The sequence below is a fragment of the Stenotrophomonas sp. SAU14A_NAIMI4_5 genome (assembly GCF_003086795.1).
Lineage (GTDB): Bacteria > Pseudomonadota > Gammaproteobacteria > Xanthomonadales > Xanthomonadaceae > Stenotrophomonas.
In genome coordinates this window covers 1,198,777-1,658,454 of record NZ_CP026003.1, presented here as the reverse complement: position 1 = coordinate 1,658,454, position 459,678 = coordinate 1,198,777, and the positions used below count along the sequence as shown (strand labels likewise).

The window sequence follows — 459,678 nt, the reverse complement described above, 5'->3', positions numbered from 1 at the left end:
CCGGTAAGCGAGACGATCATCCGCCGCTGCAACGGCTGACCGCCGCAGTCGGCCGGGCGCAGGGTGATGTTGCTGACGGCGGCAGCACGGCTGCGGCCGCGCGGGTCGAAGGCGATGCTGAGTGCCTCGCCCGATGCGCCCTTCATCTGCGGGCGCGCTTCGGCATAGCGCAGCACGGGCTCATCCTTGTCGTAGGCGCCATTACCGTTGGTGTCATTCCAGACCATCCAGCCGTCCGCCCAGCTGGCGCCGTCACAGGCAGTGCCGTCCTTGGACGCGCACACCGCGCCGCCGCGGGTACCGCGGATCGCCTCGGAACGGGCCAGCGACAGCGCAGCAATCAGCTCATTGGCCGTCGTGGCCATCCGATTGGAACGGATGGTGCTCTGGAAACTGGGATAGGCAATCGCGGTCAGGATTGCCAGCACGGCAATCGTGATCATCAGCTCGACCAGCGTGAAGCCCTTGGACCGGCGCAGTGACATGGAACGCTCCCCAGCGTGTTGGTGGCCACGATGGCGCACCCGGGTGCCGCCGGCAAGCGGCGGCAGGATGAACGGTCAGAACGGGGCGACGGGCGTCAAAGCGTTGACACGCCCTGCCCTGCTGGCGGCCCCTGGATGGGGTCGGAGCCCCTTCGGGGATCCGACCCCGGGCGGCCCGGCAGGCCGCCCCGGCCGGTCAGGCCAGCACCTGGTAGCAGGGCTGGTATTCGCCGGAGATCTTCATCCGGCGCTGCTCGACGAAGGCGCGCAGCAGCGCGTCCAGGGCCTGCATCATGTCGGCGTCGCCGTGGATCTGGAACGGCCCGAACTCCTCGATGCGGCGCATGCCGTCTTCCTTCACGTTGCCGGCCACGATACCGGAGAACGCCCGGCGCAGGTCGGCCGCCAGCGCATGCGGTGCACGTCCGTGGTGCAGGTCCAGCGCGGCCATCGCCTCGTGGGTCGGCACGAACGGCTGCTGGTACTCCCACGGGATCTCGATGGACCAGTTGAAGAAGAACGAATCCTTCTGCGCCAGGCGGTGCTCGCGCACCTGCTTGATGCCGCTGGCCATCTTGCGGGCCACCGCCACCGGGTCACCGATGATGATCTCGTAGCGCTCGGCCGCGGCATCACCCAGGGTCAGGCGGATGAAGCGGTCGATCTGCTCGAAGTACGGCGCGGCCACGGTCGGGCCGGTCAGGATCAGCGGGAACGGCAGGTCCTTGTTCTCCTCGCGCAGCAGGATGCCGAGCAGGTACAGGATCTCCTCGGCCGTGCCGACGCCGCCGGCGAACACGATGATGCCGTGGCCGATGCGGACGAAGGCCTCAAGGCGCTTCTCGATGTCCGGCATGATGACCAGGTGGTTGACGATCGGATTCGGCGACTCGGCGGCGATGATGCCCGGCTCGGTCAGGCCGATGTAGCGGGTGGCCGTCTTGCGCTGCTTGGCATGGGCGATCGTGGCGCCCTTCATCGGGCCCTTCATCGCGCCCGGGCCGCAGCCGGTGCAGATGTCCAGGCCGCGCAGGCCCAGCTCGTAGCCAACCTGCTTGGTGTACAGGTACTCGTCGCGGCCGATCGAGTGGCCGCCCCAGCAGACCACCAGGTTCGGGTCGCCCGGGTTCAGGATGCGCGCGTTGCGCAGCAGGCCGAACACCGCGTTGGTGATGCCTTCCGAGGATTCCAGCTCGGCCGCGTAGGCCGGGCCCATCTCGATGGCCATGTAGGCCAGGTCGCGGACCACCGCGAACAGCAGTTCGGCCACGCCGCGGATGATCTCGCCGTCGACGAAGGCCATCGCCGGGGCGTTGACCAGGTCGATGCGCACGCCGCGATCCTGCTGCGCCACCTGGATGTCGAAATCAGGGTAGAGATCACGCGCCGCGCGCGGATCGTCCGAGGCACTGCCGCTGGTCAGCACCGCCAGCGCGCAGCGGCGCAGCAGCTCGTGCATGCCGCCACCGGAGGCATCGCGCAGGCGCGCGACCTCGGCCCGCGACAGCACATCCAGCCCACCGCGCGGGTAGATCCGCGCATCCTGCACCGGCAGCGCGCGGGCTGCCTTTTCGTTCGTCGTCATATCCAACTTTTCGCTTCCTTCAAGGTTTCCGACTGTACTGCCGCCCCCTTAAAAAGCAAAACGGCCGGGAAACCCGACCGTTGGATATGTGCTGCCCGCGTTCGCCGTTCCGGGACCGCCAGGCGGCGTAGTGCGCCGCGCACGAGAAGGGATGCTACGCCCCCGCCCGCACGCCCGCAAGGACTTTCGCCTGAACGGAAAACGGCCGGGTTTCCCCGGCCGTTCCGTGTGCAGCAACTACGTCAGTTCATCAGAACTGGTAGCGGAAGCCGACCTGCAGCGACCACTGCGAGACACCGGCGTCGAAGCCGTCGGCATCTTGGTTGGCGACGCTGGTCTTGTCAGCACCAGTGAAGTTGTACACGTACTTGCCGTCGTAGATGCCCTGCAGGGTTGCAACACGGCTGTTGGCGAAGAAGCCGTAGTCGTAGATGTTGCCCCACTTCTTGTTCAGCATGTTGCCGACGTTCTGGATGTCGACCCACACTTCCGACTTGTGGCCCTTCATGAAGCCCGGCAGCTGCTGGCTGATACGGATGTCGAAGGTGTTGATCCAGCCGGTACGGAAGCCGTTGGCCGGAGCGACGCTGCCCTGGTACTTCTCCAGCTGCGGGTTGGCAGCCAGCCAATCGTAGAAGTTCTTCTCCATCGCGGCATCCGGCGTGAAGCCGCCGTTCTGGCCCAGCGCGCCAAACAGCACTTCGCCACGCTGCGGCACGTAGAACAGGTCGTTGCCCGAGCGGCCGTCGCCATTGGCGTCGTTCGCGTAGATGTAGCTGAACGGACGACCGCTACGGCCTTCGTACACCAGACCGACCTTGGTTTCGTAATCGCCGAAGAACTTGTGCTTCCAGTTCAGCGAACCAGACAGGCGGTCACGGATCTGGTAACGCGAGGTGTTCAGCTGGTCAGCATTGGCGTCGAAGGCGTACTGGTAGCCCCAGCCCGAACCGGCGGTGGAGCTGGTCAGCGAACCCACTTCCTTTGCGTCGGTGTAGGTGTAGCCCAGGTTCCAGGACCAGTCGCTGTCAGCCGAGAACGGCTTGGCCAGCGAGAAGGTCGCCTGCGAGGTCTGGCCCTTGTGGGTGTTGTCGATCAGGTAGACCGCGTCGAACGCACCGTTGGCACCGAAGCGGACGTCACCGGTGGCCCACTGACGGTTGACGGCAGCCGGGTTGTAGTAGTTGACGCGACCATCAGCGCCGACCTGGCGGCCCGTGCCGAGGTTCAGGTGCTGGTAGTACAGGCCGTCCTTGACCTTGGTGACCAGCAGCTCAGCCGATGCCACGATGCCGTACCACGGCAGCTCGTGATCCAGGGCGATGTTGGCCTTGTAGATCGACGGCAGCTTGAAGTCCTTGCCGACGAAGCTGACGCTCTGGCGCGCCTGGCCCGGAGTGGTCGGAACCGGCTGGTTGTCCTTGTCCGGGCTGAACGGCATGCCGTTGTAACGGGTGATGTTGTAGCCGGTGTAGTTGAAGCCGGTGGTGGAGTAGCTGTTGCTCAGCCACACCTGCGGGGCATCACCCTGGAACAGGCCCACGCCGCCGCGCAGCTGGGTCGGACGATCGCTGTCGAAGGTGTAGTTGAAGCCCAGGCGCGGCTGGATCAGGAAATCACCACCGAAGACCTTGCTGTTGTCGTAACCGAACGCGTTGAGCGCGCCCTGGTTGAAGGCCGGCGCCGGGCTGGTGTCCGGACGGTCGGCACGCACGCCCATGGTCAGGGTCAGGTTGCTGTTGACGTACCAGGTGTCCTGCACGAACAGGGCCAGGTTGCTGAACTTGTAGTCAGCAGCGATCGAGCCCGGCTGGTTTTCCTTGTTGTAGACGTAGGTCTGCCAGATGCCGTTCTGGAAATTGTCCAGGCCGTAGAAGGTGTAGGTGCCCCAGGTGTTGGCGCCGAAGTAGTTGTAGATGTCGTTGGTGTCGTACGAAGCACCGAACTTGACGTCGTGGTCGCCCAGGGTCCAGGTAGCCGCAGCGTAGTAGTTCCACGCCTTGGTCTGCAGGATGTTGTCCTGCGAGTTGGCTTCGGTACCCAGGTACAGCGAGTCACCCTGCGGGGTGGTCGCGTTGCGCGGGAAATAGATGCGGATGCTCGGCGCGTCGGTCGACACTTCGCGGATGGCCGAGTACTCGCGGTACGAAGCCTTCAGCTCGGTCGAGAAGTTGTCGCTCCAGTCACTGAACAGCTGGGCGACGTAGCTCTCGTTGGTCTTGGCGTGCTGGTACCAGTACGAGCTCAGCGATGCGGTCGAGGTCGAGTTCATGCCGTTGATGCGCAGCTTGTCCTGCTCAAGCTTGCTGTAACGGATGTTGGCGCGATGGTTCTCGCTGATGTTCCAGTCCAGCTTCAGCGCGTACTCTTCCAGGGTCGTGTCGCCGTTGCTTTCGGTGCCGCCGGCATCGAAGCCGTAGACGTCCTTGGCAATCTGCTGCGCACGGGTGACGTCAGCCATGGTGAAGTTGGCATTGGCCTTGCCCAGCGCGGTGCCGGAGATGTCGGCGCCCGGAGCGGCCTGCTCGAACTTCTCATAGTTGGCGAAGAAGAACAGCTTGTCCTTGACCAGCGGACCACCCAGGGTCATGCCGTAGGTCTTTTCCTTGGTGAAGCCCTTGAACGGCTGGCCTTCCGGATTGTCACCGAACCAGTCGCCGTCACGGTAGGTGCCGTACACCGAACCGTGGAATTCATTGGTACCGGACTTGGTCACCGCGTTGACGGTGGCACCGGCGGCGGCAGCGATGCTGACGTCGTAGTTGGACAGGTTGATGTCCAGCGCTTCGATGGCTTCCATCGCGACCGGCTGGCGGCGGGTCGGCATGTTGTTGCCTTCCAGGCCGAAGGTGTCGCTGGCCGAGACGCCGTCGATGTTGATCGAGTTGAAGCGCGGGTTCTGGCCACCGGCCGAGATCGAGCCCGAAGCGCGGTCGATGAAGGTCACGCGCGGGTCAAGGCGCATCAGATCCTGGATGTTGCCGCCGATGGACGGCGCAACTTCGATCTGCTGCTGGCTGAGGTTGGTGCCCGAGCCCATCTTGGTGGCGCTGAACACTTCCGAGCCGCCGCCGACGGCGGTGACCTGCACGGTGTCCAGGTTGGTGGCAGCAGCCAGGTCACCGGCCAGGGTGGCGTTGATGGTGCCGGTCTGGTTCACGCCCAGGTAGACGCCATCTTCGGTCTTGGTGCCTTCACCCGGCTTGGTGATGGTGATCGAGTACGGACCACCCACGCGCAGGCCGCGGGCGTTGTAGCGACCGGCCGCATCGGTGGTGGCACGCGAAACGGTGCCCGACTCGGTGTGGGTGATGGTGACTTCAGCGCCGGCGACGGGCTGGCCGGCGCGGGAGATCACCTGGCCGCCGACACCGGCAGAGGTGCTCTGGGCGAAGGCGGGGGCGGCGGCGAGTGCAGCCACGAGACCAAGGGTAAGCTTGGACATCCGGAGTGGGTGGGTCATTTTTCGGTAGCCTCGATGCGAGTTGGCGATGGCGGAAAAAAAGCGCATCCAACCAGCCTTGCGGGCGGCTGACTGGACATTTATCTGGGGTTCCCTACCGTGAACGGCAGCCGCCGCAACGGTTAACACTAGATTAACACGCTACGCCATCATTGTGACGGTTGTGCGACAAGCGGCACCGGGTCGCAACGAGATCGTGACGGAACCTTCACTCCGTCTTATCGTCCAGTTAACTGGCGACAGTAGTGTGACTGGCGTCAAGTACCTGCCCGCGCCACGGGGCGCCGGCGGCTGAAAGCAGCGCAACGGCCGCAGCGGCGGCCTTCTCCGGGCCTTGGGCGGCCGGATCCTGGTCAACGGAATAGGCGCGCGCCCGCAGTGCGGTGCGCAATGGGCCAGGGTAAAGGCCGCTGACCCGGACGGTAGTACGGCCCAATTCATCGTGCAGGCTGGCAATCAGCCCCCGCAGCCCGTGCTGGGCCACGCCATAGCCGCCCCAGTAGGCCTGCCCCACCCTTTCCGGGGCATCGACAGCGAACACCATCGCCGCATCGTCGCGCTGCTTGAGCAGCGGCAGGCAGGCCTGGGCCAGCCACGCCGGGGCGGTCAGGGTGACGTGCACGGCGCGGGCGAAACTGGCCGGGTCGGCCAGCTCGAAGGGGGTCAGGCCGGGAAAATGCGCGGCGCAGACCAGCAGGCCGTCCAACCGCCCCAGCTCACGCTGCAGGGCCTGGGCCAGTTCGGCATAGTCATCGGGGCCGGCACCTTCCAGGTCCAGCGGATACAGCAGGGGCTCGGGCCCCACGGCCTGCACCTGGGCGTAGACCCGGTCCAGCCGCCGCGGTTTGCGACCCATCAGCACCACGGTGGCCCCCGCTTCGGCGGCCGCGATGGCCGCAGCACTGCCCAGCCCGCCACCGGCACCGGCGATGAGGACCACGCGATCCTGCAGGGGACGGCCATCGAGCGCCGCACCGTTCGCCGACGTCGATGGCCAGGCACTCATCCCTGGGTGGCCTCTTCGACGATGCGCTTGAGCTCGCCGGCTTCGAACAGCTCCATGACGATGTCGCAGCCGCCGATCAACTCCCCGTTGATGAACAGCTGCGGGAACGTCGGCAGGTTGGAGAAGCGCGGCAGGTTGGCGCGGATCTCCGGTTCCTCCAGCACGTTGACCGTGCGCAGGGCGACGGCACCGGCGGCCATCAACGCCTGCACGGCACGGCTGGAAAAGCCGCACATCGGGTATTGCGGGGTGCCCTTCATGAACAACACGAGCGGGTAACGATCCACCTCGGCCTGGATTTGCTGCATTACCGCCACACCTCACTCCTTGCTTCGCCGGACAAACCGACCGCAGTGGTCGGCTAGACTGCCCACGGTAGCCGCCATTGTAAGCCGATGGAACCGGCTGCCGCCGTCCCCTGGCCACGAACCTGTCCATGCCCGTCGAATTGCCTGCCCTGCCCTACCTTTCCGGCTCCCTGCAGCCGCACCTGTCCGCGCAGAACGTGGAACTGCATCACGGCCGCCATCATCGCGCCTACGTGGATGCGGTCAATGCCGCCATCGTCGGCACCGAATGGGAAGAAGCGCCGCTGGAAGAGATCGTCCGCCAGGCCCAGGGCACGCTGTTCGATGCGGCCGCCCAGGCCTGGAACCACGGCTTCTACTGGCAGTGCCTGCGCCCGCGTGGCGGTGGCGAGCCGCAGGGCCGGCTGGGTGAGCTCATCAAGCGCCAGTTCGGCGATGGCCAGCGCCTGCGCGAGGAATTCAACCGCGCCGCGCTGGGGCTGTTCGGCTCGGGCTGGGTCTGGCTGGTGCAGCACCCCGGCGGCCAGCTCGGCATCCAGGCGACCCGCAACGCAGGCACGCCGCTGACCGGCGAGAGCACCCCGCTGCTGTGCTGCGATGTGTGGGAACACGCGTATTACACCGACTACCAGAATGAGCGTGCGCGCTATCTGGAAGGGTTCTGGCAGCTGGTCAACTGGGAATTCGCCGAGAGCCAGCTGCGCTGAGGCGCCTGCCGGCCAGCGGCGGGCACTGCCGGGATGGCGTGCCGCCGGGCATGGCCCGGCGCTACCGACATCGCGCGGCCCTTGCCGGCCAGCGGCCGGCACTACCCGATTCAGCCGATTCAGCGGTTGCGCAGCGCGTGCACCGCTGGCGCCACCTGGTCCTGGCGGTCCAGCTCCAGGCCGACCTGCAGCACCGCATCGGCCAGTGCTTCGGCATCATCATCACGCAGCGTGGCATGGCCGACCTTGCGGCCGTCGCGCGGCTGCTTGCCATAGTCATGCCAATGGCCACTGGCCTGGCCCAGCACCGGCGCCGGATCGGGCATCGCGCCCAGCCAGTTCAGCATGCAGGCATGGCCGAGCATGCGGGTGCTGCCCAGCGGCAGGCCCAGCACGGCGCGCAGGTGGTTCTCGAACTGCGAGGTCTCGCTGCCTTCGATGGTCCAGTGGCCGGAGTTGTGCACGCGCGGTGCCATCTCGTTGGCCAGCAGCTCGCCATCGCGGCAGAACAGCTCCAGCGCGAACACACCCACGTAGCCCAGGTGCTCGGCCACGCGGCGCGCATAACCAATCGCCGCCTCATGCTCGGCATCGGACAGCACGGCCGGGGCCACGCTGGCCGACAGCACGCCATCGACATGCCAGTTGCCGGTGACCGGCCACGCCTGGAAGCTTCCATCACGGCCGCGCACGGCGACCACGCTGACTTCGCGCTGGAAGGCGACGAAGCCCTCCAGGATCAGGCCGGTGCGCTCGACCTGGGCGCCGAGGGCGTCCCATGCGGCGTCGATGTCCGCCTCGCTGCGCAGGCGGAACTGGCCCTTGCCGTCATAACCCAGGCGGCGGGTCTTGAGGATGCACGGCAGGCCGAACTCGGCGGCCTTCGCGGCCAGCTCGTCACGGCTGCGGATATCGGCGAAGGCCGGCAGCGGAATGCCCAGCTGCTGGAACAGGGTCTTCTCGCTCAGCCGATCCTGCGCGACGGCCAGCGCCGACGGCGGCGGGTAGACCGGCACCTGGTCGGCCAGCCACTGCGCACTGTCGGCCGGCACGTTCTCGAAATCGAAGGTGACCACGTCGACCTTGGCGGCAAACTCGGCCAGGGCCTTGCGATCATCGAACGCCGCCACGGTGAGCGGCGCCAGCGGGCCGCTGCAGGCGTCGACCGCCGGGTCGTACAGCTCGAAGCGCAGCCCCAGCGGCGCACCGGCCAGGACCATCATGCGGGCGAGCTGTCCGCCGCCCAGGATGCCGACGGTCAGGCTCATTGGCGCGGATCGTCGTGGGCCATGACATCTTCGGTCTGGCGGGTGCGGAAGGCCTCCAGCGCCTGACCGATGGCCGGCTGGTCGCTGGCCAGCATCGCCGCGGCGAACAGCGCCGCGTTGGACGCGCCCGCATTGCCGATGGCGAAGGTGGCGACCGGAATGCCGGCCGGCATCTGCACGATCGACAGCAGCGAATCCATGCCGTTGAGGGCCTTGGACTGCACCGGCACGCCCAGCACCGGCACGGCGGTCTTGGCGGCGATCATGCCCGGCAGGTGCGCGGCCCCGCCGGCACCGGCGATGATCGCGCGCAGGCCGCGCGGGCCCGCTTCTTCTGCGTAGCTGAACAATACGTCCGGGGTGCGGTGGGCGGAGACCACCTTCACTTCGAACGGAACACCCAGGGCTTCAAGCTTCTGGGCGGCGTGCTGCATGGTTTCCCAGTCGGAGCGGGAACCCATGACGATGCCGACAAGCGGCGCGATCGGGTTGGGGGTCATTGGCCGTCACCTGCCTTAAAGACGTATTCTAGCCGTCTTCCACGCAAGACGAAGAACCATGGATCGCAAGCTGCTTGACCTGCTGGTGTCGCCGGACACCCGCCAGCCCCTGTCCCTGCTGGATGGCAAGGGCCTGGAAGCCCTCAACAAGGCTATTTCCGCCGGCTCGGTCAACAAGGCCGACGGCAACCCGCTGGCCCAGCCGCTGCGCGAAGCGCTGGTCACCCGCGACCGCAAGCAGGTGTTCCGGGTCGACGACGGCATTCCGGTGCTGCTGGCCGAAGAGGCCATCCCGACCGCGCAGATCGCCGACTTCCCCGCCGCATGACCGCCCTGCCGACGCCGGATGCGGCCCACGTCGCGGCCGATGTCGCCCGCGCGTTGGCCGAGGACCTGGGCAGCGGTGACGTCACCGCCGCCCTGCTGCCCGACCAGGCCGACAGCGCCTACCTGCTGTGCAAGCAGGATGATGCGGTGATCGCAGGCCGCCCCTGGTTCGACGCCACCCATCGGGCGCTCGACCCGGACGTGCGCATCGAATGGCGCGTGGCCGAGGGCGACCGCGTCGCCGCCGGCACTGTGCTGGCCCTGCTGCACGGGCGCAGCCGCAGCCTGGTCAGCGCCGAGCGCACCTCGCTGAATTTCCTGCAGACCCTGTCCGGCACCGCCACCACCACCGCCCGCTACGTGGCCGCCGTGGCCGGCACCGGCACGCGCATCCTCGATACCCGCAAGACCCTGCCCGGCCTGCGCCTCGCGCAGAAGTACGCGGTGCGCTGCGGCGGCGGTGACAACCACCGCTTCGGCCTGTACGACACGGTGATGCTGAAGGAAAACCACATCCGCGCCGCCGGCTCGCTGCCAGCCGCCGTGGCTGCCGCGCGCCAGCAGTGGCCGTCGTTGCCGCTGGTGGTGGAGGTGGAAGACCTGGAGCAGCTGCAGCAGGCACTGGATGCCGGCTGCGAGCGCATCCTGCTGGACGACTTCGATGCCGCGCTGCGCCGCGAGGCCGTGCGCATCACCGCTGGGCGCATTCCACTGGAAGTCTCCGGCAGTGTCGGCCTGGAGGGATTGCGCGCGATTGCCGAGGACGGCGTGGACTGCATTTCCATCGGCGGCCTGACCAAGCACGTGCAGGCGATCGACCTGTCGCTGAAGCTGGGGCCGCCGCCGGGTTGAGGGTGGATCCTGTAAAGCCGAGCCCACGCTCGGCTGCCCCTCGAGCTGCCGCTTCGCTCGCCGGGCATGGCCCGGCGCTACCGGTTCCGAGTCCTTCACGATTCGGCTACGCCTGCCTCTGCGACGCTGCGGCCATCCCCCACAGGAGCCGCGCATGCGCCGGATGCTGTTGCCTGCCTGCCTGCTGCTGGCCGCCGCGCCGCTGTCAGCCGCCGCCGCCGAAGCCTGCGACGTGCCACCCCGCTTCGGCCTCAGTCCGCTGGCGATCTCCATCCGCAATGCTGCCTGCAATGAACATCGGCTCTGGTACCGCCCCTTCATCGACCGCGAGGGGCGCGCGGCCAGCCTCAGCGTCACCGAAGCGGAGAACGAGAACCTGGCCGACAACGGCCTGATCGCCTGGCAGCGCGTGGCCAGCTACTGGCGCGACAGCGGCACGCTCAACGCGATGGGCAGCATTCCCGGCGCCAGCAGCTGCCTGGCGCCGCTGGGCACGCGCTACACCGACAGCGACTGCCGCGCCTTCCTGGTCGACAACCCGTGGTCGGCCGCGTTCATTTCCTGGGTGATGACCCGCGCCGGCGTGCCGGGCTTCACCACTTCGCCGCGGCATATCGACTACATCCGCGCCGCCTACCAAGCGGGGCCTTCCGGGGTGCCGTACCGGCTGGTGGATCCGGCCACGGCCAAGCCGGCACCGGGCGACCTGCTGTGCTTCCTGCGCGACCGCAGCAGCACGCTGAGCTACAGCGGGCTGGTGAAGGCGCTGGGCAACGGCTCGGTCGGTCACTGGAAATCGCATTGCGAAGTCGTGGTGGCGGCCAACCTCGGCGGCGACCAGACCCTGTACCTGGTGGGCGGCAACGTGATGAACACCGTGGCCATGCGCCTGCTGCAGCTGGACCGCACGGGCCTCATCCAGCTGCCGCCCGCGCGCGATCGCAGCAGCACCGGCATCGACCCCAGCTGCACGCCCGGCCGCGAGGACGAATGCAGCTTCAACCGTCAGGACTGGGCGGCACTCCTGCAGCTGACGGCTCCGGCATCGAGGGTGGCACCGCCGCCGGTCACGCCAGCCACGAACGGACAATGAGCGGGGTGGCTTGATCCGCTGCGCGTTCGCCGCCATCTTTGCGGGATCGACCCTGCACGCGTGACGCCATGCCTACCCTGTTGTTGCTGCTGATTGCCGGCGGCATCGTCTACTTCTTCTGGAACGCCGCGCGTTCCGCCGCCGAACGTGCCATCGAACTTGGCCGCAATGCCTGCCGCGCCGCCGACGTGCAGTGGCTGGACCAGGCAGTGCACGCCACCGGCATGCGCCTGTCGCGCGGCGAGGATGGGCGGCTCGGCTTCGAGCGCACCTTCAAGTTCGAGTATTCCTACGACGGCATCGATCGCCACGTCGGCCGCATGGTGCTGCGCGGCGACCAGCTGGTCTCGTTCACCGGCCCGGGTGCGGCGCGGATCAGCCAGATCCGCGCGGATGTGGAAGACGCAGAGGACGTCTGAACCCGGTAGCGCCGGGCAGAAGCGTGCCGACCAACGGTCGGCACCCACCGTTGCTTTATGGAGTGCCGACCAACGGTCGGCACCTACCGTTGCTTGTCGGCACCTACCGTTACTTCACAACGCGCAGCGTCGGGCGGCCCTTCGGCGGCGGCGTGGTCGGCGGGCGGTCGTCCGGCGGCGTGTCATCCGACGGGGTCTCGCCTTCGTGCAGCAGCTCGTCGCTGGTCGGTGCCGGTTCGGTACCCGGAATATCGTCCGGCAGCGCCATGCCCTGCCCGGTCTCGCGCGCGTACACGGCCAGCACCGCACTGATCGGCACCTGCACCGGATAGCTGGTACCGGAGAAGCGGGCCGAGAAGCTCACCATCTCGTTGTTGATCATCAGCTGCACCACCGCGCGCTCGGCGATGTTGAGCACCACGCGGCCATCCTTCACCGCCGAAGGCGGCACCTGGACGCCCGGAACGCCGGCATCGACCAGGATGTGCGGGGTCAGCTGGTTGTCGTTGATCCATTCCACCAGCGCCCGCAGCAGGTACGGGCGGTGGCTGGTCATGTGGAAGAAGTCGTCGGTCATGCGTGAAGTGTACGCGCCCGACGCCCCTGCCGGGGCGGATCGCCTGCACGCCGGTGGGCATGCAGACGGAATGCGCCCGCCGGGATCAGCCCGGCAGGTCGCGCAGCTTCTTTTCCTGGTCGGTCAGGCTGCGGACGAAACCGGGGTGGCGGAAGATGCGGTTGCCGTAGTCCTCGATGGCCTTGCCATCCTTGGGCAGCGGCACGTCCAGCGACTGCAGCCGCCAGATGATCGGAGCCATCGCACAGTCGGCCAGGCTCATTTCCGGGTTGAGGAAGAACTTGCTGGCCTTGAACAGCGGCAGCGAGGCGGTCAGCAGTTCCTTCAGGCGCTTACGACCGGCTTCGGCCTGGGTCTTGTTGCCCAGCTGGATGGCCTGCACCTGCGGCACCCAGTCGTGCTCGATGCGCAGCATGGCCAGGCGGATGCGCGCACGCGAGAGCGGATCGACCGGCATCAGCGGCGGATGCGGATAGCGCTCGTCGAGGTACTCGCTGACCACCGAGGCGGCGTACAGCACCAGCTCGCGCTCGACCAGGGTCGGCACCGAGTGGTAGGGATTGAGGTCGATCAGATCTTCAGGCGGGTTCTGCGGATCGACAGCAACGGAGTCATAGCTGACCCCTTTGGCCGCCAGGACCAGGCGGACCCGGTGGCACAGGACATCATCGTTCGAGGAAAACAGCGTCAGTGTATTGCGCATGCGTACGCTCGCCGCCATCAAAGGCTCTCCCACGACAGGAGACCGCCTGCCGCATCGGCGCCGCCAGCACCGTGCTGGCGGTCGACTCCTCCCCGAGTGTGCAACCGAGCATCACAAAAGCCAATAGGCTTTGCGTCGTGCCGGCAGCAGAATCAGTGCACGTCCTTCCAGTATTCCTTCTTCAGCAGGTACAGCAGGAAGGTCAGCAGGGCCAGGAACAGGATCACCCACACGCCCAGCTGCTGGCGCTTCAAGGCGGCCGGTTCACCGGCGTACTCAAGGAAGTTGGTGATGTCCCGCACGGCCTGGTCGTACTGCCCGGCATCGACGTTGCCCGGCGTTTCCAGGCGCAGCCCGGTGACCGGCGGATCCATGCCCGGCGCCTCGGCCTTGCCATGCACCGCGTGCTGCAGGCCCTGCATCTCCCACAGCGGATTGGGCATGGATGCGTTGGCGAACAGGGCGTTGTTCCAGCCCAGCGGCCGGCTGCTGTCCAGGTAGAACGACTTGAGGTAGGTGTAGACCCAGTCGCTGCCGCGCACCCGCGAGATCAGGCTGAGGTCCGGCGGCATCTTGCCGAACCACTTCTCCGCCTGTTCCTTGGGCATCGCCACCGGGATCGGGTCGCCGATCGTCGAGCCGGTGAAGTTGAGGTTGGCCATCACCTCTTCCTCGCTCAGGCCCAGGTCCTGCGCCATGCGCGAATAGCGCAGGTACTTCAGCGCATGGCAGCCGGAACAGTAGTTCATGTACAGCTGCGCACCGCGCTGCAGCGATGCGCGGTCACCGAGGTCGTTGCCGGCCTGCAGCAGCTTGGTGCCACCTTCGGCGGCGGAGGCCAGGAAACTGCCCAGCATCAGGGTGGCCGTCAGGGCCAGCCGGACCATCCAGCGATCAGTCATGGGTGGTCACCCTCTCCGGTACCGGTTTGGTCCTGTCCAACCTTGTCCATACCGGCATGGTGATGAAGAACGCGAAGTACAGGAAGGTCAGCACCCGCCCGACGTAGGTTTCATGCGCATCGGTACCGGGGCCGGAACCGATCACGCCCAGCCACACGAAGCACACGGCGAACACGCCCAGCAGCACCTTCGAAAGCACGCCGCGATAGCGGTAGGACTTGACCTTCGCACGGTCCAGCCACGGCACCAGGAACAGGATCGCGATGGCCGAGAACATCACCAGCACGCCGCCCAGCTTGTTGGGCACCACGCGCAACATCGCGTAGTAGGGCGTGTAGTACCAGACCGGCTTGATGTGCTCGGGCGTCACCAGGCGGTTGGCCTCGGTGAAGTTGTCGTGCTCCAGGAACAGGCCACCGAAGGCCGGTGCGAAGAAGATGATGAAGGCGGCGATGATCAGCAGGAAGCCGGCGCCGACGCCATCCTTGAGCGTGTAGTACGGATGGAACGGAATGCCATCGGCCGGCGCGTTCGGCGACCAGCGGTTGCCCTTGGGCCCCTTTTTGATCTCGACACCGTCGGGGTTGTTGGAACCCACTTCATGCAGCGCGCCCAGGTGCAGCACCACCAGCAGCAGCAGCACCAGCGGCAGGGCGATGACGTGCAGGGCGAAGAAGCGGTTGAGCGTGGCATCACTGGGCAGGTAGTCGCCCATGATCCATTCGGTCAGGCCGTTGCCGATGACCGGTATCGCGCCGAACAGCGAAATGATGACCTTCGCGCCCCAGAACGACATCTGGCCCCACGGCAGCACGTAGCCCATGAAGGCTTCGGCCATCAGCACCAGGTAGATCAGCATGCCAAGGATCCACACCAGCTCGCGCGGCTTCTGGTAACTGCCGTACATCAGGCCGCGGAACATGTGCAGGTAGACCACGATGAAGAACAGCGAGGCCCCGGTGGAGTGCATGTAGCGGATCAGCCAGCCCCACTCCACGTCCCGCATGATGTATTCGATGGAACCGAACGCCTCGGCGGCGTTGGTCTTGTAGTGCATCGTCAGGAAGATGCCGGTGACGATCTGGTTGACCAGCACCAGCAGCGCCAGCGAGCCGAAGTAGTACCAGAGGTTGAAGTTCTTCGGTGCGTAGTACTCGCTGACGTGCTTGCGGTAGACCGGCATCAGGCCGGGCGCGCGTGCGTTGACCCAGTCGGCCACGCCGCTGGCGGTACGGGCGAGGATATTGGCCATCAGGCTGCCCCCTGCGGATCGACACCGATGATGATGGTGTTGTCGTCCTGGTAATGGTGCGCGGGCACCTTCAGGTTGATCGGCGCCGGCACGTCCTTGAAGACGCGGCCGGACATGTCGAAGCGCGACTTGTGGCAGGGGCAGAAGTAGCCGCCCTTCCACTGCGGGTCGTACGGCTCGGGCCGGATCTCGGCCACCATTTCAGGCGAACAGCCCAGGTGCGTGCACAGCCCGACCAGCACGGAGACATCCGGCTTGATCGAACGCAGCTCGGGGTTCTGCTTGAGCACGTAGTCCGGCTGCTGGTCCTTCTCGCCGGACTCTGGGTCCTTGAGACGGCCATCCAGCCCATGCAGCGCGTCGAGGATCGCCTTGGACCGTTTGACGATCCAGATCGGCTGGCCACGCCATTCCACGATCAGGCGTTGGCCTTCCTGCAGGGCGCTGATGTCGGCCACCACCGGTGCGCCGGCAAGCTTGGCGCGGGCACTGGGGTTCCAGGATTTGATGAAAGGAACTGCGGTGAATCCGACGCCGACGGCGCCCACCACGGCTGTGGTGGCAGAAAGAAAACGCCGACGTCCGGTGTTGACTGGATCGTGTACCCCATCGTTGGCCATCCGGCACTCCGATATTGATTAGGTAGCTTTAAGGCTGCCAGCGGATCCGGTGGGGGCCAGAGCCGCATTGAATCATGGGCGAGTGTAGCGGAACCGTCGCGCGCCACACAACGCATTGCAACAACTCTTTCGAATGTGTGCCGACTAACAGTCGGCACCTACCATCGAATGCGTGCCGACCAACGGTCGGCACCTACCTGCTTGCCGCTTCGCTCGCCAGGCATGGCCTGGCGCTACTGCTTGGTCAATGCGGTGCGGTAGCGATCGGCCAGCTGGCCGACGCGGCGCACGTAGTACTGGGTTTCACTGTACGGCGGTACGCCACCGTGGCGGTCGACCGCGCCTTCGCCGGCGTTGTAGCCCGCGGCGGCCAGGGTCAGATCGCCATTGAAGCGCTTCAACAACCACGCAAGATACTGCACGCCGCCACGGATGTTCTGGCTGGCGTCGTAGGAATCGCTGACCCCGAAGCGTGCGGCGGTCGGCGGCATCAGCTGCATCAGGCCCTGCGCACCGGCGCGGCTGAGCGCGGTCGGGTTGTAAGCCGACTCGGCATGGATGATCGCGCGCACGATCGCTTCTTCCACGCCGAACTCACGTGCTGCCGAGGCGATCTCGGTCTGGAACGAGGTGGTGTTGAGGCGCACGCTGCCGAAGTCCACGCGCGGGTTGACCCCGCAGGCGTAGCAGCGCTCCATGAAGCTGTAGCGGATGGTGCGTACCGGACCGAGATTGGCGACCTGGGTCGGGCGCGCACTGGTGTAGTGGCGCACGCCATCCTGCATGTACGAATAGACCTGCCCGCTGACCATGCGGCCGCCGCGCGGCGTGGTCGCCGGCTTGGCTGCAGGGGTGGCGGCGACGGCCGGGCTGGCGGCACTGGCGGCCACGGCCACCGGGTTGCGCTCGGCGCTGGCCACCTGGGTGGCGGCCGGAGTGGTGCTGGCGGTCTGCACCGGCGCCGCGGCCGGAACGTCGCGCGGGGTGGCGGGAAGGCGGGTATCGCGGCTGTAGCTGATGCTGCTGCAGCGCGCGCCGGGCACGCGCTTGCTGACATAGCTGGTGACGCCGTCGGCACCCTGGCACTTGAACAGGGTGCCGGCGCTGGCCGGCGCAGCGGTCAGCGCAGCGATGATGATCGCCGTTGTCCCCAGTATCCCCTTCATGGCGGCGAGTGTCCCAGCTTCGCCGGGCCTTGCCAAGCCGCCCGGCTCAGTCCGTGACCGCCGGCACAGCCAGCAGCTGGCCCAGCCCGGCCAGGCGCTGGGCCAGTTCGTCGCGCAGTTCCGGCGGCGAGGTCCACAGGGCCAGCGGCAGCCGGTCCAGGCTGAGGATCTGGGCCAGCACCATGCCGCGGCTCTCGGCGCCCATGCGCAGCAGGCAGTGATCGGGGCCCTCGGGCTCCAGCACCCCGCACCAGGGCGGAATGCGACCCTCCAGCTCGGCCAGGCTGCCGGCCAGGCGCAGGGTGGCCTGCAGGGTGAAAGGCGCCTGGCTCACGGCCTGCCGCACCATCACGTCGGGCGGCGCCGGGGTGCGCCGGTGCAGGCCGGGCCCGGGCTGCAGCTGCACCGCGCCCATCCGGTCCACGCGCAGGGTGCGCCAGCCCTCGCGGACCAGATCCCAGGCCAGCAGGTACCAGCGACGGCCGTAGTTGACCAGGTGCTGGGCCTCGACCTGGCGCTGGGTCAGCACGTCCTGCGCGCTGCGGTATTCAAAGGACAGCCGTGCGGCCTGCCGGCAGTGCTGGGCCAGGCGGCCGAGCAGGCGCGCATCGGTGGCCGGCAGGTCGGACAGGGTGGCGGTGGCCGCATGCACCTCGCCGGCCTGCTGCCGGCGCCGGGTCGGCACCAGCGGGTCGAGCTTGGACAGCAGGCCGCGGGCGGTCTCGTCGATGCCCGACAGGGTGGCCGAGGCGGCCCGCAGGGCAATGGCCAGGGTGGTCGCCTCCTCCTCGTCCAGCAGCATCGGCAGCACCGGGGCGCCGGTGCCGAGCCGGTAGCCACCACCGACCCCGGCCGAGGCCTGCACCGGGTAACCGAGCTCGCGCAGGCGTTCGATGTCGCGGCGGATGCTGCGCCGGTCCACGCCCATGCGCTCGGCCAGCTCGGCGCCGGACCAGTGCCGGCGGGCCTGCAGGAGCGAGATCAGGCGCAGCAGTCGATGGGCGGTATGACGCATGAGGAATCGAGGACAGAAGTCGTCCGCGATTGTGCCCCAGCATGGCCTCCCGCTTCACCACCCACCGCAAGGAGCCCTGCCATGTCTGCACGCCAGATCACCCTCTACCACGCCGCCCGTTCACGCTCGAGCGGTGCCGTCGCCCTGCTCGAGGCACTCGGCGCCGACTACCGGCTGCAGGTGCTGGACCTGAAGGCCGGCGCCAACCTGGCCCCGGCCTACCTGGCCATCAACCCGATGGGCAAGGTGCCGGCGATCATCCACAACGGCGCGCTGGTGACCGAACAGGTGGCCATCTACCTGTACCTGGCCGACCTGTACCCGGAAGCCGGGCTGGCGCCGCCGATCGGCGATGCGCAGCGCGGCCCCTACCTGCGCTGGATGGCCTTCTACGGCGCCTGCTTCGAGCCGGCGATGACCGACAAGGCGCTGCACCGCGAGCCGCCGCCGCGGATGATGTCGCCCTACAACGATGCCGAGACCGTACTGCAGGTGATCGAGGCGCAGCTGGCGCAGGGCCCGTACCTGCTGGGCGAGGCGCTGAGCGCGGCGGACATCCTGTGGGGCAATGCGCTGGGCTGGATGCGCGAGTTCGGGCTGGTGCAGCCGGCCCCGGCCACCGCGGCCTATATCGACCGGATGGGCACGCTGGCCGCGTTCGACCGCTCGCGGCAGATCGACGCGGAGCTGGTGGCGGCGTAAGGGCCGCCGGGCACGGCCCGGCGCTACCGGATGGCGGACGATGATTGGCCGACGGGCGGCGACGTGTACGGTAGCGCGGGGCCATGCCCCGCGAGCGCGCAGCGCGGCGCTCGTGGCCTTCCGCCGGGCGTGGCCCGGCGCTACCGGGTGGCGGGCCGGCGGGCGGCGTGGGATGCGGGTAGAATTGCCCGCTTTCCCGCCACCCGAATGGATTAAGCGCCATGACCGGGACGCCAGACGTCTTTCCGCCCGCCTCGGGCGGTACCCCGCTCGTTGCCCTGCCCACTGGTCCGCGCAAGCCCGACCAGGTCAAAGGCAAGCTCTACATCAAGACCCACGGTTGCCAGATGAACGAGTACGACTCGGCCAAGATGGCCGACGTGCTTGCCGCCAGCGATGGCCTGGAACTGACCGATACCCCGGACGACGCCGACGTCATCCTGGTCAACACCTGCTCCATCCGCGAAAAGGCGCAGGAAAAGGTGTTCAGCCAGCTGGGCGTGTGGAAGGGCCTGAAGAACAAGGGCCGCGAAGTCATCATCGGCGTGGGCGGCTGCGTGGCCTCGCAGGAAGGTGAAGCGATCATCAAGCGCGCGCCGTTCGTGGACCTGGTGTTCGGCCCGCAGACCCTGCACCGGCTGCCGGAACTGATCCGTGCCCGCCGCGAGCAGCAGCGCCCGCAGGTGGACATCAGCTTCCCGGAAATCGAAAAGTTCGACCGCCTGCCGGAACCGCGCGCCGAGGGCGCCTCGGCGTTCGTCTCGATCATGGAAGGCTGCTCCAAGTACTGCTCGTTCTGCGTGGTGCCCTACACCCGCGGCACCGAAGTCAGCCGTCCGTTCGAGGACGTGGTGGTGGAAGTGGCGCAGCTGGCCGCACAGGGCGTGCGCGAGATCAACCTGCTCGGGCAGAACGTCAACGCCTATCGCGGTCCCTATGGCGACGGTGAATTCGCCGACCTGGGCCTGCTGATCCGCACCATCGCCGAGATCGACGGCGTCGGCCGCATCCGCTTCACCACTTCGCATCCGCTGGAATTCAGCGACTCGCTGATCGACGCGTTCCGCGACGTGCCGCAGCTGGCCAACTTCCTGCACCTGCCGGTCCAGGCCGGCAGCGACCGCGTGCTGTCGGCGATGAAGCGCGGCTACACCGCGCTGGAATTCAAGTCGAAGATCCGCAAGCTGCGCGCGGTGCGCCCGGACATCTCGATCAGCTCGGATTTCATCGTCGGCTTCCCCGGCGAGACCGATGCCGATTTCGAGAAGACCATGAAGCTGATCGAGGATATCGGCTTCGACCACAGTTTCTCCTTCATCTACTCGCGTCGCCCGGGCACCCCGGCGGCCGACCTGGAGGACACGATCAGCGATGCGGAAAAGCACGCGCGGCTGTCGCGCCTGCAGGAACGCATCAATGCGCATGCCGCCGGCATTTCCGAAAGGATGGTCGGCACCGTGCAGACCGTGCTGGTGGAAGGCCCCTCGCGCAAGAACCCGAACGAGTTGACCGGCAAGACCGAGAACATGCGTTCGGTGAACTTCCCGGCGCCGGCGCGCCTGATCGGCCAGTTCGTGGACGTGTTGATCACCGAGGCGCTGACCAATTCGCTGCGTGCGCGGGTGGTGGCGGAGTAAGGAAGGTGTGCCGACCAACGGTCGGCACCTACCAAGGGCCGGTCCTCCTGGCACATTTTTCACCAGCGCTTCACCTCCCTTGCCGCGCAGGCTCCGCAAGTACTTGTCCACAGCTTTCTTCGGCGCCGATCCACACCCGGTGTGGAGAACTGTCGCCCCGCCCGTCCGCGCGCTAATCTTGTCTTCCCTGGGTCCATCGCGGTGGACGGCGAACCCGCCCCACCCCACGCAATGAAAAGCATCGAGCATCGAGATTTCACCCTGTCGCCGGAAGACAACGAGCGGCTGGCCAACCTGTGTGGTCCCTTCGACGGGCACCTGCGCCAGATCGAGCTGAAGCTCGGCGTGGAGATCGCCAACCGCGGCTTCGTGTTCCGCATCAGCGGGCCGGACGAGGCCATCGTCGAGGCGCAGAAGCTGATCGAGGCGCTGTACGTCGAAGCCGCCGAGACCACCTTCGACAGCCACGCCATCCACCTGCGCCTGGCGCAGGCCAATGTCGAGCAGATCGCCGAGCGCTCCTACGAAGCGCAGGACGTGGCGATCAAGGTCAAGCGCGGCACCGTGCGCGGCCGCGGCGCCAACCAGGGCCGCTACCTGCACCAGATCGCCACGCATGACATCAACTTCGGCATCGGCCCTGCCGGTACCGGCAAGACCTTCCTGGCCGTGGCCAGCGCGGTGGAAGCACTGAACGAATCGCGCGTGCAGCGGCTGATCCTGGTGCGCCCGGCGGTGGAAGCCGGCGAGAAGCTGGGCTTCCTGCCCGGCGACCTGAGCCAGAAGGTCGACCCCTACCTGCGCCCGCTGTACGACGCCCTGTACGAAATGATGGGCGTGGAGAAGGTGGTCAAGCTGCTGGAAAAGAACGTCATCGAGATCGCGCCGCTGGCCTACATGCGCGGGCGCACGCTCAACGATGCGTTCGTGATCCTGGACGAAGCACAGAACACCACCATCGAGCAGATGAAGATGTTCCTGACCCGCCTGGGCTACGGCTCCACCGCGGTGGTCACCGGCGACCTGACCCAGACCGACCTGCCCAAGCACGTGAAGTCGGGCCTGCGCGACGCCATCGACGTGCTGCGCGATGTGGAGGGCGTGACGTTCACCTTCTTCGAAGCGCGTGACGTGGTCCGCCACCCGCTGGTCGCACGCATCGTCAATGCCTACGACCGCCGCGACCTGCATCAGATTCAACCTGGAGCTACCCCATGACCAAAGGCCCCGTGCGACTTGATGTCGCCATCAGCTACGCCCTGCCCCGCACCGGCCTTCCAGCGGCGGTGAGCTTCCGCAAATGGGTGGCGGCGGCCCTGAAGGGACGCATCCGCGAGGCCGACCTGGCCATCCGCGTGGTCGATGCGAAGGAAGGGCAGTCGCTGAACCGGCATTACCGTGGCAAGGATTACGCCACCAACGTGCTCAGCTTCCCGGCCGACGTGCCCGAAGGCCTGCCCAAGGGGGTGAAGTTCCCGCTGCTGGGTGACCTGGTGATCTGCGCGCCGGTGGTGGCCCGCGAGGCCGATGAGCAGGGCAAGGCACTGAACGCCCATTACGCGCACCTGACCGTGCACGGCGTGCTGCACCTGCTGGGCTGGGACCACGAGGACGACAAGGAAGCCGAGGCGATGGAGCAGCTGGAGCGCGAGATCCTGGCCGAGCTGGGCATCGAGGATCCTTACGCCGGCGAGCGCTGAGGCCAGAACCGCGCTACTCTCGGGCAGACATCCCCGGGAGACATGGACGATGAAGGGTCAACTCATGGCCGCGCTGGCCATACCTGCGATCTGCATTCTTGTAACGGTCGTGGGGTTGTACGTGGCGCGTCGAAACATCGCGCGCCACCCCGATGGCCGGCACTGGCTGCTGCTCACGCTGGCGCTGGTGTCGCCCGTCATGCTGCTGGCAGCGTTCCTCATTGGCCTTGTCCAGTCGCGCCTGCCGCACGGCCTGATCTCTCCGCAGATGTTCAACGCCCTCTCGGTGATCGCACTCCTGCTGCCGCTGGCCGGCGTGTGCACCGCCCCGCTCAGCTGGCGCGTTTTCGTGCTGCGCCGCCTGCACCGCGGCAGCGGCAGCCTGCCTTTCTTCCTGGCCCCCCGGGTGCAGCTGCTTGCCCTGTTCGCGCTTGCCGCCGCCTACATGCTGGTACGCAGCCATACAGGCCCGGTCGAGTTGCCGATGCCGCAGCAGGCGAACTACCTGACGCTGGCAGCCGGCATCGTGATGGGGTTGGTCCACGTGACCCTGACCGTGGTGTTCCTGACACTGCCGGCGATGGCGCTGTGGGCGCTGGCCAGCGGCGGGGTACGGGCTGCATGGGCGCGACTGCGCGCGGCACCGCAGGGCTGAGGCCGTAGCGGCCGACCGGCGTGCCCGGTCGCAGTCGCCGTCCACCGCCGCTACCATGTCCGGGCATCCTCCATCGCGGATCTCCTGCCTGTGCTGCTGCGTACTGCCCTGCCCCTGCTGCTCGCCTCCCTCGCTGCCCCCGCTTCGGCCGCCCCGCTGGACCTGCCGGCGCTGATCGAATGCCGCCAGGGCGTGGCCGAGCATGCCGCGCTGGCACCGCTGCTGGCCGACCCGCTGAAGGCCGTGGCCCAGGGCCTGCAGCCGCTGCCGCAGGGCAACCAGTTCATGAGCGAGTTCCGCCTGGCCAACCCGATCACCGTGTTCGGCCAGCAGACCGAGCGGGTGGCCGTGGCCGGCGCCAGCGTGATGGCCGTGCTGGACCAGGCCGACCCGCACCCGCTGGCCAAGCGCCTGGAACTGGAAACCGGCTACGACCAGGACGGCAAGTTCATGGCCGGCCGCGAGGTGGTCAGCCGCGACGTGACCGACCCCAGGACCGGCGAGGCCCAGATCGAGTCGATCATCCTCAGCGTGTCCACGGTGGCCAGCCACCCCGGCAAGACCCTGGCCGGCTGTACCTACAGCCTGGATCTGCCGGCCGACGACGAGATTCCGGCCGCGGCCGCCGGCGGTCACTGAAAGGCCCCAACATCCTGCTAGACTTGGGACAACGCCCGGCTTGCCGGGTGCCCTTTTTCCAGAGATGTCAGAAGACGACAGTAGTAGCTCCTCCCTGGAGCCCAATGAAAAGAAGCGCGGCTGGCTTGAACGCCTGACCTCCGCCTTCTCCGGCGAACCCCATACCCGCGACGAGCTGGTCGCTGTCCTGCACACCGCGCAGGAAGAGGGTCTGATCGCCGCCGATACCCTGAAGATGATGGAAGGCGCCATTTCGGTGGCCGAGCTGACCGTGGGCGACGTGATGATCTCGCGCTCGCAGATGGTTTCGCTGCCGGTCGAGGCGCCCTTCCTGGACCTGATGAAACAGGTCGTCGAATCGGGCCACTCACGCTTCCCGGTGCACGGCGAGAACAAGGACGACATCCTTGGCATCCTGCTGGCCAAGGACCTGCTGCGCGGCGTGGTCGCCGACAACGGGCCGGCCAACGTGCGCGAACTGCTGCGCCCGGCGGTGCTGATCCCCGAGGCGAAGAAGCTCAACGTGCTGCTGAAGGAATTCCGCCTGTCGCGCAACCACATGGCCATGGTGGTGGACGAGTACGGCGGTGTCGCCGGCCTGGTCACCATCGAGGACGTGCTGGAACAGATCGTCGGCGAGATCGACGACGAGCATGACGAGGCCGAGGATCAATCGGCACAGATCGCGATCCAGGCCGATGGCCGCTACGTGGTCGACGCGCTGACCGCGATCGGCGATTTCAACGAGCGCTTCGGTGCCACGTTCTCCGACGAGGACTACGACACCATCGGCGGCCTGGTGACCGAGGCGATCGGCCACCTGCCCGAGGTCGGCGATGAGCTGGCGCTGGACCGCTTCATGTTCCGCGTGGCACGCGCCGATGCGCGCCGGGTGCAGGCCTTCCATGTGACGGTGCTGCCGCCGGACGAGCAGGACGACGCTTGAAGCGCCGGGGCCTGATCCTGAGTGTGTGGCTGGCACTGTGCGTGCTGGCCATGGCCCTGCCGCAGGCGGCCTTCGCGCAGGCGATGGCCGCCGCGCCGGCCACCGATGCCGCCGCCCCGCAGGAAGCGCCGGCGCCGCGCATCGGCGTGGTGACCATGCAGCCGGGCACGGTGTTCTTCGAACGCTTCGGCCACGACGCCATCGTGGTGCTCGACCCGGTCAGCGGCGAGGCGATCTCGTACAACTTCGGTTACTTCGATCCGTCCGAGGATGACTTCATCAGCCGCTTCGCACGCGGCGACATGATGTATTACCTGGTGGCGCTGCCGCTGCAGCAGGACCTGTCGTACTACGACGAGACCGGCCGCGGTGCCAGCGTGCAATGGCTGGACCTGCGCCCGGACCAGGCCCGTGCCCTGGCCGCCGGCCTGGCCGAACGGGCCAAACCTGAGAACGCGCGCTACCACTACGACTACTACACCGCCAACTGCGCCACGATGGTGCGCGACACCCTCGACAAGGCACTGGATGGCGGCCTGCATGCGCAGCTGTCCGGACGTTCGCGTGGCAACACCTACCGCAGCGAATCGGTGCGCCTGGCATCGCCGGCACCGTGGATGTGGCTGGGCTTCGACGTCGGCCTCGGTCCGTTCGCCGACCAGCCGCTGTCGCGTTGGCAGGAAGCCTTCGTGCCGATGCGTCTGGCCGATGCGCTGCGCCAGGTGCGCAACAGCGATGGCCGGCCTCTGGTGCAGAGCGAGCAGGAACTGCTGCCGCACCGCATCGATCCCGAGCCGAAGGAATTCGCGCGGCGCTGGTGGCCGTGGCTGCTGTGCGGCCTGGTGATCGCCGCCGGCGTGCTGGCCCTGCGCAGCCGCCCGCGCCTGCTGGCCGGCATCGCCCTGCCGTTCTGGCTGCTGTGCGCCCTGTTCGGTGGCGTGCTGGTGTTCCTGTGGGGCTTCAGCATCCACTACGCCGCGTGGGCCAACCGCAACCTGCTGCTGCTCTCGCCGCTGGCGGTGCTGCTGCTGCCGGGCGCCATCGCGCTGCTGCGCCGGCGCGTGCCGGGACGCATGTTCAGCATCGTGCTGTGGCTGCTGGCCGCACAGTCCGTGGCGGCGCTGGTGCTGCACTGGCTGAGCCTGCAGGCGCAGTACAACGTGCAGTGGATCGTGCTGCTGCTGCCGGTGCACGTCGCGCTGGCCTGGGTGCTGGCGCGTCGTCCTCACTTGTCCGAAACACCCCGCTGACGCAGGATGGCGGGCATGTCATTGCCCGCCTCCGCCTCCGCTTCCGCACCCGCATCGAACAACCCCGCCTGCGTCATCAACTGCGTCCACTACGATGACCAGGGCAAGCGCCACGACATCAGCCTGGACGCCATCAGCGATGTGATCGCCAGTGGCAACGGCTTCGTCTGGGTGGGCCTGTTCGACCCCAACGACGACGTGCTGCTGAAACTGCAGGATGAGTTCTGCCTGCACGACCTGGCCATCGAGGATGCGCGCAACGCGCACCAGCGCCCGAAGGCCGAGGCCTACGGCAACTCGCTGTTCGTGGTGATGACCACCGCGCAGATGGTCGACGAGCGCATCCAGTACGGTGAAACCCACGCCTTCCTCGGCCCGCGTTTCCTGGTGACCGTGCGCCACGGCGCATCGCTGTCCTACGCGCCGGTACGCGCGCGGGTGGAACGCGAGCCACAGCTGCTGAAGATGGGGGCGTCGTACTGCCTGTACGCGGTGGCCGATTTCGTGGTGGACAACTACCTGCCGATCACTACCCGCTTCCGCGACACGCTGGACCTGCTGGAGAAGGACATCTTCGCCGAGACCTACAAGCGCAGCACGGTGACGCGCCTGTACGAGCTCAAGCGCGAACTGAACAAGATGCGCATGGCGGTGGCGCCGCTGCAGGATGTGCTGGCGCAGCTGCGCCGCTACCAGGGCGACCTGATTCCCGACGAAGTGAAGCTGTACGTGCGCGACGTGCACGACCATGCCGCGCGCATCAGCGATGTGATCGACACCCTGCGCGAGATGCTGGGCACGGCGCTGAGCGTGAACCTGTCGCTGGTGACGCTGGCGCAGGGTGAGACGGTGAAGCGCCTGGGTGCGTGGGCGGCGCTGCTGGCCGCGCCGACCCTGATCACCAGCTGGTACGGCATGAACTTCAGCCACATGCCCGAGCTCAACCAGCCGTGGTCCTACCCGCTGATGATCGTCGGCGTGGCCGCGGTGTGCGTGGGGCTGTACCGGTTGTTCAAGCGCGCGAGGTGGTTGTAGGGCGTATCGACCAACGGTCGATACCTACCGGAGCGGCGGGCAATGCCGGCCAGCGGCCGGCACCACCGTTCGGGATCAGGCCACGTAGACGGTCTTGATGTTCATGAACTCATGGATGCCGTGGTCGGCCAGTTCGCGGCCGAAGCCCGATTCCTTGCTGCCGCCGAACGGCAGCCGCGCATCGCTCTTGACGATGGCGTTGACGAAGGCCGCACCGCATTCCATGCGCTGAGCGAAGCGCTCGCCGCGCACCACGTCGCCGGTCCACACGCTGCCGCCCAGGCCGAAACGGGTGTCATTGGCCACGCGCAGCGCCTCGGCTTCGTCCTTGACCCGGATCACCGCCGCGACCGGCCCGAACAGTTCCTCGTCGTAGGCCGGCATGCCTGGGCCCACCTGGTCGAGCACCGTGGCCGGATAGCCCGCGTGGGTTCCTGCAATCGGCTCGCCGCCTGCCAGGACGCGCGCGCCCTTGGCCACGCTGGCCTGCACCTGCTTGTGCAGCTCGTCGCGCAGATCGGCGCGGGCCATCGGTGCCAGCGTGGTGGCGCCGTCGTTGGGATCACCGTACCGGCGCTGGCCGGCGGCATCGACGAAGCGCTGGGTGAATGCATCGGCCACCGCCTCGACCACGATGAAGCGCTTGGCCGCGATGCAGGTCTGCCCGCTGTTGTCGAAGCGCGACTTCACGGCCGCGGCGACGGTCTTGTCCAGGTCGGCATCGTCGAGCACCACGAAGGCATCGCTGCCGCCCAGCTCCATCACCGATTTCTTCAGCTGGCTGCCGGCATTGGAGGCAATCGAGCGCCCTGCCCGCTCGCTGCCGGTCAGGGTCACCGCCTTTACCCGCGCGTCGCGCAGCACCTCGGCGGCCTGGTCGTTGTCGATGTGCAGCACGTCGAACACACCCGCCGGCAGGCCACCGTCACGACACACCGCCAGGATCAGGTCGGCGCACTGCGGCACGTTGCTGGCGTGCTTGAGCAGGGCCACGTTGCCGGCCATGAAGGCCGGGGCGAGGAAACGGAACACCTGCCAGATCGGGAAATTCCACGGCATCACCGCGAACACGCAGCCGATCGGCTCGTAGCGCACGTAGCTGCGCTGCGCCTCGGTGTCGATGATCTGCGGCTTCAGGTAATCCGCGGCATGGTCGGCGTAGAACTCGCAGGCGGCCGCGCATTTTTCGACCTCGGCCAAGGCCTCGGCCTTCAGCTTGCCCATCTCGCCGGTCATTGCCTGCTGCAGGTCATCGCGGCGTGCGCGCAGCTGGGCGGCGATGCTCTTGAGGATGGCGCCGCGATCCTGCAGGGATCGCTCGGCCCACACGGGGAACGCCTCGGCAGCGGCCTGCAGGCGCTGCTCGATCCCGGCCGCGCCGATCAGTTCATGGCGGTAGGTGATCTGGCCGGTGGCCGGGTTGACGATTTCGACGGTCATGGGGGATCTCCATCAGGCAGATCCCCATTCTGCGCCGGCACCCGTGAGCCGGGTGTTGCCGCCGCATGGCGGCGGCGTGCGGGCCTCAGCCGTTGTCCTGACGGGCCAGCTGCAGGTCGCGCTGGCGCCGTTTCTCTGCACGCGCGTTGATGTACCAGCCGATCACCGCGGCCACCGACACCGCCGACACCAGCAGGGTCGCCAGCGCGTTGATCTTCGGGCTGATGCCCATGCGCACCGAGGCGAACACCTTCATCGGCAGCGTGGTCGAGCCCGGCGTGGCAACGAAGCTGGCCACCACCACGTCATCCAGCGACAGGGTGAAGGCCAGCAGCCAGCCGGCCACCAGCGCCGGGGCGATGATCGGCAGCGTGATGCGGCCGAACACGGTCAGGCGGCTGGCGCCGAGATCCATCGCCGCTTCTTCCAGCGAGAGATCCATTTCCTGCAGGCGCGAGGACACCACCACGGTGACGAAGCACAGGGTGAAGGTGACGTGGGCGATCCAGATGGTGGCCAGGCCGCGTGCGGGGAAGCCGGGAATGGCGCCCATCGAGGCCAGCAGCGCCATCAGCGAGAAGCCGAGGATCACATCGGGCATCACCAGCGGCGCGGTGACCAGCGCACCGAACACCTGCTTGCCGCGGAAGCGGCGGAAGCGGGTCATCACCATCGCCGCCAGCGTGCCCAGCACGGTGGCGGTGCAGGCGGTCCAGAACGCCACCACCAGGCTGGTCCACATCGCATCCATCAGCGCGCGGTCGGCGAACAGGTCGCTGTAGGCGCGGGTGGAGAACCCGGCCCAGACCATCGCCAGCCGCGAGCTGTTGAACGAATAGAACATCAGCAGCAGGATCGGCAGGTACAGGAAGGCGAAGCCGAGCAGCAGCACGCCCAGGCCCAGGCCCTTTGCGCTACGCGGACTCATGCCTGCTTCCCTTCCAGCAGGCGCTGCTGGGAACGGTTGAACCACAGGATGGGCACCAGCAGCAGCAGGATCATCGCCACCGCCATCGCCGAAGCACCCGGCCAGTTGCGGTTGTTGAAGAACTCGTTCCACAGCTGGCGGCCGACCATCAGTGTTTCCGAGCCGCCGAGCATTTCCGGGATCACGAATTCACCCACCGCCGGAATCATCACCAGCATGCAGCCGGCGATGATGCCCGCCTTGGACAACGGCAGGGTGATGCGCAGGAAGGCCTGCCACGGCTTGGCGCCGAGGTCGTAGGCCGCTTCCAGCAGGCGGTTGTCATGCTTGACCAGGTTGGCGTACAGCGGCAGCACCATGAACGGCAGGTAGCAGTAGACGATGCCGATGTAGGCCGCCGTGGGAGTGTCGATCAGCTGCAGCTTGGGCAGGCCCATGCTGGTCATCAGCGACTGCAGGCCGGTGAACTGCAGGAACTGGTCGAGCAGGCCGTTGCGGTCCAGGATCGCCTTCCACGCATACACGCGGATCAGGAACGAGGTCCACGACGGCAGCACCACCAGCATCATCGCCACGTTGCGCGCGGCCGGCGACAGGCGCGCGATGGCATAGGCCATCGGGTAGCCGATCAGCAGGGTGAGGAAGGTGGAGATCGCTGCGATCTTGATCGAGCTGAGGAAGGCTTGGGCGTAGATCGAATCGCGGAACAGCGCGAGGTAATTCTCGAGGTTGAGCTTGAGCGAGAACGCGCCATCGACATACTGCAGCAGCCAGGTGTACGGCGGCGAGCCGACCCGGCTGTGCGAGAAGCTGATCATCAGCACGATCAGGAACGGCACCGCGAAGAACAGCAGCAGCCACAGGTAGGGAATGCCGATGACCGTGGCACGCGTGCCCGGCAGCCAGCGCTTCAGGCCCGAAGCGCTCATGAGGTCAGCACCACGCCGTCGTTGTCGCGCCAGTGCACCCACACTTCGTCACCCCAGGTCAGACCATCGCTGGCCCAGCGCTGCGAGTTGGCGAAGTTGGCCAGCACCTTGGTGCCGCTGGGCAGGCGCACGTGGTAGACCGAATGGCTGCCGAAATAGGCGATGTCCTCGATCACGCCCTGCGCCTTGTTGGTGTGCCCTTCCGGCTCGTCCTTGCCGATCATCACCTTTTCCGGGCGCAGCGCGAACGCGACCGGCTGCCCTTCGTAGCAGGTGATGCCGTGGGCGATGTAGACCGGTGCGGGGAACAGCGGCGAGCGCACGGTCACGTACTCGGGCAAGTCCTCGTCGATGACACCTTCAAACAGGTTGACCGAGCCGATGAAGCCGGCGACGAAGCGGTTGGCCGGCTGCTCGTAGACCTCATCCGGCTTGCCGACCTGCTGGATCCAGCCGGCATCCATCACCGCGATGCGGGTGGCCATGGTCATGGCCTCTTCCTGGTCGTGGGTGACCATCACGCAGGTCACGCCCGACGATTCGATGATGCTGACCAGTTCCAGCTGCATCTGCGAGCGGAGCTTCTTGTCCAGCGCGCCCATCGGTTCGTCCAGCAGCAGCAGCTTGGGCCCCTTGGCCAGCGACCGCGCCAGCGCCACGCGCTGCTGCTGGCCTCCGGAGAGCTGGTGCGGCTTGCGCTTGCCCAGGTGGGCCATCTGCACCAGGTCGAGCATCTCGCCCACGCGCCGGCTGATCGCGTCCTTGGCCAGGCCGTCCTGCTTCAGGCCGAAGGCGATGTTCTGCTCGACCGTCATGTGCGGGAACAGGGCGTAGGACTGGAACATCATGTTGACCGGCCGCTGGTACGGCGGCAGCGCGTCCAGGCGCTGGCCATCGAGGGTGATGCTGCCCTTGGTGGGCGTCTCGAAGCCGCCCAGGCAGCGCAGCAGGGTCGATTTGCCGCTGCCCGAGCCACCGAGCAGGGCGAAGATCTCGCCCTTGCGCACGTCCAGGTTGACGTCGTCGACGGCGACGAAGCCATCGAATTCCTTGCGCAGGTCACGAATGGAGAGATAGCCGGGCGCACCGTTCGCATCGACGACGGCGGCTTCCGGCTGGGCTTCAACGGGCATGGGGGCTCCGGGAGCGGGCGGTGGACAGCGGTGGCCATTCTACCGGCCGGGGGGCGCAAATGCGTGCCGACCAACGGTCGGCACCTACCGGGCCGAAGGGCCCGCCGGGCATGGCCCGGCGCTACCGGGACCGCTGGCCGCTGCGCTCGCCGGGCGTGGCCCGGCGCTACCGGGGTGCGCGGCGGCGTCAACGGTTCCGGGGGCATCGTTCTGGTAGCGCCGGGCCATGCCCGGCGGAACGCATCACCGTGCGGCCACCGGCGGGGCGTCCTGCCAGCCCAGGCCCAGGCTCTTCTGCAGGGCCACGTAGCGCACCAGCAGCTGCAGGCGGGCCTGGGCGGCGGCATCCTGGGCCTGCAGGCGCTGGCGCTGCACGTCCAGCAGGTCGATCTGCGAGGTGGCACCGGCCTGCCGGCGCTGCTGCATCAGGGCCAGCGAGCGGTCGGCCGAGGCCTCGGCGCGCAGGCTGGCCTGCAGCTGCTGGCGGGCGGCGCCGAACCGGGCCAGCGCCGTGTTGGCATCCTGCAGCGCGGCCAGCACCGTGCCCTCATAGGCCGCCAGCCGCGCCTCGTTGCCGGCCCGGGCCTGCGCCACGCGCGCCTTGTTCACCCCGAAGTCGAACAGCGACCAGCGCAGGAACGGGGCGACGATGGTCGCCGCCGAATCCGGCCCAAGATCGGAAATAGACGTGGCACCGGCACCGATGCTGCCCAGCAGGGTCACCTGCGGGAAGTAGGCCGAGATCGCCTGGCCGATCTGCGCCGAGGAGGCCGCCAGCTCGCGCTCGGCCTTGCGCACATCCGGCCGGCGCTGGATCAACGCGCCCGCGTCATCTACCGGCACACTGGCCGGCAACACTGGCAACGGCTGGTCGGCGGCCAGCCGCGCGTCCAGCGCACCGGGCTCGCGGCCGACCATCAGCGCCAGCACGTCACGCGCCTCGTCCGCCTGTGCCTGCAGTGGCGGCAGCGCGGCCTGCTGCTGCTCGCGCTGGGCCTGCGCGCGTTCGACCTGCAGGTCCGAATCGGCACCGCGCTCGCGTCGTTGTCGGGTCAGCTGCAGGCTGTCATCGGCGGCGCGCAGATTGACCTCGGCCAACGCGATGCGCTCTCGGCTGCTGCGGTAGCCCAGGTAGACCTGCGCCAGCTCGGCCGCCAGCTGCACCTGCGCATCGGCCAGCGCCGCGGCATTGGCCTCGGCTTCGGCGGCGGCCTGCTCGGCTGCGCGACGACGGCGACCAAACAGGTCCAGCTCCCAGCTGGCATCGAAGCCGGCCACGTACAGCTCGGTGTCCAGGTCGATGTCCGCGAACTGCTGGCGCAGCTGCGCCGCCTCCTGCGGGCGGCCATTGGCCTCGGCCACGCCGGCGATGTTCTCGCCGAGGCCGCGCACGCTGTCTTCAAGCGCATCGGGCGCCTTGACGTTGGCATAGCCGGCGACGGCGCCCACGCTGGGCAGCTGCTCGGCACGGCGCTGGCGATGCAGCGCGCGCGACGCCAGCAGCTTGGCCTGGGCAGCACGCAGGTTGGGGCTGTTGCGCAGAGCTTCGTCCACCAGCTGGTCCAGCAGCGGATCATTCAGCGCGCGCCACCACTGGCTGGGCGGCGTGGCCGGCTGCACGTCGGCCTGCGCGGCACGCGGCAGCCGTGCCTGCGCGGTGGCGCCGGTGGCCACGTCCGGCTTCACGTAATCCGGGCCCAGCATGCAGCCGGCCAGCAGCAGCGGCAGGGTGGCCGGCCACAGGCGGTGCGGGCGAAGGGAGGTGGTGAGGGTCGTCAAATTCATCAGTGCATCGCCAATGGAACGCCCTTGGGCAGGGGCTTGAGCAGGAACACCAGCGGCAGGGTCGCCACCACGATCAGGCCGAAGATCCAGAACAGGTCGTTGTAGGCCATCACCATCGCCTGCATCTGCACCGTCTGCGCCAGCACCGCCATCGCCTGCGTGGCATCACCCAGCTGCTGGCCATAGGCATGCAGCGCGTCCTGGGCGATGGTTGAATTGGAGGTGACGCTGCTGCCGATCGCATCGATGTGCAGGGTCGCGCGGCGTTCCTGGAACGTGGAAATGATCGCCAGGCCGATCGAGCCGCCAAGGTTGCGCGCGGCGTTGAACAGGCCCGAGGCATCACTGGTGTATTCGCGCGGCACCGAGGTGATGGCCGCCTGGTTCAGCGCCATCATCGCCAGCGCCAGGCCGCAGCCCTGCAGCAGCTGGCCGATGACGAAGTGCGGGCCGATGCTGTCCGGGGTCAGCCCGAGGTTGACGAAGCAGGCGGCGGCGAAGCACAGCATGCCGCCGAACACCATGATGCGCACGTCCACCGTTTCCAGCATCTTCGGCATCATCGGCATCAGCAGGATGGTCGGCAGGCCGGCCAGCAGCAGAACGTAGCCGGCCTGCTCGGTGTTGTAGCCGGCGATGATCGCCAGGAACTGCGGGATCATGTACATGACCCCGAACAGGATCATGCCCACCGCCATCACCATCACGAACACCGCGCCGAAACTGCGCTGGAAGAGGATGTTGAGGCGGATCACCGGCGCCTTGCTGGTGAACTGCGAAAGCGCGAGCAGGGCAAACCCCAGCAGCGAGACAAGGCTGAGCACCACGATCATCGTCGATTCGAACCAGCGCTCGCGCTGGCCGTCTTCCAGTACCACGGTCAGCGCGGACAGGCCGGCGGTCATGCCGATGATGCCCAGCCAGTCCGCACGCAGCAGCCCGCCCCAGTTCGATTTTTCATGCGGCAGGCCGAGCAGCAGCAAGGCCACCAGTCCGGCACAGATCGGTACGTTGATGAAGAAGGCGTAGTGCCAGCTGACGTTCTCGGTCAGCCAGCCGCCCAGGAGCGGGCCGATCACCGGCCCGAGAATGACGGTCATGCCGAACAGCGCGGTGCCCAGCGGCTGCTGCTTCGGTGGCAGCCGTGTGCCGACGATGGTCAGCGCGGTGGGAATCAGCGCACCGCCGGCAAAGCCCTGCCCTACCCGGCCGGCGATCATCATCGGCAGCGAATCGGCCAGGCCACACATCACCGAGAACGCGGTGAACAGCGTGGCGCAGATCAGCAGGAAGGTGCGCAGGCCCAGCGTGCGCACGAACCAGCCGGTCAGCGGAATCATCACGATTTCCGAGACCAGGAAGGCGGTGGAGATCCAGGTGCCTTCGGTGCCGCTGGCGCCGACCTCGCCCTGGATGGTGGGCAGCGCCGCGTTGACGATGGAGATGTCCAGCGTGGCCATGAACGAGCCGATGGTGCCGGCCGCCACGGCCAGCCAGGCACCGGCATCGGCCTTGCCCTCGGCGGCGGGCGCTGCAGGGGCGGTGGTGGCGTTCATCGCGCCGGCGCGGCCGTAGCCTCGGCCTCGTCTTTCGTGCGCGCGCGCGCATCCTTGGCATTGCGCGTATCGACGGTCACTTCCACCGACATGCCCGGCACCAGCACCTTGCGCGCCTCGGCACCGGCGTCCACGCGGATGCGCACCGGCACGCGCTGCACGACCTTGGTGAAGTTGCCGGTGGCGTTCTGCGGCGGCAGCAGCGCGAACTGCGAGCCGGTGCCCGGCGAGATGCTTTCCACCGTGCCATGCAGGGTGGTGCCCGGCAGCGCGTCGACCTTGATCTCGGCCGGCTGCCCGGCGCGCATCAGGCCGACCTGGGTTTCCTTGAAGTTGGCGCTCAGGTACAGCGATTCGACCGGCACGATGGTCATGGTACGGGTGCCGGCGGCGACGAACTGGCCGACCTGCACGGTCTTGTTGCCGACGCGGCCATCGATGCGCGCGCGCAGCTCGGTGTCCTCGAAGGCGACGCGGGCCTGCGCGGCATCGGCCTGGGCCTGCTTCAGGCCAGCGTTGGCCTGTTCCAGCTGCGCCTGGCTGGCCTCGATCTGGCTCTGCGCGCCCTGGATCTGCGCCTTGGCCGCATCGTACTGGGCCTGCGCGCGTTCGACGTCGTGGCGCAGGCTTTCCACGTGTTCGTGGGTGTCGGCGCCGCTGGCGGCCAGCGGGGTGAAGCGGGCCAGCTCGGCCTTGCCGAAGCGCAGCGAGGCGGTGGCGGCGGTGAGCTGGGTGCGCGCCTGCAGCAGGCTGGACTGCTGGCCCTGCACGCCGGCGGCAGCGGCGGCGATGTCGGCTTCGCGCACGGCGATCACCGCTTCGGCCTGGTCCAGGGTGGCGCGGTAGGTGCGCGGGTCGATGCGCAGCAGCGGTTCGCCGGCCTTGACCCACTGGTTGTCGTGCACCAGCACTTCGGTGACGTAGCCGTTGATGCGCGGGGCGACGGCGACGGCGTCGGCCTGCAGGTAGGCGTTGTTGGTGTCCTGCAGGTAGCGGCCGACCAGCAGGTGGTAGATGAGCCAGGCGACCAGGGCGATGACCACGACGGCGCCGATGATGGCCAGGGTCCAGCGGACCTTGGGGTTCTTCAGCGGCGAAGGCTTGTCCTCGTGGGTGGAGGGGGCTTCGTCGGTGGGGGCGTCGGTGCGCGGGGGGTGGTCGGTCATTGTCTCGTCGTGGCGGTGGTCGGTGCCATACGGGACGGTAGGGGAAGGGGTGAGGAGGTGAGGTGAAAGCGTTTGTCGCGTGCCGGCGATGAGTTCCCGGTTGGCAGGGTGCAGAGCCGGGGGCGGACAGGAGGTCAACGGCAGAGCAGAAGCAGAAGCAAAAAAAACGGAGGCCGTTGGCCTCCGTTTTTCTGCTTGGTGGAGGCCGACCGTTGGTCGGCCCTACCAGAAAGCGTGCCGACCAACGGTCGGCACCTACTTGCCGGTCTTCACTTCGGTCCACAGGCGGGTATAGAGCTTGTCGGTTTCCGGGGTGTTGATCGAGTAGGTGAACATCTTCTCGGCGACGTCGGCCGGCGGGTAGATGGTCGGGTCGGTGCGGATCGCTTCGTCCACCAGCGGGGTCGCGGTCGGCACCGGGTTGGCGTAGTGGATGAAGTTGGTGTTGGCCGCGGCGACCTTCGGTTCCAGCAGGTAGTTGATGAACGTGTAGGCTGCTTCCGGGTGCTTGGCGTCCTTCGGGATCGCCAGCATGTCGAACCACTGCGGGGCGCCTTCCTTCGGGATCGAATAGGCCACGTGGACGCCGTTGCTGGCTTCCTCGGCGCGGTCGCGGGCCTGGATGATGTCACCCGACCAGCCCACCACCAGGCAGGTGCCGCCGTTGGCCAGCGAACCCACGTACTGCGAGGAGTGGAAGTTCTGCACGTACGGGCGGATCGACTTCAGCAGGTCGGCCGCCTTCTGCAGCTCGGCCGGGTCGCCGCTGTGCGGGTCCAGGCCCAGGTAATGCAGGGCGATCGGGATCATGTCGGCCGGCGTGTCCAGGATGGTCACGCCGCAGTCCTTCATCTTCGCGATGTTTTCCGGCTTGAAGACCAGGTCCCAGCTGTTGGCGATGTCGGCGCTGCCGCCGAAACGCTCCTTCAGCATGTCCACGTTGTAGCCGATGCCGGTGGTGCCGATCATGTACGGCACGCCGTACTTGTTGTCCGGGTCCTGGGTGGCGATGCGCTTCATCACCGACGGGTCCAGGTTGGCCAGGTTCGGGATCTTGCTCTTGTCCAGCGGCAGGAACACGCCGGCCTGGATCTGGCGGCCGAAGAAGTTCAGCGTCGGCACCACCACGTCGTAGCCGCTGTTGCCGGCCAGCAGCTTGGTCTCGACCATCTCGTCGCTGTCGAACACATCGTAGGTCACCTTGATCCCGCTCTCCTTCTCGAAGGTCGGGATGGTGTCCTCGGCGATGTAATCGCTGTAGTTGTAGACGTTCAGGACCTGGCTGTCCTGCGCGCCGCCGTTGCCACCGCCACAGGCGGCAAGCATGGCGGAGGCCAGGCCGAGCGTGAGGATACGCAGCTTCATCGGGTGCTCCAGAATGCGGAATGGGGGGAGGCCGGCGGGGCCGGCGACGGGTGCCAGCCTACCCCCCGGCGGCTCATTCATCAATTGCAGGCCTTCACACGTTCAACAGCAGGAACTCGCGCTCCCACGAGCTGATGACGCGGAAGAAGGTCTCGTATTCCTTGCGCTTGACCGAGATGTAGGCCCGGCAGAAGCGTTCGCCCAGCAGGGCCTGCAGTTCGGCGCACTGTTCCAGCCCGTCCAGCGCCTCGCCCAGCGAACGCGGCAGGTTGTAGCCCAGCTCCTTGGCGCTGCCGGTCACCGGCGCGTCCGGGGCCAGCCGCTCGCGGATGCCGAGCAGGCCGCAGGCCAGGGTCGCGGCCATCGCCAGGTACGGGTTGGCATCGGACCCAGCGAAGCGGCTTTCCACCCGCATGTTCTCCGGCGTGTCCAGCGGCACGCGCAGGCCGCAGGTGCGGTTGTCGTAGCCCCAGTGCACGTTGCTCGGCGAGACCTCGCCGAACACCAGGCGCCGGTACGAATTGACGTTCGGCGCGAAGAAAGCCATCGCCTGCGGCACGTACTTCTGCAGGCCGCCCAGGTAATGGCCGAACACCGGGCTGAACTCGCCCTCGCCATGGGTCTCGCCGGTGAACACGTTGCTGCCGTCGCTCACCCGCACCAGGCTCTGGTGGATGTGCATGGCGCTGCCCGGTTCGTTCTCCATCGGCTTGGCCAGGAAGGTGGCGTACACGCCGTGGCGCATCGCCGCCTCGCGCATGGTGCGCTTGAACAGGAACACCTGGTCGGCCAGGTCCATCGCATCGGCGTGGGTGAAGTTGACTTCCAGCTGCGCCGCGCCGGATTCGTGGATCAGCGTGTCCACGTCCAGCTTCATCGCATCGGCGTAGTCGTACATCAGGTCGAGGATGGGATCGAACTCGTTGACCGCGTCGATCGAGTACGACTGCCGCGCCGTCTCCGGACGCCCGGAGCGGCCGGCCGGCGGCAGCAGCGGGAAATCCGGGTCGGTGTTCTTCTGCACCAGGAAGAACTCCAGCTCCGGTGCGACCACCGGGCGCAGGCCCAGTTCGGCATAGGCAGCCAGCACGCGGCGGAGCACGTTGCGCGGGGCCAGTTCGTGCGGCTCGCCGGTCTTGGTGTAGCAGTCATGGATGACCTGTGCGGTGGCGTCGGCCGCCCACGGCACCATGCGCACGGTGTCCGGGTCGGGCCGCAGCATCATGTCCGAGTCCGACGGCGAGGTCAGGTCGTAGTAATCGTCGGGGAATTCACCGGTGACCGTGGTGGCGAAGATGCCTTCGGGCAGGCGCGTGCCGTAGTCGTGCGAAAACTTGTCGGCCGGGATGATCTTGCCGCGCGCGTTGCCGGTGATGTCCGGCACCAGGCACTCGACCTCGGTGATGCGCCGCTCCTTCAGCCAGCGCAGCAGGCTGCTTTCCTGCGGTGCGGGGGGCGTGGCCGTCTTGCGCGGGCGAGGTCGGGAACTCATCGGGAATCCAGTTGATTCTGTTGGTACTGCCGGCAAGCTTGGCCGAAAGCACGGAAAATAGCGTGATAGAACGGCGCCTGCATGACACGCCACTCCGGGTGCCACTGTACGCCGAGCACGAAACGATGGTGGCGGCTGCGTGCGGCTTCGACCAGGCCATCGCCGGCCCACGCCTCCACCTGCAGGCCATCGGCCAGCCGGGCGATGCCCTGCCCGTGCACCGAATTGACCTGTGCGTGGTCGCTGCCGTGCCACTGCGCGAGCCAGCCATCGCCAGCCAGGGTGACCGCATGCGCCGGCCCGTACTGCACCTCGACCGGTGCCTGCGGATCCTCGCGATGGTCGGCCAGCCCCGGCACTGCATGCACCTGCGGATGCAGGCTGCCGCCCAGGGCGACGTTCAATTCCTGGAAGCCGCGGCAGATCGCCAGCACCGGCAGGTCCAGCGCCAGCGCGGCCTGCAGCAGGGCGAAGGCGTTGGCATCACGCGCGGGGTCATGCAGGTTGCCCGGCCAGCTGCGGCCCCCTTCATAGTGCTGCGGCTCGATGTTGCTGACCGCGCCGGTCAAGAGCAGGCCATGCAGACCCTGCAGCCAGTCCTCGGCCGGCAGTGCCGGCTGCAGGCTGGGCAGCACCAGCGGGGTGACCTCGGCCGCGTCGACCAGCGCGCGCACGTACTTCTCGCCGGCCACCGCGAAACGGTGATGGCCGAGCACGGTGCTGTCGGTGGGCAGGCCCACCCAGGGCAGGCGGCGCATGGGGAAACTCCTTGGCGTGGGCATCCTTGGCCTGGGCCTCAAAGTAACCGCCGGTGCGCGCGGGCGGCAAGTCGTCGCCGTCACACACCCGGCTGCATGCATCGGCCAGACTATGCCGGTGAACAGTGATCGCCCGCCCCCGCCCTGCCCCTTCATCCCGTGCCCGCGAGGCCCACGGTGAGCGCGGATTTCCCGCCCAGCTGGTACGCCGACAGCCTGCCCGAACCGGCTGCGCTGCCGCCACTGCGCGGTGATGTGCAGGCCGACGTGGCGGTGCTCGGCGCCGGCTACACCGGCCTGACCGCTGCGCTGGAACTGGCCCTGCGCGGCTACCGCGTGGTGCTGCTGGAAGCGCAGCGCATCGGCTGGGGGGCGTCCGGACGCAACGGTGGCCAGGCGCTGGTGGGCTACGGCTGCGAGGTGGATGCGCTGGAACGCCAGCTCGGCCGCGGCGACGCCCGCCATCTGTTCGACTGGTCGCGCGAGGCGGTGCAGTCGATGCGCCAGCGCATCGCGCGCCACGGCATCGACTGCCATTGGGTGGAAGGCCATGCCAGCGTCGCGATCCGTGCACGCCACGAACGCGACCTGCGCGCCGGCTGCGAGCACCTGCAGCGCCATTACGACTATCCGATGCAGTGGTGGGAGCGCGATGTCCTGCACGCGCAGCTGGACAGCCCGCGCTACCGCGCCGCGATGTTCGATCCGCTCAGTGCGCACCTGCACCCGCTGGCCTATGCGCGCGGCCTGGCCGATGCCGCCCGTGCGGCCGGCGTGGTCATCCACGAGCATTCGCCGGTCACCCGCGTGCAGCGTGGCGCGCAGGCCACATTGCACACCGCGCAGGGCAGCGTGCGTGCCGCGCACCTGGTGGTGGCCGGCAATGCCTGGCTGCAGGGGCTGCTGCCGGAACTGGAGCGCCGCATCATGCCGGTCGGCACCTACATCGGCGCCAGCGCGCCGCTGGGCGCCGAGCGGGCGCGGCAGCTGATCCGCAACAACATGGCGGTGGCCGACACCGCCTGGGCGCTGGACTACTTCCGCCTCAGCCATGACCACCGCCTGCTGTTCGGCGGCCGTGCCAGCTACTCGGCGCTGCCGCCGCCGGGGCTGCGTGGGCTGATGCAGCGGCGCATGCACCAGGTCTTCCCGCAGCTGGCCGACGTGGCCGTGGAACAGGTCTGGGGCGGCTACGTGGACATCACCCGCAACCGTGCCCCGCACTGGGGCCGGCTGGACGGCAACCTGTATTTCGCCCAGGGTTTTTCCGGGCACGGCGTGGCCGCCGCCGGCCTGGCCGGCGATGTGATCGCCGCGGCCATCGATGGCCAGAGCGCGCGGCTGGATGTGTTCCAGCGCCTGCAGCACGCGCCGTTCCCCGGCGGCCGGCTGCTGCGCACGCCGCTGCTGGTGGCGGCGATGTCCTGGTACAAGCTGCGCGACGCGCTGTGGTAGCCCCGTGACGTGAAAGTGTGAACTCGGTCAGAGCCGTCGCAGACCGCGCGGCAGCGGCGGAGTGGCACGGCCGTTGCAGGCAATTGCAAGCGTCCGCCGCAGCCGATACTGTCGCGGGCTGGGGCCAGGCGCGAAGCCTGAAGGGCGCTGGCGCGCAGCAGCATGGGAGGCTTGCGATTGAACTGGTGGACGAATGGAATTCGCCTGGATGTACGTATCCGCCCGGCGGGGCTTGCCCTGGCGGCGCTGTACGCGCTTGCCTGCTGGGCCACCCGGCAGATTTCGCTGGACCAGTTCTACCTGCCTGCCGGCATCCGCGTCGCCGCACTGCTGCTGTGCCCGCCCCGCCTGTGGGGCTATCTGATCCTGGGCGAGTACGCCTACTTCGCGCAGATGCGCTACCCGATGATCGACCGCTACGGGCTGCCGTGGGTGGTACTGGCATCGGCCTGCCTGATACCCGCCGTGGCCCTGGTGGTGGCCCTCCACCGCCGGCGCCTGGCCACCTGCGGCGAAGCCTGGATGCTGTCCATCGCCGCGTGGGCGGCGCTGGCCACCGCGGTCCTGAAGCTGGGCCTGGCCCATCTGCTGTGGCCCACCCCGCCCTCCGATCCGATCCTGGGTACCGCCATCCGCTACGTGCTGGGCGACTACATCGCGATCATCACCGTGGTCCCGCTCGCCCTGTTGTGGTCGCGGCGCAGCGCCGGACATGACTGGTCCAGCTGGCGGCAGTGGCCGACCCTGGCCTCGCTGGCCGCCCTGCTGGTGCTGGGCAGCGCGGCGATCTGGGCGGGCGCCAGCTCCGACCCGGCCAAGACCAGCCTGCAGCTGCTGATGGCACTGCCCGCCGTGGTGCTGACCTGCATGCACGGCTGGCGCGGTGCAGCCCTCGCGGTGCCGCTGCTGAACATGCTGATCAGCGTCGGCACGCCCAGCAGCGGCCTGCCCGGCTCGTTCGACGAGCGCACGTTCATGACCCTGCAGATCGTCGCGGTCGCCGGCACCGCCCTGCTGGCACTGGGCTCGCGCATCAGCCAGCACTACCACCACCACGCGCACCAGGACCAGGCGGGGCGGCAGGCGGCCGATTTTTCCCGCAATGCGCATATCGCCAATGAAATGGACCTGCGCCAGCGCGCGTTGGCACTGCGGCGCATTGCCGATGACATTGAAACGTCGCTGGGCGAGACCGCCGACCTGCTGAAGCTGCATGGGCACCACGAACCCGCGCGACGGTTGCTGGGCACCGCGACCAGCCATTCGCGGCAGTTCCGCGAGCTGACCAGCATGGTCTACCCGGCTGAACTGGAGCAGCTGGGCCTCTATCTGGCCCTGCAGGCCAGCGGCATCCACCACGCCTGGGACGCGACCGATCGCCTCGGTCGCCACCAGCTGCAGGGCGACCCCTGCCAGTTGAACCTTGGCCTGCAGCTGGCCACCTACCGCACCCTGGCCGAGGCGGTTTCGCTGCTTCTGAACGGTGAGCGCGGACAGATCCAGGTGCGCGCACGCTGCGGTCGCCGCGGAACACAGCGCGGCATCGTGGTCACCGTCGGCCTGCTGGACCGCTACCGCACCCTGTCTGACGACACCGTGGCCTTGGCACGACGCCGGTTGAGTGCGCGGCCCATTGCCTACGGCGGACGCGTGGACTTCCGCGGCAACCGCATCCGGATGCTGCTGCTGGATTCACCGGCGCATGCCGAGCAGGACACTGCACTGCCGACAAGGTTGGCGCCGCACGGCCTGCACTGAGCACCGCAACGACCGGCCCTGCGCGCGGCAGGGCCGGTCATGCATCAGCGTTACTGCCCTTCGCCCGGCAGCTCCACCGACCAGATCGCATCGGCGCCCTTGCCATACACCACCAGCGAGAACTCGGCGCGACGGTACACCACCTGGCGCGGCGCATTGGCCGGAATCACCAGGCGCTGCGAGGGCAACGAGGTCTTCGCCGGCGACTTGCCCGCCGGCAGGGTCCAGAACACGTTGTCGAGGGTGCCGACGATCAGCTTCACCTGACCGGTCAGGTCATTCACCTGGAAATAGGTGATGCCATCGCGCTGGAAGCCATACACCTGCCAGGACGGATCCTGGCTCAGGTTCAACGTGTCAGGCAGCGACTCGCCCAGGCCGCTCTTGGCCAGCTGGATGCCATTGCCGTCGCTGGGACAGCAAGCAGCAGCGGCGATCATCGGCGTGGACAGCAGCGCAGCCGCTGCAATCGCAATACGCATACGGGAAAAACGCACGGGCAACCCCCTTGTGGAATGAATGGTGATGGGCGGCCAGGCATTGCCGCGTTCGCCTGGCACAGCCGCTGTGCATCGGCGCGGGCACTGACGGTGCCCGTGAACTCCGAGGGCTCCCGGCCAGGACGGCCGGCAAGCGGCACCGAGCATACCGGTCCCGGTCCACCGCAGCCATGTGCCATCCCGCTGCGGTCACACGGTGCGGCTAAAGTTTCTGTCGAAACCGCCGCTATCCTTCCCGAGCGCCCCTCCCTCACGTGAGCCTCCGCACCATGCCCGTCCTCCCGCAGGTCGTTGTCGATGGCGACCTGGCAGACCCCCTTCCGCAGCGGATCCTGCTGGTGGAAAACTCCCGCGCGTTCACCGGAATGCTGCGAGAAGCGATCGAGCAGCGTCTGGAACTGCCGGTAGTGGTGGCCTCGACCCTGGCCGAGGCGGATCGCCTGCTGAGTGACGATGGCGGCTGGTTCCTGGTGCTGACCGGGCTGGTGCTGGCCGACGGTGACCGCGATGCAGTCGTCGAATTCTTCCTCAAGCGCGACCTGCCCACCGTGGTGGTCAGCAGCGTGTACGACGAAGACCTGCGCAAGCGCGTGCTGCAGCAGCAGATCATCGACTACGTACTGAAGAACACGCCCGGCAGCATCGATTACCTGGTGTGGCTGGTGCAGCGGCTGGAACGCAACCGCCGCATCGCCGCGCTGGTGGTGGATGACTCACCTTCGGCCCGAGGTTACGCCGCGGCGCTGCTGCGCATGTACGGCCATGAAGTGTTCGAGGCCGCCGACGGTGCCGAAGGCCTGGCCGCGATCGAAGCGCACCCGGCCATCCGCCTGGCCGTGGTCGACCAGGAAATGCCCGGCATGCAGGGCGTGGAATTCACCCGTCGCCTGCGCACCCTGCGCTCGCGCGACAAGGTGGCGGTGATCGGCATTTCTGGCAACACCGACGCTTCGCTGATCCCGCGCTTCCTGAAGAACGGTGCCAATGACTTCCTGCGGAAGCCCTTTTCGCGCGAGGAATTCTTCTGCCGTGTTTCGCAGAACGTCGACCAGCTGGAGCTGATCGGCACCCTGCAGGACCTGGCCACCCGCGATTTCCTCACCGGCCTGCCCAACCGCCGCTGCTTCCTGGAACAGAGCCAGCGCCAGCTGCCGCAGCTGCAGCTGCATGGCCAGTGCGTGGCGGTGGCGATGATCGACATCGACCACTTCAAGCACATCAACGACACCCATGGCCACGAAGCCGGCGACGATGCGCTGCGCGCGGTGGCCCGCGCGGTGGGCGACCACGCGCGCAGCCAGGACCTGATCGCACGTTTCGGCGGCGAGGAATTCTGCCTGCTGGTGCCGGAGATGGAACAGGACGAAGCCATCGTCTACTTCGAGGAACTGCGCCAGCGCATCGCCGCGCTGGAAGTGGACATCGGCACCGCCATCCTGCGCATGACCGTCAGCATCGGCCTGTGCTGCCTGCACCCGCAGCGCGACTCGCTGCACAAGCTGATTTCCGAGGCCGACCGCCAGCTGTACCTGGCCAAGGCGGCCGGCCGCAACCGGGTCAGCTGCGCGACCGTGGCCAACCCGCTGCGCCCGCGCGAAGCGTCGATGGCCGCCGCGCTTTGATCCAGATCAACGCCGCCTGAGCGCGGCGATCCTACAGTCAGCCCCGACATGAACATTAAGGGGAGCCGGGGATGGCACTACTGGTCTGGCAGGACGATCTGAACATCGGCATCGATGTGATCGATCAGCAACACCGACGCATCGTCGACATGCTCAACCACCTGCACGTGGCCCAGGCCGGGCTGCAGACGGCGGTGGTGGCCGAAGTGATCGACGAAGTGGTGGACTACACCATGTCGCACTTCGCGTTCGAGGAAGAGCTGATGGAGGAAGCGGGCTATCCGTTCTGTGCCGCGCACAAGCGCGTGCATGAGATCTTCATCAAGCGCGTGGCCGAGTACCGCCTGCGTTTCCAGGCCGGCGAAGACGTGACCGACGAACTGCGCACGATGCTCTCGCGCTGGCTGTTCAACCACATCCGCGGCGATGACCAGGCCTACGCCGAACAGGTCAAGGCGCACCTCAACCAGTTCGCCCGCGAGCACCAGAGCGGCGGCTGGCTGGGCCGCACGCTCAAGCGTTTCTTTGGCTGAGCTGCGCGCGCCGCTGCAGGGCCAGCAGCGCGCACAACGTCGCCACGGCGGTCAGGCACAGGTAGTAACCCACCGCGACCAGGCCGAAGCGCTCGGCCAGCCAGGTGGCCAGGTACGGCGCCGGCGCTGCACCCAGGATGCCGGCCAGGTTGAACGACAGCGATGCGCCGGTGTAGCGCACTTCCACCGGATAGATCTCGGCCAGGAAGGTGCCGCACGGGCCGTAGGTCAGGCCCATCAGGAACAGGCCCAGGCACAAAAAGCTCAACACCAGCCACGGGCTGTTCGCCTGGAACAGCGGCGCGAACAGCACGCCGAAGCCGAGGATCAGCAGGCTGGCGAAGACCATCGTGCGGCGCGTGCCCCAGCGGTCGCCATAACGCGCCGACAGCGGAATGCCCGCCGCGAAGAACAGCATCGCGCCCATCTGCATCAGCAGGAACTGCTCGCGGCTGTAGCCCAGCACGGACGTGCCGTGGCCGAGGCTGAACACCGTCATCAGGTAGAACAGCACGAAGGTGGCGAACGCGCCCAGCGTGCCCAGCAGCATCGGCAGCCAGTGGTCGCGCAGCACGGTCCACATCGGCAGCCGCACCGGCGCCTTGCGCTCCAGTGCCTGCTGGAAATCCGGGGTCTCGTGGATGTTCAGGCGCACCCACAGGCCCAGGCCGACCAGCAGCGCGCTGGCCACGAACGGAATGCGCCAGCCCCACTGCAGGAAGTCCTGCTGGCCCAGGCAGCGGCCCAGCAGCAGGAAGATGCCGGCCGACAGCAGGAAGCCCAGCGGCGCGCCCAGCTGCGGGAACATGCCGTACCACGCGCGCTTGCCAGGCGGTGCGTTCTCGGTGGCCAGCAGCACCGCGCCACCCCATTCACCGCCCAGCCCCAGGCCCTGGCCGAAGCGGCACAGCGCCAGCAGTGCCGGCGCCCACAGGCCGATCTGCGCATGCGTGGGCAGCAGGCCGATGGCCACCGTGGACAGGCCCATGGTCAGCAGCGCCGCCACCAGCGTGGCCTTGCGGCCGATGCGGTCGCCGAAGTGGCCGAACACTGCCGAGCCCACGGGGCGCGCGATGAAGGCCACCGCGAAGGTCGCCAGCGACTGCAGCAGGGCCGCCTGGTCGCTGCTTTCCGGGAAGAACAGGTGCGGGAACACCAGCACCGCCGCCGTGGCGTAGATGTAGAAATCGAAGAACTCGATGGTGGTGCCGATGAGGCTGGCCAGCAGGACACGGCTGGGGGAATTCACGGGCGGAGCGGCAGCGGTGATCGAGGACATCGGCAAGGCGTGGAAGGTGGATCGACCGATTCTGCCACGCGCGGGAGGCCTGACGGGACGATGGTTTCAGCCGACACCGATGCCAACGGAATTTTTCTGGACACTGGTTAGGCTGCGCCACCGGTCCCTGCATGGATGCTTCGCCGATGGCCCCTGTGGTTGCGTTGCGCTGGTCCGATTCACCGCAGCTGCCGCGCACGGTGGCCTGGCTGGTCGTGGTGCTGCTGCATGCCCTGCTGGGCGCGTGGCTGTGGCAGAGCGGCCGGCTGGGTGCCGCGCGGGAGGCCGAAGAACGCATCAGCCTGCGCTGGCTGCCGCCGCCGCTGCAGCCGCCCCGAGACGTGCCTGCTGCAATATCGGCGGCACCGACACCTGCGCGCCCCTCGCCGCGGATTGCGCCTGTACCGCTGCCGCCGGCAGATGTGGAAAGCGACAGTACGCCGACACCGGCACCCCTCGTGCTGGGCCTGCCGGCCGGCAGCATCGACGGCGGTGATGGCATTACGGCGGCGGGGGTGGCACCACGATTGATCGGCCGCCGCGAGGTGCATGCGGCGTTCGCGCCGCGGCGGAACTACTTCCGCATCCGCAGGACGATGACGCCGGAGCAGATCGTGCACGGCGTGGCGCAGCTGCTCGGCCTGTGGCCACCCGGGTACATCGTCGACCCGTGCCAGCTGGGAAAGCAGGACATGGACTATTTCCAGGGAGCGGTCGAGGAAATGGACCGGCAGGCGCTGCGTGACGCGGTGCTGGTGGTGAGCGCGCGGTGCCGGTAGCGCCGGGCCATGCCCGGCGGCTCAACGCTACAGCTGGATCCAGGTCGCCTTGATCTCGCTGTACTTGTCGAACGCATGCAGCGATTTGTCGCGACCATTGCCCGACTGCTTGTAACCCCCAAACGGTGCGCTCATGTCACCGCCATCCCAGCCATTCACCCACACACTGCCTGCGCGCAGCTGCCGCGACACGCGATGCGCGCGCCCCAGGTCGCGCGTCCACAGTCCGGCTGCCAGCCCATAGCGGCTGTCGTTGGCCAGCCGCACGGCCTCGGCTTCGCCATCAAAGGCCAGCACGGCCAGCACCGGCCCGAACACTTCCTCGCGCGCCAGCGCCTGCTCCGGCCGCACCTGGTCGAACACGGTGGGCTGCACGTAGCACCCGCCCGCTTCCACCTCGGCGCGCTGCCCGCCCAGCAGCAGGCGCGCACCGTCGCCCTCGGCGCGCGCGATGTCGGCCAGTACCTTGTCCACGTGCGCGGCATCGACCAGCGCACCCATCGGCGCATCGGCCTCCAGCGGATGGCGCGGCTGCATGCGCCGCCCGTACGCCACCACCTGGTGCACGAAATCGTCACGGATCGAACGTTCCACCAGCAGCCGCGAGCCCGCCGTACACACCTCGCCCTGGTTGAAGAAAATGCCCCGCGCCACGCCCTTGGCCGCCGCATCCAGATCCGGCGCATCGGCGAACACCAGGTGCGGGCTCTTGCCACCGCACTCCAGCCACACCCGCTTCATGTTGGAACGGCCGGCGTACTGCAGCAGCTTGGCGCCGGTGGCGGTCGATCCGGTGAACGCCAGCACGTCCACATCCATGTGCAGCGCCAGCGGTTCACCCACGTACATGCCCTGCCCGGGCAGCACGTTCAGCACGCCATCGGGCAGCCCGGCTTCGGCAGCGAGTGCGGCCAACCGCAGTGCACTCAGCGGCGAGCGCTCCGAGGGCTTGAGCACCACCGAATTGCCCATCGCCAGCGCCGGCGCGATCTTCCAGCAGGCCATCAGCAGCGGAAAATTCCACGGCACGATCGCCGCCACCACGCCAGCCGGCTCGCGGCTCACCAGGCCCAGTTCGTTCGGGCCGGTCGGCGCGATATCGCCGTACAGCTTGTCCACCGCTTCGGCCGTCCAGCTCAGGCAGCGCACCACGCCGGGCAGGTCGACGCGACGCGCATCGCGCACCGGCTTGCCCATGTCCAGGGTTTCCAGCAGGGCCAGTTCGTCGGCATGTTTTTCCACCAGCGCGGCCAACGCCAGCAGCACGCGCTTGCGGTGCGCCGGGCTGGCCTGCGACCAGTGGCCGGCCTCGAACGCGCGCCGCGCGCCTGCCACCGCACGCTCCACGTCCTGCGCATCGCAGTCGGCCACCTGGCCCAGCACGCGGCCATCGATCGGGCTGATGCAGTCGAAACGGGCGCCGCTGGCCGCGTCCACGTAGCGGCCATCGATGAAGGCCTGTGCGGGAATGGCCAGCTGGCTGGCCAGAGCCTGCCAGTGGGTGCGGTCGGGGAAGTCAGCCATGTCCGGCTCCAGGCAGCGAATGCCTCGTTTATACCGCCGTGGCCGTGATGCGCCTGTTCTGCCGCCGCCGCTACCGCCGCGATGACCGGGCTGCGCTACAGTCGGTGCATCGGAACCGACGGAGGCGGCATGAAGAACCCCGCGATCGACCCGCACGCACTGGCCACCCAGCGCCCCGAATCGCTGGATGCGTACTGGATGCCGTTCACCGCCAACCGCCAGTTCAAGGGTGCGCCGCGCATGCTGGTGCGTGCCGAGGGCATGCACTACGAGGACATCGACGGGCGCAGCATCCTCGACGGCGCCGCCGGCCTGTGGTGCTGCAACGCCGGCCACGCGCGGCCGCGCATCGTCCAGGCCATCGCCGAACAGGCGGCCACGCTCGATTACTCGCCGGCCTTCCAGATGGGATCGCCACCGGCCTTCGCCCTGGCCCAGCGGCTGGCCGCGCTGGCACCGGCCGGGCTCAACCATGTGTTCTTCACCAGCTCCGGCTCGGAGGCGGTGGATACCGCGATGAAGATCGTGCTGGCCCACCATCGCCTGCGTGGCGAGGGCCAGCGCACCCGCTTCATCAGCCGCGAAAAGGCCTACCACGGGGTCGGCTTCGGCGGCATGGCCCTCGGCGGCCTGCCCAACAACCGCCGGCAGTTCGGCCTGCAGCTGGGCGGCGTCGACTATCTGCGCCACACCCTGGACCTGGAGCGCAACGCGTTCAGCAAGGGACTGCCGCGCCACGGCGCCGAACTGGCCGACGATCTGGAACGCCTGATCGCGCTGCACGATGCGTCCACGATCGCCGCCGTGTTCGTCGAGCCCGTCGCTGGCTCGGCGGGGGTGATCCTGCCCTCCCCCGGCTACCTGCAGCGGCTGCGCGAGATCTGCGACCAGCACGGCATCCTGCTGGTGTTCGACGAGGTCATCACCGGCTTCGGCCGGGTCGGCATGCCCTTCGCCGCGCAGCGCTTCGGGGTCACGCCGGACCTGCTGACCTTCGCCAAGGGCGTCAGCAACGGGGCGGTGCCGCTGGGCGGAGTCCTGGTCGGCGATGCGGTGCATGCCAGTTTCATGCAGGGCCCGGCGCAGGCCATCGAGCTGTTCCATGGCTATACCTATTCGGGCCACCCACTGGCCTGCGCGGCCGCCCTGGCCACCCTGGACATCCACGCCGAGGAGCGCCTGTTCGAGCGCGCCATCGAGCTGGGCGAATACTGGCAGGAGCGCCTGCATGCCCTGCAGGGGCTGCCGAACGTGGTGGACATCCGCAACTTCGGCCTGGTTGGCGCGGTCGAGCTGGCGCCACGCCGCGATGCCGCCGGCGCCCGCGGCTACGAGGTGTACCGGCGCTGCTTCCACGATGGCCGCCTGCTGGTGCGCTGCACCGGCGACATCATCGCCCTGTCGCCGCCGCTGATCGTGGACAAGGCGCAGATCGACCAGATCACCGGCACCCTGGGCGAGATGATCCGGGCCACCGCCTGAGCCCGGGCCGGCGCCGGCGAGCGGGTACAATGGTCGGTTCCGCTCCTGACTGTTGCCGTGCCCATGGACATCGTCGTCAAAGAAGAACTGAAGGCCTACATCGACCCGCTGACCGCGGACGAACATGACGCGCTGGAGCGCAGCATCCTGGCCGAGGGCTGCCGCGACGCGCTGGTGCTGTGGGGTGATGTGCTGGTGGACGGCCACAACCGCTTCGGCATCTGCCAGAAGCACGGCCTGCCGTTCAACACCGTGCAGAACACCCGCTTCCAGAGCATGGAAGACGTGCACCTGTGGATGATCGAGCAGCATCTGGGCCGCCGCAGCGTGTCCGACTTCCAGCGCGGCGTACTGGCCCTGCGCAAGCGCGACATCCTGTCCGCCCGCAAGCAGGTGGAACAGGCGCAGCTGCAGCGCGAGAGCGACGGCACCGCCGAACCGGCCGACGACGCAGGCGAAGACAGCCCGCCGTGGGAGCCCGCACCGAAGGTCAGCCGTGCCGAACTGGCCCGCGAAGCCAAGCTGAGCACCAGCCAGGTCGGCATGATCGAGCGCATCCACGCCCAGGCCGCGGCCGAGGTGGTGGAAGCGGTGAAGGCCGGCGTGATCTCGATCAGCGCGGCTGCGGCCGTGGCCGACCTGCCGGAAGAGGAGCAGCGCGCGGCCGCCGCCGGTGGCAAGGACGAGCTGAAGCAGGCAGCCAAGCGCGTGCGCGAATCCAAGCGCAAGCCGCGCGCACCGAAGCCTGAAGCGGCCGAGATGGATTTCGAGGAGCCGAGCGAGGATGAGGTCGCCAGCCGCGATGCCGAAGTGCTGTCCGCACTGGAGCAGCTGGGCGAGGACGCCCCGGCGCTGCGTCGTCGCGTGGTCGCCCTGACCCGCGAGAACGACACCCTGCGCGCGCAGCTGGCCGCGCTGCGGAAGCAGCTCGAAACCCAGTAACCGGTAGTGCCGGCCGCTGGCCGGCAACGCCGATACGGCATCACGGCCCATTGGATGCCGGCCAGCGGCCGGCACTACCGGACGCTCATGCGGTGCCGGTTAGACTCCCCCCATGACGTCTGCCATCGATCCGCGTCGCGCGCAGCTGCGACGCCTGAAAGCCATCGCCCTGGGCCTGCTGCTGTTGATGCTGGCCGGGTTCGCGGTCAGCCACTGGCAGGGTGAGCGCGGTGGCTGGGCCTGGGTGTCGGCCTTCTGCGAGGCCGCCGCGGTGGGCGCGCTGGCCGACTGGTTCGCGGTGGTGGCGCTGTTCCGGCGGCCGATGGGCCTGCCCATTCCGCACACGGCGATCATCCCCCGCAGCAAGGAACGCATCGGCGACAGCCTTGCCCTGTTCGTGCGCGACCAGTTCCTGGAACCGGGCGTGCTGCTGGCCAAGCTGCAGGTGTTCGATCCGGCCAGCCGTCTCGGCAGCTGGCTGGCCGACCCGGCGCGTTCGCGGATGCTGGCCGACATGGCCCGTGGCTGGGCGCTGCAGGCCCTGGATTTCTTCGACGAAGGCGCCGTGCGCCGGCAGTTGCACAGCTTCGTCGTGCAACAGCTGCGACAGTGGAACGCGGCCTCCACCGCTGGCGAACTGCTGGCCCTGCTGACCGCCGATGGCCGCCACCAGCGCGTGCTGGACGAGGGCCTGCAGCGGCTCGGCCGCTGGCTGGAACAACCGGAAGTGAAGGAGCGCGCTTCGCAGTTGATCGTGCGCTACATCCAGCGCGAGTGGCCGACGCTGTCGAACACGGTGAACTGGATCAAGCCGATCGACGAGATCGGTGACAGCCTGGCCGAGCGCCTGGCGCGTGCGGTGCTGGAGGAGCTGCAGCAGGTCCTGGCCGAGCCGCAGCATCCGTTGCGGCAGGATTACGAGACCTGGCTGGGCAACTACGTGCAGCGCCTGCGCGAAGACCCGGCGCTGGCCGAGCGCATCGAACAGCTGAAGCAGGAAATGATCGACCACCCGGCCCTGCAGGAGTATGTGCAGGGGCTGTGGGCGCGCATCCACGCCAGCCTGCGCGCGGACCTGCAGCGCGAGGATTCGGCGCTGGTCGGTCACCTGCAGCGCAGCCTGGCATCGCTGGGTGCGACGCTGCAGGCCGATCCGGCGCTGCGCGATGCGCTCAACCAGCATCTGCTGGAGGGTGCGCAGCGGTTGACCGAGCGCCTGCGAGAGGGGGTGACCACGCACATCGCGCAGACGGTGAAGGGCTGGGACGAGCGGCACCTGGTCGAGCAGCTGGAACTGAGCGTGGGCCGCGACCTGCAGTTCATCCGGTTCAACGGCACGCTGGTGGGTGGGTTGATCGGGGTGCTGCTGCATGCGGCGACGGTGCTGTTCAGATTCTGAGTGGGTTTCCGGCAGGGCTGCGCCCTGCACCCGCAGCGGCAACGTCAACGTCAACGGCAAAAGCCTGCATTCCGTGGGATGGCGGGGCGGTGTGAGTGGGCAGGACACGCCGTAAACCCGTCCATGGGGGCTCGATGGCGCCATCCATGGCGCCAACGGTCCTGCCCACCCACACCGCCCCGCCCCTGACAGTTTCCCGCTGCTGATGGTGGGTGCCGACCGTTGGTCGGCACGGGGTCGGATTCCGTTGCTGCGCAACGGGCTCTGACCCCATGTCTGGCGGAAGACGAAGGCATATTGCGCGACCGGGGTCGCACTCCTTATGCTCCCGCGCCATGCGGGCCAAGGTGGCCCGTGGGGGGATCCATGCGAAGGATATGGGTGTTGCTGCCACTGCTGGCGGCGGCAGGTGATGCGTGCGCGCAGCGTGTGTACAAGTGCAACGATGGCGGTCGTAGCGTCTACCAGACGCTGCCCTGCCCGAGCGGGCAGGATACGGGCGTGACGCGGCCGATCGTGCGTGATCCCAAGCTCAGCTGGCAGGAATCGGAGCGGGTCGACCGCGAGCTCCGCGATGCGCGCCGTCAGCTTCAGGCCAACGCCGGCCGCAGTGCGCCGCAGGGATCCGGCACGGTCATCGAGGCCGCCAGCAACGCCGAGGCCTGCGACAAGGCGCGGGCGCGCCGCGAGATGGCCGAGTGGTTCGGCACGCGCACGCCGCAGCGGCAGCTCAACGACGACGTCACCCGCGCCTGCGCTTCGCGCTGAAGGCCGGCCCCGGCCCCGGCCAACCCATGCTTGATTAACGAAATGCGAATGCCTATCATTTACTGATCGGTTGTACGCTCAGCCACCTGGCGCCCCCACCGCGCTTCCGCCCGTGTACATCCCCGGCTCCTCGTGCGCCGACGGCCCTGGCCGTCAGCGCGTGGCGATGGGAGATGCCTCGGGTCGCGCGATTCCGCGCAGGCGCCCGCACGCATGGATTCCATCGCTGATGTTTTCCTCCTGCATGGAATCGCACTGTATGGCCCGACCGAACATTCCCGTCGTTTCCCCCCTGGCGCTGGCCCTGGCCACGTTGTTGTGTGCCCCGCTGGCCCACGCCGATGCACCGTCCGCCGCCGATGCGCGCACGCTGGACACGGTGAAAGTAACCGCCGACGGCGAGATCCAGAACGGCTACACAGTGAAGAACACCCGCAGTGCGACCAAGCTGGACCTGTCCCTGCGCGAGACGCCGCAGTCGGTCACCGTCATCACCCGCCAGCGCCTGGATGACATGGGCCTGTTCTCGCTGTCCGATGTGATGGGCCAGGTGACCGGCGTGCATGTGGCGGTCACCGACAGCGAGCGCATCAACTATGTCTCGCGTGGCTACAACATCACCAATTTCCAGATCGACGGCATGCTCAACACGTTCGGTGGGTCGATCAAGACCAACACCGACAACGTGATCTACGAGCGCATCGAAGTGATCCGCGGTGCCACCGGCCTGACCACCGGCGCCGGTGACCCGTCCGGCACCATCAGCATGGTGCGCAAGCGCCCGACCGACACCTTCCAGATGGGTGCCAACCTGACCCTGGGCCGCTGGGGCAACCAGCGTCTGGAAGCCGATCTGGGCGGCCCGATCGCCTGGGACGGCCGCATCCGCGCGCGCGTGGTCGCCGCCAAGCAGCAGAGCGACTCGTTCCGTGATGTCTACCAGCTGGACAAGGACGTGTTCTACGGCATCGTCCAGGCCGACCTGACCGACAGCACGCTGTTCGAGGTGGGCTACGAATACCAGTCGCCGCATACCAGCGGCGTGACCTGGGGCGTGGTGCCGTACTGGGGCCCGGACGGCACACCGGCCAACCTGCCGCGCTCGACCAACTTCTCGGCGTCGTGGAGCAGCTGGCCGATCATCGAGAAGACCACCTTCGCGCGGCTGGAACAGCAGCTGGGCAGCCACTGGTCAGTGAAGGCCGCGATCAGCCGCGCCAAGCGCAACACCGATGGCGCGGTCTGGTATGGCGCGCAGGGCTACCCGCGTGCCGACGGCACCGGCGTGCTGGCCTACATCGGCAACTTCGTCGAAGACAGCACGATGGATGTGGCGGACGTCAACGCCACCGGCAGCTTCGAACTGTTCGGCCACACCCAGGAAGTGGTGTTCGGCGCAGGCCAGTCGGTGCGCAAGGGCGAGTACCCGTCGGCATCCATCGACCCCTACCCCACCAGTTACACCCAGGTGCCCGACTGGCGGAACTGGACCGGCGATGTCGCGCCGCTGTCGGTGACCCGTCCGGGCTACCTGGGTTCGCAGGATGAGCTTCGCCAGCAGGCGGCCTACGTGGCTACCCGCCTGCGCCTGGCCGACCCGCTGCTGGTGGTGGCCGGCGTGCGCTACGGCAACTGGGAAACCAAGACCTGGCGCTACAGCTACGACAGCAGCGGCAACCGCACCGGCACCACGCGCACCGGCTACAAGCCCAAGGACCAGACCACGCCGTACGCCGGCGTGGTGTACGACTTCAACCGCGTGCTCAGCGCCTATGCCAGCTACACCGACATCTTCGCGCCGCAGAACTACCGCGACAAGAACGGCAGCTACCTGGAGCCGGTGGTCGGCAAGATGTACGAAGGCGGCCTGAAGGCCGAGTTCTTCGACGGCCTGCTGAATGCCTCGGCGGCGATCTTCGAGGGCGAGAAGGACAATGTGGCCGAGGTCGATGATTCGGTGCCGCTGAATTCGCTTCCGGATGGCACCCAGGCCTACCGCTCCACCGGCAAGGGCAACAAGGTGCACGGCTGGGAAGTGGAAGCACAGGGCAGTATCGGCGAAAGCTGGAACCTCTCGGCGGGCTTCGCCCACGCCGTCAGCCGCAGCCAGCTCGGCGTGGTACAGAACAGCACCACCCCACAGGACACCTTCCGCCTCAACGCCAGCTGGCGTCCGGGCGGCATCGATGGCCGCTTCTGGCTGGGCGGCGGTGCCACCTGGCAGAGCCGCATCTGGCGCGCCAGCACCAAGCCGGCGGCCGACTACCTGACCAGCGGCCGCACCGAACCCGGCGTCATCCAGCAGGACGCGTTCTACCTGCTGAACCTGGCCGGCGGCTACCGCTTCAACGAGAACTTCAGCGCCCAGCTCAACATCAGCAACCTGCTGGACAAGAAGTATTACAGCAACGTCGGTTTCTACAACGGCGTGTACTGGGGCGAACCGCGCAACGTCACCATGACCCTGCGCTGGAAGCTCTGATGCCCTGATGGATGGCGCCGGTTCTGCGACCGGCGCCCGGCCACGGATGGCCACCTCCGGCGCGCTTCGGTGCGCCGGCCTTTCTTCCAACGAACCTGCAGGACCGCCGTGGACCGCTCGCCCGAACTTGCCAGCTCCCGCCTCAGCACCTTCTTCGCCAGCGAACGCTGGGGAGTGCTGTCCCGTTCCCTGGCCGCGATCTTCGGCGGCTACGCGCTGGCCTCGATGACCAGCGTGTTCTGCGCCGTGGCGCTGCCCGCCGCGCGCGGGCAGGCCGTGCTGACCGGCATGCTGCTGGCCATCGTGGTCGCCGCCTGCGCCGCGCTGTGGGCCTTTGCTACGCGCAGCGCACTGCGCGCCTGGGTCGGCATCCTTGGCCCCACCCTGCTGCTGGCCGCCGCGTCGCGCCTGCTGGGAGCCTGGGCATGAAGAACGGATTCCGCCAGTCGATGGCCTGGCTGCACACCTGGACCGGCCTGCTGGTCGGCTGGCTGCTGCTGCTGATCTTCATGGCCGGCACCGCCAGCTACTACCGCGAGGAAATCAGCCGCTGGATGCGCCCGGAGCTGCCCAGCGCCAAGGTCAGCACCGACGTAGCCGCGCAGCGCGCCATCGACTTCCTACAGGACAAGGCCGGTAACGCCGAGATGTGGTACGTGACGCTGCCGCAGCCGCGCAACCCGGCCATGAGCACTTTCTGGCGCGTGCCTGCCGACCAGGCCGATCCGTCCAAGGGCCGTCGCGGTGCCTTCGGCGATGCAACGCTGGACCCGAACACCGGCGGCGAACTGAAGGCGCGCGACACCCGTGGCGGTGATTTCTTCTACCGCCTGCATTTCGACCTGCACTACATCCCGGTGTACTGGGCGCGCTACCTGGTGGGCTTCTGCGCGATGTTCATGCTGGTGGCGATCATCACCGGCGTCATCACCCACAAGAAAATCTTCAAGGACTTCTTCACCTTCCGCAAGGACAAGGGCCTGCGGTCGTGGCTGGATTTCCACAACGTCAGCGCGGTGATGGCCCTGCCCTACCACGCGATGATCACCTACACCGGCATCGTCACCCTGATGATCATGTACCTGCCGTGGGGCGTGAAAGTGGCCTACCCGCAGGACGAGGACAAGTTCTTCGCCGAAGCCTTCGGTGGCATGCCCGAGGTGAGCGCACCGGCCGAGGGCCGCGCGGTGCCGATGCCGATCGCGCAGCTGCTGGACAGTGCGCGCGCGCACTGGAAGGGCGTGGAAGTGGGCGGCTTCACCGTGACCAACCCGGGCGCCGCCAACGCGGTCATCGACATCCGCCAGCGCGACGGCAAGCGGCTGTCCACCGATACCCCGGCGCTGCGCTATGACATGGCCAGCGGCACGCTGCTGCAGGAGAGCCCGCCCTCCGGCGGCGCCACCGCCACCCGTGGCGTGATGTATGGCCTGCACCTGGCCCGCTTCGCTGATTGGGGCCTGCGTGCGTTGTTCTTCCTGTCCGGCCTGACCGGCTGCCTGATGGTGGCCAGCGGCGTGGTGCTGTGGGCGGTGAAGGAACGGCCCAAGCACGCCAAGAGCGGACGCATCGGCTTCGGCCTGCGCCTGGTCGATGCGCTGAACATCGGCGCCGTGGCCGGCCTGCCGATCGCGTTTGCCGCCTACTTCTGGGGCAACCGCCTGCTGCCGCTGGAGATGGCCGAGCGCTCCAACGCCGAGGCCAACGTGTTCTTCTACGCCTGGGGCGCCGCCCTGCTGGCCGCCTTCATCTGGCCCAAGCGGATGATGTGGGCGTGGCAGCTGTACATCGGCGCAGCCGCCTTCGCGCTGGTGCCGGTGGTCAATGCCCTGACCACCCATGCGCACCTGGGCGTGACCCTGCTCAGTGGCGATTGGGTGCTGGCCGGCTTCGATCTGTCGATGCTTGCCTTCGGCGCGATGCTGGCGATGTGCGGCTGGCGCATGCAGCGCTGGACGCCGCCGCTGAGCGCGGCTGAAAAGAAGAAGCGCGCAGCGGCGGCTGCAGCCGCCAAGGCACCGGCTGCGCCTGCGGCTACCGAAGCGGAGGCCAGCGCATGATGCTGCTGGCCCTGACCCTGTCGTTCTCCGCGTTCACCGCGCTGTCGCTGGCGATGGAAAAGCACCAGCAGGACCTGCACGGCAAGGCCGCCGCGACGCCGGCACGGCGCACGCAGTGGCGCGTGCTGGGCTGGGTGTTGCTGACGGTCGCGTTCGCGCTGTGCGTGGTCGACCACGGCTGGGCGATGGGCCCGGTGCTGTGGCTGGGTGCATTGACCCTGGCCGGCGTGCCGCTGGCCTTTGGCCTGTACCCGTACCGGCAGACGTGGATCGCACCGCTGGCCATCGCGCTGCCGGTTCTCGGCCTGGTGGTGGCGTTTTTGTAACCCGGCAGCCGGGGTCGGATCCCTTGCGCATTGCGCCAGGGCTCTGACCCCATCCCCAGGCATCGCGTATCCACGCATGGCGTGGATCTACTAGACGTGCGACCCGACGCGGCCGGGGTCGGATCCCTTGCGCGCAGCGCAAGGGCTCTGACCCCATCCCCAGGCATCGCGTATCCACGCATGGCGTGGATCTACTACGGCTGCAGCCGGGCTCAGAGCCCCTGCGCTGCGCGCAGGGGATCCGACCCCAGGTACCCGGTCAGCCCAGGCGCTTCAGTTCCCACGCGCGGTGGATGCGCGCGTTGCGCTCGAAGTCCGGGCCAATCGTGCGCGCGGTGATCTCGCGACACTGGGCGAACTCGGCGATGGCGTTTTCTTCCAGCTTGAAGCGGCGGAAGTTGTTGGAGAAATACAGCACGCCGCCCGGCGCCAGGCGCGCCACCGCCGCACGCAGCAGCTTCAGCTGCTCGCGCTGCACATCGAAGTCGTCGGCACGGGCCGAGTTCGAGAACGTCGGCGGATCGCAGAAGATCACGTCGTACTGGCCGCGATCGCCTTCCAGCCACGCCATCGCATCGGCCTGCACCAGCAGGTGCTGGTTGCCGCCCTGGCCGTTCAGCGCCAGGTTGTCGTAGCACCACTGCAGGTAGGTGGCCGACAGATCGACGCTGGTGGTGCTGGCCGCGCCGGCCACCGCCGCCTGCACGCTGGCCACGCCGGTGTAGCAGAACAGGTTGAGGAAACGCTTGCCACGCACCTGCTCGGCCATCATCCGGCGCAGCGGGCGGTGGTCCAGGAACAGGCCGGTATCGAGGTAGTCGAACAGGTTCACCTGCAACAGCGCGTTGTTTTCGCGCACCACGATGAACTCGTCACGCTGCTCGAAGCGACCGTACTTGCTGCCGCCCTTGCCGCGCTCGCGCGACTTCATCGACACCTGCTCCGGCGGCACGCCGAACACTTCGCGCGCGGCGGCCAGCAGTTCGTTGCGGCGACGGCGCACGTCGTTTTCCGGAATCGCGGCCGGTGCGGCGTATTCCTGCACGTGCAGGAAGGTGCGGCGCTGGCCGCCATCTTCTTCGTAGACGTCGATGGCCGCCGCATATTCCGGCAGGTCGGCATCGTAGGCGCGGAAGCAGGTGATGTCCTCGCGCGCGCGCCAGCTCTTGAACTTCTTCAGGTTCTTGCGCAGGCGGTTGGCCACCATCTGCGCGCCTTCGCTCAGCTCGCGCGGCTGCGCCGGGTCGCGGCCCGGCACGGCGATCGGGTCGCAGACGATCAGCGCGCATTCCAGCGCACCGTTGAACATCTGGTACTTCTTGCCGGCGCGCAGGCCGGTGGCGAAAGCGAGTTCGTCATTGCCGCACAGCAGGCTGGCGCGCCATTGCGGCACGGCCTTCTGCAGGGCGTTGCCCAGCGCGCGGTACAGCGCCGGATCGGCGGCCAGGCGCTCGTCGTAGGGCGGGTTGCAGACCACCGCGCCGATTTCCTGCTCCGGTGCGGCCAGGTCGGCCACGTCCGCACGGGTGAAGCGGATGGCGTGGGCCACGCCGGCCACTTCGGCATTCTCGCGGGCGGCCTGGATGGCCACCGGGTCGATGTCGCTGCCGTGGATGACCGGCTTCAGCGCGGCCAGGCCAGCAGCTTCGCGGTCACGCGCTTCTCTCTGGATGGTCTTCCAGGCGGCCTTGTCGAAGCCCAGCCAGCGGCTCGGCGGCAGGCTGCCATGGCGCATCAGGCCGGGGGCGACGTCGGCGGCCATCAGCGCGCCTTCGATCAGCAGCGTGCCGCTGCCGCACATCGGGTCCAGCAGGCCACCACCGGCGGCGTGCAGGCGCGGCCACTGCGCGCGCATCAGCAGCGCGGCGGCCAGGTTTTCCTTCAGCGGCGCCTCGTGGGCAGCACCACGCCAGCCACGGCGGTGCAGCGGGCCGCCGCCGAGATCGATCGACAGCGAGGCACGGCCCTTGCGCAGCGACAGGTTCACGCGCACGTCGGGCAGGTCGGTGTTGACCGAGGGGCGTTCCAGGCCTTCATCGCGCATGCGGTCGACGATGGCGTCCTTGATCCGCTGCGCGGCGAAGCGCGCGTGGGTGATCTTGTCGCCGGACACGTGCGCGTCCACCGCCAGGGTCATTTCCGGCTTGATGTGCTCATGCCACGGCAGCGCACGCACGCCGTCGTACAGGGCCTGCTCGTCCGGGCATTCGAACTCGTCGATCGGCCACAGCACGCGGCTGGCCAGGCGCGACCACATGACGATCCGCAGCGCCTGCTCCAGTTCGCCATCGGCGTTGACGCCGGCAATGGTGGCGGTGGCCTTGCCAAGGCCCAGGGCCGACAGTTCATCGGCAAGCAGGTATTCCAGGCCCTTGGCGCAGGAGACGAAGAATTTCACGGGATCGGTTCGCAGGTGGTCGGGCGCGGCACAGGGGCCGGGCCAGTCGGAAAGGAGGGCCGTGGACACGGCCGGCAGGCCCGCGCCGGGGGCGGCGGGGCTGCCATTGTAGTCAAAGCGGGCGGGCGCGCCGTGCGCCCGGGCTTCACAGCTGGCGCAGCAGGCGCTCGAAGGCCTGCGCGGAGGCCTCCACGTGGCGTTCCAGGCGGTGGCCGTCGTCCACCAGCAGCAGCTGCGCCGAGCGCGCCTGCGCCCAGGCGATGACCCCGGCGGCCGGCACCACCTCGTCATGCCAGGCCTGGACCACGGTGGTCGGCACGGCAGCGGCGTCCAGCGCCGGCATCGGGCCCATGGTGGTGGGCGGCACCATCAGGAACAGGCCGGCCACCGGCACCTGCAGCGAGGCGATGCCGGAAATGTAGGCGCCCAGGCTGGAGCCAGCCAGCACCACCGGGCCTTGGGTGGCGGCCGCGGCGGCACGCTCGACCAGACGCTGCAGGCGGGTGCGCACGTCGCCGACGCGGCTGATCTCGCTCATCGCGTCCAGGTCGGTGTAGTCGGGGCGCTCGTGGGTCCAGCCCAGGCGCTCGGCAACCTCGGCCAGGGCGGTGACCTTGGTGGCCTCCGGGCCGCTCTCGAAGCCGTGGGACAGGATGCAGTGGCCGCGGCTCATGCATGCGCTCCCAGGGAGCGGTTCAACGTCGATCGGGAAGGCAGGTTCATCCTGCAATGCTAGCATCGCCGCATGCCCACCCCGCTCCTGCCCGGCCTGCAGCTGCAGCCCCTGCCCTACCACGATCGCCTGCCCCTGCGTGATGCCGACAGCCTGCGGATGGTGGTGATCCACTGCACCGAGCTGCCCGACCTGGCGATGGCCCGCGAGTATGGCGAGCGCGTGCTGTATGACAGCGGCGCGGGCAACAGCGGGCATTTCTACATCGACCGCGACGGCAGCGTGGTGCAGTACGTGGCGCCGGAGCGCATCGCTCACCACGTGCGCGGCATGAACGCCGATACGGTGGGGATCGAGCTGGTCAACACCGGGCGTTACCCGCACTGGTTCGACAGCCGCCACCAGGCGATGGACGAGCCGTATACCGAGGCGCAGCTGGTGGCGCTGGAGGCGCTGCTGCTGGCGCTGGTGGCACGGTATCCGTCGCTGCAGCGCATCGCCGGGCATGACCAGCTGGATCTGGAGCAGGTGCCGGCCAGTGATGATGCGGGGCTGACGGTGGCGCGCAAGCGGGATCCGGGGCCGTTGTTTCCGTGGGCGCGGGTGCTGGCGAAGGTGCCGTTGCAGGGGTTGGGGTAATCGGCAGGGCTGCGCCCTGCACCTGCAGAGGCCGAAGCCAGAGCAACAACAGAAGCTGGCTTCCTGAGGGATGGCGGGGTGGGTCCGGTTGAGGGGGACGCTGCAAGTACGTCCCTGTAAGCTCGGTCGCCGCATCCATGCGGCTCACGCCCCCTCAACCGGACCCACCCCGCCTTCGACAGTTTCCCGCGATCTGTCGGGACTGCACGGGCTCTGACCCCAATCTGGAAGCTGCTGATGGTGGGTGCCGACCGTTGGTCGGCACGGGGTCAAATCAATCGAAATGCGCTTTTTGTAGAGTCGAGCCGCGCTCGACTGCGCCCTGCGCGACTACCCGCGCGATTGGGGTCAGAGCAGTTTCCCGTTGGGAAACGGATCCGACCCCGTGCGCTTTCAGGCGCCGGTGGCGACCGGGCGGGTGCTGTCGCTGACCCAGCCGCTCCAGGAGTCGGCGTAGATGCGGGCGCCGCTCAGGCCGGCGCTTTCCATCGCCAGCAGCAGGTGGCAGGCAGTCACGCCGGATCCGCACATCAGCACGACGCGCTCGGGGTCCTGGCTGCCGATCACGCCCTGCAGTTCGGCGCGCAGTTCCTGCGGGTCGCGCAGGCGGCCGTCGAGGACGTTCAAGGCGAACGGGCGGTTGACCGCGCCGGGCACGTGGCCGGCCACCGGGTCCAGCGGCTCGACTTCGCCACGGAAGCGCTCGCCGGCGCGGGCGTCGACCAGCCAGCCCGGGGCATGCTTGAGGCGCGCGGCGATTTCGTCGGCCGAGGCCACCTGGGTGGTGTCGAAGCGGCCCGGGTAAGGCGGCTGCGCGGTCACCTCGCTGTGGCCGGTGGCCAGCGCATGGCCCGCGGCCTGCCAGGCGGCAATGCCGCCGTCGAGCACGGCCACCCGGCTGTGGCCGAGCAGCCGCAGCAGCCACCACAGGCGGGCGGCCGCCATGCTGCCGTCGCTGCCGTCGTAGACCACGACCTGGGTGTCCGGCCCGATGCCCCACTGGCCCACGCGCGCGGCGAAGGTGTCGCTGTCGGGCAGTGGATGGCGGCCATGGCCGCTGCGGCGCAGGTCGGAAAGGTCCTGGTTGAGATCGGCATGGACCGCGCCGGGGATATGCCCGGCCGCGTACTGCCCTGCCCCGGCCTGCGGGTCAGCCAGCGCGGCGCGCGCATCCACCACGCGCACGGCCGTGCTGGCGGTGGCACGGGCATCGACCACGCGCACGTCGCCATCGAGGGCGGCGGCCAGCGTGGCGACATCGACCAGGGTGGTCCACGGCGGATCGATCGGCTTCATTGCACTTGCTCCAGACGGCGACGCAAGTTGTAGAGGATGGCAGCGGTTGCGCCCCAGATGCGCTGGCCAGGCCAGCCGTATTCGAGGACATGGCGCACGCGGCCACGATGGTTGATCTCGACCTGGCGCAGGTTGTCGGCGGCCATCAGGTAATCCAGCGGCACCTCGAACACCTCGGCCACCTCGCTCGGCTGCGGCACCGGCACGAAATCCGGATCGACCACCGCCACCACCGGGGTCACCCGGTAACCGGTGATGGTCACGAACGGATCGAGGTAGCCCAGCGCCTGCACCTGGCCCGGTGCCAGCGCGATTTCTTCCTGGCTCTCGCGCAGTGCGGCGGCCAGGGCATCGCGGTCGTCCGGCTCGGTGCGTCCACCGGGAAATCCGACCTGGCCACCATGGGTGCGCAGGGTCTCGGTGCGGCGGGTCAGGATGACCTGGGCACCGCCGGCACGCGGCACGATGCCGGCCAGCACCGCGGCTTCCACCGGCGGGCCGGGCGGCAGCAGGTCACTCAGTTCGCTGCGGTTCCAGCCATCGCCCTGCGGCGGTTCGGCCAGCGGATGCAGCGCGCGCAGCAGGCGTTCATGGTCGGCCAGTGATCCGCGCAGCGACTGCTGCAGCTGTTCGCGCAGGGGCTGCACGCGATGCAGGATGCGGCTGCGTTCGCGGTCGCTCATCGTCGACCACCCTGCGATTTCATCGATATGCCGCCCGCACCCGGCGCACAGCCGGTTGTGATCCAGCTTGCACACTCCAATGCAGGGGCTTGCGACAACACGCGCCGGTTCTTCCGTAGTTTGCACCCTGCAACAGTAGCGCGAATGGCTGCGGTTGGGGACGATCACGACACGCGGATGGGCGGTAGAGTCGACTGTCAGTCGACTATCGCGCGCAGCGCGGTAAGAGCAGTCGACCAACGGTCGACTCTACCGGGTTGGCGCACGCGCCCCGCAGCGGAAACAGAAACGCGCCGGTGGAAGCCACCGGCGCGTTGTCTGCATTGCATTGATGTTGCTTCGACTTACTTGACGCTGACCAGCTTGACTTCGAACTGCACCGCCACGTTCGGCGGGAAGCCGGTGCGCGGGTCGGCACCGTAGGCCTGATCCGGCGGCAGGGTGATTTCCCACTTCGAGCCAGCCGGCATCTGCAGCAGGGTCTCGCGCATGGCCTTCATTTCGACTTCGCTGACCTTGATCGACGGAATCTGCTGGGCCGGACGGGCTTCGGTCGGACGCTGGCCGAACGGGTACGGACCGGCCACTTCCAGCTGCACGGTGTTGGCCTGGGTCGGCTTGGCACCCTTGCCGGCTTCGATCACGCGGTACTGGACGCCGCTCGGCAGGGTCTGCACGCCCGCCTTGGCCTTGTTGGCCGCAACGAACTGGTCGCTCTTGGTCTTGTTTTCGGCAGCAGCCTTTTCGTACTCGGCCTTGGCGGCCTGGGCACGGCCCTGCTCACGCTTCTGGAACGCTTCAACGGCCGGCTTCAGCTGCTCGGCGGTGATCGCCGGCTGCTTCTTGGCGTAGGCGTCCTGCAGACCCTTCACCACCGAGTTGATGTCCAGCTGCTCACCACGACCGGTCAGCTCCGCCAGGTTGTTGCCGTAGTCGTAACCGAAGTAATAGCTCAGCTTGCCCTTTTCGGACGCGACGTCCTGGGCGAGGGCATTGCCCGTCAGGGCCAGGGCCGCGACGGCGACCGCGATAGAACGCAACTTCATCAAACAGTTCTCCAGGGGTGGTAACTCAGGGACGTTCTGCGCCGCCCTGAGGCGACGGGTTAGGATACCGGCCACAACGTGTAACCGCTACTGACCACGCAGGCTTTGACCCACCTGCGTTTCAAGAGTTCAATCTCACTTTTTTTTAACGTTCCAGGAGCTTTCCGTGGCCTCAGCCCCCGCCGACCAGCCCGTCGCCGTGACCGATGACGGTGCCGTCCGCACCCTCACCGTGCAGCGCCCGGAGAAGCTCAATGCCCTCAATGCCGCCACCCTGCAGGCCCTGGCCGAGGCGTTCAGCGCGGCGGCGGCCGACCCGGACGTCCGCGTGGTGGTGCTGACCGGCGCCGGCCCCAAGGCCTTCGTGGCCGGTGCCGACATCGCCGAAATGAACACCCTCAGCGCGGTTCAGGGACGTGATTTCTCGCTGCTCGGCCAAGCCCTGATGCGGCAGATCGAGCGCATGCCCAAGCCGGTCATCGCCCGAGTGAACGGCTTCGCGCTCGGCGGTGGGCTGGAGCTGGCCATGGCCTGCCACCTGCGCATCGCCGCTGATACCGCCAAGGTCGGCCAGCCGGAGATCAACCTGGGGCTGATCCCGGGCTTCGGCGGCAGCCAGCGCCTGCTGCGCCTGTGCGGCCGCGCCGCCACCCTGGAACTGTGCCTGCTGGGCGCCCCGATCGACGCCGAACGCGCCCTCGCGCTGGGCATCGTCAACCAGGTGGTGCCGGCAGCCGAACTCGACAACCGCGTGCAGGACGTCGCCAGGCAGCTGGCACGCTCGGCGCCGCTGGCCCTGCGCGGCCTGCTCGATGCCGTGCACGTGGGCGGCGAATGCAGCCTGGAAGCCGGCCTGGAGTATGAAAGCGCGCAGTTCGGCCTGCTGTTCGCCACCGAGGACATGCGCGAAGGCACCAGCGCGTTCCTGCAGCGCCGCCCGCCGGCCTTCCAGAACCGCTGACCCCATGGCATCCCGACCCAACCCCGTGCAGCTGTTTGCCCGGGTCCAGGCAGACGATCTCGATGGTGCCCTGCAGAACGGCCTGATGGACTACATCGCCGCCGATGCTGACGCACGGCTGCTGCCCGACCACCCGGAACTTCCGCAGCGGCTGCTGCAGGCACAACATGACCTGCGCACGGCCTGGGCCGCACGCGAACGCTATCGCGCACGCGCTGTGCGCCTGGCACGCCGCGAAGCCGAACGTGATGCACGTCGCACACCGGCACCGGCGCCCGATGTGAAACCCGCGCTGCCCGCTGCGGCGGCCGCGATCCTCGCCCGGGCCAAGGCCCGCGCCGCAGGCAAGGAACAGTAATGGCCACTGCAAAGAAGACCACGCGCGCACCTGCGCGTCGTGGCAGCGTGATGCCGCGCGCCGACGTGGTGGAAATGTTCACCCGCCTGCGCGAACTCAACCCGCACCCGAAGACCGAACTGGAATACAGCTCACCGTTCGAACTGCTGGTGGCGGTGGCACTGTCGGCGCAGGCCACGGACGTGGGCGTCAACAAAGCGACGCGACGCTTGTTTCCAGTAGCCAACACGCCGGCGAAGATCCTCGCGCTCGGTGAGGACGGCCTGAAGAAATACATCGCCACCATCGGCCTGTTCAACGCGAAGGCGAAGAACGTGATCGCCACGTGCGCGATCCTGCTGGAGAAGTACGACGGAGAAGTGCCACGCGATCGCGAGGCGCTCGAAGCCCTGCCCGGTGTCGGCCGCAAGACCGCCAACGTGGTGCTCAACACGGCGTTCGGCGAACCGGTGATGGCGGTCGACACGCACATCTTCCGCGTCTCCAACCGCACCGGGCTGGCACCGGGCAAGAATGTGCGCGAAGTGGAGGACCGCCTGGTGAAGGCGATCCCGGCCGAGTTCCTGCTCGATGCACACCACTGGCTGATCCTGCACGGTCGTTACGTGTGCAAGGCACGCAAGCCGGATTGCCCGGGCTGCGTGATTGCCGACCTGTGTCGCTTCAAGGAAAAAACCGTCGCATAGGCGTGCATCGCCAGGGTCGGATCCCTTTCGCAGAAAGGGCTCTGACCCGCCACCGAAAAGCATCCACGCATGGCGTGGATCTACTGCAATCCGTGCGCAACCCCAGCGTCACATGCAAGCGTTTACATCGTCAGCCCCTGACGCGACGGGGCCTGCGGCGGATCCCGGCCGCGCGCGAACTGTCACATTTACGCAATCTTTACCTTTTAGCCTGCGCGCATCTTCCCACCTGCCTGCAAGGCTCCTCTCCATGAAACTGCATCACCAACTCCTGACGGTGGCCGTGGCTGCTGCGCTGTACGTGCCGGCTGCACACGCTGAAGTCGCCATCGATGTGATCGGCGGTTCGGAAATCACCTTCGAAGGCCTGGTCCAGGCCGACGGCAACTGGTTCGACAATGACGTCGTGGACCTCAACGGCGGTGACGCCGGCAATGGCAAGGACAGCGAATTCGAACTGCGTCGCGCCGAGCTGGTGCTGAAGGGCAAGGGCCCGGGCAACGTGGAGTGGGTCGTCGGCTACGACGCCAAGGCTGACAAGTTCCTCGACACCAACGTCAAGTACAAGCTGCTGGGCAACGCCAACCACTTCATCCAGGCCGGCCAGTTCAAGCAGCCGAACAGCCTGGAAGAACTGTCCAGCACCAAGAACAACGACTTCATCTCCAAGGCTGCGGTCACCAACACCTACGCGGTCGCCCGCCGCCTCGGTGGCGCCTACAGCTACGGCCAGGACAACTGGTCGGTCACCGCCAGCGCCTTCGGCCGCGAACTGACCCGCAACCTGGCCCACGGCAGCGGCTACGGCGCACGCGGCACCTTCGCCCCGATCAACGAGAAGGGCCAGGTCCTGCACTTCGGCCTGAGCTACGTCGACTACGACGCCGACGCCGACACCCTGCGCGTGCGTGCCCGTCCGAACGCCGACCTGGCCACCGCGCGCCTGGTCGACAGCGGCAACATGACCGACACCGACCGCGTCAGCACCCTCGGCGCTGAAGCCATGTACTTCCAGGGTCCGTTCAAGGCCCAGGCCGAGTACTACAGCAGCAAGGCCAAGCGCTACGACCACGACAACTACACCAGCGACGGCTACTACGTCAGCGGCGTGTGGAACGTGACCGGCGAGACCTGGAGCTACAAGGGTGGCACCCCGGGCACCGGCCTGCCGAACAACCCGGCCGGCGGCCAGTGGCAGCTGGGCGTGCGTTATGACCACATGGATCTGAACGACGGCAACCTGTCGGCCAACCCGGTCGCCGGTCGTCCGCCGATCGTCGATGGCGTGCTGGGCGGCAAGATGGACATCTGGACCGTCGGCGCCAACTGGTACTGGCGTTCGAACTTCAAGTTCATGGTCAACTACGTGATGGTGGACAGCAAGAAGTACAGCTCCACCGCCCGCGGCTTCGTCAATGACGATCCGAACATCCTGGAAGCCCGCGCGCAGTTCTTCTGGTAAGACCTGACGCACGCGTTGCAACGAAGGCACGGCTCCGGCCGTGCCTTCGTCGTTTCAGCGCCCGTTCGCCCCCGCCACCCGGTGGCCACACCTGCGCAGCATCGGCGCCGGAGCAGCGCCGTGGAGGCCGCGAAGCCCCATTCCCTGCCCTGTCCAGAAGGCCTTGCGGGCCCTCTGGCGCGGGTTCCGGGACATTCATGACGGGTGTCACGATTGCGTCATATGACAGACGCGGGCGTGTCACGTAACCGTTATGGAATGTGCACCGAAACGTCGGGCAGCCGCCCTTCGACCACCCCAGGAGTCTCTCCCGTGATCAACGCCTTCAAGTCGCGCGCCGCTGTCGCCATCCTGGCTGCATCGTCCGTGTTTGCCGCCAACGCCGCCGATGTCACCGGCGCGGGCGCTTCGTTCATCTACCCGGTCATGTCCAAGTGGTCGGCGGACTACAGCACCGCGACCGGCAAGAAGGTCAACTACCAGTCGATCGGTTCCGGTGGTGGTATCGCCCAGATCAAGGCGGCAACCGTGGACTTCGGTTCCTCCGATGCCCCGCTGAAGCCGGAAGAGCTGGCTGCGGCCGGCCTGGCCCAGTTCCCGTCGGTCATCGGCGGCGTGGTGCCGGTCATCAACGTTGCCGGCGTCGCCCCGGGCGCGCTGAAGCTGGACGGCCCGACCCTGGCCAACATCTTCCTGGGCAAGATCAAGACCTGGAACGACCCGGCCATCGCTGCCCTGAACAGCGGCCTGACCCTGCCGAACGCCAAGATCACCATCGTCCACCGTTCGGACGGTTCGGGCACCACCTTCAACTTCGTCAACTACCTGTCCAAGGTCAGCCCGGAGTGGAAGAGCAAGGTCGGTGAAGGCACCTCGGTCCAGTGGCCGGCCGGCATCGGCGGCAAGGGTAACGAAGGCGTCGCGGCCTACGTGAAGCAGATCAAGGGTGGCATCGGCTACGTCGAGCTGTCCTACGCCCTGCAGAACAAGATGTCCTACGCGGCGATGAAGAATGCTGCCGGCAAGATCGTGCAGCCGTCGGACGCCTCGTTCTCGGCCGCGGCCGCCAGCGCTGACTGGGCCAATGCCAAGGACTTCTACCTGGTCATGACCAACGCCCCGGGCGAGCAGGCCTGGCCGATCACCGCCACCAACTTCATCCTGGTGCGCAAGCAGCCGAAGAACGTGGCCGGCGCCAAGTCGACCCAGGAATTCTTCCGCTGGATCTACAAGAACGGCGACGCCCAGGCCAAGCAGCTGGACTACGTGCCGCTGCCGGACACCCTGGTCAAGCAGATCGAGACCTACTGGTCGCAGAACCTGAAGTACTGAGCAAGGCGTTCCCCCGCAGGAACGGGGGTCGGCGGGTCCTCTCTCCCCCGCCGATCCCAACCGGGCGCTGGACCTTCGGGTCTGGCGCCTTTCTCTTTTGGGGGCCCGGCACGGCCCCAGCCCTTGTAGAGCCGAGCCCATGCTCGGCTGCTTTTCGCCTTTGTAGAGTCGAGCCATGCTCGACTACGGCCCGTCAGCCGAGCATGGGCTCGACTCTACAAAAGCGAAAAGTGCCCGCCCGCCGCGCGCAGTCCAGCGCCCCGGGCGGCGCCGGGCAGCCCCGCCACAGGGCCGCTGACCCCGTGAAACCCTTGTCAGAACGTGATGTCCGACACCTCTGTCATGGACGTCATACGGCTGTAACAAAAACATCATTTCATAGCCGCATCCGCCGACGCCGTCGGCTCTTCCCCGCTATGGAGTGAACATGAAACTGCACTCGGCCGGCCTCGCCGCCCTTTCCCTGGCCATCGCCCTGGGCCTGTCGGCCTGCGGTGGCGACAAGCAGGCTGCACAGCAGCCGGCTGCCGACGCAGCCGCCGCCCCGGCCGCTGCCGGCGACAAGGTGACCGCCGAGGTCTCCGGCGCTGGCGCTTCCTTCATCTTCCCGCTGGTGTCCAAGTGGTCGGCCGACTACAACACCGCCACCGGCGCCAAGATCAACTACCAGTCGATCGGTTCGGGCGGCGGCATCGCCCAGATCAAGGCCGGCACCGTTGATTTCGGTTCCTCCGACAAGCCGCTGAGCAGCGACGAGCTGGCCCAGGCCGGCCTGGCCCAGTTCCCGTCGGCCATCGGCGGCGTGGTGCCGGTCGTCAACATCGAAGGCCTGGAAGCCGGCAAGCTGCGCCTGACCGGCGCCCTGCTGGCCGACATCTTCCTGGGCAAGGTCAAGACCTGGAACGACCCGGCCATCGCCGCGGCCAACCCGGGCGTGACCCTGCCGGACGGCAAGATCACCATCGTCCACCGTTCGGACGGTTCGGGCACCACCTTCAACTTCTCCAACTACCTGTCCAAGGTCAGCCCGGAGTGGAAGACCAAGGTCGGCGAAGGCACCTCGGTGCAGTGGCCGGACGGCGTCGGTGGCAAGGGCAACGAAGGCGTTGCCTCCTACGTGAAGCAGATCAAGGGCTCCATCGGCTACGTCGAGCTGGCCTACGCCCTGCAGAACGCCATGCCGTACACCGCCCTGCAGAACGCCGCAGGCACCTGGGTGCAGCCGAACGCTGAAACCTTCGCCGCCGCTGCTGCCAGCGCCGACTGGGCCAGCGCCAAGGACTTCAACCTGGTCATCACCAACGCCCCGGGCGAGCAGGCGTGGCCGATCACCGCCACCAACTTCATGCTGATGCAGAAGAAGCCGAAGGACGCCAAGCGCAACCAGGACACCCTGGCCTTCTTCAAGTGGGCCTTCGAGAACGGCCAGACCCAGGCCAACGAGCTGCACTACGTGCCGCTGCCGGCCGAACTGACCAAGCAGATCGAGGCCTACTGGGGCACCGAGCTGAAGTGATGGACCCGACGGTGCCCGCCCCGCGCGGGCACCGTCACTTCCACGTCGTGCCGCCCCCTTTCCTGGCCCTGCCGTCCCCATGAATGCCATCGCCCAGCCTGTAGCAGCCCCGTCCACGCGCGATGCGCGTGATGCCCGCAACGACAAACTGTTCCGATGGGTGCTGGTCGGCACCGTCATCTTCGTCCTGATCGCCCTGGCCTGCGCCGCGCTGTCCATGCTGTGGGGCGGCCGCCATGCCCTGCAGATGCAGGGCATGAGCTTCTTCTTCTCTTCCGACTGGAATCCGGTCGAAAACAAGTTCGGCGCCCTCGCCCCGATCTACGGCACCCTGGTCACCGCGTTCATCGCGATGGTCATCGCCGTGCCGGTCAGCTTCGGCATCGCCTTCTTCCTCACCGAAGTCGCGCCGCGCTGGCTGCGTGGCCCGGTCGGTACCGCCATCGAACTGCTGGCCGGCATCCCCTCGATCATCTACGGCATGTGGGGCCTGTTCGTGCTGGTGCCGGTGATGACCGAGTACGTCACCCCGTTCCTCAACGAAACCCTCGGCGAATGGCCGATCATCGGCCCGATGTTCCAGGGCCCGCCGCTGGGCATCGGCATGCTCACTGCCGGCTTCGTGCTGGCCATCATGGTCATCCCGTTCATCTCCTCGGTGATGCGCGAAGTGTTCCTGACCGTGCCGACCCGCCTGAAGGAATCGGCCTACGCGCTGGGTTCCACCAAGTGGGAAGTGAGCTGGGACATCGTCCTGCCCTACACCCGCTCGGCCGTCATCGGCGGCGTCTTCCTCGGCCTCGGCCGTGCCCTGGGCGAAACGATGGCCGTGGCCTTCGTGATCGGCAACAGTGTGCGCCTGTCGCCCTCGCTGCTGGAACCGGGCACCACCATCGCCGCGCTGATCGCCAACGATTTCGGCGAGGCCACTGAAACCTACCGCTCGGCGCTGCTGCTGCTCGGCTTCGTCCTGTTCATCGTCACCTTCGTCGTGCTGGCCATCGCCCGCCTGATGCTGATGCGCCTGTCCCGCAAGGAGGGCAACTGATGTCCACCACCGCTGACTCCCTGTACCTGCGCCGCCGCATCGGCAACGTCATCGCCATCGCGCTGTCCTGTGCCACCGCCCTGTTCGGCCTGTTCTTCCTGGGCTGGATCCTGTTCACCCTGGCCTCCAAGGGCCTGGCCGGCATCAATCTTGATCTGTTCACCAAGATGACGCCGCCGCCGATGCAGGAAGGCGGCCTGGCCAATGCCTTCTTCGGCAGCGCGGTGATGTGTGCGCTGGCGATCGGCATCGGCACCCCGCTGGGCGTGCTGGCCGGTACCTGGCTGGCCGAGTACGGCAACGCCCGCAAGGCCGGCACCGTGGTCCGCTTCGTCAACGACATCCTGTTGTCGGCACCGTCCATCGTGCTGGGCCTGTTCGTCTACACCCTGTACGTGATGCAGACCGGCGGCAACTTCTCCGCCTTCGCGGGTGCCCTGTCGCTGGCCTTCATCGTGCTGCCGGTGGTGGTGCGCACCACCGACGAGATGCTGCGCCTGGTGCCTTCGCAGATGCGCGAAGCCGCCCTGTCGCTGGGCATCCCGCAGTGGAAGGTGATCGTGCAGGTGCTGTACCGCAGTGCATCGGCCGGCATCATCACCGGCATCCTGCTGGCGCTGGCCCGCATTTCCGGCGAAACCGCACCGCTGCTGTTCACCGCCTTCGGCAACCAGTACTGGAACAACAACATCTTCCAGCCGATGGCTTCGGTGCCGGTGGTGATGAACCAGTTCGCCGGCAGCCCGTATGAATCCTGGCAGGTGCTGGCCTGGGCCGGCGCCCTGGTGCTGACTGTCTTCGTGTTGCTGGTCAGCCTTGCCGCCCGTGGCATCCTGCTGCGCAACCGTATCTCCCATGACTGACCTTTCCGTGGATAACGCCATGAACGACCTCTCCAACGCCGTGCCCATGCAGCGCATCGCGGTGCCGGCCTCGCACGAGAACCTGCACACGCCGTCGCCGGTCAAGCTGGCCGCGCGTGGTCTGGACTTCTACTACGACAAGTTCCACGCCCTGAAGGGCATCAACCTTGAGATCCCGGAAAAGCGCGTGACCGCGCTGATCGGTCCCTCCGGTTGCGGCAAGTCGACCCTGCTGCGCATCTTCAACCGCATCTACGCGCTGTACCCGAAGCTGGAAGCGCGTGGTGAGGTGCTGCTGGACGGCGAGAACATCCTCTCGCCGAAGTACCCGATGAACCGCCTGCGCAGCAAGGTCGGCATGGTGTTCCAGAAGCCGGTGCCGTTCCCGATGACCATCTTCGAGAACGTGGCCTACGGCATCCGCCACCACGAGAAGCTGAGCAAGGCCGACATGGCCGACCGCGTCGAGCAGGCGCTGCGCCAGGGCGCGCTGTGGGACGAAGTGAAGGACAAGCTGGGGCAGAGCGCCCTGGGCCTGTCCGGTGGCCAGCAGCAGCGTCTGTGCATTGCCCGTGCCGTGGCCCTGCGCCCGTCGGTGCTGCTGCTGGACGAGCCGACCTCGGCGCTGGACCCGATCTCGACCAGCCGCATCGAGCAGCTGGTGGAAGAGCTCAAGCACGAGTACACCATCGTCATCGTCACCCACAACATGCAGCAGGCAGCGCGCGTGTCCGACTACACCGCCTTCATGTACCTGGGCGACCTGATCGAGCACGACCGTACCGAAGTGATCTTCTCGCAGCCCTCGCAGCGGCAGACCGAGGACTACATCACCGGTCGTTTCGGCTGATTGGTGTCGTCCCCTCGCCACATGTCCCAGCCAGGCGCAGCCTGGCTCTACCCGGATTGCAGACCATGAATCTTCCCAACGACCACATCGTCAAGAGCTACGACGAAGAGCAGCAGCGCCTGGTGGCCGAAATCGTGCGCATGGGCGAGATGGCCGTCGCCCAGCTGGAGGCGTCGATGGACGTCATCGAGAAGCGCGACGAGAACGCCGCCCACCGCATCATCGCCAACGATGAAGCCATCGACCAGCTGGAGCAGCAGATCAGCCACGACGTGATGCGCCTGGCCCTGCGTGGCCCGATGGCCCGCGACCTGCGCGAGATCCTGGCCGGCCTGCGCATCCCGGCCGACATCGAACGCATCGGTGACTACGCCGCGAACGTGGCCAAGCGTTCGATCGCGCTGGGCAAGGTGCCGCCGCTGCCGCAGATCCAGGGCCTGCGCGCCCTCGGCCGCCTGGCCGCGCAGCAGGTGCGCCGCGCCATCGCCGCCTACCGCGACAACGACGCCGAAGCCGCCATCGCCCTGCGCCAGGACGACGCCCGCCTGGACGCGCAGTACACCGCGCTGTTCCGCGAGCTGCTGACCTACATGATGGAAGACCCGCGCAACATCACCCCATGCACCCACCTGCTGTTCATGGCCAAGAACCTGGAGCGCGTGGGCGACCACGCCACCAACATCGCCGAGAACGTGTGGTTCCTGGTGCACGGTGAGCAGCCGCTGCCGCCGCGCGAGAAGCGCGACGAGACGTCGAGCACCGACCACGTCTGATACTGCGCTGCAACAGCGGAAACGCGTCCGGGGGCCCCTGTCGGCATGACAGGGGCCTTTTTTGTACGCGCGATCCGGGCATTCATCCACGCATGGCGTGGATCTACTGGGCCGGTGGTAGATCCACGCCATGCGTGGATGCCGTGCCCGCCCCCCCCCTTCCCGCCTACGGCAAACCTCACGAAAATTTGAATTGCCGGCCGGTGGTAGATCCACGCCATGCGTGGATGCCGTGCCCGCCCCCCCTTCCCGCCTGCGGCAAACCTCACGAAAATTTGAGGTCTCGGCGAGGATTCCTTGAGTACGATCGCAGCATCATCGTTTCACCCCGGGCGCCCGCCCACCACCCAAGGAGTACGACCGATGAGCAGTTCCAACAAGACCCTCTCCCTGCTGACCGCCACCGCACTGGCCGCAGGCTTGGGCGTGACTGCCAGTGCTTCGGCCCTGAGCATGACCGACCTTGCCCAGGGCTACCTGGTGGCCGGCCAGGCGGCCAAGGCGGGTGATGCAAAGGCCGCCGACAGCAAGGCCGGTGACGCCGCCAAGCATGCCGAGGGCAAGTGCGGTGCCGACGGCAAGAGCGCCGAAGGCAAGTGTGGCGCCGACAAGGGCAAGGCCAAGGCCGGCGCGGGTGCCGAAGCCAAGGCCAAGACCGCCGGCGACAAGAAGGCCGCCGAAGGCAAGTGCGGCGAAGGCAAGTGCGGTGCCAAGCACTGACGCTGCCGCCAGCGTCGTCCACCCACGGCTGCCGCTGCCTGCGGCGGCCGTCGGGCTGGGCCTGCGGCGTGCGCTGCTGCAGGACCTGCACGACGCCCCGGCCGGCGATTTTGACTTCCTGGAATGCGCGCCGGAAAACTGGATCAACGTCGGTGGGCCGGCCGGCGATGCCCTGGACGAACTGGCCCGGCGCCACCCCTTGAGCTGCCATGGCCTGTCGCTGTCGCTGGGCGGCAGCGCCCCCCTGGATACCCAGCTGCTGCAGCAGGTCGGCCGTTTCCTGGAGCGCCACCGCGTGCCGCTGTACAGCGAGCACCTGAGTTACTGCAGCGACGACGGCCAGCTGTACGACCTGCTGCCGATTCCCTTCACCGACGAAGCCGTGCGCCATACCGCCGCGCGCATCGCCCGCGTGCAGGACCTGCTGGGCCGCCGCATCGCGGTGGAGAACGTGTCCTATTACCTGGCCCCGCAGCCGGCAATGGACGAACTGGCCTTCACCAACGCGGTGCTGGCCGAGGCCGACTGCGACCTGCTGCTGGACGTCAACAACGTGTACGTCAACGCCTGCAACCATGGCTACGATGCCGACGCCTTCATCGCCGGGCTGCCCGCGCAGCGCATCGTCTGCGTGCACGTGGCCGGCCACCTGGACGAGGCGCCCGACCTGAAGATCGATACCCACGGCAGTGCGGTGATCGACCCGGTGTGGGCGCTGCTGGAGCGCAGCTACGCCCGCTTCGGGCCGCGCCCGACCCTGCTGGAACGCGATTTCAACTTCCCGCCCTACGCCGAACTGCAGGGCGAGCTGCGTACCATCCGCCGTCTGCAGGGCACACCGCGCGAGGTCGCCCATGGCTGATGCGCCCGAGCGCCTGCGCGCGCAGCAGCATGCATTCACCGCGCACCTGCGCGACCCGCAGCAGGTGGCGGCCCCGGCCGACCTCGACCCGCGGCGGGTCGCGGTCTACCAGCGGCTGCTGTCCAGCAACCTGCTGGGCCTGCTCGGCAACAGTTTCCCGGTCTGCGTGCGCCTGCTCGGCGAAGCGGCCTGGGCCGAGCTGGTCCGCCACTACTTCGCCCACCACCGCGCACGCACGCCGCTGTTCACCGCGGTGGCGGCCGAATTCGTGCACTGGCTGCAGGCACAGCCCGAGCTGCCGCACCCGGCGCTGGCCGAGCTGGCCCACTACGAGTGGGTGGAAACCGATCTGTACCAGCGTGCGGCCGAGCCATTGCCACCGGCCCCGGGCATCGACCCGCTGCAGGAACCGCTGCGCTGCTCACCGCTGGCCTGGCCGCTGCTGTACGCGTGGCCGGTCCACCGCCTCGGCGCCGATGACGCACCGGTCGCCCCTGCGGCCGAACCGACCGGCCTGCTGGTCCGCCGCGACGGCGATGGCGTGGTGCGCTTCGCCCAGCTCAGCCCGTTGGCCGCGCACCTGCTGATCCTGATCGACGAGGCGCCGGGAGCCACCGGCGGGCAGCAGCTGCAGCAGCTCGCCACCCTGCACCACCTCGACGCCGATGCGTTGATCGAACCTGGCACCCAGCTGCTGCAGCAGTTCCTGCAGGCCGGTGTGATCGGCCCGCTGCCCGCCGTGGCCTGATACCCCCAACGAGGAGTTCCCCCCGTGATGAACACCCTGCCCCTGGCCGCCGTGCGCGGCCAGCTGGATCGCTGCGGCCCGTGGTTGGCGCCGCTGGGCCTGCGCCTGCTGCTGGCCTGGGAATATTTCGAGTCCGGCCGCGAGAAGCTGCTGGGCGAGAACTGGTTTGCCGAACTGCAGGGCGCGTTCCCGTTCCCGTTCGACCTGCTGCCCGCCGGCGTGAACTGGCAGCTGGCGACCTGGTTCGAGCTGGCCGGCGCGGCCTGCCTGCTGTTCGGGCTCGGCACCCGCTTCGCCGCGGCGAGCCTGCTGGTGCTGACCGTGGTGGCCACCTATGCCGTGCACTGGCCGATGCACTGGCATTCGCTGGGTGATCTGGCGATGGGCTATGCGATCAGCGACCAGGGCTTCGGCAACTTCAAGCTGCCGGTGCTGTTCATGGCGATGCTGCTGCCGCTGCTGTTCAACGGTGCCGGGCGCCTGAGCGTGGACGCGTGGGTGGCCGGCCGGACCACCGCGCCCCGGTAGTCGCGTCGGCCCCGTTACACGCCGATACGCACCGAAACCGCGCAAAAGGCCGATTTAATCGCCTATTCATCAAAAAAATCCGATGCTGGATCCGTGGCCTCGATGACCACGTCCTTCCCCCGGAGTTGCCCCATGAAGCGCCTGATTGCCGCCACCCTTTCGCTGGCCCTGCTGGCCACCGCCGTCTCGCCCGCGATGGCCGCTCCCTATGGCGCCGGTGGGCGCGACGACCACCACGGCCACAAGGATCACCACGACGACCGTCGCGATCCGCCCCGTCGCGGCCACAAGCTCGCCCGTGACCACCGCGGCGAGCACGTCCGCGATTACCGCCACCATGGCCTGCACGCCCCCGCCCGCGGCCAGGAATGGCGCAAGGTCGACGGCCGTTACGTGCTGATTGCCGTGGCCACCGGCGTCATCGCCGACGTGGTGCTGGCACGCCGCTGACCCGTGCACAGCGTCCCGGCCATGCGATGCGTGGCCGGGCGCTCAGGGTCGCTCTGCTAGAATCCGCGCATGACTGACCCCACCCCCGCAGCTGACGCCGCCCCTGTTTCCGTAATTCCGATGGCGCAGCGCGCGATGTCGCAACGCTTCCGCGGCTTCCTGCCGGTGGTGGTGGACGTGGAAACCGGCGGCTTCGACAGCCAGCGCAACGCGCTGCTGGAAATCGCCGCCGTGCCGATCGAGATGGACGAGAACGGCCTGCTCTACCCCGGCCAGACCGCCAGCGCCCACGTGGTCCCCGCCGAAGGGCTGGAGATCGATCCGAAGTCGCTGGAAGTGACCGGCATCATCCTCGACCATCCGTTCCGGCTGGCGAAGGAAGAAAAGGCGGCGCTGGACCACATCTTCACCCCGGTCCGCGCAGCGATGAAGAAGTACGGCTGCCAGCGCGCGATCCTGGTCGGGCACAACGCCCATTTCGACCTGGGCTTCGTCAATGCCGCCGTGGCCCGCACCGGCCACAAGCGCAACCCGTTCCATCCCTTCAGCGTGTTCGACACGGTCACCCTGGCTGGTATCGCCTATGGGCAGACGGTGCTGGCGCGTGCGGCCAATGCCGCCGGCCTGGGCTGGGATGCGAACGAGGCGCACAGCGCGGTGTACGACACCGAGCAGACCGCGCGGTTGTTCTGCACCATCGCCAACGCCTGGCCGCGGTAGATCCACGCCATGCGTGGATGAGATGCATCGGCCGTGCGGACCAACGGTCCGCACCCACCATCCAACCTGCCCGGTAGATCCACGCCATGCGTGGATGAAATGCATCGGCCGTGCGGACCAACGGTCCGCACCCACCGTCCAACCTGCCCGGTAGATCCACGCCATGCGTGGATGAAATGCATCGGCCGTGCGGACCAACGGTCCGCACCCACCGTCCAACCTGCCCGGTAGATCCACGCCATGCGTGGATGAGATGCATCGGCCGTGCGGTCCAACGGTCCGCACCCACCGTCCAACCTGCCCAGTAGATCCACGCCATGCGTGGATGAGATGCATCGGCCGTGCGGTCCAACGGTCCGCACCCACCATCCAACCTGCCCGGTAGATCCACGCCATGCGTGGATGAGATGCATCGGCCGTGCGGACCAACGGTCCGCACCCACCGTCCAACCTGCCCGGTAGATCCACGCCATGCGTGGATGAAATGCATCGGCCGTGCGGACCAACGGTCCGCACCCACCATCCAACCTGCCCGGTAGATCCACGCCATGCGTGGATGAGATGCATCGGCCGTGCGGACCAACGGTCCGCACCCACCATCCAACCTGCCCGGTAGATCCACGCCATGCGTGGATGGGGCATCACCCGATGCTGGTGCGGTCGCGGCCGTCGCTCTTGGCGCGGTACAGCGCGCGGTCGGCGCGCTGGTACAGCAGCGCCGGGGTGCGGTCGTCGTTGGCCAGTTCCACCAGGCCCGCGCTGAAGGTCACCCGCAGGCCCTTCACCCCGGCCCAGTCCGGATGGTCATGGAACAGGCCGCGCAGGCGCGCGCAGACCTGCGCCGCTTCTTCCAGGCGCGTGTCATTGAGCAGCAGCGCGAACTCTTCGCCACCGGTACGCGCCGGCAGGTCCGAATCGCGGCAGGCCGCGGCGATCACTTCAGCCACTTCCTTCAGCACCAGGTCGCCGACGCTGTGGCTGTAGGTATCGTTGACATCCTTGAAATGATCGATGTCCAGCACCACCAGGCTCAGCGGGTGGCCGCTGCGCTGCGAGCGGGCGAAATCGCGCGCCAGCGTCTCGTCGAAGCCGCGGCGGTTGGCCAGGCCGGTCAGCGCATCCTCGCGGGCCTGCCGCTCGAACGCCTCGGCCTGCCGCGCCAGGCGCTCGGCCAGCTCGGTCTTCTCCTGGTTCAACGCCTGCAGGTGCACCGTCTGCGCCTGCAGGTCGAAGGTCGCTTCATCCACGCGCCGCGCCAGGCGCAGGTTGCTGGCCTTGTACTGCTGCAGCAGGAACCGGTACAGCGCCACCAGCGCAGCCAGCAGCAGCAGGCCGATCAGCCCCTGCACGCTGTGCCGCTGCCACCAGAACGGCTGCACGGTGAAACTCCACACCGCCTCCTGCTGGCCCCAGGCACCGCCCGGGTGCGAGGCCGCCACATGCAGGGTGTAATCACCCGGCGGCAGGCCGACGAACTCGACGCTGCGCTGCGGGCCACGCTCGACCCAGCCGGCGTCCAGGCCTTCCAGCCGGGTGCGGTAACGGATGCGGTCGGACATCAGGTAGCTGAGGCCAACGAAGCTCACCGCCAGCCGGCGCCCGCCGGGAATCAGGTTGCGCTCGGGACCTTCCCAAAGCACCGGCGCGCCATCGACCTGCACGTTCTCGATCGCCGCCGGCGGCGCCGGGCGTTCGCGGAAGCGCTGCAGGCGCTGTGGGTCCACCGTGCTCAGGCCACCGGCGGTGACGACCCAGAAGGTGCCGTCCTGGCGCAGGATCGCCGAGGGCCCGGAACTGCCATTGGCCTGCGCGTTGGCCATGCCGTCGATCTCGTTGTAGCGCTCCACCGTCACTCGCGGCGCGCGCCCGTCGGCCACCGCGTTCAAGGTCGCCATGTCGGTGCGCAGCACGCCGCGGTTGCTGCTGATCCACACATTCCCCAGCCGGTCGGGCACCAGCTGGAACACGGTATCGACCGGCATGCCCTGTTCCAGGCCCACCCGCGACAGGCGGTTCTTGTACCAGCGGTACAGGCCACGGTCGCTGCTGATCCACATCGCTTCGCCGATCTGGTGGAAGCCGAACACACTGCGGCCGCCGCCCATCGGTGCCAGGTCGATGGACTGCACATGGTCGCCGCGCAGCACGCGGATGCCCTCGATGGTGCCGATCCACAGGTTGCCCTGGTGGTCGTGTTCCAGCGCGGTGATCAGACCGCCCGGCATGCCAGGTACGTCGGACACATGCACGCGTTCACCCTCGATGCGTACCACGCCCTTCTGCGTGCCAGCCCAGACCACGCCGGACGGATCGACGCTGATCGCGCGGATGTTGCCGCCCGGCATGCCATCGGCCGCATCGTAGTTGTGGCGCAGGCTGCCATCGGCGCGCAGGCGGTACACGCCGTCGCCGAAGGTGCCCACCCAGAGGTCGCCCTCAGGGCCTTGGGCCAGGCTGAGGACCGACGCCGCCTTGCCACCCCGGTTGTGCAGCGACATCGGCCGGAAGCGGCCGTCGGCGGTCTGCTGGTCCAGGCCGCTGGCACTGCCCACCCACAGCCGGCGGTCGCGGTCCTCGAACACGGTGCGCACGTAGTCACCGCTCAGGCCATCGCGCTCGGTGTAGCTGCTGAACAGCGTTTCGCGCAGGCGGTACAGGCCACCGTTGGCGCCGACCCAGATGCTGCCTTCGGCGTCCTCACGCAGGCTGACCACCCGCCCGCCGGGCAGGTTCAGGCCGGCCGGCAGGCGTTCCAGGCCGTGGCTGGAGATGCGCAGCAGGCCCTGGTTTTCGGTGCCCAGCCAGAGGTCGCCGTGGCGGTCCTGCAGCATCGCGGTCATGTGCAGCTGGCCGGGCAGGCTGTGGACCAGCACCAGGCGGTCATCCTCGACCCGGTACAGGCGCTCGCCGGCCACGATCCACAGGGCGCCATCGGGTGCGCGATAGGGCCAGGTCAGGCCCTTGTCCACGCCCCACTCGGCCGGCGCACGCTTGAGCTCGCCATCGTTGTCGCGCAGCACCAGGCCGTCGAGGGTGCCGATCCAGACCCGGTCCTGGGCGTCGACCACCAGCTTGGTGAAGCTCATCGCCAGCGGCAGGTCCGGCGGCGGCGGCTGGTAGACGATGCCGGTTTCCGGGGTCAGGTAGCCGATGCCCTTGCCTTCGTACAGCAGCCACAGTCGCCCCTGGCTGTCCATCTGCATCGACTGGATCAGCACTTCCGGGGTGTTGGCCTGGTGTTCCCAGACCCGCCACTGGCCGGCGTTGCTGCGGTAGGTCACGTTGCCGCGCGAATCACTGATCCACAGGCCGCCCTGGCGGTCCACCAGCAGCGCGCCGATGCCGTTGTCGCGCAGGCCCGGCCGCGTGCTGCGGTCGAACACGGTGAAATCCAGGCCGTTGTAGCGCACCAGGCCTTCCCAGGTGGCGAACCACAGGTGGCCTTCGGGGGTCTGGGCGATGTCGCGCAGCGAGTTGTGCGGCAGGCCGTTGCGCGAGGTCCACACGTCGATGGCGTAGTCGCGCAGCGGCGGCGCGACGGTCTGGGCCGCCAGCGGCGACGCCAGCAGCAGCAACAGCCACAGCACACCGAGCCGCAACAGGCGACCGATGTGGTGTTCCGGGTGGCGCCCCGCCAGGCGCCTGCCAGCCCCCTGACCGCCCATTACTGCAACGGCAGCGGCCAGGTGCGGTTGCCGCGCAGGGCAACAGGCAGGAACAGGAACAGCCGGGCGGCACGGGGCCGCGCGCCGGTGTGAACAGGCTGGCTCATCGCGGGAACTGTGGGGAGATGGGGCGAATGATAGGCCAAACACCCCCCTCGGCGTCACCGCGGCGTGAAAGCCGGGGTCTGAGGCGGGGTCAGAGCCCTTACGCCTGCGGCGGAAGGGATCCGACCCGGGGTCGGATCCCTCTGCGCACGCAGAGGGCTCTGACCCCAGCTATCCGGACGCCCGACTCAGCGCCCGGCCACCGGGCTGCCCGCCGGCCACTGCACCACCGCTTCCAGTCCGCCCTCGGGGCGGTTGCGCAGCCACAGCCGGGCGCCATCCTTCTCGGCCAGGGCGCGGGCGATGGTCAGGCCCAGGCCGGCGCCGCCGGTCTGCCGCGAGCGCGAGGTTTCCACCCGCACGAAGGGATCGAACACCGCTTCGAGCTGGTCGTCGGCCAGCCCCGGGCCGTCGTCTGCCACCACCACGGTGATGCCGCCGCCGCTGCGGTCCACCCTCACCCGCACGCGCTCGGCATACATCACCGCGTTGTCCACCAGGTTGGAGAACAGGCGGTGCATGGCCAGCGGCCGCAGCATCAGCACCGCGCCACTGGCGCCTTCGAAGGCCACGTCGGCGCCCGCCTCGGCGGTGTCCTCGACGATGCTTTCCAGCAGCGAATCCAGGTCGAGGGCGGCGCGCTGTTCGGCGCTCTCGGCGCTGCGGGCGAGTTCGAGGCCTTCGCGCACCAGGGCCTGCATCGCCGCCAGGTCGCCGATCAGGCGCTCGCGCAGGATCTCGTCGGTCACGTTTTCCAGGCGCAGGCGCAGCCGGGTCAGCGGCGTCTGCAGGTCGTGGGTGATCGCCGCCAGCATCTGCGTGCGTTCGGCCAGGTGCCGCTGCAGCCGCTGCTGCATGGCGTTGAAGGCTTCGGCAGCGCGCTGCACTTCGCGCGGGCCGCGCAGGGGCAGCGGGTCGCGCTGCAGGTCGTCGCCCAGTTCCTCGGCGGCCGAGGCCAGTTCCTGCAGCGGCGCGCTGGCCATGCGCGAAACGATATAGGCCAGCACGGCGATCGCCAGCACCAGCAGGGTCAGGAACAGCGGGTCCACGGCCAGCACGCCGTTGTGCGCCACCGCCGGCGAATCCAGCGCCAGCTTCAGCGTGGTGCCATCGCTGAGGACCACGTCCACGGCCCGGCACTTGGGCGGGATGAAGGACGGGTCGCGTTCACGCGGCGGGCGCCGGTGGCCCGGCGGTGGCGGCGGCAGCAGTTCCTGCAGCTTGGGGATGCACGAGCGGAACGAGGTGAAGTGCACATGCGCGCGCGCCACCGGTCCGGGGCGGTCATCGAGCACTTCCATCAGCGCCGTATCGACGCGGCCCAGGCGAGCGCCGGGCTGCAGCGCGCGCACGCTCGGCCCGCCCATTTCCAGCAGGCGGTCGCGCAGTTCCGGATTGCCGTCGAGCAGGTTGACGTAGCCCTGCAGGCGGTCGGCGATGCGGTTGAGGTTCTGCCGCTCGAATTCCTGCTGGCGCTTGGACGTGGCCAGCATGGTCGCGCCGATCGCGGCCACCGACATGCCCAGCAGCAGGATCACGAACAGCCGCCCCACCATCGAGGACAGGAAGTGGCGCAGGCGCTTGATCACGGCTTATTCCAGGTTGACGGCCGAGGCCAGTACATAGCCTTCATTGCGCACGGTCTTGATCAGGCCATCGGGCCCGCCATCGTCGGCCAGCTTGTTGCGCAGCCGGCTGACCTGCAGGTCGATCGCGCGGTCCTGCGCCTCGTAGTTGCGGCCGCTGCTGAGCGCCACCAGCTGTTCGCGCGAGAGCACCTTGTTGGCGTGCGCGATGAACACCCGCAGCAGGCGGAACTCGGCGCCGGACAGCACCACCACGCGGCCATCGGGGTCGACCAGGTGGCGGTGTTCCAGATCGAAGATCCAGCGCGAGAAGCGCGCGCGGCGCACCGCGAGCGGCTCCAGGTTGGCCGGCAGCGCCTCGGTCCGGCGCAGCACGTTGCGGATGCGCGCCAGCAGCTCGCGCGGTTCGAACGGCTTGGCCAGGTAATCGTCGGCGCCCATCTCCAGGCCCAGCACGCGGTCGATCGGCTCGGCACGTGCGGTGAGCATGATCACCGGCGTGTTCGAACGCGCACGCAGGTCGCGGCACAGGGTCAGGCCATCCTCGCGCGGCAGGTTGAGGTCGAGCACGATCAGGTCCACGTGCTCGCGCTCCAGCAGCTGTCGCATGCTGGTGCCGTCGGCCGCGGTGCTGACCAGATAGCCGGCGCGGCCGAGCTGTTCGGCCAGCAGGGTGCGGATGTCATTGTCGTCGTCGACGATCAACAGGCGATGCATCGGGTTTTCAGTCTCCATGTCGCGATTTTCCCGTGTCGGGAGCTGAACCGCATCCTGTCCAGTGCGTACCACTGTATCCACGCCGGGGCCGGATACCTGCAGTTACGCGTTTCGGCCGACAGTGTTACACACAGACACACCCCGAGGATTGAGCCTGCCTGCGCCCGATCTTCACAATGCCCACCAATGCCGCTGCGGCGGCCTGCCCGAGTGAAGCCCGCACGTGATCTCCCGCCTGTTGCCCGCGACCCGCCGGGGTCGTCTGATCGTGATTGTCCTGCTTGTCGTCATTCCTGCCGCGTGCGCCTGGTGGCTGCTGCGCAAGCCTGCCGCCCCGGCCCTGGCCACCAGCCCGGTCAGCCGCGGCGACATCGAACAGACGGTGGAAGCCACCGGCGTGATCGATGCCTACAAGCTGGTCAGCGTCGGTGCGCAGGCCTCGGGCCAGATCAAATCGCTGAAGGTGCAGCTGGGCGATACGGTTAAGGAAGGCGACCTGATCGCCGAGATCGACGCCACCACCCAGCAGAACCAGGTGCTCAACGCCCAGGCCTCGCTGGACCAGGTGATCGCCCAGCGCGCCGTGCAGCAGGCCAGCCTGCGCCAGGCCGAGCTGGACTTCGCCCGGCAGAAGGAGATGCTGGCCGCCGAGGCCACCTCGCGGCAGGAATACGATGCCGCCGAGGCCACGCTCAAGACCGCCCGCGCCCAGCTGCAGTCGTACGAGGCGCAGATCAAGGGCCGCGAAACCGAGCTCGGCACCGCCCGCGCCAACCTGGCCTACACCCGCATCACCGCGCCGATGGACGGCACCGTGGTCGCGGTGGTAGCAGAGGAAGGCCGCACGGTGAACGCCAACCAGACCGCGCCGACCATCGTCATGCTGGCGCGCCTGGACGTGGTCACCGTCAACGCCGAAGTCTCCGAGGCTGACGTGGTCAAGATCAAGGCCGGCATGCCGGTGTACTTCACCACCCTGGGCGACCCGGACCGCAAGTACCACGCCACGCTGCGCCAGATCAATCCGGCGCCGTCGTCCATTGCCAACGAAAGCTCGTCCAGTTCCAGCAGCTCGTCCAGCTCAAGTTCCAGCAGCGCGGTCTACTACAACGCGCTGTTCGACGTGGAAAACCCCGATGGCACCCTGCGCATCGACATGACCGCACAGGTCTCGGTGCTGCTGCAGCAGGCCAAGGGCGCGCTGCTGGTGCCGGCCGTGGCGCTGGGCCCGAAGACGCGTGACGGCGAGCGCGTGGTGCGCGTGGTCAACGAGCAGGGCCAGCCGCAGCCGCGCAAGGTCAAGGTCGGCATCAACAACGGTGCCTCCGCGCAGATCCTGTCCGGGCTGAAGGAAGGCGAGCGCGTGGTGGTCGGCGAAGGCGGTGCGGCCGCAGCCGGCAGCGGCACCGGCAACCGCAGCGGCGGCGCGATGCGCATGGGCCCGCCCGGTGGCATGGGCCCGCGCCGATGAGCACGACGGCGCCCCTGCTGCGCCTGCGTGACCTGCGCCGCGAGTTCCCGGCCGGCGAGGATGTCATCGCCGTGCTGCGCGACGTCAACCTGGACATCCATGCCGGTGAGATGGTCGCCATCGTCGGCCAGTCCGGCTCGGGCAAGTCGACGCTGATGAACATCCTCGGCTGCCTGGACCGCCCGACCCGCGGCAGCTACCAGGTGGCCGGCCGCGAAACCGGAAAGATGGAGCCGGACGAGCTGGCCGAACTTCGCCGTGGCCATTTCGGTTTCATCTTCCAGCGCTACCACCTGCTGGGCGACCTCGATGCGCGCGGCAACGTGGAAGTGCCGGCAGTGTATGCCGGCAGCCCCGGGCCGACCCGCAACGCGCGCGCCGAGCAGCTGCTGCAGCGGCTGGGCCTGCACGACCGCATGCACCACAAGCCGGGCCAGCTGTCCGGCGGCCAGCAGCAGCGCGTGTCGATCGCCCGCGCCCTGATGAACGGCGGCGAGGTGATCCTGGCCGACGAACCGACCGGCGCGCTGGACACGAAATCCGGTGAGGAAGTGATGGCCATCCTCGGCGAGCTGCATGCCGAAGGCCACACCATCATCATCGTCACCCACGACATGAGCGTGGCCGAGCACGCCCAGCGCATCATCGAGATCCGCGACGGCGAGATCATCGCCGACCGCGCCAATCCGAAAGCCCCCAGCTACCGTGCGCAGCGCCAGCCCAGCGCAGACGTCGCCCATGGCAGCAGCTGGCGCGCGGCCCGCGACCGCTTCACCGAGGCGTTCCGGATGGCGCTGCTGGCGATGAACGCCCACCGCCTGCGCACCTTCCTGACCATGCTCGGCATCATCATCGGCATCGCCTCGGTGGTATCGGTGGTGGCGCTGGGCAACGGTTCGCAGCAGCAGATCCTGCAGAACATCAGCGCGCTGGGCACCAACACCATCGACGTCTACCCCGGCCGCGGCTTCGGTGACATGCGCTCGGCGCGCGTGCAGACGCTGAAGGCCACCGATGCCGATGCGCTGTCGCAGCAGAGCTACGTGGACAGCGCCACGCCCAGCGTGTCGACCTCGGTGACCGCGCGCTACCGCAACCAGTCGGCGACGGCACAGATCAGCGGCGTCGGCGAGCAGTATTTCCGGGTGAAGGGCGTGACCCTGCTCGACGGCAGCTTCTTCGACACCGACGCGATCCGCGGCCTGGCCCAGGTGGGGGTGATCGACGAGAACACGAAGACCCAGTTCTTTCCCGACAGCGACCCGATCGGCCAGGTGATCCTGCTGGGCAACGTGCCGGTGCGCGTGGTCGGCGTGGCCAAGAAGCAGAGCTTCGGCTTCGGTGGCAGCACCAGCCTGGGCGTGTTCGTGCCCTACACCGCGGTGATGTCGCGCATGCTGGGGCAGAGCTACGTCTCCAGCATCACCGTGCGCGTCAATGATGAAACACCGATGGATGCCGCTCAGGAGGCCATCACCCGGCTGCTGACCCTGCGCCACGGCACCGAGGATTTCTTCCTCAGCAACAGCGCCGAGATCCGCGAGACCATCGAGCAGACCACGCGCACGATGACCCTGCTGATTGGCGCGATCGCCGCCATCGCCCTGCTGGTCGGCGGCATCGGCGTGATGAACATCATGCTGGTGTCGGTGACCGAACGTACCCGCGAGATCGGCGTGCGCATGGCCGTGGGTGCGCGGCAGAGCGACATCCGCCAGCAGTTCCTGATCGAAGCGGTGCTGGTGTGCCTGATCGGCGGCCTGCTCGGCATCGGCCTGGCCCTGCTGCTGGGCGTGCTGATCGGCCACTTCTCCAGCAATTTCCAGGTGGTGTTCTCCACTGCCTCGATCATCGCCGCGTTTGCCTGCTCGACCCTGATCGGCGTGGCGTTTGGATTCCTGCCGGCACGCAATGCCGCCCAGCTCGACCCGGTGGAGGCCCTGGCCCGCGAATGAAGATGATGACCCGACTGACCTCCCCTGCCCCTTCGCGCCTGCTGCTGGCCGGCGCCGTGCTGCTCGCCCTGTCCGGCTGCGCCTCGGTGGGCCGCTACCCGACCGAAGACCCGGCCGTGGCCGCGACCTATGGCCGCGGCGATGCCACCCTCAACGCGCCGGCCGATGACCCGCGCAGCAGCCTGGACACCCCGGGCCGCGACGTCCGCCAGGACACCTGGTGGACCGGCTTCGGTGACGAGCGCCTGGACCGTCTGGTGGCGCAGGCCCTGGCCGCCAACAGCGACCTGGGTGCCGCCGGCCTGGCCGTGCAGCGCGCCCGCCTGCAGGCCGGCCTGGCCAGCAACGCGCTCTGGCCGCAGCCGTCCTCGTCCGGCGTCAGCGCCAGCGGCAGCCGTCCCACCGACCAGGCCGCCGACTGGAGCCGCGGCTATTCCACCGGCGTGTCGCTGTCGTGGGAGGTGGACCTGTGGGGCCGCCTGCGCACCGCGCGCGACATCGCCCGCTGGGAAGCCCAGGCCAGCGAGGAGGACCGGCAGAACACCGCCCTGCTGGTGATCGGCGACACGATCAGCCAGTACTGGACGCTGGCCTACCTCAACCAGTCCATCGCCAGCGGCGAGGCCAACCTGCAGCGTCTTGAGCGCACCCGCGACCTGGTGCAGGCCCGCTTCGATGCCGGTGCGGTATCGCGGCTGGAAGTGCGCCAGGCCCTGCAGAACCTGGAATCGCAGCGTTCGGCGCAGAGCGCGCTGGAACAGCAGCGGGTGGAAGTCCGCAACGCGTTGACCGTGCTGCTGGATGGCACGCCGTGGCCGCAGCAGGATGAGCCGCAGGATCTGCAGGCCGCCCGCAGCCCCGGCATCGACGAAGGCCTGCCGGCCGACCTGCTGGGCCGCCGCCCCGACCTGCGCGCGGCCGAGCTGCGCCTGCGCAACAGCCTGAAGACCATCAAGGTGACCGCCACCCAGTACTACCCGGCGCTGAGCCTGACCGGCAGCCTCGGTTCGAGCGCGACCTCGCTGGGGGATGTGCTGCGCAACCCGGTGGCCACGCTGGGCGCCGGCCTGTCGCTGCCCTTCCTCAACCTGCAGCGTGCGCAGCTGGACACCGACATCGCCGGTACCGCCTACCAGATTGCCGCGACCAACTTCCGCAAGACGCTGTACACCGCGCTTTCGGAAGTGGACAACGCGCTGTCCGCGCGCGAGCAGCTGGCGCGCCAGGTGGCCGCTTCGCAGGCCTCGTATGATCAGGCCGTGGAAGTGGAGCGTGCGCAGGAAGTGCGCTACCGGGTGGGTGCTACCGACCTGCGTACCTGGCTGGAAGCACAGCAGACCCGGCGCGATGCCGAGCTGTCGCTGGCGCGCGTGCGGCAGAGCCAGCTGAACAACGACGTGACCCTGTTCAAGGCGCTGGGCGGCAGCGCGGGGTAAGGCGATGCGGGGCTGCGATCTGTCGGAATCTGCTGCTGATGGTGGGTGCCGACCGTTGGTCGGCACGGGCCCTGACGCTGGTTCTGCTCTGGTAGGTGTCGACCTTGGTCGACACGATTCTTCCGATCAAAAAAAGGGGTCAGATCTCTTCTCCCGTGGGAGAGGGATCTGACCCCGATCACGTCGTACCGGCCGATCAACCGCGCTGGCGCACGGCCTCGAACAGGCTGACGCCGGCGGCGACGGAGACGTTCAGGCTCTCAATCTCGCCCGGCATCGGGATCTTGACCAGGCCATCGCAGTTCTCGCGGGTCAGGCGGCGCAGGCCGTCGGCTTCGCCGCCCAGCACCAGGGCGATGTTGCCCTTCAGGTCCAGCTGGTACAGCGACGCGGTGGCTTCACCGGCCAGGCCGTAGATCCACACGCCCTGCTTCTGCAGGTCCTTCAGGCAGCGCGACAGGTTGGTCACCGCCACCACCGGGATGAGGTCGGCGGCGCCGGCCGAGGTCTTGCGGACCGTGGCATTGACCGTGGCCGACTTGTCCTTGGGGATGATCACCGCGGTGGCACCGGCGGCGGCGGCCGAACGCAGGCAGGCGCCCAGGTTGTGCGGGTCCTGCACCTCGTCCAGCACCAGCAGCAGGGCCTTGCCTTCGGCGGCGGTGACCAGGCCTTCCAGCTCGTTCTCGCTGTAGGTGCGGGCGGCGGCATAGCGCGCGGCCACGCCCTGGTGGCGCACCGAGCCGCCGACACCGTCCAGCGCCTGGCTGTTGACCTTGCGCACGTCGATGCCCTTGCGGCGGGCGTTTTCCTCGATTTCGACCAGGCGCGGGTTCTTCGCACCGGCCTCGACCAGCACTTCGCGGACGTTGTCGGCGTCGTTCTCGATGGAGGAGGCGACGGCGTTGACGCCGACGATCCACTGGCTGTTCTTGCTCATGCGGGGGCCGAACCGGAAAGGGGGTGGCTATGGTAGAGCATCGGCGGCGGCCGCGCTGCGCGCTCGCCTGGCATGGCCCGGCGCTACCTGCCGGGTGCCGCTCGTTGGTTGGTGGGTGCGGACCGTTGGTTGGTGGGTGCGGACCGTTGGTTGGTGGGTGCGGACCGTTGGTTGGTGGGTGCGGACCGTTGGTTGGTGGGTGCGGACCGTTGGTCCGCACGCCTTCACCTGCCGCGCTGCGCGCTCGCCGGGCATGGCCCGGCGCTACCCGCCGTTCATCCTTCCGCTGAACGGGTGCGCGGCGGCCAGTGCGGGGTGTCGTGGTCGGGGTGCTGGTGGGACACGATCGTGGCCAGGAACTCCAGCGCGGCCACGTCCTCCTCGGTGCGGCGGCCGGGCAGCAGGCCCAGGCCATCCACGAAGGGCAGCTTGCGCTCCATGCCGTACTGCAGGGTCGGCGGCAGGCGCTCGGGTTCGTCGAAGGCGCCAGCGGCCACGGCCATGCCGTCCGGGGCCTCGTAGGTCAGCGGGGTGCCGCAGTCACCGCAGAAGCCGCGGCGGACCACGTTGGAGGACTGGAAATAGCGCGGCTGGCCGCGGGTCCAGCTGAACTGCGCGCCGCGCACCGAGACCAGCGGCGCGTAGTAGGCGCCGAACGCCTTCTGGCACATCCGGCAGTGGCAGATCGAGCTGTCGGTGAGGGCGCCGCGCGCCTCGAAGCGGATGGCGCCGCATTGGCAGCCGCCGCGGTACTCGGGTTGGCCTTGCATGCTGGGTTCCTCCGGAACGTCGTGCCAACCAAGGTTGGCACCTACAGGGTGAGGAATGTGCCAACCAACGGTTGGCACCTACCGGGCAAGGTGGGTGCCGACCGTTGGTCGGCACACCTTTCAATACTGCTTTTTGGTGCGCTTGGCCGGCTTGCCGCGTTCGGGCAGCGGCGGCAGGCCATCGCCCTCGTCTTCGCCCTTGTGCTCGACCAGGCGGAAGTCGATCTTGCGCTCTTCCATGCTGGCCTTCAGCACCAGGATGCGCACGCGGTCGCCCAGCCGGTAGCTGCTGCCGCGGCGTTCGCCGGTCAGCGTCTTGCGGGTGGCGTCGAACTTGTAATAGTCCTGCGGCAGCTGGGTCACGTGGACCAGGCCCTGCACCTTGGAATCATCCAGCTCCACGAACAGGCCGAAGCTGGTCACGCCGCTGATCACGCCGTCGAACTGGCCGCCCACGTGCTTTTCCATCCACGCGGCGCGGTAGCGCTCGTCGACCTCGCGCTCGGCCTCGTCGGCACGACGCTCGCGCTCGGAGCACTGCAGCGCCAGCGCAGCCATCTCGCGGGCGTTGTAGGTGAACTTGTCCAGCGGCTTGCCGGACAGCGCGTGCTTGATCGCACGGTGCACCAGCAGGTCGGGATAACGACGGATCGGCGAGGTGAAGTGCGCGTAGGCCTCCAGCGCCAGGCCGAAGTGACCATTGTTGTCCGGGCTGTAGACCGCCAGGCTCTGGCTGCGCAGCAGCACCGATTCCAGCAGCGTGGCATCGGGACGGTCGCGGATCTTCTTCAGCAGCTTGGTGTAGTCGCCCGGGCGCACCTTCGACCACGGCGGCAGGCTCAGCTTGAACTCCTTGAGGAATTCCAGCAGGTCGGCGAACTTGGTCTCCGGCGGCTTCTCGTGGACGCGGTACGGGGCCGGCACATGGCGCGACAGCAGGTACTTGGCCGCCTCCACGTTGGCCGCGATCATGCATTCCTCGATCAGCTTGTGCGCATCGTTGCGCACCAGCATGCCGGCCTGGGTCACCTCGCCACGGTTGTCCAGCACGAAGCGCACCTCGCTGCTTTCAAACTCGATGGCGCCGCGCTTGGCACGCGCCTTCGACAGGACCTTGTACAGCTGGTGCAGGCGCTGCACCTGTGGCAGCAGCTCGCCCATCCATGCCTTGGTATCGGCATCGTCCTCGCCCACCGCCTTCCACACCTGGGTGTAGGTCAGGCGCGCGTGCGAGTTCATCACCGCTTCGTAGAAGCGCGAATGGCTGACCACGCCGTCGCGGTCGATCTGCATGTCGCAGACGAAGCACATGCGGTCGACCTTGGGCATCAGCGAGCAGATGCCGTTGGACAGGGTCTCGGGCAGCATCGGCACCACGAAACCCGGGAAATACACCGACGTGGCGCGCTTCTGCGCTTCCTCGTCCAGCGGCGTGCCGGGGCGCACGTAGTTGGAGACATCGGCAATGGCCACCACCAGGCGGAAGCCATCGGCATTCGGTTCGCAGTAGACCGCGTCATCGAAGTCCTTGGCATCTTCACCGTCGATGGTCACCAGCGGCGTGCTGCGCAGGTCGACGCGGTCGCCGATCATCGCCGGCTCGACCACCATCGGCACCGAGGCGGCTTCGTCCAGCACTTCCTGCGGGAACTCGAACGGCAGTTCGTGGCCGTGGATGGCGGTCTCCACCACCAGCGACGCGGTCAGCTTGTCGCCGAGCACGGCGATGATGCGGCCGATCGGCGGGCGACGGCTGTCCGGTGCCTGGGTCAGTTCGCAGACCACCAGCTGGCCATCGCGCGCGCCACCGGTCTGGTCCGGCGGCACCTGCACGTTGCGCTGGATGCGCTTGTCATCGGGCACCACGTAATTGATGCCCATTTCAATGCTGAAGCGACCGATCAGGCGGGTCATGCCGCGCTCGAGCACGCGGGCGATGCTGCCTTCGCGGCGGCCACGGTGGTCGATGCCGGTCACGCGGGCCAGCACCTTGTCGCCGTGCATCACCTTGCGCATTTCATAGGGCGGCAGGAACAGGTCGTCGCCGCCCTCGACCGGGCGCAGGAAGCCGAACCCTTCCGGGTTGGCGATCACCACGCCGGTGACCAGGTTCAGGGTCTGGATCGGCGCAAAGCCGCCGCGGCGGTTCTGCACCAGCTGGCCGTCACGGACCATGGCGCCGAGCCGGCGCGACAGTGCCTCGGCACGGTCGGCTGCGGTCAGGCCCAGGCGCGCGCCCAGTTCCTCGGCGGTCTGCGGCCCGTCGCAGCGCTCCAGCAGGGCCAGGATGGCCTCGCGGCTGGCGATGGGCTGTTCGTACTTCTCGGCTTCGCGGGCGGCATAGGGATCGTCGATCACCTTGCCGGTCGGCGGCAGCTTGCGGCCCGGGGCCGGGCCCGGTGCGGCGGCATCCATGCCGCGGCCCTTGCGGCCGCGCGGCGGTGCACCGCCTTCATTCAATTCGGGGAACCAGCCCGGCAACGGCTTGCCCGGCTTGGTGGTGCGGGCTGCGCCCGCCTTGGCGCCCTTGGTCGGGGCCTGGCTGCGGGACTTGCTCCCGCCCTTGCTTGGTTTTTTGGTAGTCATCGCCCTACATGGTAGCCGTTGCGGGCGTGCAGAACGGGTCAGCGGCGGCCTTGGAAGCGCCGCGTGAAATATTTGTTGGAAATCGTTGACAGCCTGCCGATTCATCTTCACAATTGCGCCTCTGGAACGCCCAGGTGGCGGAATTGGTAGACGCACTAGTTTCAGGTACTAGCGGGTAAAACCGTGGAGGTTCGAGTCCTCTCCTGGGCACCAACGAAAAAACTCCTCGCTTCGGCGGGGATTTTTTTTGCCTGTCATCCAGCAGCAGGGTCGGATCCCTTTCCAACGGAAAGGGCTCTGACTCCATCGCGAGATTGTTTTCGAGAAGTGTTGACACCCCGGTAACAACACCCCATAATCTCGCTCCTCGACGCCCAGGTGGCGGAATTGGTAGACGCACTAGCTTCAGGTGCTAGCGGGGGCAACTTCGTGGAGGTTCGAGTCCTCTCCTGGGCACCATGTCGAGAAAGAAAACAACCCGCGCAAGCGGGTTTTTTCTTGCCTGCGATCTGGGCTGCGTAGAGTCGAGCTTGCTCGACTACTCCACGCCAACAGTCGAGCAAGCTCGACGCTACGAAGGCGCATTGCGGTAGCGCCGGGCCATGCCCGGCGAACGTAATCAGAACAGCGGCCGCAGTATCAGCTCCAGCCCGAGCAGCAGCAGGAACCCAAGGAAACACGCGCGGAACACCCGTGCGCTGATGCGCTGGCGGATCACCTGCCCCAGCCACATGCCCAGCAGCGCCGGAACAACCGCCAATGCGCTCAGCCCCAACTGCTGCACACCAAACGCACCGTTGATCACCAGTCCGGTGGTCAAGGAAATGGTCGACACGGTGAACGCCAGGCCCAGCGCCTGCACCAGTTCCTCGCGCTGCATGCCCAGCGACTGCAGGTACGGCACGGCAGGCATGACGAACACACCGGTGGCACCGGTGACCATGCCGGATATCGCACCCACCAGCGGCCCCAGCCAGCGTTCGCGCCGCTGCGGCACGCGGAACACCGGCGCCACCAGCGCGTACAGCGCATACACCACCAGCGCCACGCCCAGGGCCGCCCGTGACCAGGTGTGGTCGACCCGCACCAGCAGCGCGGCCGAGCCCAGCGTCACCACCACCACTGCCAGCATCATCGGCCACAGCCGCCGCACGGTAGGGCCCAGCGAAGGACCGGACAGCAGTTGCCACGCGTTGGTGACGAAGGTGGGAATGAACAGCATCGACGCCGCCGCCACTGGTGACAGTGCGCCGCCCAGCAGGCCCATCGCCACCGTCGGCAGGCCCATGCCGGTCACACCCTTGACCACGCCGGCCAGCACGAACACCACCACCAGCAACCCATAGAAGTACATCGTCTCGTTCATGCTGCCATTGGAGCGGGCGCTGCACGGGCGCACAATGCGGTCTTGCCGCCACAGCCTTCGGACCAGCCGAAGGCAGGCTCGACCGGAGCACTCAAAATGCGGATGGACATCGCCGACCTGCGCCTGTTCCTGGCCGTGGCCGACGCCGGCAGCATCACCGCCGGCGCCGCGCTGGCCAACCTGGCACTGGGCTCGGCCAGCGAACGCCTGCGCGCGATCGAAGCCGATGCGGGCACGGCACTGTTGAACCGGCATCCGCGTGGGGTCAGCCTGACCGAAGCCGGCGCCGCCCTCGCCCACCATGCACGCCTGATCCTGCAGCAGCAGGCGCAGCTGCGCGGCGAGATGGACGCCTTCGCCCACGGCGCGCGCGGCACCCTGCATCTGTATGCCAACACCGCAGCACTGACCAACTACCTGCCCTCGCGACTGGCGCCCTGGCTGGCGCAGCGGCCGCGCCTGCACGTGGAGCTGCACGAACGCACCAGCACCGACGTCGTGCGCGCGCTCGCCGCCGGCCAGGCCGAAGCCGGCATCATCAGCGACGCCGTATCGGCCGACGGCCTGCAGCGGCACGTGGTGTCCGAAGACCCGCTGGTGATGCTGCTACCCGCCAACCACCGCTTCGCGTCGCGACGCACGCTCGACTTCGTTGACGTGCTGGGCGAGACCTTCGTCGCCCTGGCCGATGGCAATGCACTGCAGACCTACGTGGAGGAACTCGCAGGCGAGGCAGGACGCCGGCTCGATGTGCGCATCCGCATGAAAACCTTCGAAGGGCTGTGCACGATGGTCGGCCATGGCATCGGCGTGGGCATCGTGCCGAAGACGATCGCGCGGCAGCATCGGCGCAGCACGCACACCGTCGCGGTACCACTTGCCGATGCCTGGGCGCAGCGTCGCCTGTGCGCGTGCTTCGCCGACTGGATGCGGTTGTCACCGGCGATGCGCAGCCTGCTGCAGCACCTCGGCGTACCGCCGCAGAAAAAAGCGTGAAATGTTGTTGACACATCCTCAGTCGTTCCCCATAATTCGTCCCCTGAGTCGCCCAGGTGGCGGAATTGGTAGACGCACTAGCTTCAGGTGCTAGCGGGGGCAACTTCGTGGAGGTTCGAGTCCTCTCCTGGGCACCATGACTCAGCAAATGATCAAACCCGCGAAAGCGGGTTTTTTCATGTCCGGCGTTCGAGAACTGCGCGAATGCGAGGGCTCCATCCACGCATGGCGTGGATCTACTGGATGATCAAACCGGCAGTAGATCCACGCCATGCGTGGATGCGCCACAAACAAAAACCCCGCCTTCCGGCGGGGTTTTGTTTTTTCATCCACAACGATCGATCAATGCCCGCCGGCAGACGCCGCACCGGCACCGGCACCGAACGGCGGCTTGGCCAGCCACAGGAACGCGATGATCGCCAGGAACGTCCAGCCCAGCAGGTAGAAGATGTCGTTGAACGCCATCTGCGATGCCTGGTGGTTGATCATGTTGTTGAGCACCGCTGCACCGTTCTGCAGGTTGCCCTGCCCCATCGCCGCCACCTGGTCCTGCATGCCCGGCTGGTAGGCCGAGATGTGTTCGGTCAGGTCGGCATGGTGCACCTGGGTGCGACGTGCCCACAGCCACGTGGTCAGCGATGCAGCGAAGCTGCCACCCAGCGTACGCAGGAACGTGGCCAGGCCCGAACCTGCGGCGATCTCGCGACCGTCCAGGTCCGACAGCAGGATCTGCAGCACCGGCATGAAGAACAGCGCCACGCCAATACCCATGATCAGCTGCACGCCGGCCACGTGCGCGTAGTCCACCTGCAGGTTGAAGTCCGAGCGCATGAAGCTGGTGAACGACAGGAACACGAAGGCGAACGAAGCGATCATGCGCATGTCGAAGCGCGAGGCGTACTTGCCCACGAACGGCGTCATGATCACCGGCAGGATGCCGATCGGCGCCGTCGCCAGGCCCGCCCAGATGGCGGTGTAGCCCATGTCACGCTGCAGCCACTGCGGGATCAGCAGCGACACGCTGAAGAACGCCGCATAGGCCACCACCATCGCCAGCGTACCGGCGCGGAAATTACGGTGACGGAACAGCTTCAGGTCGACGATCGGATCCTTGTCGGTCAGTTCCCAGATCAGGAACACCGCCAGCGCCACCACGGCCACGCAGGCCAGCACCACGATCTTGGTCGAGGAGAACCAGTCTTCGTCGTTGCCCAGGTCGAGCACCAGCTGCAGCGCGCCCACGCCGATCACCAGGGTGATCAGGCCGACGTAGTCCATCTTAGGCTTCTCGATCTGCTCCGGGCGCCCCTTCAACTGGTTGCCCACCACCAGCGCGGCGAAGATGCCCAGCGGCACGTTGATCAGGAAGATCCATTCCCAGCTGTAGTTGTCGGTGATCCAGCCACCGAGGATGGGCCCGCAGATCGGCGCCACCACGGTGATCATCGCCAGCAGCGCCAGCGCCTGCCCTCGCTTCTCGCGTGGGTAGATCGACACCAGCAGCGACTGGGTGATCGGGTACATCGGCCCGGCCACGAAGCCCTGCAGCGCACGCGACACCACCAGCATGCCCATGCTCTGCGCAAGGCCGCACAGCAGCGAGGTGATGACGAAGGCCAGCGTGGCCCAGATGAACAGCTTGCGTTCGCCGAAGCGACGGCTGAGCCAGCCGGTCAGCGGCAGCGCGATGGCCGTGCTGACCGCGAACGAGGTGATGACCCAGGTCGCCTGCTGCGAACTGGCGCCGAGGTTACCGGCGATGGTCGGCAGCGAGACGTTGGCGATGGTGGTGTCGAGCACCTGCATGAACGAGGCCATCGCCAGGCCGACGGTGCACAGGGCCACGCTGGGCGGCAGGAACCCGGAGGCCGCACCCGGCGCCGCCGGTGCGCCCGGAGTGCCGGGCGCCGCTGGAGCTTGTGCGGACATGTCGACCTCAGCCCGCGTTGGCCTGCTGCGGCAGGTTGCCTTCGATGATCGTGTGGATCACCTCGTCGGCATCATGCAGCTGCTTGGCATACACATCGGTGTCGAACACCGTGCCCTTGGCGGCGGCGGTCGGCAGCACTTCACCCTTCTGGTCGCGCAGGCTCACTTCGGCCTTCATCGACAGGCCGATGCGCAGCGGATGTTCGGCCAGCTGCTTGGCATCGATGGCGATGCGCACCGGAACGCGCTGCACGATCTTGATCCAGTTGCCGCTGGCGTTCTGCGCCGGCAGCAGCGAGAACGCCGAACCGGTGCCCAGGCCCAGGCTCTGGATGCGGCCCTTGTACTTCACGTCGCCGGCGTACAGGTCCGACTTCAGCTCCACTTCCTGGCCCAGGCGCATGTGGCGCAGCTGGGTTTCCTTGAAGTTGGCTTCCACCCACATCTGTTCGGTCGGCACCACGGCCATCAGGGCATTGCCCGGCTGCACGCGCTGGCCAACCTGCACCGAACGACGGGCGACGTAACCGGTGACCGGCGCGACGATGCCGGCGCGGGCATTGTTGAGGAAGGCCTGGCGCAGCTGTGCGGCGGCGGCCAGCACGTCCGGCTGGGTGGCGATGACGGTGTCATCGACCAGCGCGCGGTTGCGCTCGACGGTCTCGCGCGAACCGGCCACGGCGGCTTCGGCTGCGGCCAGCTCGTCGCGGGCGTGGGCCAGTTCTTCGTTGGAGATGGCGCCGGTGGCGGCCAGGTCCTTGCGGCGGGCGAAGTCTTCGCGCACGCGCTTCAGGCTCACCTGGCGGGCGTTCAGGTCAGCCTGCGCGCCCTCCACGCTGCGGTACAGGCCGCGGGTCTGGCGCACGGTCTTGGCCAGGTTGGCTTCGGCCTGCTGCAGGGCGACGGAGGTGTCGGCCGGGTCCAGCTGCACCAGCAGCTGGCCACGCTCGACGCGCATGCCGTCATCGACGTTGATGGCGACCACGGTGCCGGCTACCAGCGGGGTGATCTGCACCTGGTTGCCCTGCACGTAGGCATCGTCGGTTTCTTCGAACCAACGGCCGAACATGAAGTACCACAGCGCCAGTGCGGCAAGCAGCAGCACGACGATGACGAACAGGCCGCGCAGCAGCTTGCCGCGGCGGTTGGGAGCGGCCGGGGCCGCGGTGTCTTGGGTCTGGCTCATGGCGTGGGTCTTCAGGAATGCGAGGAATCGGAATGGGAGGCGATCGGTGCGGCGTCGGCGTCACTGGGCTGGAAACCACCGCCCAATGCCTTGCTCAGGCGCACCGAGGTCTGCACCTGCTGCGACTGCAGGCCGGCCAGCTGCTGCTGCGACTGCAGCAGGATGGACTGCGCGCTGAGCACGTCCAGGTAGCTGCCGATGCCGGCGCGGTAACGCTGCTGGGCCAGGTCGAAGGCCGCGTGGGCGGTGTCCACCGCCTGCTGCTGTGCCTGCGCCTGCTGGGCCAGCGAACGCACCGCGTTGACCTGGTCGGCCACGTCGCGCAGCGCGTCCAGCACGGACTGGTTGTAGTTGGCCACCGCCAGGTCGTACTGCGCGTCGGTGTTGTCCAGGTTGGCGCGCAGCTTGCCGCCTTCGAAGATCGGCAGGCTCAGCGCCGGGCCGATGTAGGCGAAGGTGGAGCTGCTCTTCAGCAGGTCGCCCACGTTCGGGGCGACCACGCCGGCCAGCGCGGTCAGGTTGAAGCTCGGGTAGAACTTGGTCTTGGCGACTTTGATCTGCTTTTCGGCCGCTTCCACGCGCCAGCGCGCGGCGACGATGTCCGGACGACGGCCGAGCAGTTCGCTGGGCAGCACGCCCGGCAGCTGCAGGGCCAGCGGGTTCAGCGCCTGCGGGCGTTCGATCGACAGGCCACGGTCCGGGCCCTTGCCGACCAGCGCGGCCAGTGCGGTGCGGGCGGCGTCGATGCGCTGCTGCGCGGCCAGCAGCTGCTGCTGCGCGGCCGGCACGCGGGCTTCGGACTGGCGCACCTGCAGGTCGCTGTCGATGCCGGCGCTGCGGCGCTGGCGGGTCAGCTCCAGCGACCTCTGCGAGCGCGTCAGTTCCTGCTCGGCCACATCGTTGAGCTGCCAGGCATAGGCCAGTTCGGTGTAGGCCTGGGCAATGCCGGCGGACAGGTTCAGGCGTGCGGCCTGCGCATCCACGGTGGCCGCGTGGGCGCCGTCAACGGCGGCTTCCCAGGCAGCGCGCTTGCCGCCCCACAGGTCAACGCCGTAGCTGAAGTTGAAGGCGACCTGGCTGCTGCCGCCGTAGCGGCCGCCCAGCTCGTCGCCGAGCATGGATTCGGGCAGGCGCAGGCCGGTGTAGCCACCGGACACCGACAGGCTGGGCAGGCGCTCGGCACGGCTGGTGCCGACCTGCGACTGGGCCTGGCGCAGGCGCGCATCGGCCGCGTCCAGGCTGGGGTGGCCGGCCAGGCCTTCGCTGATGAGGGCATCGAGCTGGGGATCGCCCAGCGCCTTCCACCAGTCCTGGGCCGGGAAGCCAGTGGCGCTCAGGTCGCTGTCGGCCAGCGTGCGCTCGCTGTGCAGGCTGTCCACGTCGAGCACGTGGCCCTGCGGGTTCAGGCCACGGCTGCTGGCGCAGGCGGCCAGGGCCAGGGCCAGCGCTGAAACCAGCAGCGCGCGCCCGGACCGGCGGAGAGTGGGATGCGGGATCGGGTTCATGGGGTCGTCAGGGAATCGCGGATTCGGGTCAGGAGGGACAGCAGCAGCGTGCGTTCGTCGGCGGACAGGTCGCGCAGGGCGAAGTCCATCACCGCGTCGCCGCGCTTCTGCAGCCGCGCCCAGAGGGCACGGCCTTCATCGGTCAGAACGATCTGCAGGGCCCGCCGGTCCTGGCTGTGCGGCTCGCGGCGCACGCAGCCCAGGGCTTCCAGCTTGTCCAGCAGGCGGGTCACCGCGCTGGGCACCTGGTCGATGGCCTGGGCCAGTTCGTTGGCGGTGCACGGGGCCATGCGGGCCAGCAGCTTCAGGCCGATGTAATGGGTGAAGCCGATGCCGAGGTCTTCTTCGGCCATGGACGCATCGAGCTGGCGGACCAGGCCGTCGCGCACCTGGCGCAGCAGCAGGCCGAAGCTGGGGGGGTTGGAGGACGGACAGATCATGGGGGAGCATTTTCTTCCAAAAAAAATATTTCTCAATGGAAATATTCGATCTGGCATCGAATGCTGTGTTGCAGCAACGGGCTCGATCAGTGAAGGCGCTACCTTAATGGCCCCCGGAACTGGCCCGGTAGTACAATCCAGCCAATGAATGTCACATTCCAGCCACCCCCGCCGGTCATGACGGCAGGTGAACCGGGCCCGCCCACCCTGCTCCGCGAGGTGGCCATGGACTGGTTCGAGCGCAACGATGGCCCGCCGGTCATCGGTTTCCGCTTCGACAGCCCGCAGGGCCTGGCCCGTGAAGTGGACTGGCACCACCACGCCCGCGCCCAGCTGATCTACGTCGAACGCGGCCTGCTGACCACCCGCACCTCGCACGGCACCTGGTCGCTGGCACCGGGCTCGGCAGGCTGGATGCCGCCGCTGGAACCGCACACGGTCAGCCTGGACGGCCCGATGCGTGGCTGGGGCATGGCCCTGGCCGCGCCGGCCTGCGCCGGGCTGCCCTCCGACCCGTGCGTGCTGGGGCTGTCCAAACTGGCCCAGGCGGTGGCCGAGCGCATCTGCGAATGGCCGCTGGACTACATCCTCAGCGACGACCGCGAGCACATCCTCAGCGTCATGCGCGACGAGATCCGCACCGCGCCGCGCCAGCGCATGCACCTGCCGATGCCGCGCGACCGCCGCCTGCTGAAGATCGCCTCGCAGCTGCTGGCCGAGCCCTCCGACGAGCGCAGCCTGGCCGAATGGGCGCACTGGGCCGGCCTGTCGCCGCGCAGCCTGACCCGCCACTTCCGCGACGAGACCACCCTCAGCTTTGCCCAGTGGCGGCAGCAGGCCCGCCTGGCCGAGGCCCTGCGCCAGCTCAGCGAGGGTCGCAGCGTCGCCGATATCGCCCACGCACTGGGCTTCAGCAGCGCCAGCGCCTTCGTCACCGTGTTCCGCCGCCACTTCGGCCTGCCGCCCGGGCGCTACCTGGCGCGGGTCGGCCACGGCCTGGAACCGGGGCTGGATCCCGCACGTGGCTTGGCATCCCCCGCCGCATCCGGATAATCAGTGCATTGAGAGCGCCGACCGCCGTCTTCGCCTCCCGACATAGGTAACAACGCCGCATGACCGAACCTGCCCGCCCCGTTTTCCACGGTTTCGAACAACTGCCGCTGCGCGAGTACGCCGAACGCGCCTACCTCGACTATTCGATGTACGTGGTGCTCGACCGTGCCCTGCCGTTCATCGGCGACGGCCTGAAGCCGGTGCAGCGCCGCATCATCTATTCGATGAGCGAGCTGGGCCTGAATGCCGCGTCCAAGCCGAAGAAGTCCGCGCGCACCGTCGGTGACGTGATCGGTAAATACCACCCGCATGGCGACAGCGCGTGCTACGAGGCGCTGGTGCTGATGGCACAGTCGTTCTCCTACCGCTACCCGCTGATCGAGGGCCAGGGCAACTTCGGCTCCAGCGACGACCCGAAGTCGTTCGCGGCTATGCGCTACACCGAATCCAAGCTGACCCCGATCGCCGAAGTGCTGCTGGGCGAGCTGGGCCAGGGCACCACCGACTGGGCGCCGAACTTCGACGGCACCCTGCAGGAACCGACCTGGATGCCGGCGCGCCTGCCGCACCTGCTGCTGAACGGCACCACCGGCATCGCCGTGGGCATGGCCACCGACGTGCCGCCGCACAACCTCAACGAGATCGTCAGCGCGCTGCTGCACCTGCTGGACGATCCCGACGCCAGCGTGCGCGACCTGTGCGAGCACGTGAAGGGACCGGACTACCCGTCGACCGCCGAGATCATCACCCCGGCCAACGACCTGCGCACGATGTACGAGACCGGCAACGGCAGCGTGCGTGCGCGTGCGACCTTCACCAAGGAAGCGAACAACGTGGTGGTCACCGCGCTGCCGTTCCAGGTGTCGCCGTCGAAGGTGATCGAGCAGATCGCCGCGCAGATGCGCGCCAAGAAGCTGCCGTGGCTGGAAGACGTGCGCGATGAATCCGATCACGCCAACCCGGTGCGCGTGGTGCTGGTGCCGCGCTCCAACCGCGTCGACGCCGACCAGCTGATGGGCCACCTGTTCGCGACCACGGACATGGAGCGCAGCTACCGCGTCAACCTCAACGTGATCGGGCTGGACGGCCGTCCGCAGGTGAAGAACCTGAAGATGCTGCTCAGCGAATGGCTGGCCTTCCGCAGCACCACCGTCACCCGCCGCCTGCAGCACCGCCTGCAGAAGGTCGAGCGCCGCCTGCACCTGTTGGAAGGCCTGCTGGTGGCCTTCCTCAACCTGGACGAGGTGATCCACATCATCCGTACCGAGGACGAACCGAAGGCGGCGCTGATCGCGCGCTTCGGCCTGTCCGAAGACCAGGCCGAGTACATCCTGGAAACCAAGCTGAAGCAGCTGGCCCGCCTGGAAGAGATGAAGATCCGCGGCGAGCAGGACGAGCTGGCCAAGGAGCGCGAGAAGATCCTCGGCATCCTCGACAGCAAGGCCAAGCTGAAGAAGCTGATCCGCGACGAACTGACCGCCGACGCCAGGAAGTTCGGCGACGCACGCCGTTCGCCGCTGGTGCAGCGCCAGGCCGCGCAGGCCATCGACGAGACCGAGCTGGTGCCGAGCGAGCCGATGACCGTCGTGCTGTCGGAGAAGGGCTGGATCCGCGCGGCCAAGGGCCACGACATCGATGCCGCCACCCTCTCCTACCGCGATGGTGATGCCCTGCAGGGTTCGGTGCGTGCGCGCAGCACCCAGCAGGTCGCCTTCCTGGACAGCGAAGGCCGCGCCTACTCGACGCCGGTGCATACCCTGCCCTCGGCGCGTGGCAACGGTGAACCGCTGACCGGCCGCTTCTCGCCGGCACCGGGCACCAGCTTCGTGACCCTGGCCAGCGCCGAACCGGACGCCCGCTTCGTGCTGGCCTCGACCCACGGCTATGGCTTCGTCACCCGCTTCGAGAACCTGATCGGCCGCAACAAGGCCGGCAAGGCGATGCTGAACCTGTCGTCCGGTTCCTCGGTGCTGACCCCGTCGGCCGTGGCCAACGTGGCCACCGACCGCATCGTGGCGGTAACCAGCTCGGGCAACCTGCTGGCGATCGCCGCCAACGACCTGCCGGAACTGGACAAGGGCAAGGGCAACAAGATCATCGAGATCCCCAAGGCCAAGCTGGCCACCGAGCGGGTCGTGGCGATCGTGGCGATCAGCCCGGGGCAGACCCTGCAGGTGCGCAGCGGCCAGCGCACCATGGGCCTGAAGTTCAACGAGCTCGACGCCTACCTCGGCGCCCGCGCCACCCGCGGCCACCTGCTGCCGCGCGGCTGGCAGAAGGTGGAAGGGTTGTCGGTGGAATGACGGGGAACGGGGGTCAGAGCCGTTTTCGTTGAAAACGGATCTGACCCCGGACGCCGCTCCTGGTAGGTGTCAACCTCGGTTGACACGCTTTCACGGACGTCAGACACGAAAAAGCCGGGGATTCCCCGGCTTTTTCGTGTGTCGGCTGGCGGGCGGTGGAGCGGCTGGCTGGCGAAGGCTGGCTCGCGATGCTCCGGTGCTGGCGGGCGACGTTGCTTGGTGCGCCTGGTAGAGCCGACCGCTGGTCGGCTGCTCCGGGCCCTTGGTAGAGCCGACTGTCAGTCGGCTGCTCTGCGAAAAGCGGCCGACTAACAGTCGGCCCTACCAGATCGGCTCGAGGTGCCGGCTCAGTGCGCCGGGGCGCCGTTGCCGTCGATCTTGCTCAGCTGGTACAGCTCCAGGCCGATGCGCTTGATCAGGCCGAGCTGCTGCTCCAGCCACCAGGCGTGGTCTTCCTCGGTGTCCTTCAACTGCGCCAGCAGCATGTCGCGGCTCACGTAGTCGCCCTTCTCCTCGCACAGCTTCATGCCGGCGGCGAGATTGTTGCGGACCGCGTATTCAGTAGCGAGATCCTTCTGCAGCATCTCCTCCACGGTCCTGCCCGGCTCGGTGGCATGCGGGCGCATATCCGGGTCGCCGCCCAGGAACAGGATGCGGCGCAGCAGCGCGTCGGCGTGCTGGGTCTCCTCTTCCATCTCGTGGTTCAGGCGTTCGTACAGCGCGAACAGGCCCTGGTCCTCGTAGCGGCGGGAATGGATGAAGTACTGGTCGCGGGCAGCAAGCTCGCCGCGCAGCAGTTCCTTCAGGCAGGCGATGACGTCCGGGTTGCCTTTCATGGGGGTGCTCCTGTGGATCGATGCGGCATAGGGTGCCGCATTTCAAAATACGGTGATCTAATCGGAATCAGTCGCAGTTGCGCCTGCGGCTACAATCCCCCCACGAGTGCCGGAAGGACCTGCAATGCGACGTGCCTGGCGTTGGATACTGGCTGTACTCATCGCCATCGTGCTGGTCACCGCACTGGTCCTGTGGCTGCTGCTGCGCGGCAGCCTGGCTGAACTGGAGGGCGAACAGGCCCTGCCCGGGCTGGCCGCGCCGGTCAGCATCGAGCGCGACGCACTGGGGGTGGTCACCATCACCGCCGGCAGCCAGGCCGATGCCATGCGTGCCCTCGGCCATGTGCATGCGCAGGAGCGCTATTTCGAAATGGACCTGATGCGCCGCAGTGCCGCAGGCGAACTGTCGGCGCTGTTCGGGCCGGTGGCCATCGACGCCGACAAGCGCATGCGCGTGCACCGGCTGCGCGCGCGCACCGAAGCGCACCTGGACACGGCCCTGGGCGACAACCCGCAGGTCGTGCGCGCCTACGTGGACGGGGTCAACGCGGGCCTGGCCGATCTGTCGGTGCGGCCCTGGGCCTACCTGCTGCTGCGGCAGTCGCCCGCACCCTGGCAGGCCAGCGACAGCGTGCTGGCCGGGCTGGCCATGTACGCCGACCTGCAGGACCCGGGCAACCAGAACGAGCTGGCGCTGCGCCGCATCCGCGACGTGGTGCCGCCGGCCCTGCATGCGCTGCTGGCCCACGACGGCAGCAGCTGGGACGCGCCCCTGCAGGGCGAACCGCGCGGCGATGCGGTGCTGCCCGATGCCACCCAGCTGGACCTGCGCACGCTGGCCGCCGCGCCCACCGCACCTGCCGCCGACGCCGATGCGGTCGGCAGCAACAACTTCGCCGTGGCCGGTGCGCTGACCGCCGATGGTCGCGCCATCATCGCCGACGACATGCACCTGGCCCTGCGTGCGCCCAGCCTGTGGTTCCGCGTGCGCCTGCGCTATCCGGATCCGCAGGCACCGGGTGGCCAGGTCGATGTCAGCGGCTTCTCGCTGCCGGGCGTGCCGGCGGTCATCGTCGGCAGCAACGGGCACGTGGCCTGGGGCTTCACCAACAGCTACATCGACACCGCCGATTTCCGCCGCGAACCAGCGAATGCGCCGGTGACCGTGCACGAGGAGCGCATCGCCGTGGCCGGCAAGCCCGATGTGCTGTTCCCAGTGAGGGAAACTGTCTGGGGCCCGATCCTGCACACCCATGCCGATGGCAGCGGCGATGCCCTGCGCTGGGTCGCACACCTGCCCGGCGCGGTGCGCATGGACTTCGCCGACATGGCCCGCGCCGGTGACCTCGACCAGGCGCTGAAGACCGCCGACCACGCCGGCATTCCCGCGCAGAACCTGGTGATCGGCGACCGCAGCGGGCGCATTGCCTGGCGCCTGGTCGGTGCACGCCCGGACCGCGGCCCCGGCTGCGTGCCGCAGGGCTTCAACACCCAGCAGGACAGCGCAGACTGCGCGCCGTGGCCGATCCGCAGCGATGCCGCACCGGCTCTGATCGATCCGCCCGGGCAGCGGCTGTGGACCGCCAACAGCCGCGTCGTCGACGATGCCACCCTGGCCGTGGTCGGCAACGCCGGCTACGACCTGGGCGCACGCGGCCAGCAGATCCGCAACCTGCTGGCCACCCAGGACCGCTTCGACGAGCACGACCTGCTGGCGATCCAGCTCGACGACCGCGCGGTGTTCCTTCAGCGCTGGTGGGTGCTGCTGCACGAAACCGCCGAGCACAGCGATGACCCGTCATTGAAGCGCCTGGCCGCCGCCAGCGAACACTGGGATGTGCGTGCCTCGGCAAATTCAACCAGCTACCGCATCGTGCGCGGTTTCCGCGGCGAGGTGCTCGATGCCATCGAAAGCGCACTGCTGGCACCGGCCAAGGCGCGACTGGGGGATGACTACCTGCCGCCGCGGCTTGCGCAGCTGGAAGGCGTGGTCTGGCCGATGCTGCAGCAGCGCCCGGCCAACCTGCTGCCGCCCGGCGTGGACAGCTGGGATGCACTGCTGGCCAAGGCCGCGCACACTCTGGAAGCCGACCTGGACAAGCAGGGGCCGCTGCAGCAGCGCACCTGGGGCGAGCGCAACGTCGCCGACATCTGCCACCCGGTCTCGCGCGCCCTGCCCGCCTTCACCCGTCGCTGGCTGTGCATGCCGGCCGATCAGCTGCCTGGCGACCGCGACATGCCGCGCGTGCAGGGGCCGAGCTTCGGTGCCTCGCAGCGCATGGTGGTTTCGCCGGGCCATGAAGCCGACGGCATCGTGCACATGCCGGGTGGGCAGAGCGGCCACCCGCTGTCGCCGTACTGGGGCGCCGGCCACGAAGACTGGGTGCATGGCCGCCCGACCCCGTTCCTGCCGGGCAAGGCGCAGCATGTGCTGAAGCTCGTCCCAGCAAGGTAGTGCCGGCCGCTGGCCGGCAACCCTGGCGCGAAGCCGAGCGTAGGCTCAGAGGGTAGCGCCGGGCCATGCCCGGCGACGCACAATCCCGCCGCGCTGCGCGCTCGCCGGGCATGGCCCGGCGCTACCGGATCAGGCCTTGCGCCGTTCGATCAGGTTCAACAGCGGCCCGGTCATCGCCGTGGTCACCAGCGCCATGATCACCAGCACCGCGAACAGGCGGTCACCCAGCAGGCCCAGCTCGTAGCCCAGGTTGAGCACGATCAGCTCCATCAGGCCACGGGTGTTCATCAGCACGCCGAGGCGCCAGGCTTCGCGATTCTCCATGCCGGTGCTGCGCGCGGCACTCCAGGTGCCCAGCAGCTTGCCGGCCGTGGCCACCATGATCACCACCACGCACAGCAGGATGTCGCTGGTCTGCAATGCATCGGCGCGCATGCGCAGGCCGGTCATCGCGAAGAACAACGGCAGCAGCAGGGTCGCCGCGAACGGTTCGACCTTGGCCACCAGCAGCTCGCGCAGCTGCGCGTTGGATGACACCGCCACGCCTGCCGCGAACGCGCCGAACAGCGCATGGATGCCCAGCACTTCGGTCACCAGCGCGCTGGCCAGCGACAGCAGCAGGATGCCCAGCAGCCAGCGCCCTTCACGCCCTGGAGCAATCTGCTGGCGGGCGAACCACGGCTTCACCGCACCCAGCATCAGCGCGATGAACAGCACCACGCAGACCAGGTTGACGCTGGCCGACAGCCAGCCGGTCGCCTGCGCAGCGGCCACGATCAGCGCCAGCATGCACCACGCCGTGGCGTCGCCCAGCGCCGCACAGGCGATGGAGGTCTGCCCCAGCGGGGTCTGGGTGATGCCACGGTCGGCAAGGATGCGCAGCAGCACCGGGAAGGCGGTGATGCTCATGGAAATGCCGACGAACAGCGCGAAGGCGGTGAAGCCCACGCCCTGCGGGCCGTGCTCCGGATACAGCCAGATGGCCAGGCCAACACCGAGCACGAAGGGCACGGCGATGCCGGCATGGCTGACGGTGAAAGCGAATTTGCGGCGGCCACGCAGCGCGCCCAGGTCGAGTTCGGCACCGGCCACCAGCAGGAACATCAGCACGCCCAGCTGGCTGAGCATGCCCAGCGGCCCCAGCGACGCGGCCGGGAACAAGGCGCCGTGCAGCTGCGGCAGCAGGCTGCCCAGCACCAGGGGGCCCATCATCAGGCCAGCGGCCATCTCGCCGATCACCGCCGGCTGCCCGAAATGCTTCAGCAGCGCGCCCGCGCCCTTGGCCACCAGCAGCAGCACCAGCAGCTGCAGCAGGAACAGGCCCAGAGGCGATGCCAGGTGGTGGGCCCAGTCACTGCCGACCACGGCCTCGGCCTTGGACGCCACCGACGGCACGCCCGGCCCGGCATAGCGCGCCAGCGCCAGGCCGATCGCCAACGGAACCGCCGCCCACGCCAGGTAACGCCAACCCCATTTCATCGGCGGCACGCTGCCTCCGGTCTGTACGTCCATGAACATTCCCCAATGTGCAGGGGCCCGATGATACAAAAAAGGGGACGGAGGGGATTAAGTCGTTCCGGGTCGCCGGGCATGGCCCGGCGCTACCCTTCCCCGGTAGCGCCTGGCCATGCCTGGCGGAAAGATCAGGCCAGGGCCTGCTCGTGGACGCCGGCGATGGCGCGGCCGGACGGGTCGGCCGCAGCGGCGAAGCTGGCATCCCAGGCGATCGCGGCCGGCGAGGAACAGGCGATCGACTTGCCGCCCGGCACGGTTTCGGCCGCGGCACGGCTGGGGAAGAACTGCTCGAACAGGTGGCGGTAGTAGTACGCCTCCTTGGTCTGCGGCGGGTTGTGCGGGAAGCGCTTGTCGGCCGCTGCCAGCACGCGGTCACTCACCTGCGCTTCGGCGTGCGCCTTCAGGCCATCGATCCAGCCGTAGCCGACGCCATCGCTGAACTGCTCCTTCTGCCGCCACAGGATGCTGTCGGGCAGGTAGCCATCGAAGGCCTCGCGCAGCACCGCCTTTTCGATGCGGCGGCCACCGAAGCCGGCGCCGACCATCTTGTGCGCGGCATCGAAACGCATCGCCACGTCGAGGAACTCGCGGTCGAGGAACGGCACGCGCGGCTCCACGCCCCAGGCCATCATCGACTTGTTGGCGCGCAGGCAGTCGTAGTTGTGCAGGGCGTCGAGCTTGCGCACCAGTTCCTGGTGGAATTCGCGCGCATCCGGCGCCTTGTGGAAGTAAAGGTAGCCACCGAAGATCTCGTCGCTGCCCTCGCCGGACAGCACCATCTTCACGCCCATCGCCTTGATCCGGCGCGCCAGCAGGAACATCGGCGTGGAGGCACGGATGGTGGTGACGTCGTAGGTTTCGATGTGGCGGATCACTTCCGGCAGCACGTCCAGGCCTTCCTCGAAGCTGTATTCAAAACCGTGGTGGACGGTGCCCAGCGCTTCGGCAGCGATGGCGGCAGCGGCCAGATCGGGAGAGCCCTTCAGCCCGATCGCGAACGAGTGCAGGCGCGGCCACCAGGCTTCGCTCTGGCCGCCATCCTCGATGCGGCGGCGTGCGTAACGCGCGGCCACGGCGGCCACCAGCGATGAATCCAGGCCACCGGACAGCAGCACGCCGTACGGCACGTCGCTCATCAGCTGGCGCTCGACCGCCTGTTCGAAGGCCTGGCGCAGTTCGGCCAGGTCGGCCTGGCGGCCTTCCACGTCGGCGTATTCGCGCCACGGCTGCCGGTAGTAGCGCACCAGCTCACCGCTGGCGCTGTCGTAGTAGTGGCCCGGCGGGAACTGCGCGACGTCGGCGCAGGAATCCACCAGCGCCTTCATTTCCGAGGCCACGCGCAGGCGCCCCTGCGCATCGTGGCCCCAGTACAGCGGCACCACGCCGACCGGATCGCGGGCGACCAGCACGCGGCCGGCATCCCGGTCCCACAGGGCGAAGGCGAAGATGCCGTTGAGCTGTTCCAGCCACTGCGCCGGCGAGCCGCCCTGGCGGTACAGCGCGTTGATCACCTCGCAGTCCGAACCGGTCTGGAAGTCATACGCGGTGGTCAGCGCGGCCTTCAGGGCCTGGTGGTTGTAGATCTCGCCGTTGACCGCCAGGGCCAGCTGGCCGTCGGCCGACAGCAGCGGCTGCGAGCCGCCGGCCGGGTCGACGATGGCCAGGCGCTCGTGGACCAGCAGCGCGCCTTCGTCCAGGTACACGCCGCTCCAGTCCGGGCCGCGGTGGCGCTGGCGCTGCGACAGTTCCAGCGCGTGGCGGCGCAGGGCGGGAAGATCGTCACCGGCCTGCAGGCCGAAGATTCCGAAGATCGAACACATGGGTGGCGCTCCTGTTGTGGGGGATTACACGGGGGGAAGGTGTTCGACCGGCCAACCAGGCCCGGGAGGGCTGCGCCCGGGCACAAAAAAACCCGCATCGGCCAATGCGGGTTTTCTGGTGTCCGGGCGTATGTTGCTGTCTATCTACCCAGGGCGCAGTCCCGCATCGGCCGCGCACGATTGCGCGCACGGTTATTCCCGCGCAGATTATTGCGGTTGGAATTGTTGACGGCGGTGGCCAGGTGGATCGACATGGCACTGACCGTATCGCGGTTTCTGGGGCCGTGCAACAGTTGCGTTGGCAACCACAGGAGCCGTGCCGACCAACGGTCGGCACCCACCAACTGCGGGGTCGCCACTGTGCCGACCAACGGTCGGCACCCACCCGGGCGGGATTGCGGGGTTACACCAGCAGGCGCTCCACCAGCCGCTGGTACAGGCCCGGCAGGGCCTCCAGCTCGTCCACGCGCACGTTCTCGTCCACCTGGTGGATGCTGGCGTTGACCGGCCCCACTTCGATGCACTGCGCACCCAGCGGTGCGATGAAGCGCGCATCGGAGGTGCCACCGCCGGTGCTTTCTTCCGGGGCATGGCCGATGTGTTCGGCCAGCACCGCACGCGCGGCCGCACGCAGCGGGCCTTCCGGGGTGTAGAACGGCTCGCCGCTGCGGTGCCACTTCAGCGTGTACTGCAGGCCGTGCCGGTCCAGCAACGCGCTGATCTCCGCTTCCAGCTTCGGCGCATCCCAGTGCGGGTTGTAGCGGATGTTGAAATCCACCTCCAGCTCGCCGGGAATCACGTTGTTGGCGCCGGTGCCGGCATGGATGTTGGAGATCTGCAGGCTGGTGGGCGGGAAGCTCTCATAGCCCTCGTCCCAGCGCCGCGCACTCAGTTCGGCCAGCGCCGGCGCCGCCTGGTGGATCGGATTGCGCGCCTTGTCCGGGTAGGCCACGTGGCCCTGCACGCCCTGCACGCGCAGCTTGGCCGACAGGCTGCCGCGGCGGCCGACGCGCAGCAGGTCGCCCAGCGTCACCGTCGACGAAGGCTCGCCGGTGATGCACCAGTCGATGCGCTGGCCACGCTCGGAGAACAGGCGCGCGACATGGCGCACGCCGTCGATGGCATCGCCTTCCTCGTCGCTGGTGAGCAGCACGGCCAGCGTGCCGGCATGGTCAGGATGCGCGGCCACGAACTGCTCGGCGGCGATGACGAAAGCCGCCACGCTGCCCTTCATGTCGGCGGTGCCACGGCCGTACAGCACGCCGTCGCGGATCTCCGGGGTGAACGGATCGCTCTGCCACGCCTCGCGCGGGCCCGGCGGCACCACGTCGGTGTGGCCCAGCAGCACCAGCACCGGTGCGCCGCTGCCGTGGGTCGCCCACAGGTTGTCGACCTCGCCCAGGCGCAGATGTTCGCACTGGAAACCAGCCTGCTGCAGGCGCACGGACAGCAGCGCCTGGCAGCCCGCATCATCCGGCGTCACCGACGGCCGCGCGATCAGGTCGCAGGTCAGGTCGAGGACGGCGCTCACGCGCCACCCACGCCGAAGCGTGCCTTGAAGCCGTTGTCACTGAAGCCCTGGCTGACCGTGCCGTCGGCGGTCACCACGACAGGGCGCTTGATCAGCTGCGGGTACTCGCGCAGCAGCAGCTTCCACTCGGCATCCGAATCAGCCGCCTTGCGGTTGTCCGGCAGCTGCCGCCAGGTGGTGGACGACTTGTTGACCATCGCGGCCAGGCCGCCCAGCTGCGCGGCCCACTCCAGCAGGGTTTCCGGGCTGGGTTTGTTGTCGCGGTAGTCGACGAAGGTGTACGGCACGCCGAAGCGGTCCAGCCACTTGGTCGCCTTCTTGCAGGTATCGCAGTTCTTCAAACCGTAGACAGTGGTGCTCATGGCCATCTGTGATGCAGGAAAACAGAGGGCCAGAATCTCACAACAGGCGCTCGGACACGACCCGGAACGGCACCGATGGCAGGCGCAGGGCCAGCCCCTCGGCCAGGTCCACGCCCATCGCCTGCAGGCGCGGGCAATGCAGCTCGCCCTGCAGCTGCAGCGGCTGCAGCTGGGCGATGTCCACCGGCAGATCGATGCGGGTGCTGGCCCAACGCTGGTCGCAGGTGCGGGCAATGGCCTCGTCCTGGCAGGTCAGGAAGCGCAGTAGGGCGTCACGACCACCGAACGCAGTGACCCATGCATCGGCCGCAGGACCTTCGGCCGCGCGCCACTGCAGGTGCAGGCCCGGGGCACTGCCCTGCCCGCCTTCGATCAGGGTGTGTCCACCGCCATCGGCGCGCACCACATGCTCGAAGCGCGTGGACAGATGCGGCTGCATGGCATCGCTGAACGCGCGCGCGCCGGCCACGAAGGCCAGCTGGTCCATCACGTTGCGGTCGAACAGCACCACCGGCGCTCCCTGCGGAGCGTCGTCGCGACGCAGGTACCAGCGCCAGTTGCTCTGCCGTGGCAAGGGCATCAGCGCACGCAGCGGTCCGGCCGCACGCGGGCCGAAGTGGCCGTGGCGGTAGCTGAGGATCGTGTAGGGCGTGCGCCCTTCATGCACGACGTAATGATGGCCGGGGGGCGGCGGCAGCGCGTGCCGCACATCCACCCACCAGCTCACGTAGACCACATCGCGCACGTCACTGGCCAGCATGGGCATCGGCCAGCGCCGCGACAGCGCGCGGCGCAGCCGGGTCCACCGTGGGGCATGCAACAGGCGCGGCAGCACCCGTCCGAACAGGCTGTCGGACGGATGCCGGTAGATCGCCGACGGCGCCAGGTCCTCCGGCGCAGTCACCTTCAGTCGGCCAGGCCGCGCAGCAGGTCGTTCACGCTGGTCTTGCTGCGGGTCTTGGCATCGACCTGCTTGACGATCACCGCACAGTACAGCGAGTGGGTGCCGTCCTTGCTCGGCAGCGAGCCGGACACCACCACGCTGTACGGCGGGATGTAGCCGTAGGTGATCTCGCCGGTGGCGCGGTTGTAGATGCGGGTGCTCTGGCTGAGGAACACGCCCATGCCGATCACGCTGTGGTGGCCGACGACCACGCCTTCCACCACTTCCGAACGCGCACCGATGAAGCAGTGGTCTTCGATGATGGTCGGGCTGGCCTGCAGCGGCTCGAGCACGCCGCCGATGCCGGCGCCGCCGGACAGGTGGCAGTGCTGGCCGATCTGCGCGCAGGAACCGACGGTGGCCCAGGTGTCGACCATGGTGCCTTCGCCGACGTAGGCGCCGATGTTGGTGAAGCTCGGCATCAGCACCACGTCCTTGCCGAAGTACGTGCCGCGACGGGCGATCGCACCCGGCACCACGCGCACGCCAGCGCGACGGAACTTCGCTTCGTCATAGCCGGCGAAGCGCGATTCGACCTTGTCCCAGAACGGCGCCGGGCGTGCGTCGACCACGGCCATGTCGTTGACACGGAAGTACAGCAGCACGGCCTTCTTCAGCCACTCGTTGACCTTCCAGCCACCGTGGCCGTCCGGCTCGGCAACGCGGAATTCACCGGTTTCCAGGCCATCGATCACGCGGTTGACCAGCGGACGGGTGGACCCTTCCAGCTCATGCAGGGTCAGCGTGGCGCGGCGCTCAAAGGCGCTTTCGATGCCGAACTTCAGTTCTTCCACACCCGGCACCGGCGGCTTGCGCAGCGACTTGCGGGCAATGGTTTCGGCGCGTGCGGCTTCGGCGCTCTTGGCCGGGGCCTTCTTCGCGACCGGCTTCTTCGCAACAGCAGCCTTCTTCACCGGCGTCTTGGCCGGGACGGCCTTCTTCGGTGCGGCAGTCTTCTTCGCCGCTGCGCTCTTGGCGGTCGCAGCAGTCTTTTTCACGGGCTTGGTGGCCATCAGGTGGGGTCTCCGGCGTTTCGATCAGGGTCCAGGCAGGCCAGCATTGCGTCATGCAGCTGCTGCCGGGCGGGTTCGGTCAGGGGGAGGTCGTGTTCGTCACTGATCACGAAGGTGTCTTCGGCGCGTTCGCCGAACGTGGCAATGCGCGCGTCATGCACGCGCAGGCCCTGGTTGCGCAGCACGAACGCCACGTCGGCCAGCAGGCCGGGGCGGTCGGGGGCGACCAGGGCGAATCGGGTCGCGCCGGGTTCATCGCGGAACTCGATGCGCGGCGCGAAACGGAAGTGGCGCAGCTGGCGGGGCACCACACGTCGCGACGGGCGCAGCAGGGTCAGGTCGCCACCCAGCGCTTCGCGCAGTGCGGCTTCCAGGTTGGCGCTGCTGCCATCGGCGAAGGTGTCGGCCGGGCTCACTTCGAAGGTATCGAAAATGGTGTCCGACGGGCCATCCAGCACGCGTGCGCGATGGATGCCGTAGCCCTTGCGGTCCAGGGTCATCACGATCGCGGCGAACAGGCCATCGCGGTCGGGCGAGTGCACGAACACCTCCAGCGCGGGGTCGTCCACGCTGATCCGGCGCACCTTCACCAGGGTGTGGCCCTGCTTGATCGGTACCAGCGCCGAGGCCTGCCAGGCCAGCTGTTCCGGGCGCAGGCGCATGAAGCCCTCGTCGGGCATCACCGCGAACTGGCGGTCGATGGTGGCATCGTCGTAGCCCTGCTCGCGCACCAGCGCGCGCACGCTGTCGCGCGCCTCGGCCACGCGTTCGGCGGCCGGCATCGGGTGCTCCAATCCATCGCGCAGCGCGCGCCGGGTGGCGAAGTACAGATCGGCCAGCAGCCGGTCCTTCCACGCGTTCCACAGCTTGGGGCTGGTGCCGGCGATGTCGGCGCAGGTCAGCAGGTACAGGTAGTCCAGGCGGTCGCGGCTGCCGACCAGGGTAGCGAAGCGATGGATCACCACCGGATCGGCGATGTCCTGCTTCTGCGCGGTCACCGACATGCGCAGGTGCTGCTCCACCAGCCAGGCCACCAGTTCGGTATCGCTGCCGCTCAGCGCATGGGCGTGGCAGAACGCACGCGCGTCCACCGCCCCCAGTTCGGAATGGTCGCCGCCGCGGCCCTTGGCGATGTCATGGAACAGGCCGGCCAGCAGCAGAAGTTCGGGCTTGCGCAGGCGCGGCCAGACTTCGTGGGCGATCGAGAAGCGTTCGTCGGCACGGCTGCTGGCGAACAGGCCGATGTTGCGCAGGACCATCAGCGTGTGCTGGTCGACCGTGTACACATGGAACAGGTCGAACTGCATGCGCCCGCTGACCTGGGCGAAGGCGGGAATCCACTGCCCGAGTACGCCCAGCCGCGCCATGCGTGACAGCGTGTCGACCGGACGCTGGCCGCGCAGCAGGGCCATGAACTGTTCGCGGGCATTGGCATCGGCGCGGTCGTAGGCCGGCAGCAGCGGCAGCGCCTCGGCCAGCGCGCGTGCGGTCAGCGAATGCAGGCCGCGAATCTGCGGGTTGTTGGCCCAGCTTGCGAACAGGGCGAATACCTGGCCGACGTCACCGCACGGCCACTCGGCATCGTTGGCGGCCAGATAGCCGCGGCGCAGCGAAAAGCCCACCGTCAACGGTTCCGGCTGCGCCTCGCCGTCGAACTGCTCCTCGAAGCGCTGCAGCAGGCGGTCGCTGATCCGCCGCACCACCAGGGCGGCGCGGTAGAAGCCCTGCATCATCTTCTCGACGCCCAGGTTCTCGGCGTCGTCTTCGAAGCCCAGGCGCGCGGCCAGGGTCTTCTGGTAATCAAAGCGCAGGCGCTCTTCCGGGCGGCGCGCCACCAGGTGCAGGCCGAAACGCAGGCGTGCCAGCACCGCGCGCTCGCGCTTCAGTGCGGCCGCTTCATCGGCGCCCAAGTGGCCCAGTCCGACCAGCGCTTCCAGGTCACGCACGCCGAAGGCGCGCAGCGCCATCCAGCCCAGCGTGTTGAGGTCGCGCAGGCCGCCGGGGCCGTCCTTCAGGTCCGGCTCCAGGTTGTCGGCGGTATCGCCGAAGCGCTGGTGGCGGTTGCGCAGCTCTTCCAGCTTGGCCAGGAAGAAGGTGCGTGCCGGCCACAGTTCGCGGTCGTCGATGGCCCCGCGCAGCGCGCGCCGGGCCGCATCGTCGGCCACGACCGGGCGGGCTTCGATCAGTGCGGTCAGCACGGTCTGGTCGGCGGCAGCCTCGCGGCACTGCGCCGCCGAACGCACGGCATGGCTGACCGCCAGGCCGCAGTCCCACAGGAGTGCGAACAGGCGCGACAGTCCGGCCTCATGGGCCAGCTGCGCAGGCGCATCACCGAACACCAGCAGGTCGATGTCCGAGCGCGGGAACAGTTCACCGCGACCGTAGCCACCCACCGCGAACACCGACAACCCGCTGCCGGCCGGCACGCAGCGCTGCCAGGCCAGGCGGATCAGGTGGTCGGCTGCGCGCGCGCGCAGCGCGATCAGGCGCTCGATGTTGTCGCCCTGGTCGAAGCGGCGGTACAGGCGCGCATCGGCCTGCTGCAGCGCCTGCCGTGCGGCAGACGCCCATTCGGGATCCTCGAGCGAATCGGCCGGCGCGTCCAGCAGTGAACCCGCCGGCAGCATCGTCAGGAGACCTGCGATTCGCCCGGCGACAGGGTCAGCACGTCCACGCCGGTCTCGGTGACCGCGATCATGTGCTCCCACTGCGCCGACAGCTTGCGGTCCTTGGTCACCACGGTCCAGCCGTCCGGCAGCACCTTGTTGTAGCGGGTGCCCTCGTTGATCATCGGCTCGATGGTGAAGGTCATACCCGGCTGCAGCACCAGGCCCTGGCCCGGGCGGCCGTAATGCACCACCTGTGGTTCATCGTGGTAGACCTTGCCGATGCCGTGGCCGCAGTACTCGCGCACCACGCTGAAACGCTCGCCTTCGGCATAGCTCTGGATGGCATGGCCGATGTCGCCCAGGGTCGCGCCCGGACGCACCGCGCGGATGCCGCGCCACATCGCTTCGTAGGTGGCTTCGACCAGGCGGCGGGCCATCACCGACGGCGTGCCGACGAAGTACATGCGGCTGGTATCGCCGTGCCAGCCGTCCTTGATGACGGTGACGTCGATGTTGATGATGTCGCCGTCCTTGAGCACCTTCCCTTCGCTGGGGATGCCGTGGCAGATGACATTGTTGACCGAGGTGCACACGCTCTTGGGGAAGCCGCGGTAGCCGACGTTGGCCGGCGTGGCGCCCTGCACGTTCACGATGTGGTCGTGGCAGATGCGGTCCAGCTCCTCGGTGGTGACACCGGGCTTGACGTGGGGGGTGACGATGTCGAGCACTTCGCTGGCCAGGCGGCCGGCGATGCGCATCGCCTCGATTTCCTGCGGGGTTTTCAGATTCACGCTCATGGCACCCATTATCGCCGATCCGGCCGCAATCTGAACGAACGCCACCCAACTGGGCGTACTGACGATGCACGGATCCGGCAAGGACCGTGAAAACGTGACCCACCCCGCGCTTTGTCAGACGCAAATATCACTGAATACAGACACTTACCCGGCCTAGGCTGAACGGGACCGTCGTCAACGCGGCTCAGAACGTGCCGCACCGTCCTGTTCAACAGACCTTCGGGTCAGGGAGGTTGTCCATGCGATCTGCCGTACGTTCCCCGTTGGCCTGGGCCCTCGCCCTGGCTCTGGCCGGCCCAGCCGCCGCCGCCGACACGACCACGTTCAACGTCACCCTGATCGTCACCAAGGCCTGCACGATTACCGCAGCCGCGGCCACCAACGTCGACTTCGGCACGGCCGCGTCGACCACCGCCACCCCCACCCTGGCCCAGGGTTCGGTCACGGCGCAGTGCTCGGCACTGACCCCGTACACGATCTCGCTCAATGCTGGCGCCAACGCGGGCACCGCCAATGACGTGACCACCCGCCGGATGAAGAACACCAATGCTGCGGTGACTGCCAACAACTATGTCGGCTACCAGCTGTACCAGGACGCCGCGCGCACCCTGGTGTGGGGCGCCACCTCGGGCACCAATACCCAGGCCGGCATCGGCACGGGCCTGGCGGTTCCCTACCAGGTGTATGGCCAGATCACCAACCTGAGTACCAACAACGCCGCGGCCGGTAATTACTTGGACACGGTCACCGCCACGATCACCTATTAATGGGGTGGCATCGGATGACCCTGCCCCACCCGTGGTTCGCCACCGGGGTGGCGCTGCTGCTCGGCCTCGTCCTGTCGGCTCCAGCAGCGGCGGCCACCAGCATGCAGGTGGCGCCCACCAGCCTGCAGATGGACCCGCGCCAGCGCGCCGCCGAACTGTGGCTCACCAACAGTGGTGCGTCACCGGTGAAGGTGCAGGTGCGGGTCTACCGCTGGAGCCAGCAGGACGGCGAGGAGCAGCTGCTGCCCACCACCGACCTGATGGCCACCCCGCCAATGCAGGAAATGGCGGCCGGCCAGCAGCAGCTGATCCGGGTGATGCGCACCGACCCGCAGCCGCCGGCCAGCCAGCAGTACTACCGCCTGATCGTCGACGAGGTGCCGGACCTGTCCACCCGCGCCGAAGGCATGCAGTTCGTCCTCCGTTACTCCATCCCCGTGTTCATCCAGCCCGGCGGCGGCAAGCTGGCGCCGCAGCTGCAGGCCCAGCTGGTGCGCCTGGGCGATGGCCGAAACGGAGTGGAAATCCGCAACAGCGGCAACAGTTATGCGCAGATCGCCGACCTGGCGCTGGGCAGCGCCAAGCGGCCGCGCATCATCCATCCGGGCCTGCTTGGCTATGTGCTGCCCGGCCAGGTGATGCGCTGGCCACTGGAACGCACGGCGATCGACCGCGACAACGACCAGATCACGGCCAAGCTCAATGGCGAGTCCGCGCAGACACCGCTATCGCCCCCACCGGCTCGCTGAGGTCCTGGTGAGCGCGCTGTTGGGTGCAGCCCTCGCTCCCGCAGCAACGTTTGCCGCCGATGTCGCCGGGGTGTCGGTCGATGCGATCCTGCCGGCGCCGACCCCGCTCACCGCCACCCAGACCCTGTACCTGGACGTGCTGTTGAACAGCACGCCGCGCGGGCTGCTGCCCTTCGTCGAAAATCGTGGCCGCCTGCAGGCCAGCCCCGAGGTGCTGCGCCAGCTCGGCTTCAACGCCACTGGCCAGGCACCGGTCTTCCTGGACCAGCTCACCGGCGTGGTGGTGCGTTATGACGCTGGCCTGCAGACCCTCGCACTGGACGTGCCGCTGGACCAGCTGACTCTGCCGACCACCGTACTCAGCCGCCCGCAGGTGAGTGCGCCCAGCGGCAAGGCCTCACCCGGCGTGCTGTTCAACTACGACGTCTACGGCAGCCGCGTCGATGATCTGGCCAACCTCAGCGTGGGCTCGGAACTGCGCATCTTCGGGCTCGGCGACGGCACGTTCGAGAACACGGCCATCAGCCGCCGCTACCAGCAGGCCGAGGATCGCCACTGGCGCGGGGAGAGCGTGCGCCTGGACACGCGCTGGACCCTGGATTTCCCCGAGCAGGCACTGACCCTGGAAGTGGGTGATTTCTACAGCGGCTTCGTCGACTGGTCACGGCCGGTGCGTCTGGGCGGCATCCAGATCGGCCGCAACTATGGGCTGCAGCCTTACCGCGTGCTGACCCCGACCCCGTCGTTCCTCGGCCAGGCAGTGGTCCCCTCCACCGTCGAGCTCTACGTGGACGGCCTGCGCCAATACAGCGGCCAGGTCCCGATCGGCCCGTTCCAGCTGGCTGCGCAGCCAGGCATCAGCGGCACCGGCAGCGCACAGGTGGTGGTGACCGATGCGTTCGGCCGCATGCAGACCCTGGACTTCAGTTTCTACGGCACCCAACAGCTGCTGGCCAAGGGCCTGTCGGACTGGTCGCTGGGCGTGGGCCGGCTGCGCGAGCAGTTCGGCGAGCGCTCCTTCGCCTACGACGACCGTACCGTGGCCAGCGCCAACTGGCGCGGCGGCATCAGCGACCGCTTCACCGGCGAGGCCCATGCCGAGGGCGGCGCCGGCCTGGCCGAGGCCGGCCTGGGCGGCTGGTGGCAGCTGGGCAGCGCCGGCGTGGTCAACCTGGCCTACGCGCACAGCCGCTACCAGGGCCTGCAGGGCGGGCAACGGGCGGTGGGCTACAGCTGGAACAACCGCCGTTTCAACTTCAACCTGCGCAGCGTGCGCAGCCATGGCGATTTCCGCGACCTGGGCGCACTGCAGGACAACCTGCCACCCAGCATCAGCGAGCAGGCCACCGTCGGCGTGGACCTGTTGAAACTGGGCACTCTCAGCGCCAGTTACCTGCGGCTGCGCTACCCCGACGGCGACGACAACCGCTATGCCAGCCTGTTCTGGTCCCGCAGCTGGAGCCCGCGCTGGTCGGCCTACCTGTCGGTCAACCAGAACCTCGACACATCCGAGGATCGCAGCATCTACCTGTCACTGACCGCCAGCCTGGGCGACAACCGCCAGGCCAGCGTGTCCAGCCAGCGCAACGGCGGCACCCAGAGCTGGGTGACCGATGTCACCCAGCCGGTCCCGGGCGATGGCAGCGCCAGCGGCATCGGCTGGCGCGCCCAGGTCCGCCAGGGCGACGACGGCACCGGCGGCCTGGCCGAGGTCGGCATCCTCAACGACGTCGGCCGCTATTCGTTCGGCGCATCACGCCAGGGCGGGCTGAACTTCGCCTATGCCAGCGCCAGTGGCAGCCTGGTGTGGATGGACGGGCATACCTTCGCCACGCGCGAAGTCTCCGACGCCTTCGCGGTGGTCAGTACCAGCGGCGTCGGCGGCGTGCCGGTGCGGCTGGAGAACCGGCTGATCGGCGTGACCGACGACCGCGGCCTGCTGCTGGTCAGCCCGCTGCTGTCCTGGCAGCGCAACCGCGTCTCGATCGACACCCTGGACCTGCCGGCGGACATGCGCGCCGACCGCATCGAGGACTGGGTCACGCCGCGCCAGCGGGCCGGTACCGGGGTGACCTTCAAGCTGCGCGCACGGCCGTCGGTGACGCTGATCCTGCAGGACCTGCAGGGCCAACCGCTGGAGGCCGGCAGCGAGGTCCGGCTGCCGGATGGCCGCCGGGCCACGGTGGGCTACGACGGCCTGCTGTACCTGGAGGACGTCAGCCCCGGCACCACGCTGTACGTCACCACCAGCAACGGCCATTGCCGTTCCCGCGTGCCGGAGCAGCCGCAGGTGGTGGCCAGCGGCGCGCAGCCGCGCCCGGCCGCCTTGCAATGCATGCCGGAGACCGCGCCATGACAGCCCGCCATCTGCTGCTGGCCCTGTCGCTGCTGGCCGGCCTGGTGGTGGTGGCGCCGGCCCGGGCCGCCGCGACCTGCGTGGCGACCGCCAACCCGACCCTCCCCTTCAACACCATCAACAGCCTCGCAGCGGGCCCCACCACCGCCACGCTGAACATCACCGTCACCTGCAATACAGCCGCGCTGAGCCTGCTGGCCTCCACCGGGGTGCGGGTCTGCGTGGGCATTGGCCCCGGCACTGGCGGCAGCAACGCCACCTGGCGGACGATGACCACCAGTACCAGCGACACCATGAATTTCCAGCTCTACAACACCCCGAGCCTCAGCCAGGTCACCGGTCTGGTGCCGCGCGGCACACCGCCGGCGCAGGAACTGACCATGAGCTACAGCGTGCCAGTGCTGACCGGCGGCAGTGGCGCACAGAGCACCAGCCTGACGGCGCAGATCCCGGCCAACCAGGTGCTGGCCTCCGGTGCCTACAGCAGTACCTTCAGCGGTGCCAACGTGGTGCTCACCTGGGCCTGGAACGAAGTCCTGCTCGGCACCGCGACGGTGCCGGCGGCGTGCAACGGCGGCGCCACCGGCACCGCCACGGCCAGCGCGGCCTTCAGCTTCACCGCCACCGCCAACGTGCTGCCGCTGTGTGGCAGCTACGTCACCACCGACATGAACTTCGGCAACGTCACCGGCGGCATCCCCGCCAACATCGACCAGACCGCCACCCTGACCCTGACCTGCCTGAAGAACACCGCCTACCAGGTCAGCCTCGACAACGGTCAGAACAACCCCGCCGCCACCAGCACCCGGCGGATGAGCACGACCATCGGCGGCAGCAGGTACTACGTGGGCTACGAGCTGTACCGCGATGCCGCGCGCAGCCAGCGCTGGGGCAACACCCTCACCGTGGACACCGCCAGCGGCACCGGCACTGGCACGGCGCAGCAGCTGACCATCTACGGCCGCGTGCCGCCGGTGACCGGACAGCCGCCGGCCGGCACCTACAATGACCGGATCACGGTGACCATCACCTATTGAGCCCGCGCGCCCTGGACCGTGCTTTTCGTTGAGTCGAGCCATGCTCGACTGCGCCTTTTTCAGTGTCGACGCTACAGATCCGCCGATCGCGGCCGATACCGCGCTCAGGGATTTCCAGCAGGGCAGACGGCCAGTGGTACGTGCGTTATCGATGACAGCCATCCTGGCAGCCAGCATGACCGCCCATGCCGAGCCGGCGGCCACCCCGCTGCAGATCCGCCTGGTGGTGGTCGAAGGCTGCGCCACCGCGCCAGGCACGACCGCCCCCTGCCCGGTCCCCGCACAGTACAGCGAGGCACCTGCCCTGCCCGCACAGGTCCGCGAGCTCGCACCGCCGACCGGGGACGAAGGCGGCCCCGTGCTGCCCGAACCACCCACGGTCTACTTCTGATGCTCAGGCGCTGGCTGCCCGGCCTGCTGGCCCTGCTGCTGCCCCTGCCGGCGGCGGCACTGGAACTGGTGCCGACCACCCTGCAGCTGCCCGCGGCCGGCGGCCGCACCGAACTGTGGCTGCACAACCCCGGCCCGGCGCCCTGGCGCGGGCGCCTGCAGATCTGGGCCTGGGACCAGCAGACCGGTGCCGAACGGCTGCAGCGCAGCGAGCAGGTCCTGGCCAGCCCCACCCTGATCGACCTGCCCGCCGGCGCCCGCCAACGGGTCTGGCTGCTGCCACGCACGCCCGCACCGGTCGCCGCGGAACAGGCCTACCGGGTGCTGCTGACCCCCGATGACCGCCGGCAGCCCCGCTATTCCCTGCCACTGTTCCGCGGCAGTGATCCCGCCGACGCGCGGGCTCGTCTCTGGGTGGAGACAGCCGGCAATGCGGCGCAGCCCGAGCTGAGACTGCATAATGAGGGGCCTCGCCACGCCCGCCTCAGCGACCTCGTATACGAGGACGCGCAGGGCGAGCCGCACGTGCTGCTGCCGGGTCTCGCCGGGTATGTACTCGCCGACCGGGAGCGCCATTGGCAGCTGCCGGCCCGTGCCGACGGCTACCGCGGCGGCCGCTTCCGGGCCCGTCTGCAGGATGGAGAGGCGCAGGTCCTGTCTGCGCCCAGACCCGCAATTGCAGCGGACGCCTCCGCCGGGCTATAATCGCCGGGATGTCCTGCCGCCCTGTGCGCGGAATACCGTCCACGCCGTACGTCATCGGCGAATCCACACTTGTTGCCCCCATCCGTGCCGGGGTGCTCCGCGAGGAGTTCGGCCACGGAGGCAACAGGGAAGCCCAACCCCGGAACCATCAGCGCTTCCATGCGTCCCGCATACCTATCCCGCGGGCGGAATCGCCGGTTCCCCATCAGGAGTATTGCAATGCCCCAGGTCACCATGCGTCAGATGCTGGAAGCCGGCGTCCACTTCGGCCACCAGACCCGCTACTGGAACCCCAAGATGGCTCCGTACATCTTCGGCGCCCGCGGCAAGATCCACATCATCAACCTGGAAAAGACCGTCCCGCTGTTCAACGACGCGATGAACTTCATCTCGTCGGTTGCCCAGAAGCGCGGCACCGTCCTGTTCCTGGGCACCAAGCGCAGCGCCCGCGAAACCATCCGTGAAGAAGCCGAGCGTTGCGGCATGCCGTTCATGAACCAGCGTTGGCTGGGCGGCACCCTGACCAACTTCCGTACCGTCAAGCAGTCGGTTGCCCGCCTGAAGGAACTGGAAGCCGGTGAATCCGACGGCACCTTCGAGAAGCTGGTCAAGCACGAAGTGCTGGGCCTGCGTCGCGAGCGCGACAAGCTGGAAGCCTCGCTGGGCGGCATCAAGGACATGAACCGTCTGCCGGACGCCATCTTCGTGATCGACATCGGCCACGAAGACATCGCGATCAAGGAAGCCAAGAAGCTGGGCATCCCGGTCATCGCCGTGGTCGACACCAACTACAACCCGGAACTGGTCGACTACGCGATCCCGGGCAACGACGACGCCATCCGCGCTGTGCAGCTGTACGCCCGCGCCGCTGCCGACGCCGTGCTGGAAGGCAAGGCTGCTGCTCCGCACGCTGCTTCGGTGCGTGAAGAAGAGTTCGCCGACGCCGCTGCTGCCGAAGAAGGCAAGCCGGCCCGTCGCGCACCGGCCAAGAAGGCTGCTGCTGACAAGGGCGAAGCCCAGGCCTGATCCAGGCCCCCGGTGGGCGCCCTGCGCCCACCTGTCCTGACCGCTGCCGATGGCGCGGCGACCGGACACTGTCACACGGGCCGGCCACCATGCCGGCCCATCCCCTTTCTTTCGTGAGGTAATCCCGTGGAAATCACTGCTTCCCTGGTCAAGGAACTGCGCGAGCGCACCGGCGCCGGCATGATGGAATGCAAGAAGGCGCTGACCGAAGCCGGCGGCGACATCAACGCCGCTGCTGAAGCCCTGCGCAAGTCGGGCGCCGCCAAGGCCGACAAGAAGGCTGACCGCGTGGCCGCTGAAGGCCGTCTGGGCCTGGCCCAGGACGGCGGCAAGGCCGTGCTGGTCGAGATCAACTCGGAAACCGACTTCGTTGCCAACGACGTCAACTTCAAGAACTTCGTCGATTCCGTCGCCGCTGCCGCCCTGGCATCGGGCGCCGTTGACGCCGAAGCCCTGAAGACCGCCAAGCTGGCCTCCGGCGAAACCGTCGAAGAAGCCCGCGCCACCGCGATCCAGAAGCTGGGTGAAAACATCCAGATCCGTCGCCTGGTCAAGGTCGACACCACCGGCAACGTCGGTGCCTACGTCCACACCAACGGCAAGGTCGGCGTGCTGGTTGACCTGATCGGCGGCGACGTCGAGCTGGCCCGCGGCCTGGCCATGCACGTGGCTGCGCTGAAGCCGCCGCACAACAAGGCTGCCGATGTGCCGGCCGAGTTCGTGGAAAAGGAAAAGGAAATCGAACTGGCCAAGATGTCCGAGAAGGACAAGTCCAAGCCGGCCGACATCCTGGAAAAGATCATCGCCGGCAAGATCAACAAGATCGTCAGCGAAGTGACCCTGTACGGCCAGACCTACGTGCTGGGCGACACCACCGTCGAGCAGGTGGTCAAGGCCGCCGGCGCCGACGTGGCTGGCTTCCAGCTGCTGGTCGTCGGTGAAGGCATCGAGAAGGTGGTGGAAGACTACGCCGCCGAAGTTGCCAAGGCGATGCAGGTCTGATTCCAGCCCACCGGCTGCGAAACGACCAGAAGGAGCCGCGGGAAACCGCGGCTCTTTTTTTATGCCCGTGGGCCTGTAGACCTGTGGGTGCGCACCGCTGGTGCGCACACCCCTGCCCGCTGTGGGTGCGCACCGCTGGTGCGCACACCCTTGCCCCCCCTGTGGGTGCGCACCGTTGGTGCGCACGTCCAGAACAAGGATCTTTGCGTTATCCGCCATTCAAGCCGATACTCGACACAGGGGAATACGCAATCGCATAACAGGAACAGAAGTCGCAGACTGTGATGTATCCCTAGGTATTCTTGTCCTAATGGAATTGAACGATCCGACATGCCTCCTGAGCTGACTGCTGCCCTGGCGCTGTGCCGCAACCTGCCCTCGCCTCCCGGTATTGCCCTGCGCATCATCGAACTGGCCCAGGACCCGGAAGCGGACATCGCCACCGCCGCCGACATCATCGCCATCGACATGGCGCTGAGCGCTCGCATGCTGCGCATCGCCAACTCGCCGCTGTATGCCAGCCGGCGCCGCATCGAGAACCTCGGCCAGGCACTGACCATGCTCGGCCTCAACGCCACCATCAGCCTGGCGCTGGGCTTCACCGTCACCCAGGGCCTGACCGGTGGCAGCGGCGCAGACCACGACCTGCGCCAGCGCGCCTGGAAGCGCAGCATCCTCAGCGCCCTGGCCGCCAGCCAGCTGGGCCAGGCCCGCGGCCTGCGCCGGCTGGAAGAGCTGATGCTGGCCGGCCTGCTGCAGGACATGGGCGTGCTGTGCCTGGCCCAGGCCGAATCCGAGCGTTACCTGCCCCTGCTGCGCGAAGCCGGCGGCAACCTGGACCTGCTCGCCCGCGAACGCGAGGAACTGGGCTGCACCCACGCCGACGTCGGCGCCTGGGTGGCCGAACAGTGGGGCCTGCCGCGCTACCTGGTGGACAGCATCCGCCTGAGCGAGTCCGAGCCCGCCACCGACAATGCATTCCAGGCCTGCGTACAGCTCTCAGGCGCGGTCGCCGACATCTGGCTGGACGAGGATGCCGACGGCGCGCGCGAACGCGCCCTGCACGAGGTCCACGAGCGCCTGCAGCTGGACAGCGCGCGCTTCGACCAGGTGCTGGCGCGCATCAGCGACGCGCTGCCGGACATCGCCAGCCTGTTCGAGACCGGCCTCAGCTCGCCCTCCCGCGTGCGCGAGCTGATCGACCATGCGCAGGAACTGACCACGCTGCGCAACCTGCGTGAGATGCAGGATGCCGAGCAGGCGCGCCGCCGCGCCGACGAATTCGAGGCGCGGGCCAAGCGCCTGGCCGACCAGGCCCACCGTGACGCCCTCACCGGCGTGCTCAACCGCCGCCAGCTGGAAACCGTGCTCGACCAGGAGTTCCAGCGCGCCGGCCGGCATGGCTGGCCGCTGTCGGTGGCCTTCATCGACCTGGACGATTTCAAGAAGATCAACGATGCCCACGGCCACCTGACCGGTGACGAGGTGCTGCGCGTGTTCGCCAGCAAGCTGCAGGGCCAGCTGCGCAACAGCGACACCGTGGCCCGCTTCGGCGGCGAGGAATTCGTGGCACTGCTGCCCAACACCAGCGAAGCGACGGCCCTGGACGTCATCCGCCGCGTACTGGCCAGCATCGTCTCCACCCCGATGGTCGAGCTGGAGGGCGGGCCACTGTTCGTGACCTTCTCCGCCGGCGTGGCCACCCAGGGCGGTTACGAGCGCTTTGCCGGCGTGCAGGACCTGCTGCGGGCGGCCGATGACGTGCTGTACCGCTCCAAGAACCTGGGCCGTAACCGCGTCATCGCGCGCTCGCCCGGCGAACTGGGGCATGATGAGCTGTCTGCCACCGCAGGTGCCGAACTGGGCTGAACCCGCTGCCCCGGCTGAACGGGGCAGTGCAGCCTTCTGCGCCGCAGTGCACAAAATGCTTTGGCCGCGCGCCGCATGCGCGTAGAATCCCCCGCGATTTCCACGCTCACGAGGTCCATATGTCCAAGCTCGCCTATCGCCGCATCCTTCTGAAACTGTCCGGGGAGGCGCTGATGGGAGATGAGGACTACGGCATCGACCCGAAGATCATCAACCGCCTGGCCCGTGAAGTGATCGAGGCCCAGCAGGCGGGCGCCGAAGTGGCGCTGGTGATCGGCGGCGGCAACATCTTCCGCGGCGCCGGCCTGGCCGCAGGCGGCATGGACCGCGTCACCGGCGACCAGATGGGCATGCTGGCCACGGTCATCAACGCCCTGGCCATGCAGGACGCGCTGGAGAAGCTCGGCGCCAAGGCCCGCGTGATGAGCGCCATCAAGATCAACGACGTGTGCGAGGACTACATCCGCCGCCGCGCCATCCGCCACCTGGAAAAGGGCCGCCTGGTGATCTTCGCCGCCGGCGTCGGCAGCCCGTTCTTCACCACCGACTCGGGCGCTGCCCTGCGCGCGATCGAGATCGGCGCGGACCTGCTGCTGAAGGCCACCAAGGTCGATGGCGTGTACGACAAGGACCCGAACAAGCACAGCGACGCGGTCCGCTTCGACAGCCTGAGCTACGACGAAGTGATCCGCCGCGGCCTGGAAGTCATGGATACCGCGGCCTTCGCCCTGGCCCGTGACAGCGACCTGCCGATGCGCGTGTTCGACATGGGCCAGCCGGGCGAGCTGCTGAAGATCCTCGGCGGCGCCAACATCGGCACCCTGGTCCAGGGCCGCGATCCGGCCTGAGCCTGAGCGGCAGGCGTGCTGCGGGCCGATCCAGGCCCGTCAGCGTCCCGTATTCGCCTATAATCGCCCGATTCCAGTTACATCCAGGACCCGGGCGATGCTCAACGACATCAAGAACAACGCGCAGACGCGCATGGCCAAGAGCATCGACGCTCTGAAGCACACCCTCACCTCGATCCGCACCGGGCGTGCCACTCCCGCCCTGCTGGACCGCGTCACGGTCAATGCCTACGGCAACGCCAGCACCCCGCTGAACCAGGTCGCGTCGATCTCCAACGCCGATGCCCACTCGCTGCTGGTCACGCCCTTCGACAAGAGCATGATCAAGGAAATCGAGAAGGGCCTGTACAACCACGAGTTCACCCCGAACACGCTGGGCGCGGCCATCCGCATCAACATGCCGCCGCCGACCGAAGAGCGCCGCAAGGAGCTGGCCAAGCAGGTGCAGAAGGAAGGCGAAGGCGCCAAGATCGCCATCCGCAACATCCGTCAGGACGCCAACAAGGAAGTGGCCAAGCTGGTCAAGGACAAGGCGATCAGCGAAGACGAGAAGAAGCGCGGCGAAGACGACATCCAGAAGCTGACTGACAGCAGCATCAAGGACGTCGACAAGGTCGTCGCCGACAAGGAAAAGGAACTGTTGTCGGTCTGAAGTCGATGCCTTCAGTCCCGCCTCCGTTGCCGGCCGCCCTGCCCCGCCACGTCGCCATCATCATGGATGGCAACGGGCGCTGGGCACAGCAGCGCCGCCGCCCGCGCGTGATCGGCCACCGTGCCGGCGCGCGCGCGGTCAACCGCACCATCGACCGTTGCCTTGAACTGGGCATTCCGGCGCTGACCCTGTTCGCGTTCTCCAGCGAGAACTGGGGCCGCCCGCAGGAAGAAGTCGATGCCCTGATGAAGCTGTTCCTCGGCGCCCTCGACCGTGAAGTGGACGAGCTGCATCGCCGTGGCGTACGCGTGCGCTTCATCGGCGAACGCGAGCGCTTCGGCGCCGGGCTGGTCAGTCGCATGCAGCTGGCCGAACAGCGCACCGCCGACAACACCACGCTGACCCTGTCGATCGCCGCCAGCTACGGTGGCCGCCAGGACATCGCCCGCGCCGCCCGTGCGCTGGCCGCGGAAGTGGCTGCCGGCCGGCTGCTGCCCGAGCAGATCGACGAATCGCTGCTGGGCCGCCAGGTCGCCCTGGCCGACCTGCCGCCGCCGGACCTGTTCATCCGCACCGGTGGCGATACCCGCATCAGCAACTTCCTGCTGTGGCAGCTGGCGTATACCGAGCTGTGGTTCACCGAGGCACTGTGGCCGGACTTTGATTCCGAGCAGCTGCAGCAGGCGCTGGACGCCTACGCCAGCCGTGAACGCCGCTTCGGCCTGACCAGCGCCCAGATCGCCGCCCTGGCCACCGAGACGCCCAGCCCATGACCAAGACCCGAGTTCTCGCCGCGCTGATCATGGCGCCGGTGGCCATTGCCGCGATCCTGCTGCTGCCTACCCAGTGGCTGGCTGCCGCCGCCGCCGCCGTGTTCCTGATCGGCCTGTGGGAATGGCTGAAGCTGGCCGGCATCGAAGATACCCTCGCCCGTACCGTGCTGCTGGTGCTGAACCTGCTGCTGATGGTGCTGATGGTCTGGGCCGATGGCAGTTCGCTGGTGCTGTTCCAGCTGGCGACCCTGGTTGGCGTGGCCTGGTGGCTGGCCGCCCTGGTCTGGCTGCGCTTTTTCACCTTCGGCGCGCAGCCGGGCAGTCCCGCCCGCATCTTCAAGCTGCTGGCCGGCACCCTCGCCATCGTCCCGGCCTGGGCCTCGCTGGTCCTGATCCATGCCGGCGGCGATCCGCCGGGCCACAACGGCCACCTGTGGCTGCTGGCCGCGCTGGCGCTGGTGTGGGCCGCCGATTCGGGCGCCTATTTCGCCGGCCGCCACTTCGGCAAGCACAAGCTGGCCCCGCGCATCAGCCCCAACAAGACCTGGGAAGGCCTGTTCGGCGGCCTGCTGGCCGGTGTCGCCGTGGCCGTCGGCTTGGGCTGGCTGGCCGGCGTGGACGTCGCGCACCTGCCGGGCCTGCTGGTCACCTCGGTGGTGGCCGTGTTCGCCTCGGTGCTGGGTGACCTGTACGAAAGCCTGATCAAGCGCCATGCCGGCGCCAAGGATTCGGGCCACCTCATTCCTGGCCACGGCGGCGTGCTGGACCGCGTCGACGGTGTGCTGGCTGCCCTGCCGGTGTTCGCGCTGGGCAAGGAAATCTTCGGATTCTGACCATGGATGCTGTTGCAGACCTGCGCCGGGTCGCCGTATTCGGCGCCACCGGCTCGATTGGCGCCTCCACGCTGGACGTGATCGCCCGCCATCCGCAGCGCTACCAGGCCACCGTGCTCGCCGCCGGCCGCCAGGTGCAGGCGCTGCTGGCGCTGTGCCGCCAGCACCGGCCCGCGCATGCGGTCATCGCCGACGAAAGCCTGTACACCGAGCTGCGCGACGGCCTGCGCGACGCAGGTCTGGCCACCGAGGCCCACGCCGGCGCTGCCGCCCTGGACCAGCTGGCCGCCAGCGATGCCTGCGACACCGTGGTGGCCGCCATCGTCGGCGCCGCCGGCCTGTCCTCGACCCTGGCCGCTGCCGCCGCCGGCAAGCGCATCCTGCTGGCCAACAAGGAATCGCTGGTGCTGGCCGGCGAACTGCTGACCCGCACCGCCGAGCGTGCCGGCGCCGAGATCATCCCGATCGACAGCGAGCACAGCGCGATCTTCCAGTGCCTGCGCTCGCGTGATGCCAGCCTGGACGGGGCCGGCGTGCGCCGGATCCTGCTGACCGCCTCGGGCGGCCCGTTCCGTGGCCGCAGCCGCGCCGAACTGGAACAGGTGACCCCGGCCCAGGCCGTTGCCCACCCGAAGTGGTCCATGGGCCCGAAGATCTCGGTCGATTCGGCGACGTTGATGAACAAAGGCCTGGAAGTGATCGAGGCGCACCACCTGTTCAAGGTGCCCGGCGAGCGCATCGAGGTGCTGGTCCACCCGCAGAGCCTGGTCCATTCGCTGGTCGAGTTCGTCGACGGCTCGACCCTGGCCCAGCTGGGCCTGCCGGACATGCGCACCACCCTGGCCGTGGGCCTGGGCTGGCCGCAGCGCATCGAATCGGGCGTGTCCGGGCTGGACCTGCTGGCCCAGGGCCGGCTCGATTTCGAAGCCCCGGACACCGAGGCCTTCCCCTGTCTGGCCCTGGCCTGGCAGGCGATGCAGGCCGGCGGCACTGCTCCGGCGGTGCTGAACGCGGCCAATGAAGAGGCCGTTTCAGCGTTTCTTCAGGGCCGGATCGGTTTCCTGAGCATTCCCGCGCTGGTTGCTAACGCTCTTTCAACACTGCCGACCGAAGCAGCCGATACACTGGACGGCCTGTTGTCCGCCGACCAGCGGGCCCGCCAGTTGACCCTGAACGCCATCGACGCCGCCTGAACGCCACGCCCATACCGCATGACGCCGCTGCCATTGCCCGCCACCGTGAGCCTGCATGACTGACTTCATCGGATCGGTCTGGTGGATGATCGTCAGCCTCGGGCTGCTGGTCACCTTCCACGAATTCGGGCACTACGCGGTGGGCCGCCTCTGTGGGGTGAAGGTGCTGCGCTTCTCGGTCGGCTTCGGCCGCCCGCTGTGGTCGCGCCGCGACAAGCACGGCACCGAGTTCGCCATCGCCGCCCTGCCGCTGGGCGGGTATGTGAAGTTCCTCGACGAGCGCGAGGTCGAGGTGCACCCGCATGAGCGCGGGCAGGCCTTCAACCACAAGACCGTCTGGCAGCGCATCGCGATCGTTGCCGCCGGCCCCATCGCCAACCTGCTGCTGTGCATCCTGCTGCTGTGGGCGATGTTCGTGATCGGCAAGCAGGATTATTCGGCCACCATCGGCCGCACCACCGGCATCGCCGCCAGCGCCGGCCTGGCCAGCGGCGACCGCGTGCTGCGCGTGGACGACCGCGACGTGGTCACCCTGGGCGATGCCAGCATGGCCCTGACCGCGGCGGCGATGGACCGGCGTGACGTGACCCTGGAGGTGCTGGACAGCAGCGACCAGGTGCGCAAGCGCACGCTGCCGCTGTCGCAGCTGCCGGCCGGCTTCGATGAACGCCGCGTGCCGAGCCTGGCCGGCCTGCAGTGGCAGGCATCGCTGCAGCCGGCGCAGGTGGACAGCCTGACCGCCGATTCGGCCGTGGCCGGCCTGCTGCAGTCGGGTGACCTGATCGTGGCCATCGACGGCCAGCGCATCGAAGGCGCCGACCAGGTCAGCGCGCAGATCCAGGAACTGGGCCGCCGTGGTGGCCCGGGCATGATCGAAGTACTGCGCGGTGGCGAGCGCCTGGCGCTGGAAGTGACCCCGCGCCCGGGCAAGGACGGCCAGGGCAAGCCGGTCTGGCAGATCGGCGTGGGCTTCTCCGGCGCGTTCAGCCCCGCCTACGACACCCTGATGCGCTACGGGCCGCTTGATGCGGTGACCGTGGCCGTGCGCGAAACCGGCCGCCTGGCCTCCGATTCGCTGGGCATGATGGCCCGCATCGTCACCGGCAAAGCCTCGCTGCAGAACGTTTCCGGCCCGGTCACCATCGCCCGCGTGGCCAATGTTTCGGCCAAACGCGGCCTCGATTGGTTCCTGCAGTTCCTTGCGTTGCTGTCGCTGAGCCTGTGCATCATCAACCTGCTGCCGATTCCCATCTTGGACGGCGGGCACCTGCTGTATTACCTTATCGAGTTGGTCAAGGGCAGCCCGCTGAGCGAGCGTGCCATCGCCGCAGGTCAGTACATCGGCCTTGCGTTGCTGGCCGGGCTGATGGGGCTGGCGTTCTACAACGACATCCTCGGCCTGGTCCCGCGATGAACTTTTCCACGTTTTTGGCGTCTACAGCGCCGGCATCCCGTACCAATGAAATCGACCTTCCTACCGGACGTGACATGACGCGACTCCCCAATCGCCGCCTGCTGGCCCTCGCCCTCGCCGCCGTCACCGGCGCTCCCGCCCTGGCCCAGGCAGCCGAGCCCTTCACTGTCAGCGACATCCGCGTCGACGGCCTGCAGCGCATCAGTTCGGGTACGGTGTTCACCTACCTGCCGGTGGAACGTGGCGAGACGGTCACCGACAGCAAGGTCGGCGAGACCATCCGCGCCCTCTACAAGACCGGCTTCTTCGAAGACGTGCAGCTGGATCGCCAGGGCAACATCCTGGTCGTGACCGTCAAGGAACGCCCGGCGATCAACAAGCTGACCGTGACCGGCAACAAGGACATCAAGTCCGACCAGCTGCTCAAGGGCCTGTCCGACATCGGCCTGACCGAGGGCGGCACCTTCGACCGCCTGAGCCTGGACCGCGTGACGCAGGAACTGCGCCGCCAGTACAACGACCGTGGCAAGTACAACGTCGAGATCACCCCGACGGTGAGCCCGCTGGACCGCAACCGCGTGGACATCGCCATCGCGATCAAGGAGGGCAAGGCCGCCAAGATCCAGCACGTCAACCTGGTCGGTACCGAGAAGTACGCCAGCGAGGACATCCTGGAAACCTGGGAATCCAAGGAGCACAACTGGGCGTCGTGGTACCGCCGCGATGACCAGTACTCCAAGGAGAAGCTGTCCGGTGACCTGGAAAAGCTGAACTCCTGGTACCTGGACCGCGGCTACGTCGACTTCAGCATCGACTCGACCCAGGTCTCGATCAGCCCGGACAAGCGCGACATGTTCGTGACGGCCGGCGTGACCGAGGGCAACCAGTACAAGATCTCCGAGATCAAGGTCAGCGGTGACACCGTCCTGCCGCAGGAAGATGTCGAGCGCATGGTCGTGCAGCGCGCCGGCGACACGTTCTCGCGTGCGCTGCTGGAGTTCAGCTCCGACGCGATCACCAATTCGCTGTCCAACATCGGCTACGCGTTCGCCAAGGTGAACCCGATCCCGACCACCAACCGTGCCGAGCAGACCGTCGCGGTGAACATGCAGGTCGTCCCCGGCCCGCGCGTGTCGGTGCGCCGGATCATCTTCAAGGGCAACACCCGCACCTCCGACGAAGTGATGCGTCGCGAAATGCGCCAGTTCGAGAACAGCTGGTACTCGCAGGCCGCGATCGACCGTTCCAAGATCCGCCTGCAGCGCCTGGGCTACTTCGAGTCGGTGGACGTTGAAACCCCGCCGGTCAGTGGCAGCAACGACCAGGTCGACGTGGTCTACAACGTCAAGGAAACCACCTCGGGCAGCTTCGTGTTCGGCCTGGGCTACTCGCAGTCCTACGGCATGACCACCTCGGTGCAGTTGTCGCAGAACAACTTCCTCGGCGGCGGCAACCGCGTGTCGGTGGAAGCCTCGCGCAGCAGCTACCTGCAGCGCTACGGCTTCAGCTACACCAACCCGTACTTCACCGATGACGGCGTGTCGCTGGGCTACAACCTGTCCTGGCGCGAACTGGATTACTCCGACTTCAACACCGCGCAGTACAACAGCACCAATGGTTCGGCGCAGGTGGTGTTCGGCGTGCCGCTGACCGAGACCGACAGCGTTTCGCTGATGTTCGGCATCGACAGCAACCAGATCACGACGTACGCGGGCTCCACCCCGCAGTCGATCATCGACTACATCAATGCCATCGGCACGCGCACCTTCCACGCCTGGCGCACCGAGCTGGGCTGGGCGCGCGATTCGCGCAACGATTACTTCATGCCGACCCGCGGTACCTACCAGCGCATCGGCCTGGAAACCACCCTGCCGGGTTCGACCGTCGAGTACTTCAAGCTGAACTACCAGATCAGCAAGTACTGGCCGATCATGCCGTCGCTGGTGATCAACACCCGTGCGGAAATCGGCTACGGCGACAGCTACGGCAAGGATTACACCCGCAACATCTGCTACACCGCGCCGACCACCGACAATCCGAACCCGACCCAGACCGTGGACTGCACCCCGGCCTCCTCGGATTACATCAAGACGGTGACCGCCTCGGGCCTGCCGTTCTACGAGAACTTCTACGCCGGCGGCACCAATTCGGTGCGCGGCTTTGAAGACAACACCCTCGGCCCGCGCGAGGTGACCTCGGGTTACCCGAACGGCCAGCCGCTGGGTGGCTCGGTGAAGACCGTCGGCTCGGTCGAAGCGTACTTCCCGCGCCTGTTCGACAGCCCGTCGGCTCGCGTGTCGGCCTTCGTCGACTTCGGTAACGTCTACAACGGCACCGGCAACTTCAAGGCCAACGAGCTGCGCGTGTCCACCGGTGTGGCCCTGCTGTGGCGCGCCCCGGTCGGCCCGATCTCGATCAGCTACGCGTTCCCGCTGAAGAAGAAGGACGGCGACGAAATCGAACGCCTGCAATTCACGTTCGGTGGTCAGTTCTAAGGAGCGAAGCTCCTCAGAACCGCGCCACCTCCGGTGAATTGCCCCCGCATTTCACCTATCCCCCGCGCCGTTGGCGCGCCCCCCTTAACAGAAGGGGGGCTCTCCACCAGACGGGTTACGAAGCGCCGGGCTCTGCCCGGCGTTTTCGTTTTCGGGTGCCTGCGCGAGCGCGGCGGGCGAACTGCTTTTGATTTTTTCTGTTTTTCCGTGGCTGGCACTCGCGCCAGCCTGTCGGGGGGGCGGACGGGTGGGGCCGGCGGGGGTGTGAGCCGCATGGATGCGGCGACCAAGGCTACATGGACGTACTTGCGCCGTCCCCCGCTGGTCCTACCCGTCCGACCCTGCCACGGGCCTTATCCTGCAAGCCACGAGGGGCCCTGCCGTTGGCCGTGGAACCGCGCCGCATGACCGGACTGGCTCCACACGTTAAACTCCCGCCGTGAATACTCCTACCTACACCGCCCAGCAACTCGCCGATCAGTTCGGCCTGCAGGTCCATGGCGACCCCGCCACCGCCATCCGTGGCGTGGCCACCCTCGCCCATGCCGGTGCCGGCCAGCTGACCTTCCTTGCCAACCCGCGCTACCGCGCGCAGCTGGCCGACAGCCAGGCCTCGCTGGTGGTCCTGCGTGCCGAAGACGCCGAGGCCGCCCCCGGCGCCGCGCTCGTCGCCAAGGATCCCTACACCACCTTCGCCAAGATCGCCGCGCTGTTCGACGTCGCGCCGGTGCGTGAGCCGGGCATCCACCCCAGCGCGGTCATCGACCCGCAGGCCCAGGTGGCCGCCAGCGCCCACATCGGCCCGTTCGTCACCATCGGTGCGCGCAGCGTGGTCGGCGAGAACTGCATCATCGGCGCCGGCAGCATCATCGGCGAAGACTGCACCCTCGACAGCGGCTGCGAACTGATCGCCCGCGTCACCCTGGTCACCCGCGTGAAGCTCGGCAAGCGCGTGCGCATCCATCCGGGTGCCGTGCTCGGCGCCGATGGCTTCGGCCTGGCGATGGACGCCGGCAAGTGGATCAAGGTGCCGCAGCTGGGTGGCGTGCGCATCGGCGACGACTGCGAGATCGGCGCCAATACCTGCGTCGACCGCGGTGCGCTGGAAGACACCGTGCTGGCCGAAGACGTGCGCCTGGACAACCTGGTGCAGATCGCGCACAACGTGCAGATCGGCGCCCACTCGGCCATCGCCGGCTGCACCGGCATCGCCGGCAGCGCCAAGATCGGCCGTTACTGCCTGCTCGGCGGCGCCGTTGGCGTCGTCGGCCACCTGGAAATCTGCGACAAGGTCGTGATCACCGGTAAGTCGGTGGTCCGCAACTCCATCACCGAGCCGGGCGAATACTCGTCCGGAACGCCCCTGACCGACAACCGCACGTGGCGCAAGAACGCCGCGCGCTTCAAGCAGCTTGATGCACTGGCCCGTCGCATCCTGTCTGTGAGCAAGGAGAAAGAATGAGCCAGCCCCAGACCCTGCCGGACATGGCACAGATCCAGACGCTGCTGCCGCACCGCTACCCGTTCCTGCTGGTCGACAAAGTGCTGTCGATCGACTACGAAGCCCGCAAGATCGTCGCCACCAAGAACGTCAGCATCAACGAGCCGTTCTTCCAGGGCCACTTCCCCAACCAGCCGATCATGCCGGGCGTGCTGATCATCGAAGCCATGGCCCAGGCCGGCGGCGTGCTGACCCAGCTCACCCTGGGCCGCGATTCGCAGTCCAAGCTGTTCTACATGGTCAAGGTCGACAAGGCCCGCTTCACCAAGCAGGTGGTGCCGGGTGACGTGCTGGAAATGCACGTCGAGATCAAGCGCGTGATCCGCAACATGGCCGTGTATGACTGCGTGGCCAAGGTCGACGGTGAAGTCGTCGCCTGCGCCGAGGTGCTGTGCGCCGGCACCCGCGATTGACCCTGTACGGAGGAACGAGATGACCGATAGCGCTCCCCTAATCCATCCCACCGCGGTGATCGATCCGTCGGCACGGCTGGCCGACGACGTCCGCGTGGGCGCGTTCACGATCATCGGTCCCGACGTCGAGATCGGCGCCGGCACCGAAGTCGGTCCGCACTGCAGCATCCACGGCCCGACCCGGATCGGCCGCGACAACCGTTTCATCGGCCACGTCGCGGTCGGCGGCGAGCCGCAGGACAAGAAGTTCGCCGGCGAACGCACCGAACTGGTGATCGGCGACCGCAACGTGTTCCGCGAGTTCGTCACCCTCAACCGCGGCACCGGCGGCGGCGGTGGCATCACCACCATCGGCGACGACAACTGGATGCTGGCGTACACGCACGTGGCCCACGACTGCCACGTCGGCAACTTCTGCGTGTTCTCCAACAACACCACCCTGGCCGGGCATGTCACCGTCGGCGACTACGTGATCATCAGCGGCTTCGCCGGTGCCCACCAGTTCTGCCGCATCGGTGCCCACGCCTTCCTCGGCATGGGCGCGCTGACCAACGGCGATGTGCCGCCGTTCACCATGGTCGGCACCGATTCGCTGGGCCGCCCGCGTGGCATCAACAGCGAAGGCCTCAAGCGCCGCGGCTTCGACGCCGAGCGCATCACCGCCATCAAGCGTGCCTACCGCACCCTGTACGTGGCCGGCCTGCCGCTGGCCGAAGCCAAGCAGCAGCTGGCCGAGCAGGCACAGGCCAGCGATGACGTCCGCTCCATGCTGGACTTCATCGAGCACACCGAGAGGCACCTGCTGCGATGAGCAGCACGACCGGCCAGGCGCCGGCCGGCGCTGCCGTCATCCCGCTGGCCTCGATGGCCGGCAGCGTGCCGGCGCAGCGGGTGCTCAGCGAGCGCCCGTTGCGGATCGCGCTGGTGGCGGGCGAAGCCTCCGGCGACCTGCTCGGTGCGGGCCTGGTGCGTGAGCTGAAGGCCCGCTTCCCGCATGCCGAATTCGCCGGTATCGGCGGCGATGCCATGCGCACCGCCGGCTGCCAGACCTGGCACGACGCCAGCGAGCTGGCGGTGATGGGCCTGACCGAAGTGCTGCGCCACCTGCCGCGCCTGCTCAAGCTGCGCTCGGCGTTCCGCGAGCGTGCGCTGGAATGGCAGCCGGATGTGTTCATCGGCATCGACGCCCCGGATTTCAACCTGGGCATCGAGCGTTGGCTCAAGCAGCGCGGCATTCCCACCGTGCACTACGTCAGCCCCTCGGTCTGGGCCTGGCGCGAGAAGCGCGCGGAGAAGATCGGCAGCAGTGCCGACCTGGTGCTGTGCCTGTTCCCGATGGAGCCGCCCATCTATGCAAAGCACGGCATCGATGCGCGTTTTGTCGGCCACCCGATGGCCGATGACATTCCGCTGCACGGTGACCGCGACGCAGCCCGTGCCGCGCTCGGCCTGCCCGCTTCGGCCAAGGTGCTGGCGGTGCTGCCGGGCAGCCGCCTGGGCGAGATCTCGCGCCTGGGCGAACCGTTCTTCGAAGCGGCCTGGCAGGTCTCCGAACGCATCCCCGGCCTGCACGTGGTGGTGCCGGCGGCCAACGCCGCCTGCCGCCGCCTGATCGAGGAACAGCTGTCGCGTTCGGCGCTGCCGGTGGCGTACTCGCATGTCCTCGATGGCCAGGCCCGCACGGCGATGATCGCTGCCGACGTGGTGGTGCTGGCCTCCGGCACGGCCACCCTGGAGGCCATGCTGGTGAAGCGTCCGATGGTGGTCGGCTACCGGGTCAACGAACTGACCTACCGCCTGGTGAAGGCGCTGGGGCTGATCAAGGTCGACCGCTTCGCCCTGCCCAACATCCTCGCCGCGCAGGATCTTGCCCCGGAACTGATGCAGCACGACTGCACGCCGGACAAGCTGGCTGCTGCCATCCAGCAGTGGTTCGACCACCCGCAGCGCACCGCCGACCTGCAGGGCACCTACGAGCGCCTGCACGAACGCCTGCGCCGCAATGCCTCGGCCCGTGCCGCCGACGCGGTGGGCGAGCTGCTGGTGCGCAACCAGGAACCCGCATGAGCCGTCGCGCTGCCGCTGCGGCCAGCTTGGCCCTGTTCGACGGCGCGGCGGTGGTCGAGCCCGAGCGTCTGGTGGCCGGCGTCGACGAAGCCGGCCGCGGGCCCTTGGCCGGCCCGGTGGCCGTGGCCGCCGTGGTGTTCGACCCGGCGCGGCCGCGCATCAACGGCCTGGACGATTCCAAGCAGCTGACCGCGGCGCGCCGCGAACAGCTGCACGACCGCATCATCGAACGGGCGCTGGCCTGGAAAGTGGTGCTGGTGGACGTGAACGCCATCGACCGCCTGAACATCTACCAGGCCACCCTGCAGGGCATGCGCGATGTGGTGGCGGCCGTGGCCCACGTGGCCGGCTTCGCCCGCATCGATGGCAACGTCGTGCCCAAGGGCCTGGTGCTGCCGGCGCAGGCGCTGGTCGGCGGTGATGGCATCGACCGCGCGATCATGGCCGCCTCGATCCTGGCCAAGGTCTCGCGCGACCGCTACATGCAGGACCTGCACGTGCGACACCCGCAGTATGGCTTCGACCAGCACAAGGGCTACGGCACCCCGGCCCACCTGGCCGCGCTGCGCACGCACGGTCCCTGCGACGAGCACCGCCGCAGCTTCGCCCCGGTGCGCGAATGCCTGGAAAGCCCGCAGGCTGTGGCCGCCGCCATCGCGATTGCCTGAACGACGGCCGCTGGGCATGGCCCGGCGCTACCATGAACGCGTGAACGCACCGGCGGCAATCGCGCAATCGCCGTACCGTCAAGCCTTGTCGCCACCCCCTGCCCTCGCTACCCTGACCGGGCACTCCAGCGCTTCCCGACCCCGGCGACGATTCCCCCGTCAGCACCCGGGGCCCGCGCGCTCCAACCTGGTCCGGCATGTCCAACTCCCGCTTCGTACATCTCCACGTCCACACCGAGTTCTCGCTGGCGGACTCGACCATCCGCGTGCCGGCCAAACCGGACCAGGCGGACCCTAAAAAGGCCAAGCAGGCCAACCTGCTGTCGCGCTCGGTCGAACTCGGCATGCCCGCGCTGGCGGTGACCGACCTGAACAACCTGTTCGCCCTGGTCAAGTTCTACAAGGCCGCCGAAGGCGTGGGCATCAAGCCCATTGCCGGCGCCGACGTGATGATCACCGAGGACGGCCAGGACCCGTGGCGGATGACCCTGCTGTGCCGCGACCGCGAGGGCTACCTGAGCCTGTCGCGGCTGCTGACCCGCGCCTGGATGGAAGGCCACCGTCCCGAAGGCGGCGTGGCCATCCACCCGGACTGGCTGAAGGCCGGCAACGCCAACCTGTTCGCCCTGGCCGGCCGTGACAGCCTGGCCGGCCGCCTGGCGCTGGACGGCAAGCACGATCTGGCCGAGCAGCAGCTGGCCGACTGGCAGCGCGCGTTCGGCGATGGCCTGCACCTGGAGCTGACCCGCACCGGCCGCGATGGCGAGGAAACCTTCAACCGATTCGCGCTGATGGCCGCTGGCCAGCGCGGCCTGCCGGTGGTGGCCAGCAACGACGTGCGCTTCCTGGCGCCGACCGATTTCAGCGCGCACGAAGCACGCGTATGCATTTCCACCAGCCGCGTGCTGGACGATCCCAAGCGCCCGCGCGAGTACAGCGACCAGCAGTACCTGAAGTCGGCCGAGGAGATGTGCGCGCTGTTCGCCGACATCCCCGATGCGATCGACAACACGCTGGCCCTGGCCGAGCGCTGCAACATCGAGATGCGGCTGGGCACCTACTTCCTGCCCAACTACCCGGTGCCCGACGACGAGACCCTGGACACCTGGATCCAGAAGATGTCGCGCGACGGCCTGGAAGAGCGCCTGCAGAAGAATCCGCTGGCGCCGGGCAAGACCCGCGAAGAGTATTTCGAACGCCTGGAGTTCGAGCTCAACACCATCATCAAGATGGGCTTCCCGGGTTACTTCCTGATCGTTGCCGACTTCATCCAGTGGGGCAAGAACCAGGGCATCCCGATCGGCCCCGGCCGTGGTTCGGGTGCCGGTTCGCTGGTGGCGTGGGCGCTGAAGATCACCGATCTGGACCCGCTGCCGTACAACCTGCTGTTCGAGCGATTCCTAAACCCGGAACGCGTGTCGATGCCCGACTTCGACATCGACTTCTGCATGGACCGCCGCGACGAGGTGATCGACTACGTCGCGCGCAAGTACGGCCGCGAACGCGTCAGCCAGATCATCACCTACGGCACCATGGCGGCCAAGGCCGTGGTGCGCGACTCCGGCCGCGTACTGGGCTTCCCGTACGGCCTGGTGGACGGCGTTTCCAAGCTGATCCCGAACATCCTCGGCATCCACCTGAAGGATGCGCTGGGCAAGGGCAAGGAAGGCCCGAGCTCGGAAATGGCGTCGGCCGAACTGATCCAGCGCTACGAGAGCGAGGACGATGTCCGCGACCTGATCGACCTGGCGCTGCAGCTGGAAGACCTGACCCGCAACGCCGGCAAGCACGCCGGTGGCGTGGTGATCGGGCCCGAGCCGCTGAGCGAGTTCTGCCCGCTGTACGCCGAACACGATGAGAACGGCCTGGGCAAGAACCCGGTCACCCAGTTCGACAAGAACGACGTGGAAGAAGTCGGCCTGGTGAAGTTCGACTTCCTCGGCCTGCGCACGCTGACGATCATCGACTGGGCGGTGAAGGCGATCAACAAGCGCCACGAGCGCGCCGGCATCCCGCCGGTGGATATCGCCGCGATCCCGCTGGACGATGCGCCCACCTACAAGGACATCTTCGCCAACGGCAACACCGGCGCGGTGTTCCAGTTCGAATCCTCGGGCATGCGCCGCCTGCTGAAGGACGCGCGCCCCGACCGTTTCGAAGACCTCATCGCGCTGGTGTCGCTGTACCGACCCGGCCCGATGGACCTGATTCCTTCCTTCAACGCGCGTAAGCACGGCCAGGAAGAAATCATCTATCCCGATCCGCGCACCGAAGCGATCCTGAAAGACACCTACGGCATCATGGTGTACCAGGAGCAGGTGATGCAGATGGCGCAGATCGTCGGCGGCTACTCGCTGGGCGGCGCCGACCTGCTGCGCCGTGCGATGGGCAAGAAGGTGCCGGCCGAAATGGCCAAGCACCGCGAGATCTTCCGCGAGGGTGCGGCCAAGGACGGCGTCGACGAAGCCAAGGCCGATGCGATCTTCGACCTGATGGAGAAGTTCGCCGGCTACGGCTTCAACAAGTCGCACGCCGCCGCCTACGCGCTGGTCAGCTACCAGACCGCCTGGCTCAAGCGCCATTACCCGGCCGAGTTCATGGCGGCCACGCTGTCCTCGGACCTGGACAACACCGAAAAGGTGGTCGGCTTCCTGGACGAGGTGCGCAACCTCGGCCTGACCGTGCTGCCGCCGAAGGTGAACCACTCTGCGTTCATGTTCGAAGCGGTCACGCCGGACACCATCCAGTACGGCCTGGGCGCGATCAAGGGCGTCGGCCAGGGTGCCTGCGAAGCCGTGGTGGACGAGCGCCTGAAGGGCGGCGACTACAAGGACCTGCTCGACTTCTGCACCCGCGTCGGTTCGGCCAAGCTCAACCGGCGCACGCTGGAAGCGATGATCAACTGCGGCGCGCTGGACGAACTGGGCCACAACCGCGCCTCGTTGATGCTGCAGCTGCCGGAAGTGATCAAGGCCACCGAGCAGATGGCGCGCGAGCGTGCCTCGGGCCAGAACTCGCTGTTCGGCGGCCCCGACCCGAGCACGGTGACCATCCAGCTGGACCTGGTCGAAGCCGAGGAATGGCCGCTGCTGCAGCGCCTGAACGGCGAGCGCGACACGCTCGGTTTCTACCTCAGCGGCCATCCGTTCGACCCTTGGCGCGACGATGTGCGCGACCTGGTCGGCAACGACCTGGGCTCGGTGGAAAAGATCTGGAGTTCCAGCAACAGCGGTGGCGGCGGTGGCAACGGCGGCGAGAAGCGCTGGCGCCCGGAAGTGCCGACCGTGCTGGCCGGCCAGGTGGTCGGCGTGCGCCGCAAGGGCGAAAGCCAGATCTTCATCCAGCTCGAGGACGGCCGCGGCCGCGTCGAGTGCAGCGCGTTCTCCGACGCCATGGCCGAGTTCGGCCACCTGATGACCAAGGACCGCATTCTGGTGGTCAAGGGCGGCCTGCGCGAGGACGAGTTCAACGGCGGCTACGCGCTGCGCATCCGCCAGTGCTGGGACTTCGATGAGGTCTGCGCCAACTACGCCACGCGCCTGTCGCTGCGCCTGGACCTGCGCCAGCAGCGCCCGGTCTGGGAACGCGTCAATGCCCTGCTCGACCGCCATCGCCCCGGGCGTACGCCGCTGCGCCTGGACCTGCTGCTGAAGGGCCCGCAGGGCGGCGTGGCCGGCATGCTCGACGTGTCCGGGCAGAGCGCGGTGCGCATCGACTCCAAGTTGATGGAGGCGCTGCGCGCCGATCCGGCCGTGCGCACGCTGAAAGTGCGCTACAGCCCGCCGTGGGCCAACTGAGGCTGGCCCACGCGTCTTGTTTTTCCGTTGTTGCCATCAAGGACGATAGAGCGTCATGAAACTGCTGTTCCCTGTCTTCGCCGCTATGGCCCTGGCCGCCTGTTCGTCCAAGGTCGATTTCGAGATCGACAACCCGACCGCCACGCCGCTTGCCATCAGCATCGATGGCAAGGACCTGCCGGTGGCACCCAACGCCTCGCGCCCGGTCAGCCTGGCGCCGGGCGAGCACACCCTGCATACCCAGCGCCTGGGCGATGTGCGCTTCATCGTCTACGTCGACAGCCGTGGCGGCCTGATCAATCCGACCCTGAGCGAGTACGTCACCGCGCGCGAGATCTACGTCACCGGCGAAGACAAGCTGAAGAACTTCGGCGCCAGCGGCCTGGGCATCGAGATCGGCGGCGTGGCGTTCAAGGGTCCGTTCGACAAGTTCCACGGCCTGTTCATCGACAAGACCTGGAACTTCGGCGTGCGCGAGCCATTCCCGCAGGAACAGATCGTGGCCCATGTTGATTCCTCAGGCGGCAAGATCAGCACCAAGATCTTCACCGCGCCCGACTTCATCACCTATGTCGAGGAAGGCATGGGCGAACCGGGCGCGTTCAAGCGTGAGCAGCCGGCCGGTTACGTGGCCCCGGTCTACACCCTGGAACCGGCCCCGGCCAGCCTGCCCGCCCTGGATCCGGCCTTCGAGGCCCACGCCGGCCCGCTGCGCGATCTCTACGCGCGTTGGCTGAAGGCCAGCACCGCGGCCGAGCAGAAGGCCCTGCGCAAGGAAGACTTCCAGGCCAGCATGGCGTTCACCCAGGCCACCGCGACGCTGGGCTCGAAGCTGCCGGTGGCGGCCAACCAGGCCTACAACGACTTCGTCACTATCCGCAGCACCGAAATGGCCCGCAGCGCCGTGGTCCTGCCCTGAGCTGACTGGCGCCCCCTGCCCGGCTGGGGTACCGTCGCCTTCCAGACGAAGGCGTACGGGCCATTGCTGCGCATTCGGCTAGAATTCCCCTCTTCTTTACACGACGGCTTCCGATGAATCCGAACTACCTCGACTTCGAGCAACCCATCGCCGACCTGGAAGCCAAGATCCAGGAACTGCGCAACGCCAGTGCCGGACCGGCGGTCAATGTCGAGGCCGAGGTTCACGCCCTGCAGGACAAGCTGCGCCTGCGCACCGCGCAGATCTTCCGCAACCTGACCTCGTGGCAGGTGCTGCAGCTGGCCCGCCATCCGTCGCGTCCGTACACCGCCGATTACCTGCGCATCATCTTCGATGAATTCCAGGAACTGGCCGGTGACCGCGCCTTCGCCGACGACAAGGCCATCATGGGTGGCCTGGCCCGCATCAACGGCCGCTCGGTGATGGTGATCGGCCACCAGAAGGGCCGCGACACCAAGGAAAAGATCAAGCGCAACTTCGGCATGCCCAAGCCGGAGGGCTACCGCAAGGCCCTGCGCCTGATGAAGATGGCCGAACGCTTCGGCCTGCCGGTGCTGACCCTGATCGACACCGCCGGTGCCTGGCCGGGCATCGACGCCGAATCGCGCGGCCAGTCCGAGGCGATCGCCCGCAATCTGATGGAAATGGCCGAGCTGAAGGTGCCGATCATCTGCACCGTCATCGGTGAAGGTGGTTCCGGCGGCGCGCTGGCGCTGGGCGTGGGCGACCGCACGGTGATGCTGGAGTACGCGGTGTACTCGACGATCACCCCGGAAGGCTGCGCCTCGATCCTGTGGAAGGACGCCGGCAAGGCCAAGGACGCTGCCGAACAGCTGGGCCTGACCGCCCCGCGCCTGAAGAGCCTGGGCCTGGTCGACAAGGTCGTGCGCGAGCCGACCGGTGGCGCACATCGCAACCCGACCCAGATGGGCAAGCGCCTGAAGGCCGTGCTGCTGAACGAGCTGGAAGCGCTGGACGGCCTGTCCACCGAACAGCTGCTGGAACAGCGCTACACGCGCCTGCGCAGCTACGGCACCTACGAAGCCGCATGACCCCGGTAGTGCCGGCCGCTGGCCGGCACCATGCAGGGTTGCAGAAACGAAAGAGCCGGGCAGATGCCCGGCTCTTTTCATTTGCACGTTGACGGCATCCGCGCCTCAGAACGGCTTGGCCAGCACCAGCCAGACAATCGGAATGAAGGCCAGCAGCGGGATTTCATTGATCCAGCGCAGCGCGCGCGAGGACGGCAGCGCACGGCCCTTGGCCACGCCCTTCAGCAGGCGCCCGGTCCAGATGAAATACACCAGCAGCAGCACCACCAGGCCCAGCTTGGCGTGCAGCCAGCCGGCGCCACCGGGCGCGACCATGGTCGGGAAATCGGGGATGACCTTGTAGCCCAGCCACAGCACCAGGCCCAGCACGAAGGCCAGCCCGAACATCGAATGACCGAAGCGGTACAGGCGCAGGCCCATCAGCTGCAGGCGCTCGCCCACCGCCGGCTGGCCCGCGGTTTCGGCCAGGTTCACCAGGATGCGCGGCAGGTAGAACACCGTTGCCATCCAGGCCACCACGAACACGATGTGGAAGGTCTTGACCCAGTAATAGCTCTGCATGCGCTTGCTCCAGCGGCTGGCGGGGATGGCCGCCCATTGTCGCAGTAGAGCCACCCCATGGGTGGATGCCGCGGCCAATCGACGCACTCACCATCGCAGCCACGCATGGCGTGGCTCTACTGCCGGTTCGCCCGCCGGTCGCAGTAGAGCCATCCCATGGATGGCTGCCCACCGCACCATCGCAGCCACGCATGGCGTGGCTCTACTGCCGGTTCGCCCGCCGGTCGCAGTAGAGCCACCCCATGGGTGGATGCCGCGGCCAATTGCCGCACCACAGTAGAGCCATCCCATGGATGGCTGCCCACCGCACCATCGCAGCCACGCATGGCGTGGCCAATCGACGCACCCGTGGCCGCGACGCCTTACGATAGGCGCCGTTTCCGCCCTCAAGCGTGCCCTGCCCCATGGACAAGACCTACGACGCCGCCTATTTCCAACGCTGGTACCGCCGTGCCGACATCGGCGGCAGTGCCCGCCTGGCGCGCAAGGTCGCCCTGGCCGTGGCCACCGCCGAGTACTACCTGGAACGACCGGTGCGCAGCGTGCTCGACATCGGCTGCGGCGAAGGCGCCTGGCGCGCGCCACTGCTGAAGCTGCGTCCGAAGGTCCAATACCTTGGCTTCGACAGCAGCGAGTACGCTGTGCGCCGTTACGGACGTACCCGCAACCTGCACATGGCCAGCTTCGGTGATTTCGCCTGGCTGCGGCCCTGCGCCCCGGTCGACCTGCTGGTGTGTTCGGACGTGATGCACTACGTGCCCGACCGCGAGCTGCGGGCCGGCCTGGCCGGCGTGGCCGAGCTGACCGGCAGCGTGGCCTTCCTGGAGACCTTTGCCGCCGAAGATGAGTTCGACGGCGATCACGAGGGCTTCCAGGCCCGGCCGGCGCGCTGGTACCGCCGCGAGCTGGGCCGCCAGGGCCTGCAGGCCATCGGTTCACACCTGTGGCTGGGCCCCGGCCTGGCCGACGAGGCCGCCGCGCTGGAAAAGATGTGAATCCGGATTCATTATTTTTGCCCGACTTAACCTGCGGGACACCCGGATGGGATATGCTGCGCGGCAACATATGACCATACATATTCGGTCGTCATGCTCTATCAACTACACGAACTGACCCGCAACCTGCTCGCCCCCTGGGTGCACCAGGCCCAGGCCAACGCCAAATTCTTCGCCAACCAGGGCCACTGGTGGTCGCAGATGCCGGGCGCTGATCGCCTGGCGGCGGTCAATGAACTCTTCCATCGCATCGGCAAGGATTACGAGAAGCCCGAATGGGGCATCAACGAAATCGAGGTCGAAGGCGAACGCGTGCCGATCGTCGTGCATGAGGAAGTGAGCAAGCCGTTCTGCAAGCTGCTGCGCTTCAAGCGCCACAGCAACGAAGCCGACCAGCTGCACACCATGCTCAACCAGCCGTTCGTGCTGGTGGTGGCGCCGCTGTCGGGCCACCACGCCACGCTGCTGCGCGATACCGTGCGCACGCTGCTGCGCGACCACCGCGTGTACGTCACCGACTGGGTGGACGCGCGCATGGTGCCGGCCAGCGAAGGTGAGTTCGGCCTGGACGATTACATCGCCTACATCCAGGAATTCATCCGCCACCTCGGCGTCGAGCGCCTGCACGTGGTGAGCGTGTGCCAGCCGACCGTGCCGGTATTGGCTGCGGTTTCGCTGATGGCGAGCCGTGGCGAGCCGACCCCGCGCACGCTGGTGATGATGGGTGGCCCGATCGATGCGCGCTGCAGCCCCACCGCAGTGAACAACCTGGCCACGCAGAACCCGCTGTCGTGGTTCGAGAACAACGTCATCCACACCGTGCCGGCCAGCTACCCCGGCGCCGGCCGTCGCGTGTACCCGGGCTTCCTGCAGCACGCCGGCTTCCTGTCGATGAACCCCAGCCGCCACTTCAGCTCGCACTGGGATTTCTACACCGACCTGGTCAAGGGCGATCTGGAAGACGCCGACGCGCACCGCAATTTCTACGACGAGTACAACGCCGTGCTCGACATGCCGGCCAAGTACTACCTGGATACCATTTCGGTGGTGTTCCAGGACTTCCTGCTGCCGCGTGGCGAGTGGGTGGTCAACGGCGAGAAGGTCGACCCGTCGGCCATCCGCGATACCGCCCTGCTGAGCATCGAAGGCGAGCTGGATGACATCGCCGGCCTCGGCCAGACCGAAGCGGCGCAGGCGCTGTGCACCGGCATCGCGGCCGACCGCCGCGAGCACTTCATCGTCGAAGGCGCCGGCCACTACGGCATCTTCAGCGGCCGCCGCTGGCGCGAAGTGGTGTACCCGAAGGTGCGCGATTTCTTCGCCGCCCATGCCGAAGCACCGGCCGCCAAGGCCACGAAGAAGAAGAGCAACGTCACCCCGTTGCGGCGCAAGGCGGGGTAAGACCCCGCCGTGGGGTCAGAGCCCTTTCCAACGGAAAGGGCTCTGACCCCAGCGCGATGCGTGCCAACCAAGGTTGGCACCTACCAGTGCGGGCTCCGCCCCCTCTGCGGTTACAACCGCACCAGCAGGTTCTTCGCCAGCAGCCCATGCAGCTTGCCGATGCCGCGTGCCAGGTGCATCGTCACCAGCAGCAGCAGCGCGCCCACCACCGCCAGCACCGGCGTGAACGCCAGCGGCAGCATGTTGGTGCCATCGATGTAGATGCTCGGCGCGGTCGAGTCGAACAGTGCCGCCACCGGCGACCAGATGAAGGCCAGCGACACCGCCAGCAGGGTCACCGCGATGGTGAAGTAGACGATGCCCAGCGGCAGCATCAGCAGGAAGTACAGCAGCGTCAGCCAGGTGCGACCGTCGGTGAACATGTCGCCGATGCGCTGCAGCCAGGTGCGGCTGCGGTCGGTGTACTGCGGCCGGCGCGGCATGCGCTCGCCCAGCAGCGCTTCCACCAGCCGCCCTTCCAGCAGCGCCAGCCCGCGCACCGAGCCGAAGAACAGCACCGTCAGCGGTATGCCGATGATCAGGATCATCAGGCCCAGCGACAGCGACAGCCCGGTCACCACCCAGGTGAAGAAGAAGGTGCCCGTAGCCAGCGACAGCAGCATGTAGAACAGCGCGCCATAGGTGTGCGGGTCCAGCACGACGCCGAAGAAGCGCGCCATCAGCGAACGCTGCGCCGGCGCAGGGGTCGGCGCAGCCGGTGCCACGCCACTGGCCTCGGCGGCGGCGCGCAGCACCGGGCTGGTGTCGGCACGCGGCGTACGCAGCGCGCGGTTCACCGTCACCTCGGTCTCGCGATAGATCTCGGCCACTTCCTCCGGCGCGCCGTAGCTGCCGGCCACATCGGCGATGACGTCGGCCTCGCTGCGGCCCGGCTGCGCGGCCAGTTCGGAGCGCAGGTACTCCTCGGCGTCGTACAGGGCATCCTGCACCATCGCCGGATCGGCACCCTGCAGCGCCGCGCGCAGCTGCGCCAGGTACTGCGCGATCGTGGTGGGCAGGCCACTGCCTGCCAGGTTCTGCTCGTTCATTGCGGTACCCCCTCCAACACGGAATCGACGGAATCGCGGGTGGCCTGCCAGGCCTGGCGCCACTGCGCCAGCACCTCATGGCCACGTTCATTGATGCGGTAGTAGCGCCGCGGCGGGCCACTGCTGGACGGCTCGACATGGCTTTCCAGCAGGCCGGCAGCCTCCAGGTTGCGCAGCACCGGGTACAGCGCGCTCTGCTTGCCGCTCAGGACGCCCTCGCCCACGCGCTCCAGCTCCTTGGCGATCAGGTAGCCGTACAGCGGCTCCCCGGCCCGGGCCAGCACCGCCAGCAGGGCCAGCGACACGGTTCCGGCGCTGAGCTCCTTCTGGAACTTCTTCAGGTGGACGTCGTCCTCGCTCATGACCGGCCCTCCACTATGTTGGAGTCAACAGTAGTGCGAAGTCCGGTATAGCGAATGTGTCGTTAGTCACCCTGCCGGGCGGTTCTGGCAGAATTGGGCGCTCCCCGATGGACGCTGAATCCGGTCATGAAGACGCTCACCCTGCTGCTCCCGCTGGCCCTGCTGGCGGCTGCCCCTGCCCAGGCGATGACCGGGTGCGACCTCAGCAAGGGCGCTTATGACGCGCTCGACTTCTCCGCGAAGATCCTCGACGCGCACAGCCGTGGCGAGGACCGGCAGAGCGTGCTGGCGCGCGCACTGGCAGAACCGGGCCGCCCGGCCTGGTATGCGGACATGGCGCGCGAAACAGTGGCCGAGGTGTACGGCGGCCTGCGCCCCATCAAGGCGCCGGTCTATTCGGTGTACCGCGGGATGATCTGCTACTACGCCCTGCTGCGACCGAACGAGAACGTCGTGGTGAACTACGCTGCCATTCATCCGGCGCTGCAGGCCTGCGAATCCAAGCGTGGGCAGCAGGCCCAGGCTCAATGCAGTGCACAGGCGGTGGACAGCTACTTTCGCAGACGAGCGAAATAGCATTGCGGGTGCGGGCGCATGACATCCCGCCCGCCGCTCGCGCATGATGGGCAGACACCATTCTGCACGTGACCACAATGCCGACCCCTCGTACCACGCTGCTCACTTTCGCCCTCGTCTGCCTGCTGCCCGCGCTGGCCAGTGCCGCCACGCCGTACCGCAGCCCGCAGCAGATCCTCGATGCGTCGGCGGCCAGCGACTGGCGCACCCCGGACCCGGCCAACCTGCTGTACATGGACCTGCCGGCCGGGCGGGTGATCATCGAGCTGGCACCGCAGTTCGCGCCGCGCCATGTGGCCAACATCCAGACCTTCGCCCACGAGCACTTCTGGGACGGCACCAGCATCTACCGGTCGCAGGACAACTTCGTGGTGCAGTTCGGCGATGCCGACGCTGATGACGCGGCCAAGGCCAAACCGTTCGGCAGTGCCGCGCGCAAGCTGCCGGCCGAATTCGAACGCGCCAGCGCCGGCCTGAAGGTGAACGTGCTGCCCGACGGCGATGGCTGGGCCGCGCAGACCGGCTTCGTCGATGGTTTCCCGGTCGGCCAGGACCCGCAGGCCGGGAAGGCCTGGCTGGCGCACTGCTACGGCATGCTTGGTGCCGGCCGCAGCAACGAGGAAGACAGCAGCATCGGCGCCGAACTGTACGTGGTGACCGGGCAGTCACCGCGCCAGCTGGACCGCAACATCACCGTGGTCGGCCGCGTGCTGAAGGGCATGGAGCTGCTCAGCGCGATTCCACGCGGGCCGGCGCCGATGGGCTTCTACGAAGACCCGAAGCTGCGCACGCCGATCGTCTCGATCCGTCGCGCCAGCGACGTGCCGGCGGCCGAGCGCACGCCGATCCAGGTGCTGCGCACCGATTCAAAGACCTTCGCCGATACGGTGGAAGCGCGGCGCAACCGCGTGGATGACTTCTACAAGCGCCCGGCCGGGCATATCGACCTGTGCAATATTCCGGTGCCGGTGCGGTAGCGCATCGACTTTTCTCAGTTGACACGTGCTGAAGGCGATTCATCGTTCATGGGCGTCACTTTTCTTTGCCCGCGCAAAGAAAAGTAACCAAAAGAAACGCGCCGCCGTCCGCGAGCCGGCGCTGCGCGCCGGTTCCCTGCGCTCCTCGGTCCGTCGAGGGACGGCGCGGAACTCGCTGCGCTCAGACACCCGCGCCTCTTCGCCCTCGCCGGACCTGCGGTGCTCGGCTCGCTCCAAGGCGGACCCAGATCAAGATCCACAGCCGCGCGCGCACGCATCGATGACGCCACCGGGCAGCGCCCGGCATCACCCGTGCGTGGGCGCGCTCAGCCCTTCTGGCTGACGGCCACACTGCCGAGGATCAGGCCGCCGGCAATCAGCATCTGCAGGGTCACCGGCTCGCCCAGAAACAACCACGCGAACGCCGCGCCGAACAGCGGAATCAGATAGGTCACCGTCGACGCGCGCGAGGGGCCGATGCGGCCGATCAGGCGGTAGAACATCAAGAACGCCAGGCCGGTGCAGGCCACGCCCAGCGCGATCGCTGCGCCCCAGGCCTTGCCCGGGATCGCCGCCTGCGGCCAGTGGGTCACCGCCATCGGCAGCATCCACAACGAGGCGCAGCCCAGCGTTGCCGCAGCGGCAGCGGCCGACGGCAGGCCGGTCATGTGCCGCTTCACCAGGTTCACGCCCAGCCCGTACAGCAACGAGGCCGCAGCACCGGCCAGCACCGCCATGCCGATGCTCAGGCCCGACACCTTGGCCGTGGCCAGCACCACCACGCCGGCAAAGCCGACCAGCAGGGCACTGGCACGGCGCACGCCGATCTTCTCGCCGAAGAACAGGAAGGCGATCAGCGCAGCAAACAGCACGGTCATCGCATTGCAGATCGCGCCGATGGCCGCCGGTGCCTGCTCGGCCGAATAGGCGAACAGCACGAACGGCAGCGCCGAGTTGATCAGGCCGATCGGGGCCAGCCACAGCCAGCGGCGCGGCGGGAATTGCGCACGCGCGCGCCACAGGAACGGCATCAGCACCAGCGCGCCCAGCACCAGACGGACTTCGACCAGCGCGAACGGGCCGAACGAAGGCACCGCCACGCGCATGAACAGGAACGAGCAGCCCCAGATCGCGCCCAGCAGGGTCAATTCCAAGGGGGTGCGCCAATCGCGTTCTGCCACCTGCGGTACCGCGTTCATGCCCTGCCTCCGTCCTGCGCCTGCGCTGTGTCTGGGCTGACAGGATCATCCGCAGACGCCCGCTGCACAAGCGCGTAGTATCGCTGCCAGCCACAAATATGGTTTGAGGCTCGACATGCAGCTACGCCCCTCCCTGCTCCCCGCGCTAGCCGTGTTCGCGGTGGCCGCACGCCACCAGAACTTCGCCCAGGCCGCGCTGGAGCTGCACCTGACCGCCAGCGCGGTCAGCCACCACGTGCGCCGCCTGGAGGAGGTGCTGGAGGTGCGCCTGTTCCTGCGCCACGCGCGCGGCGTGCGCCTGACCGCCGAGGGCCGGCAGCTGGCCGACGCCGCCAGCGCCGCCTTCACCGATGTCGCCGCCGTGGCCCACCACCTGCAGCCGGATGCGGACAGCGTGCCGCTGCGCATCGCCACCCTGCGCTCGCTGTCCTACTGCTGGCTGCTGCCGCGCCTGCCGCGCTTCACCTAGGCCCACCCGCACATCCGCATCGAACTGCACACCGGCAGCGGCCTGGACCGCTACGACGAGAACGGCCCCGAGGTAGGCATCCGCTACGGCCTGGGCCAGTGGCCCGGCCTGCATGCGCAGCACCTGATGGACGACAGCCTGTTCCCGGTGGCCTCGCCGGCGCTGCCCGGCGTGGAAGCGCTGCAGGATCCGGCGCGCATCGCCGAGCTGCCGCTGCTGACCGATCTCTCGCCGCAGGGCTGGCGCGACTGGTTCCGCCATGCCGGCGTGCGGCCGCCCTCGCCCTTGCCGCCGATGCACACGTTCGCCGACAGCACCGATGCGATGCGCGCGGCGGTGTACGGCATGGGCGCAGTGCTGGCGCGCACGCATGTGGCCCAGCCCTACCTGCAGCGCTATGAAGTGGTGCGCCTGCCTGGCCCGGCACTGAAGGCGCGCTATGCCTACTACGTGGTGCATGCCGAAGCGCAGCCACCCAGCCCGGCGGCGCGGCTGTTCATCGATTGGCTGCTGACCCAGGCGCAGGACGAACGTACGCCCATCCCGGCCCTGCCCGACAGCCTGCTCGGGCGCCCACCCACGGCCGGCTGACTGCACCGTCACCCGGTCTTTGCCCACCGCTGGCTAGGCTGCAGGCAACCCCACACCGTGTACCTGCCATGGCAATGCTGCGACTGCGCATCACCGGAACCGAAGACGACGCCCGCGCCATCAGCGATCTGCTGCTGGGCCTGGACGGCATCGAACATGTCGAAGAAACGGACGACCTGATGCCGCACATGGATGACGACGACTCCAGCTCGGCCGGGCTGTCCGATGACATCGGCCCGGGCATCCACGAACTGGAAGTGGAAGTCGGCAACGAAAGCACCGCGCAGAAGGTGCGCGATGCGGTGCAGGAGCTGGCGTTGGAACTGGATGTGTTCGTCGAGTACGAGACCGACGAGGGCTGAGGGCTTCGCCGGGCATGGCCCGGCGCTACCACTGCACTGAGATTCGCCGGGCATGGCCCGGCGTAACCCCTGCGTTCGATCACGCCTTGCGACGGCGCCTGCGCAGCCATGTGCGGAGCGCCCAGCCCGCCAGCAGGGCGAGGATGGCCACCGGCAGCAAGGCCGCCGCCGCGCGGATCAGGAACGCGATGCTGGTGCTGAGGATGCTGCCCGACTCGCTCAGCGCTTCACCGATCTCGCTGCGGCTGCGCTGGCCCGAAGTCGTATCGAAGTGCAGCGTCACCAGCTGGGTATCGATGCGACGGCGCTGCTGCGCGGCATCCTTGTTGGCCTGCTCCACGCCCGCTTCGATTTCCGACAGGCGCGTGGTGATCGCCATCAGTTCCTCGATCTTCAGATCCTTGCGGTCCTGGTAGGACAGCAGGCGGGCGTGTTCCTTTTCCAGCCGGGCCTTGGTCAGCGCGGTGTCGGCCACCTGCTGGGCCAGATCCTCGGCGCGGGTATTGCGCGCCTGTACCTGCCCGCCTTCACCGGCCAGGCCGATCAGCGGCTCCACGCCCTTCGGCGCGATGCGCACCTTGACCTCGCCACTGGGGCGCTCGCCGCTGCGCTGGTCGACTTCCAGTACTGCGCAATCACCGAACTTCGCACCCTGGCAGGCCTGCGTGACCTGCTGGATCCGCGCTGCGATCTGCGTGGCTTCCAGCTGCACCTGTACATCGTGCTCGTAAGCGAGGAATGCGCCGTCCGGTGAGGCCACCGCCTCAGCCGCGGCGCCGCCAGCGGAGGCGGCGTGGTCGCCCTGCGCCGCGCAGCCCGCCAGCGCGGCTGCCAAAACGAGGGCTGCCAGCCCGCCTCGCGTGCTGAAACTGCTTCTTCCGTGAATCTGCATGGGGTCGCCCTCCGGGGCCTGGGATTCCTGCCAGCGCCCATGGTAATCCTATGGCAGGGGGACAAAGCGCCCCGCGCGGCCTATGCTCGAGGATTGATCCCAGTACAGGAACGCCGATGCGCCCGCATCTCCTTGCCCTTGCCCTGGTCGCCGCCCTGGCCGGTTGCCAGCCGGCCGACGCCCCGACCAACGGTTCCACCCCGGCCGCCAGCCAGCAGGCCGGCGATGCGGCGGTCGACACCGCCTTCGCCGAGCTGTCCAAGCGTGCGCTGGACACCTGGATGCAGCTGTCCCCGGTCAGCGCGACGCAGATCGGCGACCACCGCTACGACAGCGAAATCGACGACCTGAGCGCGGCCGGCCAGCAGAAGACCGTGGCGGCCTACAAGGGCCTGCTCGCCGAACTGGACAAGATCGACGTGGCCAAGCTCGGCCGCGAGAACCAGGTCGATGCGGCGATCCTGCGCAACCAGCTGCAGTCGGAAATCTGGAACAGCGAAGTGCTGCAGTCCGGCAAGTGGGACCCGCAGGTCTACAACGGCCTGGCCGGCAGTGCCCTGTACGGCCTGATGGCGCGCGAATTCGCACCGCTGCCCGACCGCCTGAAGTCGGCCACCGCGCGCATGGAAAAGCTGCCGGCGATCTTCGCCCAGGCCCGCGAGAACCTGGACCCGGCACGCGTGCCGAAGATCCATGCCGAGACGGTGGCCAAGCAGAACAAGGGCATCCTCAGCATCGTCGATACCTTCATCACCCCGCACATCGGCGAACTGCCGCAGGCCGACCAGCAGCGCCTGCAGGCCGCCATCGACGGCCTGAAGAAGGCCGTGGACGAGCAGCAGACCTGGCTGGACAAGACCCTGGTGCCGAACGCCAAGGGTGACTTCCGCATCGGTGCTGAAAAGTACGACCAGAAGCTGAAGTTCGCGCTGAACTCCTCGCTGTCGCGCCAGGAGATCGGTGAGCGTGCGCGCGCCGAACTCAAGCGCGTGCGCGAGGATATGTACGGCATCGCGCAGACCGTGCTGAAGGACAAGCCGGGCGCGCCGGAAATGCCGGCGCAGCCGACCGACGAGCAGCAGCAGAAGGCCATCGAAGCCGCGCTGGAACTGGCCTACGCCGACAAGCCGGCGCGCGACAAGGTGGTCGACGATGCCAAGGCCGCGCTGGAGCAGTCCACCGCGTTCGTGCGCGAACACGACCTGATGACCCTGCCCGATGCGCCGGTCGACATCATCCTGATGCCGGAATTCCAGCGCGGCGTGGCCGTGGCCTACTGCGATTCGCCGGGCCCGCTCGACAAGAACCTGAAGACCTTCTACGCCGTCTCGCCGATTCCGGACGACTGGAATGACAAGCAGGTCGACTCGTTCCTGCGTGAGTACAACTCGCGCATGATCCACCTGCTGAGCATCCACGAAGGCACCCCGGGCCACTACCTGGAAGGCTGGCACTCGGCCAAGTTCCCGTCGACCCTGCGTGCGGTGCTGCGTTCGGGCCTGTTTGCCGAAGGCTGGGCGGTCTACACCGAGCGCATGATGCAGGAGCAGGGTTACCTCAACAACGACCCGCTGTTCCACCTGGTGCAGCTGAAGTTCTACCTGCGCACGATCTCCAACGCGATCCTCGACCAGGGCGTGCACGTGGACAACTGGGATCGCGAGAAGGCGATGCACCTGATGACCCACGACGCGTTCCAGCAGGAAAGCGAAGCCTCGGGCAAGTGGGTGCGCGCGCAGCTGACCTCGGCACAGCTGCCGACCTACTTCGTCGGTGCGCAGGAACACTTCGACACCCGCAAGGCGATGCAGGACAAGCTGGGCGACAAGTTCAACCTGAAGGCGTACCACGACCAGATGCTGTCCTACGGCGCGCCGCCGGTGCGCTTCGCACGCCAGCTGATGCTGGACCAGCCGATCGAGTGATTGGATTGATGTGAGATGGAAATGGAACGGCCCGGGGAGACCCGGGCCGTTTTTTATGTTCGGCGATCCTGGATGGGGTTCATCCACGCATGGCGTGGATCTACGGCCTCCCGATGGTGGGTGCGGACCGTTGGTCCGCACTGCGGATGGGTTCATCCACGCATGGCGTGGATCTACGGCCTCCCGATGCACGCATGGCGTGGATCTACGGCCTCCCGATGGTGGGTGCGGACCGTTGGTCCGCACTGCGGATGGGTTCGTCCACGCATGGCGTGGATCTACTGCACCGCATCCACGCATGGCGTGGATCTACTGCACCGCATCCACGCATGGCGTGGATCTACTGCACCGCATCCACGCATGGCGTGGATCTACGCGTGGCATGGATGTTCCCGTTTTGCCAGTAGATCCACGCCATGCGTGGATGGCACTCACTTCACTGCTGGATGCAACAGGCGCTCGAACTGCTCGTCACTGCATCCGTCCTCCCCGCATCCCGGCAGCGCCAGCTCCACCCGCCCCGGCGGCTGTGCATCACTCAATGGAACCGCGTCACGCAACTGTGCGCGCGTCGGATAGACGTACGCCAGCCGGTAGCGCGCATCACCGTTTTGCCCACGCCAACGTTCGAACTGCAGCAGGCCGCCGATCGGCGTCTTCTCCCGCTGGCCCGGCAGCGTGTAATCAGAGGCACCCAGCGCCGCCAGCACTGAGCCGATGTTGGAATCGTGGCCCACCAGCAGGCTTACCTTCGGCGACTGCGGATCAGCGAACACGCCACCGATGTGCGACAGCAGCGGCGCTGCCACATCGCGCGCCACCTCCGGCGTGCCGAACAGGATGTCCTGGTAAGCATTGCGCACCCGCGCCAGCGCCTGCCACTGCGCATCGTCGTGCAGCCTGCTCCAACCGGCCGCAGTACCCGTCGCGTTCTGGTAATCCTCCATCAGCAGCGCATCGACCATGCCATTGGCCAGCGCCAGCGAACCAGACGCCCCCGGCTCCTTGCCCGCTTCCACGCGGAACTTGCTGTCGCCCGCACGCAGCGTGCAGTGGCTGCGTCCCGTACAGCCCGGCGAGGCCGCGTGTTCCACCACATCCTCCACCACCTGCAGATCCGGCCCCAAGCGCGCCTGCGATTCGGCCTTCTGCATGGCACGCAGGGCGCGGCGCTGGAAGCCGGCGTCGTCGCGGTGGATCACCGGGTCGAACAGCGGATCCATCGTGCCCAGCGGCCGACGCTGTTCCACCGCGACGTGGCAACCGGGGAAGGCGCCGGCAATGAAGAACTGTGCCGTGGCCTGGGTGCGCTGCAGGCTGTTGGCCAGTGCGTGGAAGTCACTGGCCTGCGGGCAGCCGGTGGCCGGCAGCAGTTGCTGCGTGCGCAGCCACTGGCCGAGGTAGCGGCCCATGTAGACCTCCAGCACGCCGCCCCTGGTGGTCAACTCGCCAGCGGCAACGTCCCACGGCGTCCACGCATGCGGCGTGGCCTCGGCCAGCGTACCGGAGGACACCAGCGGCGCACGCAGGTTGTGGCGGCTGAGCAGGACCACCTGCTCGAGCGTGTCGCCGTGCACGGGGGCTGGCGCGGCGGCCGCGGTTGAACTGACCAGGGCAAGCGCGAGCAGCAAAGGGCGTAGCGGGTGGATCATGCGGGTCTCCGGAAACACACCGGGGTCAGAGCCCTTTCCTGCGGAAAGGGATCCGACCCCAAGGGATGCATGGCCGGGGTCGGCCCCCCTCGCAGAGAGGGCTCTGACCCCGAAACGGTTATTGCTCGGCCGCCACGAACCCACCGGTCTGCCGCGCCCACAGGCGCGCGTACAGGCCACCGGCGGCGATCAGCTCGCCATGCGTACCGGTTTCGACGATGCGGCCCTGGTCCATCACCACCAGCCGGTCCATGCGCGCGATGGTCGACAGGCGGTGCGCGATGGCGATCACCGTCTTGCCGCCCATCAGCTCGTCCAGGCTGTCCTGGATCGCCGCTTCCACTTCCGAATCCAGCGCCGAAGTGGCTTCGTCCAGCACCAGGATCGGTGCGTCCTTCAGCAGCACGCGGGCGATGGCGATGCGCTGGCGCTGGCCGCCGGACAGCTTCACGCCGCGCTCGCCGACGTGCGCGTCATAGCCACGACGCCCCTGCCCGTCCACCAGCGTGTCGATGAAGGCCTCGGCACGCGCCTTGGCCACGGCCGCTCGCAGCTGCTCGTCGCTGGCGTCGGGGCGGCCATACAGCAGGTTGTCGCGGATCGAACGGTGCAGCAGCGAGGTGTCCTGGGTGACCACGCCGATCTGCTGGCGCAGGCTTTCCTGGGTGACGTGGGCGATGTCCTGCCCGTCGATCAGGATGCGGCCGCTTTCCAGGTCGTACAGGCGCAGCAGGATGTTGACCAGGGTCGACTTGCCGGCGCCGGACGGACCGACCAGGCCGATCTTCTCGCCCGGCTTCACCACCAGGTCCAGGCCGGCGATCACCCCGCCCTTCTTGCCGTAATGGAAGTGGATGTCCTGGAAGTGCACGCCGCCGTGCGCCACCTGCAGCGGCACGGCATCCTCGCGGTCCTGCACGGTCAGCGGCTGGGCGATGGTGGTGATGCCATCCTGCACCGTGCCGATGTCCTCGAAGATGCCGTTGATGGTCCACATGATCCAGCCGGACATGTTGTGGATGCGGATGACCAGGCCGGTGGCCAGGGTGATCGCGCCCACGGTGATGTGCCCGCCGTTCCACAGCCACAGCGCCAGGCCGCAGGTGCCGGCGATCAGGAAGCCGTTGACGATGGCGATGGTCAGGTCCATGCCGGTGGTGATGCGGGTCTGCGCGCGGTGCTTGACCGCCAGTTCCTGGATCGACTCGGCCACGTAGGCCTGCTCGCGGCCGCCATGGGCGAACAGCTTCAGCGTCGGGATGTTGGTGTAGCCATCGACGATGCGGCCCATCGCCTTGGAACGCGCCTCCGAGGCGATCCACGCGCGTTCCTTCGCGCGCGGCACGAAGTAGGCCAGGATCACCGCATAGGCCAGCAGCCACAGGATCAGCGGCACCATCAGGCGCCAGTCGGCCTGCGCGAACAGGTACAGCGCGGTGCCGGTGTAGACCACGATGTACCAGAGCGAATCGACCATCTGCACGGCCGATTCGCGCAGCGACGTACCGGTCTGCATCACCCGGTTGGCGACGCTGCCGGCGAAATCGTTCTGGAAGAAACTCAGGCTCTGCCGCACCACGTAGTTGTGCATCAGCCAGCGCGAGCGGTTGCTCAGGCCCGGCACGATGGCCTGGTTGACCAGCAGGTTGTGCAGGCCGACCAGGATCGGACGCGCGATGACCGTGATGAACAGCATCCAGCCCAGCTCGTTGGCGTGGCGCTGGAAGAAACCGGTACCGGGCTGCTCGGCGACCATGTCGACGATGCGACCCAGGTAATCGAACATCGCCACTTCCACCAGCGCCAGCAGCAGGCCGGCGATGAGGGTGGCCAGCAGCACCGGCCACACCGGGCGCAGGTAGTGCAGGTAGAACGGCAGCACCTTCTGCGGCGGCATGCGGCCGTCCACGGCCGGGAACACCGGAATCAGGGATTCAAACCAACGAAACATCACATTCCCTCGCCAGATCAGCGCGGGGATTATCCCATGGACGGTGTGTGTGCCGCGCCCAGGTCGCGCCTGCGGCGCTGCCCCCGTACACCGGGGGCGGTAGTGCCGGCCGCTGGCCGGGTACGCGTCCGCGCATTCGCGCTGACGCTCCCACCGTTCGCTGCGCGAACCGCGGGCCCCACTCATCAACACCCTCACCCCCGCGCCTGCGGCGCTGCCCCCGTACACCGGGGGCGGTAGTGCCGGCCGCTGGCCGGCAACCAGGTGATCGGGCAACGTTCTTGGTCATGCCGGCCAGCGGCCGGCACTACCCTTACTGCTTGACCGGGGTGAACAGCAGGTCCTGGAAATCGAAGCTGAAATCGGTCAGGTCCGAGATCGACTGCATGCGCACTTCGCGCACCTTGCCGTCCGGGTCCAGGCTGAAGTTCACGAACGCATCGGCGTTGAGCGAGCGGTCATCCCAGCGCACGATGAAGGTGTCGTGCTGCCAGTGCTCCAGGCGGCCGGTCAGCTGCGCGGTCTTGGCAAAGCGCAGGCGCAGGCCCTTGCCCTCGGCCGACACCACCATGTCGCCATACCAGCGGTCACGGTAGGTGGCGGCATAGGCGGCCAGCGGCAGCGACGGCGTGCTGCCCTTGGCGCGCTCGGCCTGGTGCTTGGCCCAGGCTTCATCGGCCTTGTCCTGGCCCTTGGCCACGCCCTTGGCGTAGGCGTCGACCCAGTCATGCTTCTCGCCGCCCAGGTAGGCATCGAGCACGCTCAGGGTGATGGCATTGAACGCCGCGCCCGATTCCTGGTTGGTCAGCACCACCACGCCCAGCTTCTGCCCCGGCACCAGGGTCAGGCGCGAGACCATGCCCGGCCAGCCGCCGGTATGCCAGACCAGCTTCTGCCCACGGTAGTCGCTGAGGCTCCAGCCCTCGCCATAGCCGGCGAAGTTGGCGCGCGCCGGCTCCAGCTCGGGCACGCTCGGCGCGGCGATGGCCTGCGGCGTGATCATCTGCCACATCTCTTTCTGGGTCTTGGCACTGAACAGCGGCGTGCCATCGGCCAGCGCGCCCTCGGCCAGCTGCACCTGCATCCAGCGCGCCATGTCATGCGCGCTGGAATAGATGCCACCGGCACCGGCGTTGTTCGACCAGGTCAACGGCGCAACGGTGCGCAGGTCCTTGAAATCGTACTTGGCGTGGCCGACCGCTGCGTTGTCGCCGGCCTGCAGGTGGTCGGCGTTGTAGCGCGTGCCGGCCATGCCCACCTTGTCGAAGATGCGGTTCTGCAGGAACTGCTGGTAGCTCATGCCCGACACTTTCTCGATCACCTGCTGGGCGACCGCATAGAGGATATTGTCGTAGGCATAGCGCTCGCGGAAACCGCCCTTCAGCGGCACCTGGCCCAGCCGCTGCACCACCTCGGCATTGCTGTAGGAGGTGGTCGGCCAGAACAGCAGGTCGCCTGCGCCCAGGCTGAGGCCACTGCGGTGCGAAAGCAGGTCGCGCAGGGTCATCTGCCCGGTCACGAACGGATCGGACATGCGGAACGACGGCAGGTGATCGATCACCTTGTCGTCCATCTTCAGCTTGCCGTCCTCGGCCAGCAGGTTCAGCGAGGTGGCGGTGAAGGCCTTGGTGTTGGAGGCGATGGCGAACAGGGTATCGGCCTGTACCGGCGCCGGCTTGCCCAGCTCACGCACGCCCCAGCCGCGCTCCAGCACGACCTTGCCATCCTTGACCACGGCCACGGACACGCCGGGCACGTCGAACTGCGCGCGCACGCGCTCGATGGTCGCATCCAGGTCCTGCAGCTGCGCCGGGGTCGGCGCGGTCTCGGCCGCATTCGCCATCGTCGCGCAGGCCAGCAGCACGGCGCCTCCAATCCAGTTGTTCATCCAGCACCATCTCCGAACAGGGGTTGCGACCATGTGCAGGCCGTCACCGGGGTTTCGCGCGATGGTAACGGCCGTCGGCCGATCCTGCCCTGTGCCATAGGAGGGGTGTCATGGTCCACAGCGATCCATCCAGCACCGGTTCGACCATCATTCCGTGCCTGCGCTACCGCGACGCACGGGCCGCCATCGACTGGCTGCAGCGCGCGTTCGGCTTCCATGCCCAGGCGGTGTACGCCGAAGGGGAGGCGGTCTTCCACGCGCAACTGGTGTTCGGCAGCGGCATGATCATGCTCGGCTCGGCCAGCAACGGCGGTGAGTGGTCGAAGCTGGCGGTGATGCCCGACGAAGTCGGCGGCCGGCAGACCCAGAGCGCCTGCGTCATCGTCGCCGATGCGGACGCGCATTACGCGCGGGCCAAGGCAGCCGGCGCGCGCATCGTCATCGACATCGCCGACCAGGACTACGGCGGCCGGGGCTACGCCTGCGCCGATCCCGAAGGCTATTTGTGGTGGTTCGGCAGCTACGATCCCTGGCGCGCGGACCACGGCCAGTGACGCCCGCCGCGATCCGCTGCGGGATCGGCGGCTGGGTGTTCCCCGAGTGGCGCGGTGGCATGTTCTACCCCGTAGGCCTGCCGCAGCGCGAGGAGCTTGCGCACGCCAGCCACGCGCTGCGCTGCATCGAGATCAACGGAACGTTCTACCGCACGCCCACCGAAGCGCAGTGCGCGCAATGGGCGGCACAGACGCCGGACGGCTTCCGATTCTCGTTGAAGGCGCCACGCTACCTCGTGCAGCGCCGCGACCTGTCCTCCACCGTCGACGCGGCTGCGCCGTTCCTGCAGGCCGCGCTGGCGCTGGGTGATCGGATGGGTCCGCTGCTGTGGCAGTTTGACCCGAAGCACCCGGCCGATGCGGTGGCACTGGAAGCGCTGATGGCCGCGCTGCCGAAGACGCTGCAGGGCGTGCCGCTGCAGCACGCGCTGGAAGTGCGCAACGCGCAGGTGCATGGCTCCGACCTTGTCACCGCCGCGCGCCGTCATGGCGTGGCCCTGGTGATCGAGGACAGTGACGAGGCCGCGCTGCACGGCGACGTCAGCGCCGGCTTCATCTACGCGCGGATCAAGCGCAGCCAGGCGCGCCTGCGCGAAGGCCTGCCGCGTCCGCAGCAACAACGCTGGGCCGAACGTGCGCGGCGCTGGTCACGCGGCGAACCCGTGGACGACCTGCCCTGCCTCGCCGAACCGGCGGTGCCGCAGCCGCGCGAGGTCTACCTGCTGTGCATCGGCGCGGGCAAGGCACGCAATCCCGCCGCTGCGATGGCCCTGCAGCGGCTCAGCGACGGCGCCAGCGATCCAGCGCCCACAGCAGCGTCCAGCCCAGCACGAACACGCCGGCCACGCGCAGCACGTTGAGCGCGAACGCGGCAGGGCCGATCCGCTGCCATTCTAGGAAGGGATACGGGGCCTGCCCGATCAGCGCAGCCACCAGCATCGCCCAGCCCAGATAGGCCAGCGGCACCAGCAGCACCCTGCCCAGCGCGCGCCAGCGCAGGCTTCCATGCGGCAACAGCAGCAGCCAGCCGCCCAGGTACAGCAGCGGCACGGCGTAGTGCAGGCCCATGTCGACCCACCACTGCAGGCCGGTGGGCTGCCACAGCCCCTGCAGGGCCACCGCATAGACCAGGCCGGTCACGCCGATGCACAGCGCCAGCAGCGCCGCCGGGGTCGCACGCAGCGTTCGCCCCGACGCCAGGCGCAGGCAGCCCAGGCACACGGCCAGGTTGCTGAGGATGGTGAAGTAGCCGAAGAACCGCAGCGTCGCCGCGGCGATGCCCACGCTGCCACCGGGGCCGTTGACCAGCAACAGGTACTGCAGCAGCAGTGAGGTGGCGGCGACCAGCGCGGTCAGCGCGGCCCAACCCCGCAGCAAACGGTCGGCAGGCATGGCAGGGACTCCGTGGACGGAATGCAGCAGGCGGCCCTCACCATCGCCGGCCGCCCCGTGCTTGCCGCACAATACACGGATGACGCCCCCCGACACCCGCAAAGCGCTCTGGCAGATCCATTTCTGTGTCCTGTTGTGGGGTGTCACCGCCATCCTTGGCAAGCTGATCACCCTGCCCGCCCTGCCGCTGGTGTGGTGGCGCATGCTGCTGGTGGTGGCGATGCTGGCCCTGCTGCCGCGCGTCTGGCGCGGGCTGCGCACCCTGCCCCTGCGGCTGGTGGCCGGTTATGCCGGCATCGGTGCGCTGGTCGCCCTGCACTGGCTGACCTTCTATGGCGCGGTGAAGCTGGCCAATGCCTCGGTGGCCGCCACCTGCATCGCGCTGGCGCCGGTGTTCACCTCCATCATCGAACCCTGGGTGGCCAAGCGGCCGTTCCAGCTACGCGAACTCGCCTTCGGCCTGGCGGTGCTGCCGGGCGTGGCCCTGGTGGTCGGCGGCGTGCCCGATGGCATGCGCCTGGGGGTGCTGGTTGGTGCGCTGTCGGCGCTGCTGGTGGCGGTGTTCGGCTCGCTCAACAAGCGCATGGTCAGCCATGCCGACCCGCTGACGGTGACCGCGCTGGAACTGGGCGCCGGCACCCTCACCCTGACCCTGCTGGCGCCGGTACTGCCGTACCTGCTGCCGGCACTGGCCAGCCCGCTGTGGGTGGTGCCCGACCTGCACGACGGCATCCTGCTGCTGGTGCTGGCGGGGGTCTGCACGCTGCTGCCGTTCGCCCTGGCCCTGGTCGCCCTGCGCCATCTCAGCGCCTACACCGTGCAGCTGGTGACCAACCTGGAGCCGGTCTATGCCGTGCTGCTGGCGGTGGTGCTGCTGCGCGAACAGCATGAAGTGACGCCGTGGTTCTACCTGGGCGTGGCGATCATCGTCGGTGCGGTGTTCCTGCACCCGCTGTTGAACCGTCGCAAGCGGGTGCAGCACCCGGAGATCCTGGGCACGGCCGAGGCGCGCAACATCGCCGAGTGAGGCGCCGCCTCAACGCTGCGGCCAATGCCATGCGGGGGCATCCAACAACCCCTGGCCGCTCAACAGTGTGCGGCCCTGTTCCTTGTGCAGGTGCAGCGAGTGGCAGTCCGGCGCCTGTTCCAGTGCTGCGATCAGGCGGCTGGCATGCGACACCACCCAGACCTGGCTGCGCGCACTGGCAGCGATGATCAATCGCGCCAAGGCTGGCAGCAGATCTGGATGCAGGCTGGTTTCCGGCTCGTTGAGCACCAGCAGCGGCGGTGGCCGCGGCGTGTGCAGTGCAGCGGCCAGCAGCAGGAAGCGCAGCGTGCCATCGGACAGCTCTGCCATCGACAGCGGCCGCAGCAGGCCGGGTTGATGGAAGCGCAGGGCCAGTCGCCCATCGCCTTGCTCGAAGCTCACCCTCGCGCCTTGGAACGCATCGTCGACGGTGCATGCAAGTGCCTGCGGATCGCCGATTTCAAGGATCGTCACCCAAGCGGCGGCAAGATCGTGCCCATCATGGTGCAGCACCGGCGTGCGCGTGGCCATCGCAGGCTGCCGCGCGGGTGCATCAGCGTCGCTACGGAAGTGATCGTAGAAGCGCCAGCGCCGGATGTATTCGCGCAACGCAATGGCCTCGGACATGCGCTGCGGATCGCCGGCCTGGGTGAACAGGCTGTCGAACACGGACAGGCGATCGTCAACCATGTCCCACCCTGACCCACGCCGCCGGCGAAGCAGCACACCGCGCCGGTCCACCAACTGGGAGGCACTGCGCAGGAACGGGCCGGCCCAGATCGCCTCGCTTTTGATCTGCGGGTCCAACGCGAACGCGGACAGGCTGGGCGGCGGGTAGCCCAGGTCGATGGCGTAGCCGAATTCGTCGGTGGCAAAGCCAAGCTTCAGGCTGACCGACTCCTGGCGCGCGGTACCCTGCAACGGTATTTCACCCCGCAGCACGCGCGCATCGATTTTCTCCGGTCCTGCCCACAATGCCGAACCCAGCCCGCCCTCGCGGGCAAGCGCCGCGGCCACGCCTCCCTGTGCATTCTCAGCCAGCAGGCGCAGTGCACGGTACAGGCTGGATTTGCCACTGCCGTTGTCGCCGGTGACAACGTTCAACTGCTGCAGCGGCAACACGAGGTTGTGCAGCGAACGGTAGTGGGCGATGGCCAGGGTCTGCAGCATGCGCGGCGTCCTTGCAGGGGGGAACTCCATGGTGCGGCGTGGGCATCGCAGGGGCTGCGACGGGCCCGTCATCCGCACAGGGCGGATCGTCCGGGCCACGTCATGACGCGGTGCTCTAAGGCGCCAGTTCCACCCGGTTGCGGCCGTTGCCCTTGGCCCGGTACAGCGCCGCGTCGGCACGGGCCAGGGTCTGGTCGGTGGTTTCGCCGGCCTGGTATTGGGCCACGCCGATGCTGACCGTCACCGGGAAGCCCAGCGGCAGGTCGGCCACGGCCATGCGCAGGAACTCGCACTGCAGTTCGGCGGTGCGCAGGTCCACGTCCGGCATCAGCGCCACGAATTCCTCGCCGCCATAGCGCGCGGCCATGCCGCGGCCGGAGAAATGCGAACGCAGCAGCACGCCCAGCTCGGCCAGCACCCGGTCGCCGGTGGCATGGCCCTGGAAATCATTGATGTGCTTGAAGTGGTCGATGTCGACCAGGGCCACGCAGGTCTGCCGCGGCTGGCCATCGGCGCTGCTCACCGCGTCCTGCAGGGCGGCGGCCATCGCGCGCCGGTTCGGCAGGCCGGTCAGCGCGTCGGTGCGGCTCTGTTCGGTCAGGTCGGCGTTCTGCGCCAGCAGCACGTCGTGGTACTCGGACAGCAGGCGCTCGTAATCGTCGCGCTGCATCATGTGGCTCTGGATATCCCGCGCGAAGCGGCGCAGCTCCATTACCAGCATGACCTGGCGCGACAGCGCGGCCAGTGCCTCGGCCTGGCTGGCATCCAGGTACTGGGGCTCAGGATCGAACACGCACAACGTGCCCAATGGCTGACCATCACTGCTGATCAGTGGCGCACCGGCATAGAAGCGCACATGCGGATCGCCGGTGACCAGGGGGTTGTCGTGGAAACGGACGTCCTGCTGCGCATCCTCCACCACCATGACCTCTCGCGGTTTCAGGATTGCGTGCCCGCACATCGAATCGTCACGCGGCAGCTCGAGCGCCGAGGTTCCGTTGATCGACTTGAACCACTGCCGTTCAACATCGATCAGGGTGACCGCGGCCATGCTGGTGCCACACACGGCCTTGGCGATGACCACCAGGTCATCGAAGGACTTCTCGCGATCCGAATCGAGGATGCGGTAGCGGTAGAGCGCTTCCAGGCGCTGGGCTTCGTTGGCAGGCTTGTCGGGCTTGATCATGCAGCGTCATGTTCCGGCAGGTCACCGCCGAGTCTAGCTGATGCGGGCCGGCATTCCGTTCACCGGAACGGCCGGCCAGCCGCCGGCATTACCAGTCCTGCTGCTTGGGCAGCAGCCCGCGCAGTTCCTGCTCGGTCAGGTTGCGCCACTGGCCCGGCTTCAGCGCACCGATCTTGATGTTGTCGATGCGCACGCGGCGCAGCTGGGTGACGCGGTAATCGAACGCGGCGGCCATCAGGCGGATCTGCCGGTTCAGGCCCTGCTCCAGGGTGATGCGGAAACCGAACTTGGCGATGCGCGAGGTGCGGCACGGCAGGGTCATCTGGTCGTGGACACGCACGCCGCGGGCCATGCCGCGCAGGAACTCATCGGTGACCGGCTTGTTGACCGCGACCAGATACTCCTTCTGGTGGCCGTTCTCGGCACGCAGGATCTGGTTGACGATGTCGCCGTTGCTGGTCATCAGGATCAGGCCCTCGGAATCCTTGTCCAGGCGCCCGATCGGGAAGATGCGCTGCTCGTGGCCGACGAAGTCGACAATGTTGCCCTTGACCGAGCTTTCGGTGGTGCAGGTCACGCCCACCGGCTTGTTCAGCACGATGTAGACGTGGCGGCGGGCGCCGGGCTTGCGGGCCACGCGCACCTGCAGCGGCTGGCCGTCGACCAGCACGGTGTCCCCTTCGCCGACCACGGCGCCGGTACCGCCAGGGTGGCCGTTGACGGTGACCCGGCGGGCGGCGATCAGGCGATCGGCCTCGCGGCGGGAGCAGAAGCCGGTTTCGGCGATGTATTTGTTGAGTCGGGTGGTCATGGCCCCATTATCGGCCATCCCCGCCCCGCCCGGGTCACGCCGGCAGCAATGGATCGACGGTTTCGCCGTCGAAGACCCGGTTGCGACCGCTGCGCTTGGCCACGTACATGGCATGGTCGGCCCGCCGCAGCAGCGCGGCCAGGTCGTCCTCGCCCGGTCGCCACTGCGCCAGGCCGATGCTGGCGGTCACTTCCAGGCCCGGCACCTGCAGGTCCTGGCACAGTTCGGTGATGCGCTGGCGCAGCTGCTCCAGGCGGGTGGCGGCAAGCTCGCGCGGCATGCCCGGCAGCAGCAGCAGGAACTCCTCCCCGCCCATGCGCACCACCTCGTCCTGGTGGCGCACGGCCGCACGCAGGGCCTGGGCCACGGCCACCAGCACCTGGTCGCCGACCGCATGGCCGTGGCGGTCGTTGATGTCCTTGAACAGGTCGATGTCGAGGAAGCCGATGACCAGCGTGCCGCCCTCGCGCTGCACCCGCTGCAGCTGCTGGTCCAGCTGCTGCAGGCCGGCGCGGCGGTTGGGCAGGCCGGTCAGCATGTCGGTCTCGGCCAGCTGGCGCATCTCGTCGCGCTGCTGGCGCAGCCGGCCCAGGCGCTGGTTGAGCGCGTAGGCGGCCATCATCAGCAGCCAGGTGACGGCCAGCTGCAGCGCCTCCACCCGGTATTCGAACAGCCACTGCGCGCGGGTCGCATCGGCCACCACCAGCACCAGCATCGGCGACAGCGAGGCCAGCCCGGCCACGGCCCAGGCATCGCCGCGCACGCGCGCCCACACGCCCATGGCCAGCGACAGCAGGCAGCCGCCGACGAAGCAGGCCTGCAGCACCCGCGCCACCACCGCCAGGCTCTCCCGCTGCAGCCAGGGCACCAGCACGGCCACGCCGATCAGGCCCCACAGCAGCAGCTGCTGGGCCAGGCGCGAGCGCGGCAGCACGCGGTCACCGCCGTTGAGCCGCCACAGCGCGGGCAGCACCAATGCCAGGGTCGCCGCCGTCAGCGACAGCAGCCACCAGGGACCGCGATCGCCGATCGGCAGCCACGGTTCGGGGTAGCCACTGAGTCCGCCAAGGATGGACTGCCACAGCACCAGCACCACGGTGGCGGCGATATAGAACAGGAACGTGCGGTCACGCGTGGTCAGGAAGGCCATCAGCGCCGACAGCGCCAGGGCGATGGCCACGGCGATGCAGGCCGCGCGCACCAGCAGGCGAGCGGTGTCGTTCTGCTGCACGGGACTGGGCGCACCGAGCAGCAGGGTCGGCACCCAGCGCGCCTTCAACGGCCGCTGCCAGGACACCACGAACGGCTCATGGCTGCCGGCCGGCGGAACCGCGACCATGCCGATGCCGGCGCGGAAGCGCGAATCGCGGGTGCGCGCGTCGTGCATGTTGCCGCAGATCTCGCGGTCGCCATGCTTGAGGCGTACTTCGCCGGCGAACACGTTGAACACATCCAGCGCCTGCGGCTCGCCGGACCAGCCTTCGGGCGGCGCTTCGACGGTGACCTGCTGGCGGTCGCCGGACAGCATCTCCGGCGTGCAGGCGCGATGCGGGGTGGGCTCATCGGTGGCGGCGCCGACCAGCAGGTAATCGCGGCCGTTTTCGACCGTTCGCGCATGGCCGAGCCATGGCGCGGCGAGCACCATCAGCAACACGACCAGCACCGCCCCCGTTCCGTAACGCCACTGCCTGCCGACCACGCTACATCCTGATTCTGCTTACGCCCGCGCCCGCTGCGCGTCGCCCCTGGCGGGCATTATCGCAGCGGAATGAGCCAGGAATGTGTAGGCCAATGGTGGTAGTACGGCAGGGCTTGCAGCCCTGCACCTGCAGAAGCGGTAGTGCCGGCCGCTGGCCGGCAACCTCAACAGCAGAAGCTGGTTTTCTGAGGGTTGGCGGGGCGGGTCCGGTTGAGGGGGACGCCGTAAACCCACAGTGCCCCGCCATCCCACGGAATGCAGGCTTTTGACGTTGCCCTGAATTGAAGCAGGTGCAGGGCTGCAAGCCCTGCAGAAAACCCCCTACCCCGGCGGGCCCTGGGTGCCGACCAGCCGCACCGGCCGCTGGTTGGCCAGCGTCAACCGCTCCAACGGCTGCGGCCGCTCGATCGCATAGCCCTGCAGCCCCTCCACCCCCATGTCGGCCAGCGTCTGTGCCACCTCGGCCGTCTCCACCCACTCGGCCACCACTTCCATCTGCAGCTCGCGCCCCAGCTCGCTGATCGCCCGCACCGTCGCCCGGCTCACCGCATCGGTGTCCATGTCCCGCACGAACGCGCCATCGATCTTCAGGATGTCCGCCGGCAGCTGCCGCAGATACCCGAACGAGGACAGGCCCGAGCCGAAGTCATCCAGCGCCATCCGGCAACCCCGCGCCTTCACCGCGTCGATGAACGCCCGCGCCTGCGTCAGGTTGCTGATCGCCGCCGTCTCGGTCACTTCGAAGCAGAGCTTGGCCGCCAGCGCGCGGTTGCGCTCCAGCAGGTCGCAGACGAAGGCCAGGAAGCTCGGCTCGGCGATCGACTGCGCCGACACGTTGACGTTGCACAGGCCCAGTTGGCGTAGATGCGCCGGGCACACCTGCAGGTGGCGGAACAGCAGGCCAAGCACATGGCGGTCCAGCGCCATGGCCATGCCATAGCGCTCCACCGCCGGCATGAACTGGCCCGGCAGGTGCAGCGCGCCGTCGGCATCGCGCATGCGCACCAGCACCTCGTAATGCAGGTAGGCGGGATCGCCGACCTTGGCGATGCGCTGGGCATACAGCAGCATGCGGTTCTCGGCCATCGCGCGGCTCACCCGCTGCAGGCGTTCGGCCTCGTGCCGGCGTTCGTCCAGCGCGAGGCGGTCCTCGTTGAAACAGTGCACGCGGTTGCGGCCGGCCTGCTTGGCTGCATAGCAGGCGCTGTCGGCGGCACTCATCAGCCAGTTCACGTCGGGCGCATCGGCGGTCACTTCCACCACGCCGATGCTGCAGCTGAGCTGCGGGCTGCCCTCGCTGATCGGGAAGGTGGCCTGCCCCAGGTTGCGGATCAGCCGCTGCAGCACGCGCTTGGCCTCGTCCTGGCTGGCCCGGCCGAGGAACACCGCGAATTCGTCGGCGCCCAGCCGCCCCACCCAGTCACCGTCGCGCACCGCGCCCACCAGGTACTCGGCGAAGCCACGCAGCATCTGGTCACCTGCGGCGTGGCCGAAGCTGTCGTTGACCAGCTTGAAGTGGTCCAGGTTGATGTAGCACAGCGAATGCGTTCCGCCCTCCGAGCGGACCTGCAGCAGCGCGCGTTCCAGCAGCCGCTCGATCTCGCGGCGGTTGATCAGTCCGGTGAGCGGATCGTGGCTGGCGTGGTGCTCGATCTCACGGGCCAGCGCATGGTTCTGGCTGACATCCTCGATGATGGAGAACACCGACAGCCGGCCGCCGGCACTGCGCACGGCGGTGCCGCTCCAGCGGCCCCAGACCAGGCTGCCGTCGCGGCGGCGGAAGCGCAGTTCGCCCGGCCGCAGCTGGCGATCCCAGTCGATGCGACCGTCAGCGTCCAGCACCAGCTCGCCATCCATCAACAGGTCGCCGAGCGCCATCTGCTGCAGCACGTCGCGGCGGTAGTCCAGGATGTCCGCCATGGCCTGGTTGGCCTCCATCACCCGCCCGGCCGCATCCAGCTTCAGCATGCCCACGTTGGCCTGGTAGAAGGCCGCGCGGAAGCGGCTTTCATGCTCGGTCAGGTCCTTGCCGACCCGGCGTGCCAGGGCTACTGCCATCAGGGTGATGATCAGTACGGAGAAGCCGCCGACGATGAGTGTGGCGATGCGCACCGTATGTGCCATGCGCAGCAGGGCCTGGGAAAATGCTTCGGCCTGCGATTGCAGCTGCAGGTCCACGTCGTGCACACGCTGCATGTAGTGGTCGCGCACGCGGGGCTGCTGCAGTGATTGCGGCGGCACCTTGTCCAGTTCGTCGATCAGCGCCTGCATGGTCAGCAGGTGCGTGTCGGTCTGCCGCCACAACCGGGTGGCTTCACTGAACTCGCCGAGGTCGCGTGCGTAACGGAACGAGAAAATCAGCCGCGAGACGTCCCCGCGTGCGTTGCCGCCGCGCAGGAAGCCCTCGCGCGCCTTCGCCAGGTCCGGCTCGGGCTGTTCCAGGGCCAGGCGCGCATGCAGATCGCCCAGCGGCACCTGCAGGGCGCGCCGCGCATCGTCCAGATCATGCGCATCACCGCGTGCCAGATAACGGCTGAGCGCGGCGGTGGCATCCTGCTGGCCACGCGACCAGTGCCCTTGGCCCGCAATCCAGGCGGTGGACGCCGCCTGCAGCTCCTGGATCAACGCGGACAGGCCGACCAGTCCGATCGCCATGCCCGTCAGAAGTACAAACCGCACCCACAGACCACGGGTCATCGGTACCCGCCGCCGATGCTGCTCCTTGCCTCTACCCATCCCGGATCCCCCCGAATGTGCCGTGACAACCTCCTTGATCAACTATGCCAGCCTATGGCTGCCCATGTGTGGACCATGCGAAGCCGGACCACGGGAAGGCGGGCGGAGGGGATTGAATCGATTCAATCCCCTCCGCCCCCCTTTCTGTGGCCCGAAACGGACAACGCCAGCCCGGGGGCTGGCGTTGTTCAGGCACGTCGCGGTGGATCAGTAGCTGCGCGGGCCGCGCGGCTTGAAGCCGTCACGACGCGGCGGACGGCTGTCGCGGTCACCGCCGCGGTCGCCACCCGGACCACCGTGACCACCCGGGCCGCCCGGACCACTACGGCGCGGACCGCCCGGACCACCCGGACCACGCTTGTCGAAGCGCGGCTTGAACGGACGCGGTGCCGGGTTGGTGTCTTCACCCGGGGCCAGCGCACGCATCTGCAGCTGCTGGCCGGACACCCACACCTTCTGCAGGTGCGAGAGCACGTCCTGCGGCATCTGCGCCGGCAGGTCCAGCAGCGAGAAGTCGTCGTGGATGTCGATGCGGCCGATGAAACGGCTTTCCAGGCCGGCTTCGTTGGCGATGGCGCCGACGATGTTGGCCGGCTTCACGCCGTGCTGGTGGCCGACCGAGATGCGGTAGGTCTCCATGCCCTGCTCCGGCGCACCGCGCGGCGGCACGTCACGACGCGGGCGCTGCTCGAAGCCACCCTCGCCGTCTTCACGGCGCGGGCCACGCTCGAAGCGCGGGCCACGCTCGTTGCGGTCGAAGCGATCGCCACGCTCCGGACGGTCGCCACGGTCGAAACGCTCACGCGGCGCACGCTCTTCACGCGGCGCGCGCACCGGCGGCTGCAGCAGGAACGGAGTATCGCCCTGCAGCATCTTGGCCAGGGCAGCCGCCACTTCGATGGCCGGCACATTCTGCTCGTTCTCGAAGCGTTCCAGCAGCTGGCGGTAGAAGTCCAGGCCACCGGCACCGAGGGTTTCGCTGATGCGCGAGGTGAACTTGTTGATGCGGGTGTCGTTGACCGCTTCCACGCTCGGCAGCTGCATTTCTTCGATCGGCTGGCGGGTGGCGCGCTCGATCTGGCGCAGCATGCCCTTCTCGCGCGGGGTGGCGAACAGGATCGCCTCGCCGCTGCGGCCGGCACGGCCGGTACGGCCGATGCGGTGCACGTAGCTTTCGGTGTCGTACGGGATGTCGTAGTTCAGCACGTGGCTGATGCGCTCCACGTCCAGACCACGGGCGGCCACGTCGGTAGCCACCAGAATGTCCAGCTTGCCTTCCTTCAGCATGGCGATGGTGCGCTCACGCTGGGCCTGCTGCATGTCGCCGTTGATGGCGGCAGCGGCCAGGCCACGGGCCTGCAGCTTGCCGGCCAGTTCCTCGGTGCCGGCCTTGGTGCGGGCGAAGATGATCATCGCGTCGAACGGCTCGACTTCCAGGATGCGGGTCAGCGCGTCCAGCTTGTGCATGCCGCTCACCCACCAGTAACGCTGGCGGATGTTGGCCGAGGTGGTGGTCTTGGCCTGGATGGTGACTTCGACCGGATCCTGCAGGTAGGTCTGGGCGATGCGGCGGATCTGCGGCGGCATGGTGGCCGAGAACAGGGCCACCTGGCGCTGCTCCGGCAGCTTCTTCAGCACGGCTTCGACGTCGTCGATGAAGCCCATGCGCAGCATTTCATCGGCTTCGTCCAGCACCAGGGTCTTCAGCTCGGACAGGTCCAGGGTGCTGCGGTCCAGGTGGTCAATGACGCGGCCGGGGGTACCGACCACGATGTGCACGCCGCGGCGCAGGGCCGACAGCTGCTGGCCGTAGGGCTGGCCGCCGTACACCGGCAGCACGCGGAAGCCGGGGATCTTCGACGAATAGGACTGGAAGGCCTCGGCGACCTGGATGGCCAGCTCGCGGGTCGGCGCCAGAATCAGGGCCTGGGGCTTGATCTGCTGCAGGTCGATGTTGGACAGTACCGGCAGGGCGAAAGCCGCCGTCTTGCCGGTACCGGTCTGCGCCTGGCCCAGCACGTCGCGGCCTTCCAGCATCGCCGGGATGGTGGCGGCCTGGATCGGCGACGGGGTTTCATAGCCGATGGCGCTGACGGCCTGCATCACGGGCTCGGACAGGCCGAGCTGCGCGAACTGCAGCGGCGCTTGGGAATCTTGGGACATGGGGAACTCCAAAGGCACGGCCATCTGCATGGCAGTGCGATAAAAAAGGGATGGTCCGCGCTTTGGGCGCCCTTCTTATCGCGTGCCCTGGCGCTGCTCGGTCGGAGGAGATTTCACTCACTCAGAGCGGAATGATACCGCACTCTCCCTGAACCATGCGTACAGGAAACCATTCGCATCCCCTTCCGGGTCGCGCTGGCGCACAATACGCGCCCTTCCCGCCCGCTTACCAAGGATACCCCACCATGCAGATCCTCGAATTCGACCTCGACGGCGAGTACGTCGAACTCAAGCAGCTGCTCAAGCTGGCCGACCTGGTCACCAGCGGCGGCGAGGCCAAGATGGTCATCAGCGAGGGCCAGGTGCTGGTCGATGGCGAGGTCGAGCTGCGCAAGGCCTGCAAGATCCGCGCAGGCCAGGTGGTTGAATTCGCCGACAGCCAGATCCGGGTGCTGGCCGCCGGCTGATCCAGGCACGCCCAGCCGGTTCAGGCCACCCGCTGGGTCAGGTGCGCGGCGATCAGCTGCCGGAACGGCGCCACGCCCTGCGCCACCCGCAGCCCGGCCGCGCGCAGCAGGCGTGCCGGCCGGCGATCGTCCGTATACAGGCTGGCAATGGCGTTGGTGGCCTCGTACAGCGGCCGCGACGCCAGCCGATGGCCGCGCTGGTACCGCGCCAGCATGTCGGCCGCGGCGATGTCCGCGCCCCGCCGCTGCTGCGCCAGGATGCCCTGCGCCAGCCGTTGCGCACTGGCCAAACCCAGGTTGAAGCCATGCGCGGTGACCGGGTGCATGCCCACGGCGGCATCGCCGATCAGCGCCGAACGCTCGCCGACAAACTGGTGCGCGTACACCCCCACCAGCGGATAGGCCTTGGGCGTGGCCACCGGCTGCATCTGCCCCAGGCGATGCTCGAAGCACGCGGTGATGGCCTCGCCGAAGCCCACCTCGTCCATTGCCAGCAACTCCTCGATCTGCCGCGGCGGCAGGGTGATCACCGCCGAGGCCTGGCCTTCGTTGAGCGGCAGCAGCGCCATCGTGCGGCCATAGCCGAACCATTCCCACGCGGCGTGATGGTGGTCGCGCTCGACCTGCATGCGGCAGACCAGCATCGACTTGCCGAAGTCGCGCATCTGCGCGCCGATGCCGAGCATGCGGCGGGTGGCGGAGAAGCGGCTGTCGGCGGCGACCAGCAGGCGGGCATGCAGTTCGCTGCCGTCATCCAGCGTGACCACGTGGCCCTGGGCGTCGGCCTGCACGGCCAGCACTTTGCGGCCGTCAAACAGCTCCAGCCCGGCCTGGCCCTGCACCGCCTCCCAGGCCGCGCGGCGGATCAGGTGGTTGGGCACCAGCCAACCGAGCGGTTGGCCATCGCGCTGGCCACTGGCGAAGGTCAGCGCGAACGGCGAACCGCCGTTCAGCACCCGCGCATCGCGCAGCTCGGAAATTTCGGCTTCGGGCAGGCGCTGCCACAGGCCCAGCTGTTCCAGGCTCTGTCGAGACGCATGGGTCAGGGCAATCTCGCGGCCATCGAAGGCCGCCTGGGCCAGCGCCTGGCGCGGCTGCACCTCGACCAGGCCGACCTGCAGGCCGCTGCCGGCCAGCGCACGCGCAAAGCACAGGCCCGCCGGGCCCGCACCGACCACCACCACGTCCATCCTGCGCATCCGCGCCTCCTGCCGTTGATTCCAGTCGCCCCCAGCATAGCGCCAGGCGCATGACTGGCCTTGATCTGGATCAGGCCCACGCCTGCTTCAGAGCAGTGCGAACACCAGCTTGAAGATGGCCACGATCGAGACCACCCAGACCAGGCTGCGCACGTAAGGCACGCCTGCCGCGTACAGCGGCAGGTAGACCACCCGCGCCCAGAAATAGACCTGCGCGGCCAGCACCGTGGTCTCGTTGCTGCGCCCGGCCACCACTACCGCGATCGCGGCGGCAGCGAAGAACGGGAAGGTTTCGAAGAAGTTGGCCTGCGCCCGCTTCAGCCTGCCCGCCAACGGGCTCAATGGCACGTCGGGCGCATCGCGTGCCGACGCGTTCCACTTCATGCCGCGCTCGTGGGTGACCACGGCGGACGCGGCAAAGATGTACACAAAGCCGAGCAGCATCGCCCAGGCCAGCATTGTCAGCTCAGTGGCCATCGCGGTTCTCCGTCAGGGCGCGGACGCGCGCAGGCTGTAGCCGGCCAGGCGCCAGGTCTGGTCCTCGTCAAAACGGAACGAGACCAGTTCGCGCACCGGCTGCGCGCTGTTGGCGAAGCGGGTCGGGAAGCTGACATTGATGTACAGGCCTTCCGGCACGGCGGCACCGGCGGCGTACTTGACCCGGGTGATGGTGGGCTGGCCGCGGCCGTTCATGGTGCCAAGGCGGGTGCGATCGGCGGCCAGCTGGCTGACGAACGCCGCCTTGGGCACCGCGCGGCGGGCCACGGCCGAGGCACCGTCCCACAGCTCACCGGCACGGTTGCTGTCCACCAGCTGCGCGGCCTTCAGTGCCGCAGCGCTCATGTCCGCATCCTGCTTCTGCACCTGTGCCTGCTGCGCAGCGGTCAGCGCCGGGGCCGCGGGTGCGGCGGTGGCCGGCTTGGCAGCCGCCGGGGTCGCAGGCGCCGGGCGTGACGGGGACGGTGCGGGCGTGGCCGGTGCCGGGGCTTGCGCCAGCGCGGTCAACGGCAGCAGGGACAACAGCAGGAACTTCGGCAAACGCACGCGCTTCATGGACACCGCCGGTTCAAGGGTAAGAACCGCAGTCTACTTCAGCCCGGTGAGTACGCCGTCAGCGCGCGGGGGCGCTGGCTTCCACGGCCGCGGCATCGCCCTGCGCGGCCGGCGCGGCCCCTTCGGCGGCCGGTTGTTCGGCCACCGGCGGTTTCTCCGGCGGGGCCGGCGGCAGGGTCGCCACATCGATTTCCGACAGCGGGCTCTCTTCCGGGCACACCTCGTCGGGGAAGCCGAAGCGCTGCTTCAGCGCCTGGCCGCAGCTGTTGATCGATTCCATGTCCGCGCCTTCGCGCTTGCACTGCTGGTCGAAGGCCACCAGGAAGGCATCCTTGCGCTGCACGAAATCATCGCCACAGGCACGCATCTGCTTGATCCGCTCCAGATCGTCCTGCACCGCGTTGGTCCCGTCCAGGCCGTACTGGCGCAGCTCGTCGGGCGTGAGCAGGCGCAGGCTGCGGTTGGGCACGGTCATCATCAGGTCGGCCACGCCCACCGCCACGCCGTTGCGCTGCAGGTAATCCTTCACATTGTCGTAGACCTCGTGCAGCTCGCGGTTGAGCTCGGCGCGCGAGGTGGCCTTGGAACTGATACGCATCATGCGATGGATGCCGACCTTGCCCGACAGCAGCCGGTTGTCGCCGGCCGCGAGCACGAACACACAGGCGCTGTGGCAGATGGAACCCTCGCGTACCCAGATGGTCCAGCCCGACTCACCGATGCTGTCGCCGGCCACGATGGCCGATTCAACCTGGCCGCCGCTGGAATCGAGATCGAGGATGCGCTTGTGGATCTTCAACGCATCGGCCACCACCGCCAGCCGCCACATCATCTCGGCGAAGCCGGGGTTGATCTTGCCGTGGTAGCGAACGCGCAGCAGCCCGCGCTCGGCACAGGGCTGCATGGCCTGCTCGATCTGCTCGCGCTGCAGGCCTTCCAGTACAACGCCATCCCCGCCATCGGCGGCGTAGTCGGTACCGCAGCTGACCCAGGCCTGGCCGTTTTCCAGCTGCGCCTGCGGCCACGGCCGATCGGCCCGGCTGCGCGGCGGCGCCACCGGCGGAGGCGGTGCGTCAGCCGCATTGATCGACACCATGTTCTCGCCATCGCTGGCCGGCGCCCGCGTCGCCTTGTCGGCGGCAGTGACGTTGCCAGGGTTCTCCAGCTGGCTGCAGCCCGCCAGGGCCAGGCACAACAGGGGCAACCAGCGGAATCTGACGGACATCGGGCAACCGGGCTTCATGGGAACAAGACCCCCAGTCTACCCGTCCCCGCCGCGCATTCAGCGCGCGCCACTGAACCCCTTCTGACCCTGGGGGGAAAGCGTGCCGACCAACGGTCGACACCTACCAAAGGCAGAGCAAAGGCGTGTCGACCAACGGTCGACACCTACCAAGGCGCCGCCCCGTCCCCACAGACCCAGCCACCAGGGGTCAGAGCCGTTTTCCTGCGGAAAACGGATCCGACCCCGTGCCGACCAACGGTCGGCACCCACCAGCAGCAGGTTCCAACAGCCGCGGCCAACTGTCAGAGGTGGGGCGGTGTGGGCTGGCAGGACCGTTGGCGCCATGGATGGCGCCATCGAGCCCCCATGGACGGGTTTACGGCGTGTCCTGCCAGCCCACACCGCCCCGCCATCCCACGGACTGCCAGCTTTTGACCTGGAAGTTGACGTTGACCTTGCGGGTGCAGGGCTGCAAGCCCTGCCGAAACCCCCAACAACATCCATGTCCGAATCCGGCGAGTATCTCCCCCCGCCCCGCCCTAGACTGGCGCCATGGACACCGCCCCCACCCTCGACCACGCCGCCTGCGACCGCGCCCGCCTGGCCCGCGACGCGCGCTTCGACGGCGTGTTCTTCACCGCCGTGCGCAGCACCGGCATCTACTGCCGCCCGGTCTGCCCGGCACCGCCGCCGAAGCCGCGCAACATCAGCTACTACCCGACCGCCGCCGCAGCCGCTGCCGCCGGCTATCGACCGTGCCTGCGCTGCCGTCCCGAACTCGCCCCGCAGGCACAGCAGGCCCTCGCCGGGCAGACCGTGCAGCGCGCCCTGGCGCTCATCCATGGCGGCTTCCTGCAGGACCAGGCCGTGGCCGAACTCGGCGCGAAACTGGGCGTGAGCGCACGCCAGCTGCAGCGCCTGTTCGTCGAACACCTGGGCGCCACGCCCGGGCAGATCCACGCCACCCATCGCCTGCTGCTGGCCAAGCAGCTGCTGACCGAAACCACCCTGCCGGTCACCGACGTTGCCCTGGCCGCCGGCTACAACAGCCTGCGCCGCTTCAACACGGCCTTCCTGCAGGGCTGCGGCATGGCGCCGACCGCGTTGCGCCGCCAGCACACTCCCTCGGCCGCCGACGATGGCAGCCTGGTGCTGCGACTGGGCTATCGCCCGCCGCTGGATTTCCCGCGCATGCTCGCCTTCCTGCGCAAGCGCAGCCTGCCGGGCATCGAACTGATCGGCGAGGACAGCTACCAGCGCGTGCTCGGTACGCCCGAACGCCCCACCCTGCTGCGGGTGACCGCCGACCCGAAGCGCCCGGAACTGCGCCTGCAGCTGGGCGCGGTCGATCCGCGGCTGATTCCGGACATCGTGCGCCGCGTGCGCCGGGTGTTCGACCTCGATGCCGACCTGCAGCAGGTGCACGCGGCCCTGGCCGACGAACCGCTGCTGGCACGCGGCATCGCCGAGCGGCCCGGCCTGCGCGTGCCCGGTGGCTGGGATGGTTTTGAAGTAGCCGTGCGCGCGGTGCTGGGTCAGCAGGTGACCGTCGCGGCGGCCACAACCTTCGCGCGTCGCCTGGTCGATGCCTGGGGTGCGCACCTGCCCGGCATGCCGGCCGAGTTCGACCGCCAGTTTCCGGCACCGGAGGTGCTGGCCGAGGCACCGCTGGAATCGATCGGCCTGCCGCGCACGCGTGCGGCCACTGTGCGGGCGCTGGCGACAGCCTGTGCCGGTGGTGAACTGGATTTCGGCCCCGGCCAGGCGCTGGAGGATTTCGTCGCCCGCTGCGTGGCCCTGCCCGGTATCGGGCCGTGGACGGCGCAGTACATCGCCCTGCGCGGCCTGGGCCAACCCGATGCCTTCCCCGCCGGTGACCTGGTGCTGCAGCAGGTGCTCGGCCATGCGCAGGGCCAGCGCCTGAGCGAACGTGCCACCGAGGCGCGTTCGCAACCCTGGCGGCCTTGGCGCGCCTATGCGGTGCTGCACCTGTGGCACCTGTCCGGCACTTTTGTTGGAGAACCGACATGACCTTGTTGTTCGATCGTTTCGACAGCCCGATCGGCGAGCTGACCATCGCTGGTGACGAACGTGGCCTGGCCCACGTGCTGTTCCCGGAAAACCGCCACCCAGCGCGCGGCCGCGGCGACTGGCTGTATTCACCGGATGCGCTGCCGGCGGCGCGCGAGCAGCTGCTGCAGTTCCTGCACGGTGAGCGCAGCACCTTCGATCTGGTGCTGGCACCGCAGGGCACGCCATTCCAGCTGCGGGTGTGGCGTGCGTTGGCGCTGATTCCGTTCGGGCAGACCTGGAGTTACCTGCAGCTGGCGCAGCACCTGGGCCAGCCGACGGCGACGCGTGCGGTGGGCGCGGCGAATGGGCGTAATCCGTTGCCGATCATCCTGCCGTGCCATCGGGTGATTGGCAGCAATGGTGCGTTGACCGGGTTTGGGGGTGGGTTGGAGACCAAGGCGGCGTTGCTGCGGTTGGAGCAGCGGCAGGCACCGCTGTTTGCTTGAGGGTGGGGGCCGGCAGGGCTGCGCCCTGCACCCGCTCAATGCAACGGCAACGGCCAAAGCCAAGGCCAGAGCGGGCATTCCGTGGGATGGCGGGGCACTGTGGGTTTGCGGGGACGCCGTAAACCCGTCCATGGGGGCTTGGTCGCGGCATCCATGCCGCTCACACCCCGCAAACCCACAGTGCCCCGCCTTCGACAGGTCCACGCGGCTGATGGGAACTGCTGGTAGTGGGTGCCGACCGTTGGTCGGCACATCTGTCAGATATCGAATGAATCATCCACGCATGGCGTGGCTCTACTGTGTCCGGACGCGCAAAAATGCGTGGACACGGCGCGCTTCTGCGCGCCGTGTCTTGGGTGCGTCATTGCGCGCGCTTATGATGTCGCGATGACTTCCGTACGCCTGACCTGCTCGCTGGCGTTGCTGCTGCCCCTGGCGGCCTGCACGACCACGCCTTCTTCGTCCGCGCCGGTTGCGCGCGCCGACGCGCCGCCGCCGAAACTGCTGCTGATCTCCATCGATGGCCTGCGTGCCGATGCGCTGGACCGGGGGCTCACTCCAAACCTGCAGCGCATCATCGATGGCGGCGTGCGTGCGCGCTGGATGACGCCGTCCTATCCGTCGCTGACCTTCCCCAACCACTACACCATCGTCACCGGCCTGCGCCCGGACCACCATGGCATCGTCAACAACAGCATGGACGATGCCCAGCTGGGCCGTTTCAGCCTGGGTGACCGCGACGCAGTGACCAACAGTGGCTGGTGGGGCGGCGAGCCGATCTGGGTCGGTGCCGAGAAGGTCGGCGTGCGCACCGCGACCACGTCCTGGCCGGGCAGCGAAGCCGAGATCGACGGGACCCGCCCCAGCCAGTGGCAGGTCTACAACAGCAAGGAACCGCTGCAGCAGCGCGCGCGTACGGTGCTGGAATGGCTGGCGCAGACCGATGCCGATGCACCGCGGTTGACCACCCTGTACATGGAAAACGTCGACAAGGCCGGCCACAACCATGGCCCCGATTCGACCGAGTACCGCGATGCGATCGTGCAGGCGGATGAGATCGTCGGCCAGGTGCTGGATGGCCTGGAAGCCAGCGGGCTGGCGGCCACCACCAACGTCATCGTGGTCTCCGACCACGGCATGGCCAGCGTGGCCGAGGGCCATGTGGTGTCCACCGAGTCGATGGCCGATCCGTCCATCGCGCGCAACGTCAGCCAGGGCCAGTCGGTCGGTTTCGCGCCGGTCGCCGGCCGCGAGGCGCAGGCCGAGCGCGCCCTGCTCGGTCGCCACGCCCACTACGAATGCTGGAAGAAGGAATCGCTGCCGGCGCGCTGGCACTACGGTTCGCACCCGCGCGTGCCGCCCATCGTCTGCCAGATGGATGAGGGCTGGGACGCACTGCGCGCCGAGCGGATCAGCACGCGCACCCACCAGGATCGTGGCTCGCACGGCTATGACAACGCCCTGCCCTCGATGCGCGCCGTGTTCGTCGCACGCGGTCCGTCGTTCCGCCAGGGGCTGGTGATCGATGGCTTCGACAACGTCGATGTCTATCCGCTGCTGGCGCAGCTGCTGCAGGTGCCGGCCGCGCCGAATGATGGCAACGCCGAGACGCTGCAGAAGACATTGCGTTGATTCCAACGGCCGCCGGGGCGGTGAGGTAGCGCCGGGCCATGCCCGGCGAGCGCAGCGGCAGGAAGAATGCCGGGCACAAAAAAACGCGGCGCCAGGCGCCGCGTTTTTCTTTGGACCACTTACCCGGCCGGATCAGGCCTTGGCAGCAGCCTTCTTCGCCACAGCCTTCTTGGCCGGAGCCTTGGCCACGGTCTTCTTGGCAACCGGGGCACCGGCGCCTACAGCGACCTTGCTCGCGGTGTGCGAACGGGCATTGCCGTAGCTGGCGTTGTAGCGCTTGCCCTTGGCGGTCTTGCGGTCACCCTTACCCATGTCTTCAACTCCTAAAGTGTGAAATCTGGTTACCCCGTGCTGACACGGGTTCGGCGGGGCCGTCTTGCTGGACGCCCCCGCGCACGATCGGAAAGCCTAACACGACGCGCCTAGTGCGCGCAGCTGGCGTCGTGGACGTGGACGTGGTTCAGGCGCAGGTTGACCAGGTGGGCCACGCCCACCAGCAGGCCGCCGAGGGTCATCACCACCGCGTGCGGCACGGCGTTGTGGTGCAACGCATCGACCAGCACGCCTGCCCACAGGGCGACCAGGCCCGGCAGCAGGAAACCCAGCGCGCGCAGGGCGCCATGGCGGCGGTAGCCCATGACCAGGCTGAACAGGCCAAGCAGGGTCACGAACACGACCAGGGTCATTTCCACGCCGTCGCTCAGCCAGAACGAGAGGCCCAGCGAAGGGGCGATCGCCAGCAGCACCGGGATCACCGCGCAGTGCACGGCGCACAGCATGGAACCGGTGGCGCCGAAGCGGTCGAGCAGGCGGCGGAAGGAGGAGGACAGGGACATGACTTCCAGCAGGGTCGGCGAATCGTTATGGAATAATATAACATCTGTCCCCGACCCGCACGGTTTCCCTCCCCCTGTCCCACGAAGGGATACGTGCGCCACCCGATTGATACAATGTAACAAAGGAAGCACCGGATGCCCTCTCACCACCCACGTTTCAAGCCGCATTCCCTGGCCTTGGCCCTCGCCGCCCTGCTGCCGTCGGCCGCGTTTGCCGCCGCCGACCAGGACACCCATCGTGACCGCCACCTGACCGAGCTGTCGTCGGTGCAGGTCACCGCCTCGCCGCTGCAGGGCGATGCCGAGTCGCTGGCCCGGCCGGTGGACGTGCTGGCCGGCGAGCGCCTGGACGAGCAGAAGGCCGGCACCCTGGGGGACACCGTGGCCAAGCTGCCCGGCGTGCAGAGCACCTTCTTCGGCCCCGGCGTCGGCCGCCCGATCATCCGTGGCCAGGAAGGCCCGCGCGTGGCCGTGCTGTCCAACGGCATGGGCAACATGGATGCCTCCACCGTCAGCGCCGACCACGCCACCAGCATCGAGCCGTTCCTGGCGGACCAGATCGAAGTGCTGAAGGGCCCGGCTACCCTGCTGTTCGGCAGCGGCGCCATCGGCGGCGCAGTGAACGTGGTCGATGGCCGCATCGCCCGCGAACTGCCGGACCGTCCGCTCAGCGGCCGCGCCGAACTGCGTGGCAACTCGGTCAACGACGAGCGCAGCGGCATGTTCCGCCTCGACGGCGTCAGCGGCAACGTCGTGCTGCACGTCGACGGCCTGGTCCGCAACGGCGATGACTACCGCATCCCCGGCTACGCGGTGATCGACAGCCTGGAAGACCATCACGAAGACCACGATCACGACCACGCAGGCGAGGAAGGCGAAGAGCCGCGCCGCGGCCGCCTGGACAACAGCTCCATCCGTACCCGCGCCGGTGGCGTGGGTGCCACCTGGCTGGGCGAAGGCGGTTACTTCGGCGTGTCGGCCAGCACCTACCGCACCAACTACGGCATCCCCAACGGCGCCCACGTGCATGCCGATGGCGATGACCACGACCATGGCCATGACCATGGCGACGAGGAGGAGGAAGGCGACGAGCATGACGTCCGCATCGACATGGTGCAGAACCGCTTCGAGACCAAGGCCGGCATCTACAACCCGGTCTCGTTCCTGAAGAACGTCAATGCACGCGTGGCCTACACCGATTACGAACACGTGGAGCTGGAAGCCGGCACGCCGTCCACCCGCTTCACCAACCGCGGCATCGAAACCCGCCTGGAAGCCGTGCAGCAGCAGATCGGCGGCTGGGACGGCGCGTTCGGCGTGCAGTTCGGCAACAGCGATTTCGGCGCCATCGGCGAAGAAGCGTTCGTGCCGAACACCAACACGAAGAACGCAGGCCTGTTCGTGCTGCAGGAAAAGCAGTTCGGCCCGTTCAAGCTGGAACTGGGTGGCCGCCACGACCAGGTCAAGCTGGACCCGACCGGTGACTACCGCCGCCGCAAGTTCGACGCCACCAACCTGTCCGCTGCCGGCATCTGGAAGCTCAACGATGCGGTCGACCTGCGCATCGGCGTGGACAGCTCCGAGCGCGCACCGACCAATGAAGAGCTGTACGCGGCCGGCGCGCACATCGCCACCCGTTCGCTGGAAATCGGCGATGCCGACCTGAAGACCGAGCGCGGCCAGCGCGTCGAGCTGGGCATCCACACCCACAGCGACCGTCTGGACTTCTCCGCCGCGATCTACCAGACGAAGTTCAAGGACTTCATCTACCTGGCCGACACCGGCATCACCGAAGGCCTGCCGGTGCGTACCTGGACGCAGCAGGATGCAGTGTTCAAGGGTGCCGAGGCCGAGGCGCTGGTGCACCTGTTCGAAGGCAACGCCGGCGACTGGGACCTGCGCGTGTTCGGTGACTACGTGCAGGCCAAGCTGGATGGCAGCGGCAGCCGCACGCTGGACATCGCCGTGCCGCACGGTGACCACAACCACAACTACAGCGTGGACCTGGCCAACACCGGTTACCTGCCGCGCATCGCCCCGGCCCGCGTCGGCGCCGACCTGCGCTGGGCGAAGGACGGCTGGCGTGCCTCGGTCGGCGCGGTGCGCTACAGCCGTCAGAAGGATGTGGCCCAGAACGAGGAGCCGAGCGACGGCTACACCCTGGTCGATGCGCACTTCGCGTACCGCTGGGACCGCAGCGACAGCAACAGCTACGAGGTGTTCCTGGATGGCAGCAACCTGACCAACCGCGAAGTGCGTCCGCACACCTCGCTGCTGCGTGACTACTCGCCGCTGCCGGGCCGTGGTGTCGCCTTCGGCATCCGCGCGTACTTCTGATCGGGCATCCACGCATGCGATAGGTCATCCACGCATGGCGTGGATCTACTGACCCCAGCCAACCATTTCCTGGCGACGATCATCGCCGTTCTCTCCCGGGGGCCTCATGGCCCCCGTTTTTTATGGGCGCGCTCCCACGGGCATCATCTTCACGCCGCATTTACAAAGATGTGCGTAGAGCAACAAACGGACATTCCCGTCACTCACCGTCTCGCCAACCGGACACACGTGTCCGATAATGAAGCCATGACCACCCAACGTGCTGATGCTGCTGCCCGCCGTGCCCTCATCCTTGATGCCGCCGACCATGTGTTCGGCCAACACGGCGTCACCGCGCCACTGGACCTGGTGGTCGAACGCGCCCAGGTGGGCCGCGCCACCCTGTACCGCAACTTCCCCGACCGCACCGCGCTGATCCAGGCGCTGCTGCAGCGGACCGTCGACCGCATCCGCCGCCAGGTGGAACAGCTGGGCGACCGCGACGACGCCCTGTTCGAGGTCTTCGAAGGCATGGCCCAGCGCATCATCGATTCGCCGGCGCTGGCCGACTACTGGCGCGCGGTGGATTCGGACGTGGCCGCCATGCGCATCGCGCGCGAGACCGTGCGCGACCTGCTGGAAGCGCCGATCGCCCGCGCCAAGGCCGCCGGCCTGTGCCGGCCGGACCTGGAAAAGACGGATATTTCACTGATCTCGGGCATGCTGGGCGCAGCCCTGCGCGGCAAGACCCGCGAAGAGCGTGCCCAGCTGGCCGGGCGCGCCCTGCAGCTGCTGCGCGGCGGCCTCCAGGGAGCAGCCAACCAGGGGCGCTGATGGTCCAGCCGTATCTCAAGCCGGTTCCGGACTGGGAGGAGCACGAGAAGCCGACCATGCCCGGTTCGGCCTCGATGCCCTGGCACCCCCCGTACCGTCGCGCGGCCTATGCGCTGGTCTCGCTGCTGGTGGCCATCACCGGCGGCCTCGGCAATGCGCTGGTCACCGCCAACCTGCCCTTCCTGCAGGGCCAGCTCGCGCTGACGCCCACCCAGGGCAGCTGGCTGGTGGCGGCCTATGCCATGGTCAACGTCACCGCCAACCTGCTGGCCTTCAAGTTCCGCCAGCAGTACGGCATCCGCCTGTTCGCCGAGATCGGCCTGGGCCTGTATGCGGCACTGGCGGTGCTGCACCTGTTCGTCGGCAGCTACGAGACCACGCTGCTGACCCGCGCGGCCAGCGGCTTTGCCGGCGCGGCGTGCTCGACGCTGGGCACGCTGTACATGCTGCAGGCGCTGCCGCGGCGCTTCACCGGCAACCTGCTGGTGATTGGTGTCGGCCTGTCGCAGCTGGCGGTGCCGATCGCCTGGATCGTCTCGCCGACGCTGGTCGATACCGGCCAGTGGCACCAGCTGTACTCGTTCGAGGCCGGCCTGGCGCTGTGCGCGTTCGCCGCGGTGGTGGTGCTGAAGCTGCCGCCGGGCATACAGATCAAGGCGTTCGAACCGCTGGACTTCCTCACCTTCGCCCTGCTCGCACCGGCCGTGGCGCTGCTGGTGGTGGTGCTGGCGCAGGGCTACACGCGCTGGTGGTTGAACACGCCGTGGCTGGGCTGGGCCCTGGTCGCTTCGATCGCGCTGGCCACCACGGCACTGGTCATCGAACACTACCGGCGCAACCCGCTGCTGCAGATCCGCTGGCTGTCCACGCTGCCGGTGCTGCACTTCATCGTCGGCGCGTTCCTGCTGCGCTTCCTCACCACCGAACAGTCCTACGGCGTGGTCAACCTGATGCGCACGCTGGGCATGGGCCCGGACCAGATGCGCCCGCTGTTCGTGGTGATCCTGGCCGGGGTGATCGTCGGCATCGCCGGTGCCTCGCTCACCTTCGGGCCGAAGCGGCTGATCGCCCAGCTGCTGATGGCCATCCTGCTGCTGGGCACCGCCGCGTTCTTCGACCAGAGCCGCACCAGCCTGGACCGGCCGCACGACTTCTACATCAGCCAGTTCCTGGCCTCGGTCGGTGCCGGCATGTTCATGGGCCCGCTGATCATGCTCGGCATTTCCGCGGCGCTGAAACAGGGCGTGGACCACATGATCACCTTCCTGGTCACCCTGTCGATCACCCAGACCCTGGGCGGCCTGGCCGGCTCGGCGGTGCTGGGCACCTTCCAGCTGCACCGCGAGCAGCTGTATTCCAGTGCGATCACCAGCCAGCTGGACCCGGCCGACCCGGTGGTCGCGCAGCGCCTGCGCATCCAGCAGCAGATCTACGCCGCGCAGATCACCGACCCGGTGCTGCGCAGCGCGCAGGGCACCGCGCAGCTGGCAACCACGGCCCGCCGCGAAGCCAATGTGCGCGCCTTCAATGATGTTTTCACCCTGAGCGGCTGGCTGGCCATCGGCTTCCTGTGCTGGTTGCTGCTGCTGTCGCTGCGCACCGCCGTGCTCAAGCAATGGCACAAGCGCCACCCGTCTCCGCCCCTTGCGGTCACCGCCGCCCCGCCCCACTGAGCCCGCCGCCATGTCTCCGCTACCGCCCCGCCCCGACAGCGACGCCCCCGAGAACGTCAGCCCACCGCCGCCGACCGACGCTGCGCCTGCGCCTGCGCCCACGCCTGCCGCGCCCGCGGCGGCACCGAAATACCTCAAGCCCAGCTCACGCAGCGTGGTGGTGATGGTGGTGGTGGCGCTGCTGGGCATCGCGCTGATCCTGCGCGCGTGGAACCTGTGGCCGTTCACCAGCAGCGTGATGGTCACCGACAACGCGTACGTGCGCGGGCAGATCACGGTGATGGCGCCGCAGGTGGCCGGCTATGTCACCGAGGTGCTGGTGAAAGACTTCCAGCACGTGAAGAAGGGCGAGCCGCTGCTGCGCATCGACGACCGCATCTACGCGCAGAAGGTGGCGCAGGCCGAGGCGACGCTGGACAGCGCGCGCGCGGCATTGGCCAACTCGGACCAGTCGCAGGCGCAGAACCGCGCGCAGATCGCTTCAACCCGCGCCACGCTGTCGGCCGGCCAGGCCGAGCTGCAGCGCTCACGCAACGAAGCCAAGCGCTACGAGGAACTGGCCGCGCAGCAGCTGGTCTCGATCAACGACCGCGACAAGTTCCGAACCACCCAGGCATCAGCGCAGGCCAGCGTGCAGCAGTCGCAGGCGCAGATCCGCATCGCCGAGGAGACCCTGGTGTCGACCCAGGTGGCGCGCAAGGGCCTGGAGGCGCAGGTGGAAAGCGCGCAGGCGCAGCTGGAACTAGCCCGCATCGACCTGGCCAACACGGTCATCCATGCGCCGCGCGACGGGCAGATCAGCGAGGCCAGCGTGCGCGTGGGCCAGTATGTGGCGGCCGGTTCGCAGCTGCTGTTCCTGGTGCCGGAGGCGCTGTGGGTGGTGGCCAACTACAAGGAAGGCCAGACCTGGCAGATGCGCATCGGCCAGCCGGTGACGTTCTCGGTGGATGCGTTCAAGGGCCAGCGCCTGCACGGCCACGTGGAGCAGATCGCGCCGGCCACCGGTTCGGAGTTCAGCGTGCTGCGCCCGGACAATGCCAGCGGCAACTTCACCAAGGTGGTGCAGCGGTTGCCGATTCGAATTTCGATTGATCCGGGGCAGGAGCTGGCGGCGCGGCTGCGGCCGGGGATGTCGGTGATCGCGCGGGTGGATACGGCGGCGGAGCCTGCGGCGGCACCTGCGCCCGCGCCCGCGCGGTAGAGTCGACTGGTAGAGTCGACTGGTAGAGTCGACTGCTCTGCTGCCTGCCGAGAAGCTCGGCTTCGCCGTAGGCGGCGAACGGCGGAGCCCCTCGTGGCTGATCGTTGCAGTTGGGGTTTGCTGGATGGGCCGGGTGGGTGGGCTGCGCAGGGGACGCTGCAAGTACGTCCCTGTAAGCTCGGTCGCCGCATCCATGCGGCTCACGCCCCTGCGCAGCCCACCCACCCGGCCACGGACATTCTCCATGCGCGTCAGCCACGTGAATCAAAGGAATAGAATCAAAAGCGGAGGGCTGTTGCTCCGCTTATTTTGTAGAGTCGAGCCATGCTCGACTGCTCTACGCCAGGAACAGGCACAAGGAATGAAATTCAACGCACTGGCCAAGAAGGCGGCCAAGGGGCCTGCGCCGCTGGAACATGGCGGTGCTGTGGAAGTGGAGGATCTGATCCGCTTCGTGCTGGACCATGGCAGCGATGGCGCGGCCGAGATCGAGCGCCTGTGCGCGCTGTACGGCTGGCGCGAGGAGTTCCAGTACAACGCCGATGGCACCCACCTTGCGCCGATGGCGCCGTGGTCGCAGGCGTGTGCGGCATTCGGCCACGATGGCGTGGCGGGACTGCAGCCGCTGCTGGATGATCCGCGGCGGGCGACCTATGCGATCGGTGTGCTGGAGGACGTGCGCAGCGAGGAGTCGGTGATGGCGCTGCTGGGGTTCTGCGCGCAGGCGGATTTCAGCCAGAGCGATCCGATGTCGGCGCCGTCGCGGGCGCTGGCTGCGTTGAATTCGCTGCTGTCGTTCGACAAGGGCGTTGTGGTGCCGGTGGCAACGCAGCAGTCGCTGCTGCGCCTGGTCCAGCGCGCGTGGGAACAGGCGCCGACGACGCAGGGCCGCAGCCTGGCGCTGTATGCCGCGCGCGGTGCGTCGGTGGCTGAAGCCATGGCGTGGCTGCAGTCGCTGCCGCTGGAGGAGGAAGAGTTGGTTGCTGCGCGCAAGGTGGCCTTGAAGCGGCTGCGGCAGCGTCTGTGAGAGGGGGTCAGAGCCCGGACCTCATACGGGGTCAGATCCCTTTTGCCTTGGCAAAAGGGCTCTGACCCCAGCAGAATCCCGTAGCGTCAGCCGGCGCAGCGCGCGCAGAGGCCGTGCACTTCCAGGGTCTGCGCCTGCGGCTGGAAACCCAGTTCCTTGGCGCGCTTTTCCAGCTGGGTGACGATCTCGCGGTCTTCCAGCTCCACCGCGCTGTGGCAGCTGTTGCAGATCAGGAACGGCACCGAATGCGCCGCGCTGCTGGGGTGGTGGCAGGCCACGAAGGCATTCACCGATTCCAGCTTGTGCACGAAGCCGTTCGCCATCAAGAAGTCGAGCGCGCGGTAGACGGTGGGCGGGGCATCAGCGCCCACGCCCTTGCCGTTGCGCACCCACTCCAGCAGCTCATAGGCCTTGACCGGCTTGCCGGCCTCGGCGATCAGCTTGAGCACATTGGCGCGGATCGGGGTCAGGCGCAGCCCGCGCTCACGCGAGACACGCTCGACCACCGCCACGAAATCCGATGCGTCGTGGACGTGGTGGTGCGGGGCGGTACAGGCAGAAGCTGGTTTGGCGGGCATGCGCGTTCTCCGGTTCAGGTCTGGGCGGCAGGGCTCAGGCCGTTGCTACCTTGGTGATGGCCACATCGATGCGTTTCAAGGCCTGCTCGCGGCCGGCCAGGTACACGGTATGGGAAATGTCAGGACTGACCTGGGTGCCGGTGATGGCCACGCGCAGCGGCTGGGCGACCTTGCCCATGCCCATTTCCAGGGCGGCGGCAGCGTCGTGCAGGGCTACGCCGACGGCTTCGGCGGTCCATTCCGGCAGGGCCGCCAGCAGTTCGCGGGCCTTGCCCAGCGGCAGCTCGGCGCCGGCCTTGAAGTGCTTGGCCACGGCCGCGTCGTCGTACTCGGTCAGCGGCTGGTACCAGACCACGGCCTTCTCGGCCATTTCCTTCAGGGTCTGCACGCGCTCGCGCAGGGCGATCACCACGTCCACCGGCGCCGGGCCGGCGGCCACGTCCAGGCCCAGCTTTTCCAGCTGGTAGACCAGGTGCGGCACGATGCTGGCCGGCTCCTCGGTCTTCAGGAAGTGCTGGTTGACCCAGCCCAGCTTGGCCATGTCCAGGCGCGAGGCCTTGGAGTTGCAGTTGGTCACGTCGAACAGCTCGATCAGTTCCTGGCGGCTGAACAGCTCCTGGTCACCGTGCGACCAGCCCAGGCGGGCCAGGTAGCTCAGCAGCGCATCGGGCAGGTAGCCTGCGTCCTTGTACTGCATCACGTCGGCCGCGCCGGTGCGCTTGGACAGCTTGGCACCCTGCTCGTCCAGGATCATCGGCATGTGGCCGAACTTCGGCACCGGGGCGCCGATGCCTTCGTACAGGTTGATCTGGCGCGGGGTGTTGTTGATGTGGTCGTCGCCGCGGATGACCTCGCTGATGCCCATGTCCCAGTCGTCCACCACCACCGCGAAGTTGTAGGTGGGGTAGCCGTCCGGGCGGAAGATGACCATGTCATCCAGCTCGCTGTTGGCGATCTCGATGCGGCCCTTGATCAGGTCGTCGAACACCACGGTGCCGTCGAGCGGGTTCTTGAAGCGGATGACGCGGTTCGGGTCGTCCTTGCGCGGCAGGCCCAGTTCACGCGCGGCGCCGTTGTAGCGCGGCTTTTCCTGCTTGGCCATGGCGGCCTCGCGCATCGCGTCCAGCTCCTCGCGGGTCTCGTAGGCGTAGTACGCCTTGCCGTCGGCCACCAGCTGCTCGGCCACTTCCAGGTAACGGGCGACGCGGTCGGTCTGGTAGATCGGGCCGACGTCGTAGTCCAGGCCCAGCCAGTCCATCGCCTCCAGGATCGCGTCGATCGCGCCCTGGGTGCTGCGTTCACGGTCGGTGTCCTCGATGCGCAGCACGAATTCGCCGCCGCGGTGGCGGGCCTCCAGCCAGCAGTACAGCGCGGTGCGGGCACCGCCGATGTGCAGGTAACCGGTGGGGCTGGGGGCGAAGCGGGTGCGGCAGATCATGGAGGGCTCGGGGAACGGGAATCCCCCAGATTTTACCGGATTACATACCGCGAAAATTACAACCAGTCCTACAGCCTGCCGTCCTACCCGAATGTAACCTGAACATCCTTCAACGAAGCAGGGACGTTTCCACATGACCCATCCATCCTTCTCATCAAATGCCGCGTACCCGCAAAAGTGCGCGATCACCGCGGCAAATAAGGGCGGCCTCCTGCGGAAAGGTGTTCTGGGATCTCGGCCGATGAAGGTGGCCTACGGCATTGCGGGACTGGTCGTTGTCGGCTTTTTCGGCCTTTCTGAGTCCAAGGCCTCCACAACCGTCAAAATCAACAGCCACTACTACACCTGCCAGAACTCATGCGTGGTGTCCACACGACCGGGGGGAGGCTTCTCGGTCTGGGACAGCAAAGGCGGCTGGGTAACCAAAACCTCCGCCCCGGGCGAAGCACTCGTAGAAACCGGGCCAGTGACCTGAGCACTTCAAATGAATGCAAGAAAGACTGCTCTGTGGCTACTCATGACTGGGGTGACGGTCGGCGCACTGGCATGGCATTTTTCGACAAATGGCCCTGCGCACAGTCCTTCCGCGCAGAACTCCAGCCGTGCCTCAAGAACCGCGCCAGACGCCGCCGAGCGGGAACTCGCCGGCACAGTCTCCCATTCGGGTTCAAAGCCTCTCCTGCCGAATCTTCATCGGGGTGACACGCCCAATGAGGCGAATCTGATTTACGACACTGCCTTGGATGAGAGCCGAATTGACGAGCTGCTAGCAGACGCCGACGCCTTCTCTGCCATGATCAACGCCATGCACGCTGCAGCTTCGACAGACAGGGAACTGTCCGAGTCGACCGCTCTGTTTTCCAGCCACCTCCAGAGCGGCCTGTCGGAGGAGGGCCGCGAACGCACAGTGCTGGACTTCAGCTGCGGCCGGCAACTGTGCCTGGCAGAGCTGTCAGATCCGGTCAGAGACCCGTTGGATATCCGACCGCTGATGCAGCACGACGGAACGACCTACTTCCAGGCTGCAAGTCTGTCCAATCAGGTAAAGGCACTCGACGGTAAACCATCGATCCGGGCAGTGTTCGCCATCGATCCGGCCATCAACCAGATCGTCTCGATCCCAGAATGATGCAATCTGCGGCGACGGAGGGGAGAAACGATTTTATCCCCTCCGTGCCCTCTTTTACGGTTCAGCCTTGCGCGGGAACGACTGCTCGCGCATCGCGGCGTTGTAGGCGAACGAGGCAACGATGGCGGCGGCCTGCTTCAGGTCATCCGGCTCGGCGTGGTCCCAGGTGTCCAGATGGCTGTGGTGGACGTTGGTGAAGTAGTCCAGGCGGTCCTGGATGAACTGGAAGCCCGGCAGACCGATCCGGTCGAAGCTGATGTGGTCGGTGCTGCCGGTATTGCGGGTGGCCACGGTGGTGGCGCCCACGTCATGGAACGGGGCCAGCCAGGCTTCGAAGATCGGCATCGCCGCCAGGTTTTCCTGGGCGTAGATGCCCCGGAAGCGGCCGGAGCCGTTGTCCATGTTGAAGTAGACCTGGAACTTGCCGTAATCGCGGGTCTTCTGCAGGGCACCGGTCGGGTCGCGCAGCGAGGCCGGCAGCGCCTTCTGGGCCGCGTCGGTGGGTTCCGGGAAACGGCCGAAGTGCTTGGCCACATACGCCTGCGAGCCGATCAGGCCCTGCTCCTCGCCACTCCACAACGCTACGCGGATGGTCCGCTTCGGCTTGGCGCCGGTGGCCTTGAGGATGCGCATCGCCTCCATCATCACCGCCACGCCGGCGGCGTTGTCGGCCGCGCCGGTGCCGCTGTGCCAGGAATCCAGGTGGGCGCCGATCATCACCACTTCGTCGGGCTTGCTGCTGCCGCGGATCTCGGCCAGCGTGTTGTAACCGGGCTGGTCGGCCTCGTCGGTGAAGCGCGCGGCCACGTCCACGCGCAGGCGTACCGGCTGCTTGGCGTCCAGCGCGCGCACCAGCGGGTTGAAGTGCTCGGCGATCATCGCCAGTTCCGGGATGCCCACCGATTCGCCGGCCTTGCGCGAACCGCCGCCGGCGACGCGGATGATGCCGTTGTCCCAGCTGCTGATGCTGATCGATGCCAGCGCGCCCTCTTCGACGAAGAAGGCGTTGACCTTGGCGGCCAGCTCCTGGCGTTCCTTGTATTCCTTCACCCGCTTGGCCCGTTCGGCGGCCACGTCCTTGGGCAGGGTGAATTCCTGCAGGCCTTCCAGCGAGGTGGCGTCGTGCCGGTGCGAGTCCGGCTCGGTACCGCGCTTGTACTCGCGCGCCTCGCCCAGCAGCAGGATCTTGCCGCGCAGCTTGCCGCGGTACTGCTCGATGTCCTCGGGCTTCTTGATCTCCACGTGCACCAGCTCGCCCTCGACCGGGCCGCGGGTGCCGGGCGTCCACGCCTTGGGCAGGGCGTGCAGCGGCTGCACGCGGTCGCCCAGCATTTCCACGCTGGCCGAGGTGAATTCCCAGCCGCGGCCGAAATCATCGAAGGCTTCGTCGTGCACGTTGTCCAGCTTCCATTCGCTGAACTTGCTGCGGGTCCACGCATTGGCGCGGCCCATCGCCGGCGAATTGGTCAGGCGCGGGCCGATACGTTCGGTGAGGTAGCTGAAGGTGTCCATCACCTGCGAACGGTGGAAGGCCTCCTGGCGGATGCGGCTGACCATGTCCAGGTCCACCGGTTCACGCTGCTGCGCCATTGCGTTGCCACCCATCGCCAGCGCCGTGGCCAGCACGCCCCACTTCAGCCCGTTCCACTTCAACACACCACACCCCTGCCCTTCGGCTCGAACGTCAACCCATCGAGTCTAGCCAGCAGCGGTGCGGCGCCCCCGTCCCATCGGTCATGGGCCGCACCGCGCTCCCCCCCGCCATGCATGTCGATGATGTGCGGTGGCTCCCGTAGATCCACGCCATGCGTGGATGCTCCGTGCGCGCTCACCCACGCCACCCCAGCCACAGCTGCGCGCGCTCCGGCAGCAGCAACAGCCAATGACGCTGGTCCACGCTGCTGCAGCCGTACACCGCGGCATGCGCCGGCCAGTCCGGCGGCAGGCCGTCGATGCCGATCTCCGACAGCGCCGCCGCGCCGGCCTTCCATGGCCGGTAGCGCGGCACCCGCCCGGCCAGCGCGCCGCGGCCCTGCCGCGCGCCGACCAGCCATTCCAGCCCCTTGCGCTGCAATCCCTCACAGGTCACCGCGGCCAGCTGGAAGCGGACCAGACCGGGGGCGATCCGTGCCCCCGGCAGGGCCGCCAGCACGCCATGTGCCTGCAGCAGTGCATCCACTTCCAGCAGCGCCGGAACGCCCTGCCGTGCCCGTTGCCACAATCCCTGGCGCCAGCCCATGGCGTGCTCCTTACTTCAGTTCCGCGCCCAGCGCGTACCAGTCGACCCGGCGGGTCACCCACATCGCCAGCGCCAGGATCACGAACAGCAGCAGCGATCCCATCAGCAGCGCGTTGTTTTCCGAGACCAGCAGGCCATACAGCGCGCCGTACAGCAGGGTCAGCAGCGCAGCGAAGCCGAGGCCGCGCTTCCAGTGGCCCAGCACATGGGCCAGGTACACCGCCTGCAGGCCGATGCAGGCCACGGCCGAGACCAGGTAGGCCTTCCAGAAGGTGATGTGCTCGGACAGGCTGATCAGCAGCAGGAAGAAGATCGCCAGCGCCAGGCCGACCATCAGGTACTGCAGCGGGTGGATGCGCAGCGACTTGATCAGCTCGAACAGGATGAAGCCGACGAAGGTCAGCACCACGAACAGGATGCCGTACTTGGAGGCGCGGTCGGCCTGGGTGTAGGTGTCGACCGGATCCACCAGCGACACCGTCACTGCCTGCGAATCCATCGCACCGTCACGGCGCAGCTGCGTCTGGGCATCCGAGGCCAGCGAAGACACCGCCCACTGCGCGTTGAACCCCTGCGCATCGACCCGGCGTTCGTTGGGCAGGAACGCACCGCTGAAGGACGGGTGCGGCCAGCGCGAGCGCAGTGCGATCCGGGTGTCATCACCCACCGGCACCACCGACAGCGCGCGACTGCCGTCCAGGCGCAGGTCCAGCTCGATGCTGCTGCCGGCCAGGGTGCCGCCGTGGCTCTCGGCGAAGCCGGCCACCGGCGCGTGCAGGCCACGGCCTACCTCGCTGGCTGCGCCGACACCCGGCAGCAGCCGCACCTGTCTGCCATCCACGCGCAGGTCCGGCGTGCCGACCAGGCCACGCGCATCGGACACGCCCAGCACCACGTACGGCCGGCCATAGCTGCGGCCCGGCTTCACCGGGTAATCGTCGGCCGCGAAGGTCGCCTTCAACTGGCCGTTCCAGCTGTACACCGGCACCTTGAACAGGCCGACCTCGCGCTGGCTCGGCAGCATTTCGCCGCCCACGTCCAGCGAGGCCGGCATCTGCAGCCTGTGACCTTCGGTCACCTGCTCCTCGGTCTTCTTGTTGCCCTTGGCGTCGATCACCTCGACCTGCTGGCGTTCCACCCACGGCACCACCCGCACCGGGCCGACCAGGCGCTGCGCACCGGCGCGGCTGTCGGCCACCCGCGCGAAGGCCTCGTCGCGGTACGCACTGCGTTCGTTGATGACGCCGCGGATCATTGTCAGCGGGATCAGCAGCAGCAGGATCAGTCCGCCGACGATGGCGAACCGCAACAGCATCTTCAGGGATTTCATCGTCCATCCTCGTTGCAGAGGACTGCAGGATGGACGGCGGCGGTGAGCGGGGTTTGTGGCGAATTTGAAGCGAATGTGAAGTCAGCGACGGGCCCGATGCGCCGGTCCACCCAGCGGCAGCCACAGGCTCGCGACAGTGCCGCCGCCGGGCCGCGGCTCGAGGCTGGCGCGGCCATCGTGCAGGCGCGCCACTTCCTGCACGAACGGCAGGCCCAGGCCGGAGCTGCGCCGGCCACTGCCGGGACGGGCCAGCGAATAGAAGCGCTCGAACACCCGGTCACGCGCGTATTCGGGCACACCGGCGCCACGGTCGGCCACCTGCAGGCGCACGCCCTGGCCATCGGCCACCGCCTCCAGCTCGACCTCGCCGCCGGGCGTCGAGAACGCCACCGCGTTGTCGATCAGGTTCTGCAGCGCCTGCCGCAGCAGATAGGCATCGCCGTGCACGCGCAGGTCAGGCACCGCGCCGATCCGCACCACGACACCGGCCGCCTGTGCACGCACCTGTGCGGCGGCAGCGGCATCGTCCAGCAGCGTGGCCGGCGCGATCGGGTCGCGGGTCTGCAGCCAGCCATGCTGTTCCACTTCGGCCAGCGCCAGCAGCTTGTCGATGGTCTCGGTCAACCGCTCCTGCTGGTCGACGATGCTGCGCGCGAAATGCGCACGGTCGGCATCGGGCATCGGTTCCTGCAGCAGTTCGGCGGCACCGCGGATGGCGGCCAGCGGGCTCTTCATTTCATGGGTCAGCGACTGCACGTACTGCTCGACGTAGGCCTTGCCTTCCAGCTTGCGGCGCATGGTTTCCAGGGCTTGGCCGAGATCGCCGATCTCATCGCGGCGGCGCCGTGGCGGTGGCACCGGCTCGCCAGCGGTGACCGCGCGTGCGTAGCGGCTGAGCTGGCCGAGGCCGGTGGTCAGCCACATCGTCACCAGCACGCCGACCAGCGCGGACAGGCCGATCAGCCACGCCCCGCGCTCCATGATGGCGCGCTGGCTGGCGGCGATGAACGGATCGATGCTGCGGTTGGGCTGGGCCAGGCTGAGCACGCCGATGAGGGTGTGGCCGTCGGCAGGGTCGTAGACCGGCGCGGCCACGTGCATCACCGTGTCGCCCTCGCCACCGGGCACTTCCGGGCTGGAACGCGCGCCGTACTCGCCGCGCAGCGTGCGGTAGACATCGTTCCAGCGCGAATTGTCACGACCGACGTCGCGGCCCAGCGAATCGTAGATGACGATGCCGCGCGCATCGGTGATCGTCACCCGGTAATCCAGCGAACGCTTGGGGAAGCGCCAGACCATCGCCTTCAGGTCGCGCTGGCGGGCCTTGGCCAGATTGCGGGTGAAGCTGCCGCTGCCGATCGTGCCGGCCTTGACGTCGGCCGCGGCCATTTCGGCCAGCACGTTGGCCGCATCGACCAGGGTCGATTCCATCGCCTGGCGCACGCCCGGCTTCACCTCGTTGACGAACACCCGCATGACGAAGAACGCGGCGATGCCGGTGATCAGGAAGAAGCCCAGGAACAGCTTCAGTACCAGGCGCATGGCTCAGGTCTCCAGCGCGTAGCCCAGGCCACGATGGGTGCGGATCGGGTCGTCGCTGGCACCGGCCGCACGCAGCTTGGCGCGCAGCGTCTTGACGTGGGTATCGACGGTGCGGTCGGCGCTGTCGGCGCTGCTGTCCCAGCCGCGGTCCATCAGCTGGGCGCGGCTGAGGATGGCGCCGGGGCGCTGCAGCAGCGCCTCCAGCAGGGCGTACTCATAGCGGGTCAGGTCCAGGGTGTGGCCCTGGTAGCGGATGCGACGGCCCTCGCGGTCGATGGAGAAGGCACCATGCTCGCGCCAGCCGGGCTCGACCGCCGCCACGGCCGGGGCGGCCGGCGTCACCCGGCGCAGCCGGGCGCGTACCCGGGCCACCAGCTCGCGCGGCGAGAAGGGCTTGGCCATGTAATCGTCGGCGCCCAGTTCCAGGCCCAGCACGCGGTCCAGCTCATCGTTGCGGGCGGTCAGGAAGATCACCGGTACCTGCGCCTGCTGCCCCGGCAGGGCGCGCAGCCGGCGGCAGACCTCGAAGCCGCTGAGGTCGGGCAGGCCCACGTCCAGCACCACCACGTCCACGTCGCCCTCCTGCAGGCGCTGCAGGGCCTGCCCGCCAAGCAGGCAGTGGCTGGCCGCGTAACCTTCGCTGCGCAGGGCATACAGCACGGTTTCGGCGATGGCGGCTTCGTCCTCGACTACCAGGACCTGGGCAACGGGGGCTGTCATGGCGCGCAGCATAGCCGCTGCGGCCGCCGCCCCGTACACTGCCGCCCATGAACTATCGCCACGCCTTCCATGCCGGCAACCATGCCGATGTCCTCAAGCACATCGTGCAGCTGGCCCTGATCGACAGCTTCAAGCGCAAGGACAGCCCGTTCTTCGTGCTCGACACCCATGGCGGTGCCGGCCGTTACCTGCTGGCCAGCGAAGAGGGCCGCAAGACCCTGGAGGCCGAAGACGGCATCATGCGCCTGATGGCCCAGCCCAAGCTGCCGGAGGTCATCGAGCGCTACCTGAAGGCCGTGCAGGCCGACAACCCGGTGGGCGCGATGATCACCTACCCGGGCTCGCCGCTGCTGAGCGCCCAGGCCATGCGCGCGCAGGACCGGATGGCGGTCTGCGAGCTGCAGGACGACGAAGCGGCCCAGCTGAAGGCGCTGTTTGCCCACGACAACCGCGTCGGCGTGCACCAGGGCGATGGCTACGCGCTGCTGCGTTCGCAGCTGCCGCCGAAGGTCAACGGCAGCAAGATCGGCCGTGGCCTGGTCCTGATCGACCCGCCGTACGAGGCACAGGATGCCGAATACCAGGCCATCCTGGCCGCCCTGGCCGAGGCCCTGGCGCGCTGGCCGCAGGCCACCTGCGCGGTCTGGTTCCCGATCAAGCAGCGCCGCACCATCCTGCATTTCCTGCGCAAGGCCGCCGCCCTGCCGGTGAAATCGGCCATGACCATCGAGTTCCTGGTGCGTCCGGACGATTCCCCGCTGCGCCTCAACGGCAGCGGCATGCTGCTGCTCAATGCCCCCTGGCAGTTCGACCGGGTGGTCGGCCCGGCCCTGCCGGCGCTGCGCCAGCACTTGGGCGAGCCGGGTGCCACCACCCGCCTGGATTGGCTCAAGGCCCCCGAATAGGCCACGATCAGGCGACGATCTGCCGTCTTCACGAGGCTGTACGCCCGTGAGCCTTTCGTTCACGGAATGCAGCCCCGGTGATGCCACAATCGATGGACCACCAAGGAATCACCCGGTATGGCCACTCGCAACCGCATGCCGCCCTGGCATGAGATCTTCAAGGCTCCCAGCGGCCACGAGCTGCTGATCCGCCCCATCCGCCCGGAAGACGGCGCGCCGCTGCAGGCCGCCTTCAGCCTCTTCGGGCCGGAAGAAATCCGTGACCGTTTCCTGCAGTCGGTGACCGAGCTTTCGGCGGACACCACCCAGCGCCTGACCCACCCCAACCCCAAGACCGAAATCACCCTGGTGGCGGCCGAATCGCTGCCTGCCGGTGAAGCGGTGGTTGGCGCGGTCGCGCGTGCCTCGATCATCCCTGGTACCCGTGAAGCCGAGTACGCGATCCTGATCAGCCGCTTCCTGATCGGCCAGGGCCTGGGCCGCCAACTGATGCGCAAGCTGGTGAAGTGGGGCCGCGGCAAGTACCTGGACCGTCTGTATGGCGACGTGGCCGCCGAGAACGAGCCGATGAAGCAGCTGGCCGCCTCGCTGGGCTTCAAGCCGGTACCGCACCCCAATGGCGCCGATGGCCTGGTGCGCATGGTGCTGGAACTGGACAACTGAGGTAGCGCCGGGCCATGCCCGGCGAGCGCAGCGGTGGTGCGGCATCCGCCGGGCATGGCCCGGCGCTACCAACCGCGTTGCGCACACGGTCGCGACAAACCCTTCTGCTAAGATCGGCGGTCCATGTCGCGTACCTCATACCCCGCCCCGCCGTTGCCTCGCGCCGGCCAGCTCCGCGCCTGGTGGCGCGCCCCCGCCTCGCCGACCGCGCTGGCCTGGTACCTGGTCCAGGCCGCGCGCGCGCACGACGCGCCGCTGCTGGTGATCGCCCGTGACAACCACGGCGCCAACCAGCTCGAAGCCGACCTGCAGACCCTGATCGGCACCGATCCGGACCTGCCGGTGGTGGCGTTCCCCGATTGGGAAACGCTGCCCTACGACCGCTTCAGCCCGCACCCGGACATCATTTCGCAGCGCCTGGCCGCCCTGCACCGCCTGCCCGCGCTCAAGCGTGGCCTGGTGGTGGTGCCGGTGCAGACGGTGCTGCAGCAGCTGGCCCCGCGCAGCTACGTCATCGGTGGCAGCTTCGACCTGAAGGTCGGCCAGCGCCTGGACCTGGAAGCCGAGAAGCGCCGCCTGGAAAGCGCCGGCTACCGCAACGTGCCGCAGGTGATGGACCCGGGCGATTTCGCCGTGCGCGGTGGCCTGCTCGACGTGTTCCCGATGGGCGCCGACGAGCCGCTGCGGGTGGAGCTGCTGGACGAGGACATCGATTCGATCCGCGCCTTCGATCCGGAAAGCCAGCGCTCGCTGGACAAGGTCGAGTCGGTGCACATGCTGCCCGGCCGCGAAGTGCCGATGGACGATGCCAGCATCGCCCGCGTGCTGGGCACGCTGCGCGAGCGCTTCGATGTCGATACCCGGCGCAGCTCGCTGTACCAGGATCTGAAATCCGGGCTGGCCCCGGCCGGCATCGAGTACTACCTGCCGCTGTTCTTCGACAGCACCGCCACCCTGTTCGACTATCTGCCCGCCGGCAGCCTGCCGGTGGTGTGCACCGGTGCGGATGAAGCGGCCGTCGCCTTCTGGGCGCAGACCGGTGACCGTTACGAACAGCGCCGCCACGATGTGGAGCGGCCGCTGCTGCCGCCGTCGGCGCTGTACCTGTCGCCGGAACTGCTGCGCGAACGCTTGAACGATGCCGCGCGCATCGAGGTGTGGGCACCCGAGCACGCACGCATCGCCGATGCGCATGCACTGGGTGACCAGCCGCTACCGCCGCTACCGGTGGCTGCGCGCGACGCGCCCGCCGGCGATGCACTGAAATCCTTCCTCGGCCACTATCCGGGCCGGGTGCTGATCGCCGCCGATTCACCGGGCCGCCGCGAAGCCCTGCTGGAAGTGCTGCAGGCCGCCGAGCTGAAGCCACCGCTGGTGGCCGACCTGCCCAGCTTCCTCGCCGACGATGCGCGCTTCGCCATCACCGTGGCGCCGCTGGAAGACGGCTTCGCCCTGGATGAGCCGCGCATCGCGGTGCTCACCGAGCGCCAGCTGTTCCCCGAGCGCGCCGGCAGCACCCGCCGCACGCGCCGTGCCGGCCGCGAGCCGGAAGCCATCATCCGCGACCTCGGCGAGCTGACCGAGGGCGCGCCGATCGTGCACGAAGACCATGGCGTCGGCCGCTACCGTGGCCTGATCGCGATGGACGTCGGCGGCATGCCCGGCGAGTTCCTGGAAATCGAATACGCCAAGGGCGACCGCCTGTACGTGCCGGTGGCCCAGCTGCACCTGATCAGCCGCTATTCCGGTGCATCGGCGGAAACCGCACCGCTGCATTCGCTGGGTGGCGAGCAATGGACCAAGGCCAAGCGCAAGGCGGCCGAGAAGGTGCGCGACGTGGCCGCCGAGCTGCTGGAGATCCAGGCCCGCCGCCAGGCGCGTGCCGGCCTGGCGCTGCAGGTGGACCGCGCGATGTACGAACCGTTCGCGGCGGGCTTCCCGTTCGAGGAAACCCCCGACCAGCTGGCCGCCATCGACGCGACCCTGCGCGACCTGGCCAGCAGCCAGCCGATGGACCGCGTGGTCTGCGGCGACGTCGGCTTCGGCAAGACCGAAGTGGCCGTGCGCGCGGCTTTTGCCGCGGCCAGCGCCGGCAAACAGGTGGCCGTGCTGGTGCCGACCACGCTGCTGGCCGAGCAGCACTACCGCAATTTCCGCGACCGCTTCGCCGATTACCCGCTGAAGGTGGAAGTGCTGTCGCGCTTCAAGAGCACCAAGGAAATCAAGGCCGAACTGGAGAAGGTCGCCGCCGGCACCATCGACGTCATCGTCGGTACCCATCGCCTGCTGCAGCCGGACGTGAAGTTCAAGGACCTGGGCATGGTCATCGTCGACGAGGAGCAGCGTTTCGGCGTGCGCCAGAAGGAGGCACTGAAGGCGATGCGCGCCAACGTGCACCTGCTGACCCTGACCGCCACGCCGATCCCGCGTACCTTGAACATGGCGATGGCCGGCCTGCGCGACCTGTCGATCATCGCCACCCCGCCGCCGAACCGGCTGGCGGTGCAGACCTTCATCACCCAGTGGGACGACGCGCTGCTGCGCGAAGCCTTCCAGCGCGAGCTGGCGCGTGGTGGCCAGCTGTACTTCCTGCACAACGACGTGGAAAGCATCGGCCGCATGCAGCGCGAGCTGTCCGAGCTGGTGCCGGAGGCGCGCATCGGCATCGCCCACGGGCAGATGCCCGAGCGCGAGCTGGAAAAGGTGATGCTGGATTTCCAGAAGCAGCGCTTCAACGTGCTGCTGTCGACCACGATCATCGAATCGGGCATCGACATCCCCAACGCCAACACCATCATCATCAACCGCGCCGACCGCTTCGGCCTCGCCCAGCTGCACCAGCTGCGCGGCCGCGTGGGTCGCTCGCACCACCGTGCGTATGCCTACCTGGTGGCGCCGGACCGCCGCTCGATCACCCCGGATGCGGAAAAGCGCCTGGAAGCGATCGCCTCGATGGACGAACTCGGCGCCGGCTTCACCCTGGCCACGCACGATCTGGAAATCCGTGGCGCCGGCGAACTGCTGGGCGAGGACCAGAGCGGGCAGATGGCCGAAGTGGGCTTCAGCCTCTACACAGAGCTGCTGGAACGCGCGGTACGCAGCATCAAGCAGGGCAAGCTTCCCGACCTGGATGCCGGCGAGGAAGTGCGCGGTGCCGAGGTCGAGCTGCATGTGCCGGCGCTGATCCCGGAAGATTACCTGCCGGACGTGCACACCCGCCTGACCCTGTACAAGCGCATTTCCAGCGCGCGTGACAGCGATGCGCTGCGCGAGCTGCAGGTGGAGATGATCGACCGCTTCGGCCTGCTGCCGGATGCGGCCAAGCACCTGTTCGCCATTGCCGAACTGAAGCTGCAGGCCAACACCCTGGGCATCCGCAAGCTGGACCTGGGCGAGAACGGCGGCCGCATCGTGTTCGAATCCAAGCCGAACATCGACCCGATGGCGGTGATCCAGCTGATCCAGAAGCAGCCCAACCTGTATGCCATGGAAGGGCCGGACAAGCTGCGCATCAAGCACCCGCTGCCGTTGCCGGAGGACCGCTTCAACGCGGCCCGTGCGCTGCTGCTGACCCTGGCGCTGCGCTGACCCCGGCGCACGCGTTACCCTATGCACCACCCCACCCCATCCGGGCCCGCAGACGCGGGCCTTGTTGTTTCTGCGTGCCAAGGCGGCGCCACCCCCATGCTTGATTCCAACCCTCCCGATCTGCTGCACACCGATGCCTGCCTGGTCGATGCACTGTCGATGTCGCTGCAGATGCGCGATGCCTACACCCGCCATCACTGCGACCGCGTCGGCCTGCTCGCCCAGCGCCTGGCCGTCCACTGCGACATGGACAGCGACAGCCGCGCGCACGTCGGCCTGGCCGCACGCTTCCACGACATCGGCAAGATCGGCATTCCCGATGACGTGTTGCTGAGCCCGCGCCGGCACACCGATGAGGATCGCGCGATCATGCGCGAGCACCCGGTGCGCGGCGAACACATCTTCCTGGCCACGGGCCGCAGCGATGCAGTACCGGTGGCGCGGCTGATCCGCGCCCATCACGAAGCCCACGACGGCAGCGGCTACCCCGATGGCCTGCACGGCGAGTCGATCCCGCTGGGCGCACGCATCCTCACCGTGGTCGATGCCTACGACGCGATGACCAGCGCCCGCCCCTACCGCCAGGCGATGGAGCATGACGCGGTACTGCGCATCCTCGATGAGCAGGCCGGCGGGTTGATTGACCCGTACGTGCTGAGGCGTTTCCGCGACATGCTGGCCGGGTAGCGCCGACTGTTAGTCGACCGCTCTTCCCGCAGACCGCGAAAACCCCGCGCTGCGCGCGATAGTCGACCAACGGTCGACTCTACCGCCCGGCCAGCCCCGCAAAGAAAAGGCCCCGCTTTCGCGGGGCCTTCTGCACTCAGACAACCGCCGTGGCGATTACCAGATCACCACGCGCTTGTCGTCGGCGCGCACCATCGCGTCACCGGCCTTGCACTGGAACGCAGCGGCATAGGACGGCATGTTCGACGGTGCACCGTTGGCGCGGAAGTTGGCCGGTGCGTGCGGATCGGTGTTCAGGCGCACGCGCAGCTCGCCATCGGTGAAGTTGCGGCGCCACACGGTGGCCCAGTTCATGAAGAAGCGCTGATCCTGGCTGTGGCCGTCGACTTCGACGTTGGCCTTCGGGTCTTCCTTCAGCGCCATCTGCAGCGCGTCGTACGCCACGGTCAGGCCGCCCAGGTCACCGATGTTCTCGCCCAGGGTCAGCTTGCCCTTCACGAACACGCCCGGCACCGACTCATAGCCGTCGAACTGCGCGACCAGCTTGTCGGTACGCTCGGTGAAGGCCTTGCGGTCACCGTCGGTCCACCAGTTGTCGAAGTTGCCGTTGGCAGCGAACTGGCTGCCCGAGTCGTCGTAGCCGTGCATCATCTCGTGGCCGATGACCGCGCCGATGCCGCCGTAGTTCAGCGCCGGGTCGGCCTTGGCATCGAAGAACGGCGCCTGCAGGATGGCGGCCGGGAACACGATCTCGTTCTTGGTGGCGTTGTAGTAGGCGTTGACGGTCTGCGGGGTCATGCCCCACTCGGTCTTGTCCACCGGCTTGCCGATCTTGTCCAGCATGTAGCGGTAGTTGAACGCGCGCGCCGCCTGCATGTTGCCCAGGTAGCTGTCACCGTTGGTCTGCAGGCCCGCCCAGTCACGCCACTTGTCCGGGTAACCGATCTTCGGGGTGAAGCTGGCCCACTTTTCCAGTGCCTTCTTCTTGGTTTCCTCGCCCATCCACGGCAGCTGCTCCAGGCGCGCCTTCAGTGCCTGCGACAGGTTCTCCACCAGGTGCTGCATAGCCACCTTCGATTCGGCCGGGAACACGGCATCAACGTACAGCTGGCCCAGGGCTTCGCCCATGCCACCGTTCACCGATTCCAGCACGCGCTTCCAGCGCGGCTGCATTTCCTTCTGGCCACGCAGGGTGGTGCTGTAGAAGTCGAAGTTGGCCTTCTCGAACTGGCTGCTCAGGTACGGCGATGCGTCATCCACGGTGTGGAAGCGCAGGTAGGCCTGCCAGGTGCTGGCCGGCACGTCGGCCAGCATCTTGTCCATTTCACCGAAGAAGCCCGGCTGCGCCAGCGAGAACTTCTGCGCGGCCGGCACCTTCAGGGTGTCGAACAGCGCGGTCCAGCTGAAGTTCGGGGTCAGCTTGTCGGCGTCGGCAGCGCTGAGCGGGTTGTAGCGCTTGGCCGGGTCACGCATTTCGATGCGCGACATCGAGGCCTTGGCCAGGCGGGTTTCAAAGGCCATCACGGCCTTGGCCTGCTCGCCGGCCTGCGCCGCGTCCATGCCCGACAGGGTCAGCACCTGGGCGATGTAGGCCACGTAGGCCTCACGGATCTTGGCCTGCGATTCGTCGAAGTAGTAGCCCTTCTCCGGCAGACCCAGGCCGCCCTGGCCGACGTAGGCGATGACGTTGGCCGAATCCTTGTAGTCGGCATTGCCGAACAGCGAGAACAGCACGCCCTTGCCTTCGGCCTGGCTGTCGCGCAGGTACTGGGTGATGGCGGCGGTGTCGTTCAGCGCGGCGATCTTGTCCAGCTGCGGCTGCAGCGGGGTCAGGCCGGCGGCCTCGATCTTCGCTTCGTCGTTGCCGGTCTTCCAGATGTCACCGATCTTGGCTTCCACCGAGCCGGCCTTGGCCTGGCTGGCGGCGGCCTGCTCGACCAGCGCGTGCTGCACTTCCAGCGAGCGCTCGCGCAGGATCTCGAAGCTGCCCCAGGTGGTCTGGTCGCCCGGCACCGGGTTGGCCTTCAGCCACTTGCTGTTGACGAAGCCGTTGAGGTCGGTACAGGCGGCGATGGACGGATCCAGGTCGGCGCTGTTCAGCGAGATCAGCGGGGTCTTGATCTGCGACTGATCGAAGGCCGGCTTGGCATCGGCGGTGGCGGCCGGCGCGGTTTCGTTCTTGCCACAGGCAGCCAGCGACGCAGCGATGGCGATGGTCAGGCCCAGCGGGACCAGGTTGCGGACGTTCATGGAGTCTCTCTCCGACGGCGAATCGTCCAGCGTAGCGGGCGCGGCGCGGTGGGGGACCGGCCAAAGGTCACAGGGGTCGTGGCATCGCCAACCAACTACATGCCGGTATTCTTGTCTTCCCGATCACCGGAACTCGCGCCCATGGACGAAACTGCGCTGCTACTGGCGCTTGACGGCTGCGATTATCTGTTCCTGACGGATATTGGCGAACCGGAGGCCAACTGTCTGCGGCTGGTCATCGAGGAGGGACGGGTGACAGGAGAGCCCCGCCGGGTGGATCTCGGCCAGGGACATTGGATCGATGGCGTGCGAGCGATAGAGATGACCTCCGATTCGCAATGCTTCGAGCTGGTATGGGACCACTACATCAGCTATGTCGTGCACAACGAGTCCTACAAGAGCTGGGACGACTCCGAAGCCTGGAGCGGCAACCGGTTCCGCCGCTACAGCCGGTCGAAGTTCCTCGATTATCTGGACCATGTCACCTTCGCTGATAGCCGTTACCCCGGCCCATTCGCGCACTATCAAGTGATCTGCCAGGACCACGTCATCGACATTGCTGCATTGCAGCCTCCGAGGGCGCGCCTGCGGGGTCCTTCCTAGCAGACGGATGCAGCCACCCATGGGGTGGCTCTACTGGGTTGCGATGGCGTCAGTCGAGCATGGCTCGACGCTACAACAGGCCGCCGTAATGGCGTTCATTCGCCCCTGATGCGAAGGGTTTCAACCATGCCGCACACTGCTGGCGCTATGCCAGACTGACAGGTATCGCCCCACGACACCCGTTTGAAGCACATGGCCGACAGACAGACACACCGCGATGAGACCGTGGCCGAGCATATCCAGCGCTACGGGTGGCATTGCCTGCACGTCCAGCCAGAGCACCCCGACCAAGTCCCTTTTTCCTACACCATCGGCTTCAACCAGTGCCACCAGGCACCCGAAGTCATGGTCTTCAACATGCCCCGTGACAGGGCGCATGCTCTGCTCAGTGCCTGCGCCGCGATGCTCGCCGAGGGGCATCGGATACAGCCAGGCATCAGGAATGGCGACGTCCTGTCAGGGGGATACGACGTCATCTTCAAGCGCGTCGATCCCCGGTTCCATCGGGAATACCTCGGAATGGCCCTTCGACACGCCCCGGAAACACCGCTCGATGCCGTGGTGATGTTCCTTCCGGACGCCGATCACCGCTACCCCTGGGAAGATGGCTACGCCTACGTTGACGTCAGCGAAGCGCTGGGCATCGTCCAGCAAAGGTCACAGGGCCAGCCCCTGTAGAGTCGAGCCATGCTCGACTGCGCCTTTCGCACGACATCAAAGCAGTCGAGCATGGCTCGACTCTACAAAACGAAAGGCCGGCTTGCGCCGGCCTTCAGTTTTATTTCGCCTTGCCCTGGTTGGCCACGGCTTCAGCGGCCTTGCGGGCGGCTTCCGGGTCGCCCAGGTAGCGGAACGACTTCACGGTCAGGTCGTCGTTCAGTTCGAACAGCAGCGGGATGCCGGTCGGGATGTTCAGCTCGAGGATTTCCTCGCGCGAGACGTTGTTGAGGTACTTGTACAGCGCGCGCAGCGAGTTGCCGTGCGCGGTGACCAGCACGGTCTTGCCGTCCTTCAGCTGCGGCGCGATGGCGTCGTGCCAGTACGGCAGCACGCGGTCCAGCGTGGTCGCCAGCGATTCGGTACCCGGCAGTGCATTGCGGTCCAGGCCGGCGTAACGGCGGTCGTGGATCGGGTGGCCCGGATCTTCCAGCTCCATCGGCGGCGGCGGGATGTCGTACGAACGACGCCACACCTTGACCTGGTCCTCGCCGTGCTTGGCAGCGGTCTCGGCCTTGTCCAGGCCCTGCAGGCCGCCGTAGTGGCGCTCGTTGAGGCGCCAGGACTTGTTGACCGGCAGCCAGTCCTGGCCCAGTTCGGCCAGCGCACCCTGCAGGGTGTGGATGGCGCGCTTGAGCACCGAGGTGTGGGCGACGTCAAACTGCAGGCCTTCTTCGCGCATCAGGCGGCCGGCGTTGGCGGCCTCGCTGCGGCCCTGGTCGGTCAGATCGACATCGACCCAGCCGGTGAAGCGGTTGTCCAGGTTCCACTGGCTCTGGCCGTGGCGCAACAGTACGAGTTTACGGGTCACTGCAGGATCTCCAACGCGAGGAAAGGCAGGCGGCCATTGTAGCCCCGCCGGCGCTCACCGCGCCGTGGCGGCGGCCATGCCATGCTGCGGGCCGATGAAGACCGTGATCGACCCCGGGCGCTGGCAAGGCAGCGTCGCCGACGCCCGCGAACAACAGCGGAAGCTGGCCAGCCGCGTGGAGCGCCAGGACCGCCTGCCGCGCACGGTGCGCTGGCTGGCCGGGCTGGACGTGGGCTTCGAGGATGACGGCGCCACCACCCGCGCCGCAGCGGTATTGCTGGATGCCCGCACCCTGCAGCCGGTGGCGCAGGAGATCGCACGCATTCCCACGGTCATGCCCTACATCCCCGGCCTGCTCAGTTTCCGCGAACTGCCGGCCCTGCTGGCCGCGTTGGCACAGCTGCCGCGCACGCCGGACCTGGTGTTCGTCGATGGCCATGGCATCAGCCACCCGCGGCGGCTGGGCGTGGCGTCACACCTGGGCGTAGTGACCGACCTGCCCACTATCGGCGTGGCGAAGTCGAAGCTGGTGGGGCGCTTCGAAGAGCCCGGCGCAGAAGCCGGCGCGCACACGCCGTTGCTGGACGGCGACGAGCAGCTGGGCTGGGTGCTGCGCAGCAAGATCCGCTGCAGGCCGTTGTTCGTGGCCGGCGGCCATCGGGTCAGCGCCGATACCGCGCTGGCCTGGGTACAGCGCACGCTGCGTGGCTACCGGCTGCCCGAACCGACGCGGCTGGCAGACCGGCTGGCTTCGCGCCGCGATGAGGGTAGAGCCGACTGCTAGTCGACTATCGCGCGCAGCGCGGGATTTTCGGGGCTTTCCGCCAAGAGCAGTCGACTAGCAGTCGACTCTACCCAGCCGACGTGACCCAGTCGGGATTTTTTACCGGTGCACGTGGCCATGATGTCCCTGCGCATCAGGGTCATGGTCATGATCATGGTCATGCGCGTGCTTCACCGGCTGCCCGCAGGCTTCGCCACAATGGTCCGCCTCGATCTGCAGGGTCACATGATCGATGCCGAACTCCTCGTGCAGACGCGCTCCCAGTTCGCGGCGCAGCGCATCGGCATCGGTGCCATCACGCATCACCACGTGCGCGGTCAGCGCCGGCGTGCTCGATGCCAGTGCCCAGATGTGCAGGTCATGCACGTCCAGCACGGCGGCATGCGCGCCCAGGCCCGCGCGCACCTTGGCCACGTCGGTGCCCTTGGGCACGCCTTCCAGCAGCACGTTGATCGCCTCGCGCATCAGCACCCAAGTGCGCGGCAGCACCCACAGACCGATCAGCACGGCCAGGATCGGATCGATCGGCTTCCAGCCGGTCCAGCGGATCAGCAGCGCACCGACGATCACCGCCACCGAGCCCAGCATGTCGGCCCACACTTCCAGGTAGGCGCCCTTCACGTTGAGGCTTTCACCACTGCCGGCCTGAAGCAGCCGCATGGAAATGAGATTGATGACCAGGCCGAAGGCCGCGATCACCAGCATGCCGGTGGACGCGATCTCCTGCGGCTGGCGGAAGCGCGCAATGGCTTCCCACAGAATGTAGCCGGCCACCACGAACAGCATCGCGCCGTTGATCATCGCGCCCAGCGCTTCCAGCCGGGCATAGCCGTAGGTGCGGCGCGCATCGGGCGGGCGCCGGCTCAAGCGCACCGCGACCAGCGCGATCATCAGCGCCAGCGTATCGGTGGCCATGTGCGCGGCATCGGACAACAGCGCCAGGCTGTTGGTCCAGAATGCCCCCACCACTTCCACCACCAGGAACGTGGTGGTCAGCCCAAGCGCCCACCACAACGGCTTCTCGTGGCGGATTTCCGATGGCAGGTGATCGTGGTCGTGACCCATGGCAAAGCTCCTGTGCAATGCGGTCAGGCTACGCGCGGCGGGCGCGGGAGACTATTACGCTGTTTATAACATTGCAGGCGTGCACGCCCCATCGGGCTTACACTGCGCTGCTCACTCCCTTCAACCGTACGCCCGCGCTGCCGATACCGGTGGTCTGCTGTACGCTGCCGGACAACAACGTGGATACCCCCCAACTGGATGAAGCCAGCCAACCGCTGGCCGAAGCCTGGCAGCAGTGCCTGCTGCAGGCTGGCAGCGCTGCCACTGCATTGCTGCGCCGTGTCGCCGAGGATGCCCCGCCGCTGCTCGCCCAGCGCTTCTATGAAGTACTGCTGGACGATGCGCGTGCACGCCGCTTCCTGTCCCACGAACAGGTGAAGCAGCGCCTGCAGCCGGCGATGCAGCGCTGGTTGAGCCAGTTGCTGTGCACCGGTACCGAGGGCGTGGCCGCCGCAGTGGCCGCACAGCGGGTGATCGGCGACGTGCATGCGCGGGTGGGCATTCCGGTGGATCTGGTGACCCGCGGCGCGCGCGTACTCAAGCACGAACTGTTCGTGCGCCTGCGTCAGCAGGCCTGCGACAGCGACACCGCGTTCGCGGCCATCGACTGCCTCAGCGCGACCATGGACATCGCCATGGAAGGCATGACGCTGGCCTATACCCATGCCCGCGAGCGCTCCTCGCGTACCGATGCGGCCTATCGCCTGTTTTCGCTGGTGCAGAACGTGAGCACCGAGCGCGAACGTCAGCGGGCGCTGTTGCTGGACTGGGAAAACACCCTGCTCTACACCCTGGCCGGCCACGCCTGCGATGGCGAGGGCGCCAGCCTGGCCACGTCCGAGTTCGGCCTGTGGTTCACCCACAAAGGCATTCCCAGCTTCGGCGAAAGCAGCGAGACGCAGCAGGTGTCGCGCCTGGTCGCACGCATCGATGCCTGCCTGCTGCGCGCCCAGGACGATGACACCGCCCAGCGCTTGGCCGTGCTGCCGCCGATCCGCGAAGACCTAGCCACCATCCGCAGCCTGATGACGCTGCTGTTTGAACGCATCGGCGAACTCGATGCCGGCAGCGATGCGCTGACCAACCTGCTCAACCGCCGTTTCCTGCCGACGGTACTGCGCCGGGAGATCGAGCTGGCCACCCGCAACCAGACGCCGTTCTCGTTGCTGCTGCTCGACCTGGACCACTTCAAGGCGATCAACGACGGCCACGGCCACGATGCCGGCGACCGCGCGTTGCAGCATGTCGCTGCGCTGCTTGGCCAGCTGACCCGTGGCAGCGATTACCTGTTCCGCTACGGCGGCGAGGAGTTCGTGGTGGTGCTGGTGGCCGCCAGCGAATCGCAGGCGATGGTGATTGCCGAGAGCCTGCGCCGGCAGATCGCGCAGTCGCCAGTCAGCCTGCCCAATGGCCAGGTGCTGGACCTGAGTGCCAGCATCGGCGTCGCCGGCCACGACGGCCACCCGGATTACGAGCGGCTGATGGCCCGTGCCGATGCGGCGATGTATGCCGCCAAGCGCAGCGGCCGCAACCGCGTCGTGCTGGCCGATGCCGCACTGCCCGAGGCACCCGGTCGTCGCGCCCTGCGCTGAACGCTACAGCGCGTCGCAGGGGCGGCGGCGCGCACGGCACCACAGCCACCACAGCAGCGCCAGCACCGCGATGCCCGCGCCCAGCAGGCACACCGCATGCCAACCGTGGCGTGCCTGCATCCAGGTGCCGGCGGTCGCACCCACGCCACTGCCGACCGCATAGAACAGCATGTACAGCGCCACCAGGCGGCCATGCTGTTCGACCGGTGCACGCAGCAGCAGCGCTTGGTTGGATACGTGCAAAGCCTGCCCGCCCAGGTCCAGCAGCACCACGCCCAGCAACAGCAGCACCAGTGAGTGCGGCAACCCCAGCAGCGGCCACCACGCTGCCAGCATCAGCAGCAGCGCAGCGAGGCTGACGCGCACGGCGAAACCGCGATCCATCCAGTGGCCGACCCGGCCCGCCAACAGCGCACCGACGATGCCAGCCAGGCCCAATGCACCGATCGCGGCAGTGGACCAGTGCAACGGCGGCGCCGACAGCGGCAGCGGCACCGCCGCCCAGAACACGTTGAGGCCGGCAAACAACAGCAGCGCCAGCGGCCCGCGCTCACGCAGCGTGCGGTCGTCGCGCAGCAACCTGGCCATCGACGCCAGCAGCGTGCGCCATGACGGCGGCACCAGCGGCACCGGGAGGGCCGGCAGGCGTCGCCACAGCAGCAGCGCCAACGCCGCCATCAACACGGCGGACAGCAGGTAGACCGCACGCCAGCCGGCCACGGCGGCCACGCTGCCGGACAGCACGCGCGCCGACAGCAGGCCGATGAACACTCCGCCCTGCACGGCGCCGACCATGCGCCCGCGCTGTTCGGCCGGCGCCAGCTGGGCCGTGTAGGCGATCAGCCCCTGGGTGAGTGCCGTGCCCAGCAGCCCGGCCAGCAGCATGCCGGCCAGCAACCACGCCGCCGTCTGCGCAGCCGCCAGCAGCAGGAGCGCGGCCACCAGGGCCAGCAACTGCACCCGCAGCAGGCGCCGGCGGTCGCCACGGTCGGCCAGCGGCAACAGCCCGAGCAGGGCCAGCACGCTGCCGGCCTGGGTAGCCGCCAGCACCGCGCCGGCCACGGCCGTGTCGAGGGCGAAGGCCTGGGCCAGCCGTTCCAGCAGAGGTTGCGCGTAGTAGACATTGGCCACGCTGGCGCCGGCGGCGACCGCCAGCAGGCCGAGCAGTGGCCGCGATACGGGGAGGCTCATCTTTGTGGTTGCATTTTGAAACTGGATGCACGGTAGCGCCACTGGTTTTAAACTGCAACCAGATATCCCGGTGGAGCCCGCCATGCATGCCGACAGCCCCTGCCCCGTGGCCCGCAGTGCCGACCTGCTCGGCGACCGCTGGGCGCTGCTGGTGATCCGCGATGCCTTCGACGGCATCACCCGCTTCGGTGATTTCCAGCGCAGCCTCGGCGCGGCCCGCAACATCCTCAGCGACCGCCTGCGCCGGCTGGTCGAGGCCGGCCTGCTGGTGCAGCAGCCAGCGGCCGATGGCAGCGCCTACCAGGACTATGTGCTGACGGCCGCCGGTCGCGACCTGTTCCCGCTGCTGGTCGCCCTGCGCCAATGGGGCGAACGGCATCGTTTCGCCCCCGGCGAAGCGCATTCCACCCTGATCGAGCGCACCAGCGGCGCCGCCCTGCCCCACATGCAGCCGCAGGACGCCGCCGGCCACGCCATCGCCCCCGAGCAGACGGTCGTCCGCAAGCTCTGATAGAAGGGCACATCACCCGAATGGGGGACTCGACACAGCTACCGGTGTCAAATAGCATTCGCTCGCAATTGCATACGATTCCTATTGACATCGGCCATGGCCGCATCTTCCTCCTCTCCTGCCACCGGCGCTGCGCCGGCCAAGCGCATGCCGCGCGGTAGCGGCCATGCCCTGCTGTGGGCCCGTGGCCTGCTCGGCCTGCTGGGCGGGTACGCCGTGGCCGCCTGCTGGGCCGCCGCACTGGCGCGCCTGCTGCCCGGCGCCAAGGCCGATGCCACCCTGGTCGCCACCATGGCCGCGTTCGTGGTCTATGCGCTGGCCGCCATCTGGGCCTATGCAGCCCGCAGCACCCTGCGCGCCACGCTGGGCCTGCTGCTTGCCGGTGGTCTGGGCGCGCTGCTGGCCTGGCTGCTGCGCGGGGGTGTGGCATGAGCAATCTCGGTGGCATCCGCCAATCGCAGTCGGTGCTGCATACCTGGTCGGGCCTGGTGGTCGGCTGGGTGCTGTTCCTGATCTTCATCGCCGGCACCGCCGCGTACTGGAAGGAAGAACTGACCCGCTGGATGCAGCCGGAAATCGGCCTGCCCGCCAGCAGCGCAACCGCGGTCACCCAGGCCCAGCAGTTCCTTGCCCGCACCGCGCCGGACGCGCAGCGCTGGAGCATCGAACTGCCCGACGCACGCAGCAGCGCGACCTCGGTCAGCTGGCAGCCGCAGGGCGAAAAGGAACGCCGCCGCGGCCAGCGCAATCCCAACCAGGCCACGCTGGATGCGGATGGCAAGCCGGTGCAGGTGCGCGAGACGCGCGGTGGCAACTTCTTCTACCGCCTGCACTTCGACCTGCACTACGTGCCGGTGCTGTGGGCGCGCTGGTTCATCAGTGCGTGTTCGATGCTGATGCTGATCGCCCTGATCAGCGGCGTGATCACCCACAAGAAGATCTTCACCGACTTCTTCACCTTCCGTCGCGGCAAGGGCCAGCGCAGCTGGCTGGATGGCCACAACGCGCTGGCGGTGCTGTCGCTGCCGTTCCATCTGATGATCACCTACACCGGCCTGATCACCCTGATGACGCTGTACATGCCGTGGGCGGTGGATGCCAACTACCCCGGCGGCCGCGATGCGTTCTTCGCCGAACTGTTCCCGCGCGCGGAGAAGGCCGAGGCCAGTGGCGTGGCCGCGACGCCGCCAGCGCTGGCCGAGGTGCTGCGTCGTGCCGAAGTGCAATGGGGCGGCGGTCATGCGGCCTCGCTGCAGATCGAACATCCTTCCGACGCGGCGATGCGCATCAGCGTGCGTCGCCAGCAGGGCGACCAGATTGCCGGCGCCGCCGACGCGCTCAGCTTCGATGCGCGCGGCAACCTGCTGGATGCCGCTGCACCGCGCTCGGCCGCGGTCATCACCCGCGACGGCATGATCGGCCTGCATGCAGCGCGCTTCGCGCCCACCACGATGCGCTGGCTGTTCTTCCTGTCCGGCGTGGCCGGCACCCTGATGGTGGCCACCGGGCTGGTGCTGTGGACGGTGAAACGCCGCACCCAGCTGCCCGATCCGGCGCGCCCGCATCTGGGCTTCCGCATCGTCGAACGCCTGAATATCGGTTTCGTCACCGGCCTGCCGGTCGCGATGCTGGCCTTCCTCTGGGGCAACCGCCTGCTGCCGCTGGACGTGGCCAACCGCAGCGATGCCGAAGTGAAAGTGTTCTTCTACGCCTGGGCGGCCTGCGTGGTGCACGCCATGCTGCGCGCACCGCGTCGCGGCTGGGTCGAGCAGCTGGCGCTGGCCGGCGTGCTGGCCCTGGGCCTGCCGCTGTACAACCTGGTCGCCTGGCAGGGTGGCGCGGTATCCGCGCTTGCTGCCGGTGATGGTGCCAAGGCCGGCATCGATATCGGCCTGCTGCTGATCGGCGCCGGCCTGCTGTGGGCCGCACGCAAGGTGCATCGTTTCGTGCCGGCACAGCGCAAGCCGCGCGCCGCACGCGCGGGCGCCCCCGCCGCTGCCGAGGCCGGCGCATGAGCGTGCTCGCCCTGCTGCTGGCCGCCGCCGCCTTCGCCTGCCTGGCGATGGCGATGGAACGCCATCACCGCGATGTGGCCGGCCATGCGCCGCCCACCTCGCGCCGTCGCCTGCTGCAGGTGCTGGGCGTGCTGGGGCTGCTCGCCAGCCTGCTGGCCAGCATCGCCGCCTGGGGCATTGCACAGGGATTTGTTGGTTGGTGCGGCGTGCTCGCCGCCGGTGCCGGGGCGATGGTGCTCTGGCTCAGTTTCCGCAGCCCGGCCAAGCCGGCGCCACGCCCGTCTTCCCGTTCCTGATCTAGAAACCGAGGTTCCACCATGTATCAGCCTTCCTCTGGCGCCCTGCGCCGGAACGCCCTCGCCTTGTCGCTCGCCTGCGCCGTCGCGCCGGCTTTTGCCCAGGACAGCGCGCCGACCACCACCGAACTGGACCGGGTGATGGTCACCCAGCGCACCGAGGGCTACCAGGTGTACGGCACCAACACCGCCACCAAGCTGCCGCTGACCCTGCGCGAAACCCCGCAGTCGCTGACCGTGTTCACCCGCCAGCGCATCGAGGACTTCAACCTCATCACCATTTCCGAGGTGCTGCAGCAGACCCCGGGTGTCACCATCCAGTCCTACGACAGCAACCGCACGCTGTTCAACGCGCGCGGCTTTGCCATCAACAACTTCATGTTCGACGGCATCCCCACCAACTACACAACCGGTGCGGGCGGCAACTCGATCCTCAGCGATACCTCCATCTACGAACGCATCGAAGTGGTGCGCGGCGCCAGCGGCCTGGTCACCGGCTCTGGCAATCCGTCGGCCACGGTCAACATGGTGCGCAAGCGCCCGACCGAGACCTTCCAGGCCAGCACCAGCCTCAGCGCCGGTTCGTGGGATTACAAGCGTGCCGAAGTGGATGTCTCCGGCCCGCTCAGCAAGGGCGGCCGCGTGCGTGGACGCTTCGTCGGCGCCTACACCGACAAGGAAAGCTGGGTGCGCTTCCAGCATGACAAGTCGCCCAGCCTGTACGGTGTGATCGAAGCCGACCTGACCAACAGCACCCGCCTGCGCGCCGGCATCGATTACCTGAAGACCGGCTCCGATGGCGGTGCGTGGAGCGCCTCGCCGCTGTACTTCCGCGATGGCACGCGTGCGCACATGCCGCGCTCCTACAGCGCCGCGGCGCGCTGGAACGAATGGAACCGCGAGAGCACCAACTACTTCGCCACCCTGGAACAGCAGCTCGGCGCCGGCTGGAGCGGTCGCCTCGCCTACAACCACCGCGCCACCGACACCGACTCGCTGCTGATGGCCGGCTCCAACACCGGCAACTGGGCCGATGCGGTGACCGGCCTCGGCCTGCGCATCGCCGACACCTACTCGGTGTCCGAGACGCGCGAGGATGCGTTCGACCTGTACGCCTCCGGCCCGTTCCAGCTGTTCGGCCGTTCGCATGAGCTGGTCGTGGGCATCAACCACTACGACCGCGACCTGGACACCATCCGCGCCGGCATCACCTCGCGCCCGTACAACGTCGCTGCCTTCCCCAGCATCTACGAGTGGGATGGCAACATCGGCAAGCCGACCACCTACAACTACGGCATTCCGTCCAGCACGGTGAACACCACCGAGACCGGCTACTACGCCGCCGTGCGCCTGAACCCGATCGACCCGCTGAAGATCATCGCCGGTGCGCGTTATTCGGATTACCGCACCACCTCCGACAACTACGACGTCAACGGTGTGTTCACCAGCCGCAGCGCGCGCACCACCGCGCACGAGCTGACCCCGTACGTGGGCGTGCTGTATGACCTCAGCAGCAGCATCACCGGCTTCGTCAGCTACTCCGACGTGTTCCAGGCCACCGCGCGCCGCGACATCAACAACCAGCTGCTCGACCCGACCACCGGCGGCAACTACGAGTACGGCCTGAAGGGTGAATTCTTCGGCGGCCGCCTGTACACCTCGTTGAACGGCTTCTACATGAAGCAGGACAACGTGGCCGAGCTCGACCCGAACGGCGGCGAGATCAAGCTGCCCGATGGCAGCTCGCCCTACATCGCCAGCAAGGGCATCACGACCCAAGGCGGCGAGTTCGAAGTGTCCGGCTCGATCACCGACCACTGGAGCATGACCGGCGGCTACACCTACAGCTACAGCAGCAACCCCGATGGCAGCCGCTTCGCCAGCACCAGCCCGATGCACCTGGCGCGCTTCAACACCACCTACAGCCACGGCCAGTGGACGGTTGGCGGCGGCTTCAGCGTGCAGAGCGAGATCTACCAGATGCAGCCGATCCCCACCGGCCGATTCAATGCCAACGGCACCCCGGTGACCGCCACCGGCAGGATGAGCCAGGGCGGCTACGTGCTGTTCGACCTGATGGGCCGCTACCGCATCAACGACAACCTGAGCGTGGGCGTGACGGTCACCAACCTGTTCGACAAGGTCTATTACCGCAACGTCGGCTTCTTCAACGCGGGCTACTGGGGCGAACCGCGCCGCGTGCTGTTCAACCTGCGCGCGAAGTTCTGATATCGCCGCGCGGCGTCGGGCACCCGATTCCGCACAGTGACCCCCACCTTCGGCGCATGCTGCCGGGGCCGGCAACGGCGTAGCATCAGGGGCGGGCCATCGGGCCCGCCTTTTTTGTTGCCCGCCGAGGAACCCACCATGCTGCACCGCCGCCTGCTCCACCCCGCCCTGCTGCTGTTGCCGCTGGCCCTGCTGGGCGCGCCGTCGCTGCAGGCGCGCGGGGTGGCCACGCCGGCCGAGCACGTCGACGCCGATGGTCCCTACGTGTTCCGCGTCGGCGACCAGCTGCGGGCGAAGTGGATCTGCGGCGACCAGGTGCAGATGCGCACCCTCCCGGCCGATGCCGAAGGCACCGATTTCACCCCGCAGTGCGGCTATGCGCACAGCGTGCACGTGCTGCCGCCGGTGGCGCCCTCGGTGTCGGTGCTGCCGGCCACGCCGCGCATCGTTGCGGTGTCCGACATCCACGGCCAGTACGGCCTGCTGGTGCGGCTGCTGCGCGCCAACAAGGTGATCGACGCGCAGGACCAGTGGGCGCTGGGCAAGGACACCCTGGTGATCGCCGGCGATGTGTTCGACCGCGGCCCGCAGGTGACCGAGGCGTTCTGGCTGCTGTACGGGCTGCAGCAGCAGGCCGCGGCGGCCGGCGGCGCGGTGCACTTCGTGCTCGGCAACCACGAAACCATGGTGCTCTACGACGACCTGCGCTACGTCAATCCCAAGTACCTGCGCAGCGCCCAGCTGCTGGGCCGCAGCTACCCGCAGCTGTATGCAGGCGATTCGGTGATCGGCCAGTGGCTGCGCACCCGTCCGGTGCTGCTGAAGATCGGTGACACCCTGTTCCTGCACGGCGGCATCTCGCCCGAGGCGGTGCAGCTGGCGCTGGACCCGGCCACCACCAATGCCGCCTACCAGGCCTCGCTGGGCACGCCCAAGGCCGAGGTGAAGGCAGACCCGGCCACCGCGCCGCTGTACGACGGCAAGACCAGCCCGATCTGGTACCGCGGCTATTTCGATGGCCAGCTGGACAGCAACGGCGTGCAGGCCGTGCTCGACCAGCTGCACCTGAAGCGCATCGTGGTCGGCCACACCTCGATGCCGCACGTCAGCACCTTCCATGGTGGCCGCGTGATCGCCATCGACAGCAGCATCAAGAACGGCGAGAACGGCGAGCTGCTGTTCATCGAGAACGGCACGCTCAGCCGCGGCCTGCTGGACGGTACGCGCGTGCCGTTGGCCGAAGGCGTGCCGGGCGTGGATGGCTGACTCCGTTGGCCTTGGTAGAGTCGAGCTTGCTCGACTGCTTTTGGCGCGATCTCAAAGCCAGTCGAGCAAGCTCGACTCTACCCACCCCGGAACCGCCGCCATGTCCCAGACCGTCATCCCGCAGCTGCGCATGCTGCACGCCGACACCACCCTGCCGTTCTACGTGCAGGGCCTGGGCTTCGCCGTCGACTGGGAGCATCGCTTCGGCGCGGGCATGCCGCTGTTCGCCCAGCTCACCCGCGAGGGCCAGACCCTGTTCCTCAGCGAACATGCCGGCGATTGCCAGCCCGGCGGCGCGGTGTACTTCAAGGTCGATGACGTGGACGCGGTGTTCCGCGCCTTCAGCGCCGCTGGCGTGCCCATCCTGCAGCCACCGCACGATACCGACTGGGGTACCCGCGAGATGCTGCTGGTGGACCCTGACGGCAACCGCCTGCGCTTTGCCACCCACAGCGACTGAACGGCGCGGACTTGAGTGGAATATATGAAACGTATACGCTTCATATATTCCCTCTCGAGAGTCCGCCATGGGCATCGTCAACATCGATGACACCCTGCACGACCAGCTGCGTCGTGCCTGCACCGTCTCCAGCCGGTCCATCAACGCCCAGGCCAACTTCTGGATCCGGGTCGGCATGCTGTGCGAACTGAACCCGACCCTGAGCTTCCAGGACATCGTCGCCAGCGAACTGCGCGCGGCCGGCGTGCAGCCGCCGCTGCTGGCCCCCGGGCAGGCCTGAGCCGATGGCCATGGTCAAGCGCCCCGACGAGATCGCGCTGATGGCCGAGTCCGGGCGCCTGCTCGCGCAGGTGTTCGCCGCACTCGACGCCCTGCCGCTGGAAGGCCGCAGCACGATGGACATCAACGACTTCGTCGAGCGGATGATCGTCGACGAACTGCACGCGCGGCCGGCCAGCAAGGGCCAGTACGGCTTCCCGTACGTGCTCAACACCTCCATCGACAACGTCATCTGCCACGGCGTGCCCAACCATGAGGACGTGCTGCGCAGCGGGCAGATCGTCAACCTCGACATCACCCTGGAAAAGAACGGCTACATCGCCGATTCCAGCACCACCTACCTGGTGGGCGAGGTCGACTACGCCGCGCGCAAGCTGGTGACCGTGGCCTACCAGGCCATGTGGAAGGGCATTGCCGCGGTGCGCCCCGGCGCGCGTTTGGGCGACATCGGCCACGCCATCGCCCGCCATGCGCGCAGCCACGGCTACAGCGTGGTGAAGGAATACTGCGGCCACGGCATCGGCCAGGAAATGCACGAGGACCCGCAGATCCTGCATTACGGCCACGCCGGCACCGGCCTCGAGCTGCAGGAAGGCATGGTGTTCACCATCGAACCGATGCTCAACCAGGGCAAACCGGCCATCCGCCAGTTGCCGGACGAATGGCCGGTGTACACGCGCGACGGCAAGCTCTCAGCGCAGTTCGAGCACACCGTGGCGGTGACCGCGCAGGGTGTGCGCGTGCTGACCCTGCGCCCGGACGAAGCCCCGCTGTGCGTGATTGACGCGGCCTAGAGCATCCGCTGCTGCAGCGCCTGCGCCTGTGCGCGCCGCGCTGCCAGCGGCTCGCGCACACGCTGTGCCACGTAGCCCACGCTGGCGGCCAGGATGAAGGTGTAGCCCAGCAGCTCGGTGGTTTCCTCGATGGTGTTCTTGAACACGCGGATGTACTGGTCGCCGAGCAGGCCCGACCACAGCGAGGTCATGCCGATCAATCGCGAGTACACCAGCAGCAGCACCAGGCCGATGGTCATCACCGTGCCGGCGCGCGAGGTCAGGAACCGCAGCAGCCCCTGCAGTGTGCTGCGCCAGTCACGGCTGGCCCAGCCCAGCGAACCCGCCACCATCACCGCCACGGGATATTTCCAGAATCCGTGTGCGATCAGATCCAGCGCTTCATCCATCTCGCGCACGAACATGCAGGCAAACAGCGCCGCGGCGAGCACGGCAAAGCGGCGATCGTCGGCGCGACGCACGGCCAGGCGCACGAAGGCGGCGACACTCGCCGCGAGGAAGCCTTCCTGGGTCAGCTCGACCAGCGACCACTCACCCACCGCATCGCCCAGCCAATGGATATCCAGCCAGGCCAGTGCCGGCGGAATGGCCATCATCAGGCCGAACAGGAACGTGCGGCCGAGGTGGGCCAGGAGGAGTTGCAGGTTGTCTTTCATGGAACACCGATGCCGCCCAATGGACGTATGTACTGCGAGAACGAAGGCGACCCGGGGGCTGCCGGACTACGGCATGCGCGGCCGGGTCGCAGCGGGGGCGGCATTATCGGTGCTGGGCGTGCGGGCGAAAACCGCATCAGTGGAACAAAGACACAACATGCGCGCAGCGCAGTCATTCATGGCGACAGCGGGCGCAGCAGCAGCAACAACGCCAGGCTCGCCATGAACAGCGCGATGCCTGCATCCAGTACGCGCCAGGCGTTCGGGTTGCGGAACAGCGGCTGCAGCAGGCGCGCGCCGTAGCCCAGCGCGCAGAACCACAACACGCTGGCCACGCAGGCACCACCGGCGAACGCCCAGCGCAGCTCGCCGGGATAGCGCGTGGACAGGCTGCCCAGCAGCACCACCGTATCCAGATAGACGTGCGGGTTGAGCAGGGTGAAGGCCAGGCAGGCCAGCAGCACCTGCCGCCGGTTGCCACCTTCGCTGCTGGCGGCGGCCAATGCACTGCCGCCGCGCCAGGCACGCAGGCCGGCCTGCAACCCGTACCAGCCAAGGAACGCCGCACCGCCGAAGCGCAGCACCTGCAGCAGCAGCGGCCACTGCAGCACCAGCGCGCCCATGCCGCCCACCCCGGCCAGGATCAGCGCGATGTCCGCGCCCATGCAGGCCAGCACCACCATGCCCACATGGCGGCGCTGCAGCCCCTGGCGCAGGACGAAGGCATTCTGGGCGCCGATGGCGATGATCAGGCCGGCACCTGCAAACAGACCGGCCAGGGCCGCGGTAATCCACATGGGTACTGCCATCACATCGGAAAGGACGCGCAGGGTGGCGCCTGCGAGCGGTTAAGGCCAGCTGGTTTTTCTTTATCCTGTGCAGGAAAACTGAAGAGGCCCGGCATGGACCTGGTACACCCGCAACTGGCTGCCTTCGCCGCAGTACTGGAAGAAGGCAGTTTCGAAGCCGCCGCCCGCCGCCTGGCGATCAGCCCGTCGGCGCTGTCACAGCGGATCAAGGCGCTGGAGGACCGCCTCGGCCAGGTGCTGCTGGTGCGCCAGGCACCGTGCCGCCCCACCGCTGCCGGCGAGATCCTGCTGCGCAGCGTGCGGCCGATGCAGCTCCTGCAGGCCGAGGCACTGGCCGAGCTGCTGCCCGAGCGCGGCAATGACGCCACGCGCACGCCGATCCCGCTGGCGGTCAACGACGACTCGCTGGACACCTGGTTCGTCGCCGCCATCGCCGAGCTGCACCAGCGCCATGGCTACCTGTTCGACCTGCGCATGGACGACCAGGACCACACCCTCGAACTGCTGCGCGATGGCAGCGTCCTCGGCGCGGTTACCGCCGAAGGCCGCGCGTTGAAGGGCTGCAACGTGCACCCGCTGGGGGCGATGCGCTACCACGCCATCGCCTCGCCGGCCTTCGCCCGCCGCTGGTTCGGCAAGGGCATGCAGGCCGATGCGCTGGCCGTGGCGCCGATGATCGTGTTCAACCGCAAGGACGAACTGCAGGCGCGTTTCCTGCGCCGCCTCACGCGTGCGCGGCTGCAGCCGCCGGTGCACTACCTGCCCTCCTCCACCGGTTTCGTCGAAGCCGCCGCGCGCGGACTGGGCTGGTGCCTGGCGCCGGAAACGCTGATCGCGCCGGCGCTGGCTGCAGGGAGCGTAGTTGTGCTGGAACCAGACCGATGGCTGGATGTGCCGCTGTACTGGCAGCATGCCGCGGTGCGTTCCAGCACGCTGCAGCAGATCACCCAGGCGCTGCGCAGCGCCGCGGAGGGTTGTCTGCGCTGAAGCCCCTGCGACGTGCACCGCGCCGACAGCAGCTTCACGGCACATCCACTAGTTTTTGCCGGACTCTTTACGGATGACGGACCCGACGTGCACCTGCAACGTCCCTGCCCGCGACGGCACCGCGCACGTTGGCCGCTGCTGGTCTGCGCCACGCTGCTGACGGCCACCAGCATCGCGCAGACGGCGGCCGACCCAGCCTCGGCCCCTGCCCTGCAATGGGAACAGGCTCGACAGCGGCTTGAACAGGTTTCCGATGCGCTGGCGGCGGCCGATGCCGGTGTGCGCAACAAGCAGGAACTGCAGGAAGCCACGCGCCTGCTGCGCCTGCCCGAGATCACCGGCGAAGTGCGCCGCCTGCAGTTCCAGAAGACCCTCACTCTTCCGCTGGGCTCGCTGGCACCGGTGGCCGAAGCCTATGGCATCGATTCGCCGCTGAGCTTCACCGAACGCGACTGGCGCACCCGCCCGGTGGTGACCGCGGTGCTGCCGCTATACACCGGCGGCGTGATCCCGGCGGCGCAACGTGCGGCCAGCGCCGCGAGCGAACAGGCCAGCGCCGAACGCGAGGCGCAGCGCCAGTCGCTGACCGTGCAGCTGGCCCAGGCCTATTTCGGGCAGCGCCTGGCCGAACAGGCCGTGGACGTGCGCCGCGACGTGCGCGACGGCCTCAACCGCCACCTGTCCGACGCGGAGAAACTGGAACGCGAGGGCTTCGCCACCCGCGCGCAGCGCCTGCAGGCCACCGTGGCCCGCGACAAGGCCGAGCGTGAGTACCAGAAGACCCTCAACGACCTGGCCACGTTGCAGGCCGCGCTGGCGACCCTGCTGCGCAGCGGTGGCGAGGTGCGCCCGCTGTCGCCGCTGTTCGTGCAGCGCGCGCCGCTGGAACCGGTGGCCAGCTTCGAACGCACCGCGCAGGCACGACAGCCGCAGATCCGCCGCCTGCAGGCGATGGTTGCCCAGGCCGAACAGGGCGTGCGCGTGCAGCAGGCCAAGTTGAAGCCGCAGATCTTCGCCTTCGGCCAGTACGACTTCCGCCGCCGCGACGAGATGCTGACCGATCCGGACTGGGCCTTCGGCATCGGCGTGAAATACACCTTCCTCTCGCCCAGTTCGCGGCCGGCGCAGATCAGTGCGGCACGCGCGCAGCAGGAACAGGCCGAAGCCGGCCTGCGCGAAGCCGAGAACCAGGTCGCCCTCGGCGTGCGCAAGGCATGGAACGAACTGGAAAGCGCGCGCCAGCAGTTCGTGCTGCTGGACAGCAGCATCGCCCAGGCACAGGAAAACCTGCGCCTGCAGGAGCTGGCCTTCCGCGAGGGACAGGCGACGTCGCTGGATGTCATCGACGCGCGGCTGGGCCTGGGTGGCGCCCGCGTCGAACGCGCACAGGCCGCCTACCAGTACGACATCGCCCTGGCGCAACTGTTGGAAGTGAGTGGACAGATGGACCGTTTCGAAGACTATCGGCGCCGTGCGGACGAGGTGATCGACCATGAGTGACGTGCTGCACGACGAATCCACCACGCCGCCCGGCAAGCGCCGCGTGGGCATCATCCTGGTGGTGGTGCTGCTGGCCGTGGTGGTGCTGGGCCTGTGGCTGGCCTGGCGCCGGCCGGCCGACCAGATCCAGGGCATGGCCGACGCCGATACCCTCAACGTCGCCGCCAAGATCACCGCCCGCGTGGCCGAACTGAAGGTGCGCGAAGGTGACCGCGTGCAGGCCGGGCAGATCGTGTTCCTGCTCGACAGCCCGGAAGTGGCGGCCAAGGAACAGCAGGCCCACGGCGCACTGGCCGCCGCGCAGGCAGTGGCCGACAAGGCCGACGAGGGCGCGCGCAGCGAGGACATCCGCGCCGCCGAAGCCAACTGGAAGCGGGCCGAGGCCGGTGCCACCCTGGCCGAAGCAACTGCGCGCCGCGTGCAGAACCTGTTCAACGAAGGGGTGATGACCCGGCAGAAGCGCGATGAGGCGCAGGCCCAGGCCACCAGTTCGCGCGAACTGGCCCGTGCCGCGCGCGCCCAGTTCGACATGGCGCTGGCCGGGGCACGCGAGCAGGACAAGCGTGCGGCACAGGGCCAGGTGCAGCAGGCGCAGGGTGCGGTGGCCGAGGTCAACGCTGCACGTGCCGAAGTGGAAGGCCGCGCACCGGTGGCCGGCGAGATCAACAAGCGCATGGCCGATCCCGGCGAACTGGTGCCGGCGGGCTATCCGGTGTTCACCCTGGTCGACATCGACCGCATGTGGGTGTCGATGAACCTGCGCGAGTCGCAGATGCAGGGCCTGAAGGTCGGCAGCACCCTGCGCGGCAGCATCCCGGCACTGGACCAGGACGCCGAATTCAAGGTGTATTTCATCAATCCGGCCGGCGACTACGCCACCTGGCGCACCACCCGCCAGTCCTCCGGCTACGACGTCCGCAGCTTCGAGGTGCGGGTGCGCCCGGTACGCCGCATCGAGGGCTTCCGCCCCGGCATGAGCGTGCTGTTCGCATGGCCCCCGCACTGATCCCGGGCAACGGCGGCTTTGCGGCGTCGTGGCGGCGCGAACTGCACACGCTGCGCGGCAATCGGGCCGACCTGCTGCTGGTCACTGCGCTGCCGTTGCTGATGCTGGTGCTGATGGCGTGGATGTTCAGCCCCGCGGTGATGCGCGATGTGCCGATTGCCGTGGTCGACCTGGACCACAGCAGCGACAGCCGCCTGCTGCTGCGCATGCTCGACGCCAGCCCCGGCGTGCGCGTGGCCAGCCAGCCGGTGGACATGGACGAGGCCCGTGCGCAGCTGCGCCGGCTGCAGGTCTACGCCATCGTGCTGGTACCACGCGATGTCACCCGGCAGGCGCTGCGCGGCCAGCAGGGCACGGTGTTCGCCTATTACAACGCCACCTACATGACCACCGGCCAGTCCGCCGCGCGTGACATCGGTGATGCGGTGGCCGCGTGGAATGCACGCCTGCTGCGCGAACGCATCGCATTGCAGGTCGGCCCCGGCAAGCTGCGCGCGGCACCGATCGCCGTGCAGTCGGACATCCTCTACAACCCTGCGCGCAGCTACGAGCTGTTCCTGCTGCCGCTGATCTTCCCCGCCGTGCTTTCGCTGGTGCTGGCGCTTGCAGTAGCCGGCAGCCTGGGCCGCGAGATCCGCGATGGCACCCTGCCCGGCTGGCTTGGGCGCACGCCGTGGCCGGCCCTCGCCGGCAAGATCGCGCCGTATGTCCTGCTGTTTTCGCTGTACGGCGCGCTGGGCGTGGCCTACCTGGCCTGGCTGCGCGGCGACGGCATCGCCGGCAGCGTGTTCCTGCTGCTGCTCGGCCAGCCCCTGTTCTATCTGGCCACCGCGGCCTACGCCCTGTTCTTCGTCGGCGTCACCCGTGACATGGGCACGGCACTGTCGGCCGTCGGCCTCAGCATCGGCACCGCGCTGGCCTTTTCCAGCGCCACCTTCCCGGTCATCGACGCACCGCTGTTCACCCGCATCTGGCACCTGCTGCTGCCGCTCAGCGCGTACATCAAGCTGCAGACCCAGCAGCAGTTCGTCGGTGCACCGCTGGCGGTGTCGCTGTGGCCGTTGGCCACGCTGCTGCTGATGATCATCATCGCCGGTGGCCTCGGTGGCTGGCGCCTGCTGGCGTTCGCCCGCAGCACGCAGGCCGCGCGACCGGCCGGGGCCGACGCATGAGCGCGGTCTGGGCCAGCCTGCGGCAGACGTTGCTGGCGGTGCTGCTGGACCGCTACGCCATCGTGGTGATGGTCGGCGCGGTCATCCTGTACTCGTTCTTCTACCCGGCCGCGTACCGGCACCAGGTCGCCGGCAACCTGCCGATCCTGGTGGTGGATCAGGACCACAGCGCCACCAGCCGCGAACTGCTGCGCAAGCTGGACGCGCTGCGCGTGGCCCGCGTGGTTGGCCAGCCGGCCGACATCGACAGCGCGCGCCGCCTGCTGGAAGCCGGTGATGCCGAAGGCATCGTGCTGATCCCGGCCAACCTGGAGCGCGACATCCTGCGTGGCCATCCGGCGAAGCTGGTCCTGCTCGGCAACGGTGCCTATCTGGGCCGCGCCAGCTGGGTGCTGGGCAGCGTGGCCGATGCGCTGGGATCGTTCGGGCGCGAGGCGGCGGTCACCCAGGCCGCCTTCATGGGCGTTCCGCAGGCGCCGCCGGTCACGCTGGTGCAGCGGCCGCTGTACAACACGCAGGAAGGCTATGGCAGCGCGATCGTGCCGGGCGTGGCCGAACTGATCGTGCACCAGACCCTGCTGATGGGCATCGGCGTGCTGCTTGGCGGGCGCCGTCTGGCCCTCGGCCGGCGCCTGCGCTTCGACCTGCCGACGCTGGCCGGCATGGCCCTGGGCTTCGGCCTGATCGGTCTGTTCGGGCTCTTCTACTACGCCGGGTTCACCGCCTGGGTGCAGGATTACCCGCGTGGCGGCAATCCACTCGGCCAGCTGTTCGGCGGCACGTTGTTCATCGCCGCCACGGTGGCCTTCGGCCTGTTCGTCGGCAGCTTCTTCCGCACCCGCGAACGCGCGTTCCAATACATCATCGCCACGTCCATCCCGCTGTTCTTCCTGGCCAACCTGTCCTGGCCCACGGTGATGACGCCGCCGCCGCTGGTGTGGCTGTCGCAGCTGCTGCCCACCACCTCGGGCATCAACCTGATGGTGCGGTTGACCCAGATGGACGCCAGCCCGGCCGATGTCAGCCACGAACTGCTCACCCTTGGCGTATTGCTGCTGCTCTACGGCAGCCTCGCCGTCTGGCGCCTGCACAGCCAAAAAGGGGACGGAGGGGATTAATCCGGATTAATCCCCTCCGTCCCCTATTCGGGGGCGTACCAGAACGGGATGAAGTACTCGCGCCGGCGATCCGCGCCGCGCTCCGGGCCCTCGCCATTCCACAGCAGGTGCAGGTCGTGCCGGCCCGGTGCCAGCCCGGCCATCGGCAGGTAACCGGCCAGCCCGCGCATGTCGAGGTCGCGCCGCTCCATCGGCACGAAGGCGTGCAGGTCAACGGGCTTGCCGTCCAGCTGCACCGTCCAGAGCTGGGCCAGGCAGTCCACCGCGGCGGTCGCGGCCGCGGCACCTTCCGCATCGTTGCGGCCACCCGGCAGCTGCGTGCAGCGCGTGCGCGCCACCCCGTTGTCGCGCTGCGGGCGGTGTGGAATGAACAGACGCAGCTGCGAACCACTGATGGTGTCGGCGGGAATCATCGGGTACGGCAGCAGCTGGTCGTGCGCCGAGCGCATCGACTCGTGGTGCGCGCTGAGCATGCCGTGGTCCACCGCTTCGCCGGTGATGATCTGGTACCGGTTGAACAGCGAGAACTTCACCGAGCCGGCCACCTGCAGGCCACCCAGCAGCATCGCCACCATGATCGCCCCCAGGTAGGCCACGATGAAGAACTGCGAGCGCAGGTTGCTCTGGATCGTCAACTGCATGGTCTGGATCAGGCGCATCAGCGGTATCCGCTGCAGGGCACCGAGCACCCACTGCAGCGCGCGCTCCTGGCGTTCGCTCGGACGACCGCGCGCCTGCCGGCGTGCAATGGACTTCTCCAGCAGCATGGGCAGCAGCCCCAGCATCAGCAGGGCCAGCATCACCACGCCCACGAAAATCGTGGCCGCCGTATCCGAGCCACCGCACAGCGCGCCGACCAGCATCGCCAGCCCAAGGATGATGATCGCCATCACCAGCGTGCCGGCCAGGGTCTGCACGCACATCAGCGTGGTCGAGAACAGCATCGTCGCCAGCCGGTCGGCGCGCTGGATGCTGCCATCCAGTCCCCCGTCGCGTGCACGCATGAAGGCACGCGAGACCGGGCCCATCTTCGGCAGGTGGTCCCAGTCGATGCCCTTCGGGAAGTGCGACTTCAAGCCCACCAGGCCGATCCAGTAACCACGCACGGTCAGGTGCGCGATCAGCGCCACCGCCATCACGTAGCACATGCCCACGCTGATGCTGAAGACGAACCACAGCACCTGGAAGTACATGCCCTCGGTATGCAGGCTGCTGCGTGCCCAGATGTCGAACAGATAGCCCGGCACGGCCAGCAGCGCGAAGGCCAGCAGGCCGGAAATGAACAACTCCAGCTCATCGGTGCGCTCGCGCAGCCGGCCGAAGCGGGTGCTCGCCTCCTGCGCCTCGTCGGTATCGGCAGCGGTCACGACCGGTTCGGCAGCAGGTGATTCGTTCACTGGGCGTTCATCCGTGTAATTCGGCGCAGTATAGGGTCCGCGCCGCGCCTTGCGATACGTCCGCCCACAACGAGGAACGCCGACCCAAGGGCCGGCGTTCGAGGTACCACGTCGTGGAAGGGAGCGGGTATCAGGTCATGCGGGTACTCAGCGGTAGACGCGCTCGCAGCGGCGCTCGACCACGCGGTCACCGGTCTTGTTCTGGTGGTTGCCCTGGATCTGGCGGCCAGCTGCACCGCCGGCCACGGCACCGGCCACAGTCGCCAGCTTCTTGCCGTTGCCGCCACCCACCTGATTGCCCAGCAGGCCGCCGACCACGGCACCGGTAGCCGTACCGGCGATGCGGTTGGGATCGCGCGAGTTGCGCTGCACTTCCACGTTCTTGCAGACCACGCGGCTGCCATCGTTGAACTTGCGGCCTTCATCGCGCGGGCCATAGCTCTGTGCGCTGGCTACCGACGAAGCCGCCAACAGGCTGCCGAGCAGCAGTACGCGAAGGGACGTGTTCATGGCGATCTCCTGTGATCCGATGTGCGCCCAGTCTCCCGCCGGCAACGCCAACCGAAGGTGAAATACCGGTCTACGGCGCCTGAACGGCCATGCGGCGTTCAGCGATGCGACGCTGGCGTTGGCACCGCGTGCCCTACAGTGCGTGCATGACCCTGCACCTGCAGATCGACGGACGTGCGATCACCGGCATCGACAGCCTCTATGCCGAGTTCAACCGTGTCTTCATGGCCGGCGAAGACTGGCAGCTCGGGCCCAGCCTGGATGCGCTGGACGACCTGCTGTACGGCGGCTACGGCACGCTGGCCGGGCACGCCACGGCCACCGTGGCCTGGCGCGATGTCGCGCTCAGCCGCGTCGCGCTGGGCGTGGACGCGACCTGCGCCTGGCTGCAGGCGAAACTGCAGCAGCCCGGCACCTTCAACGCCGATGTGATCCGCCGCCAGCTGGATGCGCTGGAACGCGGCGAAGGCCAGACCTATTTCGAGATCGTGATGGAGATTTTCGCCGGCCACCCGCGCATCACCCTGCTGCCGCAATGACCACCGCCAGCGCTGGCGCTACGCGTCCCAGCGGAAGCCGACGCTGTAGATCGACTTGATCCAGTCACTGCCGCCGCCGTCCATCAGCTTGCGCCGCAGGTTCCTGACATGGCTGTCCACGGTGCGGTCCGCCACCACGCGGTGGTCGGCGTACAGGTGGTCCATCAGCTGGTCGCGCGACCAGATGCGGCCGGGCGATGCGGTCAGCGTCCGCAACAGGCGGAACTCCACCGGCGTCAGGTCCAGCCACTGGCCATGCAGTGATGCGCGGCCGCCAGGCTCGTCCAGCTGCAGGCCGGGTGCAGGGCCGGCTGCCACGGTACCCCGCGCACCCGCACGACGCAGCACGGCACCGACCCGCGCCACCATCTCGCGCGGGCTGAAGGGCTTGCAGATGTAATCGTCGGCGCCCACTTCCAGGCCCAGCAGGCGGTCCACCTCTTCCACCCGCGCGGTCACCATGATCACCGGCACCTCCCCAACCGCGCGCAGATCCCGGCACAGGGCGATGCCATCACGGTTGGGCAGCATCAGGTCGAGCAGCACCAGCGCCGGCTGCACGCGTGCGTGGGCGGCCATCACCTGCGCGCCGTCGGCCACCCATTCGGTGCGGTAGCCGCTGGCGTGCAGGTAGTCCTGCACCAGGCGCGCCAGTTCCGGCTCGTCTTCCACCACCAGGATGCAGTCGCCGTTGCCGGTGCTCATGCGCGCACCGGCAGGGTCAGCACCACGCGCAGGCCGCCCAGCGCGGACGCTTCGGCATGCAGGGTGCCGCCGTGCGCCTGGGCGATGTTGCGGGAGATCGCCAGGCCCAGGCCGCTGCCGCCGCTGGCGCGGTTGCGCGATTCCTCGGCACGGTAGAAGCGTTCGAACAGGCGCCCGCGCTTGTCCTCGTCCACGCCCGGCGCGCTGTCTTCGATGATGGCGCGCACCGTGTCGCCCTGGCGCTGCACCGCCACCACTACCTGGCCGCCGGCATCGGTGTAGCGCAGGCTGTTTTCCAGCAGGTTGGCGAACAGCTGCTGCAGGCGGCGCTCGTCACCGTTCACCGGGCACGGCTGCGCCGCAGGAATGGCCCGCAGCTGCAGGCCGGCATCGGCAAGGCGACCGCGCATGCCATCCAGCGCAAGCTGCAGCACCGCGTCCAAGTCCAGTGGCGTGGAGCGGTACGCCAGTGCCCCGGCCTGTGTCAGCGCCAGATCGTGCAGGTCGTCGATCAGCTTGCCCAGCTGCTGCACCTGCCGCTGCAGCGTGGCCAGGGTTTCCGGAGTCATCGGCCGGATGCCGTCCTGGATCGCTTCCAGCTGCGCGCGCATCACCGTCAGCGGCGTGCGCAGCTCGTGCGAGATATCGGCCATGTAGCTGCGCCGGTTGCGTTCGGTATCTTCCAGCGTGTCAGCCAGGCGGTTGATGTCGTGGCCCAGGCGGCCCAGCTCGTCGTCGCCGGTGCGCGCGGCGCGGGCACTGAAGTCACCCGCGGCCAGCCGGTGGATCGCACCGGTAAGCCCACCGACCTGGCGCAGCAGCGTGCGCGACAGCAGCCAGGCCAGCAGTGCGGCGATCAGCACCGAAGTGATGCCGTTCACCCAGCGCCCGCGCGACTGGTCGCGGGAGAAACGCACATCACCGGCGGCGATGGCTTTCTCGAATGGAATCATCACGAACCAGCCCACCGGGTGGCCGTCGCGCGCGGCAATGGGCAGCTTGATGGCCTCCAGCGTGGCCTGCGGATTGCCAGCCAGGAAACGCCCCTGTAGATCCAGCAGCGCGAACCGCGGCACCGCGCCGGTCTGGTCGGAGACCGGCGGCGCGCGCAGGTTGCCTGCCACCGGCACCCAGGTCGGCCGCATCAGCTCGAACCACACCTCGTTGTGGTTGCGCACGAAATCCCAGCTGCCTTCGCGGTCGTACGCCGCTTCCACCTGCGGCAGCACCTCGCGCATGCGCGATTCGCCCTGTTCGTTCAGGTAGCCCAGGAAGCCCCGCTCGAACAAATAGCGGCCGACCACGCCGTTCACCGCCAGCACCATGGCGCACGCGGTGAGCACGAGCAGGAACAGTTTGGCGGGCGTACCCAGTTTCATCGGCGCAGGGGCATCGGCTTCGGTGGGCACTACTTAGCCGCATCGGCCCGGCCCATTGCAAGGGAAAAGCGCTCCGTTCAGGCGATCTCCTAAATTGCTGCGAATTTCGTACCGAACATGGCAAGCCTCAGAAACGCCCATGGGGTAGCCCGATGCCAGTGTTCACTCGTCGCAGTCCGTTCCACCTGCCCTGGCGCTTGATGCCGGCCTCGGCCCTGGCCCTGGCGCTGGCCGCCTGCTCGCCCGCACAGGCACCGCAGCAGCACACCGCCGAAGTGGTGGCCACGCCGGTGGTCACCCGCTCGCTGGCGGTGGAACAGTCGCTGGCCGGGCGCACCGTCGCGGCCATGGTGTCCGACGTGCGACCGCAGGTGGGCGGCATCATCCGCTCGCGCGCCTTCACCGAGGGAGCGCTGGTCGACGCCGGGCAGCTGCTGTACCAGATCGATCCGCGCAGCTACCAGGCCGCCTATGACAGCGCCAAGGGCTCGCTGGCGCAGGCTGAAGCCGCCGTGCTGTCCTCGCGCCCCAAGGCCGAGCGCTACCGAAATCTCGTCGATGCCGATGCCGTGAGCCGGCAGGATGCCGACGATGCGCAGGCCACCCTGCGGGCCAACGAAGCGGCCGTGGTGGCCGCACGCGCCGCGCTGCAGACCGCGAAGATCAACCTCGACTACACCCGGGTGACCGCGCCGATCTCCGGCCGCATCGGCACCTCCACCTACACGCCGGGCGCGCTGGTCAGCGCCGGCCAGGACACCGCGCTGGCCACCATCCAGCAGCTGGACCCGATCCATGTCGATGTCAGCCAGACCAGCGCGCAGCTGCTGGCCCTGCGCAGGCAGCTGGACAGCGGCGCGCTGCAGGCCGTGGATGGCAAGGCGCAGGTGCGCATCGTGCTGGAGGACGGCAGCACCTATGCCCATACCGGCACCCTGGAAGTGATCGGCACCGCCGTCGATACCGGCACCGGCAACGTCACCCTGCGTGCCACCGTGCCCAACCCCGAGGGCCTGCTGCTGCCGGGCACCTACGTGCGCGCCGTGCTGCCGATGGCGGTGGACCCGAACGCGATCCTGGTGCCGCAGACCGCCGTGACCCGCAACACCAAGGGCGAGGCGCAGGTGAAGCTGGTCGGCGCCGACGGCAAGGTGGTCGAGCGGGTCATCCAGACCAGCGCTGCGCAGGGCGACCAGTGGGTGGTCAGCAGCGGCCTGAAGGCCGGCGAGCAGCTGATCACCGAAGGCGGCAGCAAGGTCGGTGCCGGCCAGACGGTGAAGGTCGCCGCGGCTGCGTCGGTCACCGCCGGCAACGCCGCCACCGCCGCGGCGAAGGACTGAGCCCATGTCACGCTTCTTCATCGACCGCCCCATCTTCGCCTGGGTCATCGCCATCGTGATCACCCTGGCCGGCATGCTGGCCGTGTACACGCTGCCGGTGGAGCAGTACCCGGACATCGCACCGCCCAGCGTCTCCATCCGCGCCACCTACACCGGTGCCTCGGCCGAGACCACCGAAAATTCGGTCACCCAGGTCATCGAGCAGAACATGACCGGGCTCGACAACCTGATGTACATGTCCTCCAGCAGCAGCTCGTCGGGCAGCGCCAACGTCACCCTCACCTTCGCCTCGGGCACCGACCCGGACACCGCCCAGGTGCAGGTGCAGAACAAGCTGCAGCAGGCCCAAACGCTGCTGCCAGATGCCGTGCAGAGCACCGGCGTGACGGTCAGCAAGTCCTCGGGCAACCTGTTCATGGTGCTGGCCTTCACCTCCGATGACGGCAGCATGGATGGTACGGACATCGCCGATTACATGGTTTCCTCGCTGCAGGATCCGCTGAGCCGGGTCAGCGGCGTCGGCAACGTGCAGGTGATGGGCTCCGAGTACGCCATGCGCATCTGGCTGGACCCGGAGAAGCTGCGCACTTATTCGCTGATGCCCTCCGACGTGACCGCCGCCATCCAGGCACAGAACAGCGATGTCACCGCCGGCTCGCTGGGCGCGTTGCCCGCTGTCGAAGGACAGTCGCTGAGCGCCACGGTCACCGCGCGCTCGCGCTTGAAGACGGTCGAGCAGTTCCAGACCATCGTGGTGAAGTCCAGCGCCAACGGCGCCGACGTGCGCCTGTCCGACGTGGCCACCGTCACCCTGGGCAGCGAAAGCTATTCCGCGGTCAGCCAGTTCAACGGCAAGGCCGCCGCCGGCCTCGGCATCGAGCTGGCCTCCGGCGCCAACGCGCTGGACGTGTCCAAGGCAGTGGATGCCAAGCTGACCGAACTGCAGCCCTACTTCCCCACCGGGCTGAGCTACCACGTGGCCTACAGCACCACGCCGTTCGTGCAGATCTCCATCGAGGAAGTGGTCAAGACCCTGATCGAGGCCATCGTGCTGGTGGTGGCGATCATGTACCTGTTCCTGCAGAACTGGCGCGTCACCCTGATCCCGGCCATCGCGGTGCCGGTGGTGCTGATGGGCACCTTCGGCGTGCTGTCGCTGCTGGGTTACTCGATCAACACGCTGTCGATGTTCGCGATGGTGCTGGCCATCGGCCTGCTGGTGGACGACGCCATCGTGGTGGTGGAGAACGTCGAGCGCCTGATGAGCGAGGAAGGGCTGTCGCCACGCGCGGCCACCCGCAAGTCGATGGGACAGATCACCGGCGCGCTGGTGGGCATCGCCCTGGTGCTGACCGCGGTGTTCCTGCCGATGGCCTTCTTCGGCGGCTCCACCGGCGCCATCTACCGCCAGTTCTCGGTCACCATCGCCTCGGCGATGATCCTGTCGGTGCTGGTGGCGATGACCCTGACCCCGGCGCTGTGCGCGACCCTCCTGCTGCCGATCAGCAAGGGCGGCCACACCTCGGCACCGGGCCTGCTGGCGCGCTTCTTCGCCCACTTCAACCGCTTCTTCGACCGCAACGCCGAACGCTACGAACAGGGCGTGGGCCGCGTGCTGAAGCATCGCCGCCTGGGCATCGCCGCCTATGTGCTGGTGCTGGCCTTGATGGGCGCGCTGTTCTACACCCTGCCCAGCTCGTTCCTGCCCGAGGAAGACCAGGGCATGTTGATGGTGCAGGTGAAGCTGCCCTCCGGCGCCACCCAGCAGCAGACGCTGAAGGTGATCCAGCAGATGTCCGAGTACGTGCGCCAGCAGCCGGAAGTGGACACGGTGATGGCCGTGGCCGGCTTCAGCATGGGTGGCAGCGGACAGAACTCGGGCATGGGCTTCGTCAAGCTGAAGGACTGGGATGAGCGCGATGCCGACGCCAACAGCATCGGCCAGCGCATCACCATGGCCATGGCCCAGCGCTTCCGCGATGCACAGATCTTCGCCATGGCACCGTCGGGCATTCCCGGCCTGGGCCAGAGTGCGGGTTTCTCGCTGGAACTGCAGGATGTCGGCGGTGCCGGCCACGATGCGCTGGTGAAGGCACGTGAACAGCTGCTGGCGCTGGCTGCCAGCAGCGATATCGTGCAGTCGGTACGCTATGACAACCTGGAAGATGCGCCGACGTTCGACGTCAAGATCGACGATGCCAAGGCCGGTGCGCTGGACCTGGCGCAGAGCGATATCAATTCCACCCTGTCCACTGCGCTGGGCAGCACCTACGTCAACGACTTCGTCAACCGCGGCCGCATCAAGAAGGTCTACGTGCAGGGCGAGGCCAGCGCGCGCATGCTGCCGCAGGACGTCGAACGCTGGTCGGTGCGCAACAGCAACAACCAGATGGTGCCGTTCGGTGCGTTCTCCAGCAGCGGTTGGAGCTATGCACCCTCCTCGCTGACCCGCTTCAACGGCACCGCGTCGATGGAGATCAGCGGCCAGGCCGCCGATGGCGTGAGCTCCGGCACGGCGATGGCCGAGATGGAAACCCTGGTCGGCCAGCTCGACGGCCAGTTCGGTGCGGCATGGTCGGGCCTGTCCTACCAGGAGCGCCAGGCCGGTGCGCAGGCGCCGCTGCTGTACGCGGTCTCGCTGCTGTTCGTGTTCCTGTGCCTGGCGGCGCTGTATGAGAGCTGGTCGATTCCGTTCTCGGTGATGCTGGCCGTGCCGATCGGCATCGTCGGCGCCCTGCTGTTCACCAGCGTGCGCGGCCTGTCCAACGATGTGTACTTCCAGGTGGGCCTGCTGGCCACGGTGGGCCTGGCCGCGAAGAACGGCATCCTCATCGTCGAATTTGCCAAGGAGCTGGAAGACAAGGGCATGGGCCTGGTGCAGGCCACGCTGCAGGCGGCACGGCTGCGCCTGCGGCCGATCCTGATGACCTCGCTGGCCTTCATGCTGGGCGTGCTGCCGCTGGTGATCAGCAGCGGCGCCGGCTCCGGCGGCCGCCATTCGCTGGGCACCGGCGTGTTCGGCGGCACCCTGGCCTCCACCGCGCTGGGCATCTTCTTCGTGCCGCTGTTCTACGTGGTGGTGCGCACCCTGTTCCCGTCGAAGCCGCGCCCGGCCGAAGACGATGCCCACGATGACATTGATGCAGAGGTGAAGGCATGAGCCGTTCGATAATCCACACCACCCTGCTGGCACTGGCCTGCGCGGCGGCAATGAGCGGCTGCGCCAGCATGGCCCCTGCTTACCAGCGTCCCGACGCGCCGGTGCGGGCCAGCTTCGGCAGCACGCCCAGCGTGGCCGTGGCCGATGAACCGGTGCCAGTGGCACGACTGGAATGGCGCTCGGTGTTCGTCGACCCGCAGCTGCAGCAGGTCATCGCACTGGCGCTCGACAACAACCGCGACCTGCGCGTGGCCATGCTCAACATCGAAGCCGCGCGCGCCAAGTACCGCATCCAGCGCGCGGATCTGCTGCCCAGCGTGGATGCCACGGCCAGCCATACCGCCGCACGCAGCAACACGACGGGCGAAGGCAGCCAGGTCAGCCGCAGCGCCACCGCGCAGGTCGGCTTCAGCAGCTGGGAACTGGACCTGTTCGGGCGCATCCGCAGCCTGAAGGACGAAGCCCTGCAGACCTGGCTGGCCACCGAACAGACCCAGCGCAGCACGCGCATGAGCCTGGTGGCCGAAGTGGCCGGCGACTGGCTGACCGTCGGCGCTTACCAGCAGCGGCTGAAGCTGGCCGAGCAGGCCCTGGCCAGCCAGCGCGAAAGCCTGGCGCTGACCAAGCGCCGCCACGAACAAGGCGTGATGTCCGGCGTGGACCTGGCCTCGTTGCAGGCCAGCGTGGAAAGCGCCCGCGCCGACGTCGCCGCCTACACCACCTCGCTGGCGCAGGCGCGCAACGCGCTGGAACTGGTGGTGGGCGCGGCGGTCAGCGATGCGCAGCTGCCGGCGGCCACGACGGGAACGACCGATGCAGTGGCGCTGGCGCCGCTGCCAGCCGAAGTGTCCTCGGCGGTACTGCTGCAGCGCCCGGACGTGCTCTACGCAGAGCACACCCTGAAGGCGGCCAACGCCGATATCGGCGCCGCACGCGCCGCGTTCTTCCCCACCATTTCGCTGACCGCCTCGACCGGCAACGGCAGCGACGCGCTGTCCAGCCTGTTCGACAGCGGGACGAAGCAATGGAGCTTCGCGCCGACGATCTCGCTGCCGATCTTCCACGCCGGCGCACTGAAGGCCTCGCTGGACCAGGCCAAGATCAGCAAGGACGTAAGCGTGGCGCAGTACGAGAAGGCCATCCAGAGCGCCTTCAGTGAAGTGGCTGATGCACTGGCCACGCGTGCCACCGTGGATGAGCAGCGCGATGCGCAGCAGGCGCGTGTGGCGGCAACCACCCGCGCCCGCGACCTGGCCGAAGTGCGCTATCGCAATGGCATCGACAGCCGGCTGGAACTGCTGGACGCGCAGCGTACCGACGATGCCGCCCAGCAGGACCTGGTGACCCTGCGCCTGGCCGAGGCGACCAACCGGGTGACGTTGTACAAGGTGCTGGGTGGGGGTGCGGATGCGCTGGCGGGTAGCGGGGGGACGTGGGCGACGGAGGATTAGGCAAAATGGTTAGTTCCATTGGCCGTGCAAGAGCTGGTGGAACTTCGGTCTGCCCAAGGAAGAATGCACACTGCTGGCCGGAAGCCGGGTTGGTCGACACACGCGATATGACGTTAACGGCTCTTTGTGGAGCTCTGCAGACATTGCTAGATCGTAGCCACTATACCTTACCTACTCGACCGGGCTAAGTTATCGATTAACTTCGATTAGAGAGCCGCCCATGACAGATTTAGGCAGCCAACGCGTTGAGAGATAGTATCCCTCCGGCAGGATCCAGTCCGGTTGCGCAGCTTTGCAGCGGCACAATTTCTCGGCGTACGAGCCACAGGTTTCATCGCCCCAATGATTATGCCCACTTGGAAGCCGACCTTCGTCAACGCCTAGGCCCCGCGCGCCAGCGATCCGGTCGCAAAATACTGAATGGGCAGAGCTCGATTTATATCGATGCCCTGCCCCCTCACGCAGCGCGTCTCACTCAAGGCAGGCGAGCTACAATGCCTCCAAGGAAGCGCCAAAGGCAGGGGGCCACATGGCGAGAAAAAGGCAGAGCGCGGGCGGCTGGATTGTCGCAGGCCTGGTCGTCATAGCGCTGGTACCAAAAGAAGTCTGGATTGGCTTGGGGATCGTCCTCGCAGTGGCCACGGCCGTGTGGCTTTGGGCCAAGTGGCAGGCGATGCGTCCGATTAGGCCCTCCGTTCCCGTCAAACCGGCTCCCCCTCCGGAGCCAACCTTGGCGGAGTTGATGGAGGCATCTGCTCGTTCCTCAAGGCAGTCAGCGCGAAATACGCCCCGTGCGGAAGCCGTCCAGGCGACGAGAGCGGCGAGCACTGAATCGGCTCCGCCTTCGATATCTGCGAGCACTGTCGGGTCAGAAGCTGCTCAACCCATTATTTCCGAGGACCACCCGGCACAACCGTTGGTGCAGGAATTGAGCGAGGCATCACCCGAAACCCCGTCGCTGGCTTGTCTTGGCAATCTGGAGGAGGCTAAAGCCGCGGTGAGCATGCGCAATGCCATCGAAGCGGCCGCGCGGGCATTGACCGCTGTGGCCTCTAGAACTGCCGCCACCCCATCTCCCCATCCACCCGATCTGGAGCGCGCGCGCCCGGGAAACTTGGAGGCTGCGAAGCGCGCGGTAACCCAGCGCCTTGCCCAATATCAGGCAGACGAGCAGGCCGAACCTCTATTACAGCCCACTACAAGCGCGGGCGAGACTTACGGTGAAGTCTTGTCCACCATGAAAGATGAGCCAGCGCGTCCAAGTGCGGAACCAATCGCGACGGAGTGCACTCCGCCTCCTAACGCTCCCGGCGGAGTCAACGACGCAACCACGATGACACCGCCACCCCCACTTCCATCGCGGTCTTCGCCCCCCTCCCTGCCCGATGAGCTCCGGCAGGTGGCCATGGTTTCCGGAACGCCGGCCAAGCAATACGCGGTGCCCCGTCCCCCCGAGGGCTGGGACAGAACCCGCTGGCTTGGCCCTCACGATGAGATCGAGATCGCGGGCATCGTCATCCGGGGCGGCCTGTTTTACACGGGCCCGCGGCTGGCCACCCCTGGCACGCGCGAGCAAGAGCCAAGCTTGGTCAACGGCGTTCTTGGTGTCGGTCGATACGGGGACTACCGGTCCACGACGCGCTACTGGGGTGGTTACGCGGATTTTGAACCGGCGGAACGGCACGCCTACCTGAAGTGGCTTGCTTCGGACCGCACCGATTCCGGCTGCGCTATCCAATACGTCCGACTGTTCCTGTTTGGATTGGAGCGTCGCATCTTGCTGGATTCGGTGAACGATCCGGATTCCAAGCAAGACTGGCCCGCTATCAAGGCGATGCTCCGCCGCTTGTCGTCTGCTTATGCTGCCGTGCTTCCGAACGTCCACGGTCATGTCAACAGCCTGCTCGACTGGATGGCTCTGACCGAAGCAGGCGACCAGCTTTACAACGCGCCTCTTCCAGCGTTCGAACGAACTTACGAACTGCCTTTCTACATCCGCTTGGCCCTGGGGCAATGTTCCTTGGATCGAGTCCCCGTGCCCGCCGCGCTGGCCACGGCGTGGGTGCGCCTCAATCCAGAGATTCCGCTGCGAACCGCCGCAACGCGTTGCGCGGAAGAGTTCGATCGCCTTTTCGCTCTGCGGTATCAAGAGACGTTCGGCCCTGGAATGGTGCTGCCAAAAAACCGCACCAAGCTGAAGTTCACACGCCGCCCCTTTAACCCGGCGCTTGACCGGACTGACGCCGGCACCAAGACTTTCGGTGACATTCCCGATGTCACCGCATTGCGAGCGCCCGTAAAGGCGCTGCAGGAACTTGTTTCTCAGTGCACGGAGGACCTCGGAACCTTCAGCCGGCTCGTGGGCAAGAACCCTGAGGCCCGCCAATCCATTGAGGGCACCTTGCTGCTTCCGTCAGAGATCTGGCCGCTGGCCACGCGGACAGCACTGGCCGAAGTCGCTTCGGATGTTCAAACCGCCAATTTGTCGATCAAGCTGACTGACCTATTGGGAAGGCTTGGGGCAGTCGGAACCGCCTTGGGCAAGGACAAAATTCGGGAACTCGCACGAGCATTGGAGCAGTCTAAGGTCGGCATGGAACCCAATGTGCTCGACGGCGCGCGGGTGCCAGGCGAGAACGACCCGATCGTTCTCTTCCCCCTGCTTCCCGACCAAACCCATCGAACCGACGCTCAGGCCTATCAAACGGCCCAGTTGACCCTGCAGCTTGGCTCGACGGTTGCCCAATCGGATGGCGCATTCAGCGTCCACGAGCTCGAGCACCTTTCACGCGAAATCGAAAACTGGACGCACCTCAGCGAGGGTGACCGGCGGCGACTGCGCGCGCACCTCGATCTTTTGGCGATGGCACCGCTTGCCCTGCCCGCGTTGCGCAAGAAGCTTGATCCGCTCAGTGAACACATCAAGGACGCCATCGCCGGGTCCATGGCCACCCTGGCCCAGGTCGACGGGATGGTCTCTCCGGAGGAGGTCCGGTTCTTGGAGCGCGTCTACAAAGCGCTGGGCGTGGATCCCGCTCGTGTGTTCAGCGACGTCCATGCCCCACGCCCATCCAAAGCCCCAAGCTCATTGCCCAAGGCTGCGTCTGGCGCATTCCAACTCGATCCCGACCGGATCGCTGCTCTTCAGCGGGACACAGCCCAAGTCTCCGCGTTGCTCGCCAATATTTTCACCGACGAGGAAGCGCCTCCCCCTGATCTTGCGCCTGCGGAAGCGGTGAGTGCCGAGGTGGAGAGTGCTGGTCAGTTGCTCGGGCTTAATCAGGCACACAGCGCGCTGCTGCGCCTCATGCTGTCGCGCCCGGTTTGGACCCGTGCCGAACTGGAAGACGGCGCGGCAGACATGGAGCTGATGCTCGACGGCGCGCTTGAACAAATCAACGATGCGTCGTTCGACGCTTATGACATTCCATTTTCCGACGGCGACGACCCGTTGGAGATCAACCCCGAATTCATTGAGAAGATCGAGCAATGAGCAGCCCAATCCGTTCCAAGGACCGCGACGCGGTGATCCAGTCGCTGCGCGCCGGCGTCGTTCCACGAGCCGGTCAGCATTTGATCCAGGTCGGGCGCGCCCGTGAAGTGCAAACCCTGGTCAGTGACATCGATCGGCTCGCCGATGGCGGCTCGTCCTTCCGCATGGTGGTGGGCGAGTACGGCGCAGGCAAGACCTTTTTCTTGAACCTCGTTCGCGCCATTGCAATGGAGCGGAAGCTCGTCGTGGCCAGCGCGGATCTGAATCCCGACAGGCGGTTGCATGCTTCAGGGGGGCAGGCCCGGTCGCTCTACGCGGAGCTCATGCGGAACTTGGCCACTCGGACCAAGCCCGACGGAGGCGCACTGCCCGGGGTGGTCGAGAAGTTCATTTCGACCGCAGTGTCCGAATCCAAGTCGCAAGGCATATCCACCGAGCAGGTCATTCGCGCGAAGCTCGAGCAGCTGAGCGAACTGGTGAACGGCTATGACTTTGCCGACGTGATCGCCGCTTATTGGAGAGGGTTCGAGCAAGGCAACGAGCAGCTCAAGTCCGATGCAATTCGTTGGTTGCGTGGCGAATTTGCCACCCGGACGGACGCGCGTGCAGCGCTGGGCGTGCGAACCATCGTGGACGACGCATCGGTCTACGACCAGCTCAAGCTCATGGGCCGCTTTGTTCGGCTGGCGGGCTACAGCGGCCTGCTGGTGTGCCTGGACGAACTGGTCAACCTCTACAAATTAGCCAACGCCCAGGCCCGGAATGCAAACTACGAGCAGCTCCTGCGCATGCTCAACGACTCTTTGCAGGGCACTGCGGTTGGCCTTGGTTTTGTTCTGGGCGGCACCCCGGATTTCCTGATGGATACCCGCCGCGGCGTCTACAGCTATGAAGCTCTTCAGAGCCGCCTGGCCCAGAATACCTTTGCCACCAACGGGCTGGTGGATTTCAGCGGCCCTGTCGTTCGACTGTCGAGCCTGACAGCCGAAGACTTCTACGTCCTGCTCACCAAGATTCGCCATGTCTACGCTGCCGGCGACGCGGGCAAGTATCTCTTGCCCGACGATGCCATTCACCAGTTCATGACCCATTGCGCCAATCGAATCGGCGATAGCTTCTTCCGCACCCCGCGCACAACGATCACCGCCTTTATCAACCTCTTGGCCGTCTTGGAGCAGAACCCGGGCGTGGACTGGCAGGACCTGATCGGATCGGTCGAGGTGGCAGCTGACCACGGGGGCGACGGCGAATTGGTCGTGCAAGAGGACGACGAGCTGGCGTCGTTCAGGCTCTAACGATGACTGCCTCCAGCGCCTTCCAATCGCTGCACCCTCAAATCCAGCGCTACCTCTGGACCGAACAATGGGAGGCGCTGCGTGAGGTCCAGGAATTGGCGATTCCTCTCGTCCTGAGCGCCGACCGGGACGTGATCATCGCCGCCAGCACCGCCTCGGGAAAAACCGAGGCCGCTTTTCTTCCTGCGCTCACGCACCTTCTGAACACCGACGAGGAGGGCCTGATTGCCTACATCAGCCCTCTAAAGGCGCTCATCAACGACCAGTTTGAACGGCTGCAGCGGCTTTGCGAGGACCTTGAAGTCCCCGTGTGGCCTTGGCACGGGGACGTATCGAGCTCCACCAAGCAGCGATTCTTTAAGCACCCCCGTGGCGTGCTCCTGATCACGCCGGAGTCCTTGGAGGCGATGCTCTGCAACCGCGGGACATCCGTTGCGGCAGCGCTCTCCAAGCTCCTCTACGTTGTCGTGGACGAACTCCATGCATTCATTGGAAGCGAGCGCGGGAAGCAGCTTCAATCGTTGATGCACCGGATCGACGTGCTGTTACGGCGGCGGACTCCCCGCTTGGGCCTGTCGGCAACCTTGGGTGACTTTTCGAGCGCTGGGGCTTTCCTACGCCCGGGTGTTGGGGCTGCCCCCGCGCTGGTCAACGCCTCATCAGCCGGAAATGATCTCCAACTGATCATCAAGGGCTACGAACAACCCGCACCTGACGCCGGGTCCGACGAGAATCCGGCTGCTCCCGCTGCACTGGCCAAGCACCTCTACCGGGTCCTTTCAGGGACGAATAATCTGATCTTCCCCAATAGCCGAAGTGAGGTTGAACGCTACACCCACCTCCTCAACCTGCTGAGCGAACAGGACGGCCGGCCGAAAGAGTTCTGGCCACACCATGGGAGTCTGTCCAAGGAGATACGCACGGACACGGAAGCGGCGCTGAAGCAAAAGGGGCGTCCAGCAAGCGCAATTTGCACGAACACCCTGGAATTAGGCATCGATATCGGAGCGGTGAAGAGCATCGCGCAAATTGGCCCACCACCTTCCGTGGCCAGCCTTCGCCAACGCCTTGGTCGCTCCGGACGCCGCCCTGGAGAACCAGCAGTGTTGCGCGGCTACGTTATCGAGGATGCAATCGACGCTGAGTCGACGTTGAAGACAAGGCTTCGACTGGACACAGTTCAGTCCACCGCTTGTGTACTGCTATTGCTGGAGAGGTGGTTTGAACCGCCTTCGGTCAACGGCCTACACCTTTCGACGCTCGTTCAGCAGCTGCTTTCTTCCATTGCCCAGTACGGCGGACTTAAGGCAGCTCAAGCGTATCAGCTGCTCTGCGCAGATCAGGGACCGTTCCACGGCTTGTCCCAAGACGCCTTCGCAGAATTGCTTCGCCACCTTGGCCAAGAACAGGTTCTGATTCAAGATGGCTCCGGCTTGCTGCTCCACGGCCCGGTCGGCGACAAGGTGGTCAACCACTACACCTTCTACGCCGCTTTCAGCGTGGACGAAGAGTTCCGGATCGTGGCTACCGGCAAGGCACTAGGCACGCTCCCCGTGTCCCAACTGGTGACCGTCGGCCAGCGTATCTTGTTTGGCGGTCGCACTTGGCTCGTCGAGCAGATCGATGACGCCCAAAAGACGATCTACGTGGCCGCAGCGAAAGGCGGCACCCCGCCTCTTTTCAACGGAACGGGAGGGCAGGTCCACACCCAGGTCCGTCAAAAGATGCGCGGACTGTATCAGCAAGAGATCAAACCAGACTTCTTGGACCCCACCGCCTCTCGCTTCCTGCAGGAGGCGCAGTGCGCCTACCGTCAATTGAGGCTGGACGGGAAGGTTCTCTTCGACCAGGGCAGCGACGCCTTGCTGCTGACGTGGCTGGGAGACTCCGCAAATGAAGCCATCGCCTGCCTTTTGAACGCACAGGGATTCACTTGTCAGGCAGGTAGGCTGGGCGTGGAAATTTCCATGGGAGCAAGGAGTCTCGATGATGTGATCAAGGTGCTCGGGCGGGTGGCGAAGATGCCATCGCCATCGCCGGAAACCCTTCTGCACTCTGCGAACAACCTGGTCACCCAAAAATGGGACGGTCTCCTTCCCGCAGGTCTTCTCAGACGCTCTTATGCGTCGTTGAAGCTGGACTTGAAAGAGGCTACCTCTTGGCTCTCCCGCGCTTTCGGGTAGAACGTGACTTGATGGGAGCTGCTAGCCAGCCAAGGTCGATCAAGCCAACTACCTGATGACCGTGATCAATACTGGCAACATCACATCCAAGGTCACAATGGTGCCATCCTGATCAACAGCCGGTAGCGGCCGGCCTTCGCGCGCTGGCTACACCTCCAGCGAGGCATTTCCAGCAACGTCCCATCCGACGGACCCGAATGGCAGCACCCGAGCCGTGTTAGACCCGAGTCTTGTATGTACTTCCCGGTGACGCCAAACGCCTCCGGCTCCTGAGTCGCAAATGCGATTCAACCGGCTGATCGGCCAGGGCTTGCCGCGTCGAGGTGGGGATCCGATTGGAGTGCACCATAGACGGTCACCGAAGGGTATCGAACGCACAATGGAGGTCGTTGTCCTGCGGTCGAAGAACGCATTCTCCCGCCAGCCCCACTTCGACAGTCGACTGGAACTGCTGGACGCGCAGCGTACCGACGATGCCGCCCAGCAGGACCTGGTGACCCTGCGCCTGGCCGAGGCGACCAACCGCGTGACGCTGTACAAGGTGCTGGGTGGGGGTGCGGATGCGCTGGCGGGTAGTGGGGGGACTTGGGCGACGGAGGAGTGAGCTGCCAACGTGGCATCCACACGCGTCGCCTGACTGCGATCGCTGATTCGACTTCCACAGGTAGTGCGAACAGATGGGTGGGCTGCATCCAACATGCAACCCATCCAATCGTTCATCCGACCCAGTTCATGCGTCCTGCGCTTGGTGAGGGCAATCCAGCAGATATCGCAGTGCAGCTGCGCGATCTTCCCATCGATCAATGTTCCATGAAGGATGATAGACCCAGGTCATCCAGGCCACTCCCTTGCCATAGCCCAGGGTCCATACTTCCCGCTCTTCCAGATACCGGCGCCGACGCTCCTTCGAGTTCGCCCGAGGTGCCAGGAATACGGGGTGATCCGCCAGCTTTCCGTAGTCGAACCTGCGCCAGGCGGTTCGCCCGAGTACCAGGATCACGTCAGGGCGAAGAATGGGAAGTATGTGATTAAACAGTATCTCTCCGCCATTCCGGAAGTCATCGCTTGATGGCCTATGTCCCGACGCGGTGCCGGCAAAACGCTGGGAAAGGTTGCAGAATGCGATCTGTTGCCAAGCATTTGCTGCCAGCGTTAGTGAAGGATCTGCCTCGTTCGTGAGTAGACGATCCAGTTCATTGAAGAACTTCCCTCCGCCTTTCCGCTTGCATGTCTGCATATCTTCGAATGTGCGGCATGTGAATGGCCGCGTGATGAGGAGTTCGTCGGTATCTCCCTCAGATCGGTAATGTGACTCCCCCAGCAGGAGCACGCGGCGCCCCTCAAAGCCGCCCCAGTAGCGCGACCCCACATAGGGCACAAAGGCAACCTCGTCGGGCCAGTCTTCCGTTTCCAACACACCGGGATCTTCCATAAGAATCCTCCTCTGGACTACTTCAAGCTGGACGGTCTGCACCTGCTTTCATCAGTTCCTGCGCTCCCCGTGGGAACCCTCCTCCTCATCCGGCAAGAGCTTGCTGTGTCACAGAACGGAGGCCGGCAGAACTAGGCGCTTGGGGGAGTCTGGCACGGACTGGGGGGCCTGATGGAAAGGCGGCGCGAGAACGTGCCGTCTTAGTTGCCAGTGGAACTCGCTCTGGCCCTCGCCGAACCCATGCGGGTGCCCCGCGCCCCACCCTACCCGTTACCATGGTCCCCCCTGTTCCTGCAGCTGCCTGCCGCCCTCTCGGCGCGGGCGCCTGCCCCGATTTCCGAGTCCCATGTCCAAAGACAAGTCCGCCGAACACACCCCGCTGATGAAGCAGTTCTTCGCAGCCAAGTCCGACTACCCGGACCTGCTGCTGTTCTTCCGCATGGGCGACTTCTACGAGCTGTTCTACGACGACGCCCGCAAGGCGGCGCGGCTGTTGGACATCACCCTCACCCAGCGCGGCAGCTCCGGCGGCGCGCCCATCCCGATGGCCGGCGTGCCGGTGCATGCCTACGAGGGCTACCTGGCCCGCCTGGTGGCGCTGGGCGAATCGGTGGCCATCTGTGAACAGATCGGCGATCCGGCCCTGGCCAAGGGCCTGGTCGAGCGCAAGGTCGTGCGCATCGTCACCCCCGGCACGGTCACCGACGAGGCGCTGCTGGACGAGCGCCGCGACACCCTGCTGATGGCTTTGTCGCGTACCAAACAGGGTTACGGCCTGGCCTGGGCCGACCTGGCCGGTGGCCGCTTCCTGGTCAACGAAGTGGAGACCGACGACGCGCTGGAAGCCGAACTGGCCCGCCTGGAGCCGGCCGAGCTGCTGGTACCCGACGAAGAGAACTGGCCCGAGTTCCTGCGCCAGCGCACCGGCGTGCGCCGCCGTGCGCCGTGGCTGTTCGATGCGGACAGCGGCCGCCGCCAGCTGCTGGCCTTCTTCAAGCTGCACGACCTCAGCGGTTTCGGCATCGATGACAAGCCGCGCGCCACCGCGGCGGCTGGCGCCCTGCTCGGCTATGTCGAGGAAACCCAGAAGCAGCGCCTGCCGCACCTGACCTCCATCGCGATGGAAACCGCCGGTGAGGCGATCGCGATGAATGCCGCCACCCGCCGTCATCTGGAACTGGATACGCGCGTGGACGGCGACACCCGCAACACGCTGCTGGGCGTGCTCGACAGCACGGTGACGCCGATGGGTGGCCGCCTGCTGCGCCGCTGGCTGCACCGCCCGCTGCGCCTGCGCGAGGTGCTGGTGCAGCGCCACCATGCAGTGGAAACGCTGATCGACCGCGGCAGCGACGCCGACATCCGCGAGCAGTTCCGCCGCCTTGGCGATCTGGAACGCATCCTCACCCGCGTCGCGCTGCGCTCGGCGCGCCCGCGCGATTTCTCCACCCTGCGCGATGGCCTGGGCCTGCTGCCGACCGTGCGCGAGGTGCTGGCGCCGCTGGATTCGCCGCGCCTGCAGACCCTGCACGCTGCACTGGGCGAGCACGATGAGTGCGCGCACCTGCTGGCCAGCGCCATCGCCGAGATGCCGCCGCTGAAGCTGAGCGATGGCGGCGTGCTGGCCGATGGCTTCGATGCCGAGCTGGATGAACTGCGCCGCCTGTCCACCCACGCCGATCAGTTCCTGGTCGACCTGGAACAACGCGAGCGCGAGAGCAGCGGCATCGCCACCCTCAAGGTCGGCTACAACCGCGTGCACGGCTATTACATCGAAATCAGCAAGGGCCAGTCCGACCGCGCGCCGGTGCACTACACCCGCCGGCAGACGCTGACCAATGCCGAGCGCTACATCACCGAGGAACTGAAGGCCTTCGAGGACAAGGTGCTGTCCGCGCGCGATCGTTCGCTGTCGCGCGAAAAGTACCTGTACGAGCAGCTGCTGGACACGCTTGGCGGCCAGCTGGAACCGCTGAAGCAGTGCGCCGCCGCGCTGAGCGAACTGGACGTGCTGGCCGCCTTCGCCGAACGCGCGCAGGCGCTGGACTGGGCGCGCCCGGAACTGCAGGCCGAGCCCTGCCTGAAGATCGAACGCGGCCGCCACCCGGTGGTCGAAGCCGTGCGCGAACAGCCGTTCGAGCCGAACGACCTGGACCTGCATCCGGACCGTCGCATGCTGGTCATCACCGGCCCGAACATGGGCGGCAAATCGACCTACATGCGGCAGAACGCGCTGATCGTGCTGCTGGCCCACATCGGCAGCTTCGTGCCGGCCAGCCGTGCGCTGATCGGCCCGATCGACCGCATCCTCACCCGCATCGGCGCCGGCGACGACCTGGCCCGCGGGCAGTCGACCTTCATGGTCGAAATGGCCGAGACCAGCTACATCCTGCACCACGCCACCGCGCATTCGCTGGTGCTGATGGACGAGATCGGCCGCGGCACGTCCACCTACGACGGCCTGGCCCTGGCCGATGCGGTGGCCCGCCACCTGGCCTACCAGAACCGCTGTTACACGCTGTTCGCCACCCACTACTTCGAACTGACCGCGCTCGCCGACGAGCAGCACGAAGGCGGCCGCAGCGGTATCGCCAACGTGCACCTGGATGCGGTCGAGCATGGCGAAGCGCTGGTGTTCATGCACGCGGTGAAGGACGGCCCGGCCAACCGCAGCTTCGGCCTGCAGGTGGCCGCGCTGGCCGGCCTGCCGCGCGCGACCGTGGCCCAGGCCCGCCGTCGCCTGGCCGAGCTGGAACAGCGCGGTGGTGAAAGCCATGCCGCCGAGGTCTCGCCGCAGGCGCTGGATGCACCGCAGCAGTTCGGCCTGTTCAGCGCACCGGCCAGCAAGGCGCAGGAGGCGCTGGCCGCGATCGACCCCGACGAGCTGACCCCGAAGCAGGCGCTGGAAGCCCTGTACCGGTTGAAGACGCTGCTGTAACCGCACCCGCCGGGCATGGCCCGGTGCTACCGCTGTAGAGCCGAGCCCACGCTCGGCTGCCTTCGCATTTCCGTCGTATACCCGGCGTTATGCTCAGGCGGTCCTTCCTTCACAGAACGGAGACCGCCGTGAACACCGAATCCCTCGCCGCGTCCCTCTTCCAGCAGCTGCAGCAGGGGCAAGGCCTGCAGCAGGTGTCCCAGCAGCTCGGCCTGGACAGCAGCCAGACCACCCAGGCGGTAGGCAGCGCCCTGCCGCTGCTGCTGGGCGCACTGGGCCAGAACGCCAGTGAACCGCAGGGCGCGCAGTCCCTGCTCAATGCGCTGCAGCGCGACCACCTGGGCGGCGGTGGCGGCGGTGGTGGTTTCGATCTGGGCGGCATCCTCGGCGCGGTGATGGGCGGTGGCGGCAGTGGCGCGACCGACGGCGCCGGCATCCTCGGCCATGTGTTCGGCGGCCAGCAGCCGCAGGCGGCCGAACTGCTCGGCCAGAAGACCGGCCTGGACAGCGGCACCACCGGCAAGCTGCTGGCCATCCTCGCCCCCATCGTCATGTCGTTCCTGGCCCAGCGCTTCGCCCAGCAGGGCAATGCCGGCGAACTCAGCTCGGCCCTCGGCCAGGAAACCCAGCACGCTGGCGGCGGCCTCGGCAGCCTGCTCGGTGGCGCACTCGACCAGGACGGCGACGGCCAGTTCGGTGCCAGCGACCTGCTCAAGCTCGGTGCCGGTCTGCTCAAGCGCTGATCGCGCACAACGGTCCAAGCCCTGCCCCCTGATAGGCCGCCACTATCACATCGGTTGAATCAATCGAATTTACCCACCAGTAGGCGCCACCTATGGTGGTCAGGCCTCCCCCCGATTCCACCTTTCGCCAGTCCACAGGTAGACACCCATGAAAAGCGAAGCCAAGTGCCCGTTCAACCACGCCGTCGTCGGTGACGCGACGACCAACCGCGACTGGTGGCCGAACCAGCTGCGCGTGGACCTGCTCAACCAGCACTCCAGCCGCTCCAATCCGCTCGATGCGGGCTTCGATTACGCCACGGCCTTCAAGGGCCTGGACTACGCCGCGCTGAAGGCCGACCTGAAGGCGCTGATGACCGATTCGCAGGACTGGTGGCCGGCCGACTTCGGCCACTACGGCGGCCTGTTCATCCGCATGGCCTGGCACAGTGCCGGCACCTATCGCATCGGCGATGGCCGTGGCGGCGGTGGTCGCGGCCAGCAGCGCTTCGCCCCGCTCAACAGCTGGCCGGACAACGTCAGCCTGGACAAGGCGCGCCGCCTGCTGTGGCCGATCAAGCAGAAGTACGGCCAGGCCATTTCCTGGGCCGACCTGCTGATCCTGACCGGCAACGTTGCCCTTGAATCGATGGGCTTCAAGACGCTCGGCTTCGCCGGCGGCCGCCCGGATACCTGGGAACCGGACCAGGATGTGTACTGGGGCCGCGAAACCACCTGGCTGGGCGGCGACGTGCGCTACAAGCACGGCTCCGAAGGCGTGCAGGAAGACCACGGCGTGCTGGTGTCCGATGACGACGCCGACGGCGACGTGCATTCGCGCAAGCTGGAAAACCCGCTGGCCGCCGTGCAGATGGGCCTGATCTACGTGAACCCGGAAGGCCCGGACGGCAACCCCGACCCGGTGCTGGCCGCGCATGACATCCGCGACACCTTCGGCCGCATGGCGATGGACGACGAGGAAACCGTCGCCCTGATCGCCGGCGGCCACAGCTTCGGCAAGACCCACGGTGCCGGCCCGGCCGACAACGTCGGCAAGGAACCCGAAGCCGCCGGCCTGGAAAACCAGGGCCTGGGCTGGGCCAACAGCTTCGGCAGCGGCAAGGGCGGCGACACCATCACCAGCGGCCTGGAAGTGACCTGGACGCGCACCCCGGCGCAGTGGAGCCACGACTTCTTCGAGATCCTGTTCGGCAACGAATGGGAACTGACCAAGAGCCCGGCCGGTGCCCACCAGTGGGTGGCCAAGAATGCCGACGCGGTCATCCCCGATGCGCACGATCCGTCGAAGAAGCACCGCCCGACCATGCTGACCACCGACCTGTCGCTGCGCATGGATCCGGCCTATGAAAAGGTCTCGCGGAACTTCCTCGAGAATCCGCAGGCCTTCGCCGATGCCTTCGCCCGCGCCTGGTTCAAGCTGACCCATCGCGACATGGGCCCGCGTGCGCGTTACCTGGGCCCGGAAATCCCGGCCGAAGAATTCATCTGGCAGGATCCGGTGCCGGAAGCGAAGCACCCGCTGATCGACGCCAAAGACATCGCCGCGCTGAAGCAGAAGATCGCCGCGACCGGCCTCAGCGTCGCCGAGCTGGTGTCCACCGCCTGGGCCTCGGCCTCGACCTTCCGTGGTTCGGACAAGCGCGGCGGTGCCAACGGCGCGCGCATCCGCCTGGCCCCGCAGAAGGACTGGGCGGTGAACCAGCCGCAGCAGCTGGCCAAGGTGCTGGCCGCGCTGGAAAAGGTGCAGGCCGAGTTCAATGGCGGCGGCAGCAAGCACGTATCGCTGGCCGATCTGATCGTGCTGGCCGGTGGCGTGGGCGTCGAACAGGCGGCCAAGGCCGGTGGCCATGAGGTCAGCGTGCCGTTCACCCCGGGCCGCACCGATGCCAGCCAGGAACAGACCGACGTCGAATCGTTCGCGGTGCTGGAACCGGCGGCCGATGGTTTCCGCAACTACCTCAAGGGCGCCTACAGCGTGCCGGGCGAGGCGCTGCTGATCGACAAGGCGCAGCTGCTGACCCTGACCGCGCCGGAGATGACCGCCCTGGTCGGTGGCCTGCGCGTGCTCGGTGCCAATGCCGACGGCGGCAAGCACGGCGTATTCACCACGCGCAGCGGCACGTTGAGCAACGACTTCTTCGTCAACCTGCTGGACATGGGCACGCAGTGGAAGGCCACGGGTCGCGAGAGCTATGAAGGCCGCGGCCGCGGCGATGGCAGCGCACGCTGGACCGGCACCCGTGCCGACCTGGTGTTCGGCTCCAACGCCGTGCTGCGCGCACTGGCCGAGGTGTATGCCAGCGGCGATGGCGAGAAGAAGTTCGTGCAGGATTTCATCGCCGCCTGGACGCGGGTGATGGAGCTGGACCGCTACGACCTGCACGGTTGATGTGATGCGGGCGGTCGCCGGGCATGGCCCGGCGGCCATGCCCCCGCCGCTCTGGTGGGTGCGAACCGTTGGTTCGCACGCTCTCCTGCTCTGGTAGGTGCGAACCGTTGGTTCGCACGCTCTCCGCAGCCGCGGCGGTTTCAACGCACCCCGTCTTTCAACCGCTGCAGAATCGGCGCAAACAACGGCGCCTGCATCGACCGCGGCGGCTGTACCGCTTCACCCTTCTCCACCGCCTGCCAGTACGCCCCCGGCAGCGCCTTGTCGCCCAGCTCGTAATCCATCCCGTCCCAGCCATCCTCACGGAAGGCATAGAACGCCCAGTGCACCTGCTGCTGCTCGGCCACCGCCAGCACATCGCGCAGGTAGGCCGTGCAATCCGGCCAGCGCCGCATGCAGCCGAACTCACCGATCACCATCCGGTTGGCGCCGATGCCATGGGTCTTCGCCCAGTCCATCGGCTGCTGCAGGTAGCTGCGCACGCGCGACGCATCCCAGCGCTGTTTCCCTGAGCCGAACGGCACCGTGGCCGGGTAGCGGTACGGCGTGGCACGCTTCTGGTTGGGCGCACTGGTCGCCGCGTACGGCTCGTACATGTGCACGCTGTACAGCAGCGTCGTATCGTCCAGCGGCGCCGGCCAGTAATCGAAGGCGTCAGCCGCCGCATACCAGCCGGCATCCAGCATCAGCGGCATGTCCGCATCCACCGCACGCACGCTGGCGATCAGCCCCCGGTACAGCGCGCGCAGATCACGCGGGCCGTCTTCGACGCTGGCGTACCACTGCTGCATCGCTGCGCGTGATGCATGCTCGGCCAGCGCGGTGCCGTACTCGGGCGCCGGTTCGTTGATCAGGTTGTAGGCGGCCAGCGCAGGGTGGCCCTTCAGCGCCGTGGCCAGGTCGTGCCAGAAGCGCTGCGCCGGCAGGTGGTTGTCCATCGACTGCCACAGGCGCTGGTCAACCTTGGCATCGTTCTTCTGCTTCCAACGCAGCAGGGGTAGCGACAACGGCACCAGCACCACCTTCAGGCCCGAGGCATCCGCGTCATCCAGCGCACGCCGCAGGGTTGCCACGTCGGCGGGCACCAGCCCCTGGTAGTGGTCGGCATCACCCATCAGGAAGTCGCGGCCGCCGGCACTTTTCCACTTGTCCGGGCTCAGCCGCACCCAGGTCGCGCCGGTGTCGCGCAGCGCCTGGAAGTAGGCACGGTCAGGCGGATTTTCGTTGAAACTGTTGCCGCCGCGTTGTGGCGTGTCCCAGAAGGTGATGTCGGCGGCGAACGCCGGGGCGGCGGTGGCGAGGGCCAGGCACAGCAGCGTGCGGCGCAGGAACATGAGGGTCTTCCATGAAGAGGAAGATCCAACGTGCGGGGCACAAACCCAACGCTGGCTGAGTGCTGGCCTCTTCGCCGGGCATGACCCGGCGCTACCGCTCGCTGTGGTGGGCGTAACCCGCCCGCTCCGGTGGGTGCGAACCCGCCCGCTCCGGTGGGTGCGAACCGTTGGTTCGCACGCTCTCCTTCAAAGCGCGTCCAGATCACCCAGCGCGCGGATCAACCGCCGTGCGCGCTTGTCCGGCTTGTGCTCCGGCGGCTGGAAACCATCGCGGGCGGCGATGCGCAGCGCACGCTGCTCGGCACGGCGCGCCTTGGAGGCTTCGCTTTCGGCATACAGCTGCTGCGCCACCGGCGCCGGCCCGCGCTGGTCGCTGATGCCCAGCACCTGCAGCTCGAAATGCTCTTCGCCGCGGTCCACCTGCAGCTGCTCGCCCACGCGCACCGCGCGCGAGGATTTCGGGCGCTGCCCGGCCACGGCCACCTTGCCGGTTTCAATGGCCTGCTTGGCCAGGCTGCGGGTCTTGTAGAAACGGGCCGCCCACAACCAGATATCCAGGCGGACACTGGGCGACAGCGGGGAAAGCTCGGACATCGGCAGGTACTACTCCGTGCGCTTGTTGAGGGGGCGCGGGTTGCTGGGGTCGGTGCGGCAGCCACTGCCCCCCATCAACGTCGGCGTGCCCGCCAGGTCCTGGCGCTGGTTGCCGACCAGGCACTCAGCGCGGTCGGCGGGCCGCACCTGGGCATCACCCAGCCGGTCACCCGTCGAACATGCGGCCAGCGTGGCCACGATCAAGGCCCCCACGCAGTGCCGCGCCAGCTGTCGTCGTTGATGCATTGCCACACCCCGCAAACCGGCTTGATGCTAGTGTGCGCCTCCCGGGAATCGATCACCAGCCCATGGCCAAAGCGCCGCTTGACCTGACCTCCGGCCCCATCGGCCGCAACCTGCTGCTGTTCGCGCTGCCGATCCTGGCGGGCAACATCGCCCAGTCGCTGAACGGTTCGGTGAATGCGGTGTGGGTGGGGCGCTACCTCGGCGAGGCGGCACTGACCGCCACGGCCAACGCCAACAACATCATGTTCTTCCTGATCGGCTCGGTGTTCGGCTTCGGCATGGCCTCGACCATCCTGATCGGCCAGGCCATCGGCGCGCGCGACATCGCCCAGGCGCGGCGAGTGGTCGGCACCAGCGCCACCTTCTTCATCGGCCTGTCGGTGATCATCGCCATCGCCGGCTGGTTCCTCTCCCACCCGCTGCTGGCGGCGATGGGCACGCCGGCGGCCTCGCTGCCGCTGGCCGAGGCCTACCTGCGCATCATCTTCCTGGCCATGCCCACGCTGTACGCGTTCGCCTTCCTCAGCGCCGCCCTGCGCGGTGCCGGTGATTCGCGCACGCCGTTCCGCTTCCTGCTGGTGTCGGTGCTGCTGGACATCGCACTGAACCCGGTGCTGATCTTCGGCCTGGGTCCGTTCCCGGCACTGGGCATCGCCGGCTCGGCCTGGGCGACGCTGGTGTCGCAGACGCTGTCGTTGACCGGCCTGCTGCTGTACATGCGGCACAAGCGGCACACGCTGTGGCTGGGCCGTGCCGACATGCACCTGTTCAAGCTCGACCTGACCATCCTGCGTGCACTGGTGGTCAAGGGCGTGCCGATGGGCCTGCAGATGGTGCTGATCTCGCTGTCGGTCATCCTGCTGATGACGATGGTCAACCAGTACGGCACAGCCACCGGCGCCGCCTATGGCGCGTCGCTGCAGCTGTGGAACTACGTGCAGATGCCGGCGATGGCGATCGGTGCGGCGTGTTCGTCGATGGCTGCGCAGAACGTGGGTGCGCAGCGCTGGGACCGCGTCCGTGGCACCGCGCGCCAGGGCATCCTGTTCAACTTCCTGCTGACCGGTGCGCTGATCCTGCCGCTGGTGCTGCTGGATCAGTACTCGCTGGCGCTGTTCCTGCCGCAGGGCAGCGAATCGCTGCAGATCGCCCGCCACCTCAACCACATCGTGATCGGCTCGTTCCTGTTCTTCGGCGTCAGCTTCGTCGTTTCCGGCGTGGTGCGCTCCACCGGTGCGGTCATTCCGCCGCTGCTGATCCTGGCCGCCTCGCTGTGGGGCGTGCGCGTGCCGTTCGCCGAATTCCTGCAGCCCTACTGGGGCGCGGATGCGATCTGGTGGAGCTTCCCCGCCGGCTCGCTGGTGTCGATGCTGCTGTCGCTGGCGTATTACCGCTGGGGTGGCTGGCGCAAGGCGAAGATGATCACCCCGCCGCCGGCAGAACACGTGGCCACGCCGTCGGAAATTCCGGCGTGCCCGCCGTCACCGGTCGCCGACCCGGATGCCGTGACCCGGTAGTGCCGAGCCATGCCCGGCGAGCGCAGCGGCTGCCAGAAATCCGCCGGGCATGGCCCGGCGCTACCGCTTTCTCTTTGCGGCATTGTGCTTGGCCGCCGCGCGAATCAAGGCCTTGAACGCAGTGGCATCAGGCATCGCGCCTTCATGGATGTCGATCGCGCGCCGCGTGTTGCCGTCCAGGCTGGCGTTGAACAACTGCTTCGGGTCCGGCAGCGCCGCGCCGTTGGCGAAGGTCAGCTTCACCGCCTGCTTGTAGCTCTCGCCGGTGCAGAGGATGCCGTTGTGCTCCCACACCGGCGTGCCGCGCCACTTCCAGGTCTCCTCCACGTCGGGCAGCGCCTCGTGGATCAGTGCGCGCATGCGGGCCAGCGCCTCGCCGCGCCAGTCATCGAGTGCGGCGATGCGGGCGTCGATCAGCTCAGCGGCAGGACGCGTTTCTTCGGTCGTTTCCGGGGGTTTTCTGGGCATGTCAGCGCTCGCACGGGACGGCAGGAACGGAAACCTACAGACGCACACCCGGCAGCGCGCGCGCCTGCTGCAGCCAGTCCACCAGCTGCGCACGGTCCAGCACGCTGTCTTCGTACAGGTGCAGGTAGCGCGTGGTGGCCTGCCGCGAGGGCTCGGGCGGTTCCGGCTTCAGCAGCGTGCCATGGAACAGCGCCACCTTGATGTAGCGGGTGCAGCAATGGAAGCTGAGGAACCAGCCCTTCCCTTCGCCCACGCCATACATCGGTGAGTTCCAGCGCACCGCCTTGTGCACGCCGGGCACGGCCTCGGTGATCAGCGCATCGAGCTGCTCGCCGAACGCGCGCTTCCAGCCGGGCATGGCGGCGATATAGGCCTGGACCGGTCCATCACCATCACCCTTGGCGATCTGCGGGTTGCCGCCGGACAGCAGTTTCGGTGCAGCGGTGGTGGATGGCTTGGCAGGCATTGCGCAGCGCTCCGTGGTCGCAGGTCAGCGCTCTGGCGCAGCCGGCAGGTCGCGCCACAACGGCAGACCGCGGCGCAGGCGCATGACCCGCATCACGACCGCCATCAGCACACCGAACAATACGCCGGCCAGCAGCGCGCTGAACACCGCGATTGCAAACGGCAGGTTGGTATTGCGCCAGACCAGCAGCCACATCAGCACGCCCCAGCCCAGCGCGAACCAGACGCCCATCAGCAGTGCATTGGAGGCCACGCTGGCCAGGATCGGCGGTGGCGCGTTGATACCCATGCGCCACAGCAAGCGATGCAGTGGCGGCGCCGAGTGCCGGCGCTGCACGCCTGCGGCGTCGAGATGGCGCAGGGCGGCCTGCACCTTGGGCGGGTAACGCTGTTCAACGGTATTCATGCGGCGAACATAGCGCCGGCCGGCGCACAAACGCAAACGGCCGCCCGAAGGCGGCCGTCGCGGCAACAACCGAAGTTGTTTATCAGGCCTTTTCGGCCAGACGTGCAGCCTTGGCGGCAGCAGCAGCAGCCAGATCTTCCTTGATGCGGGCAGCCTTGCCTTCCAGGCCACGCAGGTAGTACAGCTTGCCGGCGCGGACCTTACCACGACGCTTCACTTCGACCGAGTCGATGATGGCGCTGTGGGTCTGGAAGACGCGCTCGACGCCGTAGCCGTGCGAAATCTTGCGGACGGTGAACGAGGAGTTCAGGCCGCCGTTCTTGGTCGCGATGACAACGCCTTCATAGGCCTGCACGCGCTCGCGGGTACCTTCCTTCACCTTCACGTTGACGACAACGGTGTCGCCCTGGCTGAACTTCGGCAGTTCGCGGGTGATCTGGGCGGATTCGAATTCCGCGACGATGGACTTGTTCAGCTTGCTCATGGGTTACACCGATTCTTGTTCGGGTGGGCGTGTCGTGTCGACAACGTAGGCTCATGCAGTCACGGAACTGTGCTGCACGTTTGTTGTGGGTACTGCGCACGCCAGCCGGGGCTGGCGGGAATTGGCCATGATAGCCGATAAAGCCAGCCCTGCGCTAGGGGCTGGCCTTCTGTTTCCGGGCCTGGCGGCCCTGGTCCAGCAGTTTGCGGTCGGCCTTGCCCAGCGCCTGTTCATCCAGCAGGTCCGGGCGCCGCTCGGCGGTCCGCAGCAGCGACTGCTGGCGGCGCCAGGCGGCGATGGCCGCATGGTTGCCCGAGCGCAGCACATCCGGCACGTCACCCAGCGGGTGCTGGGCCGGCTGGCTGTAATGCGGGCAGTCGAGCAGGCCCAGTTCACCTTCGAAGCTGTCCTGGGCCGCCGATTCGGCGTCGTTCAGGGCACCTTCCTGCAGGCGGGCCACGGCATCGATGATGACCGCCGCACCCAGTTCACCGCCGGACAGCACGTAATCGCCGAGGGAAATCTCCTCGTCGACATTGGCTTCCAGGAAGCGTTCGTCGATGCCCTCGTAACGGCCGCAGAGCAGGACCATGCGCGGCAAGGCCGCCAGTTCCCGCACCTTGGCCTGGGTCAACGGCGCGCCCTGCGGGCTGAGGTAGATCACCCGCGCCGAGGTCGGATCCGCATCACGGATCGCCTGCAGGCAGGCCTGCAGCGGCTCGATCAGCATCACCATGCCCGGGCCACCGCCGAACGGACGGTCGTCCACCCGGCGGTAGTTGCCTTCGGCGAAATCACGGGGGTTCCAGCCGTGCAGGCTGAAAAGACCCTTCTCCTGCGCGCGCCCGACCACGCCCAGCCCAGCGGACTGGGCGAGGAACTCGGGGAACAGGGTGATGACGTCGAACCGCATGCTCACACTCAGAACTCGGGATCCCAGTCGACCACGACCAGATTGGCCTCGAAGTCGACCGACTTGACGAAGTCCGGCTGCACGAACGGAATCATCCGCTCGCGGTCGCCACGGACCACGACCACATCATTGGCGCCGGTGCTGAACAGGTGCGAGACCTGGCCCAGGGCAACGCCCTCGGTGGTCTTCACATCCAGGCCTTCCAGGTCGACCCAGTAATACTCGTCGGGCTTCGGCGGCGGCAGCGCACTGCGGGCCACATAGACCTCGGTGCCGTGCATGGCTTCGACGACATCGCGGTCCTCGACGCCGGGGAACCGGGCGACCAGGTGCTTGCCGATGTCACGGCCACGAGCGCCTTCAAGCGTCGATTCCTGCCCGTTGGGGCTGCGCAGGATCCACGGCTGGTAACGGAAAATGGCGGAACGAGGCTCGGTCCAGGACTCGAGCTTGATTTCGCCGCGCACACCAAAAGCGCCGACAACCCTGCCCAGCAGGATGCGGCGCTCGATATCTTTCATCTTCGTCAACCGAGAGGGCCACGCCGAAGCGTGGCCCTTCAGACTCAGGCCGCAGCGGCCTGGGACTTGGCCGCTTCCTTGATCAGGTTGCGGACCTTTTCGGTCGGCTGGGCGCCGTTCTTGACCCAATGGTCAACGCGGGCCAGGTCCAGCTCGATGCGCTTCTCGCCGCCCTGGGCGACCGGGTTGTAGAAACCAACGCGCTCGATGTTGCGGCCGTCGCGCGCGCTGCGCACGTCGGTCACGATGATGTGGTAGAACGGACGCTTCTTGGCGCCGCCGCGGGTCAGTCGAATCTTGACCATGGTGTTTTTCCTATTGCCCAGTCGCCAGGATGGCGAGGTAAGCGGGCGATTATAGCGGCAGAGCGCGGCCGAGCCAACCCCAAGGGTGGCCCGCCTTCACGGTAGCGCCGGGCCATGCCCGGCGGGGCACTCAGCCCAACAGATCCCAGCCAACCCCCGCCAGCACCGCCCTGCCCTGTTCAGCCAAGGCCTGCGACCCAGGCAGCACCTGCCCGTCGATGGCCTCCAGCGCCCACAGGCCACTGGCATTGCAGGCAAAAGCCGCCTTCACACCGGCCAGCTCGGCCAGCCGCAGTGGTTGGGTGGCCTGCGCGCCGGGCCAATGCCGCTGCAGCAGCGCCTCAGCGGTCCCGCGCAGGGCCGGGGCCTGCGGCCAGATCAGGCGTTCACCGTCGTGCAGCGCCAGGTTCCAGGTACTGCCTTCGCTGATCTCGCCGCCAGCCGACACGAACAGCACATCGTCAAAGCCCGCCGCCATCGCCGCACGACGCTCGGCAAACAGGCCGAACGTGCCCACATGCTTGATCTGCGGCAGCTCGCGCTGCCAGACCACGCTTCGCACCCGCTTCGGTGCGGTCAGCGCCACCGGAGCGGACACCGCCACCAGCACATCCACCGGCACGGCCGCCAGCGGAGTGCGGAAATCGAAGTGGCGCGAATACACCGTCACCCGCAGCGACGCATCGCCCTGCCCGGCCTGCTGCAGCGCCTGCGCCATCCAGGCCTGCACCTGCGCGACATCGAGTTCGCTGCCAAACAGTTCGCGCGTGGCCTGCGACAGCCGCGCCAGATGCAGCTCCCGCCCCTGCACGGCATGGCCACGCACCTGCATCGAGGTGAAGTGGCCGTAGTTGACCAGGGCCGGCAGAAGATCCTCCACCTGCGCCGGCCGACCATTGCAGAACACCGTCATCGCAGCAGCGCCTGCGCCTGTTGCCACATGTCGCGCAGTACGTCGGCGGCGGGTGCTGCCGGTGCCATCCAGGCCGATTGTCCGGCCCAGGCCTGCATCGCGGCCAGGCGGTTTTCCTGCGCCGCCTGCTTGCGCATCGGTGCGGTCAGCCCGCGCTGCACCGGGTACGGGCGCGGCGCCGGGGCACTGTCCGCGGCAGCGGCACGCACATAGGGCGTCGCCAGGCCACGACCCAGACGGCCACTGAAGGCGCGGGTCGGCCAGGTGTCTTCGGGTTCCGTGGCGGCCAGGCCATCGGCCCACGCCGAGGCGATGGCCGCTTCCGGCGTGCGCAGGAAGGCGGTGCCGATCTGCACCGCGCTGGCGCCCAGCGTGAGCGCCGCCGCGATGCCACGCCCATCGGCGATGCCACCGGCGGCGATCACCGGAATCTGCAGGTGGTCGGCCAGGCGCGGCAGCAGCGCGAACAGGCCCACCAGCTGGCGCTCCGCCTGGCTCGGGTCGAACGCACCGCGATGGCCGCCGGCTTCGGCGCCCTGCGCCACCACCGCATCGGCACCGGCATCCTGCGCAGCGCGCGCTTCGGCCAGCGTGGTCGTGCAGGCGATCCAGGCGATGCCGGCGTCCTTCAACTGCTGCACGTGGCGCGGCGACAACACGCCCATGATGGTCGAGGCCACCGCCGGGCGCGCGGCCAGCAAGGCAGCGAACTGTTCGTCGAAATCTGCCGGCGTGGCATCGGCGGCACTGGCGGGCACGTCCGGGCCCCATTGGGCGAGGAAGGCGCGGCTGGCGGCTTCGGCGGTGACATCGCGAACCGGCGCCGGATCCGGCAGCCACAGGTTTACCTGTGCCGGGCCGGCGGAAGCAGCGCGGAAGTCATCCATCCAGCGGCCGATGTCGGCGGCCGGCGACAGCACGGCGCCCATCGCGCCCATGCTGCCGGCATTGGCCAGCGCGGCCGACAGCGGCACCGGGCAGGCACCGGCCATCGGTGCCAGCAGGATCGGAACGGAAACACCAAAGCGCTGGCAGAACGCCTCGGCGCGGGCAGTGACATCGGACATCAGCAGGGCGGCCTATCGTTTCGGACAGGCCCCCATGGTGCGCGCAGGAGATGGGTAGAGTCGAGCTTGCTCGACTGGACCACCTACAGCAGTCGAGCAAGCTCGACTCTACACAGGCCGCGCCGACCACGGCGCGTGCCCGCGGCTCAACACATCAACGGAACGGCATGCCGCGGCCGCCCATGGCGCCCATCATGCCCTTCATGCTGCGCATCATGCCCTTCATGCCGCCGCCGGCCATCTTGCTCATCATCTTTTCCATCTGCATGTACTGCTTCATGAGCTTGTTGACGTCGGCCGGGGTCACGCCCGAGCCCTTGGCAATGCGCGCGCGGCGCGAGCCATTGAGCAGGTTCGGGTTGCGCCGTTCCTTCTTGGTCATCGAGCTGATGATGGCGATCATGCGCGGCACTTCCTTGCCCTGGCTGACCTGCTGCTTCAGGTGCTCGGGGATGTTGCCCAAGCCCGGCAGCTTGTCCATCAGGCCGCCGATGCCGCCCATGTTCTGCATCTGCTCCAGCTGGTCACGCATGTCGTTCAGATCGAACTTCTTGCCCTTGGCGACCTTCTCGGCCAGCTTGGCGGCCTTGTCCTTGTCGACCTGCTGCTCGACCTGCTCGACCAGCGACAGCACGTCGCCCATGTCGAGGATGCGGCTGGCGATGCGGTCCGGGTGGAATACGTCCAGGCCTTCCGGCTTTTCGCTGACACCGACGAACTTGATCGGCTTGCCGGTGATGTAGCGCACGCTCAGCGCGGCACCGCCACGGGCGTCACCGTCGGTCTTGGTCAGCACCACGCCGGTCAGCGGCAGCGCATCGCCGAAGGCCTTGGCGGTGTTGGCCGCGTCCTGGCCGGTCATGGCGTCGACAACGAACAGGGTTTCAGCCGGGTTGACCGCCGCGTGCAGGGCCTTGATCTCGGCCATCATCGCTTCGTCGATGGCCAGGCGGCCGGCGGTATCGACAATCAGCACGTCGACGAACGAACGGCGTGCATCGTCGATGGCGGCGCGCACGATGGCTTCCGGCTTCTGGTCGGCGCTGGACGGGAAGAACAGCACGCCGACCTGTTCGGCCAGGGTCTTCAGCTGCTCGATCGCGGCCGGACGGTAGACGTCGGCCGACACCACCATCACCTTCTTCTTGCGCTTTTCCTTCAGGTGCTTGGCCAGCTTGCCCACGGTGGTGGTCTTGCCGGCGCCCTGCAGGCCCGCCATCAGGATGATGGCCGGGGCGGGAACGTTGAGGTTCAGGTCGCTGGCTTCGGCGCCCATCACCGCGGTCAGCTCGTCGCGCACGACCTTGATGAGGGCCTGGCCCGGGGTCAGCGACTTCAGCACTTCCTGGCCGACCGCGCGCACCTTGATGCGCTCGATCAGGGCCTGCACCACCGGCAGCGCGACGTCGGCTTCAAGCAGCGCGATGCGCACTTCGCGGGTCGCCTCGCGGATGTTCTCCTCGGTCAGGCGGCCGCGGCCACGCAGGCGCTCGATGGTGCCGGAAAGGCGCTGGGTCAGGGACTCGAACATGCGGCGCAACCTGTCTGAAAGCGGGGGACAATAAGGCAGACAGTATAACGGGTCCGCCCGCCTTCCCGGGCTGCGACCACGGGGCCGTCGCCAGCATCACGGGGGTATGCGAAACTGCAACGATGTTAATCGTTCTCATCGCCGCCCTGCTCTACCTGGCCGCCAGCGCCCTGCTGGTGCGTGCGCTTGGCCGCGATGATGCCGTCGGTTCACCCACCTGGCTGTGGCCGGCGCTGCCGGCCATGCTGCTGCACGGCGGCTACCACGTGCTGGTGGCGATGCGCACCACCGGCGGCCCGGACATGCACTTCTTCGCCGCGCTGTCGCTGGTCGGCCTGGGCATGGCCTGGCTGACCTCGCTGGTCGGTGCGCGTGGGCGCATGTCGGCGCTGGGCGTGGTGGTGTTCCCGCTGGCCGCGCTGCTGCTGGCGGTCTACCACGGCTACGGCCATGAGCCGAGCAAGGTGCTGGGCTGGCGCCTGGCCAGCCACGCCTGGCTGGCCCTGCTGGCCTACGCCACGCTGAGCATCGCTGCCCTGCTGGCGATCATGCTGTGGCTGCAGGAACGGGCGCTGCGCCGACGCGAGTTCCGTCCGTGGCTGCGTGCACTGCCGCCGCTGGCCGACCTGGAAGCCCTGCTGTTCCGGGTCATCACCGTGGGCTTCGCCCTGCTCACCCTGACCCTGGTCACCGGCGTGCTGTTCGTCGATGACCTGCTGGCGCAGAAGCTGGTGCACAAGACCGTGCTCAGCGTGCTGTCGTGGATCGTGTTCGGCGTGCTGCTGATCGGCCGCCGCCGCTACGGCTGGCGCGGGACGAAGGCGGTGCATTGGACGCTGTCGGCGATGCTGTTGCTGCTGCTGGCGTTCTTCGGCAGCCAGTTCGTCATCGAGCTGGTGTTCGGGCATACGCGGTAAAGGCGTGCCGACCAACGGTCGGCACCCACCTCAGGGCATGGGACAGGTGTGTAGAGCCGAGCCCATGCTCGGCACCCACCGGGGACCGGTAGCGCCGGGCCATGCCCGGCGAGCGCGCAGCGCGGTAGAGATTACAAGCCGTACCGCTCGATCACATCCAGGTGCGGCTGCCGGTCCTGGTTGCAGGCTTCAGCCAGGCGCAGCCAGCACTGCGGGTGCGACCAGCCAGCGGTGGACTGCTGCAGGTAACGATGCAGCGCAAGCGGCGCATGCCCCTGCGGCTGGGCCACGGTGAACAGCAGGCCCGGCAGCGTGCCCTCGTCCGCATCCGGGTCGGTCACGGTGTAATCCGGGCGGCTGTGCGCCCACACCTGCCAGCCCTGCGCTTCGGCACCTTCCGTGAACGCATTCCAGGCCTCTTCGCCCGGGTGCGCGCCGTCAATCAGCCAGCTGCGCTCGAAGCCACCACGTTCCAGCACGTGCACCTGCGCATAGGTCGGAATGAAGTGCTGGCGCTGCTCTTCCTCTTCCGGTGCCGGGTGCACCAGCGCGGCATCGAACACCACCCAGTCACCCACCTGCTGGGCACGGTTGGCCGGCGCGTTCTCGACGATGCGCGCGGTCACCGGGCCGGTGCGGCGCGCGTAGTACTCCATCGGCTCGCCCTGCTCCAGGCTGCGGATGATCACCCAGCCCCACGGCTCTTCGACCACGCCGTCCTGGCTGGACAGCTCCATGCCGATGGCCGCGGCCGAGCGGCGCACCGCGTCCCAATCGCGCGCAGCACTGGCCGCGCTCATGTGGTCCCAGTGCGCGGCATTGGGATCCTCCAGCGTTTCCACCAGCTGCGCGTAACAGGCCTGCGCATCGCTGAAGCGGCCGGTTTCCATGTACATGCGCGCCAGCGTGCCACGCGCGCCATGCGAGCCCGGCGACAGCGCCAGCAGCGCCTGTGCGGCCTGCTCCAGCGCCGGCCAGTCGGACACGCGGCGTGCGCGCTGCACCTCGCACCAGTGCGCGAACACCGGCACGCTGCCGCGATAGGTGTCGGCCAGGCGGCGCAGGCCATCGTCGTCGCCCTGCTCGGTCAGCCAGCGCATCAGCGTGTAGGCAGCGGCGCCGTCCTCCTGGGCATGTGCGCGCACGAAGTCCCACAGCAACGCGCGCGCTTCGGTCTGCGCGCCACAGGCGTTCAGCGCCGATGCGGCCACCTCGGCCAGCGCCTCGTCATCCGGGCACTGCGCATGCGCCTGCAACAGCCACTGCGCCTCGCGCTCGGGGTCGCGCGACTGCTGCTGTTCCCCGCGCGCTTCCAGCCAGGCCAGCAGCTCGGCGGCAGGCACCGGCAGCGGTTCAACGTCGGGCAGTGCGTCGATGCGCGCAGCCAGGCCAGCCACCAGCGCGCCGGCACCGCGGTCCTGGCGCAGCTGTGCCAGGTGGGTGCGGGCCAGGCCAAGCTGGCGCTGCGCCACCCAGCGCGCGCCGCGCTGCAGGGCCAGTTCCAGGCTCAGTGCTGCCAGCTCGATCACCAGACGGTGGGCACCGACGCTGGCGAAGTGTTCGATGATGGTGTTGAAGCGCGTGCCCAGGTCCCAGGTGTTGCGGGCCGGGTCGCGGCTGCACAGCAGCGCCACCGTGTTGGCCCACAGACGCCAGGTGTTTGGGGTCAGTTCGCTCCACGGTACCAGCTGCTGCAGCGCCTCTTCGTCGCGGCCCAGCTGGGCCAGCGCCCACGCGCGCGACAGGCGGCGCGGCACCGTGCAGTTGGCTGGTTCGTACTCGCCGGCTGCGGCCACCTCAGCTTCGCGCTGCTCGATCAGCACCATCGCCTCGTCGGCACGGCCGCTGGCCAGCAGGATCTTGATCTGCATTTCCGGGAAGCTGTCGAACACTTCCTTGCCGCGCGCTTCCACCGCATCGGCCTGCGCCTTCAGGTAATCCAGCGCGTCCTGCGCACGGCCGTCATCGAGCAGCGCGTCGGCTTTCTCGCAGCTCAGGCACTGGAAGCAGGCCCAGGTCGGATCGATGCGCGCCAGCGTTTCGTCGCAGACCTCGATGCGCTCGGGCACCCAGCCCGGGCCGTCGATGTTGCCGTAGCAGGCGGCCAGATCCTGGGTCACGCAGATCGACTGCGGGCATTCCAGGGTGTCCTCGCGATGCGCGCGCTCGAACAGCGACACCGCCTCGCCGAGCGCGCTCTCGCCTTCAACGCGGTTGCCCACGCGGTTGCGCAGCGCCCAGTGGCCGACGTAGACGTCGACCCAGGGGTTGTCCAGCGCCTTGCCCAGCGCACGCGCCTCGGGCAGCAGCGCATCGACGCGGTCGACCTGCAGTTCACTGACTTCGTCGGCAAGGCGGGTCAGCAGGTGTGCGTTCTGCGCCTGGCCGGCCTGGCGCAGGTCTTCCTGCAGCTTTTCGACCCAGTTCCAGATATCCATGGGGGTTGGTGCTCCTGTCTAGCGTGAGGCTGGATGAGAGAAAGTGTGTGCGGTGCTCAGCGCAGCATCTGCTGCAGGGCACCGGCGATATCACTGAAGGCGCCGTTGAGGTCCGGGCCGGGCGTCGCCGCACCACGGGCCAGCGGGCGGCCCTGCGCGGAGACGATGATCTTCAGCGAGCGCAGCAGGCGCGCGGCCGCCGGTGCCTGCGGATGCCCGTCGCGCTGGGCCTGCAGCAGGGCCTGCACGGCCGGGTTGTCCAGGTTGATGTACAACCGCGACGGTGCGCGCGCCTCGATGCGCGCGGTGAACTGACGCGCAAGGCGCAACGCGGCCATCGACACGCGCTTGTCGTTCTCGTCGTCTTCCAGGCGCTGCTTCAGCTCGGCCTCGCGGTCGGGCACCACCACCACCGGCAACGCTTCGGGACTGAAGCGCGCCGGCAGCAGCTGCTCGCCATCGCCCAGGTGTTCGCCCAGCCAGACCAGCTGCGCGGCATCCAGGCTGTCATCGGTGCGGAACAGCGAACGGTTGCCCTGCTCGGTGCCCAGTTCCACCAGACGCAGGCCCTTGGCCTGGGTCCAGCGGCGCAGGAACGGCACCACCGCATAGCGATGGCCGTGCGCGACCGGCACGCCCATCGCGCGGAACAGCATTTCTTCGAAGCCGCCACCGTTGTCGAGGATCACGTGCACGGCACCACGCGCCGGCAGCGCGCTGGCCGGCAGGTCGCCCTGCGAGGTCGGCACGCGCACGTGTTCCAGCAGCAGCTCGAACAGGCGCTCATCGCACAGCGCCGCACCCAGCAGCGCCTCGTTGTGGCGGGCCAGCACGCGTCGCCATGCTTCAGGCTGCTGCCGCGCGACGTCGGCCAGGCCGTCGATCAGCGCTTCCAGCAGCGCGTGCTGCACAGCGCGGTACTGGTCGTCGCGCTGCAGGTCCTCGCGGCTGGCGGTCGGGGTCAGGCGCGAGGATTCGATCACCCCGCCGATGAAGCCCGCCCACGGCGGCAGCAGGTCGCGCGCATCGTCGTCGAGCAGCATGCCGCGCACGAACACCGACAGATTGCGGTTGTCGCTGGTGCCGTAGGTCGCACCGTCCTGCACCCACAGCATGCCGGTGGCATCGCTGTCGGCGTCGGCGCGCAGCGGCACAGTCACGATGGGTTCGAAATCATGCTCGAACCGCGCGGCGAACTGCAGCGCCTGGCGACGCGCCTGCACCGGGTGCAGCGCCACCTCGCCCTGCCCGCGCCACGGCGGCGGTTCCGGGTTGAGGGCCTCGGCGGCGGCACCGATGAAGATCGGTTCGGACAGCAGCGCGCAGTAGCGGCCCAACACCTCGTACAGGCGCGCCTCGTTGGCCAGCGGCAGGAAATCAGCGTGCAGCTCCAGCTCCACTTCGGTGCCGACGGCGCGCGCCGGCACTTCGCTCACCGTGTACTGCTCGGCGTTGCTGGACACATACAGGTGGCCCAGCTCCGGTGTCTGGTAGGAGGTGGTGCGCACGCTCACCCGGCGCGCCAGCACGAAGGCCGAGAGGAAGCCCAGGCCGAACATGCCGATCAGGCCGTCCTGGTCATCACCGCCCTGGCGCAGGCCACGGGTGTAGCCGACGCCGACGGTGGCCAGGTAATCGTGGATTTCCTGGCGGGTCAGGCCGGCGCCGGTATCGGTGATGCGCAGCACGCCGGCGGCGGCATCGACCTGCACCGAGATGCGCGAAGGCAGCTCGATGCCCGGCTGCTCGAGGCGGCGGCGGATGATCGAATCGTGCGCGTTCTGCACCAGCTCGCGCAGGGCCACCATCGGGGTGGAATACAGGTGCTTGCCCAGCACCGTCATCAGTCCATTGAGATCGACCCCTGCGCGGCGGATTTCGGCGGCGGGGGTGCTGAGCGTCGGGTCCTGCATGAAATCGGTTACTCCTTGCCACACAAGGCGCCAGGAGGCGCCGTCGTCGAGCCGGGAAAACTAGCACAGCGAAGCTGACCGTTACTGCATCGGACGCTGCGCTTGGCCTTTTGTAGCGTCGAGCCATGCTCGACGGCTGTTCGATCGCCAGTCGAGCATGGCTCGACTCTACAAAAAGCAGTCGAGCAAGCTCGACTCTACGGGGCGCGCGTCACGCGGCGTCGATGGCCTCGGACAGGCGTTCGACCGCGATCACTTCCATGCCCTTCACCGTGCCGCCCTTGGGGGCGTTGGCCTTGGGCACGATGGCGCGCTTGAATCCGTGGGTCGCCGCCTCGCGCAGGCGGTCCTCGCCATTGGGCACCGGGCGGATCTCGCCCGACAGGCCGACCTCGCCGAAGGCGATCGTCTTTTCCGCCAGCGGCCGGTCCTGCAGCGACGACAGCACGGCCAGCAGCACCGGCAGATCGGCGGCGGTCTCCTGCACGCGGATGCCACCTACGACATTGACGAACACGTCCTGGTCGCCCACCAGCACGCCGCCATGACGGTGCAGCACCGCCAGCAGCATGGCCAGGCGGTTCTGTTCCAGGCCAACGGCGACACGGCGCGGGTTGGACAGCGGCGAGGCATCGACCAGCGCCTGCACTTCCACCAGCAGCGGCCGGGTGCCCTCGCGGGTCACCATCACGCAGCTGCCCGGCTGATGGGTGCTGGCACCGGACAGGAAGATGGCCGACGGGTTGGAGACTTCCTTCAGGCCCTTGTCGCCCATGGCGAACACGCCCAACTCGTTGACCGCGCCGAAGCGGTTCTTGAACGCGCGCAGCAGGCGGAAGCGGCTGCCGCTCTCGCCTTCGAAATAGAGCACGGCGTCGACCATGTGTTCGAGCACGCGCGGGCCGGCGATGCCGCCCTCCTTGGTCACGTGACCGACCAGGAACACGGCGGTGCCGGTTTCCTTGGCAAAGCGCACCAGCCGCGCGGCGCTCTCGCGCACCTGGCTCACCGAGCCGGGCGCCGCAGTCAGCGTTTCGGTCCACAGGGTCTGCACCGAGTCGGCCACGATCAGCCGCGGGCCGGCCTTGGCCGCGTGCTGCAGGATCGACTCGACGCCGGTCTCGGCCAGCGCGTTGACCCCATCCAGCGGCAGTTCCAGCCGGTGCGCGCGGCCGGCCACCTGGGCCAGCGACTCTTCGCCGGTTACATAAAGGACCGGCAGCACCGCCGCCATCTTCGCCACCGCCTGCAGCAGCAGGGTGGACTTGCCGATGCCCGGGTCGCCGCCGACCAGCACCACCGCGCCTTCCACCAGACCGCCGCCCAGCACGCGGTCGAACTCACCGATGCCGGTACTGACCCGGCGATGCTCGGTCTGCTCGACGTCCTTCAGCGCGGTGATCTTCGGCGGGTCGATCTTGCCGGCCCAGCCAGCCCGGCGCGACGCAGGCGCCTTGGCCGCCGCCGCGCTCTCCAGCACGATTTCCGACAAGGAGTTCCAGGCGTTGCACTCGGTGCACTGTCCCTGCCACTTGCTGTACTCGGCGCCGCATTCGTTGCAGACATAGGCAGTGAGGCGGGCTTTGGCCATGGGGCAGGACTTCGGTGCGGGGAGGTGAAGGAGGATAGCCGAGCCCAGTCGCAGCCGCTGCGACCCCGGCATGAGGGCGGCCCGGTCATGACATCTCCTAATATGAGATGAACATCACACTTTGATGCACTAAAGTGCAGTACCCCGCGGCCGCTATAGTCCGCGCCTCCGTGCCCCCAACTCCGCCCCCGAAGGACGTTCAATGACTGGCACCTACAGCCAGAGTCTGGTTGTTTTCTCGCTGCTGGTCGCCATGCTGGCGTCCTATACCGCACTGGACATGGCCGGCCGCCTGGCCACGACCGAAGGCCGCGTGGCCCGGTGGTGGCTGACCGGCGGCGCCCTGGCCATGGGCCTGGGCATCTGGTCGATGCACTTCGTGGGCATGCTGGCGTTCAACCTGCCGATCCCGATCGGCTACGACCTGGCCATCACCCTGTACTCGCTGGCGGTGTCGGTCTGTGCTTCGGCCTATGCGCTGTGGCTGGTCTCGCGCCCGCAGTTGCCGCGCCGCCGCCTGCTGGCCGGTGCGGTGCTGATGGGGCTGGGCATCGCCACCATGCACTACCTGGGCATGACCGCGATGCGCATGCAGCCGGGCATCGATTACGACCCGCTGTGGTTCATCGCTTCCATCCTGATCGCCATCGGTGCGGCGGGCGCCGCGCTGTGGATCGCCTTCCGCCTGCGCAAGGAAGGTGAGCGCACCCTGCGCCTGCGCCTGCTGGCCTCGCTGGTGATGGGCCTGGCCATCGTCGGCATGCACTACACCGGCATGGCCGCCGCCCGCTTCCCCGATGGCAGCATCTGCGGCGCAGTGATCGACGGCGGCATCGACAGCCGCTGGCTGGCGGTGCTGGTCATCGTCACCACCCTGGGCACCATCGGCATCGCCCTGGTCGCGTCGCTGTTCGACCGCCAGATGCGCGAGCGCACCGGCCTGCTGGCCGAGTCGCTGGAAAAGGCCAACGACAAGCTGCTGCAGGCCGCCCTGCACGATCCGCTGACCCAGCTGCCCAACCGCATGCTGCTGCAGGATCGCATCGAACAGTCCATCGAGAAGGCGCGCCGCCGCAACCACGGTCTTGCCGTGATGTTCTGCGATCTGGACGGCTTCAAGGCGGTCAACGATGCCTATGGCCACCAGCTGGGCGACCGCCTGCTGGTGCGCATGAGCGAGCGCGTGAGCAACCTGCTGCGCCCGCAGGACACCTTCGCCCGGCTGGGTGGCGATGAGTTCGTGATCGTGCTGGCCGTGGATGAGCCGGACGACGCGGTGGTCGTGGCCGAGCGCATCATCGCCGCCGTGGCCGAGCCGTTCCTGATCGACGCCGCCGAGCTGCAGGTCAGTGCCAGCCTCGGCATCGCCCTGTACCCGGACGACGGCGCCACCGAGCGCGAACTGATGGCGCACGCGGACGCGGCGATGTACCACACCAAGGACGGCGGCCGGAATGGCTATACGTTCTTTACCCCGTCGATGCAGGTCAGCGCCAACCGCCAGCTGCGGCTGCTGCAGGACCTGCGCCGCGCTGCCGACCGCGGCGAACTGCGCCTGCACTACCAGCCGAAGTTCGTCGCCGCCGGCACGCCCGCGGTGGGCGCCGAGGCACTGCTGCGCTGGGAGCACCCGGAGCTGGGCATGCTCGCCCCGGATGTGTTCATCCCCATCGCCGAGCGCAGCGGGCTGATCCTGCCGATCGGCGACTGGGTGCTGGACCAGGCCTGCGCGCAGCTGCGTGCCTGGCACGATTCGGGCCACCCGGAATGGACGATGGCGGTGAACCTGTCGCCGCTGCAGTTCTCCTCGCCGTCGCTGGTGGACAACGTGCGCGACGTGCTGGCCCGCCATGCGATCGCACCGGAACGGCTGACCCTGGAGATCACCGAAACCACCGCGATGAAGGACGTGGAAGCCAGCCTGGCCATCCTCAACGACCTGACCGCGATGGGCGTACACATCTCCATCGATGATTTCGGCACCGGCTATTCCAGCCTGCTGTACCTGAAGCGCATGCCGGCCACCGAACTGAAGATCGACCGCGCGTTCGTGCGCGACCTGGAGCAGAACGCCGAAGACGCGGCCATCGTGTCGTCGATCGTGGCGCTGGGGCGGTCGCTGCAGCTGCAGGTGGTGGCCGAGGGCGTGGAAACGCGCGAGCAGCAGGAGTACCTGAGCGGGCTGGGCTGCGACCAGCTGCAGGGGTATCACCTGGGCCGGCCGATGGACCCGGACGAGTTCCTGCGCAAGGTGGGGTAAGGCGGGGTCGGATCCCTTTCCGCAGGAAAGGGCTCTGACCCCAAATGCATCCACGCACGGCGTGGATCTACCAGGTCGCAGGGGTCGGATCCCTTTCCGCAGGAAAGGGCTCTGCCCCCCAAGATGCATCCACGCGTGGCGTGGATCTACCAGGTCGCAGGGGTCGGATCCCTTTCCGCAGGAAAGGGCTCTGACCCCCAAGAGGCATCCACGCATGGCGTGGATCTACCAGGTCGCAGGGGTCGGATCCCTTTCCGCAGGAAAGGGCTCCGACCCCCAAGATGCATCCACGCATGGCGTGGATCTACTGCCGGCCAGCGGCCGGCACTACCGATCCGCGACCACACCACCTGACCCGTCCTGCCATAGGTTGACACCTACGGGGTGGATGAACCGGCCGCCATCAGGCGGCCAAGGACGCCCGATGCATCGCATCGGGCGTCTGCATTTTAAGGGACAGGTGGGGGCGTTCGGCGTTCGACCTGATCGACCACCGATAACTTGAAGGCCAGCGAGTAATCCCGCTGGCTGCGCCTGATTGTTGATTTCATTGAACATTCCTTTTCCAGAGGGAAAAGGTGTCAACCCAATTCAGGACGGGTCAACCCAAACAAAAAGGCCGCCCCGAAGGGCGGCCTTTTCGCGTGTGGCAACGTCGCGAAGACGTCAGTGCATCATGTGCACGTTCATGTTGTGCATGACCCACAGGGTGCCGACCACGATGATGCCGATCACCACGATGGTGAAGGCAGCAGCGTTGACGTTCCAGCGGCTTTCCGAAGAGCGGTCCAGGTGCAGGAAGAACACCAGGTGGACCAGCATCTGCAGCACCGCGGTGACCGCGATCACCACACCGCAGACGGTGCGCGAGAAATCGCCGGACATCACCACCCAGAACGGGATGACGGTCAGCACCACCGCCAGCACGAAGCCGATCAGGTAGGACTTGACGCTGCCGTGGCTCTCGCCACCCGCTGCGTGGTCATGTGCATGGTTGTCATGTGCCATTACAGCGCTCCATTGAGGTAGACGACGGAGAACACGCCGATCCAGATGAGATCCAGGAAGTGCCAGAACAGGCTCAGGCACGCCATGCGGGTCTTGTTGGTCGGGGTCAAGCCGTACTTCTTCAGCTGCACGAACATCACCAGCAGCCACAGCAGGCCGGCGCTGACGTGCAGGCCGTGGGTACCGACCAGGGCGAAGAACGCCGACAGGAAGGCACTGCGGTCCGGACCATAGCCCTGATGGATCAGGTGATGGAATTCATAGACTTCCATGCACATGAAGCCGAAGCCCAGCAGCCAGGTCACGCCCAGCCACAGGAACATCTGGCCGACCTGCTTGCGGTGCATGGCGATCATGCCCAGGCCGAAGGTCAGCGACGAGGTCAGCAGCAGCGCGGTTTCCCACGCCACGAACGGCAGCTCGAACAGGTCCTTCGGACCCGGGCCACCGTCAGTGCCACCGGCCAGCACCACGTAGGTGGCGAACAGCGAGGCGAAGATGAGGCAGTCGCTCATCAGGTACACCCAGAAACCGAAGACGGTATTGCCGCCGGTGTCGTGGTGCTCGTGGTCGTCATGGCCATGGGCCGCCGCGTGCGCGGCGTGCCCGTGGCTCAGGGTCGAGGTATTGGTGCTCATGCCTTCAGCTCCGACTTCACCAGGCCCTGGGCTTCCAGGTGCTTGCGGTGTTCGTTCTCGATGCGTTCCACCTCGGCGGCCGGGACCCAGTAGTCCACGTCCTGGTCGAAGGTGCGGTAGATGAACGTGGCGATCATGCCGACGAAGCCGATGATGGCCAGCCACCAGATGTGCCAGATCATCGCAAAGCCGAAGACCATGCTGAAGGCGCCGATCACCACGCCCGTGCCGGTGTTGCGCGGCATGTGGATGTCGGTGTACTTGGCCGGCTTCGGCCAGGCTTCACCACGCTGCTTGCGCTCCCAGAAATCGTCCAGCTCGGTGACTTCCGGCAGGGCGCCGAAGTTGTAAAAGGCCGGCGGCGAAGAGGTTTCCCACTCCAGCGTACGGGCATCCCACGGGTCGCCGGTCAGGTCGGCCGTCTTCTTGCGGTCGCGGATGGACACGGCCACCTGGATGATCTGGCACAGGATGCCGGCACCCACGATGAAGGCGCCCACGGCAGCAACCAGCAGGAACGGCTCGTAGGCCGGGTTGACGGTGCTCTGCAGACGACGGGTCATGCCCATGAAGCCCAGCACGTACATCGGCATGAAGGTCACATAGAACCCGATGAACCAGCACCAGAAGGCGCACTTGCCCCAGAACTCATTGAGGCGGTAGCCGAACATCTTCGGCCACCAGTAGGTGATGCCGGCGAACATGCCGAACACCACGCCGCCGATGATGACGTTGTGGAAGTGGGCGATCAGGAACAGGCTGTTGTGCAGCACGAAGTCGATGGCCGGAATCGCCAGCATCACGCCGGTCATGCCGCCGATGACGAAGGTGACCATGAAACCGATGGTCCACAGCACGGGCGTGGTGAAGTGCACGCGACCGCGGAACATGGTGAACAGCCAGTTGAAGATCTTCACACCGGTCGGGATCGAGATGATCATCGTCGTGATGCCGAAGAAGGCATTGACGTTCGCACCCGAGCCCATGGTGAAGAAGTGGTGCAGCCACACGATGAACGACAGCACGCCGATGCAGGCGGTGGCGTAGACCATGCCCTTGTAGCCGAACAGTGCCTTGCGCGAGAAGGTCGCGATGACTTCGGAGAACACGCCGAAGGCCGGCAGGACCAGGATATAGACTTCCGGGTGACCCCAGATCCAGATCAGGTTGATGTACAGCATGGCGTTGCCGCCACCATCATTGGTGAAGAAGTGCGTACCCAGGTAACGATCCAGGGTCAGCAGCACCAGAGTGATGGTCAGCACCGGGAAGGCAGCGACGATCAGCACGTTGGTCACCAGGGCAGTCCAGGTGAACACCGGCATCTGCATCAGCTTCATGCTCGGGGTGCGCATCTTCAGGATGGTGATGAAGAAGTTGATACCACTCAGGGTGGTACCCAGGCCCGCGACCTGTAGGCCCCATATGTAGTAGTCCATACCTACATTGTTGCTGTACTCGATACCCGACAATGGCGGGAAGGCCAGCCAACCGGTGGCGGCGAATTCACCGATCCACAGCGACAGCATGATCAGCACCGCGCCGGACACGAACAGCCAGAAGCTGAGCGAGTTGACGAACGGGAACGCGACGTCGCGCGCACCGATCTGCAGCGGCACGGCCAGGTTCATCAGGCCGGTGATCAGCGGCATCGCCACGAAGAAGATCATGATCACGCCGTGGGCGGTGAAGATCTGGTCGTAGTGGTGCGGCGGCAGGTAACCCTCGGACCCGCCGACGGCGATGGCCTGCTGGGTACGCATCATGATGGCGTCGGAGAAACCGCGCAGCAGCATGACGAAGGCGACGATGAGGTACATCACGCCGATCTTCTTGTGGTCCACCGAGGTGAACCACTCCTTCCACAGATAGCCCCACAGCTTGAACTTGGTGATCAGGGCGATGACGCCCAGGCCACCCAGCACCGCGCCGACCAGGGTGGTCAGCACGATCGGATCGTGGGGGATCGACTCAAGAGAGAGTTTTCCCAGCATGTTCATTCTCCCGAACCCATGTGGCCTTCGTGGCCAGCGTGTTCGTGTTCTTCGGTGGCGTCCAGGTTCTTCCCGGATTCCTTGGAGTCATGCGCGTCGGTCGGGGCGTGCCCCTCGTGCGCTTCATGGCTGGCCGCATCTGCCGCAGCAGCACCCGTGTGGGAATGCTTCATGCCGTAGTGCTTGTTGTCACCCATGTGCTTGGCGAGGACCCAGTCGAACAGGCCTTCTTCCACGGTGCCGTAGTAGGTCACCGGGTACCACTCGGAGTTCTTCGCTTCGCCCAGGGCCTTGAAGGAGGCCTGGTCCAGCGTTTCCTTGCCGGCGCGGACCTGGTCCAGCCACTGGCGGTATTCGGCATCGGTGACCGAATAGGCGGTGAAATGCATCTTGGCGAAGCCCAGGCCGCTGTAGTGCGAGGACATGCCCGGGAATTCACCGGTCTCGTTGGCGATCAGGTGGAGCTTGGTCTCCATCGCCGCCATCGAATAGATCATGCTGCCGAGGTGCGGGATGAAGAACGCATTCATCACCGTGTCGGACGTGATCTTGAAGTTCAGCGGGGTGTTGACCGGGAACTTGATCTCGTTGACGACCGCAACCTTCTCTTCCGGATAGATGAACAGCCACTTCCAGTCCAGCGAGATCGCCTCGATGGTGACCGGCTTGACGTCCGATTCCAGCGGCTTGTACGGGTCAAGCGCGTGCGAGGACCGCCAGGTCAGCACCGCCAGGACCAGCACGATCATGCAGGGGATCGACCACACCACCACCTCGATCGCCGTCGAGTGGGACCACTTCGGCTCGTAACGGGCCTTGGTGTTGGAGGCGCGATACTTCCACGCGAAGGTCAGGGTCATGATGATGACCGGGATGACGACCAGCAGCATGAGCACGGTGGCCGTGATCAGCAGGGTCTTCTCATCCTGGCCAATCTGGCCCTTCGGACTGAGGATGGCCACTGCATCGCAACCGGTGAGCATCACCAGCAACGACAGCAGCAGGCCCGGGCGCAACCAGCGCCCAAGGGTTTTCAACGGAATCATCGGTCGATCCAATTGCGAGGGAATGCCGTTCCCCGTCCTGCCCGCTCCGGCCAAAGCCGGTCCCGCCTGCGGTTGAGACAGGCAGTGAGGTGGGGTCGAGTCAGCCTTTCAATTTTAGGCCGTCACGCATCATTTAAGAAGAGCATTGACAATGATCCAGCGCAGGAAGTGGCCGGATATCGCTGCGACACGTTGTCGCACCGGGTGCGCAGGGCGCGCGGATGCCGGAATCGGCAAAGCCCGATGAACGTATTCAGGAATGCAGAGGGCTGGCGACCCTACTGCCCTGCCGCGCCAGTGGGCGCGGGGTACTCGAAGCGCAGCTCGCGATGGCCCTCGCCCACTACCGGCAGCAGCGGATCGACGCCCACGCAGCCCATGCGCAGCCGCAGCTGATCCGCCGCAGGCACCCCGCCGCAACTGCCGAAGCTGGTGATCTCAACGCCCGGCAGCAGTGCCTTGAAGAAGGTTTCCGCCTCGCGGCGCGCCTGCTCGCGGCTGGCCGCGGTGGCCTCCACGCTGTAGCGCAGCTTGATGGCGTACATGCGGTCGATCGCGAAGACCATCACCGAGCTGTAATCCGTGCCCTCGTGGCTGTAACGGAAGTCCAGCACGTTCGCATCCACCCGTGCAGGCCCACCGGGCCCGAGACTGGCGACCGGCACCACCATTGATTGCAGCGGGGACATGTCGCGCTCGCTGGCCATCTGTTCCCTGCGCGCGTCCAGCAACGCCTCGCGCTCGCCTTCGGCCGCCTCCCGCCGCTGGGCCGGTTCCTGCACGCCGGCGGGATAGAAGTACAGGTCGATCCAGCCGGTTCTGTCGCCCGGCCGCTCGAAGCGGACCGAAGCGCCACCCAGTACATCGTCGTACCGGCGCTCATCTACCGCCTGCCACTGGCCCACCTGCATCGGATAGACCACGCTGGTGCCGCGCAGAAAATCGCCCAGAAACACCGTGAGGTCCGACGGCGCTGCATCCTCCGCGTCCAGACTCAGGGTTTCCCGGGGAGCATCGGCGCCGCACTTCTCCTCGATGACCGCCGCCACATGCGCACGCAGGGTGCCAGCCTTCTTCAGCGCAGCCAGGTGATCCACGCCCGGGATCTTCAACGAGGGATCAGCCTTCATGAACACCGCGTAGGCCTTGAGCGCACTTTCCACGCCGGCCAGCTGCCGATCCAGCTCCTCGCCGTCGCTGCCTTCGGTGATCTGGTACGCCAGGTTTCCAAATGTCTGCTGCGCGAGTACTTCCGGCGCGATCGAGGTTTCCTCATCCACGGTCTCGGGCAGCCCGAGGACCGGGCAGATAATCACCTGATAATCCGGGGTTTCCAGCGCCCAGTTGAACAGCCACCGCCGCATCTCCTCCGCGCCGGGCTGCAGCGGAGAAACTTCCAGTTGCCGGGTTTCCCGTACGAAACGGGTGGTCTCGGCTTCCGGCGCGGCCCCTGCCAGCGCGGGCAGTGCGGCCGCAACCACGAGGGCTGCGGCGAGGATGGACCGGCTCAACACATTCCCTGATGCCATGGCACACAATCCCTGGGGCCGCGCGGCGCGGCGTGCAGGCGCAGCGTATCAGGCAGCCCAGTGCCGGGACAGCGGGTTGAATGGCCCCGCCAGTGCGAATGGGCGGTCAGCTTGGCCTGACCTCCCTGCACACCAGTTCGGCCAGTTCGCGGCAGGCGAAAAACAGCCCCTCGACCACGCCCTCATCCAGATGGCGCTTGGGCGTGGCCACCGACTCGCAGCGACTGGCCGCGTGCAGCATCTCCACCGCGGTCAGGATGGCGACGGCGGCGCGGTCGATGCGCGCCAGGGACTGGCGACGGCCTTCGGACAGGTTCTCTTCCGGCCAGAGCATGCCATCGGAACCTTCGCCATCACGGATGCGCCGGAGGCAGCCCTGGAAGGTGCTCAGTTCGTCGGCCGGGTTGGCGTCGTCGTTGATGGGGTCATCGATGGGGAACGGCGGAGTCTTGCGGGTGGTCATGGCGTCGGCTTCCGTGGCTGTACTTAACAGCGCCACCGCGCGGAGGCGGGTGGCGGACGGTGCGGGTTCCAAACCGGGACAGATAGTTACCAGTGACCGGCGGGTCCGAAGACCCCCACGCACCGCCCGCCATAGAGGCCGACGGATTGCCAGCCGGCACCGCTTCAGGACGGTGCCGACTGGCAAGCGTAAGTAACATCTGTCTCGGGTTTGGATGCCCGGCCACCCTATTTCGGTGGCGCGCCATGTTGTTTACGCCTGCACGTTCGATTCAATGAGAAAAATCCGAAAGGGTCGGATGCATCGAGCGTGTGGGAGGGATTGTTGCATGCGCGCGGGAGTGGCAGAGGCGACATGGAAAGTCGCCTGCGCGCTGATTTAAGGGTGTAAACGACATGGCGTGGCGCATACGGGCCGGGAATCAGCAGGACCCGTGACGCTTTCCGCTTCCCAGTTGTTGCACGGGGAACTTCCAAGGCATGCACGCGCAACGCGTGGACCGGGGCCGTTGTGACGCAAACGGCCGATGTGGCGTGCAGGAACCGACAGCCTGGGCGAAAGATAGGTCGGCAGCACTCCGGCCTAAGGCAGGATCACGGCGTTCTGGATGACCCCAAGTCGCTCGGCGTCCAAAGGATGCACCTTTCCCTCAGACAGATAGAACCTTCCCCGCACAAGAACGCGTGCAACGCGCGCTCTCTGCAGAAGATCAGGCGCCATCGCTTCCCCGTAAACAACCACGGACGAGACAGACTCACCATCGTCCATGGCCTCCTTGGTCGGGAACAGGAGGGTGACATCGCTGGCCACGTGAGCCCAGGCCCGGAACTCCACATCCCGCCCCTCAAACTGCTCGGGATGCGCCATCAGATACACATAGGAAACAACGCAGAAATTCTCAGAATCTGAGTTCCCACGATACTTGCAGATGTCGAAGCGCGGCGGAGCTTCACAGCCGGACAGTGCCAGCAAAACGAGAACCGCAAGAACCAGACCACCTGACTTCATCACTGCACCCCGATACAACGTTCTTCCATTGAAATACGGCAGCCTGGGCTCCCTCCTCCGTAACCTCAAACGATCAACTTTCGCAGCTCCTCCCAGGGGCCATCCACGATCCTGGCTCTCCACACACCTTCCCTGCCTGCCCCGATCACGATGATGGCCGCAGCCAAGTCACCGTCATAGCCAGTGGCGATCAACCCATCCTGCAGGACGAGCGACTGCGCGGCAACGTCGTTCTGCGTGCCGCACAGATTGAGCCGCAGGTGGCCGTCGGCATCGCGGTTGTTGAAATCAACAAACAGTCTCGCCGTGGACGGGCCGAGGCACCACAGCATGGGAACAACCAGCTCCTCGCCTTCGTGCAACCTTCCCTCTTCCAGCGTGTCCCACGCGATCAGGGCGATCTCCTCCCCGCCCTGGTCCAGCCCATGGCGCGACATCAGCGCAAGCAAGCCGAGCAGCTCGGACCGTGCCAACCGATCCTGCGCGAACAGCCAGCGGACCACGCGCATGTGCAGCGCGGGATGGGTAGCGGACAGGAAGTGATTGCGCACGACCCACAGGGCCGCGCGGATCAATGCATCGGCGTCCGCACGCAGCAGATACGCGTCAACGTCCGCATCGATCGGCACCGGAACCCCGATGTCTCCTGACCAATACGCGTCCATCTGCACTGGATCGATCCTGTTGCCGACGGCCAACAGACCCGATTCAAGCAGATGTGCGAGAAAGGCGTGGTCCTCAGTTCCCACTACTGCACCCTCCGGTTGGGTCGCCCCTCACTTGGGCGAGCGACACCCGCCCTATGCAGGCTAAACACTCATCAGGGCATCCCACAAAGGAATACGCCACTCACTTCAATAACTCTTGGTCAAGGCACAGGTGAAAGCAATCGTACCCTCCCCGTCTGTTGGCTCTGAGACAACCGCCCCCTCAAACACGTAGTCGTCGTAGTCCAGCAGGAGAGAGCCTACCGAGTACACGACCGCAGGAACAGGGTCACCCGGCCTTGCCACTTCAGCTCTCTTGATGCCACCAAGATCAACACGCTTCTTGGACTCCGATGAGGTCAGCCTGGGCTCACTAAGAACAACACGCTCTCTCTTTTCCCCGACAACCTCGACTCTCAGATAGTAGGGAGACGACCGTTCTCTTGGTCGATCAGAACCGAAGCTCCCGACCAGACTGACGACCAACTCAACAGGGCCTGACGACTCGCATTTTCCTTTCTGATAGTCATAGTAGGAATACCGATCAAGAAGAAGCACGAACAGTAGAACGCATGCTCCCAGTGAAGTCAGTAGCCATAACAGTACAGTCCGGTGATCTGCTTTCATCCCTGAGTCACTCCCACGAGAATTTTGAAAAAGAGCTCATTGGCGGTCTCGTTGTTGATTCCCAGACCATGGACTTTCACTACCCCACCAACTGAGCCGCGCAGAGCTGAGACCTGGCTGAGTGGATCACATGTGACCGTGTCGAATGCAGCTACCAGACATAGCCCTCAAATTCCCAGTCCATCAGTTCCGCCAACTTCTGGGAGACCTCATCCCGACTTCCATGTGGCACGGCGGCACATGTCAGTTCGACGGCGCGGTCAACCGCTTTGAAGCTTATGTCCTCTACGACGTCGAACTTTGGAATGTATGAGTTCTCGTCGCTCATGCTTTCCAGCCATTCGCGGTTGCACGCAACGAACCCAAACACCTCCGCACCCCGGCCGCCATCCGGGCCAATGGACGCCTGAAAATAGCAGTAGAAAAGGCCCGTTTTCTGAAATGTCTGACATGAGCGATCCCAGTCGGCGGTATCGGTTTTGCTTTAGTCACTTTTCTGCTCAAAATTGATGCGAAGTCCCATTTGCCGGTGCGCCTGCGCCGCGCGCAGTTCAACCGTTGGAAACAAGTTCGGCGAAGCAGACCTGTTCCCCGAGCCGCAGCGTTCAACAATCCCCTCGCCCTGCCGCTGATTGATCAAGAGTCCAAACTGATTCCTCAGTCACCGGACGAATCAGCCTGATCAGCGATAGAGCCGACGAAATCGATGATCTGCTCGATCTCGACGCCTCGCTGATTAGGCTCATCGTCCGACGCCAAACCTGTCTGCGAGAACTCTTGCAGCAATACATCGATCAGCAACTCTCGGTCGCGCTTGAGCAGATGTTTGACCCCTTCTTGAGGCAACCTGAAGCTGTGCTTCGCTGCGATTTCGACCAGCACAGAATTCAGATGGGAGGAGATGGACTGTGTCATTTCACTTCACCCTCGGGCCTGGCTGAGCGGCCAATCCAATACTGGCAAGAGGTAGCTATAAATCACCTCACCATTTCGAGTCAGCGCATTAAAGTATGGATTTCCTTCACTGCAGGAAACCAGGCGCAACTGATCGCCTGACTGCTGCATGGACAGCATTTTCATCCAATCCGGATCTTTCTCTGGATCTGGATAGACTTCCCACTTCCTGCCGATCTCAACAGCCTCACTCGGGCTCAGCGGTATCGACACCTGGCATTTTTGCAGGCCAAGCTTGTCGGCAAATGATCGATCTCGAGCCTCACTGGCCCAGCCGTGGTGGCGCAGCCCATAACGAGGAGAGCAACTGTGCCCACAATGACCACGCACAAATGACGAAGAAGATCGCCAGAACGGCAAGGCACATTTACTGTCATCGGATGCATCATTGAAGGGCGGGGCTGATGATCGAGGTTGAAAAGCCCATTGGTCCATCCACCATTGGTATCGAGTATCGAGCCCAGGTCGTCCGTGTGGATGCAGGTAACCGTCGACTGGGTAACTGCGACTGGTGACAGCTTTTAAACAAGCAGGCCTAGCTCCAGATGATAATTCGACCATCGGGCCCGTTCAGCTGCATGGCTTCTGGGCCTGAGTACCCGCCTTCCGTCAAATCGACGGTGAGAATTCTATCGCCCGAGAACACCATGGCCATTCTGACGTCGTCGACCAGGAAATCAACCAACTTCAATCGAAGCGGAGTATGTGCGAGTGCATCAACCCACCTGCCAAAAGAAAGGGTATATGCATTGTAACCATGGAGTGACACCCATCATCGGTTCCAACTTGAAGCTGCTCATCCTCAAAGGTCAAGGTGACATACTTGCCCTTGAGATGGTTAAGAATGTCTGATCGATGCTCGCTCATGTGATCTATCCGATCTTACTTTATTGGAAAATGCGACGAACCAGGCCGGCCCCGGGGGCCATTGCGGCAGCCGGTGTTTGAATGTGATTTTGACGCTCTGTGAAGCGCGTAGATACACCGCCTGCAGTTCCCCCTAACCTGCGCATCCGTCCAATCCTTGAAAGAGCCCTGAAGCAGGGCTGGGTATTCGTAGCACGGAAATGAGGGGGCTGCGGATTCCGGGCCAGGAACTGTGCGATGAGCCAAGCCGCCGGGAAGCTGACGGGGCTGGCAGGTCGTGAGATTCGGAAATCCTGGGCTGCCAGCCGTGGGCTGGCACTACGGGTTGCCGGCATTCCGCCGGGCATGGCCCTGCGCTACCAGAGCACAAAAAAAGCCCCGACCTGGGTCGGGGCTTTTCATACAACTGGTGCCGGAAACAGGAGTCGAACCTGCGACCTACGCATTACGAATGCGCCGCTCTACCAACTGAGCTATTCCGGCTGAGCAGGCGATTTTACGGGCAGCCTACCCCGCTGGTCAATCCGCCCCTACCCGGTTGGCACATGCCCGCCCGGCGGCGAAATCGGCCAGGTTGCCCAGGGTGATGGCCGAGATCTCCTGCAGCGCCTCCACGGTGAAGAAGCCCTGGTGGCCGGTCACCAGCACGTTGGGGAAGGTCATCAGGCGCTGGAAGGCCTCGTCATCGATGATCTCGCCGGACAGGTCCTGGAAGAACAGCGCGCTTTCCTGCTCGTAGACATCGATGGCCAGATGGCCCAGCCGCCGCGACTTCAGCGCGCGGATCACCGCGTGGGTATCCACCAGCCCGCCCCGCGAGGTGTTGACCAGCATCGCGCCGGGCTTCATCCGCGCCAGCGAGGCGTCGTTGATGAGGTGCTGGGTGTCCGGCGTCAGCGGGCAGTGCAGCGAAACGATGTCCGCGCGCGCCAGCAGGTCGTCCAGCCCCACGCTCTCGCCTACCCCCACGAAGTCCGGCGACGGGTACGGGTCGTGGCCGAGCACCGTACAGCCCATGCCCCGAAAGATGCGTGCGGTGGCCAGACCGATCTTGCCGGTGCCGACGATGCCCACCGTCCGCCCGTGCAGGGTGCGGCCGAGCAGGCCATCCAGCATGAAGTTGCCTTCGCGCACGCGGTTGTACGCGCGATGGGTCTGCCGGTTGAGGGTCATCACCAGCGCCAGCGCGTGTTCGGCCACGGCTTCGGGCGAATAGGCCGGCACGCGGGCGACGAACAGGCCCAGGCGCGCGGCCTCGGCCAGATCGACGTTGTTGAAGCCGGCGCAGCGCAGCAGCACGGCGCGCACGCCCAGTGCATGCAGCGCCTGCAGTACGGGGGCATCGAGGCGGTCGTTGACGAATACGCAGACCGCGGCGCAGTCCTGCGCCAGTGCAGCGGTGTGCACATCCAGCGCGGCATCGAAATGGACGAACTGGAAGCCCTGCCCGGCGCCGTCGCGCGCGTTGGCTTCTTCCAGGAAGCGGCGGTCGTAGGGACGGGCGCTGAACACGGCAATCTGCATGGGCGGGCCTGCACGGAAATCCTGCGCAGACCATAGCGCACCGGCGGCGATGCTGCCGCCGGTGCGCCCTTTACTCAGAACGCGTAGCCGAGGCCCAGCATCACGCCGTTCTGCACCTGGCCATCGCGGCGCTCACCCACGTAGTCGACCATCACCGACAGGCGGTCGCTGGCGCGGCTGGTGACGCCCAGGTTCCAGGCCAGCACCTGCTCGCCCAGCGTCTGGCTGCTGCTGCCGAACAACAGGTCCGGGGCCGCGGCGAAGCCGGTGCTGTAGCGGGCCTGGGTGTCGCCCAGTTCCTTCTGCCAGACCACGCGGGCGCGCGGGGTGATGCGCTCGCCGTTGTTGCCGTCGAAGGTCTTGAACAGCTGCAGGCCAGCACCCACGCGGATGCTTTCCAGGCTGTCGCCACGGCCGGCCAGTGCGCCCGCGCTCTGCCCTTCGTTGAAGCGCGTGGCCGAAGTGCGCGCGTAATCCACCACCGGCAGCAGCGGCTGCACCACCAGGCCGTTGCCGGTGGTGAAGCTGAAGCCGTGCTCCAGGCGCGCGGAGATCGCATCGTTGTTGTACTTGGCGCGCAGCGGATCGTTCAAGCCGTCGATGCCGGCAATGCCGCGACGGGTGTCGTGGCGCAGATCGGTATAGCGCACGGCGGCCGACAGGTAGCCACGCGCATAGGTGGCATCGATGTAACCACCGATATCCAGCGCGCGCACGTCACCGGTGAAGCCGGAGCCATCGCGGGCCTTGGTCGACATGTCGGCCGCCGCCACGCTCACGCCCAGGCTGACGCAGTCATCGGCCACGCGCGTATCGGCGCCCAGCACGATGCCGCCCACGGTGTGGGTCAGGCCGGCCACGCCGCCGTCGCCATCGATGCGGCCATGGCTGCCGAAGCCGCGGCCCCAGAAGCCATGGTTACGCGCACCGTCGCCATAGTCGGTACCCGAGGCGCCGGCCACTGCCTGCGCGGCCGGCTCCACCAGGTGCATCGCCAGCTGGTTGAACAGGCTGCCGTTGGCCATGCCCGGCTGGGCCGAGGCCGCCTGTGCCGCCTGTGCGGCCAGACCGCCGGCATCGCCGCTGCCACTGCGCAGGCCGGCCTGGTGCTGGGTGACCACGTTGCCGATGCTGCCCACCAGGGCGTTGTCGGCCAGGCGCAGGCTGGCGTGCGCATCACCGCGCAGGGCACCGGCCTGCTGCGCGATGACATCGCGGTCAGCAAACTGCAGCGCGCCCAGCAGCGATTTCAGGCGCGCGTCCTGGCGATCACCTGCGGCGGCCAGGGCCACACCCAGGCTCTGGTTGCCGTTGCTGGCGGTCAACTGTGCCAGCTGGTCGAAGCCCGGGTTGGCGGTCAGCGACAGGCCGTCTTCGCTCTGGTGGATGTTGAAGCTGAGCAGCGAGTTGTGCCGCGGGCGGAAGACTTCGTTGCCGGTGATGCTGGCGCTGTAGCCGGTATCGCCCAGACGCACGGCATCGGCGAAGCCATCCTCGTAGATCGGGCCGGTGACCAGTTCACGCTGGTAATTGCCGGCGTAGAAGCCCTCGGCGACGTTCAATTCCAGGTGCGCACCGGGCGAGATCACCAGTGCGCCATCGGTCTGCCCGCCATCGTAGAAGCTGCCCACGCGCAGGCGACCGGCGGCGCTGCCACCGGCTTCGGTGACGTCGAACAGCACGTTGCCGCCCGGCATGATGTTGACGTAGCCGTGGGTGACCAGGTCGCCACCGCGCGGCATCAGCGTGCCGTACACGCGCAGGCGGTTGAAGCCGTCCTCACGCAGCGACGGGCCGGTGGCGTCGAGCAGTGCATCGGTGTCGGTTTCCAGCGAGGCGATGTCGCCGTGGCCGACCACCAGGCCGCCGGCCATCACCCGCACTTCCGGTGCGCGCAGGGCGCCGCCTTCCAGGGCGATGGTGCCGCCGTCGACCAGCATGAAATCGGCACCGGTGGTGGCCGAGGTGCGCCAGGTGCCGCCCTTGGCGACGCGGATCACGCCGGCCGAGTTGGCCAGCGCGGAGGCATCCAGATCGGCCAGGCGCAGCTGGCCCTGCAGGAACGCCTGGTTACCCGGATTGTTGAGGTAGTCCTGCAACGAGAACTGGCCGACGCCATTCGGGCCGTTGGACGCCAGGTTGTAGAGGGTCACCGCATAGTTGATGTAGGTGGTGTCGTACTCGTCGTCGTTCCAGCGCGCGAAGTCATCATCCACCAGCGCCTGCAGCTGGCGTGCAGTGGCCATGTAACCAGCGTTGATGTCACCGCTGACGTTGCCGGTGACGCTGAGGGTATCGCCCGGGTCGCGGTAGCCGGCCTCGGTGATGATGTTGTTGCTGCGGATGTCCTGGCCCGGGAAGAGCTGCAGGTTGCGGCCGCTGCCATCGGGATCGAAGCTGACCGAGGTGCCGGTGGTGCGCGACGGGTCGCGGAATACCAGCAGGCCGTTGGGCGCCACCACTTCATACATGGCCTTGTGCAGCAGGCCGGCATCCATGCCACCGCCGTAGTTGCCGGTGTAGATCTGGGTCATGCGCGGCGACGGGCTGTAGGTGATGCGGCCGCCGCTGCTGGCGGCATGGATCTGCACCGAATCGACCACCGGCAGGTCGCCGGCCAGGTAGCGGTTGACGCCGCCGGACTGCATGATCGAGCACGACGAGATGCAGTGGCCAGACACGATGGTGTCCAGGCCCTGGGTGCGGATGATGGCCTGCAGCCACTCACCGGCGATCAGCGCGCCACCGTTGGAGGTGCGCAGCACGACTTCGCGGATCGGGCGGCCTTCTTCCTGTGCCTTGGCCAGCAGCGCCGGCAGCGCGACGACGTCGGCGAAGGTCACGCCACCACTGAGAACGACGCGGTCGTCCTGCACGTGGTAGTTCATCGCCGCTGCGTCGCCGATCGCGCCCAGCGTTGCCATACCCACCAGGCCGGCCAGGGCCAGGCTCAACTTCGAATGCTTCATTGCGGTCTCTCTCTCCAACCCGCACCACGCGGGACGAAAGCAGAACGCCGCAGCGCACCGAACACCCCCAGTGCGTCGCACGCGAAAATCTGAACTCGTTCATCAACGCATGTCGTAAGCCAGATGGACTTCCCCCTGCGGTCATGGTCTTGTAAAACTCGATGACGCGTTTGTCGTTCGAGGCCTTCCCCCTGTCCGCCCCCTCCCCCCTGCCCCAGCGCGCGCCGGACCCGGCCGGGGTTCCGGATGCCTTCATCGCCTTCATCCGTGAGGAACGTGCGCCGCTGTGTGCCTTCCTGCGCATGCGCGGTGTCGGCCCGGAGGATGCCGAGGACATCGCGCAGGACAGCATCGAGCGGCTGATCCGCTACCGCGGCCATGGCACCGACGAACTGCGGCTGCTGCTGTACCGCATCGCCCGCAACCGCCTGGCCGACCGCGGCCGTTCGCCACACGCGCGCGCTCACCTGCCGCTGGGTGAACGCGACGGCAGCGAGGAGCCGCACGGCACTTCTCCCGATCCGCTGCGTCAGGCAGAATCCGGCCAGATGATCGCGCTGCTGCGACAGGCACTGTTCAAGCTTCCCGAACGTGCCCGCGAGGTGTATCTGCTCAACCGCATCACCGGCATGAGCTATGCACAGATCGCCCGGCACTGCGGCATCACCGCCAAGACGGTGGAAAAACACATCGCCCGTGCCCTTCAGGGCCTGCGCAAGGAGCTGGGCAGCAATCCTCTCCACACTGATGGAGATAGTGAGTGACCCGCGACGCATACATGGATGACACGTTGCTGTTCGAGCGCGCAAGCGCCTGGGTGGCCCGCCTGGAGGCCCCCGACTGCACCTCGATCGAGCGTGAAGCGTTCGAGGACTGGCTGGCCGAACACCCCTCCCACGTGACCGCCTGGGCACAGGCCGAGAAGCTGCACCTGCGCAGCGCTGGCCTGTCCGGCGACCCGTGGCTGCGCACCGCTGCCGCCCGCGCTGCACGCACGCCCACACGGCGCTGGCTGCCTTCGGTGGCGGCGGCGGCCGGCGTCTGCCTGGCCGTGGGCATCGGCTGGATGGTCTACACCGACGGCAACCCCACCCCGCAGCTCTACGCCAACGCCAGTCACCTGCCGCAGGTGCGCACGCTGGCCGATGGCAGCATCGCCACCCTCGATGCCGGCACCACGCTGAGCGCCCGCTTCGGCTGGCGCAAGCGCGAGCTGGAACTGGAACGCGGCCGCATGCAGCTGCAGGTGGCCGCCTCCCTGCGCCCGCTGCGGGTGCAGGCCGGCGGCAGCAGCATCCGCGACATCGGCACCACCTTCCAGGTCGAGCGGTTGAACGATGGCCGGGTCGAAGTGGCCCTGCTGGAAGGCGCCGTGGAAGTGACCAGCGGCAGCGCCCAGCACACGCTGGCCCCGGGCCAGCAGCTGCAGGTGTCGCCGTCCGGCCGCATCCAGCCGGGCCCTCAGCTGGCCACCACCGCCGCGGCCGAAGCTTGGCCCGAGGGCCGGCTGGTGTTCGATGCCACGCCGCTGTCCACCGTGGTCGAGCGCATGAACCGCTACGGCAGCACGCCGCTGGTGATTGCCGACCCGGACATCGCCGATCTGGCCGTGAGCGGCAGCTTCCGTGCCGGCGATCCGCATGAACTGCTGTCTGCCCTGGAACTGGGGTGGTCGATCGCTGGCCAGCCGCGCAAGGATGGCGCGCTGGAACTGCGCCGCACTTACTGAGGCGGCGCGGATGCCCAGCCCCGGGGCACTGCGGCAGCGTTTGATGGTCCTGCTGTGGCTTGCCCTGGCCGGTGCCACGGCCGCTGCAGAATCGCCCACCGCCGCCCCGGTCGAATACCACATCGCCGCCGGCCCGTTGGCGCCGGCGCTGCAGCAGTGGGCGCGGCAGAGCGGCGTATCGCTGGTGTTCGATGCCCGCGAGCTGGCCGACCTGCGCACGCCCGGAACGCAGGGACCGCAGGAACCTGCCGCTGCGCTGAAGGCGCTGGTGGCCGGCCGGCCGGTCAACATCCTGCGCACGCCCGGCGGTGGCTACGTGCTGCGTCGCCATGCCATGGCGGCAGCAGCGCCTGCGGTGGTTGCGCCGGCCCCGCCGCCGCGACCGCAGCGGCCGGCACAGGTGGACCTGGCACCGATCCACGTGACCGGCAGCCGCCTGCCGCGCACCTCCGTGCAGACCACGTTGCCGGTGACGGTGATCGAGCGCGAGGACATCCTGCGCAGCGGCTACGGCACCCTGTTCGATCTGCTGCGCCACCTGCCCGGCATGAACGGCCACCCGCCGCTGAGCACCTCGCGCGGTGGCGATTCGCTGTACCTGCCGGTGGGTGCGGCCGCCACCACCAGCCTGGATGGCATGGGCCCACGCGCCACGCTGTTTCTGGTCAACGGCCGCCGCCTGCCGCGCTACCCGATGGTGTCGCTGGAGGAAGGCGGCCTGACCGACCTCGGCGGCATTCCGCTCAGCTTCGTGGAACGCATCGAACTGGTGCGCGGCGGCGCGTCGGCCATCTATGGCGCCGACGCGATGTCCGGCGTGGTCAACATCATCCTGCGCGACCAGGCCGATGGTCCCGAAGCCACTCTGCAGACCGGCATCAGTGGCCGCGGCGATGGTGACCAGCACCGCGTGCAGGCAGCCACCGGCGGCGTGCGTGACAACGGTGACCGCTGGTTTGCCGGCCTCGACCTGCACCGCCTGCGCCACGTGGCCGGCGACCGCCGAAGCTGGCATGCCGACAGCGAGCTGTACCCGATCGGCCTGATCCTGGCCAACGGCGATTACTACCCGGCCAGCGAATGCCATGCGCCGCTGCAGGAGGACGAGGATGGCTGCTGGTACGACAGCGTGCGCCCGCGTTCGCTGCAGCCGGCCTCGGACACGCTGTCGGGTTATCTGCGTTACCGCCATGAGCGCGGCGAAGGCCGCTACGCCTATGTGGAAGCGCGTGCCAGCCACAACCGCCAGCGCTTCGAACTGGGCCCGACCGCAGTGGCGCTGGATTTCAACCGCAATGCCCTGCTCAACGTGGTGCTGCAGGAGGGCGGCGAGGTACAGCCGCGCGTGCGCGCCAGCGAAGGCGACCTGACCGTTGGTATCGGCCGCGACCAGCGCGGCCGCAGCTGGGAGGCCGGACTGAGTGCGCAGCGCAGCCAGGTGGACCTGCGTACCGGCGGCGCCGTGCGCAGCGAGCGCCTGCTGGAGGCCGCGCTCACGCTGGACTTCCTGCCCGGTTTTTCCACGCTGCCACCGGGCCTGGCCGACGAACTGTTCCCGACCATCCGCAACCGCGGCCGCACCACCCAGCTGCAGGGCTGGTGGGGCGTGCAGCGCGAACTGATGGACCTGCCCGGCGGCAAGGCACAGCTGGCCACCGGCCTCGACCTGCGCCAGGAGCGCTGGACCTCGCTGCCCGACCCGCTGCTGGGCAAGGGCGAACTGGCGCTGGGCCTGCCGCTGGAACAACGGCGGCTGTCGCGGCCGAGCAGTGCGGCGTATGCAGAAGTCGGCCTGCCGCTGGCCTCGACGCTGCGCCTGGACCTGGCCGCGCGGCTGGACCGCGATGATGGCGACAGCGCGTTCTCGCCGCGCGCCGGCCTGCGCTGGAGCCCGAGCCCGCACTGGTCGTTCATGCTGGCCAGTGGCCGCGGCTTCCGCGCACCCAGCCTGTTCGAGCGGCGCCGGCCACCGGCCTACTTCGGCCTGCTGGCGCTGCCCGCGTCGGACACCCTGCCGCCCTGCGCGCGCACGCTGCGCGGCGGTGGCTGCGCGGTGGAGGTGGACGTGGTGGAGAACGATGCGCTGCGCGCCGAAACCTCGCGCAGCCATTCGCTGGCGGCCAGCTGGACGCCCACCGACGCGTTCTCGCTGTCGCTGACCCACAACATCGTGGAGCTGCGCAACGAGATCCTCGCGATGCAGCCCAGCGATGCGCTGTGGAACCCCGACACATGGGAACTGGACGAGCAGGGCCGCCTGCGCGACCTGCGCCTGTCCTTCGACAACATCGGCCGCACCACCTCGCGCAACTGGGTGCTGCGCGGCGAGTACCGCATCGATGCCGGCCGCGATGGCCAGTGGCTGTTCTCGCTGGATGGCCTGAAGCAGCAGGAGCTGCGCCGCGACCGCGCGCATGGCGAATCGGTGGACCTGCGCGGCCACGCCACACCCACCTTCGCCGGCATCATCAACGTGCAGTGGCAGAACCCCTCGTGGGACATCGCCCTGCGTGGCAACCGCGTGGGCCGCACGCGTGCGTGGCTGGCCGGCGAGGATTGCCCGGTGGAGCAGCGCGAGGCGCATCGCTGCATGAACCCGGCGCAGCTGCGCTGGAACCTGCACGTGGCACGCAAGCTGAGCCCGCGCGTGGTGGCCGCACTGGACGTGCACAACGTGCTGGATACCGCGCCGGTGAACTACCTGGTGGGCAGCGGCGGGCAGATGGCCGGGCTGGATGATCCGCTGGGGCGTTACTTCCTGCTGACGCTGCAGTTCCGGTGAAGCGTAGTACGCTGCGCCCCCTGTTTCGCCAACACCTGCTTCCATGAAAGGACAACTCTGGTTCTGGGGCGCCTTCCTGCTGTTCTTCGCGCTGCCCTTCCCCTGCATTCTGTATTTCGGCGCCGATGGCTCGATCCCGCATGCTGCGCGCAGTGCGCCTTGGCTGGCGCTGGCGCTGCTGGCCACTTCGCTGACGCTGTGGCTGACATTGCTGTACGCCTTTCTGCATTACCTGATGCTTGCGCCACTGCGGGCGATCCACCGTGTACACGATATCCTTGCCCACGGCGAGCCACGCAACGCGCGTGTCGAACACGCCGAGCAGACCGGGGTGCATGTGCGGGGTTTTGCGCAGTGGAAACTGCAGCTCTCGTTCGACAATCTTTCCGGCACGCCGATCACCGATCAGCTGGTGCTGGTTGACAGCAAGCCGCACCTGCAGCGCTTTGCCGTTGGTAAGGAGCTGGAGGCGCGCATAAGCCGTTCGCCCGGCGTGTTTCCCAACCTGGTCCTGGCCGGTGCGGCCCCGGAAATGGACGTGGCCAGCCTGTGCCGTCGTGCGGCGGCCGGTCTGCTTGGCGTTGCTGTTGTGGTGATGGCTTATGTCCTGTGCTGGCGCCTGCAGAACGAGGGCCAGGGCTGGACCTTTCTTTCCCTCGGCCATCCGCTGCTGGTCTGCCCGCTGGTGCTGTGCGCGTATGTGGGCGGCCTGCGCCTGCTTGGCCGCGCGTTGCAGATGGATGCACGTGGCGAGGCTCTGAAGTACCGCGGCGTCGGCGTGCGGGCCGACGTGCTGGCTGTGCGCCAGACCGGCACCTACATCAACGAACAGCCGCAGCTGGAATTCCAGTTGCAGTTCACCGACCGCGACGGTGCCGTACACCAGGTCAGCGTACGCCGCATCGTATCGCTGCTGGACCTGGCGACGGTACCGCGCGACGCGGTCACCCTGCTCTACGATCCGGATGACCGCACCAACGTGCGGATGGAGCTGCCATGAAGCGCCCACCTTCCACTGCCCTGATCTTTGCACTGACCGTGCTGCTGCTGGCAGCGGTTGCGGTAGCAGGTGGCGCACTGGATACACTGCGCGAGACGCTTGCCGGCCAGCCGCTGTCCGGCGCACCCGGCGAGTACACCCGGCAGCGGGCCGCCGCCTCACCTGCACCTGAACCTGTGCAGGCTCCTGCACCGCAGTCATCCAACCTGGTGTTCGATACCGAGCGTCTGCAGGCCGCGCGTGACGCGCTGGAGGCCATGCCCGCCCTTCAGGGCAAGTCCCTGCGCATCTATGGCGGCATCAATGTCTATGGCGATGGCCGCATCAACCTCGACCTGATCGATCCGGACGTGGCCGGCAACGTGGACAGCTACCACTTCGCGGACGGTACGTGGCGCAAGGGCGAACCGGTCAATCTGCACCGGATGGGCAGGTTGTTCAATCTGCAGGACAACAGCGCGGCCCTGGATGACATCGACTTCACCGCCGTGGCCCGTGTCGCCAAGGCTCTGCAGGAACAGCGCGAAACCGTGATGGCCACGCCGGAGAAGGTCGACTACGTGTATCTGGTCATCCGTAGCAACGCACGCCTGTCCTGGCGCCCAGATGAAGTGCATGGTGACCGCAGGAGCATCAGCCTCACGTTCGACAAGGCCGGCACGCTGCTGAAGGTGGCTGAAAAGAACTGAGTCGGAACGGCGACCTGGATGCGCAGTCGCCGTCTTTTCACAGCGCGCAGCCTAAAGTGCCCGTCAGCGAAATCGGAGGCTCCCATGCGTCACCCCGGATGCAGTTCCGCCTGGCTGCTGCTGCCCGCACTGCTGGCGACATGTGTAACGGTGGCAGCACAGACGCACGCTGTCACGCCACCGGCGCCCGACCAGCAACTGGCCCCGCTGTTCCAGCAGGTGCAGCGAGCACATCTGTTTGCCGACCAGAAGACGTTTGCCGACGCTGTACCGCGCCAGCCGGCGGCGGCCGTACTGGCGGACTGGCAGACCACACAGCGGCACCCCGGTTACACGTTGCGCGATTTCGTCGCGACCCGATTCGATGTACCCGTCTATGCACCTGCCTACGTGCCGCCGGCCGGAGAGACGCTGCGTGCGCATATCGAAGGCCTGTGGCCTGTCCTGCAACGGCACACGGCTACGGTCGATCCGCACGGTTCGCTGTTGCCGTTGCCGCACCCGTACGTCGTGCCCGGCGGACGCTTCCGCGAGGTCTATTACTGGGACAGCTACTTCACCATGCTCGGCCTGGCGTCCAGCCAACGCTGGCAGCAGGTGCGCGACATGGTCGACAACTTCGCCTGGCAGCTGGACCAGTACGGCCACATCCCGAACGGCAACCGCAGTTACTACCTAAGCCGTTCGCAGCCGCCGTTCTTCAGCCTGATGGTGGAACTGCTGGCCAGCCACGAAGGTGACGACGCGTACCGGCGCTACCTGCCGCAGCTGCGCATCGAACACGCGTTCTGGATGCACGGCGCAGAGGATCTTGCCCCGGGCCAGGCCCGCGAACGCGTGGTGCGGTTGGCCGATGGCCAGCTGTTGAATCGCTACTGGGATGCGCGTGCGGTGCCGCGTACTGAATCGTGGACGGATGACCTGGCGACGGCTGTGCAGGCTTCACAACGTGCGCCCTCGCAGGTGTACCGCGATCTGCGCGCCGGTGCCGAATCCGGCTGGGATTTCAGCTCGCGCTGGCTGGATGACCCGGCGCAGCTGTCCAGCATCCGCACCACGTCCATCGTGCCGGTAGATCTGAACAGCCTGCTGTTCCAGCTGGAACAGACACTGGCGCGCGCGAGCACGGCATCGGGTGCGCGTGACGATGCGCGCCGTTTCCAGCATCTGGCCGCCTCACGCCGCGCGGCCATCAACACGCAGCTGTGGGATGCGCGCCAGGGGTACTACGTCGACCGCGACCTGGACAGCGGCCAGCAACGCCCCGCCCTGACCGCCGCGACGCTGTTCCCGCTGTGGCTGAAGATTGCCGACACTGCCCAGGCGCGACGCACCGCCGATGCCGTGGAAGCCGGCCTACTGCGCTCCGGTGGCCTGCTGACCACCCAGCGCGACACCGGACAGCAATGGGATGCGCCGAACGGCTGGGCGCCGCTGCAGTGGGTGGCCGTGGACGGGCTGCAGCACTACGGCCAGCAGGCGCTGGCGCGGACGCTGGGCGTGCGCTTCCTGCGCACGGTGCAATCGGTCTACGACCGCGACGGCAAGCTGGTGGAGAAGTACGTAGTGGATGGCTCGGCCAGCGGCGGCGGTGGCGGCGAATACCCGCTGCAGGATGGCTTCGGCTGGAGCAACGGCGTCACCCTGGCGCTGCTCGACCGCCTGTGCGCGCCAGAGCGAACCTGCGAAAGCGCCGCCGACGTCGAATAAGCGCTTGTGTAGAGTCGAGCTTGCTCGACTGCTGTTGGCAAAAGCAGTCGAGCAAGCTCGACTCTACGAAGGGCAACGTCGACCAACGGTCGACTCTACAGAGATCAATGCATCATCGCGCCTTCCACAGCTCGGCAAGGCGGTCCGGCTTGCCGGCGATGCGCTCCAGCACCGGGTACTGCAGGCCACCGTGGTAGTCGATGCTCATCGTGTCGATGCGATCGAACTGCTTGACCAGCAGCACGATCGGCGCCTTGTCCTTGGCCGCGGCAGCGACGGCGTCCTTCAGGCGCTCGCTGCTGTACTCGCGGCCACCCACGGCAATCACCTTCATGCCCGGTGCCAGGCCTGCGTTGAAGGCCGGGCTGTCCCAGATCACATCACCAACCACGCCCGTGTCGAGCACGGTGGCACCCAGCGAGTAGGCCAGCAGCGCGGCCTTGGCGCGCTTTTCCTGCGCCTTATAGGCCTCGTTCGGCGTATCACGGTAGACCAGCTTCCAACCCGCCAGCTCCAGGCCACCGGTCAGCGAACCGTGCCCGTCCAGGCGCTGCCGCAGGAAGCTGGCCCAGTCGTACGGCGCGATGCCGTTGAGGGTCGCCACCACATCCTCGAAGGTGTACGGCTTGACGTTCCAGTCGCCATTGCCGACGCCGAAGAACGCGCGAGCGAAATCATCCAGGCTGCGGCGGTTGCCGCTCAGCTCGCGCAGCTTGCCTTCCACTTCCAGCCACAGCATCTGCCCGCCCGAGTAGTAGTCCTCGCTCATCTGGTAGTTGCGGTAGGCCAGCCCACGGCGCTGGGCGATGGTCGGGTCGTTGGTGGTGTCCTGCAGCGCGCGCCAGGCCAGGCCCGGGCGGCCACGGTCATAGGTCGCCGCCACGTTGGCCAGCATGTCGCGGGTCTGCTCGTTCGACCACAGGCCCGAGCGCGCGGCCAGCACCTGGCCCCAGAACTGGGTCTGGCCCTCGTACACCCACAGCAGGCTGTCGCCCATCGGCACGTTGAAGTTGGCGGTGGCCAGGTCCGCGCCGCGGCGGTATTTGCCGTTCCAGGAGTGGGTGTACTCGTGCGGCAGCAGGTCGCGCATCCACGCGTTGTTGTCCCACTCGGTGAAGTAACCGGGCGCGGCGCTGTTCTCGCTGGAACGGTGGTGCTCCAGGCCGATGCCGCCGAGGCGGTCGGTCAGGGCCAGCAGGAATTCGTAGTGGTCGTAGTGGCGCGCGCCGTACAGCTTGTCGGCCTGCTGCACCAATGCGCGATGCAGCTTGATCTGCGCGTCGGTCGGCTTCAGCGACTTGGCGTCGTCGGCGAACACGTTCAGGTGCACCGGCACCTTCGCACCCGGGTCGAGGTCGATGCGCTGGTGGTGCTCGCCGGCAAACAACGGCGAATCGACCAAGTGGTCATAGGAGATCGGCTTGAACACCACGGTGTCGCCATCGCGGCGCACGGTTTCCAGTGCGGTGGCATAGCCCCAGCCCTTGGGCAGGGTCACGCTGGCCTGCGCCTGCAGGTTGCGCGCATCGACGCCAGCTGGATACAGCGAGTTGGCGTTCCACTGCAGGTTGAGCATCTCCGGGGTCATCACCACACGACCCTGGCTGCCGCCCTGCGAGGAGAGGAAATCGAAGTGGGCAACGATCTCGCTGACACCCTCGGGCACGTCCACCTTGAACGCATAGACGTTGAACTGGTCGCGCTGCCAGGCCAGCGGCTTGCCGTTGGCGGTCACGCGCAGGCCGGCCAGCTTGTCGATCGGACCGGTGGGCGAATGATTGCCGGGGATCCACTGCGGGTACAGCAGGGTGACCGGACCAGGCTTGACCGGCACGGTGGCGGTCACCTTGAAGATGCGACGGGCAAGGTCACGTGCATCCACATCGATGCGCAGCAGGCCGGGGGCCGCGGCATCGCCCGGCGGCGAGGTCTGCGCCAGCGCAGGCGTGGTAGCCAGCGCGAACAGCACGGACATCACCAGGGCACGGGTCTTCATCAGGCAGGTTCCAGCTACGGTAGAACCTTTGATGCTAGGCCTGTGGCGTGCCCAGCCCCATGGCCGAAGGTCATGGTCGGTGTGCGCATCCACGCGTGGCGTGGATCTACTGGGGCATCACCAGAGTGATGTGCGGGCCGGATGCAGTAGATCCACGCCATGCGTGGATGACATGCACCCGGTAGCGCCGGGCCATGCCCGGCGAACCACCTTCCGCAGTCAGTCCACCAACCGCAGACGCAGTTCCTTCGGCAGCGCGAACACCATCGATTCCGGCTCGCCGTCCAGCTCGCCCACGCCATTGGCGCCCAGCTCGGCCAGACGGGCCAGCACGCCATCCACCAGCACCTGCGGTGCCGAGGCACCGGCGGTCACGCCGATGTGCTGCTTGCCTTCCACCCAGCGCGGGTCGATCTCGTGCGCGCCGTCAATCAGGTAGCTCTCCACGCCTTCGCGGCGGGCCAGCTCACTCAGGCGGTTGGAATTGGAGCTGTTCGGCGAACCCACCACCAGCACCAGGTCGCAGCGCTTGGCCAGGTCGCGCACGGCGTCCTGGCGGTTCTGGGTGGCGTAGCAGATGTCGTCGTTCTTCGGGCCCTGCATTTCCGGGAACCGCTCGCGCAGTGCCTCGATGATGCCGCGCGTATCGTCCACCGACAGCGTGGTCTGGGTGGTGTAGGCGAAGTTCGTCGGCTGGTTGATCTCCAGCGTGGCGACCTGCTCCACGTCCTCGACCAGGTAGATCTGGCCGGTACCGGCTTCGCGGTTCCACTGGCCCATGGTGCCTTCCACTTCCGGGTGACCGGCGTGGCCGATCAGCACCACGTCACGGCCGGCACGGCAGTGGCGGGCCACTTCGAAGTGAACCTTGGTCACCAGGGGGCAGGTGGCGTCGAACACTTTCAGGCCACGACGGTCGGCTTCCTGGCGCACGGCCTGGGAGACGCCGTGCGCGCTGAAGATGACCGTGTTGTTGTCCGGCACTTCATCGAGTTCCTCGACGAAGATCGCGCCGCGCTGCTTCAGGTCGTCGACCACGAAGCGGTTGTGCACCACTTCATGGCGGACGTAGATGGGCGCGCCCAGCGTTTCGATCGCGCGCTTGACGATCTCGATCGCACGATCGACACCGGCACAGAAACCACGCGGGTTGGCGAGCAGCACATCCATCAGTTCAGTCTCCCGGCAGCGGCCGGCTTACGGTTTCGGGGTGGCATTATCCGCCTTTTTGGCGGACTTGCCGTCGAACAGGCCAAACAGGGCGATGCCCACGGCACCGACCACGATGGCCGAGTCGGCCACGTTGAACGCCGGCCAGACATGGTCACCGATATACCACTGGATGAAATCAACCACGTGACCGTGCACCTGACGGTCGATCACGTTGCCGATGGCACCACCGATGATCAGCGCGTACGGCACCGCCGCCTTCCAGTTGCCACGGGCGGTGGCGCGCAGCCACCACGCCATCAGGCCGCTGATGGCGATGGCCAGCACGGTGAAGAAGTGCTTCTGCCAGCCGCCGGCGTCGCTCAGGAAACTGAACGCCGCACCGGTGTTGTAGGTGCGGTACCAGTTCCAGAAGCCGTCGATGACCACCACCGGCTGGAACTCCGGCAGGCTCGACAGCACCCAGGCCTTGGACCACTGGTCCAGGCCAATGATGGCGGCCGACAGCAGCAGCCAGACCAGGGCGTTCGGATGCGGACGGAGCGCGGCCATCAGAACCAGCTCCGCACTTCACCGGCACCGGTGATGTTGCCGGCGCAGCGGCCGCACAGTTCCGGGTGATCGGCATTGCTGCCGACGTCGGCGCGGTGGTGCCAGCAGCGCACGCACTTGCTCTTCTGGGTCGGCTGGGCACTGACGAACACTTCGTCGGTGGTCGCCGGGCGCACCTGCACGTCGCCGCTGATGAACAGGAAACGCAGTTCATCGGCCAGCGGCTGCCACTTCGCGGCCTGCTCTTCGCTGGCGGCGATGGTGATTTCCGCTTCCAGCGCGGCACCGATGGCACCGTTGGCGCGCATCGGCTCGAGCACCTTGGCCACCTGCTCGCGCACGGCCAGCAGCTGGTCGAAATCAGCGGCATTGAGCTGGGCATCGGCCGGCAGCGGCGCCAGGCCGTCGTACCAGGTGGTGAACAGCACGTGCTCGGCACGCTCGCCCGGCAGGTAGCCCCACAGCTCGTCGGCGGTGAAGGTCAGGATCGGCGCGATCCAGCGGGTGAACGCTTCGGCGATGTGGTACATCGCGCTCTGTGCCGAACGACGACCGTGCGAATCGGTCGGCATCGTGTACAGGCGGTCCTTGGTCACGTCCAGGTACAGCGAGCCCAGGTCCACGCTGCAGAAGTTCAGCAGCAGCTGGACGATCTCGGCCATGTTGTAGTTGTCGAACGCAGCCTTGATCTTCTCCTGCAGTTCCCAGGCGCGGTGCACGATCCAGCGGTCCAGCGCGACCATCTCGTTCAGCGGGCGCAGGTGCTGGGCCGGATCGAAACCATCCAGGTTGCCCAGCAGGAAGCGCGCGGTGTTGCGCAGGCGGCGGTAGGCATCGGCGTTGCGCTTGAGGATTTCCTGCGACAGCGACATCTCGTTGCTGTAGTCGGCCGAGGCGATCCACAGGCGCAGGATGTCCGCGCCCAGCTTGTTCATGATGTCCTGCGGCTCGATGCCGTTGCCCAGCGACTTGGACATCTTGCGGCCGTGCTCGTCCACGGTGAAACCGTGGGTGAGGCACTGCTTGTACGGGGCACGCTGGTCGATGGCCACGCCGGTCAGCAGCGAGGACTGGAACCAGCCGCGGTGCTGGTCGGAACCTTCCAGGTACAGGTCGGCCGGCTTGCCGAAGCCACGCGCGGCCAGCACGCCTTCATGGGTGACGCCCGAATCGAACCAGACGTCGAGGATGTCGGTGACCTTCTCGTAGTCGGCCGCTTCGGCGCCCAGCAGTTCTGCGGCATCCAGCGAGTACCACACGTCGATGCCCTCGGCTTCGACGCGGTCGGCGACCTGCTGCATCAGCTCCACCGTGCGCGGGTGGATCTCGCCGGTCTGGCGATGGGTGAACAGTGCGATCGGCACGCCCCAGGTGCGCTGGCGCGAGATGGTCCAGTCCGGGCGACCGTCGACCATGCTCTGGATGCGCGCCTTGCCCCAGCTCGGGAACCAGCCGACGGTATCGATGGCGGCCAGCGCATCGTTGCGCAGGTTGGCCTTGTCCATCGAGATGAACCACTGCGGGGTGGCGCGGAACACCACCGGCGTCTTGTGGCGCCAGCAGTGCGGGTAGCTGTGGCGGATCGGATGGAAGGCCAGCAGCGCGCCGTTGTCGCGCAGCACGCCGACGATGGCCTCCTGCGCCTTCCACAGATGCTGGCCAGCCAGCACCACGTCACCGGCCGGCGGGGTCGATTCCAGGTACACGCCACGGCCGTCGACCGGGGTGATCTGGCCGGCGTTGTACTTGTCCAGCAGGCCGTACTTCTGGCTGACCACGTAGTCTTCCTGGCCGTGGCCGGGGGCGGTGTGCACCGCACCGGTACCGTCCTCGTCGGACACGTGTTCGCCGTTGAGCACCAGGATCTCGCGCTCCGGGTAGAACGGGTGCGCCAGCAGCTGGTTTTCCAGCGCCGCGCCGGTGGTTTCACCGTGCAGCGCCACGTTTTCGACGCCATAGCGCTGCAGGGCGCGCTCGGCCAGGGCCGCGGCCAGCACCAGCCAGCGGCGCTTGCCGTTGTGCGCCGGGCCTTCGGCCAGCACGTAGCGGATCTCCGCGCCCAGCGACACCGCCAGCGAGGCCGGCAGCGTCCACGGGGTGGTGGTCCAGATCGGCACGGCCACTTCGACATCGCCCGGCAGGCTCACGCCGAAGGCCTGGGCCACGGCCTGCGCATCGCGCGCGGCGTAGGCCACGTCGATCGCCGGCGATTCCTTTTCCTGGTATTCGATTTCCGCCTCGGCCAGCGCCGAGCCGCAGTCGAAGCACCAGTAGACCGGCTTGGCGCCACGCACCAGGTGGCCGTTGGCCACGACCTTGGCCAGCGCACGGATCTCGTTGGCCTCGAAATCGAAGCTCAGGGTCTTGTACGGGTTGTCCCAGTCACCGGTCACGCCCAGGCGCTTGAAATCGGCGCGCTGGATGTTGATCTGCTCTTCGGCGAACTCACGGCACTTCTGCCGGAATTCGACGGCGTCGAGCTTGGTGCCGACCTTGCCCCACTTCTTTTCCACCGCGATCTCGATCGGCAGGCCGTGGCAATCCCAGCCCGGCACGTAAGGCGCATCGAAGCCGGCCAGGTAGCGCGACTTGACGATGATGTCCTTGAGGATCTTGTTGACCGCGTGGCCCAGGTGGATGCGGCCGTTGGCGTACGGCGGGCCGTCATGCAGCACGAACAGCGGGCGGCCGGCGGCGTTGTCACGCAGCTGCTGGTAGAGCCCCTGCTCTTCCCACCGCGCCAGAATGCCCGGCTCGCGCTTGGGCAGGTCGCCGCGCATCGGGAATTCGGTGGCTGGCAGGTTCAGGGTGGTCTTGTAGTCCTGGCTCACGCAGTGGCTCGCAATCTATGTTCGGAAAGGATGGCGCGCGCCTGGTCGGCGTCGCGGTGCATCTGGTCGGTCAGTGCCGCCAGATCATTGAATTTCTCTTCGTCGCGCAGCTTGGCGACGAATTCCACTTCGATGTGTCGACCGTACAGGTCGCCCTGGAAATCGAACAGGTGGGCTTCCAGCAGCGGCTCCACGCCTTCCACCGTCGGCCGGGTACCGAAGCTGGACACCGACGGCCACGGCTGGTCGAACACGCCGTGCACCCAGGTAGCGTAGATGCCCGACAGCGCCGGCGTCTTCGGGAAGCGCAGGTTGGCGGTGGGGAAGCCCAGCGTGCGGCCCAGCTGGCGCCCACGCACCACCCGCCCGCTGATCGCGTAGGGGCGACCGAGCAGATCGTTGGCATGGGTGAAATCGCCGGCCTGCAGCAGCTGGCGGATGCGGGTGCTGGAGATGCGATCGCCGTGCAAGTCGACCGCTTCGATCTCACCGGCAGTGAAGCCGAGCTCGCCACCCATCGCCTGCAGCAGGGCCAGATCGCCGCGACGGCGGTTGCCGAAGCAGAACTCCGGGCCGATCCACACTTCGCGCGCGCCCAGGCGCTGGGCCAGCAGCGTGCGGACGAAATCCTCGGCCGGCATGGCCGCCATCGCCGCGTCGAAGCGCAGCAGGCCGATCGCATCCACGCCCAGTTCGCGCAGGATCTCGACCTTGCCGCGGGCCAGGGTCAGCCGCGGCGGCGGCGTGCCCTGGGCAAAGAATTCACGCGGCAGCGGCTCGAATGCCACGGCCACCGCGGCCACGCCCAAGGCGCGCGCGCGGGCGACCGCGTGGCGGACCAGCGCACGATGCCCCAGATGGAGGCCGTCGAATGCACCGATACAGACCACGCTTCCGTTGGGGAACAGCTCCCCGCCCTCGACGCTTCTGAACAGCCTGCTCATCAACTCTCGTTCCGGCCCACCCGGGGCCGCCGCTTCAATGGTGTAACCCTGAAGTATAGCCGCCGTGGGCCCCGATCAATGCCCGCGCAGGTCGCGGGGGCGGAAGCCCATCGCCAGCATGGCCACGCCGTAGGTCGCGCCACCGCCGCCGACCAGCAGCGCCAGGGCGCCGATCCGCTCCCACACGCCCATGGCCGAGAAGGCAGGCAGCCAGTGCAGCAGGGCCATCAGCACGCCGACCATGGCCACGCAGGCCACCAGCAGGCGGATCAGGTAGCCGCCCCAGCCCGGCCGGCGCTGGTAGACATCGGTCTTGCCCAGCCAGTACCAGAGCAGGCCCAGGTTCAGGTAGCTGGACAGCGCGCTGGCGATACCCAGGGCCAGGTGCAGGCCCGGCTGCTTGCCGATGGCGGTCATCACGCCCTGCGCCTTCAGCTCGTCGGGCACCATCACCTGGTACAGCACGGCCAGCAGGGCGAAGTTGAACACCATGTTGGCCACCAGCGCGGCGACGCCGGCACGCACCGGGGTCCGGGTGTCCTGGCGGGCGTAGAAGGCCGGCAGCACGACTTTCAGCAGGGCGAACGCCGGCAGGCCGAAGCTCAGGCCGTACACCGACAGCGCGGTCATGCGGGTGTCGAAGGCGCTGAACTGGCCGTGCTGGAAGATGGTGGCGATCAGCGGCTCGGCCAGGAACAGCAGGCCCAGCATGGCCGGCACCGAGATCAGCAGGGTCATCCGCAGGCCCCAGTCCAGCGAGCGCGAGAAGCCCTCGCGGTCGGTGCTGACGTGGTGGCGGGCCAGCGCCGGCAGGATCACCGTGCCCAGGGCCACGCCGAACACGCCCAGCGGCAGCTCAAGGAAACGATCGGCCAGCGACAGCCAGGACTGCGAGCCGTCGGTCAGCTTGGCGGCGATGACGGTATCCAGCAGCAGGTTGATCTGCGCCACCGACGAGCCGAACAAGGTCGGCACCATCAGGGTCATCACCTTGCGCACGCCCGGGTGGGTCCAGCCCCAGCGCGGCAGGGTCAGCAGGTTGATGCCCTTCAGCGAGGGCAGCTGGAACAGCAGCTGCAGGATGCCGGCGGCAAGCACCGCCCAGCCCAGCGCCAGGATCTGCTTTTCCGGTGTGCCGCCCAGCCGCGGCGCCAGCCACAGCGCGCCGGCGATCATGCACAGGTTGAGGATGACCGGGGTCAGCGCCGGCATGGCGAACTTCTGGAAGCTGTTGAGCGCGCCGCCGGCCAGGGCGGTGAGCGAGACGAACAGCAGGAACGGGAAGGTCAGGCGGAACAGGTCCACCAGCAGGCCCTGCTTGACCGGATCGGTATCAACACCGCTTGAGAACACCGAGGCCAGCTGCGGTGCGAAAATCAGCGCCAGGGCGGTCACCAGCATCAGGATGCCGCCGAGGGTGCCGGCCGTGCGCGCCATCAGTTCGCGCAGCTCCGCATGCCTGCGGGTCTCTTTCACTTCCGTGAACACCGGCACGAAAGCGGTCGCGAATGAGCCTTCGGCGAACAAACGGCGCAGGAAATTGGGTACCCTGAAGGCGACCCAGAAAGCATCAGTGATGGCGTTGGTGCCGAACGTGGTGGTCACCACGAAGTCCCGGACAAGTCCGAGAACGCGCGAGACCATGGTCATGCTGCTGAACGACAGCAGGCCCCGCAACAACTTGGGTGAACTCACTCAGCGTCCCTCTTGACAATCGACTTGACGTGCATTTCTTACGCCATCATACTAGCTAGCTTGCTGTTCCCATAACACCGATTTTTTCAGGAAACCACCACCGTGGCCAATATCAAGTCCGCCAAGAAGCGCGCCAAGCAGACCGTCGTGCGCAACGCGCGCAACGTGGCTCAGCGCTCGATGCTGCGCACCGCTGTCAAGAAAGTGATCAAGGCGCTGGACGCCAACGATGCCGCCGGCGCCGAAGCCGCCTTCGCCGTTGCCCAGCCGATCCTGGATCGCTTCAGCGCGCGTGGCCTGATCCACAAGAACAAGGCTGCTCGTCATAAGAGCCGCCTGAACGACCGCATCAAGGCCCTCAAGGCCGCCTGATCCGGCGTTGCCGCCCTGCCCTTCGGGGCTGGGTAGCAGACAAAAGCCCGGCCTCGGCCGGGTTTTTTGTTGCCCGTGATTCGGCCGGGGCGAACCGGCTGGGTCGAACCGGCTGGGTAGAGTCGACTGCTAGTCGACTAACGCGCGCAGCGCGGGCTTTACAGATGCCGCGAACAGCAGTCGACTAACAGTCGACTCTACCCAGCCAGAGCCCGTTGACCCAGCTGGAACCCGTTGACCCAACCTCCCCGGCGCACAGGCCAACAAAAAACCCGGCCGTAGCCGGGTTTTTCGCGTAGAACCCCCACAGCGCCGTTACGCGTTGCGGGCGGCTTCCAGTTCGTCTTCCTTCTGGCGATCGAAGAACGCCATGACCCGGCTCATGATCGGGAAGGTACCTTCGCGGCCCAGCGCCGAGACCAGGAACCACGGCTCCTTCCAGCCCAGCTCGGCGACGATCTGTTCGGCCGCGGCCTTGGCCTCGTCCTCGAACATCAGGTCGGCCTTGTTCAGCACCAGCCAGCGCGGCTTCTGCAGCAGCTCCGGATCGTGCTTTTCCAGCTCGCGCTCGATGGCACGCACCTGCTCGACCGGGGAAATGCCTTCCACGCCGCCTTCCATGGGGGAGATATCCACCAGGTGCAGCAGCAAACGGGTGCGCTGCAGGTGGCGCAGGAACTGCGCGCCCAGGCCGGCACCGTCGGCCGCGCCTTCGATCAGGCCCGGAATGTCGGCGATGACGAAGCTGCGGTAGTTCTCCACCTTCACCACACCCAGGTTCGGGTACAGCGTGGTGAACGGGTAATCAGCCACCTTCGGCGTCGCTGCCGAGACGGCGCGGATCAGGGTGCTCTTGCCGGCGTTGGGGAAGCCCAGCAGGCCGACGTCGGCCAGCAGCTTCAGCTCCAGCTTCAGCGTGCGCTCTTCGCCCGGCTCGCCCGGCAGCGCCTGGCGCGGCGAGCGGTTGGTCGAGCTCTTGAAGTGCATGTTGCCGAGGCCGCCACGGCCACCCTGCGCCACCAGCAGGCGGTCGCCGTGCTGGGTCAGGTCGCCGATGATTTCGTCGGTGGCCACGTTGATGATCACGGTGCCGACCGGCACGGTGATGGTCAGGTCTTCGCCGCCCTTGCCATAGGCCTGGCGGCCCATGCCGTTCTCGCCGCGCTGCGCCTTGAAGATGCGGTCATGGCGGAAGTCGACCAGGGTGTTCAGGTTTTCGTCGGCGCGGATGTACACGCTGCCGCCCGCACCGCCGTCGCCGCCGTCCGGGCCGCCGAGCGGAATGAACTTCTCGCGACGGAAGCCAATGCAGCCGTTGCCGCCGTTGCCGGCGAACACTTCGATTTCTGCTTCGTCTACCAGTTTCATTGTTTCGATGCCTGCGATGGGCGCGGCCTGCGTGCCGCCGCCTTGCTTGAATGTCGGGCCGTGCCCGTTGTACCACTGATTCCAACGAAAAGCCCCGCCGAAGCGGGGCTCTTCATGCAGCGTGCGGTTCGACCAGCAGGGCCATGCCGGGGCATGGCCGCCAGTCCAGCCTTATCAGGCTTCGACCGACACGACGCTGACGGTGCGACGCTTCTTGGCGCCCTTCACCGAGAACTCCACCTTGCCGTCCACGAGGGCGAACAGGGTGTGGTCGCGGCCGAGGCCGACGCCCGAACCCGGGTGGAACTGGGTGCCGCGCTGACGCACGATGATGTTGCCGGCTTCAATGGCCTGGCCACCGAAGATCTTGACGCCCAGGTACTTCGGGTTGGAGTCGCGACCGTTGCGCGAAGAGCCTACGCCTTTTTTATGTGCCATGACCTATCTCCTTACTTGCTGCCACCGGCAATGCCGGTGATCTCGATTTCGGTGTAGTACTGACGGTGACCCTGACGCTTCATGTGGTGCTTGCGGCGACGGAACTTGATGATCCGGACCTTGTCAGCACGACCCTGGGACAGGACGGTGGCGGTGACCGCTGCGCCGCTCAGGGCGTCGCCGATCTTGATGCCATCGCTGTCGCCGAGCAGCAGGATGTTGTCGAACTTGATCTCGCTGCCGACTTCGACTTCGAGCTTTTCAATGCGGAGCTTTTCGCCCTGCGCCACGCGGTATTGCTTACCGCCGGTGACCAGTACTGCGTACATGACCAGACTTCCTCTGTAGTTATTGTGGTCTATGGACTGTCGCCATCGAGGGCGGACAGGAGCGGGATTGTACGCAGATCAATGGGCGCCGGTCAAGTCAACCCCTGGGCGGGGTCGGACGGGGTCTGCCCCCCGGCCCCAGTAGAGCCGAGCCATGCTCGGCTGAACGGTTCGGGGTCGAGGCAGCCGAGCATGGCTCGGCTCTACACAAAGCTGTCGCCTTGTCTCACAAGGTGAGACACCGGGCTGGCATTGTCGCCCATTGCCCCCATCTGGTCACCTCGGTAGGCTGACCGATTGCCCGTCCCCCCGCTGGCCCGGCACCCAGCCAACGCCCCCCCATAACCGGATCCCCCATGGCGATGGATTTCATCCGCATCCGCGGCGCGCGGACGCACAACCTCAAGAACATCGACCTCGACCTGCCCCGCGACAAGCTGATCGTGATCACCGGCCTGTCCGGCTCGGGCAAGTCCTCGCTGGCGTTCGACACCATCTATGCAGAAGGCCAGCGCCGCTACGTCGAGTCGCTGTCGGCCTATGCACGGCAGTTCCTGAGCGTGATGGAAAAGCCGGACCTGGACCACATCGAGGGCCTGTCCCCGGCCATCTCGATCGAGCAGAAGTCGACCTCGCACAACCCGCGTTCGACCGTCGGCACCATCACCGAGATCTACGACTACCTGCGCCTGCTGTACGCCCGCGTCGGCACCCCGCGCTGCCCGGACCACGGCTACCCGCTGGAAGCGCAGACGGTCAGTCAGATGGTCGACCAGGTGCTGACCCTGGACCCGGAACAGCGCTACATGCTGCTGGCCCCGGTCATCCGCGACCGCAAGGGCGAGCACGCGCAGGTCTTCGACCAGCTGCGTGCGCAGGGCTTCGTGCGCGTGCGTGTGGACGGCGAGCTGTATGAGATCGACGCGGTGCCGCCGCTGGCCCTGCGCCAGAAGCACACCATCGAAGCGGTGATCGACCGTTTCCGCCCGCGCGAGGACATCAAGCAGCGCCTGGCCGAGAGCTTCGAGACCGCGCTGAAGCTGGGCGACGGCATGGCCTCGGTGCAGAGCCTGGACAACGCCCAGACCGCCCCGACCCTGTTCTCCTCCAAGTACTCCTGCCCGGTGTGCGATTACTCGCTGCCCGAGCTGGAGCCGCGCCTGTTCTCCTTCAACGCGCCGATGGGCGCCTGCCCCGGCTGCGATGGCCTGGGCATGGCCGAGTTCTTCGACCCGGCACGCGTGGTGGTGCACCCGGAACTGTCGCTGGCTGCCGGTGCGGTGCGCGGCTGGGACCGTCGCAATGCCTACTACTTCCAGCTGATCGCCTCGCTGGCCAAGCACTACAAGTTCGACACCGATGCAGCATGGAACTCGCTGCCGGCCAAGGTGCAGCAGGCCGTGCTGTATGGCAGCGGCGATGAGGCAATCACCTTCACCTACTTCACCGAGGCCGGTGGCCGCACCCAGCGCAAGCACCGCTTCGAAGGCATCATTCCCAACCTGGAACGCCGCTACAAGGAAACCGAATCGGCGGCGGTGCAGGAAGAACTGGGCAAGTACATCAGCGAACACGCCTGCCCCGAGTGCAACGGCGCGCGCCTGAACCGGGCCGCGCGCAACGTGTTCGTGGCCGACCGCCCGCTGCCGGACCTGGTGGTGCTGCCGATCGACGAGGCACTGAAGTTCTTCAGCGAGCTGAGCCTGCCGGGCTGGCGCGGTGAGATCGCCGCGAAGATCGTCAAGGAGATCGGCGAACGCCTGGGCTTCCTGGTCGACGTCGGCCTGGATTACCTGACCCTTGAGCGCAAGGCCGACACCCTGTCCGGTGGCGAAGCACAGCGCATCCGCCTGGCCAGCCAGATCGGTGCCGGCCTGGTCGGCGTGATGTACGTGCTCGACGAGCCGTCCATCGGCCTGCACCAGCGCGACAACGAACGCCTGCTGGGCACCCTCACCCGCCTGCGCGACCTCGGCAACACGGTCATCGTGGTCGAGCATGACGAGGATGCGATCCGCCTGGCCGACTACGTGCTGGACATCGGCCCGGGCGCGGGCGTGCATGGCGGCGAGATCGTCGGCCAGGGCACCCTGCAGGACATCCTGGATGCACCGCGTTCGCTGACCGGCCAGTACCTGTCGGGCAAGCGCGCGATCGAGATCCCGGCGCGCCGGCACAAGCCGAACCCGAAGATGACCCTGCACCTGCGCGGTGCCAGCGGAAACAACCTGAAGGGTGTGGACCTGGCGATTCCGTCGGGCCTGCTGACGTGCGTGACCGGCGTGTCCGGCTCGGGCAAGTCGACCCTGATCAACGACACCCTGTTCTCGCTGGCCGCCAACGAGATCAACGGTTCCTCACACCCGATCGCCCCGTACAAGGAGATCGATGGCCTGGACCTGTTCGACAAGGTGGTGGACATCGACCAGTCGCCGATCGGCCGCACCCCGCGTTCGAACCCGGCCACCTACACCGGCCTGTTCACCCCGCTGCGCGAGCTGTTCGCACAGGTGCCCGAAGCGCGTGCGCGCGGCTATTCGCCGGGCCGCTTCAGCTTCAACGTGCGCGGCGGCCGCTGCGAGGCCTGCCAGGGCGATGGCCTGATCAAGGTGGAGATGCACTTCCTGCCGGACGTGTACGTACCCTGCGATGTCTGCCACGGCAAGCGCTACAACCGCGAGACGCTGGAGATCCTCTACAAGGGCTACAACATCAACGACGTGCTGGAAATGACCGTCGAAGATGCGCTGAGGCTGTTCGAGCCGGTGCCGTCGATCGCCCGCAAGCTGGAAACGCTGGTGGACGTGGGCCTGAGCTACATCAAGCTGGGCCAGAGCGCGACCACGCTGTCCGGTGGTGAAGCGCAGCGCGTGAAGCTGTCCAAGGAACTGTCGCGCCGCGATACCGGCCGCACCCTGTACATCCTCGACGAGCCGACCACCGGCCTGCACTTCCACGACATCGAAGCGCTGCTGGGCGTGCTGCACAAGCTGCGCGACGAAGGCAACACGGTGGTGGTGATCGAGCACAACCTGGACGTCATCAAGACCGCCGACTGGATCGTCGACCTCGGCCCGGAAGGCGGCCACCGCGGTGGCACCATCCTGGTGACCGGCACGCCGGAAGACGTGGCAGCCTGCCCGCAGTCGTACACGGGCCAGTTCCTGGCCCGCATGCTGCCCTCGACCAGCGCGCGCCCGGAGCAGCCGGCCGCCGTGGCCAACAAGCCCGACGCCCGCCCGCCGCGCAAGGTGAAGCCTGAAAAGCCAGCCAAGGTGGCGAAGAAGGCCGTGGCCGCCAAGAGCAGCGGCAAGGCCAGCAAGAGCACGACGAAGAAGAAGGACGCCTGATGAGCAGCGAACACAAGATCCTGGCCCGCATCCCGATCAGCGTGCGCTGGCGTGACATGGACAGCATGGGCCACGTCAACAACGCCAAGTACATTTCCTACCTGGAAGAAGCGCGCGTGCGCTGGATGCTGGGCGTGGAAGGCGTGTCGATGACCGACCGCATCGCACCGGTGGTGGCCGCGACCAACGTCAACTACCGCCTGCCGATCGTGTGGCCCAACGACATCCTGGTCGAGCTGTTCGTCGAGCGCCTCGGCAACAGCAGCGTGACCATCGGCCACCGCATCGTCGACCAGCAGGACGACACCAGGCTGTATTCGGACGGCAACGTGGTGGTGGTGTGGATGGATACGCAGACCGGCAAGAGCGCGCCGCTGCCGGACGCGATCCGCAACGCTTCCACCTGAAGGTAGTGCCGGCCGCTGGCCGGCATTCCCGATGCGGCGACTCGTAGAGTCGAGCTTGCTCGACTACTGTTTGCCGGATCAGTCGAGCAAGCTCGACTCTACCCGCCCTGTTCAAAGGACTGAGATGATCCACCCCACCGAACTGCGCGACCTGCTGCCCGGCATGGTGCCCTTCCCCGCCGATGTCTTCCCCGCCGACCAGGCGTGGCTCGGCCAGCATCTGCTGCCGCTGCTGAAGATCGACCTGGGCATGCTGCGGCCTGAGCTGGCGGGCCAGGTGGCGACGATGCTGTGCCCGATCGAGCCGTATGAAGGCTGCATCGGTGACGACACCACCGCGCACCACAACGCGTTCACCGGCATCAACTGGATCGCCTTCGAGCTGACCGCAGACAACCGCATGCGCTTCCTCGGCACGCAGGAATATTTCCTGGGTGAAGCCGTGGACGGCGACGAGGCCCGCGCCCATATCGTGGAAATGCGCGAGAGCCATGCCAAAGCGCGTGCGTATTTCCAGCAGCACGGGCGCCTGGCCAGCTGCTCGCGCTACGGTGACGGCGAGCTGGACGAACAGGCATGGCTGCAGCAGCTGGGCGGCCCGATCTGGTTCGGCAACTGGTCCGACTATGCCCCGCTGCCTGCGGCGTTCCAGCTGCAGGATCTGGCCGGCTACCGGCAGCGCGGCAGCCTGCGTTTCCGCAATGACAGCAGCCAGCTGGCCGACGATGGCCTGCGACTGACCCGCGACGGCCAGGCCTTCTTCCATGTGGCCAGCGTGCCGGCCAGCAACTGGGTCGCGGCCGGCGCCGATGCCATCGTGATGTTCTACGAACCGCACAGCCGCACGGTCCTGTTTACGTTCGACTGGTCGTAAAACCCCGCCGGGCATGGCCCGGCGCTACCGGTGATGATCCGGCCGTCATGTCGGGGTAGCGCCGGGCCATGCCCGGCGGAACGGGCGACGCGTTACGGCGCGGCCTTGCGCACCGTCAGCGTCACGCTGGCTTCGCCACCGCCCTCCAGCTGCAGCTGCAGCGGCACGACCTGCCCTTCCTTCAGTGCGCCCTTGCCCTCCATCAGCATCAGGTGCAGGCCGCCCGGCTTGAGCTCGGCGCGCGCGCCCCGTGCCAGCGGCAGGCGCTCGACCGCACGCATGCGGCTGACCCCATCGACGATCGTGGTTTCGTGCAGCGATACGTCGCCGAAGCTGGCGCTGCGTGCGCCGCTGATGGCCACCGCCTTGGCGCAGCCGTTGTGGATCACCCCGTAGCCAGCGGTCATCGGCATGGCCGGGTTTGGCGGCAGGCGCGCCCAGCCCTGCTGCACGGTGACGCAGGCCGGCACGGCGGTGGCCGCCGATGCTGCGCCCGCACACAGCAGCAACAATACGCCAACGAATGGTTTGGTTATCATCGCCTCAGATTCCTGTCCGCAACGAGACCGCAGCATGACGACGCTCATCGAGGTGATCAACCATGGCCCCATCCGCGAACTGCGCCTGGCGCGGCCACCGGTCAACGCACTGGACACCGAACTGTGCCGGCAGCTGATCCACGCCATCGAGCTGGCCATGGCCGAGGACGCGCACGGCATCGTGCTGTCGGGCAGCGAGCGGGTCTTCACCGGTGGCATGGACGTGCCGCACCTGCTCTCCCACGGCGATGACAAGCACAAGCTGCTGGACAGCTGGAACGCCTTCTTCGGCGCGGTGCGCAGCGTGGCCGAGAGCCGCATCCCGGTGGTGGCGGCCATCACCGGCCATGCGCCGGCCGGCGGCTGCGTGCTGGCGCTGTGCTGCGATTACCGGGTGATGGCGCGCAGTGCCGACCCGGCCCGCCCCTATGCCATCGGCCTGAACGAGGTGCAGGTGGGCCTGGTGGCGCCCGAAGGCATCCAGCGCCTGCTGCGCCGCGCGGTGGGCGTGCACGGTTCCGGCATCCTGCTCACCACGGGCGCGCTGGTGCCGGCCGAACAGGCGCTGCAGATCGGCCTGGTCGATGAACTCGCCGACGGCGACCTGGTGGTGGCCCGCGCCATTGCCTGGCTGCAGAACCTGCTGAAGCAGCCGCGGCAGCCGATGCTGCTGACCCGCGCGGTGGCCCGTGCCGACCTGCAGGAGGCGCTGCACCCGGACCTGATCCAGCTGGACCGGTTCGTCGAGGCCTGGTTCGCGCCGGATGCGCAGAATGCCCTGCAGGCGCTGGTGGCAAGGCTGGGCAAGTAACCGCCGCGCCTCTCCGGGGTCAGAGCCCTTTCGCAAAGCGAAAGGGATCCGACCCCTGACCGGTATAATCGAGCCTTCTTCACTGCTGTGGCCGCCCCCTTGAACGACATGCCCGAACCCGTCGTCTCCGAGCTGATCGACCTGCTCACCCTGGAGCGGCTGGAGGACAACCTGTTCCGCGGGCAGAGCCGCGACATCGGCACCAAGTACGTGTTCGGTGGCCAGGTGCTGGGCCAGGCGCTGGCCGCTGCACAGGCCACGGTCGACAACGGCCGCCACGTGCACTCGCTGCACGCGTATTTCCTGCGCGCCGGCAACATCGACCACCCCATCGTCTATGACGTGGACCGCACCCGCGATGGCGGCAGCTTCTCCGTGCGCCGGGTCACCGCGATCCAGCACGGCAAGGTGATCTTCTTCTGCGCGGCCTCGTTCCAGCAGGCCGAGACCGGTGCCCAGCACCAGCACAAGATGCCCGAGGTGCCGCAGCCGGAGGACATCGAACCGAACCGCCCGCTGCCGGCCGAGGTGCTGGAGCGGCTGCCGATCAAGGTGCAGCGCTGGCTCTCGCGCGGGGGCCCGTTCGAGTTCCGCCACGTCTACCCGCGCGACGAACTGAACCCGCCCAAGCGCCCGCCCTACCACCAGGTGTGGCTGCGCCTGAGCGAACCCGTCGGCGACGCGCCCGAGCTGCACCAGGCGCTGCTGGCCTATGCCTCCGATTTCCACCTGCTGGGCACGGCCACGTTCCCGCATGGCATCAGCTACTACCACCCGCACGTGCAGATGGCTTCGCTGGACCACGCGATCTGGTTCCACCGCCCGTTCCGTGCCGACGACTGGCTGCTGTATTCGCTGGACAGCCCCAGCGCGCAGGATTCGCGCGGCCTGGCCCGCGGCCAGTTCTTCACCCGTGATGGCGTGCTGGTGGCCAGCACTGCCCAGGAAGGCCTGATCCGCGTAGTGCCGGACCAGGATGCCGCGGCCGCCGTGCCGGCCAAGGAGTAAGCAATGCGCCAGATTTTCAGCAGCCAGCGCGTGGAAACCGTCGAGGGCGTGGCCGAGCTGCTGCGCAGCCACGACATCGAAGTGAAGGTGACCAACGGCCGCTCGTACAAGACCCGTCGCCGTGGCCAGTTCAGCTATACCGACCTGGGCAACAGCCAGGGCTACCCGGCGGTGTGGATCGTGCGTGCCGACGACCAGCCGCGTGCACGCGAGATCCTGCGTGACGCACGCCTGCTCGACACCACCCGCCGCGACCACCCGACCGCCGAATTCGCGTTCCGCGATACCGCCGAGACCACCGGCAGTGGCCGCGGCTGGGCCTGGCGCATCCGCATCGCCCTGCTGGTGGTGATCGCCGGCGTGGCGCTGGTGATCGGCCTGCGCCACCGCGGCGCCCCGGCTCCCGCCGCACCGGCCCCGGCCCCGCAGGCACAGCCGCAGCAGGCGCAACCGGCCCCGCAGGCGCCGCCGGAAGAGGAAGAAATCCGGGTCCGCATCCAGCCGTCGACGTAATGCGCGGGTAGCGCCGGGCCATGCCCGGCGAGCGCAGCGGCCTGACAGAAAAGCCGCCGGGCATGGCCCGGCGCTACCAGGGCGCGAACCGGTCACATCGGGCGCGCAGCTTCGTCTTGGGACACAATCCCAGCAGGAGCTGCCGCCATGACGACTTTCGCTGCAACGATCGACGAGACGCTGGAACGCGAGCTGCCGGCGGCCAGCACTGGCTGCCAGCACGCCTATGGGCGCATCGTGCTGGCCTGCCAGAACACGGTCACCGCCATCGCCCTGGCGATCACCCGCGACCGCCAGGCCAGCGAGGACATCGCCCAGGAGGCCTTCGTCAAAGGCTGGCAGCAGCTGCACCAGCTGCGCAGCTCCACCAGCTTCCTGCCGTGGCTGCGGCAGATCACCCGCAACCTGGCCCGCGACTGGCTGCGCGCGCAGCGCGGCCGCCCGCTGACCGGCGATGCCGCCGAGGTCGCGCTGGGCATGGCCGCCGACCCGACGCCGGGCGCGGCCGACCGCCTGCAGCGGCTGGAAGAAGAAGTGGCCGCCGAGGACATCATCTCCGCCCTGCCCAGCGACAGCCGCGAAGTGCTGCTGCTCTACTACCGCGAGGGCCAGCGCTCACAGCAGGTGGCCGACCTGCTCGGCCTCAGCGATGCAGCCGTGCGCAAGCGCCTGTCGCGTGCCCGCGCGCAGGTGCGCGACAGCCTGCTGCAGCGCTTCGGCGACTTCGCCCGCAGCAGTGCGCCCAGTGCCGCGTTCGCGACAACAGTGGTGTCGATGGTGCTGATCGCTGCACCGGGCACGGCCAGCGCAGCGATCCTGCTGGGCACCGGGGTGGGCGTGGGCGGCAGCAAGCTGGGCCTGGGTGGGGTCAGCGCCGCGGGCGGTGCCGCGATGGGTTCGTTGACCGCCGCTGCCAGCCAACTGCATCTGATTCCCGCCAGCAACTGGGCCGCCATTGCCGGTGGCGTGATCGGCGGCGTCGCCGGCAGCTATCTCGGCGGCCGCTTCCTGCTGCGCTTTGCAGACACGCCGCAGGAGCAGGCCAAGGTGCGGCGGTTCGTGCACCTCAACACGTTCACTGCGATGGTCGTTTGTACCAGCCTGCTGGTCTCGCTGATGCTGGCGGTGCCGCTGTGGCTGCAGCTTGCCCTCCTGGTCATCGGCCTGGGCGTAGTGAACTACCAGTGTCTGGTGCCACTGCAGCGGATCATGAAACCGTTGATCGCGCGCGACGCCGCGCGCAAGGGTCGATCGGCGATCAACTGGCAGTACGAGCTGGCCTACGGGCGGAGCGGCGTGCTGGTGATGAACCTGATCGTGGTCGGCCTGCTGCTGTATTCACTGGTGCGCAGCGGGCGGCTTTAAAGCCCGGAGCGGACAACGCCGGCACAAGGCCGGCGTTGTCGTTGCTTACCGTAGCAGGATTCAGCGCGGCGGCTTCGGTGCGTTGCCATCACGCGGGCCACCGTGGCGCGGGCCACCGTGCATCGGGCCCTTGGCGGCATCGAACTCGGCCTTGCTCAGCTGGCCGTCCTTGTTGGTGTCGGCGGCAGCGAACCAGGCATCACGGTGCTGCTTCATGCGCAGCTCGCGGTCGGCCTTGTCCAGGTAGCCATCCTTGTTGACGTCCATCTGGTCGAAGCGCGCAGCCAGGCGCGGGTCGGCCTTGGCTTCCTCACGGCTGATGCGGCCGTCCTTGTTCACGTCCAGCTTGGCCATCCAGGCGCCCGGGCCACCACGACGGCCATGCTTCCAGCGCGGCAGCTCGTCACGCGACAGCTTGCCGTCCTTGTTCTTGTCCAGCTCGTCGAATTTCCCGGCCAGGCGCGGGTTGGCGGCGGCTTCACTGCGGTCGATGACGCCATCGCCATTGGTGTCCAGCCTGGCATGACGCTGCGCCGGGGCGTTCGGGTTGGCGGGGGTATCGGCGGCCAGGGCGATGCCGGTGGCGGAGGTGCCCAGCAGCAGGGCCAGCAGCAGGGGGGTACGGATCATGGAGTCACTCCTGGTATGGGGATTGCGTCATTGCGTCGAGGTGATCACTTCACCCTCGGGAGACAACAACGCCCGACCACGACATCGGTTGACGCAGCGGCCGGTTCCGTTCATCCGGCGGACAGTCGCGGCCATTGCGACACGCTGGGGCTATGCTGTGCCCATGGCGATCCACGGCGACAGAGACGACGAACTGAGACTGTTCCAGACCGGCGAGCACCCCTGCGGGTACTGGTCGGACCGGGTTGCGCGCGATCTGGTGCTGGACCCGCAGGACCGCCGCCTGGGTGGGCTGTACCCGCTGGCCCTGAGCTGGGGCTTCCGCCGCAGTGGCGACCTGGTCTACCGCCCGCACTGCGCGCAGTGCCATGCCTGCGTGGCCGTGCGCATCCCGGTGGCGCGCTTTGCCGCCGACCGCAGCCAGCGCCGCTGCGCCGCGCGCAATGCCGACCTGGAGGTGCGCATCACCGCCGCCATGCCGCGCCAGGACCTGTTCGACCTGTACCACCGCTACCTGACCCATCGCCACGCCAACGGCGGCATGGATGACCACGGCCCGCACGAGTTCGAGCAGTTCCTGATCGGCAGCTGGTCGCATACCCGCTTCCTGGAAATGCGCCTGCCCGGCCATGACGGCCAGCCCAGCCAGCTGCTGGGGGTGGCGGTGACCGACGTGACCGAACACGGCCTGTCGGCGGTCTACACCTTCTTCGACCCGGACCATGCCGCGCGCGGGCTGGGCACCTTCGCCATCCTGCAGCAGATCGAGTGGGCCCGGCGCGAGGGCCTGCCGCACCTGTACCTGGGCTACTGGATCCGCGACCACCAGAAGATGGACTACAAGCGCCGCTACCGCCCGCTGGAGGCCTACGACGGCCGCCGCTGGCATGATTTCGACAGCGATCTGGACGGACGCTGACAAACCGCTGACACCGGGCCGGGTGCACAATACGGCCCATGAACATCACCCGCCGCCATCCCCTGATCCTCGCCCTGGCCCTGCTCTGCGGCGCCAGCGCCCCCGCCTTCGCCAAGTCCCCTGCGATGACCGAAAAGCCGTCCTCGACGCTGCGCCTGGCCACCTACAACACCTCGCTGTATTCGGATGATGCCGGCGGCCTGATCAAGGAACTGGAAGGCAACAGCGAGCACGCGCGCAAGATCGCCGCGGTGCTGCAGCAGGTGCGCCCGGACCTGGTGCTGCTGAACGAATTCGACTTCGACGACGCCCACCGCGCCGCCGACCTGTTCCAGAAGCGCTACCTGGAAGTGGCCCAGCCCGGCGGCGGCAAGCCGCTGCACTTCGCCTACCGCTACCTGGCCCCGGTCAACACCGGCGTGCCCAGCGGCCTGGACCTGGACGGCAACGGCACGGTCGGCGGCGAAGGCCGCAGCCGCGGCAACGACGCCTGGGGCTACGGCCTGCACCCGGGCCAGTACGGCATGCTGGTGCTGTCGCGCTACCCGATCGACGAAGCCAAGGTGCGCAGCTTCCAGCTGCTGAAGTGGAGCACGATGCCCGGCGCGATCCGTCCGGTCGACCCGCGCACCGGCAAGAGCTTCTACAACGACCAGGTGTGGTCGCAGCTGCGCCTGTCCTCGAAGTCGCATTGGGACGTGCCGGTGAAGACCCCGGGCGGCGTGGTCCACGCGCTGGTCTCGCACCCGACGCCGCCGGTGTTCGATGGCCCGGAAAAGCGCAATGCCGCGCGCAACCACGACGAACTGCGCCTGTGGCAGGAATACCTGTCGGCTGGCGACAAGCCGTGGCTGTGCGATGACAAGGGCCACTGCGGCGGCCTGGCCCAGGATGCGCGCTTTGTGATCTTCGGCGATCTGAACAACGATCCGGTGGACGGCGACGGTCGCCACGACGCCATCGTCAACCTGATCGAGAACCCGCGCGTGCTGCGCTACCCCACCCCGCGCAGCGTCGGTGGCGAGCAGACCAGCCTGGCCTATGCGGCCAAGGGCATCGTGCGCAAGGGCGCGCCGTTCCACGCCACCGGCGATTTCGGCCCGAAGTCCGGCACCATGCGCCTGGATTACGTGCTGCCCTCGACCGGCTTCGAGTACGTCGGCAGCGGCATCTTCTGGCCGGCCAATGAAAGCCCGGAAGCGAAGATCGCCGACGGCAGCGACCACCACCTGGTGTGGGTGGACGTCAAATAACCGGTAGCGCCGGGCCATGCCCGGCGGCTTTCAAGCATGAAAAGCGTACCGACCAACGGTCGGTACCCACCGGGATAGAGAGTACCGACCAACGGTCGGTACCCACCGGGATAGAGAGTACCGACCAACGGTCGGTACCCACCGGAATGCGGCGCCGGGCATGGCCGGGCGCTACCGTTTTACGGGCGCAGCTCGACGCCGATGGCTTCGGCGGCATCACGCGCGATGGCGCGCGCTTCGTCGATGGTCTCGGCGCGCGCCAGGGTCACGCCCACGCGGCGGTGGCCATGCACGCTCGGCTTGCCGAACAGGCGCACGGCGGTGTCCGGCACCTGCAGCGCGGCGGCCACGTTGTTGAAGTACGGCACGCCTTCGCCATGCGCCAGCAGCGCGCACGAGGCCGACGGGCCGCTCTGGCGGATCACCGGAATCGGCAGGCCCAGGATCGCGCGTGCGTGCAGGGCGAATTCGCTCAGCTCCTGCGAGACCAGGGTCACCAGGCCGGTGTCGTGCGGGCGCGGCGAGACTTCGCTGAACCACACCTCGTCGCCCTTCACGAACAGCTCCACGCCGAACAGGCCCCAGCCACCGAGGTCGTCGGTGATCGCGCGCGAGATCTCCTCCGCACGCGCCAGCGCGGCGCTGGACATCGGCTGCGGCTGCCAGCTTTCACGGTAGTCACCGTCCTTCTGCAGGTGGCCGATCGGCGCGCAGAACGAGGTGCCGCCGGCATGGCGCACGGTCAGCAGGGTGATCTCGTAATCGAAATCGATGAAGCCCTCGACGATGCAGCGGCCGGCACCGGCACGGCCGCCGGTCTGCGCGTAGTCCCACGCCGGGGCGATATCCGCCTCGCTGCGCAGGGTGCTCTGGCCCTTGCCCGAGGACGACATCACCGGCTTGACCACGCACGGCAGGCCGATGGCGGCCACGGCGGCGCGGTACTCGGCTTCGGTATCGACGAAGCGGTACGGCGAGGTCGGCAGGCCCAGGGTCTCGGCGGCCAGGCGGCGGATGCCTTCGCGGTCCATGGTCAGGCGTGCGGCACGTGCGGTCGGGATCACCCGCAGGCCCTGCTCCTGTTCCAGCTGGACCAGAGTCTCGGTGTGGATGGCCTCGATTTCCGGCACCACCAGGTGCGGCTTCTCCTGCGCGATCAGCGCGCGCAGCGCCATCGCATCGAGCATGTCGATCACGTGCGAGCGGTGCGCGACCTGCATCGCCGGGGCATCGGCATAGCGGTCGGCGGCAATGACCTCAACGCCCAGGCGCTGCAGTTCGATGGCCACTTCCTTGCCAAGTTCGCCCGAGCCCAGCAGCAGTACGCGGGTGGCGGAGGGGGACAACGGGGTTCCAAGCTTGGCCATGGCGGGGGTCCGGCAGCAATGTGAAGGCGGGTAAGCATTCTAGCCGGTCTGCCCCCGGCCAGCCGACGAACGGTACTTGCGGGTTGATATCAATTTGATATCTTTTTTCCGAACCCTCAAGGACGTACTGCCATGAAAGAGAAGTCGCTCTCCTCCCTCAACGGCCTGGGCACGCTGGCGGGTGCCCTGCTGGTCGCACTGGCCGGCGGCGGGCTGTTCGTGCTCGGCGTCGCGGCCAAGGCGACTGCCGGCTCGCCGAACCTGCTGATGCTGTTCGGCGGGATCGTGATCGCGGCGCTGGCCATCTTCGCGCTGGCCGGCCTGTACACCGTGCAGCCCAACCAGGCGGCGGTGCTGAGCCTGTTCGGCAAGTACGTGGGCACCGTCAAGGACAACGGCCTGCGCTGGAACAACCCCTTCTACAGCAAGCGCCGGGTCAGCCAGCGCGTGCGCAACTTCGAAAGCGGCAAACTGAAGGTCAACGAGCTGGACGGCAGCCCGATCGAGATCGCTGCGGTGATCGTCTGGCAGGTGATCGATGCCTCCGAGGCGGTCTACAACGTGGACGACTACGAGAGCTTCGTGCACATCCAGTCCGAATCGGCGCTGCGCGCGATGGCCACCAGCTACCCGTACGACCAGCATGAAGAGGGCCAGCTGGCCCTGCGCAGCCACGCCAGCGAGATCTCCCAGCACCTGAAGAACGAGCTGGCCGAGCGCCTGGCCGATGCCGGCGTGCAGGTGATCGACGCGCGCATCAGCCACCTCGCCTACGCCGCCGAGATCGCCCAGGCGATGCTGCAGCGCCAGCAGGCCAACGCGGTGATCGCTGCGCGTACCCGCATCGTCGCCGGTGCCGTGGGCATGGTTGAAATGGCCCTGGCCGAACTGCAGAAGAACGGCGTGGTGCAGCTGGATGAAGAGCGCAAGGCGCACATGGTCAGCAACCTGCTGACCGTGCTGTGCTCGGACCGTGGCACCCAGCCGATCGTCAACGCTGGTTCGCTGTACTGAACCCTCGCAACGGGGCGCCCCACCGCCCCGCCAGGAGCTTGCATGAGTGAGAAGAAAGCCTACCCGCTGCGTATCAACGCCGATGTCCTGGCCGCCGCGCAGCGCTGGGCTGACGACGAGTTGCGCAGCCTCAACGCGCAGATCGAATACGTGCTGCGCGACGCCCTGCGCAAGGCAGGACGCCTGCCGAAACCCAAGCCATCGTCGGAGGACAAGGAATGAGCAAGCGTTGGAGCTACCTGACCGTTGAAGTCAAAACGTCGCTGATGGGCCTGCAGAAGCCGGAGGACATCCAGGCCGAACTGAGCCGCCAGGGACAGCTCGGCTGGGAACTGGTCAACATCATCATCCCGGCGCCGATGCGCCCGGCCATGCTGGTCTTCAAGAAGGAGCAGTAACCATGCGCCTGCGCCCCTCCCTGTTTGCCGTCGCACTGGCCGCCTTCAGCGGCGGTGCCCTCGCCGCCGAGCCGCAGCAGGTGGCCTCGCAGCTGCTGGACCACCTGCAGGCCGGGCGCATGGCCGAGGCCGAAGCGATGTTCACCCCGCAGATGGCCAGCGCCGTGCCGGCCGACAAGCTGCAGGCGCTGTGGCAATCGCTGGGTGAGCTGAAGCAGCGCGGCGCCGCCCACAGCAGCGAACAGCAGGGCGTGCACGTGGTGGAGGTACCGCTGCAGTTCGCCAGCGGCGCGGTGGTCGCACAGGTGGCGGTGGACGCGCAGGACAAGGTGGCCGGCCTGATGCTGCGCCCTGCCCCGGCGGCCAAGGCAGCACCGCCGCCGGCCGACGCGAATTACGCCGAGACGGAGTTCAGCGTGCCGCAGGCGCGCGGCGCATTGCCAGGCACGCTGGCCCTGCCGAAGGGCAAGGGACCGTTCCCGGCGGTGCTGCTGGTGCATGGCTCGGGCCCGCAGGACCGTGACGAAACGATCGGCGCCAGCCGCCCGTTCCTCGACATCGCCCGCGGCCTGGCCGCACAGGGCATCGCGGTGCTGCGTTATGACAAGCGCACCCTCGCCCGTCCGCAGGATTTCCAGGGCGGCAGCTTCACCGTCGATGACGAAACCACCGATGACGCGGTGGCCGCACTGACCGCGCTCGCCGCCGATCCGCGCATCGATGGCCGCCGCGTGTTCGTGCTCGGCCACAGCCAGGGCGGCATGCTGGCCCCGCGCATCGCCAGCCGCTGGCCGCAGGCGCGCGGCGCGATCCTGTGGGCGGCACCGGCACGCACGCTGCTGGACCTGCTGCCCGAGCAGAACCGCTACCTGCTCAGCCTTGACGGCAACATCAGCGCGCCGGAACAGGCCTTCCTGGACAGACTGGACACCCAGATCGCCGCCGCCCGCGGCAGCGCACCGGTCGCCGCCAGCGAACTGCCGCTGGGCGTGCCGCAGACGTTCTGGAAGAGCATCGAGGCGGTCAACGCACGGGCCGATGCCAAGGCGCTGCGCACGCCGCTGCTGATGCTGCACGGTGGCCGCGATTTCCAGGTGCCCGACGCCGATTGGCAGCTGTGGAAGCAGGCGCTGCAGGGCCGCAAGGATGTGCAGTGGCAGGCCTACCCGGCCCTCAACCATATCGGCGTGGCCGGCAGCGGCCCGAGCTCGCTGAAGGAGTACGCCCAGCCCGGGCACGTCGACCCGGCGCTGATCGCCGATGTGGCGCACTGGGTGGAGGCGCAGCGATGAGCGGCAGCGATCCGCGCACGTTCGACATTGCAGAGAGTTCGCCGCTGCGCGTGCTGTGGATCCTCGGTCCGCTGCTGGTGGTCTTTGCCCTCTGTGTCTGGGCCGAACTGAAGGACGCACCCGCCGATGCGCCGTGGATGGAAATCACCCTGTCGCCGCCGTTCTTCCGGATGTGGGGCAGCGCGGCCTGGAGCCTGGCGACGCTGGTGCTGATCGGTGCGGGCCTGGGCGTCGCGTTCTTCCGCCGCCGGGTCAGCCTGGCGGGGGATGTGCTGGACGTGCGCTCGACCCTGTACCGTCGCCGCACGCCGGTGGTGCAGATGCAGCTGGACCAGGCCGAGGTGGTCGACCTTGGCCGCGACCGCCGCTATGGCCTGCGCATGAAGACCAACGGCTACTCGATGCCGGGCTTCTATTCCGGGCACTTCCGCCTGCAGGGCGGCAGCAAGGGCTTTGCCCTGGTTACTGATCGCCAGCACACGCTGGTGATTCCGGTGCGCGGCGGCAGCACCCTGCTGCTCAGCCTGGACCGGCCGCAGGCCCTGCTGGACGCGCTGCGCAAGGTGGCTGCCACCACGCCACCGCAGTAAGCTGCGGGCATGCACCATCATGCCCCCCTGCTGATCAACACCGAGGCCGTGGAACTGTGGCCGGCCGACCTGCTGCGCGCGCGCAGCAACCTCGATGCGCGCCTGCTGGCGCGTGCGCGCTGGGTGCTGCGGCGCAAGCGCGATGGCCGCTACCTGGCCGCGGTGCTGCCGCAGGGCGTGCATTCGCTGGTGCCGCACCTGCCGCGCGAACCCGGCGTGGAGGACGCGCTGGCGCTGCTGGACGGCGCTGCCGCAGCGCGCCCGTTCGCGGCGACCCTGGACGCACAGTGGCTGCCGCTGGCCGGCCTGCAGCAGCGTCTGCAGCAGTTGGGGCTGGATGCGCAGGAATACGCGCAGGACAGCGGCCTGGCGCTGGAAGCCGAACCCTGCGTGCTGCACTTTGCTGGCCGCGACCGCTTCGGCCGCCCGCTGTGGCTGCGCCGTGGCGCCGCGCAGGGCTGGCGCCGCATGCGCGTGCATGCCGCGCGCGATGGGGTGGCGCTGGATGCGATCTCCGGCTTCCGCAGCCACGCCTACCAGCTGGGCATCTTCGAACGGAAACTCGCGCGTGGGCTGGGCGTGGCCGAGATCCTCAAGGTCAACGCGGCCCCGGGCTTCAGTGAACACCACAGCGGCCACGCCCTGGACATCGGCACGCCGGGCGATGCCCCGGCCGAGGAAACCTTCGAAGCAACGGACGCGTTTGCCTGGCTGCAGGCGAATGCCGGAGCGCATGGTTTCAGCCTGAGTTACCCCCGCGACAACCCGCACGGCATCGTCTACGAGCCGTGGCACTGGTGCTGGAACGACTGACTGTAGCGCCAAGCCCATGGTCGGCCCCGATCAAACGCAGCCGAGCATGGGCTCGGCTCTACACGGTTCACGCTGACCCACCGGGTAGCGCCGGGCCATGCCCGGCGGCCATGGTCGCAACGGCCGTCAGCGCCTCAGCGCGTTGATCGCCAGCAGCACCCACCCTGCCATCAACGTGGTGCCGCCCACCGGCGCCAGCCGCGTCGGCCACTGCCACAGGGCCGCACCGGCCAGGCTGCCGGAGAACAGCAGCACGCCCAGCAGCAGCACATACAACCCCAGGTGGGCGATCGCCCCCTGCGCGCGCGGGCCCAGCGCCAACAGCACCGCGCCGTGGGCGAAGGCATACAGCGCGGCCATGTTCAGATGCTGCTGGGCCAGCGGATCGGCCACGCCGTGCGCCGCGTAGGCGGACAGGCCGATCGAGGCCGCTGCCAGCAGCGCGCCCAGGCAGGCCAGCAGGGAAGGTTTACGCGCGCGTCGTTCCGGATTGAACATGACTGCTCCTTGCGCAGCGCCCCACGGGGCGCAGATCAAAAAAAAACGCGCCGCAGGAAGCGGCGCGTTTTCGTATCCAACATTACATGGGTCAGCCGAGGCTTACTTGACGGCCCAGTAGATGTCGTAGGTACCTTCCGGGGTGAACGACTTGTCCAGACCGTCCTTCCAGGATTCGTACGGGCGATCGACCACTTCCGAACCGTTGGTCACAGCCCAGGCACGCAGTGCGTTGCGGGCGATGTCCAGGCCAGCCATGTGGCCGGTGTAGGCCGCGTGGGCCGAACGATGCGGAGCAACGCGGACGTACTTCACCGGTGCGCCACCGTCGATCTTGACGCTGAGTTCTTCAGCGGCAGTGCCTTCGGTACCCTTCTTCTTCACCGGCTGGGCGATGTCGAAGGCGTACTTCTCAGCACCGAAATCGGTGGTGATGATGCGGAACGGGCCAGCGGCTTCGAGACCATTGGCCTCCATCACGCGCTTGATCCACTCCTGGTTGTCCTTGATGGACTTGGTGATGGTGTCCTGGCCGCGGTCGACGTTACCGGCGTTGACGACCAGCAGGTCTTCGGCCGGCACTTCCACGATCGCCAGATCGGTCAGCGGGGCTTCGGCGGTGCGGTAGTCGACGTTCGGCACGGTGGCCAGCATGTTCGCCATGCGCGACAGACCCATCTTGATGTCATCGCCGATCTGGCGGCTGACATACAGGCCTGCGTAGCGGCCGAACAGGTCGAAGCCGTACTTCACCGAGTAATCCTGGGTGATCTTGACGTTACGGCCACCCTTGCCGGTCGGCTCCAGGGTGAAGGTGGTCACCTTGTCGTGGCCCTTGGTCGGGTCTTCGACGGCGATCACAACGCGCTTGTTTTCTTCCGACTCGGTGATCTTCCAGGAACCGTTGCCCAGGTCCTTGGAGGAGAAGTCGAGAGTGGCACCGACGCCGGAGGCCGGGCCGGACAGCTTCAGATCAACGGCGGGATCGCGCAGTACCAGCGGGTTCCAGTCCTTGAAGCGGCGCAGGCTGTTGACCGTGTCGTACACGATCGTCATCTTGCGGTTGGTCTCGATGCTTTCGGTGATGTGACGCTCGCCCGGCAGACAGACGCCAATAATGACGAACAGGCCAGCCACGATCCCCAAGGCGATCAGGAACTCGATAATACGGGTCATTCAGAGAGTCTCCGGGGCCGATCCCACGGCCGGGTTGATTGAAGCGAAGCGCCAATCCTAGCAGGCTTCGCAGGCATTGTTTATCGGATTGGCGCACCGGTTTCCGTGCCGGCTGCGGATTTGTATGGACAAAGATTTTGAAGAGTAACGCATCCGGGGCCCCCGCAAGTAGGGGGCACCCCGCTCCGGCGCCCCGGGCTCGGCCCAAATCGTTGTCGCAAAAGGACTTTTTCAGACCAGCTGAAGTTCGAACGCCTTGAGCACGGCGCGGGTGCGGTCGCGCACCCCCAGCTTGGACAGGATGTTGGACACGTGATTCTTGATGGTCCCTTCGGCGACCCCCAATGAATTGGCGATCTCCTTGTTGGAGAAACCGCTGGCCATCAGGCGCAGGATCTCGGTCTCGCGGTCGGTCAGCGGGTCCGGGCGGTCCAGGCTGACGAAGTCGTTGCGCATGTGCTCCAGGCCCGACAGCAGGCGCTGGGTCACCGCCGGCTGCACCAGCGAACCGCCTTCGGCCACGGTGCGGATGGCACCGACCAGCTGCGCCAGGGTGACGTCCTTGAGCAGGTAGCCCTTGGCACCGGCCTTCAGCCCGGCCAGCACCAGCTGGTCGTCGTCGAAGGTGGTCAGGATGATGGTCGGCGGCAGCTGCTCCTGGCGCGACAGCACCTGCAGCGCCTCCAGGCCGGACATCACCGGCATGCGCATGTCCATCAGGACCACGTCCGGACGCACCTGCGGCACCAGTTCGACGGCCTGGCGGCCATCGGCGGCCTCGGCCACCACTTCGATACCGTCGTCGAGCGCCAACAGGGAGCGGATTCCCTGCCGCACCAGGGTTTGGTCATCGACCAGGCAGACGCGAATCATCAACGCACTCCTTCAGGAACCTCGGTGAGGGCCGCCAGTACCGTTGCCGGAACCGTGGCCCGCAGGCGGAAGCCTTCGCCGGGGTGGGTGTCCACCTGCAGCTGGCCGCCACATTGTTGCAGGCGTTCGCGCATCCCGCGCAAGCCATTGCCCGCATTGACCATCTGTGCGCCGACGCCGTCGTCGCGGGCGTCCACCACCACCAGGCCCGGCACCTCACGGTACACCCGGATCCACAGGTGGCGCGCCTGGGCGTGGCGCACCGCGTTGGTGATGATTTCCTGGGTGCAGCGCAGCAGCACGTGGGCGCGCTGCGGGTCTTCCACGTTCAGCGGCTCCTCCACGTCCAGCACGATGTCCAGCGAGGGCACGTTCTCGGTGAGCGGGCGCAGCGCGGCGGCCAGGTCGATGGCGCCGGTCTCGCGCAGCTGGCTGACCACCTCGCGCACGTTGCCCAGCAGCAGCTTGGCCAGGGTGTGCGAGCGCTTGACGTGTTCCAGCGCCTGGCCCTCGGCCAGGTGCCCGGCCACTTCCAGGTTCAGGGTCAGCGCGGTCAGCTGGTGGCCCAGCACATCGTGCAGTTCGCGCGAGATGCGCGTGCGCTCGTTGACCCGCGCGCTTTCGGCCAGCAGGGCGCGGGTCGCGCGCAGCTCGGCGTTCAGGCGGCGCTGCTCGTCGCGGGCCTCGGTCTGCTGCCGCGCGACCAGGCTGGTCACGAAGATGAACATGGAGAAGCCGCCATACAGCAGCGACTGCATCACCGCCTCGAACAGCGGGAAACGCAGCAGCATGTAATAGACCGGCGCCACGGCCAGCTGGCTGACCAGCAGCCACAGCACGCCCAGCCGCACCGACAGCATCCACGGGATGACCCCGGCGGCGACCATCATCAGGATGCTGCCCAGGCCCGAGCCGCTGAGGAAGCTGACCCCCAGCGCGGACACGGTGAGCAGCAGCAGCAGGCCGCGGTCCAGCCAGGTGGTGTGGCTGTCGCTGCGCAGCGAGCGGGTCAGGCGGAAGTAGGCGGCGCCAAAGGACAGGTACGCCAGGAACAGCAGCACGGCCCAGCCGCCCATGTCGGCACGGGCATGCAGGTTCTCGAACTGCGAATAGGCCAGGGGCAGGCCGACCATGACCCAGGTGAACAGGCCGGCCAGTCGCAGGACACGGGTATGGCTGAGGACTCCCAACATGCCAGCACTCTACGGTTGAAGCCCTCCTGCTGCACTCTGGCGAAAGTCATGCATGCCCTTCCCCCTGTTCATGCCGCAGCCCGCCCCGGGCATGCAATAATCGTGCGCAGGGTCCGTTGATGGACCAACCGCGTTACCCCACGGAGTCACAATGTCGATTGTCATCCGCGACGTGCGCGAGCACGAGCTCGATTCCGTCCTGGCTTTGAACAACAATGCTGGCCTGGCCATCCTTCCGCTGGATGCCGCACGCCTGCACCTGTTCTACGATACCGCTGAGTATTTCCGCGTCGCCGAGCGCGACGGCAACCTGGCCGGCTTCCTGATCGGCTTCGGCAGCGACAGCCAGCACGACAGCAGCAACTTCGCCTGGTTCAAGCAGCAGCTGGCCACGCCCTTCTTCTATATCGACCGCATCGTGGTCGCCAGCCGCCGTCGCGGTGGTGGCGTCGGCCGTGCGTTTTATGCCGATGCGCAGAGCTTTGCCGAGCTGCGCTACCCGCAGATGACCTGCGAGGTGTTCCTGGACCACGGCGCCGACGCCGCCCTGCTCTTCCACGGCAGCTTCGGCTTCCGCGAGCTGGGCCAGAACACCATGCCGCACGTCGACGTGCGCGCCAGCATGCTGGCCAAGGAACTGTGCAGCTACCCGTGGGTCCACGAGACCTACGGCGGCAAGCTGCCGGATGTGGCATGGGCGCGTGACCGGCAGCTGCCGGTGCAGGCACAGCGGCCGACGGGGACCTGAGCGTGGCGGTGAATTTCGATTACGAACAGGCCGGTGAACTGAAGATCGGCCAGGTGGGCATCGCCAACCTGCGCATCCGTACCCTTGATGTCGAACGCCTCGTGCAGGAAATGCAGGAGCGGGTGAACCGTGCGCCGAAGCTGTTCGGCCGTGCGGCGGTCATCCTCGATTTCGGCGGCCTGAGCCAGGTGCCCGACGTGGCCACCGCGCAGGCGCTGGTGGACGGGCTGCGCAGCGCCGGCGTGCTGCCAGTGGCGCTGGCCTATGGCACCACCGCGGTCGACCTGCTCTCGCAGCAGCTGGGCCTGCCGTTGCTGGCCAAGTTCCGCGCGCAGTACGAGCGTGCCGAGGCCGAACCGGCCCCGCCGCCGCCCGCGCCCGCACCGGAACCGCGTCGCGCCGCCAAGGCCGAACCGGCCCCGGCTCCCGTCGCACCGGTGGGCAACGCCGCCGATGCGGCCGCACCGCAGCCGGGTCGCATGCAGCTTGGCAACGTGCGCTCGGGCCAGCAGCTGTACGCGGAAAACTGCGACCTGACCGTGATGGCCACCGTCGGCGCAGGCGCCGAGGTCATCGCCGACGGCAGCATCCATATCTACGGGACCCTGCGCGGCCGCGCGCTGGCAGGGGCCCAGGGCAACACCGCGGCACGCATTTTCTGCCGTGATTTCCATGCGGAACTGGTCGCCATTGCAGGCCACTACAAGGTACTGGACGATGTGCCGGACAACCTGCGCGGCAAGGCCGTGCAGGTGTGGCTGGAACAGGACCAGATCAAGATCGCTGCGCTGGACTGACGCAGCCCCAAAACAGAATCATCAGGAGAAGTCCTTTGGCTGAAATCATCGTAGTCACCTCCGGCAAGGGCGGCGTCGGCAAGACCACTTCCAGCGCGAGCCTGGCCTGCGGCCTCGCGCGGCGCGGCAAGAAGGTGGCCGTGATCGACTTCGACGTCGGCCTGCGCAACCTCGACCTGATCATGGGTTGCGAGCGCCGCGTGGTGTACGACTTCGTCAACGTCGTGCACGGCGAAGCGACCCTCAAGCAGGCCCTCATCAAGGACAAGCGCTTCGACAACCTGTACGTGCTGGCTGCCTCGCAGACCCGCGACAAGGATGCGCTGACCCAGGAAGGCGTGGGCAAGGTCCTGAAGGACCTGGCCGCCGACGGCTTCGACTACATCATCTGCGACTCCCCGGCCGGCATCGAGAAGGGCGCCTTCCTGGCGATGTACTTCGCCGACCGCGCCGTGGTCGTGGTGAACCCGGAAGTGTCCTCGGTGCGCGACTCGGACCGCATCATCGGCCTGCTGGATTCGAAGACCCACAAGGCCGAATCGGGCCAGAACGTGCCGGCCTTCCTGCTGCTGACCCGCTACACGCCGGTGCGCGTGGAAAGCGGTGAGATGCTGAGCATCGCCGACGTCGAGGAAGTGCTGGGCCTGAAGGCGATCGGCGTGATCCCCGAATCGGGCGACGTACTCAATGCCTCCAACAAGGGCGAGCCGGTCATCCTGGACGTGGAATCGGCCGCCGGCCAGGCCTACGACGATGCCGTTGCACGCATCCTCGGCGAAGAGCGCCCGATGCGCTTCACCAACGTCGAGAAGAAGGGCTTCTTCAGCAAGCTGTTCGGAGGGTAAGCATGGGCCTGTTCGATTTCCTCAAAGCGAAGAAGACCACCGCCGAAACCGCGAAGAACCGCCTGCAGATCATCATCGCGCAGGAACGCAGCAACCGTGGTGGCCCGGACTACCTGCCGCTGCTGCAGCGCGAGCTGCTGGAAGTGATCAAGAAGTACGTCAACATCGACGTCGACGCGGTGAAGGTCGACCTGGTGAAGGATGGTCAGCACGACGTGCTGGACATCTCCGTGGCGCTGCCCGAAGGCCCGGAAAAACCCTGACCCCCTGCCCCGCCCGTGCCTGCATGGGCGGGGCCGTGTGACCCCGCATGACCGACACCGCACCCGAACCGAACGTCACCCGCGTCGGCGATATCGCCTTCGCCGATGCGCAGCGCCTGCTCGCCGCGCATGACCTGCGCCTGCACCACGTGGCGGCCGGTGCGCCGATTCCCGGCAGCTACTGGGGCGAACCGGAGGCCGGCATCATCGCCAGCGACGTCTACGTGCGTGACGACACGCCGGTGCATTCGATGCTGCACGAAGCCTGCCACCTGATCGTGCTGCCGCCGGAGCGGCGCGCGCAGGTGCATACCGACGCCACCGACTCGGTGCCCGAGGAAGATGCCACCTGCTACCTGCAGATCGTGCTGGCCGGGCAGCTGCCCGGCGTGGGCAGCGAACAGCTGATGGCCGACATGGATGCGTGGGGGTATACGTACCGGTTGGGGTCGACCAAGGCGTGGTTCGAGCAGGACGCCGAAGACGCGCGGGCGTGGTTGATCGAACGCGGGTTGCCGGTGGCGTGACGCACCGTGAACCGGGGTCAGATCCCTTTTGCTGCGCAAAAGGGATCTGACCCCATCACCCCGAAACCAGAAGCAGTCGAGCAAGCTCGACTCTACGCGGCCAGCGCGCGCAGGGTGATGCCGACGATGTACGCCAGGTACGTGCCGGTGGCATAGCCCATCGTGCCCAGCAGCACGCCCACCGGCGCCAATGCCGGATGGAAGGCCGCGGCCACCACCGGCGCCGAGGCCGGGCCACCGATGTTCGACTGCGAACCGATGGCGAAGTAGAAGAACGGCACCTTCAGCAGCTTGCCCAGGCACCACAGCAGGGCGATGTGCACGGCGATCCAGATGATGCCGAGCAGGAACAGCCACGGGCGGTCCAGCAGCGCCAGAAGGTCCATCTGCATGCCGATGCAGGCGATCAGGAAGTACAGCAGCAGCGAGCCCAGGCGCGAGGCGCCCGCGCCTTCCAGAGTGCGCGCGCGGGTGAAGCTCAGGCTCAGGCCGAGCGTGGTCGACAGCACCACCACCCACACGAACGGCGCATCCAGGCTGAACTGCGAGGCCCAGCTGACATTGCCCTTGAACCAGGCCGCCAGCGGCGCCCCGATGGCGTGCGACAGGCCGACGCCGCCGAAGGCCACCGCCACGATCAGCATCAGGTCGGTCAGGCTGGGAATGCGCTCGTGCTCGGCCTGGAAGCGCGCGATGCGCTCCTTCAGTTCATCGATGGCCGAGGTATCGGCGCCACTGCGCGCATCGATCTTCGCCGCACGCCCGGCCAGGAAGATCAGCGCGGCCATCCACACATAACCCACGCCGACATCGACCACGGCGAACTGGCCGAAGGTGGTCGCGTTGACATCAAAGACTTCGCGCATCGCCAGCATGTTGGCGCCGCCACCGATCCAGCTGCCGGCCAGTGCGGCCATGCCGGCCCAGGTATCGCCGGCCACGGTATCGGGATGGATCGCGCGCATCACCAGGAAGGCCACCACCGCGCCGAGCATGATGCTGGCCGAGGCGCCCAGGTACATCAGCACCAGCTTCGGGCCCAGCCGCAGGATGCCCTTGATGTCCACCGCCAGGGTCAGCAGGATCAGCGCCGCCGGCAGCAGGATGTCGCGTGCGATGGGGTTGTAGAGCTTGGTGTTCTGCCCGTCGATGAGGCCGACGGTGTTGTAGATGCCGGGAATGAGGTAGCACAGCAGCAAGGCTGGCACGAAGGTGTAGAAGCGCTTCCACGCACCCTGTTCGCGCGAGGCGGTCCAGAACACGGCACCGAGGGTGGCGGCGATCAAACCGAAGACGACGATGTCGTTCTGGATCATGCAGGCGCTCTGGGTACGGGGTCGGATCCCTTTCGCTGCGCGAAAGGGCTCTGACCCCAAGGGGCAAAGGTGTGCCGACCAACGGTCGGCACCCACCGGTTGGAAAAAAAGCGCCGCCCCGGGGGGCGGCGCTGGACCGGCTTATTCGCCGATGTGCTGCTTCAGCCAGGCGTTGACGGTGTCATGCCACAGGATGCTGTTGTTCGGCTTCAGCACCCAGTGGTTCTCGTCCGGGAAGTACAGGAACTTCGATTCGATGCCCTGGCGCTGGGCGGCGGTGAACGCGGCCAAGCCCTGCTCGACCGGAATGCGGAAGTCCTGCTGGCCGTGGATGACCAGGATCGGCTTCTTCCAGTCGGCCACGTGGTTGACCGGGTTGAACTTCTCGAAGTTGGCGGCCTTCTCGTACGGCGTGCCGCCCTGCTCCCACTCGGTGAACCACAGCTCTTCGGTGGCGTAACCCATCATGCGCTGGTCGAACACGCCGTCATGGTTGACCAGGCACTTGAACGGGCTGTTCCAGTTGCCGGCGATCCAGTTGACCATGAAGCCGCCGTAGCTGGCGCCCAGCGCACAGGCCTTGTCACCGTTGAGGAAGGAATACTTCTTCAGCGCCGCGCTCCAGCCCTTCTGCAGGTCTTCCAGCGGGCGGTCGCCCCAGTGCTGGCTGATCGCATCGGTGAAGGCCTGGCCGTAGCCGGTGGAACCGTGGAAGTCGATCATGACCACGGCATAGCCCTGGCCGGTGTAGGTCTGCGGGTTCCAGCGGTAGCTCCAGCCGTTGCCGAAGCTGCCCTGCGGGCCGCCGTGGATCAGGAACGCGACCGGGTAGGACTTGCCTTCCTGGTAGTTGTGCGGCTTGACCACGTAGCCGTGCACGGTGTCGTTGTTCCAGCCCTTGAACTCGAACTGTTCGAAGTCGCCGAAGTTGACGTCCTTCAGCACCTCGCCAGCGGCCGGGGTCAGCGCGCGCAGCTCGCCGATCGGCTGGCCGGCGGCCGGCAGCATGCCGACCAGCACCTGGTCGTTGCTCTTCAGGCTGTTGCGGGTGATGGCCACGCTGTTGCCGGCCACGCTGACCGAGGACACGGTGCCATCGCCGATGACCTTGGTGGCCTTGCCGCTGGCTACGTCGATCTGGAACAGCGGGTGCTCGCCGAGGTCGTCGGTGGTGGTGTAGATGCTGGCGCCATCGGCGGACAGGTTGATCTCACCGGCCGAACGATCCCACTGCGGGGCGATCTCGCGGGCTTTGCCGCTGGCCAGGTCCATCGCCATCAGGCCGAAGCGGTCGGCTTCGAAGCCCGGCCGCTTCATGGCGCGGTAGAACAGGGTCTTGCCGTCGGCGCTGAACACCGGGCCGGCATCCCAGGCCGGGTTGGAAGCGGTCAGGTTGACCGGCGCCTGCTTGCCGGCGGCATCGAAACGGTACAGGTCGAAGTTGGTCGACCACGGTTCCTGCTTGCCGGCCACGCGGATGCTGGCGACCACGCTGGCGCCATCCGGCGACCAGGTGAAATCGTCATTGCCGCCGAACGGCTTGGACGGTGCGTCGCCATCGATGGTCGCGCTCAGCGCCGAGGCGCCCTTCACCGGGCCGGCCTTGGCCGTCGGCAGCGGGGCCACGAACAGGGTGTTGCGGCGGCCGTCGTTCCAGGTGTCCCAATGGCGCACGAACAGCGAATCGAAGACCTTGCCGCTCGCCTTGGCGTCGGCCACGTCCTTGAGCTTCTTTTCGGTGCAGGCCAGGTCCGAGGCACAGGCCTGGAACACGCCGGCGCTGAACAGCACGCGGTCGTCCTGCGGCGAGACGTGGTAGCTGTCCACGTCCACCGGGAAATCGGTCAGCTGGCGCGGGGTGCCGCCACTGATGCCCTGTGCGTACAGCTGCTGGCTGCCGTTCTTGGCGCTGAGGAAGTACACGGTCTGGCCGTCGGCCGACAGCGAGGCCGAATTGACGTTCCAGCCGGCCGGGGTGATCTGCTTCGGCGGTGCCGCATCGCGGGTGCGCAGGTTGCGCGCGAACAGCGCGGTGCTGGACTTGAGGTTGGCATCGGTGCTGCGCTTGGCGAACACCACGGTGCTGCCGTCAGCGGTCAGGACCGGGGCGGAGACGCGATCCATGGCCACCATGTCGCGGACTTCCAGGCCACGGGCAGCGGCGACGCTGGGCAGGGCGGCCAGCAGGCTCAGTGGCAGCAGGGCATGACGCAGTTTCATCGGGATCTCCGCAGGACGGCAAAAAACCGATGGTAGGCCCGTGCGGGCGCGGCTGCCAAGGCCATCGGTCATGGCCGCCCGGGCGGGTGGATGCCTTCGCCAGAAGAAGCAAACCCCGCCGTGGCGGGGTTTGCGGGGGCGACGGTAGTGCCGGCCGCTGGCCGGCAACCAGGCAGATTGCCGGCCAGCGGCCGGCACTACCCCATTCTCTTACGCCATGGCGCGCTTGCCGGTGCGGTAGATCAGCCAGCCCACCAGGAACAGCACGGCCAGGCCGAACCACTGCGCGGCCGGCAGGTGGAACGGCAGGGCCAGCACGTCGGCACGGCTGCTGACCACGATCGGCACGGCGATGGCGATACCCATCAGCGCCTCGCCGGTGATCAGGCCGGCGGCGAACAGCACGCCCGGCTTGTGCACGCGGTCGCGGCCTTCTTCGTCATCGCCACGCACCTTGTGGAAGCGCTCGACCAGGTAGGCGATCAGGCCACCCAGGAAGATCGGCACCATCAGTTCCAGCGGCAGGTAGATGCCGATGGCGGCGGCCAGCACCGGCACGCGGAAGCGCGAATTGCGCGACTTCAGCCAGCTGTCGAAGGCGATGATGAGCGCACCGACCACGGCACCGATGCCGATGAAGGTCCACGGCAGCTCGCCACCGAACAGGCCCTTGGCCACCGAGGCCATCAGGTTTGCCTGCGGGGCGGCCAGCGCGTTCGGGTGCAGCTCGGACTTCACGCCGATGCCGTAGGCGGTGGCCAGCAGGTTCAGCACCGGGGCCATGATCAGCGCGCACGAGAACGCGCCGATGCCCAGCATCAGCTGCTGCTTCCACGGGGTGGCACCGACGATGTAGCCGGCCTTGAGGTCCTGCAGGTTGTCACCGCCCACCGCGGCGGCGCAGCAGACCACCGCGCCGATCATGATGGCGGCCACCGCGCCCAGCGGCGCACCGCCGGCACCGACCGGCTTCAGGCCATCGGCGCCCAGCAGCACGACCAGCACGGCCGAGGCGAACAGGATGGTGGAGATGGTGATGCCCGAGACCGGGTTGTTGGACGAACCGATCAGGCCGGCCAGGTAGGCCGAGACCGACACGAACAGGAAGCCGGCGACGATCATGATGATGGTCATCGGGATCGACACGTGCCACTGGCCGACGATGGCCTGGTACAGGGCCAGCAGGGGCAGCACGAAGACCACCAGGGCGACCAGCATCCACTTCATCGGCAGGTCGCGTTCGGTATGGGCCAGCACCGGGCCGCCACTCTTGCGCGCGGCGGCGAAGCCGCTCTTGACGCCGTTCAGCAGCGACTTGCGCAGCGAGATCAGGGTCCAGATGCCGCCGATCAGCATCGCGCCGACACCCAGGTAGCGCATCTTCGCGCCCCAGATGGCAAACGCCGCCTCGGTGGACGAAGCAGCGGCGACCGACGCGGCCAGGGCCGGATCGGTGTTCATGAAGAACGCCTGGTAGATCGGAATGGCGATGTGCCAGGTCAGGATCGAGCCGGACACGACCACGATGCCGACGTTCAAGCCGACGATGTAGCCCACGCCCAGCAGGGCAGGCGACAGGTTGGTGCCGATGAAGGCGGTGATCTTCGAGCTGCCGACGTAGGCCGAGGTCGACCAGGCATCGGGGATCAGGCGCAGACCGCTCTCGGCGGCGAGCTTGACGAAGGCACCGATCACGGCCGACAGGCCAAGGATCTTCAGGCCCGGGCCGGGGTTTTCACCGGCCTTGAGCACTTCGGCCGCGGCCTTGCCTTCCGGGAAGGGCAGCGGATCTTCGACGATCATCGAACGGCGCAGCGGCACCGAGAACAGCACGCCAAGCAGGCCGCCGAGACCGGCGATGCCCAGCACCCACCAGTACTTGAAGTCCGGCCAGTAGCCCATGATGACCAGCGCCGGGATGGTGAAGATGACACCGGCGGCGATGGACGAACCGGCCGAGGCGCCGGTCTGCACGATGTTGTTTTCGAGGATGGAACCACCGCCCAGCAGGCGCAGCACGCCCATGGAAATGACCGCCGCGGGAATGGCGGTGGCGATGGTCAGGCCTGCGAACAGACCGAGATAGGCGTTGGCCGCCGACAGCACCACCGCCAGCACGATGGCCAGGGCCACTGCGCGGAAGGTGAGCTGCTTGGGCGCAGCGTCATGGTTCATGGAAGCCCCTGCTGGCAAAAAATCCCTGCCACGCTAGCGTTCAGGGCAGAGCAAGTCCAGCGTGCCAAAGGATGGGGCCGGCTGCTGCAGTGCAACGGCCGCGGGCGTGCACAGGCAACCGGCCGATGCAGCAAAGCCGGACTGGCCGACCTGCAAATGATATGTTATATCTTTATGTTGTACCCAGCCGTTGCTCCGCATGCCCCCTTCCCCCTCCCTCCGGCTGGCCTCCATCGACCAGCTGCGCGGCACCGTGATGCTGCTGATGCTGCTCGACCACGTGCGCGAGACCTTTTTCCTGCAGCACCAGGTCGGCGATCCGGTGGACGCGGCCAGCGTCTCCCCCGCCCTGTTCGCCTGCCGCCTGCTGGCGCATCTGTGCGCGCCTGTATTCGTGCTGCTCACCGGCCTGTCTGCGTGGCTGTACGGCCAGCGCCAGGCCGACCCGCGCAGTGCCATCGCCGCCTTCCTGCTCAAGCGCGGCCTGTTCCTGGTGGTGCTGGAGCTGACCCTGGTCAACTTCGCCTGGACCTTCCAGCTCCCGCCGGACACGCTGTACCTGCAGGTGATCTGGGCCATCGGCCTGAGCATGATCGCGCTGGCCGGCCTGCTGTGGCTGCCGCGCCCGGCGCTGCTGGTGCTGGGCGTGCTGCTGGTGGCCGGCCACAACCTGTTCGATGGCGTGCGCGTGGAAGGCAACGGCGTGCTGGCCGTGCTGTGGAAGGTGCTGCACCAGCGCGACTGGATCGAAACCGGCGTGATGCGCCTGCGTACCTCCTACCCGGTGCTGCCGTGGATCGGGGTGATCGTGCTGGGCTACCTGATGGGGCCGTGGTTCGCCCGCGACCGCGACCCGGCGCAGCGCCAGCGCTGGCTGCTGTGGGCCGGGCTGGGTGCGCTGGCCGCGTTCGCCCTGCTGCGCCTGGCCAACGGTTATGGCGAGGCGCCGTGGCAGCACCAGGACAGCGCCCTGCGCACCTGGATGAGCGTGTTCAACGTGACCAAGTACCCGCCGTCGCTGCAGTTCCTGCTGCTGACCCTGGGCGTGGGCCTGTCGCTGCTGCGCCTGTACGAATGGCCGCCGCTGGCCCGCGCGCTGCGACCGCTGGCCGACATCGGTGCGGCGCCGATGTTCTTCTACCTGCTGCATCTGTATGTGCTGAAGCTGCTGTACGTGGCCGCGCTGGCGATCTGGGGGCCGACCCACGGCAGCCTGTACGCACTGGATTCGGTGGCCGGCCTGTTGCTGGTGGCCTGCGCGCTGGCGGTGGCGATGTACCCGCCGACGCTGCTGTTCGGTCGGTTCAAGGCGCGCCGGCGCGACCTGGCCTGGCTGCGGTACCTGTAATCGACCGCGTGTGATGAGCTCCATCCACGCATGGCGTGGATCTACTGGGGCCGCCGGGCATGGCCCGGCGCTACCCGGCGCGTGCCTGCGGCACGCGCCTATAATCCGCCGATGAATTCCACCGCGATCGCTTCCGACGACTTCCTCGGCCACCCGAAAGGCGTCTACGTCTGCTTTTTCACTGAAATGTGGGAGCGCTTCTCCTTCTACGGGATGAAGGCGCTGCTGCTGCTGTATCTCACCAAGTACCACCTGTTCGGCGACAAGGCCGGCCTGGACCTGCTGGGCGCGTATGGCGGCCTGGTCTACTGCATCCCGGTGTTCGGCGGCATGCTGGCCGACCGCTGGCTGGGCATGCGCCGGGCGGTGCTGTTCGGCGGCATCCTGCTGGTGCTGGGCCACCTCGGCATGGCCTTCGAGGGCCACGCTGCGTACCGGGTCAACGGTGAAGTGGTGCGCGATACCTCGGCCCTGGCGGTGACCTACCTGTCGCTGGCGCTGATCATCATGGGCGTCGGCTTCCTCAAGCCGAACATCTCCACCATCGTCGGCAAGCTCTACCCGCAGGACGACCCGCGCCGCGATTCGGGCTTCTCGCTGTTCTACGCCGGCATCAACCTTGGCGCGCTGTTCTCCTCGCTGGTCTGCGGCTTCCTCGGCGAGGCCTATGGCTGGAAGTACGGCTTCGGCGCCGCCGGCATCGGCATGCTGGCCGGCCTGGCGATGTTCCTCTGGGGCCAGAAGTACCTGCAGGGCCACGCCGAACCGCCGCAGCCGGCCGCGCTGAAGCAGAAGGTGCTGGGCCTGCCGCGCGAATGGCTGATCTACCTGTGCGCGGTGGTCGGCGTGCTGCCGGTGGCGTGGCTGATGTGGGCGGCCGGCAACGGCGCCTTCGCCCTCGGCGGCGAGATCAGCCTGGCGCTGATGCTGATGCTGGTGGTGCTGGGCGGCGTGCTGGTCTGGTTCGCCTGGTTCACCGGCAGCAAGTGCACCCCGGTGCAGCGCCAGCAGATGATCGCGCTGATGGTGCTGATCTTCATGGCGCTGGTGTTCTTCACGATGTACGAGCAGTCCTACGGCTCGTGGGTCACCTTCACCGACCGCCTGCTGACCAAGGACATCGTGCCGGCGCTGGTCATCACCGATGGCACCCCGCTGCCGTGGTCGATCATCTCGCTGCTGCTGGCGCCGCTGGGCTTCGTGGTCAGCGCGCGCCTGTCCGAGCGTCGCCCGGGCTCGAACGCGCCGCGTGCATTCTTCATTGCCATCGTCGCGCTGATGCTGGTGCTGCTGGTGCGCGACTGCCTGGTGATTCCGCAGACCGCCGGTTCGCTTACCTATCTGGGCGGCCTGTTCCTGGTGCTGCTGGCCCCGGCGTTCGCCGCGCTGTGGACCTGGATGGACCGCCGCGGCTGGGAGCCGGGCAAGCCGGTGAAGTCGGCCTGGGGCTTGGTCATCGGTGCGCTGTCGTTCGTGCCGCTGGCACTGGCCGCGCAGCAGGTCGGCGCCACCGGTGAAATGGCCAGCGTGTGGTGGCTGGTGCTGGCCTACTTCCTGCTGGCCAGCGGCGAGATGTGCCTGTCGCCGGTGGGCCTGTCGGCGGTGACCCAGCTGGCCGTGCCGCGGGTGATGAGCCTGATGATGGGCACCTGGTTCCTGGCCACGGCGTTTTCCGAAACGCTGGCCGCGCTGTTCGGCAAGCTGGCGGCGATCGACGTGCCCGAAGGCGAGACGCTGGACATGGTGGCGGCCGCAGGCGCCTATGCGCACCTGTTCTGGCTGCTGATGTGGATCGGCCTGGGCTGTGCGGTACTGGCCTTCATCGCCGCGCCGCTGCTGAAGCGGATGATGCACGGGGTGAAGTGACCCTCGACCCGGCGGCGCCCGATCAGGGCGCCATGGCCTGCCCGCCGTCACACAGCGCGGGCAGCCCGACCCACAGCGCAGCGGGTCTCATGGTGTTTCCAGGCCGGACAGCCTTGGCTGCCCGGCCTGCTCAAGCGCGCAGCTGGACTTACGGCGCCTTGCCGCTGGCCTTCGGCGTGGGCGCACTGGCAGTGGCCCCACCCAGGCTGTTGGACAGGAACGCCAGCAGGCGGCTGTAGTACTCCCGCTCGTGCTCGGGGCGGTAGAAGCCGTGGCCTTCGGTGCTGTAGTACAGGCTTTCCACCGGCGTGCCCGCCTTCTTCAGCGCCGCTTCCAGACGCTTGGTGTGCTCGATCGGCGCGCGCTTGTCTTCGCCACCGGCCGCAAGGAACACCGGCACCTTGATCTGCCCGGCAAGGGTGACCGGCGAGACCGTGCCCAGCTTCGCCGGGTCGCCCAGCCAGTCACGCAGGTAGGTCATGCCCGAACCGCGGTTCTGGATGTCGCCACGGGTGAACATCATCGGCAGGTCATACACACCCACGTAGCCGGCGGCGCACTTGTACATGCCCGGTTCGCGCGCCGCACCCATCATCGCCGAGTAGGCGCCATAGCTGGCACCGTAGATGCAGATGCGGTCCTTGTTGGCGATGCCCTGCGCGACGGCCCAGCGGGTCGCATCAGTGACGTCGTCCTGCATGGCGCCGCCCCACTGCCGTGCACCGGCCTGGGTGTGCGCGCGACCGTAGTTGCCCGAGCCACGGTAGTTGACCTGCAGCACCGCATAGCCGGCATCGGCCAGCAGCTGCGATTCCATGTCATAGCGGCCGGAATCGAAGATGTCGTACGGACCACCATGCGGCAGCACCACCATCGGCAGGTTGCGACCGTCGCTGCCATGCGGCAGCGTCAGGAAGCCGTGCAGCGGCAGGCCATCGCGGGCCTTCAGCGATACAGCGCGCACCGGCGCGGTCTTGTCCACGTCCAGCCACTCGCTGCGGCTGATCAGGTGCTGCGCCGACTTGGCCACGGTATCGAACACATAGAACGAGCCGGGATCGTTGCCAGTCCAGGTTTCCACCAGCACCTTCTTGCCGTCACGCGTGCTGGAGGTGATGTAGACCGGCTGTTTGAAGGCCGCTTCCAGGCTGTGGTACAGGCGCGCATCGGCCGACGTCTCGTCGAAGAAGCGGCTGCGGGTGGTATCGCCCAGGTACAGCGCACCCACCGGCACGCGCGTGCCGTTGCGGAAGATGATGCGGTACGGATCGACCACGTCATCGGCCAGCAGCGTCTTCCGCTCGCCGGTCTCCGGGTTCCAGCTGACGATGGCGTCGGGGCCCTTCGGCTGCTGGACCTGCAGGTAGGCCACGCTGTTGTCTTCAGCGAAACCAATGGCCGTCTCGATCCGGTTGTTGACCGCCTCGTCGTTGACCAGCACCCACTGGTTGTTGCTCGGCTGGCGGTAGTAGAGCTTGTTGACGTTGTCAGTACCGGAACCATGGGCGAAACGCACGTCGCCCTTGTTGTCGGTGGTGAAGCTGGCGTTGCGCACCGGCGAGCCCGCGACCTGCACGCGGCGACCCGTGGTGACGTCCAGCCGCTCCACGCGGGTGAAGGGATCGTTGCCGAACGGCCACACCGCGACCAGCACGTTGCGGTCGTCATTGGCCAGCTCATCGGTGAGGAAGGCGGCCACCGCCTCCACCTTCTTCGGCTGGATGCGGGTACCAGGCCCATTGCCTTCCACGCGGTAGCCGACCAGCAGCTCGCCGCGCCCGCCATTGGCGTTGATCGCGTACAGCTCACCGGTGCGCTGCGGCGTATCCAGCGAGCCGAACTTCTCGGACAGCTCGATCAGCACGCGTTCGTTGCTGACCCAGTCGAAGTTGGTCGCATGGTTGTTGCGGGGCGGGCGGAAAGTGCCCATCGGCGTGTTGTCCGACGTGCGCATGATGACGACAGCGGTGCTGTCTTCCAACGGCACGGTGGCAGCGTAGTAGTCGCCCCCCGGCGAAATCTTGATGTCCTGGAATGTTTCCTGGCGGATGTACTTTTCCAGGTCCACGGCACCGACCGCAGCCGGCGCGGCACAGGCCAGCGCCAGCAGCGCAGCCATCATTGTCTTGCGCATCCTTCCCCCTATACAGCGGACACCCTGTCCGCACCCCCGATTGTAGGCAGGCCGATGGGCGGCCTGCCAGTGCCCAGCGACATACCGCATGCAGGGACAAAAAAGAACGGCGGCATCGTTTCCGATGCCGCCGCAGCCACGACCTTGGAGAGAGTGTGGTGTTCGGTGCCGGGCTCAGTGCACGCCGCGGATGGCCAGCGTGAGCGCCAGGATGCTGAGGATGACGGCGATGGTGCCGTCGAGCACGCGCCAGGTGCTGGGCTTGGTGAACAGCGGCGCCAGCAGGCGGGCACCCAGGCCCTGCGCGGTCAGCCACAGGCAGCTGGCGGTGACCACGCCGGCGGCGAACGCCATGCGCGCATTGCCGAAGTTCTCGGCGATCGAGCCGATCACCATCATGTCCAGCCAGAAATGCGGGTTGATGAGCGAGAAGCCGACCGCGGCCAGCAGCACCGCACGGCGGCTGCCGTCATCGCTGTCGGCCTCGCCCATGCCACCGCCACCGGCGAAGGCACGGCGCGCGGACTTCATCGCATACCAGGCCAGGAAGGCCACGCCGGTCCACAGCACGGCGCTGGTCAGCCACGGCAGCGCCGAGGTGAGCGTGCGCAGGCCGGCCACGCTGGCGAAGATGAAGATCGCATCGATGGCCGCGCAGGTGGCGACCACCGGCACGATGTGCTTGCGCAGGATGCCCTGGCGCAGGATGAAGGCGCTCTGGGCACCGACCACGGCGAACAGGCCGACGCCGGTAGCTGCACCAGAGAACCAGGCACCGAGGCCGGTGCTGGCGGAGATGACCGAGAACATGGGATTCACTGCCTTGTCTTGCTGGGGGGACGGTGCCTCGCGAAGGCGGACAGCACCGGAATGGGCGCCATTGTCGCGCCGCAACATTCGAAAGACGAGCTAAACTTACTAAACCAACATTAGCGGAGCTTAATTCGATGCGCATCGATCATGCCCAGCTGCGGGCCCTGGCCGCGGTCATCCGCGAAGGCAGCTTCGACCGCGCCGCGCAGTCGCTCAATGTGACCCCTTCGGCCATCTCGCAGCGGGTGAAGGCGCTGGAGGACCGGATCGGCCGCCTGCTGGTCAAGCGCGGCACCCCGGCCACGGCCACCGCCGAGGGCCAGCTGCTGGTCCAGCTGGCCGAACAGACCGCGCTGCTGGAGCACGACGCCCTGCACCGCATGGGCCTGGCCGACGAGGACCTGCCGCAGGCGAGCATCCCGGTGGCGGTGAACCATGACAGCCTGGAAACCTGGTTCCCGCAGGCCGCGCAGCAGTTCGCGCAGAACACCGGCACCACCCTGGACCTGCGCGTGGAAGACCAGGACCACACGGTGGAGCTGCTGCGCCAGGGCACGGTGCTGGGTGCGGTGACCACGCTGGACGAGCCGGTGCAGGGCTGCCAGATCCATGCGCTGGGCAGCATCCGCTATGCGGCGACCTGTACGCCGGAGTTCCGCGAGCGCCATTTCGCCAAGGGGGTGACGGCGCAGGCGCTGGCGCAGGCCCCGGTGCTGGTGTTCAACCGCAAGGACGACATGCAGTCGCGCTTCGCCCAGCGGATGGCCGGCGATGCGCTGCCGAGCACGGCGCCGACGTGGTGGATCCCCTCCACCCGGGCCTTCGTGCAGGCCAACCTGGGCGGGCTGGGCTGGACGATGAACCCGCTGCCGCTGGTGAAGCGCCATCTGGATGCGGGGCGGCTGGTGTATGTGCGGCAGCGTGCGTGGGAGGACGTGCCGCTGTACTGGCAGCACTGGAAGGGCGATGTGCAGACGATGGCGCTGCTGACCCGGGCGGTGCTGGAGGCGTCGAGCACGCTGGTCCGGCGGAAGCGGTAGTGCCGGCCGCTGGCCGGCAACGTCAACGTCAAAAACCGGCTTCCTGTGGGTTGGCGGGGTGGGTCCGGTTGCGGGGGACGCTGCAAGTACGTCCATGTAAGCTCGGTCGCCGCATCCATGCGGCTCACGCCCCCGCAACCGGACCCACCCCGCCTTCGACAGTTTCCCGCGAGCTGTTGGAGCCTGCTGCTGATGATGCTTCTGCTGATGGTGGTTCTGCTGGTGGTGGGTGCCGACCGTTGGTCGGCACGTGGGCGGATCCCTTCCTCTGGAGAATTGTTAGCGTCTTCGTTTGTCGGAATTGCCACGCGACTTCAGCCACGGGACATCCTAGGCTGGGCGGCTTGATTCCCAAGACGAAGTGATCCATGGAGCTTCCGGACGAACTGTACGAACGCATCACTGAGCTTTCCGAGCAGGGAAACGCTCTGATGGACAATGAAGATCCGGCTGGCGCGATCGTTCCCTGGAGCAGTGCGTCGTCCCTGCTGCCATCGCCCAAAGAGCAATGGGAGGCCTACACGTGGCTCTGTGCATCGCTGGGAGACGCCTCTTTTTCACTTGGCAACGTCGCCCAGGCATTCCATTGCTTCATGGACGCAATGAACGGACCCGACGGCCAGGTAAACCCGTTCATTCTCTATCGCGCCGGGCAGTGCTGCGAAGCACTCGGCAACCGGAAGCAGGGGTTGGATCTTCTGATCAGGGCGTACGCACTGGACGGTGGAGACATTTTTGAGGCGGATGAACAGGGTGCCGTTCTCCTTGATCTGCTCCGGAAAGAGGGTCTGATCCCCGCCTGACTGGATGCCGGCCAGTTCCGGCCGCGCCCTCCAGCCCCGGTTTCTGTGCCAGCATCGCGGCAACCGACCTTCTGGGGGCTGGGCGATGCAGACCGATCCGGTGTTCCTGCATATCCGCGTGGTGATGGGCATCATCCTGGGCCTGTCGATCACCACGCTGCTGAAGGGGCTGGCGCAGATCATCGAGCACCCGCAGCGGCGCGGCTGTTCGGCCCTGCACCTGTGCTGGGTGGCGTGGACGCTGGTGTCGCTGGTGACGTTCTGGTGGTGGGAATTCCGCCTGGTCCAGGTGCACCAGTGGACCTTCGAGATCTATCTGTTCGTGATCACTTACGGCGCCACGTGGTTCCTGTTGTGCGCCCTGCTGTTTCCCGATGACCTGCGCGATTTTGGCAGCTACGGCGCCTACTTGATGCAGCGCCGGCGCTGGATCTTCAGCGTGATCGCCGCGCTGACGCTTCTGGATCTTGTGGATACCGCGATCAAGGGGCAGAGTCGCTGGCGCCTGCTGGGCGAGGCGTATCCGCTGCACACGGGGCTGATGCTGGTGGTCTGCATGCTGGGCTGGAACCTGCGCACGGCGCGCGCGCAGGTGGTGCTGGCCGGCGTGGCGCTGGCGTACCAGGTGGGCTACTTCGCTGCGGAGTACTTCACCATCGGCAGTGATTGAATGCTTCCGCCGGGCATGGCCCGGCGCTACCGAAGGAACCTGCATGACGATCCACTACCGCCCCGCCCTTGCCACTGATGCGGCTGCCTGCATCGACCTGCGCGGGCGTACCCGCGAGAACGCCTTCAGCGCCGCGCAGCTGGCCGAACTGGGCATCACCGCCGACAGCTGGGCGACAGGCATCGCCGAGGGCGATTTCATCGGCCGCATCGCCGAGGACGACGGCACGGTGGTCGGCTACGGCTTCGCCGACAGCGACAGTGGCGAGGTGCTGGTGCTGGCGCTGCTGCCGGACTACGAAGGCCGCGGCATCGGCCAGCGCCTGCTGCAGGAGGTGGTCGGACTCGCCCGCGCCGCCGGCCATGGCCGCCTGTTCCTGGCCTGCTCGGCCGATCCGCGCTCGCGCTCGCACGGTTTCTACCGGCATCTGGGCTGGCAGGCCACCGGCGAGGTGGACGAGGCGGGCGACGAGATCCTGGAACTGGTCTGAGCGCGTGACGCCGGGGGGCGGGATGCTGCATTGCATCAAAACCGGACCGGATCGGGTTAGAATCGCGTCAGGTTGCTGCAAGGCATTGTTTCTTCACGCCATTTGCTGTCCCAGCGCGCATCCTGCCCCCTTCCCCACGCCCAAGTCATTCCCATGAAGAAATTTGGCAAGGCTCTTATCGCCCTGCTCGTGCTGCTGTTGCTGGCCGCCGCGCTGTTCCTGTACTGGCCGCTGACCCAGCGCTCGGTGCCCGCCGCCAGCAACGACAAGCCGGTCGACGTCGTCCTGGTCGGTGCCGGCATCATGAGCATCACCCTGGCCACCTACCTGCAGGAACTGCAGCCGGACTGGAACATCCAGGTCTACGAGCGCCTGGACACCGTCGCCGGCGAAAGCTCGGACGGCTGGAACAACGCCGGCACCGGCCACTCGGCATTCGCCGAACTGAACTACACCCCGGAACTGCCCGACGGCAGCATCGAGACCAAGCGCGCGGTCGGCATCGCCGAATCGTTCGAGGTTTCGCGCCAGTTCTGGTCGCACCAGGTGAAGGAAGGCCGGCTGAGCCAGCCCAGCGACTTCATCAACCCGACCCCGCACATGAGCTTCGTCTGGGGCGATGACAACATCGCCTACCTGCACAAGCGCCAGCAGGCGCTGGTGAAGAACCCGCTGTTCTACGGCATGCAGTACTCGGAGGATCCGGCGCAGATCAAGCAGTGGGCCCCGCTGCTGATGGAAGGCCGCGACCCCAAGCAGAAGGTCGCTGCGACCTGGATGCCGCTCGGTACCGACGTCAACTTCGGCGTGATCACCCGCCAGCTGACCGCCGGCCTGCAGCGCAGCCCGAACTTCGGCCTGCACCTGGAACATGAAGTGCGCGCGCTGCGGCAGAACGCCGACAAGAGCTGGAACGTGACGGTGAAGGACCTCAAGGCCGGCACCGAGACCACCACCCACGCCCGCTTCGTGTTCATCGGTGCCGGTGGCGCCGCGCTGAAGCTGCTGCAGATGTCCGGCATTCCCGAGTCGAAGGATTACGCCGGCTTCCCGGTGGGCGGCCAGTTCCTCGCCTTCCAGGGCGCGGACGTGACCTCGCGCCACCACGTGAAGGCCTACGGCATGGCCGAAACCGGTTCGCCGCCGATGTCGGTGCCGCACCTGGATGCGCGCAAGCTCGATGGCAAGCCGGTGATCCTGTTCGGGCCGTTCGCCCTGTACAGCACCAAGTTCCTCAAGCACGGCTCGTGGTGGGACCTGTATTCGTCGGTCAACCACAACAACGTCGGCCCGATGCTGTCGGTGGGCAAGGACAACCTGGACCTGGTGCAGTACCTGATGGCCCAGGCGCGTCTGGATGATGCCGACCGCCAGGCCGAGCTGGTCAAGTACTTCCCCAACGCCAAGCCCACTGACTGGAAGCTGGTGACGGCCGGCCAGCGCGTGCAGATCATCAAGCGCGACCCGCTGAAGGGCCCGGTGCTGCAGTTCGGCACCGAGATCGTGACCGACAAGGACCACACCCTGGCCGCCCTGCTGGGTGCCTCGCCGGGTGCCTCGACCTCGCCGCCGATCATGCTGGACCTGATGGCCAAGGCCTTCCCGGAACAGATGAAGGCCGGCTGGGAAACCCGCCTGCGCGAGATCGTGCCGTCGTACGGGCGCAAGCTCAATGAGAGCGCCGCGCTGACCAACGAGATCCGCACGCAGACCAGCCAGACCCTGCACCTGCCGTATCTGGACGTGCCGGTGGAAGCCGATGCGACGCCGGCGGTGGCCCCGGCCGCTGCCCCGGCTGCGCCGGAAAAGCGCAACGCCAACGAGGAGCTGCAGGCGCTGTAAGCCTGCTTTCCCTTTGCAATAAACGGACGGCCACCTTCGGGTGGCCGTTCGCGTTTGGGGGTTTCGGGGGTGGGGTCAGAGCCCTTTGCCAGGGCAAAGGGATCTGACTCCGGGGTCGGATCCCTGCGCTGCAGGCGGAGGGCTCTGACCCCTGAGCAACGTTCAAACATCATTTCCTCGTGTCACGAATTGTAATGTTGTTAAGAACGATTTACATTTGCGTCCCGCACGACGCACGCACGCCTCCCAGATGGATCTGAACCCACCCGCTGCCGCCGCCGGGTGCTGGTCGAAGGCTGCTGCCCTCCCCCTCTCAACGTCCCCCGAGCCCTCCATGACCCTGCCTGTCCGTTCTTCCCTGCCCCGCCGTGCGCTGCTGCCGGCTGCCCTGCTGTCCTGCCTGGCCGTGGCCGCGCCCGCTGCATCGGCCGCCGATGCCGATGCCGATGCCTCCGACGCCAAGACCCTCGACCGGGTGAGCGTGCGCGCCGAGCAGTCGGCACCGCCGTCGAGCACCACCCGCCTGCCGATCACCCTGCAGGAGACCCCGCAGTCGTCCACGGTGATCGGCCTGGAGCGCCTGCAGAACGAATCGCTGTTCAGCATCAACGACGTGATGCGCAACGTCACCGGCGTCAGCGTGTCCTTCTATGACACCCAGCGCCCGCTGTACTACGCGCGTGGTTTCGCCATCACCGATTTCCAGGTCGATGGCATCCCCACCTACAGCGGCTCGACCAACCAGGAATACGACACCGCCTTCTACGACCGCGTGGAAGTGATCCGCGGTGCCAACGGCCTGCTCAGCGGTGCCGGCGTGCCGTCGGCCACGGTGAACCTGCTGCGCAAGCGCCCAGGCAAGGAATTCGACGCCTCGTTCTCGGTCAGCGCCGGCAGCTGGGATTACCGCCGCATGGAGGCGGACGTGACCGCGCCGCTGACCGCCGATGGCCGCTTCCGCAGCCGCGTGGTCGCCGCCTATACCGATCGTGATTTCTATTACGACCGCTACAAGGAAAACAAGATGGCCGGCATGGCCGTGCTGGAAGGCGACCTGACCGACAGCACCACGGTCACCGTCGGCTACCAGACCCAGGACAACAACCCGGTGGGTTCGACCTGGGGCACCGTGCCGTTCTTCGACAGCCAGGGCAACTTCGCCCACCTGCCGCGCTCGACCAACCTGTCGCCGAAGTGGAGCTACTGGCAGCGCGAAACCAGCACCGTGTTCGCCAACCTCGAACAGCGCTTCGGTGACGACTGGCTGCTGAAGGTCAACACTTCCTACACCCGCGGCAACGTGCAGAACGTGCGCCTGTACGGCACCGGCAACCCGAACCCGGTGGACGGCTCGGGCATCTTCCTGCGCGCCGCCGCCGGCGATGCCGAGGACACCCGCCGCAACGTCGATGCCTACCTGACCGGCACCTTCAGCCTGTGGGGCCAGGAGCACGACGTGACCCTCGGCACGCAGTGGTCGGACCTGGAAGCCACCACCAACACCACCACGCTGAACTTCCCGAGCGACTGGGCGCGCTGCGGCAACGAGCGCTGCTACTACATCCCCAACATCTACGACTGGAACGGCGACATCTCCGAGGTGACCTACACCCGTACCGGTGCGCGCCGCCTGGCCAAGACCACGCAGAGTGGCGTGTACCTGGCCACCCGCCTGCGCCTGGCCGACCCGCTGGCGCTGATCGCCGGCGCACGCCTGAGCCGCTGGGAAACCCGCACCCGCGCCTACAACGCCACCGGCGCGTACACCGGCACCAGCGGTGCGTACAAGGTCAGCGACGAAGTCACGCCGTACGTGGGCCTGGTCTACGACATCACCCCGGACGTGTCGGTCTACGCCAGCTACACCGAGATCTTCAACCCGCAGAACTACAAGGACAGGAACGAGAACCTGCTGGCGCCGGTGCAGGGTTCCAACGTCGAAGCGGGCATCAAGACGCAGTGGTTCGACGGCCGCCTGACCGCCAATGCGGCGGTGTTCGAAGCCAAGCAGGACAACTACGCGGTGCGTGACATGAGCGTGCCGGACGGCTCACTCAGCGATGGCAGCTCGGCCTACATCGGCGTGAACGGCACCAAGGCACGCGGCTGGGAAATGGACATCAACGGCGAGATCCTGCCGGGCTGGACGGTCAATGCCGGCTACACCCACGTCAAGGTGACCCGCGCCGCGACCGACCTGCTGTACGCGAACCCGGCCGAGGACCTGCTGCAGCTGAACACCCAGGTGCGCCTGCCCGGCGTGCTCGACCGCCTGAGCGTCGGTGCCGGCGTGCAGTGGCAGAGCAAGGTGCAGGGCTACAACAACCCCTACCCGCTGGGCGGCACGGTGACGGTGAACCAGCCGGCCTATGCGCTGGTGCAGTTCAACGCCAACTACCGCATCAGCGACAACTGGACGGCGACGCTGAGCGTGCGCAACGCGCTGGACAAGACCTACTGGGCCAACCTGGACTACAACAACTACGGCGAACCGCGCTTCGTGGCGGCCAGCCTGCGCTGGAAGTTCTAAGCACTCAGCATGCCGGTCAATCCACGCATGGCGTGGATCTACTGGCGTAGTCGCGGTGGGGGCCGACCGTTGGTCGGCACTTGCCTCCCCAGCCGCCATGACCAACGGTCATGGCCTACCTGAATGGGCCCGCCTGCGTGCGGGCCCTTTTTTTTGCTGCGCTGCGGGTTGCACACCGCTCCATAATTATGCCGTAATTATTTCAACGCCAATCGGAAGCCGGTCGATGAACCCGAGCTGGGACACGTTGGAACGCAGCCGCCAGGCCCGCCTGGAACGGGCCGCGCCATGGGCCAGGGGCCGCGAGGTCGCCGCCGCGGATGTGGCCGACCTGCTGCATGCCCTGCTGGAGCCGGGCGACAAGGTCTGCCTGGAGGGCAACAACCAGAAGCAGGCCGATTTCCTCGCCCAGGCCCTGGCCGACCTGGACCCCGCCCGCGTGCACGACCTGCACATGGTGCAGTCGGTGCTGTCCCTGCCCTCGCACCTGGATGTGTTCGAGCGCGGCATCGCGTCGAAGCTGGACTTCTCGTTCTCCGGCCCGCAGTCGGTGAGGCTGGCCAACCTGGTGGCCGAAGGGCGCATCCAGATCGGTGCCATCCACACGTATCTGGAACTGTTCGGCCGCTACTTCATCGACCTCACCCCGCGCGTGGCGCTGGTCGCCGCGCAGGCCGCCGACCGCCACGGCAACCTCTATACCGGCCCGAACACCGAAGACACGCCGGTGATCGTCGAGGCCACCGCCTTCGGTGGCGGCATCGTCATCGCCCAGGTCAACGAAATCGTCGACACCCTCCCCCGCGTCGATATCCCCGCTGACTGGGTCAACTTCGTGGTGCAGGCGCCGCGCCCGAACCACATCGAACCGCTGTTCACCCGCGACCCGGCGCAGATCTCCGAGATCCAGGTGCTGATGGCGATGATGGCCATCAAGGGCATCTACGCCGAGTACGGCGTCAACCGCCTGAACCACGGCATCGGCTTCGACACTGCGGCCATCGAACTGCTGCTGCCGACCTACGCCGAATCGCTGGGGCTGAAGGGCAAGATCTGCCAGCACTGGGCGCTGAACCCGCACCCGGCGCTGATTCCGGCGATCGAATCGGGCTTCGTCAAATCGGTGCATTCGTTCGGTTCGGAACTGGGCATGGAGAAGTACATCGCCGCACGTGGCGATGTGTTCTTCACCGGTGCCGACGGTTCGATGCGCTCCAACCGCGCGTTCTCGCAGACCGCCGGCCTGTATGCCTGCGACATGTTCATCGGCTCGACCCTGCAGATCGACCTGCAGGGCAACAGCTCCACCGCCACCCGCGACCGCATCGCCGGCTTTGGTGGCGCACCCAACATGGGCTCGGATGCACGCGGCCGCCGCCACGCCAGCGATGCTTGGATCAAGGCTGGCCAGCAGGCCGCGCGGCCGGGCGAAATGCCGCGCGGGCGCAAGCTGGTGATACAGATGGTGGAAACCTTCCGCGAGCACATGGCGCCCGCCTTCGTCGAGCGACTGGACGCCTGGGAACTGGCCGAGCGCGCGGACATGCCGCTGCCGCCGGTGATGATCTACGGCGACGACGTCAGCCACGTGCTGACCGAGGAAGGCATCGCCAACCTGCTGCTGTGCCGCACACCGGAGGAACGCGAACAGGCGATCCGCGGTGTCTCCGGCTACACCGCCGTCGGCCTCGGCCGCGACCGCGCGATGGTGGAAAACCTGCGCGACCGCGGCGTGATCCGTCGCCCCGAAGATCTCGGCATCTCGCCGCGCGATGCCAGCCGTGACCTGCTGGCCGCGCGTTCGGTGAAGGACCTGGTGCGCTGGTCCGGCGGCCTGTACGACCCGCCCAAGCGCTTCCGCAACTGGTAAGGGACTGAGCATGGAAACCCTCGACTATCGATTCGACGGCCGCACCCCCGTGCAGTTCCCGCGCGATGCGGTGCTGGTGGGCGTGCTCGCCTCGGGCAACCTGGAAATCCTGCTGGAGCCCGCCGCGCAGGACGGTGCGATGACGGTGCGCATCATCACCGCCGCGCAGGGCTTCGGCACCATCTGGCAGGCGGTCATCGCCGATTTCGCCCAGCGCCATCCCCTGCGCGACGTGCGCGTCTCGATCAACGATGCCGGTGCTACCCCGGCCGTGGTCAGCCTGCGCCTGGACCAGGCGGTGGAAACCCTGCTGGCCGGAGGCACCCCATGAGCCACGTGCAACGCCACAGCTATTACGAAGCCGATGCACGCGAGCGCATCGCCGGGCTGGTCGACGCCGGTTCGTTCCGCGAATTCCTCGGCCCCGCACGGCGCATGATGAGCCCGCACCTGGCCCAGCTCGACCAGCCGGCCGCCTTTGACGACGGCATCGTCGTCGGCGAGGCCACGCTGCAGGGCAAGCGCGTGCTGCTGGCCGCGCAGCAGGGTGAATTCATGGGCGGTGGCGTCGGCGAAGTGCACGGCGCCAAGCTGACCGGCCTGCTGCGCCGCGCGGCGGAAACGCAGCCCGACGGCGTGCTGCTGCTGCTGGATACCGGCGGCGTGCGCCTGCACGAAGCCAATGCCGGCCTGATCGCGATTTCCGAAATCATGCGCGCCACCCTGGGCGCACGCGCTGCCGGCGTACAGGTAGTAGCACTGATCGGCAGCGGCAACGGCGCGTTCGGCGGCATGGGCATCGTCGCCCGCTGCTGCACCACCGTCATCATGTCCGAGGAAGGCCGGCTGTCACTGTCCGGGCCGGAAGTGATCGAGACCGTGCGCGGCGTGGAAGAGTTCGATTCGCGCGACCGCGCTCTGGTCTGGCGCGTGACCGGTGGCAAGCACCGCTACCTGATCGACCAGGCACAGGTACTTGTGCCCGATTCGATCGAAGCCTTCGCCCGCGCCGCCGCCGATGCATTGCAGGCCGACGCCGCCAGCCGCGATACCGACACTGCACTGAGCGCCCTGCAGGCCCGCCACGCTGCGTTGAAGGCACGCGTGCAGGCCTGGGGCGACTGCCGCGATGGACTGGAGATCTGGACCCGCCAGGGCATCGCCGAGCCCGAGCGCCTGCCGCTGCTGGACACCGACGCCTTCCTCGCCGCCACCGCCGGCAGGAGCCTGCCATGAGCGCCCCGCTGCAGACCCTGCTCGACGCCCTGTTCCCGCGCGGCCACCGCATCAACATCAATGACTCGGTACTGACCGGCACGGCCAGCACCGAAGATGGCGAAGTGACGGTGATCGGCACCACCGACCGCATCGAGGTCGGCGTCGACCATGCGCTGGCGCTGGCCGAAACCGTGCTGGCCAGTACCGCCGCACACCCGCAGCGGCCGATCGTGATGCTGGCCGACACCGCCGGCCAGCGCCTGGCCCGCCGCGATGAACTGCTGGGCATCAACGGCTACTTCGCCCACCTCGCGCAGACGATCGACCTGGCCCGCCGTCGTGGCGCGCGCCTGGTCACCCTGGTCTACGGCGAATCGGTGAGCGGTGGCTTCCTGTCCTTCGGCTTGATGGCCGACCACATCCATGCCCTGCCCGATGCGCAGGTGCGGGTGATGGACCTGCGCGCGATGGCGCGGGTAACCAAGCAACCGCTGGAAAAACTGCAGGCGCTCAGCCAGAGCTCGCCGGTGTTCGCGCCGGGCGTGGCCAACTACGTGTCGATGGGCGCGGTCGAATCGCTGTGGAACGGTGACCTCGCCCAGCACCTGCTGCAGGCGCTGCGCACGCCCAGCGACGGCGACCTGCGTGCCGCACGCGGTGCCGAGCGTGGTGGCCGCGCGCTTGCGGCGGATGTCTGCACTGCGGTGGCCCGCGGCGATGCCTGACCGGCCCGCCCGCCACACGCTGGTCTGGCTGTCGGCGCAAGCCGATTGGCGGGCCGACGTGGCCGCGCAGGAACCGCGCCTGGCGGCGTGGTTCGCGCAGGGGCAGCCGGCCATGGTGGCGCGGCGTGCCGTGGATGATCCCGACCCGCGCCTGCGCCTGGGCGTGCCGCTACCGCCGAGCGAAGGCAAACAACGCCTGGCCCTGCGCGTGCCGCTGCACGACGTGCTGCGCCAGCAGCCGCCGCCGACGCTGGAAGCCATCCTCACCACCGGCGTTGCCAACGACTGGCAGGCCGCGCTGCACGCACTGGCCCGCCTTGCGCCGGCCCGTGTGTTCGGTGCCTTCGCCTGGCAGCACCTGAGTGGCCTGCCCTATGTGCATGCCGCATCGGACATCGACCTGCTGTGGCAGGTGGAGGCCACGGCACAGGCCGATGCACTGGTGGCGCGACTGCAGCAGTGGGAAACCGAGCACGGCCGTCGGGTGGACGGCGAACTGTGCCTGGCTGACGGCGGCGCGGTGAACTGGCGCGAATACGCCGGTGGCAGCCGCCAGGTGCTGGTCAAACGCCTGGAAGGTGCTGCGCTCGAAGCCCGTGACCGGCTGTTCGTGGCCACCGGAGTGGCCGCATGAACGCCCTCGCCCATGCTGACCGCACCGTCGCGCGCCGCGTCGACAGCGCGCGCCTGGGCCGCCTGGCCATCGCCAGCCTGCATGCGGAACTGGCCTGCGCACCCAAGCCGGGCCTGGTCACGCCGTTCGATACCGGCAGCCATGACGACATGGATGCGGGTACGTTCCTGCGCAGCCTGTTCGCGCTGCGCCACTACTTCACCTCGATTGCCGACGCCGGTGCCGCTGATGCGCCGTTCGCCAGCCTGCGCGCGCACGGCATCGCCGCCGAGCACGCAATGCTGCGCGCCACCGGCGGCATCAATACCCATCGCGGCGCCATCTTCAGCCTGGGCCTGCTGGTGGCTGCTGCTGCACGCTGCCACCGCCAGCAGGGCCACGCCGCGCCCGCTGCGCAGGTCTGCCTGGCCGTGCAGCACTGGGCGGATGCGTTCGCCGCGGCGCCGCTGGATGCGAACAGCCCCGGCCAGCGCGCGCGCCTGCGCCATGGCGTGCCGGGCGTGCGCGAACAGGCCGCCGCCGGTTACCCCGTGCTGCGCGAGCTGGCCGTACCGACCCTGCGCCATGCCCTGCACAACGGCCTGCCGCGTGATGCAGCGATGTGCCAGACCCTGATGCAGCTGGTCGCGCAGGTGGATGATCTCAACCTGCTGCACCGTGGCGGCGCCGATGGCCTGGCCTGGGCGCAGCAGCAGGCGCGCCGCTTCATCGAGGCAGGCGGTGCCTTCGCACCCGGCTGGGAAACTCGCCTGCACGGCATCGGAGAGGGCTTCGTCGCGCGCCGCCTCAGCCCCGGTGGCAGCGCCGACCTGCTGGCCTGCAGCTGGTTCCTGCTGCAGCAGGAGGGCGCATGAGCCTTGCCCTGCTCTGCCCCGGGCAAGGTGCGCAGCACGCGGCGATGTTCGACCGCGTGCGCGAGCTGCCCGCGGCCCGCGACGTACTGGCGTCGGCCAGCGCCGTGCTCGGCCGTGACGCGTTCGCGGCCGCCGCCGATGAAACACGCTTCGACAACGCACTGGCGCAACCGCTGCTGTGTGCCGCAACGCTGGCGCACTGGCACGGCCTGCGCGAGGCGTTGCCGGCACCGCTGCTGGTGGCCGGCTACAGCATCGGTGAACTGGCCGCGCATGCGATCGCCGGCAGCGTTGATGCGAGCACCTGCCTGGGCCTGGCCGCGCAGCGCGCGCAACTGATGGATGCCGCCAGCCCTGCCGATGCAGGCATGCAGGCCGTGCTGGGGCTGGAGCGCCATACCCTGCAGCCGCTGTGTGATGCACACGGCGCGCATGTGGCCATCGCCAACGGCCGCGATCACTTCATCGTCGGCGGCACGCAGGCTTCCCTGCAGGCCCTGGCCGATGCCGCGCGCGCGCAGGGTGCGGAGATCCGCCCGCTGCCGGTGCTTGTGCCCGCGCATACGCCGCTGCTGCACGCTGCCGTCGCACCGTTCGCCGCCGCACTCGACGGCTCGCCGCTGCAGGCCCCGCGCCTGCCGTTGCTGGCCGGCATCGATGCGCGCCCGGTGCGCGACCGCGCAGCAGCGGTGCACACGCTGTCGGCGCAGCTGGCACAGACCATTGAATGGGCGCAGGTGATGCGCCAGGCCTTCGAGCGCGGCGCGCGGGTATTCCTGCAGCTGGGCCCGGGCAATGCATTGGCGCGCATGATCGCGCCGTCCTATCCGTGCTGCGAGGTGCGCGCGGTGGAAGAGTTCCAGAGCCTGGACGGCGCGGCGGAATGGGTCCGCAGCGCGCTGGAGCGGCTGCAGTAACGGGTTCGAGCAGTACGTATCACGCCTCACGTTGTACGACGCCTTACCCCGGGATGGCGGGTCTCCATCCGAGCTGTACCCGAGTCACGTGTCTGGGAGGGCGCATGAGTCCACAAATCGCAACGATCATCGGTCTGGTGATCATGTTCATCGTCGCCACCGCGATGCCCATCAACATGGGTGCGGTGGCCTTCGCCCTCGCCTTCATCATCGGCGGCATCTTCGTCGACATGGGTGGCAAGGACGTGCTCGCCGGCTTCCCCGGTGACCTGTTCCTGACCCTGGTCGGCATCACCTACCTGTTCGCCATCGCACAGAAGAACGGCACCATCGACCTGTTGGTGCACTGGGCGGTGAAAGCGGTACGCGGCCACATCGTGGCCATCCCGTGGGTGATGTTCGTCATCACCGCCGTCCTGACCGCCTTCGGCGCGCTGGGCCCGGCCGCGGTGGCCATCATCGGCCCGGTCGCGCTGCGCTTCGCCAAGCAGTACAACATCAACCCGCTGATGATGGGCCTGCTGGTGATCCATGGTGCGCAGGCCGGTGGCTTCTCGCCGATCAGCGTGTACGGCAGCATCACCAACGGCGTGGTGCAGAAGGCCGGCCTGGAAGTGACCGAGATGGCAGTGTTCCTGACCAGCCTCGGCTTCAACTTCATGATGGCGATCATCTGCTTCCTGGCCTTCGGTGGCATCGCGCTGATGCGTCGCGGTTCGATCACCGCCACCGGTGGCGTGGGCAACGCCGAGCTCGCCATGGCCGGTGGCCCGCAGGCGTCGTCGCGGCAGTTCGCCATCGAAGGCCACGGCGCGCTGGTCGCCGCCGGTGGTGGCACGCTGTCCAATGACCCGGCCGCGCTGGATGCGGTGGGCTTCACCCGCGAGCGTCTGTTCACCCTGATCGGCCTGCTCGGCCTGGGCGTAGCCGCGCTGATCTACAACCTCAACGTCGGCCTGGTCTCGATCACCGTCGCGGTGGTGCTGGCCCTGCTCTCGCCGCAGAGCCAGAAGGGTGCGGTCGATGGCATCAGCTGGTCGACCGTGCTGCTGATCTGCGGCGTGGTGACCTATATCGGCGTGCTCGAACATGCAGGCGCGGTGGACTTCATCGGCCATGGTGTTTCCAGCATCGGCATCCCGCTGCTGGGTGCGCTGCTGGTCTGCTACGTGGGCGGCATCGTGTCTGCATTCGCGTCCTCGGCGGCGGTGCTGGGCGCGACCATTCCGCTGGCGGTGCCATTCCTGCTGCAGGGCCACCTGGGTGCGGCCGGCGTGATCTGCGCGCTGGCAGTGTCGTCCACCATCGTCGACGTCAGCCCGTTCTCGACCAACGGCGCGCTGGTGGTGGCCTCGGCCGCGAAGGAAGAGCGCGAGACGCTGTTCCGCCGCTTCCTGGTGTACAGCGGCCTGGTGGTGGCGTTTGGCCCGCTGCTGGCCTGGCTGGTGTTCGTGGTACCGGGCTGGATGTAAGTGACGGGGCGCCGGAGGATTCCGGCGCCCTTCGATGCACGGGCCGGATTCGGCTGGGGGCGACTGGGGGGGGCGACCGGGTAGAGTCGACCGTTGGTCGACTATCGCGCGCAGCGCGGGATCTTCGGCATCCATGCGAAGAGCAGTCGACCAACGGTCGACTCTACCAAGCAGTTTCTGCCAGCCATTTTTTCCATCGGATTTCGCCCAACCGGGTTTCCCGCACCGCGTTACAGGTTCCACCCAGGGAGGCAGTACACTTTCCACCATGGCCATTGCTCCCGCCCCGCGTTCGCCGAAGAAGCGCGCACCTCTGTACGAAGAGGTGGCCGAGCATGTGCGCGAGCGCATCTACGATTACCGGCTGCCGCCGGGCGAATGGATCGACGAACCCGCGCTGTGCGAGGAACTCGGCATCAGCCGTACGCCGCTGCGCGAGGCGTTGAAGCTGCTGGCAGCCGAAGGGCTGGTGCAGATCGATGCTGGCCGCGGTGCGCGGGTCACGCGGCTGACCCTGGAAGACCTCAACCAGCTGTTCCCGGTGATGGCGATGCTGGAAGGCCGCTGCGCGCATGAGGCGGTCAAGCACATCGACGACGCCGGCGTGCAGCAGCTGGAAGACCTGCATGCAGCGATGGAAGCGGCAGCGGCCAACGGCAACATCGCCGAGTACTACCGCAACAACTACCTCATCCACGAAACCGTGCAGCACTACGCCGGCAACCCGTGGCTGATCCGCATCACCCACGACCTGCACCGCATCCTGAAGATGCACCGCGGCCGCCAGCTGCTGGCACCGGGCCGCACGGCGCAGTCGCTGGCCGAACACCGCGAGCTGATGGACTGCTTCCGCCGTCGTGACGCGCAGGCGGCCGAACGCACGATGGAACGCCACCTGCTGAGCCAAGGCCAGGCGCTGGCCGCCTACGTGGCCGATGGGGGGTTGTTGAACGTGCCCGCACCGTTGCCGACCGAAGGCGGCGGCTGAGCGGGTACGGCACGGCACGAACAACGCCGGCCGACCGCTGTTTCGTAGAGTCGAGCTTGCTCGACTGCTTTTTCGGTGTAGTCGAGCATGGCTCGACTCTACAAATGCCACAGGCAGTCGAGCATGGCTCGACTCTACAAAATGCCTGCGCCTCAATCGCCGCAGCTGCCACCATCGCCGCCACCACTGTCGCTGCTGCAGTCCGAGCCGCTGTAGCTGTGGCTGTTGTGGCTGTCACTGGAGTAACTGCCCGAGGAATCGTAGCTGCCCGCGAAGCTGCCATCGCTGCGGCTGACCGAGCCATCGGCGGTGGCGATCGCCATGCACAGGATCGCGCCGACCAGCGGCAGCAGCCAGACCAGCAGCAGCTGCACCATCCGTCCTCCCACCGACACGTCGTCGCGCCGCACCACCACATAGGTGGCGACCAGGTTCAGGCCCAGCACCAGGGCGATCAGGACCAGGGTCACCACCAGCATGGCGTGCCTCCGCAGCAGCGAACCGGCGCGGTCATGGCGCCACCATCAATGACTGGATCTGCGCGCGCTCTTCCAGCGGCCGCTGGAAATCCATCGGATAGACCGGTGCATGGCGCTCGCCCTTGAGCAGGAACAGGCTTTCGCTGCCCAGCGTGGCCTCGCGGATATGGCCCAAGGTGTAATGCCACATCGTCCACAGCGGCACCCGGATCGTCGCCGGCACCTTGCCTTCCCGCGGCCGCAGCACTTCCTGCACCTGCAGGACCAGGCGGATCTCGTTGTCCGAGCCTGGCCCGGTGCGCGATCCGGGATCGGTCAGCGGCCGTCCCTTGCCATCGACCATTTCCACGGCGACCACCTTGGCGCGGACGATCTGGTCGGCTTCAGCCACCATTTCCTCCAGCGGCTTCGGCTCCACCGAGGTGGCCAGGGCCGGCGCTACGGCGCCCAGGCACAGCAGGCCGGCCAGCAGGATCGCGGGGGTCTTCATGGCGGTTCTCCTTCCGTGGATACCCCCTGACGATAGCACCGCCGCAGCGGTTCGCCCTGCCTGTCATGAAGATGGGACAATGTAGGGCGCGCCGGCCCGGCCCCCAGGGTCCCGCCGGCCCCCCTGCACCACACTGAAGAAGAAGAACAACAACATGCTGAAAGTCATTTTCGATACGGATCCGGGCGTCGACGACGCGCTGGCCCTGCTGTACCTGCACAAGCACGCCCAGATCGACCTGGTCGGCGTCACCACCACCTTCGGCAACGCGTCGGTGGATTCGACCACCCACAACGCGCTGTACCTGAAGCAGGCCTGGGGCTTTGCCGCCCCGGTCGCGCGCGGCGCCGCCGGCCCGCTGCAGCCCGAAGCCACCCCGGAAGCCTGGCCGGTGCACATCCATGGCCACAACGGCCTGGGCAACCACCCGGTGCCGGCTGCGCTGGACGTGGCCGCCGATGCACGTCCGGCCCACCAGCTGATCATCGACCTGGTCCGCGCCCACCCGGGCGAAGTGACCCTGATCGCGGTCGGCCGCATGACCAACCTGGCCCTGGCCCTGCAGCAGGCCCCGGATATCGCCGGCCTGGTGCGCGGCGTGGTCCTCATGGGCGGCGCCTTCCACGTCAACGGCAACATCACCCCGGCCGCCGAGGCCAACATCTGGGGCGACGCCGAAGCGGCCGACATCGTGTTCACCGCGCAGTGGCCGGTCACCGCCATCGGCCTGGACGTCACCACCCGCGTGGAAATGGACCGTGACGGCCTGGACAAGCTGGCTGCCATCGGCGGTGCCGATGCCGAGCTGGTGCGTGCGCTGTCGCAGGACTACGTGGACTTCTACCTGCAGGCCGGGCACAAGGGCATGGTCGTGCACGACTGCTGCGCCTGCATCGCCCTGACCCGCCCGGAGCTGTTCCAGTTCGAGCGCGCCAGCGTGCGCGTGGCCACCGACGGTGTTGCCCGCGGCATGACCATCCCCAAGCCGGAAGGCCTGGCCTTCGGCCCCAGCGTGTGGGATGGCCACGTGCTGCAGTCGTTCGCCATCGGCGTGGATGCGCCGGCCGTGCTGGCCGACATCGAGCAGACCCTGGCGGTCTGATCGCCTAGCGCTTGCCCCTGCCCGGGGTCGTCTCGGGCAGGGTCCACAGCACCGGCAGCACCAGCACCGCCACCAGCGCGATCATCGCGCCCGGCGCCGCCGCCCAGCCGCTGCGTTCCACCCACCACTGCGCCAGCCACGGTGTCGCACCGCCGAACACCGCCGTGGCCATGGTCACCCCCAGTGCCAGCCCGCTCACCCGGCCCTCGCCCGGGAACTGCTCGGCCGTGGCCGGTGCCGCTACCGCGCTGATGCCACCCGCCACGCAGGCCAGCACCACCGCCGCCAGCGCGATGCCCAGCGGCGCGGCTTCGGCCATCCAGCCGAACATCGACAGCGGCAGCAGCGCCGCCAGCACGGTCAGCCCCAGAAGCAGCGGTCGCCGCCCGAAGCGATCGGACAGCAGTCCGCACAGCGGCGTGATGGCGATGACCGCCACTGCCGCCACCGTCGACAACCACAGCGCATCGCCTTCATCGTGTCCCTGCGCGTGCAGGAACGCCGGCACGTAGGTAATGCCGACGTAGTAAGTGATCGAACCGAGTGCGGAAATCGCGAAGGTGCGCGCCACCGCGCCGGGATGGTTGCGCAGCACGTGGCGCAGCGGCGTCGCCGGAATGCTGCCCTCGCGACGCTGGCGCTCGAACTCGGGCGATTCGTGCATGCCCGAGCGTGCGATGAGGATCACCAGCGCGAGCGCGGCACCGACGAAGAACGGAATGCGCCAGCCCCAGCCATCCAGCTGTGCGGGCGTGAGCATTGCCACCGTCACCGCAGAGATCGCCACCGCCAGCAGCGCGCCCACTTCACTGGCCGCCGAGGCCAGCGAAGTGACCAGTCCACGCCGACGCGCCGGTGCGCTTTCCAGCAAGTAGGCGACCACGCCGGTGTATTCGCCACCCACCGAAAAGGCCATCACGCAGCGCAGGACCAGCAGCAGCACGCCGGCCGTGGTACCCGCCGTGGCGGCCGTCGGCAGCAGGGCGGTGGCCAGCATCGCCGCCGCCATCAGCGCCATCGAGGCCAGCAGCATCCAGCGCCGGCCGAGGCGATCACCGAGGTGGCCGAAGCACAGCGCGCCGAGCGGGCGCATCAGGTAGGAGACGGCGAAGCCCGCGAGCGTGACCAACATCGCCTGCTCGCCGCCGCCGAAGAACACCCGCGACAACACGGTGGCGAAATACAGGTACAGGGTGAAGTCGTACCACTCCACCACGGTGGACAGGCCCGCGACCCACATCGAGCGCTGCCGCGCCGCCGTCATTTCATTCATGGCCGGAGGGTGTCACGCGCGGGGTGACGGCGCGGTGCATCTGCAGGCAGGGCGCGGGGGCAGAGCCCTTTGCCGGTGGCAAAGGGATCCGACCCCACCCATCAGCCCGGCAGCTGCAGCACCGCCTGCAGGCCACCGCCTTCGCGGTTGCGCAGCTGCAGCGAACCGCCCAGCGACTGCGCCAGCTGCACGGCGATGGCCAGGCCCAGCCCGGTGCCGCCGGTATCACGGTTGCGCGAGCTCTCCAGCCGGTGGAACGGGGCCAGCACGGCCTGCAGCTGGTCCTCGGGAATGCCCGGGCCGCGATCAGACACGCTGATCCACGGCTTGCCGGCCGCATCGCGACCCGCATCGATCTCGGCACTGCCGGCATAGCGCAGCGCGTTGTCCACCAGGTTGCCGACCACCCGCCGCAGCGGCTGCGGCCAGGTCTGCACCGTCAGCCCCGACGGTGCACCGCCCGAGACCGGCTTGCCCATGTCCTCGTAATCACCGACCACGCTGGCCAGGAATGCGCCAAGATCCATTGCCACCGGCGCACCACTGGCCACGTGGCTGCTGCGTGCATAGGCCACGCCCTCGCGCACCAGCTGGCCGAGGTGGTCCAGGTCATCCAGCAGGCGCTGCTGGGTCGCGTCTTCGGGCAGCGTTTCCACCCGCAGCTTCATCCGCGTGATCGGCGTCTGCAGGTCGTGCGAGATCGCCGCGAGAATCTGCAGGCGCTCGCTGACATGGCCACGGATGCGCGCCTGCAGCGCATTCAATGCGGCGGCCGCCGTACCGACTTCGGCGGGGCCATCTTCGGCCAGCATCGGTGCGTCCTTGCCCGGCTGCAGGTGCTCGACGGCGTGCGACAGCTGCTGCAAAGGCCGCAGCGCCAGCCGTACCGCCAGCCACGCGCACAGCAGCAGCAGGGCCAGCTGCGCCAGCAGCACGGCTGGCAGCCAGCGCGCCAGCGGCAGGCCGGACGGCGTTACTTCGATGGTCAACGGCGTGCCATCGTGCAGCCGCAGTTCCACCTCGAAACGTTCGGGCAGGCGCGCGACCTGGCGGGCCTGCAGCGGGTAACGATGCTCCAGGCTGTCATCGATGATGGCGGTGACCTGCCGTGCACGCTCGGTTTCCAGCGCCGGCCCTGCAGCGGCCGGGCGCAGCAGATAGCGGTAGGTGCGCCGTTCCAGGCGCGGCACCCAGGCCTGGCGCTGGTCGGCCGGCAGGTGTTCCAGCAGGGCCACGCTAACCGCCACGTCCTCGTCCAGGTTGCGCAGCATCATGCTGCGCGTGGCCTGGTAGCGCTCGAAGAACAGCAGGCCGAACGACAGCGCGTGGGCCAGGGTCAGCCCGCCCAGCAGCAACAGCAGCAGGCGCGCGGACAACGTGCGCGGCCACGGCAGGCGGCGCGCGGCGGCGTTCATTCCTCCGGCCCCAGCAGCTGCACCGGCACGCTGAACACATAGCCTTCGCTGCGCACGGTCTTGATGTAGGTCGGCTCGCGCGCGTCGTCGCCCAGGCGCTGGCGCACGCGGCTGACCAGCAGGTCGATGGAGCGGTCGAACAGTTCGGCATCGCGGCCCTGGGTGAGGCTGAGCAGCTGGTCGCGGCTGAGCACGCGGTTGGCATGGTCGAGGAACACGCGCAGCAACCGGAACTCGGCGCCGCTGAGCGGATAGGCGGTGTCCTGCGCATCCAGCAGGTGGCGGGCGGTGGTATCCAGGCGCCATTCGCCGAAGGCCAGCTGGCGACCGGCTTCGCTCACCTGCAGGTTCGGCGGCAGCATCTGCGTGCGGCGGATCACCGCATTGATGCGCGCCAGCAGTTCGCGCGAGGAGAAGGGTTTGGTCACGTAATCATCGGCGCCCATTTCCAGGCCGATGATGCGGTCGGTCTCATCATCGCGGGCGGTCAGCAGCACCACCGGCACGGCGCGGTGCTTGCCGGCCCGCAGATTGCGGCACAGGCTCAGGCCATCCTCGCCCGGCATCATCACGTCCAGCACCACCAGGTCCACCGCATGGGTGTCCATCAGCGCACGCATGGCGCGGCCACCATCGGCCTGGCTGATGCGCAGGCCGTTGCGCTGCAGGTAGTCGGCCAGCATCTGGCGGATGTCGCTGTCATCGTCGACGACAAGGATGTGCGGTACGTGGTTCATTGCGTTCTCGATGGCGGCGGAGGACAAGGCCGCGCGGCGCGGCCATGGTAGCGCGGCTCAGGGGCTGGCCAGCAGGCGCTGGATCTCGCTTTCGGTACGTGCGTAATCGCCTTCGCCGTAATGGCGGTAGACCACCCGGCCCTGGCGGTCGACCAGGTACAGCGCCGGCCAGAATCGATTGCCCCACGCGTTCCAGATGCGGTACTGGTTGTCCTGCACCACCGGCCAAGTGATGTCGAGGCGGCGGATCGCATGGCGCACGTTGCCCTGCAGGCCTTCATAGGCGAATTCCGGCGTGTGCACGCCGATCACGCGCAGCCCCTTCGGCGCATAACGCGCATGCCACTGGTGCACGTACGGCGCGACGTTGAGGCAGTTGCTGCAGCCGTAGGTCCAGAACTCGACCAGCACCACCTGCCCGCGCAGCTGCTCCAGGGTCAGCGGCGGGCTGTTGTGCCACGGCCCACCGCCGCTGAATCCCGCCGCGGGTGCGGCCTCGGCGGTCTGTGCACCGGCTTCGGGGCTGGGCCAGGCCAGCAGCAGCGCAGCGGCGCCGAGCAGGGCCAGCAGCAGCGGCACGGTGTAGGCACGAAGCGTGGCCATCGCTCAGCCCCCCTGCTCGGCCAGCGGCAGCTCGGCCGGCTTCACCCCGGCAGCTTCCAGGATGCTGTCGGCCACCTGCGCCGGGTGCGAGAGCAGCGCTACATGGCTGCTGCCGATCGACTGCAGCTGCGCGCCGATGCGCCGTGCGGTGGCGACCTGCAGCTGCGGCGAGAGCATGCGGTCATCGCGGCTGACCACGTACCAGCTCGGCTTGCTGCGCCACGCCGCCGTGGTCACGGCCTCGCCCAGTGCGCTGGCTTTCAACGGCACCTGCGTGCTGTACAGCAGGGCGGCGGTCTTCTTCATCACGTCGGGTGCGAAATCCTCGGCGATGGCATCGGCCGGCAGGGTCAGGTAGCCGTCCTTCTCCTGCAGGCGGGTCAGCCCGGGGCCGACCGGGAAGCCTTCGCCCTGCTGCGCGGAGGACTGGCCGACATCCGGTGCGAACGCGGCCACGTAGACCAGCGCCTGCACCTTGGGATCGTTGCCCGCTTCGGTGATGACCGTGCCGCCCCAGCTGTGGCCGACCAGCACCACCTTGCCCGGTGCCGCGGCAATCGCGCGGCGGGTGGCCGCCACGTCGTCAGCCAGCGAGCTGAGCGGGTTCTGCACGGCCACCGCCGGCAGCTTCCAGTCGTGCAGGGTGCTGATGACCTTGTTCCAGCTGGAGCCATCGGCGAAGGCGCCATGTACCAGGATGATGGTGGGCGGCGCGCCGGCATCGGCCTGCGCGGCAAAGGCGGGGGTGGCGGCGCCGGCCAGGGCCAGGGCAGCGGCAAGCAGGGTGGTGCGGATCATGGGTGGCACTCCGGTGTTGGGAGTGGCCATTTCCGCCGGTGGGTGTATCGCTGCTGTTTCGCTGCGGCGCCGAGTTGTACCGGACTGTAGGCCGGCGGCCGGTTCCTACAGTCCGATACATTCGGCCGCCGGGCATGGTCCGGCACTACCGGGGGAACAGGGTTCCCCGCACGCGGGCGCGCAGCGCGCCGATGCGCCCCGACGCGGCGTCTTTGTATCCAACTGTACGAAACCCCTGCCGCAGCCACAGTCGCTGACAAAACCCCGGGCATCGGCACACGTTACCGATACCTGCGTGGCCCGAAATGGCCTCCATCGACCACCGGCCCGCAGGACACACCCATGATCAGCACCGCCTCCTCCCTCTACACCCCGCGCCTGGATGCCGTCGGCCGCTGGCTTTCGCCGCTGGCCCTGCGCGCCCTGCTGGCCTGGGAGTTCTTTGAATCCGGCCGCGAGAAGCTGGGCGGCCAGAACTGGTTCGCCGATCTGGACGGCCGCTTCTCGTTCCCCTTCTCCACCCTGCCCGCCTCGCTCAACTGGCAGCTCGCCACGTGGCTGGAACTGGTGGGCGCGGTGATGCTGCTGCTCGGCCTCGCCACGCGTTCGGTGGCCTACATCTTCTGGGTGCTGACCGTGGTCGCCATCGCCGCCGTGCACTGGCCCGACCAGTGGAACGGCCTCGGCGAACTCTGGCAGGGCTATGCCATCACCGACCAGGGCTATGGCAACTTCAAGCTGCCGCTGCTGTTCCTGGCCATGCTGCTGCCACTGATCCTCAACGGTGGCGGCGCACTCAGCCTGGACCGCCTGCTGGCCGGCCCGCAGCGTGCCGCAGTTGGCGATGACCGCCTCGGCTGGGGCGTCAGCCTGGTCGCCCTGCTGCTGCCCATTGCCGCACTGCTGCCGGGCATTGGATTCGGCGGTGCCCTGCTCGGCGGCGCCCTGCTGCTGGCCCATGTGCTGCGTCGTCGCCGCAGCGCCTGATCCGCCTCCGCCCTTTCCCACCCTTCTCCGCATCGCATTCCGTCGCCTTCCCGCGGCGTCCATCCCGCACGCCCTGCGTGCACATCCCAAGGAGTCACCACCATGTCCGTCTCGACCAAGAACACCGCTGCTTCCCGTCTGCCGCGCATCGGCGCCATCGGTATCGCCCTGGCTGGCGGCCTGCTGCTGGCTGGCCAGGCCGCCGCGATCCAGCCGCTGGCGATCAGTGCCGTGGCCATGAGCGCCGCCGCCGAAGGCAAGTGCGGTGAAGGCAAGTGCGGCGCCAACAAGGCCGCCACCAGCAAGCCCGCCGGCAAGGCCAAGGTGGCCGAAGGCCAGTGCGGCGAAGGCAAGTGCGGGGACGCCTCGTTTGCCCGCACCGACCGTGACCACGACGGCCGGGTCTCGCGTGCCGAGTTCAACGCCGTGGCCGGCAAGCGTGCCGCCGAATTCGACCGCATCGACGCCGACCACGACGGCTACATCAGCGAGCAGGAAGCGCACGACTACCTGCGCAGCGTCTACACCGCCAACGGCAAGCCGATGCCGAAGGGCCTGTTCTCCCGCGTCAACGACTGATTGCCCCCAACGGCGCCGCCCTCGTGGCGGCGCCACTGCCCTGGAGTACCGCGCATGTCCCTGCCCCTGCCTTCCGCCAGCGCTGGTCTTGGCCTGCGCCGTGGCCTGATTGACGAGTTGCTGGCAATGCCCGCCGACGCCATCGACTTCCTCGAAGTCTCGCCCGACAACTGGATCGGCGTCGGTGGCGCCCATGGTGCCGCGCTGCGCCAGCTCAGCGAACGCCACCGCCTGACCTGCCACGGCCTGTCGCTGTCGCTGGGCGGCCCGGACCCGCTGGACCGCACCCTGCTGGCACAGACCCGCGCCTTCCTCGAGCTGCACCAGGTGCAGCTGTACAGCGAACACCTGAGCTACTGCGCTGCCGGCGGCCATGTCTACGACCTGCTGCCGCTGCCGTTCACCGCCGAAGCTGTGCGCCACGTCGCCGGGCGCATCGCCCAGGTGCAGGACACGCTGGGCCGGCGCATCGCGGTGGAGAACATCTCCTACTACGCCGTGCCCGGCGCGGACATGAGCGAAATCGACTTCATCAACGCCGTGCTGGCCGAAGCAGACTGCGACCTGCTGCTGGACGTCAACAACGTCTTCGTCAACGCCTGCAACAACGGCTACGACGCCTTCGGTTTCCTCGCCCGCGTCCCCAGCCACCGTGTCGCCTCGCTGCACGTGGCCGGTCACTTCGACGAAGACGATGGCTTCAAGATCGACACCCACGGCGCGCCGGTGAAGGGCATGGTCTGGGCGCTGCTGCGCGAGGCCTATGCGCGTGTCGGCGTGCGCCCCACCCTGCTGGAGCGCGATTTCAACTTCCCGCCGCTGGCCGAACTGCTGGCCGAGGTCACGCAGATCCGCCAGGCCCAGGCCGAGGTGCTGCTGCCGGAGATGGCCCATGGCTGAGTCGCTGGCCACCCTGCAGCAGCGCTGGGCCGACCATGTGCGCGACCCGTCGATGCCGGCGCCCGATGGCATCGAGGCACGCCGGCTGGCGGTGTACCGCCGCCTGTGCATCGACAGCCTGGACAGCCTGCTGGCCGGCAGCCTGCCGCGCCTGCAGGAACAACTGGGCGAAGCGCGCTGGCGCAGCCTGGTCGAGTACTACTACGCACATCACCCCTGCCATACCCCGTTGTTTCCGCAGATCGCCAGCGAGTTCGCTGCGTGGCTGGCAACGCAGGATACGTTCGCGCTGCCCGGCTGGGCGGCGGAGCTGGCGCACTACGAAAGCACCCAGCAGGCGCTGCACATCGAAGCGCGCGACGCAGGGCATTCGCTGCAGTACACGCCTGCGGGCAGCGACGTGCTGGCGCTGTCGCCGCTGGTGCGGGTACTGGGCTACCAGTGGCCGGTGCATGAGGACGCCGCGATGGACGATGCCGCCGTCAGCGAGCCGACGCTTCTGCTGCTGCGCCGCCTGGTGGACTACCGGCTGCAGGTCGAGGAACTGGCACCGCTGGCGTATGCGCTGCTGTCGGCCTTTGGCAACGACGGCGCGCGTGTGGATGACGCGCTGCAGGCACTGGCCGCGGCGCATGACGTGCCCGCGGATGCACTGCACGTGGTGGCCGCGCCCTTGCTGGGCGAACTGTGCGCGGCGGGTGTGCTGGTTGTGCTGACCGCTTTCCCTGATTGCCGGCCAGCGGCCGGCACTACCCTTCTCCATTCCGAGGCTTGATCGATGGCTGTTTCCAACACTTCCTTCCTGCACGGCTGGCGCCTGTTCGTGGCCATTGCCGTGGTGCTCATCGCCTTCGCGCTGGCCGCGTTCGCCCTGCACGCCGACGTGGCCGAGGGCAGCCGCGCGGCCATCCGGGTCACCGCGCGCACCTCGTTCCTGCTGTTCCTGGTGGCGTTCACTGCTTCGTCGTTCGCCAGCCTGCTGCCGGGGCCGACCAGCCGTTTCCTGCTGCGCGAACGCCGGATCATCGGCCTGTCGTTCGCGTTCTCGCACCTGCTGCATGCCATCGCGATCACCGCGTTCGGCATCCTCAACCCGGCGTTCTGGCCAGCACGCTCGGCGCTGGCCAACCTGCCCGGCACGGTGGGCTACGTGGCCATCCTCGCGCTGGCGATCACCTCGCATCGCGGCATCGCCCGGCGCATGGGCCCCACCGCATGGCGCCGCCTGCACGTAACCGGCATGTGGATCATCGCCGCGGTGTTCACCTACTCATACTTCAAGCGCGTGCCGGCCAATTTCTGGTACGCCGTACCTTCGGCCCTGCTGTTCACCGCCTTCGTGGTGCGCGCCATCGCCAAGCGTGCTCAATCGCTGAAGCGCAGTGTGCATGCACGGCCGCTGCGGGCGGCGTGATGAGCCAGGGCGCGCGGGGTCGGATCCCTTTGCCGGGCAAAGGGATCTGCCCCATCAGGCATCACGTGCAGCACAATAGGCGCTGTAGGCCTCCACGATCTTCTGCATCCTGGCCTGCTGCTTCGTGCCCATCGGCACCCGCTGCACACGCTTGTACAGGGTTTTCCACATGTACCCGGAACGGAAGAAGTACGGCCGCACTTCCAGGAAGGTCAGCACCACATCCACGATATTTGGGTCGTGCCTGGCCAGCTCCTGCAGGGCATGGTCGTAGCCGCCGGGAAACACCAGCTGCGGGTAGCGCTGGTTGAACTCCGCGCACGCATCCGCATGTCGCTGCTTCTCTTCGGGCCCCCGCCAGCGCAGTGCGGCCGTCTCGCGGATGAGCTGCTGCAGCCGGTTGATTTCATCCGCGTTGGCGCGGATCAGCCGTTCCATGGGTGCGCGGGTATGGGACATGGTTCCTCAACTGGAGTGCGTAGGGGTCAGAGCCCTTTGCCGATGGCAAAGGGATCCGACCCCATCAGAATTCACGGCGCGCGGCGCAGGGTGAACAGGGTGATTTCCGAAGGCACGCCGATGCGCGCGGGGAAACCGGCCCACAGGCCAGCGCCGTTGCTCACGTACAGGGTCATGCCATCCACCTCGTAGCGGCCGGAGACAAAGCCACCATTGGCCCGCTTCACCAGCTGGTCCATGCCGATGATCTGCCCGCCATGGGTGTGGCCGGACAGCTGCAGCTTCACCCCGCGTGCGGCGGCATCGGCGGCATTGCGCGGGCGATGGTCAAGGAGGATCACCGGTGCGGCAGGATCGGCACCGGCCAGCGCCGCCTGCAGGTCGGGCAGCGGCAGGCCGTAGCGCGCCGCCACCGGGTCGGTGACACCGGCAATGGTCAGCGCCGCATCGCCACGCCGCACCTGGGTGTGGCTGTTTTCCAGCACCTGCATGTGCAGCGCGCGGAAGGCCTGCATCCAGTCGCTGTACTGCGCGTAGTACTCATGGTTGCCGGTGATGGCGATCACCCCGTCCGGCGCGTGCAGGTCGCCCAGCGGACGGAAATCATCGCGGCGTGCATCCACCGTGCCATCGATCAGGTCACCGGTGATCACGATCAGGTCCGGCTTCAGCGCATTGCTTTCGGCCACCACCTGGCGCACCCAGTCGCCGGTCAGCAGGCGGCTGGCGTGGATGTCGGTGAGCTGCAGCATGCGGTAGCCATCGAAGGCGGCCGGCAGATCCTTGATCGCCACCTCGACCTGACGCGGCTTCGGCACTGCCATGCCCTGGCTGACGCCGTAGGCGCTGAGCAGCAGGGCGACACCTGCGGCCAGCGGACGCAGCAGCGGCGTACGCAGGGCCGAGACTGCGCGCGGCAGGCGCAGCACGCGCGCCAACAGCAGGCCGGCATCGAACAGCAGCATCGCCAGCGCCAGCAGCAGCACGGCGGTCGAGCCGGTGGCCAGCACGGCGATGGCCATCTTCGGAATTTCCGGCGAGGCCATCGTGCCCCAGAACGTGGCGACGATACGCAGCTGCACGGCCAGGCCCACCAGCAGCAGCGACAACAAGGCCTTGGTCCACACCTGGAGGCGCAGCGGCCAGAACAGGCGCCAGGCCACGTACAGGCCCATCAACAATCCAATCGTACTCAGCACTGCGGCATTCCAGAACGTGGGGCCCGCCATGGTGACGGGCGGAGGTTGCAATGGGTAGAGCCGAGCCTATGCTCGGCTACACCAACTGTAGAGCCGAGCCCAGGCTCGGCTGCGGGAAAAACAGCCGAGCGTGGGCTCGGCTCTACAAGAGGCAGGCGCGCGTTACGGCGCCAGCCTTTGCACGCGCAGACGCGCGATGCGGCGCTTCTCCATCGCCAGCACGGTGATGCGCACGTCGGCCACATCCACGGCATCGCCTTCATCCGGCAGGCGCCCCAGCTGGTCCAGCACCAGGCCGGAAATGGTCATGTAGTCGCTGCTGCGCGGCAGCGACACACCCGCCAGGCGCTGCAGGTCGTCCAGAGTCAGCGCGCCATCGGCTTCCCACTGGTCCTCGCCCTGCGCCACCACGCCGTAGCGTTCGTCCTGGGTATCGGCCAAGTCGCCGGCGATCGCCGCCAGCAGGTCGTTGGCGGTCACCAGGCCTTCCACGCTGCCGTACTCGTCCACGGCCACCGCCAGCGGCACCGGGTGCTGGCGGATCAGTTCCAGCGCCTGCAGTGCGCTGGCGCTGGACAGCACGTACTGCGGCTCGCGCAGGTTGCCCTCCAGCTGCAGCGGCCGGCCCTGCAGCAGGTCGGCCAGCAGGTCGCGGCTCTGCACCACGCCGCGCAGGCTGTCCAGGTCGCCCTCGCCCACCAGCAGGCGCGTGTGCGGCGACGCCACCAGGCGCGCCACCACATCGTCCTGGCCACGCGCCAGGTCGATCCACTGCACGTCGGCACGCACCGTCATCACGCTCGACACCGGCCGGTCGGCCAGGCCCAGCACGCTGCGGATCATCTCGTGCTCGGCCGGCTGCAGGCGCTCCTCCGCGTCACCGTGCTCCTCTTCGCCGGCGTCATCGTGGCCGTTGGCCGGGCGTGCACCCAGCATGCGCAGCACTGCATCGGCGGTGCGCTGGCGGAACGGCTGGCGGCGCTCGTTGCGTTCGCGGTTGAAGCGCACCCACTGGTTGAAGGCTTCCACCAGGATCGAGAACGCGATGGCCGCGTACAGATATCCCTTCGGAATCTTGTAGCCCAGGCCTTCGGCCACCAGGCTGAAGCCGATCATCAACAGGAAGCCCAGGCACAGCACGACCACGGTGGGATGCTTGTTGACGAAGCGGGTCAGCGGCTTGCTGGCCAGCAGCATCAGCACCATGGCGATGGTCACCGCGGCGTACATCACGCCCAGGTTGTCGACCATGCCGACGGCAGTGATCACCGAGTCCAGCGAGAACACCGCGTCGAGCACCACGATCTGCGCCACCACCATCGCGAAGCTGGCATAGACCTTCTTGCCGTTGTCCTCGTGCTGGCGGCCTTCCAGACGCTCGTGCAGTTCCATGGTGCCCTTGAACAGCAGGAACAGGCCGCCGCCCAGCAGGATCAGGTCGCGCCCGGAGAAGCTGTGATCGAACAGCGTCAGCAGCGGCTCGGTCAGTTTCATGATCCAGGCCAGCGCGGCCAGCAGCACCAGGCGCATCAGCAGGGCCAGGCTCAGGCCGATCACCCGCGCGCGGTCACGCTGGTGCGGTGGCAGCTTGTCGGCCAGGATCGCGATGAACACCAGGTTGTCGATGCCAAGCACGATCTCAAGCACGATCAGGGTCGCAAGGCCCATCCAGATCGAGGGGTCAGCCAACCATTCCATTTCGGTTCCGTTTCTTCATGAGGTAAGGGAGAGAGGGGTGTTTCAGTCGTCGTCCTGCGCCTGCAGCGGGTCGTGCCCGAGCAGGTCGCCCGGCGTGCACTGCAGCTCGCGGCAGATCGCATCCAGCGTCGAGAAGCGGATGGCGCGTGCCTTGCCGGTCTTGAGGATGGACAGATTGGCCAGGGTGATGTCGATGCGCCCGGCAAGCTCGGACAGGGTCATGCCCCGTTCCTGCAGCATGCGGTCGAGCGTGATGACGATCGCCATCAGATGACACCATCGAGGTCATCACGCATGGCCGCACCAGCGGCGAACACGCGCGCCAGCACGAACAGCATCAGCACGGCGATCAGGCCAGTGATGGACATGCCGCCGCCGACTTCCATCCAGGCGAAGTCCGGGCCCATCCAGGACGCGTACACGCCGATGATGATCGACAGCACTTCCATCGCCAGCATCAGCCACGCCATGCGCTGCAGGCGCTGCGCATTGGCATGGGTGAACGGGCGCGCGCCGGCGGCCGAGCGCAGCAGGCGCGCCAGGTGCCGCAGGAACACCAGGCACAGCACCAGCAGGGCCACGATGCTGCCCAGGCCGATGCAGAAATGCAGGAACAGATCGCTGCCGTGGACGGCCGCGGCGTGCGCGTCGTGCACGCTGTCCAGCAGCCAGCGCCGGTCGTAGGCCACCAGAGGCACGGCCAGCAGCGCGGCCAGGATGCCCAGCCAGCACATTGCCCGTACGGCCTGCACGGCGGTCTGGGCCAGGGTGAACAAGCCTCGCGCGGGTTCGGCGCGGGCGGGACGAGCGGTCAAGCAGCCTCCGGTATGGGGCAGCCTCGCCGCCCGGGATGGATTTATCGATAAACGATATACCACATCCAGATGCGTTGGATGAATCGTGGGTCCCGGGCCCGGCGCTAGCGCGGGGGTGCCGTGTCGCCCGGCGGCGTGGTCGCCTGTTCGAGCATGGCTTCACCCGGGCTGGCCGACGCCATCGCCTGCACGCCAGCTTCGGCGGCCTGCCGGGTGACCAGGCGGAAACGCACGCGCAGCTTGGTTTCGCCCGGCGTGGCCCAGCCGTACTGGATGGCCACCTGGTCGGCCGGCAGCGGCCCGCGGCCGGGCAGCGAACGCACCTGCAGCGGTTTCGGCGCCGCCTGCATCAACCGCGCGAAGCCCTTCTGCACCACCGCCGGTTCGGCCTTCTCCGCATACACGCTGCAGGTGCCGTCGTCGGCCCAGCTCACCGCATAACGCCCGCTGGCCAATGGCACCAGCCACGCCACGCCCGGCTGCCCCTGCAACAGGGTGGCCGCCTCGGCCGGTTGCAGCGGGGTCAGCCCATTGGCCTCCATCAGCGCCTGCAGCCGTGCCGGGGCGCCGATGTGCTGCATGCACGCGGTGTCGAACAGTTCGCTGAAGGAATCCTGTGCGACGGCAGCTTTCGGCGCGCGCGACGGCTGCGCCACCGCCAGCACGGGCAGCAGCAGGCCAGCCATCAACCAGGGCGCAGCACGCATCACAGCTCCAACGGATCGAAATCAGCGGGGAGGATGGCAAAGGCAGGGGCTGCTGCGCAACGGGCGCGCCCGCTTGACACGGCCCCATGCACGCGGGATCATCAATTAACGAATTAGTTAATTAACGACCCATGGACCGCATCTTCGAAGCCCTCGCCTCCGGTGCCCGCCGGCAGATCCTGGCCTACCTCAGCGCCGGTGAACTGAGCGCGGGCGAGCTGGCCGAGCGCTTCGACTTCAGCAAGCCGGCGCTGTCCAGCCACCTGCGCATCCTCGAAGAAGCCGGCCTGATCGAGCGCGAGAAGCGCGGCCAGTTCGTGTATTTCCGCCAGGTGCCCGAGCGCCTGGCCAACACGCTGTTCTCCTGGGCCGCCGAAGTGTGTCCGGTCGGTGGCCCGCTCAAGCGCGAAGCCCGCGCACGCCGCAAGTCCCCTGCCCGCTGACAAGGAGCACGACGATGCCTGGTTCGACCCGCAACAGCCGTTCGTTTCCAGGTGTCCAGCTGCCCGCACAGGACGGCGCCGGCCCCATCGAAGTCACCCTCATCGCCCAGCTGGGCATCGGTGCCGGCGACGCGCTGGTGAAGGATGCCGGCGAACGCCAGCGCCACCATCCGGCCTTCATCGATGCGCTGGATGAACCCTCCGCGCGGCTGGGCGGGATGCACCTGCAGCACGGCGATGCGTCCTCGTTGTACAGCTTCGTGGTCGCCGGCGGCGGCCATCCGTTCCATCGCCATGCCGGCCCGCGCATGTTCACCGCCATCGCCGGCAGCGCCGGTGCGGAGCTGCGCTTCGCCACCGCCGCCGATGCGCAGCTGGCCACCGACCCGGCCGCCTTCCTGCGCAGCCTGCGGCGCATCCGCATTCGACCGGACTGCCTGTTCACCGTGCGCTTCGGCGGTGGCACCTGGCACCAGTTCGCCTCCAACCACGCCGCCCACCCTGCCCTGTTCGCGCTGTCGTGCCACAGCAATGAACTGGCCGGGGCCATGAGCGAGAGCACCCGCGCGCAGGTGCAGGCCAACAGTGCCGACATCCCCAGCCTGACCGAAGTGCTGCCGGAGCCGCATTGGCCGAGTGCGGCCATGCTGGCCACCGCGCCCCTGCTGCAGCTGTCACTGCAGGCCGCGCCGCCCAGCCTGTGCGCGCGGCTGTGTGCGCAGACCCGTTCACTGCTGGGCCCGCTGCGGCGGATCAACCTGCGGCCGTTGCGCGGGTTCGTCGAACGCAGCACGCCGCACTACCCGGTGCACAGTGGTCGTCCCGACGCGCAGGGCCTTCTGGCCGCTGCGCTGCCCTGCAGCCACTACCAGGACCTGACCGTGCTGCCCCTGCGCAGCGGGCAGTGCACGCAGCGCTCGGCCTCCGCGCTGCTGGCCGAGGTGCTGGACGGTTTCCTGCGCAATCCGCCGGGCGGCGTGGGACGGCTGATGGCGCTGCGCAATCGCTTGGTCGCACCGTTGCGCCTGCGGACCTCGCCGCTGGGCTGTCCGGTGTCGTCGCTGCTGTCCACCGACCGCAGCCGCCTGTTCGCCGGCCGTTTTCCAGTGCTGGACGCACGCGTCGACGGGCAGGACCGCAGTGCCGAAGTGCTGCTCGGTGCCGACGACCGCCACCTGCGCTTCCGCAGCAGCGTTCGCGTGCAGCTCGGCGACGACGGCAGCGTGCAGATCAGCCTGGGCTCGCGCGTGCAGACCCACAGCCGCTTCGGCCGCCTGTACATGGCGATGATCGATGCCGTGCACCGCCACTACATCGCCCCGGCGCTGCTGCGGCGGGCGGTGGAACATGCGCTGGCGCCGGAGCTGGCCGACTGGGTGGATGAGGCTGTGTTCGAAGGGGCCTGAGCCGCCAGGCGTCAGACCGTCAGTTCGCCGTGGTCCTCACCATCCCAGTACTGGATGCGCTGTGCATGCACGTGGATCAGCACCAGCCCCGGCGTATCCACGCCCTGCTCGAACCAGCGCTCCAATTCTTCAACCCAGTGCTGGGCCAGCACGCCGCGTTCGCGGATGATGGCGGCCCGGCCCATGACATGTACGAACAGCGGCGGCTTGCCCAGCAGTGACTTGCTGCCGGTGAAGCCCAGCGCGACCTTCGGATCGGCCTCGATCTGCTGCACCATGTCGGTGCTCTGCAGGGCGAAGAACCAGCTGTCTCCGTCGTAGTCCACGTCGCCGTTGTTGCTCATCGGCCGGCCGTCGATCTCGCCGGCTGCGTGGGTCTGCAGCATCGCGAAATCGATGCCGGCCATCTTCTTCGCCAGTTCGGGCAGAGTGAGCGTGGTCATGCGCTGGGTCCGGATGGAAGGGGAGCCCAGCCTCCCCCGCGTGCGGTGACTGGCGCGTGCAGTGGTGGTGGCGCCGCCTTCACGCCTGCACCGGGCATGGCCCGGCGCTACCGATGCGGGGCGACCAGGCCAGGATCAGATCCAGCCCTGGTCAACCAGTTCGCGCTTCAGGTAGGCGTAGAACACCGGGGCGGCCACCAACCCGGCCAGGCCGAATGCCGCTTCCATCACCAGCATCGCCAGCAGCAGCTCCCAGGCCCGCGCCTGGATCTCGCCGCCGACGATGCGCGCGTTGAGGAAGTACTCCAGCTTGTGGATGACGATCAGGTACAGCAGCGCCGCCACCGCCACGTAGAACGACACCGACAGCGCCACGATGGTGATGATGGTGTTGGAGATGATGTTGCCCACCACCGGCAGCAGGCCAGCGAGGAAGGTGATCAGCACCAGCGTCTTCGACAGCGGCAGGTGGACGCCGAACAGCGGCAGCACGCCCAGCAGGAACACCGCGGTGAACACCGTATTGAGCAGCGAGATCTTCACCTGGGCGAACACCACCTGGCGGAAGGCCACGGCCAGGCGCGTGGTGCGCCCGATCAGCTCCTGCGCCAGCGGCCCCATCTTCGGCAGCGGCAACTCGTCGTACAGGGCGATCATCGCGCCCAGCACCATGCCGATCAGCACGCGCACGCCCACCTGCACCACCGACGTACCGGCCACGCCCAGCTGCCGCTGGTGCTCGGCGGCCCATTCGTTCACCGCCTCGCGCAGCCGCGTCAGGTCTTCGGGAATGTACGGCTGCAGCAGTGCGGGCACCTGGTGCCGCGAGGTATTGAGGATGTCCATCAGCCGCGCCAACAGCACGTCGGGGCCGCCGGTCTCGTTGCGGAAGAACGAGGCCACGCCGATACCGGCCAGCACCAGCGCACCGATGATGACCGCCGAAAGCACGATGACCGCAATCGCGCGCGCCCGTCCCGGCGGCAGCTTGCCTTCCACGGTGTTGGCCAGCACGTGGGTCAGCTGGAACACCAGCAGGCCCGACAACAGGGTGACCACCAGGCCCAGCTTCAGGGCCAGCCACATGCCCAGCAGCATCAACAGCCAGGCGGCGATGCGCGCGGCAGGTGGCCTGGGCGGGGCAAGGATCACGTCGGTCATGGCAGCACATCCACTGGGGTGGCCCATGGTAGTGGATTGCCATGGCGGTTCCGGGGCAGTGCGCGGCGTTCCGTTCAGCCCTCTGGCGGCCGCGCCCACGCCAGCGCACACTGGCGCCCCACCTGCCCGCATGGATGCCCGATGCCCCGCCTGCTGCCCGCCGCCCTGCTGTTGATGCTGTGCCCGCTGCCGACGCTGGCCGCGGGCGGCGATGCCGACACGACGCCGCTGCCGCCGCAGGTCAAGGCCGATGCCGAGGCCATCGCCGCCTCGCTGCTGGAAGTGCAGCGCATCGATGTCGAGCTGTCCTGCCCCAAGGCCGTCGAAAACGCGCGCTACGGGCTGGAAACCATGCTGGAAGTGGGCGCGAAGAACGTGGCCGGCGGCTACATGGATGCCGCGAAGTTCGAGGCCATGGCCACGCCGATGCGCGGCCTGCTGCCGCAGATCACCGATGCCGACTGCGAAGGCGCGACGGACGCCAAGCGCGATTTCTACCAGTGCATGTCCAGCGACTACAACCACGTGCTGGCCTGCGCCAAGGCCCATCTGAAGTAACACCGCGCCCTGCCCGGCGCCTGCCGCTCAGCCGGCGGCAGGCGCGGCCGTCGAGCCCCGCAGCATCAGGCTGAAATCCAGCGTCTGCTGCAGCGGCACATCAACGCGTTCGATGATGGCCAGCAGCAGGTTGACCGCACGCGCACCGATTTCCCGCATCGGTTGGCGGATGGTGGTCAGCGGCGGCGTCAGGAAGCTGGACGAGGCCAGATCATCGAAGCCGACGATGGACAGCTGGTCCGGCACGCGGATGCCCAGGTCGCGGCAGGCAGCCAGCGCACCCAGCGCCATCTGGTCGCTGAAACAGAACACCGCGGTCGGCGCGAGCGGAAACGCGAGCAGCGCCTTCGCCGCGGCATGGCCGGATTCCAGCGAGAAATCACCGGGTACGACGCTCAGGTTGCGCAGTCGGCCGCGCGCCTTGCCGGCGCTGCGCACGCCCTCCAGGCGCTGCTGGTGCAGCGGATTGTCCGGCGGCCCGCCGACCACGGCGATGCGCTCATGGCCAAGGGCATACAGGTGCTCCATCACCGCGCGCGCGGCGGCGGCGTTATCGATGTGCACGCTGGGAATGCCCAGCGCGGGATCGAACTCGCAGCCGTTGACCACCGGCGCGGCGGCGCCCAGCGCCTGCACGATCTCGCGCGCGGTCGGCGGCAGCCGGTGCCCCAGCACGATCAGGCCGTCGGCTTCGTTGCGCCTGAGCATCTGCGCGTAGCGTTCCTCGCGGTCGGGCTGGTGCTGGGTATCGCCCAGCAGCACCGCGTAGCCGACCGCCTGCGCCGCCTCTTCGGCGCCCTGCAGGATCTGCGCGAAGAACGGGTTGGCGATGTCCGGCACGGTCACCAGGATCTTGCCGCTGCGCTGGGTCTTAAGCGTGCGGGCCACCGTGTTGGGCACATAGCCCAGCGTGGCGGCCGCCTGTTCGATGCGCGCGCGGGTGGCCGGCAGCACTTTTTCCGGCCGCGACAACGCCCGCGACACCGTCCCTGCGGAGACGCCTACGTGCTTTGCGATGTCGTAGATGGTTGCCATGGTCCTAGCTCCTGTTGCCGCTGTGCACTGCACAACGGATCTGCGGAAAGCCCATGCTAGGGTAATGCAATCGATTGCATCGAGGGCGAATCAACGTGAGGACGCTCAAGGGTCCGGCGCTTTTCCTGGCGCAGTTCATCGGCGACAAGGCTCCTTTTGATCGGCTGGACACCCTGGCCGGATGGGCCGCGGGGCTGGGCTATTCTGGCGTACAAGTGCCCACCACCGCGCCCCAGCTGTTCGATCTGGCCGAGGCGGCACGCAGCCAGACCTACTGCGATGACGTCGCCGGCATGCTGGCCGGGTACGGCGTGCAGATCACCGAACTGTCGACCCACCTGCAGGGGCAGCTGGTCGCGGTGCACCCCGCCTATGACAGCCTGTTTGACGGTTTCGCACCGGCAGCCACGCACGGTAATCCTGCCGCCCGCCAGGCCTGGGCGGTGGACCAGCTGATGCTGGGCGCCAAGGCCAGCCAACGCCTGGGGCTGACTGCACACGCCACCTTCTCCGGCGCACTGGCCTGGCCCTACATGTACCCCTGGCCGCAGCGCCCGCCGGGCCTGGTGGAAGAAGCCTTCGCCGAACTGGGCCGCCGCTGGCGCCCGATCCTCGATGCGTTCGACGACTGCGGCGTGGACCTGTGCTTCGAGATCCATCCGGGCGAAGACCTGCACGACGGCGCGACGTTCGAGCGCTTCCTCGAGGTGGTCGACCACCATCCGCGCGCGAAGATCCTCTACGACCCCAGCCACCTGCTGCTGCAGCAGATGGACTACCTCGGCTTCATCGACCGCTACCACCCGCGCATCGGCATCTTCCACGTCAAGGACGCGGAGTACCACGCAAGCGCCCGCAGCGGCGTCTATGGCGGCTACCAGGACTGGATCGATCGCCCGGGCCGCTTCCGTTCGCTCGGTGATGGCCAGGTCGACTTCAAGGGCATCTTCTCGAAGTTCGCGCAGTACGACTTCCCCGGCTGGGCGGTACTGGAATGGGAGTGCTGCCTGAAGCACCCCGAGGACGGCGCACGGGAGGGCGCCGCCTTCATCCGCGACCACATCATCCGGGTCACCGAGCGCGCCTTCGACGACTTCGCCGACAGCGGCACCGACGCCGCATCACTGCACCGCATGCTGGGAATCTGAGCTGACACCGCCCCGGGAGGGCAAGCCATGACGCACGCCATGTCGCGCTTGGGCGCGATGATGTTTCTGCAGTTCTTCATCTGGGGGGCGTGGTTCGTCACCCTCGGCACCTATCTGGTGCAGGGCCCGCTGCAGGCCAGCGCCAGCCAGGTGGCCACGGCCTTCCTCAGCCAGTCCATCGGCGCGATCGTCGCTCCCTTCCTGGTCGGCCTGATCGCGGACCGCTACTTCGCCGCACAGCGCATCCTGGCGGTACTGCACCTGGCCGGCGCGGTGCTGATGTGGCTGGCCTCCACCGCGACCAGCTTCAGCATGTTCTCTGCCTGTGTGATGGGCTACATGCTGCTGTTCATGCCGACGCTGGCGCTGGCCAACAGCGTGGCGATGCGGCACATGCAGTCGCCCGAGAAACAGTTCCCGCTGGTACGGGTGGCCGGCAGCATCGGCTGGATCATCGCCGGCGTACTGATCGGCTGGCTGGGCTGGGAACAGGCGCACCGCCTTGAACTCACCTTCCGGATGGCAGCGGTGGCCTCGCTGCTGCTGGGCCTGTATGCCTTCACCCTGCCGCACACGCCGCCGCTGGCCAAGCAGCGCGACGCCGGGCTGGGGCAGATCCTCGGCCTGGACTCGCTGCGCCTGCTGAAGTCGCGCGCCTACCTGGTGTTCTTCCTGGCCTCCATCGCCATCTGCATCCCGCTGTCGTTCTACTACAACTTCACCAACCCGTACCTCAACGACCTGGGCGTGCGCGGCGCGGCCGGCCTGCAGTCGCTGGGCCAGGTGTCCGAAGTGCTGCTGATGCTGGCGATGCCGTTCCTGTTCGTGCGGCTGGGAGTGAAGACCATGCTGGCGGTGGGCATGGCGGCGTGGGTGGTGCGCTATGCGCTGTTCGCCTTCGGTGATGCCGGCGGCGGCTTCTCGCTGCTGGTGATCGGCATCGTGCTGCACGGCATCTGCTACGACTTCTTCTTCGTCACCGGACAGATCTATACCGATGCACACGCGGGTCCTGATGCACGCAGCAGCGCGCAGGGCTTCATCACCCTGGCCACCTACGGCGTGGGCATGCTGATCGGCACCTTCCTGTCCGGCGCGGTGGTGGAGCACTACACCACGGCCGCAGGACCGGACTGGCAGCAGATCTGGCTGTTCCCGGCCGGCGTTGCACTGGTCGTACTGATCGCCTTCCTGCTGCTGTTCCGCGACCGCCCCACCGCCGCGGCCGCAGCCACTACACGCTGAGAACAACGCCGATGCCAAAGCTGGGAATCGCCATTGTCGGCACGGGGATGATCGCCGCGGTGCACCGCCGTGCCGCCCTGCTCGCCGGTGCCGACGTACGCGGCGTGGCCGCGTCTTCACCGCAGCGTGCGCAGGACGTGGCGCAGGCATGGAATGTGCCGCGCGCTTACCGCGATATCGACGAGGTCGTCGCCGATCCGCAGGTACAGGTGGTGCATGTGTGCACGCCCAACCACCTGCACCGGCCGATGGCGCAGGCCGCGCTGGAAGCGGGCAAGCACGTGATCTGCGAGAAGCCGCTGGCCACGACCCTCGACGATGCGCAGGCGCTGGCGTCGCTGGCCGCAGCACGCGGCCTGGTCGCCACGGTGCCCTTCGTCTACCGCTACCACCCGGTGGTCCGCGAGGCCCGCGCACGCATCGCGGCCGGCGACCTCGGGCCCCTGCACCTCATCCACGGCAGCTACCTGCAGGATTGGCTGCTGGACCCGGCCAGCAACAACTGGCGCGTCGACCCGGTGCTGGGCGGCACCTCGCGCGTGTTCGCCGACATCGGCTCGCACTGGTGCGACCTGGTGGAATGGGTCAGCGGCGAGCGCTTCACCGAAGTCAGCGCGGCCTTCGCCACGGTGATCGCCGAGCGCAGCGCCGGGGGCGCGCAGAGTTTCAGCACACCCACGGCAGGCGGCGCGACGCAGGCAGTGTCCAGCGAGGACGTGGCCATGGCGATGTTCCGCACCGGCGCAGGCACATTGGCATCGCTGACCGTCAGCCAGGTCTCGGCGGGGCGGCACAACCGTCTCTGGTTCGAGATCGATGGCGCCAAGGCGAGCGTGGCGTTCAACCAGGAAGATCCCGAGCGGCTGTGGATCGGCCGTCCCGACCAGCGCGAAGAAACCTTCGTGCGTGGCCCCGGCGCCGGCAGCACCGAACAGCGTCGTCTGTCGACATTGCCGCCAGGCCATGCGCAGGGCTACGCACAGTGCTTCGAGGCGTTCGTCGCCGACACCTATCGCGCCATCGACGGCGAGACACCGCAGGGCCTGCCCACCTTCGAAGACGGCCTGCGCTCGGCGCGGATCGTCGACCGCGTCATCGCATCGGCCAGGTCGCGCGCCTGGGCCACCCTCGAATGAATCCCCGGAGGATGTACGGATGAAGGCTCCAACACGCAGGATCGCCACCGCCGCACTGCTGCTGCTCGCCGCCCTGCCGGCCTTCGCCGCGGAAACCGGCGGCGCTGGAAAGCCCATTGCGGTGCAGATGTACACGCTGCGCAACGCCGGCACGCTCGACCAGCAGCTGAAGATCGTCCACGACGCAGGCGTGCATGCAGTGGAAACGGTCGGCACGCAGGACGTCAGCGCGGCAGAGCTGAAGCAGCTGCTCGACAAGTACGGCATCAAGGCGATTTCCTCGCACACCGCACTGGCCGACCTGCGCAATGATCTCGACAAGGTGGTGGCCTTCAACCGTGCCATCGGCAACACCACGCTGGTGGTGCCCTACCTGGACAGCAAAGACCGGCCAAAAGATGCCGCCGGCTGGGCCGCGCTGGGCAAGGAACTGGGCGGCATCTCCGAACGGGTGCGCGCCAAGGGCATGCGCCTGGCCTACCACAACCATGACTTCGAGCTGGTCGACTTCGATGGCCGCACCGGCCTTGAGCTGCTTTTCGAAGCCGCCGGCCCGAACCTGCAGACCGAGCTGGACCTGGCCTGGGTGGCCCGCTCCGGCCACGACCCGGTGGTGATGCTGGGCAAGTTCCGCGGCCGCCTGTTCGCGGTGCATGCCAAGGACAACGCGCCCAAGGGCCAGGCCGAAGACGAAGGCGGATTCGCCGCCGTCGGCCAGGGCGTGCTCGACTGGAACGCGGTCCTGCCGGCTGCCGCCAGTGCCGGCGTGAAGTGGTACATCGTCGAGCACGACCAGCCGCGTGATCCGGCCAAGGTGATCCAGACCGGCGCCGACTACCTGCGTGAACACCTGACCGTCAGCCTGCCCGCCCGCGCTTCGCGCTAGCCAGCCAAGGAGCTTCGTTTGAAAACTGTCCTGACCCTGGCCCTGACCCTGTGCGCGGCAAGCCATGCGCTGCCGGCATGGTCCAAGGAAGATCCTGCTGCCGGTGCCAAGCTGTACGCGACGAACTGCGTGGCCTGCCACGGCGCGGATCGTGCCGGCATGCCCGGCGCGTTCCCCGCGCTCACCGACATCGGCAAGCGCCTGCCGCCGGCGCAGATCAAGGAAAAGATCAGCAAGGGCGGCGGACTGATGCCGCCCTTCTCCCAGCTGTCCGCGCAGGAGATCGATGACCTCGCCAGCTTCCTGGCGAAGTAGGCGCGAGCGTTACAGCTCGCGCACCCAGATGTTGCGGTAACTGACCTTGGAGGCGTGCTCCTGCAGATACAGCGGCGCGCAGCCATGTGGCGAGTACGACGGCGCGCCGATGTACTCGGTCCGGCCCGCCAGCACGGTGTCGTCCTGCACCAGCACGCCGTTGTGCAGCACGGTGATGCGCGCCGGTGAGGTCAGCCCGCCGCCGGCGGAGAACCGCGGCGCCTTCCAGATGATGTCGTAGGCCTGCCACTGGCCAGGCGCACGCGCGGCATTCACCAGCGGCATGGCCTGCTTGTAGATCGAGCCAGCCTGGCCATTGGCGTAGGTCGGGTTGCCGTGGCTGTCGAGCACCTGCAGCTCATACAGCTCCTGCAGGAAGATGCCGCTGTTGCCGCGGTTCTGGCCGTCGAAGCCCTTGGTATCGGTCGGCGTACGCCACTCCACGTGCAGCTGCATGTCGCAGAAACGCTGCCGGGTGCGGATGCCCTTGCTGCCCGGCACCACGGTTATCGCGCCGTCGGCCACCGTCCACGGCACGCGCCCGCCCTGCTCCGCCTCCCAGGCGGACACGTCCTTGCCATCGAACAGCACGATCGCGTCCGATGGAGCAGCGCCGACCGGCGTGGCGACTTCCGCCACCGGCGCCCACACCTCGGTCTTCGCCGGATCACGCTCCGCACCGGCCTGCGCAAACACCGGCACCGCCGCCAGCACGCCCGCAGCCATCAAGAAAGGTCTGATCATCCTGTCGTACTCCATCAGCTGGTGGCCCAGGCCGGCGTACCTGGCGCGTAGGCCATGTCGCCGTCGTAGCGTCCGGGCACGGCGACGTACTTCAGCACTTCGGTCGCGCCCTGTTTCGAGGTGAAGAAGCCGAAGATGGCCAATTGCTTGATCATGGTGAACGGATGCGGCATCGCCTTCGCGGTTTCCCCGGTGCCGGTCTCGCTCACCTCGACCGCACGCTTGCGGGCTTCCGCATCCAGTGTGCGCAGCAGCGTGCTGCGCGCCTCAGGCGCAAGGGCCACGAAGCTTCCGCCGGCGCGTTTGTCAATGTCGGCCAGGCCGGCACGGAACGTCGCCTGCTGCCGGGCGGTGTAGCAGTCGGTCACGAACCGCGCCATGAAGGCGCCCGTGGCCGCATCCTTCGCGCCGGGGGTGCGGGTGCGCGGCAGGATGGTCTCGGCAATCTCATCAAGCGTGGCGATCTCGGCCTCGGAGAAGCCAGCGCCTGGCGGCGCGGCCGGCAGCTTGGCGCTGGCCAGCGCCGGCAGGCCGATCATCGCCGCCCCGGTGGCGGCAAAGATCATCTTCAACAGTTCACGACGATCCATTACAGGTTCCCCGCTTTCAGTTCGCGCACGGCATGGTCGGCGGCCCGTGCGGTCAGCGCCATGTAGGTCAGCGACGGATTCACACAAGCACTGGAGGTCATGCACGCACCGTCGGTGACATAGACGTTGGGCGCATCCCAGACCTGGTTGTGCTGATTCAGCACCGAGGTCTTCCGATCACGGCCCATGCGCGCGGTGCCCATTTCGTGGATGCCCTTGCCCGGCGCATAGTCGTTGTCGTGCATCTCCACATCCTTGACGCCAGCGGCTTCCAGCATCTCGGCGGCATCGGCGGCCATGTCCTTGCGCATCGCCTTCTCGTTCTCGCGCATGGCCACGTCCATGGCCAGCACCGGCAGCCCCCACTTGTCCTTGCGTTCGTGGTCCAGGCGGATGGTGTTGCCATGGTGCGGCAGCATCTCGCCGAAACCGGTCATGCCGATCCGCCAGTCACCCGGCAGGCTCAGCGCCTCCTTCAGGTCGGCACCGATGTTCAGCTCGGCGATCTCGCGCGACCAGCCGTTGCGACTGGCACCGCCCTGGTAGCCGAAGCCGCGCAGGTAGCCACGCTTGTCCGCCGCCACGTTGCGGAAGCGTGGAATATAGAAGCCGCAGGGACGACGGCCGAAGTAGTACTTGTCGTCGTAACCTTCGACGCGGCCCGATGCGCCCGCGCCGAAGTGATGATCCATCACGTTGTGCCCGAGCTCGCCAGACGACGAGCCCAGCCCGCCTTCCCAGACATCGGTGGCCGAATTCATCAGCAGCCAGGTCGAATTGAACGACGACGCATTGAGGAAGATGACCTTGGCCGTGTACTCGTAGGTCTGCCCGGTCTCGGCGTCGATGACCTCCACGCCGCGCGCACGCTTGCGGTCCTTGTCGTAGAGCACTTCCTTGACGATGGAGAACGGTCGCAGCGTCAGGTTGCCGGTCTTCATCGCCGCCGGCAGCGTTGCTGCCTGGGTCGAGAAATAGGCGCCGAAGGGACAGCCGAGGATGCACTTGTTGCGGTACTGGCAGTTGACCCGGCCCTGCTCCGGCATCGGCTTGGTGATGTTGGCGGTGCGCGAATGGATCATGTGGCGCGTGCCACCAAAGGCTTTCTGGATCCGCGCGGCGACGTCCTTCTCGACGATGTTCAGCGGGATCGGTGGCAGGAACTCGCCATCAGGCAGCACGTCCAGCCCTTCGCGCGTGCCGGCGATGCCAGCGAATTTCTCCACGTGGTCGTACCACGGCGCGATGTCGGCATAGCGGATCGGCCAGTCGGTGGCAATGCCGTCCTTGAGGTTCGCTTCGAAATCCAGATCGGAGAAGCGGTAGCTCTGACGCCCCCACATCAGCGAGCGGCCACCGACGTGGTAGCCGCGGAACCAGTCAAAACGCTTGGTCTCGATGTAGGGCGAGTCCTGTTCGTCGGCCCACATGCCCTCCAGGTTCTCGGCCAGCGCGTAGTCGCGCATCAGCACCGGGAACGCGGCCTTCATCGCCTGTGTCGGCCGGTTGCGATGCGGGAAGTCCCACGGCTCCTTCATCGCATTGACGTAGTCCTTCACGTGCTCGATGTTGCGCCCGCGTTCCAGCATCAGGACCTTGAGACCTTTTTCGGTCAGTTCCTTCGCCGCCCAACCGCCACTGATTCCCGAGCCAACAACGATGGCGTCGTAATGATTATCTGCCATGGGTCTATCACCTGGGTGGATATCGTTTCAGACGTCGCAGAGACGGATCGCCTCGCGCAATGAGCCAACGGGATCGGGCGCTGCAGGCATGAACTCCTGCGCCAGATACCCATCAAAACCGGTGTCGCGGATCGCGCGACAGATGGCCGGATAGTTCAGTTCCTGCTGGTCACCGATCTCGTGCCGGCCAGGCACGCCCGCGGTGTGGTAATGCTTGAAATACGCATGGTCCCGACCGATGGTGGCGATGATGTCGCCCTCCATGATCTGCATGTGGTAGATGTCGTAGAGCAGGCCGAAGTTGTCCGAGCCGAGCCGCTTGCACAGCTCCACGCCCCAGGCCGAGTGGTCGCACAGATAGTCGCGATGGTCGACCCGGGAGTTCAGCAGTTCCATCACCAGTACGACGCCGCGTTTCTCGGCGTGGCCGAGGATGCGCTTGAGCCCAGCCTCGGCGTTGGCCATGCCCTGCATGGGGTCCATGCCGTTGCGGTTGCCGGAGAAGCAGATGAGGTTGCGATAGCCGGCATGAGCGACCCGGTCGATGTGCTGGGTGTAGCGCGCCACCAGCTCATCGTGGAATTCGCGGCCGGCGAAACCCTTGGTCAGGCCCAGCTCGGCGCCGTTGCACATCGAGCTGTCCACGCCATGGGCCTTCAAGGTGGGCCAGTCCTCCGGGCCGACCAGGTCGATGGCGGCAAAGCCGAGGCCCTTCACGGTCTGGCAGAGCTGGGCGACCGACAACTGCGGGAAGGTCCAGCGGGCGACGGAGTGCTTCAGCCGACCCTTGAGCGGAGCGGCAGATGCGACAGAGGGCAGGACGCCTGCAGCCGCCAGGCCCAGGCTGCCGGCGACGGCCATGCGCAGCGCATCGCGCCGCGTGAGCCCCGGCGCAGGCGCCGGTTCGATGGAATGGATCGACATCCACTTCCCGGCCTCCCAACCGGTGCAAACACTGAGGATTCACAGCAATGCAATCGATTGCACCATACGGGAGGAATTATTTTTTTTGCAAGACGCGGTGCACGAAAAATGATGCTGCGGAGCACAACGCACCTGACTGGACGCGCAAAAAAAAGAGCCCCACGAATGGGGCTCCTTCTGGATTCACGTCTGTGCCAGTTGCCAGGCATGCATCAGAACGGAATATCGTCGTCTGCGAAGTCGTCCATCGGCGGGGCCTGCTGCGGCTGCGGGCGCTGGTTGCCGCCCTGGTTGCCATAGCCGCCACCCTGGTTGCCGCCCTGGTTGCCGTAGCCGCCACCCTGGTTGCCACCGCCCTGGTTGCCGTAACCACCGCCCTGGCCGCCACGCTGGCCACCGCCACCGCCGCCGTACTCCTGGCGCGGGGCCTGCTGGCGCTGCGGACGGTCGCCGCCGAAGTTGCCACCACCGCCGCCACCACCGCCGCCACCGCCGCCGCCTTCACCGCGGCCGCCCAGCATCTGCATTTCGTCGGCGATGATGTCGGTGGAGTACTTCTCTACGCCATCCTGGCCGGTGTACTTGTCGTAGCGCAGGCTGCCTTCGACGTAGACCGAGCTGCCCTTGCGCAGGTATTCGCCGGCGATTTCGCCGAGCTTGCCGAAGAACACCACGCGGTGCCATTCGGTGCGTTCCTGCTGGTTGCCGTCCTTGTCCTTGCGGACGCTGGTGGTGGCCAGGCTGATGCGGGTGATCGCCATGCCGCCCTGGGTGTACTTCACGTCCGGGTCGTTGCCGAGGTTGCCGACCAGGATGACTTTGTTGATGCCACGCGCCATAGGTGTGTTCGTCCGTTGTACAGGGGCAGACCACCAGTGATAGCACGTCCTCCTGGCAGGAGGCAGTGGCCCGGGGCCGCCCCCGATGCATTTGGGGGAATTCAAGAATGTCGCATCTTATCATCGCCACCGCCTTTCGCCCGGTCAGGGAAGCTCCCGGCGGCGGCCGGATTGCCCCCTGGGCCCTTGTCCTGTCAGGCCTTGGGGGCGGTTCAACCCAGCCGACAGCAGGAATGGTCTGGACCTGTCCGCACCGGGCGGGTCCGGTCGCGTCACAGCCAAGCGCTGTCCGATCCGTCTCCCCGGCAAGACATCCACAGGGCCAGCAGCAGCCACCCGTGGCATCATCCGTGAATCTTCCCGCCTGCTCCCTCCATGACCATCAAAGGCAAAGCCACGTCCCTGGATATCGCCCACCTGGCCGGGGTTTCCCAGCCCACGGTGTCGCGTGCCCTGCGCGGCAGCCCGATGGTCAACGCCGAAACCCGCGAGCGCATCCTGCGCATCGCCCGCGAGCTGAACTACAAGGTCGACAAGAACGCCTCCAGCCTGCGCCTGCGCAATGCCGGCACGCTGGCCCTGCTGTTCTTCGAAGACCCGACCAATGATGACTCGCTGATCAACCCTTTCTTCCACTCGATGCTGGGCTCGATCACCCGCGCCTGCGCGCTACATGGGCAGGACCTGCTGGTGTCCTTCCAGCAGCTGTCCACCGACTGGCAGGCCGACTACGAGGACAGCAACAAGGCCGACGGCATCATCCTGCTCGGCTACGGCGACTACCACCAGTCACGCGACCGCCTGCAGCGGCTGGTCGAACAGGGCACGCATTTCGTGCGCTGGGGCGCGGCCCTGCCCGGCCAGCCGGGTGTGTCGATCGGCAGCGACAACTTCCAGGGTGGGCATGACATCACCGCCCATCTGCTGCAGCAGGGCTGCCGTCGCATCGCCTTCCTCGGCCATGCGTCCAGCCATTACCCGGAATTCGAGGAGCGCTACCGCGGCCACGTCGAGGCGCTGCGCACCCACGGCCTCGCCGCCGACCCGGCGCTGCAGCACGATGCCATCACCACCGAGGCCTCCGGGCAGGAAGCCTGCCAGGCGTTGCTGGCACGCGGTGAACGCATCGATGCGATCTGCGCCGCCAGCGACCTGATCGCCATCGGCGCGATGCGTGCGCTGCGCGAGGCGGGCCTGCGCGTGCCGCAGGACGTGGCCGTGACCGGCTTCGACGATATTCCGCTTGCCGCCTCGGTGTCGCCGGCACTGACCACCGTGCAGCAGGACACCAAGCAGGCGGGCCAGCTGCTGGTGGAGAAACTGCTGGCGCTGATCGGCCGCCAGCCGGTGGAGAGCCTGAGCATTCCGGTGAAGCTGGTGGTGCGCGAGTCGTCGCAGCGGATGTAGAGCCGAACAACGGCAGCCGAGCATGGCTCGGCTCTACAGGGTCTCGTGCAGGCCGGTAATCCGCGTGACTTCCCCTACCGCGGATACGTGCGGGCCCTCATGACAATGGAAGCGGACACCCTCGACGATGCGATCGCGATGCAGGGTCTGGCGCAGTTCCCGGTTCACGATCCGCATCCTCGCCCGCAGCCACGGGCCGACCGGCAGCGCGATGTCTTCGGGCAGCGGCTGGCCATCCTCGCCAAGGAACTCCGGGAAGATCATGAACAGCTCGAATTCGCCCGATGCATCGGCATAGGCGAAGTCCCAGCGGATGCCGTTGTACGCAGGGTGGCGGCGGCCGCCTTCTTCATGGGCCAGCAGGCGGATGCGCGCCTCGAAATCGTCCTTCAACAACAGATACCCGCCCATACCCTGCCCCCTCCCTGGATAGCGCCCGATGATGACCGATCAGCGCAACGACGGGAATCGACGGACCGCGCAGCCAGGCAGGAGAGGAATTTCATCATCTGACCCTCCCCAATTGCCGGAACCATGACCATCGGCATTGACCGACGTCGTATTCAGCGCGATAAACGGCACTTCACACACAGGGAAGAGGTGTACGCCGCATGCTGCAGATCGACTCGCTGTCCAAGACCTACGCCAACGGCGTCCACGCGTTGAACGCGGTCACCCTGGACATCCCGCGCGGCATGTTCGGCCTGCTCGGCCCCAACGGTGCCGGCAAATCCTCGCTGATGCGTACCCTGTCCACGCTGCAGGAAGCCGACAGCGGCACTGCCGTGCTGAGCATTCCCGGCGAGGCGCCGATCGACGTGCTGCGCGACAAGGACGCCGTGCGCCGCCGCTTGGGTTACCTGCCGCAGGATTTCGGCGTCTATCCCAAGGTCAGCGCGCTCGACCTGCTGGAACACCTCGCCGTGCTCAAGGGCCTGACCCAGCGCGCGCAGCGCCGCGAAGTGGTGGACGGCCTGCTGCAGCAGGTGAACCTGTGGGACGCGCGCAAGCGCAAGCTGGGCACCTACTCCGGCGGCATGCGCCAGCGCTTCGGCATCGCCCAGGCCCTGCTCGGCGACCCGCGCCTGGTCATCGTCGATGAACCCACCGCCGGCCTCGACCCGGAGGAACGCAACCGCTTCCTCAACTTGCTGGCCGCCATCGGCGAGAACGTGGCGGTGATCCTCTCCACCCACATCGTGGAGGACGTGACCGACCTGTGCCCGAGCATGGCCATCATGAACAAGGGCCAGGTGCTGCTGACCGGCCGCCCCACCGATGCCATCGAAGCGCTGGCAAACCAGGTCTGGCGCAAGCAGGTCGATCCGTCCGAGCTGGCCGACCACGAGGCGCGCTACGTGGTGCTCTCCACGCGTCTGGTCGGTGGCCGCCCGGTCATCCACATCCACAGTGCCAGCGATCCCGGCGATGGCTTCCGCGCCGTGGCCCCCGATCTCGAGGACGTCTACTTCCAGCGCCTGCGCCTGCAGGCGCGTGCCCGCGCGGCCTGACCGGAGTAGACCATGATCCTGACCTTCTTCCGCTTCGAGCTGCGCGAGCAGCTGCGTTCGCCGCTGCTGTGGCTGCTGGCCTTCCTGTTCGCCGCGCTGGCCTTCGCCGCCGCTTCCACCGAAGCCGTGCAGATCGGCGGCGGCACCGGCAACGTGTACAGCAACGCGCCCATCGTCATCGCACGCTTCATGGGCATCTTCACCATGGTGTGCATGCTGGTGTCCACGATGTTCGTCAGCAATGCCCTGCTGCGTGACTTCGAGCTGGGCACCGCCGAACTGATCTTCGCCAGCCCGATCAGGCGCCGCGACTACCTGGCAGGGCGCATCCTCGCCGCGATCTGCGCCAGCCTGGTGGTCTACCTGGTCATCGCACTGGGCATCTTTCTGGGGCCGTTCATGCCGTGGGTGGACAAGGCCCGGGTGGGCCCGGTGTCGCTGGCTGCGTATGCCTGGACGTTCACCTGGATCGTCCTGCCCAACGTGGTGTTCACCACCGCCCTGCTCTCGATGCTGGCGGCGGCGACCCGCTCGATCCTGTGGGTCTACATCGGCCTGGTCGGCTACTTCGTGCTGTACGGAGTAAGCGCCTCGCTGCTGAAGGACATCGACAACGTCTGGATCGCCACGCTGACCGAGCCGCTGGGCATGCGTGCGCTGGGCCGTGCCGTGCGCTACTGGGCCACCGAGCAGAGCAACACGCAGCTGCCACCGGTGGCCGGTTACCTGCTGGCCAACCGCGCCCTGTGGCTGGGTGTGGCCGCAGCGCTGTTCGCCGCCACCTTCGCCCTGTTCCGTAGCGAGCGCACCGGTAGCGGGCGCCGCCGCTGGGGCCGCCGCAAGATCGTGGCCAACGCTGATGCCGCGCGACCGGTGCAGATCGTCGCGCCGCGTGTGCGCCCGGTGTTCAGTGCCGCCACCGGCTGGCACCAGTTCCTGCGGCAGGTGCGCTTCGATACCGTGGGCGTGCTGCGCAGCGTGCCGTTCATCGTGCTGCTGGTGCTGGGCCTGGCCAACTTCATTCCCGGCGCGCTGCACCAGAACGTGATGTACGGCACGCCCATCTGGCCGGTGACCAGTGAAATGCTAACGTCACTGCAGGGCGCCTACAGCTGGCTGCTGGTGATCATCGTGCTGTTCTATTCCGGCGAGCTGGTCTGGAAGGAGCGCTCGGTGCGCCTGAACGAAGTGAGCGACGCCATGCCGGTGCCCAACTGGGTGCCGCTGCTGGCCCGCTTCAGCACGCTGGTGGTCATCGTCGCCTGCTTCCAGGCCATCGGCGCGGGGGTGTCGATGGCGCTGCAGCTGACCCAGGGCTACACCCACCTGGAGCCGCTGCTGTACCTGAAGGCGCTGGCGCTGGGTTCGGTGTTCTATGTCCTGATGGGTGGGCTGGCACTGGTCCTGCAGGTGCTGACCAACAACAAGTTCTTCGGCTATGCGCTGCTGATCGTGGTGATGATCGCCCAGGTCGCACTGGGGCTGCTGGACTTCACCCAGAACCTGTACAACTTCGGCAACTGGCCCAACGCCCCGTACTCGGACATGAATGGCTACGGCCACTTCCTGCCGGGCCAGCTGGTGTTCCAGGCTTACTGGGCCCTGTTGCTGATCGCGCTGCTGTTCCTGGCCTCCGCGTTCTGGGTGCGCGGCGTCGGCACCGGTCTGCGTGAGCGGGTGAAGCTGGCCATGCACCGCCTGCGCGGTCCGACCGGCGCGGGGTTCGCTGTATCGCTGGTCGCCTTTGTTGCCCTGGGCAGCTGGCTGTACTGGAGCACCAACATCCGCAACGAGTTCGTGTCGCCGGACCAGCAGCGTGACCTGCAGGTGCGCTACGAGCGCGAGCTGTCCAAGTACCGCAACCTGCCGCAGCCGCGCATCATCGCCATCGACAACCGCGTGGACCTGCGTCCGGAAACGCAGACGGTGACCATCGATGCCGACTGGACGATCCGCAATCCGCACGCGGTGCCGATCAACGACATCCACATCTCGATGGGCGACGACCGTGAGCTGATCAAGGTCGACCTTGGCGGGCAGACCCTGAGCTACCACGACGTGGACCTGGGCTACCGCATCTACCGCCTGGCCGCGCCGCTGCAGCCCGGCGAACAGCGCACGGTACATTTCCGCGTCGAGCAGAAGCCAAAGGGCATCACCGCTGGCCAGGCGCCCAGCAACATCGTGGACAACGGCACGTTCTTCAACAGCGGCTTGCTGCCCTCCTTCGGCTACGACGAGAACAGCGAGCTGAAGGATCGCAACGAGCGGCGCAAGCGCGGGCTGGGTGAGCCGATCCGCATGCCGAAGCTGGAGGATGACGCCGCGCGCGCCAACAACTACGTGTCCAACGACGCCGACTGGCTGGATTTCCGCACCACCATCTGCACCGCACCAGACCAGGTGGCGCTGGCACCGGGCTACCTGCAGAAGGAAGCCACCGTGGATGGGCGGCGCTGCTTCAGCTACGCCATGGACCGGCCGATGCTGAACTTCTACGCCTACCTGTCCGCACGCTGGCAGGTGAAGAAAGGCATGTACAAGGACATCCCGATCGAGGTGTACTTCGACCCGGCCCACCCCTACAACGTGGATCGGATGATCGAGGCCGTGCAGAAGTCGCTGGCCTACTACGAGGCGAACTTCACCCCGTACCAGCATCGCCAGGTGCGCATCATCGAGTTCCCGGGCTACCGCAGCTTCGCCCAGTCCTTCGCCAACACCATTCCCTACTCCGAGTCGCTCGGCTTCATCGCCGACCTGCGCGACCCGGACAACGTGGACTACGTGTTCTACGTCACCGCGCATGAGATCGCCCACCAGTGGTGGGCACACCAGGTGATCGGCGCCAACGTGCAGGGTGCCACCATGCTGTCCGAATCACTGGCGCAGTACTCGGCATTGATGGTGATGGAACAGGAGTACGGCCGCGCGCACATGCGCCAGTTCCTGAAGACCGAACTGGACCGGTACCTGGCCGAGCGTGGCAGCGAACGCATCGAGGAGCTGCCGCTGGAGCGGGTGGAGAACCAGCAGTACATCCACTACCGCAAGGGTTCGCTGGTGTTCTACCGCCTGCGCGAGGAGATGGGCGAAGCCGCCCTGAACCGCGCACTGAAGCGCTTCCTGCAGGACAAGGGCTACCAGCAGCCGCCGTACACCACCTCGCGCGAACTGCTGGGCTACCTGCGTGCCGAAGCACCGGCCGACCGCCAGCAGTTGCTGACCGATCTGTTCGAGAAGATCACCCTCTATGACAACCGGCTGGAGACGGCTAGCGCAAAGAAGCGTGCGGATGGCCGCTACGACGTCACCCTGAAGCTGCACGCCGCCAAGGTGCATGCCGATGGCCAGGGCAAGGAAACCCCGGCCACGCTGGACGACTGGATCGAGATCGGCGTGTTCGCCAATGCGCCTTCCGGCAAGGAACGCGACCAGAAGGTGCTGTACCTGCAGCGCCAGCACATCACCGAGGCCGCTCCGACGATCACCGTGACCGTGGACGGCAAGCCGGATGAGGCCGGGTTCGATCCGTACAACAAGCTGATCGACCGCGACAGCGACGACAACCGGAAGAAGGTGTCGATGTGATGCCCGCGGAGGTGCCGGTGATTGCCGGCACCTCCGCTGTCCTGCAGGGAGACGCAACGTGATTGTGATGGTCTATGGATTCACCGGCCGCTACGGCGGTGCGACAGAGTTTGAGTGGAACGCGCCTGAACCCGGTGCGGTCCACAACGCCATGCTGTTCCTGAGGCAGGACGAAGAGCGTGATGCCTTCGACCTGGCCCAGGCCGAGTGCGCGCGTTTCGGTTTCGACCAGATCAGCGACCTGCGCTGCGGCCGTTTCCAGGTGGACGCGCTCAACACCGATGCCTACCGTCGCTTTGCCGGCTTCTACGAAGAAGCACTGGCCGAGGGCTCCGCCCTGCTCTACTACCCGAACTGATGCCAGTCGTGCCAGGCCATGCCTGGCAGCGGTTGCCCGCATCACCCCTGCGACGATGCCACGCGCTTAGGCCCGAACTGATCCCAGTAGTGCCAGGCCATGCCTGGCAGAGCTCGCCCGCATCACCCCCGTGGCGTTGCCCCACGCTTCGGCCCCAGCAACGCCAGCAACATATACACCACGATCGAAGCGACCGTGCCCAGCAGCGCAGGCCCACCGAAGGCCCAGGCCGGACGGCCCTGCTGCCGCGCCCATTGGCCGAGATGCCAGGCGGCGCCCAGGTTGATCAGCCAGGCAAGGGCGAACACCGGCCACTGCGCCATGCCGATGGCGCGCAGCAGCGGCAGGGCAAGAAGCGCTGCGACGATGGCTGCGATCAGGAAGATCAGCGCGTTACGGGAATGGCGTGCTGTGTAGAGATTCATGTGGACAGCCTACGCACCATCACAAGTACCCGTAAGCTGTGATTGTCGGTCTCCTGCAGCGCTTTCCAGCCCAGTCGCGCATACAGTCCACCATCCAGAGCTTCGGTCTGCAGGTACAGGTCGCAGATGCCCATCCGCAGCGCAAGCGCCACGGCCTGCTCGACAAGTCCGCTGGCCAGTCCGCGGCCCCGATGGCTGTCGGCTACGAACACACTTCCCAGCCAATGCTCGTACTGCGGGAAGGCCTGCATCTCCCGGCGTTTCAGCTGCACTGCGCCAACGACCTGACCATCATCGAAAGCGCCGATCAACTGCGGAAAACCATCGGCATCCTGCGTCACGTTCAGCCGATGCAGTTCCTGTTCCAGCGACAAGCCGGCGTGCTGACCCCATTCGGCGTGGTACCACTGCGCCAATTGCTGTCGTTCCGGTGCATCGGCGGACACGATCCTGAATTCCATGGTGGGACCTCAGCTCAGATGATCTGTCAAGACAATCACAGGCGCCGGTCGATGTCACTGCAAATTGTTTCAATCCAGCCGGAAGGGAGCGCGACTGGCCACGAGGTAGCATCAAGCATGGCTCGACGCCAGGGAAGCCAGGGGCGTATCAGCCCTGCGCGAAATCCTTCAGGATCCCGCCAACGCCTTAGCCAACGGGCAAGCAGTGCCTACGCCCTGCGCAACCACACATGGACCATGAGCGCAGGCACTGGCCCCAGCACAGCAAGGCCACCGCACAGCCATGCGCGCCGTCCCTTCAATCGCGCACCCTGGTACAGATGCCAGGCCGCCCCCCAACTGCCTACCCATGCCAACAGGGGTGCGGGCGTATCGTGGATATCGAAGCCGAAGCCCAGCGTCAGCCCTGTCGCCAGCGACACAGCCACGCCCGTCAGCAGCCAGGTCGCGGCCCGACGTTCATGCTGGGAGGCGGTGCGATCAATCGAATCCATGGGAGATCCTGCTCAGCCCTGCGCGAAATCCTTCAGGATCTCGCCCACGCCGCTGGCGGAGATCTCGAAGCCCAGCGTGGTGCCGGGGTTGACCACCACGCCGTAGCCACCGGGAACGCGACGCAGCACGTCCAGCATCAGCCAGCGGATCTGGTGCGGGGCCTGCTGGCTGTGGATGCCCACCCGCGCCGGATCGGTGAAGACCGCCACGTGCAGGGTGCCCTGCTTGTCGAACAGCAGCGGGTCGAAGCCGCTGCCATCGGGGGTGACCAGGCTGCCGGTCAGCAGCACCACCTCGGAGGCCACGAAGGCTTCCATGAAGGCGCGGATCGGTACGGCTCCATCCATGGCGGCCTTCAGCAGGGTTTCGATCGGGGTCTGCGGGGCAAGATCGGTCATGGCGGTACGGCGGCGCGTGAGGGTGACCATTGTGCCGGATGCGGCCTGACCCGGTAGTGCCGGCCGCTGGCCGGCATCCGCAGGTGTCAGGAATCAGGGGGTTGCCGGCCAGCGGCCGGCACTACCGCTTCAACCGCTGGTCGCGCGCCTGCTGGTCGGCCACGGCCTTGTCCAGCTCGGCCTGCAGGGCCGGCTGCTGCACCGGTGCATCCAGCACGAAGACCTTCACGCCGTGCGCCGGCACCTCTACCTTCAGCGAGCGCTTCACCTTCAGCTCGCCGCCGCCCAGCGCGTCGCGCCAGGTGCCGGGCTGCAGGTAGCGATCCACCTCGATGCTGCGCGCGGCATCGCCCTTGTTCAGCAGCACCAGCGCGGTCTGCGCCACGTCGCCGTGCTGCAGCACGCGGAAGAACACCGCTTCGTCGCCCTGCAGGCGCTCGTTCACCTGCAGGCCGCGCTGCAGGGCCGGGGTCGCCTCGCGCAGCTTGGCGATGCGCTGCAGCGGCGCGAAAATCGGACTCTGCGGTGCGTCATCCACGCGCTGCTGGCCGAAGTAGGCGCGGTTGCCGGCGTGCTCGGCGCGGCCGCGCATGAAGCCGGTTTCCGAACCGTAATAGACCACCGGGATGCCGCGCGCGGTGAACAGCCAGTTGTGCGCGTCGATGAAGCCGGTGTCGCTGGCCCGCAGTCGCGGCATGTCGTGGTTGTCGTAGAAGCTCATCAGCTCGTACGGGTTGGCGTACGGGCCACCGGTCAGGTGCAGCGGTTCGGCCAGGGTTTCAAAGCCCTTGCCGGTGGTGCCGAAGGTCTGCTCCAGTGCGCCACGCAGCGGGAAGTCGAGCACACTGACGTTGGCATTGGCCGGCCAGGTGTGTTCGGCGATGCTGGCCGCGTTGTAGTCGAACGCCTCGCCAAACATGAACATGCCCGGATGCGCGGCACGGATGCGCTTGACGAACTCGTGCCACCACGGATGCGGCAGCCAGCCGATGGTGTCGATGCGCAGCGCGTCCACGCCCTGCGCGGTCCACTGCAGGTAGGCCCCAACCAGGTAGTCCATCACCGCCGGGTTGTCCTGGTTGAAATCGGACAGCTCGGCCAGGTTGCCATCGAAGATCGAACCGTCCTTGCTGTCGACCGGGCCGATGTTGTTGTAGAACGCGTGCAGCGGGTTGTGCTTCGGGTCCAGCTTCTGCGGCGGCAGATTCTCGTGGTCGGCGATCAGCGTGCCGTCCTTGTCGAAGATCTGGCCGAACTGCGGCTGCCGCTTGGGCATGGTCCATGCCGGCGAACCATGGTTGCCGACGATATCCAGCACCACCTTCAGGCCGGCATCGTGCAGGCCCTTGTTGAGGCCGGCGAAATCCAGATCCTTGCTCGGCAGGTGTTCGTCGAGCTTGTAGAAGTTGATGCCCCAGTAGCCGTGGTAGCCGGTCTTGCCGCGGTCGGTCAGCGTGCTGGTGCAGCTGATCGGCTTGCTGCCGGTGAACGCCTCGTCCGGGTTGTCGACGATGGGCGTGATCCAGACCGCGCCGAAGCCGAGGTTGCGGATGTACTGCGCGTTGTCGAGCACGCCACGGAAGTCGCCGCCGAGGTAGCCGATGTTGCCGTCGACCTTGTCCGGGCACGGCACCGGGATATCGAAGGTGCGGTGCTTGCCGCCCTGGTCGCGGTGGTCGTTGGAGGTATCACCGTTGACGAAGCGGTCGGTGACCACGAAGTACACCGCATCGCTGGCGAACGGCTCGGTGGTGCCGACATAGTCCGGGCGCGGCGCGGCCACGGCCTGACCGGCAAACAGGGCAAGGGAAACAGCAACAGCCAACACACCACGCATCACACCACCTCCGGACGGGACGGAACCCGCAGCACGCACAGGCCGGCGACGAGCAGGCTGCAGCCGCCCAGCACCAGCACATGGATCGGCTGGTCACCCAGCCACGCACGCAGGGCAAAGCCCAGCGCACTGGCCGCGACCAGCTGCGGGATCACGATGAAGAAATTGAAGATGCCCATGTACACGCCCATCTTCGCCGCCGGCACGCTGTCCGACAGCAGTGCATACGGCAGGGACAGGATCGAGGCCCAGGCGAAACCGACACCGCCCATCGACAGCAGCAGCCAGCGCGGATCATCGATGAACATCATCGAGATCAGCCCTGCCCCGCCCAGCCACAGGTTGACCAGGTGGCTCCAGCGCAGGCCCAGCGCGCGCACCATCGGCGGGATCAGCAGCGCGGCCAGCGCGGCGAAACCGTTGTAGGCACCGAACAGCACTCCCACCCAGTTGGCGCCTTCGTTGTAGGCCGCCGACTGCGGATCGGTGGAACCGAAGTGGGTACCCGCCACCGCAGCGGTGGTGAAGATCCACATGGCAAACAGCGCGAACCACGAGAAGAACTGCACCCAGGCCAGGCGCCGCATGGTCACCGGCATCGCCCGCAGGTCGCCGACGATGGCGGCCAGCATGTGCGTGCCGGGCAGCGCGCGGGCCAGTGCCAGCAGCAGGCCGTAGCCCGCGCACAGGCCAGCCAGCACGTACAGCATCTTGTCGCCCTGGCGCCAGGCGATCAGTGCCGCCAGCAGCACGCCCAGGCCCAGCCAAAGCGCCACCTGGCCCCACGGCGCGGGCCCGGTGATGGTGGCGCCGGCATGGTGCGCCGGCGGTTCGGCATCGTCGAAGGACGCAAGTTCGGTGGGCGAATACTCGCGCGTGCTGAAAACCGTCCAGCTGATCGCCGCCAGCAGCACCACCGCACCGAAGTAGAACGCGTAGCGCACCGAATCGGGCACTTCGCCCGGCGCCGCTGTGTTGCCGACCCCGAAGTGGGTAAGGATGAAGGGCAGGAAGCTGGCGACGATGGCGCCGACGCCGATGAAGAAGCTCTGCATCGCATAGCCGGTGGGACGCTGGCGGGGCGCCAGCTGGTCACCGACGAAGGCACGGAACGGTTCCATCGACACGTTGATGGAAGCATCCAGCACCCACAGCGTGCCGGCGGCGATCCACAGCGTGGGCGAGTTCGGCATCACCAGCAGGGCCAGCGTGGTCAGCACCGCACCGATCATGAAGAACGGGCGGCGCCGGCCCCAGCGCGTCCACGTGCGATCGGACAGATAACCCACCACCGGCTGCACCAGCAGGCCGGTCAGCGGCGCGGCAATCCACAGCCCCGGCACCGCGTCCTGCGATGCGCCCAATGTTTCGAAGATGCGGCTGGCGTTGGCGTTCTGCAGGGCAAACCCGAACTGGATGCCGAGGAAGCCGAAACACATGTTCCAGATCTGCCAGAACGACAGCTGCGGCTTGGCGGGACGGCTCATCGTACGCCCTCGACGGCCGCGACCGGTGCCACCTTCAGCGCCTGCACCTGGGCCTGGTTGAGCACGCCCTCGCGCCCGCCCTTGCCGCCGGTGTAGTGCGCGAAGTGCTGCAGTGCGCTCATGTTGAAGCCTTCCTCAAGCGTGACCGTACAACGGCCCTTGGGCACGGCGAAGCTGACCGCCGTGGATTCCTGCGCGGCCACACTGTGCGGCAGGGTGACGGTCTGGCGCTGCGCTGGCTGGGCCGCGCACTGCAGGTTCAACTGCTTCACGGCCGCGGTCACGCCGGTGTTGATCGGCCCGTTCGGGTTGTTGTACTGCAGGCGCAGGCGCACGTGGCCGGCCTTGGCCGTGGTGAAGCGCCACTGGCGGTCACCGCGCAGCACCTGCTGCGGGCCCACGCACAGCATCGGGCTGTGCAGCGATTCAAGCATGCCCTCGCGACGGGTCAGGCTCAGGCAATGCTGCAGGCCATCGTCGCCCACGCGCGCCACGCCCTTGGCTGGCTGCACGGCCTTGCCGTCCTGCCACAGCACCTGGTCGGCGGCCACGGCCACGGTCCAGGCCTTGCCACTGCGTTTGGCCTGCGGCGCGGCCGGCGTCGCCGGTGCACGTGCATTGGCATCGGCGCTGGCCACGGCTGCGCGCGGCGCGGCAGCGGCCGGCACCAGCTGCACGGTGGTGGTGGTACCGCGGGTCTTGACCTTGCCGGCCACCAGCAGGCCCTCGCCCAGCTGCTTCGGCCGCTCCAGCACGTAGCGCTTGCCGTTGGCATCCAGGCTGATGTGGCGCTGCTTTCCGAACAGGTCCGGCACCAGGCTGGCCGGCAGCTTGGGCTGCACGCTGCCATCGTCCTGCAGGCCGAACACGCCTTCGCTGACCATGGCGAGGTAACCGGCCACCGACCACAGCTGGCGTTCGGAATTGACCACCGGGCCGCTGAGCGCACCTTCGTCCACGTGCACGGCCTGGGTGACCAGTTCGTAGTTCTCCATGTTGGAACCAGCCAGCGCCGCGCCCTGCATCAGCGAACGGATCTCGGCGGCGATGCGCGGGGCATCATCAAGCTTGCGCGCGGCGCGCAGCGAATAGGCGCTGACAAACGGCCAGATGGCGCGGTTGTGGTAGATCGGCTGCTGCGCTTCCTGCGGCCACACCACCGGGCTGCCGGCCGGCCCCATCGGGTAGGCGGCCAGCGCACGCTGCGCGCGTTCGGCCGGCAGCACGTCGGCGAGGATGCCCAGCGACAGGCCCAGCAGGTCGACCTTGGCGTAGGGCACCGGGTGCGCCGCTTCGCCGATGTAGCTCATGTACTGGCCCATGTCCTGCCGCCAGAAGCGTGCGTCGATCTGCAGCGCCAGCGCATCGGCCCAGGCCTTGTACTGCTCGCTGCGCTCGTCGCCCAGCTGCGCGGCCATCTGCTGGCCCAGGCGCAGGGCCTGGTAGTGCAGCACGTTGGTGGACAGCGCGTAGGAATCGCCGATGAAGCGCACGTTCTCGCGCGTCCAGTCCGGGTAGGTCTGCTCGCGCCAGTCCAGGAACGAGGTCTCGCCGCGGTACAGGCCCATCTGCGCGTCGAACACCATTGCCCGGTCCTGCGCCAGGGTGCCCTGCAGCGCCTGCCAGACCTGGTCGGCGAAGGCTGGATCATCCAGCAGGTGGCGCGCGGCAAGGAACCACACCACGCGGTCGCTGCTGATCGGCCAGCTGCCACCGGAGCCGGTGTCCTGGGCCACGAACAGGCCGGGGGTATGGCCATCGCGCGCGGCCGACAGTTTGAACTGCAGCGACTGCCGGGTGCGCTGCGGGTCCAGCTTCGCCAGCGCCAGATCGGCGGCGAAGCTGAGATCGCGGGTCCACACATAGGGCCAGCGCGCGCCGGTCTGGAAGCACTCGCACGGCACCGGGCGACCTTCATCGAAGGACGGATCGCGGATCGCATCGACGCGGTCCTGGTCCATTTCCTGCTGGGCCAGTGCGAACAGCGCGTCGAACATCACGCTGGCGGTCTGGCTGCGCATGGGCGCGGCAGCAACCTGCACCTCACCCTTGGGCGCATGCAGCACGAAGCTGCCCTTGGCAGCGGCTTCGGCGCGCGCATGGCGGCCGTTGAATTCCAGGTCGGCCGCGTGCGCGGTCGTTCCCAGCGCTGCCCCGAGGGCAGCCGTCAGGCAAATGATCTTCAGCATCGAAGCGGCAGACCGGCTTGCGCCCGTCGACCTCCCTCCCTCTCTGCACCGTTGTGGGTCCGCGCCACCATGACGGTGCGCGGGCGCGGCGCCTCCCTCAAGGTGCCTTGGCCCCATGGTAGACGCGGCGCTGCGGCCTGCGGCCAGTTGCATACGTATTCATCGCCGTTGCGTGAAGACAGGCCGCCGCGCTGGCTTATGGTCCGGGTCTGCCAATGGCGCCTTGGGAGGGGAAATGCCGGCTTCATCTGCTGCACTACGCGCGGTGTTCGCGCATCTGTCCGGGCTGGCCCTGCTGGGCCTGGCCACCCTTGCCCAGGCCGCGCCACAGGTCGCCAGCGTTGAATCACCGGGCAAGGTGCTCACGGTCAGGCTGGTGCTGGACGGTGGCACCGCGCGCTACCGCGTCGAACGCTTCGGCGAACCCGTGGTGGCCGATTCCAAGCTCGGCTTCGAACTGCGCGACGGCCGCCTCGACCGCGATTTCGCCCTGCTCGGCCAGCAGCGGCGCAGCGTCGATGACACCTGGGAACAGCCCTGGGGCGAGCGCCGGGTCACCCGCAACCACTTCAACGAGCTGACCGTGCAGCTGGCCGAGACCACCGGCAGCAAGCGCCGCCTGGACGTGGTGTTCCGCGTGTACGACGACGGGCTCGGCTTCCGCTATGTGTTCCCCGAGCAGCCCAACCTGCGCGAGGCGATCATCGATGACGAGCTGACCGAGTTCGCCATCGCGCCCGACTCGACCGCCTGGTGGATTCCGGCCGGCGAACCGATCCACTACGAATACCTGTACCAGCGCACGCCGCTGCGCGAAGTACCGCTGGTGCACACGCCGATGACCCTGCGCAGCCACGACGGCCTGCACGTGGCCATCCACGAGGCAGCGCTGGTGGACTACGCCGGCATGTGGCTGCGCCGCACCGAGGGCCAGCGCCTGCGCGCGCAGCTTTCGCCCTCGGCCGAAGGCTGGAAGGTGCGCCGCGCCCTGCCCTTCGCCACGCCGTGGCGCACCCTGCAGATCGCCGACCACGCCGGCGGCCTGGTCGAGTCGGACCTGATCCTCAACCTCAACGAGCCCAATGCGCTGGGCGACGTGAGCTGGGTGAAGCCGGCCAAGTATCTGGGCGTGTGGTGGTCGATGCACCTGGACAACGAAAGCTGGGCGACCGGCCCGAAGCATGCCGCCACCACCGCCAAGACGAAGAAGGTGATCGACTTCGCCGCTGCCCACGGCTTCCGCGGCGTGCTGGTGGAAGGCTGGAATCCCGGCTGGGACGGCATGTGGGTAGGCAACGGTTACGACTTCGATTTCACCCGCGCCACGCCCGATTTCGATATCGAGGCGCTGTCCGCCTACGGCCTGAAGAAGGGCGTGCACCTGATCGGCCACCACGAAACCGGCTGCGCCATCGAGCATTACGAGGACCAGCTGGGCGCCGCGCTGGACCTGTATGCGCGGCTGGGCATTGACCAGTTCAAGACCGGCTACGTCTGCGATGACGGCCAGATCGACCGCCGCAATCCGGCCGGCGGCCCGCTGTGGCGCGAGTGGCACGACGGCCAGTTCATGGCCCGCCATCATCTGAAGGTGGTGCAGGAAGCCGCACAGCGGCACCTGTCGGTGAACCCGCATGAGCCGATCAAGGACACCGGCCTGCGCCGCACCTACCCGAACTGGATCTCGCGCGAAGGCGCGCGCGGCATGGAGTACAACGCCTGGGGCCAGCCGCCGAACCCGCCCGAACACGAGGTCAACCTGGTGTTCACCCGCATGCTGTCCGGGCCGTTCGATTACACGCCCGGCATCCTCAGCCTGAAGGGCCGCCACGGCCAGGCCATTCCCAGCACGCTGGCCCGCCAGCTGGCGCTGTACGTGGTGCTGTACAGCCCGATCCAGATGGCCGCCGACCTGCCCGAGCATTACCTGCAGCACCGCGAAGCGTTCCGGTTCATCGAGGATGTGGCGGTGGACTGGGAACAGAGCCGCGTGCTCGATGGCGAAGTGGGCGACTACGTGACCATCGTGCGACGCGACCGCAACAGCCGCGACTGGTTCCTGGGCAGCATCACCGATGAGCACGGCCGCGTGCTGCCGGTGTCGCTGGGCTTCCTGGAACCGGGCGTGCGCTATCGCGCCGAGATCTACCGCGATGGCGAAGGCGCGGATTTCCGCAGCAATCCGTTCGCGTTCAAGCGCGAGACGCGCGAGGTGACCAGCGCCGATGCACTGACCCTGGTGCTGGCACCGGGCGGTGGCCAGGCGATCCGGTTCACCCCGCTCTGATTGGAACGGTAGTGCCGGCCGCTGGCCGGCATCCATCCGCATCACGTGGTTGCCGGCCAGCGGCAGGCGCCACCGGGATCCGGGCACTGGAATCGATTACAACGCTGTGAAAGCCATTGAATACGTATGCAGGGTGATTCCCGCGGAGAAGCCGCTGCCTACCATAGCGGCGACGACAGCGGCCACCGCGTCGCACGTCCACGGCACCGCCGGGACGACCACAAGATGCTCTACAACATTGCCTGGGAGGGGAAAATGTTGAACCACAAGCGCACCGCGCTGAGTCTGGCGCTGGCCGTTGTACTGGTGCCGTCGCTGGCATCGGCACAGTCCACGCAGTCCACTGAAACCGCCACCACCGGTACGTCCGCCACCAACCTGGACACCGTGCAGGTCACCGGCATCCGCCGCGGCATCGAGAACGCCATCGCGATCAAGCAGGACGCCACGTCGGTGGTCGAAGCGATCTCGGCCGAAGACATCGGCAAGCTGCCCGACGTCAGCATCGCCGAATCGCTGGGCCGCCTGCCCGGCCTGGCCGCCCAGCGCGTGGCCGGCCGTGCCCAGGTCATCAGCGTGCGCGGCCTTTCGCCCGACTTCGCCACCACCCTGCTCAACGGGCGTGAAGTGGTCAGCACCGGCGACAACCGCAGCGTCGAGTTCGACCAGTACCCCTCGGAACTGGTCAACGGCGTGACCGTCTACAAGACCCCGGACGCCGCCCTGGTCGGCCAGGGCCTGTCGGGCACCATCGACATGCAGACCGTGCGTCCGCTCAGCTTCCCCGACCGCGTGATCGCGGTGAGCGGCCGCCTGCAGAAGAGCTCGCTCGGCGAAGCCGCCAACGTCGATGAATTCGGCAACCGCTTCAGCGCCAGCTACATCGACCAGTTCTTCGACAAAACCCTGGGCATCTCGATCGGCTACGCGCACAGCGACAACCCGATCCAGGAAAACCAGGTCGGCCTGTACGAGCCGTGGACCACCGAGCAGACCACCAACGGCAATCGTCCGGGCGTGGCCGCGGGCACCTACTTCTCCGATGGCATCAAGGCGCTGCGCCGTACCGGCAACAACAAGCGCGACGGCGTGATGGCCACCATCCAGTTCCGGCCGAACAACGCCTGGACCAGCACCTTCGATGCGTTCCACACCGAAGCCGAGCAGATCGACACCGCCAACCAGTTCGAGCTCAACCTGAGCAACTACAACGGTGGCTATACCCCGGGCCTGCTGATCAGCAACCCGCAGGTCAATGCCGATGGCACCTTCACCGGTGGCACCGCCAGCGGCGTGTACCCGCTGGTGCGCGGCATGTACAACAAGCGCAAGGACAAGATCGATGCGTTCGGCTGGAACAACGAGTTCACCTTCGGCAGCGTCAAGCTGGTCGCCGATGTGAACTACTCCAAGGCCACGCGCGATGAGCTGAACCTGGAAAACAACCTGCAGCTCACCCCGATGCCGCAGCTGGACACCATCGGCCTGCAGATCCGCCCGAATGGTTTCTCGCAGATCACCCCGGGCCTGGATTACTCCAACCCCGATGCGCTGTTCCTGACCAACACCATCTACGGCTCCGGCTACGGCAAGGTGCCGCAGGTGGAAGACCGCCTGAAGGGTGCCAAGCTGGCCGCGACGATTGCCTTGCCCGAGGCCGTTGCCTCGTGGGCGCCGGACATCGATGTGGGCGTGAACTACGCCGACCGCCGCAAGGTGAAGACCCAGTCCGAAGGCAACATCCTGCTGGGCGCACAGGGCGATGCCAACATCGCCTCGGACCTGCAGTATTCGCCGGTCAATCTGGGCTTTGCCGGCATCGGCTACATCCCGGCCTGGAACGTGCCGGCGGCCGTCGGCCGCTACATGACCTTCGATCCGGTCGACAACCTCGATTACCTGATCCCGAAGTCGTGGGTCGTGCAGGAAAAGATCACCACCGCCTGGGCGCGCCTGAACCTCAACACCGACATCGGTGAAGTGGGCGTGCGCGGCAACATCGGCGTGCAGATGCAGCACACCGACCAGAGCTCGGATTCGCGCTACTGGGACAGCTCGCAGCCGGCCGGCAGCAACATCCAGCCGTATTCCAACGGCAAGACCTACAACGACTGGCTGCCGAGCTTGAACCTGGCCTTCATGTTCCCGCACCAGCAGACGCTGCGCTTCGCCGCGGCCAAGCAGGTCGCGCGCCCGCGCGTGGACCAGATGCGTGCCGGCCTGGAATTCGGCGTGGATACGGCCACCGGCAAGCCCGGCGGCAGCGGCGGCAACCCGCTGCTGGATCCGTGGCGTGCCACCGCGCTCGACCTGTCCTACGAGAAGTACTTCGGTGAGAAGGCCTACGTGGCCGCCGCGATCTTCTACAAGGACCTGAAAAGCTACGTCTACACCCAGTCGGTGGACGACTACGACTTCACCGACCTGCTGGGCAGCTACGTGCCGCCGCCGGGCATGACCGTGCCGGTGCTGACCACCGGTACGTTCTCCACCCCGGAAAACGGCAAGGGCGGCACGCTGAAGGGCCTGGAACTGACCGCATCGTTCCCGCTGGACATGCTGACCGAGAGCCTGCGTGGCTTCGGCGTGCAGGCCAGCGCCACCTTCAACAAGAGCGACATCAAGATCCTCGACCCGGAAAGCGCCTCCAGCGTGGGTTCGGATCCGATCAGCCTGCCCGGCCTGTCCGACCGCGTGTACAACTTCACCGCCTACTTCGAGCGCAATGGTTTCGAAGCACGCGTGAGCCAGCGCCGTCGTTCGGACTTCATCGGTGAGATCGGCAACTTCAACGGCAACCGCACGCTGCGTTACGTGGTGGGCGAGAACGTGACCGATGCGCAGATCAGCTACACCTTCAGCGACAGCAGCGCCATGCGTGGCCTGACCCTGCTGCTGCAGGGAAGCAACCTGACCAACGAGCCGTACCGCACCTACGCCGGCACCAAGGACCGCCCGCTGGAATACATCGAGTGGGGCCGCACCTACGTGCTGGGCGTGAACTACAAGTTCTAACCACGATCGGTAGTGCCGGCCGCTGGCCGGCAACCCACCGGTAGCGCCGGGCCATGCCCGGCGACGCAACACGGGGAGCAGGACCGGAAACCCGCTGCGCAGGCAGCGGGTTTTCTTTTGGCCCGTTCGACATCGCTCGCGCCAGACCTCAGCAGTTGAAGCCCAGACGACCGTCGCAGTTGCGGAGCGACGGGACGTTCTGCAGCCGTGTCTGCTCTACGTTCCCCTGCCTGCTGCCGTCCGCGCGGACGCAGTCCGCACTGACCTTGCAGAAGTCCGGCGGGAACGAAAACATGTAGTTGAGCGAACAGCTGCGGGAAGCCTCAGACTGATACCACGCGGTCTGACAGGTCTGCTGCTGGCTGTCGGGCGGCGATGTCTGCGCCGTTGCCGTTTCTGCGAAGACGATGCATGCGACGGCTGCTGCTGCAAAAACCGAAGTGAACTTCATCGGGTTCTCCTGTCCATCGATTGAGGAGGCCCGAGTATTTGCTGTCGACCCGCCGCGAGGCCATCGGACTTGTTGCAAATGCGAGGCCGACTGACGAGGACCGCGATGGACTTCACATCGGCAGGATGCACACGGCCGTTCGACGGCATCCAACGCGCCACGCTGCGCCATGCTTGGCGACGTCGATCTTCTGCGCGACATCGCACAGATCAACGGTCCGCCCCCACCACGGCCAACGTCCTCCCGTAGATCCACGCCATGCGCGGATTCCGTAGATCCACGCCATGCATGGATTCCAGTAGATCCACGCCATGCGTGGATTCCGTGGATCCACGCCATGCATGGATTCACTCAGAAGGAGATCATGAGACCATCAGCGCGCAGCCGATCGCGATGACCAGCATCAGCACCAGCAGGATGCGCCCACTGAATCGACCAAGCGCGTGACCAACATGGTTCAGAGCAAGGGAAGCGATCTCGCCCAGCAGTTCCCACATGGAAGCGGCACCCGTCGCTCAGATCTCGGCAGACGCCAGCTCGATGAAAGGCCGCTGGCGGCTGGCGGTGCCGATGACACAGGTTCGATAGACCCGATGCGCCGAGGCCCCCGTAACATAGGCGACGATCTGGACTGACTTCGTTGCGACATACGCCCAGCCGGGCACCCAACCCACCGGCTTTGGCACGAGGCTGAAGGCAGCAGAGCAGTCCATGATGTACTTGGTTGTCTCACCAAGGACGCGGCCCACCTCGGTGTTCATGTTCCAGCCCTGCGCCAGGGGCGGCGACCAGATCGCAGCGGCAACGGCGCGCATGGCCGCCTGGTCTTCTTCGCTGGGAAGATCCACAGCAACTTGCGAATCCCAACCGTCCGGAAAGGCCTGCGGCGTATCGCCAACGTATTGCCTGGCCCAGGCCCGCAGCGCCCGGTGGTGAGGCTGGGCTGAATTCGAGAAGTAACGCGGAGCACGCTCGCCCGCATTGTAGTAAGCCGCGTCCAGGCTTCCGTCTGGGTGCAGGACCACCACAGCTCCGTAGGAATCAGGAAAGCCCAGCCGCCATCCGACCAGCATCAAGCCACCACTCTTGAGCGGCACCGACACCGCCGACTCATCGAAGTTGCGCCGGAATGCCGCGTACTCCGGTCCGAGCAACTGCTTCAAGCCAGGCACCACGTCCGAACCCTCGAAGGCATCCTCCAGCGCGGGGCCCACGATCATGATGGGCGTAGCGGAGAGAGGGTGGGCAGCCGAAAGTGCCGCTGCCAGCAACAACACCCGCATCAGGGAAGTAAAGAAACGCATCGGAGGTCCACCACGGAGGGGGCCACCAGTGTCCACGCCCACCCCGGCCGATTCCATTCCAATAGTTGGAAAGTGACGGCCATCGGCCACCCACAAAAAAGGGACGGGGCGCTTCGGCCCCGTCCCCGCAAGTACCGCCACCGGAGAAATCGGTCAGCTGCGTCGTGCGCAATACACCGCGCGCGGCGGCAGCCGCAGTTCAGTGCCCTCGACCGTGCCCGCATCCGGGCCCGGCACGTCCAGCTGCTGCCAGGTACCGGCCGGCAGCGGATGGCTGACCGCCTCGGCCGACAGGTTGAAGGCCAGCAGGAGGGTTTCATCTGCAAGCATACGCTCGAACAGCAGCACTGGCTCGGCACTGTCCAGGAAACGGATGTCCCCGTGCTGCAGGGTCGGCTGGGTCCGCCGCCAGGCCAGGAAGGCCCGGAAGGCCGCCAGGACCGAACCCGGGTCGGCGTCCTGCACCGCCACCGCCGCCGCCCGGTGCTCGGCCGGGATCGGCAGCCAGGGCTTGCCGGTGGTGAAGCCGGCCAGCGGGGCGTCGGTCCACGGCAGCGGCGTGCGGCAGCCGTCGCGGCCCTTGAAGTTCGGCCAGAAGGTGATGCCGTAGGGGTCCTGCAGGTCCTCGAAGGCCACCTCGGCCTCGGCCAGGCCCAGCTCCTCGCCCTGGTACAGGCAGACCGAACCGCGCAGGCTGCACAGCATCGCCACCAGCATGCGGGCCAGGCGCGGGTCGGACGGGCGGCCGCCCCAGCGGCTCACGGCCCGCTCCACGTCATGGTTGGACACCGCCCAGCACGGCCAACCCTCGGTCATCACCGCTTCCAGGCGCGAGACCGTATCGCGGATGTAGGCCGCGCTGTAGTCGTCCACCAGCAGCTCGAAGCTGTAGCCCATGTGCAGGCGGCCGTCCTGGGTGTACTCGGCGGTGGTGGCCAGCGAGTCCTCCGAGGAAATCTCGCCCAGGCTCACCGCGCCCGGGTACTCGTCCAGCAGCGCACGCAGCTGCTCCAGGAACGGCAGGTTTTCCGGCTGGGTGTTGTTGTAGTAGTGGTACTGGTAGGCGTACGGGTTGTCCGGGCTGAAGCCGCGGCCCACGCGCTTGTCCGCCGGCTTGGGCGGGTTGTCGCGCAGCTGCGCGTCGTGGAAGCAGAAGTTGATGGCGTCCAGGCGGAAGCCGTCCACGCCGCGGTCCAGCCAGAACCGCACGTTGTCCAGCGTGGCCTGCTGCACGTCCGGGTTATGGAAGTTCAGATCCGGCTGGTCGACCAGGAAGTTGTGCAGGTAGTACTGCTCGCGGCGCGGTTCCCACTGCCAGGCGCCGCCACCGAACAGCGACAGCCAGTTGTTGGGCGGGGTGCCGTCCTCGCGCGGGTCGGCCCACACGTACCAGTCGGCCTTGGGGTTGGTGCGGTCCTGGCGGCTCTCGCGGAACCAGGCATGCTCCAGCGAGGTGTGGCTGAGCACCTGGTCGATCATCACCTTCAGGCCCAGGCCATGCGCCTTGGCCAGCAGGCGGTCGAAGTCCTCCAGGCTGCCGAACAGCGGGTCGACATCGCGGTAATCGGCGATGTCATAGCCGAAATCGGCCATCGGCGACTTGAAGAACGGCGAGATCCAGATCGCATCGGCGCCCAGCGCCGCGATGTGGTCCAGGCGCTGGATGATGCCCGGCAGGTCGCCCACCCCGTCGCCGCTGGCGTCGAGGTAGCTGCGCGGGTAGATCTGGTAGATGACGGCTCCGCGCCACCATGGATTGTGCGACATCGACAGCCCCCCTCCGGGCATGCGGGACCCACCGGAAGCGGGCCGAAAACCAACAACCGCAAGCTTAGCGGTGGCTTCCGGACCATGGCGCTGCCTGCATACGTATTCACGCCGCGGGTCCGGCCAACGGCGTGCGAAATGGCCGGTCGTGCCGGTTTCCGCCCGATTTCACGGCCAGACCCTATAATTGGTGGTGAGCCTGAAAGCCTGATCGCATGACCATCACCGAAGACACCCGTCCCGCCCTGGGCCTGCCCCAGATCCAGTCGCTTGCTGCGGCCGACATGGCCGCCGTCGATGCCCTGATCCGGGACCGGCTGTCCTCGGACGTCGTACTGATCAACCAGATCGCCGACCACATCATTTCCGCCGGCGGCAAGCGCCTGCGCCCGATGCTGGTCATGCTGGCCGGCCACGCGGTCGGCCAGGCCGGCCCGGAGCACCACCAGCTGGCGGCGATCATCGAGTTCATCCACACCTCGACCCTGCTGCATGACGACGTGGTGGACGAATCCAGCCTGCGACGCGGCCGCAGCACCGCCAATGCCCTGTGGGGCAACGCGCCGAGCGTGCTGGTGGGCGACTTCCTGTATTCGCGCAGCTTCCAGCTGATGGTGGAACTGGACCGCATGCCGGTCATGCGGATCCTGGCTGACACCACCAACCGCATCGCCGAAGGCGAAGTGCTGCAGCTGCTGCACGTGCACAACCCGGACACCGACGAAGCGGCCTACCTGCGCGTGATCGAGCGCAAGACCGCCGTGCTGTTCGCTGCCGGCACCCGCCTGGGCGCGCTGGCCAGCGGCGTGGACGAAGCCACCCAGCAGGCCCTGTACGACTACGGCATGCACCTGGGCTACGCCTTCCAGATTGCCGATGACGTGCTGGATTACTCGGCCAACGCCGAGGAACTGGGCAAGAACCTGGGCGACGACCTGGCCGAAGGCAAGGCGACCCTGCCGCTGATCCACGCCATGGCCCATTCGGACGATGCCACCCGCGAGCGCCTGCGCAGCATCGTGCAGGACGGCGACGCCTCGGCCATGCCGGAAGTGCTGGCCGCCATCCGCGCCACCGGCGGCCTGGATTACAGCCGCCGCCGTGCCGAGGAATACGCCGAAGCCGCCGAACGCGCGCTCGACGGCCTGGGCGACAACGATGCCGTGGCGGCCCTGCGCGGCCTGGCCCGTTACGCGGTGCAGCGCTCGCACTGACCGGTGAAGGTGTGCCGACCAACGGTCGGCACCTACCTCTTCCTGTGGGTGCCGACCGTTGGTCGGCACTGAAACATCGGTGGGTGCCGACCGTTGGTCGGCACACCTTTTCAACGTTTCTCGAACCGCTCCTCGAAGAACTCATCCAGCGCCTTCCACGCGCGCTTGGCCGCGCGTTCGTTGTACTGGCAGCCCGGCGGGCTGTTGGCATCGCGCTCGGCGAAGCAGTGCACCGCGCCGCTGTAGTTGGTGAATTCCCAATCCACCTTGGCCGCGTCCATTTCCTTCTGGAAGCTGCCGATGTCCTCGGCGGTCACACTCTTGTCGTCGGCGCCGTTGAGCACCAGCACCGAGGGATGGCTGCCACCGGCCTGTGCAGGCAGCGGCGAGCCCAGCCCGCCGTGCAGGCTGACCACACCCGCCAGCGGCGCACCGGCGCGGGCCAGTTCCAGCACCGTGGTGCCGCCGAAGCAGAAGCCCACCGCACCGATCCGGCTGGCATCCAGCGGTGCCTTGCCGGCCTGGGCCTTGAGCACGTTCACCGCTTCCAGCGCGCGCGCACGCAGCAGCGGCCGGTCGTTTCGCAGCTTGGTCGCCACCGGACCCGCCTCGGCATCGGTCTTCGGCCGCACGCCCTTGCCGTACACATCGGCCACCAGCACCACGTAGTCGTCGCCGGCCAGCTGCTTGGCCTTCTCGATGGCGGACTCGTTCACGCCCTTCCAGTTGGGCACCATCACCAGGCCCGGGCGCTTGTCGTTGTCGCTGTCGTCATAGACCAGCACGCCACTGAAGGTCGTGCCCTCGTGCTTCCATTCCACCGGCTGGGTCTTCATCGCCGCCCAGACCGGCATCGCCGCCAGCCCCAGCACCATCGCCACACCACAACGCCATCGGTTCATGCGCCTGCTCCACTGAAAAGGGGACGGAGGGGATTAAGTCGCAGAACGCCCTCCCGGGTCGCATTCTGCATTGGCGACGTGACGCAGGTGTGGTTGGATACGACCTGATCCCCTCCGTCCCCTTCTACATGAACCTTGTTGATCGCTTTCTGTCTGGCCTTGTCCCGCGCCTGCCGGCCGAGGACGCAGCGCAATGGGCACATGTCCAGGGCGCCAGTGCCGAAGATCTGCAGCGCCTACGCGCGCAGTGGCCGCTGGTACCCGAGAGCCTGCTGGCGTTGCTGTCGCGGGTGGATGGCACGCATTTCCGCGAATATCCCGGTGGCGAGGTCGTGGTCTACATGCTGGGTTCGGATGTCGAGGACGGCGGCTACCCCTACTACCTGCGCTCGGTCGCGCAGATCTTCGAAGACCAGCAGCAGTGGGACGACAGCATTCGGTCCATCTACGAGGAATGGCTGGACGACGAGCCGGAGATCCTTGGCGACGGCATCGACGCCGATCTGCCGATGGACCGCCGCCTGTGCTTCTCGCACTGCATGAACAACGGCGGCACCTCGATGCTCTACCTGGATTTCGACCCGGCACCGGGCGGCACCGTCGGCCAGGTGGTGCGCTACCTGCATGATCCGGACAGCTATGCAGTCATCGCGCCCAGCTTCGATGCGTACCTGCAGCAGCTGATTGATGGTGATTACGCGTTCATCGAGTAGAGCCACGCCACGCGTGGATGGGGGGTCAGAGTCCTTTCCTGCGGAAAGGGATCCGACCCCGCTGGCTTCCCGGGCTCAACCGCGCTCGATCCAATGCAACGTGCCCGGCGCGAGCGCCAGCAGATCCGCTGCATCCAACTGGCCCCGCGACCAATGACGTTCCGGCGGCGCCGGCTGCCGGGCATCCACCGCGCCATCGTAGTCGCGTACCAGCAGGCCAATGCGCGCGGCCCCGGACTGCAGCAGGGCATCGATGCGCTGCAACCACTGCCCGGCGTCGCCCAGCGCTTCATCGCGACGCAGCTGCTGATCCTGCGCATGCCGCGCCAACTGCTCGGCCAGCGCGCGGGCGATCTTCGCCTCGCTCCAGCCCTTCTTCCGCCAGCGCGCGGCATCGCCCTTCCATTCCGGCTTGGCCCGCACCGACGCCAGCGCGGTGCCGCAATCGCAGTGCGCGGCGCTCAGCCACGGCTGCCAGCCGGGCCCGACCGCGGCCTGCAGGCTCGGCGAATCCTGCGCGAACAGGCGCCGGCCGCTGCGGGTGAAGATCGCGGCGGCTTCAACGTGCGCAAACGAGGTGGGCAGGAACAGGGTGATGAAGGTGCACATCGGGCGTCTCGAATCCGTCCGGGAATGCGCCGATGGTAACGCTCACCTGCAGTAGAGCCACGCCATGCGTGGACCCGGTGCCCGGGTTGCCGGCCAGCGGCCGGCACTACCGTGGATCGAGGCCGACCCCTTACCCGATGCCCAGACCCGGAATCGCGCTGATGCTATCCGGCTCGAACCCGGCCAGTTCGGCGAAATGGCGGCCGCGGGCCACATAATCGCGGTAGGCACCGAAACTCGGCGCGCCCGGCGACAGCAGCACCACCCCGCCCTGCGCACCCAGCGCAGCGCGTGCCAGCGCCATCGCCTCGGGCAGGTCGCCGGCCGCGTGCAGGCCGAAGCGGCCGGCATCGGCCAGCGGCTGCAGCATCGCGTGGATGCGCGGGCCGTTGCTGCCCATCGTCACGATCTCCACCGGCGGCACGTCGTGCGCCATGTGCTGCATGAAATCGGTCCAGTCCAGGCCACGGTCGTGCCCGCCCACCAGCAGCGCGATGCGCTGGCCGGCAAAACATTCCAGCGCGGCCAGGCTGGCATGCGGCGTGGTGCTGATCGAATCGTTGACGTAGGTCAGGCCATCGGCTTCGCCGATGCGCTGCAGGCGGTTGGGCAGCGGACGGAAATCCTGCACCGCCGGCGCCAATGCCACGGCATCCAGGCCCAGCGCTTCCAGCGCGGCCAGCACCGCGCACAGGTTGCCGCGGTTGTGGCGGCCCGGCAGCGGCGTGTTGCGGGTATCGAATACGGGCTGTTCGCCACGGTGCACGATATCGCCGCGCATGTGCCAGCCCTGCGGCTGGTTGAACCAGACTACTTCGCTGTCCGGCAACGAGAGCGCGGCCAGGTGCGGATCGGCGGCGTTGAGCACGGCGATGCGCGGCGCGGCCTCGGTCACCAGCCGCAGCTTGTCCTCGATGTAGCGCTGCTCGCTGCCGTGCCAGTCCAGGTGTTCGGGGAACAGGTTCAGCACCACCGCCACCTGCGGGCGGGCGCCACTGCGCGCCACTTCGCCGGTCTGGTAGCTGGACAGCTCCACCGCCCAGTAGTCGGGCGCGGGCTGCGGGTCCAGCACTTCCAGCAGCGGCAGGCCGATGTTGCCGACCAGCCCGGTGCGGTGGCCGGCGGCGCGCAGCAGGTGCGCCACCAGCGCGGTGGTGGTGCTCTTGCCCTTGGTGCCGGTCACGCACACGGTGTCGTGCACGATGCCATCTTCAGCCGCGTGCTCGGCAAACCACAGGGCGGTGCCGCCGATGAAGGCCGTGCCCTGCCCTGCCGCCGCCAGCGCGATCGGCTGGTAGGGGCTGATGCCGGGCGATTTGATGACCACGTCGAACGCGGCCAGCGCCTCGGCAGTGGGCTCGCCACGCACGTCCAGCTGACCCTGCGCTTCGGTACGCGCCGCCTCGGCCTCGGCGGCCGGGCAGAACAGGCTCAGGGCCAGCGCGGGCAGGCGCGCGCGCAGCACGGCAAACGCCGCGCGGCCCTCACGTCCCCAGCCCCACAGCGCAACGCGCTTTCCTTCAAGCTGTGAAATCTTCACGCACACGTTCCCACAGCGCGGTCGGAATGCGGTGCTCGCCCTGCAGCTGCAGCAGCGGCGCCAGTTCCAGTTCAGCGGCACCCAGCTGCGGCTGGATCTCGTTGCAGAAGCGCTTCACCAGCACGTCTTCCTTCCATTCCGGGCGCTGCGCCAGCGTGGCCATCGCCGCGCGCGATTCGCGGCCTTCACCCACGCACTCGAACGGCTTGTGGTCCTGGAATTCCAGCAGCGCATCGAAGCCACCGGCCTGGCCGGCGTCGTCCAGCAGGTTGCGACCGAAGATGCGCACCAGGCGGGTCTTGGGCATGAACGGGGCCAGCGCCAGGAACACGAAGTGGCACTTCGGGCAGACGCCGCACCAGCGGTTCACCGGGCGCTCGCCAAGGATGTGGAAGTTGCGGTTGCAGCTGGAGAAATGCGCGTCGTAGAAATCGCTCTTGGCGAACTGGCGGGCCACCGCCAGCTCCGACATCGGGCGCAGCAGCGAGTAGTACTGCAGATCGGCGGCCACCTGCTTCTGCACGTGGTTGCCGAAGGCCTGCTCGAACGCCCAGCCCTTGGACCACTGGTGGTTCACTTCGCCAGTGCCTGGAATCTGGCTTCCGTAGCTGGCCGAACGCTCGTTGGAGAACACCACCTGGTCCACGCCCTGCAGCAGCGCGGCCAGCACCATGATCGCCGAGTTCACCGCGGTCACCGGGATATGCCCGTTCCACGCGCCCTGGCGGTTCAGCTCGAACAGCTCCGGCGCCAGCGCGCGGCCCAGGTTCAGGGTCGGCAGGCCGGTGCGCTCGGCACAGGCGCGGATCAGCTGCGAACCGCCGATCCAGGTCACCGTCTCGTCCACGCCGGCACGGCGCAGCGCTTCGATGCTGACCAGCGAATCCTTGCCGCCGCCGATGGCCACCAGCGCATGCGGCTGCAGGCCCAGCACCGGCGCCTGCACCGCGTCGCCCTGCACCGGCAGGCGGAAACGCCCGCGCAGGTTCAGGCCGTTGCGGTAGGCGAATTCGCCCAGGCCGTTGAGGTAGACCGTTTCCACCAGCGCCGCGGTCTCGGCATCGATGGCATAGCTGTCGATGCTGACCGTTTCCGGCACGCCCGCCTTGTAGTAGCTGACACCGGCGATCAGGTGCAGCAGCTGCAGCGCACGCTGCACCGCGCCCGCGCGCGCCTCGTCCAGCACGAACGGGGCGCCGGGCACGGTGATGGTTTCCACCATCTCCGGGCCGTCGTCGAAGGCGTAGACCAGCTTGGCCACGCCGGTATCCGCGGCGAATTCGCAGCGGACGAAGCGGAAGCGGGAAACCTGGTGTTTATCGAAAGCAGTCATGGTGGATCCAGTTCAAGCGCGGTCAGGCACGCCCCGCGCGAAGGCGCAGGACGTGTCGGTGGGCGGGTGCAGGGTGCGGAGGGCAGCGATCACTCGATCACGTCTTCGCGCGGCATCGCCCGCTGGTTGTAGGTGTTGGCCATCACATAGCCGTAGGCACCGGCGTCGGCGATCAGCATCACGTCGTCCGGCGCGGTCGACACCGGCAGCTTGCGGCGCTTGCCGAACACATCGCTGGACTCGCAGATCGGGCCGACCACATCGAACGCCGCTTCGGCATAACCGCCCTGGCGACTGAGGTTCTCGATATCGTGCCAGGCGTCGTACAGGGCCGGGCGCATCAGCGTGTTCATGCCGGCATCCAGGCCGACGCGGCGCACGCCGTCCTTTTCCACCACCTGGGTGGCATGGGTCAGCAGCACGCCCGATTCGGCCACCAGGTAGCGGCCCGGCTCGATCGCCAGGCGGAACGCCGGGTGCAGCGCCTTGACCTCGGCCAGGCCCTCGGCCCAGGCGTCCAGGTCGAACGGCTCGTCTTCCTCGCTGTACGGAATCGGCAGGCCACCGCCGATGTCGATGGTCTGCACGCTGCCGATGCGGCGGGCGAAACCGGCCAGCTCATCGCACATCAGGCGCCAGTGCTGCGCGGTTTCCACGCCGCTGCCCAGGTGCGCATGCAGGCCGACCACGCGGGTGCCCAGATCGGTGGCGGTGCGCACGAACTCGTCCACGCGCGCCATCGGCAGGCCGAACTTGGAATCCTTGCCGCCGGTGCGGACCTTGGCATGGTGGCCTTCGCCACGGCCCAGGTCCACGCGCAGCCAGATTTCGCGGTTGCGGAACAGGTCCGGCCAGCGCTGCAGCGCTTCCAGGTTGTCCACGGTGACGGTGACGCCGAGCGCGAAGCCGGCTTCGTACTCTTCGCGCGGGCAGAAGCTGGGGGTGAACAGCACGCGCTTGGGCGACAGTTCCGGCAGGTGCTGGAACACGTGCTTCAGCTCACCGTACGAAACGCATTCCAGGCCGAAGCCTTCGGCTTCCAGCAGCTGCAGGATGGCCGGGTGGCTGTTGGCCTTGATCGCGTAGTAGCGCTGGTCGATCGGCTTGACCGCGGCCAGCGCACGGGCGCGGGCACGCACGGTGGGCAGGTGGTAGACGTAGCGCGGCGTGCCGGCGTCGGCCAGCTGCAGCAGGTGCGCACGCTGGCCACGCCACCACGGCGTGCCGCGCGGGCGCACGGTGCCGGCGATCTCGCGCCAGCGCGGGCCGAATACTTCGGTCTCTTCCACCGGCATCGCACCGCTGTCGATCAGCTCGGCATGCAGGATCGGCAGCAGGCCATCGGCATCGGCTTCATCGATGACGAAGGTCAGGTTCAGGTCGTTGGACGACTGCGAGATCATGTGCACGCGCTCGCGGCCGAAGGTGGCCCACACGTCCGACAGCTTGTGCAGCAGCGAACGCATGCCACGGCCGACCAGGGTGATGGCCGCGCACGGCACGATCACCTTGACCTTGCAGATCTGCGACAGGTCAGCCGACAGCGCGGCCAGCACATCGGTGTTGACCAGATTCTCGGACGGATCCAGCGACACGGTGACGTTGGTTTCGGCCGAACCGATCAGGTCCACCGACAGCCCGTGCTTCTTGAACAGGCCGAACACATCGGCCAGGAAGCCGACCTGCTGCCACATGCCGATGCCTTCCATCGACACCAGCACGATGCCGTTGCGGCGGCTGATCGCCTTCACCCCCGGCACCGGCGCGGCATTGCCATCGATGCTGGTGCCCGGCAGTTCCGGGCGCTCGGTATCGAGGATGGCCATCGGCACGCCGGCGTCGCGGCAGGGCTTGATCGAGCGCGGGTGCAGCACCTTGGCGCCGGTGGTGGCGATTTCCTGCGCTTCGTAATAGTCCAGGCGGGTCAGCAGGCGCGCGTCGGGCACGTCCTTGGGGTTGGCGCTGAACATGCCCGGCACGTCGGTCCAGATTTCCACGCGGCTGGCGCCCAGCAGCGCACCGAAGTACGCCGCCGAGGTGTCCGAACCACCGCGGCCGAGGATGGCGGTACCGCCGTCGGCATGGCGGGAAATGAAGCCCTGGGTGATCAGCAGGCGGGTCGGCTGCGCGCGGAAGCGCTGCATCCAGTCCGCGTCGGCGCGCCACTGGCAGTTCACCGACAGGCGCTGCGACCACTCGCTCTGGTTCGGCTGCGGCGGCATTGCGTCCAGCCACTGGCGGGCATCCATCCAGCCCATGTCCAGGCCCGAGGCGTGCAGGTAGGCCGCACCCAGGGTCGAGGACAGCAGTTCGCCCTGGCCCAGCACTTCGGCCTGCCATTCCAGCGGGCGGGTGGTTGCGCGCGGGTCATCCAGCAGGCCCTGCAGGGCGGCCAGGCGTTCGCCCAGCACCTCGCGGCCCAGGCCGAGCTCGACCAGGAAGCCCTCATGGCGTTCGACCAGGGCGGCCACGCGGTCGCGGCTGTCCGGTGCGCCATCGGCGATCGCGGTCAGTTCGTTGGTGACCCCGGACAGCGCCGAGACCACCACCAGCACGCGCGAGCCGGTCTCTTCCGCGCGTTTTTTCGCCAGCTTCCCGATCGTGTCCCAGCGGTGGCGACGCGACACCGAGGTGCCGCCGAACTTCAGTACGATCCAACGATCGACAAGGGGGGAAGCTGACATGGATAGGCTATGTGTAATGTGGGGGAGCCGCCCGAGGGGGCGGAACCTTCGATTCTAAGCCCAATGGACCCGCCGATGGCCGCCTTCCGCTACCTGCAGCTTGATGTCTTCGCCCACCAGCCCGGCAGCGGCAACCCGCTGGGCGTAGTGCTGGGCGCCGACGGGCTGTCCGCCGGGCGCATGCAGGCGCTGGCGGCCTGGCTGAACCTGTCCGAGACGGTGTTCTTCCTGCAGCCCAGCGCCGCCGGTGCCGACTACCACATCCGCATCTTCACCCCGGGCAGCGAGCTGCCGTTCGCCGGCCACCCCAGTGTCGGCGCGGCCTGGGCGGCGGTCACCTGCGGCCTGGCCACGCCGGGGGACGGCGGCGCCCTGGTCCAGCAATGCGCCGCCGGCCTGCTGCCGGTGCGGGTGAGCGGCCCGGCCGACGCGCCGACCATCGAACTGGCCAGCCCGCCGGCCCGCCACCTGCCCACCGCCCCTGGTCAGGTACCGGAACCGCTGCTGGCCCTGGCCGCCGACGGCCATGCCCCCGAGCTGTGGGACAACGGCCCGCGCTGGTGGCTGCTGCCGCTGCGCGATGCCGCCGCCGTGCGCGGCCTGGCCCCGGACATGGCCGCCCTGCGCGACTGGACCAACGCCACCGGCGCGACCGGCGTGGCGGTGTTCGCCGATGAACCCGCTGCGGGACACAGCCGCGTGGTGCGCGCGTTCTGCCCGGGCGATGCGGTGAATGTGCCCGAGGACCCGGTGACCGGCAGCGCCAATGCGCTGATCGGCGCCTGGCTGCGCGAACGTGGCGCCCTGCCCGGCGGCGCGGGTGCTTACGTGGCCAGCCAGGGCCGCGAAGTCGGCCGCGACGGCCATGTCCATGTCCGCGTCGATGCCGAAGGCACGGTGTGGATCGGCGGCCAGGTGCAGCCGGTGATCGACGGCCAGATCCGCTGGTAGCGCCGGGCCATGCCCGGCGGCCTTGCCGCGCTGCGCGCTCGCGGGGCATGGCCCCGCGCTACCATTTCCCCATTTCCTGGAGTTTTCCCTGATGTCCGCACGCCGTTTCCTGCAACTGGATGTGTTCTCGCCGCACGCCGGCGCCGGCAATCCGCTGGCCGTGGTGCTCGATGCCGAGGGCCTGGACGACACTGCCATGCAGGCCATTGCGCGCTGGACCCGGCTGCCGGAAACCACCTTCGTGTTCGCGCCGCAGACCGCTGGCAGCAGCTACCGTCTGCGCATGTTCAGCCCGCAGAAGGAGGTCCCCTTCGCCGGCCATCCCAGCGTCGGCACCGCCCACGCCGTGCTGCAGGCCGGCCTGGCCGCGCCGGTGGAGGGCGTGCTGGTGCAGGACGGCATCGCCGGGCTGCTGCCGCTGCAGGTGATCGGCGAAGGCGCCGGACAGCGCATCGCCATCCGCACCCCGCGCGCGCAGCTGGCCGAAACCACGCAGGCCGATGATCCGCGCCTGCAGGCCGCGCTGCAGGGCTGGCCGCGGGGTGAGCTGCCGCCGGCACGCATGCAGGGCGGCCGCAGCTGGTGGGTGGTGCAGGTGGCTGACGAGGCCGCGCTGCGTGCGCTGCAGCCGGACTGGGACGCGGTCGCCGCGCTGGCCGAATCCACCGACAGCATGGGCGTGTTCGCCTATGCGTTCAGCGATGGCAGTGAAGGTTTCGACCTGGCCGTGCGCGCCTTCGTCGGCAACGGGCGGCGCTTCGAGGATGCCGCCTCGGGTGCGGCCAATGCCGTGCTGGCCGCGTGGCTGGACCTGCGTGGCGTGCTGCCGCGCGGCCGCGAACCGTATGAAGTCAGCCAGGGACGCGAGGTCGGCCACGATGCACGGCTGACCCTGCGCGTGGATGAGGACGGCGAGGTGTGGTCCGGCGGACAGGTGCAGACGGTGATTGCCGGAACCATCGATTGGTGATTGCGATGGGGCGCCGGGCGATGCCCGGCTCCGTTCCGCTTCGCTCGCCGGGCATGGCCCGGCGCTACCGGCCTCAGCCCAGCTCGGCCTCCAGGCTGATCGGCACCGCGCTCAGTGCCTTGGACACCGGGCAGTTCTGCTTGGCGTCATCGGCGATCGCGCGGAACTGCGCGGCGTCGATGCCCGGCACCACGGCCTTCACTTTCAGCCGGATCTGCGACAGCTGCGGGCCACCTTCCATCGACAGATCGACCTTGGCTTCGGTATCCAGCGAGGTCGGTGTAAACCCGGCGTCACCCAGTTTGGCCGACAGCGCCATGGTGAAGCAGCCGGCGTGCGCGGCGGCGATCAGCTCCTCCGGGTTGGTGCCTTTCTCGTCGCCAAAGCGGCTGTTGAAGCCGTAGCGGGTCTTGTCCAGCAGGCCGCTCTGCGGCGTGTTCAACTGGCCCTTGCCCGACTTCAGGTCCCCTTCCCAGTGCGCGGTGGCGTGTCGCGAGATTCCCATGTGCTGCTCCTGCGTGGCGGTGATGAACGGCCACCCTCGCACGGCGCGCGTTAGCCCTGCGTCGCCCCGCCGCAGGCAATACGGCTGTCCCGGGTCAGCCCGCTGGACACTTCCTCGCCAGCGCGAAACGAATTTCTCCCTTGTTTTCAGCGGTTTCGCGCAGTCCCTGCTGTCCGCGCCGCGTATTGCGCAGTGCAGCGCAGGCCCCGTTTTCCTGCATCCGGACATGTACTCAATCGGCCTGGATATGAAAAAACATGCACTTTCCGCGCTCCGGGCTATTGGCGGCGCTCGAGAGTTGCCCTACATTGCGCTTGCCGACGGGGTTCGGCGCCGACCACACAACCAACCGTTCACGGAACAGGAAACCATGGCAAAGACCGCTAAGAAGGCTGCCCCGAAAAAGGCAGTGAAGAAAGTCGCGACGAAGGCTGCCGCCAAGCCGGCCGCTCCGAAGCCGATCAAGGAAGTGCTGACCAAGTCGGGCCTGGTTGCACACATCGCTGAAGCGTCCGGCGTTGTCGCCAAGGACGTGCGCGCGGTGCTGGCCTCGCTTGAAACCGCCGTTGCTTCCTCGGTGCACAAGAAGGGCGCTGGCTCCTTCACCCTGCCGGGCCTGCTGAAGATCTCCACCGTCAGCGTGCCGGCCAAGCCGAAGCGCAAGGGCATCAACCCGTTCACCAAGGAAGAGCAGTGGTTCGCTGCCAAGCCGGCCACCACCAAGCTGAAGGTGCGCCCGCTGAAGAAGCTGAAGGACGCCGCGCTCTAAGCGCGCGCCCAACGGCATCTTTCGACGGGACGGCGCAGGCCGTCCCGTTTTTGTTTGCGCCGGCGCCACGACCCCGCGCAAACCGCAACACAGCGTTTCCGCGCCCGCACCGTCCCCGCCGACAGCCGCACCAGCATTGGCTGTGGCCCGGTTTTTCCGTGTCGGAAACGGACCGGGTGGAACACTGCGTGCAGCCCCGGCCGTCGCCGCCGGTCGCGGCCTTGCCTATGGTGGGCACATCCCTCCAGACCCAGGCGAGCACACCCTCATGGCCAGCCCCTCCACCCGCTACCGGATCTCGGTGACCCCGATCGAAAAGGACGGGCACCAGTGCACCGGGCGCTGCACCATCGAACTGGAACATCGCGCCAGCCGCGACCTGATGCGCCTGCTGGAAAGCGCCCCGCGCACGGCCGGCCTCAGCGGTGACGAGCGCGCCACCCTGGTGGTCGCCACCCAGCTGCTGCGCGATATCGTGCAGCGCCACGCCGACACCGACGGCCACGCGTTGGCCGCCGTGGCGGCGCAGGTGCTGCCGGCACTGGACGCACTGGAACAGCTGCCCACGTCGCGCTGATCCGGGCGCTGCCGATACACTGCCCTCCTCCAGGTCGCCTCGGGGAGGAGGCAGACATGCGCAGTGCCCTGTTGTTGATGATGACGGTGACCCTGCTGGGCTGTTCCAGGCAGACACCATCCGATGATGCCGCCGCCGTGCCGCCGCCCGCCGAAGCGCCAGCGGCCGAAGCAGGCCGTCCCGCTGTCTCACCCGACGCAGCCACCGTCGCATCGCCGGCCATCGATCCGTTGTATGGCGCGGTCGCCGCGGATGGTGAAACACCTTCCCGGCTGCTCAACCGCTATGTGCTGGACCTGCTCAACCGCAACAAGGCCGGCATCGATGCAGCCTGGGCCATCGCCCCGCCCGACGCGCGGCGTGCCGACGATGCAGCACTGCGCCTGCTGCCGGACGTGCGCAACCTGCGCCTGGACAGCGACCCCGCCGTGCCCCGCGATCAGCAGCAGCCGCCGCGCCTGCTGGAGGTGCCGGTACGCATCCGCGCCTCCACCGGCGAGGGCGTGTTCCGCTACCACGGCTGGTACCGCGTGCAGCCCCGCGCCGATGGCCAGGGCTGGCAGATCCAGTCGGCGCAGCTGCAACCAACGCTGGACTGAACCGTTGCAGTGGCATGCACGCAGGATTCAGCGTGCAAAGCTACTCTGTAGCCCTCATTCATCGCCCCGGTCACCGCCATGCGCCTGCGTTCCCTGATGACCCGCCTTGCCGCGTCCACCGTGCTGATCGCCGCCGCGATCGGTGCGCAGGCGGCCCCCTCGATTTCCGGGCGCGAACTGGCGGTTGGCGCCAGCGATGTGCAGCAGTATCTGGATGGCAGCTTCCCGCGCACCCAGGATGCGTTGGGCGGCCTGATCGCACTGACCATGAGCCACCCGCAGCTGAGCCTGCCGGCCGGCGAACGCCTCGACCTCGGCATGGACCTGGCACTGGCCACCGCCGGCGGCACCCCGACCAACCTGGGCAAGGTGAAGCTCAGCAGCGGCCTGCGCTACGACGCGCAGACCCAGGGCTTCCACCTGCAGGACCCGACCGTGGATGACTTCACCCCGGCCAGCCAGGGCGGTCGCCTCGACTCGCGTACGCGCGGCCTGCTCAACGCCGCGCTGAGCGATTACGCCCGCCGCGAACCGATCTACAAGCTGGACCCGGCCGTGGCCGGCGTGCTGGGCGCGCTGCAGGTGCAGTCGGCACAGGTCAAGAACGGCAAGCTGGTGGTCACCTTCAACCAGAACCTGGGCAACCTGGTGCCGGCCGGCCTCCTCGGCAAATAAGGGTAGTGCCGGCCGCTGGCCGGCAGCTTCTTCTGTTCCCGCGCTTCGCGCTCGCCGGGCATGGCCCGGCGCTACCGCATGTCGCCCCGGTTGGAGGTAGCGCCGGGCCATGCCCGGCGGCCCTCCATCACGCAGCCAGCGCCTTGACCACGGCCTCGCTGAAAGCCGGAATGTCATCCGGCTTGCGGCTGGTGATCAGGTTGCCGTCCACCACCACCTCGGCATCGCGCCAACGCGCGCCAGCATTGGCCAGGTCCTGCTGCAGCGACGGCCACGAGGTCACCTCGCGCCCCTTGGCCAGCCCGCTGTTGATCAGCACCCAAGGGCCATGACAGATCGCGGCCACCGGCTTGCCGGCATCGGCCACGCTGCGGATGAAGCCCAGCGCCGCCTCGTCGGTGCGCAGGGTGTCGGGATTGATGACCCCGCCGGGCAGCACCAGCGCATCGAAGCGCCCGGCATCGGCCTCGGCCAGCGCCAGGTCCACCGCCACCACGCCACCCCAGTCCTTGTCCTTCCAGCCCTTGATGCTGGCCTCCTGCGCGGGGGAGACCACGGTGACGATCGCGCCCTGCGCTTCCAGCAGGCGCTTGGGTTCGATCAGTTCGGACTGTTCAAAGCCGTGGGTCGCGAGGATGGCGACCTGCTTGCCGGCGATACGCTGTGTCATGTCGTGTGCTCCAGTGAGGGAACACACAGGGTCGGCGAACGGCCATTGCACGGCGGTGACCCGGTCGTGCACGGCAGGTGGAGAGGCCCGGTAGTGCCGGCCGCTGGCCGGCATCGCAGTCAGGCCCATGCCGGCCAGCGGCCGGCACTACCCAGACACCGGTCAGCGCTTGGGCTGCAGCATCGTGCCGGTGCACTTGGGCGAACCGCAGCGGCACTCCCAGATCTTCTTCAGCTTGGCGGTGTGGCGCTCGGCCAGCACGATGCCGTAGTTGTAGGTCAGCTCCTCGCCGGCGGTGATGTCGCGTAGCGCTTCGATGAAGACCTTGTCGCCCCGACTGTCGCCGTCCTCGTCTTCCTCGATCACCGCCTCGCAGTTCGGGTCGCAGCTGTGGTTGATCCAGCGTGCGTCGTTGCCCTTGTAGTTGGCGTCGATCACCCAGTCATCGTTGAGGGTGAACAGGAAGGTATGGCCACTTTCCACGTCGCCGCTGTCGTCGGCATCGACGTCGCCGTGGCTGCGCAGCAGGCCCTTGTACTGGATCACGCGCTCGCCCTGCTTGATCGGGGCCACGGCGAACACGCCGTTGCCATGGATGGCGGACTTGCGGGCTTGGATCTTCTTGGGCATCGGCAAGGGAGGTCTGCAGCGAAAGGAACCCCGATTCTCACTCATTCCGGGTGATTGCGAAAACAACCCGCATGTCGCAGCATTACGCCCCGGTGGCCCCCGGCGTCCTGTTCCCGGCCGGCCGACGACCGCCCCCAGCGCCGCCTGAATGGCCGGGTTGGATGCTGGCGAAGAAAAGCGTACAATTTCAGTCCGCTTTAAGAACCACTCGCATCCCCCATGTTGCGCGTCACCAAACTCACCGATTACGCCACCGTCGTGCTGACCGTACTCGCCGCCCGCCCGGGCGAAGTGCTGAGTGCGACCGAGCTGGCCGAATTCACCGGTCTGGAACCGCCCACCGTCAGCAAGGTGCTCAAGCCGCTGGCCCAGGCCGGCCTGGTCGAAGGCCTGCGCGGTGTCCGCGGCGGCTACCGGCTGACCCGCCCGTCCATCGAGATCTCGCTGTTCGAGGTGGTCGAGGCAATGGAAGGGCCGCTGGCCCTGACCGAATGCAGCCACGACCACCACCAGTGCAACATGGCGCCCAAATGCGGTGCGCGCAGCAGCTGGCGGCTGATCAACGACGTGGTTTCCGAGGCCCTGCGCGATGTCACCCTCGCCCAGATCCTGCCCCCCCTTCCCCTTGTCGATGACGAACAGCGCCGCACCATCGCTGTCGACGTCGTCTCCTGATCCGTAGGCAGCCCCCCCATGGCCACCGAAACCATCGAAACCGTCGCCCACGACGACACCCCCAACCGCGAGATCCATGAGCAGCTCGGTCGCAAGTATTCGGCCGGCTTCATCACGGAGATCGAATCGGACTCCCTGCCGCCGGGCCTGGACGAGGACACCATCCGTGCCCTGTCGGCCAAGAAGGAAGAGCCGGAATGGATGACGCAGTGGCGCCTGGACGCCTACCGCCACTTCCTGACCATGCCGATTCCGAACTGGGCCAAGCTGCAGATCGCCCCGATCGACCTGCAGGCGCTCAGCTACTACTCCGCGCCGAAGGGCCCGAAGTACGCCTCGCTGGATGACGTGCCGAAGGAACTGCTGGACACCTACGACAAGCTGGGCGTGCCGCTGCACGAGCGCGCCAAGCTGGCCGGCGTGGCGGTGGACGCGGTGTTCGACTCGGTATCCGTCGGTACCACCTTCCGCAAGGAACTGGCCGAGAAGGGCATCATCTTCTGCTCGATGTCCGAGGCCATCAAGGAACACCCGGAGCTGGTGCGCCAGTACCTGGGCACCGTGGTGCCGGTGGGCGACAACTACTTCGCCGCGCTCAACTCGGCGGTGTTCTCCGATGGCAGCTTCGTGTTCATTCCCAAGGGCGTACGTTGCCCGATGGAACTGAGCACCTACTTCCGCATCAACGCCGGCCACACCGGCCAGTTCGAGCGCACCCTCATCGTGTGCGAGGACAAGGCCTACGTCTCCTACCTGGAAGGCTGCACCGCGCCGATGCGCGATGAGAACCAGCTGCACGCCGCGGTGGTCGAGCTGGTCGCCCTGGAAGATGCGGAGATCAAGTACTCCACCGTGCAGAATTGGTACCCGGGCGACGAGAACGGCGTCGGCGGCATCTACAACTTCGTCACCAAGCGTGCCGAATGCCGTGGTGCGCGCAGCAAGGTCACCTGGACCCAGGTCGAGACCGGTTCGGCGATCACCTGGAAGTACCCGTCCTGCGTGCTGCTGGGCGACGATTCGGTGGGCGAGTTCCACTCGGTGGCGCTGACCCACCACCGCCAGCAGGCCGACACCGGCACCAAGATGATCCACGTCGGCAAGCGCACCAAGAGCAAGATCGTCAGCAAGGGCATCAGCGCCGGCCGCGGCCAGAACACCTACCGCGGCCTGGTCAAGGTCGACCGCAATGCCGATGGCGCGCGCAACTACACCCAGTGCGATTCGCTGCTGATCGGCAAGCAGTGCGGTGCGCACACCTTCCCCTACATCGAGGTGAAGAACCCGGGCGCCACCGTCGAGCACGAGGCCACCACCTCGAAGATCTCCGACGACCAGCTGTTCTACTGCCGCGCCCGTGGCATCAGCCAGGAAGACGCGGTGTCGATGATCGTCGACGGCTTCTGCAAGCAGGTGTTCCGCGAACTGCCGATGGAGTTCGCAGTGGAAGCCAAGAAGCTGCTGGAAGTCTCGCTGGAAGGTTCGGTGGGCTGACCGCCCGCCCCTGCCCCTCGCAAACGCATTCTCTTTATCGGCGGGCCGCGGCCCGCCCCACGGAAATCCCCACCATGCTGAAGATCGAAAACCTCCACGCCCGCATCGGCGACAAGGAAATCCTCAAGGGCCTGTCGCTGGAAGTGAAGCCCGGCCAGGTGCACGCCATCATGGGCCCCAACGGCGCCGGCAAGTCCACCCTGGGCAATGTCCTGGCCGGCCGTGACGGCTATGAAGTGACCGAAGGCAGCGTGCAGTTCGAAGGCAGCGACCTGCTCGACCAGGACCCGGAAGCGCGCGCCGCCGCCGGCCTGTTCCTGGCCTTCCAGTACCCGGTGGAAATCCCGGGCGTGAACAACACCTACTTCCTGCGCGCGGCCCTGAATGCCCAGCGCAAGGCGCGCGGCCAGGACGAACTGGATTCCATGCAGTTCCTGAAGCTGGTGCGGCAGAAGCTGGCCGTGCTGCACCTGAAGGACGAACTGCTGCACCGTGGCGTCAACGAAGGCTTCTCCGGTGGCGAGAAGAAGCGCAACGAGATCTTCCAGCTGGCCGTGCTCGAGCCGAAGCTGGCGATCCTCGACGAAACCGATTCGGGCCTGGACATCGACGCGCTGAAGAGCGTTGCCGACGGCGTCAACGCACTGCGCGCGGCCGACCGTTCGTTCCTGGTCATCACCCACTACCAGCGCCTGCTGGACTACATCAAGCCGGACGTGGTGCACGTGCTGGCCGATGGCCGCATCGTCAAGACCGGTGGCCCGGAACTGGCGCTGGAACTGGAAGCGCACGGCTACGATTTCCTCAAGGATCGCGTGGTGCGCGAGGCGGCGGTCTGATGAGCGCCCTGCTCGACTCGATGGCCCAGGCCTTCTGCGGCAGCGATGCGCGCCGCGAAGTGCTCGACACGGTGCTGCGCGATGGCCTGCCGGCCGCCCGCAGCGAAGCCTGGAAGTACACCTCGCTGCGCCAGCTGGAGCGTCGTGCCTTCGCCGCCGCGCCGCTGTCGCCGCCGGTGCTGGATGCGGCCGTGCTGGAAGACATCCCCGCGCCGCGCCTGGTGTTCGTCAACGGCCGCCTCAGCGACGCGCTCAGCGACACCCACGGCCTGCCGGCCGGCGTGCAGCTGGAACCGCTGTCCTCGGCGCTGGCCGCCGGTGAGGATGCCGCGCGTTTCCTCGGCCGCCGCTACGAGCGCAGCGACGAGGTGTTCGCCCGCCTGAATGCCGCGCTGGCCGATGAAGGCGTGGTGCTGCGCGTGGACGAAGGCGTGCAGGTCGAGGTGCCGCTGCAGCTGGTGTTCGCCAGCGTGGCCGGCGAGACCGACCTGGCCTGGCACCACCGCCACCTGATCGAACTGCGTGCCGGCGCCAGCCTCGGCGTGGTCGAGCACCGCTTCAGCGTGGGCGACTCGGCGCACCTGGACAACACCGTGCTGCATGCCCACGTCGCCCGCGATGCCGTGCTCAAGCACGCCCGCGTGCAGGCCGGCAGCGCACGCCAGACCAGCTTCCTGCGTACCGATGCGGTGCTGGCACGCGATGCCCAGTACCACCGCGTCGACCTGGAGCTGGGCGCTGCACTCAGCCGCCACGAACTGAACGTGCGCCTGGAAGGTGACAACGCCCAGCTGACCGCCAACGGCGTGCTGCTCGGCAATGGCCGCCGCCACGTCGATACCCGCTTGGGCATCGACCACATCGCCCGCGATACCAGCAGCGAGCTGCTGTGGCGCGGCGTGGCGGCCAACCGCAGCCGCGTGGTGTTCCATGGCGGCATCCAGATCCGCGAAGGCGCCGACGGCACCGACGCCAACCTGTCCAACAAGAACCTGCTGCTGTCGGCCGACGCCGAGATCGACACCCAGCCGGTGCTGGTGATCGACGCCGACGAAGTGAAGGCCGCCCACGGTGCCACCGTCGGCCAGCTCGATGCCAACGCGCTGTTCTACCTGCGTTCGCGCGGCCTGCCGCAGCCGCAGGCACAGGCACTGCTGAGCGCCGCGTTCTGCCACGAGCCGCTGAAGGTGCTGCCCGAGGCCCTGCGCGAGCAGCTGGCGCGCCGTCTGGACAAGGCCCTGGCCGAGGCAGGTGTGGCATGAACCTGTCCACGCCGCGCCCGATCGAAACCCCTGCCGGCACGCCGGACTGGGACCGCGTCCGCCTCGACTTCCCGCTGTTGATGCGCGAAGTGCACGGCAAGCCGCTGGTGTATTTCGACAACGCCAACACCGGCCAGAAGCCGGTGCAGGTGATCGGCGCGGTGGACGAGTTCTACCGCCGCTACAACGCCAACGTCAGCCGTGCCGTGCACGCGCTGGGCACCGAGGCCACCGACGCCTACGAGGGCGCGCGCAACAAGCTGGCCCGCTTCCTCAACGTGCGCAGCAACGAGCTGGTGCTGTGCAGCGGCACCACCTTCGCCATCAATCTGGTGGCGTACTCGTGGGCGCTGCCGCGGCTGAAGGCCGGTGATGTCATCCTGGTCTCGCGCATGGAACACCATGCCAACATCGTGCCGTGGCAGCTGGTCGCCCAGCGCACCGGCGCGACCATCCGCGTGGCCGAGATCACCCCCGATGGCGCGCTGGACCTGGAGGCACTGCGCAAGGCGATGACCCCCGAGGTCAAGCTGCTGGCCGTGGCCCACGTCTCCAACGTGCTGGGCACGGTCAACCCGGTGCGCGAGATCTGCCGTGAAGCGCGCAAGCGCGGCATCGTCACTGTGGTCGATGGTTCGCAGGCGGTGCCGCACCGCAAGGTCGACGTGGCCGCGATCGGCTGCGACTTCTACGCCATCACCGGCCACAAGATGTGCGGCCCGACCGGCACCGGTGTGCTGTGGGCCCGCCGCGAGCATCTCGACGCGATGCCGCCGTTCCTCGGCGGTGGCGAGATGATCAAGGAAGTCAGCTTCGACGGCACCGTGTTCAACGACGCCCCGCACAAGTTCGAAGCCGGCACCCCGAACATCGCCGGCTTCATCGGCTTGGGCGTGGCCGTGGATTACCTGCAGGGCCTGGGCCTGGAGCACGTGGAAGCGCGTGAGGCCGAGCTGCTGGCGCACTTCACCGAAGAACTGCGCAAGGTCGATGGCCTGCGCATCCTCGGCGAAGCACCGGAGAAGGCCGCCGTGGTGTCCTTCCTGATCGACGGCGCGCACGCGCACGACCTGGCCACCCTGCTGGATCTGGAAGGCGTGGCCGTGCGTTCAGGCCAGCACTGCGCACACCCGTTGCTGCAGTACTACGGGGTTGCCGCCACCTGCCGTGCCTCGCTGGCGTTCTACAACACGCACGCCGAGATCGAGCGCTTCATGGCTGCGCTGACCAAGGTGCGCAAGCTGCTGGGCTGAGGCTCTGGCAGCTTGACGGAAGCAGAACGCCACGGGAGACCGTGGCGTTTTTCGTTGGTTCCGCTGCGTTACATGCGCGATGGCGCGCGCTCGCGGCGCGCCCGGGTGAACCCGGAGAATTCCACTGCATAGCCGCCACCGTTGTCGAACAGCACGGTGTGCCGGTAGCGCCCTGGTTCGACCACCGATACCTCATGCACCAGCACATCGACGCTGGGGTCGTCACTGCAAAGCGCTTCCTGCAGGAGATAGCCCACCACGCCCGAGTACGTCATCAGCATTTCGCCTTCGAACTGCTGATCAAGCAGAACCACCTCGATGCTGACCGTCGCCCCTTCGGCACCGTCGACAGCCGACTTTTCAACCCGGAACGCGCTCATGCGCGCGTCGTGCAGGGAATCGCGGCCGCGCAGCGCGTAGTTGCCGAGATCGAGCGCGAACTCGCGAAGTGTGTCGGGCAAGTCCGCCGCTGCCCCTGCCAGATAGTCGAAGTAGGCGTCGAAATGCCACCCCTGCTCATCCTGGCGAATCCAGTTCATTGCGATCATGGTGTCCCGCATGTCCTCCGGCCTGGCCATGCCGGCAGGCGCTGTGATGGCGTCATCGTCTCACATCGCCTGCAGAGGGCCTGGCCAGCACGATGTCGTTGGCTATGGTGCGGCGTCGCCCGCCCCCACACCGTCCCCGCGCTGCCACGCGCGCGGGGTACAGCCCATCTGCGTGCGGAACGCCTTGCTGAAGTGACTGAGGCTGGAGAACCCCACCGCCAGCGCGGTGTCGGTGACGCTGTGTCCACCATGCAGCATCCGGCCCGCGGCCTGCAGCCGCACTTCGCGCAGGTGGCCGTGCACCGAGGTGCCCACCAGCGCGCGGAAACCGGCCTGAAGGCGCTTCTCGCCCAGCCCGACCTCGCGCGCGAGCCGCTCCAGCGGCCGCTCCTCGCCGAAGCGTGCATCCAGCAGCGCGCGCGCGTGCAGCACCCGTTGCCGCTCGCGCGCGGCAACAAGGGCCGGCTGTCCGAGGCCGAGGCGATGGCTGCATTGGCCTGAATCCGGCCCCTCCGGTAGTGGGGTCAGATCCCTTTCGCACTGCGAAAGGGCTCTGACCCCATCACGTGCAGAACCCGGCCGCGCGCAATCGTCTTTCCCTCCCACAGCTCGACATCCGCTCCCACACTGGCCACGGCAAGCGCCTCCTCCGGGCACAGAAACGCAACGGGAAGTTCGTAGCTCTCCCCAAGCACGGCGCGTCCTTCCCGCAGCAGCAGGCGGCAATCAAGTGCACGGCCCGCCACGAACAGCGGGCAGGCGTATACCTGCCCCATGATGTCACCCTGCCTCCCACCCTCGGCGCTCGACAGGAAGCGAACAGAGACAACAGCGTCGAATCGCATGGTCATGCCCTCAAGATCCTCCCTGGATCCAGGTTCCCATAGTGCCGTCACTTTCGCAGGGATGGGGTCAGATCTCTTTCGCACCGCGAAAGGGCTCTGACCCCGAACCATTTTGCGGGCGCCCCCGCCCCACCTAGAATGGCGGCATGAGCACCCTGACTTTCCGTGCCGCCACGTCGGCCGACATCCCCGCCCTGATCACCCTGGTCACTTCGGCCTACCGCGGCGACGCCAGCCGCGCCGGCTGGACCACCGAGGCCGACCTGCTGGACGGCGCCCGCATCGATGCCGAGGGCATCCAGGGCGACCTCGACCGCCCGCGCTCGACCATCCTGCTGGCTGAACGCGAGGGCCGCCTGGTGGCCTGCGCCCACGTCGCCGATGTCGACGGCAAGGGCTACTTCGGCATGTTCTCGGTCGACCCGGCCCAGCAGGGCGGTGGCGTCGGCAAGCAGCTGATGGACGCGGCTGAAGCCCATGCCGCGCGCGAGTGGAACGTGCCGGTCATGCAGATGACGGTGATCGACGTGCGCGACGAACTGATCGCCTTCTACGAACGCCGCGGCTACCAGCGTACCGGCATCAAGAAGCCGTTCCCCTATGGCGACGAGCGCTTCGGCATTCCCAAGCGCGACGACCTGCGCTTTGAAATCCTGGAAAAGCCGCTGGCCGGGGCTTCGGCATGAGCGACACCTGGACCTTCGTCTGCGCCGGCGCCGAGCTGCTCCCGGGCGAGATGAAGAGCGTGTTCGATGAAGTGACCGGCACGCCGATCGTGGTGTTCAACCTCGATGGCGAGCTGTATGCGCTGGAAGACCAGTGCACGCACGAAGAGTTCGAGCTGTCCTCGGGCGAGTTCAACACCACCGAAGGCAGCATCGAGTGCGTGCTGCATGGTGCACGCTTCGACGTGCGTGATGGCCGCGCCCTGTGCGCCCCGGCCTATACCGCGGTGCCCAAGTTCCCGACCAAGCGCGAGCACGACGCGATCTGGACCCGCGACGACCGCGAGTGACCCGAGCGGGGGCGCCCATGCCCCCGCCGCCCCCCCCCCCCTGCCTACAGTCATCCACCCATGGGGTGGATCTACTACAGATTGGCCACCCGCGCCCTCTGCGCGCCCTCACAGCGCCCCTGCGCGCCGCTTACGCACGCCTGCCAAACGCGCAGATGCGAATCATTATCGTTGATGTTATCCTTCGGCCCGACTTCGTAACGGTTTGTAACGAACCGCACCATGGCTTCGCCTGCAGCCACCGCCACGCTGTGCCAGCTTGCCCGCCAGGGGTGGCCACTGCTCGTGGCCGCGCTGCTGACGCTGTGGCTGGGGTGGTCGGCGCTGAATGAAGGGCGCGATGTCCTTACCGACGTCACCCTGCAGCCATCTGCGGCGGCGCTGGATGCCAACGCCAGCGAGCCGCCAGGCGAATCACCGCCACGCGAGCCTGTCGCCCCGCGCATCGAGTACGGGGCAGAAGGTGGCCACGGCGATGGCACGCCCCTGCTGCATCGCCTGTGCCTTCTCGTTCCAGCGTCGGGCCCGCAGACCTTGCGCGTGCCTGTGCGTAACGTGTCCCCGCTGCGCCTTGCGGCACGCCGCCAGCCCCCCTCGCATGCACCACCCGCACTGCTGAGCTGAGCCGCCCGCCGGCCCATCTGTCGCACCCGCGCGTCCGCGCCAACCATCCCCACGCCTTCTGTCCCGTCGACCACCGTGCCGACGGGCTCTTCCCGCATCCGGCAAAGCCCATCCCATGACCTCGATCAAGAGCCGCAAGCACGCCTCCCCGCTTCGTTCCCTGCCCCTGGCCACCGCCAGCCTGGCCGCTGGCCTCGGCCTGGCCGCGCTCCCCGCCGTGGCCATGGCAGACGCCACCGACAACGCACGCACGCTGGACAAGATCGACGTGCATGCCACGCGCGGCTACAAAGCCGACAAGGTCGCCTCGCCGAAATTCACCCAGCGCCTGCAGGACACGCCGCAGACGATCCAGGTCATCACCAGCGACCTGTTCAACCAGCAGGGCGCCACCACCCTCACCGAAGCGCTGCGCAACAGCCCGGGCGTCGGCACCTTCTATGCGGGTGAGAACGGCAACACCACCACCGGCGATGCGCTGTTCATGCGCGGCTTCGACACCTCCAACAGCCTGTTCGTGGACGGTGTGCGCGATCTGGGCTCGATCTCGCGCGATGTCTTCAACATCGAACAGGTTGAAGTGACCAAGGGCCCGGCCGGCACCGACAACGGCCGCTCGGCGCCCACCGGTGCGATCAACCTGGTCAGCAAGCAGGCCAACCTGCAGGATGCGACCTCGGCCAGCATTTCGCTGGGCAGCGACCAGCAGCGCCGCACCACCGGCGACTGGAACCAGTCCCTGGGGGCGACCAGCGCACTGCGTATCAACGGCATGTGGCAGGACAGCGACCAGCCCGGCCGCGACCACGTGCAGAACAAGCGCTGGGGCATCGCACCGTCGCTGGCCTTCGGCCTGGGCACCGAGACCCGTTATTACCTCAACCTGCTCTATGTGAAGCAGGACAACGTGCCCGATGGCGGCGTGCCGACCCTGGGCCTGCCGGGCTGGACGCCGCAGCCGACGCTGGAAGCGCTGGCCGGCCATCCGGTGGACCCGGAAAACTTCTACGGCACCCGTGCAGACCACGACGACGTGACCGCGAAGATGGCCACGTTCCGCTTCGAGCATGACTTCAACGACAGCGTGCGCCTGACCAACACCGCCCGCTGGGGCCGCACCGAACAGGACTACCTGCTGACCGCGTTCATGGGCACCGGCGTGCGCGGCGCCAACGGCCGTCCGACCGGCAACATCACTTATACCAACGCAGCGGACCTCTCGACCTACGCGATCGCGCGCAGCCTGCCGACCTTCAAGGACCAGCGCAACACCATCCTGACCGACCAGGTGAACCTGCGCGCCGACTTCAACACCGGCGCGGTGGGCCACGCCCTGAGTGCCGGCCTGGAATTCACCCGCGAAGAACTGGACAGCCAGGGCCAGGCCGCCACCGGTGGCAGCAGCTGGCCTGCGGCGAACCTGTACGACCCCGACTGGAACGTGGCTGGCCTGACCTGGGCGCACAACGGTGCCGACGCGCACGGCAAGACCACCACGTCCTCGGCCTACGTGTTCGATACGTTGTCGTTTGGCGAGAGCTTCCTGCTGACCGCAGGCGTGCGTGCCGATCACTACAAGACCGAGTACGCCAGCGCCTCGGTGTGTGGCGGCCGTGGCGGCCCGGTGTGTGGCAGCAACCCGACCGGCACCGTGCTGCGCAATCCCACGATGGAAGCCTCCGATACGCTGCTGAACTGGAAGCTGGGTGCCCTGTACAAGGTCGGCGACACCGTCAGCGTCTACGCCAATTACGCAATTTCGCAGCAGCCTCCGGGCGGTGCCAACTTCCAGCTGAGCAGCTCGGCCAGCAGCGCCGACAACCCGAAGCTGGATCCGCAGAAGGCCAAGACGTTCGAAGTCGGCAGCAAGTGGGGCTTCCTCGATGATGCACTGGCCTTGAACCTGGCCCTGTTCCAGACCGACGTGGACAACGAGATCAACACCACCGTGCTCGACGACGCCGGCAACCCGACGCAGACCGGCAGCAAGCGGGTCAAGGGCGTGGAGCTCTCCGCGGTCGGCCGCCTGACCGACAACTGGTCGATCACCGCCGGCTACAGCCACCTGGATACCGAGGTGAAGGAAGGCGCCAACGTCGCCGCGGACGGCACCACCAACCTCACCTACACGCCGGCCGACACCTTCACCGGCTGGACCAGCTACACCCTGCCGTTCGGCCTGACCCTCGGCGGTGGCGTGCGCTACGCCGATGGCATGCACCGCGGTACCGACGGTGCCGTCGGCACCCCGGCGTTCACCAAATCGTATGTGGTCTACGACGCGGTGGTGTCCTGGGCGATCAACGAGAACGTGTCGCTGCGCTTGAACGGCTACAACCTGTTCGACAAGCAGTACGTGGCCAGCATCAACAAGAGCGGCTACCGTTACACCCCGGGTGCCCCGCGCACCTTCCTGCTCAGCGCGGACGTCCGTTTCTGATGGCCAAGGCGCGGGAGAGCCGGACTCTCCCGCCCATCAACGAGGAACCTGCATGCTGCTGCACATCCCCAACGTGCTGGTGCCTGAAGAGGTCAGCCTGATCCGCCAGCAGCTGGACGCGGCGCAATGGGCCGACGGGCGCGAAACCGTCGGTGCCCAGGGCGCGCAGGTGAAGCACAACGAACAACTGCCCGATGCCTCGCCCTTGAAGGCCGAGCTCGGCAAGGGCGTGCTGGCCGCGCTGCGGCGCAGCCCGCTGTTCTTTGCGGCCGCGCTGCCGCTGAAGATCCTGCCACCCCGCTTCAACCGCTACAGCGGCGGCGGCACCTACGGCTTCCACGTCGATGGCGCGGTGATGAACCTGGCCCACGGCGAGCAGCTGCGCTCGGACATCTCCTGCACCCTGTTCCTGTCCGCGCCGGAGGAGTACGACGGCGGCGAACTGGTCATCAGCGATACCTACGGCGAGCACGAAGTGAAGCTGCCGGCCGGCGACCTGATCGTGTACCCGTCCAGCAGCCTGCACCAGGTCAACCCGGTCACCCGTGGTGCCCGCGTAGCCTCGTTCTTCTGGGTGCAGAGCATGGTCCGCGACGACGTGCAGCGGCGCCTGTTGTGGGAGATGGACACCTCCATCGAACGCCTGCGGCAGACCGGCGGCGATGCCGGCGCGGTGCTGCAGCTGACCGGCGTGTACCACAACCTGCTGCGGCGCTGGAGCGAGGTCTGAGGCCAGCGTCGCGGCCCTGCGACACTTTGGCAATCATTCTCATTTGCAACCGCTAACAGCTCTCATTACAATCACGCCCCGTTGACGTCGGATGGCCCGGCGCACACCCAGGGGTTGCCTGCCTTGCGTCGCCCGTTCCGCCCTCGCCCGCTTCGCCTCGTGCAGTTCGGTACCGCCATGCGCGGTCATCGCCCTGCGCTGGCCAGCCTGTTGGCGTGGGTGGCGATGCTGGCGTTGCTGCTGGGCACCCTGCCGCTGCTGCCGCACGGGCAGGCTGACGCCGCCGCCCAGGCCTGGCAGCAGCCGATGGAAGGCCGCGGCGGTGAAGTGCCGGTGGAAGAAGACGCGCCGGCCAAGCTGCGCCGCTGCGTCTGCACGCCGACCAAGGCGGCCGACAAGTCGCCGCCACCGCCGCTGCTGCTGGCCAGCCAGTGGCTGCGCAGCGAACTGGATCTGCTTCCCCTCGCCCCGGCCAACGCCGGGGTGCGTCCGCATTGGCCGCTGGCCGCACCGGACATGCCCTGGGCCGACGCGCCCGGGCGTCGCCAACAACGCGGCCAGGCGCCGCCGCTGGCCTGATCTTCGGCCCCGCGTGACCGCGCCTGCGGTCGCGCCTGCGCGCCGCTGCCTGCTCCATCCCCTGCTGCATCCCTGCTGCCCCTGACCGGGGCTCCCCGTGCATGCCGCGCGTTCCGCGCCGGCATCGCACCATCCTGCATCCTTCGAGGTTACTGCCATGGCCCAGCGCCATCGTGTCCGTTCGTCCCTGTCCCGCCACCTGCTGACCAGCGCCGTGCTGACCGCCTTCGCCAGCCCCGCCTTCGCCAACGGCGAGGCCGCCGCCCCGCATACCCTGGACAAGGTGGTGGTCACCGCCGCCGGTTTCGAACAGAAGGTGGTCGATGCGCCGGCCAGCATCAGCGTGGTCAGCCGCGAGGAACTGGCCAAGCGCCCGTACACCAGCCTGGTCGATGCGCTGCGCGACGTCGAAGGCATCGACGTCGGCCTGGAAGCCACCGACAAGAACGGCCGCGCCACCATTTCCATGCGTGGCCTGCCGTCCGAATACACCCTGGTGCTGATCGACGGCCGCCGCCAGAGCAATGTCGGCCAGCTGTACCCCAACAACTTCGGCGGCGGCCAGTTCTCCTACCTGCCGCCGCTGGACGCCATCGAGCGCATCGAAGTGGTGCGCGGCCCGATGTCCACCCTGTACGGCTCGGATGCGATGGGCGGCGTCATCAACATCATCACCCGCCGCAACCAGGACAGCTGGCACGGGTCGCTCAGCCAGGGCTTCACCGTGCAGCAGGACGACCAGTTCGGCGATGCACGCACCACCGATGTCTACCTCAGCGGCCCGCTGCTGAAGGACCGCGTCAGCATGGCCGTGCGCGGCAGCTACTACGATGCCAAGGCCTCCAACCCCGAATGGGATGCGCTGACCCTGCCCGATGGCACGCTGTGGGAGCGCAGCATCGGCTTCGGCGGCGGTGGCAAGTCGGTGGCCAACACCAACTGGAACACCGGCCTGCGCCTGGACTTCCGCATCAACGACGACCACGAGCTGTGGCTGGACTACGACGTCTCGCGGCAGAAGTACGACAACAGTGAAGGCCAGACCGGCACCCTGGACAGCCTGGCCAGCCTGTGGCGCGTCGGCAACGCGGTCATCCCCAACCCGAACGGCAACGGCACGATCACCCGCCGCGTGGTGCAGCCGCGCGTGGGCTACACCGCCTACCAGCGCTACGAGCGCGACCAGCTGTCACTGACCCACCAGGGCCGCTACAGCTTCGGCACCTGGCAGACCTCGCTGACCCACAGCAAGAGCAACAACCTCGGCCGCTCGCTGCCGCTGACCCTGGACGAGCGCGCCAACCTGCAGACCCTGTGGAACGACGTCTGCCAGCGCACCGGCGCCGCCAGCAACTGCGCGGCCGGCCGCAGCAACGCACTCGGTGCGCTCAACGCCGAAGAGATGGCGCGCCTGCAGGCCTTCCTGCCGCGTCCGCTGCGCACGATGGAACTGGAAGGCTACGTGCTGGACACGGTGCTCGACCTGGACTTCGGCGCGCACAAGCTGACTGTCGGCGGCCAGTACAACGACACCGACATGATCGACGGCGTGTTCGGCATGGATGGCGCCGGTTACCGCAGCAACACCAAGCAGAAGCACCGCATGTGGGCGCTGTTCGCCGAGGACAACTGGTCGCTGACCGACACCCTGACCGCGACCTTCGGCCTGCGCTACGACGACCACAACGTGTTCGGCAGCCACGTCAGCCCGCGCGGCTACCTGGTGTGGAATGCCAGCGACGCCTGGACCTTCAAGGGTGGCGTCAGCACCGGCTACAAGACCCCGCGCCCGGACCAGCTGTTCCCCGGCATCAGCGGCTTCGGCGGCCAGGGCGTGCTGCCGCTGGTGGGCTCGCCCAACCTGAAGCCGGAAACCAGCACCAACTACGAGCTGGCCGCGTACTACGAAGGCCAGCGCTGGGGCCTGAACGTCACCGGCTTCATCAACAAGTTCGAGGACAAGATCGCCAGCGGCGGCACCTTCCCGAACTGCGAAGTGGCCCCGGCCGGCAGCGGCTACTGCGTGGACATCGGCCCGGGCTGGGCCGAACTGGGCTACAGCACCTTCACCCAGAGCGTGAACATCGACAAGGCCGAAACGCGTGGCGTGGAAATGGCCGCGCACGTCGATCTGCTGGACAGCCTGCAGCTGCGCGGCAACTACACGTGGACCAAGAGCGAGCAGACCAGCGGCGCGCAGAAGGGCCTGCCGATCGCCGGTACGACCCCGGCCAAGCACATGGCCAATGCCAGCCTCAACTGGCAGCTCAACGATGCCATCAGCCTGTCCCTGATCGGCGAAGGCCGCTACGACCGCTACCGCGACACGATCCTCGACGCCAATGGCGCCAGCCACAACCGCTACTACCAGGACTACACGATCTTCCACCTGGGCGGCAGCTGGGATGCCACCCCGTGGCTGACCTTCAATGCACGCATCAACAACCTGCTGGACAAGAACTTCGTCTCGCAGTCGTGCCTGCTGATCAGCCAGAGCGAGTTCAACTGCGTGGATGACTATGCGACCAAGGACCAGCGCCGTAGTTACTGGATCTCGTTGAACGCGAAGTTCTGACCGCGCTCGGAGTAGTGCCGGCCGCTGGCCGGCATTGCCTGGGCTCCTCTGCACGGGATACACAACGACATCTAATTGCGAGCCATTCTCATTAATGCTGTAATGGGTAGTCTCCACCCGTCCCGAAAAACGCCGTGAGCCGTCCCGCCTCTTCCGCCGTGCAGCAGCAACAAAGCCGTGGCTTCTGGCTGCGTACGCTGCACCAGTGGCATTGGATCAGCTCGGCGGTGTGCCTGATCGGCATGCTGCTGTTCGCGGCCACCGGCCTGACCCTGAACCACGCGGCGAAGATCGAAGCCAAGCCGCAGGTGCAGAACCAGAAGCTGGAACTGCCGGCCGAGCTGCTGGGCACGCTGGGTGACCGCGAAGACGGCAACGCGCCCATTCCGCTGCCCGCCCGGCAATGGCTGGATGCGCAGCTGGATATCGGCATCGGCGGGCGCCCCGCCGAATGGTCGCCGGAAGAGATCTACCTGTCGCTGCCGCGCCCCGGCGGCGACGCCTGGCTGAGCATCGACCGCGAAAGCGGTGCGGTGGAATTCGAATCGACCTCGCGCGGCGTGGTGTCCTACCTCAACGACCTGCACAAGGGCCGCAATGCCGGCCCGGCGTGGGGCTGGTTCCTGGACCTGTTCGCGGTGGCCTGCCTGGTGTTCTGCATCACCGGCCTGTTCCTGCTGCACCTGCATGCGCGGCAGCGGCGCATGACCTGGCCGCTGGTCGGCCTGGGCCTGATGATCCCGCTGCTGATCGCCCTGTTGCTGATCCACTGACTTCCATCCGTTCCCTCCGGAGCCGCCCCATGCGCGTCACCCTCACCATCGCCCTCAGCGGTCTGCTGGCCACCTCGCCGGCCTACGCGGCCACCCTCGACATCAACGTCGAAGTGCCCAAGCTCAACGTCGCCGAATACCACCGCCCGTATGTGGCCGTGTGGCTGGAAGGCGCCGACCAGAAGGTCGCCGCCAACCTGTCGGTCTGGTACCAGCAGACCGGCAACAGCGAAGGCCATGGCACCAAGTGGCTGCCCGACCTGCGCCAGTGGTGGCGCAAGAGCGGCCGCACCCTGCAGGTGCCGGTGGACGGCGTGACCGGTCCGACCCGCCCGGCTGGCAAGCACGCGCTGTCCTTCAGCGACCAGCAGCCGGCGCTGAAGCAGCTGGCCCCGGGCAGCTACACCCTGGTGGTGGAAGCGGTGCGCGAAGTCGGCGGCCGCGAACTGCTGAAGATCCCCTTCACCTGGCCGGCCACCGCCGCACAGACCGGCAAGGCGCAGGGCGCTACCGAGCTGGGCCAGGTCACCCTGGCCGTCAAGCCGTAACTGCTTGACCGGGGTCGGATCCCTTCCGCAGGAAGGGCTCTGACCCCATTGCCCTATCCCTCGGGGTCAGAGCCCTTTCCGTTGGAAAGGGATCCGACCCCTTCCAACTGGAGTCTTCCGCATGAAGCGCACGCTCGTCCTAGCCGCCGCCCTGGCCGCTGCCCTTCCGTTCTCCGCCCTGGCCCACAAGGCCTGGCTGCTGCCCTCGCAGACCGTCATCGCCGGCAACGCGCCGTGGATCACCGTTGACGGCGCCGTCTCCAACGACCTGTTCTATTTCAACCACGTGCCGCTGCGCCTGGAATCGCTGGTCATCACCGCGCCGGACGGCAGCAGCGTGCAGCCCCAGAACGCGGCCACCGGCAAGTACCGCAGCGTGTTCGACCTCGAGCTGAAGCAGCAGGGCACCTACCGCATCGCCTCGGTCAATGATGGCCTGTTCGCCACCTACGAGCAGAACGGCGAGCGCAAGCGCTGGCGCGGCACCGCCGCCACCTTCGGCGAACTGCCCAAGGATGCGAAGAAGCTGGAAGTGAGCCAGTCGGTGGGCCGCGTGGAAACCTTCGTCACCAACGGCGCACCGAACGACACCGCGCTGAAGCCGACCAACCGCGGCATCGAACTGGTGGCCGTGGGCCATCCGAACGATCTGTTCGCCGGCGAGGAAGCGACCTTCCGCGTGCTGGTGGATGGCAAGCCGACCGCCGGCCTCGAGTTCGAGATCGTGCGTGGCGCCACCCGCTACCGCAACGCGCAGGACGAGCTGAAGCTGACCAGCGACGCCAAGGGCGAGATCAAGGTGACCTGGCCGGAAGCCGGTATGTACTGGCTGGAAACCGGCACCGAAGACAACAAGACCTCGGTGAAGCAGGCCGCCAAGCGCCGCCTGAGCTACGTTGCCACCCTGGAAGTGCTGCCGCAGTAACGTGGACCGCGGTGCCGGGCCCGTCCCGGCATTGCGCCTGCAACGCCCCGCCATGACCGATTCCCTGCTCGATATCGCCCGCCTCGGCGGCACCACCATGGGCACCACCTGGAGTGTGTCGCTGGTGGCGCCACGCCAGCGCGACCTGCACCCGCTGCACGCCGGCATCCAGGCGCGCCTGGATGAGGTGGTCGCGCAGATGAGCACCTGGGAAGCCGGTTCGGACCTGGGCCACTACAACCGCGCCGACGCGGGCCAGTGGTGCCCGCTGCCGGCCGAAACCCGCCATGTACTGGCGGCGGCGCAGGTCATTGCTGCTGCCAGCGATGGTGCCTTCGATCCCACCCTGGGCCCGCTGGTCGCGCTGTGGGGTTTCGGTGCACAGGCCGGCCCGCGCCGCGTGCCCGACGCCGCCACCCTGCAGGCCACCCGCGCCCGCTGCGGCTGGCAGCAGCTGCAATGGCGCGATGACGCGCTGCTGCAACCCGGTGGCCTGGAACTGGATCTCTCTGCGATTGCGAAAGGCTTCGGTGTCGACCACGTCGCCGCCTGGCTGCGCGCGCAGGGCATCACCGCTGCGCTGATCGAAGTGGGCGGCGAACTGGCCGGCTACGGCCGCAAGCCCGATGGGCAACCGTGGCGCGTGCTGGTGGAATCGGCACCGGAAGAAGACGCACACACCGGCACGCCGCCGCGCGTGCTGGCACTGGATGGAAAGGCCGTGGCCACTTCGGGCGACCGCTGGCACCAGTACCAGGCCGATGGCCAGGCCTACAGCCACAGCCTGGACCCGCGCAGCGGCATGCCGGTGCGCCAGGTCGCCGCCGCCGTGACCGTGGTGGCCGACGATGCGATGCACGCCGATGCCTGGGCCACCGCGCTGACCGTCCTCGGCCGCGAACAGGGCCTGGCCCTGGCCGAGCGCGAAGGCCTGGCCGCACGCTATCTGGAACGGGCCATCGACGGCCCGCGCGAAACCCTCAGCAGCGCCTTCCAGCGCCTGCTCGACGAGCAGGCCGCATGAGCAGCCGACCGTCGCGCGCCGTACTCGGCAACCTGATCGTGATGGTGCTGCTGGCCGTGGCCGGCTACGCACTGCTGCGCCTGCACCTGGGCGAAACCTGGTGGCAGGGCGCACCGCCTGCGCGGCATTGGCAGGGCGCGCTGCTGGCGACGGCGCTGTACGCGCTGGCCTACACCGCACTGTGGTGGCGCGGCCGACCGCGCGATGACGCCGCCAGTGGTGATGTCGCACCGCTGCTGCTGGTGTGGTCCAGCCAGACCGGCTTCGCCCGCGAACTGGCCGAACGCAGCGCCGAGGCCCTGCGCGCCGCCAGCCTGCCGGTGCGCGTGCGCGGCCTGCATGAAGTCGACGCCGCACTGCTGGCGCAGAGCCAGCGTGCACTGTTCATCGCCAGCACCACCGGCGAAGGCGATGCCCCTGACCACGCCCTGCCCTTCCTGCGCCGGGTGATGAGCACCTCGCCAACGCTGGGCCACCTGCAGTTCGGGGTGCTTGCGCTGGGCGACCGCAGCTACGGCCACTTCTGCGCGTTCGGCCACCAGCTTGATGACTGGCTGCGCCAGCACGGCGCGCACCCGATGTTCGATGCGATCGAAGTCGACAACGCCGATCCCGCCGCGCTGCGCCACTGGCAGCAGCTGCTCGGGCAGATCGGCGGCGGCGCCAGCGAACTGCCCGACTGGAGCCCGGCCGACTACCAGCCGTGGCCGCTGCTGCAGCGCGAACACCTCAACCCCGGCAGCCTCGGCGGGCCGGTGTACTGGCTGCGCCTGCAGCCACCGGCCGGCAGTGATACGCAGTGGCAGGCCGGCGATATTGCCGAGATCGGCCCGCAGCACGCCGCGTCCAGCACGCGCGACTGGCTGCGCGAACGCGACTTCAATCCGGAGCTGCCGCTGGACGATGGCCGCACCCTGCTGGATCGCGTCGTGCGCTCGCACCTGCCCAGCCTGGTGGCACCCGGCGACCTGCCCGGGCTGCTGGCGGCACTGCAGCCGCTGCCGCACCGCGAGTATTCGATTGCCTCGGTGATGGCCGATGGCGCGCTGGAACTGCTGCTGCGCCGCCAGCTGCGCGCCGACGGCACGCCCGGCATCGGCAGTGGCTGGCTGTGCGACCACGCCGTGCTGCACGAACCGGTGCAGCTGCGCCTGCGCCGCAACCAGAATTTCCACGGCGTTGCTGCCGAGGTACCGCTGCTGCTGATCGGCAACGGTACTGGCATCGCCGGCCTGCGCGCGCACCTGCACGAACGCGCCCGCACGGGCGCGCGCCGCACCTGGCTGCTGTTCGGCGAGCGCTCGGCCGCACACGATTTCCATTTCGGCGACGAACTGCAGGCGATGCTGGCCGACGGCACGCTGGCACGACTAAATGCGGTGTTCAGCCGCGATGGCGGCGCGCACCGTTACGTGCAGGACCGGCTGCTGGCCGAAGCGGCAACGCTGCGGCAGTGGGTGGAGGAAGGCGCCACGATCCTGGTCTGCGGCAGCCTGCAGGGCATGGCCCCAGCGGTGGACGCAGTGATCGAGCAGGTGCTCGGTGCCGACGGCAAGGAAGCGCTGCTGCTGGCCGGTCGTTACCGGCGCGACGTGTACTGACCCACCGATCGGGGTCGGATCCCTTTCCGCAGGAAAGGGCTCTGACCCCCAACCGCATCCACGCATGGCGTGGATCTACTGCGCGGTGGCGGGCATGGCCCGGCGCTACCCGGCGGTCGTTACCCGTATCGCCAACAACTCGCCGCCGCCCTGCAATGCATGCCGTTGCCTTATCCACGCCCTGCGTGGATGGGTAGATCCACGCCATGCGTGGATGACGCTCCATGACGCCCCATCACGCCGGGCATGGCCCGGCGCTACCCGGCGGTCGTTACCCGTATCGCCAACAACTCGCCGCCGCCCTGCAATGCATGCCGTTGCCTTTCACTGGCGGCCAACCATGCGGTATCCCCGGCCTGCATCGGCGGCAACCCACTGTCCGCACCGAATTCCGCATGCCCGGCCAGCAGATACAACGCCCAGGCCACGCCCGGTTCGCAGAAGAAGAACATCGACCCCACCAGCGGCCGGTGCAGCAGCTCGGCCTGCAACAACCCGCGCTTCCACATCAGGTTGAAATCGTGGGTGGTTCCATCGACCAGCTCGCCGTCCAGCGCTTCTTCGCCAGCAAAGCGCACGCGACCGTGCGGCGGCAGCACCTCGGCCACGCGGCCATCGGCGAAACGCAGGCGCACGCCATTGCCCTGAAGCAGCACCAGCTCGCGCTCCACGGCGGGGAACGCGGAAAACGCGGCGTCCTGTTCGATCTCGGCCACCGACAGGCGCAGCGCCCAGTCATCGCCCTGCGCGGGCAGGCGCAGGATCTCGCGGGTCCAGCCCAGGCCATTGCGCCAGCGTTCGCGGCGGTAGTCCAGGCTGGGAATCACCTGGCTCGGGGTGCGCAGCAGAGCATCTATGTCCATGCGCGCATTGCATCATGCCGCGCGCGATCGCGCATCACCGCGCAGCCACGCCTGCCTCGCCGCACTGCGGCGCCAGCAGCTGCGAGTGCTGCAGCCATTGCGGATCAGGGTAATAGGCGAACACCAGGGTGCCGCCGCGCAGCGAATCGATCAGCGGCCGCGATACCGACAGGCGCACCGCCGGGCAGCCCAGGCTGCGGCCGAGCCGGCCCTGCAGGCGGGCCATGGTCGGGTTCACGTAAGGCGCGCCGTGGATGACGATGGCACGGTCGCGCGCCTTGTCGTTGAAGCCCGGCTCCAACCCGTCCAGGCGCAGCGAATAGCCGTTGCCGCCCATATAGGTTTCCTGCGCGGTGAACGCGCCGATGCTGGACATGAAGCTGCCGTCGCGGTTGGAGAAGTGCTCGGTGCGGTTGCCGCCACTGTTGCGGCCGTGCGCCACCCATTCCTCGAACAGCAGCCGCTGCCGTGCCAGGTCGAACACCCACAGGCGCTGCTCGGTGGACGGCCGCGAATAATCGATCACGCCCAGCCGCTCGGCCTTGATGCCCAGTTCCGGCCGCTGCAGCGCGCAGCGCAACGCCGTCGCCGCCAGCTTCAGTACGTGGCGGTCGGCGTTGGGCGCCGTGCGCGCCAGCAGCGCGGTCAGGTCGTCGGTGCTGGCGGTGGCCGGCGGTGCCGCCGCCATCGCGCCACCCGCGGCAAGGAGCGCAAGCAGGCCGCAGGCGGCCTGCCAGCGCGTGCGTGAAGCAATCATGGGCACACGGTATTCACTCAGGACTTCTTCAAGGTGGGCGTGGCCGGCTCGGATTCCAAGACCGGCTGCAACCCCGATTCAGCCGCGCTTGGGCGCACCGCCGGCAGCGAGGTGACCAGCAGGGTCGTGCCCGGCACCAGCACCTGGTACAGCTGGCGGGCGAAATCAGTGGGCAGCGCCATCGGCAGCGACGGCGTGGCCAGCAGGTCCGGGGTGGCCTGCGCACGGTCCTGGCCCAGCAGCGGGTAGGCGGTCCACTGGTGCAGGCGCTGCTGGGTGTCCAGCGGGCTCGGCGTTTCGCTGAAGCCCTGCCCCATCACGAACAGGGTCGTGCCCTGGAAGGCTGGCAGCGCATCGGCGTGCAGCGGCGATTCGCCGATCATCACGCCATCGCGCAGCACGTACAGGCGCTGGTCGTGCAGGCTGACCAGGATGCCGACCTGGCCGCTCGGTGCGGCCGCGTCGTCCCACCACGCCTTGGTCGGGCTGGCGCCTTCGGTTTCCGGAAGCGCCTGGCCGCGTGCGTTCACCGGTGCCAGCACCGCCGGATAGGCCAGGGTCATCGGCGCGCTCTTGGCATCAGCCACCACCACCGTGTCGCCGCGCTGGGTTTCGCTGAACAGCTTCTGCGCGAACGCCTGCGGCAGGCGTACGCAACCGTGCGATGCCGGGTGCCCGGGCAGGCTGCCGCCGTGCAGGGCGATGCCGTCCCAGGTCAGCCGCTGCATGTAGGGCATCGGCGCGCTGTTGTAGAGGTTGGATTTGTGGTCCTTGTCCTTCTGCAGGATCGTGAACACACCGGTCGGCGTTTCATGCCCGGTCTTGCCCGAGCTGATCGTGCTCAGGCCGATGGCGATGCCGTTGCGGTACACGTAGGCGCGCTGCTCATCCAGGCTGACCACCAGCACGATCGGGCCCGCCGGCGACACTTCCGGGTGCCACAGGTATTCACCGGGTTTGAGATCGGTCGGACCGCGTACTTCGGCGGTGGCAGTTGCGGTGGTGCTCTTGGCGGCAGGCGTCGCAGCCTGCGCCACCAACGGCAGGGCCAGGGCAAGTGCGAGCATCAGGGGCAAGCGGGGCAGGCGCATCCAGGAGGTTCCAATCCGTGGGGAACCCCCAACCTACACCATTGGCGGTGAGGCGCCGCGCCACACGCTGCCCATGCCAGAAAGAGAAATGCCCGGCGACACAGCCATGTGTCGTACCGGGCACTCGTTACGTCCTTGTCGGCCTGCTGCCACCCCCTCGCATCCTGCGCTGTGGGGGCGGCGTTGCATCCTGCACGCGACCGCGTTCGTCCTGTTTGTATCTCAGCCCCTTCCACAGGTCTGTGATGCCACCATCCTGGTGATTGGTGCCGCATCCCTGCGACGGTCGGTGGACCCGGCCTTCCTGTCCGTGTCCGGTGAACCAGCCTCCTGCCGGTCCCGACGATCCTGCTGTCAACGCCTGGGTACGGAGCGCACCGGTACCGATCCGGGTACCGGATCCGCTGGCAACATCGTGTTGCCGACGGTGATCCGCTGTCGATTCCGTTCGACGATTGCTGTCCCTATCCCCTTCACCTGCGTCAGGTCCTCGACGCGATGAAATGGGCCGTGTCTGCGCCGGTGCTCGACGATCGCCGCGGCCTTGACGGCCCCGACCATCGTCAATCCCTGCTGCAGCGCCTGGGCATCGGCCCGGTTGATGTCGATCGGCTCGGCGGCTTGCGCCCCCACCACCCACATCACCAGCACCAACGCCCTGAACACGACTGACCAAGGCACGACGTGTATCTCCTTGTGGTTCTGGCCGTCCCGACCGGCAATCCCGTCGGTCGAAACAGTGTCCGTCACCACATGTGCACAGCCTATCGGTTTCGGCGATTTCTAAAAGCCAGCCAAATACCCGACGTGTTGTAGGAAAAACCCTACCCCCGGCACAGGCGTAGAATGGCGGGATCACATGCCCATGCAACCGGAGTTTCAGATGGACAGCGCCAAGCTCGGCCAATTCGTCAATGACAAGTGGGACAGCGAGATCGTCCCGCAGCTGGTCGACTACATCCGCATTCCCAACAAGTCGCCGATGTTCGACGCCAACTGGGTGCAGAACGGCTACATGGAACAGGCGGTCACCCTGATGGAGACCTGGGCCAAGGCCCAGCAGCTGCCCGGCCTGAAGGTCGAAGTGGTCCGCCTGGAAGGCCGCACCCCGCTGATTTTCCTGGAAATTCCGGCTACCGGCGCCGAGACGGGCGACGACACCATCCTGCTCTACGGGCACCTGGACAAGCAGCCGGAAATGACCGGCTGGGATGACGACCTGGGCCCGTGGACCCCGGTCCTGCGTGGCGACAAGCTGTATGGCCGCGGCGGCGCCGATGACGGTTACGCCATCTTCGGCTCGCTGGCCGCGGTGCTGGCCCTGCAGGCCCAGGGCCTGCCGCACGCCCGCTGCGTGGTCCTGATCGAAGCCTGCGAAGAGTCGGGCAGCTACGACCTGCCGGCCTACGTCGACCACCTGGCCGACCGCATCGGCAAGCCGTCGCTGGTGGTCTGCCTGGATTCGGGCTGCGCCAACTACGACCAGCTGTGGTGCACCACCTCGCTGCGCGGCCTGACCGGCGGCAATTTCACGGTCAAGGTGCTCAACGAAGGCGTGCATTCCGGCGATGCCTCCGGCGTCATCCCGTCCAGCTTCCGCCTGCTGCGGCAGATCCTGTCGCGCATCGAGGACCAGGACACCGGCCGCATCCTGATCGACGGCATGAACGTCGAGATCCCAGCCGAGCGCCAGGCCCAGGCCAAGCGTGCCGCCGAAGTGGTCGATACCGAGATCTTCGAGAAGTTCCCGATGGTCGACGGCCTGCGCCCGATGAACGAGGACCTGACCGAGCTGGTGCTCAACCGCACCTGGCGCCCGGCGCTGTCGGTCACCGGCGTGGGCGGCATGCCGCCGCTGGAATCGGCCGGCAACGTGCTGCGCCCGCAGACCTCGGTGAAGCTGTCGCTGCGCCTGCCGCCGACCGCCGACGGCAAGACCTGCGGCGAACTGCTGAAGGAAGCGCTGCTGCGCGATCCGCCGAACGGCGCGCAGGTCACCCTGGACCTGGAAAAGGCCTCCACCGGCTGGAACGCCCCGGCCATGGCGCCGTGGCTGACCCAGGCCATCGACGACGCCAGCCAGGCCTTCTTCGGCAAGCCGGCGATGTACATGGGCGAAGGCGGCTCGATCCCGTTCATGGGCATGCTGGGTGAGAAGTTCCCGGGCGCCCAGTTCATGATCACCGGCGTGCTCGGCCCGCACTCCAACGCGCACGGTCCGAACGAGTTCCTGCACATCCCGATGGGCAAGAAGGTCACCGCCTGCGTGTCCAAGGTCATCAGCGAGCACTACGCCGCCAGCCTGCGCGGCGAGACCAGCGGTTCGCCGGTGGCTGCCGACAGCGGTACCCGCCACGGCGACCACGGCTGCTGCTGATCGCACACCCGTGACGGACGCAGCCTGGCCTTGCTAGGCTGCGTCCACCCCAAGCGGAACGCATGCACATGAATGGTCTGTTCGGCAGCAGCAGCTGGCTGTACATCCTGCTGGTCGGTTTCTTCGTCGGCCTGCTCGGGCGTTTCTTCATGCCCGGCAACAACCGCATGGGCTGCCTGCTGACCATCGTGCTCGGCATCGTCGGCGCCCTGGTGGCCGGCTGGTTCGGCCAGTACATGGGCTGGTATTCCCCCGGCAAGCCGGCCGGTTTCCTCGGCGCGGTGGTCGGCGCGGTGGCCGTGCTGGCGCTGATGCGGCTGTTCACCCCACGCCGCTGACACCCCTCTTCCCTCTTTCCCCCTGAGCTTGGCGCGCCCGTCGCGCCCGGAACTGCCTGCATGACCGAACCTGCTTCCGATCCCCAGCGCAGCGCGCAGCGCCTGCAGTGGGCCCGCACCCAGCTGGACGATGCCAACGCGGTGGTCGAGCGCGCCTCGGTCGATGCCGGCCTGCGCAGCTACTGGCGCACCACCAGCACGCGCGGCAGCCACATCGTGATGGATGCGCCGCCCGGCCTGGAAGACCCGCAGCCGTGGCTGCGCATGCGCGGCCTGCTGCACGATCACGGCCTGCGCGTGCCCGCGCTGCTGGCCCAGGATCTCGAGGCCGGTTTCCTGCTGCTGGAAGACCTCGGCGGCCCGACCCTGGCCAAGGTGCTGGACGAGCGCAATGCCGATGCCTGGTTTGGCCGTTCCATCGAGCAGCTGCTGCGCCTGCAGGCGATCCCGGTGCCGGAAGATTTCGGCCGCTTCGGCGAAGCCCTGCTGCAGCGTGACGCCGGCCTGTTCGACGAATGGTTCCTGCAGCGCCACCTGGGCATCACCCTCGACAGCGCCGAGGCCGAGAGCCTGCAGCAGGCGCAGCGCCTGCTGATGGACAACGCGCTGGGCCAGGCCCAGCTGATGACCCATCGCGACTACATGCCGCGCAACCTGATGCCGGTCGACGATGGTCCGGCCATCCTCGATTTCCAGGACCTGGTGCGTGGCCCGATCGCCTACGACGCGGTGAGCCTGTTCAAGGACGCGTTCCTGAGCTGGCCGCTGCCGCGCGTGGACGCATGGCTGGCGCAGTACCACCAGCGCGCGCTCGACGCCGGCCTGCCGGTGCCTGACCGCGCGACCTTCCTGCGCGACGCCGACTGGATGGGCATCCAGCGCCACCTGAAGTGCCTGGGCATCTTCAGCCGCCTGCGTTACCGCGACAACAAGGGCCACTATCTGGACGACGTGCCGCGCTTCATCGGCTACCTGGACGAAGTGCTGCCGCGCTACCCCGAACTGGCCACGCTGCAGCAGCTGCTGGACGTGCGCATCAAGCCGGCGCTGGCCGAGCTGGCCGCACCGATGCGCGTGGTGCGCTGATGAAAGCGCTGATCTTCGCCGCCGGCCTCGGCGAGCGCATGCGCCCGCTGACCCTGCACACGCCCAAGCCGCTGCTGGCGGTGGCCGGCAAGCCGCTGATCGTGTGGCACCTGGAGCGGCTGGCCGCACTCGGCGTGCGCGAGGTGGTGGTCAACACCGCCTGGCTGGCCGAGCAGTTCCCGGCCACGTTGGGCGATGGCAGCCAGTGGGGCCTGCAGCTGCACTTCGTGCACGAAGGCGAGACCCCGCTGGAAACCGGCGGCGGCATCCTCAATGCCCTGCCGCTGCTGGGCGATGCCCCGTTCCTGGTGGTCAACGGCGATATCTGGACCGACTTCGATTTCGCCACCCTGCCCGCCGAGCCGCAGGGCCAGGCGCACCTGGTGCTGGTGGACAACCCGGCACAGCACCCCGAGGGCGATTACCGCCTGGATGCGCAGGGCCTGCTGCACCACGACCGCACCGGGCAGTGCCTGACCTATGCCGGCATCGGCGTGTACCGGCCATCGATCGTGGCGGACTGGCGCGCGGTGATCGGCGATGCGCCGGGCAGCGAGCGTGTTCCACCGAAGTTCTCGGTGGTGCCGCTGCAGAAGCACTTCATGGCGCAGGGGTTGATGACCGGGCAGCACCATCGCGGGCGCTGGACCGATGTCGGGACGGTGGATCGGCTGCAGGCGCTTGACGCGGAGTTGGCAGCGAACGGCTGAGCCCCTCGTGGCTGGATGCGTGATGCGTTGGGATCACTGACGTCTGGCCGGGCGGATGGGCTGCGCAGGGGACGCTGCAAGTACATCCCTGTAAGCTCGGTCGCCGCATCCATGCGGCTCACGCCCCTGCGCAACCCATCCGCCCGGCCACGGACAATTTCCGTGCGCGTCCAGCCACGGAAAAGAAAAAGAAAAGCAAAAGCGGATCGCGTCGCTGCGCTCGCTCCTGTGTCGACCAAGGTCGACACCTACCAAGAGCGGAGCACATCAGATCCAGGGTCGAATCCCGAGGCCACCGGCCAACTGTCGAAGGCGGGGCGCTGTGGGCGTGCGGGGTGTGAGCCGCATGGATGCGGCGACCAAGCCCCCATGGTGAAGTGACCCCCTGGAGTTGGACACCTGATCCAACCCAGAGGGTTATATGAATAGATATGAGGTTCGTTTCAAATTGCAGGTGGCCAAAGAGGCCTGCAAGACCTCCACATCGGTCAAGGCGGTTGCTCGCCGCTATGGTCTGGAGTTCTCCACGGTGAGGCGGTGGGCA

The 459,678-nt window shown here is 67.6% G+C and carries 410 protein-coding genes, 4 tRNA genes and 5 pseudogenes (1 of these 419 only partly in view); 229 read left to right on the top strand and 190 right to left on the bottom strand.

Translation table 11 applies throughout. The features are described from left to right. The 5 genes from C1925_RS07835 to grxD form a co-directional block, all read right to left on the bottom strand. Positions 1–485, bottom strand: the 5' portion of a protein-coding gene (locus C1925_RS07835) for a Tfp pilus assembly protein FimT/FimU (protein ID WP_108768397.1). 34 nt of this gene lie to the left of the window's left edge; the window shows 485 of its 519 coding nt (coding positions 1–485); it begins with the start codon at positions 483–485; its stop codon lies off the left edge, out of view. Positions 486–681: 196 nt separating this feature from the next. Then, entirely contained in the window at positions 682–2,070 is a 1,389-nt protein-coding gene (ppnN, locus tag C1925_RS07830; RefSeq protein WP_108768396.1) for a nucleotide 5'-monophosphate nucleosidase PpnN, read from the bottom strand. Between the two features lie 250 nt (positions 2,071–2,320). Then, entirely contained in the window at positions 2,321–5,515 is a 3,195-nt protein-coding gene (locus C1925_RS07825; protein ID WP_108768395.1) for a carboxypeptidase regulatory-like domain-containing protein, read from the bottom strand. Between the two features lie 247 nt (positions 5,516–5,762). After that, positions 5,763–6,539: an SDR family NAD(P)-dependent oxidoreductase gene (locus C1925_RS07820; RefSeq protein ID WP_108768394.1), complete on the bottom strand. Its 777-nt coding sequence runs from the start codon at positions 6,537–6,539 to the stop codon at positions 5,763–5,765. Further along, positions 6,536–6,856 (bottom strand): Grx4 family monothiol glutaredoxin, encoded by a 321-nt coding sequence (grxD, locus tag C1925_RS07815; RefSeq protein ID WP_079221360.1) that lies wholly within the window; start codon positions 6,854–6,856, stop codon positions 6,536–6,538. The genes C1925_RS07820 and grxD overlap by 4 nt, the downstream gene beginning before the upstream one ends. Positions 6,857–6,975: 119 nt before the next feature. Between grxD and C1925_RS07810 the strand changes: the two genes are divergently transcribed. After that, entirely contained in the window at positions 6,976–7,554 is a 579-nt protein-coding gene (locus tag C1925_RS07810) for a Fe-Mn family superoxide dismutase (protein ID WP_108768393.1), read from the top strand. Positions 7,555–7,673: 119 nt separating this feature from the next. Here C1925_RS07810 and C1925_RS07805 read toward each other — a convergent pair whose 3' ends face one another. Both C1925_RS07805 and purE read right to left on the bottom strand, forming a co-directional pair. Then, on the bottom strand, positions 7,674–8,822 hold the full coding sequence (locus tag C1925_RS07805) for a 5-(carboxyamino)imidazole ribonucleotide synthase (protein ID WP_108768392.1): 1,149 nt from the start codon (positions 8,820–8,822) through the stop codon (positions 7,674–7,676). Then, a complete protein-coding gene (purE, locus tag C1925_RS07800) occupies positions 8,819–9,322 on the bottom strand; it encodes a 5-(carboxyamino)imidazole ribonucleotide mutase (RefSeq protein WP_079221357.1) in 504 nt (167 codons plus the stop codon). Before purE ends, C1925_RS07805 begins: the two co-directional genes overlap by 4 nt. A 58-nt stretch (positions 9,323–9,380) precedes the next feature. Here purE and C1925_RS07795 point away from each other — a divergent pair, with 58 nt between their 5' ends. The 4 genes from C1925_RS07795 (at position 9,381) to C1925_RS07780 (ending at position 12,013) form a co-directional block, all read left to right on the top strand. Continuing rightward, on the top strand, positions 9,381–9,650 hold the full coding sequence (locus C1925_RS07795) for a Trm112 family protein (protein ID WP_108746345.1): 270 nt from the start codon (positions 9,381–9,383) through the stop codon (positions 9,648–9,650). Beyond that, positions 9,647–10,501, top strand: a complete 855-nt coding sequence (gene nadC / locus C1925_RS07790; protein ID WP_108768391.1) for a carboxylating nicotinate-nucleotide diphosphorylase — start codon at positions 9,647–9,649, stop codon at positions 10,499–10,501. Before C1925_RS07795 ends, nadC begins: the two co-directional genes overlap by 4 nt. Positions 10,502–10,655: 154 nt before the next feature. Continuing rightward, positions 10,656–11,594, top strand: a complete 939-nt coding sequence (locus C1925_RS07785) for a DUF2272 domain-containing protein (RefSeq protein ID WP_108768390.1) — start codon at positions 10,656–10,658, stop codon at positions 11,592–11,594. A 68-nt stretch (positions 11,595–11,662) separates the two neighbouring features. Beyond that, positions 11,663–12,013 carry a DUF3301 domain-containing protein gene (locus tag C1925_RS07780; RefSeq protein WP_108768389.1) on the top strand — a complete coding sequence of 117 codons (351 nt, stop codon included), beginning with the start codon at positions 11,663–11,665 and terminating at the stop codon, positions 12,011–12,013. A gap of 109 nt (positions 12,014–12,122) precedes the next feature. On the opposite strand, the gene C1925_RS07775 is transcribed toward C1925_RS07780, so the two are convergent. From C1925_RS07775 to C1925_RS07745, 7 genes are all read right to left on the bottom strand, one after another. After that, positions 12,123–12,590: a ClpXP protease specificity-enhancing factor gene (locus tag C1925_RS07775; RefSeq protein ID WP_108768388.1), complete on the bottom strand. Its 468-nt coding sequence runs from the start codon at positions 12,588–12,590 to the stop codon at positions 12,123–12,125. 85 nt (positions 12,591–12,675) lie between these two features. Continuing rightward, a complete protein-coding gene (locus C1925_RS07770) occupies positions 12,676–13,311 on the bottom strand; it encodes a glutathione S-transferase N-terminal domain-containing protein (RefSeq protein ID WP_108768387.1) in 636 nt (211 codons plus the stop codon). Positions 13,312–13,445: 134 nt separating this feature from the next. After that, a complete protein-coding gene (locus C1925_RS07765) occupies positions 13,446–14,195 on the bottom strand; it encodes a cytochrome c1 (RefSeq protein ID WP_108768386.1) in 750 nt (249 codons plus the stop codon). Next, positions 14,188–15,447, bottom strand: a complete 1,260-nt coding sequence (locus C1925_RS07760) for a cytochrome bc complex cytochrome b subunit (protein ID WP_108768385.1) — start codon at positions 15,445–15,447, stop codon at positions 14,188–14,190. The genes C1925_RS07765 and C1925_RS07760 overlap by 8 nt, the downstream gene beginning before the upstream one ends. After that, complete coding sequence (gene petA, locus C1925_RS07755) at positions 15,447–16,067, bottom strand: ubiquinol-cytochrome c reductase iron-sulfur subunit (protein WP_108764653.1); 621 nt, start codon at positions 16,065–16,067, stop codon at positions 15,447–15,449. The genes C1925_RS07760 and petA overlap by 1 nt, the downstream gene beginning before the upstream one ends. 233 nt (positions 16,068–16,300) lie before the next feature. After that, a complete protein-coding gene (locus C1925_RS07750) occupies positions 16,301–17,233 on the bottom strand; it encodes a lytic transglycosylase domain-containing protein (RefSeq protein WP_108768384.1) in 933 nt (310 codons plus the stop codon). A gap of 46 nt (positions 17,234–17,279) precedes the next feature. Continuing rightward, positions 17,280–18,248 carry a WYL domain-containing protein gene (locus C1925_RS07745; protein WP_108768383.1) on the bottom strand — a complete coding sequence of 323 codons (969 nt, stop codon included), beginning with the start codon at positions 18,246–18,248 and terminating at the stop codon, positions 17,280–17,282. Between the two features lie 81 nt (positions 18,249–18,329). Here C1925_RS07745 and C1925_RS07740 point away from each other — a divergent pair, with 81 nt between their 5' ends. From C1925_RS07740 to C1925_RS07700, 9 genes are all read left to right on the top strand, one after another. After that, positions 18,330–18,950: a glutathione S-transferase family protein gene (locus C1925_RS07740; protein ID WP_108768382.1), complete on the top strand. Its 621-nt coding sequence runs from the start codon at positions 18,330–18,332 to the stop codon at positions 18,948–18,950. A 221-nt stretch (positions 18,951–19,171) separates the two neighbouring features. Further along, positions 19,172–20,587 carry a tRNA (N6-isopentenyl adenosine(37)-C2)-methylthiotransferase MiaB gene (miaB, locus tag C1925_RS07735; protein WP_108768381.1) on the top strand — a complete coding sequence of 472 codons (1,416 nt, stop codon included), beginning with the start codon at positions 19,172–19,174 and terminating at the stop codon, positions 20,585–20,587. Positions 20,588–20,818: 231 nt separating this feature from the next. Next, positions 20,819–21,805, top strand: coding sequence for a PhoH family protein (locus tag C1925_RS07730; RefSeq protein WP_108768380.1), 987 nt, complete (start codon positions 20,819–20,821; stop codon positions 21,803–21,805). Then, positions 21,802–22,287, top strand: coding sequence for an rRNA maturation RNase YbeY (ybeY, locus tag C1925_RS07725; protein ID WP_108764644.1), 486 nt, complete (start codon positions 21,802–21,804; stop codon positions 22,285–22,287). Before C1925_RS07730 ends, ybeY begins: the two co-directional genes overlap by 4 nt. 64 nt (positions 22,288–22,351) lie before the next feature. Continuing rightward, entirely contained in the window at positions 22,352–22,942 is a 591-nt protein-coding gene (locus C1925_RS07720; RefSeq protein ID WP_159097497.1) for a hypothetical protein, read from the top strand. Positions 22,943–23,035: 93 nt separating this feature from the next. Then, entirely contained in the window at positions 23,036–23,581 is a 546-nt protein-coding gene (locus tag C1925_RS07715; RefSeq protein WP_108770650.1) for a hypothetical protein, read from the top strand. 64 nt (positions 23,582–23,645) lie between these two features. Beyond that, positions 23,646–24,527 (top strand): transporter associated domain-containing protein, encoded by an 882-nt coding sequence (locus C1925_RS07710; RefSeq protein ID WP_108768378.1) that lies wholly within the window; start codon positions 23,646–23,648, stop codon positions 24,525–24,527. Beyond that, positions 24,524–25,777, top strand: coding sequence for a DUF4105 domain-containing protein (locus C1925_RS07705; RefSeq protein WP_108768377.1), 1,254 nt, complete (start codon positions 24,524–24,526; stop codon positions 25,775–25,777). The genes C1925_RS07710 and C1925_RS07705 overlap by 4 nt, the downstream gene beginning before the upstream one ends. Before the next feature lie 6 nt (positions 25,778–25,783). Then, complete coding sequence (locus tag C1925_RS07700; protein WP_108768376.1) at positions 25,784–26,812, top strand: magnesium and cobalt transport protein CorA; 1,029 nt, start codon at positions 25,784–25,786, stop codon at positions 26,810–26,812. 75 nt (positions 26,813–26,887) lie between these two features. On the opposite strand, the gene C1925_RS07695 is transcribed toward C1925_RS07700, so the two are convergent. From C1925_RS07695 to C1925_RS07650, 10 genes and pseudogenes are all read right to left on the bottom strand, one after another. Further along, the gene (locus C1925_RS07695) at positions 26,888–28,252 is read right to left on the bottom strand and encodes an NAD-dependent succinate-semialdehyde dehydrogenase (RefSeq protein ID WP_108768375.1); all 1,365 of its coding nucleotides are present in this window, start codon (positions 28,250–28,252) and stop codon (positions 26,888–26,890) included. Positions 28,253–28,337: 85 nt separating this feature from the next. Beyond that, a complete protein-coding gene (locus C1925_RS07690; protein WP_108768374.1) occupies positions 28,338–29,180 on the bottom strand; it encodes an ABC transporter permease subunit in 843 nt (280 codons plus the stop codon). Next, a complete protein-coding gene (locus C1925_RS07685; RefSeq protein ID WP_108768373.1) occupies positions 29,177–30,109 on the bottom strand; it encodes an ABC transporter permease subunit in 933 nt (310 codons plus the stop codon). The genes C1925_RS07690 and C1925_RS07685 overlap by 4 nt, the downstream gene beginning before the upstream one ends. Further along, entirely contained in the window at positions 30,106–31,242 is a 1,137-nt protein-coding gene (potA, locus tag C1925_RS07680) for a polyamine ABC transporter ATP-binding protein (protein WP_108768372.1), read from the bottom strand. Before potA ends, C1925_RS07685 begins: the two co-directional genes overlap by 4 nt. Before the next feature lie 243 nt (positions 31,243–31,485). Next, a complete protein-coding gene (locus C1925_RS07675) occupies positions 31,486–33,027 on the bottom strand; it encodes an efflux transporter outer membrane subunit (protein WP_108768371.1) in 1,542 nt (513 codons plus the stop codon). Further along, the gene (locus tag C1925_RS07670; RefSeq protein WP_108768370.1) at positions 33,027–34,583 is read right to left on the bottom strand and encodes a DHA2 family efflux MFS transporter permease subunit; all 1,557 of its coding nucleotides are present in this window, start codon (positions 34,581–34,583) and stop codon (positions 33,027–33,029) included. The genes C1925_RS07675 and C1925_RS07670 overlap by 1 nt, the downstream gene beginning before the upstream one ends. After that, a pseudogene (locus C1925_RS07665) lies at positions 34,580–35,686 on the bottom strand (HlyD family secretion protein); the annotation flags it as partial. The pseudogene C1925_RS07665 and the gene C1925_RS07670, both read right to left, overlap by 4 nt. 318 nt (positions 35,687–36,004) lie before the next feature. Next, a complete protein-coding gene (locus C1925_RS07660) occupies positions 36,005–37,114 on the bottom strand; it encodes a polyamine ABC transporter substrate-binding protein (RefSeq protein WP_108768368.1) in 1,110 nt (369 codons plus the stop codon). 94 nt (positions 37,115–37,208) lie between these two features. After that, positions 37,209–38,606: a glutamine synthetase family protein gene (locus C1925_RS07655; protein ID WP_079221322.1), complete on the bottom strand. Its 1,398-nt coding sequence runs from the start codon at positions 38,604–38,606 to the stop codon at positions 37,209–37,211. Beyond that, on the bottom strand, positions 38,603–39,364 hold the full coding sequence (locus tag C1925_RS07650; RefSeq protein WP_108768367.1) for a gamma-glutamyl-gamma-aminobutyrate hydrolase family protein: 762 nt from the start codon (positions 39,362–39,364) through the stop codon (positions 38,603–38,605). Before C1925_RS07650 ends, C1925_RS07655 begins: the two co-directional genes overlap by 4 nt. 177 nt (positions 39,365–39,541) lie before the next feature. On the opposite strand from C1925_RS07650, the gene C1925_RS07645 reads away from it, so the two are divergent. Beyond that, complete coding sequence (locus tag C1925_RS07645; RefSeq protein WP_108768366.1) at positions 39,542–40,819, top strand: FAD-binding oxidoreductase; 1,278 nt, start codon at positions 39,542–39,544, stop codon at positions 40,817–40,819. Positions 40,820–40,996: 177 nt separating this feature from the next. Then, positions 40,997–42,577: an MASE1 domain-containing protein gene (locus C1925_RS07640; protein WP_254051406.1), complete on the top strand. Its 1,581-nt coding sequence runs from the start codon at positions 40,997–40,999 to the stop codon at positions 42,575–42,577. Positions 42,578–42,627: 50 nt separating this feature from the next. On the opposite strand, the gene C1925_RS07635 is transcribed toward C1925_RS07640, so the two are convergent. Next, positions 42,628–43,074: a hypothetical protein gene (locus tag C1925_RS07635; protein WP_254051405.1), complete on the bottom strand. Its 447-nt coding sequence runs from the start codon at positions 43,072–43,074 to the stop codon at positions 42,628–42,630. Positions 43,075–43,346: 272 nt separating this feature from the next. Here C1925_RS07635 and C1925_RS07630 point away from each other — a divergent pair, with 272 nt between their 5' ends. Together C1925_RS07630 and C1925_RS07625 are read left to right on the top strand one after the other, a co-directional pair. Then, complete coding sequence (locus C1925_RS07630) at positions 43,347–44,699, top strand: diguanylate cyclase (RefSeq protein WP_108768363.1); 1,353 nt, start codon at positions 43,347–43,349, stop codon at positions 44,697–44,699. A gap of 71 nt (positions 44,700–44,770) precedes the next feature. Beyond that, complete coding sequence (locus C1925_RS07625) at positions 44,771–45,232, top strand: bacteriohemerythrin (protein WP_108768362.1); 462 nt, start codon at positions 44,771–44,773, stop codon at positions 45,230–45,232. Here C1925_RS07625 and C1925_RS07620 read toward each other — a convergent pair. Continuing rightward, on the bottom strand, positions 45,213–46,511 hold the full coding sequence (locus tag C1925_RS07620; RefSeq protein WP_108768361.1) for an MFS transporter: 1,299 nt from the start codon (positions 46,509–46,511) through the stop codon (positions 45,213–45,215). The genes C1925_RS07625 and C1925_RS07620 overlap by 20 nt on opposite strands. Positions 46,512–46,657: 146 nt before the next feature. On the opposite strand from C1925_RS07620, the gene C1925_RS07615 reads away from it, so the two are divergent. Next, positions 46,658–47,290 (top strand): hypothetical protein, encoded by a 633-nt coding sequence (locus tag C1925_RS07615; protein ID WP_254051404.1) that lies wholly within the window; start codon positions 46,658–46,660, stop codon positions 47,288–47,290. A 27-nt stretch (positions 47,291–47,317) separates the two neighbouring features. Here C1925_RS07615 and C1925_RS07610 read toward each other — a convergent pair whose 3' ends face one another. After that, positions 47,318–48,814, bottom strand: coding sequence for an aldehyde dehydrogenase (locus C1925_RS07610; protein ID WP_108768359.1), 1,497 nt, complete (start codon positions 48,812–48,814; stop codon positions 47,318–47,320). A 129-nt stretch (positions 48,815–48,943) separates the two neighbouring features. On the opposite strand from C1925_RS07610, the gene C1925_RS07605 reads away from it, so the two are divergent. The 8 genes from C1925_RS07605 (at position 48,944) to C1925_RS07570 (ending at position 58,273) form a co-directional block, all read left to right on the top strand. Continuing rightward, positions 48,944–50,296 carry an aspartate aminotransferase family protein gene (locus C1925_RS07605; RefSeq protein ID WP_108768358.1) on the top strand — a complete coding sequence of 451 codons (1,353 nt, stop codon included), beginning with the start codon at positions 48,944–48,946 and terminating at the stop codon, positions 50,294–50,296. Between the two features lie 63 nt (positions 50,297–50,359). Continuing rightward, the gene (locus C1925_RS07600) at positions 50,360–51,238 is read left to right on the top strand and encodes a plasmid replication/partition related protein (protein WP_108768357.1); all 879 of its coding nucleotides are present in this window, start codon (positions 50,360–50,362) and stop codon (positions 51,236–51,238) included. A 112-nt stretch (positions 51,239–51,350) separates the two neighbouring features. Beyond that, positions 51,351–52,637 (top strand): DUF445 family protein, encoded by a 1,287-nt coding sequence (locus C1925_RS07595; RefSeq protein ID WP_108768356.1) that lies wholly within the window; start codon positions 51,351–51,353, stop codon positions 52,635–52,637. Between the two features lie 384 nt (positions 52,638–53,021). Next, entirely contained in the window at positions 53,022–53,405 is a 384-nt protein-coding gene (locus C1925_RS07590) for a DUF4124 domain-containing protein (RefSeq protein WP_108768355.1), read from the top strand. Between the two features lie 259 nt (positions 53,406–53,664). Then, a complete protein-coding gene (locus C1925_RS07585) occupies positions 53,665–55,887 on the top strand; it encodes a TonB-dependent siderophore receptor (RefSeq protein WP_108768354.1) in 2,223 nt (740 codons plus the stop codon). 108 nt (positions 55,888–55,995) lie between these two features. Next, a complete protein-coding gene (locus C1925_RS07580; RefSeq protein ID WP_108768353.1) occupies positions 55,996–56,316 on the top strand; it encodes a DUF3649 domain-containing protein in 321 nt (106 codons plus the stop codon). Next, on the top strand, positions 56,313–57,947 hold the full coding sequence (locus C1925_RS07575) for a PepSY-associated TM helix domain-containing protein (protein WP_108768352.1): 1,635 nt from the start codon (positions 56,313–56,315) through the stop codon (positions 57,945–57,947). Before C1925_RS07580 ends, C1925_RS07575 begins: the two co-directional genes overlap by 4 nt. Continuing rightward, the gene (locus C1925_RS07570) at positions 57,944–58,273 is read left to right on the top strand and encodes a DUF3325 domain-containing protein (protein ID WP_108768351.1); all 330 of its coding nucleotides are present in this window, start codon (positions 57,944–57,946) and stop codon (positions 58,271–58,273) included. The genes C1925_RS07575 and C1925_RS07570 overlap by 4 nt, the downstream gene beginning before the upstream one ends. A 259-nt stretch (positions 58,274–58,532) precedes the next feature. On the opposite strand, the gene rlmKL is transcribed toward C1925_RS07570, so the two are convergent. After that, positions 58,533–60,671 (bottom strand): bifunctional 23S rRNA (guanine(2069)-N(7))-methyltransferase RlmK/23S rRNA (guanine(2445)-N(2))-methyltransferase RlmL, encoded by a 2,139-nt coding sequence (rlmKL, locus tag C1925_RS07565; protein WP_108768350.1) that lies wholly within the window; start codon positions 60,669–60,671, stop codon positions 58,533–58,535. A gap of 145 nt (positions 60,672–60,816) precedes the next feature. Then, complete coding sequence (locus C1925_RS07560) at positions 60,817–61,344, bottom strand: hypothetical protein (RefSeq protein ID WP_108768349.1); 528 nt, start codon at positions 61,342–61,344, stop codon at positions 60,817–60,819. A 72-nt stretch (positions 61,345–61,416) separates the two neighbouring features. Between C1925_RS07560 and C1925_RS07555 the strand changes: the two genes are divergently transcribed. Beyond that, the gene (locus C1925_RS07555) at positions 61,417–61,983 is read left to right on the top strand and encodes an N-acetylmuramoyl-L-alanine amidase (protein WP_108768348.1); all 567 of its coding nucleotides are present in this window, start codon (positions 61,417–61,419) and stop codon (positions 61,981–61,983) included. 393 nt (positions 61,984–62,376) lie between these two features. On the opposite strand, the gene C1925_RS07550 is transcribed toward C1925_RS07555, so the two are convergent. From C1925_RS07550 to C1925_RS07540, 3 genes are all read right to left on the bottom strand, one after another. Then, on the bottom strand, positions 62,377–63,279 hold the full coding sequence (locus tag C1925_RS07550; protein ID WP_108768347.1) for a sulfurtransferase: 903 nt from the start codon (positions 63,277–63,279) through the stop codon (positions 62,377–62,379). Then, positions 63,276–64,088, bottom strand: coding sequence for a CoA pyrophosphatase (locus C1925_RS07545; RefSeq protein WP_108770649.1), 813 nt, complete (start codon positions 64,086–64,088; stop codon positions 63,276–63,278). Before C1925_RS07545 ends, C1925_RS07550 begins: the two co-directional genes overlap by 4 nt. 218 nt (positions 64,089–64,306) lie before the next feature. Next, positions 64,307–65,008, bottom strand: a complete 702-nt coding sequence (locus tag C1925_RS07540; protein ID WP_108768346.1) for an FKBP-type peptidyl-prolyl cis-trans isomerase N-terminal domain-containing protein — start codon at positions 65,006–65,008, stop codon at positions 64,307–64,309. Positions 65,009–65,174: 166 nt separating this feature from the next. Between C1925_RS07540 and C1925_RS07535 the strand changes: the two genes are divergently transcribed. The 16 genes from C1925_RS07535 (at position 65,175) to rnt (ending at position 78,885) form a co-directional block, all read left to right on the top strand. Then, positions 65,175–65,969, top strand: coding sequence for an enoyl-CoA hydratase-related protein (locus tag C1925_RS07535; RefSeq protein WP_254051403.1), 795 nt, complete (start codon positions 65,175–65,177; stop codon positions 65,967–65,969). Between the two features lie 4 nt (positions 65,970–65,973). Continuing rightward, the gene (locus tag C1925_RS07530) at positions 65,974–66,327 is read left to right on the top strand and encodes a hypothetical protein (protein WP_108768345.1); all 354 of its coding nucleotides are present in this window, start codon (positions 65,974–65,976) and stop codon (positions 66,325–66,327) included. Then, a complete protein-coding gene (nth, locus tag C1925_RS07525) occupies positions 66,327–67,013 on the top strand; it encodes an endonuclease III (protein ID WP_108768344.1) in 687 nt (228 codons plus the stop codon). Before C1925_RS07530 ends, nth begins: the two co-directional genes overlap by 1 nt. Positions 67,014–67,263: 250 nt before the next feature. Beyond that, positions 67,264–68,475 (top strand): OprO/OprP family phosphate-selective porin, encoded by a 1,212-nt coding sequence (locus C1925_RS07520; RefSeq protein WP_108768343.1) that lies wholly within the window; start codon positions 67,264–67,266, stop codon positions 68,473–68,475. Positions 68,476–68,787: 312 nt separating this feature from the next. Further along, entirely contained in the window at positions 68,788–69,807 is a 1,020-nt protein-coding gene (gene pstS, locus C1925_RS07515; protein ID WP_108768342.1) for a phosphate ABC transporter substrate-binding protein PstS, read from the top strand. 427 nt (positions 69,808–70,234) lie between these two features. Then, on the top strand, positions 70,235–71,323 hold the full coding sequence (pstS, locus tag C1925_RS07510; RefSeq protein ID WP_079221294.1) for a phosphate ABC transporter substrate-binding protein PstS: 1,089 nt from the start codon (positions 70,235–70,237) through the stop codon (positions 71,321–71,323). 79 nt (positions 71,324–71,402) lie between these two features. Further along, entirely contained in the window at positions 71,403–72,371 is a 969-nt protein-coding gene (gene pstC, locus C1925_RS07505; protein WP_108768341.1) for a phosphate ABC transporter permease subunit PstC, read from the top strand. Further along, the gene (gene pstA / locus C1925_RS07500; protein WP_108764603.1) at positions 72,371–73,234 is read left to right on the top strand and encodes a phosphate ABC transporter permease PstA; all 864 of its coding nucleotides are present in this window, start codon (positions 72,371–72,373) and stop codon (positions 73,232–73,234) included. Before pstC ends, pstA begins: the two co-directional genes overlap by 1 nt. Before the next feature lie 19 nt (positions 73,235–73,253). After that, on the top strand, positions 73,254–74,084 hold the full coding sequence (gene pstB, locus C1925_RS07495) for a phosphate ABC transporter ATP-binding protein PstB (protein ID WP_108751511.1): 831 nt from the start codon (positions 73,254–73,256) through the stop codon (positions 74,082–74,084). A 65-nt stretch (positions 74,085–74,149) separates the two neighbouring features. Continuing rightward, positions 74,150–74,857, top strand: a complete 708-nt coding sequence (gene phoU / locus C1925_RS07490) for a phosphate signaling complex protein PhoU (RefSeq protein ID WP_079221290.1) — start codon at positions 74,150–74,152, stop codon at positions 74,855–74,857. Positions 74,858–75,220: 363 nt separating this feature from the next. Continuing rightward, entirely contained in the window at positions 75,221–75,577 is a 357-nt protein-coding gene (locus C1925_RS07485; protein WP_108768340.1) for a hypothetical protein, read from the top strand. Next, positions 75,564–76,439 carry a DUF692 domain-containing protein gene (locus C1925_RS07480; RefSeq protein WP_108768339.1) on the top strand — a complete coding sequence of 292 codons (876 nt, stop codon included), beginning with the start codon at positions 75,564–75,566 and terminating at the stop codon, positions 76,437–76,439. The genes C1925_RS07485 and C1925_RS07480 overlap by 14 nt, the downstream gene beginning before the upstream one ends. After that, the gene (locus C1925_RS07475) at positions 76,432–77,187 is read left to right on the top strand and encodes a putative DNA-binding domain-containing protein (protein ID WP_108768338.1); all 756 of its coding nucleotides are present in this window, start codon (positions 76,432–76,434) and stop codon (positions 77,185–77,187) included. The genes C1925_RS07480 and C1925_RS07475 overlap by 8 nt, the downstream gene beginning before the upstream one ends. A 27-nt stretch (positions 77,188–77,214) precedes the next feature. Continuing rightward, the gene (locus C1925_RS07470; protein ID WP_108768337.1) at positions 77,215–77,715 is read left to right on the top strand and encodes a DoxX family protein; all 501 of its coding nucleotides are present in this window, start codon (positions 77,215–77,217) and stop codon (positions 77,713–77,715) included. A gap of 132 nt (positions 77,716–77,847) precedes the next feature. Further along, positions 77,848–78,165: an RcnB family protein gene (locus C1925_RS07465; protein ID WP_108768336.1), complete on the top strand. Its 318-nt coding sequence runs from the start codon at positions 77,848–77,850 to the stop codon at positions 78,163–78,165. Between the two features lie 135 nt (positions 78,166–78,300). Beyond that, a complete protein-coding gene (gene rnt / locus C1925_RS07460; RefSeq protein WP_012510544.1) occupies positions 78,301–78,885 on the top strand; it encodes a ribonuclease T in 585 nt (194 codons plus the stop codon). A gap of 641 nt (positions 78,886–79,526) precedes the next feature. Here rnt and C1925_RS07455 read toward each other — a convergent pair. From C1925_RS07455 to C1925_RS07445, 3 genes are all read right to left on the bottom strand, one after another. After that, the gene (locus C1925_RS07455; protein WP_108768334.1) at positions 79,527–82,484 is read right to left on the bottom strand and encodes a ligand-binding sensor domain-containing diguanylate cyclase; all 2,958 of its coding nucleotides are present in this window, start codon (positions 82,482–82,484) and stop codon (positions 79,527–79,529) included. A gap of 359 nt (positions 82,485–82,843) precedes the next feature. Beyond that, entirely contained in the window at positions 82,844–84,241 is a 1,398-nt protein-coding gene (locus C1925_RS07450; protein ID WP_108770647.1) for an ATP-binding protein, read from the bottom strand. A 6-nt stretch (positions 84,242–84,247) separates the two neighbouring features. Continuing rightward, the gene (locus tag C1925_RS07445; RefSeq protein ID WP_079221281.1) at positions 84,248–84,976 is read right to left on the bottom strand and encodes a response regulator; all 729 of its coding nucleotides are present in this window, start codon (positions 84,974–84,976) and stop codon (positions 84,248–84,250) included. A 205-nt stretch (positions 84,977–85,181) separates the two neighbouring features. On the opposite strand from C1925_RS07445, the gene C1925_RS07440 reads away from it, so the two are divergent. From C1925_RS07440 to C1925_RS07430, 3 genes are read left to right on the top strand one after another with little or no spacing between them, the layout of a single operon-like run. Continuing rightward, positions 85,182–86,429 (top strand): efflux RND transporter periplasmic adaptor subunit, encoded by a 1,248-nt coding sequence (locus C1925_RS07440; RefSeq protein WP_108768333.1) that lies wholly within the window; start codon positions 85,182–85,184, stop codon positions 86,427–86,429. Beyond that, positions 86,426–88,384: a MacB family efflux pump subunit gene (locus tag C1925_RS07435; protein WP_108768332.1), complete on the top strand. Its 1,959-nt coding sequence runs from the start codon at positions 86,426–86,428 to the stop codon at positions 88,382–88,384. The genes C1925_RS07440 and C1925_RS07435 overlap by 4 nt, the downstream gene beginning before the upstream one ends. Beyond that, complete coding sequence (locus C1925_RS07430; RefSeq protein ID WP_108768331.1) at positions 88,381–89,820, top strand: efflux transporter outer membrane subunit; 1,440 nt, start codon at positions 88,381–88,383, stop codon at positions 89,818–89,820. The genes C1925_RS07435 and C1925_RS07430 overlap by 4 nt, the downstream gene beginning before the upstream one ends. Before the next feature lie 196 nt (positions 89,821–90,016). Here the strand turns inward: C1925_RS07430 and rlmB are convergent, their stop codons facing one another. From rlmB to rnr, 3 genes are all read right to left on the bottom strand, one after another. Next, complete coding sequence (gene rlmB, locus C1925_RS07425; RefSeq protein ID WP_079221277.1) at positions 90,017–90,760, bottom strand: 23S rRNA (guanosine(2251)-2'-O)-methyltransferase RlmB; 744 nt, start codon at positions 90,758–90,760, stop codon at positions 90,017–90,019. A gap of 275 nt (positions 90,761–91,035) precedes the next feature. Next, positions 91,036–91,530: a GFA family protein gene (locus C1925_RS07415; RefSeq protein WP_108768330.1), complete on the bottom strand. Its 495-nt coding sequence runs from the start codon at positions 91,528–91,530 to the stop codon at positions 91,036–91,038. A 120-nt stretch (positions 91,531–91,650) separates the two neighbouring features. Next, positions 91,651–94,116: a ribonuclease R gene (rnr, locus tag C1925_RS07410; protein ID WP_108768329.1), complete on the bottom strand. Its 2,466-nt coding sequence runs from the start codon at positions 94,114–94,116 to the stop codon at positions 91,651–91,653. A gap of 128 nt (positions 94,117–94,244) precedes the next feature. Here rnr and C1925_RS07405 point away from each other — a divergent pair. Continuing rightward, positions 94,245–94,329 (top strand) — tRNA-Leu (locus C1925_RS07405). Between the two features lie 159 nt (positions 94,330–94,488). Next, positions 94,489–94,575: transfer RNA gene (locus C1925_RS07400), tRNA-Leu, on the top strand. 160 nt (positions 94,576–94,735) lie between these two features. Here the strand turns inward: C1925_RS07400 and C1925_RS07395 are convergent. Continuing rightward, positions 94,736–95,482 (bottom strand): sulfite exporter TauE/SafE family protein, encoded by a 747-nt coding sequence (locus C1925_RS07395; protein ID WP_108768328.1) that lies wholly within the window; start codon positions 95,480–95,482, stop codon positions 94,736–94,738. A 96-nt stretch (positions 95,483–95,578) separates the two neighbouring features. Between C1925_RS07395 and C1925_RS07390 the strand changes: the two genes are divergently transcribed. Together C1925_RS07390 and C1925_RS07385 are read left to right on the top strand one after the other, a co-directional pair. Next, complete coding sequence (locus C1925_RS07390) at positions 95,579–96,478, top strand: LysR substrate-binding domain-containing protein (RefSeq protein ID WP_108768327.1); 900 nt, start codon at positions 95,579–95,581, stop codon at positions 96,476–96,478. A gap of 50 nt (positions 96,479–96,528) precedes the next feature. Further along, positions 96,529–96,615: transfer RNA gene (locus C1925_RS07385), tRNA-Leu, on the top strand. Between the two features lie 205 nt (positions 96,616–96,820). On the opposite strand, the gene emrB is transcribed toward C1925_RS07385, so the two are convergent. Genes emrB through C1925_RS07365 form a run of 4 tightly spaced genes read right to left on the bottom strand, consistent with a single transcriptional unit; the run spans position 96,821 to position 101,538 of the window. After that, a complete protein-coding gene (gene emrB / locus C1925_RS07380) occupies positions 96,821–98,407 on the bottom strand; it encodes a multidrug efflux MFS transporter permease subunit EmrB (protein ID WP_108768326.1) in 1,587 nt (528 codons plus the stop codon). Positions 98,408–98,414: 7 nt separating this feature from the next. Continuing rightward, the gene (emrA, locus tag C1925_RS07375; protein WP_108768325.1) at positions 98,415–99,593 is read right to left on the bottom strand and encodes a multidrug efflux MFS transporter periplasmic adaptor subunit EmrA; all 1,179 of its coding nucleotides are present in this window, start codon (positions 99,591–99,593) and stop codon (positions 98,415–98,417) included. 11 nt (positions 99,594–99,604) lie between these two features. Beyond that, on the bottom strand, positions 99,605–101,098 hold the full coding sequence (gene emrC / locus C1925_RS07370) for a multidrug efflux transporter outer membrane subunit EmrC (RefSeq protein ID WP_108768324.1): 1,494 nt from the start codon (positions 101,096–101,098) through the stop codon (positions 99,605–99,607). Then, positions 101,095–101,538, bottom strand: coding sequence for a MarR family transcriptional regulator (locus tag C1925_RS07365; protein ID WP_108746304.1), 444 nt, complete (start codon positions 101,536–101,538; stop codon positions 101,095–101,097). Before C1925_RS07365 ends, emrC begins: the two co-directional genes overlap by 4 nt. A gap of 177 nt (positions 101,539–101,715) precedes the next feature. On the opposite strand from C1925_RS07365, the gene C1925_RS07360 reads away from it, so the two are divergent. Together C1925_RS07360 and parC are read left to right on the top strand one after the other, a co-directional pair. Continuing rightward, positions 101,716–102,591 carry a helix-turn-helix transcriptional regulator gene (locus C1925_RS07360; protein ID WP_254051400.1) on the top strand — a complete coding sequence of 292 codons (876 nt, stop codon included), beginning with the start codon at positions 101,716–101,718 and terminating at the stop codon, positions 102,589–102,591. A 59-nt stretch (positions 102,592–102,650) separates the two neighbouring features. After that, positions 102,651–104,894, top strand: a complete 2,244-nt coding sequence (gene parC / locus C1925_RS07355; protein WP_108768322.1) for a DNA topoisomerase IV subunit A — start codon at positions 102,651–102,653, stop codon at positions 104,892–104,894. Positions 104,895–105,241: 347 nt separating this feature from the next. Here parC and bfr read toward each other — a convergent pair whose 3' ends face one another. Continuing rightward, entirely contained in the window at positions 105,242–105,730 is a 489-nt protein-coding gene (gene bfr, locus C1925_RS07350) for a bacterioferritin (protein WP_108768321.1), read from the bottom strand. Between the two features lie 124 nt (positions 105,731–105,854). Between bfr and C1925_RS07345 the strand changes: the two genes are divergently transcribed. Further along, positions 105,855–108,185, top strand: coding sequence for a penicillin acylase family protein (locus tag C1925_RS07345; protein WP_108768320.1), 2,331 nt, complete (start codon positions 105,855–105,857; stop codon positions 108,183–108,185). Positions 108,186–108,314: 129 nt separating this feature from the next. Here the strand turns inward: C1925_RS07345 and C1925_RS07340 are convergent, their stop codons facing one another. The 8 genes from C1925_RS07340 to map (C1925_RS07305) form a co-directional block, all read right to left on the bottom strand. Beyond that, positions 108,315–109,703, bottom strand: a complete 1,389-nt coding sequence (locus C1925_RS07340; protein ID WP_108768319.1) for a cation:proton antiporter — start codon at positions 109,701–109,703, stop codon at positions 108,315–108,317. Positions 109,704–109,828: 125 nt separating this feature from the next. After that, positions 109,829–111,520 (bottom strand): asparagine synthase B, encoded by a 1,692-nt coding sequence (gene asnB / locus C1925_RS07335; RefSeq protein WP_108768318.1) that lies wholly within the window; start codon positions 111,518–111,520, stop codon positions 109,829–109,831. A gap of 403 nt (positions 111,521–111,923) precedes the next feature. After that, positions 111,924–113,051 carry a succinyl-diaminopimelate desuccinylase gene (gene dapE / locus C1925_RS07330; RefSeq protein ID WP_108768317.1) on the bottom strand — a complete coding sequence of 376 codons (1,128 nt, stop codon included), beginning with the start codon at positions 113,049–113,051 and terminating at the stop codon, positions 111,924–111,926. After that, positions 113,048–113,419: an arsenate reductase gene (locus C1925_RS07325; RefSeq protein ID WP_174213496.1), complete on the bottom strand. Its 372-nt coding sequence runs from the start codon at positions 113,417–113,419 to the stop codon at positions 113,048–113,050. The genes dapE and C1925_RS07325 overlap by 4 nt, the downstream gene beginning before the upstream one ends. 31 nt (positions 113,420–113,450) lie before the next feature. Continuing rightward, the gene (locus C1925_RS07320; protein ID WP_108768316.1) at positions 113,451–114,317 is read right to left on the bottom strand and encodes a hypothetical protein; all 867 of its coding nucleotides are present in this window, start codon (positions 114,315–114,317) and stop codon (positions 113,451–113,453) included. Positions 114,318–114,319: 2 nt separating this feature from the next. Further along, entirely contained in the window at positions 114,320–115,369 is a 1,050-nt protein-coding gene (dapD, locus tag C1925_RS07315) for a 2,3,4,5-tetrahydropyridine-2,6-dicarboxylate N-succinyltransferase (RefSeq protein WP_108768315.1), read from the bottom strand. Further along, positions 115,369–117,996 carry a [protein-PII] uridylyltransferase gene (locus C1925_RS07310; protein ID WP_108768314.1) on the bottom strand — a complete coding sequence of 876 codons (2,628 nt, stop codon included), beginning with the start codon at positions 117,994–117,996 and terminating at the stop codon, positions 115,369–115,371. Before C1925_RS07310 ends, dapD begins: the two co-directional genes overlap by 1 nt. A gap of 2 nt (positions 117,997–117,998) precedes the next feature. Further along, complete coding sequence (gene map, locus C1925_RS07305; protein WP_108747792.1) at positions 117,999–118,775, bottom strand: type I methionyl aminopeptidase; 777 nt, start codon at positions 118,773–118,775, stop codon at positions 117,999–118,001. A 239-nt stretch (positions 118,776–119,014) separates the two neighbouring features. On the opposite strand from map (C1925_RS07305), the gene C1925_RS07300 reads away from it, so the two are divergent. The 24 genes and pseudogenes from C1925_RS07300 (at position 119,015) to C1925_RS07185 (ending at position 147,322) form a co-directional block, all read left to right on the top strand. After that, positions 119,015–119,542, top strand: a complete 528-nt coding sequence (locus tag C1925_RS07300) for a spore coat U domain-containing protein (RefSeq protein ID WP_108768313.1) — start codon at positions 119,015–119,017, stop codon at positions 119,540–119,542. Continuing rightward, positions 119,542–120,291, top strand: coding sequence for a molecular chaperone (locus C1925_RS07295; RefSeq protein WP_108768312.1), 750 nt, complete (start codon positions 119,542–119,544; stop codon positions 120,289–120,291). The genes C1925_RS07300 and C1925_RS07295 overlap by 1 nt, the downstream gene beginning before the upstream one ends. A gap of 7 nt (positions 120,292–120,298) precedes the next feature. Then, on the top strand, positions 120,299–122,647 hold the full coding sequence (locus C1925_RS07290) for a fimbria/pilus outer membrane usher protein (RefSeq protein ID WP_254051399.1): 2,349 nt from the start codon (positions 120,299–120,301) through the stop codon (positions 122,645–122,647). Beyond that, a complete protein-coding gene (locus C1925_RS07285) occupies positions 122,644–123,684 on the top strand; it encodes a spore coat U domain-containing protein (RefSeq protein ID WP_108768310.1) in 1,041 nt (346 codons plus the stop codon). Before C1925_RS07290 ends, C1925_RS07285 begins: the two co-directional genes overlap by 4 nt. Before the next feature lie 175 nt (positions 123,685–123,859). Then, positions 123,860–124,075, top strand: coding sequence for a hypothetical protein (locus C1925_RS07280; RefSeq protein ID WP_254051398.1), 216 nt, complete (start codon positions 123,860–123,862; stop codon positions 124,073–124,075). Further along, on the top strand, positions 124,075–124,779 hold the full coding sequence (locus C1925_RS07275) for a fimbria/pilus periplasmic chaperone (protein WP_108768309.1): 705 nt from the start codon (positions 124,075–124,077) through the stop codon (positions 124,777–124,779). Before C1925_RS07280 ends, C1925_RS07275 begins: the two co-directional genes overlap by 1 nt. A 219-nt stretch (positions 124,780–124,998) precedes the next feature. Then, positions 124,999–125,805, top strand: coding sequence for a 30S ribosomal protein S2 (gene rpsB / locus C1925_RS07270; RefSeq protein ID WP_108768308.1), 807 nt, complete (start codon positions 124,999–125,001; stop codon positions 125,803–125,805). Positions 125,806–125,931: 126 nt separating this feature from the next. Beyond that, positions 125,932–126,807, top strand: coding sequence for a translation elongation factor Ts (gene tsf, locus C1925_RS07265; RefSeq protein WP_108768307.1), 876 nt, complete (start codon positions 125,932–125,934; stop codon positions 126,805–126,807). 330 nt (positions 126,808–127,137) lie between these two features. Next, positions 127,138–128,676, top strand: a complete 1,539-nt coding sequence (locus C1925_RS07260; protein WP_108768306.1) for a GGDEF domain-containing protein — start codon at positions 127,138–127,140, stop codon at positions 128,674–128,676. A gap of 119 nt (positions 128,677–128,795) precedes the next feature. Beyond that, a complete protein-coding gene (gene pyrH / locus C1925_RS07255) occupies positions 128,796–129,524 on the top strand; it encodes a UMP kinase (RefSeq protein WP_079221256.1) in 729 nt (242 codons plus the stop codon). Between the two features lie 97 nt (positions 129,525–129,621). Further along, entirely contained in the window at positions 129,622–130,176 is a 555-nt protein-coding gene (frr, locus tag C1925_RS07250; protein ID WP_108768305.1) for a ribosome recycling factor, read from the top strand. A 5-nt stretch (positions 130,177–130,181) separates the two neighbouring features. Further along, a complete protein-coding gene (gene uppS / locus C1925_RS07245) occupies positions 130,182–130,949 on the top strand; it encodes a polyprenyl diphosphate synthase (RefSeq protein WP_108768304.1) in 768 nt (255 codons plus the stop codon). Further along, positions 130,946–131,782, top strand: coding sequence for a phosphatidate cytidylyltransferase (locus tag C1925_RS07240; RefSeq protein WP_108768303.1), 837 nt, complete (start codon positions 130,946–130,948; stop codon positions 131,780–131,782). The genes uppS and C1925_RS07240 overlap by 4 nt, the downstream gene beginning before the upstream one ends. Positions 131,783–131,784: 2 nt before the next feature. Continuing rightward, positions 131,785–132,975 (top strand): 1-deoxy-D-xylulose-5-phosphate reductoisomerase, encoded by a 1,191-nt coding sequence (locus C1925_RS07235; RefSeq protein WP_108768302.1) that lies wholly within the window; start codon positions 131,785–131,787, stop codon positions 132,973–132,975. Between the two features lie 55 nt (positions 132,976–133,030). Beyond that, positions 133,031–134,389 (top strand): RIP metalloprotease RseP, encoded by a 1,359-nt coding sequence (gene rseP, locus C1925_RS07230; RefSeq protein ID WP_108768301.1) that lies wholly within the window; start codon positions 133,031–133,033, stop codon positions 134,387–134,389. A 74-nt stretch (positions 134,390–134,463) separates the two neighbouring features. After that, complete coding sequence (bamA, locus tag C1925_RS07225; protein WP_108768300.1) at positions 134,464–136,884, top strand: outer membrane protein assembly factor BamA; 2,421 nt, start codon at positions 134,464–134,466, stop codon at positions 136,882–136,884. 439 nt (positions 136,885–137,323) lie between these two features. Beyond that, positions 137,324–138,346, top strand: coding sequence for a UDP-3-O-(3-hydroxymyristoyl)glucosamine N-acyltransferase (gene lpxD / locus C1925_RS07220; RefSeq protein ID WP_108768299.1), 1,023 nt, complete (start codon positions 137,324–137,326; stop codon positions 138,344–138,346). Then, entirely contained in the window at positions 138,343–138,798 is a 456-nt protein-coding gene (gene fabZ, locus C1925_RS07215) for a 3-hydroxyacyl-ACP dehydratase FabZ (protein WP_079221248.1), read from the top strand. The genes lpxD and fabZ overlap by 4 nt, the downstream gene beginning before the upstream one ends. A 19-nt stretch (positions 138,799–138,817) precedes the next feature. Next, positions 138,818–139,609 carry an acyl-ACP--UDP-N-acetylglucosamine O-acyltransferase gene (gene lpxA, locus C1925_RS07210; protein WP_108768298.1) on the top strand — a complete coding sequence of 264 codons (792 nt, stop codon included), beginning with the start codon at positions 138,818–138,820 and terminating at the stop codon, positions 139,607–139,609. A 92-nt stretch (positions 139,610–139,701) separates the two neighbouring features. Beyond that, positions 139,702–140,865 (top strand): annotated as a pseudogene (gene lpxB / locus C1925_RS07205) (lipid-A-disaccharide synthase); the annotation flags it as partial. Continuing rightward, positions 140,862–141,533, top strand: coding sequence for a ribonuclease HII (locus C1925_RS07200; RefSeq protein WP_108768296.1), 672 nt, complete (start codon positions 140,862–140,864; stop codon positions 141,531–141,533). The pseudogene lpxB and the gene C1925_RS07200, both read left to right, overlap by 4 nt. A gap of 197 nt (positions 141,534–141,730) precedes the next feature. Further along, on the top strand, positions 141,731–145,330 hold the full coding sequence (dnaE, locus tag C1925_RS07195; RefSeq protein ID WP_108768295.1) for a DNA polymerase III subunit alpha: 3,600 nt from the start codon (positions 141,731–141,733) through the stop codon (positions 145,328–145,330). 55 nt (positions 145,331–145,385) lie between these two features. Further along, positions 145,386–146,249, top strand: a complete 864-nt coding sequence (locus tag C1925_RS07190) for a hypothetical protein (protein WP_108768294.1) — start codon at positions 145,386–145,388, stop codon at positions 146,247–146,249. 113 nt (positions 146,250–146,362) lie between these two features. Beyond that, on the top strand, positions 146,363–147,322 hold the full coding sequence (locus tag C1925_RS07185; RefSeq protein WP_108768293.1) for an acetyl-CoA carboxylase carboxyltransferase subunit alpha: 960 nt from the start codon (positions 146,363–146,365) through the stop codon (positions 147,320–147,322). A gap of 105 nt (positions 147,323–147,427) precedes the next feature. Here the strand turns inward: C1925_RS07185 and C1925_RS07180 are convergent, their stop codons facing one another. Further along, positions 147,428–147,883, bottom strand: a complete 456-nt coding sequence (locus C1925_RS07180) for a CopD family protein (protein WP_108764551.1) — start codon at positions 147,881–147,883, stop codon at positions 147,428–147,430. 404 nt (positions 147,884–148,287) lie between these two features. Here C1925_RS07180 and C1925_RS07175 point away from each other — a divergent pair, with 404 nt between their 5' ends. Further along, the gene (locus C1925_RS07175) at positions 148,288–148,878 is read left to right on the top strand and encodes a class I SAM-dependent methyltransferase (protein ID WP_108768292.1); all 591 of its coding nucleotides are present in this window, start codon (positions 148,288–148,290) and stop codon (positions 148,876–148,878) included. Positions 148,879–148,971: 93 nt separating this feature from the next. Next, the gene (gene phaZ / locus C1925_RS07170; RefSeq protein ID WP_108768291.1) at positions 148,972–150,279 is read left to right on the top strand and encodes a polyhydroxyalkanoate depolymerase; all 1,308 of its coding nucleotides are present in this window, start codon (positions 148,972–148,974) and stop codon (positions 150,277–150,279) included. Positions 150,280–150,389: 110 nt separating this feature from the next. On the opposite strand, the gene C1925_RS07165 is transcribed toward phaZ, so the two are convergent. Both C1925_RS07165 and C1925_RS07160 read right to left on the bottom strand, forming a co-directional pair. Next, entirely contained in the window at positions 150,390–151,367 is a 978-nt protein-coding gene (locus C1925_RS07165; RefSeq protein WP_108768290.1) for a sensor domain-containing protein, read from the bottom strand. Continuing rightward, positions 151,364–151,729, bottom strand: a complete 366-nt coding sequence (locus tag C1925_RS07160) for a PadR family transcriptional regulator (RefSeq protein WP_108768289.1) — start codon at positions 151,727–151,729, stop codon at positions 151,364–151,366. The genes C1925_RS07165 and C1925_RS07160 overlap by 4 nt, the downstream gene beginning before the upstream one ends. A gap of 126 nt (positions 151,730–151,855) precedes the next feature. Here C1925_RS07160 and C1925_RS07155 point away from each other — a divergent pair, with 126 nt between their 5' ends. Next, on the top strand, positions 151,856–152,305 hold the full coding sequence (locus C1925_RS07155; protein ID WP_108768288.1) for a hypothetical protein: 450 nt from the start codon (positions 151,856–151,858) through the stop codon (positions 152,303–152,305). Between the two features lie 77 nt (positions 152,306–152,382). Further along, the gene (locus C1925_RS07150; RefSeq protein ID WP_108768287.1) at positions 152,383–153,282 is read left to right on the top strand and encodes a peptidylprolyl isomerase; all 900 of its coding nucleotides are present in this window, start codon (positions 152,383–152,385) and stop codon (positions 153,280–153,282) included. 326 nt (positions 153,283–153,608) lie between these two features. Here C1925_RS07150 and C1925_RS07145 read toward each other — a convergent pair whose 3' ends face one another. Further along, positions 153,609–154,481, bottom strand: a complete 873-nt coding sequence (locus C1925_RS07145) for a DMT family transporter (RefSeq protein ID WP_108768286.1) — start codon at positions 154,479–154,481, stop codon at positions 153,609–153,611. 115 nt (positions 154,482–154,596) lie between these two features. Here C1925_RS07145 and C1925_RS07140 point away from each other — a divergent pair. Together C1925_RS07140 and C1925_RS07135 are read left to right on the top strand one after the other, a co-directional pair. Beyond that, positions 154,597–155,541 (top strand): annotated as a pseudogene (locus C1925_RS07140) (LysR substrate-binding domain-containing protein). Positions 155,542–155,609: 68 nt separating this feature from the next. Beyond that, entirely contained in the window at positions 155,610–155,903 is a 294-nt protein-coding gene (locus tag C1925_RS07135; RefSeq protein ID WP_005415831.1) for a hypothetical protein, read from the top strand. 79 nt (positions 155,904–155,982) lie between these two features. Here the strand turns inward: C1925_RS07135 and C1925_RS07130 are convergent, their stop codons facing one another. Continuing rightward, positions 155,983–156,795, bottom strand: a complete 813-nt coding sequence (locus tag C1925_RS07130) for a DUF4349 domain-containing protein (protein ID WP_174213495.1) — start codon at positions 156,793–156,795, stop codon at positions 155,983–155,985. Between the two features lie 116 nt (positions 156,796–156,911). Between C1925_RS07130 and C1925_RS07125 the strand changes: the two genes are divergently transcribed. Further along, positions 156,912–158,720: a DUF885 domain-containing protein gene (locus C1925_RS07125; protein WP_108768285.1), complete on the top strand. Its 1,809-nt coding sequence runs from the start codon at positions 156,912–156,914 to the stop codon at positions 158,718–158,720. Between the two features lie 431 nt (positions 158,721–159,151). On the opposite strand, the gene agp is transcribed toward C1925_RS07125, so the two are convergent. The 3 genes from agp to C1925_RS07110 all read right to left on the bottom strand — a co-directional run bounded on the left by agp (position 159,152) and on the right by C1925_RS07110 (position 164,211). Then, positions 159,152–160,372, bottom strand: a complete 1,221-nt coding sequence (agp, locus tag C1925_RS07120; RefSeq protein ID WP_108768284.1) for a bifunctional glucose-1-phosphatase/inositol phosphatase — start codon at positions 160,370–160,372, stop codon at positions 159,152–159,154. Between the two features lie 118 nt (positions 160,373–160,490). Next, a complete protein-coding gene (gene smrA / locus C1925_RS07115; RefSeq protein WP_108768283.1) occupies positions 160,491–162,323 on the bottom strand; it encodes a multidrug efflux ABC transporter SmrA in 1,833 nt (610 codons plus the stop codon). Between the two features lie 313 nt (positions 162,324–162,636). Further along, positions 162,637–164,211, bottom strand: a complete 1,575-nt coding sequence (locus C1925_RS07110) for a serine hydrolase (RefSeq protein WP_108768282.1) — start codon at positions 164,209–164,211, stop codon at positions 162,637–162,639. A 110-nt stretch (positions 164,212–164,321) separates the two neighbouring features. Here C1925_RS07110 and C1925_RS07105 point away from each other — a divergent pair, with 110 nt between their 5' ends. Then, on the top strand, positions 164,322–164,765 hold the full coding sequence (locus C1925_RS07105) for a VOC family protein (RefSeq protein ID WP_108768281.1): 444 nt from the start codon (positions 164,322–164,324) through the stop codon (positions 164,763–164,765). Beyond that, on the top strand, positions 164,762–165,625 hold the full coding sequence (locus C1925_RS07100; protein WP_108768280.1) for a DUF72 domain-containing protein: 864 nt from the start codon (positions 164,762–164,764) through the stop codon (positions 165,623–165,625). Before C1925_RS07105 ends, C1925_RS07100 begins: the two co-directional genes overlap by 4 nt. Here C1925_RS07100 and C1925_RS07095 read toward each other — a convergent pair. Beyond that, positions 165,546–166,157, bottom strand: coding sequence for a Pr6Pr family membrane protein (locus C1925_RS07095; protein WP_108768279.1), 612 nt, complete (start codon positions 166,155–166,157; stop codon positions 165,546–165,548). The genes C1925_RS07100 and C1925_RS07095 overlap by 80 nt on opposite strands. 79 nt (positions 166,158–166,236) lie before the next feature. Between C1925_RS07095 and C1925_RS07090 the strand changes: the two genes are divergently transcribed. Next, positions 166,237–167,184: a DMT family transporter gene (locus tag C1925_RS07090; protein ID WP_108768278.1), complete on the top strand. Its 948-nt coding sequence runs from the start codon at positions 166,237–166,239 to the stop codon at positions 167,182–167,184. Positions 167,185–167,193: 9 nt separating this feature from the next. Here C1925_RS07090 and C1925_RS07085 read toward each other — a convergent pair whose 3' ends face one another. From C1925_RS07085 to C1925_RS07060, 6 genes are all read right to left on the bottom strand, one after another. Continuing rightward, positions 167,194–168,354, bottom strand: coding sequence for an AAA family ATPase (locus C1925_RS07085; protein WP_108768277.1), 1,161 nt, complete (start codon positions 168,352–168,354; stop codon positions 167,194–167,196). A gap of 115 nt (positions 168,355–168,469) precedes the next feature. Continuing rightward, positions 168,470–169,540 carry a GGDEF domain-containing protein gene (locus C1925_RS07080; RefSeq protein WP_108768276.1) on the bottom strand — a complete coding sequence of 357 codons (1,071 nt, stop codon included), beginning with the start codon at positions 169,538–169,540 and terminating at the stop codon, positions 168,470–168,472. Between the two features lie 88 nt (positions 169,541–169,628). Then, positions 169,629–170,351, bottom strand: coding sequence for a pseudouridine synthase (locus C1925_RS07075; protein ID WP_079221222.1), 723 nt, complete (start codon positions 170,349–170,351; stop codon positions 169,629–169,631). 34 nt (positions 170,352–170,385) lie between these two features. Next, a complete protein-coding gene (locus tag C1925_RS07070) occupies positions 170,386–172,050 on the bottom strand; it encodes a diguanylate cyclase (protein WP_108768275.1) in 1,665 nt (554 codons plus the stop codon). A 321-nt stretch (positions 172,051–172,371) separates the two neighbouring features. Beyond that, positions 172,372–174,786: an EAL domain-containing protein gene (locus C1925_RS07065; protein WP_108768274.1), complete on the bottom strand. Its 2,415-nt coding sequence runs from the start codon at positions 174,784–174,786 to the stop codon at positions 172,372–172,374. A 207-nt stretch (positions 174,787–174,993) separates the two neighbouring features. After that, positions 174,994–176,949, bottom strand: a complete 1,956-nt coding sequence (locus C1925_RS07060; RefSeq protein WP_108768273.1) for a DEAD/DEAH box helicase — start codon at positions 176,947–176,949, stop codon at positions 174,994–174,996. Positions 176,950–177,194: 245 nt separating this feature from the next. Between C1925_RS07060 and C1925_RS07055 the strand changes: the two genes are divergently transcribed. Further along, positions 177,195–177,416 (top strand): RNA-binding S4 domain-containing protein, encoded by a 222-nt coding sequence (locus C1925_RS07055; RefSeq protein WP_108768272.1) that lies wholly within the window; start codon positions 177,195–177,197, stop codon positions 177,414–177,416. 20 nt (positions 177,417–177,436) lie between these two features. Here the strand turns inward: C1925_RS07055 and ubiM are convergent, their stop codons facing one another. The 4 genes from ubiM to C1925_RS07035 form a co-directional block, all read right to left on the bottom strand. Continuing rightward, entirely contained in the window at positions 177,437–178,615 is a 1,179-nt protein-coding gene (ubiM, locus tag C1925_RS07050; protein WP_108768271.1) for a 5-demethoxyubiquinol-8 5-hydroxylase UbiM, read from the bottom strand. Between the two features lie 87 nt (positions 178,616–178,702). Continuing rightward, on the bottom strand, positions 178,703–179,092 hold the full coding sequence (locus C1925_RS07045) for an MAPEG family protein (protein ID WP_108768270.1): 390 nt from the start codon (positions 179,090–179,092) through the stop codon (positions 178,703–178,705). Between the two features lie 12 nt (positions 179,093–179,104). Continuing rightward, positions 179,105–179,668, bottom strand: coding sequence for a DUF4019 domain-containing protein (locus tag C1925_RS07040; protein WP_108768269.1), 564 nt, complete (start codon positions 179,666–179,668; stop codon positions 179,105–179,107). Between the two features lie 58 nt (positions 179,669–179,726). After that, positions 179,727–180,893 carry a hypothetical protein gene (locus C1925_RS07035; RefSeq protein ID WP_108768268.1) on the bottom strand — a complete coding sequence of 389 codons (1,167 nt, stop codon included), beginning with the start codon at positions 180,891–180,893 and terminating at the stop codon, positions 179,727–179,729. A gap of 552 nt (positions 180,894–181,445) precedes the next feature. On the opposite strand from C1925_RS07035, the gene C1925_RS07030 reads away from it, so the two are divergent. From C1925_RS07030 to C1925_RS07020, 3 genes are all read left to right on the top strand, one after another. Then, positions 181,446–182,924, top strand: a complete 1,479-nt coding sequence (locus C1925_RS07030) for a DNA-3-methyladenine glycosylase 2 (protein ID WP_108768267.1) — start codon at positions 181,446–181,448, stop codon at positions 182,922–182,924. After that, positions 182,921–183,412, top strand: coding sequence for a methylated-DNA--[protein]-cysteine S-methyltransferase (locus C1925_RS07025; protein WP_108768266.1), 492 nt, complete (start codon positions 182,921–182,923; stop codon positions 183,410–183,412). Before C1925_RS07030 ends, C1925_RS07025 begins: the two co-directional genes overlap by 4 nt. A gap of 387 nt (positions 183,413–183,799) precedes the next feature. Next, complete coding sequence (locus C1925_RS07020) at positions 183,800–185,044, top strand: ectonucleotide pyrophosphatase/phosphodiesterase (RefSeq protein WP_108768265.1); 1,245 nt, start codon at positions 183,800–183,802, stop codon at positions 185,042–185,044. Between the two features lie 132 nt (positions 185,045–185,176). On the opposite strand, the gene C1925_RS07015 is transcribed toward C1925_RS07020, so the two are convergent. Beyond that, positions 185,177–185,356, bottom strand: a complete 180-nt coding sequence (locus C1925_RS07015; RefSeq protein ID WP_079221211.1) for a 30S ribosomal protein THX — start codon at positions 185,354–185,356, stop codon at positions 185,177–185,179. Positions 185,357–185,466: 110 nt separating this feature from the next. Continuing rightward, positions 185,467–185,880 carry a MerC domain-containing protein gene (locus C1925_RS07010; RefSeq protein ID WP_079221210.1) on the bottom strand — a complete coding sequence of 138 codons (414 nt, stop codon included), beginning with the start codon at positions 185,878–185,880 and terminating at the stop codon, positions 185,467–185,469. A 135-nt stretch (positions 185,881–186,015) separates the two neighbouring features. On the opposite strand from C1925_RS07010, the gene C1925_RS07005 reads away from it, so the two are divergent. The 5 genes from C1925_RS07005 to C1925_RS06985 all read left to right on the top strand — a co-directional run bounded on the left by C1925_RS07005 (position 186,016) and on the right by C1925_RS06985 (position 192,931). Continuing rightward, a complete protein-coding gene (locus tag C1925_RS07005; RefSeq protein WP_108768264.1) occupies positions 186,016–188,217 on the top strand; it encodes a TonB-dependent receptor in 2,202 nt (733 codons plus the stop codon). 246 nt (positions 188,218–188,463) lie between these two features. Then, a complete protein-coding gene (locus C1925_RS07000; RefSeq protein ID WP_108768263.1) occupies positions 188,464–189,030 on the top strand; it encodes a TetR/AcrR family transcriptional regulator in 567 nt (188 codons plus the stop codon). Beyond that, positions 189,030–190,703, top strand: a complete 1,674-nt coding sequence (locus C1925_RS06995) for an MFS transporter (RefSeq protein ID WP_108768262.1) — start codon at positions 189,030–189,032, stop codon at positions 190,701–190,703. The genes C1925_RS07000 and C1925_RS06995 overlap by 1 nt, the downstream gene beginning before the upstream one ends. Before the next feature lie 10 nt (positions 190,704–190,713). After that, positions 190,714–191,904 carry an HlyD family secretion protein gene (locus C1925_RS06990; protein WP_108768261.1) on the top strand — a complete coding sequence of 397 codons (1,191 nt, stop codon included), beginning with the start codon at positions 190,714–190,716 and terminating at the stop codon, positions 191,902–191,904. Between the two features lie 361 nt (positions 191,905–192,265). Next, positions 192,266–192,931, top strand: coding sequence for a hypothetical protein (locus C1925_RS06985; RefSeq protein ID WP_108768260.1), 666 nt, complete (start codon positions 192,266–192,268; stop codon positions 192,929–192,931). 86 nt (positions 192,932–193,017) lie between these two features. On the opposite strand, the gene C1925_RS06980 is transcribed toward C1925_RS06985, so the two are convergent. Together C1925_RS06980 and gltX are read right to left on the bottom strand one after the other, a co-directional pair. Further along, a complete protein-coding gene (locus tag C1925_RS06980) occupies positions 193,018–193,509 on the bottom strand; it encodes a Fur family transcriptional regulator (protein ID WP_079221204.1) in 492 nt (163 codons plus the stop codon). A 34-nt stretch (positions 193,510–193,543) separates the two neighbouring features. Continuing rightward, positions 193,544–194,947 carry a glutamate--tRNA ligase gene (gltX, locus tag C1925_RS06975; RefSeq protein ID WP_108768259.1) on the bottom strand — a complete coding sequence of 468 codons (1,404 nt, stop codon included), beginning with the start codon at positions 194,945–194,947 and terminating at the stop codon, positions 193,544–193,546. Positions 194,948–195,080: 133 nt separating this feature from the next. Here gltX and C1925_RS20920 point away from each other — a divergent pair, with 133 nt between their 5' ends. Further along, a complete protein-coding gene (locus C1925_RS20920) occupies positions 195,081–195,422 on the top strand; it encodes a hypothetical protein (protein WP_159097496.1) in 342 nt (113 codons plus the stop codon). 9 nt (positions 195,423–195,431) lie between these two features. Next, positions 195,432–196,076 (top strand): hypothetical protein, encoded by a 645-nt coding sequence (locus tag C1925_RS20915; RefSeq protein WP_159097495.1) that lies wholly within the window; start codon positions 195,432–195,434, stop codon positions 196,074–196,076. Between the two features lie 54 nt (positions 196,077–196,130). Here C1925_RS20915 and C1925_RS06965 read toward each other — a convergent pair whose 3' ends face one another. The 5 genes from C1925_RS06965 to creB form a co-directional block, all read right to left on the bottom strand. Then, positions 196,131–197,681, bottom strand: coding sequence for a M20/M25/M40 family metallo-hydrolase (locus tag C1925_RS06965; RefSeq protein ID WP_108770644.1), 1,551 nt, complete (start codon positions 197,679–197,681; stop codon positions 196,131–196,133). 223 nt (positions 197,682–197,904) lie between these two features. Beyond that, the gene (locus C1925_RS06960; protein WP_108768257.1) at positions 197,905–198,315 is read right to left on the bottom strand and encodes a hypothetical protein; all 411 of its coding nucleotides are present in this window, start codon (positions 198,313–198,315) and stop codon (positions 197,905–197,907) included. A 10-nt stretch (positions 198,316–198,325) separates the two neighbouring features. Then, on the bottom strand, positions 198,326–199,645 hold the full coding sequence (gene creD, locus C1925_RS06955; RefSeq protein WP_108768256.1) for a cell envelope integrity protein CreD: 1,320 nt from the start codon (positions 199,643–199,645) through the stop codon (positions 198,326–198,328). An 81-nt stretch (positions 199,646–199,726) separates the two neighbouring features. Next, the gene (creC, locus tag C1925_RS06950) at positions 199,727–201,187 is read right to left on the bottom strand and encodes a two-component system sensor histidine kinase CreC (protein ID WP_108768255.1); all 1,461 of its coding nucleotides are present in this window, start codon (positions 201,185–201,187) and stop codon (positions 199,727–199,729) included. A gap of 3 nt (positions 201,188–201,190) precedes the next feature. Further along, complete coding sequence (gene creB / locus C1925_RS06945) at positions 201,191–201,919, bottom strand: two-component system response regulator CreB (protein ID WP_108768254.1); 729 nt, start codon at positions 201,917–201,919, stop codon at positions 201,191–201,193. Between the two features lie 35 nt (positions 201,920–201,954). On the opposite strand from creB, the gene rlmJ reads away from it, so the two are divergent. From rlmJ to C1925_RS06925, 4 genes are all read left to right on the top strand, one after another. After that, positions 201,955–202,812 (top strand): 23S rRNA (adenine(2030)-N(6))-methyltransferase RlmJ, encoded by an 858-nt coding sequence (gene rlmJ, locus C1925_RS06940; protein ID WP_108768253.1) that lies wholly within the window; start codon positions 201,955–201,957, stop codon positions 202,810–202,812. A gap of 117 nt (positions 202,813–202,929) precedes the next feature. Beyond that, positions 202,930–203,475 (top strand): GNAT family N-acetyltransferase, encoded by a 546-nt coding sequence (locus tag C1925_RS06935; RefSeq protein ID WP_108768252.1) that lies wholly within the window; start codon positions 202,930–202,932, stop codon positions 203,473–203,475. Between the two features lie 123 nt (positions 203,476–203,598). After that, positions 203,599–207,063, top strand: a complete 3,465-nt coding sequence (gene mfd / locus C1925_RS06930) for a transcription-repair coupling factor (RefSeq protein ID WP_108768251.1) — start codon at positions 203,599–203,601, stop codon at positions 207,061–207,063. 96 nt (positions 207,064–207,159) lie between these two features. Then, on the top strand, positions 207,160–207,750 hold the full coding sequence (locus tag C1925_RS06925; protein ID WP_108768250.1) for an HD domain-containing phosphohydrolase: 591 nt from the start codon (positions 207,160–207,162) through the stop codon (positions 207,748–207,750). Positions 207,751–207,906: 156 nt separating this feature from the next. On the opposite strand, the gene C1925_RS06920 is transcribed toward C1925_RS06925, so the two are convergent. After that, entirely contained in the window at positions 207,907–210,000 is a 2,094-nt protein-coding gene (locus C1925_RS06920) for a M13-type metalloendopeptidase (RefSeq protein WP_108768249.1), read from the bottom strand. 141 nt (positions 210,001–210,141) lie between these two features. Here C1925_RS06920 and C1925_RS06915 point away from each other — a divergent pair, with 141 nt between their 5' ends. Together C1925_RS06915 and C1925_RS06910 are read left to right on the top strand one after the other, a co-directional pair. Continuing rightward, the gene (locus C1925_RS06915; protein WP_108768248.1) at positions 210,142–210,603 is read left to right on the top strand and encodes a hypothetical protein; all 462 of its coding nucleotides are present in this window, start codon (positions 210,142–210,144) and stop codon (positions 210,601–210,603) included. A gap of 192 nt (positions 210,604–210,795) precedes the next feature. After that, a complete protein-coding gene (locus C1925_RS06910) occupies positions 210,796–211,281 on the top strand; it encodes a DUF4262 domain-containing protein (protein ID WP_108768247.1) in 486 nt (161 codons plus the stop codon). Positions 211,282–211,381: 100 nt separating this feature from the next. On the opposite strand, the gene gpmA is transcribed toward C1925_RS06910, so the two are convergent. Next, positions 211,382–212,131: a 2,3-diphosphoglycerate-dependent phosphoglycerate mutase gene (gene gpmA / locus C1925_RS06905; protein ID WP_108768246.1), complete on the bottom strand. Its 750-nt coding sequence runs from the start codon at positions 212,129–212,131 to the stop codon at positions 211,382–211,384. A gap of 94 nt (positions 212,132–212,225) precedes the next feature. On the opposite strand from gpmA, the gene nfi reads away from it, so the two are divergent. Next, positions 212,226–212,915: a deoxyribonuclease V gene (gene nfi / locus C1925_RS06900; RefSeq protein WP_108768245.1), complete on the top strand. Its 690-nt coding sequence runs from the start codon at positions 212,226–212,228 to the stop codon at positions 212,913–212,915. 99 nt (positions 212,916–213,014) lie between these two features. Here the strand turns inward: nfi and C1925_RS06895 are convergent, their stop codons facing one another. Beyond that, positions 213,015–213,980, bottom strand: a complete 966-nt coding sequence (locus tag C1925_RS06895; protein WP_108768244.1) for a cation diffusion facilitator family transporter — start codon at positions 213,978–213,980, stop codon at positions 213,015–213,017. A gap of 179 nt (positions 213,981–214,159) precedes the next feature. On the opposite strand from C1925_RS06895, the gene C1925_RS06890 reads away from it, so the two are divergent. Further along, positions 214,160–215,572 (top strand): GGDEF domain-containing protein, encoded by a 1,413-nt coding sequence (locus C1925_RS06890; protein ID WP_108770643.1) that lies wholly within the window; start codon positions 214,160–214,162, stop codon positions 215,570–215,572. A 3-nt stretch (positions 215,573–215,575) separates the two neighbouring features. Here the strand turns inward: C1925_RS06890 and C1925_RS06885 are convergent, their stop codons facing one another. Then, positions 215,576–216,763 carry an MFS transporter gene (locus C1925_RS06885; protein ID WP_108768243.1) on the bottom strand — a complete coding sequence of 396 codons (1,188 nt, stop codon included), beginning with the start codon at positions 216,761–216,763 and terminating at the stop codon, positions 215,576–215,578. Between the two features lie 82 nt (positions 216,764–216,845). Here C1925_RS06885 and C1925_RS06880 point away from each other — a divergent pair, with 82 nt between their 5' ends. The 9 genes from C1925_RS06880 to map (C1925_RS06840) all read left to right on the top strand — a co-directional run bounded on the left by C1925_RS06880 (position 216,846) and on the right by map (C1925_RS06840) (position 224,613). Next, positions 216,846–217,274, top strand: a complete 429-nt coding sequence (locus C1925_RS06880) for a helix-turn-helix domain-containing protein (RefSeq protein ID WP_108768242.1) — start codon at positions 216,846–216,848, stop codon at positions 217,272–217,274. A 96-nt stretch (positions 217,275–217,370) separates the two neighbouring features. Continuing rightward, positions 217,371–217,706, top strand: coding sequence for a hypothetical protein (locus C1925_RS06875; RefSeq protein ID WP_216821997.1), 336 nt, complete (start codon positions 217,371–217,373; stop codon positions 217,704–217,706). Then, positions 217,703–219,289, top strand: a complete 1,587-nt coding sequence (locus tag C1925_RS06870) for a PepSY-associated TM helix domain-containing protein (RefSeq protein ID WP_108768241.1) — start codon at positions 217,703–217,705, stop codon at positions 219,287–219,289. The genes C1925_RS06875 and C1925_RS06870 overlap by 4 nt, the downstream gene beginning before the upstream one ends. Further along, entirely contained in the window at positions 219,286–219,585 is a 300-nt protein-coding gene (locus tag C1925_RS06865) for a DUF3325 domain-containing protein (protein WP_108768240.1), read from the top strand. The genes C1925_RS06870 and C1925_RS06865 overlap by 4 nt, the downstream gene beginning before the upstream one ends. A 21-nt stretch (positions 219,586–219,606) precedes the next feature. Next, complete coding sequence (locus C1925_RS06860) at positions 219,607–221,814, top strand: TonB-dependent siderophore receptor (protein WP_174213494.1); 2,208 nt, start codon at positions 219,607–219,609, stop codon at positions 221,812–221,814. Between the two features lie 138 nt (positions 221,815–221,952). Beyond that, on the top strand, positions 221,953–223,080 hold the full coding sequence (locus C1925_RS06855) for a metallophosphoesterase (RefSeq protein WP_108768239.1): 1,128 nt from the start codon (positions 221,953–221,955) through the stop codon (positions 223,078–223,080). 100 nt (positions 223,081–223,180) lie between these two features. Then, entirely contained in the window at positions 223,181–223,540 is a 360-nt protein-coding gene (locus C1925_RS06850) for a VOC family protein (RefSeq protein WP_108768238.1), read from the top strand. 67 nt (positions 223,541–223,607) lie between these two features. Beyond that, complete coding sequence (locus tag C1925_RS06845; protein WP_043396626.1) at positions 223,608–223,820, top strand: ParD-like family protein; 213 nt, start codon at positions 223,608–223,610, stop codon at positions 223,818–223,820. Between the two features lie 10 nt (positions 223,821–223,830). Beyond that, on the top strand, positions 223,831–224,613 hold the full coding sequence (map, locus tag C1925_RS06840; protein ID WP_108770641.1) for a type I methionyl aminopeptidase: 783 nt from the start codon (positions 223,831–223,833) through the stop codon (positions 224,611–224,613). On the opposite strand, the gene C1925_RS06835 is transcribed toward map (C1925_RS06840), so the two are convergent. After that, a complete protein-coding gene (locus C1925_RS06835; protein ID WP_108768237.1) occupies positions 224,610–225,269 on the bottom strand; it encodes a hypothetical protein in 660 nt (219 codons plus the stop codon). The two genes, map (C1925_RS06840) and C1925_RS06835, sit on opposite strands and share 4 nt — an antisense overlap. 176 nt (positions 225,270–225,445) lie before the next feature. Beyond that, entirely contained in the window at positions 225,446–226,066 is a 621-nt protein-coding gene (locus C1925_RS06830; RefSeq protein ID WP_108768236.1) for a LysE/ArgO family amino acid transporter, read from the bottom strand. A gap of 105 nt (positions 226,067–226,171) precedes the next feature. On the opposite strand from C1925_RS06830, the gene C1925_RS06825 reads away from it, so the two are divergent. From C1925_RS06825 to C1925_RS06805, 5 genes are all read left to right on the top strand, one after another. Beyond that, positions 226,172–227,065, top strand: coding sequence for a LysR family transcriptional regulator ArgP (locus tag C1925_RS06825; RefSeq protein ID WP_108768235.1), 894 nt, complete (start codon positions 226,172–226,174; stop codon positions 227,063–227,065). A 153-nt stretch (positions 227,066–227,218) separates the two neighbouring features. Beyond that, a complete protein-coding gene (locus C1925_RS06820) occupies positions 227,219–228,565 on the top strand; it encodes a TolC family protein (RefSeq protein WP_254051426.1) in 1,347 nt (448 codons plus the stop codon). Further along, entirely contained in the window at positions 228,558–229,571 is a 1,014-nt protein-coding gene (locus C1925_RS06815) for an efflux RND transporter periplasmic adaptor subunit (protein ID WP_108768233.1), read from the top strand. Before C1925_RS06820 ends, C1925_RS06815 begins: the two co-directional genes overlap by 8 nt. Continuing rightward, complete coding sequence (locus C1925_RS06810) at positions 229,556–230,743, top strand: ABC transporter permease (RefSeq protein ID WP_108768232.1); 1,188 nt, start codon at positions 229,556–229,558, stop codon at positions 230,741–230,743. Before C1925_RS06815 ends, C1925_RS06810 begins: the two co-directional genes overlap by 16 nt. Then, positions 230,740–231,861 carry an ABC transporter permease gene (locus tag C1925_RS06805; RefSeq protein WP_108768231.1) on the top strand — a complete coding sequence of 374 codons (1,122 nt, stop codon included), beginning with the start codon at positions 230,740–230,742 and terminating at the stop codon, positions 231,859–231,861. Before C1925_RS06810 ends, C1925_RS06805 begins: the two co-directional genes overlap by 4 nt. A 23-nt stretch (positions 231,862–231,884) precedes the next feature. Here the strand turns inward: C1925_RS06805 and C1925_RS06800 are convergent, their stop codons facing one another. Together C1925_RS06800 and C1925_RS06795 are read right to left on the bottom strand one after the other, a co-directional pair. Next, positions 231,885–233,258, bottom strand: coding sequence for a hypothetical protein (locus C1925_RS06800; protein ID WP_108768230.1), 1,374 nt, complete (start codon positions 233,256–233,258; stop codon positions 231,885–231,887). Between the two features lie 147 nt (positions 233,259–233,405). After that, entirely contained in the window at positions 233,406–233,768 is a 363-nt protein-coding gene (locus C1925_RS06795; RefSeq protein ID WP_108768229.1) for a glycine zipper 2TM domain-containing protein, read from the bottom strand. 146 nt (positions 233,769–233,914) lie between these two features. Between C1925_RS06795 and C1925_RS06790 the strand changes: the two genes are divergently transcribed. Continuing rightward, positions 233,915–234,307 (top strand): ribonuclease inhibitor, encoded by a 393-nt coding sequence (locus tag C1925_RS06790; RefSeq protein WP_108768228.1) that lies wholly within the window; start codon positions 233,915–233,917, stop codon positions 234,305–234,307. Between the two features lie 18 nt (positions 234,308–234,325). On the opposite strand, the gene C1925_RS06785 is transcribed toward C1925_RS06790, so the two are convergent. Beyond that, positions 234,326–235,012, bottom strand: a complete 687-nt coding sequence (locus tag C1925_RS06785) for a response regulator (protein WP_108768227.1) — start codon at positions 235,010–235,012, stop codon at positions 234,326–234,328. Then, positions 235,009–236,391: a sensor histidine kinase efflux regulator BaeS gene (gene baeS, locus C1925_RS06780; protein WP_108770640.1), complete on the bottom strand. Its 1,383-nt coding sequence runs from the start codon at positions 236,389–236,391 to the stop codon at positions 235,009–235,011. The genes C1925_RS06785 and baeS overlap by 4 nt, the downstream gene beginning before the upstream one ends. Positions 236,392–236,543: 152 nt before the next feature. Between baeS and C1925_RS06775 the strand changes: the two genes are divergently transcribed. The 7 genes and pseudogenes from C1925_RS06775 to C1925_RS06745 all read left to right on the top strand — a co-directional run. After that, positions 236,544–237,731: an efflux RND transporter periplasmic adaptor subunit gene (locus tag C1925_RS06775; RefSeq protein WP_108768226.1), complete on the top strand. Its 1,188-nt coding sequence runs from the start codon at positions 236,544–236,546 to the stop codon at positions 237,729–237,731. 4 nt (positions 237,732–237,735) lie between these two features. Beyond that, complete coding sequence (locus C1925_RS06770; protein WP_108768225.1) at positions 237,736–240,891, top strand: efflux RND transporter permease subunit; 3,156 nt, start codon at positions 237,736–237,738, stop codon at positions 240,889–240,891. After that, positions 240,888–242,342 carry an efflux transporter outer membrane subunit gene (locus C1925_RS06765; RefSeq protein ID WP_108768224.1) on the top strand — a complete coding sequence of 485 codons (1,455 nt, stop codon included), beginning with the start codon at positions 240,888–240,890 and terminating at the stop codon, positions 242,340–242,342. Before C1925_RS06770 ends, C1925_RS06765 begins: the two co-directional genes overlap by 4 nt. 529 nt (positions 242,343–242,871) lie before the next feature. Then, positions 242,872–245,835 carry a TerB N-terminal domain-containing protein gene (locus C1925_RS06760; protein ID WP_108768223.1) on the top strand — a complete coding sequence of 988 codons (2,964 nt, stop codon included), beginning with the start codon at positions 242,872–242,874 and terminating at the stop codon, positions 245,833–245,835. After that, on the top strand, positions 245,832–247,130 hold the full coding sequence (locus tag C1925_RS06755; protein WP_108768222.1) for an ATP-binding protein: 1,299 nt from the start codon (positions 245,832–245,834) through the stop codon (positions 247,128–247,130). Before C1925_RS06760 ends, C1925_RS06755 begins: the two co-directional genes overlap by 4 nt. 2 nt (positions 247,131–247,132) lie before the next feature. Beyond that, entirely contained in the window at positions 247,133–249,313 is a 2,181-nt protein-coding gene (locus C1925_RS06750) for a DEAD/DEAH box helicase (RefSeq protein ID WP_108768221.1), read from the top strand. A 433-nt stretch (positions 249,314–249,746) separates the two neighbouring features. Further along, positions 249,747–249,917, top strand: a pseudogene (locus C1925_RS06745) (transporter); the annotation flags it as partial. Positions 249,918–250,043: 126 nt separating this feature from the next. Here the strand turns inward: C1925_RS06745 and C1925_RS06740 are convergent. Then, complete coding sequence (locus tag C1925_RS06740; RefSeq protein WP_108770639.1) at positions 250,044–250,745, bottom strand: uracil-DNA glycosylase family protein; 702 nt, start codon at positions 250,743–250,745, stop codon at positions 250,044–250,046. 346 nt (positions 250,746–251,091) lie between these two features. Here C1925_RS06740 and mutS point away from each other — a divergent pair, with 346 nt between their 5' ends. From mutS to katG, 3 genes are all read left to right on the top strand, one after another. Continuing rightward, positions 251,092–253,683: a DNA mismatch repair protein MutS gene (mutS, locus tag C1925_RS06735; RefSeq protein WP_108768220.1), complete on the top strand. Its 2,592-nt coding sequence runs from the start codon at positions 251,092–251,094 to the stop codon at positions 253,681–253,683. Positions 253,684–253,772: 89 nt separating this feature from the next. After that, positions 253,773–254,426, top strand: coding sequence for a DUF937 domain-containing protein (locus C1925_RS06730; RefSeq protein ID WP_108768219.1), 654 nt, complete (start codon positions 253,773–253,775; stop codon positions 254,424–254,426). A gap of 148 nt (positions 254,427–254,574) precedes the next feature. Then, entirely contained in the window at positions 254,575–256,815 is a 2,241-nt protein-coding gene (gene katG, locus C1925_RS06725) for a catalase/peroxidase HPI (protein WP_108768218.1), read from the top strand. A 140-nt stretch (positions 256,816–256,955) separates the two neighbouring features. On the opposite strand, the gene C1925_RS06720 is transcribed toward katG, so the two are convergent. The 3 genes from C1925_RS06720 to C1925_RS06710 all read right to left on the bottom strand — a co-directional run bounded on the left by C1925_RS06720 (position 256,956) and on the right by C1925_RS06710 (position 258,989). After that, a complete protein-coding gene (locus C1925_RS06720) occupies positions 256,956–258,149 on the bottom strand; it encodes a cellulase family glycosylhydrolase (RefSeq protein ID WP_254051397.1) in 1,194 nt (397 codons plus the stop codon). 186 nt (positions 258,150–258,335) lie between these two features. Next, a complete protein-coding gene (locus tag C1925_RS06715) occupies positions 258,336–258,743 on the bottom strand; it encodes an RNA-binding S4 domain-containing protein (protein WP_108768217.1) in 408 nt (135 codons plus the stop codon). Between the two features lie 9 nt (positions 258,744–258,752). Beyond that, a complete protein-coding gene (locus C1925_RS06710; protein ID WP_108768216.1) occupies positions 258,753–258,989 on the bottom strand; it encodes a hypothetical protein in 237 nt (78 codons plus the stop codon). A gap of 62 nt (positions 258,990–259,051) precedes the next feature. On the opposite strand from C1925_RS06710, the gene C1925_RS06705 reads away from it, so the two are divergent. After that, on the top strand, positions 259,052–260,506 hold the full coding sequence (locus C1925_RS06705; protein ID WP_108768215.1) for an MATE family efflux transporter: 1,455 nt from the start codon (positions 259,052–259,054) through the stop codon (positions 260,504–260,506). Between the two features lie 60 nt (positions 260,507–260,566). Here the strand turns inward: C1925_RS06705 and C1925_RS06700 are convergent, their stop codons facing one another. The 10 genes from C1925_RS06700 to ffh all read right to left on the bottom strand — a co-directional run bounded on the left by C1925_RS06700 (position 260,567) and on the right by ffh (position 267,579). Next, positions 260,567–260,974: a DUF1801 domain-containing protein gene (locus C1925_RS06700; protein WP_108768214.1), complete on the bottom strand. Its 408-nt coding sequence runs from the start codon at positions 260,972–260,974 to the stop codon at positions 260,567–260,569. A gap of 34 nt (positions 260,975–261,008) precedes the next feature. Continuing rightward, on the bottom strand, positions 261,009–261,440 hold the full coding sequence (locus tag C1925_RS06695) for a DUF1801 domain-containing protein (RefSeq protein WP_108768213.1): 432 nt from the start codon (positions 261,438–261,440) through the stop codon (positions 261,009–261,011). Between the two features lie 24 nt (positions 261,441–261,464). After that, on the bottom strand, positions 261,465–261,845 hold the full coding sequence (locus C1925_RS06690) for a DUF6404 family protein (protein WP_108768212.1): 381 nt from the start codon (positions 261,843–261,845) through the stop codon (positions 261,465–261,467). 82 nt (positions 261,846–261,927) lie between these two features. Next, positions 261,928–262,329 (bottom strand): 50S ribosomal protein L19, encoded by a 402-nt coding sequence (gene rplS / locus C1925_RS06685; protein WP_079221128.1) that lies wholly within the window; start codon positions 262,327–262,329, stop codon positions 261,928–261,930. 154 nt (positions 262,330–262,483) lie between these two features. After that, positions 262,484–263,242 (bottom strand): tRNA (guanosine(37)-N1)-methyltransferase TrmD, encoded by a 759-nt coding sequence (trmD, locus tag C1925_RS06680; protein WP_108768211.1) that lies wholly within the window; start codon positions 263,240–263,242, stop codon positions 262,484–262,486. 8 nt (positions 263,243–263,250) lie between these two features. Next, a complete protein-coding gene (rimM, locus tag C1925_RS06675) occupies positions 263,251–263,763 on the bottom strand; it encodes a ribosome maturation factor RimM (protein ID WP_108770637.1) in 513 nt (170 codons plus the stop codon). A gap of 44 nt (positions 263,764–263,807) precedes the next feature. Next, the gene (gene rpsP, locus C1925_RS06670; RefSeq protein WP_004149033.1) at positions 263,808–264,068 is read right to left on the bottom strand and encodes a 30S ribosomal protein S16; all 261 of its coding nucleotides are present in this window, start codon (positions 264,066–264,068) and stop codon (positions 263,808–263,810) included. 130 nt (positions 264,069–264,198) lie between these two features. Beyond that, entirely contained in the window at positions 264,199–264,981 is a 783-nt protein-coding gene (locus tag C1925_RS06665; protein WP_108768210.1) for an aminotransferase class IV family protein, read from the bottom strand. Beyond that, the gene (locus C1925_RS06660) at positions 264,978–266,048 is read right to left on the bottom strand and encodes a nitronate monooxygenase (RefSeq protein WP_108768209.1); all 1,071 of its coding nucleotides are present in this window, start codon (positions 266,046–266,048) and stop codon (positions 264,978–264,980) included. Before C1925_RS06660 ends, C1925_RS06665 begins: the two co-directional genes overlap by 4 nt. Before the next feature lie 154 nt (positions 266,049–266,202). Then, a complete protein-coding gene (gene ffh, locus C1925_RS06655; RefSeq protein ID WP_108768208.1) occupies positions 266,203–267,579 on the bottom strand; it encodes a signal recognition particle protein in 1,377 nt (458 codons plus the stop codon). A 122-nt stretch (positions 267,580–267,701) separates the two neighbouring features. On the opposite strand from ffh, the gene ccsA reads away from it, so the two are divergent. Then, positions 267,702–268,496: a cytochrome c biogenesis protein CcsA gene (ccsA, locus tag C1925_RS06650; protein WP_108768207.1), complete on the top strand. Its 795-nt coding sequence runs from the start codon at positions 267,702–267,704 to the stop codon at positions 268,494–268,496. Positions 268,497–268,627: 131 nt separating this feature from the next. On the opposite strand, the gene C1925_RS06645 is transcribed toward ccsA, so the two are convergent. From C1925_RS06645 to radA, 3 genes are all read right to left on the bottom strand, one after another. After that, positions 268,628–270,934 carry a tetratricopeptide repeat protein gene (locus C1925_RS06645; protein WP_108768206.1) on the bottom strand — a complete coding sequence of 769 codons (2,307 nt, stop codon included), beginning with the start codon at positions 270,932–270,934 and terminating at the stop codon, positions 268,628–268,630. A gap of 56 nt (positions 270,935–270,990) precedes the next feature. Continuing rightward, positions 270,991–272,847 carry an ATP-binding protein gene (locus C1925_RS06640; RefSeq protein WP_108768205.1) on the bottom strand — a complete coding sequence of 619 codons (1,857 nt, stop codon included), beginning with the start codon at positions 272,845–272,847 and terminating at the stop codon, positions 270,991–270,993. A 211-nt stretch (positions 272,848–273,058) separates the two neighbouring features. Continuing rightward, complete coding sequence (radA, locus tag C1925_RS06635; RefSeq protein ID WP_108768204.1) at positions 273,059–274,438, bottom strand: DNA repair protein RadA; 1,380 nt, start codon at positions 274,436–274,438, stop codon at positions 273,059–273,061. A gap of 202 nt (positions 274,439–274,640) precedes the next feature. Here radA and C1925_RS06630 point away from each other — a divergent pair, with 202 nt between their 5' ends. Then, a complete protein-coding gene (locus C1925_RS06630; protein WP_108768203.1) occupies positions 274,641–276,698 on the top strand; it encodes an EAL domain-containing protein in 2,058 nt (685 codons plus the stop codon). A gap of 666 nt (positions 276,699–277,364) precedes the next feature. On the opposite strand, the gene cyoD is transcribed toward C1925_RS06630, so the two are convergent. The 14 genes and pseudogenes from cyoD to C1925_RS06560 form a co-directional block, all read right to left on the bottom strand. Continuing rightward, a complete protein-coding gene (gene cyoD / locus C1925_RS06625) occupies positions 277,365–277,706 on the bottom strand; it encodes a cytochrome o ubiquinol oxidase subunit IV (protein ID WP_108768202.1) in 342 nt (113 codons plus the stop codon). Further along, positions 277,706–278,344, bottom strand: a complete 639-nt coding sequence (gene cyoC, locus C1925_RS06620; protein ID WP_108768201.1) for a cytochrome o ubiquinol oxidase subunit III — start codon at positions 278,342–278,344, stop codon at positions 277,706–277,708. Before cyoC ends, cyoD begins: the two co-directional genes overlap by 1 nt. After that, positions 278,341–280,338, bottom strand: a complete 1,998-nt coding sequence (cyoB, locus tag C1925_RS06615) for a cytochrome o ubiquinol oxidase subunit I (RefSeq protein WP_108768200.1) — start codon at positions 280,336–280,338, stop codon at positions 278,341–278,343. The genes cyoC and cyoB overlap by 4 nt, the downstream gene beginning before the upstream one ends. Before the next feature lie 2 nt (positions 280,339–280,340). Then, the gene (gene cyoA, locus C1925_RS06610) at positions 280,341–281,384 is read right to left on the bottom strand and encodes a ubiquinol oxidase subunit II (RefSeq protein ID WP_108768199.1); all 1,044 of its coding nucleotides are present in this window, start codon (positions 281,382–281,384) and stop codon (positions 280,341–280,343) included. A gap of 278 nt (positions 281,385–281,662) precedes the next feature. Continuing rightward, positions 281,663–282,913 carry a hypothetical protein gene (locus C1925_RS06605; RefSeq protein WP_159097494.1) on the bottom strand — a complete coding sequence of 417 codons (1,251 nt, stop codon included), beginning with the start codon at positions 282,911–282,913 and terminating at the stop codon, positions 281,663–281,665. 106 nt (positions 282,914–283,019) lie between these two features. After that, positions 283,020–283,376: a hypothetical protein gene (locus tag C1925_RS06600; protein WP_108768197.1), complete on the bottom strand. Its 357-nt coding sequence runs from the start codon at positions 283,374–283,376 to the stop codon at positions 283,020–283,022. A gap of 582 nt (positions 283,377–283,958) precedes the next feature. Continuing rightward, complete coding sequence (locus tag C1925_RS06595) at positions 283,959–284,384, bottom strand: hypothetical protein (protein ID WP_108768196.1); 426 nt, start codon at positions 284,382–284,384, stop codon at positions 283,959–283,961. A gap of 65 nt (positions 284,385–284,449) precedes the next feature. Continuing rightward, positions 284,450–285,133 (bottom strand): hypothetical protein, encoded by a 684-nt coding sequence (locus C1925_RS06590; RefSeq protein ID WP_159097493.1) that lies wholly within the window; start codon positions 285,131–285,133, stop codon positions 284,450–284,452. A 736-nt stretch (positions 285,134–285,869) separates the two neighbouring features. Beyond that, a pseudogene (locus C1925_RS06585) lies at positions 285,870–286,136 on the bottom strand (Imm8 family immunity protein); the annotation flags it as partial. Positions 286,137–286,375: 239 nt separating this feature from the next. After that, entirely contained in the window at positions 286,376–286,633 is a 258-nt protein-coding gene (locus C1925_RS06580; RefSeq protein WP_108768193.1) for a hypothetical protein, read from the bottom strand. Between the two features lie 6 nt (positions 286,634–286,639). Beyond that, a complete protein-coding gene (locus C1925_RS20910) occupies positions 286,640–287,107 on the bottom strand; it encodes a hypothetical protein (protein WP_159097492.1) in 468 nt (155 codons plus the stop codon). An 839-nt stretch (positions 287,108–287,946) separates the two neighbouring features. Further along, positions 287,947–288,022 (bottom strand) — tRNA-Thr (locus C1925_RS06570). Between the two features lie 36 nt (positions 288,023–288,058). Then, positions 288,059–289,063, bottom strand: a complete 1,005-nt coding sequence (locus tag C1925_RS06565; protein ID WP_108768192.1) for a 2-hydroxyacid dehydrogenase — start codon at positions 289,061–289,063, stop codon at positions 288,059–288,061. 74 nt (positions 289,064–289,137) lie between these two features. Then, entirely contained in the window at positions 289,138–292,032 is a 2,895-nt protein-coding gene (locus tag C1925_RS06560; RefSeq protein WP_108768191.1) for an autotransporter domain-containing protein, read from the bottom strand. 161 nt (positions 292,033–292,193) lie between these two features. On the opposite strand from C1925_RS06560, the gene C1925_RS06555 reads away from it, so the two are divergent. From C1925_RS06555 to treA, 6 genes are all read left to right on the top strand, one after another. Continuing rightward, positions 292,194–292,796, top strand: a complete 603-nt coding sequence (locus C1925_RS06555; RefSeq protein ID WP_174213493.1) for a sigma-70 family RNA polymerase sigma factor — start codon at positions 292,194–292,196, stop codon at positions 292,794–292,796. Next, positions 292,793–293,761: a FecR domain-containing protein gene (locus tag C1925_RS06550; protein ID WP_108768190.1), complete on the top strand. Its 969-nt coding sequence runs from the start codon at positions 292,793–292,795 to the stop codon at positions 293,759–293,761. The genes C1925_RS06555 and C1925_RS06550 overlap by 4 nt, the downstream gene beginning before the upstream one ends. 10 nt (positions 293,762–293,771) lie before the next feature. Further along, the gene (locus tag C1925_RS06545) at positions 293,772–296,543 is read left to right on the top strand and encodes a TonB-dependent receptor (RefSeq protein ID WP_108768189.1); all 2,772 of its coding nucleotides are present in this window, start codon (positions 293,772–293,774) and stop codon (positions 296,541–296,543) included. 43 nt (positions 296,544–296,586) lie between these two features. Continuing rightward, positions 296,587–297,543 (top strand): hypothetical protein, encoded by a 957-nt coding sequence (locus tag C1925_RS06540; RefSeq protein WP_108768188.1) that lies wholly within the window; start codon positions 296,587–296,589, stop codon positions 297,541–297,543. Continuing rightward, positions 297,540–298,232, top strand: a complete 693-nt coding sequence (locus C1925_RS06535; protein WP_108768187.1) for a hypothetical protein — start codon at positions 297,540–297,542, stop codon at positions 298,230–298,232. The genes C1925_RS06540 and C1925_RS06535 overlap by 4 nt, the downstream gene beginning before the upstream one ends. Positions 298,233–298,316: 84 nt before the next feature. Next, positions 298,317–299,942: an alpha,alpha-trehalase TreA gene (treA, locus tag C1925_RS06530; RefSeq protein ID WP_108768186.1), complete on the top strand. Its 1,626-nt coding sequence runs from the start codon at positions 298,317–298,319 to the stop codon at positions 299,940–299,942. A gap of 112 nt (positions 299,943–300,054) precedes the next feature. On the opposite strand, the gene C1925_RS06525 is transcribed toward treA, so the two are convergent. The 6 genes from C1925_RS06525 to murJ form a co-directional block, all read right to left on the bottom strand. After that, a complete protein-coding gene (locus C1925_RS06525) occupies positions 300,055–301,938 on the bottom strand; it encodes a M61 family metallopeptidase (RefSeq protein WP_108768185.1) in 1,884 nt (627 codons plus the stop codon). A gap of 219 nt (positions 301,939–302,157) precedes the next feature. Then, positions 302,158–303,108 (bottom strand): 4-hydroxy-3-methylbut-2-enyl diphosphate reductase, encoded by a 951-nt coding sequence (gene ispH / locus C1925_RS06520; RefSeq protein WP_108768184.1) that lies wholly within the window; start codon positions 303,106–303,108, stop codon positions 302,158–302,160. Between the two features lie 27 nt (positions 303,109–303,135). Then, the gene (gene lspA / locus C1925_RS06515) at positions 303,136–303,660 is read right to left on the bottom strand and encodes a signal peptidase II (protein WP_108768183.1); all 525 of its coding nucleotides are present in this window, start codon (positions 303,658–303,660) and stop codon (positions 303,136–303,138) included. Then, positions 303,660–306,491: an isoleucine--tRNA ligase gene (ileS, locus tag C1925_RS06510; RefSeq protein WP_108768182.1), complete on the bottom strand. Its 2,832-nt coding sequence runs from the start codon at positions 306,489–306,491 to the stop codon at positions 303,660–303,662. The genes lspA and ileS overlap by 1 nt, the downstream gene beginning before the upstream one ends. Next, the gene (locus C1925_RS06505; RefSeq protein ID WP_108768181.1) at positions 306,488–307,435 is read right to left on the bottom strand and encodes a bifunctional riboflavin kinase/FAD synthetase; all 948 of its coding nucleotides are present in this window, start codon (positions 307,433–307,435) and stop codon (positions 306,488–306,490) included. The genes ileS and C1925_RS06505 overlap by 4 nt, the downstream gene beginning before the upstream one ends. Before the next feature lie 75 nt (positions 307,436–307,510). After that, on the bottom strand, positions 307,511–309,115 hold the full coding sequence (gene murJ / locus C1925_RS06500; protein ID WP_108768180.1) for a murein biosynthesis integral membrane protein MurJ: 1,605 nt from the start codon (positions 309,113–309,115) through the stop codon (positions 307,511–307,513). A gap of 117 nt (positions 309,116–309,232) precedes the next feature. Between murJ and rpsT the strand changes: the two genes are divergently transcribed. Further along, positions 309,233–309,502: a 30S ribosomal protein S20 gene (gene rpsT, locus C1925_RS06495; RefSeq protein ID WP_005408560.1), complete on the top strand. Its 270-nt coding sequence runs from the start codon at positions 309,233–309,235 to the stop codon at positions 309,500–309,502. Between the two features lie 315 nt (positions 309,503–309,817). Here rpsT and cgtA read toward each other — a convergent pair whose 3' ends face one another. The 3 genes from cgtA to rplU all read right to left on the bottom strand — a co-directional run bounded on the left by cgtA (position 309,818) and on the right by rplU (position 311,637). Further along, positions 309,818–310,870: an Obg family GTPase CgtA gene (gene cgtA / locus C1925_RS06490; RefSeq protein ID WP_108768179.1), complete on the bottom strand. Its 1,053-nt coding sequence runs from the start codon at positions 310,868–310,870 to the stop codon at positions 309,818–309,820. Between the two features lie 174 nt (positions 310,871–311,044). Beyond that, positions 311,045–311,308: a 50S ribosomal protein L27 gene (gene rpmA / locus C1925_RS06485; RefSeq protein ID WP_004148333.1), complete on the bottom strand. Its 264-nt coding sequence runs from the start codon at positions 311,306–311,308 to the stop codon at positions 311,045–311,047. A gap of 11 nt (positions 311,309–311,319) precedes the next feature. After that, positions 311,320–311,637, bottom strand: coding sequence for a 50S ribosomal protein L21 (gene rplU / locus C1925_RS06480; RefSeq protein WP_004148331.1), 318 nt, complete (start codon positions 311,635–311,637; stop codon positions 311,320–311,322). A gap of 356 nt (positions 311,638–311,993) precedes the next feature. On the opposite strand from rplU, the gene uvrA reads away from it, so the two are divergent. From uvrA to C1925_RS06465, 3 genes are all read left to right on the top strand, one after another. Beyond that, positions 311,994–314,987, top strand: coding sequence for an excinuclease ABC subunit UvrA (gene uvrA, locus C1925_RS06475; protein ID WP_108768178.1), 2,994 nt, complete (start codon positions 311,994–311,996; stop codon positions 314,985–314,987). Further along, positions 314,987–315,394 (top strand): thioesterase family protein, encoded by a 408-nt coding sequence (locus tag C1925_RS06470; RefSeq protein WP_108768177.1) that lies wholly within the window; start codon positions 314,987–314,989, stop codon positions 315,392–315,394. Before uvrA ends, C1925_RS06470 begins: the two co-directional genes overlap by 1 nt. A gap of 124 nt (positions 315,395–315,518) precedes the next feature. After that, on the top strand, positions 315,519–316,268 hold the full coding sequence (locus C1925_RS06465; protein ID WP_108768176.1) for an enolase: 750 nt from the start codon (positions 315,519–315,521) through the stop codon (positions 316,266–316,268). A 92-nt stretch (positions 316,269–316,360) separates the two neighbouring features. On the opposite strand, the gene C1925_RS06460 is transcribed toward C1925_RS06465, so the two are convergent. Beyond that, positions 316,361–316,807 carry a copper chaperone PCu(A)C gene (locus C1925_RS06460; RefSeq protein WP_108768175.1) on the bottom strand — a complete coding sequence of 149 codons (447 nt, stop codon included), beginning with the start codon at positions 316,805–316,807 and terminating at the stop codon, positions 316,361–316,363. Between the two features lie 34 nt (positions 316,808–316,841). Here C1925_RS06460 and C1925_RS06455 point away from each other — a divergent pair, with 34 nt between their 5' ends. The 4 genes from C1925_RS06455 to C1925_RS06440 all read left to right on the top strand — a co-directional run bounded on the left by C1925_RS06455 (position 316,842) and on the right by C1925_RS06440 (position 320,504). After that, positions 316,842–317,618, top strand: coding sequence for an enoyl-CoA hydratase/isomerase family protein (locus C1925_RS06455; protein ID WP_108768174.1), 777 nt, complete (start codon positions 316,842–316,844; stop codon positions 317,616–317,618). 108 nt (positions 317,619–317,726) lie between these two features. Beyond that, a complete protein-coding gene (gene tesB, locus C1925_RS06450) occupies positions 317,727–318,626 on the top strand; it encodes an acyl-CoA thioesterase II (RefSeq protein ID WP_108768173.1) in 900 nt (299 codons plus the stop codon). Between the two features lie 3 nt (positions 318,627–318,629). Next, positions 318,630–319,139, top strand: a complete 510-nt coding sequence (locus C1925_RS06445; RefSeq protein ID WP_108768172.1) for a pathogenicity-like protein — start codon at positions 318,630–318,632, stop codon at positions 319,137–319,139. A gap of 147 nt (positions 319,140–319,286) precedes the next feature. Then, positions 319,287–320,504, top strand: a complete 1,218-nt coding sequence (locus tag C1925_RS06440) for a sigma-70 family RNA polymerase sigma factor (RefSeq protein WP_108768171.1) — start codon at positions 319,287–319,289, stop codon at positions 320,502–320,504. A 60-nt stretch (positions 320,505–320,564) separates the two neighbouring features. On the opposite strand, the gene C1925_RS06435 is transcribed toward C1925_RS06440, so the two are convergent. Continuing rightward, positions 320,565–321,134, bottom strand: a complete 570-nt coding sequence (locus C1925_RS06435; RefSeq protein WP_108768170.1) for an EF-hand domain-containing protein — start codon at positions 321,132–321,134, stop codon at positions 320,565–320,567. Between the two features lie 163 nt (positions 321,135–321,297). Here C1925_RS06435 and C1925_RS06430 point away from each other — a divergent pair, with 163 nt between their 5' ends. Continuing rightward, positions 321,298–322,053, top strand: coding sequence for an arginyltransferase (locus C1925_RS06430; protein ID WP_108768169.1), 756 nt, complete (start codon positions 321,298–321,300; stop codon positions 322,051–322,053). Positions 322,054–322,091: 38 nt separating this feature from the next. Beyond that, positions 322,092–323,306, top strand: a complete 1,215-nt coding sequence (locus C1925_RS06425) for an endonuclease/exonuclease/phosphatase family protein (protein WP_108768168.1) — start codon at positions 322,092–322,094, stop codon at positions 323,304–323,306. Positions 323,307–323,485: 179 nt separating this feature from the next. Here C1925_RS06425 and purT read toward each other — a convergent pair whose 3' ends face one another. Then, positions 323,486–324,673 carry a formate-dependent phosphoribosylglycinamide formyltransferase gene (gene purT / locus C1925_RS06420; protein ID WP_108768167.1) on the bottom strand — a complete coding sequence of 396 codons (1,188 nt, stop codon included), beginning with the start codon at positions 324,671–324,673 and terminating at the stop codon, positions 323,486–323,488. A 132-nt stretch (positions 324,674–324,805) separates the two neighbouring features. Between purT and C1925_RS06415 the strand changes: the two genes are divergently transcribed. The 6 genes from C1925_RS06415 to C1925_RS06390 are packed head-to-tail and all read left to right on the top strand — an operon-like array spanning position 324,806 to position 328,780. Further along, positions 324,806–325,687 (top strand): SPFH domain-containing protein, encoded by an 882-nt coding sequence (locus C1925_RS06415; protein ID WP_108768166.1) that lies wholly within the window; start codon positions 324,806–324,808, stop codon positions 325,685–325,687. A 42-nt stretch (positions 325,688–325,729) separates the two neighbouring features. Then, complete coding sequence (locus tag C1925_RS06410) at positions 325,730–325,909, top strand: Arc family DNA binding domain-containing protein (protein WP_079221055.1); 180 nt, start codon at positions 325,730–325,732, stop codon at positions 325,907–325,909. Beyond that, positions 325,906–326,085, top strand: coding sequence for a DUF4177 domain-containing protein (locus C1925_RS06405; protein ID WP_108768165.1), 180 nt, complete (start codon positions 325,906–325,908; stop codon positions 326,083–326,085). The genes C1925_RS06410 and C1925_RS06405 overlap by 4 nt, the downstream gene beginning before the upstream one ends. Before the next feature lie 2 nt (positions 326,086–326,087). Then, a complete protein-coding gene (locus tag C1925_RS06400; protein WP_108768164.1) occupies positions 326,088–327,377 on the top strand; it encodes an alpha/beta fold hydrolase in 1,290 nt (429 codons plus the stop codon). Beyond that, positions 327,374–327,967: a hypothetical protein gene (locus C1925_RS06395; protein ID WP_108768163.1), complete on the top strand. Its 594-nt coding sequence runs from the start codon at positions 327,374–327,376 to the stop codon at positions 327,965–327,967. Before C1925_RS06400 ends, C1925_RS06395 begins: the two co-directional genes overlap by 4 nt. Positions 327,968–327,976: 9 nt before the next feature. Further along, a complete protein-coding gene (locus tag C1925_RS06390; RefSeq protein WP_108768162.1) occupies positions 327,977–328,780 on the top strand; it encodes a M15 family metallopeptidase in 804 nt (267 codons plus the stop codon). 126 nt (positions 328,781–328,906) lie between these two features. Here C1925_RS06390 and C1925_RS06385 read toward each other — a convergent pair whose 3' ends face one another. The 4 genes from C1925_RS06385 to C1925_RS06370 form a co-directional block, all read right to left on the bottom strand. Next, positions 328,907–329,278: a DUF423 domain-containing protein gene (locus tag C1925_RS06385; protein ID WP_108768161.1), complete on the bottom strand. Its 372-nt coding sequence runs from the start codon at positions 329,276–329,278 to the stop codon at positions 328,907–328,909. Positions 329,279–329,380: 102 nt separating this feature from the next. Then, positions 329,381–330,454 (bottom strand): SRPBCC family protein, encoded by a 1,074-nt coding sequence (locus C1925_RS06380; protein WP_108768160.1) that lies wholly within the window; start codon positions 330,452–330,454, stop codon positions 329,381–329,383. Positions 330,455–330,685: 231 nt separating this feature from the next. Next, complete coding sequence (locus tag C1925_RS06375; protein ID WP_079221048.1) at positions 330,686–331,327, bottom strand: response regulator transcription factor; 642 nt, start codon at positions 331,325–331,327, stop codon at positions 330,686–330,688. After that, positions 331,327–332,520 carry a sensor histidine kinase gene (locus C1925_RS06370; RefSeq protein ID WP_108768159.1) on the bottom strand — a complete coding sequence of 398 codons (1,194 nt, stop codon included), beginning with the start codon at positions 332,518–332,520 and terminating at the stop codon, positions 331,327–331,329. The genes C1925_RS06375 and C1925_RS06370 overlap by 1 nt, the downstream gene beginning before the upstream one ends. A 151-nt stretch (positions 332,521–332,671) precedes the next feature. Between C1925_RS06370 and C1925_RS06365 the strand changes: the two genes are divergently transcribed. Genes C1925_RS06365 through C1925_RS06345 form a run of 5 tightly spaced genes read left to right on the top strand, consistent with a single transcriptional unit; the run spans position 332,672 to position 335,700 of the window. Next, positions 332,672–333,268 (top strand): GNAT family N-acetyltransferase, encoded by a 597-nt coding sequence (locus C1925_RS06365; RefSeq protein WP_108768158.1) that lies wholly within the window; start codon positions 332,672–332,674, stop codon positions 333,266–333,268. 8 nt (positions 333,269–333,276) lie between these two features. Further along, complete coding sequence (gene minC / locus C1925_RS06360) at positions 333,277–334,065, top strand: septum site-determining protein MinC (RefSeq protein WP_174213492.1); 789 nt, start codon at positions 333,277–333,279, stop codon at positions 334,063–334,065. Positions 334,066–334,100: 35 nt separating this feature from the next. Then, positions 334,101–334,910, top strand: coding sequence for a septum site-determining protein MinD (minD, locus tag C1925_RS06355; protein WP_108755675.1), 810 nt, complete (start codon positions 334,101–334,103; stop codon positions 334,908–334,910). Between the two features lie 2 nt (positions 334,911–334,912). Next, complete coding sequence (gene minE, locus C1925_RS06350; protein ID WP_079221044.1) at positions 334,913–335,173, top strand: cell division topological specificity factor MinE; 261 nt, start codon at positions 334,913–334,915, stop codon at positions 335,171–335,173. A gap of 47 nt (positions 335,174–335,220) precedes the next feature. After that, complete coding sequence (locus C1925_RS06345; RefSeq protein WP_108768156.1) at positions 335,221–335,700, top strand: hypothetical protein; 480 nt, start codon at positions 335,221–335,223, stop codon at positions 335,698–335,700. A gap of 92 nt (positions 335,701–335,792) precedes the next feature. Here the strand turns inward: C1925_RS06345 and C1925_RS06340 are convergent, their stop codons facing one another. From C1925_RS06340 to C1925_RS06330, 3 genes are all read right to left on the bottom strand, one after another. Next, entirely contained in the window at positions 335,793–337,016 is a 1,224-nt protein-coding gene (locus C1925_RS06340) for a DUF819 family protein (RefSeq protein ID WP_108768155.1), read from the bottom strand. 141 nt (positions 337,017–337,157) lie between these two features. After that, on the bottom strand, positions 337,158–339,236 hold the full coding sequence (locus C1925_RS06335) for a S9 family peptidase (protein WP_108768154.1): 2,079 nt from the start codon (positions 339,234–339,236) through the stop codon (positions 337,158–337,160). 210 nt (positions 339,237–339,446) lie between these two features. Next, positions 339,447–341,411, bottom strand: coding sequence for an oligopeptide transporter, OPT family (locus C1925_RS06330; protein ID WP_108768153.1), 1,965 nt, complete (start codon positions 341,409–341,411; stop codon positions 339,447–339,449). A gap of 199 nt (positions 341,412–341,610) precedes the next feature. Between C1925_RS06330 and C1925_RS06325 the strand changes: the two genes are divergently transcribed. Both C1925_RS06325 and C1925_RS06320 read left to right on the top strand, forming a co-directional pair. Beyond that, positions 341,611–342,759 carry a heparan-alpha-glucosaminide N-acetyltransferase domain-containing protein gene (locus C1925_RS06325; protein WP_108770635.1) on the top strand — a complete coding sequence of 383 codons (1,149 nt, stop codon included), beginning with the start codon at positions 341,611–341,613 and terminating at the stop codon, positions 342,757–342,759. A gap of 111 nt (positions 342,760–342,870) precedes the next feature. Then, the gene (locus C1925_RS06320) at positions 342,871–344,625 is read left to right on the top strand and encodes an oligopeptide:H+ symporter (protein ID WP_108768152.1); all 1,755 of its coding nucleotides are present in this window, start codon (positions 342,871–342,873) and stop codon (positions 344,623–344,625) included. A 148-nt stretch (positions 344,626–344,773) separates the two neighbouring features. Here C1925_RS06320 and C1925_RS06315 read toward each other — a convergent pair whose 3' ends face one another. Further along, positions 344,774–346,759 carry a S9 family peptidase gene (locus tag C1925_RS06315; protein WP_108768151.1) on the bottom strand — a complete coding sequence of 662 codons (1,986 nt, stop codon included), beginning with the start codon at positions 346,757–346,759 and terminating at the stop codon, positions 344,774–344,776. A gap of 174 nt (positions 346,760–346,933) precedes the next feature. Then, positions 346,934–347,569: a LysE family transporter gene (locus tag C1925_RS06310; protein ID WP_108764406.1), complete on the bottom strand. Its 636-nt coding sequence runs from the start codon at positions 347,567–347,569 to the stop codon at positions 346,934–346,936. A 137-nt stretch (positions 347,570–347,706) separates the two neighbouring features. On the opposite strand from C1925_RS06310, the gene C1925_RS06305 reads away from it, so the two are divergent. The 15 genes from C1925_RS06305 to C1925_RS06235 all read left to right on the top strand — a co-directional run bounded on the left by C1925_RS06305 (position 347,707) and on the right by C1925_RS06235 (position 363,625). Next, complete coding sequence (locus C1925_RS06305) at positions 347,707–348,612, top strand: LysR family transcriptional regulator ArgP (RefSeq protein WP_108768150.1); 906 nt, start codon at positions 347,707–347,709, stop codon at positions 348,610–348,612. A 368-nt stretch (positions 348,613–348,980) separates the two neighbouring features. Continuing rightward, positions 348,981–349,415 carry a hypothetical protein gene (locus tag C1925_RS06300; RefSeq protein WP_108768149.1) on the top strand — a complete coding sequence of 145 codons (435 nt, stop codon included), beginning with the start codon at positions 348,981–348,983 and terminating at the stop codon, positions 349,413–349,415. An 85-nt stretch (positions 349,416–349,500) separates the two neighbouring features. Continuing rightward, on the top strand, positions 349,501–350,085 hold the full coding sequence (locus tag C1925_RS06295) for a hypothetical protein (RefSeq protein WP_108768148.1): 585 nt from the start codon (positions 349,501–349,503) through the stop codon (positions 350,083–350,085). A 43-nt stretch (positions 350,086–350,128) separates the two neighbouring features. After that, on the top strand, positions 350,129–350,575 hold the full coding sequence (locus C1925_RS06290; protein WP_108768147.1) for a GNAT family N-acetyltransferase: 447 nt from the start codon (positions 350,129–350,131) through the stop codon (positions 350,573–350,575). A 153-nt stretch (positions 350,576–350,728) separates the two neighbouring features. After that, positions 350,729–352,417: a malate dehydrogenase (quinone) gene (gene mqo, locus C1925_RS06285; RefSeq protein WP_108768146.1), complete on the top strand. Its 1,689-nt coding sequence runs from the start codon at positions 350,729–350,731 to the stop codon at positions 352,415–352,417. Positions 352,418–352,751: 334 nt separating this feature from the next. Beyond that, positions 352,752–354,947 (top strand): TonB-dependent siderophore receptor, encoded by a 2,196-nt coding sequence (locus tag C1925_RS06280; RefSeq protein WP_108768145.1) that lies wholly within the window; start codon positions 352,752–352,754, stop codon positions 354,945–354,947. Positions 354,948–355,173: 226 nt separating this feature from the next. Beyond that, on the top strand, positions 355,174–356,817 hold the full coding sequence (gene mdcA, locus C1925_RS06275) for a malonate decarboxylase subunit alpha (RefSeq protein ID WP_108768144.1): 1,644 nt from the start codon (positions 355,174–355,176) through the stop codon (positions 356,815–356,817). Positions 356,818–356,827: 10 nt separating this feature from the next. Then, a complete protein-coding gene (gene mdcC, locus C1925_RS06270; protein ID WP_108768143.1) occupies positions 356,828–357,148 on the top strand; it encodes a malonate decarboxylase acyl carrier protein in 321 nt (106 codons plus the stop codon). After that, positions 357,145–358,053 carry a biotin-independent malonate decarboxylase subunit beta gene (locus C1925_RS06265; protein WP_108768142.1) on the top strand — a complete coding sequence of 303 codons (909 nt, stop codon included), beginning with the start codon at positions 357,145–357,147 and terminating at the stop codon, positions 358,051–358,053. The genes mdcC and C1925_RS06265 overlap by 4 nt, the downstream gene beginning before the upstream one ends. Next, positions 358,050–358,760 (top strand): biotin-independent malonate decarboxylase subunit gamma, encoded by a 711-nt coding sequence (gene mdcE / locus C1925_RS06260; protein ID WP_108768141.1) that lies wholly within the window; start codon positions 358,050–358,052, stop codon positions 358,758–358,760. The genes C1925_RS06265 and mdcE overlap by 4 nt, the downstream gene beginning before the upstream one ends. Then, on the top strand, positions 358,753–359,394 hold the full coding sequence (mdcG, locus tag C1925_RS06255) for a malonate decarboxylase holo-[acyl-carrier-protein] synthase (protein WP_108768140.1): 642 nt from the start codon (positions 358,753–358,755) through the stop codon (positions 359,392–359,394). The genes mdcE and mdcG overlap by 8 nt, the downstream gene beginning before the upstream one ends. Beyond that, positions 359,391–360,248 carry a triphosphoribosyl-dephospho-CoA synthase MdcB gene (gene mdcB, locus C1925_RS06250; RefSeq protein WP_108768139.1) on the top strand — a complete coding sequence of 286 codons (858 nt, stop codon included), beginning with the start codon at positions 359,391–359,393 and terminating at the stop codon, positions 360,246–360,248. The genes mdcG and mdcB overlap by 4 nt, the downstream gene beginning before the upstream one ends. Then, positions 360,245–361,165 (top strand): malonate decarboxylase subunit epsilon, encoded by a 921-nt coding sequence (mdcH, locus tag C1925_RS06245; protein WP_108768138.1) that lies wholly within the window; start codon positions 360,245–360,247, stop codon positions 361,163–361,165. Before mdcB ends, mdcH begins: the two co-directional genes overlap by 4 nt. Before the next feature lie 104 nt (positions 361,166–361,269). After that, positions 361,270–362,637: an SLC13 family permease gene (locus C1925_RS06240; protein ID WP_108768137.1), complete on the top strand. Its 1,368-nt coding sequence runs from the start codon at positions 361,270–361,272 to the stop codon at positions 362,635–362,637. Positions 362,638–362,905: 268 nt separating this feature from the next. Then, positions 362,906–363,625 carry a GntR family transcriptional regulator gene (locus C1925_RS06235; RefSeq protein ID WP_108768136.1) on the top strand — a complete coding sequence of 240 codons (720 nt, stop codon included), beginning with the start codon at positions 362,906–362,908 and terminating at the stop codon, positions 363,623–363,625. Positions 363,626–363,777: 152 nt separating this feature from the next. On the opposite strand, the gene C1925_RS06230 is transcribed toward C1925_RS06235, so the two are convergent. Together C1925_RS06230 and C1925_RS06225 are read right to left on the bottom strand one after the other, a co-directional pair. Then, entirely contained in the window at positions 363,778–364,104 is a 327-nt protein-coding gene (locus C1925_RS06230) for a hypothetical protein (protein WP_108768135.1), read from the bottom strand. Between the two features lie 31 nt (positions 364,105–364,135). After that, complete coding sequence (locus C1925_RS06225; RefSeq protein WP_108768134.1) at positions 364,136–364,594, bottom strand: hypothetical protein; 459 nt, start codon at positions 364,592–364,594, stop codon at positions 364,136–364,138. 154 nt (positions 364,595–364,748) lie between these two features. Between C1925_RS06225 and C1925_RS06220 the strand changes: the two genes are divergently transcribed. Then, the gene (locus C1925_RS06220) at positions 364,749–365,696 is read left to right on the top strand and encodes a nucleoside hydrolase (RefSeq protein ID WP_108768133.1); all 948 of its coding nucleotides are present in this window, start codon (positions 364,749–364,751) and stop codon (positions 365,694–365,696) included. Between the two features lie 4 nt (positions 365,697–365,700). On the opposite strand, the gene C1925_RS06215 is transcribed toward C1925_RS06220, so the two are convergent. The 5 genes from C1925_RS06215 to C1925_RS06195 form a co-directional block, all read right to left on the bottom strand. Continuing rightward, the gene (locus tag C1925_RS06215) at positions 365,701–366,960 is read right to left on the bottom strand and encodes an MFS transporter (RefSeq protein ID WP_108768132.1); all 1,260 of its coding nucleotides are present in this window, start codon (positions 366,958–366,960) and stop codon (positions 365,701–365,703) included. 110 nt (positions 366,961–367,070) lie between these two features. Further along, entirely contained in the window at positions 367,071–368,384 is a 1,314-nt protein-coding gene (locus C1925_RS06210; RefSeq protein ID WP_108768131.1) for a HAMP domain-containing sensor histidine kinase, read from the bottom strand. Continuing rightward, positions 368,381–369,121: a response regulator gene (locus C1925_RS06205; RefSeq protein WP_108768130.1), complete on the bottom strand. Its 741-nt coding sequence runs from the start codon at positions 369,119–369,121 to the stop codon at positions 368,381–368,383. Before C1925_RS06205 ends, C1925_RS06210 begins: the two co-directional genes overlap by 4 nt. 57 nt (positions 369,122–369,178) lie before the next feature. Further along, positions 369,179–369,724, bottom strand: a complete 546-nt coding sequence (locus C1925_RS06200) for a redoxin family protein (RefSeq protein ID WP_108768129.1) — start codon at positions 369,722–369,724, stop codon at positions 369,179–369,181. A gap of 3 nt (positions 369,725–369,727) precedes the next feature. After that, positions 369,728–370,522, bottom strand: a complete 795-nt coding sequence (locus C1925_RS06195; protein ID WP_108768128.1) for an alpha/beta hydrolase — start codon at positions 370,520–370,522, stop codon at positions 369,728–369,730. A gap of 342 nt (positions 370,523–370,864) precedes the next feature. Between C1925_RS06195 and C1925_RS06190 the strand changes: the two genes are divergently transcribed. The 5 genes from C1925_RS06190 to C1925_RS06170 all read left to right on the top strand — a co-directional run bounded on the left by C1925_RS06190 (position 370,865) and on the right by C1925_RS06170 (position 374,402). Beyond that, positions 370,865–371,509, top strand: a complete 645-nt coding sequence (locus C1925_RS06190) for a DoxX family protein (protein ID WP_108768127.1) — start codon at positions 370,865–370,867, stop codon at positions 371,507–371,509. Positions 371,510–371,611: 102 nt separating this feature from the next. After that, on the top strand, positions 371,612–372,088 hold the full coding sequence (locus C1925_RS06185; protein ID WP_108768126.1) for a hypothetical protein: 477 nt from the start codon (positions 371,612–371,614) through the stop codon (positions 372,086–372,088). 54 nt (positions 372,089–372,142) lie between these two features. Further along, entirely contained in the window at positions 372,143–372,988 is an 846-nt protein-coding gene (locus C1925_RS06180) for a DUF692 domain-containing protein (protein ID WP_108768125.1), read from the top strand. Next, complete coding sequence (locus C1925_RS06175; RefSeq protein WP_108768124.1) at positions 372,981–373,763, top strand: putative DNA-binding domain-containing protein; 783 nt, start codon at positions 372,981–372,983, stop codon at positions 373,761–373,763. The genes C1925_RS06180 and C1925_RS06175 overlap by 8 nt, the downstream gene beginning before the upstream one ends. Before the next feature lie 3 nt (positions 373,764–373,766). After that, positions 373,767–374,402, top strand: a complete 636-nt coding sequence (locus C1925_RS06170; RefSeq protein ID WP_108768123.1) for a ferric reductase-like transmembrane domain-containing protein — start codon at positions 373,767–373,769, stop codon at positions 374,400–374,402. A gap of 54 nt (positions 374,403–374,456) precedes the next feature. Here C1925_RS06170 and C1925_RS06165 read toward each other — a convergent pair whose 3' ends face one another. The 6 genes from C1925_RS06165 to C1925_RS06140 form a co-directional block, all read right to left on the bottom strand. Then, on the bottom strand, positions 374,457–374,840 hold the full coding sequence (locus C1925_RS06165) for a hypothetical protein (RefSeq protein ID WP_254051396.1): 384 nt from the start codon (positions 374,838–374,840) through the stop codon (positions 374,457–374,459). Positions 374,841–374,932: 92 nt separating this feature from the next. Then, positions 374,933–376,090 (bottom strand): metallophosphoesterase, encoded by a 1,158-nt coding sequence (locus C1925_RS06160; RefSeq protein WP_108768121.1) that lies wholly within the window; start codon positions 376,088–376,090, stop codon positions 374,933–374,935. A gap of 132 nt (positions 376,091–376,222) precedes the next feature. Further along, positions 376,223–377,758, bottom strand: coding sequence for a TerC family protein (locus tag C1925_RS06155; protein ID WP_108768120.1), 1,536 nt, complete (start codon positions 377,756–377,758; stop codon positions 376,223–376,225). A 42-nt stretch (positions 377,759–377,800) separates the two neighbouring features. Beyond that, complete coding sequence (locus C1925_RS06150) at positions 377,801–378,025, bottom strand: helix-turn-helix transcriptional regulator (protein ID WP_108764376.1); 225 nt, start codon at positions 378,023–378,025, stop codon at positions 377,801–377,803. After that, positions 378,025–378,492, bottom strand: coding sequence for a DUF2975 domain-containing protein (locus C1925_RS06145; protein WP_108770634.1), 468 nt, complete (start codon positions 378,490–378,492; stop codon positions 378,025–378,027). The genes C1925_RS06150 and C1925_RS06145 overlap by 1 nt, the downstream gene beginning before the upstream one ends. Before the next feature lie 185 nt (positions 378,493–378,677). Continuing rightward, positions 378,678–379,280: a hypothetical protein gene (locus C1925_RS06140; RefSeq protein WP_108768119.1), complete on the bottom strand. Its 603-nt coding sequence runs from the start codon at positions 379,278–379,280 to the stop codon at positions 378,678–378,680. A 131-nt stretch (positions 379,281–379,411) separates the two neighbouring features. Between C1925_RS06140 and C1925_RS06135 the strand changes: the two genes are divergently transcribed. Together C1925_RS06135 and C1925_RS06130 are read left to right on the top strand one after the other, a co-directional pair. Next, a complete protein-coding gene (locus C1925_RS06135; RefSeq protein WP_079221004.1) occupies positions 379,412–379,723 on the top strand; it encodes a metalloregulator ArsR/SmtB family transcription factor in 312 nt (103 codons plus the stop codon). A 14-nt stretch (positions 379,724–379,737) separates the two neighbouring features. Beyond that, complete coding sequence (locus C1925_RS06130) at positions 379,738–381,129, top strand: DUF2867 domain-containing protein (RefSeq protein ID WP_108768118.1); 1,392 nt, start codon at positions 379,738–379,740, stop codon at positions 381,127–381,129. Positions 381,130–381,140: 11 nt separating this feature from the next. Here C1925_RS06130 and C1925_RS06125 read toward each other — a convergent pair whose 3' ends face one another. Further along, complete coding sequence (locus tag C1925_RS06125; RefSeq protein WP_108768117.1) at positions 381,141–381,572, bottom strand: pyridoxamine 5'-phosphate oxidase family protein; 432 nt, start codon at positions 381,570–381,572, stop codon at positions 381,141–381,143. Between the two features lie 135 nt (positions 381,573–381,707). Beyond that, a complete protein-coding gene (locus C1925_RS06120) occupies positions 381,708–382,733 on the bottom strand; it encodes an AI-2E family transporter (protein ID WP_108768116.1) in 1,026 nt (341 codons plus the stop codon). Positions 382,734–382,874: 141 nt separating this feature from the next. Between C1925_RS06120 and C1925_RS06115 the strand changes: the two genes are divergently transcribed. After that, on the top strand, positions 382,875–383,291 hold the full coding sequence (locus C1925_RS06115) for a hypothetical protein (protein WP_108768115.1): 417 nt from the start codon (positions 382,875–382,877) through the stop codon (positions 383,289–383,291). Between the two features lie 27 nt (positions 383,292–383,318). On the opposite strand, the gene C1925_RS06110 is transcribed toward C1925_RS06115, so the two are convergent. Next, positions 383,319–384,326 carry a LacI family DNA-binding transcriptional regulator gene (locus tag C1925_RS06110; protein WP_108768114.1) on the bottom strand — a complete coding sequence of 336 codons (1,008 nt, stop codon included), beginning with the start codon at positions 384,324–384,326 and terminating at the stop codon, positions 383,319–383,321. A 95-nt stretch (positions 384,327–384,421) separates the two neighbouring features. Between C1925_RS06110 and C1925_RS06105 the strand changes: the two genes are divergently transcribed. From C1925_RS06105 to C1925_RS06085, 5 genes are read left to right on the top strand one after another with little or no spacing between them, the layout of a single operon-like run. Beyond that, positions 384,422–385,474 carry a sugar phosphate isomerase/epimerase family protein gene (locus C1925_RS06105; protein ID WP_108768113.1) on the top strand — a complete coding sequence of 351 codons (1,053 nt, stop codon included), beginning with the start codon at positions 384,422–384,424 and terminating at the stop codon, positions 385,472–385,474. A 27-nt stretch (positions 385,475–385,501) separates the two neighbouring features. Next, entirely contained in the window at positions 385,502–386,719 is a 1,218-nt protein-coding gene (locus C1925_RS06100; protein WP_108768112.1) for a nucleoside permease, read from the top strand. 11 nt (positions 386,720–386,730) lie between these two features. Next, positions 386,731–387,855 carry a Gfo/Idh/MocA family oxidoreductase gene (locus C1925_RS06095; protein ID WP_108768111.1) on the top strand — a complete coding sequence of 375 codons (1,125 nt, stop codon included), beginning with the start codon at positions 386,731–386,733 and terminating at the stop codon, positions 387,853–387,855. Positions 387,856–387,874: 19 nt separating this feature from the next. Continuing rightward, positions 387,875–388,741 carry a sugar phosphate isomerase/epimerase gene (locus C1925_RS06090; protein WP_108768110.1) on the top strand — a complete coding sequence of 289 codons (867 nt, stop codon included), beginning with the start codon at positions 387,875–387,877 and terminating at the stop codon, positions 388,739–388,741. 18 nt (positions 388,742–388,759) lie between these two features. Then, entirely contained in the window at positions 388,760–389,056 is a 297-nt protein-coding gene (locus C1925_RS06085) for a cytochrome c (protein ID WP_174213491.1), read from the top strand. Between the two features lie 9 nt (positions 389,057–389,065). Here the strand turns inward: C1925_RS06085 and C1925_RS06080 are convergent, their stop codons facing one another. The 4 genes from C1925_RS06080 to C1925_RS06065 are packed head-to-tail and all read right to left on the bottom strand — an operon-like array spanning position 389,066 to position 392,999. Further along, positions 389,066–389,815: a DUF1080 domain-containing protein gene (locus C1925_RS06080; protein WP_174213490.1), complete on the bottom strand. Its 750-nt coding sequence runs from the start codon at positions 389,813–389,815 to the stop codon at positions 389,066–389,068. Beyond that, entirely contained in the window at positions 389,815–390,390 is a 576-nt protein-coding gene (locus C1925_RS06075) for a gluconate 2-dehydrogenase subunit 3 family protein (RefSeq protein WP_108768108.1), read from the bottom strand. The genes C1925_RS06080 and C1925_RS06075 overlap by 1 nt, the downstream gene beginning before the upstream one ends. Then, on the bottom strand, positions 390,390–392,075 hold the full coding sequence (locus C1925_RS06070; protein WP_108768107.1) for a GMC family oxidoreductase: 1,686 nt from the start codon (positions 392,073–392,075) through the stop codon (positions 390,390–390,392). Before C1925_RS06070 ends, C1925_RS06075 begins: the two co-directional genes overlap by 1 nt. A gap of 27 nt (positions 392,076–392,102) precedes the next feature. Beyond that, positions 392,103–392,999 (bottom strand): TIM barrel protein, encoded by an 897-nt coding sequence (locus tag C1925_RS06065; protein WP_108768106.1) that lies wholly within the window; start codon positions 392,997–392,999, stop codon positions 392,103–392,105. Between C1925_RS06065 and C1925_RS21100 the strand changes: the two genes are divergently transcribed. Further along, positions 392,935–393,111, top strand: a complete 177-nt coding sequence (locus C1925_RS21100) for a hypothetical protein (protein ID WP_174213468.1) — start codon at positions 392,935–392,937, stop codon at positions 393,109–393,111. The two genes, C1925_RS06065 and C1925_RS21100, sit on opposite strands and share 65 nt — an antisense overlap. Positions 393,112–393,211: 100 nt before the next feature. Here C1925_RS21100 and ssb read toward each other — a convergent pair whose 3' ends face one another. Further along, entirely contained in the window at positions 393,212–393,838 is a 627-nt protein-coding gene (gene ssb, locus C1925_RS06060; protein ID WP_108768105.1) for a single-stranded DNA-binding protein, read from the bottom strand. A 375-nt stretch (positions 393,839–394,213) separates the two neighbouring features. Between ssb and C1925_RS06055 the strand changes: the two genes are divergently transcribed. Further along, entirely contained in the window at positions 394,214–395,245 is a 1,032-nt protein-coding gene (locus tag C1925_RS06055) for a LacI family DNA-binding transcriptional regulator (protein ID WP_108768104.1), read from the top strand. A gap of 33 nt (positions 395,246–395,278) precedes the next feature. Here the strand turns inward: C1925_RS06055 and C1925_RS06050 are convergent, their stop codons facing one another. Next, positions 395,279–395,656 (bottom strand): hypothetical protein, encoded by a 378-nt coding sequence (locus C1925_RS06050; RefSeq protein WP_108768103.1) that lies wholly within the window; start codon positions 395,654–395,656, stop codon positions 395,279–395,281. 200 nt (positions 395,657–395,856) lie between these two features. Between C1925_RS06050 and C1925_RS06045 the strand changes: the two genes are divergently transcribed. From C1925_RS06045 to C1925_RS06035, 3 genes are read left to right on the top strand one after another with little or no spacing between them, the layout of a single operon-like run. Then, positions 395,857–396,756, top strand: a complete 900-nt coding sequence (locus C1925_RS06045; protein WP_108768102.1) for an ABC transporter ATP-binding protein — start codon at positions 395,857–395,859, stop codon at positions 396,754–396,756. Between the two features lie 12 nt (positions 396,757–396,768). Then, positions 396,769–400,347, top strand: coding sequence for a M1 family aminopeptidase (locus C1925_RS06040; RefSeq protein ID WP_108768101.1), 3,579 nt, complete (start codon positions 396,769–396,771; stop codon positions 400,345–400,347). A gap of 58 nt (positions 400,348–400,405) precedes the next feature. Continuing rightward, on the top strand, positions 400,406–400,705 hold the full coding sequence (locus C1925_RS06035; RefSeq protein ID WP_216821996.1) for a hypothetical protein: 300 nt from the start codon (positions 400,406–400,408) through the stop codon (positions 400,703–400,705). Between the two features lie 122 nt (positions 400,706–400,827). Here the strand turns inward: C1925_RS06035 and C1925_RS06030 are convergent, their stop codons facing one another. From C1925_RS06030 to C1925_RS06000, 7 genes are all read right to left on the bottom strand, one after another. Beyond that, on the bottom strand, positions 400,828–401,130 hold the full coding sequence (locus C1925_RS06030; RefSeq protein ID WP_108768099.1) for a hypothetical protein: 303 nt from the start codon (positions 401,128–401,130) through the stop codon (positions 400,828–400,830). Then, the gene (locus C1925_RS06025) at positions 401,127–401,591 is read right to left on the bottom strand and encodes a GNAT family N-acetyltransferase (protein ID WP_108768098.1); all 465 of its coding nucleotides are present in this window, start codon (positions 401,589–401,591) and stop codon (positions 401,127–401,129) included. The genes C1925_RS06030 and C1925_RS06025 overlap by 4 nt, the downstream gene beginning before the upstream one ends. A 209-nt stretch (positions 401,592–401,800) precedes the next feature. Continuing rightward, positions 401,801–402,085 (bottom strand): hypothetical protein, encoded by a 285-nt coding sequence (locus tag C1925_RS06020; protein WP_108768097.1) that lies wholly within the window; start codon positions 402,083–402,085, stop codon positions 401,801–401,803. A gap of 12 nt (positions 402,086–402,097) precedes the next feature. Next, a complete protein-coding gene (locus C1925_RS06015) occupies positions 402,098–402,484 on the bottom strand; it encodes an SseB family protein (RefSeq protein ID WP_079220982.1) in 387 nt (128 codons plus the stop codon). 121 nt (positions 402,485–402,605) lie between these two features. Then, the gene (locus C1925_RS06010) at positions 402,606–404,321 is read right to left on the bottom strand and encodes an alpha-amylase family glycosyl hydrolase (RefSeq protein WP_108768096.1); all 1,716 of its coding nucleotides are present in this window, start codon (positions 404,319–404,321) and stop codon (positions 402,606–402,608) included. Beyond that, positions 404,321–405,808, bottom strand: coding sequence for an MFS transporter (locus C1925_RS06005; RefSeq protein WP_108768095.1), 1,488 nt, complete (start codon positions 405,806–405,808; stop codon positions 404,321–404,323). The genes C1925_RS06010 and C1925_RS06005 overlap by 1 nt, the downstream gene beginning before the upstream one ends. Further along, entirely contained in the window at positions 405,805–407,997 is a 2,193-nt protein-coding gene (locus C1925_RS06000; protein WP_108768094.1) for a Six-hairpin glycosidase-like protein, read from the bottom strand. Before C1925_RS06000 ends, C1925_RS06005 begins: the two co-directional genes overlap by 4 nt. Positions 407,998–408,232: 235 nt before the next feature. Here C1925_RS06000 and C1925_RS05995 point away from each other — a divergent pair, with 235 nt between their 5' ends. Then, a complete protein-coding gene (locus tag C1925_RS05995) occupies positions 408,233–410,284 on the top strand; it encodes a glycoside hydrolase family 97 protein (protein ID WP_108768093.1) in 2,052 nt (683 codons plus the stop codon). A 255-nt stretch (positions 410,285–410,539) separates the two neighbouring features. Continuing rightward, on the top strand, positions 410,540–413,299 hold the full coding sequence (locus C1925_RS05990) for a TonB-dependent receptor (RefSeq protein ID WP_174213489.1): 2,760 nt from the start codon (positions 410,540–410,542) through the stop codon (positions 413,297–413,299). A gap of 148 nt (positions 413,300–413,447) precedes the next feature. Here C1925_RS05990 and C1925_RS05985 read toward each other — a convergent pair whose 3' ends face one another. The 4 genes from C1925_RS05985 to C1925_RS05975 form a co-directional block, all read right to left on the bottom strand. Next, positions 413,448–413,750: a hypothetical protein gene (locus C1925_RS05985; RefSeq protein ID WP_108768092.1), complete on the bottom strand. Its 303-nt coding sequence runs from the start codon at positions 413,748–413,750 to the stop codon at positions 413,448–413,450. A 362-nt stretch (positions 413,751–414,112) separates the two neighbouring features. After that, complete coding sequence (locus C1925_RS21440; protein WP_267912569.1) at positions 414,113–414,247, bottom strand: hypothetical protein; 135 nt, start codon at positions 414,245–414,247, stop codon at positions 414,113–414,115. Between the two features lie 18 nt (positions 414,248–414,265). After that, positions 414,266–415,054: a hypothetical protein gene (locus tag C1925_RS21275; protein WP_254051394.1), complete on the bottom strand. Its 789-nt coding sequence runs from the start codon at positions 415,052–415,054 to the stop codon at positions 414,266–414,268. A 153-nt stretch (positions 415,055–415,207) separates the two neighbouring features. Next, positions 415,208–416,821, bottom strand: a complete 1,614-nt coding sequence (locus tag C1925_RS05975) for an alpha-glucosidase family protein (protein WP_108768091.1) — start codon at positions 416,819–416,821, stop codon at positions 415,208–415,210. Positions 416,822–417,036: 215 nt separating this feature from the next. Here C1925_RS05975 and C1925_RS05970 point away from each other — a divergent pair, with 215 nt between their 5' ends. Next, positions 417,037–418,035, top strand: coding sequence for a polyprenyl synthetase family protein (locus C1925_RS05970; protein WP_108768090.1), 999 nt, complete (start codon positions 417,037–417,039; stop codon positions 418,033–418,035). A 110-nt stretch (positions 418,036–418,145) separates the two neighbouring features. Here C1925_RS05970 and C1925_RS05965 read toward each other — a convergent pair whose 3' ends face one another. After that, positions 418,146–418,937, bottom strand: a complete 792-nt coding sequence (locus C1925_RS05965) for a dienelactone hydrolase family protein (RefSeq protein WP_108768089.1) — start codon at positions 418,935–418,937, stop codon at positions 418,146–418,148. A gap of 128 nt (positions 418,938–419,065) precedes the next feature. Between C1925_RS05965 and C1925_RS05960 the strand changes: the two genes are divergently transcribed. After that, positions 419,066–419,650: an SMI1/KNR4 family protein gene (locus C1925_RS05960; RefSeq protein WP_108768088.1), complete on the top strand. Its 585-nt coding sequence runs from the start codon at positions 419,066–419,068 to the stop codon at positions 419,648–419,650. A 75-nt stretch (positions 419,651–419,725) separates the two neighbouring features. On the opposite strand, the gene C1925_RS05955 is transcribed toward C1925_RS05960, so the two are convergent. The 4 genes from C1925_RS05955 to C1925_RS05940 all read right to left on the bottom strand — a co-directional run bounded on the left by C1925_RS05955 (position 419,726) and on the right by C1925_RS05940 (position 425,816). Next, positions 419,726–420,259, bottom strand: coding sequence for a hypothetical protein (locus C1925_RS05955; protein WP_108768087.1), 534 nt, complete (start codon positions 420,257–420,259; stop codon positions 419,726–419,728). Between the two features lie 130 nt (positions 420,260–420,389). Continuing rightward, a complete protein-coding gene (murD, locus tag C1925_RS05950; protein ID WP_108768086.1) occupies positions 420,390–421,799 on the bottom strand; it encodes a UDP-N-acetylmuramoyl-L-alanine--D-glutamate ligase in 1,410 nt (469 codons plus the stop codon). After that, entirely contained in the window at positions 421,780–423,132 is a 1,353-nt protein-coding gene (murL, locus tag C1925_RS05945) for a UDP-N-acetyl-alpha-D-muramoyl-L-alanyl-L-glutamate epimerase (protein ID WP_108768085.1), read from the bottom strand. The genes murD and murL overlap by 20 nt, the downstream gene beginning before the upstream one ends. Before the next feature lie 89 nt (positions 423,133–423,221). Beyond that, positions 423,222–425,816, bottom strand: a complete 2,595-nt coding sequence (locus C1925_RS05940; protein ID WP_108768084.1) for a bifunctional aspartate kinase/diaminopimelate decarboxylase — start codon at positions 425,814–425,816, stop codon at positions 423,222–423,224. Positions 425,817–425,891: 75 nt separating this feature from the next. On the opposite strand from C1925_RS05940, the gene C1925_RS05935 reads away from it, so the two are divergent. Then, on the top strand, positions 425,892–426,767 hold the full coding sequence (locus tag C1925_RS05935) for a PhzF family phenazine biosynthesis protein (protein WP_108768083.1): 876 nt from the start codon (positions 425,892–425,894) through the stop codon (positions 426,765–426,767). A gap of 91 nt (positions 426,768–426,858) precedes the next feature. Then, positions 426,859–427,737: a PhzF family phenazine biosynthesis protein gene (locus tag C1925_RS05930; RefSeq protein WP_108768082.1), complete on the top strand. Its 879-nt coding sequence runs from the start codon at positions 426,859–426,861 to the stop codon at positions 427,735–427,737. 73 nt (positions 427,738–427,810) lie between these two features. Here C1925_RS05930 and C1925_RS05925 read toward each other — a convergent pair whose 3' ends face one another. After that, complete coding sequence (locus C1925_RS05925; RefSeq protein ID WP_108768081.1) at positions 427,811–428,242, bottom strand: OsmC family protein; 432 nt, start codon at positions 428,240–428,242, stop codon at positions 427,811–427,813. Between the two features lie 370 nt (positions 428,243–428,612). Between C1925_RS05925 and C1925_RS05920 the strand changes: the two genes are divergently transcribed. The 4 genes from C1925_RS05920 to C1925_RS05905 all read left to right on the top strand — a co-directional run bounded on the left by C1925_RS05920 (position 428,613) and on the right by C1925_RS05905 (position 430,862). Further along, entirely contained in the window at positions 428,613–429,011 is a 399-nt protein-coding gene (locus tag C1925_RS05920) for an HU family DNA-binding protein (protein ID WP_108768080.1), read from the top strand. A 268-nt stretch (positions 429,012–429,279) separates the two neighbouring features. Continuing rightward, positions 429,280–429,588, top strand: coding sequence for a DUF3861 family protein (locus C1925_RS05915; protein WP_108768079.1), 309 nt, complete (start codon positions 429,280–429,282; stop codon positions 429,586–429,588). A 56-nt stretch (positions 429,589–429,644) separates the two neighbouring features. Continuing rightward, positions 429,645–430,187, top strand: coding sequence for a hypothetical protein (locus C1925_RS05910; RefSeq protein WP_108768078.1), 543 nt, complete (start codon positions 429,645–429,647; stop codon positions 430,185–430,187). A gap of 78 nt (positions 430,188–430,265) precedes the next feature. Beyond that, positions 430,266–430,862 (top strand): DUF1439 domain-containing protein, encoded by a 597-nt coding sequence (locus C1925_RS05905; protein WP_108768077.1) that lies wholly within the window; start codon positions 430,266–430,268, stop codon positions 430,860–430,862. A 127-nt stretch (positions 430,863–430,989) separates the two neighbouring features. Here C1925_RS05905 and C1925_RS05900 read toward each other — a convergent pair whose 3' ends face one another. Together C1925_RS05900 and C1925_RS05895 are read right to left on the bottom strand one after the other, a co-directional pair. Then, positions 430,990–431,532 carry a type 1 glutamine amidotransferase domain-containing protein gene (locus tag C1925_RS05900; protein ID WP_108768076.1) on the bottom strand — a complete coding sequence of 181 codons (543 nt, stop codon included), beginning with the start codon at positions 431,530–431,532 and terminating at the stop codon, positions 430,990–430,992. Between the two features lie 162 nt (positions 431,533–431,694). Further along, positions 431,695–432,162 (bottom strand): SET domain-containing protein-lysine N-methyltransferase, encoded by a 468-nt coding sequence (locus tag C1925_RS05895; RefSeq protein ID WP_108770630.1) that lies wholly within the window; start codon positions 432,160–432,162, stop codon positions 431,695–431,697. A 219-nt stretch (positions 432,163–432,381) separates the two neighbouring features. Between C1925_RS05895 and C1925_RS05890 the strand changes: the two genes are divergently transcribed. The 5 genes from C1925_RS05890 (at position 432,382) to C1925_RS05870 (ending at position 437,685) form a co-directional block, all read left to right on the top strand. Next, the gene (locus C1925_RS05890) at positions 432,382–432,837 is read left to right on the top strand and encodes an SUF system Fe-S cluster assembly regulator (protein WP_108768075.1); all 456 of its coding nucleotides are present in this window, start codon (positions 432,382–432,384) and stop codon (positions 432,835–432,837) included. A gap of 18 nt (positions 432,838–432,855) precedes the next feature. Continuing rightward, on the top strand, positions 432,856–434,331 hold the full coding sequence (gene sufB / locus C1925_RS05885; protein WP_108768074.1) for a Fe-S cluster assembly protein SufB: 1,476 nt from the start codon (positions 432,856–432,858) through the stop codon (positions 434,329–434,331). Positions 434,332–434,405: 74 nt separating this feature from the next. Then, on the top strand, positions 434,406–435,170 hold the full coding sequence (gene sufC / locus C1925_RS05880; RefSeq protein ID WP_108764333.1) for a Fe-S cluster assembly ATPase SufC: 765 nt from the start codon (positions 434,406–434,408) through the stop codon (positions 435,168–435,170). Beyond that, the gene (gene sufD / locus C1925_RS05875) at positions 435,170–436,432 is read left to right on the top strand and encodes a Fe-S cluster assembly protein SufD (RefSeq protein WP_108768073.1); all 1,263 of its coding nucleotides are present in this window, start codon (positions 435,170–435,172) and stop codon (positions 436,430–436,432) included. The genes sufC and sufD overlap by 1 nt, the downstream gene beginning before the upstream one ends. After that, the gene (locus C1925_RS05870; protein WP_108768072.1) at positions 436,429–437,685 is read left to right on the top strand and encodes a cysteine desulfurase; all 1,257 of its coding nucleotides are present in this window, start codon (positions 436,429–436,431) and stop codon (positions 437,683–437,685) included. Before sufD ends, C1925_RS05870 begins: the two co-directional genes overlap by 4 nt. A 68-nt stretch (positions 437,686–437,753) precedes the next feature. Here C1925_RS05870 and C1925_RS05865 read toward each other — a convergent pair whose 3' ends face one another. The 3 genes from C1925_RS05865 to C1925_RS21200 all read right to left on the bottom strand — a co-directional run bounded on the left by C1925_RS05865 (position 437,754) and on the right by C1925_RS21200 (position 439,084). Further along, positions 437,754–438,224 carry a hypothetical protein gene (locus C1925_RS05865; RefSeq protein ID WP_108768071.1) on the bottom strand — a complete coding sequence of 157 codons (471 nt, stop codon included), beginning with the start codon at positions 438,222–438,224 and terminating at the stop codon, positions 437,754–437,756. Between the two features lie 111 nt (positions 438,225–438,335). After that, positions 438,336–438,665 (bottom strand): helix-turn-helix transcriptional regulator, encoded by a 330-nt coding sequence (locus C1925_RS21205; protein WP_216821995.1) that lies wholly within the window; start codon positions 438,663–438,665, stop codon positions 438,336–438,338. A gap of 92 nt (positions 438,666–438,757) precedes the next feature. Next, positions 438,758–439,084 (bottom strand): hypothetical protein, encoded by a 327-nt coding sequence (locus tag C1925_RS21200; RefSeq protein WP_216821994.1) that lies wholly within the window; start codon positions 439,082–439,084, stop codon positions 438,758–438,760. A gap of 140 nt (positions 439,085–439,224) precedes the next feature. On the opposite strand from C1925_RS21200, the gene C1925_RS05855 reads away from it, so the two are divergent. From C1925_RS05855 to C1925_RS05800, 12 genes are all read left to right on the top strand, one after another. After that, positions 439,225–439,764: a GNAT family N-acetyltransferase gene (locus C1925_RS05855; RefSeq protein WP_108768069.1), complete on the top strand. Its 540-nt coding sequence runs from the start codon at positions 439,225–439,227 to the stop codon at positions 439,762–439,764. Continuing rightward, positions 439,761–440,093, top strand: a complete 333-nt coding sequence (locus tag C1925_RS05850; RefSeq protein WP_108768068.1) for a non-heme iron oxygenase ferredoxin subunit — start codon at positions 439,761–439,763, stop codon at positions 440,091–440,093. The genes C1925_RS05855 and C1925_RS05850 overlap by 4 nt, the downstream gene beginning before the upstream one ends. A 222-nt stretch (positions 440,094–440,315) precedes the next feature. Then, positions 440,316–440,717, top strand: coding sequence for a hypothetical protein (locus C1925_RS05845; protein WP_108768067.1), 402 nt, complete (start codon positions 440,316–440,318; stop codon positions 440,715–440,717). Between the two features lie 115 nt (positions 440,718–440,832). Beyond that, positions 440,833–443,157, top strand: a complete 2,325-nt coding sequence (locus tag C1925_RS05840; RefSeq protein WP_108768066.1) for a catecholate siderophore receptor Fiu — start codon at positions 440,833–440,835, stop codon at positions 443,155–443,157. Positions 443,158–443,209: 52 nt separating this feature from the next. Then, positions 443,210–443,887, top strand: coding sequence for a Fe2+-dependent dioxygenase (locus tag C1925_RS05835; RefSeq protein WP_108768065.1), 678 nt, complete (start codon positions 443,210–443,212; stop codon positions 443,885–443,887). Between the two features lie 177 nt (positions 443,888–444,064). Beyond that, positions 444,065–444,466, top strand: coding sequence for a hypothetical protein (locus C1925_RS05830; protein WP_108770629.1), 402 nt, complete (start codon positions 444,065–444,067; stop codon positions 444,464–444,466). 157 nt (positions 444,467–444,623) lie between these two features. Next, positions 444,624–447,041 (top strand): TonB-dependent receptor, encoded by a 2,418-nt coding sequence (locus tag C1925_RS05825; protein ID WP_108768064.1) that lies wholly within the window; start codon positions 444,624–444,626, stop codon positions 447,039–447,041. Positions 447,042–447,175: 134 nt separating this feature from the next. Beyond that, entirely contained in the window at positions 447,176–447,814 is a 639-nt protein-coding gene (locus tag C1925_RS05820; protein WP_108768063.1) for a PepSY-associated TM helix domain-containing protein, read from the top strand. A 29-nt stretch (positions 447,815–447,843) separates the two neighbouring features. Next, complete coding sequence (locus C1925_RS05815) at positions 447,844–448,362, top strand: DUF2271 domain-containing protein (protein WP_108768062.1); 519 nt, start codon at positions 447,844–447,846, stop codon at positions 448,360–448,362. A 121-nt stretch (positions 448,363–448,483) separates the two neighbouring features. After that, the gene (locus C1925_RS05810; protein ID WP_108768061.1) at positions 448,484–449,287 is read left to right on the top strand and encodes a DUF4198 domain-containing protein; all 804 of its coding nucleotides are present in this window, start codon (positions 448,484–448,486) and stop codon (positions 449,285–449,287) included. Positions 449,288–449,339: 52 nt separating this feature from the next. Continuing rightward, positions 449,340–450,311, top strand: a complete 972-nt coding sequence (locus tag C1925_RS05805) for an FAD:protein FMN transferase (protein ID WP_108768060.1) — start codon at positions 449,340–449,342, stop codon at positions 450,309–450,311. After that, the gene (locus tag C1925_RS05800; RefSeq protein ID WP_108768059.1) at positions 450,308–451,912 is read left to right on the top strand and encodes a sulfite reductase subunit alpha; all 1,605 of its coding nucleotides are present in this window, start codon (positions 450,308–450,310) and stop codon (positions 451,910–451,912) included. Before C1925_RS05805 ends, C1925_RS05800 begins: the two co-directional genes overlap by 4 nt. 257 nt (positions 451,913–452,169) lie before the next feature. On the opposite strand, the gene C1925_RS05795 is transcribed toward C1925_RS05800, so the two are convergent. The 4 genes from C1925_RS05795 to C1925_RS05780 form a co-directional block, all read right to left on the bottom strand. Further along, positions 452,170–452,775, bottom strand: a complete 606-nt coding sequence (locus tag C1925_RS05795) for a HutD family protein (protein ID WP_108768058.1) — start codon at positions 452,773–452,775, stop codon at positions 452,170–452,172. Positions 452,776–452,809: 34 nt separating this feature from the next. Next, positions 452,810–453,463, bottom strand: coding sequence for a murein L,D-transpeptidase catalytic domain family protein (locus tag C1925_RS05790; protein ID WP_234456236.1), 654 nt, complete (start codon positions 453,461–453,463; stop codon positions 452,810–452,812). Between the two features lie 86 nt (positions 453,464–453,549). Next, complete coding sequence (locus C1925_RS05785; RefSeq protein WP_108768056.1) at positions 453,550–454,623, bottom strand: L,D-transpeptidase; 1,074 nt, start codon at positions 454,621–454,623, stop codon at positions 453,550–453,552. Between the two features lie 354 nt (positions 454,624–454,977). Continuing rightward, positions 454,978–455,376, bottom strand: a complete 399-nt coding sequence (locus C1925_RS05780; RefSeq protein WP_108768055.1) for a helix-hairpin-helix domain-containing protein — start codon at positions 455,374–455,376, stop codon at positions 454,978–454,980. Positions 455,377–455,506: 130 nt separating this feature from the next. Between C1925_RS05780 and C1925_RS05775 the strand changes: the two genes are divergently transcribed. The 4 genes from C1925_RS05775 to murU all read left to right on the top strand — a co-directional run bounded on the left by C1925_RS05775 (position 455,507) and on the right by murU (position 459,134). Beyond that, entirely contained in the window at positions 455,507–457,000 is a 1,494-nt protein-coding gene (locus C1925_RS05775) for a M20 family metallopeptidase (RefSeq protein ID WP_108768054.1), read from the top strand. Positions 457,001–457,068: 68 nt separating this feature from the next. Next, positions 457,069–457,338 carry a GlsB/YeaQ/YmgE family stress response membrane protein gene (locus tag C1925_RS05770; RefSeq protein WP_108768053.1) on the top strand — a complete coding sequence of 90 codons (270 nt, stop codon included), beginning with the start codon at positions 457,069–457,071 and terminating at the stop codon, positions 457,336–457,338. 60 nt (positions 457,339–457,398) lie between these two features. Further along, positions 457,399–458,424 (top strand): phosphotransferase, encoded by a 1,026-nt coding sequence (locus C1925_RS05765; RefSeq protein WP_108768052.1) that lies wholly within the window; start codon positions 457,399–457,401, stop codon positions 458,422–458,424. Continuing rightward, on the top strand, positions 458,424–459,134 hold the full coding sequence (gene murU / locus C1925_RS05760) for an N-acetylmuramate alpha-1-phosphate uridylyltransferase MurU (protein ID WP_108768051.1): 711 nt from the start codon (positions 458,424–458,426) through the stop codon (positions 459,132–459,134). Before C1925_RS05765 ends, murU begins: the two co-directional genes overlap by 1 nt. Positions 459,135–459,678: the final 544 nt, after the last annotated feature.

Coding starts and splice junctions, on each gene's coding strand:
- C1925_RS06835 (WP_108768237.1), bottom strand. CDS start 225,269: ATGAAAGACAACCTGCAACTCCTCCTGGCCCACCTCGGCCGCACGTTC.
- C1925_RS06415 (WP_108768166.1), top strand. CDS start 324,806: ATGAAAGAGAAGTCGCTCTCCTCCCTCAACGGCCTGGGCACGCTGGCG.
- C1925_RS06830 (WP_108768236.1), bottom strand. CDS start 226,066: ATGTGGATTACCGCGGCCCTGGCCGGTCTGTTTGCAGGTGCCGGCCTG.
- C1925_RS06440 (WP_108768171.1), top strand. CDS start 319,287: ATGACGACTTTCGCTGCAACGATCGACGAGACGCTGGAACGCGAGCTG.
- C1925_RS07295 (WP_108768312.1), top strand. CDS start 119,542: ATGGGGTGGCATCGGATGACCCTGCCCCACCCGTGGTTCGCCACCGGG.
- C1925_RS06990 (WP_108768261.1), top strand. CDS start 190,714: ATGTCTCCGCTACCGCCCCGCCCCGACAGCGACGCCCCCGAGAACGTC.
- C1925_RS06895 (WP_108768244.1), bottom strand. CDS start 213,980: ATGGGTCACGACCACGATCACCTGCCATCGGAAATCCGCCACGAGAAG.
- C1925_RS05960 (WP_108768088.1), top strand. CDS start 419,066: ATGAACCTTGTTGATCGCTTTCTGTCTGGCCTTGTCCCGCGCCTGCCG.
- mdcA (WP_108768144.1), top strand. CDS start 355,174: ATGAACCCGAGCTGGGACACGTTGGAACGCAGCCGCCAGGCCCGCCTG.
- C1925_RS06000 (WP_108768094.1), bottom strand. CDS start 407,997: ATGCTGAAGATCATTTGCCTGACGGCTGCCCTCGGGGCAGCGCTGGGA.
- emrB (WP_108768326.1), bottom strand. CDS start 98,407: ATGTCCGCACAAGCTCCAGCGGCGCCCGGCACTCCGGGCGCACCGGCG.
- C1925_RS06870 (WP_108768241.1), top strand. CDS start 217,703: ATGAGCAATCTCGGTGGCATCCGCCAATCGCAGTCGGTGCTGCATACC.
- C1925_RS06860 (WP_174213494.1), top strand. CDS start 219,607: ATGTATCAGCCTTCCTCTGGCGCCCTGCGCCGGAACGCCCTCGCCTTG.
- C1925_RS06885 (WP_108768243.1), bottom strand. CDS start 216,763: ATGAGCCTCCCCGTATCGCGGCCACTGCTCGGCCTGCTGGCGGTCGCC.
- C1925_RS05915 (WP_108768079.1), top strand. CDS start 429,280: ATGGCCAGCCCCTCCACCCGCTACCGGATCTCGGTGACCCCGATCGAA.
- C1925_RS06195 (WP_108768128.1), bottom strand. CDS start 370,522: ATGATCCGCACCACCCTGCTTGCCGCTGCCCTGGCCCTGGCCGGCGCC.
- C1925_RS05845 (WP_108768067.1), top strand. CDS start 440,316: ATGGCTTCGCCTGCAGCCACCGCCACGCTGTGCCAGCTTGCCCGCCAG.
- C1925_RS06135 (WP_079221004.1), top strand. CDS start 379,412: ATGGACCGCATCTTCGAAGCCCTCGCCTCCGGTGCCCGCCGGCAGATC.
- emrA (WP_108768325.1), bottom strand. CDS start 99,593: ATGAGCCAGACCCAAGACACCGCGGCCCCGGCCGCTCCCAACCGCCGC.
- C1925_RS07190 (WP_108768294.1), top strand. CDS start 145,386: ATGAAACTGCTGTTCCCTGTCTTCGCCGCTATGGCCCTGGCCGCCTGT.
- C1925_RS07155 (WP_108768288.1), top strand. CDS start 151,856: ATGAAGACGCTCACCCTGCTGCTCCCGCTGGCCCTGCTGGCGGCTGCC.
- C1925_RS06455 (WP_108768174.1), top strand. CDS start 316,842: ATGACGACGCTCATCGAGGTGATCAACCATGGCCCCATCCGCGAACTG.
- C1925_RS06730 (WP_108768219.1), top strand. CDS start 253,773: ATGCTCAGGCGGTCCTTCCTTCACAGAACGGAGACCGCCGTGAACACC.
- C1925_RS07575 (WP_108768352.1), top strand. CDS start 56,313: ATGAAGAACGGATTCCGCCAGTCGATGGCCTGGCTGCACACCTGGACC.
- C1925_RS07485 (WP_108768340.1), top strand. CDS start 75,221: ATGAGCAGTTCCAACAAGACCCTCTCCCTGCTGACCGCCACCGCACTG.
- C1925_RS07165 (WP_108768290.1), bottom strand. CDS start 151,367: ATGAACGAGCAGAACCTGGCAGGCAGTGGCCTGCCCACCACGATCGCG.
- C1925_RS06145 (WP_108770634.1), bottom strand. CDS start 378,492: ATGTGCTGGCTGGGCATCCTGGCCGCGCTGCTGGCCGTGCCTCTGGTG.
- cyoC (WP_108768201.1), bottom strand. CDS start 278,344: ATGAGCACCAATACCTCGACCCTGAGCCACGGGCACGCCGCGCACGCG.
- C1925_RS06910 (WP_108768247.1), top strand. CDS start 210,796: ATGGCCGACAGACAGACACACCGCGATGAGACCGTGGCCGAGCATATC.
- C1925_RS06505 (WP_108768181.1), bottom strand. CDS start 307,435: ATGAGCAGGCTGTTCAGAAGCGTCGAGGGCGGGGAGCTGTTCCCCAAC.
- C1925_RS07325 (WP_174213496.1), bottom strand. CDS start 113,419: ATGGCCATGAGCACCACTGTCTACGGTTTGAAGAACTGCGATACCTGC.
- C1925_RS06410 (WP_079221055.1), top strand. CDS start 325,730: ATGAGTGAGAAGAAAGCCTACCCGCTGCGTATCAACGCCGATGTCCTG.
- uppS (WP_108768304.1), top strand. CDS start 130,182: ATGCCTTCAGTCCCGCCTCCGTTGCCGGCCGCCCTGCCCCGCCACGTC.
- C1925_RS06395 (WP_108768163.1), top strand. CDS start 327,374: ATGAGCGGCAGCGATCCGCGCACGTTCGACATTGCAGAGAGTTCGCCG.
- cyoB (WP_108768200.1), bottom strand. CDS start 280,338: ATGCTGGGAAAACTCTCTCTTGAGTCGATCCCCCACGATCCGATCGTG.
- C1925_RS07125 (WP_108768285.1), top strand. CDS start 156,912: ATGCGCCCGCATCTCCTTGCCCTTGCCCTGGTCGCCGCCCTGGCCGGT.
- mdcE (WP_108768141.1), top strand. CDS start 358,050: ATGAGCGCCCCGCTGCAGACCCTGCTCGACGCCCTGTTCCCGCGCGGC.
- C1925_RS06935 (WP_108768252.1), top strand. CDS start 202,930: ATGGCCACTCGCAACCGCATGCCGCCCTGGCATGAGATCTTCAAGGCT.
- C1925_RS06050 (WP_108768103.1), bottom strand. CDS start 395,656: ATGGGCGGGTATCTGTTGTTGAAGGACGATTTCGAGGCGCGCATCCGC.
- dnaE (WP_108768295.1), top strand. CDS start 141,731: ATGTCCAACTCCCGCTTCGTACATCTCCACGTCCACACCGAGTTCTCG.
- C1925_RS07655 (WP_079221322.1), bottom strand. CDS start 38,606: ATGAGTTCCCGACCTCGCCCGCGCAAGACGGCCACGCCCCCCGCACCG.
- C1925_RS06005 (WP_108768095.1), bottom strand. CDS start 405,808: ATGAGCCGTCCCGCCAAGCCGCAGCTGTCGTTCTGGCAGATCTGGAAC.
- C1925_RS06320 (WP_108768152.1), top strand. CDS start 342,871: ATGAATTCCACCGCGATCGCTTCCGACGACTTCCTCGGCCACCCGAAA.
- C1925_RS07765 (WP_108768386.1), bottom strand. CDS start 14,195: ATGACTGATCGCTGGATGGTCCGGCTGGCCCTGACGGCCACCCTGATG.
- C1925_RS07435 (WP_108768332.1), top strand. CDS start 86,426: ATGAGCACGACGGCGCCCCTGCTGCGCCTGCGTGACCTGCGCCGCGAG.
- parC (WP_108768322.1), top strand. CDS start 102,651: ATGACCGAACCTGCCCGCCCCGTTTTCCACGGTTTCGAACAACTGCCG.
- sufD (WP_108768073.1), top strand. CDS start 435,170: ATGAGCGCCCTGCTCGACTCGATGGCCCAGGCCTTCTGCGGCAGCGAT.
- murU (WP_108768051.1), top strand. CDS start 458,424: ATGAAAGCGCTGATCTTCGCCGCCGGCCTCGGCGAGCGCATGCGCCCG.
- C1925_RS05775 (WP_108768054.1), top strand. CDS start 455,507: ATGGACAGCGCCAAGCTCGGCCAATTCGTCAATGACAAGTGGGACAGC.
- C1925_RS06715 (WP_108768217.1), bottom strand. CDS start 258,743: ATGTCCGAGCTTTCCCCGCTGTCGCCCAGTGTCCGCCTGGATATCTGG.
- C1925_RS07110 (WP_108768282.1), bottom strand. CDS start 164,211: ATGAACAACTGGATTGGAGGCGCCGTGCTGCTGGCCTGCGCGACGATG.
- C1925_RS07695 (WP_108768375.1), bottom strand. CDS start 28,252: ATGACCGTCGAAATCGTCAACCCGGCCACCGGCCAGATCACCTACCGC.
- C1925_RS07360 (WP_254051400.1), top strand. CDS start 101,716: ATGACGGCAGGTGAACCGGGCCCGCCCACCCTGCTCCGCGAGGTGGCC.
- C1925_RS07615 (WP_254051404.1), top strand. CDS start 46,658: ATGGCCCCTGTGGTTGCGTTGCGCTGGTCCGATTCACCGCAGCTGCCG.
- ssb (WP_108768105.1), bottom strand. CDS start 393,838: ATGGCGCGTGGCATCAACAAAGTCATCCTGGTCGGCAACCTCGGCAAC.
- C1925_RS07020 (WP_108768265.1), top strand. CDS start 183,800: ATGACTTCCGTACGCCTGACCTGCTCGCTGGCGTTGCTGCTGCCCCTG.
- C1925_RS06640 (WP_108768205.1), bottom strand. CDS start 272,847: ATGCAGGACCCGACGCTCAGCACCCCCGCCGCCGAAATCCGCCGCGCA.
- C1925_RS06070 (WP_108768107.1), bottom strand. CDS start 392,075: ATGGCAGATAATCATTACGACGCCATCGTTGTTGGCTCGGGAATCAGT.
- C1925_RS06980 (WP_079221204.1), bottom strand. CDS start 193,509: ATGCCCGCCAAACCAGCTTCTGCCTGTACCGCCCCGCACCACCACGTC.
- C1925_RS06545 (WP_108768189.1), top strand. CDS start 293,772: ATGCCCAGCCCCGGGGCACTGCGGCAGCGTTTGATGGTCCTGCTGTGG.
- C1925_RS07530 (WP_108768345.1), top strand. CDS start 65,974: ATGGCATCCCGACCCAACCCCGTGCAGCTGTTTGCCCGGGTCCAGGCA.
- C1925_RS07395 (WP_108768328.1), bottom strand. CDS start 95,482: ATGAACGAGACGATGTACTTCTATGGGTTGCTGGTGGTGGTGTTCGTG.
- C1925_RS06030 (WP_108768099.1), bottom strand. CDS start 401,130: ATGAATCTCTACACAGCACGCCATTCCCGTAACGCGCTGATCTTCCTG.
- C1925_RS07015 (WP_079221211.1), bottom strand. CDS start 185,356: ATGGGTAAGGGTGACCGCAAGACCGCCAAGGGCAAGCGCTACAACGCC.
- C1925_RS07135 (WP_005415831.1), top strand. CDS start 155,610: ATGGCAATGCTGCGACTGCGCATCACCGGAACCGAAGACGACGCCCGC.
- C1925_RS06025 (WP_108768098.1), bottom strand. CDS start 401,591: ATGGAATTCAGGATCGTGTCCGCCGATGCACCGGAACGACAGCAATTG.
- C1925_RS06040 (WP_108768101.1), top strand. CDS start 396,769: ATGATCCTGACCTTCTTCCGCTTCGAGCTGCGCGAGCAGCTGCGTTCG.
- C1925_RS07795 (WP_108746345.1), top strand. CDS start 9,381: ATGGATCGCAAGCTGCTTGACCTGCTGGTGTCGCCGGACACCCGCCAG.
- C1925_RS21275 (WP_254051394.1), bottom strand. CDS start 415,054: ATGCGTTTCTTTACTTCCCTGATGCGGGTGTTGTTGCTGGCAGCGGCA.
- C1925_RS06150 (WP_108764376.1), bottom strand. CDS start 378,025: ATGGCGATCGTCATCACGCTCGACCGCATGCTGCAGGAACGGGGCATG.
- C1925_RS06850 (WP_108768238.1), top strand. CDS start 223,181: ATGTCCCAGACCGTCATCCCGCAGCTGCGCATGCTGCACGCCGACACC.
- rpsP (WP_004149033.1), bottom strand. CDS start 264,068: ATGGTCAAGATTCGACTGACCCGCGGCGGCGCCAAGAAGCGTCCGTTC.
- C1925_RS07240 (WP_108768303.1), top strand. CDS start 130,946: ATGACCAAGACCCGAGTTCTCGCCGCGCTGATCATGGCGCCGGTGGCC.
- agp (WP_108768284.1), bottom strand. CDS start 160,372: ATGATCCACCCGCTACGCCCTTTGCTGCTCGCGCTTGCCCTGGTCAGT.
- C1925_RS06555 (WP_174213493.1), top strand. CDS start 292,194: ATGACGCGTTTGTCGTTCGAGGCCTTCCCCCTGTCCGCCCCCTCCCCC.
- C1925_RS06720 (WP_254051397.1), bottom strand. CDS start 258,149: ATGTTCCTGCGCCGCACGCTGCTGTGCCTGGCCCTCGCCACCGCCGCC.
- C1925_RS07745 (WP_108768383.1), bottom strand. CDS start 18,248: ATGCGTCATACCGCCCATCGACTGCTGCGCCTGATCTCGCTCCTGCAG.
- C1925_RS07740 (WP_108768382.1), top strand. CDS start 18,330: ATGTCTGCACGCCAGATCACCCTCTACCACGCCGCCCGTTCACGCTCG.
- C1925_RS06130 (WP_108768118.1), top strand. CDS start 379,738: ATGCCTGGTTCGACCCGCAACAGCCGTTCGTTTCCAGGTGTCCAGCTG.
- C1925_RS06985 (WP_108768260.1), top strand. CDS start 192,266: ATGAAATTCAACGCACTGGCCAAGAAGGCGGCCAAGGGGCCTGCGCCG.
- C1925_RS07030 (WP_108768267.1), top strand. CDS start 181,446: ATGGACACCGCCCCCACCCTCGACCACGCCGCCTGCGACCGCGCCCGC.
- C1925_RS06295 (WP_108768148.1), top strand. CDS start 349,501: ATGCAGACCGATCCGGTGTTCCTGCATATCCGCGTGGTGATGGGCATC.
- C1925_RS06815 (WP_108768233.1), top strand. CDS start 228,558: ATGAGTGACGTGCTGCACGACGAATCCACCACGCCGCCCGGCAAGCGC.
- C1925_RS07025 (WP_108768266.1), top strand. CDS start 182,921: ATGACCTTGTTGTTCGATCGTTTCGACAGCCCGATCGGCGAGCTGACC.
- creD (WP_108768256.1), bottom strand. CDS start 199,645: ATGAAATCCCTGAAGATGCTGTTGCGGTTCGCCATCGTCGGCGGACTG.
- C1925_RS05890 (WP_108768075.1), top strand. CDS start 432,382: ATGTTGCGCGTCACCAAACTCACCGATTACGCCACCGTCGTGCTGACC.
- C1925_RS06370 (WP_108768159.1), bottom strand. CDS start 332,520: ATGTTGGGAGTCCTCAGCCATACCCGTGTCCTGCGACTGGCCGGCCTG.
- C1925_RS07585 (WP_108768354.1), top strand. CDS start 53,665: ATGGCCCGACCGAACATTCCCGTCGTTTCCCCCCTGGCGCTGGCCCTG.
- C1925_RS06525 (WP_108768185.1), bottom strand. CDS start 301,938: ATGAAGACCCGTGCCCTGGTGATGTCCGTGCTGTTCGCGCTGGCTACC.
- C1925_RS05965 (WP_108768089.1), bottom strand. CDS start 418,937: ATGAACCGATGGCGTTGTGGTGTGGCGATGGTGCTGGGGCTGGCGGCG.
- C1925_RS06605 (WP_159097494.1), bottom strand. CDS start 282,913: ATGGCATCAGGGAATGTGTTGAGCCGGTCCATCCTCGCCGCAGCCCTC.
- mfd (WP_108768251.1), top strand. CDS start 203,599: ATGTCGCGTACCTCATACCCCGCCCCGCCGTTGCCTCGCGCCGGCCAG.
- C1925_RS06430 (WP_108768169.1), top strand. CDS start 321,298: ATGGCGATCCACGGCGACAGAGACGACGAACTGAGACTGTTCCAGACC.
- C1925_RS06560 (WP_108768191.1), bottom strand. CDS start 292,032: ATGAAGCATTCGAAGTTGAGCCTGGCCCTGGCCGGCCTGGTGGGTATG.
- C1925_RS06740 (WP_108770639.1), bottom strand. CDS start 250,745: ATGGAAGATCCCGGTGTGTTGGAAACGGAAGACTGGCCCGACGAGGTT.
- C1925_RS07610 (WP_108768359.1), bottom strand. CDS start 48,814: ATGGCTGACTTCCCCGACCGCACCCACTGGCAGGCTCTGGCCAGCCAG.
- C1925_RS07340 (WP_108768319.1), bottom strand. CDS start 109,703: ATGTTCATGGACGTACAGACCGGAGGCAGCGTGCCGCCGATGAAATGG.
- C1925_RS06825 (WP_108768235.1), top strand. CDS start 226,172: ATGGACCTGGTACACCCGCAACTGGCTGCCTTCGCCGCAGTACTGGAA.
- C1925_RS05765 (WP_108768052.1), top strand. CDS start 457,399: ATGACCGAACCTGCTTCCGATCCCCAGCGCAGCGCGCAGCGCCTGCAG.
- murL (WP_108768085.1), bottom strand. CDS start 423,132: ATGACTGCTTTCGATAAACACCAGGTTTCCCGCTTCCGCTTCGTCCGC.
- C1925_RS06385 (WP_108768161.1), bottom strand. CDS start 329,278: ATGTTCAATCCGGAACGACGCGCGCGTAAACCTTCCCTGCTGGCCTGC.
- C1925_RS06535 (WP_108768187.1), top strand. CDS start 297,540: ATGAAGCGCCCACCTTCCACTGCCCTGATCTTTGCACTGACCGTGCTG.
- C1925_RS06120 (WP_108768116.1), bottom strand. CDS start 382,733: ATGACCGACGTGATCCTTGCCCCGCCCAGGCCACCTGCCGCGCGCATC.
- creC (WP_108768255.1), bottom strand. CDS start 201,187: ATGCGCCTGGTACTGAAGCTGTTCCTGGGCTTCTTCCTGATCACCGGC.
- C1925_RS06565 (WP_108768192.1), bottom strand. CDS start 289,063: ATGCAGATTGCCGTGTTCAGCGCCCGTCCCTACGACCGCCGCTTCCTG.
- cgtA (WP_108768179.1), bottom strand. CDS start 310,870: ATGAAACTGGTAGACGAAGCAGAAATCGAAGTGTTCGCCGGCAACGGC.
- C1925_RS06200 (WP_108768129.1), bottom strand. CDS start 369,724: ATGGCCACGCTTCGTGCCTACACCGTGCCGCTGCTGCTGGCCCTGCTC.
- bfr (WP_108768321.1), bottom strand. CDS start 105,730: ATGAAAGGCAACCCGGACGTCATCGCCTGCCTGAAGGAACTGCTGCGC.
- C1925_RS05865 (WP_108768071.1), bottom strand. CDS start 438,224: ATGAACTGGATTCGCCAGGATGAGCAGGGGTGGCATTTCGACGCCTAC.
- tesB (WP_108768173.1), top strand. CDS start 317,727: ATGCCCGAACCCGTCGTCTCCGAGCTGATCGACCTGCTCACCCTGGAG.
- C1925_RS06915 (WP_108768248.1), top strand. CDS start 210,142: ATGGACGAAACTGCGCTGCTACTGGCGCTTGACGGCTGCGATTATCTG.
- C1925_RS06775 (WP_108768226.1), top strand. CDS start 236,544: ATGCCAGTGTTCACTCGTCGCAGTCCGTTCCACCTGCCCTGGCGCTTG.
- C1925_RS06335 (WP_108768154.1), bottom strand. CDS start 339,236: ATGAAACTGCGTCATGCCCTGCTGCCACTGAGCCTGCTGGCCGCCCTG.
- C1925_RS05850 (WP_108768068.1), top strand. CDS start 439,761: ATGAGCGACACCTGGACCTTCGTCTGCGCCGGCGCCGAGCTGCTCCCG.
- C1925_RS05910 (WP_108768078.1), top strand. CDS start 429,645: ATGCGCAGTGCCCTGTTGTTGATGATGACGGTGACCCTGCTGGGCTGT.
- petA (WP_108764653.1), bottom strand. CDS start 16,067: ATGGCCAACGATGGGGTACACGATCCAGTCAACACCGGACGTCGGCGT.
- mdcH (WP_108768138.1), top strand. CDS start 360,245: ATGAGCCTTGCCCTGCTCTGCCCCGGGCAAGGTGCGCAGCACGCGGCG.
- pstB (WP_108751511.1), top strand. CDS start 73,254: ATGAACGACCTCTCCAACGCCGTGCCCATGCAGCGCATCGCGGTGCCG.
- C1925_RS06380 (WP_108768160.1), bottom strand. CDS start 330,454: ATGACCCGTATTATCGAGTTCCTGATCGCCTTGGGGATCGTGGCTGGC.
- C1925_RS06865 (WP_108768240.1), top strand. CDS start 219,286: ATGAGCGTGCTCGCCCTGCTGCTGGCCGCCGCCGCCTTCGCCTGCCTG.
- C1925_RS05995 (WP_108768093.1), top strand. CDS start 408,233: ATGCCGGCTTCATCTGCTGCACTACGCGCGGTGTTCGCGCATCTGTCC.
- C1925_RS06230 (WP_108768135.1), bottom strand. CDS start 364,104: ATGCTGGTGGTGACCCTGGTCCTGATCGCCCTGGTGCTGGGCCTGAAC.
- C1925_RS06750 (WP_108768221.1), top strand. CDS start 247,133: ATGACTGCCTCCAGCGCCTTCCAATCGCTGCACCCTCAAATCCAGCGC.
- baeS (WP_108770640.1), bottom strand. CDS start 236,391: ATGAAACTGGGTACGCCCGCCAAACTGTTCCTGCTCGTGCTCACCGCG.
- uvrA (WP_108768178.1), top strand. CDS start 311,994: ATGGCGATGGATTTCATCCGCATCCGCGGCGCGCGGACGCACAACCTC.
- C1925_RS05825 (WP_108768064.1), top strand. CDS start 444,624: ATGGCCCAGCGCCATCGTGTCCGTTCGTCCCTGTCCCGCCACCTGCTG.
- C1925_RS06785 (WP_108768227.1), bottom strand. CDS start 235,012: ATGAGCACCGGCAACGGCGACTGCATCCTGGTGGTGGAAGACGAGCCG.
- C1925_RS06305 (WP_108768150.1), top strand. CDS start 347,707: ATGCGCATCGATCATGCCCAGCTGCGGGCCCTGGCCGCGGTCATCCGC.
- rseP (WP_108768301.1), top strand. CDS start 133,031: ATGACTGACTTCATCGGATCGGTCTGGTGGATGATCGTCAGCCTCGGG.
- C1925_RS06045 (WP_108768102.1), top strand. CDS start 395,857: ATGCTGCAGATCGACTCGCTGTCCAAGACCTACGCCAACGGCGTCCAC.
- C1925_RS07810 (WP_108768393.1), top strand. CDS start 6,976: ATGCCCGTCGAATTGCCTGCCCTGCCCTACCTTTCCGGCTCCCTGCAG.
- C1925_RS06365 (WP_108768158.1), top strand. CDS start 332,672: ATGTCGATTGTCATCCGCGACGTGCGCGAGCACGAGCTCGATTCCGTC.
- rlmB (WP_079221277.1), bottom strand. CDS start 90,760: ATGAGCAAGAACAGCCAGTGGATCGTCGGCGTCAACGCCGTCGCCTCC.
- C1925_RS07825 (WP_108768395.1), bottom strand. CDS start 5,515: ATGTCCAAGCTTACCCTTGGTCTCGTGGCTGCACTCGCCGCCGCCCCC.
- C1925_RS06595 (WP_108768196.1), bottom strand. CDS start 284,384: ATGAAGTCAGGTGGTCTGGTTCTTGCGGTTCTCGTTTTGCTGGCACTG.
- C1925_RS06010 (WP_108768096.1), bottom strand. CDS start 404,321: ATGCGTGGTGTGTTGGCTGTTGCTGTTTCCCTTGCCCTGTTTGCCGGT.
- smrA (WP_108768283.1), bottom strand. CDS start 162,323: ATGTTTCGTTGGTTTGAATCCCTGATTCCGGTGTTCCCGGCCGTGGAC.
- C1925_RS06580 (WP_108768193.1), bottom strand. CDS start 286,633: ATGACACAGTCCATCTCCTCCCATCTGAATTCTGTGCTGGTCGAAATC.
- purE (WP_079221357.1), bottom strand. CDS start 9,322: ATGACCCCCAACCCGATCGCGCCGCTTGTCGGCATCGTCATGGGTTCC.
- C1925_RS07275 (WP_108768309.1), top strand. CDS start 124,075: ATGCTCAGGCGCTGGCTGCCCGGCCTGCTGGCCCTGCTGCTGCCCCTG.
- C1925_RS06425 (WP_108768168.1), top strand. CDS start 322,092: ATGAACATCACCCGCCGCCATCCCCTGATCCTCGCCCTGGCCCTGCTC.
- C1925_RS06190 (WP_108768127.1), top strand. CDS start 370,865: ATGATCAGCACCGCCTCCTCCCTCTACACCCCGCGCCTGGATGCCGTC.
- C1925_RS06115 (WP_108768115.1), top strand. CDS start 382,875: ATGCCCCGCCTGCTGCCCGCCGCCCTGCTGTTGATGCTGTGCCCGCTG.
- C1925_RS07075 (WP_079221222.1), bottom strand. CDS start 170,351: ATGACCACCCGACTCAACAAATACATCGCCGAAACCGGCTTCTGCTCC.
- mdcC (WP_108768143.1), top strand. CDS start 356,828: ATGGAAACCCTCGACTATCGATTCGACGGCCGCACCCCCGTGCAGTTC.
- C1925_RS06760 (WP_108768223.1), top strand. CDS start 242,872: ATGGCGAGAAAAAGGCAGAGCGCGGGCGGCTGGATTGTCGCAGGCCTG.
- C1925_RS05920 (WP_108768080.1), top strand. CDS start 428,613: ATGGCAAAGACCGCTAAGAAGGCTGCCCCGAAAAAGGCAGTGAAGAAA.
- C1925_RS07285 (WP_108768310.1), top strand. CDS start 122,644: ATGACAGCCCGCCATCTGCTGCTGGCCCTGTCGCTGCTGGCCGGCCTG.
- C1925_RS06925 (WP_108768250.1), top strand. CDS start 207,160: ATGCTTGATTCCAACCCTCCCGATCTGCTGCACACCGATGCCTGCCTG.
- C1925_RS07555 (WP_108768348.1), top strand. CDS start 61,417: ATGCCCACCCCGCTCCTGCCCGGCCTGCAGCTGCAGCCCCTGCCCTAC.
- C1925_RS06805 (WP_108768231.1), top strand. CDS start 230,740: ATGAGCGCGGTCTGGGCCAGCCTGCGGCAGACGTTGCTGGCGGTGCTG.
- map (WP_108770641.1), top strand. CDS start 223,831: ATGGTCAAGCGCCCCGACGAGATCGCGCTGATGGCCGAGTCCGGGCGC.
- C1925_RS07040 (WP_108768269.1), bottom strand. CDS start 179,668: ATGAAGCGCGTGCGTTTGCCGAAGTTCCTGCTGTTGTCCCTGCTGCCG.
- C1925_RS06205 (WP_108768130.1), bottom strand. CDS start 369,121: ATGAACCACGTACCGCACATCCTTGTCGTCGACGATGACAGCGACATC.
- C1925_RS06445 (WP_108768172.1), top strand. CDS start 318,630: ATGCGCCAGATTTTCAGCAGCCAGCGCGTGGAAACCGTCGAGGGCGTG.
- C1925_RS06705 (WP_108768215.1), top strand. CDS start 259,052: ATGGCCAAAGCGCCGCTTGACCTGACCTCCGGCCCCATCGGCCGCAAC.
- C1925_RS07630 (WP_108768363.1), top strand. CDS start 43,347: ATGCCCGTCCTCCCGCAGGTCGTTGTCGATGGCGACCTGGCAGACCCC.
- C1925_RS06265 (WP_108768142.1), top strand. CDS start 357,145: ATGAGCCACGTGCAACGCCACAGCTATTACGAAGCCGATGCACGCGAG.
- C1925_RS06435 (WP_108768170.1), bottom strand. CDS start 321,134: ATGATCCGTACCCCCCTGCTGCTGGCCCTGCTGCTGGGCACCTCCGCC.
- C1925_RS07260 (WP_108768306.1), top strand. CDS start 127,138: ATGCCTCCTGAGCTGACTGCTGCCCTGGCGCTGTGCCGCAACCTGCCC.
- nth (WP_108768344.1), top strand. CDS start 66,327: ATGGCCACTGCAAAGAAGACCACGCGCGCACCTGCGCGTCGTGGCAGC.
- C1925_RS05895 (WP_108770630.1), bottom strand. CDS start 432,162: ATGCCCAAGAAGATCCAAGCCCGCAAGTCCGCCATCCATGGCAACGGC.
- C1925_RS07065 (WP_108768274.1), bottom strand. CDS start 174,786: ATGGGTAGAGGCAAGGAGCAGCATCGGCGGCGGGTACCGATGACCCGT.
- C1925_RS06170 (WP_108768123.1), top strand. CDS start 373,767: ATGGCTGTTTCCAACACTTCCTTCCTGCACGGCTGGCGCCTGTTCGTG.
- C1925_RS07105 (WP_108768281.1), top strand. CDS start 164,322: ATGGTCCACAGCGATCCATCCAGCACCGGTTCGACCATCATTCCGTGC.
- C1925_RS06460 (WP_108768175.1), bottom strand. CDS start 316,807: ATGATAACCAAACCATTCGTTGGCGTATTGTTGCTGCTGTGTGCGGGC.
- trmD (WP_108768211.1), bottom strand. CDS start 263,242: ATGCGGTTCGACGTCATCACCCTGTTCCCCGAGTTCCTCGCCCAGTCC.
- C1925_RS07820 (WP_108768394.1), bottom strand. CDS start 6,539: ATGAGTGCCTGGCCATCGACGTCGGCGAACGGTGCGGCGCTCGATGGC.
- mqo (WP_108768146.1), top strand. CDS start 350,729: ATGAAGAAATTTGGCAAGGCTCTTATCGCCCTGCTCGTGCTGCTGTTG.
- miaB (WP_108768381.1), top strand. CDS start 19,172: ATGACCGGGACGCCAGACGTCTTTCCGCCCGCCTCGGGCGGTACCCCG.
- C1925_RS05855 (WP_108768069.1), top strand. CDS start 439,225: ATGAGCACCCTGACTTTCCGTGCCGCCACGTCGGCCGACATCCCCGCC.
- C1925_RS07310 (WP_108768314.1), bottom strand. CDS start 117,996: ATGCTGCCGGCGGGTTCACTGCTGGACGCGCCGGCCGATTCGCTCGAG.
- C1925_RS05770 (WP_108768053.1), top strand. CDS start 457,069: ATGAATGGTCTGTTCGGCAGCAGCAGCTGGCTGTACATCCTGCTGGTC.
- pstC (WP_108768341.1), top strand. CDS start 71,403: ATGAATGCCATCGCCCAGCCTGTAGCAGCCCCGTCCACGCGCGATGCG.
- C1925_RS06845 (WP_043396626.1), top strand. CDS start 223,608: ATGGGCATCGTCAACATCGATGACACCCTGCACGACCAGCTGCGTCGT.
- C1925_RS06960 (WP_108768257.1), bottom strand. CDS start 198,315: ATGGGCTGGCGCCAGGGATTGTGGCAACGGGCACGGCAGGGCGTTCCG.
- map (WP_108747792.1), bottom strand. CDS start 118,775: ATGAGCGTGAATCTGAAAACCCCGCAGGAAATCGAGGCGATGCGCATC.
- minE (WP_079221044.1), top strand. CDS start 334,913: ATGGGCCTGTTCGATTTCCTCAAAGCGAAGAAGACCACCGCCGAAACC.
- C1925_RS07470 (WP_108768337.1), top strand. CDS start 77,215: ATGAACACCCTGCCCCTGGCCGCCGTGCGCGGCCAGCTGGATCGCTGC.
- C1925_RS06325 (WP_108770635.1), top strand. CDS start 341,611: ATGCCCCCTTCCCCCTCCCTCCGGCTGGCCTCCATCGACCAGCTGCGC.
- C1925_RS06875 (WP_216821997.1), top strand. CDS start 217,371: ATGGCCGCATCTTCCTCCTCTCCTGCCACCGGCGCTGCGCCGGCCAAG.
- C1925_RS06645 (WP_108768206.1), bottom strand. CDS start 270,934: ATGGATATCTGGAACTGGGTCGAAAAGCTGCAGGAAGACCTGCGCCAG.
- ffh (WP_108768208.1), bottom strand. CDS start 267,579: ATGTTCGAGTCCCTGACCCAGCGCCTTTCCGGCACCATCGAGCGCCTG.
- C1925_RS06400 (WP_108768164.1), top strand. CDS start 326,088: ATGCGCCTGCGCCCCTCCCTGTTTGCCGTCGCACTGGCCGCCTTCAGC.
- C1925_RS21200 (WP_216821994.1), bottom strand. CDS start 439,084: ATGACCATGCGATTCGACGCTGTTGTCTCTGTTCGCTTCCTGTCGAGC.
- rlmJ (WP_108768253.1), top strand. CDS start 201,955: ATGAACTATCGCCACGCCTTCCATGCCGGCAACCATGCCGATGTCCTC.
- C1925_RS06225 (WP_108768134.1), bottom strand. CDS start 364,594: ATGAAGACCCCCGCGATCCTGCTGGCCGGCCTGCTGTGCCTGGGCGCC.
- rpsB (WP_108768308.1), top strand. CDS start 124,999: ATGCCCCAGGTCACCATGCGTCAGATGCTGGAAGCCGGCGTCCACTTC.
- C1925_RS05870 (WP_108768072.1), top strand. CDS start 436,429: ATGAACCTGTCCACGCCGCGCCCGATCGAAACCCCTGCCGGCACGCCG.
- C1925_RS07095 (WP_108768279.1), bottom strand. CDS start 166,157: ATGCCTGCCGACCGTTTGCTGCGGGGTTGGGCCGCGCTGACCGCGCTG.
- nadC (WP_108768391.1), top strand. CDS start 9,647: ATGACCGCCCTGCCGACGCCGGATGCGGCCCACGTCGCGGCCGATGTC.
- C1925_RS07150 (WP_108768287.1), top strand. CDS start 152,383: ATGCCGACCCCTCGTACCACGCTGCTCACTTTCGCCCTCGTCTGCCTG.
- C1925_RS06065 (WP_108768106.1), bottom strand. CDS start 392,999: ATGTCGATCCATTCCATCGAACCGGCGCCTGCGCCGGGGCTCACGCGG.
- C1925_RS06140 (WP_108768119.1), bottom strand. CDS start 379,280: ATGCGTGCTGCGCCCTGGTTGATGGCTGGCCTGCTGCTGCCCGTGCTG.
- C1925_RS07000 (WP_108768263.1), top strand. CDS start 188,464: ATGACCACCCAACGTGCTGATGCTGCTGCCCGCCGTGCCCTCATCCTT.
- potA (WP_108768372.1), bottom strand. CDS start 31,242: ATGCCCGTTGAAGCCCAGCCGGAAGCCGCCGTCGTCGATGCGAACGGT.
- C1925_RS06020 (WP_108768097.1), bottom strand. CDS start 402,085: ATGGATTCGATTGATCGCACCGCCTCCCAGCATGAACGTCGGGCCGCG.
- C1925_RS07720 (WP_159097497.1), top strand. CDS start 22,352: ATGGCCGCGCTGGCCATACCTGCGATCTGCATTCTTGTAACGGTCGTG.
- C1925_RS06765 (WP_108768224.1), top strand. CDS start 240,888: ATGAGCCGTTCGATAATCCACACCACCCTGCTGGCACTGGCCTGCGCG.
- C1925_RS07390 (WP_108768327.1), top strand. CDS start 95,579: ATGCGGATGGACATCGCCGACCTGCGCCTGTTCCTGGCCGTGGCCGAC.
- C1925_RS06100 (WP_108768112.1), top strand. CDS start 385,502: ATGACGCACGCCATGTCGCGCTTGGGCGCGATGATGTTTCTGCAGTTC.
- rnt (WP_012510544.1), top strand. CDS start 78,301: ATGTCGCAACGCTTCCGCGGCTTCCTGCCGGTGGTGGTGGACGTGGAA.
- C1925_RS07605 (WP_108768358.1), top strand. CDS start 48,944: ATGAAGAACCCCGCGATCGACCCGCACGCACTGGCCACCCAGCGCCCC.
- cyoD (WP_108768202.1), bottom strand. CDS start 277,706: ATGGCACATGACAACCATGCACATGACCACGCAGCGGGTGGCGAGAGC.
- C1925_RS07710 (WP_108768378.1), top strand. CDS start 23,646: ATGTCAGAAGACGACAGTAGTAGCTCCTCCCTGGAGCCCAATGAAAAG.
- C1925_RS07060 (WP_108768273.1), bottom strand. CDS start 176,949: ATGTCCCAAGATTCCCAAGCGCCGCTGCAGTTCGCGCAGCTCGGCCTG.
- C1925_RS06160 (WP_108768121.1), bottom strand. CDS start 376,090: ATGGCGGGCCCCACGTTCTGGAATGCCGCAGTGCTGAGTACGATTGGA.
- C1925_RS05810 (WP_108768061.1), top strand. CDS start 448,484: ATGAAGCGCACGCTCGTCCTAGCCGCCGCCCTGGCCGCTGCCCTTCCG.
- asnB (WP_108768318.1), bottom strand. CDS start 111,520: ATGTGTTCGATCTTCGGAATCTTCGGCCTGCAGGCCGGTGACGATCTT.
- C1925_RS06330 (WP_108768153.1), bottom strand. CDS start 341,411: ATGAACCATGACGCTGCGCCCAAGCAGCTCACCTTCCGCGCAGTGGCC.
- C1925_RS06185 (WP_108768126.1), top strand. CDS start 371,612: ATGTCCGTCTCGACCAAGAACACCGCTGCTTCCCGTCTGCCGCGCATC.
- C1925_RS05800 (WP_108768059.1), top strand. CDS start 450,308: ATGAGCAGCCGACCGTCGCGCGCCGTACTCGGCAACCTGATCGTGATG.
- C1925_RS06175 (WP_108768124.1), top strand. CDS start 372,981: ATGGCTGAGTCGCTGGCCACCCTGCAGCAGCGCTGGGCCGACCATGTG.
- C1925_RS07445 (WP_079221281.1), bottom strand. CDS start 84,976: ATGGAGACTGAAAACCCGATGCATCGCCTGTTGATCGTCGACGACGAC.
- C1925_RS06015 (WP_079220982.1), bottom strand. CDS start 402,484: ATGACCGATCTTGCCCCGCAGACCCCGATCGAAACCCTGCTGAAGGCC.
- gltX (WP_108768259.1), bottom strand. CDS start 194,947: ATGATCTGCCGCACCCGCTTCGCCCCCAGCCCCACCGGTTACCTGCAC.
- C1925_RS07010 (WP_079221210.1), bottom strand. CDS start 185,880: ATGTCCCTGTCCTCCTCCTTCCGCCGCCTGCTCGACCGCTTCGGCGCC.
- C1925_RS06690 (WP_108768212.1), bottom strand. CDS start 261,845: ATGAATACCGTTGAACAGCGTTACCCGCCCAAGGTGCAGGCCGCCCTG.
- C1925_RS07145 (WP_108768286.1), bottom strand. CDS start 154,481: ATGAACGCGGTACCGCAGGTGGCAGAACGCGATTGGCGCACCCCCTTG.
- C1925_RS06600 (WP_108768197.1), bottom strand. CDS start 283,376: ATGACCACCCGCAAGACTCCGCCGTTCCCCATCGATGACCCCATCAAC.
- C1925_RS07345 (WP_108768320.1), top strand. CDS start 105,855: ATGCGACGTGCCTGGCGTTGGATACTGGCTGTACTCATCGCCATCGTG.
- C1925_RS06755 (WP_108768222.1), top strand. CDS start 245,832: ATGAGCAGCCCAATCCGTTCCAAGGACCGCGACGCGGTGATCCAGTCG.
- C1925_RS07300 (WP_108768313.1), top strand. CDS start 119,015: ATGCGATCTGCCGTACGTTCCCCGTTGGCCTGGGCCCTCGCCCTGGCT.
- C1925_RS07570 (WP_108768351.1), top strand. CDS start 57,944: ATGATGCTGCTGGCCCTGACCCTGTCGTTCTCCGCGTTCACCGCGCTG.
- mutS (WP_108768220.1), top strand. CDS start 251,092: ATGTCCAAAGACAAGTCCGCCGAACACACCCCGCTGATGAAGCAGTTC.
- C1925_RS05905 (WP_108768077.1), top strand. CDS start 430,266: ATGCGCCTGCGTTCCCTGATGACCCGCCTTGCCGCGTCCACCGTGCTG.
- C1925_RS07090 (WP_108768278.1), top strand. CDS start 166,237: ATGACGCCCCCCGACACCCGCAAAGCGCTCTGGCAGATCCATTTCTGT.
- frr (WP_108768305.1), top strand. CDS start 129,622: ATGCTCAACGACATCAAGAACAACGCGCAGACGCGCATGGCCAAGAGC.
- C1925_RS07670 (WP_108768370.1), bottom strand. CDS start 34,583: ATGAACGCCACCACCGCCCCTGCAGCGCCCGCCGCCGAGGGCAAGGCC.
- C1925_RS07235 (WP_108768302.1), top strand. CDS start 131,785: ATGGATGCTGTTGCAGACCTGCGCCGGGTCGCCGTATTCGGCGCCACC.
- C1925_RS07805 (WP_108768392.1), bottom strand. CDS start 8,822: ATGAGCCTGACCGTCGGCATCCTGGGCGGCGGACAGCTCGCCCGCATG.
- C1925_RS05985 (WP_108768092.1), bottom strand. CDS start 413,750: ATGAAGTTCACTTCGGTTTTTGCAGCAGCAGCCGTCGCATGCATCGTC.
- lspA (WP_108768183.1), bottom strand. CDS start 303,660: ATGGCCGCGCTCCGTCCGCATCCGAACGCCCTGGTCTGGCTGCTGCTG.
- C1925_RS07035 (WP_108768268.1), bottom strand. CDS start 180,893: ATGTCCGTCAGATTCCGCTGGTTGCCCCTGTTGTGCCTGGCCCTGGCG.
- C1925_RS07700 (WP_108768376.1), top strand. CDS start 25,784: ATGGCGGGCATGTCATTGCCCGCCTCCGCCTCCGCTTCCGCACCCGCA.
- C1925_RS07775 (WP_108768388.1), bottom strand. CDS start 12,590: ATGACCGACGACTTCTTCCACATGACCAGCCACCGCCCGTACCTGCTG.
- C1925_RS07685 (WP_108768373.1), bottom strand. CDS start 30,109: ATGAGCGCTTCGGGCCTGAAGCGCTGGCTGCCGGGCACGCGTGCCACG.
- C1925_RS20920 (WP_159097496.1), top strand. CDS start 195,081: ATGACCCATCCATCCTTCTCATCAAATGCCGCGTACCCGCAAAAGTGC.
- C1925_RS06315 (WP_108768151.1), bottom strand. CDS start 346,759: ATGCGCAAGACAATGATGGCTGCGCTGCTGGCGCTGGCCTGTGCCGCG.
- C1925_RS06470 (WP_108768177.1), top strand. CDS start 314,987: ATGAGCAGCGAACACAAGATCCTGGCCCGCATCCCGATCAGCGTGCGC.
- C1925_RS05935 (WP_108768083.1), top strand. CDS start 425,892: ATGGCCGCCTTCCGCTACCTGCAGCTTGATGTCTTCGCCCACCAGCCC.
- C1925_RS06165 (WP_254051396.1), bottom strand. CDS start 374,840: ATGGAACGGCTGATCCGCGCCAACGCGGATGAAATCAACCGGCTGCAG.
- C1925_RS06110 (WP_108768114.1), bottom strand. CDS start 384,326: ATGGCAACCATCTACGACATCGCAAAGCACGTAGGCGTCTCCGCAGGG.
- C1925_RS07200 (WP_108768296.1), top strand. CDS start 140,862: ATGAGCCGTCGCGCTGCCGCTGCGGCCAGCTTGGCCCTGTTCGACGGC.
- emrC (WP_108768324.1), bottom strand. CDS start 101,098: ATGAACCCGATCCCGCATCCCACTCTCCGCCGGTCCGGGCGCGCGCTG.
- mdcB (WP_108768139.1), top strand. CDS start 359,391: ATGAACGCCCTCGCCCATGCTGACCGCACCGTCGCGCGCCGCGTCGAC.
- C1925_RS06125 (WP_108768117.1), bottom strand. CDS start 381,572: ATGACCACGCTCACTCTGCCCGAACTGGCGAAGAAGATGGCCGGCATC.
- C1925_RS07175 (WP_108768292.1), top strand. CDS start 148,288: ATGGACAAGACCTACGACGCCGCCTATTTCCAACGCTGGTACCGCCGT.
- C1925_RS05830 (WP_108770629.1), top strand. CDS start 444,065: ATGCGCGGTCATCGCCCTGCGCTGGCCAGCCTGTTGGCGTGGGTGGCG.
- ubiM (WP_108768271.1), bottom strand. CDS start 178,615: ATGCGCAGGATGGACGTGGTGGTGGTCGGTGCGGGCCCGGCGGGCCTG.
- C1925_RS07540 (WP_108768346.1), bottom strand. CDS start 65,008: ATGAAGTTGCGTTCTATCGCGGTCGCCGTCGCGGCCCTGGCCCTGACG.
- C1925_RS07600 (WP_108768357.1), top strand. CDS start 50,360: ATGGACATCGTCGTCAAAGAAGAACTGAAGGCCTACATCGACCCGCTG.
- ppnN (WP_108768396.1), bottom strand. CDS start 2,070: ATGACGACGAACGAAAAGGCAGCCCGCGCGCTGCCGGTGCAGGATGCG.
- C1925_RS05785 (WP_108768056.1), bottom strand. CDS start 454,623: ATGCGCCTGCCCCGCTTGCCCCTGATGCTCGCACTTGCCCTGGCCCTG.
- bamA (WP_108768300.1), top strand. CDS start 134,464: ATGACGCGACTCCCCAATCGCCGCCTGCTGGCCCTCGCCCTCGCCGCC.
- C1925_RS05815 (WP_108768062.1), top strand. CDS start 447,844: ATGCGCGTCACCCTCACCATCGCCCTCAGCGGTCTGCTGGCCACCTCG.
- C1925_RS07160 (WP_108768289.1), bottom strand. CDS start 151,729: ATGAGCGAGGACGACGTCCACCTGAAGAAGTTCCAGAAGGAGCTCAGC.
- C1925_RS07770 (WP_108768387.1), bottom strand. CDS start 13,311: ATGGCGGCGAGCGTACGCATGCGCAATACACTGACGCTGTTTTCCTCG.
- C1925_RS06155 (WP_108768120.1), bottom strand. CDS start 377,758: ATGGAATGGTTGGCTGACCCCTCGATCTGGATGGGCCTTGCGACCCTG.
- C1925_RS05940 (WP_108768084.1), bottom strand. CDS start 425,816: ATGTCAGCTTCCCCCCTTGTCGATCGTTGGATCGTACTGAAGTTCGGC.
- lpxA (WP_108768298.1), top strand. CDS start 138,818: ATGACCGATAGCGCTCCCCTAATCCATCCCACCGCGGTGATCGATCCG.
- C1925_RS06880 (WP_108768242.1), top strand. CDS start 216,846: ATGCATGCCGACAGCCCCTGCCCCGTGGCCCGCAGTGCCGACCTGCTC.
- ispH (WP_108768184.1), bottom strand. CDS start 303,108: ATGGATGTGCTGCTCGCCAACCCGCGTGGTTTCTGTGCCGGTGTCGAT.
- pyrH (WP_079221256.1), top strand. CDS start 128,796: ATGTCCAAGCTCGCCTATCGCCGCATCCTTCTGAAACTGTCCGGGGAG.
- C1925_RS06920 (WP_108768249.1), bottom strand. CDS start 210,000: ATGAACGTCCGCAACCTGGTCCCGCTGGGCCTGACCATCGCCATCGCT.
- C1925_RS06995 (WP_108768262.1), top strand. CDS start 189,030: ATGGTCCAGCCGTATCTCAAGCCGGTTCCGGACTGGGAGGAGCACGAG.
- C1925_RS06465 (WP_108768176.1), top strand. CDS start 315,519: ATGATCCACCCCACCGAACTGCGCGACCTGCTGCCCGGCATGGTGCCC.
- C1925_RS07730 (WP_108768380.1), top strand. CDS start 20,819: ATGAAAAGCATCGAGCATCGAGATTTCACCCTGTCGCCGGAAGACAAC.
- C1925_RS05900 (WP_108768076.1), bottom strand. CDS start 431,532: ATGACACAGCGTATCGCCGGCAAGCAGGTCGCCATCCTCGCGACCCAC.
- rpmA (WP_004148333.1), bottom strand. CDS start 311,308: ATGGCACATAAAAAAGGCGTAGGCTCTTCGCGCAACGGTCGCGACTCC.
- C1925_RS05970 (WP_108768090.1), top strand. CDS start 417,037: ATGACCATCACCGAAGACACCCGTCCCGCCCTGGGCCTGCCCCAGATC.
- C1925_RS06215 (WP_108768132.1), bottom strand. CDS start 366,960: ATGACGGCGGCGCGGCAGCGCTCGATGTGGGTCGCGGGCCTGTCCACC.
- C1925_RS06390 (WP_108768162.1), top strand. CDS start 327,977: ATGCACCATCATGCCCCCCTGCTGATCAACACCGAGGCCGTGGAACTG.
- C1925_RS07475 (WP_108768338.1), top strand. CDS start 76,432: ATGGCTGATGCGCCCGAGCGCCTGCGCGCGCAGCAGCATGCATTCACC.
- C1925_RS06790 (WP_108768228.1), top strand. CDS start 233,915: ATGACCCTGCACCTGCAGATCGACGGACGTGCGATCACCGGCATCGAC.
- C1925_RS06540 (WP_108768188.1), top strand. CDS start 296,587: ATGAAAGGACAACTCTGGTTCTGGGGCGCCTTCCTGCTGTTCTTCGCG.
- C1925_RS07280 (WP_254051398.1), top strand. CDS start 123,860: ATGACCGCCCATGCCGAGCCGGCGGCCACCCCGCTGCAGATCCGCCTG.
- sufC (WP_108764333.1), top strand. CDS start 434,406: ATGCTGAAGATCGAAAACCTCCACGCCCGCATCGGCGACAAGGAAATC.
- C1925_RS05930 (WP_108768082.1), top strand. CDS start 426,859: ATGTCCGCACGCCGTTTCCTGCAACTGGATGTGTTCTCGCCGCACGCC.
- C1925_RS06210 (WP_108768131.1), bottom strand. CDS start 368,384: ATGAACGCCGCCGCGCGCCGCCTGCCGTGGCCGCGCACGTTGTCCGCG.
- C1925_RS07130 (WP_174213495.1), bottom strand. CDS start 156,795: ATGCAGATTCACGGAAGAAGCAGTTTCAGCACGCGAGGCGGGCTGGCA.
- creB (WP_108768254.1), bottom strand. CDS start 201,919: ATGCTGCGCGCCATGACAGCCCCCGTTGCCCAGGTCCTGGTAGTCGAG.
- C1925_RS05990 (WP_174213489.1), top strand. CDS start 410,540: ATGTTGAACCACAAGCGCACCGCGCTGAGTCTGGCGCTGGCCGTTGTA.
- C1925_RS07520 (WP_108768343.1), top strand. CDS start 67,264: ATGAAACTGCATCACCAACTCCTGACGGTGGCCGTGGCTGCTGCGCTG.
- rplS (WP_079221128.1), bottom strand. CDS start 262,329: ATGAGCAAGCTGAACAAGTCCATCGTCGCGGAATTCGAATCCGCCCAG.
- C1925_RS07625 (WP_108768362.1), top strand. CDS start 44,771: ATGGCACTACTGGTCTGGCAGGACGATCTGAACATCGGCATCGATGTG.
- C1925_RS21440 (WP_267912569.1), bottom strand. CDS start 414,247: ATGTGGGAACTGCTGGGCGAGATCGCTTCCCTTGCTCTGAACCATGTT.
- C1925_RS06795 (WP_108768229.1), bottom strand. CDS start 233,768: ATGAACACGTCCCTTCGCGTACTGCTGCTCGGCAGCCTGTTGGCGGCT.
- C1925_RS06340 (WP_108768155.1), bottom strand. CDS start 337,016: ATGATCCAGAACGACATCGTCGTCTTCGGTTTGATCGCCGCCACCCTC.
- C1925_RS07005 (WP_108768264.1), top strand. CDS start 186,016: ATGCCCTCTCACCACCCACGTTTCAAGCCGCATTCCCTGGCCTTGGCC.
- phoU (WP_079221290.1), top strand. CDS start 74,150: ATGAATCTTCCCAACGACCACATCGTCAAGAGCTACGACGAAGAGCAG.
- C1925_RS06345 (WP_108768156.1), top strand. CDS start 335,221: ATGACCGACACCGCACCCGAACCGAACGTCACCCGCGTCGGCGATATC.
- C1925_RS07760 (WP_108768385.1), bottom strand. CDS start 15,447: ATGGCCAATATCCTCGCCCGTACCGCCAGCGGCGTGGCCGACTGGGTC.
- C1925_RS05975 (WP_108768091.1), bottom strand. CDS start 416,821: ATGTCGCACAATCCATGGTGGCGCGGAGCCGTCATCTACCAGATCTAC.
- rimM (WP_108770637.1), bottom strand. CDS start 263,763: ATGAAAGATATCGAGCGCCGCATCCTGCTGGGCAGGGTTGTCGGCGCT.
- C1925_RS06280 (WP_108768145.1), top strand. CDS start 352,752: ATGACCCTGCCTGTCCGTTCTTCCCTGCCCCGCCGTGCGCTGCTGCCG.
- C1925_RS06710 (WP_108768216.1), bottom strand. CDS start 258,989: ATGCATCAACGACGACAGCTGGCGCGGCACTGCGTGGGGGCCTTGATC.
- nfi (WP_108768245.1), top strand. CDS start 212,226: ATGAAGACCGTGATCGACCCCGGGCGCTGGCAAGGCAGCGTCGCCGAC.
- C1925_RS06965 (WP_108770644.1), bottom strand. CDS start 197,681: ATGGGTGGCAACGCAATGGCGCAGCAGCGTGAACCGGTGGACCTGGAC.
- C1925_RS06660 (WP_108768209.1), bottom strand. CDS start 266,048: ATGTCCGATGTCACTGCCCGCGCCGAGGCGTTCTGCCAGCGCTTTGGT.
- dapD (WP_108768315.1), bottom strand. CDS start 115,369: ATGGCCACCAAGCCCGTGAAAAAGACTGCTGCGACCGCCAAGAGCGCA.
- C1925_RS07430 (WP_108768331.1), top strand. CDS start 88,381: ATGAAGATGATGACCCGACTGACCTCCCCTGCCCCTTCGCGCCTGCTG.
- C1925_RS07750 (WP_108768384.1), bottom strand. CDS start 17,233: ATGAAGGGGATACTGGGGACAACGGCGATCATCATCGCTGCGCTGACC.
- C1925_RS06235 (WP_108768136.1), top strand. CDS start 362,906: ATGGCCATTGCTCCCGCCCCGCGTTCGCCGAAGAAGCGCGCACCTCTG.
- C1925_RS06700 (WP_108768214.1), bottom strand. CDS start 260,974: ATGCCCAGAAAACCCCCGGAAACGACCGAAGAAACGCGTCCTGCCGCT.
- treA (WP_108768186.1), top strand. CDS start 298,317: ATGCGTCACCCCGGATGCAGTTCCGCCTGGCTGCTGCTGCCCGCACTG.
- C1925_RS07045 (WP_108768270.1), bottom strand. CDS start 179,092: ATGGCCACTGAGCTGACAATGCTGGCCTGGGCGATGCTGCTCGGCTTT.
- C1925_RS07780 (WP_108768389.1), top strand. CDS start 11,663: ATGCCTACCCTGTTGTTGCTGCTGATTGCCGGCGGCATCGTCTACTTC.
- C1925_RS07415 (WP_108768330.1), bottom strand. CDS start 91,530: ATGCAAGGCCAACCCGAGTACCGCGGCGGCTGCCAATGCGGCGCCATC.
- rnr (WP_108768329.1), bottom strand. CDS start 94,116: ATGACTACCAAAAAACCAAGCAAGGGCGGGAGCAAGTCCCGCAGCCAG.
- C1925_RS07690 (WP_108768374.1), bottom strand. CDS start 29,180: ATGAGTCCGCGTAGCGCAAAGGGCCTGGGCCTGGGCGTGCTGCTGCTC.
- C1925_RS07550 (WP_108768347.1), bottom strand. CDS start 63,279: ATGAAGCCGATCGATCCGCCGTGGACCACCCTGGTCGATGTCGCCACG.
- C1925_RS06310 (WP_108764406.1), bottom strand. CDS start 347,569: ATGTTCTCGGTCATCTCCGCCAGCACCGGCCTCGGTGCCTGGTTCTCT.
- C1925_RS05835 (WP_108768065.1), top strand. CDS start 443,210: ATGCTGCTGCACATCCCCAACGTGCTGGTGCCTGAAGAGGTCAGCCTG.
- C1925_RS06180 (WP_108768125.1), top strand. CDS start 372,143: ATGTCCCTGCCCCTGCCTTCCGCCAGCGCTGGTCTTGGCCTGCGCCGT.
- C1925_RS07180 (WP_108764551.1), bottom strand. CDS start 147,883: ATGCAGAGCTATTACTGGGTCAAGACCTTCCACATCGTGTTCGTGGTG.
- C1925_RS06055 (WP_108768104.1), top strand. CDS start 394,214: ATGACCATCAAAGGCAAAGCCACGTCCCTGGATATCGCCCACCTGGCC.
- purT (WP_108768167.1), bottom strand. CDS start 324,673: ATGGCCAAGCTTGGAACCCCGTTGTCCCCCTCCGCCACCCGCGTACTG.
- C1925_RS05790 (WP_234456236.1), bottom strand. CDS start 453,463: ATGGCGGCGGCACCGCCGGCCACCGCCAGCACCGACGACCTGACCGCG.
- C1925_RS06075 (WP_108768108.1), bottom strand. CDS start 390,390: ATGGATCGTCGTGAACTGTTGAAGATGATCTTTGCCGCCACCGGGGCG.
- C1925_RS06090 (WP_108768110.1), top strand. CDS start 387,875: ATGAAGGCTCCAACACGCAGGATCGCCACCGCCGCACTGCTGCTGCTC.
- C1925_RS07660 (WP_108768368.1), bottom strand. CDS start 37,114: ATGAAGCTGCGTATCCTCACGCTCGGCCTGGCCTCCGCCATGCTTGCC.
- C1925_RS07365 (WP_108746304.1), bottom strand. CDS start 101,538: ATGATCTGTCCGTCCTCCAACCCCCCCAGCTTCGGCCTGCTGCTGCGC.
- C1925_RS06665 (WP_108768210.1), bottom strand. CDS start 264,981: ATGACGGTGTTCTGCAATGGTCGGCCGGCGCAGGTGGAGGATCTTCTG.
- C1925_RS07085 (WP_108768277.1), bottom strand. CDS start 168,354: ATGCTGCAGACCCTGGCCATCGCCCACTACCGTTCGCTGCACAACCTC.
- ybeY (WP_108764644.1), top strand. CDS start 21,802: ATGACCAAAGGCCCCGTGCGACTTGATGTCGCCATCAGCTACGCCCTG.
- C1925_RS05840 (WP_108768066.1), top strand. CDS start 440,833: ATGACCTCGATCAAGAGCCGCAAGCACGCCTCCCCGCTTCGTTCCCTG.
- C1925_RS20915 (WP_159097495.1), top strand. CDS start 195,432: ATGAATGCAAGAAAGACTGCTCTGTGGCTACTCATGACTGGGGTGACG.
- C1925_RS06290 (WP_108768147.1), top strand. CDS start 350,129: ATGACGATCCACTACCGCCCCGCCCTTGCCACTGATGCGGCTGCCTGC.
- C1925_RS21100 (WP_174213468.1), top strand. CDS start 392,935: ATGCGCAGCGCATCGCGCCGCGTGAGCCCCGGCGCAGGCGCCGGTTCG.
- C1925_RS07055 (WP_108768272.1), top strand. CDS start 177,195: ATGCAGATCCTCGAATTCGACCTCGACGGCGAGTACGTCGAACTCAAG.
- C1925_RS06220 (WP_108768133.1), top strand. CDS start 364,749: ATGCTGAAAGTCATTTTCGATACGGATCCGGGCGTCGACGACGCGCTG.
- C1925_RS06300 (WP_108768149.1), top strand. CDS start 348,981: ATGGAGCTTCCGGACGAACTGTACGAACGCATCACTGAGCTTTCCGAG.
- C1925_RS06770 (WP_108768225.1), top strand. CDS start 237,736: ATGTCACGCTTCTTCATCGACCGCCCCATCTTCGCCTGGGTCATCGCC.
- C1925_RS07595 (WP_108768356.1), top strand. CDS start 51,351: ATGACGTCTGCCATCGATCCGCGTCGCGCGCAGCTGCGACGCCTGAAA.
- C1925_RS07675 (WP_108768371.1), bottom strand. CDS start 33,027: ATGAATTTGACGACCCTCACCACCTCCCTTCGCCCGCACCGCCTGTGG.
- pstA (WP_108764603.1), top strand. CDS start 72,371: ATGTCCACCACCGCTGACTCCCTGTACCTGCGCCGCCGCATCGGCAAC.
- C1925_RS07650 (WP_108768367.1), bottom strand. CDS start 39,364: ATGCGCCGCCTGCCCTGGGTGGGCCTGCCCACCGACAGCACCGTGCTC.
- C1925_RS06240 (WP_108768137.1), top strand. CDS start 361,270: ATGAGTCCACAAATCGCAACGATCATCGGTCTGGTGATCATGTTCATC.
- C1925_RS07785 (WP_108768390.1), top strand. CDS start 10,656: ATGCGCCGGATGCTGTTGCCTGCCTGCCTGCTGCTGGCCGCCGCGCCG.
- fabZ (WP_079221248.1), top strand. CDS start 138,343: ATGAGCCAGCCCCAGACCCTGCCGGACATGGCACAGATCCAGACGCTG.
- C1925_RS05795 (WP_108768058.1), bottom strand. CDS start 452,775: ATGGACATAGATGCTCTGCTGCGCACCCCGAGCCAGGTGATTCCCAGC.
- phaZ (WP_108768291.1), top strand. CDS start 148,972: ATGCTCTATCAACTACACGAACTGACCCGCAACCTGCTCGCCCCCTGG.
- katG (WP_108768218.1), top strand. CDS start 254,575: ATGAAAAGCGAAGCCAAGTGCCCGTTCAACCACGCCGTCGTCGGTGAC.
- C1925_RS07080 (WP_108768276.1), bottom strand. CDS start 169,540: ATGATCAAGCCCGACAAGCCTGCCAACGAAGCCCAGCGCCTGGAAGCG.
- pstS (WP_079221294.1), top strand. CDS start 70,235: ATGAAACTGCACTCGGCCGGCCTCGCCGCCCTTTCCCTGGCCATCGCC.
- C1925_RS06095 (WP_108768111.1), top strand. CDS start 386,731: ATGCCAAAGCTGGGAATCGCCATTGTCGGCACGGGGATGATCGCCGCG.
- C1925_RS06630 (WP_108768203.1), top strand. CDS start 274,641: ATGACTGGCACCTACAGCCAGAGTCTGGTTGTTTTCTCGCTGCTGGTC.
- C1925_RS05925 (WP_108768081.1), bottom strand. CDS start 428,242: ATGGGAATCTCGCGACACGCCACCGCGCACTGGGAAGGGGACCTGAAG.
- cyoA (WP_108768199.1), bottom strand. CDS start 281,384: ATGATTCCGTTGAAAACCCTTGGGCGCTGGTTGCGCCCGGGCCTGCTG.
- radA (WP_108768204.1), bottom strand. CDS start 274,438: ATGGCCAAAGCCCGCCTCACTGCCTATGTCTGCAACGAATGCGGCGCC.
- C1925_RS07560 (WP_108768349.1), bottom strand. CDS start 61,344: ATGAGCCGCGGCCACTGCATCCTGTCCCACGGCTTCGAGAGCGGCCCG.
- C1925_RS06080 (WP_174213490.1), bottom strand. CDS start 389,815: ATGGAGTACGACAGGATGATCAGACCTTTCTTGATGGCTGCGGGCGTG.
- C1925_RS07620 (WP_108768361.1), bottom strand. CDS start 46,511: ATGTCCTCGATCACCGCTGCCGCTCCGCCCGTGAATTCCCCCAGCCGT.
- C1925_RS06855 (WP_108768239.1), top strand. CDS start 221,953: ATGCTGCACCGCCGCCTGCTCCACCCCGCCCTGCTGCTGTTGCCGCTG.
- mdcG (WP_108768140.1), top strand. CDS start 358,753: ATGCCTGACCGGCCCGCCCGCCACACGCTGGTCTGGCTGTCGGCGCAA.
- C1925_RS20910 (WP_159097492.1), bottom strand. CDS start 287,107: ATGGACCAATGGGCTTTTCAACCTCGATCATCAGCCCCGCCCTTCAAT.
- C1925_RS05805 (WP_108768060.1), top strand. CDS start 449,340: ATGACCGATTCCCTGCTCGATATCGCCCGCCTCGGCGGCACCACCATG.
- C1925_RS05955 (WP_108768087.1), bottom strand. CDS start 420,259: ATGTGCACCTTCATCACCCTGTTCCTGCCCACCTCGTTTGCGCACGTT.
- C1925_RS06695 (WP_108768213.1), bottom strand. CDS start 261,440: ATGCCTGCCAAGCCATCCACCACCGCTGCACCGAAACTGCTGTCCGGC.
- C1925_RS06810 (WP_108768232.1), top strand. CDS start 229,556: ATGGCCCCCGCACTGATCCCGGGCAACGGCGGCTTTGCGGCGTCGTGG.
- C1925_RS06405 (WP_108768165.1), top strand. CDS start 325,906: ATGAGCAAGCGTTGGAGCTACCTGACCGTTGAAGTCAAAACGTCGCTG.
- sufB (WP_108768074.1), top strand. CDS start 432,856: ATGGCCACCGAAACCATCGAAACCGTCGCCCACGACGACACCCCCAAC.
- C1925_RS06375 (WP_079221048.1), bottom strand. CDS start 331,327: ATGATTCGCGTCTGCCTGGTCGATGACCAAACCCTGGTGCGGCAGGGA.
- ccsA (WP_108768207.1), top strand. CDS start 267,702: ATGTTAATCGTTCTCATCGCCGCCCTGCTCTACCTGGCCGCCAGCGCC.
- C1925_RS07185 (WP_108768293.1), top strand. CDS start 146,363: ATGAATCCGAACTACCTCGACTTCGAGCAACCCATCGCCGACCTGGAA.
- C1925_RS07465 (WP_108768336.1), top strand. CDS start 77,848: ATGAAGCGCCTGATTGCCGCCACCCTTTCGCTGGCCCTGCTGGCCACC.
- rplU (WP_004148331.1), bottom strand. CDS start 311,637: ATGTACGCAGTACTGGTCACCGGCGGTAAGCAATACCGCGTGGCGCAG.